Origin of the sequence: Maribacter sp. 1_2014MBL_MicDiv (assembly GCF_001865655.1) — a bacterium.
GTDB classification, from domain to species: Bacteria; Bacteroidota; Bacteroidia; order Flavobacteriales; family Flavobacteriaceae; genus Maribacter; species Maribacter dokdonensis.
In genome coordinates this window covers 807400-1268772 of the sequence record NZ_CP011318.1, presented here as the reverse complement: position 1 = coordinate 1268772, position 461373 = coordinate 807400, and the positions used below count along the sequence as shown (strand labels likewise).

The 461373-nt window shown below is 36.6% G+C and carries 377 protein-coding genes, 6 tRNA genes, 3 rRNA genes and 2 riboswitches (2 of these 388 cut by a window edge); of the genes, 193 read left to right on the top strand and 193 right to left on the bottom strand.

The window, feature by feature from the left end; all coding sequences use genetic code 11:
• The 4 genes from YQ22_RS05175 to YQ22_RS05160 form a co-directional block, all read right to left on the bottom strand.
• Nucleotides 1-837, bottom strand: the 5' portion of a protein-coding gene (locus YQ22_RS05175) for a tetratricopeptide repeat-containing sensor histidine kinase (protein WP_071340328.1). 828 nt of this gene lie to the left of the window's left edge; the window shows 837 of its 1665 coding nt (coding positions 1-837); it begins with the start codon at nt 835-837; its stop codon lies beyond the left edge, outside the window.
• Between the two features lie 278 nt (nt 838-1115).
• Complete coding sequence (locus YQ22_RS05170; protein WP_071340327.1) at nt 1116-1784, bottom strand: bifunctional 4-hydroxy-2-oxoglutarate aldolase/2-dehydro-3-deoxy-phosphogluconate aldolase; 669 nt, start codon at nt 1782-1784, stop codon at nt 1116-1118.
• Between the two features lie 9 nt (nt 1785-1793).
• A complete protein-coding gene (locus tag YQ22_RS05165) occupies nt 1794-3014 on the bottom strand; it encodes a 6-phosphofructokinase (protein ID WP_071340326.1) in 1221 nt (406 codons plus the stop codon).
• Nucleotides 3015-3050: 36 nt separating this feature from the next.
• Nucleotides 3051-4097 (bottom strand): sugar kinase, encoded by a 1047-nt coding sequence (locus tag YQ22_RS05160; protein ID WP_058105187.1) that lies wholly within the window; start codon nt 4095-4097, stop codon nt 3051-3053.
• A gap of 150 nt (nt 4098-4247) precedes the next feature.
• Here YQ22_RS05160 and YQ22_RS05155 point away from each other — a divergent pair, with 150 nt between their 5' ends.
• Nucleotides 4248-5264 carry a LacI family DNA-binding transcriptional regulator gene (locus tag YQ22_RS05155; protein WP_058105188.1) on the top strand — a complete coding sequence of 339 codons (1017 nt, stop codon included), beginning with the start codon at nt 4248-4250 and terminating at the stop codon, nt 5262-5264.
• Nucleotides 5265-5316: 52 nt separating this feature from the next.
• Here the strand turns inward: YQ22_RS05155 and YQ22_RS05150 are convergent, their stop codons facing one another.
• From YQ22_RS05150 to YQ22_RS05130, 5 genes are all read right to left on the bottom strand, one after another.
• The gene (locus YQ22_RS05150) at nt 5317-6078 is read right to left on the bottom strand and encodes an SDR family NAD(P)-dependent oxidoreductase (protein ID WP_058105189.1); all 762 of its coding nucleotides are present in this window, start codon (nt 6076-6078) and stop codon (nt 5317-5319) included.
• Between the two features lie 33 nt (nt 6079-6111).
• Nucleotides 6112-7413 carry an MFS transporter gene (locus YQ22_RS05145; protein WP_071340325.1) on the bottom strand — a complete coding sequence of 434 codons (1302 nt, stop codon included), beginning with the start codon at nt 7411-7413 and terminating at the stop codon, nt 6112-6114.
• Nucleotides 7414-7531: 118 nt separating this feature from the next.
• Nucleotides 7532-8233, bottom strand: coding sequence for a FadR/GntR family transcriptional regulator (locus tag YQ22_RS05140; RefSeq protein ID WP_058105191.1), 702 nt, complete (start codon nt 8231-8233; stop codon nt 7532-7534).
• A 207-nt stretch (nt 8234-8440) separates the two neighbouring features.
• On the bottom strand, nt 8441-9970 hold the full coding sequence (locus tag YQ22_RS05135; RefSeq protein WP_071340324.1) for a RagB/SusD family nutrient uptake outer membrane protein: 1530 nt from the start codon (nt 9968-9970) through the stop codon (nt 8441-8443).
• 26 nt (nt 9971-9996) lie between these two features.
• A complete protein-coding gene (locus tag YQ22_RS05130; protein WP_071340323.1) occupies nt 9997-13032 on the bottom strand; it encodes a SusC/RagA family TonB-linked outer membrane protein in 3036 nt (1011 codons plus the stop codon).
• A gap of 595 nt (nt 13033-13627) precedes the next feature.
• Here YQ22_RS05130 and YQ22_RS05125 point away from each other — a divergent pair.
• A complete protein-coding gene (locus tag YQ22_RS05125) occupies nt 13628-14728 on the top strand; it encodes a type I phosphomannose isomerase catalytic subunit (protein ID WP_071342507.1) in 1101 nt (366 codons plus the stop codon).
• Between the two features lie 103 nt (nt 14729-14831).
• On the opposite strand, the gene YQ22_RS05120 is transcribed toward YQ22_RS05125, so the two are convergent.
• The 6 genes from YQ22_RS05120 to YQ22_RS05095 form a co-directional block, all read right to left on the bottom strand.
• Complete coding sequence (locus YQ22_RS05120) at nt 14832-16082, bottom strand: Nramp family divalent metal transporter (protein WP_083414194.1); 1251 nt, start codon at nt 16080-16082, stop codon at nt 14832-14834.
• A 167-nt stretch (nt 16083-16249) separates the two neighbouring features.
• Nucleotides 16250-16624 carry a cupin domain-containing protein gene (locus YQ22_RS05115; protein WP_058105197.1) on the bottom strand — a complete coding sequence of 125 codons (375 nt, stop codon included), beginning with the start codon at nt 16622-16624 and terminating at the stop codon, nt 16250-16252.
• Nucleotides 16625-16639: 15 nt separating this feature from the next.
• Complete coding sequence (locus tag YQ22_RS05110) at nt 16640-18871, bottom strand: alginate lyase family protein (protein ID WP_071340322.1); 2232 nt, start codon at nt 18869-18871, stop codon at nt 16640-16642.
• Nucleotides 18872-18879: 8 nt separating this feature from the next.
• A complete protein-coding gene (locus YQ22_RS05105) occupies nt 18880-21213 on the bottom strand; it encodes a chondroitinase-B domain-containing protein (RefSeq protein ID WP_071340321.1) in 2334 nt (777 codons plus the stop codon).
• Nucleotides 21214-21461: 248 nt separating this feature from the next.
• Nucleotides 21462-23687, bottom strand: coding sequence for a heparinase II/III family protein (locus YQ22_RS05100; protein ID WP_071340320.1), 2226 nt, complete (start codon nt 23685-23687; stop codon nt 21462-21464).
• 11 nt (nt 23688-23698) lie between these two features.
• The gene (locus YQ22_RS05095; protein WP_071340319.1) at nt 23699-26017 is read right to left on the bottom strand and encodes a chondroitinase-B domain-containing protein; all 2319 of its coding nucleotides are present in this window, start codon (nt 26015-26017) and stop codon (nt 23699-23701) included.
• Between the two features lie 206 nt (nt 26018-26223).
• Here YQ22_RS05095 and YQ22_RS05090 point away from each other — a divergent pair, with 206 nt between their 5' ends.
• Together YQ22_RS05090 and YQ22_RS05085 are read left to right on the top strand one after the other, a co-directional pair.
• The gene (locus YQ22_RS05090; RefSeq protein WP_071340318.1) at nt 26224-27195 is read left to right on the top strand and encodes a sugar phosphate isomerase/epimerase family protein; all 972 of its coding nucleotides are present in this window, start codon (nt 26224-26226) and stop codon (nt 27193-27195) included.
• A gap of 19 nt (nt 27196-27214) precedes the next feature.
• On the top strand, nt 27215-27931 hold the full coding sequence (locus tag YQ22_RS05085) for a ribonuclease activity regulator RraA (protein ID WP_071340317.1): 717 nt from the start codon (nt 27215-27217) through the stop codon (nt 27929-27931).
• A 98-nt stretch (nt 27932-28029) separates the two neighbouring features.
• Here the strand turns inward: YQ22_RS05085 and YQ22_RS05080 are convergent, their stop codons facing one another.
• Nucleotides 28030-28539, bottom strand: a complete 510-nt coding sequence (locus YQ22_RS05080) for a peroxiredoxin-like family protein (protein ID WP_071340316.1) — start codon at nt 28537-28539, stop codon at nt 28030-28032.
• Between the two features lie 111 nt (nt 28540-28650).
• The gene (locus YQ22_RS05075) at nt 28651-29124 is read right to left on the bottom strand and encodes a hypothetical protein (RefSeq protein ID WP_156894533.1); all 474 of its coding nucleotides are present in this window, start codon (nt 29122-29124) and stop codon (nt 28651-28653) included.
• A gap of 224 nt (nt 29125-29348) precedes the next feature.
• Here YQ22_RS05075 and YQ22_RS05070 point away from each other — a divergent pair, with 224 nt between their 5' ends.
• Nucleotides 29349-29783 (top strand): BLUF domain-containing protein, encoded by a 435-nt coding sequence (locus tag YQ22_RS05070; protein ID WP_071340314.1) that lies wholly within the window; start codon nt 29349-29351, stop codon nt 29781-29783.
• Here the strand turns inward: YQ22_RS05070 and YQ22_RS05065 are convergent.
• The 18 genes from YQ22_RS05065 to pcaH all read right to left on the bottom strand — a co-directional run bounded on the left by YQ22_RS05065 (nt 29780) and on the right by pcaH (nt 58979).
• On the bottom strand, nt 29780-31417 hold the full coding sequence (locus YQ22_RS05065) for a sulfatase family protein (protein ID WP_071340313.1): 1638 nt from the start codon (nt 31415-31417) through the stop codon (nt 29780-29782). The two genes, YQ22_RS05070 and YQ22_RS05065, sit on opposite strands and share 4 nt — an antisense overlap.
• A 39-nt stretch (nt 31418-31456) precedes the next feature.
• A complete protein-coding gene (gene bglX, locus YQ22_RS05060; RefSeq protein ID WP_071340312.1) occupies nt 31457-33727 on the bottom strand; it encodes a beta-glucosidase BglX in 2271 nt (756 codons plus the stop codon).
• A 22-nt stretch (nt 33728-33749) separates the two neighbouring features.
• Nucleotides 33750-34544, bottom strand: coding sequence for a prolyl oligopeptidase family serine peptidase (locus tag YQ22_RS05055; protein WP_071340311.1), 795 nt, complete (start codon nt 34542-34544; stop codon nt 33750-33752).
• A complete protein-coding gene (locus YQ22_RS05050; RefSeq protein ID WP_083414193.1) occupies nt 34534-35970 on the bottom strand; it encodes a glucoamylase family protein in 1437 nt (478 codons plus the stop codon). Before YQ22_RS05050 ends, YQ22_RS05055 begins: the two co-directional genes overlap by 11 nt.
• Nucleotides 35967-37325 carry a glucoamylase family protein gene (locus YQ22_RS05045; protein ID WP_071340310.1) on the bottom strand — a complete coding sequence of 453 codons (1359 nt, stop codon included), beginning with the start codon at nt 37323-37325 and terminating at the stop codon, nt 35967-35969. Before YQ22_RS05045 ends, YQ22_RS05050 begins: the two co-directional genes overlap by 4 nt.
• A gap of 44 nt (nt 37326-37369) precedes the next feature.
• A complete protein-coding gene (locus YQ22_RS05040; protein WP_071340309.1) occupies nt 37370-39169 on the bottom strand; it encodes a LamG-like jellyroll fold domain-containing protein in 1800 nt (599 codons plus the stop codon).
• Between the two features lie 12 nt (nt 39170-39181).
• Nucleotides 39182-40729 (bottom strand): RagB/SusD family nutrient uptake outer membrane protein, encoded by a 1548-nt coding sequence (locus YQ22_RS05035; RefSeq protein ID WP_071340308.1) that lies wholly within the window; start codon nt 40727-40729, stop codon nt 39182-39184.
• A 10-nt stretch (nt 40730-40739) separates the two neighbouring features.
• The gene (locus YQ22_RS05030) at nt 40740-43778 is read right to left on the bottom strand and encodes a SusC/RagA family TonB-linked outer membrane protein (RefSeq protein ID WP_071340307.1); all 3039 of its coding nucleotides are present in this window, start codon (nt 43776-43778) and stop codon (nt 40740-40742) included.
• A 263-nt stretch (nt 43779-44041) separates the two neighbouring features.
• Entirely contained in the window at nt 44042-46798 is a 2757-nt protein-coding gene (locus YQ22_RS05025; RefSeq protein ID WP_071340306.1) for a helix-turn-helix and ligand-binding sensor domain-containing protein, read from the bottom strand.
• Nucleotides 46799-47334: 536 nt separating this feature from the next.
• Complete coding sequence (locus YQ22_RS05020; RefSeq protein WP_071340305.1) at nt 47335-49632, bottom strand: glycoside hydrolase family 3 protein; 2298 nt, start codon at nt 49630-49632, stop codon at nt 47335-47337.
• 4 nt (nt 49633-49636) lie between these two features.
• Nucleotides 49637-51256 (bottom strand): carboxylesterase/lipase family protein, encoded by a 1620-nt coding sequence (locus YQ22_RS05015; protein WP_071340304.1) that lies wholly within the window; start codon nt 51254-51256, stop codon nt 49637-49639.
• Between the two features lie 234 nt (nt 51257-51490).
• Nucleotides 51491-52708, bottom strand: coding sequence for a 3-oxoadipyl-CoA thiolase (gene pcaF / locus YQ22_RS05010; RefSeq protein WP_071340303.1), 1218 nt, complete (start codon nt 52706-52708; stop codon nt 51491-51493).
• A gap of 4 nt (nt 52709-52712) precedes the next feature.
• Nucleotides 52713-54059: a 3-oxoacid CoA-transferase gene (locus YQ22_RS18895; protein WP_083414192.1), complete on the bottom strand. Its 1347-nt coding sequence runs from the start codon at nt 54057-54059 to the stop codon at nt 52713-52715.
• 6 nt (nt 54060-54065) lie between these two features.
• The gene (locus YQ22_RS05000) at nt 54066-55259 is read right to left on the bottom strand and encodes a 4-hydroxybenzoate 3-monooxygenase (RefSeq protein WP_198033517.1); all 1194 of its coding nucleotides are present in this window, start codon (nt 55257-55259) and stop codon (nt 54066-54068) included.
• A 4-nt stretch (nt 55260-55263) separates the two neighbouring features.
• On the bottom strand, nt 55264-56394 hold the full coding sequence (pcaDC, locus tag YQ22_RS19310; protein WP_071340302.1) for a bifunctional 3-oxoadipate enol-lactonase/4-carboxymuconolactone decarboxylase PcaDC: 1131 nt from the start codon (nt 56392-56394) through the stop codon (nt 55264-55266).
• A 4-nt stretch (nt 56395-56398) separates the two neighbouring features.
• Complete coding sequence (pcaB, locus tag YQ22_RS04990; protein WP_071340301.1) at nt 56399-57709, bottom strand: 3-carboxy-cis,cis-muconate cycloisomerase; 1311 nt, start codon at nt 57707-57709, stop codon at nt 56399-56401.
• 13 nt (nt 57710-57722) lie between these two features.
• Nucleotides 57723-58265: a protocatechuate 3,4-dioxygenase subunit alpha gene (locus YQ22_RS04985; RefSeq protein ID WP_071340300.1), complete on the bottom strand. Its 543-nt coding sequence runs from the start codon at nt 58263-58265 to the stop codon at nt 57723-57725.
• A 6-nt stretch (nt 58266-58271) separates the two neighbouring features.
• The gene (gene pcaH / locus YQ22_RS04980) at nt 58272-58979 is read right to left on the bottom strand and encodes a protocatechuate 3,4-dioxygenase subunit beta (protein ID WP_071340299.1); all 708 of its coding nucleotides are present in this window, start codon (nt 58977-58979) and stop codon (nt 58272-58274) included.
• 203 nt (nt 58980-59182) lie between these two features.
• On the opposite strand from pcaH, the gene YQ22_RS04975 reads away from it, so the two are divergent.
• Nucleotides 59183-60052, top strand: coding sequence for a helix-turn-helix domain-containing protein (locus tag YQ22_RS04975; RefSeq protein ID WP_071340298.1), 870 nt, complete (start codon nt 59183-59185; stop codon nt 60050-60052).
• A 120-nt stretch (nt 60053-60172) separates the two neighbouring features.
• Here the strand turns inward: YQ22_RS04975 and YQ22_RS04970 are convergent, their stop codons facing one another.
• Nucleotides 60173-61465 (bottom strand): hypothetical protein, encoded by a 1293-nt coding sequence (locus YQ22_RS04970; RefSeq protein WP_071340297.1) that lies wholly within the window; start codon nt 61463-61465, stop codon nt 60173-60175.
• Nucleotides 61466-61581: 116 nt separating this feature from the next.
• On the opposite strand from YQ22_RS04970, the gene YQ22_RS04965 reads away from it, so the two are divergent.
• Nucleotides 61582-61929 (top strand): helix-turn-helix domain-containing protein, encoded by a 348-nt coding sequence (locus YQ22_RS04965; protein WP_071340296.1) that lies wholly within the window; start codon nt 61582-61584, stop codon nt 61927-61929.
• Between the two features lie 156 nt (nt 61930-62085).
• Here the strand turns inward: YQ22_RS04965 and YQ22_RS04960 are convergent, their stop codons facing one another.
• The 8 genes from YQ22_RS04960 to YQ22_RS04925 all read right to left on the bottom strand — a co-directional run bounded on the left by YQ22_RS04960 (nt 62086) and on the right by YQ22_RS04925 (nt 71611).
• Nucleotides 62086-63873 carry a hypothetical protein gene (locus YQ22_RS04960; protein WP_071340295.1) on the bottom strand — a complete coding sequence of 596 codons (1788 nt, stop codon included), beginning with the start codon at nt 63871-63873 and terminating at the stop codon, nt 62086-62088.
• 219 nt (nt 63874-64092) lie between these two features.
• The gene (locus tag YQ22_RS04955; RefSeq protein ID WP_156894532.1) at nt 64093-64542 is read right to left on the bottom strand and encodes a hypothetical protein; all 450 of its coding nucleotides are present in this window, start codon (nt 64540-64542) and stop codon (nt 64093-64095) included.
• A gap of 267 nt (nt 64543-64809) precedes the next feature.
• Nucleotides 64810-66096: a DUF3089 domain-containing protein gene (locus tag YQ22_RS04950; RefSeq protein ID WP_198033516.1), complete on the bottom strand. Its 1287-nt coding sequence runs from the start codon at nt 66094-66096 to the stop codon at nt 64810-64812.
• Between the two features lie 48 nt (nt 66097-66144).
• On the bottom strand, nt 66145-67239 hold the full coding sequence (locus tag YQ22_RS04945) for a serine hydrolase domain-containing protein (protein WP_156894531.1): 1095 nt from the start codon (nt 67237-67239) through the stop codon (nt 66145-66147).
• A 375-nt stretch (nt 67240-67614) separates the two neighbouring features.
• The gene (locus YQ22_RS04940) at nt 67615-68208 is read right to left on the bottom strand and encodes a sulfite oxidase heme-binding subunit YedZ (RefSeq protein WP_071340292.1); all 594 of its coding nucleotides are present in this window, start codon (nt 68206-68208) and stop codon (nt 67615-67617) included.
• A 41-nt stretch (nt 68209-68249) separates the two neighbouring features.
• Nucleotides 68250-69548, bottom strand: coding sequence for an MFS transporter (locus YQ22_RS04935; protein ID WP_071340291.1), 1299 nt, complete (start codon nt 69546-69548; stop codon nt 68250-68252).
• 24 nt (nt 69549-69572) lie between these two features.
• Nucleotides 69573-70550 carry a PDR/VanB family oxidoreductase gene (locus YQ22_RS04930; protein ID WP_071340290.1) on the bottom strand — a complete coding sequence of 326 codons (978 nt, stop codon included), beginning with the start codon at nt 70548-70550 and terminating at the stop codon, nt 69573-69575.
• A complete protein-coding gene (locus tag YQ22_RS04925; RefSeq protein ID WP_198033515.1) occupies nt 70550-71611 on the bottom strand; it encodes an aromatic ring-hydroxylating dioxygenase subunit alpha in 1062 nt (353 codons plus the stop codon). Before YQ22_RS04925 ends, YQ22_RS04930 begins: the two co-directional genes overlap by 1 nt.
• Nucleotides 71612-71829: 218 nt before the next feature.
• On the opposite strand from YQ22_RS04925, the gene YQ22_RS04920 reads away from it, so the two are divergent.
• From YQ22_RS04920 to YQ22_RS04870, 11 genes are all read left to right on the top strand, one after another.
• On the top strand, nt 71830-72588 hold the full coding sequence (locus tag YQ22_RS04920; RefSeq protein ID WP_071340289.1) for a cyclase family protein: 759 nt from the start codon (nt 71830-71832) through the stop codon (nt 72586-72588).
• Between the two features lie 24 nt (nt 72589-72612).
• Nucleotides 72613-73524 (top strand): helix-turn-helix domain-containing protein, encoded by a 912-nt coding sequence (locus YQ22_RS04915; RefSeq protein ID WP_071340288.1) that lies wholly within the window; start codon nt 72613-72615, stop codon nt 73522-73524.
• A gap of 290 nt (nt 73525-73814) precedes the next feature.
• Entirely contained in the window at nt 73815-76697 is a 2883-nt protein-coding gene (locus tag YQ22_RS04910) for a TonB-dependent receptor (protein WP_083414191.1), read from the top strand.
• Between the two features lie 146 nt (nt 76698-76843).
• Nucleotides 76844-78469 (top strand): arylsulfatase, encoded by a 1626-nt coding sequence (locus YQ22_RS04905; RefSeq protein ID WP_071340286.1) that lies wholly within the window; start codon nt 76844-76846, stop codon nt 78467-78469.
• A 12-nt stretch (nt 78470-78481) separates the two neighbouring features.
• Nucleotides 78482-79693 (top strand): MFS transporter, encoded by a 1212-nt coding sequence (locus YQ22_RS04900; RefSeq protein WP_071340285.1) that lies wholly within the window; start codon nt 78482-78484, stop codon nt 79691-79693.
• A gap of 21 nt (nt 79694-79714) precedes the next feature.
• Entirely contained in the window at nt 79715-80200 is a 486-nt protein-coding gene (locus YQ22_RS04895; protein ID WP_071340284.1) for a cupin domain-containing protein, read from the top strand.
• A gap of 13 nt (nt 80201-80213) precedes the next feature.
• On the top strand, nt 80214-80510 hold the full coding sequence (locus YQ22_RS04890) for a DUF3861 domain-containing protein (RefSeq protein ID WP_071340283.1): 297 nt from the start codon (nt 80214-80216) through the stop codon (nt 80508-80510).
• Nucleotides 80511-80704: 194 nt separating this feature from the next.
• Nucleotides 80705-81697, top strand: a complete 993-nt coding sequence (locus tag YQ22_RS04885) for a VOC family protein (protein WP_071340282.1) — start codon at nt 80705-80707, stop codon at nt 81695-81697.
• Between the two features lie 48 nt (nt 81698-81745).
• Nucleotides 81746-82861 (top strand): alpha/beta hydrolase family protein, encoded by a 1116-nt coding sequence (locus YQ22_RS04880; RefSeq protein ID WP_071340281.1) that lies wholly within the window; start codon nt 81746-81748, stop codon nt 82859-82861.
• Nucleotides 82862-82901: 40 nt separating this feature from the next.
• Complete coding sequence (locus tag YQ22_RS04875) at nt 82902-84041, top strand: FAD-dependent monooxygenase (protein WP_071340280.1); 1140 nt, start codon at nt 82902-82904, stop codon at nt 84039-84041.
• Between the two features lie 15 nt (nt 84042-84056).
• Nucleotides 84057-85016, top strand: coding sequence for a fumarylacetoacetate hydrolase family protein (locus tag YQ22_RS04870; RefSeq protein WP_071340279.1), 960 nt, complete (start codon nt 84057-84059; stop codon nt 85014-85016).
• A 926-nt stretch (nt 85017-85942) separates the two neighbouring features.
• Here the strand turns inward: YQ22_RS04870 and YQ22_RS04860 are convergent.
• From YQ22_RS04860 to YQ22_RS04845, 4 genes are all read right to left on the bottom strand, one after another.
• Nucleotides 85943-86371 (bottom strand): hypothetical protein, encoded by a 429-nt coding sequence (locus YQ22_RS04860; RefSeq protein ID WP_071340277.1) that lies wholly within the window; start codon nt 86369-86371, stop codon nt 85943-85945.
• A 37-nt stretch (nt 86372-86408) separates the two neighbouring features.
• Nucleotides 86409-87152 (bottom strand): hypothetical protein, encoded by a 744-nt coding sequence (locus YQ22_RS04855; protein WP_071340276.1) that lies wholly within the window; start codon nt 87150-87152, stop codon nt 86409-86411.
• The gene (locus YQ22_RS04850; protein ID WP_071340275.1) at nt 87145-88464 is read right to left on the bottom strand and encodes a tyrosine-type recombinase/integrase; all 1320 of its coding nucleotides are present in this window, start codon (nt 88462-88464) and stop codon (nt 87145-87147) included. Before YQ22_RS04850 ends, YQ22_RS04855 begins: the two co-directional genes overlap by 8 nt.
• A gap of 54 nt (nt 88465-88518) precedes the next feature.
• Nucleotides 88519-88591 (bottom strand) — tRNA-Met (locus YQ22_RS04845).
• Nucleotides 88592-88785: 194 nt separating this feature from the next.
• Here YQ22_RS04845 and YQ22_RS04840 point away from each other — a divergent pair.
• From YQ22_RS04840 to der, 4 genes are all read left to right on the top strand, one after another.
• On the top strand, nt 88786-90150 hold the full coding sequence (locus YQ22_RS04840; RefSeq protein ID WP_071340274.1) for an alanine/glycine:cation symporter family protein: 1365 nt from the start codon (nt 88786-88788) through the stop codon (nt 90148-90150).
• Complete coding sequence (gene era / locus YQ22_RS04835) at nt 90137-91021, top strand: GTPase Era (RefSeq protein WP_071340273.1); 885 nt, start codon at nt 90137-90139, stop codon at nt 91019-91021. The genes YQ22_RS04840 and era overlap by 14 nt, the downstream gene beginning before the upstream one ends.
• 210 nt (nt 91022-91231) lie before the next feature.
• Nucleotides 91232-91963 carry an acetyltransferase gene (locus YQ22_RS04830; protein WP_071340272.1) on the top strand — a complete coding sequence of 244 codons (732 nt, stop codon included), beginning with the start codon at nt 91232-91234 and terminating at the stop codon, nt 91961-91963.
• A 51-nt stretch (nt 91964-92014) separates the two neighbouring features.
• Nucleotides 92015-93319, top strand: a complete 1305-nt coding sequence (gene der / locus YQ22_RS04825; protein WP_071340271.1) for a ribosome biogenesis GTPase Der — start codon at nt 92015-92017, stop codon at nt 93317-93319.
• Nucleotides 93320-93781: 462 nt separating this feature from the next.
• Here der and YQ22_RS04820 read toward each other — a convergent pair whose 3' ends face one another.
• The 5 genes from YQ22_RS04820 to YQ22_RS04800 are packed head-to-tail and all read right to left on the bottom strand — an operon-like array spanning nt 93782 to nt 96905.
• Entirely contained in the window at nt 93782-94564 is a 783-nt protein-coding gene (locus YQ22_RS04820) for a TPM domain-containing protein (RefSeq protein WP_071340270.1), read from the bottom strand.
• Nucleotides 94545-94982, bottom strand: a complete 438-nt coding sequence (locus tag YQ22_RS04815; RefSeq protein ID WP_058105221.1) for a TPM domain-containing protein — start codon at nt 94980-94982, stop codon at nt 94545-94547. The genes YQ22_RS04820 and YQ22_RS04815 overlap by 20 nt, the downstream gene beginning before the upstream one ends.
• Before the next feature lie 6 nt (nt 94983-94988).
• Entirely contained in the window at nt 94989-95588 is a 600-nt protein-coding gene (locus tag YQ22_RS04810; protein ID WP_071340269.1) for a LemA family protein, read from the bottom strand.
• A 10-nt stretch (nt 95589-95598) separates the two neighbouring features.
• A complete protein-coding gene (locus YQ22_RS04805) occupies nt 95599-95928 on the bottom strand; it encodes a MerR family transcriptional regulator (RefSeq protein WP_058105223.1) in 330 nt (109 codons plus the stop codon).
• The gene (locus YQ22_RS04800; RefSeq protein WP_058105224.1) at nt 95928-96905 is read right to left on the bottom strand and encodes a M23 family metallopeptidase; all 978 of its coding nucleotides are present in this window, start codon (nt 96903-96905) and stop codon (nt 95928-95930) included. The genes YQ22_RS04805 and YQ22_RS04800 overlap by 1 nt, the downstream gene beginning before the upstream one ends.
• 104 nt (nt 96906-97009) lie before the next feature.
• On the opposite strand from YQ22_RS04800, the gene alaS reads away from it, so the two are divergent.
• The 4 genes from alaS to YQ22_RS04780 all read left to right on the top strand — a co-directional run bounded on the left by alaS (nt 97010) and on the right by YQ22_RS04780 (nt 103626).
• Nucleotides 97010-99625: an alanine--tRNA ligase gene (gene alaS / locus YQ22_RS04795; RefSeq protein WP_071340268.1), complete on the top strand. Its 2616-nt coding sequence runs from the start codon at nt 97010-97012 to the stop codon at nt 99623-99625.
• A 45-nt stretch (nt 99626-99670) separates the two neighbouring features.
• Complete coding sequence (locus tag YQ22_RS04790; protein WP_071340267.1) at nt 99671-100405, top strand: GSCFA domain-containing protein; 735 nt, start codon at nt 99671-99673, stop codon at nt 100403-100405.
• A gap of 83 nt (nt 100406-100488) precedes the next feature.
• Nucleotides 100489-102954 carry a T9SS type B sorting domain-containing protein gene (locus tag YQ22_RS04785; protein ID WP_198033514.1) on the top strand — a complete coding sequence of 822 codons (2466 nt, stop codon included), beginning with the start codon at nt 100489-100491 and terminating at the stop codon, nt 102952-102954.
• A 45-nt stretch (nt 102955-102999) separates the two neighbouring features.
• Nucleotides 103000-103626, top strand: coding sequence for a DUF4230 domain-containing protein (locus YQ22_RS04780; protein WP_071340265.1), 627 nt, complete (start codon nt 103000-103002; stop codon nt 103624-103626).
• On the opposite strand, the gene YQ22_RS04775 is transcribed toward YQ22_RS04780, so the two are convergent.
• Nucleotides 103604-105367 carry an aromatic amino acid hydroxylase gene (locus YQ22_RS04775; RefSeq protein ID WP_071340264.1) on the bottom strand — a complete coding sequence of 588 codons (1764 nt, stop codon included), beginning with the start codon at nt 105365-105367 and terminating at the stop codon, nt 103604-103606. The two genes, YQ22_RS04780 and YQ22_RS04775, sit on opposite strands and share 23 nt — an antisense overlap.
• Nucleotides 105368-105532: 165 nt before the next feature.
• Here YQ22_RS04775 and YQ22_RS04770 point away from each other — a divergent pair, with 165 nt between their 5' ends.
• Entirely contained in the window at nt 105533-105997 is a 465-nt protein-coding gene (locus YQ22_RS04770; protein WP_071340263.1) for an Lrp/AsnC family transcriptional regulator, read from the top strand.
• Nucleotides 105998-106053: 56 nt separating this feature from the next.
• Here the strand turns inward: YQ22_RS04770 and YQ22_RS04765 are convergent, their stop codons facing one another.
• Entirely contained in the window at nt 106054-106623 is a 570-nt protein-coding gene (locus tag YQ22_RS04765; RefSeq protein WP_071340262.1) for a DUF4136 domain-containing protein, read from the bottom strand.
• Nucleotides 106624-106698: 75 nt separating this feature from the next.
• Nucleotides 106699-106857: a DUF5522 domain-containing protein gene (locus tag YQ22_RS19170; RefSeq protein WP_167342570.1), complete on the bottom strand. Its 159-nt coding sequence runs from the start codon at nt 106855-106857 to the stop codon at nt 106699-106701.
• A 197-nt stretch (nt 106858-107054) separates the two neighbouring features.
• Between YQ22_RS19170 and YQ22_RS04760 the strand changes: the two genes are divergently transcribed.
• The 4 genes from YQ22_RS04760 to hemL are packed head-to-tail and all read left to right on the top strand — an operon-like array spanning nt 107055 to nt 110423.
• Entirely contained in the window at nt 107055-107384 is a 330-nt protein-coding gene (locus YQ22_RS04760) for a hypothetical protein (RefSeq protein ID WP_071340261.1), read from the top strand.
• A gap of 12 nt (nt 107385-107396) precedes the next feature.
• The gene (locus YQ22_RS04755; RefSeq protein WP_071340260.1) at nt 107397-108302 is read left to right on the top strand and encodes a 1-aminocyclopropane-1-carboxylate deaminase/D-cysteine desulfhydrase; all 906 of its coding nucleotides are present in this window, start codon (nt 107397-107399) and stop codon (nt 108300-108302) included.
• The gene (locus YQ22_RS04750; protein ID WP_071340259.1) at nt 108299-109123 is read left to right on the top strand and encodes a glucosaminidase domain-containing protein; all 825 of its coding nucleotides are present in this window, start codon (nt 108299-108301) and stop codon (nt 109121-109123) included. The genes YQ22_RS04755 and YQ22_RS04750 overlap by 4 nt, the downstream gene beginning before the upstream one ends.
• Nucleotides 109124-109142: 19 nt before the next feature.
• Complete coding sequence (gene hemL / locus YQ22_RS04745) at nt 109143-110423, top strand: glutamate-1-semialdehyde 2,1-aminomutase (RefSeq protein WP_071340258.1); 1281 nt, start codon at nt 109143-109145, stop codon at nt 110421-110423.
• Nucleotides 110424-110484: 61 nt separating this feature from the next.
• Here the strand turns inward: hemL and YQ22_RS04740 are convergent, their stop codons facing one another.
• The 9 genes from YQ22_RS04740 to YQ22_RS19365 form a co-directional block, all read right to left on the bottom strand.
• Nucleotides 110485-114414, bottom strand: a complete 3930-nt coding sequence (locus YQ22_RS04740) for a DUF2194 domain-containing protein (RefSeq protein WP_071340257.1) — start codon at nt 114412-114414, stop codon at nt 110485-110487.
• 240 nt (nt 114415-114654) lie between these two features.
• Nucleotides 114655-115104, bottom strand: a complete 450-nt coding sequence (locus YQ22_RS04735; protein WP_058105235.1) for a hypothetical protein — start codon at nt 115102-115104, stop codon at nt 114655-114657.
• A 161-nt stretch (nt 115105-115265) separates the two neighbouring features.
• Nucleotides 115266-115445 (bottom strand): hypothetical protein, encoded by a 180-nt coding sequence (locus tag YQ22_RS19060; RefSeq protein WP_139254354.1) that lies wholly within the window; start codon nt 115443-115445, stop codon nt 115266-115268.
• Nucleotides 115446-115625: 180 nt separating this feature from the next.
• Nucleotides 115626-118115 carry a zinc-dependent metalloprotease gene (locus tag YQ22_RS04725; protein WP_071340256.1) on the bottom strand — a complete coding sequence of 830 codons (2490 nt, stop codon included), beginning with the start codon at nt 118113-118115 and terminating at the stop codon, nt 115626-115628.
• Nucleotides 118116-118311: 196 nt separating this feature from the next.
• Nucleotides 118312-119742: an SLC13 family permease gene (locus tag YQ22_RS04720; RefSeq protein ID WP_071340255.1), complete on the bottom strand. Its 1431-nt coding sequence runs from the start codon at nt 119740-119742 to the stop codon at nt 118312-118314.
• A 55-nt stretch (nt 119743-119797) separates the two neighbouring features.
• A complete protein-coding gene (gene lysS, locus YQ22_RS04715; RefSeq protein WP_071340254.1) occupies nt 119798-121489 on the bottom strand; it encodes a lysine--tRNA ligase in 1692 nt (563 codons plus the stop codon).
• A gap of 39 nt (nt 121490-121528) precedes the next feature.
• Nucleotides 121529-122254 (bottom strand): SGNH/GDSL hydrolase family protein, encoded by a 726-nt coding sequence (locus YQ22_RS04710; RefSeq protein ID WP_071340253.1) that lies wholly within the window; start codon nt 122252-122254, stop codon nt 121529-121531.
• Nucleotides 122255-122340: 86 nt separating this feature from the next.
• The gene (locus tag YQ22_RS04705; RefSeq protein ID WP_071340252.1) at nt 122341-122904 is read right to left on the bottom strand and encodes a TlpA family protein disulfide reductase; all 564 of its coding nucleotides are present in this window, start codon (nt 122902-122904) and stop codon (nt 122341-122343) included.
• Between the two features lie 105 nt (nt 122905-123009).
• A complete protein-coding gene (locus tag YQ22_RS19365; protein WP_071340251.1) occupies nt 123010-124062 on the bottom strand; it encodes a helix-turn-helix domain-containing protein in 1053 nt (350 codons plus the stop codon).
• 96 nt (nt 124063-124158) lie between these two features.
• Between YQ22_RS19365 and YQ22_RS18890 the strand changes: the two genes are divergently transcribed.
• Genes YQ22_RS18890 through lipB form a run of 3 tightly spaced genes read left to right on the top strand, consistent with a single transcriptional unit; the run spans nt 124159 to nt 125803 of the window.
• Nucleotides 124159-124314 (top strand): YqaE/Pmp3 family membrane protein, encoded by a 156-nt coding sequence (locus YQ22_RS18890; RefSeq protein ID WP_074669928.1) that lies wholly within the window; start codon nt 124159-124161, stop codon nt 124312-124314.
• Between the two features lie 11 nt (nt 124315-124325).
• Nucleotides 124326-125063 (top strand): hypothetical protein, encoded by a 738-nt coding sequence (locus tag YQ22_RS04695; protein ID WP_071340250.1) that lies wholly within the window; start codon nt 124326-124328, stop codon nt 125061-125063.
• A gap of 26 nt (nt 125064-125089) precedes the next feature.
• Nucleotides 125090-125803 carry a lipoyl(octanoyl) transferase LipB gene (gene lipB, locus YQ22_RS04690; RefSeq protein ID WP_071340249.1) on the top strand — a complete coding sequence of 238 codons (714 nt, stop codon included), beginning with the start codon at nt 125090-125092 and terminating at the stop codon, nt 125801-125803.
• A 38-nt stretch (nt 125804-125841) separates the two neighbouring features.
• Here lipB and YQ22_RS19165 read toward each other — a convergent pair whose 3' ends face one another.
• From YQ22_RS19165 to YQ22_RS04665, 5 genes are all read right to left on the bottom strand, one after another.
• Nucleotides 125842-126486 (bottom strand): collagen-like triple helix repeat-containing protein, encoded by a 645-nt coding sequence (locus YQ22_RS19165; RefSeq protein ID WP_071340248.1) that lies wholly within the window; start codon nt 126484-126486, stop codon nt 125842-125844.
• A 111-nt stretch (nt 126487-126597) separates the two neighbouring features.
• Complete coding sequence (locus YQ22_RS19160; RefSeq protein WP_198033513.1) at nt 126598-127296, bottom strand: collagen-like protein; 699 nt, start codon at nt 127294-127296, stop codon at nt 126598-126600.
• A gap of 113 nt (nt 127297-127409) precedes the next feature.
• On the bottom strand, nt 127410-128102 hold the full coding sequence (locus YQ22_RS04675; RefSeq protein WP_071340246.1) for a TapB family protein: 693 nt from the start codon (nt 128100-128102) through the stop codon (nt 127410-127412).
• A 117-nt stretch (nt 128103-128219) separates the two neighbouring features.
• Entirely contained in the window at nt 128220-130673 is a 2454-nt protein-coding gene (locus YQ22_RS04670) for a hypothetical protein (protein WP_071340245.1), read from the bottom strand.
• A gap of 42 nt (nt 130674-130715) precedes the next feature.
• The gene (locus YQ22_RS04665; protein ID WP_071340244.1) at nt 130716-131297 is read right to left on the bottom strand and encodes a ribonuclease HII; all 582 of its coding nucleotides are present in this window, start codon (nt 131295-131297) and stop codon (nt 130716-130718) included.
• Nucleotides 131298-131504: 207 nt separating this feature from the next.
• On the opposite strand from YQ22_RS04665, the gene YQ22_RS04660 reads away from it, so the two are divergent.
• From YQ22_RS04660 to YQ22_RS04640, 5 genes are all read left to right on the top strand, one after another.
• Nucleotides 131505-134570 carry a SusC/RagA family TonB-linked outer membrane protein gene (locus YQ22_RS04660; protein ID WP_071340243.1) on the top strand — a complete coding sequence of 1022 codons (3066 nt, stop codon included), beginning with the start codon at nt 131505-131507 and terminating at the stop codon, nt 134568-134570.
• Nucleotides 134571-134590: 20 nt separating this feature from the next.
• Nucleotides 134591-136075 (top strand): RagB/SusD family nutrient uptake outer membrane protein, encoded by a 1485-nt coding sequence (locus tag YQ22_RS04655; protein WP_071340242.1) that lies wholly within the window; start codon nt 134591-134593, stop codon nt 136073-136075.
• A gap of 14 nt (nt 136076-136089) precedes the next feature.
• Complete coding sequence (locus tag YQ22_RS04650; RefSeq protein ID WP_071340241.1) at nt 136090-136890, top strand: hypothetical protein; 801 nt, start codon at nt 136090-136092, stop codon at nt 136888-136890.
• 152 nt (nt 136891-137042) lie between these two features.
• Nucleotides 137043-138419: an aryl-sulfate sulfotransferase gene (locus YQ22_RS04645; RefSeq protein ID WP_071340240.1), complete on the top strand. Its 1377-nt coding sequence runs from the start codon at nt 137043-137045 to the stop codon at nt 138417-138419.
• A gap of 132 nt (nt 138420-138551) precedes the next feature.
• Nucleotides 138552-139253 (top strand): hypothetical protein, encoded by a 702-nt coding sequence (locus YQ22_RS04640; RefSeq protein ID WP_071340239.1) that lies wholly within the window; start codon nt 138552-138554, stop codon nt 139251-139253.
• Nucleotides 139254-139309: 56 nt separating this feature from the next.
• Here YQ22_RS04640 and YQ22_RS04635 read toward each other — a convergent pair whose 3' ends face one another.
• Both YQ22_RS04635 and YQ22_RS04630 read right to left on the bottom strand, forming a co-directional pair.
• Nucleotides 139310-140035, bottom strand: a complete 726-nt coding sequence (locus tag YQ22_RS04635) for a hypothetical protein (RefSeq protein WP_071340238.1) — start codon at nt 140033-140035, stop codon at nt 139310-139312.
• Nucleotides 140032-144306 carry a thrombospondin type 3 repeat-containing protein gene (locus YQ22_RS04630; RefSeq protein WP_156894530.1) on the bottom strand — a complete coding sequence of 1425 codons (4275 nt, stop codon included), beginning with the start codon at nt 144304-144306 and terminating at the stop codon, nt 140032-140034. Before YQ22_RS04630 ends, YQ22_RS04635 begins: the two co-directional genes overlap by 4 nt.
• 168 nt (nt 144307-144474) lie before the next feature.
• Here YQ22_RS04630 and YQ22_RS04625 point away from each other — a divergent pair, with 168 nt between their 5' ends.
• The 6 genes from YQ22_RS04625 (at nt 144475) to rrf (ending at nt 152352) form a co-directional block, all read left to right on the top strand.
• A complete protein-coding gene (locus YQ22_RS04625) occupies nt 144475-146466 on the top strand; it encodes a putative porin (protein ID WP_071340236.1) in 1992 nt (663 codons plus the stop codon).
• A gap of 592 nt (nt 146467-147058) precedes the next feature.
• Nucleotides 147059-148589: ribosomal RNA gene (locus YQ22_RS04620) — 16S ribosomal RNA — on the top strand.
• Between the two features lie 190 nt (nt 148590-148779).
• Nucleotides 148780-148853, top strand: a tRNA-Ile gene (locus YQ22_RS04615).
• Between the two features lie 115 nt (nt 148854-148968).
• A tRNA-Ala gene (locus YQ22_RS04610) sits at nt 148969-149042 on the top strand.
• Between the two features lie 199 nt (nt 149043-149241).
• A 23S ribosomal RNA gene (locus YQ22_RS04605) occupies nt 149242-152072 on the top strand.
• 168 nt (nt 152073-152240) lie between these two features.
• Nucleotides 152241-152352, top strand: a 5S ribosomal RNA gene (gene rrf / locus YQ22_RS04600).
• Together the 16S, 23S and 5S rRNA genes with 2 tRNA genes alongside form the textbook arrangement of a ribosomal RNA operon.
• A gap of 350 nt (nt 152353-152702) precedes the next feature.
• Here rrf and YQ22_RS04595 read toward each other — a convergent pair.
• The 3 genes from YQ22_RS04595 to YQ22_RS04585 form a co-directional block, all read right to left on the bottom strand.
• Nucleotides 152703-154169: a glutamate synthase subunit beta gene (locus YQ22_RS04595; protein WP_071340235.1), complete on the bottom strand. Its 1467-nt coding sequence runs from the start codon at nt 154167-154169 to the stop codon at nt 152703-152705.
• Nucleotides 154170-154178: 9 nt separating this feature from the next.
• Nucleotides 154179-158687, bottom strand: a complete 4509-nt coding sequence (gene gltB, locus YQ22_RS04590) for a glutamate synthase large subunit (RefSeq protein ID WP_071340234.1) — start codon at nt 158685-158687, stop codon at nt 154179-154181.
• 320 nt (nt 158688-159007) lie between these two features.
• Nucleotides 159008-160147 (bottom strand): acyl-CoA dehydrogenase, encoded by a 1140-nt coding sequence (locus tag YQ22_RS04585; RefSeq protein WP_071340233.1) that lies wholly within the window; start codon nt 160145-160147, stop codon nt 159008-159010.
• 338 nt (nt 160148-160485) lie between these two features.
• Between YQ22_RS04585 and nhaD the strand changes: the two genes are divergently transcribed.
• The 14 genes from nhaD (at nt 160486) to YQ22_RS04515 (ending at nt 176961) form a co-directional block, all read left to right on the top strand.
• Entirely contained in the window at nt 160486-161856 is a 1371-nt protein-coding gene (gene nhaD, locus YQ22_RS04580) for a sodium:proton antiporter NhaD (RefSeq protein WP_071340232.1), read from the top strand.
• A 52-nt stretch (nt 161857-161908) separates the two neighbouring features.
• Complete coding sequence (locus YQ22_RS04575; protein ID WP_058105260.1) at nt 161909-162598, top strand: MotA/TolQ/ExbB proton channel family protein; 690 nt, start codon at nt 161909-161911, stop codon at nt 162596-162598.
• 9 nt (nt 162599-162607) lie between these two features.
• Nucleotides 162608-162994 carry an ExbD/TolR family protein gene (locus YQ22_RS04570; RefSeq protein WP_027068115.1) on the top strand — a complete coding sequence of 129 codons (387 nt, stop codon included), beginning with the start codon at nt 162608-162610 and terminating at the stop codon, nt 162992-162994.
• Nucleotides 162995-163933: an energy transducer TonB gene (locus YQ22_RS04565; protein WP_071340231.1), complete on the top strand. Its 939-nt coding sequence runs from the start codon at nt 162995-162997 to the stop codon at nt 163931-163933.
• The gene (locus YQ22_RS04560) at nt 163930-165144 is read left to right on the top strand and encodes a bifunctional folylpolyglutamate synthase/dihydrofolate synthase (protein ID WP_071340230.1); all 1215 of its coding nucleotides are present in this window, start codon (nt 163930-163932) and stop codon (nt 165142-165144) included. The genes YQ22_RS04565 and YQ22_RS04560 overlap by 4 nt, the downstream gene beginning before the upstream one ends.
• A gap of 62 nt (nt 165145-165206) precedes the next feature.
• A tRNA-Val gene (locus YQ22_RS04555) sits at nt 165207-165281 on the top strand.
• An 871-nt stretch (nt 165282-166152) separates the two neighbouring features.
• Nucleotides 166153-169257, top strand: coding sequence for a SusC/RagA family TonB-linked outer membrane protein (locus YQ22_RS04550; protein ID WP_071340229.1), 3105 nt, complete (start codon nt 166153-166155; stop codon nt 169255-169257).
• 19 nt (nt 169258-169276) lie between these two features.
• A complete protein-coding gene (locus tag YQ22_RS04545) occupies nt 169277-170725 on the top strand; it encodes a RagB/SusD family nutrient uptake outer membrane protein (protein ID WP_071340228.1) in 1449 nt (482 codons plus the stop codon).
• Nucleotides 170726-170780: 55 nt separating this feature from the next.
• The gene (locus YQ22_RS04540; RefSeq protein ID WP_232231312.1) at nt 170781-172649 is read left to right on the top strand and encodes a PKD domain-containing protein; all 1869 of its coding nucleotides are present in this window, start codon (nt 170781-170783) and stop codon (nt 172647-172649) included.
• A 50-nt stretch (nt 172650-172699) separates the two neighbouring features.
• Complete coding sequence (locus YQ22_RS04535; protein ID WP_232231309.1) at nt 172700-173575, top strand: polysaccharide lyase family 7 protein; 876 nt, start codon at nt 172700-172702, stop codon at nt 173573-173575.
• Between the two features lie 9 nt (nt 173576-173584).
• On the top strand, nt 173585-174556 hold the full coding sequence (locus YQ22_RS04530; protein WP_232231308.1) for a polysaccharide lyase family 7 protein: 972 nt from the start codon (nt 173585-173587) through the stop codon (nt 174554-174556).
• 185 nt (nt 174557-174741) lie between these two features.
• Nucleotides 174742-175443, top strand: a complete 702-nt coding sequence (locus YQ22_RS04525; protein ID WP_071340224.1) for a FadR/GntR family transcriptional regulator — start codon at nt 174742-174744, stop codon at nt 175441-175443.
• Nucleotides 175444-175532: 89 nt separating this feature from the next.
• Nucleotides 175533-176819 carry an Nramp family divalent metal transporter gene (locus tag YQ22_RS04520; RefSeq protein ID WP_071340223.1) on the top strand — a complete coding sequence of 429 codons (1287 nt, stop codon included), beginning with the start codon at nt 175533-175535 and terminating at the stop codon, nt 176817-176819.
• 67 nt (nt 176820-176886) lie between these two features.
• Nucleotides 176887-176961 (top strand) — tRNA-Val (locus YQ22_RS04515).
• Here the strand turns inward: YQ22_RS04515 and YQ22_RS04510 are convergent.
• Nucleotides 176962-178239, bottom strand: a complete 1278-nt coding sequence (locus tag YQ22_RS04510) for a UDP-N-acetylmuramoyl-tripeptide--D-alanyl-D-alanine ligase (protein WP_071340222.1) — start codon at nt 178237-178239, stop codon at nt 176962-176964.
• Between the two features lie 62 nt (nt 178240-178301).
• The gene (gldJ, locus tag YQ22_RS04505; RefSeq protein ID WP_058105270.1) at nt 178302-179972 is read right to left on the bottom strand and encodes a gliding motility lipoprotein GldJ; all 1671 of its coding nucleotides are present in this window, start codon (nt 179970-179972) and stop codon (nt 178302-178304) included.
• Nucleotides 179973-180415: 443 nt separating this feature from the next.
• On the opposite strand from gldJ, the gene porV reads away from it, so the two are divergent.
• From porV to YQ22_RS04460, 9 genes are all read left to right on the top strand, one after another.
• Complete coding sequence (gene porV / locus YQ22_RS04500) at nt 180416-181564, top strand: type IX secretion system outer membrane channel protein PorV (RefSeq protein WP_071340221.1); 1149 nt, start codon at nt 180416-180418, stop codon at nt 181562-181564.
• A gap of 108 nt (nt 181565-181672) precedes the next feature.
• The gene (cdd, locus tag YQ22_RS04495) at nt 181673-182158 is read left to right on the top strand and encodes a cytidine deaminase (protein WP_071342500.1); all 486 of its coding nucleotides are present in this window, start codon (nt 181673-181675) and stop codon (nt 182156-182158) included.
• A gap of 177 nt (nt 182159-182335) precedes the next feature.
• Nucleotides 182336-183334 carry a pyruvate dehydrogenase (acetyl-transferring) E1 component subunit alpha gene (gene pdhA / locus YQ22_RS04490; protein WP_071340220.1) on the top strand — a complete coding sequence of 333 codons (999 nt, stop codon included), beginning with the start codon at nt 182336-182338 and terminating at the stop codon, nt 183332-183334.
• Nucleotides 183335-183338: 4 nt separating this feature from the next.
• Nucleotides 183339-184976: a pyruvate dehydrogenase complex dihydrolipoamide acetyltransferase gene (locus tag YQ22_RS04485; RefSeq protein ID WP_071340219.1), complete on the top strand. Its 1638-nt coding sequence runs from the start codon at nt 183339-183341 to the stop codon at nt 184974-184976.
• A gap of 85 nt (nt 184977-185061) precedes the next feature.
• On the top strand, nt 185062-186093 hold the full coding sequence (locus YQ22_RS04480; RefSeq protein ID WP_071340218.1) for a M28 family metallopeptidase: 1032 nt from the start codon (nt 185062-185064) through the stop codon (nt 186091-186093).
• Entirely contained in the window at nt 186093-186773 is a 681-nt protein-coding gene (locus tag YQ22_RS04475) for an SDR family NAD(P)-dependent oxidoreductase (RefSeq protein WP_071340217.1), read from the top strand. The genes YQ22_RS04480 and YQ22_RS04475 overlap by 1 nt, the downstream gene beginning before the upstream one ends.
• 1 nt (nt 186774) lies before the next feature.
• A complete protein-coding gene (locus YQ22_RS04470; RefSeq protein ID WP_071340216.1) occupies nt 186775-187377 on the top strand; it encodes a SprT-like domain-containing protein in 603 nt (200 codons plus the stop codon).
• Nucleotide 187378: 1 nt separating this feature from the next.
• Entirely contained in the window at nt 187379-188458 is a 1080-nt protein-coding gene (locus tag YQ22_RS04465) for a mannose-1-phosphate guanylyltransferase (protein ID WP_071340215.1), read from the top strand.
• A 2-nt stretch (nt 188459-188460) separates the two neighbouring features.
• The gene (locus tag YQ22_RS04460; RefSeq protein ID WP_071340214.1) at nt 188461-189930 is read left to right on the top strand and encodes a DUF389 domain-containing protein; all 1470 of its coding nucleotides are present in this window, start codon (nt 188461-188463) and stop codon (nt 189928-189930) included.
• On the opposite strand, the gene YQ22_RS04455 is transcribed toward YQ22_RS04460, so the two are convergent.
• Nucleotides 189927-190694: an ABC transporter ATP-binding protein gene (locus tag YQ22_RS04455; RefSeq protein ID WP_058105279.1), complete on the bottom strand. Its 768-nt coding sequence runs from the start codon at nt 190692-190694 to the stop codon at nt 189927-189929. The genes YQ22_RS04460 and YQ22_RS04455 overlap by 4 nt on opposite strands.
• Nucleotides 190694-191431 carry an MlaE family ABC transporter permease gene (locus YQ22_RS04450; RefSeq protein ID WP_058105280.1) on the bottom strand — a complete coding sequence of 246 codons (738 nt, stop codon included), beginning with the start codon at nt 191429-191431 and terminating at the stop codon, nt 190694-190696. Before YQ22_RS04450 ends, YQ22_RS04455 begins: the two co-directional genes overlap by 1 nt.
• A gap of 117 nt (nt 191432-191548) precedes the next feature.
• On the opposite strand from YQ22_RS04450, the gene pafA reads away from it, so the two are divergent.
• Entirely contained in the window at nt 191549-193216 is a 1668-nt protein-coding gene (pafA, locus tag YQ22_RS04445) for an alkaline phosphatase PafA (RefSeq protein WP_083414313.1), read from the top strand.
• A 1-nt stretch (nt 193217) separates the two neighbouring features.
• Nucleotides 193218-194006: a glutamate racemase gene (gene murI, locus YQ22_RS04440; protein ID WP_071340212.1), complete on the top strand. Its 789-nt coding sequence runs from the start codon at nt 193218-193220 to the stop codon at nt 194004-194006.
• On the opposite strand, the gene YQ22_RS04435 is transcribed toward murI, so the two are convergent.
• Together YQ22_RS04435 and YQ22_RS04430 are read right to left on the bottom strand one after the other, a co-directional pair.
• Nucleotides 193993-194493 (bottom strand): dihydrofolate reductase, encoded by a 501-nt coding sequence (locus YQ22_RS04435; protein WP_071340211.1) that lies wholly within the window; start codon nt 194491-194493, stop codon nt 193993-193995. The genes murI and YQ22_RS04435 overlap by 14 nt on opposite strands.
• 11 nt (nt 194494-194504) lie before the next feature.
• A complete protein-coding gene (locus YQ22_RS04430) occupies nt 194505-194906 on the bottom strand; it encodes a 2TM domain-containing protein (protein ID WP_071340210.1) in 402 nt (133 codons plus the stop codon).
• A gap of 54 nt (nt 194907-194960) precedes the next feature.
• Between YQ22_RS04430 and YQ22_RS04425 the strand changes: the two genes are divergently transcribed.
• Together YQ22_RS04425 and YQ22_RS04420 are read left to right on the top strand one after the other, a co-directional pair.
• A complete protein-coding gene (locus tag YQ22_RS04425) occupies nt 194961-196046 on the top strand; it encodes an aminotransferase class V-fold PLP-dependent enzyme (RefSeq protein ID WP_071340209.1) in 1086 nt (361 codons plus the stop codon).
• 147 nt (nt 196047-196193) lie between these two features.
• On the top strand, nt 196194-196490 hold the full coding sequence (locus YQ22_RS04420; protein ID WP_058105286.1) for an isoamylase early set domain-containing protein: 297 nt from the start codon (nt 196194-196196) through the stop codon (nt 196488-196490).
• A 74-nt stretch (nt 196491-196564) separates the two neighbouring features.
• Here the strand turns inward: YQ22_RS04420 and egtD are convergent, their stop codons facing one another.
• From egtD to YQ22_RS04385, 7 genes are all read right to left on the bottom strand, one after another.
• Nucleotides 196565-197533: an L-histidine N(alpha)-methyltransferase gene (egtD, locus tag YQ22_RS04415; RefSeq protein ID WP_071340208.1), complete on the bottom strand. Its 969-nt coding sequence runs from the start codon at nt 197531-197533 to the stop codon at nt 196565-196567.
• A 16-nt stretch (nt 197534-197549) separates the two neighbouring features.
• A complete protein-coding gene (egtB, locus tag YQ22_RS04410; RefSeq protein ID WP_071340207.1) occupies nt 197550-198710 on the bottom strand; it encodes an ergothioneine biosynthesis protein EgtB in 1161 nt (386 codons plus the stop codon).
• Nucleotides 198711-198781: 71 nt separating this feature from the next.
• Nucleotides 198782-199606: a thymidylate synthase gene (locus tag YQ22_RS04405; RefSeq protein WP_071340206.1), complete on the bottom strand. Its 825-nt coding sequence runs from the start codon at nt 199604-199606 to the stop codon at nt 198782-198784.
• 134 nt (nt 199607-199740) lie between these two features.
• Nucleotides 199741-201063: a NupC/NupG family nucleoside CNT transporter gene (locus YQ22_RS04400; protein WP_232231386.1), complete on the bottom strand. Its 1323-nt coding sequence runs from the start codon at nt 201061-201063 to the stop codon at nt 199741-199743.
• Nucleotides 201064-201218: 155 nt separating this feature from the next.
• Nucleotides 201219-201848, bottom strand: coding sequence for a bifunctional nuclease family protein (locus tag YQ22_RS04395; protein WP_058105291.1), 630 nt, complete (start codon nt 201846-201848; stop codon nt 201219-201221).
• An 84-nt stretch (nt 201849-201932) separates the two neighbouring features.
• Nucleotides 201933-202901 (bottom strand): electron transfer flavoprotein subunit alpha/FixB family protein, encoded by a 969-nt coding sequence (locus YQ22_RS04390; protein WP_058105292.1) that lies wholly within the window; start codon nt 202899-202901, stop codon nt 201933-201935.
• Nucleotides 202902-202941: 40 nt separating this feature from the next.
• A complete protein-coding gene (locus YQ22_RS04385; protein ID WP_058105293.1) occupies nt 202942-203682 on the bottom strand; it encodes an electron transfer flavoprotein subunit beta/FixA family protein in 741 nt (246 codons plus the stop codon).
• A gap of 172 nt (nt 203683-203854) precedes the next feature.
• Here YQ22_RS04385 and YQ22_RS04380 point away from each other — a divergent pair, with 172 nt between their 5' ends.
• The 4 genes from YQ22_RS04380 to YQ22_RS04365 all read left to right on the top strand — a co-directional run bounded on the left by YQ22_RS04380 (nt 203855) and on the right by YQ22_RS04365 (nt 210581).
• Complete coding sequence (locus tag YQ22_RS04380; RefSeq protein WP_058105294.1) at nt 203855-204832, top strand: pyruvate dehydrogenase complex E1 component subunit beta; 978 nt, start codon at nt 203855-203857, stop codon at nt 204830-204832.
• A 107-nt stretch (nt 204833-204939) separates the two neighbouring features.
• A complete protein-coding gene (locus YQ22_RS04375; RefSeq protein WP_071340204.1) occupies nt 204940-207441 on the top strand; it encodes a DUF5686 family protein in 2502 nt (833 codons plus the stop codon).
• 73 nt (nt 207442-207514) lie between these two features.
• Nucleotides 207515-208042 (top strand): inorganic diphosphatase, encoded by a 528-nt coding sequence (locus YQ22_RS04370; RefSeq protein ID WP_058105296.1) that lies wholly within the window; start codon nt 207515-207517, stop codon nt 208040-208042.
• Between the two features lie 112 nt (nt 208043-208154).
• A complete protein-coding gene (locus YQ22_RS04365) occupies nt 208155-210581 on the top strand; it encodes a sodium-translocating pyrophosphatase (protein WP_071340203.1) in 2427 nt (808 codons plus the stop codon).
• Nucleotides 210582-210636: 55 nt separating this feature from the next.
• On the opposite strand, the gene YQ22_RS04360 is transcribed toward YQ22_RS04365, so the two are convergent.
• A complete protein-coding gene (locus YQ22_RS04360) occupies nt 210637-211341 on the bottom strand; it encodes an energy transducer TonB (protein WP_071340202.1) in 705 nt (234 codons plus the stop codon).
• 213 nt (nt 211342-211554) lie between these two features.
• Here YQ22_RS04360 and YQ22_RS04355 point away from each other — a divergent pair, with 213 nt between their 5' ends.
• On the top strand, nt 211555-212580 hold the full coding sequence (locus YQ22_RS04355) for an App1 family protein (protein WP_335626708.1): 1026 nt from the start codon (nt 211555-211557) through the stop codon (nt 212578-212580).
• A gap of 3 nt (nt 212581-212583) precedes the next feature.
• Here the strand turns inward: YQ22_RS04355 and YQ22_RS04350 are convergent, their stop codons facing one another.
• The 3 genes from YQ22_RS04350 to YQ22_RS04340 are packed head-to-tail and all read right to left on the bottom strand — an operon-like array spanning nt 212584 to nt 214782.
• On the bottom strand, nt 212584-213183 hold the full coding sequence (locus YQ22_RS04350) for an aminotransferase class IV (protein ID WP_071340200.1): 600 nt from the start codon (nt 213181-213183) through the stop codon (nt 212584-212586).
• The gene (locus tag YQ22_RS04345) at nt 213167-214141 is read right to left on the bottom strand and encodes an aminodeoxychorismate synthase component I (RefSeq protein ID WP_071340199.1); all 975 of its coding nucleotides are present in this window, start codon (nt 214139-214141) and stop codon (nt 213167-213169) included. Before YQ22_RS04345 ends, YQ22_RS04350 begins: the two co-directional genes overlap by 17 nt.
• Before the next feature lie 26 nt (nt 214142-214167).
• Nucleotides 214168-214782 (bottom strand): deoxynucleoside kinase, encoded by a 615-nt coding sequence (locus YQ22_RS04340; RefSeq protein WP_058105302.1) that lies wholly within the window; start codon nt 214780-214782, stop codon nt 214168-214170.
• Between the two features lie 193 nt (nt 214783-214975).
• Here YQ22_RS04340 and YQ22_RS04335 point away from each other — a divergent pair, with 193 nt between their 5' ends.
• From YQ22_RS04335 to YQ22_RS04285, 11 genes are all read left to right on the top strand, one after another.
• Nucleotides 214976-215833 carry a GLPGLI family protein gene (locus tag YQ22_RS04335; protein ID WP_071340198.1) on the top strand — a complete coding sequence of 286 codons (858 nt, stop codon included), beginning with the start codon at nt 214976-214978 and terminating at the stop codon, nt 215831-215833.
• Nucleotides 215834-215873: 40 nt separating this feature from the next.
• A complete protein-coding gene (locus YQ22_RS04330) occupies nt 215874-218555 on the top strand; it encodes a TonB-dependent receptor (RefSeq protein ID WP_071340197.1) in 2682 nt (893 codons plus the stop codon).
• Nucleotides 218556-218817: 262 nt separating this feature from the next.
• Complete coding sequence (gene metK, locus YQ22_RS04325; protein ID WP_071340196.1) at nt 218818-220074, top strand: methionine adenosyltransferase; 1257 nt, start codon at nt 218818-218820, stop codon at nt 220072-220074.
• A gap of 450 nt (nt 220075-220524) precedes the next feature.
• Complete coding sequence (locus tag YQ22_RS04320; protein WP_071340195.1) at nt 220525-220731, top strand: hypothetical protein; 207 nt, start codon at nt 220525-220527, stop codon at nt 220729-220731.
• A gap of 361 nt (nt 220732-221092) precedes the next feature.
• Nucleotides 221093-223036, top strand: coding sequence for a CocE/NonD family hydrolase (locus YQ22_RS04315; protein ID WP_198033511.1), 1944 nt, complete (start codon nt 221093-221095; stop codon nt 223034-223036).
• A gap of 107 nt (nt 223037-223143) precedes the next feature.
• Nucleotides 223144-224643 (top strand): rhomboid family intramembrane serine protease, encoded by a 1500-nt coding sequence (locus YQ22_RS04310; protein WP_083414189.1) that lies wholly within the window; start codon nt 223144-223146, stop codon nt 224641-224643.
• A 121-nt stretch (nt 224644-224764) separates the two neighbouring features.
• Nucleotides 224765-226387 carry a sulfatase family protein gene (locus YQ22_RS04305; RefSeq protein WP_071340193.1) on the top strand — a complete coding sequence of 541 codons (1623 nt, stop codon included), beginning with the start codon at nt 224765-224767 and terminating at the stop codon, nt 226385-226387.
• 413 nt (nt 226388-226800) lie between these two features.
• Nucleotides 226801-226904: riboswitch (SAM riboswitch) on the top strand.
• 116 nt (nt 226905-227020) lie between these two features.
• Nucleotides 227021-228295 (top strand): O-acetylhomoserine aminocarboxypropyltransferase/cysteine synthase family protein, encoded by a 1275-nt coding sequence (locus tag YQ22_RS04300; protein ID WP_071342498.1) that lies wholly within the window; start codon nt 227021-227023, stop codon nt 228293-228295.
• Nucleotides 228296-228480: 185 nt separating this feature from the next.
• Entirely contained in the window at nt 228481-231867 is a 3387-nt protein-coding gene (gene thrA, locus YQ22_RS04295; protein ID WP_071340192.1) for a bifunctional aspartate kinase/homoserine dehydrogenase I, read from the top strand.
• 146 nt (nt 231868-232013) lie between these two features.
• Entirely contained in the window at nt 232014-232322 is a 309-nt protein-coding gene (locus tag YQ22_RS04290) for a GIY-YIG nuclease family protein (protein WP_071340191.1), read from the top strand.
• Between the two features lie 128 nt (nt 232323-232450).
• On the top strand, nt 232451-233623 hold the full coding sequence (locus YQ22_RS04285) for a trans-sulfuration enzyme family protein (RefSeq protein WP_071340190.1): 1173 nt from the start codon (nt 232451-232453) through the stop codon (nt 233621-233623).
• 68 nt (nt 233624-233691) lie between these two features.
• Here the strand turns inward: YQ22_RS04285 and YQ22_RS04280 are convergent, their stop codons facing one another.
• Complete coding sequence (locus tag YQ22_RS04280) at nt 233692-234219, bottom strand: hypothetical protein (protein WP_071340189.1); 528 nt, start codon at nt 234217-234219, stop codon at nt 233692-233694.
• Nucleotides 234220-234309: 90 nt separating this feature from the next.
• Here YQ22_RS04280 and YQ22_RS04275 point away from each other — a divergent pair, with 90 nt between their 5' ends.
• The 22 genes from YQ22_RS04275 (at nt 234310) to YQ22_RS04170 (ending at nt 259529) form a co-directional block, all read left to right on the top strand.
• Nucleotides 234310-234720 (top strand): RrF2 family transcriptional regulator, encoded by a 411-nt coding sequence (locus tag YQ22_RS04275; RefSeq protein WP_058105314.1) that lies wholly within the window; start codon nt 234310-234312, stop codon nt 234718-234720.
• A 199-nt stretch (nt 234721-234919) separates the two neighbouring features.
• Entirely contained in the window at nt 234920-235183 is a 264-nt protein-coding gene (locus tag YQ22_RS04270) for a DUF2061 domain-containing protein (RefSeq protein WP_058105315.1), read from the top strand.
• 14 nt (nt 235184-235197) lie between these two features.
• Entirely contained in the window at nt 235198-235821 is a 624-nt protein-coding gene (locus tag YQ22_RS04265) for a phosphoadenosine phosphosulfate reductase domain-containing protein (protein ID WP_071340188.1), read from the top strand.
• Nucleotides 235822-235867: 46 nt separating this feature from the next.
• Nucleotides 235868-236818, top strand: coding sequence for a sulfate adenylyltransferase subunit CysD (gene cysD, locus YQ22_RS04260; RefSeq protein WP_058105317.1), 951 nt, complete (start codon nt 235868-235870; stop codon nt 236816-236818).
• Between the two features lie 82 nt (nt 236819-236900).
• Nucleotides 236901-238148 (top strand): sulfate adenylyltransferase subunit 1, encoded by a 1248-nt coding sequence (locus YQ22_RS04255; RefSeq protein WP_071342497.1) that lies wholly within the window; start codon nt 236901-236903, stop codon nt 238146-238148.
• A 111-nt stretch (nt 238149-238259) separates the two neighbouring features.
• Nucleotides 238260-240350, top strand: a complete 2091-nt coding sequence (locus YQ22_RS04250) for a HEPN domain-containing protein (RefSeq protein ID WP_071340187.1) — start codon at nt 238260-238262, stop codon at nt 240348-240350.
• A gap of 3 nt (nt 240351-240353) precedes the next feature.
• The gene (cobA, locus tag YQ22_RS04245) at nt 240354-241157 is read left to right on the top strand and encodes a uroporphyrinogen-III C-methyltransferase (protein WP_071340186.1); all 804 of its coding nucleotides are present in this window, start codon (nt 240354-240356) and stop codon (nt 241155-241157) included.
• Nucleotides 241158-241269: 112 nt separating this feature from the next.
• Nucleotides 241270-242331 carry an NAD(P)/FAD-dependent oxidoreductase gene (locus tag YQ22_RS04240; protein WP_071340185.1) on the top strand — a complete coding sequence of 354 codons (1062 nt, stop codon included), beginning with the start codon at nt 241270-241272 and terminating at the stop codon, nt 242329-242331.
• Between the two features lie 159 nt (nt 242332-242490).
• Nucleotides 242491-242600, top strand: a riboswitch (SAM riboswitch).
• 79 nt (nt 242601-242679) lie between these two features.
• Complete coding sequence (locus YQ22_RS04235; RefSeq protein ID WP_071340184.1) at nt 242680-243669, top strand: homocysteine S-methyltransferase family protein; 990 nt, start codon at nt 242680-242682, stop codon at nt 243667-243669.
• 48 nt (nt 243670-243717) lie between these two features.
• The gene (locus YQ22_RS04230; protein ID WP_071342496.1) at nt 243718-244071 is read left to right on the top strand and encodes a four helix bundle protein; all 354 of its coding nucleotides are present in this window, start codon (nt 243718-243720) and stop codon (nt 244069-244071) included.
• A 10-nt stretch (nt 244072-244081) separates the two neighbouring features.
• Entirely contained in the window at nt 244082-246847 is a 2766-nt protein-coding gene (gene metH / locus YQ22_RS04225) for a methionine synthase (RefSeq protein ID WP_083414312.1), read from the top strand.
• A 176-nt stretch (nt 246848-247023) separates the two neighbouring features.
• Nucleotides 247024-247977, top strand: a complete 954-nt coding sequence (metF, locus tag YQ22_RS04220; RefSeq protein WP_071340183.1) for a methylenetetrahydrofolate reductase [NAD(P)H] — start codon at nt 247024-247026, stop codon at nt 247975-247977.
• A 108-nt stretch (nt 247978-248085) separates the two neighbouring features.
• Nucleotides 248086-249183: an acyloxyacyl hydrolase gene (locus YQ22_RS04215; RefSeq protein WP_071340182.1), complete on the top strand. Its 1098-nt coding sequence runs from the start codon at nt 248086-248088 to the stop codon at nt 249181-249183.
• 4 nt (nt 249184-249187) lie between these two features.
• A complete protein-coding gene (locus YQ22_RS04210) occupies nt 249188-250003 on the top strand; it encodes a head GIN domain-containing protein (RefSeq protein WP_232231307.1) in 816 nt (271 codons plus the stop codon).
• On the top strand, nt 250000-251136 hold the full coding sequence (locus YQ22_RS04205; RefSeq protein WP_071340181.1) for a serine hydrolase domain-containing protein: 1137 nt from the start codon (nt 250000-250002) through the stop codon (nt 251134-251136). The genes YQ22_RS04210 and YQ22_RS04205 overlap by 4 nt, the downstream gene beginning before the upstream one ends.
• Nucleotides 251137-251204: 68 nt before the next feature.
• A complete protein-coding gene (locus YQ22_RS04200; RefSeq protein ID WP_071340180.1) occupies nt 251205-252524 on the top strand; it encodes a hypothetical protein in 1320 nt (439 codons plus the stop codon).
• A gap of 41 nt (nt 252525-252565) precedes the next feature.
• Nucleotides 252566-252784: a hypothetical protein gene (locus YQ22_RS04195; protein WP_071340179.1), complete on the top strand. Its 219-nt coding sequence runs from the start codon at nt 252566-252568 to the stop codon at nt 252782-252784.
• Nucleotides 252785-253325: 541 nt separating this feature from the next.
• Complete coding sequence (locus YQ22_RS04190) at nt 253326-254153, top strand: prephenate dehydratase (protein WP_058105328.1); 828 nt, start codon at nt 253326-253328, stop codon at nt 254151-254153.
• Nucleotides 254150-255298: a pyridoxal phosphate-dependent aminotransferase gene (locus YQ22_RS04185; RefSeq protein ID WP_071340178.1), complete on the top strand. Its 1149-nt coding sequence runs from the start codon at nt 254150-254152 to the stop codon at nt 255296-255298. Before YQ22_RS04190 ends, YQ22_RS04185 begins: the two co-directional genes overlap by 4 nt.
• A 30-nt stretch (nt 255299-255328) precedes the next feature.
• Nucleotides 255329-256195 carry a prephenate dehydrogenase gene (locus tag YQ22_RS04180; protein ID WP_071340177.1) on the top strand — a complete coding sequence of 289 codons (867 nt, stop codon included), beginning with the start codon at nt 255329-255331 and terminating at the stop codon, nt 256193-256195.
• 6 nt (nt 256196-256201) lie between these two features.
• Nucleotides 256202-257284, top strand: coding sequence for a bifunctional 3-deoxy-7-phosphoheptulonate synthase/chorismate mutase type II (locus YQ22_RS04175; protein WP_071340176.1), 1083 nt, complete (start codon nt 256202-256204; stop codon nt 257282-257284).
• A gap of 154 nt (nt 257285-257438) precedes the next feature.
• Nucleotides 257439-259529, top strand: coding sequence for a DUF5723 family protein (locus YQ22_RS04170; RefSeq protein WP_071340175.1), 2091 nt, complete (start codon nt 257439-257441; stop codon nt 259527-259529).
• A gap of 63 nt (nt 259530-259592) precedes the next feature.
• Here the strand turns inward: YQ22_RS04170 and YQ22_RS04165 are convergent, their stop codons facing one another.
• Nucleotides 259593-260033: a hypothetical protein gene (locus YQ22_RS04165; protein ID WP_058105333.1), complete on the bottom strand. Its 441-nt coding sequence runs from the start codon at nt 260031-260033 to the stop codon at nt 259593-259595.
• A 193-nt stretch (nt 260034-260226) separates the two neighbouring features.
• Complete coding sequence (locus YQ22_RS04160; protein ID WP_058105334.1) at nt 260227-261039, bottom strand: hypothetical protein; 813 nt, start codon at nt 261037-261039, stop codon at nt 260227-260229.
• A 107-nt stretch (nt 261040-261146) separates the two neighbouring features.
• Between YQ22_RS04160 and rsgA the strand changes: the two genes are divergently transcribed.
• From rsgA to YQ22_RS04110, 10 genes are all read left to right on the top strand, one after another.
• Nucleotides 261147-262100, top strand: a complete 954-nt coding sequence (gene rsgA, locus YQ22_RS04155; RefSeq protein ID WP_071340173.1) for a ribosome small subunit-dependent GTPase A — start codon at nt 261147-261149, stop codon at nt 262098-262100.
• Nucleotides 262097-262549 carry a D-aminoacyl-tRNA deacylase gene (gene dtd, locus YQ22_RS04150; RefSeq protein WP_071340172.1) on the top strand — a complete coding sequence of 151 codons (453 nt, stop codon included), beginning with the start codon at nt 262097-262099 and terminating at the stop codon, nt 262547-262549. The genes rsgA and dtd overlap by 4 nt, the downstream gene beginning before the upstream one ends.
• The gene (locus YQ22_RS04145; protein WP_071340171.1) at nt 262549-262875 is read left to right on the top strand and encodes a nucleotide pyrophosphohydrolase; all 327 of its coding nucleotides are present in this window, start codon (nt 262549-262551) and stop codon (nt 262873-262875) included. Before dtd ends, YQ22_RS04145 begins: the two co-directional genes overlap by 1 nt.
• 37 nt (nt 262876-262912) lie before the next feature.
• Nucleotides 262913-264142 (top strand): 3-phosphoshikimate 1-carboxyvinyltransferase, encoded by a 1230-nt coding sequence (gene aroA, locus YQ22_RS04140; protein ID WP_071340170.1) that lies wholly within the window; start codon nt 262913-262915, stop codon nt 264140-264142.
• Nucleotides 264143-264221: 79 nt separating this feature from the next.
• A complete protein-coding gene (gene queA, locus YQ22_RS04135; RefSeq protein ID WP_071340169.1) occupies nt 264222-265271 on the top strand; it encodes a tRNA preQ1(34) S-adenosylmethionine ribosyltransferase-isomerase QueA in 1050 nt (349 codons plus the stop codon).
• Between the two features lie 101 nt (nt 265272-265372).
• Nucleotides 265373-266416, top strand: a complete 1044-nt coding sequence (gene rlmN / locus YQ22_RS04130; RefSeq protein WP_058105342.1) for a 23S rRNA (adenine(2503)-C(2))-methyltransferase RlmN — start codon at nt 265373-265375, stop codon at nt 266414-266416.
• A 382-nt stretch (nt 266417-266798) separates the two neighbouring features.
• Nucleotides 266799-267776, top strand: coding sequence for a polyprenyl synthetase family protein (locus YQ22_RS04125; protein WP_071340168.1), 978 nt, complete (start codon nt 266799-266801; stop codon nt 267774-267776).
• Nucleotides 267777-267899: 123 nt separating this feature from the next.
• On the top strand, nt 267900-268463 hold the full coding sequence (locus YQ22_RS04120) for an RNA polymerase sigma factor (protein ID WP_071342494.1): 564 nt from the start codon (nt 267900-267902) through the stop codon (nt 268461-268463).
• The gene (locus YQ22_RS04115) at nt 268450-269199 is read left to right on the top strand and encodes a hypothetical protein (protein WP_071340167.1); all 750 of its coding nucleotides are present in this window, start codon (nt 268450-268452) and stop codon (nt 269197-269199) included. Before YQ22_RS04120 ends, YQ22_RS04115 begins: the two co-directional genes overlap by 14 nt.
• A gap of 87 nt (nt 269200-269286) precedes the next feature.
• Nucleotides 269287-270360, top strand: a complete 1074-nt coding sequence (locus YQ22_RS04110) for a hypothetical protein (protein WP_071342493.1) — start codon at nt 269287-269289, stop codon at nt 270358-270360.
• 63 nt (nt 270361-270423) lie between these two features.
• Here YQ22_RS04110 and YQ22_RS18885 read toward each other — a convergent pair whose 3' ends face one another.
• Nucleotides 270424-270666, bottom strand: coding sequence for a zinc-ribbon domain-containing protein (locus YQ22_RS18885; protein WP_083414188.1), 243 nt, complete (start codon nt 270664-270666; stop codon nt 270424-270426).
• 60 nt (nt 270667-270726) lie between these two features.
• On the opposite strand from YQ22_RS18885, the gene dnaG reads away from it, so the two are divergent.
• Nucleotides 270727-272712 carry a DNA primase gene (dnaG, locus tag YQ22_RS04100; protein ID WP_071340165.1) on the top strand — a complete coding sequence of 662 codons (1986 nt, stop codon included), beginning with the start codon at nt 270727-270729 and terminating at the stop codon, nt 272710-272712.
• Nucleotides 272713-272784: 72 nt separating this feature from the next.
• Here the strand turns inward: dnaG and YQ22_RS04095 are convergent, their stop codons facing one another.
• Together YQ22_RS04095 and nadE are read right to left on the bottom strand one after the other, a co-directional pair.
• Nucleotides 272785-273414, bottom strand: coding sequence for a response regulator (locus YQ22_RS04095; RefSeq protein ID WP_058105367.1), 630 nt, complete (start codon nt 273412-273414; stop codon nt 272785-272787).
• Nucleotides 273415-273579: 165 nt separating this feature from the next.
• On the bottom strand, nt 273580-274368 hold the full coding sequence (gene nadE, locus YQ22_RS04090) for an NAD(+) synthase (protein WP_071340164.1): 789 nt from the start codon (nt 274366-274368) through the stop codon (nt 273580-273582).
• A 70-nt stretch (nt 274369-274438) separates the two neighbouring features.
• Between nadE and gldB the strand changes: the two genes are divergently transcribed.
• The gene (gldB, locus tag YQ22_RS04085; protein WP_071340163.1) at nt 274439-275416 is read left to right on the top strand and encodes a gliding motility lipoprotein GldB; all 978 of its coding nucleotides are present in this window, start codon (nt 274439-274441) and stop codon (nt 275414-275416) included.
• The gene (gene gldC / locus YQ22_RS04080) at nt 275417-275758 is read left to right on the top strand and encodes a gliding motility protein GldC (RefSeq protein ID WP_058105349.1); all 342 of its coding nucleotides are present in this window, start codon (nt 275417-275419) and stop codon (nt 275756-275758) included.
• On the opposite strand, the gene YQ22_RS04075 is transcribed toward gldC, so the two are convergent.
• The 9 genes from YQ22_RS04075 to YQ22_RS04035 form a co-directional block, all read right to left on the bottom strand.
• Nucleotides 275755-276414 carry a hypothetical protein gene (locus YQ22_RS04075; RefSeq protein WP_071340162.1) on the bottom strand — a complete coding sequence of 220 codons (660 nt, stop codon included), beginning with the start codon at nt 276412-276414 and terminating at the stop codon, nt 275755-275757. The genes gldC and YQ22_RS04075 overlap by 4 nt on opposite strands.
• 741 nt (nt 276415-277155) lie before the next feature.
• Nucleotides 277156-277743, bottom strand: a complete 588-nt coding sequence (locus YQ22_RS04070) for a hypothetical protein (RefSeq protein WP_156894528.1) — start codon at nt 277741-277743, stop codon at nt 277156-277158.
• A gap of 87 nt (nt 277744-277830) precedes the next feature.
• Nucleotides 277831-278466: a transglutaminase-like domain-containing protein gene (locus tag YQ22_RS04065; protein WP_071340160.1), complete on the bottom strand. Its 636-nt coding sequence runs from the start codon at nt 278464-278466 to the stop codon at nt 277831-277833.
• 445 nt (nt 278467-278911) lie between these two features.
• Nucleotides 278912-279304 carry a group III truncated hemoglobin gene (locus YQ22_RS04060; protein WP_058106096.1) on the bottom strand — a complete coding sequence of 131 codons (393 nt, stop codon included), beginning with the start codon at nt 279302-279304 and terminating at the stop codon, nt 278912-278914.
• 9 nt (nt 279305-279313) lie between these two features.
• Entirely contained in the window at nt 279314-279658 is a 345-nt protein-coding gene (locus tag YQ22_RS04055) for a cupin domain-containing protein (RefSeq protein ID WP_071340159.1), read from the bottom strand.
• Between the two features lie 130 nt (nt 279659-279788).
• Nucleotides 279789-280487, bottom strand: coding sequence for a ZIP family metal transporter (locus YQ22_RS04050; protein WP_071340158.1), 699 nt, complete (start codon nt 280485-280487; stop codon nt 279789-279791).
• Nucleotides 280488-280591: 104 nt separating this feature from the next.
• Nucleotides 280592-281050: a DUF2750 domain-containing protein gene (locus YQ22_RS04045; protein WP_071340157.1), complete on the bottom strand. Its 459-nt coding sequence runs from the start codon at nt 281048-281050 to the stop codon at nt 280592-280594.
• A gap of 126 nt (nt 281051-281176) precedes the next feature.
• Nucleotides 281177-282937 carry a CocE/NonD family hydrolase gene (locus YQ22_RS04040; RefSeq protein ID WP_071340156.1) on the bottom strand — a complete coding sequence of 587 codons (1761 nt, stop codon included), beginning with the start codon at nt 282935-282937 and terminating at the stop codon, nt 281177-281179.
• Between the two features lie 163 nt (nt 282938-283100).
• Entirely contained in the window at nt 283101-284759 is a 1659-nt protein-coding gene (locus YQ22_RS04035) for an ATP-dependent nuclease (RefSeq protein WP_071340155.1), read from the bottom strand.
• A 199-nt stretch (nt 284760-284958) separates the two neighbouring features.
• Between YQ22_RS04035 and YQ22_RS04030 the strand changes: the two genes are divergently transcribed.
• Nucleotides 284959-285321 (top strand): GTPase, encoded by a 363-nt coding sequence (locus YQ22_RS04030; RefSeq protein ID WP_071340154.1) that lies wholly within the window; start codon nt 284959-284961, stop codon nt 285319-285321.
• A 689-nt stretch (nt 285322-286010) separates the two neighbouring features.
• Here the strand turns inward: YQ22_RS04030 and yihA are convergent.
• Nucleotides 286011-286625, bottom strand: a complete 615-nt coding sequence (yihA, locus tag YQ22_RS04025; RefSeq protein ID WP_071340153.1) for a ribosome biogenesis GTP-binding protein YihA/YsxC — start codon at nt 286623-286625, stop codon at nt 286011-286013.
• 11 nt (nt 286626-286636) lie between these two features.
• On the bottom strand, nt 286637-287401 hold the full coding sequence (locus YQ22_RS04020; RefSeq protein ID WP_071340152.1) for an alpha/beta fold hydrolase: 765 nt from the start codon (nt 287399-287401) through the stop codon (nt 286637-286639).
• 263 nt (nt 287402-287664) lie between these two features.
• Between YQ22_RS04020 and YQ22_RS04015 the strand changes: the two genes are divergently transcribed.
• The 16 genes from YQ22_RS04015 to YQ22_RS03940 all read left to right on the top strand — a co-directional run bounded on the left by YQ22_RS04015 (nt 287665) and on the right by YQ22_RS03940 (nt 304000).
• Nucleotides 287665-288138 (top strand): division/cell wall cluster transcriptional repressor MraZ, encoded by a 474-nt coding sequence (locus YQ22_RS04015; RefSeq protein WP_074669845.1) that lies wholly within the window; start codon nt 287665-287667, stop codon nt 288136-288138.
• Nucleotides 288128-289030: a 16S rRNA (cytosine(1402)-N(4))-methyltransferase RsmH gene (gene rsmH, locus YQ22_RS04010; RefSeq protein ID WP_071340151.1), complete on the top strand. Its 903-nt coding sequence runs from the start codon at nt 288128-288130 to the stop codon at nt 289028-289030. The genes YQ22_RS04015 and rsmH overlap by 11 nt, the downstream gene beginning before the upstream one ends.
• On the top strand, nt 289017-289358 hold the full coding sequence (locus YQ22_RS04005; protein ID WP_252736298.1) for an FtsL-like putative cell division protein: 342 nt from the start codon (nt 289017-289019) through the stop codon (nt 289356-289358). Before rsmH ends, YQ22_RS04005 begins: the two co-directional genes overlap by 14 nt.
• Nucleotides 289358-291364: a penicillin-binding protein gene (locus YQ22_RS04000; RefSeq protein WP_071340150.1), complete on the top strand. Its 2007-nt coding sequence runs from the start codon at nt 289358-289360 to the stop codon at nt 291362-291364. The genes YQ22_RS04005 and YQ22_RS04000 overlap by 1 nt, the downstream gene beginning before the upstream one ends.
• Nucleotides 291361-292824 (top strand): UDP-N-acetylmuramoyl-L-alanyl-D-glutamate--2,6-diaminopimelate ligase, encoded by a 1464-nt coding sequence (locus YQ22_RS03995; protein ID WP_071340149.1) that lies wholly within the window; start codon nt 291361-291363, stop codon nt 292822-292824. The genes YQ22_RS04000 and YQ22_RS03995 overlap by 4 nt, the downstream gene beginning before the upstream one ends.
• A gap of 31 nt (nt 292825-292855) precedes the next feature.
• A complete protein-coding gene (gene mraY / locus YQ22_RS03990) occupies nt 292856-294076 on the top strand; it encodes a phospho-N-acetylmuramoyl-pentapeptide-transferase (RefSeq protein ID WP_071340148.1) in 1221 nt (406 codons plus the stop codon).
• Entirely contained in the window at nt 294076-295410 is a 1335-nt protein-coding gene (gene murD / locus YQ22_RS03985) for a UDP-N-acetylmuramoyl-L-alanine--D-glutamate ligase (protein ID WP_071340147.1), read from the top strand. The genes mraY and murD overlap by 1 nt, the downstream gene beginning before the upstream one ends.
• Before the next feature lies 1 nt (nt 295411).
• Nucleotides 295412-296620 carry an FtsW/RodA/SpoVE family cell cycle protein gene (locus tag YQ22_RS03980; RefSeq protein ID WP_071340146.1) on the top strand — a complete coding sequence of 403 codons (1209 nt, stop codon included), beginning with the start codon at nt 295412-295414 and terminating at the stop codon, nt 296618-296620.
• The gene (gene murG / locus YQ22_RS03975; protein WP_071340145.1) at nt 296607-297695 is read left to right on the top strand and encodes an undecaprenyldiphospho-muramoylpentapeptide beta-N-acetylglucosaminyltransferase; all 1089 of its coding nucleotides are present in this window, start codon (nt 296607-296609) and stop codon (nt 297693-297695) included. The genes YQ22_RS03980 and murG overlap by 14 nt, the downstream gene beginning before the upstream one ends.
• 1 nt (nt 297696) lies before the next feature.
• The gene (gene murC, locus YQ22_RS03970; RefSeq protein WP_071340144.1) at nt 297697-299052 is read left to right on the top strand and encodes a UDP-N-acetylmuramate--L-alanine ligase; all 1356 of its coding nucleotides are present in this window, start codon (nt 297697-297699) and stop codon (nt 299050-299052) included.
• A gap of 94 nt (nt 299053-299146) precedes the next feature.
• Nucleotides 299147-299761: a cell division protein FtsQ/DivIB gene (locus YQ22_RS03965; RefSeq protein ID WP_335626671.1), complete on the top strand. Its 615-nt coding sequence runs from the start codon at nt 299147-299149 to the stop codon at nt 299759-299761.
• A 5-nt stretch (nt 299762-299766) separates the two neighbouring features.
• Entirely contained in the window at nt 299767-301101 is a 1335-nt protein-coding gene (ftsA, locus tag YQ22_RS03960) for a cell division protein FtsA (RefSeq protein ID WP_058106031.1), read from the top strand.
• A gap of 41 nt (nt 301102-301142) precedes the next feature.
• Nucleotides 301143-303056: a cell division protein FtsZ gene (ftsZ, locus tag YQ22_RS03955; protein WP_071340142.1), complete on the top strand. Its 1914-nt coding sequence runs from the start codon at nt 301143-301145 to the stop codon at nt 303054-303056.
• An 89-nt stretch (nt 303057-303145) separates the two neighbouring features.
• A complete protein-coding gene (locus tag YQ22_RS03950) occupies nt 303146-303589 on the top strand; it encodes a GatB/YqeY domain-containing protein (RefSeq protein WP_058106033.1) in 444 nt (147 codons plus the stop codon).
• Nucleotides 303590-303636: 47 nt separating this feature from the next.
• Nucleotides 303637-303710 (top strand) — tRNA-Arg (locus YQ22_RS03945).
• Between the two features lie 47 nt (nt 303711-303757).
• Complete coding sequence (locus YQ22_RS03940; protein ID WP_071340141.1) at nt 303758-304000, top strand: GIY-YIG nuclease family protein; 243 nt, start codon at nt 303758-303760, stop codon at nt 303998-304000.
• A gap of 134 nt (nt 304001-304134) precedes the next feature.
• On the opposite strand, the gene YQ22_RS03935 is transcribed toward YQ22_RS03940, so the two are convergent.
• From YQ22_RS03935 to tamL, 13 genes are all read right to left on the bottom strand, one after another.
• Complete coding sequence (locus YQ22_RS03935) at nt 304135-304740, bottom strand: hypothetical protein (protein ID WP_071340140.1); 606 nt, start codon at nt 304738-304740, stop codon at nt 304135-304137.
• A 91-nt stretch (nt 304741-304831) separates the two neighbouring features.
• Nucleotides 304832-305809 (bottom strand): YpdA family putative bacillithiol disulfide reductase, encoded by a 978-nt coding sequence (locus tag YQ22_RS03930; RefSeq protein WP_071340139.1) that lies wholly within the window; start codon nt 305807-305809, stop codon nt 304832-304834.
• Nucleotides 305806-306456 (bottom strand): ribulose-phosphate 3-epimerase, encoded by a 651-nt coding sequence (gene rpe, locus YQ22_RS03925; protein WP_071340138.1) that lies wholly within the window; start codon nt 306454-306456, stop codon nt 305806-305808. The genes YQ22_RS03930 and rpe overlap by 4 nt, the downstream gene beginning before the upstream one ends.
• 82 nt (nt 306457-306538) lie before the next feature.
• Nucleotides 306539-309655 carry a WD40/YVTN/BNR-like repeat-containing protein gene (locus tag YQ22_RS03920; RefSeq protein ID WP_071342491.1) on the bottom strand — a complete coding sequence of 1039 codons (3117 nt, stop codon included), beginning with the start codon at nt 309653-309655 and terminating at the stop codon, nt 306539-306541.
• 243 nt (nt 309656-309898) lie between these two features.
• Complete coding sequence (locus YQ22_RS03915; RefSeq protein ID WP_071340137.1) at nt 309899-310351, bottom strand: tRNA (cytidine(34)-2'-O)-methyltransferase; 453 nt, start codon at nt 310349-310351, stop codon at nt 309899-309901.
• Nucleotides 310351-310575 (bottom strand): VF530 family DNA-binding protein, encoded by a 225-nt coding sequence (locus YQ22_RS03910; protein WP_068482283.1) that lies wholly within the window; start codon nt 310573-310575, stop codon nt 310351-310353. Before YQ22_RS03910 ends, YQ22_RS03915 begins: the two co-directional genes overlap by 1 nt.
• Before the next feature lie 27 nt (nt 310576-310602).
• Complete coding sequence (pulA, locus tag YQ22_RS03905; RefSeq protein WP_071340136.1) at nt 310603-312585, bottom strand: type I pullulanase; 1983 nt, start codon at nt 312583-312585, stop codon at nt 310603-310605.
• 251 nt (nt 312586-312836) lie between these two features.
• Nucleotides 312837-313700: a sigma-70 family RNA polymerase sigma factor gene (locus YQ22_RS03900; protein WP_058106041.1), complete on the bottom strand. Its 864-nt coding sequence runs from the start codon at nt 313698-313700 to the stop codon at nt 312837-312839.
• A gap of 159 nt (nt 313701-313859) precedes the next feature.
• On the bottom strand, nt 313860-316076 hold the full coding sequence (locus YQ22_RS03895) for a polyribonucleotide nucleotidyltransferase (RefSeq protein ID WP_071340135.1): 2217 nt from the start codon (nt 316074-316076) through the stop codon (nt 313860-313862).
• 211 nt (nt 316077-316287) lie between these two features.
• Nucleotides 316288-316557 carry a 30S ribosomal protein S15 gene (gene rpsO, locus YQ22_RS03890; RefSeq protein WP_058106043.1) on the bottom strand — a complete coding sequence of 90 codons (270 nt, stop codon included), beginning with the start codon at nt 316555-316557 and terminating at the stop codon, nt 316288-316290.
• Nucleotides 316558-316741: 184 nt separating this feature from the next.
• Nucleotides 316742-317617 carry an acetyl-CoA carboxylase, carboxyltransferase subunit beta gene (gene accD, locus YQ22_RS03885; protein WP_058106076.1) on the bottom strand — a complete coding sequence of 292 codons (876 nt, stop codon included), beginning with the start codon at nt 317615-317617 and terminating at the stop codon, nt 316742-316744.
• A 29-nt stretch (nt 317618-317646) separates the two neighbouring features.
• Nucleotides 317647-318714, bottom strand: coding sequence for a class II fructose-bisphosphate aldolase (gene fbaA, locus YQ22_RS03880; RefSeq protein WP_071340134.1), 1068 nt, complete (start codon nt 318712-318714; stop codon nt 317647-317649).
• A 61-nt stretch (nt 318715-318775) separates the two neighbouring features.
• A complete protein-coding gene (gene tamL, locus YQ22_RS03875; RefSeq protein ID WP_232231306.1) occupies nt 318776-321340 on the bottom strand; it encodes a translocation and assembly module lipoprotein TamL in 2565 nt (854 codons plus the stop codon).
• Nucleotides 321341-321394: 54 nt separating this feature from the next.
• On the opposite strand from tamL, the gene YQ22_RS03870 reads away from it, so the two are divergent.
• Nucleotides 321395-322114 (top strand): TrmH family RNA methyltransferase, encoded by a 720-nt coding sequence (locus tag YQ22_RS03870; RefSeq protein ID WP_071340133.1) that lies wholly within the window; start codon nt 321395-321397, stop codon nt 322112-322114.
• 40 nt (nt 322115-322154) lie between these two features.
• On the opposite strand, the gene porT is transcribed toward YQ22_RS03870, so the two are convergent.
• Together porT and ubiE are read right to left on the bottom strand one after the other, a co-directional pair.
• Nucleotides 322155-322877, bottom strand: a complete 723-nt coding sequence (porT, locus tag YQ22_RS03865) for a type IX secretion/gliding motility protein PorT/SprT (RefSeq protein WP_071340132.1) — start codon at nt 322875-322877, stop codon at nt 322155-322157.
• A 54-nt stretch (nt 322878-322931) separates the two neighbouring features.
• Entirely contained in the window at nt 322932-323669 is a 738-nt protein-coding gene (gene ubiE, locus YQ22_RS03860) for a bifunctional demethylmenaquinone methyltransferase/2-methoxy-6-polyprenyl-1,4-benzoquinol methylase UbiE (RefSeq protein WP_058106048.1), read from the bottom strand.
• A 228-nt stretch (nt 323670-323897) separates the two neighbouring features.
• Between ubiE and trkA the strand changes: the two genes are divergently transcribed.
• Nucleotides 323898-325247, top strand: a complete 1350-nt coding sequence (gene trkA, locus YQ22_RS03855) for a Trk system potassium transporter TrkA (RefSeq protein WP_058106049.1) — start codon at nt 323898-323900, stop codon at nt 325245-325247.
• 1 nt (nt 325248) lies between these two features.
• Complete coding sequence (locus YQ22_RS03850) at nt 325249-326742, top strand: TrkH family potassium uptake protein (RefSeq protein ID WP_071340131.1); 1494 nt, start codon at nt 325249-325251, stop codon at nt 326740-326742.
• A 68-nt stretch (nt 326743-326810) separates the two neighbouring features.
• On the opposite strand, the gene YQ22_RS03845 is transcribed toward YQ22_RS03850, so the two are convergent.
• A complete protein-coding gene (locus YQ22_RS03845) occupies nt 326811-328001 on the bottom strand; it encodes a pyridoxal phosphate-dependent aminotransferase (RefSeq protein WP_071340130.1) in 1191 nt (396 codons plus the stop codon).
• A 15-nt stretch (nt 328002-328016) separates the two neighbouring features.
• The gene (locus YQ22_RS03840) at nt 328017-329117 is read right to left on the bottom strand and encodes a fatty acid desaturase family protein (protein WP_058106052.1); all 1101 of its coding nucleotides are present in this window, start codon (nt 329115-329117) and stop codon (nt 328017-328019) included.
• A 120-nt stretch (nt 329118-329237) separates the two neighbouring features.
• Between YQ22_RS03840 and rsmG the strand changes: the two genes are divergently transcribed.
• Nucleotides 329238-329873, top strand: a complete 636-nt coding sequence (gene rsmG, locus YQ22_RS03835; RefSeq protein WP_071340129.1) for a 16S rRNA (guanine(527)-N(7))-methyltransferase RsmG — start codon at nt 329238-329240, stop codon at nt 329871-329873.
• A 299-nt stretch (nt 329874-330172) separates the two neighbouring features.
• On the opposite strand, the gene YQ22_RS03830 is transcribed toward rsmG, so the two are convergent.
• From YQ22_RS03830 to YQ22_RS03810, 5 genes are all read right to left on the bottom strand, one after another.
• Nucleotides 330173-330682, bottom strand: a complete 510-nt coding sequence (locus YQ22_RS03830; RefSeq protein WP_071340128.1) for a DinB family protein — start codon at nt 330680-330682, stop codon at nt 330173-330175.
• Nucleotides 330683-330796: 114 nt separating this feature from the next.
• Nucleotides 330797-332425: an L-glutamate gamma-semialdehyde dehydrogenase gene (gene pruA, locus YQ22_RS03825; RefSeq protein ID WP_071340127.1), complete on the bottom strand. Its 1629-nt coding sequence runs from the start codon at nt 332423-332425 to the stop codon at nt 330797-330799.
• Nucleotides 332426-332506: 81 nt separating this feature from the next.
• Nucleotides 332507-332893 (bottom strand): Co2+/Mg2+ efflux protein ApaG, encoded by a 387-nt coding sequence (gene apaG / locus YQ22_RS03820; protein ID WP_058106077.1) that lies wholly within the window; start codon nt 332891-332893, stop codon nt 332507-332509.
• Nucleotides 332894-332898: 5 nt separating this feature from the next.
• Entirely contained in the window at nt 332899-334023 is a 1125-nt protein-coding gene (locus YQ22_RS03815) for a DUF3667 domain-containing protein (protein WP_071340126.1), read from the bottom strand.
• Nucleotides 334024-334049: 26 nt separating this feature from the next.
• Nucleotides 334050-335291, bottom strand: a complete 1242-nt coding sequence (locus YQ22_RS03810; protein WP_071340125.1) for a type IX secretion system plug protein — start codon at nt 335289-335291, stop codon at nt 334050-334052.
• 153 nt (nt 335292-335444) lie between these two features.
• On the opposite strand from YQ22_RS03810, the gene YQ22_RS03805 reads away from it, so the two are divergent.
• The 8 genes from YQ22_RS03805 (at nt 335445) to YQ22_RS03770 (ending at nt 343026) form a co-directional block, all read left to right on the top strand.
• Nucleotides 335445-336794, top strand: a complete 1350-nt coding sequence (locus YQ22_RS03805; RefSeq protein WP_071340124.1) for a Na(+)-translocating NADH-quinone reductase subunit A — start codon at nt 335445-335447, stop codon at nt 336792-336794.
• A gap of 3 nt (nt 336795-336797) precedes the next feature.
• Nucleotides 336798-338081, top strand: a complete 1284-nt coding sequence (locus tag YQ22_RS03800; RefSeq protein ID WP_058106059.1) for an NADH:ubiquinone reductase (Na(+)-transporting) subunit B — start codon at nt 336798-336800, stop codon at nt 338079-338081.
• 2 nt (nt 338082-338083) lie between these two features.
• Nucleotides 338084-338836 (top strand): Na(+)-translocating NADH-quinone reductase subunit C, encoded by a 753-nt coding sequence (locus YQ22_RS03795; RefSeq protein WP_058106060.1) that lies wholly within the window; start codon nt 338084-338086, stop codon nt 338834-338836.
• Between the two features lies 1 nt (nt 338837).
• Entirely contained in the window at nt 338838-339485 is a 648-nt protein-coding gene (locus tag YQ22_RS03790; RefSeq protein ID WP_036156129.1) for an NADH:ubiquinone reductase (Na(+)-transporting) subunit D, read from the top strand.
• A gap of 20 nt (nt 339486-339505) precedes the next feature.
• The gene (gene nqrE, locus YQ22_RS03785) at nt 339506-340270 is read left to right on the top strand and encodes an NADH:ubiquinone reductase (Na(+)-transporting) subunit E (protein ID WP_058106061.1); all 765 of its coding nucleotides are present in this window, start codon (nt 339506-339508) and stop codon (nt 340268-340270) included.
• Nucleotides 340271-340272: 2 nt separating this feature from the next.
• Entirely contained in the window at nt 340273-341580 is a 1308-nt protein-coding gene (gene nqrF, locus YQ22_RS03780; RefSeq protein ID WP_058106062.1) for an NADH:ubiquinone reductase (Na(+)-transporting) subunit F, read from the top strand.
• A gap of 73 nt (nt 341581-341653) precedes the next feature.
• Nucleotides 341654-342016: a Na(+)-translocating NADH-quinone reductase subunit F gene (locus YQ22_RS03775; protein ID WP_071340123.1), complete on the top strand. Its 363-nt coding sequence runs from the start codon at nt 341654-341656 to the stop codon at nt 342014-342016.
• Nucleotides 342013-343026: an FAD:protein FMN transferase gene (locus YQ22_RS03770; RefSeq protein ID WP_071340122.1), complete on the top strand. Its 1014-nt coding sequence runs from the start codon at nt 342013-342015 to the stop codon at nt 343024-343026. The genes YQ22_RS03775 and YQ22_RS03770 overlap by 4 nt, the downstream gene beginning before the upstream one ends.
• On the opposite strand, the gene YQ22_RS03765 is transcribed toward YQ22_RS03770, so the two are convergent.
• From YQ22_RS03765 to gpmI, 3 genes are read right to left on the bottom strand one after another with little or no spacing between them, the layout of a single operon-like run.
• Nucleotides 343027-343791 (bottom strand): class I SAM-dependent methyltransferase, encoded by a 765-nt coding sequence (locus YQ22_RS03765; RefSeq protein WP_071340121.1) that lies wholly within the window; start codon nt 343789-343791, stop codon nt 343027-343029.
• Between the two features lie 9 nt (nt 343792-343800).
• A complete protein-coding gene (map, locus tag YQ22_RS03760; protein WP_071340120.1) occupies nt 343801-344625 on the bottom strand; it encodes a type I methionyl aminopeptidase in 825 nt (274 codons plus the stop codon).
• Nucleotides 344626-344651: 26 nt separating this feature from the next.
• On the bottom strand, nt 344652-346169 hold the full coding sequence (gene gpmI, locus YQ22_RS03755) for a 2,3-bisphosphoglycerate-independent phosphoglycerate mutase (protein WP_071340119.1): 1518 nt from the start codon (nt 346167-346169) through the stop codon (nt 344652-344654).
• Between the two features lie 224 nt (nt 346170-346393).
• Between gpmI and YQ22_RS03750 the strand changes: the two genes are divergently transcribed.
• Nucleotides 346394-346786 (top strand): ankyrin repeat domain-containing protein, encoded by a 393-nt coding sequence (locus YQ22_RS03750; RefSeq protein ID WP_071342490.1) that lies wholly within the window; start codon nt 346394-346396, stop codon nt 346784-346786.
• A gap of 171 nt (nt 346787-346957) precedes the next feature.
• Entirely contained in the window at nt 346958-347344 is a 387-nt protein-coding gene (locus tag YQ22_RS03745) for an ankyrin repeat domain-containing protein (RefSeq protein ID WP_071340118.1), read from the top strand.
• A gap of 107 nt (nt 347345-347451) precedes the next feature.
• On the opposite strand, the gene YQ22_RS19155 is transcribed toward YQ22_RS03745, so the two are convergent.
• From YQ22_RS19155 to YQ22_RS03710, 8 genes are all read right to left on the bottom strand, one after another.
• Nucleotides 347452-347619, bottom strand: a complete 168-nt coding sequence (locus YQ22_RS19155; protein ID WP_172822512.1) for a DUF6747 family protein — start codon at nt 347617-347619, stop codon at nt 347452-347454.
• Nucleotides 347620-347755: 136 nt separating this feature from the next.
• The gene (locus YQ22_RS03740; protein ID WP_071340117.1) at nt 347756-348526 is read right to left on the bottom strand and encodes a M48 family metalloprotease; all 771 of its coding nucleotides are present in this window, start codon (nt 348524-348526) and stop codon (nt 347756-347758) included.
• A 39-nt stretch (nt 348527-348565) separates the two neighbouring features.
• Nucleotides 348566-349300: a M15 family metallopeptidase gene (locus tag YQ22_RS03735; RefSeq protein WP_071340116.1), complete on the bottom strand. Its 735-nt coding sequence runs from the start codon at nt 349298-349300 to the stop codon at nt 348566-348568.
• A gap of 129 nt (nt 349301-349429) precedes the next feature.
• Entirely contained in the window at nt 349430-350611 is a 1182-nt protein-coding gene (locus YQ22_RS03730) for a gliding motility-associated C-terminal domain-containing protein (protein ID WP_071342489.1), read from the bottom strand.
• Nucleotides 350612-350615: 4 nt separating this feature from the next.
• Nucleotides 350616-351269 carry a hypothetical protein gene (locus YQ22_RS03725; protein ID WP_071340115.1) on the bottom strand — a complete coding sequence of 218 codons (654 nt, stop codon included), beginning with the start codon at nt 351267-351269 and terminating at the stop codon, nt 350616-350618.
• A 2-nt stretch (nt 351270-351271) separates the two neighbouring features.
• A complete protein-coding gene (locus YQ22_RS03720) occupies nt 351272-358159 on the bottom strand; it encodes a hypothetical protein (RefSeq protein WP_071340114.1) in 6888 nt (2295 codons plus the stop codon).
• Between the two features lie 235 nt (nt 358160-358394).
• On the bottom strand, nt 358395-359558 hold the full coding sequence (locus YQ22_RS03715; RefSeq protein ID WP_071340113.1) for a gliding motility-associated C-terminal domain-containing protein: 1164 nt from the start codon (nt 359556-359558) through the stop codon (nt 358395-358397).
• Entirely contained in the window at nt 359558-362947 is a 3390-nt protein-coding gene (locus YQ22_RS03710; protein WP_071340112.1) for a beta strand repeat-containing protein, read from the bottom strand. Before YQ22_RS03710 ends, YQ22_RS03715 begins: the two co-directional genes overlap by 1 nt.
• A 280-nt stretch (nt 362948-363227) precedes the next feature.
• On the opposite strand from YQ22_RS03710, the gene YQ22_RS03705 reads away from it, so the two are divergent.
• From YQ22_RS03705 to YQ22_RS18880, 6 genes are all read left to right on the top strand, one after another.
• The gene (locus YQ22_RS03705; RefSeq protein WP_071340111.1) at nt 363228-363971 is read left to right on the top strand and encodes a hypothetical protein; all 744 of its coding nucleotides are present in this window, start codon (nt 363228-363230) and stop codon (nt 363969-363971) included.
• Nucleotides 363961-364734 (top strand): hypothetical protein, encoded by a 774-nt coding sequence (locus YQ22_RS03700; RefSeq protein WP_071340110.1) that lies wholly within the window; start codon nt 363961-363963, stop codon nt 364732-364734. The genes YQ22_RS03705 and YQ22_RS03700 overlap by 11 nt, the downstream gene beginning before the upstream one ends.
• Nucleotides 364735-364786: 52 nt before the next feature.
• Complete coding sequence (locus tag YQ22_RS03695; protein WP_099192350.1) at nt 364787-365293, top strand: DUF6702 family protein; 507 nt, start codon at nt 364787-364789, stop codon at nt 365291-365293.
• Between the two features lie 58 nt (nt 365294-365351).
• Nucleotides 365352-367664, top strand: a complete 2313-nt coding sequence (locus tag YQ22_RS03690) for a M1 family metallopeptidase (protein WP_071340108.1) — start codon at nt 365352-365354, stop codon at nt 367662-367664.
• Between the two features lie 83 nt (nt 367665-367747).
• Nucleotides 367748-368086, top strand: coding sequence for a Sec-independent protein translocase subunit TatA/TatB (locus YQ22_RS03685; protein ID WP_071340107.1), 339 nt, complete (start codon nt 367748-367750; stop codon nt 368084-368086).
• A 6-nt stretch (nt 368087-368092) separates the two neighbouring features.
• A complete protein-coding gene (locus tag YQ22_RS18880; RefSeq protein WP_083414186.1) occupies nt 368093-368668 on the top strand; it encodes a phosphatase PAP2 family protein in 576 nt (191 codons plus the stop codon).
• On the opposite strand, the gene YQ22_RS03675 is transcribed toward YQ22_RS18880, so the two are convergent.
• On the bottom strand, nt 368631-369272 hold the full coding sequence (locus YQ22_RS03675; protein WP_058105927.1) for an O-methyltransferase: 642 nt from the start codon (nt 369270-369272) through the stop codon (nt 368631-368633). The genes YQ22_RS18880 and YQ22_RS03675 overlap by 38 nt on opposite strands.
• 63 nt (nt 369273-369335) lie before the next feature.
• On the opposite strand from YQ22_RS03675, the gene YQ22_RS03670 reads away from it, so the two are divergent.
• From YQ22_RS03670 to YQ22_RS03660, 3 genes are all read left to right on the top strand, one after another.
• Complete coding sequence (locus YQ22_RS03670; protein ID WP_071340105.1) at nt 369336-369806, top strand: GNAT family N-acetyltransferase; 471 nt, start codon at nt 369336-369338, stop codon at nt 369804-369806.
• 65 nt (nt 369807-369871) lie between these two features.
• Nucleotides 369872-371140 (top strand): kynureninase, encoded by a 1269-nt coding sequence (kynU, locus tag YQ22_RS03665; RefSeq protein ID WP_071340104.1) that lies wholly within the window; start codon nt 369872-369874, stop codon nt 371138-371140.
• 144 nt (nt 371141-371284) lie between these two features.
• Nucleotides 371285-372433, top strand: coding sequence for an MFS transporter (locus YQ22_RS03660; RefSeq protein ID WP_071340103.1), 1149 nt, complete (start codon nt 371285-371287; stop codon nt 372431-372433).
• Nucleotide 372434: 1 nt separating this feature from the next.
• Here the strand turns inward: YQ22_RS03660 and YQ22_RS03655 are convergent, their stop codons facing one another.
• On the bottom strand, nt 372435-373601 hold the full coding sequence (locus tag YQ22_RS03655; protein WP_071340102.1) for a hypothetical protein: 1167 nt from the start codon (nt 373599-373601) through the stop codon (nt 372435-372437).
• Nucleotides 373602-373644: 43 nt separating this feature from the next.
• Nucleotides 373645-374325 carry a hypothetical protein gene (locus tag YQ22_RS03650; RefSeq protein ID WP_071340101.1) on the bottom strand — a complete coding sequence of 227 codons (681 nt, stop codon included), beginning with the start codon at nt 374323-374325 and terminating at the stop codon, nt 373645-373647.
• 80 nt (nt 374326-374405) lie between these two features.
• Here YQ22_RS03650 and YQ22_RS03645 point away from each other — a divergent pair, with 80 nt between their 5' ends.
• The 4 genes from YQ22_RS03645 (at nt 374406) to YQ22_RS03630 (ending at nt 376745) form a co-directional block, all read left to right on the top strand.
• Entirely contained in the window at nt 374406-375032 is a 627-nt protein-coding gene (locus YQ22_RS03645; protein WP_082643028.1) for an RNA polymerase sigma factor, read from the top strand.
• Entirely contained in the window at nt 375032-375229 is a 198-nt protein-coding gene (locus YQ22_RS03640; RefSeq protein WP_058105933.1) for a hypothetical protein, read from the top strand. The genes YQ22_RS03645 and YQ22_RS03640 overlap by 1 nt, the downstream gene beginning before the upstream one ends.
• Before the next feature lie 16 nt (nt 375230-375245).
• The gene (locus YQ22_RS03635; protein WP_071340100.1) at nt 375246-376091 is read left to right on the top strand and encodes a mechanosensitive ion channel family protein; all 846 of its coding nucleotides are present in this window, start codon (nt 375246-375248) and stop codon (nt 376089-376091) included.
• 105 nt (nt 376092-376196) lie between these two features.
• Nucleotides 376197-376745, top strand: a complete 549-nt coding sequence (locus YQ22_RS03630; protein WP_058105935.1) for a ClpP family protease — start codon at nt 376197-376199, stop codon at nt 376743-376745.
• Between the two features lie 92 nt (nt 376746-376837).
• Here YQ22_RS03630 and YQ22_RS03625 read toward each other — a convergent pair whose 3' ends face one another.
• The 8 genes from YQ22_RS03625 to YQ22_RS03600 form a co-directional block, all read right to left on the bottom strand.
• Nucleotides 376838-378784 carry an OmpA family protein gene (locus YQ22_RS03625; RefSeq protein ID WP_071340099.1) on the bottom strand — a complete coding sequence of 649 codons (1947 nt, stop codon included), beginning with the start codon at nt 378782-378784 and terminating at the stop codon, nt 376838-376840.
• Nucleotides 378785-378802: 18 nt separating this feature from the next.
• Nucleotides 378803-379705: a PorP/SprF family type IX secretion system membrane protein gene (locus YQ22_RS03620; protein WP_071340098.1), complete on the bottom strand. Its 903-nt coding sequence runs from the start codon at nt 379703-379705 to the stop codon at nt 378803-378805.
• Nucleotides 379706-379996: 291 nt separating this feature from the next.
• Entirely contained in the window at nt 379997-393847 is a 13851-nt protein-coding gene (locus YQ22_RS19040) for a Calx-beta domain-containing protein (protein ID WP_071340097.1), read from the bottom strand.
• A complete protein-coding gene (locus YQ22_RS19035; protein ID WP_156894527.1) occupies nt 393847-394125 on the bottom strand; it encodes a hypothetical protein in 279 nt (92 codons plus the stop codon). Before YQ22_RS19035 ends, YQ22_RS19040 begins: the two co-directional genes overlap by 1 nt.
• A 716-nt stretch (nt 394126-394841) precedes the next feature.
• The gene (locus YQ22_RS03610) at nt 394842-396374 is read right to left on the bottom strand and encodes a cryptochrome/photolyase family protein (protein WP_071340096.1); all 1533 of its coding nucleotides are present in this window, start codon (nt 396372-396374) and stop codon (nt 394842-394844) included.
• An 18-nt stretch (nt 396375-396392) separates the two neighbouring features.
• Nucleotides 396393-397688: a DASH family cryptochrome gene (locus tag YQ22_RS03605; protein ID WP_071340095.1), complete on the bottom strand. Its 1296-nt coding sequence runs from the start codon at nt 397686-397688 to the stop codon at nt 396393-396395.
• 3 nt (nt 397689-397691) lie between these two features.
• Nucleotides 397692-397829, bottom strand: coding sequence for a DUF2256 domain-containing protein (locus YQ22_RS18805; RefSeq protein ID WP_082643029.1), 138 nt, complete (start codon nt 397827-397829; stop codon nt 397692-397694).
• Nucleotides 397829-398464, bottom strand: a complete 636-nt coding sequence (locus YQ22_RS03600; RefSeq protein WP_071340094.1) for a flavin reductase family protein — start codon at nt 398462-398464, stop codon at nt 397829-397831. The genes YQ22_RS18805 and YQ22_RS03600 overlap by 1 nt, the downstream gene beginning before the upstream one ends.
• A gap of 156 nt (nt 398465-398620) precedes the next feature.
• Between YQ22_RS03600 and YQ22_RS03595 the strand changes: the two genes are divergently transcribed.
• On the top strand, nt 398621-399970 hold the full coding sequence (locus tag YQ22_RS03595) for an FAD-dependent oxidoreductase (protein WP_071340093.1): 1350 nt from the start codon (nt 398621-398623) through the stop codon (nt 399968-399970).
• A 72-nt stretch (nt 399971-400042) separates the two neighbouring features.
• Here YQ22_RS03595 and YQ22_RS03590 read toward each other — a convergent pair whose 3' ends face one another.
• Both YQ22_RS03590 and YQ22_RS03585 read right to left on the bottom strand, forming a co-directional pair.
• On the bottom strand, nt 400043-400822 hold the full coding sequence (locus tag YQ22_RS03590) for a zinc ribbon domain-containing protein (protein WP_058105943.1): 780 nt from the start codon (nt 400820-400822) through the stop codon (nt 400043-400045).
• Nucleotide 400823: 1 nt separating this feature from the next.
• Nucleotides 400824-401918, bottom strand: coding sequence for a Nif3-like dinuclear metal center hexameric protein (locus YQ22_RS03585; RefSeq protein ID WP_071340092.1), 1095 nt, complete (start codon nt 401916-401918; stop codon nt 400824-400826).
• Nucleotides 401919-401968: 50 nt separating this feature from the next.
• On the opposite strand from YQ22_RS03585, the gene lpxK reads away from it, so the two are divergent.
• Entirely contained in the window at nt 401969-402970 is a 1002-nt protein-coding gene (gene lpxK, locus YQ22_RS03580; protein WP_071340091.1) for a tetraacyldisaccharide 4'-kinase, read from the top strand.
• Here the strand turns inward: lpxK and YQ22_RS03575 are convergent.
• The 9 genes from YQ22_RS03575 to YQ22_RS03535 form a co-directional block, all read right to left on the bottom strand.
• Nucleotides 402951-405170: a hybrid sensor histidine kinase/response regulator gene (locus YQ22_RS03575; RefSeq protein WP_083414185.1), complete on the bottom strand. Its 2220-nt coding sequence runs from the start codon at nt 405168-405170 to the stop codon at nt 402951-402953. The two genes, lpxK and YQ22_RS03575, sit on opposite strands and share 20 nt — an antisense overlap.
• Nucleotides 405167-406177 (bottom strand): type I glyceraldehyde-3-phosphate dehydrogenase, encoded by a 1011-nt coding sequence (gene gap, locus YQ22_RS03570; protein ID WP_071340090.1) that lies wholly within the window; start codon nt 406175-406177, stop codon nt 405167-405169. Before gap ends, YQ22_RS03575 begins: the two co-directional genes overlap by 4 nt.
• A 101-nt stretch (nt 406178-406278) precedes the next feature.
• Entirely contained in the window at nt 406279-407154 is an 876-nt protein-coding gene (gene lipA / locus YQ22_RS03565) for a lipoyl synthase (protein WP_058105947.1), read from the bottom strand.
• A gap of 101 nt (nt 407155-407255) precedes the next feature.
• On the bottom strand, nt 407256-407816 hold the full coding sequence (locus YQ22_RS03560; RefSeq protein ID WP_071340089.1) for an RNA polymerase sigma factor: 561 nt from the start codon (nt 407814-407816) through the stop codon (nt 407256-407258).
• A gap of 42 nt (nt 407817-407858) precedes the next feature.
• Nucleotides 407859-408062 (bottom strand): hypothetical protein, encoded by a 204-nt coding sequence (locus tag YQ22_RS03555; protein WP_058105949.1) that lies wholly within the window; start codon nt 408060-408062, stop codon nt 407859-407861.
• 74 nt (nt 408063-408136) lie between these two features.
• Nucleotides 408137-408895, bottom strand: coding sequence for an anti-sigma factor (locus tag YQ22_RS03550; protein WP_058105950.1), 759 nt, complete (start codon nt 408893-408895; stop codon nt 408137-408139).
• Nucleotides 408892-409455, bottom strand: a complete 564-nt coding sequence (locus YQ22_RS03545; protein ID WP_071340088.1) for an RNA polymerase sigma factor — start codon at nt 409453-409455, stop codon at nt 408892-408894. The genes YQ22_RS03550 and YQ22_RS03545 overlap by 4 nt, the downstream gene beginning before the upstream one ends.
• Nucleotides 409456-409659: 204 nt before the next feature.
• Nucleotides 409660-410676 carry a UDP-N-acetylmuramate dehydrogenase gene (gene murB / locus YQ22_RS03540; protein ID WP_071340087.1) on the bottom strand — a complete coding sequence of 339 codons (1017 nt, stop codon included), beginning with the start codon at nt 410674-410676 and terminating at the stop codon, nt 409660-409662.
• On the bottom strand, nt 410676-411866 hold the full coding sequence (locus tag YQ22_RS03535) for a pyridoxal phosphate-dependent aminotransferase (protein WP_071340086.1): 1191 nt from the start codon (nt 411864-411866) through the stop codon (nt 410676-410678). Before YQ22_RS03535 ends, murB begins: the two co-directional genes overlap by 1 nt.
• Before the next feature lie 146 nt (nt 411867-412012).
• On the opposite strand from YQ22_RS03535, the gene YQ22_RS03530 reads away from it, so the two are divergent.
• A complete protein-coding gene (locus tag YQ22_RS03530; RefSeq protein ID WP_071340085.1) occupies nt 412013-413350 on the top strand; it encodes an aspartyl protease family protein in 1338 nt (445 codons plus the stop codon).
• Nucleotides 413351-413403: 53 nt separating this feature from the next.
• On the opposite strand, the gene YQ22_RS03525 is transcribed toward YQ22_RS03530, so the two are convergent.
• Nucleotides 413404-413796, bottom strand: coding sequence for a DUF1573 domain-containing protein (locus tag YQ22_RS03525; protein ID WP_082643031.1), 393 nt, complete (start codon nt 413794-413796; stop codon nt 413404-413406).
• A 193-nt stretch (nt 413797-413989) separates the two neighbouring features.
• Here YQ22_RS03525 and YQ22_RS03520 point away from each other — a divergent pair, with 193 nt between their 5' ends.
• The 4 genes from YQ22_RS03520 (at nt 413990) to YQ22_RS03505 (ending at nt 418784) form a co-directional block, all read left to right on the top strand.
• Complete coding sequence (locus YQ22_RS03520; RefSeq protein ID WP_071340084.1) at nt 413990-416620, top strand: valine--tRNA ligase; 2631 nt, start codon at nt 413990-413992, stop codon at nt 416618-416620.
• 123 nt (nt 416621-416743) lie between these two features.
• Nucleotides 416744-417628, top strand: coding sequence for a dienelactone hydrolase family protein (locus YQ22_RS03515; RefSeq protein WP_071340083.1), 885 nt, complete (start codon nt 416744-416746; stop codon nt 417626-417628).
• A 141-nt stretch (nt 417629-417769) separates the two neighbouring features.
• Nucleotides 417770-417937 (top strand): lmo0937 family membrane protein, encoded by a 168-nt coding sequence (locus YQ22_RS03510; RefSeq protein WP_027067903.1) that lies wholly within the window; start codon nt 417770-417772, stop codon nt 417935-417937.
• A gap of 82 nt (nt 417938-418019) precedes the next feature.
• Nucleotides 418020-418784 (top strand): creatininase family protein, encoded by a 765-nt coding sequence (locus tag YQ22_RS03505; protein ID WP_198033510.1) that lies wholly within the window; start codon nt 418020-418022, stop codon nt 418782-418784.
• Here YQ22_RS03505 and YQ22_RS03500 read toward each other — a convergent pair.
• The 7 genes from YQ22_RS03500 to rsfS form a co-directional block, all read right to left on the bottom strand.
• Nucleotides 418778-419251 carry a hypothetical protein gene (locus YQ22_RS03500; protein ID WP_058105957.1) on the bottom strand — a complete coding sequence of 158 codons (474 nt, stop codon included), beginning with the start codon at nt 419249-419251 and terminating at the stop codon, nt 418778-418780. The genes YQ22_RS03505 and YQ22_RS03500 overlap by 7 nt on opposite strands.
• A 79-nt stretch (nt 419252-419330) precedes the next feature.
• Entirely contained in the window at nt 419331-419597 is a 267-nt protein-coding gene (locus YQ22_RS03495) for an acyl-CoA-binding protein (protein WP_058105958.1), read from the bottom strand.
• Nucleotides 419572-420255, bottom strand: coding sequence for a phosphatidylserine decarboxylase family protein (locus YQ22_RS03490; RefSeq protein WP_058105959.1), 684 nt, complete (start codon nt 420253-420255; stop codon nt 419572-419574). Before YQ22_RS03490 ends, YQ22_RS03495 begins: the two co-directional genes overlap by 26 nt.
• Nucleotides 420245-421048 (bottom strand): phosphatidate cytidylyltransferase, encoded by an 804-nt coding sequence (locus tag YQ22_RS03485; protein WP_071340081.1) that lies wholly within the window; start codon nt 421046-421048, stop codon nt 420245-420247. The genes YQ22_RS03490 and YQ22_RS03485 overlap by 11 nt, the downstream gene beginning before the upstream one ends.
• Before the next feature lies 1 nt (nt 421049).
• Nucleotides 421050-421661: an LUD domain-containing protein gene (locus YQ22_RS03480; protein ID WP_071340080.1), complete on the bottom strand. Its 612-nt coding sequence runs from the start codon at nt 421659-421661 to the stop codon at nt 421050-421052.
• Nucleotides 421662-421702: 41 nt separating this feature from the next.
• Nucleotides 421703-423706: an ATP-dependent zinc metalloprotease FtsH gene (gene ftsH / locus YQ22_RS03475; RefSeq protein ID WP_071340079.1), complete on the bottom strand. Its 2004-nt coding sequence runs from the start codon at nt 423704-423706 to the stop codon at nt 421703-421705.
• Between the two features lie 9 nt (nt 423707-423715).
• Complete coding sequence (gene rsfS / locus YQ22_RS03470) at nt 423716-424093, bottom strand: ribosome silencing factor (protein ID WP_058105963.1); 378 nt, start codon at nt 424091-424093, stop codon at nt 423716-423718.
• A 93-nt stretch (nt 424094-424186) separates the two neighbouring features.
• Here rsfS and YQ22_RS03465 point away from each other — a divergent pair, with 93 nt between their 5' ends.
• Nucleotides 424187-424918: a biotin--[acetyl-CoA-carboxylase] ligase gene (locus tag YQ22_RS03465; protein ID WP_058105964.1), complete on the top strand. Its 732-nt coding sequence runs from the start codon at nt 424187-424189 to the stop codon at nt 424916-424918.
• Here YQ22_RS03465 and YQ22_RS03460 read toward each other — a convergent pair.
• Entirely contained in the window at nt 424915-425307 is a 393-nt protein-coding gene (locus tag YQ22_RS03460) for an orotate phosphoribosyltransferase (protein ID WP_071340078.1), read from the bottom strand. The genes YQ22_RS03465 and YQ22_RS03460 overlap by 4 nt on opposite strands.
• 3 nt (nt 425308-425310) lie before the next feature.
• Nucleotides 425311-425955 carry an orotate phosphoribosyltransferase gene (pyrE, locus tag YQ22_RS03455; protein ID WP_058105966.1) on the bottom strand — a complete coding sequence of 215 codons (645 nt, stop codon included), beginning with the start codon at nt 425953-425955 and terminating at the stop codon, nt 425311-425313.
• Nucleotides 425956-425962: 7 nt separating this feature from the next.
• On the opposite strand from pyrE, the gene YQ22_RS03450 reads away from it, so the two are divergent.
• Complete coding sequence (locus YQ22_RS03450) at nt 425963-426553, top strand: NUDIX hydrolase (RefSeq protein ID WP_058106014.1); 591 nt, start codon at nt 425963-425965, stop codon at nt 426551-426553.
• A 2-nt stretch (nt 426554-426555) separates the two neighbouring features.
• On the opposite strand, the gene YQ22_RS03445 is transcribed toward YQ22_RS03450, so the two are convergent.
• The 6 genes from YQ22_RS03445 to YQ22_RS03420 all read right to left on the bottom strand — a co-directional run bounded on the left by YQ22_RS03445 (nt 426556) and on the right by YQ22_RS03420 (nt 434153).
• On the bottom strand, nt 426556-428298 hold the full coding sequence (locus YQ22_RS03445) for a M14 family metallopeptidase (RefSeq protein WP_071340077.1): 1743 nt from the start codon (nt 428296-428298) through the stop codon (nt 426556-426558).
• A 66-nt stretch (nt 428299-428364) separates the two neighbouring features.
• Nucleotides 428365-428769 (bottom strand): response regulator, encoded by a 405-nt coding sequence (locus YQ22_RS03440; protein ID WP_058105968.1) that lies wholly within the window; start codon nt 428767-428769, stop codon nt 428365-428367.
• Complete coding sequence (locus YQ22_RS03435) at nt 428756-430609, bottom strand: PAS domain-containing sensor histidine kinase (protein WP_083414184.1); 1854 nt, start codon at nt 430607-430609, stop codon at nt 428756-428758. The genes YQ22_RS03440 and YQ22_RS03435 overlap by 14 nt, the downstream gene beginning before the upstream one ends.
• Nucleotides 430610-430723: 114 nt before the next feature.
• Nucleotides 430724-432571: an ATP-binding protein gene (locus tag YQ22_RS03430; RefSeq protein WP_156894526.1), complete on the bottom strand. Its 1848-nt coding sequence runs from the start codon at nt 432569-432571 to the stop codon at nt 430724-430726.
• Nucleotides 432572-432694: 123 nt separating this feature from the next.
• The gene (gene coaD / locus YQ22_RS03425; protein WP_071340074.1) at nt 432695-433147 is read right to left on the bottom strand and encodes a pantetheine-phosphate adenylyltransferase; all 453 of its coding nucleotides are present in this window, start codon (nt 433145-433147) and stop codon (nt 432695-432697) included.
• 31 nt (nt 433148-433178) lie between these two features.
• Nucleotides 433179-434153 (bottom strand): D-alanine--D-alanine ligase, encoded by a 975-nt coding sequence (locus tag YQ22_RS03420; RefSeq protein WP_071340073.1) that lies wholly within the window; start codon nt 434151-434153, stop codon nt 433179-433181.
• A 176-nt stretch (nt 434154-434329) separates the two neighbouring features.
• On the opposite strand from YQ22_RS03420, the gene YQ22_RS03415 reads away from it, so the two are divergent.
• The 4 genes from YQ22_RS03415 to YQ22_RS03400 all read left to right on the top strand — a co-directional run bounded on the left by YQ22_RS03415 (nt 434330) and on the right by YQ22_RS03400 (nt 437215).
• Nucleotides 434330-434920 (top strand): PASTA domain-containing protein, encoded by a 591-nt coding sequence (locus YQ22_RS03415; protein WP_071340072.1) that lies wholly within the window; start codon nt 434330-434332, stop codon nt 434918-434920.
• Complete coding sequence (locus YQ22_RS03410; protein WP_071340071.1) at nt 434921-435952, top strand: RluA family pseudouridine synthase; 1032 nt, start codon at nt 434921-434923, stop codon at nt 435950-435952.
• A gap of 90 nt (nt 435953-436042) precedes the next feature.
• The gene (gene yaaA / locus YQ22_RS03405; protein ID WP_071340070.1) at nt 436043-436804 is read left to right on the top strand and encodes a peroxide stress protein YaaA; all 762 of its coding nucleotides are present in this window, start codon (nt 436043-436045) and stop codon (nt 436802-436804) included.
• 45 nt (nt 436805-436849) lie between these two features.
• Entirely contained in the window at nt 436850-437215 is a 366-nt protein-coding gene (locus YQ22_RS03400; protein ID WP_071340069.1) for a hypothetical protein, read from the top strand.
• Between the two features lie 2 nt (nt 437216-437217).
• On the opposite strand, the gene YQ22_RS03395 is transcribed toward YQ22_RS03400, so the two are convergent.
• Nucleotides 437218-437346 (bottom strand): 30S ribosomal protein THX, encoded by a 129-nt coding sequence (locus tag YQ22_RS03395; protein ID WP_071340068.1) that lies wholly within the window; start codon nt 437344-437346, stop codon nt 437218-437220.
• Nucleotides 437347-437423: 77 nt separating this feature from the next.
• Between YQ22_RS03395 and YQ22_RS03390 the strand changes: the two genes are divergently transcribed.
• Nucleotides 437424-438092, top strand: a complete 669-nt coding sequence (locus YQ22_RS03390) for a uracil-DNA glycosylase family protein (protein WP_058105977.1) — start codon at nt 437424-437426, stop codon at nt 438090-438092.
• 296 nt (nt 438093-438388) lie between these two features.
• Entirely contained in the window at nt 438389-440935 is a 2547-nt protein-coding gene (locus tag YQ22_RS03385) for a phosphoenolpyruvate carboxylase (RefSeq protein WP_071340067.1), read from the top strand.
• 79 nt (nt 440936-441014) lie between these two features.
• Here YQ22_RS03385 and YQ22_RS19150 read toward each other — a convergent pair whose 3' ends face one another.
• On the bottom strand, nt 441015-441158 hold the full coding sequence (locus YQ22_RS19150; RefSeq protein ID WP_167342577.1) for a hypothetical protein: 144 nt from the start codon (nt 441156-441158) through the stop codon (nt 441015-441017).
• 97 nt (nt 441159-441255) lie between these two features.
• Entirely contained in the window at nt 441256-442755 is a 1500-nt protein-coding gene (locus tag YQ22_RS03380) for a M20/M25/M40 family metallo-hydrolase (protein ID WP_071340066.1), read from the bottom strand.
• Between the two features lie 196 nt (nt 442756-442951).
• On the opposite strand from YQ22_RS03380, the gene YQ22_RS03375 reads away from it, so the two are divergent.
• A complete protein-coding gene (locus tag YQ22_RS03375; RefSeq protein ID WP_071340065.1) occupies nt 442952-444688 on the top strand; it encodes a RagB/SusD family nutrient uptake outer membrane protein in 1737 nt (578 codons plus the stop codon).
• An 8-nt stretch (nt 444689-444696) separates the two neighbouring features.
• On the opposite strand, the gene trpA is transcribed toward YQ22_RS03375, so the two are convergent.
• The 10 genes from trpA to YQ22_RS03325 all read right to left on the bottom strand — a co-directional run bounded on the left by trpA (nt 444697) and on the right by YQ22_RS03325 (nt 453155).
• A complete protein-coding gene (gene trpA, locus YQ22_RS03370) occupies nt 444697-445461 on the bottom strand; it encodes a tryptophan synthase subunit alpha (protein WP_071340064.1) in 765 nt (254 codons plus the stop codon).
• A 7-nt stretch (nt 445462-445468) separates the two neighbouring features.
• Complete coding sequence (trpB, locus tag YQ22_RS03365) at nt 445469-446653, bottom strand: tryptophan synthase subunit beta (protein ID WP_071340063.1); 1185 nt, start codon at nt 446651-446653, stop codon at nt 445469-445471.
• Nucleotides 446650-447276, bottom strand: a complete 627-nt coding sequence (locus tag YQ22_RS03360) for a phosphoribosylanthranilate isomerase (RefSeq protein ID WP_071340062.1) — start codon at nt 447274-447276, stop codon at nt 446650-446652. Before YQ22_RS03360 ends, trpB begins: the two co-directional genes overlap by 4 nt.
• Entirely contained in the window at nt 447273-448127 is an 855-nt protein-coding gene (gene trpC, locus YQ22_RS03355) for an indole-3-glycerol phosphate synthase TrpC (RefSeq protein WP_083414183.1), read from the bottom strand. The genes YQ22_RS03360 and trpC overlap by 4 nt, the downstream gene beginning before the upstream one ends.
• Nucleotides 448128-448183: 56 nt before the next feature.
• A complete protein-coding gene (gene trpD / locus YQ22_RS03350) occupies nt 448184-449179 on the bottom strand; it encodes an anthranilate phosphoribosyltransferase (RefSeq protein ID WP_071340061.1) in 996 nt (331 codons plus the stop codon).
• Between the two features lie 52 nt (nt 449180-449231).
• A complete protein-coding gene (locus YQ22_RS03345) occupies nt 449232-449795 on the bottom strand; it encodes an anthranilate synthase component II (RefSeq protein ID WP_058105986.1) in 564 nt (187 codons plus the stop codon).
• A gap of 1 nt (nt 449796) precedes the next feature.
• Nucleotides 449797-451194, bottom strand: coding sequence for an anthranilate synthase component I family protein (locus YQ22_RS03340; protein WP_071340060.1), 1398 nt, complete (start codon nt 451192-451194; stop codon nt 449797-449799).
• A gap of 262 nt (nt 451195-451456) precedes the next feature.
• Complete coding sequence (locus tag YQ22_RS03335) at nt 451457-452038, bottom strand: YceI family protein (protein ID WP_172822514.1); 582 nt, start codon at nt 452036-452038, stop codon at nt 451457-451459.
• A gap of 29 nt (nt 452039-452067) precedes the next feature.
• Nucleotides 452068-452700, bottom strand: a complete 633-nt coding sequence (locus YQ22_RS03330) for an NAD(P)H-dependent oxidoreductase (RefSeq protein ID WP_071340058.1) — start codon at nt 452698-452700, stop codon at nt 452068-452070.
• Nucleotides 452701-452708: 8 nt separating this feature from the next.
• Nucleotides 452709-453155 carry a MarR family winged helix-turn-helix transcriptional regulator gene (locus YQ22_RS03325; protein ID WP_058105990.1) on the bottom strand — a complete coding sequence of 149 codons (447 nt, stop codon included), beginning with the start codon at nt 453153-453155 and terminating at the stop codon, nt 452709-452711.
• 139 nt (nt 453156-453294) lie between these two features.
• Between YQ22_RS03325 and YQ22_RS03320 the strand changes: the two genes are divergently transcribed.
• From YQ22_RS03320 to hpf, 10 genes are all read left to right on the top strand, one after another.
• Nucleotides 453295-453603 (top strand): rhodanese-like domain-containing protein, encoded by a 309-nt coding sequence (locus tag YQ22_RS03320; protein ID WP_058105991.1) that lies wholly within the window; start codon nt 453295-453297, stop codon nt 453601-453603.
• A gap of 56 nt (nt 453604-453659) precedes the next feature.
• The gene (locus YQ22_RS03315) at nt 453660-454937 is read left to right on the top strand and encodes a DUF2851 family protein (RefSeq protein WP_071340057.1); all 1278 of its coding nucleotides are present in this window, start codon (nt 453660-453662) and stop codon (nt 454935-454937) included.
• Between the two features lie 11 nt (nt 454938-454948).
• On the top strand, nt 454949-455176 hold the full coding sequence (locus YQ22_RS03310; protein WP_058105992.1) for a PspC domain-containing protein: 228 nt from the start codon (nt 454949-454951) through the stop codon (nt 455174-455176).
• A gap of 3 nt (nt 455177-455179) precedes the next feature.
• Nucleotides 455180-456187: a potassium channel family protein gene (locus tag YQ22_RS03305; RefSeq protein WP_071340056.1), complete on the top strand. Its 1008-nt coding sequence runs from the start codon at nt 455180-455182 to the stop codon at nt 456185-456187.
• Nucleotides 456188-456275: 88 nt separating this feature from the next.
• Nucleotides 456276-457886 carry an alanine/glycine:cation symporter family protein gene (locus YQ22_RS03300; RefSeq protein WP_071340055.1) on the top strand — a complete coding sequence of 537 codons (1611 nt, stop codon included), beginning with the start codon at nt 456276-456278 and terminating at the stop codon, nt 457884-457886.
• Between the two features lie 137 nt (nt 457887-458023).
• On the top strand, nt 458024-458776 hold the full coding sequence (locus tag YQ22_RS03295; protein WP_232231301.1) for a ComEA family DNA-binding protein: 753 nt from the start codon (nt 458024-458026) through the stop codon (nt 458774-458776).
• Between the two features lie 10 nt (nt 458777-458786).
• Entirely contained in the window at nt 458787-459956 is a 1170-nt protein-coding gene (locus tag YQ22_RS03290) for an acyl-CoA dehydrogenase family protein (protein WP_071340053.1), read from the top strand.
• Nucleotides 459957-460057: 101 nt separating this feature from the next.
• Nucleotides 460058-460252 carry a 30S ribosomal protein S21 gene (gene rpsU / locus YQ22_RS03285; protein WP_058105996.1) on the top strand — a complete coding sequence of 65 codons (195 nt, stop codon included), beginning with the start codon at nt 460058-460060 and terminating at the stop codon, nt 460250-460252.
• Nucleotides 460253-460341: 89 nt separating this feature from the next.
• Nucleotides 460342-461235, top strand: a complete 894-nt coding sequence (locus YQ22_RS03280) for a tyrosine-type recombinase/integrase (protein WP_071340052.1) — start codon at nt 460342-460344, stop codon at nt 461233-461235.
• 45 nt (nt 461236-461280) lie between these two features.
• On the top strand, nt 461281-461373 hold the 5' end (the start) of the coding sequence (hpf, locus tag YQ22_RS03275; RefSeq protein ID WP_058105998.1) for a ribosome hibernation-promoting factor, HPF/YfiA family. Its footprint extends 210 nt past the window's final position; 93 of the gene's 303 nt are visible here — the first part of the coding sequence; the start codon lies at nt 461281-461283; its stop codon lies off the right edge, out of view.

The window sequence follows — 461373 nt, the reverse complement described above, 5'->3', positions numbered from 1 at the left end:
CGATATGGATTCTAGTTTAAAAGAACTACTGTTGATCCTGTCTGAAAGGGATAGCGCTTTCTCTGCATAGAATAATGCTTTTGTAGTGTCTTTTCTATCCAAGTAATACTCTGATAAATGAGTGTTGCTCGCGTGCTGACCAATAAGGTCATTATTTTTTTGACGAAGTGTTAAAGCATTTTTTAAATTATCCAATCCCTCTGGAATGTGAAGTTTAGACTGTACAAGACCTAAATTATCGGTTACCAAGGTAGTTTGATAATCATTGGCAAAATAAAAACGTTTTTCAAATAGAAACGAATAAATGTCCAATGCGTTTTTATAGTCCAAAAGATCTTTGTAGATATTGGCTTTATTGTTCAAGATGATAACACTATCGCTTAGTTTATTGGCAATTTGTAATGCGTTGTCAAAAGTTCTAATGGCTTCGGTTGCGTTGTTCGATGCTCTATAAATACGCCCTAATTGGTTGTAAAGACCTACCCTAGAGTTGATCAAAGTATCTTTGGTCTGCATTGACTCAATAAGATTAAGGGCTTCAACAATATGATTTTCACTACTGAAATTATTACCAATTTTAAATTCAGCTATAGAAAGCAGCCTAAGGTCATAAATTGCATTTAAGGTATCTTTTGATTCTATATCCCGCTCTTTTTTCTTGGTAAAATAGTGAACGCCAGAGGGCAGGTCTTGAGGTTGAGAAGGGTTTAGAATTGCTTTTCTGTAATGTAGTGAACTATCTTTTGAAATCTGTGCTAAGGTGCGATTGGGTATTAGAAATATAAATAAAGCAAGGAATATATATTGAGGTATGATTATGCTTAATTTGTTGTTCATACCCCTAAAATATAAACTAATTAGCTAATAATGTTATTGAATTTTTTCTAAGAAGGTAACTGCCTATAATAGTTATAGTTACTTAAAACTAAATATTGGGTTGTTAATTATTTATTGGCTGAAAATTTGTTTTTATCTTGAATTTTGTCCAAATAAAAAGGGCACAAAATCTGGCGTATTGCCATGATCTTAATGCCCTTTTCCAACTAACAACTTAAATATGCACTTTTAAAAGACTTTCCCAATAACAAAAATGTTTCAGGTACTGTCTCTATACTTTATGATCTTAATTTCTTGATAGTAGCCAAGGTTTCTTTTACCAAAGCTTCTAAACCTGCGTAATCTTTATTGTTTAAAATGTCTTTACTGATCAATTTTGATCCCATACCAACACAGGTAACCCCTGCATCAAACCAACCTTTTAGATTGTCCTCATCTGTACTTACACCACCGGTAGGCATAATGCTGGTCCATGGTTGAGGTCCTTTAATGCCTTTTACAAAACCAGGTCCGTAAAGAGAACCAGGGAATAATTTTACGATCTCACAGCCCATTTCTTCGGCTTTGTTGATTTCGGTCAATGAACCGCAACCAGGAGACCATAATACTTTTCTACGGTTACAAACTATAGCAATATCTTCTCTTAAAGATGGAGTTACAATAAAGTTTGCACCTATAGACATGTAGTATGATGCTGCAGCTGCATCGGTTATAGAACCTACACCCATAATCATACCTGGTAAGTTCTTAATAGCGTATTTGTTCAATTCGGAAAATACTTCAAAAGCGAAATCGCCACGAGCGGTAAATTCCATTAAACGTGCACCACCATCATAACAAGCTTGTAAAACCTTTTTACCTAACTCAATGTCTGGGTGGTAGAACAAAGGTACCATACCAGATTCCTTCATTACATTTGCTACTTCTATTCTTGAATATTGTGCCATTTGAATTTTTTATTTCTCGGTTAAAATTTTGTTGAAATCGTAGTCTGAAGGATTGTCCACATATTTTTTTGCATCTTCATAATCATCTTCACCTACATAGAATAAATTTTGAAAGCATAGTTCCGCCAACTCAGAATTGATATTGACCAAACGAGGAGCTATTTTGCCATTTTCATCTTGAATATCGGATAGGAATAATGGTGTAATTTCTCCTCTAGAATTTGCAGTGACCATACAGCCACTTTTACCTTCATCAAATAATTTTTTTACGCCCAGACCTAATACCGTACATAAGGTTAGGTCAAAGCCTATAGGTCTACAACAGCGTAATTCGTAACCCAGTTCTACGGGTCTACTTTTAATATCTATACCTAGTTCTTTTAATTTCTTTTGAACGAGCATGTTGAAAATATGCGCCTTACTAACATTACCTAGTTCTGGGTGCCCGTGGTCATCATAGGTGAAATTTATATCACACTTTTTTAATTCTGAATCTGGCATGTTATGAAACACTCCTTCACTAATTAAGGCAACACCGTAATGAATGTTCTCAATTTTACGTTTGATCATGGATGAAATGACCATGCGTACTACTTTATCAAAGGTGATAGCCGTACGATCAAACATTTCTGGTATGATCATCATTGGAAAATGGCAGCTTGCCGCAATACCAAATGCCAAATGACCGGCTGATCTTCCCATGGTAGACATAACAAACCAGTTTTGGCTGGTACGCGCATCTTCATAAGTTGTATTGCCTATGCGTACACCTTCATCTTTAGCAGAATGAAAACCAAATGTTGGGTTTCTGTCAGGTAATGGTAAATCGTTATCAATAGTCTTAGGTACGTGAATATTGGCTATTGAGATACCTTCTTTTTCTAGATACCCTGTAATTCTGTTGGCAGTAGAAGCAGTGTCATCACCACCTATACTTACCAACAGTTTTACATTATTATCAATAAAAAGGCTAGTGTTTAGTTTTTCGTTTTTAGGTTTAAAACGGCTCATTATCAATGTTGAGCCACCCCTACTAAAAATCCGGTCGGCATGGAAGAAATCAAATTCCTTGATCTGCGGATTTTCATCGAAAATTCCTTTAAAACCTTCATGTAAACCTAAAACGCGATAATTATCTTTTAAGAAAGCCTTTGCCACGGTACTGATCACGGTATTTATACCAGGAGCAGGACCGCCACCGCAAAGAATTAAAACAGATTTTTTCGACATTTTTTTATTTTTAGAAGATCTAAAGATGTTTTCTAATTATCTAGCAACTCTACCAGAAGCATCACCACCCATAAGTTTCTCAACTTCAGAAACCGTTACAAGGTTGGCATCACCTTTAATGGTATGCTTTAAACAAGATGCAGCAACTGCAAAGTCAAGAGCATTCTGATCATCTTCTGGGTATTTCAACAATCCGTAGATTAAACCACCCATAAAAGAATCACCACCACCAACACGGTCAACGATATCCGTGATTTGGTATTGACGAGTTTCGTACATTTTATTTCCATCCCAAAGAACACCGGCCCATGTATTATGCGAAGCAGAAATAGAACCTCTTAAAGTAGTAATCACTTTTTTAGCTTTAGGGAATTTCTTCATCATTTGCTTACATACAGATAAGAAAGCTTCAGCTTTAACATCAGCACCATCTTTATGTACATCTAAACCTTCTGGGTGAATACCAAAGTGCTTTTCGGCATCTTCTTCGTTACCTAATATAATATCGCAATATTCAGTTAATCCGGCCATTATTTTTTCTCTGTGAGCATCGTCACAATATGTCCAAAGTTTGGCTCTATAATTTAAATCCGTAGAAATAGTAATTCCTTTTGCACTTGCAGCTTTAACAGCTTCTAAGCAAACATCTGCAGCTCCTTGGGAAATTGCAGGTGTAATACCCGTCCAGTGGAACCATTCTACATCTTCGAATACGGCATCCCAATCGATCATTCCAGATTCTATTTCTGAAATTGCGGAATGAGCTCTATCATAAACTACTTTACTACCTCTTGATACCGCACCGGTTTCTAAGAAATAGATACCTAAACGATCACCACCGTATACTATTTTATCTACACCAACGCCTCTTTTGCGCATTTCCATCATGGCACACTCACCAATGTCATTTTTTGGTAAACGTGTTACGAAATCTACAGGAACACCATAATTAGCTAATGAAACAGCTACGTTAGATTCCCCTCCACCATATACTACATCAAAATTATTGGCTTGTGAAAACCTTAAAAATCCTTGTGGTGCTAAACGAAGCATGATTTCACCGAATGTTACTACTTTTTTCATGTTGACTATTAAGTTTAATATGTACTAAATTATCATTTGTTTAATCGATTAACCACTTGAGCTAAAAAATAACCAAAACAGACAATTTTTGTTTACTTTAATTAAAGTCTTACTTTTGGTTAATCGATTAAACAAATATATATAAAGTAATTGAATAAAAAAAGAACAACTTTAAAAGACATTGCCAATGTTTTGAATATTTCTACGGCAGCGGTTTCCAAGGCTTTAAATGACGATACCCGTATTAGTGTTAAGACAAAGAAGGCGGTAAAGCAAGTTGCTAAGGAATTAAATTACCAACCAAATCATTTGGCAAGTGCCTTACGAAAAGGTAAAAGTAATTTGGTAGGGGTAATTGTACCAAGAACAAATAGTAATTTCTTTTCATCGGTAGTTGAAAATATGGAAGGTGTTCTTAATAAAGCCGGATACAATATAATTATTACCCAATCTAACGAATCATTCGAAAAGGAGTGTAAGAATATCGATGCACTTTTATATACCCAAGTTGATGGAATAATTGCGTCAATGGCGAATGAAACCGTAGATCTTTCTTATTATGAGAAAATAAAATCTAATGGAATTCCTTTAATATTGTTTGATAGGGGAGAGAATGACTTAAATGTGGATTACGTTGGTATAGACGATTATCAAAGTAGCCATATGATCGTAGATCATTTAGTGGGGCAAGGTTGTAAGCGCATAGCACATATTGGAGGATATAGAAGAACTAGAATTTTTAACAATAGAATACGTGGGTATGTTGATGCTATTAAAAAACATCATCTGCCACCAGATGAAGAATTACTTATAGAAAGTGGTTTGACCTTAGAGGACGGCAGGTTGCAAATTGAAAATTTATTATCTCTTAAAAACAGGCCCGACGCGGTTTACGTAGCAAGTGATTATGCCGCATTGGGTGCTTTACAGGTTCTAAAGGAAAAAGGTATTAGGGTGCCCCAAGATATTAAGTTGGTAGGCTTTGGAAATGAACCGTTTACTTCTTTGGTGACTCCTACCATTACAAGTATTAGTCAGCATAGTGCGCAAATAGGAAGGCTTGCTGCCGAAACCTTTTTAGGTTACGTTGAAAAGGAGGTTGTTGAACAAAAACTGAATAAATTAATATTGAATTCAGAACTGATCATTAGGGAATCATCAAAATAAAAGGCGTCAATGTAAATACAATGACGCCTTATTATTATAAACAGAGGTTTTATTAAATTCCTAAAGCTTGACCACCACCGATCTGTACAGTTTCGGCAGTAATGAAAGCTGCATCTTTGCTAGCTAAGAAAGAAACAACACCAGCTACATCTTCTGGCTGACCTAATCTACCTAACATAATGTTATTTGCCCAAGAAGCAAAAACTTCTGGTTTCGTAGCTTTAATTTGAGCATGGAAAGGAGTGTCAATAGTACCAGGTGATACTGCATTTGCTCTAATACCATATTCAGCTAAATCTTTTGCCAAAGCTCTGGTCAAAGCATGAACTCCTGCTTTAGACGTACCATAGATACCAGCACCTGGTCCACCAGCTGTCCAACCTGCATTAGAGGTATAATTGATTATAGATGGGTGCTCACCTTTTTTAAGGTAAGGGATTGCAGCTCTAGAAGCAAAGAAAGCTGAATCTAAATTCAAGGCCATAACACCTCTATAGAATTCAGTTGTCATTTCTTCAAAACGAGATCTACCACCTAGACCACCAGCGTTGTTTACCAATGTATCTATTTTACCATATTTTTCACCGATTGCTTTAATGTTTTTTGCCACCGCTTCTTCATTGGTAACATCAAATCCTAAGTACTCGGCAGTAATACCTTCTGCAGTAAGTTCTTTAATTCTTTCGGCACCAGCTTCGTCATCTATTCCATTTAAGATAACGGTGTAACCATCTTGTCCTAATCTTTTAGCAACTGCAAATCCGATTCCTCCAGTTGCTCCTGTAATTACTGCTACTTTTCCTTCTGTACTCATGTTATAATTATTTTAATCTATTCTTAATTCAGTTTATTTATTTTCATTTAACGGTTCAATTTTACCGCATAATATCCAGATGCTGGCTAAAGCTATAATAGCCATTGTTGCGCCGATGATAAAAGCTGGTGTATAGTTACCTCCAGATGTTAACCAAGGCACTAAATAAATTAATGCCGCTGCGGTTAATTTAGCAGCCATACCCGCTATACCCGATAAAGTTCCAATTGTTTTGCCTCCAAAAAAATCACTAGGCAATGTTTGAACATTTCCGATTGCAGTTTGGAAACCAAATAAGATAAGGGCCATTATTAAAACAGCTGTAGTTGGTCCGCCCGGATTTGCCATGGCCAATAAGCTAGGCAACATGATTAAACATCCTATTGTGATAATTATTTTTCTAGTTTTATCGACAGTCCATCCTGCTTGTAAACGATTTTGGGCAAATAATCCACCAAACCAAGCACCTAGCATTGCTCCTACATAGGGAACCCAACCATAAATACCAATGGTCTTTACATCCATGCCGTATACTTCGTTAAGGTAGATTGGAATCCACACTACGAATAACCACCATATTGGGTCAATTGCAGCTGAAGCTATTATAACACCCCAACTTTGTTTATGTGAGAGTAGTTTTTTTGTATCTGGGTTGTATCCTTCATCAGGCGTGCCATCATTATCTATATCTTGATTTTGTTGACCGGTCAAGATGTAGTGACGTTCCTCATCTGATATCCAAGGATGTTTTTTTGGTGGAGCTTTAACTAAAATTAGCCAAGGAATTAACCATAACAGACCAATTAGTCCTACGATAATAAAAATCATTTGCCAACTGAAATATACAGTCATAAAGGCAATGGCCGGTATTGCAATTATACCACCTACTGCTGCACCTGAATTAAATAAACCTTGGGCAAATGCTCTTTCCTTTGTGGGAAACCATTCCGCATTCGCTTTTGCTGCCCCAGGCCAGTTACCAGCTTCGGCGATTCCTAAAATGGTTCTGAAGAAACCGAAACTTAATACACCTTGTGCAAGCGCGTGTAAGGCAGTTGCTATAGACCAAACTCCAATTGACAAGGCAAACCCTATACGAGTACCTACCCAATCTAATATTTTTCCGAATATAGCTTGCCCAAATGCATAGGCGAACATAAATACTACCGATATAGTTGCGAAAATTTCTTTTCGCTCGTCATTGGTACTATCAGGAAATAAGTCTTCAGCAATATCTGGCCAAAGTACTCCAATAGACTGTCTGTCGATGTAATTAATAATAGTCGCTAATGCAATCAAAGCGATAACCCACCATCTTAAACCCTTAACTTTCATAATTCTTTATTTATTGGTTATTGCTTACCGATGAGAATAAGTGGACGTTTTATGCTGGTATATAAAAATCCTTGTATTATCATTCAGCTGGTTAATTAGGATAAATTAAATCATCCGTTTAAATATTGTAACAATACTTGTATAGCTCATTAAAATGATCTTTCATCATTTGTTTTGCTAATTGAGTATCCTGTTCTTTTATAGCGTCAAAAATGTTTTGATGCTCTTTAATTCGTTTTGGACCTTGGTCTTTATCACAAACATGATATTTCTCAAAGTTGTTGATGATCTCTGGCGTAATAATCAACATCATTCTATTAATAGTACTATTTCCACAAGCTTGGGCAATAGCTAAATGAAAAAGTAAATCTTCTTGCACGGCCTCTTCATTATTCAAGACTTTCTCTTTATAAGATTCTAAAGCCGCTTCCATTTTAGCCAAATCTTCTTCAGTTCTTCTTTTTGCTGCTAGTCTAACTGTTTTAAGTTCTAGTAATATTCTAGTTTCTACCAATGATTTAAAATCTGGATCCTCTAGTGCAAGGATATCTTTCATCATCCCTTTCATGGCAACTGGTCCTATATCTGCAACGAAAGTTCCACTTTGTGGTTTAGATTTTAATATGCCATAGAACTCAAGTTTTTGAATAGCTTCTCTAATATTATTTCTACTTACTTCAAATTTTTCTGATAGCATGCGCTCAGAAGGCAATTTGTCACCTGGCTCAAGATTCTTGTTCAGTATGAGATCCCTTATTTTAGCAATAATGGTATTGTGAAGTTCCTTATGTTCATTTCTTGTTAAGATTTCCAACTTCATAGTTCACATTTTTTTAGTTACGGAAAAAATTGGTTAACCAGATTGGTTTGTCAAATTTAAAAAAATAACTGTATAAACAAATTTTTCGCCGGTCTAATGTTCAGAACTTCTTTTGTTGTAAGGGAAAAGATGGGCTGGCTATCTCAAAAAGCCAGCCATCTTTTAAAAAAAACCAACTCAAACAACTTCTTTAATATGATCTATATTTTAATACCCTGGGTTCTGTGTTAGGTTAGGGTTTCTTTCCAATTCATCTTCAGGTAATGGAAGTAAATAATCATCTTCAGAGAAAAATGGCTTTTCACCTTCTAATCCAGATGCTCCAAATACTTCATTTCCGATTCTTCTTCTAGCGATATCGTACCATCTTATGCCTTCAAAAGCAAATTCAAGTCTTCTTTCTTCTAAAACGTCATTAACTGTAACGGTACCTGTAAGATCCGCAGGTTCATCACTAGGCTCAACCACTACGGTAACACCTGCACCAGTTTGGGTTTCTCCGCCCATTCTTGCTCTTGCTCTCACTTGGTTGATATAATTCAACGCGGTTGCATTGTCCCCTAATTCTACTGCCGCTTCTGCTGCAATCAATAATACTTCGGCATAACGAATCATAGAATAATTATGGCTAGTTGCTCTAGCGTTCGCACGGGCAAATGGTCCAGGGAAACGAGTGTATTTTGCAATGTAAGGGTTGTTTTTTGCGAATTCATGACCACTAATGTCAAACTGAGTGTAGTCAACAACAGTACCTCCAATAGATACTTCGTCATCCATACTAACCGCTCTTCTGTAATCTGCAGCATCCCATGTAGTATATACTTCTAAAGTTGGTACGGCTACAGACCATCCTCCTCCTAGGTTTCTATCGTCGCCTCTGATACCGGTCATAGGAGCTGTTTGATCATAAGCATTATCGTCTGCTTCAAAATTGTTATAATCCAATGCAAAAATTGGTTCAAGAGATGCGTCTATAGCATCAGCATTAAACAGATTTTGAAAATTAGGCTCTAATGCTAAATTATAAGTACCTGCATTGTCTATAACCTCTTGAGCTTCATTGTAAGCATTCTGCCATTGTTCCAATGTAAGATAAACTAAGGCTAAATACGAACTAGCTGCCGCTTTTGAAGGTGTTGCTCTTGATGTCACCGTTGCTGGTAACCATGTTTTTGCGTACTCTAAATCTGAAATAATATTTTCATATACTTCCGCAGCTGGTGTTCTACTGATTGATGTAGCAGCGTCAAAATCAGTAACAGGAGCATCAATATAAGGAACATCTCCAAAAAGGCGTACTAAGTGAAAATAGTAGAATGCTCTTGCAAAATAAGCTTGTGCAGTTATCGGGTTTTTTATGGAATCATCTACATCTACATCTTCAGCACCTGCAATTGCAGCATTTGCAGCGGCAATACCTTGGTAAGTTCTTGGCCAAAATTCACTGATCATACCGTTACTTGCAAGAGTAGTGAATTCATTCATTTCAACTCTTCTTGTTTCATTAGAGGCAAGACTAACCATGTCTGATCGTAACATTAACGCAATAGACAATTTTCTTCCCCAGAACTTCTCGTTTATAGCATGTGTTAACGAACCATCTACTGCCGTTTGTATATTCGCAGGAGTTTCAAAGAAACCTTCTGCTGATAATATACCTACAGGCTCTTCTTCTAGATCTGAACAGCCCATTATTGATAAACCTACCAATAATAGTAATAATTTAAATATTTTCATTTTTCTTATTTTAAATTAATTCGTTATTAAAACTTTAAATTAAGGCTCATTGTAACAGTTTTTACTGTTGGGTAGTTACCAAAGTCAAAACCTTGAGCAGTGTTAGCAGAAGTATTATTGTTACCACCAGAACCGTAGTAACTAACTTCTGGATCTAAACCAGAATAATCTGTAAAGGTCAATAGATTTTGTCCACTTAAAGATACTCTTAGGTTATCAAGACCTAACTTTTCTGAAACTTCAGAAGGAACTGTATAGCCTAAAGAAATATTCTTAAGTCTTACATAACTACCGTCTTCCACAAAACGAGAAGAAATTTCTCTGTTACTGTTATTACCTACACGCGGAGTGTTTGTGTCTGTATTGGTTGGTGTCCAAGCGCTATTGTAATATGCTCTTGTAGTATTTGCATCACCGTTTGTTAACTGAACATTGGTCAAGTTAAAGATGTCACCACCTTGAGAACCTTGGAAGAAAATGCTTAAATCTAAGTTTCTGTATGTAAAATTGTTAGTGAAACCCCATGTGAAATCAGGGTTAGGGTTACCTATCGTTGTTCTATCTGCTTCTGTAATGTCACCACTTCCATCTACATCAACAAATAATGGATCACCTGCTACACCACCAGATAAAGTTTGTGTGCCATCTGGTGCTGTACCGCCTTTGTATACGCCAGCATATTCATAACCCCAGAAAAGACCTACTTCTTCGCCAACTCTTAAGATATAACTTCTATCATGGCTAAAATAACTTGGTGTTGCATCAAAAAACAAATCAGCATCGTTAACTAAGCTAACTACTTCATTTTTATTGAAGGCAATGTTAAAGTCAGTTGTCCATCTAAAGTCTTCTTTAAGAATATTTTTTGTGCTTAAAGCAATTTCAAGTCCTCTGTTGTTTATTTCCCCAACATTAGCTAGAATATCATCACCTGAGAACCCTAAGTATTCGGTGATACTATTATCCGTTAATATCAAATCTTTAGTGTCAATGTTATAGTAATCCAATGACATGGATATTCTATTGTTGACTAAACCTAGGTCAATACCAAAGTTTGTTTGATACGAAGATTCCCATTTCAAATTAGGATTTTCTGGTTGTTCCGGTGTTACGGCGCTAACAGTTTGTCCGTTACTTGAAGCATAAAGAGTTTCAAGTCTTGATAAAGATTCGTAAGCCCCAATTGATGGGTTACCGGTTACACCGTAACTAGCTCTAAATTTCAAATTGGAAATAGCTTTACTGTCTTTAAGGAAATTCTCATTGGAAACTTTCCACCCTAAAGCTGCAGAAGGGAAAAGAGCATACTTTTCGTTAGCAGAGAAGTTAGATGCACCATCTCTTCTTAGCGTTGCAGTCAATAAGTATTTATCATCATAATCATAGTTGAATCTACCAAATTGAGATTGGATTTCTACTTCCGATATTGAAGAATCTGGTTGTAATATGTTGGTTGCAGAACCTAGGCCATAGTAAGAAAAACCATCAGAGATGAAACCGGTTGCTTCAGAGAAAAAGTTTTCTGAAACCGTTTTTTGGTAAGAGTAACCTCCTAATAAAGTTAAATTACTTTTTCCAAATTCTTTGTTGTAAGTCAAATAGTTTTCACTTAAAACACTTGTTTCTCTATCAGTATTTACAATTGCTCTTCCACTTTCACCACCTGCTGTCTGGGTCAATAATGAAGGTAAGTATATACCTCTAGTCTGGTTTTCTGTACTTAAACCAAAAGTACTTTTAAAGCTAAGACCATCTATAATTTCATAGTTAGCATATAGGTTAGCTCTAAAATTATCAGTTTTTGTTTCATCTATTCTCTCTGTTGCTACAGCAAAAGGGTTGTCCACAGGGTCACCTACGGTATTACCAAATGTGTACGTTCCATCTGCGTTATATACAGGCTGGTCTGGCGCATATCTTAAAGCTAATGTAATCACATCATCTCCACCGGCAGAAACTGAACCGTCTGATTGAGTAGCGGAACCATTTTTAATTCCTCTACTTCCAAAAAGGTTCATACCTAATTTTAATTTATCCGTGACTTGAGCATCAACGTTAGATAAGAATGTTAATCTTTCAAAATCAGAACCTATAATAATACCTTCTTGCTTAAAATAGTTGGCAGAAGCGTAGAAGTTAATTTTCTCGCTACCACCTGAAAATGAAACTTGGTTATTAGATGTGCTACCCGATCTATAGATCAAATCTTGCCAATCTGTATCAGCTGGTCCTTGAGTATAAGGAGTGGCTACACCATTGTTAGTTCTAATTTGATTTTGGTAATCGGCAAATTCACTAGCGTTCAATAAATCTAATCTGTTAGAGATATTTTGAATGGCATAAGTAGTGTTGGCTTCAATTGATAATTTTCCGCTTCTACCTTTTTTAGTAGTTACCAGTATAACACCATTAGAACCTCTTGATCCATAAATGGCGGTAGCAGATGCATCTTTTAAAACTTCCATTGACTGAATGTCATTTGCTTGTGGCATAGAAGCGCCAACAAAACCATCTACAACAACAAGTGGAGAACTACTTGCATTAATAGAGGTATTACCTCTAATTTTAATACTGATAGGAGCACCTGGCTCACCACCATTGTTAGACTGTACAACAACACCAGCTGCACGACCTTGCAATGCTTGTTCTGCATTCAGTACAGGGTAAGCGTTTAATTCTTCAGATTTTACAGATGAAACAGAACCTGTAATATCACTTTTTTTCTGAGATCCATAACCTACAACAACAACTTCTTCAAGTTGACTTGCATCTTCAGCTAGTACAACGTCTAACGTTTGCTGGCCGTTTATAGTAACAGATTTTTTAGCGTATCCAATGTAAGAAAACTCTAAAACATCGCCGTTTTTAACGGTAATGGAATAGTTACCATCAAAATCTGTAGAAGTACCGGTTGTTGTATTTTGAATAACAACATTGGCACCGGGCACAGGCATATTTGTTTCGTCGGTAACCGTACCGGTCAGGTTGTACCCATCTTGTGCGAATAATGAAATGTTGACCAACAACATCATTATCAATGCTAATTTCGTTTTTAAATTCATTTTTGTCTTGTTATGTTAATTTAAGTTCGACTTGTTTTAAGCCTGATTAAGTCATTTAATCACTGTTTGACCTAGATTGATCTTTAATTCTTCTTGCTTATAGCATACAGTGGTAAATCATTACATAGTTCTAATGTGGAACTAAGGGGTAATCTCGTTGTTAATCTTAATTTTTGTCATTTAATTAATTGAAGTTTGAGTTCTAATTTAAGTTGAGTAATGTTGAAAATTTTGGTTTTCCAAACTGGTTATCCAATTTGGTTTACCAAATATATGTTATTTAATCGTTCAAAAAAGAGAAATTTACATTTTAACATCTGTGGGGTAACTTAATTTTTCTAAATCTGCTGTAAACCCTATGTAATAATGAGGATTTGGTATTTAATTAACAAATGCCAACATTTTTGAGATAATGATTTTTGAATCCATTAATGCTAGTTTTTTATCTAAAATCTGTATTTTAATTCTTAAATTTGAACGGTTTTCTACACTGAAATTTCAATTGTTTTTACTTTTTAATAATGATCTTTGAATTCAAAATATTTGATTTTCATAGGTCTTTTTGATTTTTCTAAACACATATTAAAACATGAATATGAATACCGATTTTCAGCAATATGCTTATATACCGTTAAAACAATTTTCAAACAGGGTTTGGAGAACATATGAAGGTGGCGCCTTAATCGATAAATGGAAAAAAGATTCTCCAGAGGTTGATGGTAGCATGCCAGAGGAGTGGATAATGTCAACTGTGACGGCTAGGGGTAAGGGTAGACCTGAAAATGAAGGTCTATCTATGGTCCAAACACCTTCTGGAACTTATTCTTTAAAGGAATTGGTAGCGTCTAACAAAGAACTTTATTTAGGTAAGGCTTTGGCGGATAAATTTGGCACTACCGGTGTGCTGATAAAAATGTTGGACTCAAAGGAGCGATTAACCATACAGGTACACCCGGATAAAGACTATGCTAAAACCATGTTAGACTCCGCTTTTGGAAAAACAGAATCTTGGTATGTATTGAACAAACGTGAAATAAATGGCGAAAAGAGTGTCATTTACATGGGGTTTAAAGAAGGAGTGACCCGAGAACAATGGGAAATCTTATTTAAAAACCAAGATATTGAAGGTATGCTAGATTGCCTTCATAAAATAGAGGTAAACCCCGGTGATGCTTATATGATTTATGGCGGAGTGCCACATGCCATTGGTAGTGGGTGTTTTTTAATGGAGGTACAAGAGCCTACGGATTATACTATGAGAGTAGAAAAAGTGACTCCCGCGGGATTAACAATTTCTGATGAGTTAATACACCAAGGTGTTGGTGAGCAAAATATGCTAGACTGTTTTCATTATGATGGTTGCTCTTATGAAGAGGCGTTGAAAAGGTGGAAAGTATCTCCAAAGACAATAGACTCATCTGATAAACATACCCTGAATACAATATTTAATGAAAGCCATACAGATTGCTTTGGTTTAAGTGAATTGGATTTAACTGTAAATGGTGAACATTCCTTAAAAGCTAATGGTAATTTTTTTGTTGCTGTTATTTATTACGGTGAGGGTAAGATCATTAGTGGAGGTAAGGAGTATAGTTTTGCTCAAGGCGATGAAATATTTTTTTCGGCAGCTATAGAGGAAGTGAAATTTTCATCTACCATAGCATCTAAGATTTTGCTATGTTACCCTCCTAGTTAAGAAAGTAATTTTTAATTAAGAAGATGTAAAAAGGGTTTGCAATAATTAAGTTATTTGTTAGCCTTTTTTTATTGCAATCAAAATTATTCCTATAAATGTAATTCTAAATAAAATCAATAAACCCGTTTAAGGCTACATAAAGCATATAGCAATTGAAAATAAAGGTGGCACCTAAAGCAAGATTCATCCACAAGCTAATTTTATGTTCTTTCATAACCGTTTCTTTATTTAAAAGAATAAGTAAAAACAATGTGATCAATGGCATTACAAACGGACTCAAAGCTTGCGAGGCTATTAAGATCCATACTGGTTTACCGCCTAGAACAGGAACAATTAGACCGGATAATGCCACTAAAACAACTATAAGTTTATACAGTGGTTTTTTCATGTCACGCTCCGTATTGGTGTAATCTGCCACTAACCATGGGAATAGAAGTAGGTTAGGGAATATGGAAGATAAACCTGCCCCAATAATACCTAGTGTGAACAGGGTTAAGGCAAAATCTCCGGCCCAAGGTCCTAAGGCATGCATCATGTCAGTTGCATCATCTACCGGTGCGCCTTTAAAATATAATGTTCCGGTAGCACTGATCATAATGGCAAGACTAATAAAGAATGTCATGATCATAGATGACATGGCATCTCTATTTTCGGTCTTTAAATCCTTTAAACCCCAATTTTGTTCTTGAACCAAAATACTTCTAGAGGCTAAACATACACCAGCCATTGTGGTGCCTACAATACCGGCAATAACTAATCCGTTATTATCCCCTTTAGGTAGTTCCGGAAAAAATTCGGTGATAGAGGTACCTGCTTCATTAACGACCATAAAACTGGTTATAATGAAGGCTAGCGCCATAAAACCGACCATTATACTCATTGCTTTTATAAAATTTTCGTGTTTTCCGGTCCAGAAAAGAGCAATAAGCAATGCAATAAAGAAAATGGATACCATAGGACCGTTAAGGAAAGAGATTTCTGTTTTTACCGAAATCCATTCCATGGTAACTTCTGCTACAACACCCATTACACCTATACATGAAGAAACTATAGAGACGAGTAGGGCAGTAATTATAAATATGGTTAATGGTTTACCAAATGTCTTTTTGAAATTAAACATTAAGGTATCCCCAGAAACTATGGTCAATTTACTTATGGCTACAAGAAGAAAATATGTAAAAAAGCATGATAGTAATAGCGCCCACGATAGGCTAAGGCCATATTTGGCACCGGAAACCACCATAGAGGTTACGCTTCCTGTTCCTACTACATAGCCAATAATGAAAAAAGCTGGACCAAAATTTTTAAGGCTTCGTTTTATCTTTCCTAAAAGGGGTAAATTGTTTGTTGCCATTATCTTTTGGTTCAGCTTTTAAATTGAAATTCGTTATCGCTATGAAAACGAATTAAAATGGTACACTACATTCGTAACAATTTTAATATTGATACTTTATTGCAAGGGTCATAAAAAGGGGGCGTAACCAATGCAAAATGTAGCGATAATAGAAATATATATCTTAATTATTTTTTGTCACCAAAGTAAGATGGACCCTCACCTGTTAAGAAATCTTCTCTTACAGGGCTGAAAGTATCAATAAGTTCTCCTTCTTCAAGGCAAACTGCGCTATGAAGTAAATTTGGCTCAATATAAACACCGTCTCCTGCTTCTACAATTTGCTTTACACCGTCAATTTCAAATTCGAATTTTCCTGACACACAATAAGTAGCCTGTGTATGAAAATGTTGATGTGGAGCCCCTAGTGCTCCTTTGTCGAATTTAACTCTTACCATCATAATTTGGTTGTCATAGCCTAAGAATTTTCTTGATACTCCGCCACCAAGAACTTCCCATTCCATATCTTTTGCAATGACATATTTTTCACTAAATCTTTTCATAATCTATTTCTGTTATTATTTGTTAAAGTGATAAGAACCTGACCATTCATAATTCTTATCGTTAATTTTTAATTTATGTTCAGCTTCCTTAGAGTTGTTTGTATTGGCTATAATAAATAGGCTTGTTTCGTCATTAATAGCTGTAATCTCAATTGCAGTATATGCTGCGGTATCTACTACAACTTTCAATTCTTTGATGTTACTGTTAGAGTTTATAGCTAATTCCGAAACCGGACTATAACTACCATGGGATTCAATTGTAGAAACAAACAATGTATTATTGATGTCTTTTCTACGTAAAATTACACCTGCTTCTCTCCTTAAATTAAATTCTGAATCGTTGGCACCAATTCTAACCAATTTTAATTCATCATTTGGTGAGGTTGCTGATGTCAAGGTGTAAAATCTACCATTGTCCAGCCAACTGAACTTTGTGTTTTCGTTATTTGTCATTCCGGTACCTTCCAACCATAAATGTTGGTATCCGTTACGTTCACCTAAAGGTTCAAGGGTATTGGGGATTTTATAGTCTACATTGGTTTTTACTACTTGTCCCATATAATAGAATGGAAGGTCATATTGGTTTGTACTGTCCGATGTCACTTTTAGAATATCCAACATAAACGGTTTTTCAAATCCATCTTGTTTAATGATGGCCATGGTCCTATGCATTTTTGTTCCAGGATAGGCATTTGTTTCTGTTGCACTAACAATTTGAATATCTTCTTGAGAGCTATCAAATAGGTACAAATTTGGGTGATACTTGCTACCTATATCATATTTTCCTTGGTAATGAGACTGTTCATTTTGAACCAGCGTGTTATGTGCAACGGTTTGTTTTGCCCAAGTTTTGTTCTCTTTTAGATAATTTCCACCGCCTTTTTGTTCAATATTTACAAAACGTGCCAATCCGTAATCCTGTAATACTTCATCTCCATTTTCATAATAAGAATATGAAAGTTTATCATAATGACCGTGACTAGATCCTTGAGAAGCATATTTAAAAACAAGTTCTAATCCATCGCTTCTTAAAATTCCCACACCACCTTGTTTGCCTTCTGGTCCATCAGACAGGTTGATGGATTTTTTTTCAAAAGGCTCCGCTTTTCCATTCTTAACACCTAAGGCAACGGCAAGTCCGGTATCATCTAGCAAAACTTTGTTCTGTTTAGCGGCAATACTCAAAAGACCAGGGTCTTGATTGCCAAAATAATATGAAATATCTACGGCTGTAACCAATGCGTTATTATAATAGGACATTCCTTTTTGACCGTCGTTAAGGGGGAAGAAATCACCGTCTGCGTCAGATAAATTTAGAAGTGCATCTATAGATTTTAACAGTACACCGTCTTTGTATTCAAAAATTTTAAGTTCAGGTTTTACATTATGCAATCCTTCCGCAAAAATTAGAAATGGATACATGGCATAACGTTGATAATATGGACCTTCGTTATAATAGCCATCCGGGGAAAATGGTTCTTCTATGTTTGCTAAAAATCCTGCCTTACCATCCTTATTTAAGAAACCGCCATCATCATCTTTTGCTGTCTTATCTAAACTGACCCCTTTTATGCCATATAAGGCGCGATCAATCAATTCTTTATCGTTCATGACCAAGCCTATCATACCTACGGCGGCATTACCCCACGTGCTATGGTTGTGTACTCTTTGATAGAATTGCGGACTATCTACGGATATATGATCGGCAAAAGGTCTAAAAAGATTTTTTTCAAGTTTCTTTCTTTCGGCTTTATCCAAATAATCATAAATGCAATCATAAGCCTGACTAACATAGACCAGCCAATTGGAATCATTTAAACATTGCCAAAATAATTTACCTCTTGCGTACGACCTTGTTTTAGGGTGTAAGGGTAAGGTCTTGTACATTGCTTCATATTGCATAAGCATGTCTTTTACATATTTGGCATACTTTGCATCATCTAAAATTTGATAGAGAACACCTGCTTGCTGCATGACCACCATATTACGTTTATGACGTTCATGTGTGTAACCACCGGAATAATCTTGTGGCACCGGAGTGTCAATACCTAGTGCAATCTCTGCATCAACCTCTTGTTTTAACTTTTCTAGCGATGCATCAAAGAGGGGAACGTTACCCAGTTCTGCCCGTATATTTTGAACGCCGGCTTTGGTCAGAATCAAGCTGGGGTGCTCTTGGGCCATAGTGCTGAAACAAAGAAAAATGCAGCAAATAATTACTTGTATCGTTGTTAAGTTTTTGGTCATTCTTGTTGTTAATTTTTAATAAGACCTAAGTCTTTGCCATCGGTACCTTTACCTTTTAAAGGGGAGTCTGTAGTTAATGAATAATTGCTACTTTCTTTAAAATCAGGGGTAAGTTGCCACTGATTTTCTACTTGGTATTTTTGATCTCCGGTAACGATCAGTTTTTCTGAATTGCTTAAAGCGTTGTTGAGAACTTTTACAATAGGTTCACCAACTACCAAATGCATGTTTATGGCTTTACTATCCTTAAAAATATTGTTCTTGATATCAATTTCCTGCACGCCGTATAATGAAAGGGTAGCGTCATATTTGTTCTTTTTGCCATAACCTACATGGTCAAAAACGTTGTGTTCAACTTCTAAGAACGGACCAAAAGTACTTTCATCTTTACCGCCTCTGTATAATCGTAATGCAGCGCCCTGTAAATCATTTATAGCGTTATTTTTCATTATAAAATACTCTACATTATATGCGCCAATGTCATCTGTTTCTTTGTCCAATGCGGCAATACTTCCAGAAATATTCTTAAAGCTAGAGTTCTTTATGCTAATGGTATCGGCAAAAGTTCCTTTAGAAACACGCAGTACATCAAACGAGTGGTTGACAACCATATCTTTGAATTCACACTTTTCTATAAACAGTTTGTAATTATCTATCATACTGGTTTTGCTGGTACTTATTACAGCGTTACCTGCGTAATCCGGAGATTTTGTGCCGTCAAAAGTGATGTTCTCCAATGATAGACTACCACCGTTCTGTATTTCAAAAGCCATCATTCTTTCAAAGAGAATAGTTGCTTTTTCATTACCTAGTGTTTTAAAAGTAAGTGGATGGTTAATGTTAACCGCTTTGGTCAGTAAATAAGTACTACCATCTTCCAATACAATAATATCACCAGGTTTTGATGTTTTTACCACCTCGTACAGCGTGTTAATGCCAGCTTCAACATTGATCACGTTGCCAGAGTTTAAGGTCACGTAATTATCAGTTTTAGAATACCAGGTTGTACCTGTATTTTCTTTAGTTGCAATTTTAGGACTGATAGATACTTTCGATTTGATTTTATTAGAAGTAGGAATCAATAATCCATTATCGTCTTTTACCAGTTTAATTTTGGCATTTTTAAACCCTTCTTCTATAGTGGTTTCAGAATGTTCACCAAGAATATTATTTTTAAAAGTAATGCCGCTAATATCATCATCAATGGTGAAAATATCTTTTTTGCTTTCATTATAAATGATGTTCTCTGAAAACTCTGATGTCCTTGGAGCCTGACTTCTTTCTTCGTCGCTGCCTGCACCAAAAAGAATGTTATCACAATTTACAAATGTGTTGTTGTTTACTTTAGAATCTATAACAGGTACATATCTATTAGGAGGTGAGTTTGGTACACCGTTCATCATAACAAAAGCACCTCTAAAACGATAGCCGGTTAAGCCAATATGGTAGTTATTTATAACGGTTTGATTTTCATTGATTACACGAATGCCACCAGTGCTAGGTTTGTTGTTTCCTATGAACACATTGCCATCCACTAAGGTTTCATTACCATGGCGCATAGTCAATGTGCCGGTACATTCAAAGAAAGTATTATACTTGAACGTGTTATTACAAGACTTGTTCGATATAATTTCATGCTCCCCATTAGTTCTGTCGAAATAATTGGATTCAACCAATGTATTGGATTTTTCCAATGCATGGTGGCTGGTTCCAATTCTTAAAGTCTCGCCTCCGTTATTACCGTACGTAGGGCGTGGTCCAAAATAGTTATGGTCAATTTGGTGGTTATTGGCTCTACTATCTTCAGTATCTAAACCAACGATCATGGTAACGCCCAAGTTCTTTTTTCCTGCAATGTGATTGTGGTCAATTCTATTGTTTTTTCCGAAAATGGTGATCCAATAGTCTTGTACTTGACGTTCTGGGTTGTTGTAGTTATCGATTACACATTCGGTTAACCGGCAATTATTTGCCATTTTTTCCCTACTCTTTCTAAATGAAATTACAGCATTGGTAGGGGTGTGGCCATTTTTAAAAACCAAGCCCTTGACAATTAAATGATCTCCGGCAATTCTTAGGTTAGATTCACCGGATAGAATGACTTTGCCCATTTCTTCAACAGTAAGTGTTATGGGGTTTTCTGCCGTACCGTTGGCTTCAAAAAGTAATTCAGCATCTGTCCATACACCATTAGCGAGTACAATACTATCTCCAGGTTGTACTTGTTTTAGTTTAGCTTCAAACTCTTCTACGGTATGCACCAGGTTAGAGGATGGGCTTGGCGTAAAGGAGAATACCAAACAAAGACATAAAACTGAAAATAATAGATGATGAGGTTTCATAAAGCAAAACTGGTTAACCAAATTGGTTTACCAAAAATAAGGATATTTGTAAGACTGGCAAATATTTAACATATTATAGGTGTTTTTAATTATGTTTTGATAATTTATGCCTTGGACAATTACCAATTTCGTAATATTTAAATTTTGAAATTCGGTCGCTGATTTTTGTGATTTCTCCAATAAAATTTGTTCACTAAATGCCTTATTGTAAATTGGTTGAATAGGGTTGTTGTAGAGGGGCGATGCTATTATAATTCCCAAGTTTCCCCTGGTAGTAGGGTTTTGGTTTCTTCAGGAGATTTTAATTTTGAAACCGTAAAAGAGTTTTCATCCGCACTAGTAGAAGTGATTCGATATGTATTTCCAACTTTTTGAATGATAAAATCCGCATTTTTGGAAGTTCTCACGCTCAGTTCTTTGAACAAGATATTATTTGCATTAAAGAAATAAGCCATGTTTTCTTTGCTGATGATGGTATAGCCTGCATTTTGAATTTTGGAAAGAGATGCGTTTATGTTCCATTTGTTCAAATTTAACGTTTCACTAGTCTCATCAATTCTGTTGTCATAGCCTTTGTACGGATATATAAGGGTTAGAAAGCTAAAATTCTTCTCATTCAATTTAGAAACTTGAGACCAATTTTTCCCTCTGCTGCCAGAAGTGATTACGGTATCTGTGGCATATAATTGTAAGATGTCATGTCCGCTAGCGTCCGGTGCGGTAGCCCGTAAAAGATTGGATCCATTTTCATTTGTATAATGTCCTTGCCAAACTTGTTTGTACTCATGTTCTTGATCAGAGGAAAAGTTGTCTTTCACGATCCAAAAATCATTTTTTACAGAGATGACCTGTCTTGAGTAACTAACACCTACATTGTCAAAACCATCATGCTTTCCAATGAACAGATCATAATCTTTGTGCGTGGTCCAATTAATAACGGTTGGTTTTGGCAAATTACCAAATTTGCCAAAACCACTACCGCCTTTGTTAGAAGTCCATTGTTTTCCCTGTAGCTCGTTATCTACTAAAGCCACATTCTTAACCATGGAGTTCTTGAATAATTCAAAATCTTTCAGCGAATATCTAACCTGATAATTTGGTAGAATGGCATGACCGTTTGCCATGGCTTGTATGCCTAGCATATCTCCATGTTGGTGGTCTGGCTTGTCCTTGTCCAGTCCGGCACTAATCATCATCATTTTATCATTTGCATTCCATCCTTCACGCATAATGTAATAGTGAGTGTCCGTTAGTGCAAGAGATCCATAAGAAGGTTTCTTACGTTCAATATTTTGCAATAGATGCAGCTGATCTTGATTTAAGAACCAATACATTCTGTCATCTACATTATCCGAGGCAAAATACCCAAATTCAGGATCTTCAAATAATAAATATCCAAGGGTCATAACCTTTGATATATCATTGGTTTCTGCCCAAGGAATTTCAGTATCGTCTTGTAATACAGGTGCACTTTTATCTGGGTAAGCTATTTTTGCCAATGTAGAGAATAAGCCCTCAAGCTTGTTCTTCCAAGATGTATCAATAGTTATGTTGTTAATCTTAGCTAATTGGTATACGTAATAGTAATTATTGATGTCGCTCATATGGTAATGAACAGAACGTTCAAATTGAAACCCATCATCATTGATTTCCTTATCCAAATGCTCACTAAGGCGCTGCATTGCTGCGTTGTACCACAACTCTGTACCTTCAAAATCCCTCAATAAAATAGATAACATTGCCAAAGCCGACATACCTCTTGTTTGATGGTTACCTGGTTGAAACTCTTGGTTTCTTTCGTAAAGGTGTTGCCCGTGTTGTAAAAGGGTAGCTATTGTGGTTAATTGGTCCCTGTCTGAATATTCGGCTTCGTTCAAGATTAAATTATGGATCCACAACCAATTCAGTATTCTATACCCGGATCTAAATACCTCATACACTCCGTTACCATCTTCAATTTTTTCATAATCTCCACTTTCAAGGGCGGTATTTAAGGAGCGCATTTGAGTTTCAAAATATTGAATGTGTTTTGGGTCTCTATCCTCATTAAAATAGGTGAGAATAATATCTGCCATTTTGTGCTGTCTGGCTAAATGGCGTAGCGCGTAAGCATTTACTTTATCTCCGTTTAAATAATTAAAAGGCAAAACCCATTGGGTAGAATCAGCGTATTTTGAGATATGGTCTTGTGCTCTGTTCTTATGATCTTCAAAATTATGATACTTCTCATTGTAAAGGGCTAGTCTATTATCAACAGTGTGGTAATCATAGAAAAAACGTTCTGTAAACTTTCTTCTAAAATAGGCTGCCAACTGTTTATCCGTAATGTTGTTTTCTTCAGAAAACTCAGCTTTTGTCTCGGGTTTAAGAACAGTAGCAAGTTCATTTACACCTAAAACGCTATCTGAGGAAATATGTTGAGCACATAGCATTGTGGAAAATCCTATCAGGAAAAGGGCTGCCGTATTTTTCATGTTTTAATATGTTAATACATTAGTTTTAATGGCAAATTCTCTTGTACCACCAATTCTCCTGAATTTTTAATTTCATTACCAGAAGCATTATTGTTTTTGGCTCCCCAAAGACGTGCAACAAGTTTTACAGGATTATCTATAAACTCATTGTTTTTAAGGTGTACATTGATAATCCCGTAGGTATTCAGTAGTAATCCTTCTTCAGCTTTTGAGCCACAATGCGTAAAAGTGCTATTGGTAACGATTAGATTACCGCCAACGGTAGATTCATCATAGCCACCTCTATAATAGTCGATCACATTGCTGGTTACACCATCAAATGTGCTGTTGTTAATGGTTATGTTTTCTGCATTGTATTCTCCTTTGTCTTCAGTTTCTTCAGATAGTTCAAGTCCGTTTGAACAGTTTAATACCGATGTAGATTCAAAAGTGATATGTTCTGAGAAGGAGTATTTATAGGCTTTTAGAACGTAATCAAAGTCAGAAATAATACAGTTTTCAACAGTAAGATTGTATAAGCTGGACATGCTTTCTTTTAAACTAGCAAAAGCGTATTGTTCTTTTTGACCATTTAAATGAACATTTCTAAGCATAAGTTCGCCTTTTGGGTGCATTTCAAAAGCAGGAGATTTAGATGCTCCACTATATTGTATGGTGGTCTTTGAGTTGTTTGAAGGACCGGTAATAACTATTTTTTTATTGATTTTTAAGGGGGAATTTATCTCATAACGATCGGCAGATAGTACAATGGTATCCCCACTATTTGCAGAAGACAAAGCGCTTATAAGTGCTGTTGTGTTGGCAGCGGTATGTGTTCTGGTCAAGGAGTTTTTAGCGGTGTCTTTGTTGTACCAATCTGGTCCATATAATGAAATATTCATCATATCACTTTTGTCAGATGGCTTTTCTACAACTGCGCCTACCATGTTGTGATCAGCTCTGGGACTACCAAAAAGATCTGTTTTGATCTGATCAAATTCAAAGCCGTGGTACAGCTTAAAATCGGGCATTGTTTTTTCGGGCATTAATATATCACCTTTGGCAACGGTCATAGCAATTTCTTCTTGTATGAGTCCATCTACCGTTTTGAAAATGCCGCCTTGGTTGTTGATCATATTGCTCTTGAACAAAATACCATCTATGGAATCATGGGTGACTATAGGTTGTTTGTCCGGTGTTTCGTTATAGATTAGGTTATTGGCTACAATGGTACGTATAGGGGTTGCCGATCTTATCTCTGATTTTGGTAGGATGTCTTTTTGGTCAACATTAGATCCTACGCCAAATTGCCAAGGAGACACACAGTTTACCCAAGAATTATTAGCGACAACGACATCTGTAACCTGTAAATATCTATTTAATGGAGATTTAGGAATTCCGTTCATAACAGCCAATGGGCTTCTAAACGTTTGTCCGTTCAAGTTATAAAAGTAGTTATTGGTCACCCAATGACCCGTACCAATTAGCCTTACTCCACCAATTTGTTCAGATTTTTCATCACCAATAAAAATATTACCATCTACAATACAGTAATTACCATGTCTGGTAACCAATGATCCTTCACTTTTATAAAATACATTGTTTCTAAATTCATTGAAATTTGTTTTGCTAGAGATAACCTCTACCTCGCCATTACAATGATCAAAAAAGTTGTTGGCTACCAAGGTATGGCTAGGAGCCATAGATGTAAAACTATTGCCTAGTTGAATGGTCTCTGCACTGGGACCACCTTTTGGAGGTCTGGGTCCAAAATAATTGTTGGTGATCTTATGATAATTTTTGATACTGTTGTTTCCTGCTAAATCTATTCTAACTGTTGGTCCTCTATTTGATTTTCCTGCAATATAGCAATGGTCAAGCTCATTATGTCTTCCTCTAAAACGAACCCATAAATCCGTCATGTTCCTTTGCGCCTTATTAAAATCGGTTATAGCGCTATTGATTACTTTGCTGTGATTGGCTACTGTATCTTGATCAATACCAAAATCTATAACGGCATCTGTTGGAGAAGCTCCATTAATAAAATGTAAACCATCTACAATAAGATATTCACCACCAATTTTAAGGTCAGATGTTCCTGTGATTTTAACCTTTCCGGGGGTTTCGGCTTTTAAGGTGATAGGGTTCTGTTCGTTGCCGTAGGCTACAAATTTGATGTTTACATTTTTCCAATCACCATTGGTCATAACAATTTCATCACCAGGTTTTGCATTTGCTAATGCCGTATTTAGCTCACTGATATCCTTTACGGTAATATTATTTACGTTGGTCTTTTTACCGCAAGAAATTAGGAGTAAGACGGCAGTTAATAGTGTAAAGTACTTTTTCATTATAACGGAGTTAATCTTGTTCTATAAATGTAATGTGACAGGTGTATGTTATTAGTTGTGATTTGACATTAGATTTAATCGTCAAAAAATAGGTCAATTTATCAAAACTGGTTAACCAGTTTGGTTGACCAAAAATACATATATTTGTAAGACCTCCAAATTTTTAACATTAAAACTGGCAGTAAAATAATTTTAAGTGGGTAAAAATGAGAAATGATAATAAATCGATATCAAGAAGAGAATTCGCGAAAAAATCTGCTAGTGCCTTGGCAGGCATACCGTTACTACATGTAAATAATTCTTTTTTTCCATCATTAGCTACGAGTGAAGACGAATTGGAAATCAATCTGTTCTCCAAACATTTACAATTTTTGGATTACAATGAAATGTCTGCACAGGCGGCAGAAATAGGATTTAACGGATTGGATGTAACCGTACGTCCAAAAGGTCATGTATTGCCAGATAATGTTAAAAACGATTTGCCTCGCGTAGTAGAAGCAATGAAGAAGTACGGTTTAAAACCACAAATGATGACCACTAACGTTTGGGATATTTTACAACCAAATGAGTTGAATGTATTACAGACCGCAAGTCAATTAGGTTTTACACATTATCGTACCGGTTGGTTATCTTATCCTGAGGAAAAAACCATAGATGAAAGTATGGAGGAGTTTGCTGATCAAGCGAAGAAATTGGCAGATGTAAATAAACAATTACGTTTGGTTGGTTGTTATCAAAACCATGCGGGTAATCATGTAGGTGCCCCAATTTGGGATCTGCCACCTATTTTTGCCAAGTCAGATACTAATTTTCTCGGTTGTCAGTATGATATTAGGCATGCCATAGTAGAAGGAGGTAAAAGTTGGGAGTTAGATTTAAGGCGTATTCGGCCATTTATAAAATCTTTGGTCATCAAAGATTTTAAGTGGGGTCTAAAAGATGGTGTATGGCAGCCGATCAATACCCCTTTAGGAGAGGGAATGGTAGATTTTGTACATTATTTCTCTATACTAAAAAAGTATAAAATTAAGGTGCCTATGTCATTGCATTTAGAATATGATCTTGGTGGTGCGGAACATGGTGCAACAACCATAAAAATGGATAAAAAAGAAGTATTCGCTAAAATGAAAAAGGATTTAACCTTTATCAAAGAAGCATGGAAAAAGGCGGAATATTAAAATTATTGAAGAAGCAATTATGACCAAAGTATCAACATCTACAAAAAACAAATTAAAAAAAGTAAGTACCGCTACTGTAGCAACATGTCTTTTTAAAAAAGGATTGAAAAATCAATTTATACAGCATGTTAAACCGTTGAAATTAGGAAGGCCTACGATGGTCGGCGAAGCGTATACCTTGCGTTATATACCGGCAAGGGAAGATCTTAACCCAATTTCAGTATTTAGAGACCCAAAGCATTTGCAAAGGGTAGCAGTAGAGCAGTGTCCAGAAGGTGCTGTTTTGGTTATAGATAGCCGCCAGAATGCAAGGGCGGCATCGGCAGGGTCAATATTGATAACAAGGTTAATGGTTCGTGGGGTATCTGGAATTGTTACCGACGGCGGTTTTAGGGATTCTGCGGAAATTGCGGATCTGGATTTTTCATCATTCCATAATAGACCATCGGCACCTACAAATCTTACCCTGCACCAGGCAATTGCTATAAATGATCCGATCGGTTGCGGTGATGTTGCGGTATTTCCTGGAGATATTTTACTGGGTGATGATGATGGTGTTATGGTTATTCCGGCACATCTTGCAGATGAGGTAGCTAATGAATGTTTAGAAATGACTATGTACGAAGAGTTTGTAATGGAAAGTGTACAGACAGGTACGCCTATTATCGGGCTTTATCCTATGGTGAGCGATGAAGCAAAAGCCAAGTTTGAAAAGTGGAAAGAGAAGAAAGAATAAACGAAATTAACATAGATTGAAAACAGAAAAAAAAGTGATTTGATTCTTTAGAATTCAAATCACTTTTTTTGTTGCGTGCTATAAAAAAGCGCAAATTTTTACTCTCCACCTCTGGCAGGATAATCATTTTTGGTAACGTAGTCAATTGCGTTTAAAATATCGTCCCAATTAGGTCTTGCAAATGGCATGGTCTGTATGGCACTTGCATATAAAGTATTATCTGGTCTAATTAAGAACAATCCGGGTTCTGAAAATTCATCTGGCTCTTTGTCAGATGTTTTTTTAGAAACATATAGCCCCCATTCCCTTGCGGTTTCAATGGGTAAATTATAACCAACGGGTAGCTCAGGAATATTCCATTCCTTACCAGCCTTTTTTGCTCTTTCTTCACTATCGCTACTTATGGCGATTAAATGAACACCTCTATCACTAAAATCCTTTAATTTTTTTGTTAGGGCTTCAAGGTAGTTTTTACAAACGGGGCAATGTAGACCTCTATAAAAAACAAGCATTGTAAATGCTTTGCTATCTTGATCATACAAACTCCATTTTGTATCATTGATCAACGGCAATTTTAACTCAGGTACTTCTTGTGTAGGTTTTATCATTGCAATATTATTTTATAATTAGTATTGCATAAAGGTACAAGGGGCTTTGCTCAAAAGTTTGTTGAATAGCTTATAGAATTGATGCAATACATGAATGAAAGCTGTAGCTACTTACTGATTATTAGCTAACCATTCTTCATACTTTGCATATTGGCCACTAGAAAGAATTTCTTCTAATTGTCGGGTACGTTCACTTTCAATACTTCCTAACATTTCGCCACTTGGTGTGTTGGCCTGTTTAGTTTTAAATCTGTTCATGGCAGCGGTAAACGTACTTATTTGTTCGTTGCTCATTTCCAATTTTGTGAACATATCAGCATATTCATCTCTAATGGTAGTTGTGCTACCTTTTGCCATAACGTTGTTCATGGCACCTGTTGAGCCATTAGCTTGTGCGGCCGTGTTTTGCTGATCAATAACCGATGTGTTGGAGGCTTCAGAATTTGTATTCGCAGTTGTTATGTTTTGTTCAGTATTTACCTTCTCGGTAACGGTTTCTGTTTGATTTGTTGTCGTCTGTTTTGTGCTTGAGCATGATGCTAATATCAAGGTCAATGCTGCAGTTATAACTATTGTATTTTTCATAATCTTCATGTTTTAAGAGTGTTACTGAAAATTATGGTATATATGTAAATACTATAGTCGCTATAAAAAATAAAATTGACCCTACAGATTTAATTTAGAAGATTAGGTGCTAAATAGTGTTAAGATATTTCTTTTTAATATAATTGTAAGAAAAAGATGTCTTTTTGTTCCCTCGCTATGTTAAAGATATTGTTGTAGAATTTAATAATTAGACATTGGTTTTTATGTATAATTTGGTTTATAGATCTATTGCCAAAACACTGAATGCAACCCAAATAAATGAAATACTCAATACCTCAAGAGATTTTAATTTTAAACATGATATTACGGGTTGTTTAATATATTATGATGAAATGTTTATACAGTATTTGGAAGGGGAAGCAGAAGTTGTATTGACATTGTTCGAAAGGATAAAGGTTGATAAACGACATCATGAGGTAAAGCTGCTCTCTGAGGGAAATATCTATTCTAGGGAGTTTGATACTTGGAGTATGGCATTTCTATCGGATGAAATACCTAATGAGGCATTTGAATATATGAAGCTTATGGTGGGTTCTAGTGATGAAGATGAAGAAATGCACGTGATACCAAACCCCACTACCAAGAAATTTTGGTTGGCGGCAAAGAACTTGCTTAATAGCCTAGAGCAGCGAGCCTAGTTAAATGTAGCTGGTGTACCCCTAAGTCTCTTAAATTGCTCGTAGGCTTTGTCCACTTTATCTTTAGGAGCTTTTTTAAATTCAGTTTCGGTAACCTTGTAATGTGTTTGTACACTATCCAGTTTAACGCGCATTCTATGTAAGACCTGGGCATAATCGGTATTCATAATCAAATTCATTTTTTCATTTGGGTCTTTTTCAAGGTCGTATAACTCCCAAGTATCTATATCATCATAAAAATGTATTAGTTTATAACGTTTTGTTCGTATACCGTAATGCTTCTTCACCATGTGAAATGCGGGGTAATCGTAATAATGATAGTAAACCACATCTCTGTAATCGTCTTCGTTAAGTGTCCCGTTCAATAATCCGAAAAAAGATTCTCCTTGCATGTCTTTACTTAAATTGGAAAACCCGGTAAGTTCTAAAAAAGTAGGCGCGAAATCTAGATTTTGCACCATGGCATTGATTTTGGTTCCTGGTCTTATGGTCCCAGGTAGCTGCATTAGTAGTGGTGTTTTAAAAGATTCTTCATACATAAAACGCTTATCGAACCAACCATTTTCACCCATCCAAAAACCTTGATCGGAAGTGTAGACCACTAGCGTGTTTTTGTCAAGACCGCTTTCTTCCAAATAATCAAGAATTTTGCCGACACCCTCATCTACTGCGGCAATAGTTGCCATATAATCTTGAAGGTAACGCTGACCTTTCCAAATGGCCAAATCTTTACCGGTTAAGTGAGCTTTATGAAAATCGTTGTTTTTATCTAAGTAAGCGGCGTCCCAAGCTTCACGCTGTTTTGGGGTCATTCTATCAAAGTCCGTGGTCCATGGATTATTCAGGAGTTGTGTGCTCCCAAAAGATTTGGTCATTTTTAAATCATGGCCTTCGTACATGTCATTATATATGGTCTGTAGTTGCTCTTTAGAAGCCCATTGTTTATTAAAATCAGGAAAATAACTATCGGGTAATGGAAATTGTATAGAATCGTAAAGGTTTGCATGTCTCAGTGCGGGCATCCAATTTCTATGCGGGGCCTTATGCTGTACCATTAAAAAAAATGGAAGAGAATCTGTTCGGTCCTGTTGCAGCCACTGTAAGGCATCATTGGTAATAATATCGGTAGCATAGCCTTCTATACGGGTTGTATCGCCATGTTCAATAAAATCAGGATTATAATAGTTTCCTTGGTCTACAATAATTTTCCAATGATTAAATCCTTCTGGATAACCATGTAGATGCCACTTACCGAATACTGCGGTGTTATAACCAGATTGCTGTAGCATTTTAGGTAATGTGGGCTGACTACCGTTAAAGTGATCTCCGTTTTGTCTAAATCCGTTTATATGACTATGTTTTCCGGTGAGGATAACTGCTCTGCTAGGACCACAAATGGAGTTGGTAACAAAACTGTTTTGGAATATGGCTCCATTCTCGGCAATCCTATCAATATTAGGAGTATTTGCCAATTTGCTGATGGGGTGGCCATAAGCACTTATTGCTTGAATGGCGTGATCATCTGCCATGATAAATACGATATTTGGTTTTTGAGCGGTTTTTTTACTCGTATTTATTTTGGTGTTACAAGCAGTGGTCAATAAGCCTATAAGCGTTAGGATGCCAAGTCGCATAGTCGAATTCAATTTTATTCTAAATATTGGATCAAAGATTTATTCCAGTTCAAATTCAGTAGACATCTCAGCATTGGAATTACCACCTACGAAAACAATAAACTTCCCTGGTTCAGCTACAAACTTTAATTCACTCTTATAGAATTTTAAATCATTTGCAGAAAGGGGGATAGTCACTCTTTGGCTTTCCCCTTTTTTCAGGAATATTTTTTTAAAACCCTTAAGCTGTCTTTTTGGAGGTGTTATACTGCGTACCTCATCTTTTAAGTAGAGCTGAACTACTTCTTCACCATCATGATCACCAGTGTTTTTTACGGTAAACGAGATATTAACAGCTTCATCTTGTGCTATTTTTTTCTTGTCAACAGCTATTGCACTATATTCAAATGTGGTATAACTCAGCCCATAACCAAAAGGGAAAAGGGGAGATAGTTCACTATCTAGGTAATTGGATTTGAACTTTTCAAATGTATGGGTAGGTGCTGGTCTTCCTGTATTTTTCATACTGTGGTATATGGGGATTTGCCCCACGTTTCTAGGCCAACTTGCCGTTAATTTACCTGACGGATTATAATCTCCAAAAAGCACATCTGCTATAGCGTTACCGGCTTCAACACCAGGGTTCCAAACTTGTAGAATATTTACCGGTAGGTTAAATTCTTCTGCGATGGTCAGTGGTCTTCCACTAAAGAGTACCAATACCACAGGTTTGCCAGTCTCTGCCAAGGCATTGATTAATTTTTTTTGACTCTGAGGTATTGATATTTCGGTTCTACTAGCTGCTTCCCCAGCAAACTCTGAAGCTTCCCCGACCACTGCAACGATGACGTCTGCATTTTTAGTGTTTTGCAAAGCTTCTGCAATCATGGCATCTGGCGATCGTTTGTCAATATCTACGCGTAGGCCAAAAACATTGGCACGTGAAGCCAGTTCAGGGTCATTGGTGATATTTGCCCCTTTGGCGTACGTTATCTTAGCTTTTGGAGCTACATTTTTTAAACCTTCTAAAACGGGTATGGATAATTGAGGGTCACCTGTGGGTGCCCATGTACCCAGCATATTGTTTTTATCATTTGCCAAAGGACCAATCAAAGCGATTTTAGCATCTTTTTGTAAAGGAAGTACGTTGTTATCGTTTTTGAGAAGTACAAAAGATTGTGTGGCAATTTTTCTGGCAGCTGCTCTGTTTTCTGCGGTCAGGATATCCTTTTTAGGTCTTGAAGTGTCCGAGTATTTATAAGGGTCATCAAACAGTCCCAATTGATGCTTTGCGGTTAAAATCCTTCTACAGGCAATGGTAATGGCTTCTTCGGTTACCTTGCCTTCTTGTACAGATTTCTTAAGTGTGGTCAAAAAACCTTCGCCCACCATATCCATGTCAAGTCCCGCATTAATTGCTTGGGCGGAAACAGCTTGCAGATCTCCCAATCCATGCGCGGTCATTTCATTTACAGAAGTATAATCAGAAACAACAAAACCTTTAAAGCCCCACTGCTTTCTTAATAAGTCCGTTATCAACCATTTATTCCCAGTAGCAGGTATACCGTCAATATCATTAAAAGATGTCATGGCGCTACCTACGCCGGCATCTACAGCTGCTTGGTACGGTGGTAGATATTGGTTGTACATTTTCACCTTACTCATATCAACCGAATTATAATCACGCCCAGCTTCAACGGCACCGTACAATGCCAAATGCTTAACCGTGGCCATCATGGTATACGCATTTTTTAAATCTTTACCTTGGTAACCTTTCACCATTGCCTTTGCAATAGCCGATCCTAAGTATGGGTCTTCGCCAGAACCTTCAGAAATTCTTCCCCATCTGGCATCACGGGATATATCTACCATTGGTGAAAAATTCCAGTTAATACCATCTGCGGTAGCTTCTTTTGCAGCCATTTTTGCGGCACTTTCAATTAGTTCCATATTCCAACTAGAAGCCACACCCAATGGAATAGGGTAGGTGGTCTTGTAACCGTGAATAATATCGGAACCTATTAATAAAGGAATTTTTAATCTAGAATTTTTTATGGCTATTTCTTGTGCTTGCCTAACTTTCTCTGGTCCTGATACACCAAATAAACCACCTACTTGACCAGCTTTTATTTTTGCTTCAACATTTTCACTTACAACAGACCCTGTAGCAATACCGCCACCAGGTGTCAATAGATTTAGCTGTCCTATCTTTTCATCTAAAGTCATTTTGCTCAATAAGGCTTCAACTTCAGGTATGGTTTCTTGCGCAGACATTTTAGAAATGGCAAAAGACAATAGGAGTAATGGTAGTAATTTAAAGGTATGAGACATAAATATCAGTTTTAATGACCTTTTATTCTTTGTTCAAGGAGTTAGAGAAAAGCCATGGTAATAAATCTGGTTCTGTAAAAGCGGGATCCCAACTATTATGGTTGGCAAAATCATATAAGGTAAGCCGGGGGAAAGCTCCCTCATGTAGTAAAGCACTAACCATTTCCATTGTTTGTAAAGGGGCAACAACGTGATCATGAGCACCATGAAATGCCCATACAGGAATTTTCTTCGCGTAATTTGTTGCGTAAGCTGGGTCGCCCGCTCCACATATTGCAATTGCGGCAGCAAAACGGTCTGGTTGTCTTGCTAAAAGTTCATAGGTGCCCATACCGCCCATGGAAAGCCCCATGACATAAGTTTTGTTTTTATCTACAAAATCTTCTTTTTCATAATTTTCCAATAATTGCAGCACAAGGTCCATTGCCTTGGTTGGTCCTTTTTTAAATTGAAAGTCCAATTGAACAGGGTAGTTGCTACGATCTACGTTTACCTGAGCCCAATAATCATATTTAGGGCATTGTGGCATAATAACAATTGCGGGAAATTTGGTTCTATTGTTTTGATCAAGAAATAAAGCACTACCATGTGTTAATTGTTTTTGGTTGTCATTGCCTCTTTCACCTGCACCATGTAAAAATAAGATCAACGGATAAGTTTTTTCCGTATCAAAATTTTCTGGGTATAGCATTCTATATGGCAACGTATCACCTTTTACAATCAATTCTTTCTTTTCAAATAAGCTGGTATCTTGTGCAAAAGCTGTATAGCTGCACACAAGAATTATGGCGAGAAGAAACAAGTGTTTATTTTTCATACGTAAAACCTAGTTTGTTAAGACTGTTTTGAATGTCTTCATTCTGCATAAAAAGATTCCAAAGTAAGCCCGTTCTGTAGTTTTCTATCATTATGATTTCAGGTCCTTGGTCAATTGCCAAATAGGCTTCTGCAACCCAAAAATTGTTTTGCGGACTAAAAGCATCATAAAATCCTGCAGGTCCCAATAATTTATCTTTATGCTGATAAAAATAGCGTAACGCTTTTAGGGATTCTTCCGGAGTGTAAGGAATGGAGCTTATAGCCGCTGTTGGAGATATTATGCCTGTGTCATTACTTGGGCTATGTGCGTTATACCCTAAAGTGCCATTTGTGTTTCTGGAGTAGCTAGCCGTTAATCCCCAGCAATTTTCGCCATAATCGATGAAATTTTTAGGATTTTCTACGCAGTACAGATAATTAATTTTAGCATGGTTGATGGCCGCAGTACCATAATCAACAAAGTCGTCGTTCAAGTTTTGTGGCCGCAGCCCTAAATAAGAATAATGCGAAAAAAATAATGGTCCGCCGTTAGGGGAGTTTCCTGCGTGATCCACCACTAATGGAATATTATATGCACTGGTAGCATCATTAATAGCTCCGTTGGATGCCCAACCGTTGGTATACACCTCTTTTTCAATGGAATATTCCGGTGAAGCGGCAGCCATTATATAAGCAATCATTACTTCATTATACCCTTTAAGTTCTAAGTTGATATCAAAACCAAAATTGGGACTCCAGTGCCAGTAAAGGCTATTTTTATCTTGCGTATACCAGTTCCACTCAACCCCTTTCCAAAGGGTGTCAGCTTTATTCGCTAAAGACTTTTCGGTATCGTCACCATCTTTAAAATATTCTTTAATACAAATTAAGCCTTGCGCCAAAAATGCAGTTTCTACAAGGTCGCCACCATTATCCATTTCGCTAAAAGGTCTAACGGTACCATTGGTGCCATGTAGCCAGTGTGGCCATGCACCGTGAAAACGATCAGCAGTTTCCAGGAAACTTAAGATTTGATCAATACGTTGTACAGATTCGTTTCTGCTAATAAAACCTCTTTCTGCTCCGATGATCAATGCCATTAAACCAAAACCTGTACCGCCAATACTAACCGTATTTGGGTCGTTAGATGGTTCATTGGGGTGAAAACGTTCACGCGCCGCACCAGAGTTTGCCTCGGCATAATCCCAAAAGTATTTGAAGGTTTCACGTTGGGTAAGGTCTAAAAGTTCCTCATCTGTAATTTCGGGTACTTCAGGGTCTGGTTCTGGCTCTGTTGGTGTTTCCGGTAGCTCAGATTGCCCAGTTGGGGCATCGGGTTCCGATGAGGAACACGCCATTACCGTTATCGTTAAGATTCCCAAGAATATAGCGAACGCCTTTTGTAGTGCTTTCTTTTGGTTCCTATGTCGGTTTTTGCCCTTCATTTTGTAGATGCTACTGAGAATCCTAATTTATCTAACCCGTTAATTACATCTTTGTTGGTCATAAAAAGCATCCAGAATAATCCGCTTCTATGATTTTCTATCATCACCGGAATAGGACCTTGGTCAATAGCTAAATATCTAGGCAAAACCCAGTTTTTTTCCAAACTAAAGGCATCATATGGACCGTATTTACCCACAAGCGTATCATGGTTGGTGTACAGGTTTCTTAAAAATGCCATACTTTCCTTAGGGGCATATGGCATGGAAGACAGTGCTGCAGTTGGGGAAATAACGCTGATATCCCTATCTGGTCTATGTCCGTCATATCCTTTAATAGAATAGCTAGACGTAAGCCCCCAAAGGTTATCTCCGTACCCTTTGAAATTCTTAGGGTTGTCAACGGCATATTTGTACTGTATCATGGTATGATTATGGTTCAATTCCCAGTAATCTGCAAATTGGTCTTTTAAACCTTTTGGGTTTAAACCGGTAAAAGAATAGTGAGCCCAGAACATAGGGCCTACAGGAGATGCATCACTTTCATAATGATCTAAAACGGTGGGTAGACCGTAAAAAGTGGTATCTTTTGTTATAGCGCCATTTCTAGCCCAGCCTTTGTCATAAACTTCTTTTTTAATAGGATGGGTAGGAGATGCCGCTGCCAAAATGTACATGATCAAAGCTTCGTTATAACCACCTACTGGGAAGTTCATATCCCATTCATACTCCGGGGACCAGTGCCAGTATAGTACGTTTTCACCTTTGGTGTACCAATCCCATTCCACCTCTTCCCATAGTTGTTGTATGTGTTGGGCAAGTGCTTGTTCACGTTCATTACCGTCTTTAAAATATTCTTTAACGGTCAATAAGCCTTCAATAAGAAATGCGGTTTCTACCAGGTCTCCCCCATTATCTTTTTTGCTGAACGGAGTCATTTTACCATCTGGAGTAAGCCAGTGTGGCCATGCGCCATGAAAACGATCGGCTTTGTCAAGAAAATCTACAGCTTTTTCCAATCTTTCAAGACCCATTTCACGTGTAATGAATTCTCTTTCAATACCAACTAAAATTGCCATTACACCAAAACCTGAACCACCTATGGTAATAATATCCTTGTGGTGGGTTGGATAAATATCATCTAAATGAATTCTTTCTCTTGCCAGCCCTGATGTAGGCTCTGCACCTTCCCAAAAATAATTGAATGTCTGCTTTTGTACGGAATCCAATAATTGTTCATCCGTTAATTTGATGTCTTCTTTTTGCTTGTCTTTATCTCTAAGTTTGGACTTAGAGGATTGACCATTGCAACCCACTAACAAAGTTGCAATGGTCATTGAAATTAAAAATAACCTCATAAAATCTACTACATTAACTAATTTAAACTAAACTATTATCGTGCTTAAAGACCTGCTTGTCTTATATCTTGAATTTCTTGTTGGGTCAGTGCTTTGTTGTATAATCTTAGCTCATCAATAAAACTAAGGTCAAAACCATGTCCCCATTCTGTAAACCTTGGAGCGCCTGAACCTATGGATAATAGGTCACAACCTGTCCAATCTACGCCTGTAAAATCACCTTGAGCAACTACTTCTCCATCAAAGTAAACCACACATTCAGTACCGGAGATGGTAAAAGCCAAGTGCACCCAGTCTGTAGTAGTAGGATCCAGTGCAGCCGCATCGCCACCATCAAACCAAGATTCACCGTCACCATTACCCACATTCAACTTAAATACTTGTCTTGTTGCATCACCTTCCCTAAAGAATCGGAATCCGTTTGTGCGTTTGTTCTGTACATCTGGGTAACCTGCGTTGTCCACATCTTCCGGACCCATAACTAAGATGGAACCTCTTGTTGGGTCTGCATTCAATTTGTACCATAACGTGGCACTGAATTCTTCGGTAGTTAAAGCTCCGGATTCATTCGTGGGAAAAGTCAAATAAGAATCTGTTGCACCTGCGTAGGCATTATCACCTTCTACACTTTCACCGGCAAAACCTGGTGTACCTACAACGGTAGCGTCAATGTTTCTAAAACGTTCATTGTAACTACCATCAAATGGCATATAGAACATTTCACCGTCAAAAGTAGGAGGGTAGGTAGAAACAAATTCACCAGAATCATCTGCCATTATTTGTTGAATTTCTTCTTGAGAAATAGCTCTGTTGAAAATACGAAGCTCATCTAATAAGCTTTCGTCCGATAAGTGGTTCCACGCTGTAAAGTTAGGTGCGCCCGACATAATGGAAAGTACGTTGACGTCTGTCCAGTCAATTCCGCTAAAAGCACCTTCACTGGCAATTTGACCGTCAATATATACTACGGCTTCAGCACCGGAAATGGTAAATGCGAAGTTTACCCATTCTCCTGAAGAAGGATCTACGTCTGCAGCCCCGCCGCCATCAAACCAAGTGCCTGCATCACCAGAACCTACATTTAATTTAAAACGTTGATTGCCATTAGCATTTTCGCGGAAAAATCTAAACCCTTTAGAAAGGTCATTGTCTGCGCCATTCACTAAAGGCGCACTCATAGTCAATACACCTGCGCGATCGGGAGAACTGTTGATTTTCATCCAAAAGATAGCACTGAATTCTGCATTCTTGAATCGTTCAGGGTCTAAGGTCAAATACGTATCGGTTGCACCTTGGTAAGCGCCGTCTCCAGCAATGTTGTCTTCACTAATGGACGGGGAGCCAAATTCTTCGGCTTCTTCAAAACTGATCAGGTCAACATACGCGCCATCAAAAGGCATATATAAAATTTCACCAGGATATTTAATAACATAGGCTGGCTCTTTTGTAAAATTGACCGTGCCGTTAGTAGTTTTACCATCTAGGTCTGTTGCCGTTACGGTAAGAACGTGATCACCATCCGCTAATTGATCATAAACCAAATCATCAACTACCAACCTTCTGTAATCCAGAAAATCAGCATAGTTTTTAATAGTTGTTCCATCTAAAGCAACGTTGACAGAAGCCAATTCTATATCATCTTGAGCTTCAAATTTTATGGTAATAGTTGCTAATTCTTCATTAACTTTTACTGCCAAACCTTCTGTTGGAGATGTAATGGTAATGCTAGGAGCCGTTTCATCTGCCCCTGGGTCAACTTCGGTAAGAGAATCTATACCATCTTCGCAGGCTACCAAAATAAAGGCAGCCAACCAAAAGGTAATAATGTGTTTAAAATATTTCATTGTAGTTGGTTTTTAGTTTGCTATTTCACCTAATATTGGAAACTCGTCTATCTGATCTTGATGATAGGTTACAAAAGCCTTGTCTTCCGTAAATGTTCTGCCATCAAAACTTAGTTCATCATACCTGCCCAAGCGTACCATATCGAAAAAACGCTTTCCCCATTCCATTGAAAGTTCTGCATATTTTTCATCCACGATCTGATCAAGGGTAACACCACTTAATGGAGCCATATTTGCTCTTGCCCTTACTTGGTTTACCGCCTCATCTGCAGTCATTACAGAATTATTGGCACCTTGAACTAGAGCTTCGGCATACATTAGCAATGTTTCTGAGTAACGAAAAACAATGTTGTTCTTGTTACTGCCATAAGCCGTACGGCCAGGTATTAATTGATTGGTAGGTAAATAGTGTTTTCCACTTGAAAATATGGAACGAACCGTTGAAGTATTTTCATCACCATCCCTGGTAATGGGAGATACAAATGAAGGTAGGGTTTCTGCGGTATAAGGCGTAGTAGCGATCAAACTGTCAATACCCTTTTGACTAAAGAAAACCGAAGTTTCCAGACGATCGGTCTCGCCCCTGTCCAACATGAATTCTATATATTTTAAGCTAGGTTCAAAGAATCCCCAGCCATTACTAGAACCATCAACCTCCGGATTCCATGAGTTTGGACCATATGGAGCGTACAAGTGGCTTACCCTATCACCCTCACCATTGCCAAAATCCGAGTATTGAAATTCAAATAAGTTTTCGTCGCTTAGTTTACCGGGAGTTTTAAACAGTTCGTAATAATCTGGGAACAAACTGAACTTGCCAGAAGCAATAATTTCACCGGTCGCATCCGCTACGGCTTGGTAGTTTTTTAGTTCTTGATTTGCCTCTGCCTTAATCATTAAAGCGGTGTACTTGGTAACGCCGCCAGGTAGGTCAGTTCTTTCATTTGGCCTTAGGTCAAGCAAGAACGGAATTGCTTCGTCCATTTGATCAGAAATGTGTTGCATAACTTCATCTTTACTAGGTACGGATGTTACGTCTGCAAAATCATTTAAGTTTGATGAGGTAGGAATGAATACCGAACCATACACTTGCGATAGTTGAAAAAGCAGCACGGCACGTAAAACTTTTGCCTCGGCGATATATTGATTGCCTAAAGCGATGCCCTCATCATCTGCAAACTCCATATATCTTTCAATCTGCTCCATACCCGTATGGGCACCAATGATATCGCCATAATACGTTTCCCATAAGGTTCTTGATCCAAAGAAGGAGTTGTCGTACACATAGCGGTCTTGATTTTTTAGACCTTGTTGGTCACCCGCTGCGTTGACATCATCACCTCTAGTGGCTACCACTAGTGGCTGTTCCCAACCTCTATCTGCAACAGATTGGTAAACTCCGATCAATGAAAAAATCATATCATCGGTTTGGGAGAAATCGGTTCCTCCCGCAAAATTATTATTCAGTTCCGGTTGATCCAGATCGTCTGAACAACCTATTAGTACAGTACCTAGAAAGGCTAAAAGCACTGTTAGTTTGTTAACTTTTATATATTTCATAGCTGTATGTTTAAATTTTAATATTTACGCCAAAGGTGTATACACCAGGTATAGGATAGGTCTGTGTATCTCTACCATCAGAAACTTCAGGAGTAAATCCGTTATAGTTGAAGAATGTCAATGGACGCTCTGCGGTGATATAGAATCTAATATCAGGATTGAATTTGCTATTAAGTTTTGGTAGCGTATACCCTAATGTTACGTTCTGTAGTCTCACAAAATCTCCCTTTTCAACAAAAAAACTGCTTAAGAACTGGTTGCTCCAAGGGTTTCTGATTCCTCTTGCCGATGGATAGCTATTGGTGCTACCAGCACCGTTCCATCTATTTACGGCGAAATCTCTATCTATATTGGCATCTGGTGTCTGGCGAATGGCAAAACGTTTTTGGTTGGCAATGACATTACCGCCTTGACCAATTACATTTAAATTAAAATCCCACGCTTTATAATTCATTCCAAAATTGAATCCGAAAGAATAGGTTGGAAGATATGAGCCAAGATCAACTCTATCTTGGGCATCAATTACCATATCTCCGTTTTGATCAACGAATTTTAAATCTCCTGGCGCAACGGTTAAACCATTGGCAATTGCAGCTTGTGCCGCAGGATCCGATAAAATTTCTTCATCGGTCTGGTAAACACCGTCTACTTTTAATCCGAAGAACGGATTAATGGTGCCGCCAACAACTGTACGTTGGGCGGTGTCGCCACCAGAAGTTAGATTTTCTTGTCCCGCTAAGTCTAATACCTCATTATCAAGAGTTGAGAAATTACCCCCAACACTAAAGCTAAAGTTGTCCGATACTTTCTGATTCCAATTGGCAACTATTTCAAAACCGGAGTTTCTAATTACGCCCACGTTCTGCCTGGTTTCACCTGGTACTAACAATCTAGATACCGGTATAACCGCATCACGAGTTTCCCTTACGTAGTAATCAGAATCGATCGTTAATTTATTATCGAATAATCTGGCGGTTAAACCTACGTTGGTTTCTGCAGTAACCTCCCACTTTAGGGCTTCAAAATCACTGCTGGTTACTAAGCCTGGATAACGAACATCACCAAAAGCGGCATCTACCTCTGTTGAGGTAATACCACCGGTACTGGCTGCAACGTTTGCATTACCTAACTCACCCCAACTGGCTCTCAATTTTAAAAAATCAATAACGTTACTGTTCTCCAAGAAAGATTCTTCGGAAACCACCCAACCCACACCAACGGTTGGGAAATAGCCCCATTTCTCTTGATATTTGCTTGTTCCGTCAGCTCTAAACGTACCATAGAGCAAGTATTTGCTATCAAAGTTATAAGCAATTCGCCCAAAGTATGAGAAAAAATATTGTCTAAGACCATCATCACCTACGCCATCTACATCAATAGTCTTTGCTAAATCCAAGAAATAAGATTCATCGCCAATACCGGGTCCATTGGGAAAGTTAAGTCCCTTAGCCTCTAATTGCTCATAAGAACGGTCTCTGTAAGAAGTACCTACCAATGCCGTTAGGTTATGTTTGCCATAACTATCGTCATAGGTTAATGTGTTGTCCCAAGTTTGCTCGGAGAAAGTTTGGTTTCTTTTTACTAACTCGGCATTTTCCCTAAATGCGTTACCATTTCCAAAAAAGTAAGGTAAGCGTACCTCTCTAGTTTCTGTAGTCTCAAAGTTGTGGTAAAAAGCAGTTTTTAGAGTTAATTTATCCGGAACTAATTGATAGTTTAGGTCAACCGTAGTCAAGGTATTTCTGATCTTGTCTCGGTTCTCGGTATTTTCCATTATAGGAAAAGGATTCTGCGTACCTCTGTATCCTAAATCTTGTGCATTCGCATAAGGTTTAGGATATGCATCTGTTTTAGAAGGATCTAGTACAGGCATTGTAGGCGTTGCATAATATGCCAAAGCAAAAGCCGTGTTTTCCGGTCTATAACTTGTAGCATTGCTAAAAAGGGTAGAGATACCAATATCTAAGCGATCGGTAATATCCACATTTACCTTAGACCTAATATTGAACCTTTGGTATTCATTCTTCATGTTCAAAATACCTTCTTGTTCAAAGTAGTTTAAGCCTAATGAATATGTTACGGATTCCGTACCACCGGCAACACCAATACTATGGTTCTGTTGTAGGGCATGACGCAAAATTAAATCGTACCAATCTGTGTTGACATCTGGTACATTAGGGTTGATTCTACTTCTTCCATATCGTTGTATGGCATTTTCAATAGACTGTGCCTCGGCAGCAGAACCAGATTCTCTTGCCAAGGTGGCAAACTGTTCACTGTTTGAAAGTGTAACCACATTTTGTGCTATTTGTACCCCTTGGTAACCATTATATGTAATTTCTGGTTTTTGGTTGATTTTACCCGATTTGGTTTCGATCAATACTACACCATTAGCGGCACGTACCCCGTATATTGCGGAGGCAGAGGCATCCTTAAGAACAGAGATAGTTTCAATATCCTCTGTGTTAAGAAAATCGATGTCATCGAAAAAGGTACCATCAACTACATATAGTGGGTCAGATGCGCCACCTACGTATGATCCAATACCACGAACCCTAATTGTTGGTCCTGTACCGGGAGCTCCGCTACTTACTACCTGAAGACCTGCTACTTTACCCTGTAAGGATTGCATGGCCGCACTCGTTGGCGTTCTAGTGATATCTTCTGTTTTAATGGTCGTAATAGATCCAGTAAGATCTGCCTTTTTCTGAGTACCGTAACCCACGACAACCACTTCATCTAAAGTTTGAGAATCTTCAGATAAGCTTATGTCAATAGTTGATTGACCGTTCACCAAAATTTCTTGGGAAGAGTAGCCAATGTAACTGATGACAAGAGTACCATCACTAGGTACATCGTTTAAAATATATAGACCGTCAAAATCAGTTTGGGTTCCTGTAGTAGTACCTTTAATTATAATACTTGCACCAGGTAATGGTTGACCACCTTCGTCAATAACAGTTCCCGAAACCGAAATTCCATTTTGCGCAAAAACCGCCAAGTGGGTCATTAAAATGCAGAATGTTAAAAATTTGATTTCTATTTTCATAATTGTTTAAAAATTGAGTTGTAAAATTATCAAGTTGTTAATTTTGATAGCAAGTTATCAAAACAAGGAGCAGTTAAATTTTATTGAACTACATAAAAAGTACATCAATAGTGTGTAGTGCGTGAAAAGCCTTGATTATGGGGTTTTGCAGTAGTAAATGTGTTAATGGAAAAGTAAAAATTAACGTTTTGATGTAGTAATGATGTAGCTAATTAACGCATTCTTAATACGAGTGGTGGTTGTAAAAACCATTAATTGATGTTTTATTTAAATTTAATGAGGTAATTAGATAGGTTTTGCGAGCTGTCTATATTCAATTTTTTGCGAAGACGATATCTATGGATCTCAACACCACGAACAGAAATACCCATTAATGGAGCAATCTCTTTTGTGGTATGATTCATTTTGAGATAAGCACATAATCTTAAATCCTTGGGTGTTAATTTTGGATATTTCTTTAAAAGATTTTCAAAAAAATCTTCATGCAGTTCTTTAAAACTTACTTCAAAATGTTTCCAGTCTTGGTCTTCATCCAAAGAGCTATCAAGTTTTTTAGATAGCGACTTAAAGCGCTGTTTGTTGCTAAAGGCTTCTTGATTTAATGCAATCATATCTTTTAGCTCTATGATCAATTCGTTTTTTTTGGCAACACTCATTGTGGTTCTTGCCAGTTCTGTCTGTTTTCTCTTAATTTCTTTTTCTAATTTTTCTTTCTCTATTTGTGCCAAACGTTCATCTTGTTCCCGTTGCATTTGAACCTTTAGTTGGTTATGCTTTTTAGCCAATTTTTGCCTGTTGTACCAGCGGACTAAAAGAATGGCCGCAATAATCAATAGTAGATAGCCCAATAAACTCCAATTGGAAAAATACCAAGGCCTCAAAATTTCAAATTCAATAATCTTTGGGGCAGATAGTTCATTACCAATACTAACGGTATGAACTTTTAGCGTGTAATCTCCAAAGGGTAGGTTTTGAAGTTGAATTGTACCATGATCTAAATAGTTAGACTGATCAATTGTGCCCGTAAGTTCATAGAAATAGGTATACTGTTTAATACTGCCAGCGGAGACATTAATAAGTAAAGATTTGGATTTGTTAAAGGGTATTTTAAAACTTGAATTATTTAATAGATACGTTTCATTTTCATCTTGAAAAGAACTTAATCTGGGTATTGGTAATGCTACATTTTTTAATTCATTTTCAAATTTATTCAAGTTAAGTTTTCCAAAACCGTCGGTAAGGGTAAAGTAGTATATGGAATCATTATAGTTTACTATGGTTTCCGTTTCTATAGCAAGTCTTTTTCTAAGAAGGGCATCATCTAATGTAAATTGATTATCACCAAGGTCTGTATGAATAATTTTTTTCTGATTATCATTATCAAAAAACCAATAACTTGTTGAATTATAGTTGACAAGATCCATATTTACATAATCTTTAAACTCTTCAAATTCAGATATAATATCAGCTATTGGATCATATTTGAACCAATTACCTTCACTAGATAGTATAATTTGGTTTTTAATATTGTACAATTTGATATTGTAAGTGTTGGGTATGGCACCAGTTTTAATTTCTGTTGTTGCCAGCACTTTTGTGTGCGTACCGTTCATGGTTATTTTAAAAAGCCCCTTATATGGATGTGCCGCCCATAAAGTTGTAGCGTTTTCAAAACATAATTGCTTTACGGGAAAGTCAATGCCGGTAATACGGCTGGTGATCCAATTTCCGTTTTCCCCCTTTTTAAAATTTGCTAAACCGGTATATGTACCCTGAATATAAGAAGATTGTGTTTCAGGTATTTTGGCTATTTGATATCCCCCGGAAATGTCGGACACTTTGTTGAGCTTATCATTTTTTAAAATAAAAGTACCTGTGTTATGACCACAGAATAAATCTCCGTCTATAATTTCCAAATCCCAAACATGCCCCTGTGATCCTGGTACAAATTGCAACTGGTCATCCTTAAAATGATAAATACCGGTATTACTGCCCAAATATAGCTCGCCCTCATGGTCTACAAGATCATATACGGTACCTAAAACACCTGAATGGTCGGTATAATAAGTAATAGGATTTTTCAATTGAATTTTATCTATACCATTATCTAGACCCAGCCATAATTGTTCTTTATTATGCAGCATGGCCAAAACGGTATTGTTCTGCAGTCCCAGTGCTTTGTTGAGGTTTTGAAAGGTATTGTGCTTAACATCATAAGTGTAGATGCCGTTCTTAATAGTGCCAAATGCAATTGTATTTTTGTCGAGAGACAATACTTTGTTTAGTTGGTTGTCTTTCAACTCGTTGTTTATTGAGTCGTCCAATGGAGCTATTAGACCATTGTTGAGCATGTAACAACCATTAAGTTTGGTGCCGATAAGTAGATCGTCTCCAAAGGAAACCATATCTACAATAGTTTTTCCTTCCAATATTTCCTGAGATTCCAAGGGAGCAAGTGTATTGTCTTTAATACGATATAATCTACGTTGTTCACCGGCAACAATAATCTCCTTTTTATACTTGGCAATATTTGTAACAACAAAAGGAGCATCTAAAACTGTTATTTCATTGTTTCGGTAAATATATACGGTTGAAAAGGACCGAAAAATGATGGCATTGTTAAGAGGTATTATTTGCCAGAACTCCTCGTTCGTAAATTCGTGTTCTTTTATTAAATGGGTTAAAGAGGTGTATTCTAATGAACCGTATAGATTCATTTTCCAAAAACCGAATTCTTCATAAGAGCCGGTATAAATTTTTCCATTTACATATGCAGTTGAGCGTATTATCGTTTTATTGGGCAGTTTGTTTAGTGTCCAAGTTTCGCCATTAAAGTGAAGCAAGCCTATGTTGTTTGCCACATATAATTCACCGTTCTCATCAATAGTTAGTCCCCAATTTTTACTAGCGGCATTGTATTCATAGCTACTGTAATTCTGAATTGGAGGGGAAAGGCTTTGCCCATTACTCCACAAAGGAATAATGCACAAGGTGATGATAAGAAGTAATCTAGTTTTCATCTTTTAGATAAACATGTTAATAAGGAGTCATTAAAGGTAAGTTAAACCAACTTTCAATAAAACTTAATGAAAATAATATAAAGTTTAAGGGTGATAATTTGAAATTGGACAAAAACGCTTTAGGAGAATTCACTGCATAAAAAAAACCTCTGAAATCTCAGAGGTTTTTGTTTTAGTAGCGGGGACTGGACTCGAACCAGCGACCTTCGGGTTATGAGCTCCTCGTATGGAAAATTCCCAACGGTTTTATTGGGCTCAACCGCTATTAAATTATAAAATCGTATGCAAAAACGTATGCAGTTTTAGTTTTCTGATTATTAATAAATTCTTATTGCAATTTAGGTAAAAAAGAAATTGGTGTTCAGATTATTTTAATTCTTTTAAATTCAATTTTCATTTCAGTTTTAGATTTAGAAATAGTTCATTTGTCTAAAATTAGCACATCGTTTAGTATGAGCTCTAAAATTTAGAGTGACCGATTTGTATTTTTCTCTTAAAGAAATTATTAAAATGTGTGACCTCCCTAAGATTTAGTTTTATCGATACTTTTGCACCCTTGCATCTTCGATTACCCCGTTCCAATTCAACCCAAAAGCGAAATCGTAAGCATTTCCGTCAGCATCGGTATAGGGTTGCATATCCCTCGGTACATCTTCAAACTGAGCTTCTACAGTAAGCATATCAGCAGGCATTTGAAAAGGTAATAAAGCAGAAGGTTCTGCAGCACCCGTAATGATTTCCATTAAGGCTTGATCTTGTACACCCATATGAACCAATACAGCAGAAGCACTACCTTCTATCTCTGAAAATACCATTGGTTTTGCTACTTTCACAGATACAATTACAGGTTTGTCTCCCATTTTTGCTTTTGTATCGTTTACCAATTGCATATCGGTCGTATTAATGGTCTCTACTGATTTTCCTTTATAACTTCTATTGGTAAAGTCTTCTAAAGGACTACCTCCTGCCAAACTTACTTCCCTTGCCGTATCAGCTGTATACGGGCTATACTGTAAATTAATAGGAATGTACCCGTTACCGCCTTTTTCTAGGTCTGCGTCATCATAACCAACCCCGCCATCAGGACTTGTAATGCCTACAAGGGCAAAATCTGCTTTTTCCGGAGTGTTTACGATATCGAAATACTTTGCCACTACCTCCATATTAAATGCGTCTATGGTTTTTGGCTCTGTGGTCACACCCCACCAATTTGTAGTTGGCGCAACGTATCGCTGAGGAACATAAACTTTTTTCTTTGTTTTTATCGGTAAGCTCTTGTTACTATTCTTGAGCATAACGATAGATTTTAATTGTGCATCAAAACCAGCTGTCATGAACTCGCTATTGCCTACAATTGTTTTTGTTTCTTCAACATCCAAATAGGGGTTCTCAAAAAGTCCTACTCTAAAAATATTGGTTAACAAACGAACAGCTGATTCCTCAAAACGAGCACGCATGGCATCTTCGCCCAATTCGGCAACCCCGATTTTATAGGCTTCCAAAACTGGAGCCATATCATTATTCCCTCCAAATTGGTCCATACCAGCATCTATAGCTTTATAATGACGTTCCGCAACTGAAAGGCCTTCAACACCAAAAGGTTTTCCTTCAAATTTTGATACGGAGGTTATATCTCTCGTAATGCCCCAATCCGTACATAATACGCCTTCGTAGCCATACTTGCCACGTAAAACTTCTGTAATCAAATACTTATTATATCCATTTGCAACCTTTTCACCTTCCCCAGTAGAAATTGTGTAATAAGGCATAACGGCAGAAGCCATTTTTGTAGGGCCATCTAACTTAAATGCACCTTCGGTAAAAGGCTTCAGATGGTCTTTTATGTTTTTTCCAGGATAAACGGCATATGCTCCGTATCCAAAATGACCATCACGACCTCCTTCTTCAGGTCCACCACCGGGCCAATGTTTTACCATGGCATTTACACTTTGCATGCCCCAATCTCCGCCATCGGTAGACTGAAATCCATCTACATAAGCTTTTGCCAAATCAGTTGCCAAATCAGGATCTTCACCCATGGTGCCATCAAAACGGCTCCAGCGTGGTTCTGTAGCTAAATCTATTTGTGGAGATAATGCTGTGGCTATACCCAAAGCTCTATATTCCTTTGAGGCGATTTCGCCAAATTGCTTCATTAACGCTGGGTCAAAAGTTGCTGCAATTCCTAAAGTCCCTGGCCACATGGAAATATCTCCACCGGCACCTGCATTAAATTCAGCGTAGGAATCACTACCGTGTCGTGGATCTGAACTTGTATTCACAGGAATTCCCAAATAAAGACCTTCTGCAAAAGCTTGGGCATTATTGTTCCATTGGGCGGAAACAGCAGGAGACGCTACCGAAGTAATCAATACGTGGCGTAGATGGTCATCGGTCAAAAATTTCTTCTGCTCATCCGATAGGTCGCTGGCAACCGCACCACTTTCTGTAAACGATTTTCCGCCGTAAGTTGATGAACCAAAACCACGGCTTCTTCCCGGTAAAGATTGGTGCGAGCTGTATAACATCAAACCAGCAATATCTTCAAGGCTCATTTGTTTTGCTAAATCTTGAGCACGTTCATTTACGGGTAAACGCCAATCTTCATATGCATCTAAGGTTCCATTTTTATTAAGGTCCTTAAAAGCATAACGGTCTTGGGCAATAATCTTGACACCAGAATCTGCTGAATGACCTAAGGTTGCGCCTTCTTGATTACTAACAACTGTTATTCCGTCCTTAACTTCTGAAGTATATTTTTCTCCACAACTGCTTAGCGCCATGGCACTAACGATTGCTATTGTAAATGCCAGTTTTGTTCTTTTGATTTTCATTTGTTTAATTTCTTTTTACGATTGCGAATAATTCTTTATCTAATTGTGGTTGTACTTGGCAGGTATTGTCAAAATGCATAGTTGCCGTGTTAGAAACATTATATGCTGGCCACTCTGGCAAATCTGCATGATTAGGGTTTCCTGTTTTGGCAAAATTAATCCATGATTGGCTCATCTTTGCAGCTAAAGTATGTGCTTCTTGTCCGCCACCCGTCATTTGATTTCCTAATGCGATATTATCAAACATAAAAGGAAGCTCCATACAATGCAATGCTTTGTATTTTCCATCAAAAACAGGAGACTGCCATGTAAATAAATACATATAAACCGGAGCGCCGTCTTTCAGCGCAGACTTTGCATTCGCTTCCGCAACCGCACCTGGTCTGAACATGGTATCTACATCCAATAAATCTTTAGCAGCAGTATCATCAGGGTATGCCTTCCGAACCGCTTTAACATAGTCATCTGCCTTGTCTTTGTACTGTGTTTTTATATGCTCCATAATAGCTTCATCCGAAGCACCCATAAATCGCATATTCATAAAAGGTGCAAATTCATTTTTAGCTGTACCGAGAAGAAGCGGAATATCTTTTGATAGCGCAAGAGCTTCATCCGAACCTAATTGATACGGCAAATCGACACCATCTCTGCTAGGTCCCCAATTCAGACCAAAACCAATAACCGGTTTTCCGGCAGCTTTCATTTTCTCTGCAACTTTTTTTAAGGCTTTTCCACTTGCTGCAACTAAATCTTCAAAACGAATGTTTTGAATACTATCAATGGTATTCTCATCCAATCCTAAAATGGAAATGGTTTCTTTGGCGATATCTTGAGTATCTTCTTTTTCTAACATAGCCGTTCTAAAAGAACCACTTTGATTAACCGCTTTGTGAAATAAACCTTTCGCTTTTGGCATAGCCATAAGTGTGTTTACTTTAGCGCCACCGCCAGATTGGCCAAAAATAGTGACGTTATTTGGGTCGCCGCCAAAGTTGGATATATTGTCTTTTACCCATTCTAAGGATAGCACTAAATCTGAAATACTATTGTTGGCTGAATTCTTATACTTTTCGCCGTAAGCGGATAAATCTAGAAAGCCTAAAACGTTTAACCGATGATTGATAGAAACCACAACCACATCGCCTCTCTTACTTAAATTTTCGCCATCGTAAGAAGGCAATTCGTGACTTGAGCCAGTCGTAAAGCCACCACCGTGAATCCAAAACATTACAGGTCTTTTCTTGCCATCATCAATGCTCGGCGTCCACACATTTAAGTTCAAACAATCTTCATTTGGAAAGCCCCAGTCATGGTCAAAAACAAATTCGGATTCGTCTCGAACCGATGTTGTTGGCACTTCTAAAGGAGCTACTGGCCCGTACATCGTTGAACTTCTTACCCCTTGCCAAGCATCGGGTTTTTGTGCCGCTTCAAAACGTTTAGCGGTTCCATAAGGAATTCCTTTGTATGTAAAAATTCCGTTGGTAATATATCCACGGACTTTCCCAGAGTTAGTCTGGGTTACCGCAACATTCTTTCCGGTCTGGACTTCTGATTGGGCAGTTAGAAGGCTTACAACAAGTAGCATTCCTACAACAATAATATGGGTAATCGATTTTTTCATTTTCTTGTGTACTAATGTTAAGTTTATATAATTACCAAATATATTCTTTGATCTGTTTTAAAAGTTTTAAAATCTGTAACCGACAAAAGAAGTGCCTTAAACGACGGATAGCATTATCTTCTTCTGAGGTTGGGAGAACCATATTTTCCGTTCATATGCTACACAAACGAATCCTAACTTTAAATAACTTTCATATCGATATCTTAAAAAAAAATGAGTGTTTTCTTGATTTATTTACTTACTTGTAGAGACATTCTCAATAATAGTAGCATACCCCATGCCTACACCAACACACATGGTAGCCAAACCATATTTTCCTCCGGATCGAATTAATTCGTTCGTTGCCGCTTGAAGTATTCGTGTACCAGACATTCCTAAAGGGTGACCAATAGCGATCGCTCCGCCGTTAGGGTTTATTCTTGGGTCATCATCTGCTAAACCTAACTCTCGTGTACAGGCTAGCGCTTGAGCGGAAAAGGCTTCGTTGAATTCTAATACATCCATGTCCTTTAATTCTAAACCTGCTTTTGCCAAGACTTTTCTAGTGGCGTAGACAGGACCAATACCCATTATTTTTGGTTCTACACCCACTACAGCTGAAGCTACTATTCTAGCTTTTGGCGTGAGATTGTATTTTTTCAAGGCATCTTCTGAAACAACTAACATGGCTGCCGCACCGTCATTTAATCCTGATGCATTACCTGCGGTTACCGTTCCATCTTTTTTGAAGACGGTTCTTAAAGTGGCTAATTTTTCTACCGTTGTACTCGGTCTTATGAATTCATCTTGACTCACGATAATTGGGTCTCCTTTTCGTTGCGGAATTTCAACCGGACAAATCTCTTCCCCTAGAATTCCGTTTTGCTGTGCTTTTGCAGCTTTCATTTGAGAATTATACGCGAATAAATCTTGGTCTTCCCTGCTTATGCTAAACATCTCGGCTAGATTCTCTGCGGTAATTCCCATGGCATCCGTACCATACATTTCATGTAACTTTTTATTCACAAAACGCCATCCAAAGCTAGAGTCTTCCATTTTAGAATCGTTACCAAACGCTATAGCTGACTTTGAAATCACCAAAGGTCCTCTAGACATGTGTTCCATTCCTCCGGCAATAAATACATCGCCATCGCCAGCTTTAATAGCACGATTTGCTTGCACCACGGCAGACATACCTGATGAGCATAATCTATTGATCGTTTCACCTGGAACGGTATATGGTAATCCTGCCAAGAGTAGCGCCATACGTGCCACATTTCTATTGTCTTCCCCGGCTTGATTATGGCATCCTAGTATAACATCATCAATCGCATCTTTGGGTAGATTCGGATATTTTTCGAGTAAGGTCTTGATGGGAATTGCTGCCAAATCATCTGCTCTCACTTGTGCCAAAGCACCTCTAAAACTTCCTATTGGAGTTCTTATCGCGTCAACTATATATGCTTCTTTCATTTTTCTACTGTAATTGTTTAACAAATTTGGCTTCGGTTTTTTCACGTACTTCTTTCAAGGTACTACCTGGTAAAATCTCTATAAGGGTCAACTGCCCGTCAATAAATTTGAACACGGCCAATTCCGTAATCAACATATCTACACAGCTAAAATCCGTAATGGGTAACGTGCAATTTTCAACTACTTTTGAACCGCCGTCTCTATCCGTATGACGTAATGTAATAATTAATTTTTTGGCGCCCGATGCTAAATCCATCGCACCGCCTACACCTAACAAAGGTTTTCCGGGTACGGACCAGTTGGCCAGATTTCCTTGCGCATCTACTTCCAATCCGCCCATGATGGCCACATCAATATGCCCGCCACGAATCATGGCAAAACTATCGGCACTATCAAAATAACTGCTTCCAGGCAAAGCCGTTACTGGAACTTTACCTGCATTTACAGGATAATACATAGCGCCGCCACCATCTTTTGGTTCGGGGCCTACACCTAGCATTCCGTTCTCGGTATGAAGAATGATGCCGTCTTCTGGTTTTATCAAATCGGCTACTAAAGTTGGGATGCCAATTCCAAGATTCACCACATCGCCTTTTTCCAATTCCGCAAACGCACGTTTGGCCATATTCATCCGTTTTTCATCAATTACTTTTGACGAACCTACCGATGCTGAAGAACCCAAATCTTCTTCTGTTAGTTTTCGCTCCACCAAATAGTCTACAAAACAACCTGGAGTATGAATCTCATTAGGGTCAATTTCTCCATTAGGAACAATTTCTTGAACTTCGGCAATTACAATATCAGCAGCTGTTGCCATAGCTCTATTGAAATTTTGTTCCGTCATGCGGTATTGCAGATTTCCTGCCGTATCTGCTTTCCAAGCTCTTATGATAGCTACATTTCCTCGAATACCTTCTATAAAAACTTGCTCTTTTCCATTAAGCATTTTAGTTTCTCGTCCTTCAGCGATTAAGGTTCCTGCCGATGTGGGCGTATAAAATCCCCCAATACCTGCACCTCCGGCTCTAATAGCTTCTGCTAATGTACCTTGAGGCAATAATTCATATTCCACACGGCCTTCTTGTGCCGCTAAAACGGCTTCTCTATTCGAAGTGAAAAAAGAGCCGATCATTTTCTTTAATTGTCCATTGTTCAACAAGCGACCACCGCCCATATTAGGTTCGCCTACATTGTTGGCGATAAAGGTGAGGTCTTTGGTCTTGGTCTTTGCCAACTCATGAATGATATTCACGGGGTTACCTGTCATACCAAAGCCACCCCCTAAAATGATGTCGCCATCTTTTACTAAACTTGCTGCTTTTTCAGCACTTATTATTGGAACTGTTTTCATTGGGATTTAATTTTTAAACGATTCAAACGGTAGCCCTACATAGTTCTCTGCTATGGTGGTTTTATATGCTCTAGATACTTTTAGATAATCAAATTTTGCTTTTTGTAAGCGATAGGTAAATGACCCATGAGCGTCTTGTTTGTGAAATAATTTAGTCATGAAATTCGAAAAATCCTGCGCTCTCCATATTCTACGAAGGGCATCATTGGTATAAGTGTCCAGTAACGTTTCAGAATTCGTTTTATAATAGGCCACAAAGGCGTCAACCATATGTTTTACATCGGCAATGGCCAAGTTCATTCCTTTACCCCCTGTTGGTGGAACTATATGTGCAGCATCGCCAGCCAATAATAATCTGCCACTTCGTAAACTATCAATCATATGGCTGCGCATAGGCGTTATTCCTTTTTCAAAAATAGGACCCTTTTTAAGCTCCCAACTAGGTGTAGCTAATCGCTTAGATAATTCACTCCAAATTCTATCATCAGACCAATTATCTACCGATTCATCATTGTCTACCTGAACATATAATCTACTTACGGTCTCTGAACGTAAACTATGTAATGCAAAACCATTCTCCTGATATGCATATATTAATTCATCTGTTGAAGGCGCTACATTTGCCAATATTCCCAACCAGCTGAACGGATAGGTAATATCATAGGACTGGAAACTTTTCTTTGGCAAGGTCTTACGTCCAATGCCATGAAAACCGTCACAGGCCGCCACAAAATCGCATTCCAGAATTCCTTCTTCGCCGTCTTTTTCAAAATGTATTTTAGGACGCTTCGTATCAAAATCTACTATTTTTGTCGCCCTGGTTTCAAAGTGCAGTTCTCCGCCCTTTTGCAACCAAGCATCCGTAAGGTCTTTGGTAATTTCCTGCTGACCGTAAATAGTTATGGTTCTGCCGCCGGTCAATTCGCCAAATGGTATATGAACACGTTCCTCATCAAAACTAAGGTATACGCCATCATGAACAATGCCTTCTTTTTTCATTCGGGCATCAAGCCCCAATTCCTTCAAAATATCTTTGGTGTTCTGTTCTACCAAACCGGCACGAACCCTACCTTCAACATATTCCCGTGAGCGTAGTTCTATGACTACGGCATCTATATCGTGTTTTTTCAACCAATTTGCCAAGACTATCCCCGAAGGTCCGGCACCTATTATTCCTACTTGTGTTTTAATATGTATCATCCGGTTAGTATTCTATTCCTAAATCTGTAAATACTTCTTCTGCCGAATGCATGGCATCGTTGGCTGCGGGTAAACCACAATAAATTCCTGATTGTAGAATCACTTCTTTTATTTCATCTTTGGTTACACCATTGTTGAATGCCGCTTTTACATGCATTTTAAACTCCGCTTTCTTATTGAGCGGTATCAACATGGCAAGGGTTATAAGGCTTCTACTGTGTTTAGGCAAACCTGGTCGGGTCCAAATTTCTCCCCATGCATAGTGCGAAATAAATTCTTGAAAATCGGTGTTGAATTCATTCTTGTTTCCGTTGGCCCTATCCACGTGGGCATCACCTAAAACCGTTCTACGTACATGCATACCTCTATCAAAAGTATCTTCGCCGACTATAAAATTGATAAGCGTTTCAGCGTAATATGATGGTAATTCGGTGCTTGGCAAATGTCTGGCATGAAATACTTTTAGCTCAGCACCTGCTATTTCTTTTTGCATGATTTCGGCTTGGACCACATTGGTAACGGCATCTTCATCACCTGTAATGATTAAAGTCTCTAGCTGAATTTGTTTAATATCCGCCCTAAAATCGGCATTACCTATTGCAGCACAACAGGCGGTATATCCTTCTGGTCTGTTCGCCAAGAATATTTTTTTCATTTCCGCTACGCGGGATGGATGCGTTTGGTGATAGCTTTCGGTAAACCATTTTTCCATTGTGGCATCTACGATAGCTTGCATGCCTTGTTCATTGATGGTTTCAATACGGTCGTTCCATCGTTCTACAGTACCAATCTTAGCATCTGTATTACTGATAATGAGTTTGTACAAACGGTCTGGATGGTTGATGCCCAAGTACTGACCGATCAACCCACCCATGGACAAGCCGCAGAAATACACTTTATCTATTTTTAATGTATCCAAGAGGTCAATTACATCGTGGCCCAATTGTTCTATTGTGTAGGGTCCATCCGTAAGTTCGCTTTGCCCATGCCCCCTTGTATCATATTGTAAAACCCTAAAATAAGGTAGTAAATACGGCACCAATTCATCCCACATGGTTAAATCTGCCCCTAAAGAATTAGAGAACATCAGTACGGGACTGTTGGGTGTTCCCTGTAATTTATAGTTTGTTTTCATAACCTTATGAATACTTTTTTAATATGTTTTCTGTCCAGACCACACTATTGCCTATGGCATTATCAGGTTTGAACAAATCTTCTATAGATTCTATTTGTGGGTGCATTTCTTGCACTACCTCTTTTAAATGCTTTTGTTGTTGCAAAGCCAAGGTACACGCCTTCTTTACCGATTCGTGCGCTTGCATTTTTCCTAAGGATTTTGATAGATACAATGACACCTTTTCGGCATAAATGAGTCCGTTCGTAATCTCTATATTCTGGAGCATCCGGTCTTTATTAACTTCTAGATTCGTTATTAAATCGACTGACTTTTCTAAAGAACCGCCAGTTAAATTCATGAGCTGCGTTAATGTTTCCCATTCCGCATGCCAGAGTCCGGCAGAACGTTCATGTTCTTGGGGCATAGCGGTAAGCATGGTAGCCACTAAACCGGGTGTGCGGGTGGCGTTGCTTAAAATAAGTGCGCAGCCAACAGGATTGCGTTTATGTGGCATGGTACTGGAACCGCCTTTGCCTTCTTCGGCACCTTCAAAAACCTCCCCAACTTCTGTTTGCATGAGTAAGGAAATATCCTTTGCTATTTTACCCAAAGAACCTGACAGAACTCCTAAAACAGAAGCAAATTCTGCTAAGGAATCTCGCTGTGACTGCCATGGAAAAGATGCATTCAAGTCTAGGTTTTTCGCGAAGGCCATTTGAACCTCTGTTGTGATATTAGCATTACCGCTGCCTACGGCGCCACCCAACTGAATATAAAACAAACGACTTTTTAGTTCGTTCAATCGTGTTCCAGTGCGCGAAATACCTTCTAGCCATCCGGCAGATTTCATACCGAACGTCATGGGTTTTGCTTGCTGCAACAAGGTTCGACCCATCATAATCGTGTGCACATGGTCTTTGGTGAGTTGTACCAATGCATGCTGTAAAACTTCTAATTTGCCCTCTAACCAAACAACGTATTCCTTAATCGTTAGTATTGTTGCAGTGTCTATTATATCTTGACTGGTAGCTCCTAAATGCACATATTTAGAAGCTTCAAAATCACGATTTTTAATGGCCTTTGTTAATTGCTTTACTAAAGGAATGGCAACATTACCTCCCAAAACAATATCAGATTTTAAAGCATTAATGTCAATAGCATCTACCACACAACATTCTGATATTATTTTTGATGCCGTTGATGGGATCAACCCTACCTCAGCTTGTGCCTGTGCCAAGGCAGCTTCTACGTTTAAAAGTTTGGTGACGGACTCGCGATCGGAAAAAAGTTCAGTGAGTTCATTGGCGTAAAAAGTCTCAGTGTAGAGCGACATGTACTGCTATGTATTAAATTTCAAAAAAAACGGTTTCATTGGGGCCCTGCATGTGAATATTGAATACATAAGAATCGCCTTTCTTCTCCGCGATCAACGTGTGCTTTCTATCGGTATCAACAGCATTTAAATTAGCATCCGTTTCATTAAGTTGCTGTTCATCGGCAAAATAAATACGTGTATATGAATGCAATAATTGACCACGCATAAATAGTATTACATGAATAAATGGTGCCTGACCATTAACCGATTTTGGTTTTATTGTCTTAAAGGTAAATGTATTTCCTTCATCCGTACCCGAGCCGTAACGTCCAAACAATTTATGCACTCCGTCATCCTGCCAAAGTTCTATCATCGCATCATCTACGGGCTGTGCATTACCATCGTAAACGGTACCCGTTATGGTAATGGTTTCCACATTATCCAACCCTTTTACCATATCATGGTCTACCCAACTATCAAAATCATAGCCATACTGTTGTGGCGTTAACCCGTAGGCAAAATAAGGCCCTATAGTTTGTGAAGGAGTCTGTTTTTTAACTGCTGATGTCTTCATACTTGTTTACAAATTTTCAAATGGGGTTGCATTTTTTCCGCGTAAAACAATATCGAACCGATAGCCCAGTGCAAAATTGGCCTCGGTAACCGAAAGGTCAAAAGCTGATACTAACAGCTCCCTGCCTTTTGGGGGAACAGCCTTAAAAATAGGGTCATGCTCAAAGAGCGGATCGCCAGGAAAGTACATTTGGGTAATCAACCTACTGGCAATATCACCCCCGAACAACGAAAAATGTATATGATTCGGTCGCCATGCATTGGGGTGGTTTCCCCAAGGGTAAGCACCCGGTTTTATGGTGTAGAATTTATAATAGCCATGTGCATCTGTCATACAACGTCCCGTACCTAAAAAATTAGGGTCCAAGGGTGCGTCATGTTGATCAACCTTATGTACATAGCGTCCAGCAGAATTTGCCTGCCACAACTCAATTAACGTATGTGGTAAGGGGTGCCCATGTTCATTGGTGACTTTGCCATGCACCACAATACGCTCGCCAATAGGTTCTCCATCTTTTACAGAATTCTTGGTAAGATCATGGTCTAAAGCCCCTAATTTAAAATCTTTAAAAAGCGGACCTGATAAGGTAATGTCTTTCTTTTTAGGGACGACCAAGGGTTGCAATGGCGCTCTTAAAATAGTCGATTTATAAGCTTCGTCTAAATAGGGCGGTTGTACTTCGATATCAAATTTGGAGTCCGTTGTAATGCTCATGTTCAATGTATTAAACTACTGTCTTCCAAAGCTAGTACAAGTAACTTTTAACCCTTAGGACAATTTTAAATAATAGTAGGACAAAATAAACATTATCAATACCTTAAAATGTTTAAATAAGACAATATATTTCATTAAAATACTGTAATACATTACTTTATACTATATTTAAAACATAATAACATCAGTTATAAATAAACATAATGAACGATTTACTACGTTATAAGGGATTGTACGGCGAGCATCAACAGCCTTTGGTGACCGACTTTATACATATTGAACCCTTAGAGGATCGCAGTAAAATTTATGAATGGGAGATTGCCGAGCATATTCATACAGATTTGGTGCAGTTGTTTGTCATAGAAGTAGGTAGCGGTTTTTTACTTTCTGAAGGTAACCGTATTGAACTTGCTGCCCCCTGCGTGGTTACGGTACCTGCCAACGTATTACATGGGTTTCATTTTGAGCCTTCTATTATTGGGGAGGTCATTACCCTCTCCGTATCTTTTTATGACACACTTTTACAGGATAAAGCCAGTATAAAAAAGCAGAGTAACCAATTGAACTGTTTTTCATTTTTAGGGAACACCACTACTTTTTCTGATGTGCGGTACCTTAAAGACAAAATACAAAACGAAATTTTTGAAGATGCTCCAGAAAAACTTTTAGCTTTAAGAAGGTATTTTGAATTGGTGTACCTAGCGCTTTTTCGTGAAAAATTCAGGAATACGGCAGATGCCTTACTTTCTAATAATAAAAACTTGGCGTATTATCAGCAATTTCAAGAATTGATACGACTACATGCACAAAATCTGCTGAGCATAAAGAAATTTGCCGATGCCTTGGGGATTACCCAAACCCACCTCAACCGTGTTTGCCATACCGTAACCGGAAAATCTGCCCTTAAAGTGGTACAAGATTTTACCATGAACGAGGCTAAAAAATACCTGCTTAACACCTCATACTCCATTGCCGAAGTAGCTTACTTTTTAAATTTTAACGACCCTGCCTATTTTAGCCGCTTGTTTAAAAAGCGGGTGGGCGTAGCACCTGGCGAGTTTAGGAAGGGATGATTTTTGGTTGGTGGTTTTTTTTACGTTTTCGCATATAAAAATTAGACGTTAACAAGCACTGAACTTTAAGTTAAGTACAAAGTTTGATACGGGGAATACCTTTATGTTTTTTCGTTAAGCTTATTTATAATTTACATTGTTAGGCAACGCTTTTTTATCCATTTCTTCAATTGGAACACTTGCTTTTGAATTAGAAATCAAAACAGCATAGTCTAAATATTCGGTCGTGGATTTTCCTTTAACTAAGTCTCCATTTGATTTCTCATCCGTCATAACGATTTCCATTAAATCTGGAATTCCGTCAGCATACGGTGTTTGGGGTTGGTTTAAACGAAATAGCGTAATGTCTGAGATTTTGCTTTCCTTTAGTTTGTCAATTCCAAGAAAATACTCTTTTTCATAGTCGCCAATTCCATAGCCCCCCTCCGTGTTATATTCTTTATAATTTCCATTATCGTCTAAAACCCTTCCCCAAGGTACCATGCTTTCTGTTAGATAACCAATGACCGATAGTAGTCTATCTCTCCCAATAATTCCATTTTCAATTAATTGAACAAAAAAAGAAGGGTTTTTTCCTTCCCATTGTTTTTCTATATGAAAAAAGCCAAATCGGGCAAACTGTGGTTTTTTATCAAATTGGTAGTAGGTACTTAATGCTACGTAGTTTTCAAACATTAGCCTTTCTCTCTTCGTAGAATTGTCAAAGTCTACAAAAGTTTCTTTTAGGTTTTTTATGATGTGCTCAAAACTAAATTTGTCTGCAATACTATTTTCAAATTCATTTCGGTTGTCTTCATAATCTTGAACTAAATTTTCTAAAACTTTCTTTGAAAACGTTGCCGTAAATGGAAAAAAATTAACAGTATCGTTTGCAGTCATTTTAGCTAATGCCAGTACTGATGCCCTTGTGTGCATTTTCTGGTCTAACAATTCCAATAAATGCTTAGCGGTAAATTTATAGCTTACTAAAAGATCAACACCTACAACCTTAAGTTTATTCTTTGCAGGTAAATTATCATTTAGAGTTTTAAGTTTTTTCCATTTAGTATAGGTAGCAATGCTTTTATCCTGTGGTATTCTATTTCCATAATGCACTACCAATTCTTTTAATAAAATGGTATCTCCGGTTTTAAGATACTGGTTAAAGTAGTGGGCAATGCTGAAATCTGTTTCTGGCAGATAGTATTTTATGGTACCATCTTTGGTTAAGGATTCTATGAGTGCAATTTCTGTGGTTTCGGTTTTTTGGCTACCGTGATAGGCTCCAAAGCCAATGAGCTGAAAATCTTTTTGCGGAAATTCAAACTCGGTTTTTGTTAGATCAAATCGGTTTTTTTGCAAGTAATCACTTTTGGTTTGGGAAAACCCTATGACCCCTAAAACCGTAAAAATAAAAGTGTATATGTTCTTCATTTTTTTGCTTTTGTTAAAGAGTATGCTACGATGAAAATGTTACAAACTGCAATGAAATTTATTACATATTGTTCTTTAAAACTAAAATTCTTATCCGCTTTTGCGTGTTACCGGTTATGGAAATAGAAGGGGCTTTATTTTGCAAATGGAAAATCAAGGATTATCAGCAATTTCAAGAATTGATACCACAACATGCACAGCACCTGCTGAGCATAAAGAAATTTGCCGATACCCTAGGGATTACCCAAACCCACCTCAACCGTGTTTGCCATACCGTAACCGGAAAATCTGCCCTTAACGTGGTACAAGATTTTACGATGAACGAGGCTAAAAAATACCTTTTGAATACCTCATACTCCATAGCCGAAGTAGCCTACTTCTTAAATTTTAACGACCCTGCCTATTTTAGCCGCTTGTTTAAAAAGCGGGTGGGCGTAGCACCTGGGGAGTTTAGGAAGGGATGATTTTTGGTTGGTGGTTGTTTTTATCGGTATTGTGTATGGAACGTAGACGTTTACCAAGTCCTAAGCTTTAGGATAAATATAAAATTTGATACGAACCAAAACTCTTGACTTTACTATTATTTAGCCTATTTTTTATACGCATGTTATCTGCTGGATTTATTCCATACCTAATAAAGATTCCTTAAAATTATCTAATGTTAATTCTTCATCTTTATGTTTATCCAATAAATCGTTATGGTAATCCACAATTGTTGAAATTTCCAAAATTGCTTGTTCAATTGTAGATATTCTTTCTTCCGTTCCAAATTCCATCAATTTTCTAATGAATATGTCCAGATAGTTATGAAGGTGTTCAATTAAAATTTGAGTGTAAGTCGGATATGAGCCGGAATGTATTATTAAACTTCTAGTTCTGTAAATTCTTCTTAAGTGCCAACTAATTTTGGTGTAATGCCTGTCCAGAACCTTTTTTATATTCTTAGGACAATTAAACATTTTATGTACGCTAAATATTCTGTTTTTTAAGAGAGGAAAATCCTCTAATTCATTGTATAAATCTAGACGGAGAGATTTATTTTCATCAAGAGTCGTAAAAGCAGCTATTGAAACAATTTCATTTGAAGAGTCATAACCTTTTGCTTTTTTTATGGCTTTATCAATATAAACTGAATCCCAACTTTTTAAATCCTCATTTAATTCCACAAATTGTTTTTCAATATAATTAAGCTGTAAAAAAGGTATTAGTTTATCGCAAATCTGAACTATTCTGTCTTTATTAGATTCAGAGGATTTTGGAATTAAGGTTTCAAGAGCTGCCCATAAATCTAACATTTGATTTTCAGTAGCTGTTGCTGTAAGTGCAGCACTATGTAAATCTATACTTCTTGAGAATCTATATGTTGATTCTCCATTCAATTTAAATTCAGAAAGTACTTTTTCAACCGAAGTGGCAGCTATGTTAGGATATTCATCATATTTTGTTTTTAGAATAGATTTAATTGGTTTATCTATTATTACAACATAGTTATCACTTTTCCTTGATACCACGCTAATGTCATTGATTTTAGGTTTTTCCTTATGATGAAAGAAGTTAAAAAGATTAGTTGCTTGACCTAAAAATTTCTCGATGTTTTCTCTTGCAGAATGATGGTCCAATCCTTTTACATTCGAACAAATGATAAAAGATTCATTATCTTTTCTACTGTTTTTAAATGCAAGGTCTTGAGGGATTTTTGAAAAACAATTGTATGTTTTTGTAACTACAATATCGTGTTCATTCAAAGTAGCTTTGAATTCCCTGAATAAAATACTTCCGATAAAAACTACTATATATTCGCTCGGTTCAAAATTGAATAAATCAAAAAAATCATTCAGTTGTTCAGTTTTTGAAATCTCTCCAACTTTAGTTGAATCAAAAAAGAAATGAAAATTTTGATAATCAATATGATTAGGATGATAGCCATAGTTGATTAATTCAGTCAGATATGAACTAGTTAAGTTTCTAATTTTATCCTTTTCATTTCCATCTTTAACAAGTCTAGTCAAAGTTAACTTAAGTTGCTCCAAATATTTACGACTACTGAAATGATTATAAATGAACTTAATAATATTTTCAAGAGCATCCAGTTTTATTTCGTTAGGCTTTATTTTACTAGTATAAAATTCAAATTTCTTACCTAATATATCCTTTGCAGCTATATCTTTATCCAAACTCCATTTTAGCTCCTCTAGAACAGATTGTAAATTCTTTTTTGGCATATATCCATTCCTAACTTCATCAATTGTATTTAGACACTCAATACATAGAAGTCTACAATTGAGAGCCATAGGTTTGTACGAGTCAAGAGTATATTCAAATAACATTTCATCAATGGTTTGAGCAAAGAATAAAAGACCTTGAAGGTCTTTCAGGTTTTTCCAATGTGATGATGATGTCTTTCTCATATTTATTTTGAGCTTGATGGTTATGTTAGGCTATATGCAATCATACATAAACCATATTATAAGCCATTCTATTTTCTAAAGCAATAGAGGGAAGTATGCTTTAGTATTTATTGGAAAGATAAATAAACTTAATGGTACTAGATTACGGGAAAGCGTAAAAGGTTGGTTGTTAGTTGCTGGTTGCTGGTTGTTGGATTCTATGGGGTAGTTAGGAGTTGTTTATATTTTGGTTTCAAATAACGCTATTTCATCTTGTGTAAGCTCATCTTTAGCTAAAGAAATTACAAATTGTTGTCGTTGGTTTACCACCAAAACAAACCTATCTTTTGTAGCACTTATTTTCTTGATCCAATTCCAATCCTTGGTTTCAACCAAGTCTTTATTTCTATGCCTAATTGTTATCTTTTCTTCAGCAAATGTTACCTCCGCATCAAATTCCATTTTTTTCCCCTGAACCCTGGCGGCCATAATCATTATTGGAAATACGATTAGCAGTAAACCAAAAAAATAGATCAGAAATGAGGTGATGAAATTATACTGTTTTATGGGTACCACAACAGCAATCATTAAGGTTGCCAAAAGGTAGCGCCACACACTTTTCTTAAAGAAGAAATACATTTTTCCGCTCATGATATGCTTAAAATTGGATACTACGCTCTTCGTTACCATATTACACCTGTTCTTTTATAGTTTTCTCAATATATGCCACATAGTGTTATACCCCTATGTGAGCACTTTTGGTTACCTACCGCTATTAAAAAGTAACGATACGATTTACATATTGTTGTTTTCTGCATTGAAACCTAGCGCATAAATAGGGTACTGTAATTATGTAGAAAGTATGATTGCTATTGTGGTGGGTTACTAAAGCCAACCGTATTTGCAGACTATACCGGATTATTTTAGCCCTAAATTTTTAATTATAGGGCTTAGCTGTTATTGACAATTCGTAATCTTTACATCTATTTGTTGCATTAATGCCCAGATATAAATATGATAATCTTTAACGTGATAATCTCCGTCCGAAAATATTATAGGACTTTCTAAATTTTCTAATTCGTTAGGTCGTTGATCAGATGCGTTTGCAATGTAATCAACGGCCAAACCTGTTCTTTGACTAGATGCTCTTTTAAAACGAGCTGTGTACATATTGTCAAAGGCTACAAAATTTGCCCCATTACTAAAACTATATGGAACACCTGGCGTTATATAGCGCAATGGACTACTTTGGGAGTCAAAAATTAAATTGTCCTGATAAAACGTGTCCTTGTTTTCATCCGTTGTGCGATATACCAATCCACTATTTACCAAAGTCTCGCTGTATGACGGGAAGGTTGTTTCAGGCTCCGGTATGGTCTCATCATTTTCATAACTTCTCCAGTAATGAATACACCCACACTCACTCGTAGTCTTACAAAGACCTATGTTTTGCCACCAACCCCCTAAGGTGGAATTATCGAGCGCATAAACATAGCCCATTCCTCCTAAGGCTGCCGTTACTAGTTTTTCCCGTAATTCCGGATTCGTATCAAAGAGGTCTCTCACTAACATTGCCAAAAGAAATGACCCTTGAGAGTGCCCGGCAAGAATAATTTTATTCCCATTATTATGGTTGTCCAAATAATTTTGAAAAGATGCCTTTATATCGGAATAGGTTTCCAATAAAGCTGCAGCCCTTTCTTCTTCCGTATAAAAAGCGCTTAAGAAGGATGCAGGTGTGGCTTGCCTATATTTTGGTGCGTAAAAACGGCCATACTTTGCCAATAATGCTCCCTGGGCCAAAATGGATAGCCCGATAAAATTGGTATCCTGATTACCGATTGCTACCGTACCTGGGGATATCGGTGGATTTATAAGATGGGTAGGATGCACCCAAAATACATCAACCCCTGTATTTATAGCGGCATTATTGCTGACCTCAACGGTAGAACTAATGCTTAAATTTTCATCAATGACAGCAATATCCAAATCATAGGTTTTCAGAAAATTTAATAGTTGATCAGGATGAAAATACCAATTATCCATAGAACCGTAGTCCACACTTGATAGCGGAATTTCCAATTGCTGTTCATTTTCGGAAACGACAGCATCCCCTTCTTTTGAGCAACTGATTAGTAGTACTGCGCAACAAAGCAAGAAGAAAATTTTAAACTTCATACTAGGGTTGAATAAAAGATTTTCTAAGAATGAAATCCCTTTTGAAACTTTAAGTTCGCTTTTCATTGGTATTTGCATTCTAAACTTAGGAACAGCAGTTAATAGCTGTATTTATTACTTAATAACTTCATTGAATTTTTCCCAAAACATATTGTCAAAAGACGATAGGGCAAAATTATCACCAGATACCGTAGCCTCACCCATTCTTAGAATTACCAGATTGCTACTAGGTACAATATAGATGCGCTGTTCATCTTTTCCCATAGCGGCAACCATGTCATTTGGGGCATTGGGTACAAGGGTTCCGTCATATTCCGTTTGACTTGCTGGTAGCATGTACTTACTTTTTCCATTTAGCCACCAGAGATAGCCGTACGAGGGATTGATATTTTGCGAAGTTGTTTTGCTTTCAATAAAGAAGTTTTCATCAACGATTTGCGTTCCGTCCCAATTTCCATTTTGTGAAGCCAATAGCCCAAATTTGGCCATGCTCCTTGTATCACTATTATAAATGCGGTAGATTAGACCATTGTTCCAAAAGCCGTTCATTCCTAATCTATCACCTAACTCATTGTTGAAATACGTTTCAAATTCCGTTCCGCTGGCATCTTCTACAACATTCATTAAACGCTGAAAAACATTGCCATAGGCCCATCTTGTACCTGCATCGGCCAGATAGGTTAAATTTCTTTTAATTACTACTTGTGGCTCGTCGTCCAAACCAGAAGTCATAGACAACAGGTTCTTAACGGTAATCAAATCTTCTTGCTGGGGTGTTGTACTTGTCCAATCGGTACCTAAATAATCAGAAACCTTAGTATCAATATTGATTAAACTATTTTGTTGCGCAATACCAACGGTAGCGGTAACAAGTGTTTTGCCCGCGCTGTTCCACTGCCAAGTATCGCTAGCCGTATGGCCATTGTAATAATCCTCAACTACAATTCTTCCATTGAGCAATACCATAAATGATTTTGTGTTCTCACCGATCAGAAAATTCCTGAGCTCTTCCAATTTGTCCGTATCCCAGTTTATTTCATTAGGAGTTATCGTTTCCCATTCGTTGGTAGAAGTTGACGGAAAATACAAGGAAACATCTGGTGCACTAGGTGTATCCGTATCATCTTCTATAATGGGGTCTATGGTATCATCAGATTGACAACTTGCCAAAATAAATAAGACCACTAGTATAAAGTATCTATTCATCATTAATTTTATTTTTCTGACTACTTTATGCGCTAAAGGTTTAATTAAATAAAAGCCAAGTGTAGTTTTTAAAAAATGGCCAATGTAAACCACCACATCTTACAAAACGTTCCGTTTAATTACTGCAAATAGCCTTTTATAACCGTATTACAACGATTTATTGTTAAAACTATTGTTCCGGAATTGGTATTTAGGGCAGTGTAAATGCAATACAGCAAAAAGCGTATTCAGTCATTGGGTTTACCAGTCACTTGAGTTTTAAGTCAAGGATTGGAGTATTCCCCTTGGCTAGCAAAATTGGGAAGTTCAATTTTACAGATTTTAGAATGAAAATTAAAGCATAATTCAACAAAGACAGAAACCTAAAAAGCTTGCTGATTACTTTGAAAACTTCTGCTTATAAACCCGGTACAGCTGTAAAAGCATTACAGGTACAAAATGGGCCAAAGCTCCGGCCATACTACCTTCTTCTCCTTGTAGCCCAAGAAGTGCCCAATGAGCGAAAGCCATAATAGCAGCCAGATACACCCATTGTTGTAACTTTTTCCAATTGCGCCCCATTCGTTTGACTGCTGCATTGGTACTCGTCATAGCTAAAGGAATAAACACGAAAAAGGCAATCCACCCCGTAAGTATTGATAGCTCTATTGATTCATTTACTATTTTAGAAATTGGAAATTCCAGCACATAAAAAATGGTATGGAGTAAGGTATAGGCAAATGCCGCCACACCAAAAAAGCGTCTGTTTCTTAATAACCATTGCGCTACTTTCGTTTTAGGGAACATTAAACGTATTGGCGATGCAATAAGACTTATAATCAACATACGAGCAGCAAATTCTCCGGTAATATGCATGATATCTTCATACTTAAATTGTCCTTTTGCGTAATTCAAGGTCATCATAACGCCCGGTATGGCCAATAGAAGCCAAAGCATATATTTTCCTGTAAGAAGTGATTTTAAATTGTTCATTGTTGATCGCTTTGAGCAATATTTGTTTATGCTCTGTTTTTCTAAGAAATTTCCTTTGATGAAATAAAATAGGTAACCACCCCTGCCAAAAGCGCAGGAACGGCAAAAATCATAAAATTGGCGGACATCGAAAGCCCCATACCTACGAGTACACCGCCAAGTGCAGGACCCAATACACCTCCCAGTCTACCTGCACCAATGGCCCAGCCCAGACCTGTAGTTCTAAATTCTGTGGGATACATACGGGCAGCCACGGCATACAGCCCAACAAAACCACCTTGTAGGGTAAAGCCTAGTAGTCCAAAGACTATCAGTATAAAATCTGAACCCACAAATACACTGAACATTGCCATTAAAACAGCTGTTATTCCCAAGAACAGGGCAATGGTTTTTTTAAGTCCCATTTTAGATGAAATATACCCTTGTATGACAATACCGAAAAATGCACCTACATTAAAAACCGTACCCGAGTAAATGGCCAGTTCCATAGACAAGCCCGCATTCGTAGCCAGTTTTGGAATCCAACTGACGAGAAAATACAAACATCCGAAGGCAAAAAATAAGGCTACCCATAACTGAATAGTAGATCGTTTGTATTTTTTAGAAAGCAATTGATTTACAGGAATACCCAACGATTTAGCCGGTTTTTCTGGTAAGGTAGAAATTTCAGGTATTTTTAATTTAGTTAAAAGACGATTAACCTTCACAAGTGCATGCTTTGGTTGCCTTCTTACATAATATTCAATGGATTCTGAAAGGAATATAAAAATTAACGGAATAGTAATAAATGAAGCCAAGCCTGCTAATTTAAACATCATTTGCCATCCGCTAGATGGCACAACAGACGCTGCTAGATACCCAGCCAAAACTGCCCCAACAGGATAACCAGCTATAACAAAACTTACCCAAAAATCTTTAGATTTATTTGGTGTGTATTCGGCCGTTAAAGATGCGGTACTGGCGAGCATACTACCAATGCCTAAGCCACTAATAAAACGTAGAAAAATTAATTGCGGTACTGTTTCTGTGTAACCTGTTAAAAATATACTTGTACCCATTAAAAAGGCACTTATTAAAATCATTTTTTTTCGACCAATCTTATCCGCATATGGCGCCAGCAATAATGCACCCAATGCCATACCTGCAAGACCGGCGCTAAATACGACACCCAAAGCCTCGGGACCAACAGCCCACGATTTAGCGATTGCAGGGGCGCAATATGAAATGACCAGCACATCCATACCATCTAAAATGTTCATTAAAAAACAAACGAATATGGTAGCGTATTGCATGGTAGAGGTGGCACGCTCATCTAACTGCAGTGCAATTGGTTTAGACATTTTATTTGGTATTAGACGTTGTAACTATCCCCTATAAGCAGTGTCTATGGTAATATTACCATTGGCAACCCTGCTTACACAGGCACACATTTTTTTATTTTCACCTTTTTCTTCTTCGCTGAAAAAGAAATCGCGATGATCAATATCGCCAGAATATTCAAGAATATCTACTTGACATAATCCGCATTCTCCTTTTTTACAATCATACATGACATCAATTTTTGCATCAAGCAAAGCAGACAATAAGGTTTGATTTTCATTTACCTGTACTTCTCTATTAAACCTCGGTATCTTTACAGTGTATGCCTGGGGAGCAAACAAACCCGAAGCCCCAAAAGTCTCGAACCGTAAATTTTGATTGTTGAACGGTCCATTTTCCCATGTCTTACGAACCGCATTCATTAAGCCAATGGGTCCACATAAGTATACTTGCGTTTCAATATCGCAAAGATTTAAAATCTTTGACGTATCAAAAAAACCATCAATATCGCTAAAATGCACTATTAAGCGTTGCCCTAATACCTTTTGTAACGCTTCTATATAAGGCATTTCTTGGGCAGACCTGCCCAAATACAACATGCGTACATTCTTGTCAGTTTTTGCTATCAACTCTTCTGCCATCCCTAGAATGGGCGTAATTCCAATACCTCCTGCAATAAGTAGATAATTTGACGTATTAAAACCAAGTTCAAAATGATTGGTGGGTTGTGAAATGCGCAACTTGCTACCTTCTTTTAATCCCCACATATATTTGGACCCGCCACGGCTTGCGGGCAAACGTTTTACCGCTATGGTATAGGGTTTATTTGGAACGTACCGCCCAACCAAAGAGTAGCTCCTGATTTCTGGCAAGTCATTGATCAAAACAGCAATATCTACATGTGAGCCCACTGTAAAGGCCGCTGTGTCACCTGCAGGGATAATTTGAATTTGCATTACATTATCCGCAACTTTTTCCATTTTACCCACCACGGCATCTTCCCAAGTATTCCTATATCTCATTAGTCCTTCTTTTCTTTTGCGACCATATTATCCGTAATTCTTCTTGCCCACATGGCCCCGGCATCTATGTTCAAATTATAAAATTCACGATCCGGGTTTTCATTGATTGCCTTTTGTTGGGCCTCTAAAATATCTTCATCCTGAGAAAAAATATGGGCGACCCCATTTTTAAGTTCGGTGGTATTACTTTGGTCCTTTAGGTTATAATTTCTGCTGAACGCCCAGAAATAAAGACAGGTCTGGTTCGTAGATGGTGTTATGGTATTTAATACATACCCATTGACCCCTTTAGACCTATCACCTTCTTGAGCACCAGTATTCGCAATGGCTACGCCAACATCTATATTTACGGTACAGGGAGCTTCAAATTTTATGATCTGCCAGCGATCTACGGTACCATCATGGTCAAATACTTTGTTCAATTGCCCTTTCCAAAATGGTGGTGGCTGTATATCTTTCATCCAACGCGTAACGGTAGCCGTTTTCTCATCGTAGTGCACATCAAAGGGTGCTTCTGCCACATTACGGTCACCAATAGTTTCTGAATGTACAAAGGTTTCGTGGGTAAGGTCCATCAAATTATCAACCACCAACCTGTAATTACAGTGCACTTTGATCATTTGTCCGTCACCTGCCCAGTCTGGATCATCGTTCCAATGCATATCCGGAATTTTTGATTCATCGGCCAATGCCGGGTTGCCCATCCATACCCAAATAAAACGATATTTCTGAATTACAGGATATGAGCGTACACAGGCAGATGGGTTTATGGTCTCTTGCGATGGCATATATGAACAACGCCCATCACTATTATACTCAAGCCCATGATAACCGCAAACAACCGTATCATCCCTTAAACTACCTTTGGACAAGGGCAATAGTCTATGCCAGCAAGCATCCTCCAAAGCTATTGGCGTCCCATCTTTTTTTCGATATAACACCAAAGGCTTGTTACAAATAGTACGTGGCAATAATTTATGCTTCAGTTCCACATCCCAAGCAACCGCATACCAAGCGTTCATGGGAAAAGATTCGTTCATGGTAAAAGTATGTGTAGACATGATGTTGTTTTATAGGATTATCAGCTAAACCTTATGATTTAGAATACAATTTGATACATTTTTAATAAATTTCACAATAAAGGATTGATATTGAATATATTTAGCGTACAAATGATTCAATTTTATTAATTCTTTTTATCAACTTTACAAAAGTATCCTACAAAAAATAGGATTTATTAATAAAGTTCATGCTCAAAATGAATTATTACCAATAGAATATGAAGATAATTGACTTATCCGTAACTATTTCAGACAAAGTAAAAGAGCCTTTCCCTACCGCCATTAATTATGAAGACCACAAAGAGGGTGCAAAGACTATGGGCAAGATTTTATTCGATGGTTTAGGTGATGTATTTCCAGATGGAAATGGCCCTGCCGGAGAATTTTTAACGGTAAATAGTCATGCTGGAACTCATGTTGATGCTCCCTACCATTATTACCCAACCTGTAATGGCGAACCATCAAGAACAATTGATGAAATGCCCCTGGATTGGTTTTTTAGAGATGGAGTTGTGTTGGACTTTACGGATAAGCCCGCCGGTTATATGTTTGAACCAAACGATTTAAAAGAGAAATTAGCCGCCATTAAATACACCTTAAAACCTTACGATATTGTTTTAATTCGTTGTGATGCTTCCAAACATTTACATGAAAAAGATTTTACCAGTAGGCATGTTGGTGCTTCTGCAAAAGCAACCCATTGGCTAATAGACCAAGGCATTAAGGTTATGGGTACAGATGGATGGAGTTGGGACATTCCTTTACACCTACAAGCTAAGGATTACAGATCAAACCCTAGACCAGGGATCATTTGGCAAGCTCACTACGTAGGTATTGAAAAAGAATACTGCCAAATAGAAAAATTGGTTAACTTAGATAAACTTCCCCCTTTTGGATTTAAAGTAGCTTGTTTTCCGGCAAAAATTGAAAAAGCCAGTGCAGGGTGGACCCGTGCGGTAGCCATTTTGGATGAATAATTTTCACTTAGGTATTGAGCAAACATGAAAATTGGTAAAGAAAAAAATATACCGACCTTAAGTTCATATGAAATATCTAATTTTCATATGCATTCTATTGATTGGTTGCCCATAATATCCAACACAAGACATGATGATTTCCATATCAATAGGATTGATGATATAAGTGACAAGAAACGTTTTCATGTACTACCGCATCGTAAAACTTTTCACGATTTCTTTTTTTTAACAAAAGGAACCTCTAGAAGAAGTAAGGGTTTAAATAGTTATGAAATTAAGGCTCCTGCCATTTTCTTTTTACCCGCATACCAAATTACGGAGCATGATATGATCAGTGAAGATGCCCAAGGTTTTTACTGCCATTTTCATGAACGTATCCTTGATATATTCCCAAAAGGAATTTTGACCGAACGCTTTGTGTTTTTTCAATACCAGTCTAACCCTATAGTACAATTAAATACAAGAACACAGGAAATTATTGCCACTATTTTAGAGCGATTATTTACTATATATAGAGGAGAGAGTTCTAGTAAAAACTTGATTTCCTTATACTTAATGACAATTTTTGAGGAACTTAAATCTGAAATGCCAGAGGTTGTAACGAAAAATAGAAAGTCGAATTTTGAAATTACAAAACGCTATAAACATGCACTTGCAAAACATATTTATGATTATCAAAATATAACCGACTATGCAGATTTATTGAATGTTACACCAAACTACCTTAATAAATGTGTTAAAACCGCAATTGATAAAACAGCCCAAGACCTACTAAAAGAAATGCTTATTCTAGAAGCAAAAACTTTAATCAAACATTCTGAACTTAATGTATCAGAAATTGCCGTAAAACTTTGTAATCAAACCCCAAGTAACTTCGCCCGTTTTTTTAAAAAACAAACCGGCCTTTCACCAAAAGAATACGCACAAACCAACTAGTGTATTCCATTTCGAATTACTCTGTATTCCCATTTTACATTTTGCCACTTTCCGGTATCGATTCTGCTAAATTATTTTGTAGAAAAATTATATCTATTTGAATTGTGTTTAATCAAACCCTAAATTAAAAAAACATCAAAAAGAATTGATTTTGAATATAATTGCTCTTTTTTTGATTCACATTTATCATTATTATATTGGAAATTTGAAGATATAATTATTAACATATTAATAATTTTTAAATATTAATATGATTAATATCATTTTTTAATCAACTTAAACTAACTCAAATGAAAAATAACGTTCGGCTACTCTTAACTTGCTTCGGATTCTTAATGATTGGTTTTGCCCAAGCTCAAACAGGCGAAATTACTGGTCAAGTAAAAGATGAATCTGGTGCTGTACTACCTGGTGCTTCTATTTTAATAGAAGGAACAAAGAATGGAACCATGACAGATTTTGATGGGAAATTTAGACTTAGCGGTCTAGATAGTGGAGATTACCAAGTAATAATTTCTTATGTTGGTTTTACAAGAAAGAAAATTGCTGTTTCCGTTCCACAATCACAACCTTTATCCGTCTCGCTAGCAGAAGATGCTACGCAATTAGATGATGTTATTGTTACCGGTGTTTTTGATGCACGAAGTCGTATGGATGCATCTGTGGCAATTACAACTATTGGAGCTAAACAATTGGCAAGAGTGGCACCTACAAGTTCTGCAGATTTATTGAAGAACATACCAGGTGTTTTTGTAAACCAAGCAAGAGGAGAAATTTGGAACTCCGTTTATTCAAGGGGGCTTTCTGCAAACTCAATTGATAATTTAAATGGTTACCGCTATGTTTCTTTGCAAGAAGATGGGTTACCTGTTACAAATGTTGAGTTATATCCTGATTTATTTTTAAGAGCTGATGCTATGACGTCTCGTGTTGAAGCTGTTAGAGGTGGTACCGCATCTATTTTAGGCGCTAATGCTCCAGGTGGTATTTTTAATTACGTTTCTAAAACAGGAGGAAATGAATTTGCAGGCGAAGTAAGGGCTAAATATGGTCTTGAAGGCAATGGCCAAAACCCATATTACAGAGCTGATTTTAATGTAGGTGGCCCTTTAAGTAATGGTTGGACATACAATATTGGTGGATTTTACCGTAAATCAGATGGAGCAAGAGACCGTGGCTATCCAATTAATAAGGGTGGTCAAATTAGAGCTAATATTGTAAAAAAATACAATACAGGTTCTTTTAGAGTAAACTTAAAATATTTGAATGATAAGAATGACAGAATGGCTTTCATACCTTCTACAAACTGGGAAGACCCACAAATAGCAAATGGTTTTTCTAAGTACGATTCTTATGCGCTATATGACTTCTCATTGGAAGTACCGTTTAACGACGAAGGCTCTAGAACTATTAATTCTACAGATTTGCTGCACAATATAGATCGTTCTATTGGTTTTAACTGGGTGCAAGATTTGGGGAATGGCTTTTCTTTAAAAAATGATTTTAAATATTCTAGAAAGGATGATGAAAGAAATGCTACGGCCGTAGTAACCCCTATTAGCACTACATCCATTCCATTCTATGCAATACCGGGATTATTTGCTGGGCCGGCACCACATCGTACCGGAACATACCGATTTGCAGATCCAACTACAGGACAAGAATTTGGTACTGTAACATTGACTCCTAACGTTGGGCCAAATGCAGTGCCCGGGCCACCTGTACTGTTTACACCAGGAGCAAATAATAATTTTCCTGGATCTAATATACAGCCCAATTCATTAATGTTTATGCCATTATTCTATACGGATATTGACAGAAATGAAATTGCCAATCAATTAATTCTTACTAAAAAAACAGAAAAAAGTAGTTTTAACTTAGGTAGCTTTTATAGCCGCTCAAAATTAGATATTACAAATTACAGCAAAGGTATGGGTCTTAGTGGTGGGCTTATCCAAGATCGCCCAGTGCCAGCTCAGATTACTTTAGACGCCAATGACGGAAATACGTATGAAGTTACAAGTCCTGAAGGTTTTATGAATGTAGGGTGGACAGGTTCTGATGATGGAGAAACTACTCAGGGTGTGTTTGCACTTTTCTTTGGACATAATTGGAAAATTACACCAAAACTTACATTCGATTACGGACTTAGATATGAGAATATATCTTCGGAAGGATTTAATTCTATTGCAATTGGAAACCCTAGACAAAACGACCCATCTTTTGGTGGTCGTGATGGAAACCCGCTTACGCTTTGGGATAATGGAGGGGGTACAGCAGGCCCTCCAATAAATTACGATTATGATTTAAACAGCTTTTCTTATACGGCAGGTCTAAATTATAAGTTTAGTGAACAACGCGCTATTTATGCAAGGTTTGCGCGTGGTAACAAGGCGCCATCAACCTCCTTTTATTTAGATTTAAACAATGATGATTTAGTAAATACATTAAATCAGAGTGAATCTCTTTTAGAAGAAATAACCCAATTTGAAATAGGGTATAAAGTGAACACTGATAAATTAAAACTAGTGGCGACGCCATTTTATAGTAACCTGAAAAATGTACCAAACATTCAAACTTTTTCAACTGAGAGTCGTACTAACTATTCTCCTACTTATCAGTTCAACGAGTATACTACTTTGGGCTTTGAATTGGAAGGAACCTATAATATTACCGATAAGTGGTTGGTAAGGGCAAATGCAGTAGTGCAAAATGCAAAAGCTGATAAATATACAGCTTGGGCAGAAGGTGAAGATGGAGCTGGTGATGATACAATTGTAGATTACTCTGGTAATGAAGCTGATAACAGTGCTAACCTTATATTTAACATCAACCCTATTTACAATGGTGAAAAGTTCTACGGATCATTAAACTATAGCTATATGGGTGATAGACAAGCAAATGTACTTAATGCCTTTACCCTACCTGCATTTGGTAACGTTGATTTGGCATTTGGTTATGATTTTTCTAAAAAATTCGGTCTACAACTAAATATAAATAATGTGTTAGACAAATACGGAATTTTAGGATGGCAAGGGCCAGGTGGTTTTCCACAGGCGCTAAACAGAGATGGTTTTGGTCCTGATTTTATTGCCAACAATCCAAATGCAACTTTCTCAACACAAGGTAGCATGCCAAGAGCTTATTTCTTAACGGCCACTTATAGATTCTAATTTTTGTTTTTGTTTATTGAATAAGTGTTTTACGCTAAGGATATTGAATTTCAAATTCTATATCCTTAGTTTCTTTCAAAAGACAAACCCCAATTTGATATTTTACGAGCTGAAAATGAGCGTTTTATAATTTTAAAAATTGTTTTATGAGAATACTGATTTTAGGAGTTTTTACCCTTTTCTGTCTTAGTTGCAAAGACGCCGATACAAACAAAAAAGAGGATCCCCAGCCAGAAAAAAAACCGAACATCGTTTTAATCTTGGCAGATGATATGGGCTTTTCTGATTTGGGAAACTATGGATCAGAAATAAATACGCCAAGTCTTGATCGTCTTGCCTCTGAAGGAACACGGTTAACGCGCTTTTACACCAATACCATTTGCGCGCCTTCACGTACTAGTTTACTTACTGGACAATATCCGCACAAAGCAGGTATGGGCTTCTTTAATGAAGATTTTGGGGTAAAAGGTTATGAAGGTTATATTAATAAAGAATCACTGACCCTGGGCGAGGTATTTAAAGAAGGAGGCTATTCCACCTATATGGCCGGTAAATGGCACGTAGGTAATGAGAGACCACATTGGCCATTACAGCGTGGTTTTGATAATTTCTTTGGGTTTTTGGATGGTGGCGCCAGTTATTTTGATACTAAGCCTTTGCTAAAAGGCCCACCTTCAACAGCATTCTTGTATGAAGGTAATGAGGTTTATACTATAGAAAAGGAAGATTTTTACTTAACCGATGAACTCACTACAAGAGCCATTGATTTTGTAAAGAACAATCCAGCAGAAAAACCATTTCTACTTTATATGGCCTATAATTCTCCGCATTGGCCTTTACATGCAAAACCGGAAGATATTGCCAAGTATAAAGGAAAATATGACGCAGGTTGGGATGAACTACGTAAACTCCGTTTTGAGAACATCAAAAAACTAGGACTTGCTAATGAAGACTGGAATCTCTTTAAAGATAAATTATTACCACCTTGGGACAGTTTAACTGAAAAAGAAAAAAGCGAATGGACTTTGAAAATGGAAGTTTATGCCGCTATGGTAGACAATTTGGACCAAAATATAGGAAAACTGCTGAATTATTTAGGTACAACTGGTCAATTGGATAATACGGTAGTTGTTTTTCTATCTGACAATGGCGCTGAAAATATGGATGTTGGTAAAATGCCTTTTACGGTTAAACGAAATGAAGGCCCTGTGGGTACTGCGGGTTCAATGGAATCGTATTCCAAAAAATGGGCACAGGTATCTAACAGTCCATTAAGAAGTTATAAATCATCTCCTTATGAAGGGGGCCTAGCAACACCGTTTATTATACGTTATCCAAATCAAAAAGAAACGGGAAAGGTAATGAAAGGTGGTAGCCACGTGGTAGATATCATGCCCACTTTATTAGATATTGCCGGTATTGAATATCCTGAAACCTACAATGGCATTAAAGCTAACGCTCTAGCCGGTGAAAGTTTTCTGCCCTTATTACAAGGTGAAGATTGGAACAGGGAACAACCCATTTGTTTTGAATGGTTCGGAGACCGTGCAGTTTGGCTGGGCGATTTAAAGGGTGTTCATCAGTACCAAAAAGAGTGGGAACTGTATGACCTTTCTATCGATAGAACCGAATCAAACGATATAGCAGCTTCACAGCCTGAAACCATCGCAAAAATGGATGCTATTTACAATGAATGGGCAAAAAATAATGGAGTTATTGCCTGGTCTGAGGAAATGGGTAAAAAAACACAGTTTAGAAAATCACCACATTAAATAATTGTAGCAATGAAAAAATTATTCTCTTATGAAAATGGAATAGTTACGCTAATGGCCTTGACCTTTGGAGTACTATTTTTTGACCGCTTAGCGCTAAATTATTTAGTACCCTTTGTAGCCAAAGACCTTAATTTAAATAATACACAAATAGGGCTCTTAGCAGGAATTTTATCCTTGGCTTGGGCATTTTCCAGTTATTATACCACTGCTTGGTCAGAGTCCAAAAACAAAAACAAAATCACGTTTCTAATTGCCATCGTTATTTTTTCTGTCTGTTCATTTGGTTCAGGTATGGCTATTGGTTTTGGTACTTTATTTGTTGCCCGGTTAATAATGGGTTTAGCAGAAGGTCCAGTAATACCATTAGCGCAAGTCTTTGTGGAACGAGAATCTACACCAAGCAGACTTGGTCTTAATGTAGGTATATTACAAGCCGTTGGTGGTGCATTATTCGGTTCTATATTAGCACCCGTGATATTAATCCAAATTGCTGAAAATATGGGTTGGCGTACCGCTTTTTACGTGGCAGGTGTGCCGGGTCTATTACTAGGGCTCATTGCTGTTTTCTATTTAAAAAAATCGACCACAGAAAGTAGAGGAGCAAAAAAGGATACGGGTTTTGCTCTCAAAGAAATTTGGGCCTATAAAAATATTAAATGGGGTACGGCATTAGCCTGCTGCGTATTTGGTTGGTGGTTTGCAACAATTCCTTTTATCACCAAATACTTTACAGACGTACAAGGTATGGGCGCCAATGATATGCAAAAAACAATGGGCCTATTAGGGGTAGCCATGCTAATATCGTCCTTATTTTTTCCTGGAATTTCAGATAAAATAGGAAGAAAAAAAGCATTGTATATTGCGGTAATTTTGGGCATTTTTTACCCTTTTGCAGTTTATTACCTTAACGGATCTAGCATACATTTACCCGCTATGTTTTTTAGTTATGCGATGGTAGGCGCTATACCTCTGGTTGCTGCAATTGTACCTTCTGAAGCCGTTCCAAATCATTTAAAAGCGAAAGCTATTGGCTTTGTAACTGCAGTCGCAGAAATTATAGGTGGTGTTATTGTGCCTGCTATTTCAGGTGCTCTTTCTGATATAGTACATGAATCTGCCTTTTTATGGGTTGCTGCTGTATTGGCTGTATTAGCTTTATTTTTCTTATCTAAATTAGAGGAGACCAAAGGTAAGGTGTTCCCTGTTGAAGCGGTGGAGTAACGATAGACAAATGATTTAATAATGGAAATAAAGATTCGTAGAATAGTAACAGGGCATTCTACAGAAGGTAAAGCCATTTTTAGTTCAGATGATGTGTTTGAACCGCTTATAATACCAACAGGAGATGCCGCAATGGCCACTATTTGGAGTACGTTAACTGTACCTAGCGACTGTAATGATGAATCCGATGGTAGGTTTAACGATGTAGGTACAACACTATCTGGAGGTTCTGTAATACGAATTGTTGACATGTTACCGGGTGCAAGTTCACCTATGCATCGTAGTAATAGCATAGATTATGGTGTTGTACTGAGTGGTACCATAGAACTCGAATTAGATGACCACCAATTTAAAACAGTAGGTCCGCAAGAAATTATAGTGCAACGTGGTACTATTCATAAATGGAGAAACCCTAGTACTACGGATATTTGTAGAATACTTTTTGTTTTAATTGAAGCAAAACCTTTTAAAATTAATGGCAAATGTTTGCCAGAAGTAATGGAATAGCAACATTTATATTATGGAAAAAAAGGCAAATAAATACAAACTGAAACTTGAGCTATTAGAACTACTTAGGCCAAATGACACCATTTATGAGCCTATTGAACTAGAGTTTGGCAATCATGACAATATTTTCGAGATTATTGAACGCATGAAAAAACGAAATCGATTTAAGACGGAACAAGATTCGGTTGAATTTGCTATCGGCTTAAAACTATTTAGCGAGGTGATGTTAAAGAACAAAGACAATCCGTTGTTTGATGACTTTAGACCGGCCTTTGGTGCAATGATGAAAAAATTGAAATCCAAAGAATAAAAAATATGTATTTCCTTATACATCAATTAAAGAACTTAGTAATAATGAATATTAAATATTGGTTTTAGTTGATTGATATTTTTAAAAGTATTGATTTTGAATATCAATGTCTTCCATATGATTCATTCAAGAGTAAGAATAAAATTAAATTTGTAATTATAGATTCGTAATAAAGAATATAAATATTTATAGAAATGGCAAAAAACCCACATTATTTTTCGCAAATGGCCCATGTTGAGGTCTTAACCAAAGACCTTGAAAAATCGGTACATTTCTTTGGCGATATTGTTGGAATGGATATAACTGGACGAGAAGAAGGCTCGGTTTATTTAAGAGCATGGGGCGATTATTTTCATCACACCTTAAAATTAACGCAAAGCGACAAGTCTGGACTAGGACATATTGGGTGGAGAGCGGATAGCCCAGAGGCTTTAGAAGAAGCTGTTGAGTATTTAGAAAGCATCGGTGCCGGTAGAGGTTGGTACGATGGTGACCAAGGCCATGGAAAAGCATTTAAATTTCAATCTCCTGAAGGTCATATGCATGAGGTTTTTTGGGATGTACAATGGCTTCGTGAAGAAGGGCAACGTGGTAGTGTGTATGCCGATCGATATGCTAGCAATCGTTTACAAGGTGCTAATCCAAGAAGATTTGACCACGTAACATATATGGTATCAAAAGGTGCTTACCCAGCTGAAAAAGCATTTTGGAAAGCTTTAGGATTTAAAAATCCAGATGAAATTCGTATTTCAGATGAAATACCCCCAATTGGAGGTTTACATACCCTTGCAAACTTATCACATGACATTGCCATCTTTACAGACCCGAATATAGAACCTAATCAAGCAGTTTTAAATCATATTTGTTGGAATGTAGATAGTCGTGAAGAGGTACTTTTAGCTTTAGACTATTTTATAGAAAAGGGGTATAAGAGTGTTATGGGTGCACCAACAAGGCACAAGGCAGATGAAGGTTTCTTTATCTACATTGTTGATCCAGGAAGTGGAATTTTATTTGAATTCTATGCTTGTGCTAGATTAGTGTTTGCACCAGATCATTTAGATGTTCATTATTTAAAAGATAACCCAAATGATGCATGGGGTTCTGTAAATCCGTTTGCAGAAATGGCGAAAGGTAAAAAACTTGGACTATCTGATGATGGTACAGTGAAACCTGTAGATATTTAGGCTACTTGATTTAAGTAGCAATAACAATTTTTAAAACACACACGTATTATGTGGCATTTTTTTCCAGGCAAATACATGCCTTCTTATCAAGTTAATAGAGCATTGACCCAAGCACATTATGGTGGTGGCGAGTTTGCAGAAATATTAGAAGCAGCGGGCAATATTGACCCAGATAATAGAGAAACCTTTAATATAGCTTGGCTAAATAAAGGTAATGAGGTTTATGGTTGGGCAGAAGATTATGAAAAGAACAATGCTTTTGTATCTGCTAGGCGAACCTATTTAAGAGCATTTAATTATTTACGCACGGCAGAATTTTTTATGAATCTACAAGATGACCGAAAAATACCGACCTACCTTAAAGCAAGAGAAGCTTTTATAAAGGCGACCAAATATTTTGAAGAAAAACCAATTCAGGTAGAAGTTCCTTTTGAAGGTTCCTTTTTACCAGGATATCTTTTTAAGCCAAAAGGCGTGAAAAATCCACCAGTAATGGTCATGTTTGGTGGTTTAGATAGTTTAGCTGAAGAACTTTATTTTGGAATAGGCGACCATTTAATGGAAAGAGGTGTTGCCTTGTTAGCTATGGACGGACCAGGTCAAGGAGCTGCTTTACGTTTAAACCATATTCACTCTAGACATGATTATAATGTTGCTGGTACAGCTGTTTTGGATTGGGTTTTAGAAAACTTGAAAGATGAAGTTGACACTACTAGTGTTGGTATTGCAGGGGTATCTATGGGAGGTTACATGGCAGCACGTTGTGCAGCATTTGAGCCTCGTTTTAAAGTATGTATGGTATTCGGGGCTGTCTGGTCTTACTATTCTGTTTGGGCAGGTAGAAATGGGAAACATCCTTTAGCTGAAATTGTACAACATATTATGGGTGTTGATAGTTATGAAGCTGTTCTTAAAAAATTAGAAGGCTTCACCTTAGAGAACGGTGTTGCCGAAAAAATCTCTATGCCAACATTTATAATGCATGGTGGTGGTGATAAACAGAATTTTGTGGAACACGCAATAACATTAGAAAAGCATCTAACGTGTGAACATAAAATGAAAATTGTACCAGAAGGTGAAAGTGGGTCTCAGCATTGTCAAGTAGACAATTTTATGCCTGCATTAGACATGTTCGATTGGATTGCAGAGAAAATTCACGCCTAATAGTCTATTTCTATAGTTAATAATTTTAAAAGTTCTAAAAATGTCAGCAGTAAAAAAGGTACTCGTAGTTGGTGGTGGTATTGGAGGTCAGTCTGTTGCAATTGCTTTAGCCCAAAAGGGTGTTGAAGTTGAAATAGCAGAAAGACTAGATGTGTATAATGTATATGGAGTAGGAATTATTCAACAAATGAATGCCCTTCGAGCATTGGATGAATTAGACTTAGCTGATGAAACCATGAAGCAAGGTTATCCTTACGGACAATTAAAAATGTACACTTCTACAGGGCATTTTATTGGTCTTGCAGGAGCACCACCAATAGGGAAGTACCCTAGCCATAATGGTATTTCAAGACGTACCTTACATGAAATCATGTATGATAAGGCTATCAAACTTGGTGTTCACTATAAAATGGGAACTACGGTTACCCATATCGAAAACAACAAAGATGACGTTACCGTAACATTTACGGATAACACTAGAAAAACCTATGATATCTTAATCGCTTCAGATGGTATAAATTCTGATATGCGTAAATTGATTTTTGGTGATTTTAAACCAAAGTATATGGGTGTTTCAGTTTGGCGGTATGCCTTTAAAAAGCATGAGGACCTAGATACAGCATATATGTATTATGGAAAGCGTAGTAAAATTGGATTTATACCAATGTCTGATGACAGTATGTATATGTTCTTGGTGTCTGCTGAAGGATCCGATAACCCATGGATTGAGAAATCTGCCTATGTGCCTATGTTAAAGGATTATTTATCTGAATTTCCAGCTAAGATTGCCCAAGACATCATCCCTCAAATTACAGAACCAGATTTGGTCAATTATCGTCCAATAGAAGCAAGTCATTTACCAGACCCTTGGTTTAAAAACAGAGCTATTGTTATAGGTGATGGTGCCCATGCAACCGTTCCGCAATTAGGCTCCGGAGCCGCATTAGCGCTTGAAGATGGTGTAGTTTTAGCAGAGGAATTGGATAAGGCAGATACTGTTGAAAAAGCTTTCACAGCCTTTATGAAAAGACGTCACCAACGATGTATGGCGATTGTAGATGCATCAGAAACCCTCGCAGAATGGGAATTATTGGAGTTTCAAGGAAAACCGCTTCCTGAAGGAGCAAATATTGGTCAAGTCATAGGTAAGGCTGTTGGTACTTTAATGGCACCACATTAATAAAATAGTAATGTTATGAAATTAGTTACTTTTCAAAATAATATAGGAGCTGTTAAAATTGGCTGGTTAAAAGGCAATGGTGTAATTGCTATGCAAAAAGCGGACGCCAGTTTACCAAATGATATGTTAAGCTTTATTGATGACCATGAAACGTATTTCAAAATAATAAAGGATAATAATCTAGAAAACCTAGCACCTCATTATCAATTATCAGAAGTAAAACTATTGGCTCCACTAACGAATCCAAGAAGTTTTAGAGATTATGTTGCTTTTGAGGAACACATGTTAAATGCTTCAAAGTCTTTTGGACATACCGTTAGCCCAGAATGGTATAACATTCCTATTTTTTACTTTACCAATCATCAGGCGATTTATGGGCCAGAAGCTGAAATAAAGCGCCCAGAAAAGGAAACCAAGTTTGATATTGAGTTAGAGCTGGCTGTTATCATGGGTAAGAAAGGTAAAGATATTCAGGTCGAAAATGTCGATGACTATATTTTTGGATACACCATATTTAATGATTGGACCGCTAGAGCTATCCAAAGACAGGAAATGACCGTGCCTCTTGGACCGCATAAAGGCAAAGATTTTGCAAATGCCATTGGGCCTTGCATTGTTACCAAAGATGAATTCGAGAAATATAGGTGTGCGATTTCAAGAGAAATGCATCCAGAGCATTTGCAAATGCCTCAAACAACTGATGGTCGTTTCGATTTAAAAATGATTGCACGAATAAACGGAAAAACCATCTGTGAAGGCAATTATAAAACCGTGTATTGGACCTTTCCGCAAATGATAAAAAGAGCTTCAGAAAATAATGTTCAGTTAATGCCTGGTGACATTTTAGGTAGTGGTACCGTTGGATGGGGAAGTCTTATTGAAAATAACTTTTCGGTTCATAGACCATTGGAGCCTGGGGACGAGGTTGAATTAGAGATTGAGGGGATTGGGGTGTTGAGGAATAAAGTCGTTTAAATTTGTAAATTATCTGTTTAATTCGTGGATTCGATTTACTTAAGTTAGCTTCATTTATTTAAAAGCATATTCTAGAATGGAATAGTATATTTAAAATAAGTTTAGCTGATTTCCTTGTTGAAACGTTTTATTTAGTATAAGACAACTATCCTTTTTAGGTGCAATTGCAAGGTTGAAGCCCGTATTTCCTATTTCGTTGATTTTAATCATCACATTTAGAGTGTACCTTTATTTAATATTTCTAAACTAATTTCGGAATATTAAGGCATTGCGTATTTTTTAATGGCGTCATACGCTTTACCATCACATTGATTCATTTGAGAATTTGAGAAAATTATTCTATCAGTTCCTATAAAGAATATTATTTATAGTTTGATAATAGGAGAATTGCTCCGAAATATTTTAAACGAAACTTACAGATCAACAAATTCATACTTCCCTTGTCTTAAATCAAAAAATAAAGCATAAATGAAAAACTTAAACAGGGTTCAAATCAAAATCAGTATTATTAAATCATATCAAACCCTCAAAATTAAGACGTATCATTTATAAAATACTACAGGATTCTTCTGGTTCATTATTTTTTTTACTCAAGTGCAGCAACGACCGGTTTCGCTCAAACTTTATTTTCGCAAAACTATAACTTTGTTAATGGCGCTTTTCGCAATATTTTAATGCCCCACCTATACTTATAAAACTGCTTTAAATTTGTGCGGAGAATGTTAATTTGTAATTTAATTCCAAAGTTTCTATAGAATAGTATATTATTTTTAAGTATGCTTTTTTTAAAAATTACCGAGAGTAGAATGCCAAAAATCCAGAACACCATAGAGCAAGATATAGGAACATTAACCAGCAAATAGAGATTTAAAATTCTGGTATTTTAAGCTTTTAAATATTTATGAGTGAAGTTTGTCTGTTCTATTTTAACTCTTCAAGTAAATAACGTTACATGTTTTGACATCATAATATGGGATTCTATTATATACATCTTTGCCTAAATTGTAGATAGGTAAATAACGAGATTTAAGAAATGCTTTTAAATCTTCAATATCTTTTTTAGTAGCAGGTTTGTTAGCATAAGGTGTTACAAAATCCTTTGCTATTTCTGTAACAGCAGCTCCTGCGGCAGCATTTGCAATTCCTGCTAAAGACATTTTTTCATGAAAGCTCGGCTTTTGTACTAAAACAGGTTTTTCATCTATAGTGTTTACATCTGGTACCTTCAATTCTTTAATCTGTTGGTTGTTTTTCCAGTTTAAACTACGGCAAGAGTTGCTACAGAACTTTTGCGCACCTCTTCTTTTTGGAACATAGTCACCACCACAATACTTGCAAATTTCAGTTTTTGTCATAATTATACGTAAATTAAACGTTTAATTTACGTATAATTTATTTAAGTATTTTTGAATCAATATTGAAAATACGTTTTAATAAAATCGCTTCTGCCTCAGAATCGGAAATAAGAGGTAGTTTTTTATTTTTGCTGCGCTGTGTTTTCTTATCTGTAGAAGTGGGAAGGTTTTCATGCAGCTCTTCTTGTAAATTTGAAACTCCAGGTATTACATTTTGTATATCCCTGGTATAAAAAAGTTTGGATACATGAGGCAAAGATGACTCTACCGATTTTCCGATATTAAAATTACCTTTCGGCAAAGATTGCATATCGGGATAAAACTGTTTAAGAATTGTTTCAAAATGTGACTTGTGAAAATTATATTGGAGTTTAAACAAACCTAGAATAGTGTCCTCTTGAGGTAGTACTTGGGTTATATTTTTATTCAGCCAATTTGTAATAAAATGTAAGCACTCAACCTGCTCGAAATATAATTCTAGAATGTAATTAAATTCCTGTGCATTGGAATTTGCTTTTGCATTTAATAATTGACGTGTACTTTTTTTTAATGTGCTGTCTTTAAGTATTATCATGTAATTGTCCCTACCTGTTTCGTAGCGTGTAGGTCCCTTATAATAATCTATCACTAATATTTTATTACGAAGTTTTTCGAATTCTATTTCTTTATGGTTTTCTAAGAATTCATTTGAAACTTCATTATCAGGGATGAAAAATAATAGTTCTTCCCACAGCTTTGAGATCAGGTTCTTGTACAATAGTTCCAAAGAGGTTTTATTCATGTACATTTTTTAACATTGTTGAGTAATCTTCGGGAAGTTCGGCATCTATATCCCTTAAATATTTTTTTAAGGCCGTCATGGAAGAATGTCCTGTGATCAACATCAACTTACTTTTAGCCTCAAAAGGGGAGGAGTCCTTCATTAAAGCTCTATAAACCTTAGTTATGTAGGTGTGTCTAAAGCTATATAGCCCATAATTTATTCCTAATTTAAAATGCTCTTTAACGACTTTTCTAAAGCGTTTACTGAAATAGTCTCGCCTATTATCTACAAGGGTGTCCCATTCGCCGCCAATTTTTTCCGGTGTAAATAAGACGGCTTCTTTATCCAATTTCCTGAGGTCTGGCAAATCGTTCCATAACAGCTCTGGTATAATTTTGGTTTTTAATGGGCTGTTCTTTGCTTTAAATTGTATTCGTCTATTTTTTATATCAATATCTTTTACTCTAAGTCGGCAGACTTCTATTGGTCGTAAAAAGTTATAAGAGATAAATTTAATGTAGAGTAATAGAATTGGGTCATGAACTTCTAAATATTCAAAAATTTCCTCTTGAATATTCTGGGAATATGTTTTATTACGTTCTGGTGTAGATTTTAGTTTAGGTATTTTCTTTACGAAATTTTGTTCTATGATTTCATTATCTACAAGTACTTGTATAATACTACTTAGGTCGGTTTTGTAATTATTTCTTGTTCGTGCACTATTTCTGTGTAACACATCGTTTAAGAATCCTACAACAAGCTTTTTGTTAAGCTCAGGTATGAATCGTATTTCAGGGTGATTTACTGAAAGCCATTCCAAAAGGTTCTTTATTTTGCTTTGATAATCTCTTTTGGTACTAGTGCTTACCAATTTTTCTTTTAGCTTCATTCCAAAATCAAAAGCTTCCTTTACTGTCATCGATGTTTTCCCTGGCAGTGGAACGGATTTCTCTAAATTATTATTGGTTAGATCGGCAGGAACTGCAACATTGTTTTTGCGATGTAAACTTTGGTGTAATTCTAAGTTATCGGAATAAGGATTATAACCTTGGTTCAGTAGTCTTAATAAAACTTTTCTATAGATGACCAAAACGGACATTCTATCTTCTTTGGTCTTATATTTATTTGCGTCCCCGTAGAAAGGAGTTTGACGCTTTAATTTTCCACTTTTAGGTTCCCGAAAAGAAAAATAGACATACCAGCGTTTTTTTAAATCGCCGTTTGCAGAATATATTTTAGGTGAGGAAAAGGTTCTTTTTAAAGACAAATCGTATGCACTTTCGTATTCATTTTCGTATTCAAAGGTAACTAACTCCTTAAAATTAGGCATAAAAAAACGGTTTAGCGAAAACTAAACCGTTGTTTTTAAATACTTTAAACTTAGTAGCGGGGACTGGACTCGAACCAGCGACCTTCGGGTTATGAGCCCGACGAGCTACCTACTGCTCTACCCCGCGATATGGGTTCTTATCTCACTTGTTTTGCAACTTCAGGTCATTAAGCTGACGAGATAAAGGTGTGCTACTATTCGTAGCGGGGTGCAAATATACAATACATTTTCTCTATTTTCAAAACTTATTTAAAGAATATTTTTTGGGAGCATTATCTTTTAAAAAACTTTAAATCCATAACTTCGGTTTTTTACAATTTTATGGATACAATTAACGACTTTATAGCCAATGCCCTGCCGTATACGGAGTGGCCAATGTTTCTTTTGTTGATAGGCGGCGGACTCTTTTTGGTTTTTTATTCCAAATTAATGCCCTATCGTTTTTTCGGTCACGCTATAGCAATTACAGCAGGTAAATATGATAATTCAAATTCAAAAGGTGAGGTAAGTTCTTTTCAAGCGCTTTCGGCTGCAGTTGCTGCTACAGTTGGCTTGGGGAATATATCTGGGGTAGCTATTGCCATACATGATGGTGGACCTGGAGTGGTGTTTTGGATTTGGATGACAGCATTAATAGGTATGTGTATCAAATTTTACTCTTGTAGTTTGGCAATTATGTATCGTGGTACAGATTCAGACGGTAAATTACAGGGAGGCCCCATGTATTATATAACTAAAGGATTGGGTGAGAAGGCAAGACCTTTGGCTATTTTCTTTGCGATATGTGGTCTCTTTGGCTTTTTGGGTGTGTTTACGGCCAATCAGTTCACGGAAACATTTATGAGTGTAGTAGAACCTGGTTCCAACATCATTGAAATGAGTGATGAGAATTGGAAATGGACTATTGGTTTAATACTGGCCATTATTACTTCGTTTGTCATATTTGGTGGATTAACAAAGATTGCTAAGGTTGCCTCAGCCATAGTACCATTTATGGTCGCGGTATATTTAATTGCTGTTATAGCGGTTATGGCGATGAATTCAAGTCAAATATTACCAGCTCTGAAAATGATATTTACGGAAGCTTGGAACTTTAAATCTTTAGCTACTGGCGGATTTTGGGGATTGGTAATTATTGGTGTCCGTAGGGCAATGTTTTCAAATGAGGCCGGTTTGGGTAGCGCGCCAATGTATCACGGTCAGTCAAAAAACGATGAACCAATTCGTGAAGGCTTGGTGGCTATGTTAGGGCCGTTTATAGATACCATTCTGGTATGTACATTTACGGCAATCGTAATTATTCTCAGTGGAGCGTATTTAGAAGATTCTAGTGGAATTGTAATGACCTTATCAGCTTTTGAAAGAACCCTGTTCGGTTGGGGAGATATATTGTTAATGGTAATAGTTACGGCATTTGCACTATCCACTTTGTTTACCTATTCCTATTACGGAGTAAAATCTTTATCCTTTTTGACCAATGCTAAAATAGGTAAGTTGTATAACTGGTATTTTGTGATTATGATCGTTTTTGCGGCAGTGGCCTCTTTAGAGCTGGTAAAGAATTTAATTGATTTGTCTTATGCATTAATGGTAATACCTAATATGATTGCCGTACTTTTGTTGGCTCCAAAGGTAAATGTAGAATTAAAGAAATACATAATAAAGTTGAAGGATGGCAGATCATAAAGCAGGCTTCGTAAATATAATAGGAAATCCAAATGTTGGTAAGTCGACATTGATGAATGCTTTTGTGGGTGAAAAATTATCCATTATAACATCAAAGGCACAAACTACTAGGCATCGTATATTAGGTATTGTAAATGGGGATGATTTTCAAATGATTTTATCGGATACCCCTGGTATTATCAAGCCGGCATATGAGCTTCAGAGCAGTATGATGGATTTTGTAAAATCTGCTTTTGAAGATGCCGATGTGTTACTCTATATGGTAGAGATAGGGGAGAAGGCTTTAAAGGATGAAGCTTTTTTCGAGAAAATTAAAAACAGTAAAATTCCTGTTTTACTATTATTAAATAAAGTAGATACAGCTACCCAAGAATTATTGGAAGAGCAAGTTCAGTATTGGCAAGACTTATTACCTACGGTAGAGTTGCAACCAATTTCAGCATTATCTAATTTTAATATAAAGGGAGTTTTTGAACGTATTGTTGAGCTACTTCCAAAATCGCCTGCCTATTATCCTAAAGATCAGTTAACTGACAAGCCGGAGCGATTTTTTGTAAATGAGACTATCCGGGAAAAAATATTACTAAATTATAAAAAGGAAATTCCTTATGCGGTAGAAATAGAAACCGAAGAGTTTTTTGAAGATGAGGATATCATTCGTATGCGTGCCGTAATTATGGTTGAGCGCGATTCTCAAAAAGGAATTATCATTGGTCACAAAGGGGCAGCTTTAAAGCGCGTTGGCGTAGAAGCTAGAAAAGATTTAGAGAAATTTTTTGGTAAGCAGGTTCACATCGAACTCTACGTGAAAGTGAACAAGAATTGGCGAAGCGATGCACGTCAATTAAAGCGTTTTGGCTACAATAAATAGTATTGTTCTAATAATTAAATTAAAATTTCATCTTCGTATTATCAAAGGTCAAATTCTGAACTCTTTTATTTTCAGATAATTGACTTTGAAGCCATTTGTTTTTTGGCTTTTTCGAAATAATTTTTACCTCAAAATGTTTTTTGATTCTTTAGTTTGAAAAGAATAGTCTATTTTTGGTTTATCGATAAAGTGTCATAAAACCCCGATGAAATGCAAAATGTAATAATATTTGGAGCCTCTGGTCATGGTAGTGTAGTATTGGATTGTCTAGAGAAAGAGGGGAAATTTAATGTTATTGGATTCGTAGATTCATTTAAGAAAAAAGGTACTATTATTAATGGCTATCAAGTATTGGGCTCAGAGTTCGATTTGCCATTTTTAATTAATAGATTTAATATTTCTGGAGGCATTATCGCAATTGGGGATAATTGGATACGAAAACAAATTGCTGATAGAATAATGAAGATTGTACCGAATTTCAGCTTTGTGAATACGGTACATCCGAAAGCAATTATAGGAAAAGATGTTTTGTTAGGATGTGGTAACGTCTTCATGCCAGGTGCAATTGTCAATGCAAATTCAATTATTCATGACTTTTGTATAATAAATACTAATTCTTCATTAGGTCATGATGGTATAATGGACTCATATTCAAGTTTAGCACCATCAGTTTGTATTGGCGGTAATTTAAAATTAGGAAGGTTTTCGGCTATAAGTTTAGGAGTTAATGTGATTAATGGAATTGAGATTGGACAGCATACCGTTATTGGAGCTGGGGCTTTAGTTGTTGATCATTTTGGAGATAACGTTATGGCTTATGGGTCACCAGCAAGAATTGTTCGTAAACGGTCAGTTGGTGAACCTTATCTATCTACTCCTAAAAAGCGGCAACTTTCTGAAATGGAATCTTTTGAAGTGATCCCGTCTAATCTCTCTGTTTAACTTATGGTGTAAATGCCAGTTTAAATATTACCTTTGCCCCAAATTTAAGCTATGGGTGCTATTGTTGCCATTGTGGGGAGACCTAATGTAGGAAAATCAACATTTTTTAATAGATTAATTCAAAGACGTGAGGCTATAGTTGATGCCGTTAGTGGTGTTACACGTGATCGCCATTATGGTAAAAGTGATTGGAACGGAAAAGAGTTTTCAATTATTGATACCGGCGGATACGTTGTGGGTAGTGATGATGTTTTTGAAAAGGAAATTGATAGGCAAGTTGAATTGGCGATCGAAGAAGCTGATGCCATAATTTTTATGGTAGACGTTGAAACGGGTGTTACCGGTATGGATGAAGATGTAGCCAAGTTACTTAGAAGAGTAAAGAAGCCTGTTTTTTTGGCGGTCAACAAGGTTGACAATGCCAAAAGAGCGGAGGATGCTGTTGAGTTTTACTCTTTAGGCCTTGGTGAGTACTATACCTTATCTAGTATAAATGGAGGTGGTTCTGGAGAATTGCTAGATGCCTTAGTAGAAAAGTTACCAGATGTTGTAGAAGAGGAAAGTGACCTGCCAAGATTTGCCGTTGTTGGTAGACCCAATGCGGGTAAGTCTTCTTTTATTAATGCATTGATAGGGGAGGATAGGTACATTGTTACTGATATTGCCGGTACTACAAGAGATAGTATCGATACTAAATACAACAGATTTGGGTTTGAATTCAACTTAGTAGATACGGCAGGTATTCGTCGTAAGGCAAAAGTGAAAGAAGATCTAGAGTTCTATTCCGTTATGCGTTCGGTTAGGGCAATTGAGCATTGCGATGTATGTATTTTAATGCTCGATGCAACAAGAGGCTTTGATGGTCAGGTAGAAAATATTTTCTGGCTAGCACAGCGAAATCATAAAGGGATAGTTATTCTTGTTAATAAGTGGGATTTGGTAGAGGATAAAGAGACCAATACTATAAAGCACTATACCGATAAAATTAAAAAAGCTATTGAGCCATTTATAGATGTGCCTATTCTTTTTGTTTCGGTACTGACAAAACAACGTATTTTTAAGGCAATAGAAACTGCAGTTGAGGTATATAATAATCGTAACAAGAAGATTATTACGCGTAAGTTCAATGAAACAATGTTGCCAATAATCGAGAATTATCCGCCGCCGGCGTATAAAGGTAAATTTGTTAAGATTAAATTCTGTACGCAATTACCAACTCCATATCCGCAGTTTGCTTTCTTCTGTAACTTACCTCAGTATGTACGTGAGCCTTACAAGCGTTATTTAGAGAATAAGATACGTGAGGAGTATGATTTTACTGGGGTGCCTATTACGGTATTTATGAGGAAGAAATAGAGTTTTTATTCTAATCTTCAATTATAAAATATTGAAAATGACCAAACAATTTTGCTAAACAAAATTGTTTGGTCATTTTTTTTGGGTTTTAAACAATAACGTTAACCTTCCTTTTTGGGAGGGGACAAAGGAATAGGTGCTACGACGATGAAGATTGTAATAACAAACAAGAATCCGCTCCTAATCCCTCCCGAGAGGGATACAGATTCTAATATGAATTAATCATTTTAGATTAAACAGATTAAGTGGTGCTCATTAATCTCGGCTTCTAATAATCTAGCTACAAAAAACGTCAACCTACCCTCTTGGGAGGGGATAGAGGGGTGGGTGTCGTGATAGTTAAGAATGTAATATACTCACAGACAAGAACCAACTCCAACCTCTATAAAAAGAGGTGTAGTTTCTAACTTAAATTAAATATTCTGGGTAAAAGAAATGACATATTTTTTTTTGGTAACAAAACTACCATCCGCCAGAAGCACCGCCGCCGCCAAAGCCGCCGCCGCCGAAACCTCCTCCAAATCCACCGCCACCAAAGCTTCCGCCTCCGCCACTAGAACCACTAGAACGTCCCATATTACTTAGAATAATCATATCCCAAGGACTAAGACCCCTACGTCTTCTACCGTTACTTCCTCCGTTATTGTCGTCGTTTTTGCGACTCCAAAGTATAAAAAGTATTACGAGAAAAATGATAAAAGGTAAAAATGAGGAGAAAGGGGATTTGCTGTTATTTCCAAAGGTTCTGTCTTCTTCAAATTCACCATTTAAAACTTGAAAAATAACATCTGACCCTTTATTTAGTCCACCATAATAATCCCCAGCTCTAAATTCTGGAAGGATTACTTGTTCAATAATGCGCTTTGATATAGCGTCTGTAAGTAGACCTTCTACACCATACCCGGTACTAATAGCAACTTTTCTATCATTCTCAGCTAAAATTATGAGAATACCATTGTCTTTGCCTTCTTGACCAATTCCCCATTTTTGCCCCCAGTTGGCACCCAAATAATTAATGTTTTCGCCATTAGTGCTCGCAATAATGGTAACTACAATTTGGGTAGAAGAGCTGTCCGAATAACGAACCAATTTTTGGCTAAGAGCTACTTTCTGCTGGTCGCTCAATAAATTGGTGTAATCATAAACACTGGTCTGTAACGCCGGTTTTTCAGGAATTTCAAACTGACTCCATGACGGAGTGCACCAAAGAAAAAGAATTACAAGGCTAACCTTTAGATATCTCATTGCTTAGTTCGTTGGTGTCATCTGATTGCCAAGGAAAATGGCTTCTTAACTCTTCGCCAGCTTTTAAAACACCAGCTACTAAACCTTCTTTAAAAGCTCCTTTCTCAAAATGTGTTTGAATGCTATTTCTAGTAGTTTGCCAAAAGTCTTTAGGTACCACATTGTCAATGCCCTTATCACCACAAATTACAAACTTCTTATCGTGTACGGCTACATAGATAAGAACCCCATTTTCTTGTTTAGTGTTATCCATTTTTAATAAATGAAAAACCTCTTTGGCTCTCTCGTAATGGTCTTTGTCTGTATGTGCTTCTATATGCACTCTAATTTCACCAGAAGTATTTTTTTCTGCTTCAAGAATAGCGTTCACTATGTCTTGCTCTTCTTTGGCGGTTAAAAAATCTTCTACCTTGGACATAAAATATCAATCAAATTCAAAATTTACGTCTGGTGCATTTTCTGATCCTGCATCAGCTTTATAATATGCTAGCTCATCAAAATTAAATATACCTGCCAAAATTGAATTTGGAAATTTTTTGATGTGAAGGTTGTATGGTTCTACGGTTGCGTTAAACCTATCACGTGCTACGTTTATTCTATTTTCGGTGCCTTCTAATTGAGATTGCAGTTCCAGAAAATTTTGATTTGCCTTTAAGTCGGGGTAGCGTTCAACGGTAACCAATAATCTACTTAGTGCACTGCTTAATCCACTTTGTGCTTGATTGAACTGTGCTAATTGCTCTGGGGTTATATTAGCTGGGTCAATGCTTACCGAAGTTGCTTTAGATCTTGCCTCTATTACATCGGTCAAAGTACCTCTTTCGAAATCAGCGGCACCTTGTACTGTTTTTACTAGGTTGCCTATAAGGTCGTTTCTACGTTGATAAGCACTTTCAACATTTGCCCAGGTTTTTGTAGAAGTTTCTTTTAGCGCTATTGCTGTGTTATTGAAACCTACGCCCCACTGGTATAGTCCAAACGCTATTACAGCGATTACAATTAATGCGATTAGTCCTTTTTTCATAATGGTTGTGTTATAATTGGTCTTTAATTTTATTTAGTTCCGCTTTTACGCGCTCCAATTTTTGAATAATATCAAAATTGGAAAGTGTTTTTTGCTTCTCTTCTTTAAGGTGGATTTTGGCGCCATCAAGAGTAAAGCCTCTTTCTTTTACCAAATGGTAGATAAGCTGAAGGTTTTTAATGTCCTGTGGCGTAAATTTTCTATTTCCTTTTGCGTTCTTTTTTGGTTGAAGTACATCGAACTCTTTTTCCCAAAAACGAATTAACGAGGCGTTTACACCGAAAGCACGGGCTACTTCACCAATACCATAATATCTTTTTTCTGGGAGGTCTATCTGCATTAATCTAATGATTGGTTTTCTTGATTAGCAAATTTAAGCATGTTTTCAAACTCTTCTGGAGATAAACTTCCGTAATAGAAATTAATAGGGTTTATACGATCTTTATCTTTCCAAACTTCATAATGTAAATGTGGAGCTTCCGATCTACCTGTACTGCCTACAAAGCCAATTAAATCGCCTCGTTTTACTTTTTGACCCTTCTTCACATTATACTGGCTTAAATGCGCATAAAGGCTTAAATACCCGTAGCCATGCTCAATACGTATATGTTTACCGTAGCCGGATGAATTATTATCTGCTCTGGTTATTTTACCATCGCCAGAAGCATATACCGGTGTGCCTTTAGGTGCGGTGAAGTCCATGCCATAGTGCATTTTTCTTGCTTTTGTGAAAGGATCTGAACGCCAACCATAACCTGAAGCCATGCGGGTTAAATCTTCATTGTTGATGGGCTGTATAGCGGGAATGGACATTAATAATTTTTCTTTTTCTTCGGCAAGTTTTGTGATTTCATCTAAAGACTTAGACTGTATGGCCATTTGTTTTTTAATAATATCCAGCCTTTTGGTGGTAGATATGATCATCTCGGAATTGTTGAAGCCCTCTAAAGATTTATAACGGTTAATACCTCCAAACCCTGCTTTACGTTGCTCGTCGGGTATTGGATTTGCTTCAAAATATAAACGGTAGATATTGTTGTCCCTTTCTTCAATATTGCCCAGAACTTCTTCAATCTGTTCCATTTTTTTATTCAACAGTTCATATTGAAGCTCGTAGTTCTTCACTTCCCTTGACAAAGAAAGTTCTCTAGGGGTGTTTACGAGATTGGTGTTCAGTAATAGAATTAAACCTAACAGACCAAAAAGGCAGGATCCCAAAATAAAGAAGGTTATATTTCTATAACGTTTAGATTTTTGGGGTTCTATTTTACGGTACGACAGCGTATCTGGGTCGTAATAGTATTTTACCTTAGACATGAATGTTATTTATCCTATTTTTGTTTTTTAATTATTAGGGAACAAACAAATATAAAAATAGTTTTATATAAACCGTTAAAATTTGTAAAAGCTTAGCATTTTAGATGAATTCCAAAGAAACAAGAACTCAATTTCTGAATTTTTTCAAAGGTAAAGAACACAAAATAGTGCCTTCTGCACCTATGGTCATAAAAGATGACCCAACCCTGCTATTTACAAATGCGGGCATGAACCAGTTCAAAGAATATTTTTTAGGTATTAGTCAGCCTAAGAGCTCAAGAGTGGTAGATACTCAAAAATGTTTGCGTGTAAGTGGTAAACATAACGATTTGGAGGAAGTAGGTAAAGATACCTATCACCATACCATGTTCGAGATGTTGGGCAACTGGAGCTTTGGCGATTATTTTAAAGAAGAGGCTATCGCCTGGGCATGGGAATTGTTGACCGAAGTATTTAAAATAGATAAGGATAGTTTGTACGTATCAGTTTTTGAAGGTAGTGAAGATGCCGATCAATTGGATATGGATAAAGAGGCGTTTGAGCTATGGAAGAAAATTGTTCCACAGGATAGGATTATCATGGGGAACAAGAAAGATAATTTTTGGGAAATGGGCGACCAAGGACCATGTGGACCATGTTCCGAGATTCACGTGGATATTCGCTCAAAAGAAGAAAAGGCAAAAGTATCTGGTGCAAGTTTGGTAAATCAAGACCATCCGCAGGTAGTGGAAATTTGGAACCTGGTATTTATGCAATACAACCGCAAAGCAGATGGTTCGTTAGAGAGTTTGCCGGCTAAGCACGTAGATACGGGAATGGGGTTTGAACGTCTTTGTATGGTTTTACAAGGAGTACAATCTAACTATGATACAGATATATTTACGCCGTTAATACGAGAAATAGAAACCATAACAAATTCCGATTATGGTAAAAGTGAAGAAATTGATATAGCTATTCGTGTGATCAGTGATCACATTCGCGCGGTGGCATTTTCTATTGCAGACGGTCAATTGCCAAGCAATACAGGTGCCGGTTATGTGATAAGAAGAATATTAAGAAGAGCGGTACGCTACGGATTCACCTTTTTGAATACCAAAGAACCTTTTATGTTCCGTTTGATAAATGTTTTAACCGATTCGTTGGGTGCAGCTTACCCGGAATTGAAAGAACAAAAACAACTGATCGAAAATGTGATCAAGGAAGAAGAATACTCTTTCTTGAAAACCTTAGATCAGGGCTTGTTGCTTTTAGATACTATCATAAAGAATACAAAAGGAAAGGTCGTAGATGGCGGAAAAGCTTTTGAGCTATATGATACTTTCGGATTTCCAATAGATTTAACTGCATTGATTCTTAGTGAAAAAGGATATGAGTTAGATGAGGCTGGCTTTGATGAGGCAATGCAGAAGCAGAAGAATAGGTCAAAATCCGCATCGTCCGTATCTAAAGAAGATTGGGAAGTTTTACAAGAGGATAATGAGCAAGAGTTTGTTGGTTATGATATGCTTGATGTTGAGGTGAAGATTACCAAATACAGAAAAATAACGTCCAAAAAAGAAGGTACACAATATCAACTGGTATTTAATCTAACCCCTTTTTATGCCGAAGGGGGTGGTCAAGTTGGTGATAAAGGGTATTTAGAAGATGCACATGGCGATGTCATTTATATTACCGATACTAAGAAAGAGAATAACGAGATCATTCATTTTGCCAAGAACCTACCAAAGAATTTAAATGAAAGTTTTAAAGCGGTCGTAGATAAAAAGCAACGCAACAGAACTGAAGCTAACCATACGGCAACGCACTTGTTGCATCAGGCATTAAGAGAAGTTTTGGGTAAGCACGTAGAGCAAAAAGGGTCTTCGGTACATTCAAAATATTTACGATTCGATTTTTCTCATTTTTCTAAAATGACACCAGAAGAATTGCAGGAGGTTGAGAATTTTGTGAATGCTCGTATAGACGGACAATTACAGCTTCAGGAAGAAAGAAACGTACCAATGAAAACTGCGATAGCAGAGGGCGCTATGGCGTTATTTGGTGAAAAATATGGAGATGCGGTAAGAACCATTCGTTTTGGTCAGTCCATAGAATTATGTGGAGGAACACATGTAAAGAATACGGGAGATATCTGGCAATTTAAAATAAAGTCAGAGGGCGCCGTTGCAGCAGGTATTAGAAGAATAGAAGCAATTACCGGTGATGCCGTTAAAGATCTTCATACTGATAATGACAAATTGCTATCAGAAATAAAACATGTTCTAGGCAATAGCCAAGATCCGTTAAAGTCGGTTTCAAGTCTTCAGGAAGAGAATAGTAGCCTTAAAAAACAAGTAGCTGAATTACTTAAGGATAAGGCAAAAAATCTAAAAGGTGATTTACTTTCGGAGCTTAAGGAAATCAACGGAGTGCAGTTTCTAGCTAAAAATGTAGATTTAGATGCAGCTGGTATTAAAGACCTTAGTTTTGAAATGGGCGGCAATAAGGATAATTTGTTTTTACTGTTCGGTACAGAGCAAAATGGTAAAGCTTTATTGTCCTGTTATATATCTAAAGAACTGGTTGCCTCCAAAGGATTAAATGCCGGTACAATTGTTCGTGAGCTTGGTAAGTATATTCAAGGCGGCGGTGGCGGTCAACCTTTCTTTGCCACTGCAGGCGGTAAAAATCCTGGTGGTATTGAAGAGGCTTTGGTAAAGGCAGAAGATTATTTGAAGTAGTTGTGCATTGTTTAAGAAATTCGTAAAACGATAAGGAATCAAAAAATGAATCTCTTAACTGAAATACCTTTATCTAAAGCTAATAATCCTATTGACTACTCTAGTCAGTTATTATTGTTGGGCTCTTGTTTTTCTGAAAATATAGGGGCTAAGCTATCGTATTACAAATTTCAGGGAATACAGAATCCGTTTGGGATATTGTTTCATCCTTTGGCAATTGAAAGGTTAATTGAAAAGTCTGTCAATCAAGAATTTTTTACTGAAGAAGATGTGTTTAACGAGAATGAACAATGGCATAGTTTTGATGCGCATTCTAGCTTAAGTAATCCGTCCAAAGCACAAATTATTGCAGATTTAAATAATGCAATAAGTAGAACTTCAACGCAAGTAAATACAGCTAGTCATATCATTATCACTTTCCTGGAGAATCAAAGAAGTAAATCGCATCTTATTGCCGCTATTCATCAGGTTTTAAATGAGGGTAGGGTATCTTATTTCCCTAGCTATGAATTAATGATGGATGAGTTGCGTGATTATCGTTTTTACGCCAAAGATATGATTCACCCCAATGAGACGGCAATAGAGTATATCTGGGAGAAGTTTGTTGAGGTGTGGTTGGCATCAAATACATCTTCAACTATGAAAAAAATAGAAAAGGTCCAAAAAGGAATGCTACATAAACCCTTTAATGAAAATTCTGATCAACATCAAAAATTCCTTGTAAAACTAAACGTTTTAAAATCAGAAATTCAGACAGAATTCCCTCATTTACAATTCTAGGTCAAACATGAATTTTGTCGAGTTTTTAATGGTTATAAAATGATAAACTTTTTTTTTAGGTATTTTTCCGTTTAATGTTCAAAATGATTAAAAGAATAAGTAGTCTAATTATATGTTTGTTTGGTATATTTAATGCTAATGCCCAACTTCCGCTAGCTGAATTGGAAGCATTACAAGCGCTATATAATGCTACGGGAGGACCTAACTGGGTTAGTGAGACAGATGCTGACCTTACTAATGATTGGAATTTTGCTGTACCGTTAGCTGCTACGGTAGTAACTAATGATTGGTATGGTGTAACGGTTAATGCTAATAGTGTTATAGCCTTAGATTTGGATAATAATTCCAATACCGGAAACAACCTGATCGGTACAATACCAATGGAAATAGGTAATTTGCAGAGCTTGACGATTCTTGATTTGTCTGACCAAACTAATCTTTCAGGTCCTATTCCAATTAGTATAGGTAATCTTTTGAATCTTGAACACTTATTTTTAAATGGAAATGAGTTGTCTGATGGTATACCTATGATACTAGGAAGTTTAAATAATCTAGTAACTTTATGGTTAAGTGCTAATAATTTGGGTGGTACAATACCACCCGAACTTGGTAACTTAAGTAATTTGGAAACTTTACTGCTTTCGGAAAATCAACTAACAGGAACTATACCTGTAGAATTGGGAGATTTAAATAGTCTACGGGTTCTCCGACTTTCTTTTAATGAACTTTCGGGTGAAATGCCTTCTGAATTGGGACTTCTCTCAAATTTAACATCCTTGTCTTTGAGATATAATAATCTAACAGGGGCAATTCCAGAAGCTATTTATGATTTAATTAATTTAAGGACTTTACTATTAGAATTTAATCAGCTAGATGGAGCTATTTCTCCATTGGTTGAAAATTTAGTTTCATTAGAGCTCTTAGTACTTCGTTTTAATCAATTTGAGGGAAATTTGCCCGATGAATTAGGAAATGTTCAGTCGATATTAACCTTATCATTAGGACAAAACAATTTTACGGGTACAATACCTAATTCTTTTTCAAACTTAATTAATATTAATGTTTTTGAAATTAATGATAATAACATAGAAGGAATCTTGCCCGCAGGTTTAGTGAATTGGACCAGTCTGAGTTCTCTAGATATTTATAACAATAATATAGAGGGAGATATACCTGGTTTTAATTTTTTGAATGAGGGAGTATTTAGAATTTATGGCAATAGTTTTCAATTTGGGGATTTTGAAGATGAATTTAATTATTACGAAGGCTTTTCTTTATTTGTTGACAATCCACAGTCATTAGTGAACGATGTTGAAAACATTACAGGATGTGTTGATGGTTCTTTGACCTTAACCACTGCGGTAAGCGGTAGTGCAAATGTATATGAATGGTTTAAAGACGGTGTGGCAATACCAGCTTCAGATACTCCAAATTTAGTATTAACAAATCTTCAGGTAACAGATTCAGGGGTGTATACATGTCAAATTAGTAGCACTATTGTTACAGATTTAATCCTGGAAAGAAACCCTATAACTGTAAATGTTGATAGTAATGGACCAATAGCAAACGATATTGATGATGTAATAATATGTGATACGGATGCCGATGGTTTTGCTACATTTAATTTAGACTTGGCGGCTATAGAGTCTCAAGTTGTTTGGGAGCAAACTGGGTTAACGGTTTCTTATTTTAACGCCGCAGGAAACCCAATAACGTTATCTAATTCATTTGACAATACTATTCCATATCAGCAAGACATTACAGTGCTTGTTGAAGCATCTGAAACCTGTTTTAATGAGACTGTTTTTAGTCTGATTGTAAACCCTTTGGTGGTTGCAGATGTGTTACCAGATGTTGATGAATGTAATGTTTACACCTTGCCAATATTAAGTTCTGGTAACTATTACACTGCTGCTGGTGGCAACGGGTTAATGTTAAATGCTGGCGATGAAATTACCGAATCGCAAATTATATATGTTTATGCGGAAAATGAAATGGGATTGGGAGGCTGTTTTGATGAAAGTAATTTTTTAGTGGATATTACTAAGGTTTCGGTTACGGAATTAGATGACGTTGTTACTTGTCAAACATATACCTTGCCAACATTACCTGATGGGCAAGATTACTATAGTGAAGCCGATGGAGGTGGGACAATTTTACTGGCAGGTGATGAAATTTTAGAGTCCATGACCATTTATATTTTTACCGAAGAGAATGGTTGTATTGGTCAATCTAGATTTTCCGTAAGTATTGACCCTATTGCATGTCAAGATGTAGAATCTTTAGGATTACCCAAATTTTTCACACCTAATAGTGATGCTTACCATGATGTTTGGGATACATCAAAACTTTCTGGAACAGGTGATATAGATATTTTTATTTATGATCGTTACGGTAAGCTATTAAAGCAGCTAGACCCTAATACTTCTAATTCGTCCTGGGACGGAATTTATAATGGCAAACAAATGCCTTCATCTGATTATTGGTTTAAATACATCAATAGAGATACTGAAATTCAGCTTTCAGGTCATTTTTCGTTAAAACGATAGGCTTTCGTATCCGTTTGTTCCTTAATTTCGAATACATTGTTTTTTATGAAAAAGATAATTTTAGGCTTGGTAATCGGAGTAACATTATTGTTTGCGTTTCAAATGTGCCAAGGTGAACGAGATAATAAATCTATTCTTAAAGAAAACTCCATGCTCATTCAACAAGAAATTACCAACGTTTCCAAGTTGGTGGTAACTGAGGGGCATTTTGCAGAAGTGTACAACTATAAAGATTCAAAAGAACTTTTTGGTCCGTTATTGCGGGCAGAAAAAAAGGCATTGGTTGTGGTAAATGCAGATGTAACCGTGGCTTATGATTTAAGTAAGATTGAATTTGAAGTTGATGAAACCACAAAAACAGTTAAGATCAATAGTATTCCAAATGCAGAGGTTAAGTTAAATCCAGATTTTGAATACTACGATGTTACCGCAGATTATTTGAACCAGTTTGATGCTACCGATTATAATAAAATAAAGAAAACGGTAAATGCATCATTAATGAAAAAAGTGCAAGCTTCTTCATTATTGGGCAATGCGGAGAATAGACTAATTAGTGAGCTGCAGAAGTTTTATATTCTTACCAATTCAATGGGTTGGCGATTAACTTACCAAGAACAGACCATAGAATCCTTAGAGGCACTGCAAGAAATTAAGCCAGGGATTTTACCGTAGCTAATGCTAGTCCGTCATCAATTAATTGCCCTAGTTTCGGTTGGTCAAGTTTAATGTTTTCAAGGTGCCGCTCTATATTTTTTACTAATTTGTCATCATTACTTTTTATGGCCAGTTCATAAATTTCAACAGGCAATAACCAATCTGTTGGGTATTTTTCCTGTATTTCCTGAAAAATCTTTGTTCTAGAAACAATGGTGTTTTTGCCCTCTCTAAAATCCCTGATTGTCTTATAATAAGATTCTAGTTCATTTAAACTTTCTTCATTTTTGCTGACACTGCTAGGGCTTAGGGAATGGTCTAAAAGGTCAAAACTATGCAAATCTGCAGGACCATGGTAGGCGGAAACTATGTCTTCGCCGATTGCCATATTGTACAATTCATCGTTAGATTCAAAAAGGGTTGTTCCATTATGTGTTACCTTACAATTTTCAAAAGTAATTAAGATAATTCTACCTTGAAGATTACGTGTGCCGGTAACTATTTTACCGGTAACATTGATTCCGCCAATAAAATCTAACGAAACAATTTCACCTTCATAAATCTTATATGCTTTAAGGTCGCGCGGACTCATGTCTTCAATAGGGATATTAATACCCTTAAGCCTTCCGATAGGAGAGCCAAAACCAGTTTCATGCTGATTGATATCTTGCCCTACCAACTCTTTTTCTCGGTATGCTAAAGCAGATTTGCCCTTGGTTTGAAAGTATATAGGTTTGCCTTCATGAGAAATCAATGATTCAAAATTACCGGATACTTGTAATCCAGTACTTAGTTCAATTGTCCCTAGTTCTTTTGAGTCTATAAGTTTCTGTAAACCTGAAAGTCCGCCCTTTCGTAAAGCCATTGTATTTGCAAAGTCTTCAAGAACCTGACTCAAAAAAGCAAAATCTGGAGTAACAAAAAGTTGTGGTTGAGGTTTGGTGATATCAAAAGAGGTTCTTGCCGCTTCAATGGAATAAGGCAGTTTTTTTACATTATCTGTCATGCACCACTGACTTTCACCAATAGAGGATAAAAGTCCCGCTCCGTAAATCTTAGGGTCTTCTAAGGTTCCTATAAGTCCGTATTCCACGGTCCACCAATGCAAGTTTCTAATAAGCGCCATTTCGCTGGGTTCACCCATATTGTCCTGAAGAAATTCAATATGCTTTTCAGACTTTTGAATTTCTTCTATTGGTGTGCCTTTAGCTTCTTTGATAATGGATAAATGGCGTACAGCTTCGTATAGTTCAAAATCTTTAGCACTAGATATGGCCTTACAACCAATTTCCCCAAATCGCCTTAAATATGCAGCATATTCAGGGTTGGCAATAATAGGCGCATGGCCCGCTCCTTCATGAATGATATCTGGGGCAGGGGTATAGGCAATATTTTCTAATTGGCGAATATCAGAAGCTATAACTAGAACATTGTAGGCTTGGAACTCCATAAAAGCGGCTGGTGGAATAAAGCCATCTACAGCAACGGCGGCCCAGCCTAAATCTTTTAAAATACGGTTCATGCCATACATATTTGGGATGTTGTCTATGGAGATGCCTGTTTTACCTAAGCCTTCCGTATATGATTTATGGGCAACTTGGCTAAGGTAATCTACATTTTTGCGCATCACATATCTCCAAACAGCTTGGTTTATAGGGGTGTAATCCTCATAGTTTTGAGGTTTAATGTATTGCCTTAAATGTGATGGAAGTTTATCCAAAATAGGATTGCTTTCATATGTAGAAGAAAATTCACCCATAATTATACTTTTGAAGCCTATATTATTTCTATTAAATATAGGATTATAGGACTAATTAAATGTTAAATTTAATTTAATTAGGAAATAAGACTTTATATTGATAACATAAAAGTAATTATTACTTTATAGGGTTCGCGAGGGACCATTAATCAGGAAAATATTTTGATGGAAAAATTAGATTTTATAGATAGGGAGATATTAAAGATTTTGCAGAAAGATGCAAAAATTGGTGCCAAGGCAATTGCAGAGCAACTTGGAATGACAAAAACACCAGTATATGAACGTATTAAACGTCTTGAGCATGATGGGTTTATTAAGAACTATGTAGCTATTTTGGATAAGGACAAAATTGAGGATAGCATAACGGTTTTTAGCTTTGTTTCTTTAGAGGCTCAAAAAGGCGCAATGATGGATGATTTTTTTGAGCAGGTAAAAAAGTATCCTGAAGTGGTAGAATGCTTTGTAGTGGGTGGCGAGTTTGATTTTCTCCTTAAAGTTGTAGTAGCCAACCTTGATGCCTATTATAATTTCGCAAAATTTAAGATAGCTTCTTTACCAAGTATTGGTGGTGTTAAGAGCGCTTTTGTTTTAAATGAGGTAAAGAACGATACGCATTTTCCATTATTGTAAATAAAAAAGGCTTGCAGATGATTTCATCTGCAAGCCTTTTTTATAATATGTGTTTATTATTTCATTGCAACCGCATTAGGTGGGTATTGCTCTAGAATTTGAGATACAAATTCTCTAATTCGTTCTTCTTTTTTGGCAATATTCTTGGTATTTGATAGTGTTCCCACACCTTTACCTTGCCATACCAGTTCGTTTGTATTATTATCTATAAGGTCAATATAAAGAGAACCCTGTGTGCTGGCACTTACGCTAGTACCGCCCCAGCCAAAACCAGGTCCCCAAGCCCATGGGTTGTAACCCCATCCCCAGGCACCGCCCCAACCGTAGTTGTTATTATAAACATCAACGCGTTCTTGCTCTTTGGTAAAAATACTGACCAATAGATCTGGCTTTTCGGATTTTACGAAACCTCTAGAACTCATTTCGGTTTCAATGGCGCGTAGAATTCGTTTTTTGTCCAAGTCGGATATTTGTGCTTTGTCTATTCCTGTTTTATAAAATGCATATGTTTTATAACCATTGAAATCAGCTTTCTGGTCATAATCTGAAAGTACGCTTACAGATGAACAAGAAGTAATAAAAACTAAAAGAAGCAGCGGTAAGCCAAATAGTTTGATGTTTTTCATAACGTTATATATTTTAAGTACTTAATTTTCTCTAGTTGAAATAATCACAAATATCATGCCGAGCTATGTTAGAACTTATTGGGTATTTGTTTTTGGATCATAACCATAAGGACAATGTCTACAACCGCTTTCACAACAATAGCCTCGCTTAAGATGATATTGTTTGGTAAAGACCCTATAACCGTTCTCAGACCAGTAAAAATCTCCCTCCTCGATAGGAATTATTTTCTTCATCGTAAAACATACTATTTAGGAATATAAAGTTACTTCTTTATGTTGATAACCTTGTTGTGTAATCTGTTCAAGTTATATACATAAGTACTTTAGCCCTATTTTAACCATTAATCGGTTTTGTTGGCAATAAAAACTGGTAATTTTCAGTTGAACTATTTTTGGCTTTATCTTTGTAATAGTATTACCAAAGTAATTCTATGATTCTGGTATTTAGACATTTCTTCTATAAAAATTATGTGGGTCTTTCACTTTGGCCTTTCATATTTCTAAAAAATGGAAGTTTAAAAAATGATGATGTACTTATAAATCATGAGAAAATTCATTTGCGTCAGCAGCAAGAATTATTGATCCTTCCTTTTTATATACTTTACCTTACAGAATGGGCAATTAGAGCCGTTTGTTATTTGGATACCTATAAAGCTTATCAAAATCTCAGCTTTGAGAGAGAAGCTTACATGCATGAAAATGATATGGATTATTTGTCCAATCGCAAAATCTTTAGCTTTATTAAATATCTTTGGCGTTAAAAATCGCCCTTCTTGCATAGCATCAATCAACTTGTTGAACTTCCCTTATTCGCTGAAAAGAATGTTACGGTAGTACTAAAGCGCGAAGATCTACTACATCCGTTTATATCTGGTAATAAATTTAGAAAGCTCAAGTATAATATATTGGCTGCCCAAGCGGAAGGTAAGAACACGTTATTGACTTTTGGCGGTGCATTTTCCAATCATATTGCCGCAACAGCTTACGCCGCAAGAGAAAAGGAATTTAATGCTATTGGAATTATTCGTGGCCAAGAGCTGGAACATACTTGGCGGCATAATGCAACTTTACATAAAGCCCATGAAGATGGCATGCAATTCAAATTTATCAGTAGAGAAGAATATAGGCAAAAGGAAGATATAAAGTTTATTGACCTATTAAGAAGTGAGTTTGGGGATTTTTATCTTGTACCGGAAGGAGGTACGAACAGTTTGGCGATACAAGGGTGTGAAGAAATTTTAACCAAAGAAGATGAACTATTCAATTGTGTTTGTACTAGTGTAGGTACCGGTGGTACTGTGTCTGGGTTGATCAATGCTTCTTTTGCTAAGCAGCAAATCATTGGTTTTTCAGCATTAAAAGGAGCTTTTTTGAAGTCTGAAATAGAGAAGTTGGTACAGAAAGATAATTGGCAAATAAATAATGATTTTCATTTTGGCGGCTATGCTAAAATAACGGAAGAATTGGTTAGGTTCATCAATGAGTTTAAAGCAAAAACGCAAATTCCTTTAGACCCCGTTTATACCGGAAAAATGATGTTTGGGTTGTGTCAAATGATCCAGCATGATACTTTTGTGCCAGGATCAAAAATTTTGGCAATTCATACTGGTGGTCTGCAAGGTATTACTGGTATGAATAGTATACTGAAAAAGAAAAATTTACCTTTGTTGCATATATGAAAAAGATAATTTTATTGATTTTGTTGGTGGGCGTGGCGCTTACTTCATGTAAATCGAAAAAAAGATATTCGGATCAATTACGAACCAAGAATGTCCAAAATGAGCGAAGAAACTCTAAAGCGGATAGTCCTAATAAAGGAGAAAAGGCAGATTTACCTGCTGAGCCTTCAAAATTTATTAGGTTTAAAATAGACTCACCAACCGAATACATAGAAACTTTTGCTGAAACTGCCCAATTAGAAATGATGGGGTATGGTATACCGGCAAGTATTACTTTGGCGCAGGGATTATTGGAGAGCGGTAATGGTAAAGGAGAATTGGCTATGAAAACCAACAATCATTTTGGTATTAAATGCCACAAAGGGTGGGAAGGTGATTACGATTTTCATGATGACGATGAAAAAGGGGAATGTTTTAGAAAATACAATCATCCTATGTATTCCTTTAGAGACCATAGTATATTTTTAACAACGAGGTCCAGGTATGCGTTCTTGTTCAATTTGAGACATACAGACTATAAAGGTTGGGCAAGGGGTTTGCGTAAAGCTGGTTATGCCACAGATCCAAAGTATCCGCAGAAATTAATTTATTTAATAGAGAAGTATGATCTGCATAAGTATGACAAGCAAATAAAAAAGGCTGGCTATACGGATAATACGGTGGTGGTTACTGGTGCGGACAATATTCATACGGTACAAAAAGGAGATACCCTGTACTCCTTGTCCAAAAAATATTATTTAAGTGTAGATGAGTTAATGCAGTTGAATAATCTGCGTAGCTCTGATCTGTCAATTGGACAGCCGCTTAAAGTCAAAAAGTAGTAAAAAATCAATAGAGCATATGATTTATCAAAGAAGTAGTGCCTTGTTTGCAGAGGCAAAGAAATATATACCAGGTGGCGTAAATTCACCGGTACGCGCATTTAAGGCAGTTGGTGGTGATCCAATATTCGTAAAAAAAGCGAAAGGAGCTTATTTGTATGATGAAGATGGTAATAAGCTTATAGACTACATAGCATCATGGGGACCTTTGATTTTAGGTCATGCCCATGAGCCTGTAATTAATGCAGTGGTTGAAAAGGCTAAGAACGGAACTTCGTTTGGTATGCCTACGGAAATTGAGACAGAGCTGGCGAAATTGGCTATATCAATGGTGCCCAATATGGATAAGATCAGGTTTGTCAATAGTGGAACAGAAGCTTGTATGAGTGCTGTGCGTTTGGCAAGAGGCTTTACCGGTAGAGAAAAAATAATAAAATTTGCCGGATGTTACCACGGACATTCGGATTCGTTTTTGATTCAAGCGGGTAGTGGCGCGGTTACCTTTGGTAGTCCCAATAGTCCGGGTGTAACACAGGGTACGGCAAAGGATACGTTGTTGGCGGTTTATAATGATTTAAGCAGTGTAAAGGAGTTGGTAAAAGCCAATAAAGGAGAACTGGCAGCAATTATTATAGAGCCTATAGCAGGTAATATGGGGTGCATAATACCTACGGAAGAATTTATTCAAGAACTTCGTGAAATCTGTACTCAAGAAGGAATTTTATTGATTTTTGATGAAGTTATGACAGGCTTTCGTCTAGCGAAAGGTGGGGCTCAAGAAGTACTTGGTATAAAAGCGGATATAGTCACTTACGGAAAAGTAATCGGTGGTGGATTACCTGTAGGAGCCTTTGCTGCAAGAACGGAGATAATGGATTATCTGGCTCCTGACGGACCCGTTTATCAAGCTGGTACTTTAAGTGGTAATCCTCTTGCTATGAGTGCCGGATTGGCAATGTTGACAGAATTGAACAATAACCCTGGGGTATTTAAAAGTCTTGCCGATAAAACCGAATACTTACATGAGGGCATTGCAGAGGTATTGAAAGAAAAGAATGTTGACCATCAAATTAACCGATATGGTAGTATGATTTCCGTTCATTTTACCAATGAGCCAGTAGTAGACTTTACTTCATCTGCCAAGGGCAATAATGAAACGTTTAAAAAGTATTTTCACGGTATGTTGAATAAGGGTATTTACTTGCCCCCAAGTGCTTTTGAAAGCTATTTTTTAAATGATGCTTTAAGTTACGAAGATTTAGATGCAACTATCAATGCGTTAAAAGAAATAGAATTATAAGCAGAACAATTATATTGTAAATTGGTAATTAAAGAAAGCCCTGTTTTCAGGGCTTTCTTTATTATTTGAAATTATACTGAATACCCAGCTGAACGGCGTTAGAGAAAAACCGGTCAATAGTAAAATAGGAGTAGTTTAAATGTACGGTTGTAAAATTCTTGATTCTGTAAGATAGTTTACCTTCATAACGCTGAAAACTATCTTCTTCCTGCTCGGCAAAAAGTGAAAAGTCGCTTTGCCAATTAAAATCTGAATCTTCGTTACCAATGGTGAATTGTAATCCTCCACCGGCATAAAGTCTATCTTCGGTAAGCCAGTAAGGAAAACCGTCTCTTCTCTCTTCAGAGCCAACACCGTAAGCACCTTCTATTAATGGACCAAATTTAAATTTGTCCAAATTCAGCAAATTATATTCTACTCTGGTGCCACCAATAGCGTAGTATTGACTATCAGTGTAGTAATCTGCTTTTACATAAAATTGGTGATCTAGGTTAGATGAGTATTTAAACTCCTGTGCTGCTTTTACCTGAATATCATAAATGTTTAATTCGTAACCCGGTCCTGTTGTAACGGGGTGTACTTTTAAAGCTAATGATGATGTACTATTGTCACCTATAAAATCTATACCGGTATTAAAATGAAAGAATACCTTATTAAAATTATCTAATTCTACTTTGGCGCCAACGGAAAAAGGTTTTTTCTCATTGGACTCTGTTTTATATTGATAGGCAACACCGAGTAAATCTCTATCAATATCATTAGGTACTATAGTGTCCTTAAGAACTGAATATGCGGTACCTTGAACAATTGAGAATTTATGAAAGTCGAGTTTTGTATTATAAAAACCAAAATGGAAGGCATTGTTGAACAAGGTTGGGTTAAATTCATCTGCAATAGCAGATGAGGTAAGTCCTATGGAGTGCCCTTTCTTTTTTCTAGCTTCAATTTCAGATTTTTTTACAATAGCGTCATCCATTAAAACTTTGTACTTGCTTACATATAAAGATTGCTTTTCGTTAGTTTCAGATTTTACCTCATTGTTGAATGCAATTTTAAAATCGGGATCAATTTTGTTCTGTGGTATGCTTAAGGCTATTTTACCTGCACCATCTACATCACCCTTTAGTAATAATAATTTCACCATGTGGTTCATGGTATTATAATCTCTAGGATTCTTTTCTATATGTTTGGCATATACTTGTTTTAAATACCGGCCATTGGCGTATTCAAGATTCCAATCTAAAATATGTTTGATAGAAATGGTATTGGTACACGTGCTCCAATCTAAAGCTTTCTGGTATTGTGAGTATTGCGCAAATAAAAGAGCAATATTCTTTGATAGTCTAATTAAATCGGGTCTGCAGGGCTCTATTTCTTGGGCTTCCTCTAAGGCTTTGTCTGGATCATTGACCAGCAGATATCTTAGATAGTACTCAAAGTCTGTAAATTTCTTACTTGCAATGGTCTTTGTTTTTTCTTTCCATTCCTTAACCACTTCTGGAGAAATATTTCCACATTTTTGCCAAAGTTCTGCCTTGTCAAAATTAAGTTTTTCTGCATACGCTTTACTAATTGAAGTTGCCAGATCTTTATTGGATATACTACAAGGTGCTATCTCATCTAGTTTCTGTAGTAAATCATCTTTATTGGATTTTACCAAAAAATCATAGTATGTATGTTGGTTCTCATCAGTTGGTTCTAAAGAATTTAGAACGCTAAGAACTTGTTCTATAATTTCGGTATTGTCTTCGGTATTAAAATTTTGATAATATTCTTTAAGAAGGACGGGGTCATTTTGTCCCCATTCCATCTGTCTCTCTATCCACATTTTTTTAATGGTAGGTGTTGGGTAATTACTGACAATACTAATGTCCCTAGAAAAATCTGCATAAGAATTTGATGGGTTTTTTTGGTATAGTTGGTCTAATTGTGACCAAAGCTCTTCGGTTTTGCCTTGAGCCTCCATACCTTCTGCATAGGTAACTATTTCTTGGCTGTTAATGAATTTATTATTGTCAAATAGTTTTTCCATTAAGTTTGTTGCCTCTTTGGTTTTTTCTTCAACCACCAATCTGTTAATTTTTTTCTTTAAAGGCACCATGGTCTGCTTACTCCGGTTATAAGCTTTATAATCGTTATTTGTATTGGTGATTAAAGTTGAGGTTGTACCAATTAATGTTCTAATTTCTGGTCGTATATCTGGTACACTTAAATTTGGGGACTTTGTTTTAATGCTATATAGAAAACCATTTAAAAATGGTGTTGCGCTAAATTCTGTCTGGTCAAAGAATAATTTTTCATGTACTTTGACATTGTTATGTTCGCTAACGTACATTAACCAATAAGAGTCTTTATTGGCATCTGAGTTTAAGGAACTAGATACTTCATACTGACCTTCATAACTTAAATGGCGAATACTTTGATAGCGCCAATCCATAACTGCCTCTGTAGATTTTTTAGCGGTTAAGAATTGCATTTGGGGGTGTCTTTTCTTGTAGTCTGCAATATGATTTTTAAGTGAATTTATTGCATTTCCGGCATTTCCCATTTCAACGGCATCTTCAGTATTTAAGGCGTGAGACCAAATTCCTGTATATAGATAGGTAGACTCTATAGCCCATAATTCTTTATCTGAAATGGTATAACCACTACTTAAACGTGGATAATCAAAAAATCTATTGTTCAATGGGTCTGGGTCAAACTCCCTGTTACCACCTTTATATAAATCTCCTAAGAAAGAGGTATGAACAAAGTTTAAACTAGGAAATCCTTTTTTTAATGATATTAGTCCTAAACTATCAATTTTATTATTTGGTGCCACATATGATGTGGGTAGGGACTTGGATATATTTTCTTTCCATTTTTTCTCAGACGCCTTTATATTTTCAAGAACTAGATCAGTGTCTTGCCATAATTCTTTGGACAATGAAAGATCGTTATAGCCTCGAAAACCTAATTCATGACCACGGTTGGTAAACTCGTTGGTCATCCATTTATTGGTGCCATCTTCATTTTTACCATCCAGTAGCCCAGTCTGTTCCCAACTTTTAAAGTTAGCCTCACCGGTGTTCTTGTCATCGGCATTAAAGGTTACATATGCAGAGAATTTTATATCTTCCTCTTGGGAAAATTTTTTCATTTTAGGCCACCAATCTTTTTTTAAGAACTCAGATTTTCCCTCTCCATTTTTTAAGGTTATGGCTTTACCATTTTCGTCATAAACAGCCGATGGAAAATCATCAAGAAAAAGCGTTCCAATATTTGCAATTGGGTAAGGTATGCCCTCAAGTCCAAGCAAACTGGCTGAAAACAACAATCCCCTCATTTCTTTTTTAAGTACTTGAGATGAATTGTACAGGATGACCTTACCATTGCCAATTTGATTTTCAACTAAAACAGGGTAATTATTATCATTATATGCAGATACCAGTACATTAACGTTACTGGAGAAATTGGAAGTATTGAAACCTAAATGGGTTGTTTCATTATCAAAGCCGCGACCTTGCATACCTGGAAACAAAGGTTTGTTAAAGAACAGGCCCGAAGCTACTTTGTTCGTAGACCAATCAGCCCCAGGGGTCATGCCAAAAAAATAAGACATACGTTCATCTTTTGCTGCTTTGGTAATCAATAAGGTTCCACCTTTAGAAACGAACTTTAAAAGACTGTCAATGGCAACGGTACTTAAACCTGCAGTTTCATGAACGGTAACGACCCTTGTGGTTGGAGCAATATTCAACTTTTCGTTAAATTGATTTACCCATAACGTTTTGTGTGCAATTTTAGAATAGTCAAAAGCCTTTGCCAAGTTTTCAGTTTCTAAAATAGCGCTATAATTTGTTGGTTCTATTAAAAACTGAACCAAAGGCTCCTCTGTACTTTTTTCCGGAATATTAAATTTGTTATTAGACTTGTAAAGTTCTTGTTGGCAACTGGTTAAAAGAGTAAAGGCTATAAGTAGAGATAAATAACCTATTTTTTTTGCTATCATGGTTTGGTGTCTTAAAATCTAAATTGAGACGCATGTTGCTGTCTTCAATTTGAAGATTCTAAGTACAAGCATAAAGATGTTAGCTAAAAATTTATTGGTCAAATATGCAATTTCATCCATGAATGTATGGTTTAAGGGTTTAGCCTTGGTTTATAAGGTGTTTTGGAAAGTTTGAGATATCGCTTAAATGCAAAAAAGACCTGCCAAAAGCAAGTCTTTTTTTTGGGTTTGTATAAGCATCTATTGTCTGGCAGAGCGTTTTCCTTTTCTACCTTCATTGTTTTTACTTCGCATTTTTCGTCTATGGTCCATTTTTTCCCATTTTTCATATTGCTCGTCATCAAGTATAGATTTCATTTGCTCTTTTCTGGCAATCTGATGGTCTAAGCGCTCATTTTGCATAGCGTATTTTTCTTCTGCGGTCAATACCTTTTTACCTTCCTCTTTTTGGGCTTTTCTCTCTTCCATTTTTGTTTTTCGAGCAGTGGCATCTTCCGTAAGTATTGCTTTGATTTTTCCTTGTTGAGATTCATTAAGATCTAAGGCCAAAGTCATTTTTTTGGTCTGAATAGTTGCTACTTGTTCAGGAGTCAAATCTTTCATGTCACCTCTTTTACCTTTTCTTTGGTGATCTTGTGCCGTTGCAGTTATGCCTGCCATAATCAATATGGCCATTACTAATTTTTTCATGTTTATTTTTTTATGTATTTGTTACTTTGACATGAAATTTTCAATTAGGTTTAAGGGTAATTTAATTTTTAATAGTTTTTTAACGGAAAAAGATAAATTATGATAATTAAAAAGCGCGGCTTTTGGGCCGCGCTTTTAAGTAGGTATGTTCTTTGAATTTTTTAATTGGTCTGTGTTCGTCCTTCCATCGTTTTGTATGGATTAATAACGATGTCAGCCTCTTGTTCGTAGGTGTTTGTTACAATATCTTCTTTAACGGTATCATTTGTGTTCTGGTGATAAACAACAGAAGCACAGATAAAACAAGCTAGGTAGATAAGACTTTTTACTTTATTGGTCATGATTTGGGGGTTTAAATTCTTTACTAATCTAAAAAAGATAAACGCATGAAAAAGCCCATTGTTGTGTAATGGGCTTTTTTTGATGTCTAGAATATTTAAAATGTGGTTAACACATTTCATTCATCGATGATATTGGTTTTTCATCGATAACGTTGAAATCTTGACCACAATTACATGCAATTATTTAGGGTCTAAAATATCGTTAATACGCTCAGAAACATCATCGTAATGATATTTTGTCATCAAGTCAGAGGTTCTGTTACGTGCGTTTCTAATATCGCGCTTCAAAATATTCAATTCGGCTCTCGCAATGGTTCGAATATCAGATTGACTGGTGTTGACAACTGTTGATTTTCTGTAGCCACCAAAATCCGAAGCCTTGGCTTGATTTTCTGCAGTCAACAAATATGCTAAACGGTCAATATGGGCTTTTTGTAGGTTCCTTCTATAAGTATCTACCGTTTTGCCACTCCTTGTTTCAGACCATATACCTTTTCTTAATTCGCTCATCATTTGGGCAAGGGAATAAGCTTCGGACTTATCCATTGTTTCATTTTCTATCAACCTTGCCATTTTGCCTAAGCTTAATACATTATTTAATGTACGTACTTGCATAGCCCGCATTTGTTCTAAAAAGCCAGAGTACTCTGTACGCTCCAAAATATCTTGGTCTAGCATCCACATTGGAGTAATAAATAACTGTTCTTGAAGAAAAACCATGGCTCTTTGCTGGCGTTCTTTAGGTACGGCGGTATACACGGCGCCATCTTGATCATAGGTTTTGTGGTGCTCATATACGCCCCCGATATTATTGGAAACATGGCCCATATATCTATTGAACTGAGCGAATACTTGTCCATAAAGTTTATCAAGGTCTTCATAGTTCTTACCATCTTCTGCGGTCCACTCTATGAGTTTGGGAACAATTCTTTTTAAATTGGCAATACCGTATTCACTAGCTTTCATAGCATCATCTCCCAAATCTTCGGTCTGTGAACTTGGGTCAACTATATCACCTACTTGTTGGTGACCAAAGCGGTAAAGAGGGTCACCTGCATGTTTTAAGATCCATTGGTCCAAAATAGCTTTTTCCTCTTCTGCTGTAGTGTTTAAAATTGGTTTGTATCCCCATTGAATGGCATATTTATCATATACCCCAATATCTGGCATTAAGGCAACACCTTCATCACCAGGTTGCGCAATGTAGTTAAAACGGGCATAATCCATTATTGATGGTGCCGTACCATATTTTTTTGTGAACGTCTTAGAACGAAGGGAGTCTACAGGGTATGCAACACTACTGCCCATATTATGTGGAAGCCCAAGCGTGTGGCCAACTTCATGTGATGATACAAATCTAATTAAGCGACCCATGACTTCATCATCAAAAGATACACCTCTGGCAGCAGGATTGATAGCTGCTGTTTGTACAAAGTACCAGTTTCTCAATAAGGTCATTACATTATGGTACCAGTTAATATCAGATTCTAATATTTCACCACTGCGGGGATCGCTAACATGCGGACCATTGGCATTTGGTATAGGTGATGCTAAATAACGTACCACTGAATAACGCACATCTTCAGGAGACCATTCTGGATCTTCCTCAACTGTAGGTGGTTCTTTTGCAATAATGGCGTTCTTAAAACCTGCAGCTTCAAAAGCGGTTTGCCAATCTTCAATACCTTGCTTAATAAAAGGTACCCATTTTCTAGGTGTAGCCCTATCTACATAGTATACAATTTGCTTTTTTGGTTCAACTAGTTCGCCATTTTTGAATTTCTCTATATCCTCATCTTTAACCTCTAAGCGCCATCTATCTAAAAACTTGATCGTTTTGCTCTCTTGAGCATCTAGACCATAATCTACTTGGCCACGTGCAAACCAACCTACGCGCTCATCAAAATATCTGCGTTTCATAGGTTCTTCAGGTAATAATACCATAGAGTTATTGATTTCCACAGAAATTGAACCTAAGGTAGAATTACTTGGAGGGTTGCTCGCCAAATACGTTTTCACATGGCGTACTTCAACATTTAATGGGTAACTCTTAATAGATTCTATATACCCTCTGCCTTCATCTAAACGAGATACTTTATATCTTTTGCGATACCTATCTGGCATACCAAAAGCTTTGGTGTCCTTCGTGAAAATATCGTTTACTTCGATTACGGTTGTAGGGTTGAGCGAGTCTTTCTGAATAGCTTTAATATCGAAAGAGAATAAAACCGGTTCAAAGTTTGAATTTACAACGGCTTCATGTACCGGTAAAGAATCTGCGGCAACAACATCATGGGATACTACACGAAGTAATACTTTTTTATCTTTCTTTTCCCAGCGAAGTACTTGGGTGTTTATTTTTCCACCACCAAAACCAATGCCCGATGCAGTTTTGGAAATACGACTTACCATCAGCATTTCTTTATTGAATAGGGAATCTGGAATTTCAAAATAGTGATTTTCATCTACTACGTGGGTAGTAAATAGACCTGAATCACTTTTGGCATCTTTTGTTATAACCTTGTTATAAGGTTGAATTTTATCTTTAGAAGGCTTGTTTGCTTCTTGTTCCGTGTTTTTCTTTTTCTTTTTGAAAATTTGGGCGTCAGCATTCTGGTAGCCAAAAACACACAGTAATAGTAATAATTTTACAAGTAATTTTCTTTTCATTTGTGAGTTAGTTAGGTAATCTTCCAAAGATTGAAATAATATCTGTAACAAATAGTTAATAATTTCTTAAGCCTATTTGTAACAATCATGATCAATAGGCGTCTTTTAAATAGGAATAAACATTTTTTCATTCTGAATTAGTCGATTATAAAGCCTTTGCAATATGCAAGGGCTTTATTTTTATAATAAATTCTTATTAAAATAAAAGAGGTAGAAAAAATTGAAATAAGAGGATCAGTAAGAGAACCGCTATAAGATTAAGAATTATTCCGGCGCGTGCCATTTCATGTACCTTAATATACCCGCTAGCGAAAACTATGGCATTTGGTGGCGTGGCCATTGGTAGCATGAAAGCACAGCTACTTGCAATAGTGATGGGAATAAGTAGATAGGTTATGGGCAGACCCAGCCCTATGGCTATTCCGGCAACAACAGGAGCTAATACTGCAACAAGAGCAACATTGCTCATTAATTCTGTCATAAATAGCATTAGAACGATCAGTAAAGAAGCCGTAAGCAATATACTTAGGTTGCTTTCTGCGATAACTTGGGCAACCAAATCTACAATACCCGAAACGGACATGCCATTTGCCAGTGATAGACCACCGCCAAATAGTATTAAAATTCCCCAAGCCAGTTTTTGGGTGTCTTTCCATTCTAAAATAAAATCTCCTTTTTTTAGATTATACGGCAGTGTAAATAACGCTATAGCGGCAAAAATACTTATAAGGGTATCCGATAGACCTAAATTGGGGAAAATGGAATTGATCAATGTTCTGAACACCCACAAAAATATTGTGACTCCAAAAATGGATAAGACCATTTTTTCCTTCCCGGAAGTAGGTCCTAATTTATCCAGTTCCTCATGAATAATGGTTTTTGAAGCCTTAAATTTTAAACCCCGAGTGGGGAAAAAGACTTTTACGAGAACAAAGTAACAAATGGAAATTATGATAAGGGAAAAGGGTAGCCCTATAATCATCCATTTTAAAAATGATATTTCTATTTGATATTGGTTTTCAAGCAAACCTATTAAGACAGAATTTGGAGGGGTGCCAATAACCGTTGCAATACCACCCGCATTGGCAGAAAAGGCAATTCCAAGCATTACACTTAAGGCAAAATTGCGATCTCTTGTAGTGAATCCGTCTTCATCTTCGATCAATAGATTGATGACCGACATGGCGATCGGTAACATAACTACCGTACTTGCAGTATTGCTGATCCACATGCTCAGTACGGCAGTAGCGATCATAAAACCTAATACCACCTTATTGGCAGAGGTACCGGTAAGTTTAATGATAGTGAGCGCTATTCTTTTATGCAGATTTACCTTCTCTAACGCCAGTGCCATTACAAAGCCGCCAAAGAATAAAAAAACTATGGGGCTACCGTAGTTTGCTCCAACTTCACCAACTGGCATAATTTTTAAAATTGGAAAGAGCAATAGGGGTAATAGTGCGGTTACGGAAATAGAAACCGCTTCTGTTACCCACCATATAACCATCCAAAGTGCAACGGCAATGACGGCGTCCGCACTATCTGAAATCAATACACTTGGTAAAAAAATGATTATAAAAAATAGTATAGGACCTGTAAACAGACCTATTTTACTGCTTAAATTCATGCTGGTTGGTTTTGCCAGCTTCTAAACTACTATTTTTTATTTTTACGGTAAATAGCTAATTTAATATTTCAACAAAAAGAACATCGTCTTCCTTATAGATTTTTGCCAGTTGCTGTTTTGTAATCCCTTTAATGCCTTTGTCCCATGCTTTGTTGCTTAGATCTGCTTTGTTTTTAAGCGCGTCTAATTGCATTTTCTTTTCTGATTTAAGGATATCAAAAATAACCTTTTCATTATCCGATAATTGAAGAGGTTTCTTTTCAGGTCTCATTTGCGGGAAGAACAATACTTCTTGTATAGATGCATTGTTGGTCATCAACATAACCAAGCGATCTATACCTATACCAATACCAGAAGTAGGTGGCATACCGTATTCTAATGCCCTAAGGAAATCTTGGTCAATGAACATAGCTTCGTCATCACCTTTTTCGGACAACTTCAGTTGATCTTCAAAACGCTCTCTTTGGTCAATTGGGTCATTAAGCTCAGAGTAAGCATTTGCCAACTCTTTACCATTTACCATAAGCTCAAAACGTTCTGTCAAAGCAGGGTTGTCTCTATGTTCTTTGGTCAACGGGCTCATTTCCTTTGGGTAATCTGTAATAAATGTTGGTTGCACGTAATGGTGCTCACATTTTTCACCAAAAATCTCATCGATCAGTTTGCCCACACCCATAGTTTCATCGACCTCTAGACCTAATTTTTTAGCCGTTTCACGTAGTTCTTCTTCTGGCATACCGGCAACATCAATGCCTGTGTGTATTTTTATAGCCTCTAAAATAGGTACTCTTGCGTACGGAGCTTTGAATTCAATTTCGTGTTTGCCTACGGTTACCTTAGTAGTCCCATTGGCATCCATCGCAATTTTCTCCAATAATTTTTCAGTGGTATCCATCATCCAATTGTAGTCTTTGTAGGCTACATACAGTTCCATTACCGTAAATTCCGGATTATGGGTACGATCCATACCTTCGTTTCTAAAATCCTTTGAGAATTCATAAACACCATCGAACCCACCAACGATCAATCTCTTTAGGTAAAGTTCATTGGCAATACGTAAATACAAAGGAATGTTCAGCGCATTATGGTGCGTTAAGAAAGGGCGTGCCGTAGCACCACCTGGTATTGGTTGTAAAATTGGTGTTTCAACCTCTAAATAACCTTTGTCGTTATAGAACTCACGAATACTATTGGTGATCTTGGTTCTTTTAATGAATGTTTCTTTGACCTTTGGGTTCACCACTAAATCTACATAACGTTGACGGTAGCGTAATTCTGGGTCATTGAACTCATCATAGACCTTGCCTTCTGCATCTTTTTTTGGTAATGGTAAAGGTCTTAGCGATTTGCTCAACATGGTAAATTTCTTGACCATAATGGTTTTTTCGCCTACTTGGGTAGTAAATAGGTCACCCTCAATACCGATAATATCACCAATATCCAATAATTTTTTATAGACATCATTGTATAAAGACTTATCATCACCTGTACAGATTTCATCTCTATTGAAATAAACTTGAATACGACCGGAACTATCTTGTAGCTCGGCAAAAGAAGCTTTACCTTGAATTCTACGCGACATGAGTCTGCCGGCAACAATAACCTGTTTACCTTCCTCATAATTAGATTTAATGCTTGCCGATGTAGCATTTACAGGGTATAAAGCAGCTGGATAAGGATTGATACCCAATGCTCTTAGTTTTTCCAATTTTTCTCTTCTGATAAGCTCTTGCTCCGATAATTGCATGCCGTCGTTTATTTAGCTGGCAAATATAATCGATATGTCTTAATCTTTCAATCTAGAACGCACTAAAGGATAGAGTCTTTCAACAAATTTTTCATATGCAAGGGCAGAAGGGTGTAAACCATCATTTGCTACCAATTCAGGTTCGTTTAATCCTTTTCTGGTAATATCGGTAATATTTAGAAACGTAACTCCTTTGGATTTTGAGGTAGATTTGGCAAAATCATTATACCTGTCAAGTTCCCTTGAGATTTGGTCATCACCGTTACTTTGGCCATAAGGCGTATAAAAGTAATCTGGAATTGAAAGCACGACTACTTTGTTAGAATCATTACCCGCAAGACTAATAGCTTTATCAATTAATCTTACAAATTCTGTCTCATATTGAGAAAATGGTCTAGATTGAAATTGATTGTTTACACCAATAAGTAGCGTGACTAAATTATACTCGGCAGATGCTCTACCACCAATTGATGCCAATAATTGATCGGTTCTCCAGCCGGTTTGTGCAATTACAGTAGTATTGACATTATAGTTTTTATTTTCTTCAATAGTGGAATTCAATTGTTTTGGGAAGCTGTCTTCAAACGCAACGCTTTCTCCAACGGTATAACTATCGCCAAGAGCCAAATAGTTTATGGTTTCTTGGTTGTTTAGATCTTCTGAAATAGGTGCGGATCTAATATCTTCGGTTTGGCTGCAAGATGGTAATATAGTAAACAGAAGACCTATTAGCGGTATAAGGGATAACTTGTTCAAGTATTTCATAATTATCTAACGTAACAATAGTTGTAAAGGTTTTAGTTAATTATAAAATACTCGATTAATCATAAGCTAGATGATATCAATTGTTGTCAGTCAAAATGTAATGATGTCCCATAATTGGGTAGGTAGACTTGTTGGCTAACAATTTTTAAAATGTCGTCTTCTAAACTGGTGATGGGAGTTTCAATAATTCTATTTATTTCTCTGCCATTTTTATAAAAGATAAAAGTAGGAACTCTTCTAATGTTTAATCCCCACTCTTCACCTTGTGGACTTTTTTTATAGGCTTCTTTTCTTTTGTCAAGGGCAATGATTTTTAAGTTTTCATTAGGGTATTCAGCTTGCTCCAGAATTTTTAAAAATCGCGGAACCTCTCGTTTGCTATCACCACACCAAGTGCCCATAAATATTAATATTTTGTAAGCGTTTAAGTGTTTTTTAATGAGTTTTATTTTTTCGGTATCAGCTTTATAGTTGCTGAAATTAGGAAGATACCAAGTTTTATAGGTGTTTGCGGAAAGAGCTTCGGGTGTAATTTTGCCAAGTAGAAATGGTTGTTGATTCTCAATATGCACTTCTTGGTTGATTTTTTGAGAATGGATTGTAGTAGTGTAGCTTAAAATAAATGCAATAATTAATAAGGAAAATTTCATGATCTATGATTTTAGATTAGATCTGAAAATTCTAGAAATTATTAGGGAAAATTAGGTTTTAAGGGGTGGAAATGGGGGCTAGACCCAGGGTGGAGATTTATAGGGTTATTGAAAACGTTGCTTTATTTCATCTCTTGTACTTACCCCCAATTTCTTGTAAACATTGTTTATGTGTGTTTTTACGGTGCTAACGCTAATAAACATGTCATTGGCAATTTCTTTGTTGGTTTTGCTTTTAAGAATTTGGGATACTATATTTTGTTCCTGCTCTGTAAGTTTGGTCAAAGGTGAAATTTGTAGTTTTGTTTTATCTTTTTTTGATTTTAGAATTAAAAAGATATTGAACCCGATAGAAATAACAAGTGAAAACGGCAATACCCATTGCCATAGTTTGGCTGAAGGGTCTTTACGGTCAGCAATTTGTTGGTCAATCGCTATTTCGTTATTATATAATGTAGTCAGGTTAATTTCTGGGTATTTAGAACGTAAACGATTACCTAGAGATGTGTAATAGTCCGTATTGTTGATATCAGCTAAGTAATAGGAGTAAGTATCATTTTTTCTATCGGATAAAAAGCTATAAATATATAATTCTGCCAGTGGTTCATTAAGGTTAGCTCCATAATCTTGCAAAGAGGAAAACCATTTTTTTGAGTTTAATTTTTTACTTGCCTTACTTCTAAATTCATTGAATTCATATGCCATTTGCTCTTTTAGCACATCAATATCCAAAAACATAGAAGATGAAGAATTAGTGGAAGAAATTTCACATAGCGCCTCATTGTCAAATGATGTCGGAAACATAATGGTGTCGGTGTTTTTGGCAATGAACAATATACTTTTGCTGTATTCACAACTACCAAAAAAATGATCGGAATTAGTGCCAAGATCAGAACATTCATCCACGTGTATTCTATAAATCCTGTTTTGGTCCATTAAATTATCTCCGCTAAAATTAAAATAGCCCAAAGAATCTGTTGTAGTCTTCTTTAAAATCTGTTCCATTGAAATTTTGTCGAACTTTCTGTAATCTTCAATAATGGAAAGGTATATAGTTTTGCCAAACTGTTGTTCTGCAATTTGACCTTTAAAGCTGTATTGTGCGGCACAATAGGAAAAAGAAAATAGCAGGTAAATTAAAAATAACTTTTTAGGCATTGGTTAAATAATGATAGTTTTTAAGATCGGTTTTTGTAACAAAGTGGTTATACTTGCGACGTATAAGGTACATCAATCAATCAAAATAATAATCAAATGAGTTTAATTCGCGTATTGCTCGCCATTTTTTTTCCTCCTTTAGCGGTTTTGGGCAAAGGTTGTGGTTCTTTTCTAATTGTTTTACTTTTAACTTTTTGCGGCTGGGTGCCTGGCGTAATTGCCGCATTGGTCATTTTGAACAATCCTAATTAGAAAAATCTTTCATGAAACTTTTAAAAACCTTCACTGCTGTTTTAATAACAGTATTCTTTGTTGCCTGTAATTTTACAGAAGAAATTTATTTTAATGAAAATGGCTCCGGCAAAATGAGTATTTCTTTTGATGGGGGCGAAATGTTGCAAATGTTGCCAGAAACAGATTCTACAAAATTGGAAAAGGCTATAGACTCCACTTTGGTATTTAGAGATTTGTTGATAGAAAAGAAAGATAGCATAGCTAAACTACCTTTGGAGGAGCAAGAAAAATTAAAAAGATTAGAGCCTTTTAAACTTCATATGAACGTTGATCCGGATAAAGGAATCATGAATTTTGATATGTTTACTGAATTCAACAAAGTATCAGAAGTCAATGATGCGTTTAATTCTTTTCAAAGTGCAAGTTCTATTGGTCCCATTGCTGGGGGTAATGCTATGCCGGGTGGTGCTCCAGAAGAAGCAACAAAGGTCAACTATACTTTTAAGAAGAACAAATTCAAACGAGAGACAGTAATTCTTGATCAAACATTATTTGAAAGGAGCATAGATAGTTTAGCAGGTGCAGAAATGTTTTTATCTAGCTCTACATATACATTTAAGTATCATTTTCCAAGACGTGTAAAATCTACCAATATAGAAGAAGCTACATTTTCCATGGATGGAAAAACTATGGTGCATGAAGTTAATTTTCTAGAAATGATGAAAGACCCAGAATCTGTAGTCATTGAAGTGGAATTAGAGAAATAGGCTATAGCTTTTCGTACCTTTGTAAAATGAACAAGAAGGTACAAGTACAAGATTTAGGTCTTAAGGACTATAAAGAAACTTGGGATTATCAGGAACAGCTATTTCAAGAGACACTTGATCTTAAAATACGCAATAGGAGAGAAGATCTGAACTTAGAAACTCCCAATCATTTTCTTTATGTTGAACATCCCCATGTGTATACTTTGGGAAAAAGCGGAGACATTTCCAATCTTTTGGTAGATGAAAAAGTTTTGGCGGATAAAGGAGCCACTTTCTATAAGATTAATAGAGGGGGGGATATCACCTATCATGGTCCTGGACAAATAGTAGGTTACCCTATTTTAGATTTGGATAACTTCTTTACGGATATACATAAATACCTTCGTTTTTTAGAAGAAATGGTCATTTTGACTTTAAAGGAGTATGGATTGAAAGCGGAGCGCTCGCCTGGTGAAACAGGTGTGTGGTTAGATGTTGGTACTCCGTTTGCACGTAAAATATGTGCTATGGGTGTAAGAGCATCGCGTTGGGTAACTATGCATGGTTTTGCGTTAAATGTCAATGCTGATTTAGGTTATTTTGATTTAATGATCCCGTGCGGAATAAAAGGTAAGGCGGTTACTTCTTTAAACGTGGAGTTAGGTAAGAAAGAAGTTAATTTAGAAAAAGTGAAGCAAAAATTATTAAAGCATTTTCAAATACTTTTTGAAGCTGAGGTAAATGAAAAAACCGAGGTGTAAGCCTCGGTTTTTTCTGTTATTTTTTAGGCTATTGTATTTTAATACTCCAATCCTAAATGATCCATTACCTCTTCGTAAGTCATTTTTGAAAAATCAACCTTTTGGTTTTTACCTGTAGTTGCTTGTGGAATTAATACATATCGGAACAGCGCAGAAGCTGAGATGGTATATGTTTCAGGTACAAATTCACCCTCTCGACGGTATCTTATTTTGATGGCGCCAATAGCCGTATATGTAGTGTAAATATGTTCAGTAGTTCCACCACTAATTTGTAATGGCAACAGTGAAATATGATCAGAAGGCCATACTTCTTCGACATAATTATCAAATTTGGCGTACACTAGAAGAGTTCCCTTGTTATAAAAATCAGTATCTACTTCTGTAACTGTTTTTTCAAATTCGGCATATTTTGTATAGCCATTAATTACAAAGTATTGAGCGTCTGGACCAAACCAATCTGATGCAATTACATTAGCATTACCATCTTCTCCATCTTCACCGTTAGTTCCATCGGTACCATTAGTGCCATTCGTTCCATCTTCACCGGCAGGTCCTTGTTCTCCTTGTTCACCCTGTATTCCCGGTTCCCCTTGTGGACCAATATCTCCATCCTTAGAGCATGATATAAATGAAATGGCGGATATTAAAATTACGCATTTGATAAAATTTGTTGTAGTCTTCATTATTAAAATTTTTAGGTTATTTCCTTTTAATGAGGCTTTATTGTAAAGGTTGGCATAACAGCATAAAAAAACGGAGGTGAAAGCCTCTATTTTTTATGTTTTAAAATCAGATTAGTATGCTAATCCATAATAATCCATGACTGCATAATAGTCGTTGGTGTCTACACCAGCAGACTTTAAGTTCGATAATGTGTTTGCCTTACTTGATTTGCCAGAAGTTGTACTGCTAGATTCTATAACTATCAATTTTAACTCGTCTAACTGACCAGCAGTTACAGATTTTAAGTTCTCTGTTCCTACTTCATAAAAGAACATCCAATATCTGTTCAAGCTTATTTCTACGGCAATATCGCTATTGTCACCAAGTCCAAAAGCATAGATTGGTGCAGGAATGGGAGTGTAGGTGTTTCCATTTTTTAAAAGATATCCAAGAATTAAGTCATTATCAATAACCTCTTGGGACAAAGCAGTTGCATTGACTGTTATCGTTGCTCCGGATTCTGAAGAAAGGTCGTAGGTGTATGTGGCTACATTAGCATTGCCATCCTCTCCGTCTTCACCGTTGGTACCATTTGTGCCGTCAGTTCCATCTTCTCCAGCAGGTCCAGTTTCTCCTTGTTCACCTTGTTCTCCTTGTGGACCGGGCACTCCTAGCGCTTCCCCGTCTTCACCGGCAGGTCCTTGTTCTCCTTGTTCACCCTGTATCCCCTGTTCCCCTTGTGGACCAATGTCTCCCTCCTTTGAACATGATGTAACTGTGATGGCAAATACTAAAATCGCACATTTGATAAAATTTGTTGTAGTCTTCATTATTAATATTTTAGGATTATTTCCCTTTAATGAAGTTTTAGAACATATGGTTAACATAGGTGCATAAAAAAACCGAGGTGTAAGCCTCGGTTTTTTTATGTTTTGACATTAGTCTATTTGCTGTGTGCAGTAAGTAAGGTACTGCTCATAAGGTCTCCATTTTTCTTATAAGTTTCTTGTTTAACCATACCCACACCTTCTGCAAGCCACACTCTAGAAGGGTATACTTGGTTTGCCATCATCATTTTTGATCGGTTTTCACTGTATAGTACGTAACAGTCATAAGTACCGGCAGGAGTACTGATACTTTCTTTTTTCTCTACATTTCTATTGGTCATGTCAACGGTCATATTCATATTTATACCGCTCATGCTAATTTTCATGGCAACATTGGCATCGTTAAGTTTTTGGCCAACGCTAAGATCATTTGGTATTTCTATATCGTTGCCCGATATTTCAATATCCATATCGCCATACTGTTCCATCATTTCAGACGGTAGAAGAGATTCGTAATCTAGGGTTACCATGTTTCCGGTACACGTTAAATTGTACGTGGTACTATAAGCGTCCTTCCCTTTGTTATCTTTCAGGTCTATAGCCATGGTGGCATTAGTGACGTTTCCGTTATTTATGGCCTCTACGACCTTATATGAGCTTACACCCTCTACTTTTCCTTTTTTATTATAATTAGTGTATTCCATAGAAACACCTTCGTTCATGGGGTAGAATTTACTACAATTATCCTGAGCCATAGAGGTGGTGATACAAGTTAAAAAGGCAAGTGTAAATAATAATTTAGTTTTCATTTTGTAATAGTTAAGGTTCTGAATTATAACTATTTAAATTTATGAAAATCCTAAGGATTATGTTGATTAAATGTATGGTCGGTATATAAATGTTTGTAGACCTTAACTTTCGGTGTGTTATCGTATTTTATAAACCTTAATACTATTTTCTTGATCCTTGAATACAAGTTCGGGCTTTTTGTTTCTGTTCATATCTGCCATATCAATGACGGAATTACCAAAAATCGGAAAATTTGGTATGGCTTCGGCTTGACTGTCAAACATGTATATTTTCTGATTTTGAATATCCGTTACAGATACATAGATTTTATCATTGAGGTAGAAAATAACGGGTTTGGTATAAACCCCTAACTCAAGTTCTACCTTTTTGTCTCGTATTTGTAAGATATTGTCGTTCATTATGGCTAAAGTTCTAGATGTGGCATCTATACCGTGATCTTTGGCTAGATTTAGATTGCTCGATGAAATTTTTCCTTGAGAGTCAATTTGGTATAAAATACCATCCATCGAGGTAAAAGTAAATTTGTTTTGGTATAACCTAATTTCATTATCGGAAAATGAAAACTTGTCTTTTATGTTTATCCTGGTTTTGCCAACTCTATTTAATATTTTTAGTTTACCATTATCAAGTTTAAGAACAATGTAGTCTTTTTTTCCAATTCTAAAATGTTGGGGAGAATTTAGTATGTTGGCTTCGGCAGTTTCGTATGTAAATCCTTTTACTGTTTTACCTTCATTATTGTACATATGTAATTTTTTGTTTTGTGTGACTATGAATCTATAGTTTTTATTTCCTTCGTAGTCAAAAACCGCTAGTGGATTAAGGTTGCCGCCAGAATAGTTTATTTTAAAAGGTTTTACTTCTTTTCCATTTCTGTCTAAAATTAAAAACTCGTTGTTTGTAGTAAATGCCAATTGTAATTTACCATTTTTGAAAAGATCTACTTGGTGTACTTTTCCTTGAACTGTACCATCTAACTGTTTCTTCCAGAGAATTTTTCCGGTATTGGAAATTAAGTAAAGTATATTCTCTTGATCCTGTACTATAATTTCTTTTCTACCATTATTATGGTTGGTTACAAATTGGGGCAATGTTGCAAGGTCAGTATTAAATTGAATTTCAAATGCTTGTGAAACTGTGTTTTGAACATCTTCATTAGTAACCTTTTTAATTAAGAAGTTAGTGTGGTAGAAACCGTTATCTGCGATAATCTGTGATGCAAAAACATAATCTTTCAAATGACTATTGCTGAACGAACTACCCAAGGTTTTAGAAACCGATTCGTTTAAGAAGGCAGCGTTGCCGTCAAAATTAGAAATTGAAAGCACACTCGATGATTGGGTAAGGTTGGTCTCAATGGTTTTATATATAGGTGTCTTATCAAAGGTGTCACCAGTCTTTATTTTAGAAATGGCTGATTCTAGGATGGTTTTAGATGTTGAAAAAATAAAGGTGTTTTCGGTAATACTGGCGAAGGTGAATGTGATATCACCAATTAAAGGTTGTAGTGTTGCAAAAATAGTATTGTCAGAATGTAGTTCCCATATTTCATTACCACTGAATTCTTCAGTACTTACTTTTTCTGTATTTAAATAGTCAAGTAAAGTAGCGGTACCGTAAGTTTTTAAAAACAGCATTTTTTCTTGGTCAATTTCGGTAATACCAATTTCCTCAACAGTACTTAATAGTGAATCTAAAGGTTGGGTGGGGTAGTTGTTTAGCGTTTTATTTTCAATGAACTTATTGAATTCATCAAAACCAAATGAGGTTATGTATTTGCTATTACTAGGAGCCAAATTCCAAACTTTGTTCTCTATAGGTTTTATATTTTTGAATAATGACAAGTAATATTGATTAAGGTCATTTGGCTGTGCTATGCCGCTTAAAACTAATTCGTTACCATGCACAGTGGCGTCAAGTGTTAACCAACTGCCAAAATTGGAGACTTTTTGGTCTTTGCCTAAAAGATTGTTAAGCATTGTGGTTCCTTTATCTATATCAAGCCAAATGTTAATGAGCTTTTCATGGTTGGATACTTCGTAAAGTTGTTTAAATGAACTGTTTTTTTGAGGTGAGTTTACAGAATTAATGTTTTCTTGAAGTAGGTGTTGAGAAGAGCACATAATCCAGAAATCATTAAGATATGTAGTGTAGAATATTGCATTATCAACTGTGTATTTTGTAACCGTGTAGTCGTTGAAAGTGAGGTCCTCTTTACTTTTACTGGTTAGTTCTGCCCAGTTATCTATGGAGAGACTATCTTTTGTTATAAAGGTGTAATCTATATTTAGGCTGTCAACGGAGAGCGCAACCAATCCGCTTTTTTGATTGGATAAAAGACCTAAGTCTTTAAGGGTGTTCTTTAATGTGGAAAATGGTTTATTCAATGTTAAACCGTTTAGAATTTCATTGGAAGAAAATTCATTTTTAACCGATTCAAAATCATTGATTTGAAATATTAAACTAGCGTTTTCAGGTATTACCTTTAAAGGTGAATTATCGTTCTTTTTTTTAGAAGTACAGCTATAGCAAATAAAGGCAATAATTAGGTATGCTAGAAAAGGTCTCATGAATAGAAATTTATACAAAGTTATACTATTTGTAAAACTATATCAGTTGTTTGGCAAAAGCTTGAAACTTGTTCTGTGGTACTTGGTTATACCATATTTTTTAATTGCTTCTCTATGCTCTTTGGTAGGGTAGCCTTTGTTCTTTTTCCAGTTGTACATAGGGTATTCTTCGTGCAATTTCAACATATAGGCATCACGTGCTGTTTTTGCTAAGACTGAAGCTGCGGCAATACTCAAATATTTAGAATCACCTTTGACAATGCAGGTATGGGATATTTTTTTATAAGGTTTGAATTTGTTGCCGTCAACAATGATATGGCTTGGGATTTGCGATAATTTGGATATTGCATGGTGCATTCCTAGAATAGAAGCATTTAAAATATTGATGTCATCTATGATCTCTGGCTGTATATGGGCAATTCCAAAACAAATGCAATCTTCCTTTAATAATGGCTCTAAAAGTTGTCTTTTGTGTTCTGATAACAGTTTTGAATCTGTTAAAATTGAATTCTCGAATGTTTCTGGCAGAATTATTGCTGCAGCGGTCACAGGTCCCGCTAAACAACCTCTTCCCGCCTCGTCAGTACCGGTTTCGTTAATGTTTTTGTAAAATTTAAGAAGCATTATGTTTTTTTTAACTTAAAATTTTGAATTTTAAATATTGATTTATTGTTAAATAATTGTTTTATTTTCAACAAAATCGATGAAATACAGAAAAAAAAATAATAATAAGTGTTTTTTTAACATATAACTTTTTTGGGTTAAGATAGCTTTTGGAATACTAAGCAAATTTTTGGACTTTTGGCGCAAGCTAATTCAAAAACAAATTTTATGAAACAGAAGTTGACGTGGATGTTGACGCCTTTATTGGTGTTCTTCATGACATTTTCCTTTGCACAGGAAAAAACAGTGACCGGTGTTGTAACCGATCAAAGCGGTTTGCCTTTACCGGGAGTGTCTGTTGTAGTTGTTGGTACAACGAACGGATCTCAAACAGATTTTGATGGTAACTATGCCATTAACGTAAATCAAGGCGAAAAATTAAGATTTTCTTATTTAGGTCAAAAAACAGTGACGATGAGTGTTGGAGCTTCCAATACCATTAATGTACAATTGGAAGAAGATGCTGAGGCATTGGAAGAAGTTGTTGTTGTAGGTTATGGTTCTAGGTCAAAAGAATTATCTACATCGGCGATCTCTACTGTATCTACTGAAAAGATAGAGGCTTTTGTTCCTTCTACTAGTATTGATAACATTTTACAAGGTCAAGCCGCGGGTGTGCAGGTTACAGCTGCTAACGGTAGACCTGGTAATACGGCATTCGTACAAATTAGAGGTGTAGGGTCGATCAACGCTCAAACTACTCCTTTATATGTAATTGATGGTGTGCCTATTCCGATTGACACAGAAAGAGATTTCAATCCAATTAGTAACTTGAATCCTAGTGATATTGAGACATTCTCAATTTTGAAAGATGCGGCTACCGTTTCTAAGTATGGTTCTCGTGGTGCTAATGGTGTTGTTTTGATTACCACTAAAAAAGGTAAAGCAGGTGACGCAAGAGTTAAGTTCTCTTCTTCTTATGGTTTTGGTGAAATGATTCCTAATAATTTTGATTTGATGAATGCATCTCAAAAATTAGAGTTGGAGCGTCAATACGCTGCTTTAGGCGTTGGTGCAGCTACTAGCTTGCCTGGTGCTACTGCAACTCCTGAGGAGTTGGCTAGACTAACATCTTTAGATACAGATTGGCAAGAAGCATTGCTTAAGAATTCTGTTATCCAATCAAACAATCTTTCTGTTTCTGGTGGTGATGAAAAGTTAACTTATTATTTATCTTTAGGATATGATAAGAACTCTGGTATCATTGAAAATATTGATGGTTTTGAAAGAGTATCTGCTCGTTTAAATACAAATTACCAAGCAAAAGATTGGTTAAATATTGGGGCTAACGTTTCGGTTTCTCGTAGTACTACAGATTTACCAAGGGATAGAAACAATGTACAGAACCCTTTTAGAGCAATGTATGATTATAACCCATATGACCCATTATTTTTAACTAATGATGATGGCTCTATAGTTACTGATGCTCAAGGTGATAATGTTTATAACCCTACAAGGTCAGGTTTTCCAATTGCATTGGCATTGCAGACAGAGCCTGAAGATACAAGAAACTTATTGTTGATAGGTAACTTAAGCGCGGGCATGACGTTTGGAGAGAAATTCTCCAATAATTTTAGTGTTGGTTTAATTAGCAATAGATATAATAGAACAACTCGTTCTATAGCAGGTGGTGTATTGCAGGGGTTTGTTGGTGATGCTAACTTCCCAGGAACTCAGACCGATAACTTGAATGTGGATTTTGAGTATAATGTAAATAATGTATTTACCTATTCAGATACATTTAATGGTCTTCATAATCTTTCTGCAAGTTTCCTGTTGGAATACAATGAGAATATTGCTACGAGTATGTTTGCATCAGGTAGAGGTTTTCCTTCTCCGGATATTCCATATTTAAATGTAGCTGCAGAAGCAACTTCTGTAGGTTCAAATGAATCCAGAAGAATTTTGTTTTCTCAAGGTTTATTTGTTGACTATGATTATGATGGTAGATATATAGTTTCTGGTTCTGTAAGACGTGATGGTTCTTCTAGATTTGGTCCAGATAATAAATACGGTTATTTCTACAGTGGTAGTGCGGCTTGGAACATTGCAAATGAAAGCTTTATGGAAAACTCTATTTTCAATACGTTGAAATTAAGAGCATCTTACGGTACTTCGGGTAACCAAAACATTGGTGATTTCCAATATTTAAACTTGTTGGATTTTGCAAATACGTATAATGGTCAAACAACTGCTTTACCGGTAGGTGTGGGTAACCCTCAAATTCAGTGGGAGTCTCAAGCAATATTTGATGTAGGTGTTGAATTCGGTTTATTCAACAACAGATTAAATGGTGTAGTTGATTACTTTAAAAAGAACTCTCAAGATTTATTGTTAGATCGTCCAATTTCTTATACAGTGGGTGATGAGAACAACTCTATCTTCTCAAATATTGGTGAGTTGGAAAACTCAGGTATTGAGGTATCTTTAAGTGGAGATGTTATCAGAACTCAAAATTTTAAATGGACATTAGGTGGTAACATTACCTTTATTGATAATGAGGTTGTTGAATTGGTAGATGGTGAAGATATCATAACAGGTACATTTGGAGATAATATTTTACGTGTAGGAGAGGAAATCAATTCTTATTATGCAGTAGAGTACGCTGGTGTAAACCCTGCAAATGGTGCGCCTTTATACTATGATTTAGATGGGAATATTACTGAGGAATTTAGTGACGGTTTTCAACAAATTCAGGAAGGAAAATCTCCTATAGCGGATTTTGAAGGTGGTTTCTACACCGCATTTTCTTATAAAGGATTTGGTTTAAGAGGTGACTTCGTTTATAAAGGCGGAAATTACATTTATAACTTCCAACGTTCAGAAGGTATTGCTATAGGAAATATTGATAGTAACCAGAGAACTGAAGCTTTTAATTACTGGAAACAACCAGGAGATACTGATGTATTGCCTAGCCCTTTATATCAAAGTACTGCTGATCAAACTTCAACAAGATTCTTGGAAAAAGGTGATTATTTAAGATTGCGTACTGTAACTCTTGATTATAACATGCCTAGGGATATGATTGATGGTATTGGTCTAAACTCTTTAAGATTTTTCGTATCAGGACAGAATTTATTCACGATTACTGATTTTAACGGAGATCCAGAGGTAGGTTTAGGTTCTGCGGAATCTGGTGAACCAGGAGATACTGGTTTCGTACCAGGGTCATTTAACCTATTTAGCTATCCAAACACAAGGTCTTATACTTTTGGTGTTGAAGTAGGATTTTAAAAACAAAAAAAAAGTTAGAAATGAAAAATAATATAAAAATATTAGTTCTTTTGTTTTCGTTCGGATTCTTTATGTCGTGCGATGACGAGTTGAATGATTTACAACCTTTCGTAGAAGGTAATCCTGAAACATTCTTTAATAGTGTTTCAGCATTCCAAAACGGTGTAGATGGTGCTTATAGACAATTGTGGAATTATTATTCAAGTACTGGTTCTGGTTTGCAAGGTATTCCAGACATACTTTCTGATAATGTAATCATTGCACAAACAGGTAGACGTTCTAATCAAGATTATTACAATTATAGATATGTTGCAAGTACAGGTGGTGCAATAGATTTATATTGGAGTGAAGCTTATGAAGCTGTAAACGTTGCCAATTTGGTAATTGCTCAGATTGATAACCTTGGTGATGGTCCTGAAAAGGATAACATTTTAGGACAAGCTTTGGCAATTAGAGCTTGGGCTCATTTTGATTTGGTTAGGGTTTATGGTAAAATTCCAACTCAATCTGCAGACGCTAACGCTTCTTTAGGTGTTGTTTACCTAAAAGCTGAAGATGGAGATACTGAGGATCCTTTTGCTGAGCCTGCAAGAGAAACTGTTGCAAGTAACTATGCAGAAATAATTGGTGACTTGGAAAGAGCTAGTCAATTAATAAGTTCTTCTGGTAATGGCGAGGGTCGTTTAAATAAAGAGGGTGTATATGCTTTGTTATCAAGAGTGTATTTGTACAATGGTGAATATCAAAAAGTTATTGATGCTGCAAATGAAGTGACAGTAGATTTGGCAGATGGTGTCACAGTAGTTGATGGAATAACCGAATTACAGCAAGTATATACAGATGTAAGTAGTGCTGGTTTGGTAGTGGAGCTTGCAATAAACACATCTTCAGAGAGTAATGGTAATAATGTAGGTGTGTTGTATAGTCAAGGAACGTTGAATGACGATGGTACTATCAATACTACTATTTCAGAGTATGCTATAGATTTTGATTTCTTTAATAATATCGATGAGAATGATTTGAGATTAAACGTTCTTCAATTTGAAGGTTCAAATCAAGGAAATACTTATAATGCTATTAAAAAATTCTTAGGAGAAACAGGGCAAATTAATGGTCGTGTAGATGTAAAGGTTATTCGTGCTGCTGAAGTGTTATTGAATAAAGCCGAAGCGCAGTTTGAACTAGGTCAAGATGCTTTGACTACTTTGGATGAGCTTAGAGATTTAAGGTATTTGTCTTATGCCGGTGGTGAGTCAGGTCAGGCGCTTGAAGATGCTATTCAATTCGAGAGAAGAGTTGAATTGGCTTTTGAAGGTCACAGATTTTTTGATTTAAAACGTCGCGGTGAACCTGTACAGCGTTCAACAATGGGAGATATTATTGATGGTTCGGGAACTCCTCCTGATTTTCCAACCATTGATGCTGACAATTTTAGATTTCAGTTGCCTATTCCAATAGCGGAAATTAATGCTAATCAAAACATGGTTCAGAATCCTGGATATTAAAAACTAGTATAATTATGAAAAAATATATTTTAATAATAGCGGTACTATTTGCTTTTGTTTCTTGTGAAGAAGAGAATATAGTATTTGATAGTGAAAATGGTCAAACATTGGCCAAGTTTTCGGCAAGTTCTATTTTAGTGCCAACTCCTACTGAGGGTGCATCAATTAATGTAGATGTTTTTGTTAGTACCAAAACGGATAGTGAAAGAACTATTTCCGTTGAAGTAGATCCATCTTCAACAGCAACTACAGACCAGTATACTATAAGTGGTCTAACAATTCCAGCTGGAGCTTTCGGATCAACGGTTACTATTACAGGTAATTTCGATGCTTTACCAGAAGAAGGCAGAGTAAATCTTATTCTAAATTTGGTAGACGTTTCTGGATCAAATGATATTGTCATAGAAAATTCACCTTTAAATTTAGAATTTTATAGAGAATGTCCTATTGCAGCAGGAGAATGGACTATTAATATGACCGACTCTTATGGAGATGGTTGGCAGACAGATACAACTACTGGTGGTTCAGGTTTAACCATTACTTTAAATGACGGTACTGTATTGGAAGTTGGACTTTGTTCTCCTTATGGTAGTGCTGCAGGAACATTTTTAGGAGATGGCGAATGTACACCTAATAATGGTTCAGAAGGAACAGTAACGATTACGATACCTGAAGGTACTGAATCTGCAGAGTGGTTCTTTCCAGGAGACCAGTATGGTGAAATTGGATTTGAAATTATATCTCCAAGTGGCGAAGTTGCTGGAGGTTATGAAAGTGCAGATGCAGGTTTACTTACAATAGATTATTGTAAGTAAGATTTGAACTTTTGTTTAAATCCATAATGATATAAATACATCATTATAATATTTTTGAAATCAGGCTGAAGCAATTTAGCCTGATTTTTTTTTACCTTATGATAAAGATTAGACTAATAGAACGACAGAATAGAAAACCAATTTAACTTGTTATGAAACATAAATTATTTATCGGTGTATTAAGTTGCTTTTTGTTAAATAGTATTGCATGTTCTTCGGATGATGAAACTGTTAATAATATTGAAGAAATGGAAGAAGAAGTTGTAGAAGAGGAGTCAGAATCAGATGATCCTGTTCAAACGGTTTATCCTCTTGAAGGGGAAACAGGTAATGTGTTATTGTATGATAATTCTTTGTCCAAGGAAGGATATGTTTTATTTAATGAAGCTACTGACGATCGGGTGTATTTAATGGCAAAAGATTCTGCTCAAATTATTCATGAATGGCAATTGGAATTTGGATTGGGTAATGATGTGGAATTATTGTCAGACGGTAAATTATTAGCTTCATTAGGTGTAGAAAGTCCAGATTTTAGCTTTGGAGGTTTTGGGGGCATTATTCAGCTAATAAACCCTGATAGTTCAATTGATTGGGAGTATGTTTTGGCAAATGAAGAGCATATTATTCATCATGATGTAGAAATGTTGCCTAATGGAAATGTATTGGCCTTAGTGTGGGATCTAAGACTTCCCGATGAACTTGACGCCATAGGTTACCTTGGTGAAGAGGAAAAAGTGTATACGGAATCCATAATAGAAATAAACCCAGCTACAAATGAAGTTGTTTGGAAGTGGGATTCTTGGGACCATATCATTCAGGATACAGATAGTTCTAAACCGTATTTTGGTATTGTAGCAGATAACCCTGAAAAAATCAATATCAACTTTATAGATGTTTTAAGAGAAGAAACAGGACCAGATGGAGATATAATGCATGCTAACGGATTAAGTTATGACAGTAATAAAGATTTAATTTATTTAAGTGTAAACTATTTTAGTGAGGTTTGGGTTATTGATCATAGCACAACAGTAGAGGAAGCCACAGTTGATTTTGGTGGTAATTATGGTAAAGGAGGCGATTTGGTTTATCGTTTTGGAAATCCTAGTGCTTATAATAATGAGAGTGGTGAACGTTTGTTTTACAATAATCATTTTCCAAATATTTTAAAAGATGGTTTACCGGGTGCTGGTAATATTTTAGTATATGCTAATGGAAACGGGGACACTAAACAATCTGTAGTTTATGAATTTAGATTACCTACGGAATTGAATTTAAATCCTAATGAAAACAATGAACCGGAAACGGTATGGCAATACACTAGAGATAATCTATATTCAGCTAGAGTTTCAGGAGCCATTCGTTTAGATAATGGCAATACATTGATAACTTCTGGTTCTATGGGTGTTATTGAAGTAACTAATGAAAAAGAGGTTGTTTGGGAGTTTGAGGGTACTGGTTTCTATTGGAGATCTTATCACTATAATCTTGATAGTTCTGCTATTTCTTTTTTAAACAGTGATATGCCTTAACCCTTAAAATTAGCAGTAGAATGGTCCTATATTAATTTGTTATAAAACTATATATTTTAAGTTTTTAATAACAGTTTTTAAACATGGCAATTCATAATAAACAATTAAATTGTCCCAAAATCAATGCATAAAATGAATAAAATTTTAACGGTAATTTTCATTGCCACTTTTGTGATCAACAACGTAAATGGACAAAATGCTTATTCTCCTGTTCCTGAAGAAGGCATAGTTAATTTTGTTACTAGCAGTACGGAAATAGAGCCTAGTAAGGCGAAAGGAAGTCCGTATCTAAATGAAGAATTTGTACACGGTGAAGTTATCGTAAACGAAAAAGTCGAGGAAGTAGGTAAAATGAGGTATAATGCCTACAGAAATGAAGTAGAAATTTTAGATAATTTATCTAAGGATTCTTATTACTCACTACTTAAAAGAGCATATATTAAAGTTGAGATAGACGGCAAGTTATATTGTATTTATACTTATGTAGATAATGATAAATCTATTAAAACTAGCTATTTCACAGAGTTGAATAAGGGACCTTTAAAATTGTTGTTTAAACCTGAAGCCTTATTAAAGCAGGCGCGTAGTCCTAGTACCTCTTATGAGAAATATTCTCCACCAACATATGTATGGAATAGTTCTTATTATATATTAGACAACAGAAATAAGGATTCTGAAAATCACGCAGTTAAAGTACGCTTAACAAAAAATAATATTTTAGATTTTACAGGGAGTAAGAAAAATGAAATGAAGTTATATGTTAAAGAAAAGAAATTAAATCTTAGAAAAGAACAAGATGTAATAGCATTTCTGAATTACTTTAATTCTTTATAAAAACATTTCAAAAATTAAATAGAAAAGCCAAAGATGTTCACCTTTGGCTTTTCTATTTATTCCACACGAAACTCAAATAATTCTGAGTTTGAAGTATTGTCAAATGAGTCTTTTGTAATTACTCTCCAATAGTAAGTATTGCCTGTTGAAATAGAAGCGTTTATCGTAGTGTTCGTGGTACTCCCTAATGAGGTGGTAGGCTCATTAACAGTATCAAATAATATCTCATAGGAAACAATATCATCATCAACATCAGATGTAGACCATTCAAGTGTAACGGTTGAACTTGTATCGGTTATAGTGGCACCTCTTTGTGGGGTAATCGCAACAGCCGGAAATGGAGCATAATTTTCAATACCTTGTCCTTGGTTGTAAAATGACCAAGTATCGCTGGTTGCGGTAGAAGTTGTTCCACTGGCAAGTGAAATTACATACCATTCATACGGTGTTCCCCTATTGATCAACACATCAACTTGGTTTGTTGTAGATGTTGCCGTTGTAACACTTCCCGATTCTAGATTTTTGATTTTAACTTCGTATGAATCGGTATTTTCAGAGGCTGACCATTGAAAATTTACCGTGCTTCTAGTGTCATCGTTCGCATTTATGACTCCTTCATTACATTCTGTATTGTCTTCGGGAAATATAAGGGATGCCGCACTTGGGTCTACTACAACCGGTGCAACAGGTTCTATAGGCGTTTCGTTGTCCGAGCCACCACCACATGAAAGCAAAAGTGATCCGAACAAAAACATGAAAGTGATATATTTTAGTATTCTCATTTTCTTATAATTTTATAATTAGAAAGCGTATTGCCATTTGTAACATTTAACATATATACACCTGTGGCTAAATTGTTAACGCTTATTTTAATTTCGTTATTGATAGGTTTCATTTTTTTCGAAAATATACTTGACCCATTTAATTTATAAAGGGAAATAGTAGCTTCTGTTGTAGAATTTGCACCTAAATATATGGTTAAATCACCTCCTTCAATTGGGTTTGGGTAGATAAAGAATTCATCATTTAGAAGAATATTTTCAGTATAAACACCTTGACAATCTAGATCTGTTTTTACTAATAGTTCTGTGCTGTTAGTATCTAAGGGTAAAGTTATCTCTTTAGCTGTAGTAGTGTACATCTTTTCATTTAAAAATATTGTATATAATTCACCACCTGCTAAGCTAAGTGTAACTTCATTACTCAATGAGTTGATTTTGGCTGACACCGACAACGACTCAGGTTCAGAAATAATTAGGTCATAGCAAATTTCATAATCAGTTTGTCCTTCTACGGTTACACATAATTGATAACTACCGGCAGATAAGTTGGAAAATGAACTTTCATCAGTAAAGCTTTCGCTTATTGAAGTATCGGTGCCGGTTAGTACAGCATTATATGTGTAGGTATTGTTGGCAGTGGTTATCACAATGCTACCATTGTTACTAGCGTTACATGAGCTACCTATAGTTTGAATTTGAAAATTTGTGTTCGGTAAAGAGAAAACCTCACAACCAGTAGTATTTACAACTGTTCCATTGGGTGTGTCATTGCATTGGTCAATATCATTAGGTACTCCATCATTATCACTATCATTATCGCATGGATTACCAATGCCGTCAAAGTCGTCATCTTCTTGATCTGGGTTTGCAATTAATGGGCAATTGTCATCAACATCTAAAATTCCATCGTTGTCGTCATCGGTGTCACAGACGTCACCAATACCATCATTATCGGTATCTAGTTGGTCTGCGTTTGCAATTAAAGGACAATTATCATTACTATCTAAAATTCCGTCATCATCGTCATCGTCATCATCAGGTAAGCCATCAACAACTAAATCGTCTATAATCACACCTTCTTGGGTGACCGCTGGATCAGATTGAAAAACAATTCTAAAAACCACGTTACTTTCACCCGTAAGGTTGGTTTCGCCATTGGCTGCGTTTAAATTGAAATCATAGGCATATTCGGTCATTTCTGTATTTTCACCGGTCCATTGAGCTCCAGGACAGTTTTGACAATCATCGGCTTCTTCTGATAAAGCATTTGTTCTGTTGCTATTATACCAGTTAGGTTGACTGTCGATATTGCCTAAAATATCCCAGTTGATACCTCCGTCAATGGAATACTCAACGTAAACTATGTCAAAATTTAGTTCTAGGTCATAAGCCATATTAAATTTTAGGACAGGGGCTATTATAGAGGTCATGTCATAGCAATTGCTCAATAAAATAGCTTTTGTACTATTGGGGTGATCGCCACTTAAATTGGTGCCGTAAACATTTGTTCCAGACGTGGCGGTATTTAGTTTTGACCCTGCAGGTACTCCTCTCTGCCAAACCACTTCAGAATTACCATCATTGTAAGTAATTAGAGATTCCTCTTCGGTTTCAAACGTGTTAACTTCACCACCGGACCCTGGTACATTAAGAAAAAATCTATTCTCAAGTGTATTGTTGTCGCTGTAGCTGTCATTAGGAATGGTCGCTGTTATGGATATGTTGGAATTGCCAAAATTGGTCGAGGTTTCAATAGGTAAAGCAATAGTTTCAGTAGCGTTACTTAATAGATTACCTGTCCAAGTAAATGTTTGTTCTGGATTATTGTTAATTGTATAGGTGATTTCAATTTGGGTAATGGTATTAAGTCCTTGGTTTTCTACAGTTGCCGTTGGGGTAAAGGAGTCGCAAAGCACTTCGTTTGAGTTTGGGGTAATAGATACTAATCTTACTTCATTGTCGGGTATTTGAATTGGTATTGTAGATTCCCAAACACCTCTACCGTATGTTGAAGCAATAATTTTTTCTCCATCTAAATTGACTTCTAGATCACTTATAGCAACACTTGGCAAATTGGTAAAGTATTCTTCCCATTCTGAAAGGGTGTCGTCTAATCTGTAAACACCTAAGCTTGTACCTACGTAAATTGGATTTTCGGTATGTCTGCCTTGGTGAGCTATTGAGAAAAATGCTTGATCGGTTGGAATATCGAAGGTGATGTTTTCTGAAATTGTTTCTGATTCGCCAATAGTGACCTTAAAAACTCCTCTTTCTGAAGGTTGTTCATTTTGGGCGATACCCACTCTGTCAGATGTAGTAAGATAAATAATATTACTATCATTTGAGTTAATGGCCATATCTGAGATTTCCGAATCCATTACTTTTATGAGGCTAAAAGTGGCACCGCCATTTCTACTTCTATATAGTATATTACTTTCAGCGGCAAATATTGTTTCAGGATTATTAGGGTCAACTTCAAGATCGTCAATATTGCCTGTGCCAATTGAAGATGATATTTTGCTCCATTGGTTGTTTTCTAATTTGTATAAAGCATCAAAACCGGCATAAACAGAACCATCTGAGGCAACAGCCAACGGAGTAATCCAATTTCCTTGTATGGTGTTGCCATTTGTATCTGTAGGTGCAGCGACTACCCCAACAGATTGCCCGGAATCTGAAGAGATGAATAGGCTTCCTCCAAACTGGACAAATCCATAAACTAAACTACTATTATTAGGGTCAATTTCATAATCCATTCCATCACCACCGGTGAAAACATGCCATTGTTCTTGGTTTCGTATAAAACCTGCATTGTCCTGTAGACCTCCTGTTATTTTGCCTGCATCATTTTTTGCTACAGAAATTCTATAAAATTGACTAATACTGATGCCTGCGGTGTAATCGGTAAAAGAACTTCCTCCGTTTTCAGACATATAAATACCCCCATCACTACCAACATAGAGTTTGTTGTTGAAAATTTTAATAGTATGTATATCTGCGTGGGTATATCCTTGATCGGTAACGTTCCATCTATTGATTCTAATGAAAGTATCGCCTCCATTGGTGCTTTTCCAGACATTTAGACAACCCGTATAAACTTCGTTGAAATTTGATGGTGACACCTCAATGGCAAGATCGAACCAAGCTTGGTTAGATTCAAAAATATCTTGTTCGCTAGCTGTCCTCGTAAAAGACTCTCCACTGTCCAGTGATTTGTACAATCCACCAAAGGCAAAGCTATTACCTCCTGTTAGTGCTCGTAAAACATATACTCCAGATGGGTTTGCTCCACTAACTCCTATAGCAAGTCTCCCTGAACTTGAAGGAATGCCATTTGTGATCTCTACAAAATTCTCTCCACCATCTGTAGATTTGAAAAAAGTATTTGAAGATACTGCATATATGGTGTTGGGGTCATTGGGTTTTAATTTGAAATCTTGAATATTACCGCTTCTTTTTACGGACCAAGTTGCTCCTCCATCTGTTGATTTTTGAAGACCTGCACTGGTACTTACCCAAATAATATTCGAGTTAGTTGGGTCTATGGTAATTTCGCTCATTAATAAGTTAATATTAGAATTACTTGGGTTTAGTCCCGTTTCATTCCAACTATTCCCTCCATCAGTAGATTTAAAAACGCCAACACTATATGAATCAGCAGCATCATCATCACCAGTAGCAATATAGATGATTTGAGAATTGTTTGGGTCAATTGCAATACCGGAGACTCCTATTTGAGGAAAATCATCAAATAAATTCACCCATGAAGAACCACCATCTATTGATTTCCAAATTCCGCCTGCGGGCGCACCTACGTACCAGATGTTTTCATTGTTAGGGTCTACGGTAATTGCGTTTACTCTACCTTGCCCATTTAATGCGCCAGAATAAGTATCATGTGTAAAGGGACCTATGGAATTCCAGCTGGCAATAGGGTTCGCTGCTTTGCCGGTACTTTCATGTTTGCGTTTCCATGACTCCCATAATTGTTTGGAAGTGGGAAGGTTGCCATTTTTGTCTATATAGTGGGTCCAATAATTCTCCCACCTTTTATATGGTTTAAACCCGCTTCCCTTTTTTGTATAATCCTTATCGCTCCAATAGTTATTGAATGCATTCGAAATTTCGTACAATGAATTTGTTGGGGAAGAAGATTTGGATGTTTGCTGATTGGCTTTTAAATCTTTCATCCATGGCGCATTTTCATTGAATTGCGCACTAACATTTATAATAGCAAAAAGTACTATTATATTAAAAAGTAGAACTTTCATTAACATTTTTTTATAAAAATCAGAAAAATATTTCTTTTAATAATAGAGTGATCAGTTAAATTTTAATATTTATTTGTTTATCCTTTGTAGTTAACGTAACAAACTCCCTTAAACTTTCACATTTACTTAGCAACAAAAAAATTAACTTTGCAAGGGTAACATTGCTTCATGAAATATATAATTTTAGTTTTATTGTGTTTTACAACGTCAATTGTTTTAGGACAAGATGTAATTGGAAAACCACAGAAAAAAGGCGATTCGCTTTCATTGGTAAAGAAAACAAAGCCAATAAATCCAAAAGACAAGCTTAAAAATGATTCTATAACTTTAACTATAGAAGATTATAAAATAATTTCTTTTGAAAGAGATACTACCTTTTTAGATACAACCTTGACTATCCAAAAGGAGTATAAGTATAACTACTTGCGTGAAGATGACTTTGAGTTAATGTCTTTTTCCAACATTGGGCAAGCCTATAACGAACTTGGGGTAGATTTTGAAAGGGTGGGGAGCTATCCAAATCTTGGGGCACTAGCAAAAGACCGTAAATACCTAGAGAAAGAACAAATTAATTATTATAATGTAGCCACCCCAATGACCGAGTTGTTTTTTAAAACAACTTTGGAAGAAGGTCAATTACTAGACGCAAATTTGACTTTCAATACCTCAAGAAGATTAAATTTTTCTATAGGTTATATAGGCTTTCGTTCGCTTGGTAAGTATAATGATACTCAAATAGAATCAGGTAATTTTATAACTACAACAAATTATTTATCTAAAAACGGTAGATATTCGTTAAGAGCGCACATAGCTGCACAGAATATTTCGTCTGAAGAAAATGGAGGCTTGGCAGAAAAAGAAGAGCAATTTGAATCTGGTGATGAGGATTTTATAAATAGACCGAGGGTAGATGTCTTGTTAGATGATGCTGAAAATAAGATATTAGGTAAAAGATATTACTTAGACCATCAATATAAATTGGTGAGAAAACAGTTAGATTCTACCCGGTTTGAAAAAACGGCATTATCTATAGGACATAGTTTTGATTATGAGACCAAGTATTATCAGTTTATAGAAACATCGAATGATACATTATTTGGTGATGCAATTTTAAGTGCTATAGATGATAAGGCAATTTTGAAGACGTTTTATAACGAGGTTAATATAGAATTTTACAACAAGACACTAGGTAGGCTAACAGGCGGTGTTAATATATATAATTACGATTATTATTTCAATAGTAGGCTTATTGAAGCAGATGGAACGGTAATACCCAATAGATTGAACGGAACTGAGTTTGGACTGGTGGGAAAGTATGAGAAACGAATAGGTGGTTTTGATTTTAATGCGGATTTAAAATATAATCTTTCAGGTGAGTTGGCGGGTAATGTGTTCAATGCCTCTGCAACCTATAATATTAATGATAATAATAAGGTGAGGTTCGCCCTGCACAATTCTTCTAGGTTGCCCAATTTTAACTACTTATTGTATCAAAGTGAATATTTTAATTATAACTGGGATAATAGTAATGTTTTTGAAAAGGAAAGAGCAAGTAGTTTAAAAGGTGAGTTGTTGTCCAAAACTTGGGGACACTTAATGGTGAAGTATAGTAATTTAGATAACTATACATATTTTGCCCCTGTATCAGAAGAGGTGATTGCCGATGGGTTGGATAATGCATTTACAAAACCGTTGCAAGAGGGTAATACGGTATCTCATCTAAAAGTGAAATATCAAAAAGAATTCAAGGTTGGAATGTTTGCATTGAATAATACGGTCATGTATCAAAATGTGACTCAAGATTCTCAAGTACTCAATGTTCCGCAACTGGTAACTAGAAACACATTGTATTTTTCTTCTGATGTTTTTAAGAAAGCAATGTTTTTACAGACGGGTGTAACCTTTAAATACTTTACTGCTTATAATATGAATGGGTATAATCCTGTACTGGGTGAATTTTATGTTCAAAATAAAGAAGAGTTGGGTGGGTTCCCTTTGTTAGATTTCTTTATTAATGCAAGAATACAACAGACTAGAATTTATTTAAAGGCAGAACATTTTAACGCTTCGTTTTCTGGATATGATTATTATGCTGCACCAAATTATCCTTATCGTGATTTCGTTATACGCTTCGGTTTGGTGTGGAATTTCTTTTCTTAGTTTTTTGACGTCATTTATAAGTTATTGACAATAAGATGATTATGATATTTTGATTTGCTAGTGCATTGATTTTTAGAATCTTAATCCCACTGTGATTTCTTCTATGTGCAAATGTTTCATAATCATGCAGTTATGTATGTGTTCAAAAACTTTGGTTATTTTATTTCAAAAAGTCTTGTTGATTAGAAAATAGGTTGTAGATTTGCACCCCGCTAGCGAGGAAGACGAGTTCTGAATCGGGAGTCGGAAAAGGTTCATTTATATGTTGGTTGGTCTGGGGAAAAAAAAGAAAGAATATTTTTTTTCGAAATAAGTTGCCAGGTTAAAAAACAGTTGTATATTTGCAGCCGCTTAGGGAAACACCTAAGGGAAACGAAGCGAAAATGTCGTAAGATTTTTGGAGCGGAGTGGATGGAAGTTCATTGAAATATTGTGGAGATTATAAGAATCGAGAACGGGTGAGGACCTGTTCGAGAGGAACACGAATTAAGAAACATACCATATAATATGCCTTGTGCATATTTGGATATATTGAATCGAGAGTCGGGGCCGGGATGGATTTGGTTTCGTTGGGACGAATATTTACAAAACAACGATGAAGAGTTTGATCCTGGCTCAGGATGAACGCTAGCGGCAGGCCTAACACATGCAAGTCGAGGGGCAGCGGGGAAAAGCTTGCTTTTCCGCCGGCGACCGGCGCACGGGTGCGCACCGCGTATGGAACCTGCCTTGTACAGGGGAATAGCCCAGGGAAACTTGGATTAATGCCCCGTAGTACCGTATTTCGGCATCGTTATACGGTTAAAGCCTTCGGGCGGTACAAGATGGCCATGCGTCCCATTAGCTTGTTGGTAAGGTAACGGCTTACCAAGGCTACGATGGGTAGGGGCCCTGAGAGGGGGATCCCCCACACTGGTACTGAGACACGGACCAGACTCCTACGGGAGGCAGCAGTGAGGAATATTGGACAATGGAGGAGACTCTGATCCAGCCATGCCGCGTGCAGGAAGAATGCCCTATGGGTAGTAAACTGCTTTTATACGGGAAGAAAAAGAGCTACGTGTAGCTTACTGACGGTACCGTAAGAATAAGGACCGGCTAACTCCGTGCCAGCAGCCGCGGTAATACGGAGGGTCCGAGCGTTATCCGGAATTATTGGGTTTAAAGGGTCCGTAGGCGGGCCGATAAGTCAGGGGTGAAAGTCTGCCGCTCAACGGTAGAACTGCCTTTGATACTGTCGGTCTTGAGTTATAGTGAAGTTGCCGGAATATGTAGTGTAGCGGTGAAATGCATAGATATTACATAGAACACCGATTGCGAAGGCAGGTGACTAACTATCGACTGACGCTGATGGACGAAAGCGTGGGGAGCGAACAGGATTAGATACCCTGGTAGTCCACGCCGTAAACGATGGATACTAGCTGTCCGGTACCTTGAGTACTGGGCGGCCAAGCGAAAGTGATAAGTATCCCACCTGGGGAGTACGTTCGCAAGAATGAAACTCAAAGGAATTGACGGGGGCCCGCACAAGCGGTGGAGCATGTGGTTTAATTCGATGATACGCGAGGAACCTTACCAGGGCTTAAATGCATATTGACAGGGTCAGAGATGACTTTTCCTTCGGGCAATTTGCAAGGTGCTGCATGGTTGTCGTCAGCTCGTGCCGTGAGGTGTCAGGTTAAGTCCTATAACGAGCGCAACCCCTACCGTTAGTTGCCAGCATGTCATGATGGGGACTCTAACGGGACTGCCGGTGCAAACCGTGAGGAAGGTGGGGATGACGTCAAATCATCACGGCCCTTACGTCCTGGGCCACACACGTGCTACAATGGCAGGTACAGAGAGCAGCCACGTCGCAAGGCGGAGCGAATCTATAAAACCTGTCACAGTTCGGATCGGGGTCTGCAACTCGACCCCGTGAAGCTGGAATCGCTAGTAATCGGATATCAGCCATGATCCGGTGAATACGTTCCCGGGCCTTGTACACACCGCCCGTCAAGCCATGGAAGCCGGGAGTGCCTGAAGTCCGTCACCGTAAGGAGCGGCCTAGGGCAAGATCGGTAACTAGGGCTAAGTCGTAACAAGGTAGCCGTACCGGAAGGTGCGGCTGGAACACCTCCTTTCTAGAGATTGTCCTTTTAAGGACGGTCCCTGGCGAAACGAAGAATCGGAATAACGGTCCCGGTCTTTTGGTTTAATACGATTGTTTTTTAAGATAAAGTGTTCGGATAAGAATAAAGATCTCCATAATCATGATATATAAGTAATTGCTTTTCCGGGAAGGTATTTATACTGAAGAGGAAGAGTAGGGACAGTCCCATAGCTCAGCTGGTTAGAGCGCTACACTGATAATGTAGAGGTCGGCAGTTCGAGTCTGCCTGGGACTACAAACAAGAAAGGGTGCCCATCGGGCATTACGTTCATATATTGAAATATTGAAGGAAATTTTAGAAGTTGTGCTACCTGTCAACTGTAAACTGGCAACAGCCGACTTATGGAATTGGGGGATTAGCTCAGCTGGCTAGAGCGCCTGCCTTGCACGCAGGAGGTCATCGGTTCGACTCCGATATTCTCCACATTACGATTGACAATGTTCAATTAGCAATAAGCAATTTTTAATTGTTCATTGTTCACTGATAATTGTCAACTGTTCAACGTTCATTGACATATTGGAACAGGAGGTAAGATATTTGTCTTACCGACTAAAAAAGAAAGAAACACGAATCTTTATTAAGTAAAGAGTACGAATCAAGAATAGAATAGATTAAAGATCTGGCGACAAGCTGGAAAAGGGCGTATGGGGAATGCCTAGGCTCTCAGAGGCGAAGAAGGACGTGATAAGCTGCGAAAAGCTGCGGGGATCGGCACACACGATATGATCCGCAGGTATCCGAATGGGGCAACCCGTTATATTGAAGGTATAACATCCGCAAGGAGGCAAACCCGGGGAACTGAAACATCTAAGTACCCGGAGGAGGAGAAAACAAAAGTGATTCCGATAGTAGCGGCGAGCGAAATCGGATTAGTCCAAACCGTACATGTTCCGGCATGTGCGGGGTTGTAGGACCACGACATTCGAGATGTAATGAACTAGAACGCTTTGGAAATAGCGGCCATAGAGGGTGATAGTCCCGTATAGGCAAAGAGCATTTAGATAGTGGTATCCTGAGTAGTGCGGGGCACGTGAAACCCTGTATGAATCCGGCGGGACCATCCGCCAAGACTAAATACTCCTGAGAGACCGATAGTGAACCAGTACCGTGAGGGAAAGGTGAAAAGAACCGTGAATAACGGAGTGAAATAGATCCTGAAACCATACGCTTACAAGCGGTCGGAGCCCATATGGGTGACGGCGTGCCTTTTGCATAATGAGCCTACGAGTTACTTTTACTGGCAAGGTTAAGTTCTTCAGGAACGGAGCCGTAGCGAAAGCGAGTCTTAATAGGGCGCCATAGTCAGTAGTAGTAGACGCGAAACCGTGCGATCTACCCATGGGCAGGTTGAAGCTGTGGTAACACATAGTGGAGGACCGAACCCGTTGACGTTGAAAAGTCTTGGGATGACCTGTGGGTAGGGGTGAAAGGCCAATCAAGCTCGGAAATAGCTCGTACTCCCCGAAATGCATTTAGGTGCAGCGTGTAGATAGTTTTATAGAGGTAGAGCTACTGATTGGATGCGGGGGCTTCACCGCCTACCAATTCCTGACAAACTCCGAATGCTATAAAATGTTTCTGCGCAGTGAGGGCATGGGTGCTAAGGTCCATGTCCGAGAGGGAAAGAACCCAGATCACCGGCTAAGGTCCCAAAGTATATGCTAAGTTGATATAACGCGGTGGAACTGCATTGACAGCCAGGATGTTGGCTTGGAAGCAGCCATTCATTTAAAGAGTGCGTAACAGCTCACTGGTCGAGCGGTTCCGCATGGATAATAATCGGGCATAAGCATATCACCGAAGCCGTGACTTTGTATTTATACAAGGGGTAGGGGAGCATTGTAACTGCGTCGAAGGCGTACCTGCGAGGGATGCTGGAGCGGTTACAAACGAAAATGTAGGCATAAGTAACGATAATGCGGGCGAGAAACCCGCACGCCGAAAGACCAAGGTTTCCCCAGCTATGCTAATCAGCTGGGGGTCAGTCGGGACCTAACGCGAACCCGAAGGGGATAGTGGATGGACAACAGATTAATATTTCTGTACCTGCTCACGCTAAAAGTGACGGAGGCGAGAAGTTGGTGCGTACAGACGGAATTGTACGTTGAAGGGAGTAGTAATACCCCGATAGTACACCGAGGCCACGGCCAAGGTGATAATCCAGCATATCGACTTCCAAGAAAAGCGAGTGAAGCAGCCCGTACCGTAAACCGACACAGGTGGTTGGGATGAGTATTCTAAGGCGCTCGAGAGATTCATGGCTAAGGAACTAGGCAAAATAGACCCGTAACTTCGGGAGAAGGGTCGCCCCCTTATGGGGGGCCGCAGTGAAGAGGTCCAGGCGACTGTTTATCAAAAACACAGGGCTCTGCAAAATCGAAAGATGACGTATAGGGCCTGACACCTGCCCGGTGCTGGAAGGTTAAGAGGAGATGTCATTCCTTCGGGGAGAAGCATTGAATTGAAGCCCCAGTAAACGGCGGCCGTAACTATAACGGTCCTAAGGTAGCGAAATTCCTTGTCGGGTAAGTTCCGACCTGCACGAATGGTGCAACGATCTGGACACTGTCTCGGCCATGAGCTCGGTGAAATTGTAGTATCGGTGAAGATGCCGGTTACCCGCAGTGGGACGAAAAGACCCCGTGCACCTTTACTATAGCTTCGTATTGACCTTGGTCAAGCAATGTGTAGGATAGCTGGGAGACTTTGAAGCTGCATCGCCAGGTGTGGTGGAGTCATTGTTGAAATACCAGCCTTTGCTTGTCCGGGGCCTAACTCTCTTCTGAGAGAACAGTGCGTGGTGGGTAGTTTGACTGGGGTGGTCGCCTCCAAAAGAGTAACGGAGGCTTCTAAAGGTGCCCTCAATACGGTTGGCAATCGTGTGTAGAGTGCAATGGCACAAGGGCGCTTGACTGAGAGACATACAGGTCGATCAGGTTGGAAACAAGAGCATAGTGATCCGGTGGTTCCGCATGGAAGGGCCATCGCTCAAAGGATAAAAGGTACGCCGGGGATAACAGGCTGATCTCCCCCAAGAGCTCATATCGACGGGGGGGTTTGGCACCTCGATGTCGGCTCGTCACATCCTGGGGCTGGAGAAGGTCCCAAGGGTTGGGCTGTTCGCCCATTAAAGTGGCACGCGAGCTGGGTTCAGAACGTCGTGAGACAGTTCGGTCTCTATCTACTGCGGGCGTTAGAAATTTGAGTGGATCTGACTCTAGTACGAGAGGACCGAGTTGGACCGACCGCTGGTGCGCCAGTTGTTCCGCCAGGAGCATCGCTGGGTAGCTATGTCGGGATCGGATAAGCGCTGAAAGCATATAAGCGCGAAACCGGCCACAAGATGAGATTTCTTTAAAGGGCCGTGGGAGATGACCACGTTGATAGGCTATAGGTGGAAGGGCAGTAATGTCCGTAGCCGAGTAGTACTAATTGCCCGTCAGGCTTGCGCATACGTACGTCCCTTCCTTGTGGAGGGGCGCACGACGATCTTTACTTCTTTCTTTCGATTCTGAAACATATTTGACGATATACATGTTTCTTTCCTTTATAGGAATCCTGTTCCATTCATGTCAACGATATTGCGGCGAAGGCCGCGGTCGGCAATGTCCGATCCAAAACTTAGGTGGCCATGGCGACGGGGCCCACCCCTTACCATTCCGAACAGGGAAGTTAAGACCGTTTGCGCCGATGGTACTGCTATACCAAGTGGGAGAGTAGGTAGCCGCCTTTTTCGAAAGCCCCTTACAGTAATGTAAGGGGCTTTTTTTATACCCTAAAGTGAAAGTGACCGGGGTGATATAAGTATTACCCTATCTTCATACGGACTGTTATACTTCTAGTGCAATTATAAGTAAGTAGTTATACGTGTTCTCTTTGAATGCCTAAGGGCTAGTTCTGCGGTTTCATTTAAGTTTAAAAGATGTAATGAGCCTAATAATGAGTACAGAAAAAAATCTATTATTGATATTATGAGCTAATAGTTCATGAATTTGGATATTGATAAGTGAAGTATAGCCAAATAGATAAAAAAAATCCGCAACCTTAACAGTTGCGGATTTGTAGTTTATAGGTAGTTAATAATTATACCCTAGGTAAATCACCTTCACCTTTTAATGGTAAAGCAGTTTCTCCCATTAAATATTTATCTACATGATGTGCAGCTTGTCTACCTTCTGAAATGGCCCAGACAATAAGAGATTGTCCTCTTCTTTGGTCACCAGCTGCAAAAACACCAGGAACATTTGTTTTATAATCATTTTCAGAGGCTTTTATATTGGTTTTTGCATCCATTTCTAAACCTAATTGATTCGCAACGGTATTTTCAGAACCGGTAAAACCTAAAGCTAATAAAGCCAAATCACATTTCCATTCCTTCTCAGTACCTTCAACTTCTTTTAACTGTGGTCGTTGACCTGGAGTTTTAATCCATTCTACTTCAGAAGTTATTAAGCCTGTAAGGTTACCATCTTGATCACCAATAAATTTTTTGGTGGATATACTAAAGAAACGCTCAGCTCCTTCTTTGTGAGAAGAACTAGTTCTTAAACGCATAGGCCAAAACGGCCAAGGCTGACCTTCGGGTCTTTCTGTAGTGGCCATTGGCATGATCTCGAAATTTGATACTGAAATTGCTCCATGTCTAAAAGATGTTCCAATACAATCTGATCCAGTATCACCACCACCAATAACAATTACATTTTTATTGGTTGCTTTTATTTCTTCTCCAAGTTCTTTGATACCATCTACTCTTCTGTTGTTCTGTCCAAGAAAATCCATGGCTTGAACAACCCCTTTTAAGTCAGACCCTTCAATTGGTAAATTTCTTCTGATAGTAGCTCCACCGGTTAAAACTATAGCATCAAAATTTTGTTTTAATTCATCAGCTTTTATATCTACTCCAATATGTACACCGCAATTGAAGTTTATACCTTCAGCTTTCAGAATTTCTAAGCGACGATCTATGACGTTCTTTTCCATCTTAAAATCAGGAATTCCGTAACGCAAAAGACCTCCTGGTTTTTCATCTCGTTCAAAAACAGTTACATTATGGCCTGCTCTATTAAGTTGCTGTGCCGTGGCTAGACCTGCAGGTCCCGATCCAACGATAGCTACTTTTTTGCCGGTTCTGGTAAGTGGCGGTTTAGCAGATATCCAACCTTTCTCAAAGGCAGTTTCTACAATATTTTTTTCAATATTTTCAATACTTACCGGATCTTCATTAATACCCAAAACACATGCCTCTTCGCATGGTGCCGGGCACAATCTACCGGTAAATTCTGGAAAATTATTTGTTGAATGTAATATTGAACTTGCTTTTTCCCATTTACCACGGTATACCGCATCATTAAAATCTGGAATTAAATTACCCAATGGGCAACCACTATGGCAAAAAGGTATGCCACAATCCATACAACGCGCACCTTGATTTTTTAATTCGTTTTCTGGTAACGGTACTGTAAATTCCTTGTAATTTTTTAAACGTTCCTCAACCGGTTCGTATGCTTCAATTTTTCTGTCGAATTCCAAAAATCCTGTTGTCTTTCCCATGTTCCGATCTTAAATAGTTTGTAAATTTTCTTTTTCTAATCTAATTAGAGCTTGTCTGTATTCTTCAGGTAATACCTTAACGAATTTTGGTAGGTATGATTCCCAATTTTCAAGAATACGCTGAGCTAAAGGACTTGAGGTCGAATTATAATGGCTTTCGATTAAATCTTTAAGCTGCTTAATGTCTGGTGCTTCTGTAACTTCTAACAGGTTTAAACCTTCTAGACTACAACGTTGTTTAAAAGTTTTATTGTTATCTAAGACATATGCAATACCACCACTCATTCCTGCTCCAAAATTTCTTCCAACTTCACCAAGAATGACAGCAACACCACCTGTCATATATTCACAACCATGATCTCCTATACCTTCAACAACTGCTTTTGCACCTGAATTACGAACACAGAAACGCTCACCTGCTTTTCCATTAATATATGCTCTACCGGCGGTAGCACCATACAGTGTTACATTACCGGTAATTACGTTATCTTCTGGTACAATTGTAGACTTTTCAGGTACTTTTATGACTAGTTTAGCACCAGAAAGTCCTTTACCTAGGTAATCATTAGTATTACCATTAACGACCATTGTTAGACCTCTTGTGGCAAATGCCCCGAAGCTTTGACCTGCTGATCCAGTAAAGTTCAAGCGTAATGTATTAATAGGAAGCCCTTCTGCGCCATAAGTTTTAGATATTTCGTTACTTATTATGGCGCCTACCGCACGATCCGTATTGCAAATAGGATAGTCTAACGTTAATTTTTCTTTTCTAAATAATGATGGATTCGCTTTTGCAATAATATCAAACTCTATAGATTTATCTATATCGTGTTTTTGCTTTTCAGTATTATAGAATTTAGTTCCTTTTGGTACATCAACTTGGTGAAGTATCGGTGTTAAATCGATACCAGCTGCTTTATAATGGTCAATTGCTTTTTTACGATCTAGTTTCTGTACCTGGCCTACCATTTCGTTAATAGTCTTGAAGCCTAATTGCGCCATTATTTCACGCAATTCTTGTGCAACAAAATACATGTAGTTAACCACATGTTCTGGCTTACCTTTAAATTTCTTTCTTAATTCAGGGTTTTGGGTTGCAATACCAACTGGACAAGTGTTTAAATGACAAACTCTCATCATTATACATCCTGAGGCTACTAAAGGTGCAGTGGCAAAACCAAATTCTTCAGCACCTAAAAGACAAGCTACGGCAACATCTCTACCAGTTTTTAATTGTCCGTCACATTCAAGAACAATTCTATTTCTTAAATCGTTTAATACAAGGGTTTGTTGGGCTTCGGCTATACCAAGTTCCCATGGTAAACCTGCATGCTTTAATGAAGTTAAGGGAGATGCTCCGGTACCTCCGTCAAAACCGGAAACCAAAACTACATCTGCTTTAGCTTTTGAAACACCTGCTGCAACAGTACCTACACCTACTTCTGAAACAAGCTTTACATTTATTCTTGCTTTTCTATTTGCTGATTTTAAATCATATATAAGTTGTGATAAATCTTCAATAGAGTAGATGTCATGATGTGGCGGTGGTGAAATTAGACCAACATAAGGTGTTGAGTTTCTTGTTTTGGCAATTTCAGGATTTACTTTAGGTCCGGGTAATTGACCACCTTCACCTGGCTTGGCCCCTTGTGCCATTTTAATTTGAATTTCTTTGGCATTCGTCAAGTAATTTGAGGTAACTCCAAATCTACCGGAAGCCACTTGCTTAATAGCACTGTTTCTCCAATCACCTGTTGCATTTTTGTAAAATCTATTTTGATCTTCACCACCTTCTCCAGAATTACTTTTTCCACCAATACGGTTCATTGCAATCGCAAGGTTTTCGTGTGCCTCTTTGCTGATAGATCCGTAAGACATTGCCCCGGTTTTGAACCTTTTGACAATTTCTGTCCAAGGCTCAACTTCTTCTATTGGAATAGGGTCATAGTTAGAGAATTCAAAAAGACCTCTAATGGTCATTAAGTTTTTTGATTGCTCATTAACCATTTTAGAGTACTCCTTATACGTATCAGGTTCGTTATTACGTACTGATTTTTGAAGTTTGGCAATGGATAGTGGATTGAACATATGCTTTTCTCCATCTCTTCTCCACCTATATTCACCACCAATTTCTAAATCTAAATTGGCATCAATTTGCTTTTTGCTAAAGCTCTTGTGATGACGAAGGGCAATTTCTTTTTCAATTTGATAAAGCCCTATACCTTGAATACGTGTAGGTGTATTTGGGAAATACTTTTCAACTACCTTAGTGTTGATTCCTATACATTCAAATAGTTGAGAACCACGGTAAGAGTTAAGGGTAGATATACCAATCTTGTTCATCACCTTTAAAATTCCCTTGCCAATCGCTTTATTGTAATTTTTAATTGCTTCATCAAATGAGAATTCCGTAATGTCATGCTCTTCTATCTGCTCGGCAATAATTTCATTAACCAAGTAGGGATTTATGGCACTTGCACCAAAACCGAATAATAATGCAAAATGATGTACTTCACGAGGCTCTGCAGATTCAATGATAACACTAAGCTTAGAGCGTTTACCCAATTTTTGTAATCCACTATTTACAAAAGAACAAGCCAATAGGGCGGGTATGGGCGCCATTTCGTCATTGACATTTCTATCTGATAGGATAATAATATTAGCACCATCATCTACTGCCGCAGAAGCTTGGTCCAATACTGATTGTAAAGCATCTTCTAGTCCGTTGTGCCCTTTTTGTATAGAATATAGAATGGGTATTGAAACCACTTTATAATCTGGACTGACGTCGTAATTTTTAATTTTATCTAAATCTTCTTTAGATATAACTGGATTCTGAATTTTTAGTTTTCTACAGTGATATTCTGAAAATTCAAATATGTTATGATCGCTACCTAATGTTAAACTAATATCGGTAATCAACTCTTCACGTATACCATCTAACGGAGGGTTGGTAACTTGAGCGAAAAGCTGCTTGAAATAATTGTAAATTAATTGAGGACGTTGAGATAAAACGGCTATTGGAGTATCTGATCCCATGGAGCCTATAGGTTCTTTGCCAGACTTTGCCATTGGTAAGATAATGGTGTTGATGTCTTCTATGGTATAGCCAAATACAGATTTTCTTTTTTCAAGCGTTTCTTCTCCAATAAATAAGGGACAATCATTATATGGAATATCTTTTAAATGTACCAAATTATCATCCAGCCATTTTTTATAAGGGTATTTTTGTGCGATGTTTTCTTTAATTTCTTCATCATTCACAATTCTTCCCTCTTCCATGTTTACCAAGAACATTTTACCCGGTTGTAACCTTCCATGAAAATCTACATTTTCAGGAGTGATATCTACAACACCGGTTTCAGAAGACATTACTACGTAATCATCTTTAGTTACCGTATATCTAGAAGGTCTTAGTCCATTTCTATCCAAAACGGCACCAATGTAGTTACCGTCTGTAAATGGTATTGATGCTGGACCGTCCCAAGGTTCCATCATACAAGAATGATATTCGTAAAATGCCCTTTTAGCTTCTGACATCTCAGGGTTTTTCTCCCAAGCCTCAGGTACTAGAATCATCATGACTTCAGGTAAAGATCTACCGGTCATCAATAATAGCTCAACCACCATATCCATAGTAGCGGAGTCAGATTTTCCTGGTAGAATTATTGGAAGTATGTTTTTGATTTCATCTCCGAACATATCACTTTGTAATAGTTCTTCTCTTGAATACATACGGGTAACGTTACCTCTTAAGGTGTTTATTTCACCATTGTGGCACATATATCTAAACGGTTGTGCCAAATCCCAGGTAGGGAAAGTGTTTGTGGAAAAACGCTGGTGTACCAAGGCTAATCTAGTTACTACTCTTGAATCCATTAAATCTGAGTAGTATAGGCTTATATCTAAAGGCATTAAAAGTCCTTTGAATATAATTATCTTAGTGGATAGACTGGGAACATAAAAGAATTTATTCTCAGATAATTTTGAATTGATTATCGTATGCTCAGTAATCTTTCTGGCAATGAAAAGCTTTAAGTTGAAATCAAAATAATCTTGCTCGTTACTTTCTTTTGCAACAAAAATTTGTTTTACAAAAGGTTCTGTTTCAGCAGCTATTCTACCAGGTATTGATCTATTAACGGGAACATCTCTCCATCCTAATAATTTTAACCCCTGTTTTTTTATATTTTCTTCAAAAACTGAAATACAGAAATTACGTTGATTTTCTTTTCTAGGGAAGAAAATATTACCAACTGCATATTCACCCGCTTCTGGCAGATCAAAACTACATACAGCCTGAAAAAAATCATGAGGAATATCAACTAATATTCCTGCTCCATCTCCTGTTTTACCGTCGGCACTAACAGCACCTCTATGCTCTAAACGTTCAAGTATTTCCAACGCTTTATGTATAATGTCGTTGGATTTTTTTCCTTTAAGGCTGCATATAAAACCAGCCCCACAGTTATCATGTTCAAATTCCGGTAAATATAATCCTTGCTTCTTCAGTGTCATAATTTGTGGTATTTCTTCAAAAATATCAATTTAATTGAATTATATTCAACGATTAGAATAAATTCAAATATTAAATTCAACGAAACAAATAAAAGCTTAAAAAATCTATAATTACATATTTTTAAAACCTTCAATTTATCATATTGATAAATTTAAGTTAATAATATGAAAATACAGAGGTGAAGAAGGGGTTAAGTGAGGGTTTGTGCAACTTTCTAACAATTACATCTAACTTTATTGAGAGGGTAACAAAGTGATTGTCTTATTTGTGAAACATCACCCCTATATAAAAAGGGGGTGATGTTTAAAAATGTTGTTTTTTATTTTAGAATACTTCTGGAAATTACAATTTTTTGTATTTCAGAAGTTCCTTCGTAAATCTGCGTAATCTTAGCATCTCTCATTAAACGCTCTACATGGTAATCTTTAACAAAACCGTTGCCACCGTGAATTTGCACAGCTTCAACTGTAGTTTCCATGGCAACTTTAGAAGCGTATAGCTTTGCCATGGCACCAGACAAATCATAATCCTTTCCATTATCTTTATCTAAAGCGGATTGATAAACCAATAATCTTGCTGCCTGAATTTCGGTATGCATATCTGCTAGTTTAAACGCTATGGCTTGGTGATTACTTATCTCGGTACCAAACGCTTTACGTTCTTTAGAGTATTTTAAGGCTAGTTCATATGCCCCAGCTGCAATACCGAGCGCTTGGGCGGCAATTCCTATGCGGCCACCTGCAAGGGTTTTCATTGCGAATTTGAAGCCAAAACCATCTTCTCCAATTCTATTTTCTTTGGACACCTTTACATCGTTAAATATTAAGGAATGTGTATCGCTACCTCTAATGCCTAATTTGTTTTCTTTGGGTCCTATTTCAAAACCAGGGGTGCCTTTTTCTATGATCAAGGCATTTATACCTCTGTGTTTTTTGTCCTTATCGGTTTGTGCAATAACTAAATAGGTACTGGCAGTACTGCCATTTGTAATCCAGTTTTTGGTGCCATTAACAATATAATGGTCTCCCATGTCAATTGCGGTTGTTTTTTGTGAGGTGGCATCGCTACCGGCCTCAGGCTCGGAAAGACAAAAAGCGCCTATTTGTTCTCCTGTGGATAATTTGGAAAGATATTTTTCTTTTTGTTCTTCGGTTCCAAATTTTTCAAGTCCCCAGCAAACCAATGAGTTGTTGACTGACATTACTACTGAGGTAGAAGCGTCTATTTTGGAAATTTCTTCCATTGCCAATACATATGATAAGGTGTCCAGTCCGCTACCACCATATTTAGGGTCTACCATCATACCTAGAAACCCAAGTTCACCTAATTTTTTAATTTCCTCTTTCGGAAATCTTTGAGCATCGTCTCTTTCAATTACCTCTGCTAAAAGTTCAGTTTGTGCGAAATCTCGTGCCGCTTGCTGTATAAGTTTTTGTTCTTCATTTAATGAAAAATCCATCTAATATGTATAAAAGTTATCTTCTCAAAGATAAAGATATAGAAGTTAAATATTAAACTTTAGAGATGTGTAATGTTTGATTTTTTAATGCCAAATTGCTAGGCTAAAATTGAAAGATGATATTTAACATTTTGTTAAGCGTTAAAATAGTGATGCCGTACATGCGTTTTATTTGATAATAGTTTGATTTAAGTATTTGGATGTCAGATATCTTCGGTATTATTGTGAAATCATTAGGAATTCACAGACTATTTTGAATATATTTGGATGATTTATTTTTTTGTATTTAGAACCTATATTTGACACCTTATCAATAGATATTAAAAAAACCAACGAACATGGAAACCATAATTATTATTGTTTTTTTGGCAGGATATCTTGCCATCACATTAGAGCACAATCTTAAAATAGATAAACTTATTCCTGCATTGGCCATGATGGCTATTCTGTGGGCTTTGATAGCACTTGGAATTGATGGCTATGAAAACTGGTTCGATTCTGTTCAGCAAGGTTTGGTTTCTGGTTTCTCTGATTTAGGGCATTTGGATAAAATGCATATCATGGAAGAATCTCTTTTGCATCACCTTGGGAAGACTGCAGAGATTCTGTTCTTCTTGTTAGGGGCAATGACCATTGTTGAAATCATAGATTATTTTGATGGTTTTGCTACCATTAAAGGTTTTATAAAAACTAAAAAGAAAAGTAAGCTATTGTGGTTGTTCTCAATATTGGCATTTATTTTATCTGCTATTATAGATAACCTTACCGCAACTATTGTTTTGATCACAATTTTGCAAAAAGTAATAAAGGATCGCGAAACAAAATTATGGTTTGCGGGTATGATCGTGATTACTGCTAATGCCGGTGGGGCCTGGTCTCCTATTGGAGATGTTACAACGACCATGTTGTGGATCGCAAACAAGGTAAGTGCAGGTCAATTGGTAATACATGTATTATTGCCTTCATTGGTGTGTATGCTAGTTCCTGTTTTAATAGCTGGAAGATTTAAGATTTTTAAAGGTTTAATAGATGGTGATCTAGATGGTGAGATTTCAAAATCTAAATATGGAGGTACAATGTTGTACTTAGGTTTAGGTGCCATTTTGTTCGTTCCAATATTTAAGACTGTAACACATCTTCCTCCTTACGTTGGTATGATGTTGTCTTTGGCGGTTGTGGCAACTTTTGCTGAGATTTACAGTAACAAAAAATTCAACATTTCTAGTGTTGAAGGAGAAGATGACGATAATGCAGGTCACCATAGTCCTGTTCACCATTCGCTATCCAAAATAGAATTACCTAGTATATTATTCTTCCTGGGTATTCTATTGGCAGTAGCGGCAATGGAGTCTTTAGGGATTTTATTTAATGCTGCAGGTGCATTGAACGAGGCAATTCCTAATACTGATATCGTAGTTATATTATTTGGTGTAGGATCTGCGGTAATTGACAACGTTCCCTTAGTTGCTGCAAGTATGGGTATGTTCAGTGAGCCGTTAGATAGTCCGTTATGGCATTTTATAGCTTATTCGGCCGGTACAGGTGGAAGTATGTTGATAATTGGTTCTGCGGCAGGTGTTGTAGCTATGGGTATGGAAAAGATTGATTTTTTCTGGTATCTGAAAAAAATTGCCTGGTTGGCTTTAATCGGTTTTGTTAGTGGTGCGATCGTATTTATATTATTAAGAGATTTTGTTCTACACGGATAATTTAATTCGCAATTCATCGTTATAAAGGCAAATTCAATATATAAAGAATACTATGTTATTATTTCAGGATTTGGCTCAAGATGCGAGCGAAGAATTATTATCTGAAGAGAAAACTCTATCGGTTATCGATTTAATATTTAACGGAGGAACGGGAAGTGTAATAATAATTACCGTATTGTTCATAATGTTAGGGGTGGCTCTGTATATCTATTTTGAACGTTTACTTGCAGTAAATGCGGCTTCAAAAATAGATAAGAATTTCATGAATCAAATTCGTGATTACGTTACTTCAGGTAAATTAGATGCAGCTAAAATTTTATGTGCACAGACAGATTCGCCTGTGGCAAGGTTAACTGAAAAAGGTGTTTCCCGAATTGGCAAGCCATTAGATGATATCAATACTGCTATAGAAAATGCCGGTACCTTAGAGGTGTATAAATTAGAAAAGAACGTAAGTATATTGGCTACTGTTGCCGGTGCGGCTCCCATGATCGGATTTTTGGGTACCGTTATTGGTATGATTCTTGCTTTTCATGAGATGGCAAGTAGTGGTGGTCAAGCGGAGATGGGTTCATTGGCGTCTGGTATTTATACAGCGATGACAACAACCGTAGCTGGATTAATTGTTGGTATTATAGCCTATGTTGGTTACAACCATTTGGTGAATAGAACCGATAAAGTGGTGCATAAAATGGAGGCTAATGCCGTTGAATTTTTAGACTTATTAAACGAACCTCTTTAATTTTTTATTATGAAATTAAAAGGAAGAAATAAGGTCAGTCCAGACTTTAGCATGTCTTCAATGACAGATATTGTATTCTTGTTATTGGTGTTTTTTATGCTAACGGCGAATTCCCCTAATGCCTTAGACTTATTATTGCCTAAAGCAAAAGGGAAGTCTACCAATACGCAAAATGTTTCTGTAAGCATAGACAAGAATCTTCAATATTTTGTTAATGACGAAAGAATTAATGGAGAATATATTGAGATAGAATTGAAAAAGGCGCTTGCAGGGCAGGATAGCCCTACAATTATACTTAGAGCCGAAGAAAGCGTAGCAATTAAAGAGGCGGTAAACGTAATGGATATTGCCAATAGAAATAATTACAAGGTAATTTTGGCGGTTCGACCAAATTAAATGGCATTTTTAGATACTAAACATAAAAAGAAATCACTGACACTTACAACCTTGTTGCTAAGTGCATTATTATTGGTTTTATTTTACATAGGTCTAACATATATGGACCCACCTGAGGAAAACGGAATATCTGTCAACTTTGGTACTACTCAGTTTGGTAGCGGAAGAATTCAGCCTAAAGAAAAAATTCAATCTGAACCTGTGGACACTCCTCCTGTAGAGCCTACAAAGCAAGAGGTTGCAGAGGCAATTGAGAATCCTGTTGAAGAAGTGGAAGAAGTTTCGGCGGAGAAAGAGTCACCTGCAGAAAAGTTGTTAACACAGGAAAATGAGGAAGCTGTTAAAATAAATCAAGCCAAAGAAGCCAAAAGAAAGGCGGATGAAACCGCGGCTGACGCTAAACGAAAAGCAGAAGCGGCGGAGAATAAGAAAAAAGCGGAAGCTGCCAGAATTGCACAGCAGAAGAGAGAAGCTGAAGAGCGCGCACGGAAAGAGCAGGAGGCAAAGAAAAAAGCATTGGACGAGATGATGGGTGGTCTTAATAAGTCTGATGGAACGGCAACTGGAAGTGAAGGAGATGATGATAGGGCTGGAGATAAAGGTCAACCGGACGGAGATCCCTACGCAACTAGCTATTATGGAGGTCCGGGCAGTGGAAGCGGAACAGGTGGATATGGACTAAATGGTAGGTCTTTAGTGAATAAAGGAAAAGTTGCACAAGAATGTAACCAATCTGGTAGAGTTGTGGTGAGAATTACTGTAGATCGCAATGGAAAAGTTATCAGTGCTGAACCAGGAGTAAAGGGTACGACCAATAATGATCCATGTTTGCTGGAACCAGCTAGAAAAACCGCTTTTATGCACAAGTGGAACTTAGATAGTAATGCACCTAGTAAACAAACTGGTTTTGTTGTAGTTAATTTCAAGCTGGGAGAGTGACCTATAAAGAGACTTTGGATTGGATGTTTGCTCAACTTCCAATGTATCAGAATAAGGGTAAAGTAGCCTTTAATTCAAAACTAGATGGTATAACCTTGTTTGCGTCCCATTTAGGAAATCCTCATACTAATTTTAAAAGTATTCATGTAGCAGGTACCAACGGTAAAGGTTCCAGTAGTCACTTATTGGCTTCGGTTTTGCAGGAGGCAGGCTATAAAGTAGGGTTGTATACTTCACCTCATTTAAGAGATTTTAGAGAGCGTATTCGAATCAACGGTAAAAAAATCAATAAAGATTGGGTAGTTGATTTCATTGAGAACAATTCTTATTTTTTTGAACAGCGTAAACTTTCATTCTTTGAAATGACAGTTGGTATGGCATTCTCATATTTTGATAAGGAAAGTGTGGATATTGCCATTATTGAAGTTGGCTTAGGAGGGCGTTTGGATTCTACTAATATTATTTATCCAGAAGTAAGTTTAATTACAAATATAGGTCTGGATCATACTGATATTCTTGGAGATACTATACCTGAAATAGCTAGGGAAAAAGCAGGAATTATAAAACCCAATATTCCTGTTGTAGTTAGTGAGTTTAATGAGGAAACCGTTCCAATTTTCAAGGAAGTAGCAAATAAAATGAATTCTAAGATTTTATTTGCAGATAGTGGTAATTACAATAGCGATTATGAAATAGGTCTTCTAGGGTCTTATCAGAAACGAAATATTAAAGGTGTTTTGGGAACATTGAACCTGTTAAAAGGTTTTGAGATTCGTGAAGAGGATAAAGTTAATGGTTTCAAGAATGTGGTCAAAAATACGGGCTTAATGGGACGCTGGCAGAAAATTGGTGATCAACCTACTATTATTTGTGATACTGCTCATAATAAAGATGGATTATCTTATGTATTGGAACAATTAAAAAATCAAGAGTTTGATACCCTTCATATTGTGATTGGTGTAGTAAAGGATAAGAATATTGCTGATATTTTACCTCTATTTCCTAAAAATGCGGTCTATTATTTCTGTAAACCAAAAATTTTTAGGGGCTTGGATGAAAATATTTTGGCGAGGCAATTTTATGAGCTGAATTTTAAAGGCGATGTATATAAGTCTGTGAATAAGGCATTTAAAACAGCGAAAAAACAGGCAAAAAAATCTGATTTAATTTATGTGGGCGGTAGTAACTTTGTTGTAGCAGAAGTTCTTTAATTTTTTATTGATTTTTCTTTTGAGAATTGTAAAAGTATTATATATTTGCACACCCTTAACAAGGGCTCTTAGCTCAGTTGGTTCAGAGCACCTGCCTTACAAGCAGGGGGTCACTGGTTCGAATCCAGTAGGGCCCACATAGTAAAAGGCTTTCATGAAAATGAAAGCCTTTTTTCGTTTTTAGTATTTAGGTCTTTATTCCTGTATTTAAACAGAAAAAATGAAGTACGCTAATAAGGTGATCTTAGTGATCTTCTAGATACTTTTTATCTTCCATCATTTTTTAAATCATAATCAATTTAATTCTTTTGAACATAAGGTACTGTTAAGAAGGTGTTTTATATTCATGCTTGTCAATTTGCTATTTTTGGCCTTTATAAATATGAATATCATAACAGATAAATGTTAAATTTTTTAAATATTGAAATTCACGCTCTGTTTTATCTTAATAGCAAGGTTATTCAAATTGAAAAATGTTCAACATGTATCTCAATTGCCCATAAAGACTAATGTTTTAGGGCTAATGTCATTTTGATAAAGATTCTTAATAATTTTATTGATTACGTAATTTATTAATGAAAATTAGTAGTTAGTGACAAAAAAAAGGTCGATAAATTTTCAAAGTAATTTTTTTTAACAAGATAATAACATATATTTGGTAAACCAGTTTGACGAACCAATTTGGTAAACCAATTAAATGAAAACTAATAATCATCTTATTAATTAAAAAAAAAGTGAAATGAGACTATAGAAAAAAGCATAAAAAAAGGACGGGTGCTCGCCCATCCTTTTTATGAAAAAAATTACTCCAAATCGATAGGGAAGTAACAAACATGTAAGTATTGCTATTTACACATTTTATGTAAAAATAAGAATTATCCTTGATTCTTATGTGAAATGTGTGTTATAGTAAATTAATGATTATGATGCGGTGGCTAATATCGCATTTTAAGTAGATCAAAAAGAGGGCTTGGCCCAATTCAATAGAACTAACTTAATATAACACAAATGAATTTTAAATTAAAAGTTTTTATGGTTGCAATGTTGCTGGTCAACATTCAATTGTTTGCACAGGACTCCTATAGTTTATCTGGTACTGTGACAGATGCCAACAATGTACCGATTCCAGGTGCCAATATTGTTGTGGCAAATACAACTAGAGGTACCCAAAGTGATTTTGACGGTAATTTTACCATACAGGTTACAAGTGGTGATTTATTGCAATTCTCTTATATAGGGTATGCTACGCAAACAGTAGCAATTGTCTCTCAAAAAACAGTTAATGTAACCCTTCAGGAAGATGCTAGTCAGTTAGATGAAGTTGTCGTTGTTGGTTACGGTACGCAAAAGAAATCAACATTAACAGGTTCAATTTCTAAAGTAACTAATGAGACCTTAGACCAAATTGCGGTTTCAAGGGTGGATGATGCCTTGATCGGACAAGTTTCCGGTGTTAATATTCAGGCCACTAATGCTGAGGCCGGTGGTGCACCTACCATTACTATTAGGGGTGTGGGGTCTGTAACTGCAGATTCTGGACCGGCATTGGTTGTTGATGGTATTGTAGTGAGTTCGGAGTTTCTTGCTAACATAGATATGAATGATGTTGAGTCTTTTGAGGTGCTTAAAGATGCTGCTTCAGCTGCAATTTATGGTAGTGAAGGTTCTAACGGTGTAATTTTGATTACTACAAAAAGCGGTAAGGCTGGTAAAACAAAGTTTAGCTATCAAACCTATACGGGTTTCAAAGATGCACATGGTAGTGATGACTACAAAAAGAGTGTTGCTGAATGGGCTAAGATAGAACAAGCTGCTACCGGAACACTATCTGGTGAAACTTTATACGCACAATTGTTAGTGGCTACTACTGGTGTAGATAGAGATTGGCAAGATGTGTTTTTCGACGGTGGAACTGTAACCAGTCATTCTTTTTCTGCACGTGGTGGTACTGAAGATACTAAGTTTAGTGCATCATTAAGAGCATTGCATGATGAAGGTGTTGTAATTACTGATGATTATAAATTATATACAGGAAATATAAAGTTAGATACAAAATTAGGTGAAAAGGTAAAGTTTGGGTTAAGAGCTACACCTTCATATACTTCGCAAAGAAGGTTGCCAACTTCAATTCATAATCCAACTAGACAATCGCCATGGTTGCCAATATATCATACTGAAGAATCATTACAATTTATCGATAGAGATGTTTATCCTAATGTAGGAGTTGGTGATTATTTTTATGAAAATCACTTGGTTAATTTAGATTTGGATAATGATGGCAATACAGAACGTCCACGTACTTCTGGTGATTCTAACCCATTTGCACAATATGTGGAAAGAGAGCATTATGAATTTAATACTAAATTATTTGGATCTACATATTTAAGTTATGAGTTGTTAGACGGTTTAACCGCTAAAACTTCTTTAGGTGTTACTTTAGAGCATAGAAAACGTACAAGATATGACGGAACATTGCACCATGCTTCTGGTAATAGTAGAGCGGCATATTATTTGGCTAATAGATCTAGAACAAGGTTAATTAATGATAACACTTTAAATTATTCTGCAAACTTTGGCGGTGATCATGATTTAAACTTGTTGGCGGGTATGACCATTCAACAAAGAAAATCTGAAGAAAGTATAATGACCGGTGGTGGATTTTCTAATGACTTGTTAAAAAATTTCCAAGGTGCTACTTTAATTGACAACCCTACTGAAATTAATACAGAGCTTAAAAAAGTAGGTTATTTTGCTAGAGTTAATTATGCGTATAAAGATAAGTATTTGGTTAATGCGTCTTTTAGACGAGATGGTAGTTCTGTATTTGGTGTAGATTCTAAATACGGTAATTTCCCAGCTGTGTCTTTGGGATGGAACGTTGCTAAAGAAAACTTCTTATTGAACAGTGATATAGTCAATAACTTAAAGTTTAGAGCTAGTTATGGTTTAACAGGAGCTGAAAATTTCAATGTTGGTGATGATAATGTAAACCTTTATCCTTATTTAGCATTACTTCAAAATTCTAATGCGATTACAGATGGTAGTATAACTCCTGGTGTATCGCCAAGAAACATTGCCAATGCCTTATTACAATGGGAAGCTTCAGAAGAAATGACTTTTGGTGTTGATTTCGGATTCCTGAATAATAGAATATCTGGTTCTGTAGATTACTATAAGAGAACAAGTGATGAACTATTATTGGAAAACCCAGTTTCTTACATTACTGGTTTTACAAGCGGTATAGTAAACCTAGGAGAGGTTGAAAATAAAGGTGTTGAAGTTGAAATAAGAACCAAGAATATTGTTGGAGAAAAATTTAGATGGAACTCTACATTGATTGCTTCTACTAACCAAAACGAATTGTTGAGTTTTGGAGATTCTAACAATGCTTTAATAGAAGATGATTATGGTAGAAACTCTCAATGGATAAACAGAATTGGCGAGCCAATATCATCTTTCTGGGGGTATGTTGTTGATACGGATTTATACGATGACACACAGTTTAGAACTACTTATGTAGATAATCCTTGGAATAGAATTAACGGTCAGGCAGATGATACGATCGTTAAGGATTTAAATGGTGATGGTATCATTACGGAAGAAGATAAAACCATTTTAGGTGATCCATACCCAGATTTAGTGTACAGTTTTACTAATGAGTTTCAGATGGGTAATTTTGACTTCTCATTCATGGTACAAGGTAGCTTAGGTGCTCAAGTGAATAATATTGGTGATCAATATTTCTATAACTGGTTTGGTAATAGAACACGTAGTGGAGGAGAGGCGCAAGCAGTTGCTGACGGTTTAGTACCACATACATCTTTTATTCAAGAAAAGGTATTGACCAGTGAAGTTATAGCAAATGCAGATTATTTTTCTTTAAGAAATATAAATCTTGGATACAATTTCCCTGATGATGTAACATCTAAAATTGGTATTGGAGGTCTAAGAGTTTATGCAACTGCTCAGAATTTAGTGTATATCACTGCAGATGACTATCATGGTTTTAACCCTGAGCATGTAGATGGTTCTAATCCAAGGGCTTATGGTTCTCAAAGAGCTGGTACGCCAATATTTAGAACATTGACATTGGGTCTTAACATTGATTTTTAATTTTTAAAAGATACTTATTATGAAACATATAAAATATATAGTCTTTATGATCACAGGGGTGATATTCCATTCCTGTAGTGATGATTTTTTGAACCCTTTGCCAGAAACGGCAGTTGCGGTTGAGTCATTCTTTCAATCAGATGCAGATGTTTTAGCCGGTGTGATAGGCATTTATGATGCATTACAAGGTGTAAATGAAAATACGACCACAAATATTGGAGATGCCAATAGAGGGGTTCAGTTTGAGCACTTATTAACAGAGCATAGAACTGATAACACTCGTAACGCCACATTAGAAGGGTCTAAGTCAGATTTTCACAGATATGTGGTAAATGCCAATAACGTAGAATCTGAAGATTACTATCAATCTATGTATGAAGTGATATTTAGAGCAAATAACATTTTAGGCTTTATAGAGGTTGCAGATGTAGAAAATCAAGCCAAGTATGCTGCCGAGGCAAAATTTTTAAGAGCTTATGCATATTTTAACTTGGTTAGGTTGTATAGCGACGTTCCTTTGGTAACAGAAGTTGTTGGTCCAACCGATAATGAAGCTTTGTTTACCCGAATTCCTGAAGCACAGATCTATGCTCAAATAGTTGAGGATTTACAAGAAGCTGTGAACGTTTTGGATAATTCAGCTAAGGCAAGAGCTTCTAAAGCGGCGGCACAAGGTATTTTGGCTAAAGTTTATATGACTCAGCCAAACAAAAATTATTCTGGTGCTAGTCAACTTTGTGAAGCAATAATCAATAGTGGAAATTTTTCTTTGGAAAGTAACTATTCAGATGTTTTTTATGACGAGTTGAACGATGAAATTATTTTTGCGGTACAATATGTAGCTGGTAACAGTGCGGAGAGTCAAAGTTTTTCTTCAGAATTCACTTCAACTTTCCGTCAAGGAAGAGAAGATGGGCAGAATATTGTGAATGATAATTTAGTAGCCGATTTCGTTGCCTATGGAGGTAACAGAACAGAGGTTTCTTATGTAACATTCAATACAACTTCAGAAGTTGCAAAATTTCTACCTGAAGGTACAGATCTTAGTGTAACACCGCCAGATTATGGTTTAAGTGCAAGAGATGCAGGTAACGATTATATAGCATTGAGATATGCTGATGTATTATTAATGCATGTAGAAGCGGCAATAGGTGATGGTACTAGTACAACTGATATTGGCGCTTTGGAATCTTTTCAAAAAATCAGGGATAGAGCTTTTCCTGATACAGCTCCAAACACTGTTTCAAGTGTTTCAAAAACAGAACTTTTAAGGGAAAGACGTGTTGAATTGGCATTTGAAAACCAACGTTGGTTCGATTTACTTAGGTTCGGTGTAGCTGATCAAGTATTGAGTGCACATGCTGAGGAAATGGGATACGTTTTTTCTTCTAGAGCCTTATTGCTGCCAATTCCTGCAAGGGAAATAAATATTAGTGGTGGTTTATTAACACAAAATCCAGGATATTAATATAAAAACTATGAGACAGAAAGTAAATATATTTAGTAAGACAAAACTATTGCTTATGGCTATAGTTTCGGCTGGCATGGTTGCTAGTTGTGTAAATGATGAACTTTTTAGGGATGATTTACCAGATACTAATTCAAAGGTAGACACGGTATTTCCAGCGGCTAATTTTTCTTATGCAGCTTCCTCAGATGATTTTAGGATCATCAATTTTACCAACCTAGCTACAGAAGCTACTGTTTTTGAATGGGATTTTGGTAATGGAAACACTTCAACGGAGCAGGATCCAACATTTACTTTTGACGGTGAAGGTACATATCCTGTAACGTTAACCGCAATAGACGGTAATGGTGTTACTGGTTCTACTACTATAGAGGTAATGGTTGTAGAAGGACCCTTTCAGCCTATTATTCTTGAAGCTGGCTTTGAAGATGATACCTTGCCAGAAGGAGGAGGAGACGGTCGTGATTCTTGGAGAAATAGTGATTTGGGTGGTGTAATACAAATTACAGGTAGTCCGGTTACTTTTGGAGATCAAGGAGCAAAATTACCGGTACCGGCAGGTGATCGTGTAGGTTATCAGGAAATTACTGTAGAGCCAGATACTAATTATGATTTAAGTTTTTGGTATACTATGTTAAGTGGATCTTCTGATCCTTCATTAACTGTTGCTGTATTGGGTGTTACGGAGAATGGACCTTTTGCAAATAAAGAAGAGGCAAATGATGCAATTATAGCATCTGTAACCGTAACGGACGATTCTGAACCAGATGTTTATGTACAGCAAAAACTTTCGTTCAACTCAGGTATAAATAATACTGTTGCAATTTACTTTACAAACGGAGAGGTTGAGGCTAGACTTGATGATTTTACAATAGAAGTTGGAATACCAGGAGCTGTACCGCCATCGGCAGGATTTGATATAGCACAGAGCGAAACAAACTTCTTAGAGTATACTTTTACGAACTCTTCTGTTAACGCTTCTACTTACGAGTGGGATTTTGGAGATGGTAATACTTCAACAGATGAGTCTCCTACACATGTATATGAAACTGCTGCAGATTATGTTGTGACATTAAATGCTACCAATGATTCTGGTTTATCAACGGAGTTGACTAAAAACATTACCATCTTGGCACCGGTATCAGCAGCCTTTTCTTTCGAAGTAGATGCAGATGATTATAGAACATATTCGTTTACCGATGAATCTGTGGATGCGGTAATGCTTTTATGGGAGTTTGGAGATGGTTACCAATTTACGGGTATGAATCCTACTCACACTTATGAAGAAGATGGTATATATGTAGTTACTTTAACAGCATATAGTCAAACAGGAAATACTTCCGAAGCAACGGAACAGATAACGATAGCAGATGGTTTTATTGTTGAGGTTGTAAACGGTGATTTCTCTGATGGTTCTTCTAGTTGGAAGCCATCTAGTTTTGATGGCAGTAATTCAAATGCCTTTAATACAAGTTCAGACGGAGATTCATTTGACTATACGGGAGCGGATACAGGTTCTAAAACACCTGGTGCAAAGTATACAAGTAGTACTACAATGGTAGGTCCACTTGAAAGTTTGTCAAGAACATCTTCTTCTAGAGCTGCATATCAAGAGATTACCGTAGAACCTAATAAAGAATATACGATAGAGTTTAGCGCAGCTATTACAAATAGTGGTGACGCAGTTTATGTAGAGATATTGGATGGTTGGTTTGATGGCGATGGCGCTGCTGCCTTTGCTAGTTCAACAGGAGCGGGTCCTTTAGGAAGAGCTGTAGTTGATGTTGCTAACGGTAAGGGTAACTTTACAATGGGTACCGATACATTTACTTCTAATGCAAGTGGACAGGTGACTATTTGGATGTATTCTTTGACCACTGCAGATGCATGGGTTGATAATATTAAGGTTTATGAAGCACCATAATTTATTTGATTCTAATGTATTGGATATCACATCTTTTGATATTGTCATTAATGTTTCTCTCTGTAGAGGCTACCTCCCAAACTATGGGGGGTGACCTCACAGAGTCAGAAACAAAAACGGAGAAACGTAGAAAAAAAAAGAAAAGGAAAAAAACCAAACTTCCAGACATAGATTTATCACATTGGAAGGTTACAATTCCAGAGGGTTCTGGCAAGGGAGGTGCTATTAGTGTTGAACCTCCAGAAATTCTGGACTATGCAAATAATGATATATTAAAACCATATATGTTTAATGATTACACTAAAGGGGCGTTAACATTTTATGCATATCCTACTTCGGCTACTACTGCAAACACCAAGTATTCTAGGTCAGAACTTAGAGAACAAATGGTGCCCGGTGATGACAATGTAAACTGGACGTTTAAACAAGGTGGAAGCTTAAAGGCAAAACTTTCGGTCGATGAAGTGTCAAGAGATAAAAATGGAAAGTACCACAAGGTTATTATTTTACAGATTCATGGCAGGTTAACCAATGAGCAAAAAGAACTAATAGGGCAAAGAGATAATAATGCCCCACCAGTTTTGAAAATTTACTGGCAGAACGGCAAAATAAGGGTAAAGACGAAAAAGCTAAAATTTGCTGATGTTAATTCAGTTGGAATATTACATGAAGAAGCTTGGACAGATGATGAAGGATTTAATTTTGAACAAGAGGTAGGCTTTGGAAAGTTTCAAATTGAAGTAAAAGTAACAGATGGTAAAATGGTAGTTTCATTGAATAATACTGAGTTTGCTGTTTATGATGATTTTAATATGAAGCGTTGGGGAGTATTTGAGAACTATTTTAAAGCAGGTAATTACTTTCAAAGTAGAGATGAAGGTTCTTTTGCTAAAGTTAGCTTCTATGATTTAGAAGTAAAACATTAATATGTATAGATGAAATTAAGGAATAGTCTAGTGATTACGAAGCATTTTGCAATTAGCTGTCTTTTCATGTCTTGGTTGTCACTTTGTTTTTTGAGTTGTGATAGTTCTTCAGATGAAATTGAAAGTGAAGTAGAGCAAGAGGTAATTGAAGAGGAAGAGATTATTGAGGAGGAACAAGAAGTTGAAGAAGAAATAGAGGAAGTGAAAGTAGAAGGAGTGGACTATTTTTTGCCTAATATTAATTTGGAAAATTGGAAGGTGACATTGCCTATTGGTAGTCCAGATGAGGTAAATCCACCAGAAATAATAGATTATGCTACTGATGAAAGGTTATTGCCGTTCATGTATAATGATTCTACAGATGGCGCTTTGGTTTTTTATACATCACCTGGATCATCAACAGCAAACTCTTCTTATTCAAGAACGGAGTTGAGAGAGCAAATAGTTCCGGGTAGTAATAGTACAAATTGGACTTTTGCACAGGGCGGACGCATGAAAGGTACATTGTCTGTGCCTGAAATATCTGTAGATGATGGCGGAGATTTTCATAGAACATTGGTTATGCAAATTCATGGTAGATTAACTAATGAGCAAAGAGATTTAATAGGCGAGAATGATAATAATGCACCGCCGATGTTGAAGATATATTGGCAGAAAGAAAGGGTTAGGGTGCTTACTAAAAAGCTTAAGAATATTAATGCCACTGACGAGGAAATACTACATACTGATGCTTGGGAGGATAATGAAAGTCATACATTTTCAGAAGTTGTAGGTAATGATAAGTTTACTTTAGAAGTTGTAGTTTCAGAAGGAAGAATGGAAATTATATTGAATGATTCTGAATCTGTTGTCTATAACGACATTCATATTGAAAAATGGGGTGTATTTGAAAACTATTTTAAAGCTGGTAATTATTTACAGACCATAGAAAACAATGCATTTGCGTACGTAAAATATTATGAATTAGAGGTTGCGCATTAATTTTAAAAGAAAAATATACCTAGTATAACAAAGAAAGTTGTTTGAGTTAGATTTGTTGAAATGAATTTACTGGCCTGTTTTAGGCCAGTAAATTTTAAATTAAACCAGTAGTTGTTCATTGTATATTAATTTTGCAAATTAATGACTTAGAATTACTAACGATTTTCTCTTAAAGCAAGTTATAAATGAAATTAGAAATCCTCACAAGGAACGAGAGCAATGAAATACAGAATGAGATAATAGTACAGCTCAGAGATTTAATGAATAATAAAAATCTAGAGCCAGGTGATAAATTACCTTCAGAAAGAACATTGTCAGAGAAATTTGGTGTAAGTAGAAGTAGTGTTCGTGAAGCGATTCAGAAACTGGAATTTTACGGAATCTTAGTTTCTAAGCCTCAGAGCGGTACATTCGTTGCTGAAATAGGTCAAGTGGCCATGAATGGAATGGTTAACGACATTCTAAGGTTAGATGAGCCCGATTTTAAATCATTGGTAGAAACTAGAATTTTGTTAGAGCTTAAAACTGTGCGTCTGGCAGCTAGAAGAAGAACTGATGATGATTTGGAGCTAATGAAAAATGCCTTGGATGCTTATAGGGAAAAAGTTGAAAATGGAGAAGATGCAGTTCAAGAAGATTTGTTGTTTCATTTAGCCATAGCCAAAGCTAGTGGTAATAGTACAATGAATACTTTTATGTTGATTATAACACCTGAAATTCTTACCAATTTTGAAAAGTACCATGTTTGCGATAAGAATATGGCGTTCAGAGGTATTCAGGAGCATCAAGATATTTTTGATGCCATCAAGGAGCAAAATCCTCAATCGGCCAAAGAGAAGATGAAAGTACATTTTAAGAATCTTTATCAATTCTGCTATAATATTTAGGGTTGAGGTTGATACCCATATTGAAATACTTTTATAAATAATCCAATTTTGATTTTGAATTAGGTCAAAATAACTACTAAAAGAAAAACATGCCTAAATCATCTATTTGGAAAAAGATTTTAGCTCTAGTTTTAGCCTTTGGGCCAGGAATTTTTGCGATTGGTTATACCATTGGTACTGGAAGTGTTACCTCTATGATCGTGGCAGGGAGTACTTATGGAATGCAACTTTTATGGGTGTTGTTATTAAGTTGTGTTTTTTCGGGTTTGCTAATGTATGCCTATGGAAATTTTGCATTGGTAACGGGTGAAACAGCATTGTTTGCTTTTAAAAAACATTTGAAGTGGGGCAAACTTATTGCAATTCTTATAATATTAGGTATTTCATTTGGTCAATGGAATTCGCTAATGGGTATTCTGGGTATATCTGCGAATATAATTTATGAAATCTTTCTTATTTATTTTCCAGGATTGGTCAATGCCAAATATGAGACAGTTCTAGCAATAGCCATTGCCGTGATAATTGTGTTTTATGGTTTATTGCTGGTAGGTAAATATGCTTTTTTTGAGAAAATTCTTGTGATTTTCGTTACAATAATGGGACTTTCTTTCATCATTTCTTTATTTATGGTATATCCATTACCATTGGAAGTGGTAAAAGGTTTGGTGCCATCAATTCCAAAAGTTGAAGGTGGTCAAATGATGGTGGCTGCATTTGTGGGTACCACAATGGCTGCGGCCACATTCTTGTCAAGGCCATTATTTGTAAAAGGAAAAGGATGGACCATTAAAAACAGAAATCAACAAAAAAAAGATGCAATAATAGCGGCTTCATTGGTTTTCTTTATAAGTGCCTCCGTTATGGCAGTGGCTTGTGGAGCTCTTTTTCATCAAGGGCAGCCGGTAACCAAAGTATTGGACATGGTAAATACGCTTGAGCCCGTTGCTGGTAAATTTGCATTAACATTATTCTTCTTTGGAACTTTAAGTGCAGGGCTATCTTCAATATTTCCATGTTTATTGATAGCGCCAATATTATTGGCGGATTATCAATCTGGGGAGTTGGATACAAATTCAAAACAATTTAGAGTCATTACCGCAATAGCGTGTTTGTTCTCTTTAATAGTGCCGGTATACGGAGCAAACCCTATAGAAATGCAAATACTTTCTCAAGTATTTAATGTTTTTGTATTACCATTGGTTATACTAGGAATTATTTTGCTGATTAATAGTAAAAAACTTATGGCTCAATATAAAGCAGGTTTGTTGCTAAACATTGGTCTTTTTGCTGCCTTATTCTTCTCTTGTGTAATTTCCTATAATGGTATAGTGGCGTTGCTTGGTTATTTTCAAAATAATAGCGGTCAATTAATTTAAATGCTTTCCAACATTTTATTATAAAATGGTATAGATGTATCTTTATCCCCTATTATTCAAATTATATGGGATATTAGCTCAGTTGGTTTAGAGCGCTGCCTTGACAGGGCAGAGGTCACCGGTTCGAATCCAGTATATCCCACTATATGTTGTCTAAAACTCTTTCCAGTGCCATGCCTCTAGAGCCTTTTATAAGTAGTGTAGATTTAGGTGAAATTGAATTTGTTTTTAGATAAGCGTTTAAATCAGCAAATGATTTCATTTTCAATGAATTTGTAGTAGTTTGATAAAAATTCTCGCCTACAAAAATTACTTTTTCAAAGTTTAATCTTTTTGTTAAATCAACAATTGATTGATGTTCTTCATGGGATGAATTTCCTAACTCGAACATATCTCCCAAAATTAAAATTTTATTCGGCTTTTCTAATGTATGAAAGTTTTCAAGTGCCACTTTCATACTTGAGGGATTGGCATTATAAGCATCTAAAATAATATAGTGTCCCTTGGTGTTTATAATTTGCGACCTGTTGTTATCTGGTATATATTTTTCAATAGCATATTTTATTTTGGGTAGTTCTATATTAAAATATTTGCCAATGATAATCGCAGCGCAACAGTTAGTGAAATTATATGTGCCAATAAGGTTACTGTTTATTTCAACATCTTCTACCTTTAGGTTTACAAATGGTTGTGCGTTTATAAGTTCAATATTGAAATACTTTGCTTGCGTAGTGCTGAAGCCATATTTCTTGGTGAAACCTTCTAGTTTTTCTAATTGGATGGGGTCGTCTGCATTTAGAAATACGGACTTATTACTGCTAATTAAATAATCATATAGTTCACTTTTCCCTTTTATAACTCCTTCTACGCCACCAAAACCTTCTAGATGTGCTTTTCCAAAGTTGGTAATGTAACCAAAATCAGGTTTGGCAATCTTACAAAGAAATTCAATTTCATTAAGGTGGTTGGCACCCATTTCAACTATGGCAATTTCTGTATCTGGTTTAATGGTCAGTAGTGTTAATGGTACTCCAATATGGTTGTTTAGATTACCTTTTGTGGCTATTGTTCTGTATGAAGTGCTTAAAACTGCGTTTATTAATTCTTTTGTAGTTGTTTTTCCATTACTGCCGGTTAAACTAATTACCTGTGCTTTACACTTTTTTCTATGGTAGTTTGCTAGGTCCTGCAATGTTTTAAGAACATTATCAACTAGAATTGTTTTGTTATTTGCAACATATTTTTCTTCATCAATCACCACATAACTGGCTCCGCTATCAAGAGCCTTTTGTGTATAAGTATTGCCGTTGAAATTCTCTCCTTTCAGAGCAAAGAAAATATCATTTTCCTTAATCTTTCGAGTGTCTGTGCTAATGGAAGGGTTTGCTAAAAAGATAGCATGTAAGTCGTGAATTTTCATAAAATCGAAGATAAAAAAAAGCCCTTTAAGAAAAGGGCTTTTTTAATTCGTTTAGATAAAAATTATTTTGCTTTTTTACCTCTAACTGTTTTGTTTTTTGTTTTTGATTTAGAACCAACTCTAGACATTGCACATCTAAATCCTATATAGTCCGTAGCCATATATTGTGGTAAATATCTTCTTTGTGCTGGGTCTAACCAGTATGCTCTATCTCTCCAAGATCCACCTTTGTAAACTCTTACTTCATCATTGATCAAAGTAGTTCTGTTGTTAGATGAATCATAACCTTTTATAAGATTACCTAAAGAATCTCTTTCAACTGAATGCTTAGGAGAGTTGTACATTTTTTTCTTGGAATCCTCTTCGTCTCCATCGTTGAATCTATCATAGAATCTTGAAGAACCAGGATCTCCATCTCTATATCCTCTGTTGTCACTTGATGAGAAATTAGTTCTTAAGTATGTTTCTTCTTCATCTACGGGAACCATTTTAATTTCTCCCGGTAAATTTACGGCTACTACTTTTCCGTTAGGTAATGTATCGTAGACGATTGAATCTCTTAAAATATTTACTTTGCCATCTTCGCCAATGGCTGTTTTCATGTAAATATTACCTCTATAGTAGTTAAAGTCACTTACCTCATCGTCAACTATTGGTCTATAAACATCCGCTACCCACTCGGCAACGTTACCGGCCATATCGTATAAACCTAAATCGTTAGGCTTGTAAGACATTACTTCGGCAGTAATATCTGCTCCGTCATCGGACCAACCTGCAATTCCGCCGTAATCACCCTTTGCTTGCTTAAAGTTGGCTAATTGATCACCACGACCTACACGTTGTCCGTTTCTAGTGTAATCGCCTTCCCAAGGATACTTTTTTCTACCTCTGTAATTGTTATATTCTCTTTGCCCAACTTGTGCTTGCGCTGCATATTCCCATTCTGTTTCAGTTGGTAATCTATATTCGGGCATAATGATACCGCTGCTTCTCTTGGCAAAAGTTGAAACGCTATCCTTTTTCTTTTTACCTTGTAATGAATCAATTTGTCCATTATATACAGATTCAGGTCTATTTAAATATGCCTCTGTACTGAAAGTGCCTTGTACTTCACCTGTAGCTGCTTGATATTTGGCATCTTCAGATAAGTAACCTTCTCTTTCTAGCATAACTTCGTTTACACGATCTGTTCTCCATTCGGCAAATTGTGTTGCTTGGATCCAGTTTACGCCAACTACAGGGTATTCTGCATATGCAGGGTGTCTCAAGTAGTTGTTGGTCATGGTTTCATTAAAACCTAATCTATTTCTCCATACCAATGTATCTGGCAGTGCACCTACGTAAATGTTAGTGTATTTAGGGTTTTCTGGTGGATATACGCTTTTTAAATAGTCAAGGTATTCCAAATACATTACGTTGGTTACCTCTGTCTCATCCATATAAAAAGACTGTACATGTTGTGAAGTCGGAGTATTGTTCCAATCATGCATTACGTCATCTTGAACCTTACCTTTGGTAAACGTTCCACCTTCAACGAATACTAATCCAGGAGCGGTTTCTTGCTCTTTAAAATCGGTATTGTATTGAAAACCACCTTCCTTGGCATTTATTTTCCAACCTGTAGCTCTAGAGGTGTTTTTAGAAGAAGATGAAGATTTTGAACAGCTACTAGCTGTTAAGCCTCCTACTATAACCGTGCACGAGAGTACAACTTTTACTAAATGTTTTTTCATAATTAGGACTTGAGTTCAATTGTCATATTAAATAGTAGTTTGATTACTATTTCAATATGATACTGTAATTTCTTTTAATTTGTTTGTCACTTTCGCTCAATAGAACGGTGTTTTTATAAGATTATTTTATAATTAAAAATAATTTTGAAAATCTAAAAAATAACCGTTTGTAAAATTGGGCCTTCTTTAAAGGTTAAACGGTTAAATCAGTCAAATAGTATGGTTCAGGATAAAACTTTTAGAATGTGATAATAAGGCTTGTAATCTAAATTCGGATAAAAGCTATGACCCTTATATTCGACTTAAATTATAAAATCTTATAAAAAACTTAATATTCATGCAAGATAACGGGAAAATGTGCGTTTACATGTAAAATATTGGAGTTGAGAATAAGGTAAACACTATATTTCGACTTTAAAAATTAATAAAGAACAATTATTAAGATGAGAAAAATTTCATTTGTTTTCTTTGTATTGATTATCGGTAAAGTATTTGCACAAGATGACCAACGTGTAATTACAACGGCGGTGCCATTTCTGACAATAGCGGCAGATGCTAGGTCTGCTGGTATGGGTGATATGGGTGTGGCAACTTCTACAGATGCTTTTTCTCAACAATGGAACCCTGCTAAATTTGCATTTGCGGAGCAAAAAATAGGTATAGGTGTAAGTTATACACCATATTTGGAAAGTATTATCACGGATATCTCTTTGCTAAATGCAAGTTTTTATAATAAAATTGATGAGCAAAGTGCATTTGCGGTCAGTTTGCGATATTTTACTTTAGGTGAAATTGAGTTAAGACAGTTTGCCAATGATCCGGGTACTATTGCGAAACCGAATGAATTGGCTTTGGATGGGTCATACTCATTAAAGTTAAGTCCTACTTTTTCAATGGCAGTTGGTGGACGATATATAAGATCTAATTTGAAATTACCACAGAATGGTAGTGAGGATTCACAAGCCGCAGGTTCATTTGCGGTAGATGTAGCCGGTTACTACAGGTCTAGAGAAATAGCCTATAATAATTTTGACGGTAGATGGAGAGGTGGCTTCAACCTTTCTAATATTGGTGGTAAAATTCAATATGATGAAGGTGGACAGGAAAACTTCTTGCCTAGTAAATTAAGTGTTGGTGGTGGTTTTGATTTCATTTTAGATCAAGATAACGTAATAGGTATTACTACGGAGTTTACTAAATTGCTGGTGCCAACACCTCAAGATTTTGATGGTGATGGTGATGTTGATGCGGCAGATAATGATATCTATCAAAATGAAAGTGGATTCAGTGGAATATTTAATTCTTTTACAGATGCACCAGATGGTTTTAGTGAAGAGCTAAAGGAGTTTACTTGGGCATTAGGCGCTGAATATGTTTATCAGGATGCTTTTATGATTAGAACCGGTTATTTCAACGAGAGTGAGGAAAAAGGATCTAGAAAGTTCTTTACGTTGGGTGCAGGGTTCAAGTTTAAGGCTGCTCAGGTAGATCTTTCTTATTTGTTTTCAACGTCTCAAGTGCGTAATCCACTAGAGAACACACTACGTTTTTCACTTACTTTTAATTTAGGGGAAGAGTATTATAATGATTAAAGTTCAAAAAGTTTAATAATAGAAAAAACCTGCTAATTTGCAGGTTTTTTTATGCGACATTCTCTCAGGTACAATTAATATATGTAGATTGATAAATAAAAAAATATGATCAACCAGAAGAAGATAAGCTTTGATATCACCATATATGATTCATTTGATGAATTAAAGGTTGAAGACCAAAGTTTAATGACCGCAGCTATACAGGCAAGACAACGGGCGTATGCACCATACTCTAGTTTTAATGTAGGTGCTTCTATTTTATTGGATAATGGGGAGATTGTTGAAGGTAACAATCAAGAAAATGCTTCTTATCCATCAGGTTTATGTGCGGAAAGGGTGGCTATATTTTATGCAGGGGCCAATTATCCTGGTGTAAAAATTAAAGCGATCGCCATTACTGCGGCATCTTTAAATCATGAAGTTAATGAGCCGGCAGCTCCATGTGGTAATTGTAGGCAAGCAATATCTGAATACGAGTTTAAACAGGGCGAACCTATTAAAATATTGATGATGGGTGAGACAGGTAGTGTTATTGAATGTAGTTCTTTGGCAGATTTATTGCCGTTAGGGTTCAATAGTACATTTCTCAATTAAAATGACATTATAAATATACACGTTATAAGCTTTATTTGTTAAGCTTGTAATTTCTTAATGGATTTGCTTCTTTAATTTTTATCGATTCATTTATATGTGTATTTTTGCTGTTCTTGGATACCTAGGTTGTACTGCCTCTGTTATCAATAAAGAAATTTAAACCTTTAGTTAAAATTGATGGAAAAAATCACCAAGGAAACGTATTTGAAATGGTATGAAGACATGCTGTTTTGGAGGAAATTTGAGGATAAATTGGCTGCTGTATACATTCAGCAGAAGGTAAGAGGGTTTTTGCATTTGTATAATGGGCAAGAGGCAGTTTTGGCTGGTGCACTACATGCAATGGATTTAACCAAAGACCGAATGATAACTGCGTATAGAAACCATGTTCAGCCAATTGGTATGGGTGTTGACCCTAAAAAAGTTATGGCAGAGCTATATGGTAAAGTGACCGGTACTTCAAAAGGTATGGGTGGTTCTATGCATATTTTTTCAAAAGAACATCGTTTTCATGGTGGGCATGGTATCGTTGGGGGGCAAATTCCATTAGGTGCAGGTATGGCTTTTGGTGATAAGTACGCTGGAAGAGATAACGTAACCCTTTGTTATATGGGTGATGGTGCTGTAAGACAAGGTTCGTTACATGAAACTTTTAATTTGGCAATGTTATGGCAATTACCCGTTGTTTTTATTTGTGAAAATAATGGCTACGCCATGGGTACTTCAGTGGCAAGAACATCGTTCTCTACCGAAATTTGGAAATTAGGTTTAGGTTATGAAATGCCTTGTGGGCCTGTTGATGGTATGAACCCGGTAACTGTTGCGCAAGAAATGAGTAAGGCGATCGAAAGAGCACGTAGTGGTGGTGGACCAACTTTTCTTGAAATGAAAACATATAGATATAGAGGTCATTCTATGTCAGATGCACAACATTACAGAACCAAAGATGAGGTTGAAGAGTATAAAAAAATAGATCCAATTACTCAGGTGTTGGATATTATTAAGGAAAATAAATATGCGACCGACGCTGAAATTAAGGATATTGACAAAAAAGTGAAATCCTTGGTTAAGGAATGTGAGAAGTTCGCAGAAGAATCAGATTATCCACCAGTAAACCAATTATATGATATGGTTTACGAACAAGAGGATTTTCCATTTGTTCAACATAAAATATAATTAAATGGCAGTAGTAGTAAATATGCCCCGTTTGAGCGATACCATGGAAGAAGGTACCGTTGCAAAGTGGTTAAAAAGCGTTGGAGATAAAATAGAGGAAGGAGATATATTAGCCGAAATTGAAACTGATAAGGCAACAATGGAATTCGAGTCCTTCAATGAAGGTACTCTTTTGCATATCGGTATTCAAGAAGGAGATACAGCTCCGGTAGATAGCCTTTTGGCAATTATTGGGGATGAAGGTGAAGATATTTCTTCCTTGGTAAGTGGAGGAGGTGAGTCCTCTGAAGAATCATCAAGTGAGGAGTCGTCATCTGATGAGGCTTCTTCAAGTGATGAAGAAACTTCAGGAGGTGCTGAAATTCCAGAAGGGGTTGAGATTGTTAAAATGCCTCGATTGAGTGATACCATGGAAGAGGGTACCGTTGCTAGCTGGTTGAAGAAAGTTGGTGATGATGTTGAAGAAGGTGATATTCTTGCTGAAATTGAAACGGATAAGGCTACAATGGAATTTGAGTCTTTCTATAATGGTAAGTTATTGTATATAGGAATACAAGAAGGTGAATCTTCACCGGTAGATGCTGTTTTGGCAATAATTGGACCTGAAGGCACAGATGTTGACGCAGTATTAAATAGTAAATCTGGAGGAAGCAAAAAAAGTGCTCCTGCTCAAGATAAAAAAGAGGAGAAATCTTCAGGTGCATCAGAGAAGAAAGATGAGGTTAAACTTGCATCGGACGGAGCTAGGATTTTTGCATCTCCATTAGCTAAAAAGATAGCCGCTGATAAAGGAATTGATTTGTCAACTGTTTCTGGATCAGGAGATAATGGTAGAATAATAAAGAAAGATGTGGAGAATTATACTCCAAGTACATCTGCTGCTCCAGCGGCTACTGCCGGAGCTAAAGCTGAAAATGCAATTTCATCACAACCTGTATCAATGGCATTGCCTTCAGGAGAAGAAGGAACTGAAGAGGTTAAGAATTCTAACATGCGTAAGGCTATAGCTAAGGCATTAGGTAATTCAAAATTCAACGCTCCTCACTTCTATCTAACGATTGAGGTTGATATGGATAACGCTAAGGCATCAAGGGCGCAGATCAATAGTCTACCTGATACTAAAGTGTCATTTAATGATATGGTTTTGAAAGCCTGTGCAATGGCGCTGAAAAAGCATCCTCAAGTAAACACGTCATGGAACGGAGATACTACAAAGTATCATAAGCATATACATATGGGTGTTGCTGTAGCTGTTGATGAAGGTTTGGTTGTACCAGTAGTAAAGCATGCTGATTTGTTGGGCTTAACTCAAATAGGTAGTGCTGTTAAGGATTTAGCCGGTAAGGCTAGAAATAAGAAAATTGCACCTTCTGAAATGGAAGGAAGTACATTTACGGTTTCTAATCTAGGTATGTTCGGTATTCTTGAATTTACAAGTATTATCAATCAGCCAAATTCAGCTATTTTATCCGTAGGTGCTATAGTTGAAAAGCCAGTAGTGAAAAATGGAGCAATAGTGGTAGGTAATACAATGAAGTTGACACTAGCTTGCGATCATAGAACGGTTGATGGTGCAGTTGGTGCTCAGTTCTTACAGACTTTGAAGTACTTTGTGGAAAACCCGGTTACTATGTTGGCATAGATAATTAATTTTATAAATAGAATAAGAAAAGCATCCTTTCATCGGGATGCTTTTTTTTATCTTTAGATTTTAAAAATAAGATGTTATGAGACATATAGTAATTGTATTTCTTGGTGGTCTGTTAGTAGCCTGTGGAGGTACAAAAGTGAATCAATCAACAGTTTTAAATCCCAATAATCCAAAAGGAGTCAAAGGTTCGGTTGTAAAGAACAAGGTTACAATGACTGAGGGTTCCGTTATGAACGCTGTAGATACAACCCCAAAAGATATTGAAGCGTTGATGACTTTTTTGACTTCAGATGATTTGAAAGGAAGAGATACTGGGAGTGATGGTATAACTAAGGCAGCTGATTTTATAGAGAATATATTCTCTAGGAATAATATTCAACCTTATTTTAATTCATATAAAGACACTTTAGAAAATTATAGTGATGGTACAGCGTATAATGTAGTGGGGTTTCTGCCAGGCACAGATTCGGATTTAAAAAATGAGTATGTAATAATAGGTGCTCACTATGATCACATTGGGATAATTAGTGGAGATGATAGCGATACTATAGCTAATGGAGCAAATGATAACGCCTCTGGTTCAACTGCGGTAATAGAATTCGCAAAATATTTTGCTCAAACTAAAAATAATAATCGCAGTATTATTTTTGCATTGTTTTCTGCGGAAGAAAAGGGATTGTTGGGGTCTAAACATTTGGCAGACAAATTATTGACCCAGAATTTAGATTTATACGTTATGTTGAATTTTGAAATGATAGGTGTGCCTATGGTGAACAAAGACCATAGTCTCTATTTAACTGGTTATGAATTGTCAAATCTTGCGGAAGTAAGTAATAAATATGCGCAAAAGAATTTGGTAGGTTTTTTGCCAAAGGCAAAAGAGTTTAATTTATTTAGACGTTCAGATAATGCACCGTTTCACGATAAATTTAACGTTCCTTCTCAAACCTTTAGTTCGTTCGACTTTACTAATTTTGGTGAATATCATAAAGTAGGAGACGAAGCCTCTTTAATGGATTACAACTTTATGTCCAATATGGTAAATGAAGTAAAGCCAATGTTGGAGGGTATTATTAATGCTCCTTTAAAAGAAGTAAAATATAACTAATGGATTATATAGTTGTAACGGGTACAAGTAGAGGAATTGGCTTTGAATTAAGTAAATTATTGGCATATGCAGGTTATGCAGTCTTGGCACTTTCAAGAAATGACAGTCCCATAAAGAATATTGGTCATAAAAACATTACCGCATTTCCATTTGATGTTTCATCGGCAAAAGACAGAGAAAAGGTTAATGAATATTTAAAGGTCAATAACGCAAAAGTTCTAGCTCTAATAAATAATGCTGGTAAATTGGTGAATAAACCTTTTATGGAAATTACCGAAGAAGAATTTAAATCGGTTTATGATGTCAATGTTTTTGGGGTAGCTTCAATGACAAAATTAATTGTGCCATTTATGGACAAAGATGGTCATGTGCTTACTATTAGTTCTATGGGAGGTATTCAGGGTAGTGCAAAATTTCCCGGTCTATCTGCATATAGCTCTAGTAAAGGGGCTGTACTGACATTAACGGAATTGTTGGCCGAGGAATTTAAAGAAACCGGTCCCTCGTTCAATGCGTTGGCCTTAGGTGCCGTGCAAACGGAAATGTTAGAAGAGGCATTTCCAGGTTATCTAGCACCTTTGAGTGCAAAAGAAATGGCAGAATATATAATGGATTTTGCCTTAAAAGGACAAAAAATGTATAACGGTAAAATTTTGCAAGTAAGCAGTAGTACACCATAAAATGCAGCAAACCTTAGCTAAATATCTTCCAGAACTAGCGGTTAGTCCATGTTTTGAACTAATAAAGAATAGTCAGGTGCATTTAAAAATAGTAAATGAGCGCGTTACTAGGCATGGGGATTATAGACGGGGGAAAGACGGCAAACATCAGATTACCGTTAATGCGTCCTTAAATAAATATAGGTTTTTAATAACCTTAATTCATGAAATTGCACATTTAATGGCATTTGAGAAATATGGTAGAAATATTAAACCTCATGGTATTGAATGGAAGAAAACATTTCAGTTTTTAATGCTTCCGTTTATTCGTCCAGAGGTATTTCCATCGCAACTGTTGCCCTTATTAGCATATCATTTTAAAAATCCAAAAGCAAGCAGTAGTACAGATGCTCGTTTGTCAATAGCTTTAAAACAGTTTGATGAACAACAATCGGAAAAATCTTACGTTTACGAATTACCAATAGGGTGCGTTTTTCGCATATATAACGGAAAATTATTTAAGAAAGGAAATAAACGAACAAAGCGTTATGAATGTGTAGAAATATCTTCTGGAAGAATATTTTTATTTCAACCAAATGCTGAAGTGGAATTAATAAAAAGCTGACATGAATAAAAATTATTATGCCGTTTTAATGGCAGGCGGAGTAGGATCAAGATTTTGGCCAATTAGCACAAGTGATAATCCAAAGCAGTTCCACGATATGTTGGGTACAGGTGATACACTTATACAGAAGACATTTCAAAGACTTAATAGATTTGTGCCAACAGAAAATATACTCATTTTAACCAATGAGAGGTATAATGATTTAGTGCTAGAACAATTACCAATGGTTAAACAAGAACAAGTAGTTCTTGAACCGGCTATGAGAAATACTGCGCCATGTATACTATATGCTGCCTTAAAAATTCAGAAAATGAATGAAGATGCAGTTATGATCGTTGCGCCAAGTGATCATTGGATCGAAGATGAAGATGCATTTGCAAAAGATGTTACAGCTTGTTTTAAAAAATGTGAAACTGAAGATGTTTTGTGTACGTTAGGTATTAAACCATCCTTTCCAAATACCGGATTTGGTTATATAGAATACAATAAAGAAGATACGGCTCCGATAAAAAAGGTAAATCAGTTTAGGGAAAAACCAGACTATGAAACGGCAAAAGATTTTTTAGCTCAAGGAAATTTTTTGTGGAATGCCGGTATATTTATGTGGAGTGCAAAAACAATAGTGAATGCATTTCAGAATTTTCAGCCAAAACAATACGCTTTATTCAGAGATGGGTTAGTGTGTTATAATACGGAAGACGAGAAGAAGTTCATATCTGAAAACTACCCAAAAGCGGAGAATATTTCTATTGATTATGCAATTTTAGAAAACTCAAATGCTATTTATGTTAAAGAAGCTACTTTTGACTGGAATGATTTAGGTACTTGGGGTTCTTTGTATGATAAATTAGATAAGGAAGAAAATAATAACGCCGTTGTAAACGCAAAAGTTTTGGTGCAAGATGCAAGTGGTAATATGATCCGATCTAAGGCTGGTAAAGTTGTAGTTGTAGATGGCTTAAATGATTATATCATTGTTGATAAGGATGAAGTACTTTTGATCTATCCGAAAACAAAAGAACAGGACATTAAACAGGTTTTAAACAAGGTAAAAGATACCTTTGGTGATGAATTCGCTTAAATATGGAGAACAATCTTAATCAAGACAATATTACACCCACTAGTAATGAAGGTGGAGGTAGTGAAGAAGTAAAAAAAGATTTTCAAGGTCTTTTAGGTAGTGTAAAAAAGTTTCTTTCTGAGTTATTGGATATTAGAACCAATACGGACCAGCAGGCAACTAAAGAAGCTATAATTGCCGATATACCTTTTAAGGGCCATACTTCTTGGATTTTGATTTGTTCCATATTTATAGCATCTATAGGATTAAACGCGAATTCTACAGCTGTTGTAATCGGTGCCATGTTAATATCTCCATTAATGGGCCCTATTCTAGGAATAGGTATGTCGGTTGCAATCAATGATATTGATACTTTAAAAAGATCGCTTAAGAATTTTGCCGTAATGGTGGTTTTGAGCGTTATTACCGCTTATTTATTTTATCGCTTTTTTCCGCTTAGAGATGAGTCTTCTGAGCTGTTGGCAAGGACCGAACCAGATATTAGAGATGTATTGATAGCCTTTTTTGGTGGTTTGGCATTGGTAATAGCCCGTGCTAAAAAGGGGACTATAGCCAGTGTTATTTTTGGTGTTGCGATTGCTACTGCATTAATGCCGCCTTTATGTACCGTAGGTTTTGGACTGGCCATTGGTAATTGGGGTTATGCATCTGGTGCAATGTATCTCTTTATCATAAACACTATTTTTATTGCGCTAGCGACTTTCTTGGTTATTAAATTGTTGCGTTTTCCAATGGTGCGCTATGTGAATTCACAACGAAGAAAATTAATTGGAAGATTAGCCTCTTTGTTGGCGGTATTGGTCATGATACCAGCTGGATTTACGTTTTACAATGTATTTAAAAAGTCTCTTTTCAACAGGGATGCTGAAGCTTTTATAACCGAAAAAATTGAGCCTTATCAATTTGCCGGTGAGGGTAAATTTTTAAAAGATTTCAGTGAGGTGGTTTATAATGACGAGGGTAAATCTAAAATAGAACTGTTCTTTATGGGCAATGATGGTATCCCTGATAATGTTATTGCAACATGGCGTACCCAAATGGCGGAGTATAAGCAATTAAGTGAGACCGAGCTTGCTGTGGTGCAAGGTTCAAGGAGTGAAGAAGCTACTCAGTTAAAGTATGTAAACGAGTTATATGAATCTCAGAAAAGTATTTTAACCAGCAAGGATGAGAAAATACAGCTTTTGGAAAATGAGCTCATGCGTTTAAATCAGATTTCATCTAATCAAATTCCTTTTAATGAAATAAGTCTTGAGGCAAAAACCAATTATGAGAATTTAGATCGTATAGGGTATGCTTATTTGATTTCAACAGATTTTACTAAGACTGATAGTATACCATTGTTTGAGGTAACTTGGAAAAAAGAAGCCAAAAGGGCAGAAACGGTTAAAGACATTAACAAGCTTCAAGAATGGTTAAGACTACGTTTAAATAATAAGAAGATTCAAATAAAGGAAATGCCTAAAGATTAATTTTGCTCTTGAATATACATTTGGCGTACTTTCTTGAAGAGATCTGATGAATAAACAAAATTGGTAACAGCTTCGTTATCGGTTTTAAAGATTTCGTTTTTGGTGCCTTCCCATTCCAACAGCCCGTCTTTTAAGAAAATAATTTTCTCCCCAATTTGCATCACTGAATTCATGTCATGAGTGTTAATGACCGTGGTGATATTATATTCTTCAGTAATTTCTTTGATCAAGTTATCTATAAGAATTGCCGTCTTGGGGTCTAACCCAGAGTTGGGTTCATCGCAAAAAAGATATTTTGGATTCATAACAATAGCACGAGCAATGGCAACACGTTTTTGCATACCTCCAGATATCTCAGAGGGAAATTTATGGTGGGCATCAACAAGGTTTACCCTTTTTAAAACAGTGTCTACACGTTCTTGCATTTCAGCTTTTGATTGTTTGGTAAACATTTCTAGTGGAAACATTACGTTGCCTTCAACCGTCATGCTATCAAATAGGGCGCTTCCTTGAAATACCATACCCATTTCTTGTCGTAAATCTCGCTTTTCGTCGTCAGAATGCTCAGAATACAGCTTGCCATCATATGCTATACCACCCTTTTCAGGTTCAAATAGTCCCAATAGGCATTTTAGAAAAACAGTTTTACCAGATCCACTTTGACCAATGATCAAATTAGTTTTTCCTTTTTCAAAGGTGGTAGAAATCCCTTTTAGGATATGAGCTTCGCCAAAAGATTTATGTATGTCTCGTACGTCTATCATTATCCTAGTAAAAGTTGGGTTAAAATATAATTAAGTATTATTATAACAACACTGGTCCACACGAACGAGGTTGTACTTGCTTTACCTACCTCCAATGCACCACCCTTCATGTAAAACCCATGAAATGAAGGTACTGTTGCAATTACAAAAGCAAAAATTAAGGTTTTTACAAATGCATAAGCAATATGAAAAGGAACAAAATCAGATTGTAAACCTGTAATGAAATCCTCACTAGTAAGAAATCCGCCAAAAACACCGGCCATCCATCCTCCAAAAATTCCTACATACATAGAAATAGCAATCGCAAAGGGGTAGAATAACATGGCTATAATTTTAGGAAATACCAAGTAGTTCAATGAGTTGACACCCATAACCTCCAAAGCATCTATTTGTTCTGTAACCCTCATAGTACCTATGCTAGAGGTAATGTAAGATCCTACCTTACCTGCCATAATTATAGATACAAAAGTTGGGGCAAATTCTAATATTACCGATTGTCTGGTGGCAAAACCAATTAAATTTCTGGGTATTAACGGGTTTGTTAAGTTAAGTGCTGTTTGTATGGCAACAACGGCACCTATAAAAAAGGAGATAAATATGATAATACCCAATGAACTAAAGATAAGTTCATCTATTTCTTTAAATATAAGGGACTTCATTATTCTCCATTTTGTAGGTTTTTTAAAAACCTCACGGATCATAATGGCATAGCTTCCTACAGATGCTAAATAGTTCATTTATTAAAAATAAAAATCTTACCGTAAAAATAACAATAATGCACCTGATTTAACCTGCGATTAATCTTTAAAGGTGTAAATTATTTACTTTTGCGCTTCAATCTTATACGTATGAAAATGAAAAGATATTTTATTGCTTCGTTGTTTATTGGAACATTGTTGGCAGCCAGTGGTTTAACTGCCCAAAAGAAAAATAAGAACAATGTAAGTGATGAATTGCTGAGGTCAAAACCTAAATTGGTCGTAGGTATCGTAGTTGACCAAATGAGATATGATTATTTAACCCGTTTTTATGATCAATATGGACAAGACGGATTTAAAAGATTGGTTGAACAGGGTTTTAACTGTAAAAACAATCATTTTAATTATGCGCCAACCAGTACTGGACCGGGGCATACTTCAGTGTATACCGGTACAACTCCTTCTGTACACGGTATAATAGGCAATAACTGGTATGATAAGCAATTAGATGCAAGTGTATATTGTGCTAGTGATGATACCTATGCTTCTGTAGGTACTACTTCAGATGCGGGTAAAATGTCTCCACATAGAATGTCCGTAACAACTATTACAGATGAGCTTAGATTGCATACACAAATGCAAGGAAAGACCATAGCAATTGCCTTGAAGGATAGAGGTGCCGTATTACCAGGTGGACATACTGCCAATGCGGCATATTGGTTTCATGGCGGTGATGAAGGTAAGTGGGTTACGAGCTCGTATTATATGAGTCAATTACCAAAATGGGTGAACGATTTTAATACCTCTGGTACCGCTCAATCGTATAAAAGAGAATGGAATACACTTAGAGATATTAAAGAATACAGAGAAAGCGGAATTGATAATAATCTTTTTGAAGGAAAATTTGAAGGTGAAACCTCTACTTCTTTCCCTCACAAACCTGCTGAGCTTTTAGATAAAACTAAAAATTTTGATATAATAAAAGCAACGCCGTTTGGTAATTCTTTGACCGCAGATTTTGCAATAGAAGCACTGCAACAGGTAAACTTGGGTAAAGACAATATTACCGATTTTTTGGCAGTAAGTTTTTCAAGTACAGACTATGTGGGGCATATGTTTGGGGTTAATTCTAAGGAAATTGAAGATACTTATTTAAGGTTAGATGAAGATTTAGCTAGGCTGTTCAAGGCATTGGATAAAAATGTAGGTGAAGGAGAATATACTTTGTTTCTTACGGCAGATCATGGAGCTGTTGAAGTGCCTACCTATTTAAAAAGCGAAAAAATACCATCTGGTTATGTTGATACGGCTGCAAATAAAAAGAGATTGAAAGAGTTTTTACAATATAAATATGGTACTGAAGATATTATTAAAAATTACTCTAATGATCAAATATTCTTAGATCATAAAATTGTAAAAAACTTAGATTTGAGTTTGGCAGAAGTGCAAATCGAAATAGCGCAAGAGGTTTTGGACTATGATGCAATTGATAGGGTGTATACCGCAAATCAAATGTGGAGTAATGATTATACATCTGGTATACCTTATATTTTACAAAATGGATATAATCAAAAAAGATCTGGTGATGTATTGATCGTTTTAAAACCAGGGTATATTTCCTACAGTACTACAGGGTCTACTCATGGGTCTCCTCAAATATATGACACACATGCCCCATTATTATTTTATGGAAAAGGTATACAGCCGGGTTCAACCGTAAATAGAACTGAAATACCGGATATTGCACCAACTATATCGGCGCTATTGGGTATTTCTTTTCCGAACGGTGCTACAGGTAAACCTATAACCGAGGTATTAAAATAATATGGATGACAGGCCTATAGGTATTTTTGATTCGGGTATTGGTGGTACGTCTATATGGGGTGAAATCCAAGAATTAATGCCATATGAAAATTGTATTTACTTGGCCGATAGTAAATATGCTCCTTATGGAGAAAAATCTCAGGAACGTATTCTAGAGCTGAGTATTAAGAATACCGAATACTTACTGAATCAAAATTGTAAATTAATAGTCGTTGCCTGTAATACGGCAACGACTAATACAATTAGCTATTTAAGGGCCAATTATAACGTACCTTTTATTGGTATAGAGCCTGCTATAAAACCAGCGGCTATCAATACCAAATCCAAAATTATCGGAATCTTGGCAACAAAGGGTACATTGTCCAGTAGTTTGTTTCATAGCACCACCAAAAATCACGCTGCAGGAATTACCGTTATAGAACAACGTGGTACCGGTCTAGTGGAAATGATAGAGAATGGTCAGCTAAGAAGTAAAGAACTTTATCAACTCTTAGAAAGTTACATAAAGCCTATGCTTGATCAAGGTATGGATTATCTTGTTTTAGGTTGCACCCATTACCCATATCTTATTCCACTTTTGAAAAAAATGTTGCCAGAGCATGTCACAATTATAGATTCTGGAGAAGCTGTGGCCAGACAGACCAAAATCGTATTGGAAAAGAACGGTTTGTTGTCGAATACCACTAAATTGGGTTCCCATCAAATTTATACTAATGGAGATGAAACAGTGCTGTCATCAATAATAGAAAGTACAACAGTTAAATACACTGTTCAATCTAAAGAGTTTTAAGTACGTTGTTTTTTTTTACATATGTCAAATAGGTAAAAGAAAGTTTGTGTTTTTCGTCTGCCGGATGAAACTCTTGCGTGGTTAGCATCCAATAGTTTTCATCAATTTCAGGGAAATACGTATCTGCATCTTCAAAAACACCGTGTACACGTGTAAGCTCTATCTTGTCTGATTTCTTTTCGCCTTGCTTATAAATTTCACCACCGCCAATAATGAAGGCAATTTCATTTTTTACGAGATCAATAGCTTCATCCAAGGAATGGACTACTATACATTCATCATAATCAGTAGTGTAATTTTTATCTCTTGTGATGATTATATGGGTTCTGTTTGGTAGTGGTTTAGGAAAACTTTCAAACGTTTTTCTTCCCATAATAATTTTATGTCCGGTGGTTAGTTTTTTAAAACGTTTAAAGTCATCTGGTAAATGCCAAAGCAGATCGTTGTCTTTGCCCAAGGCATTATTTTCCGCTGCTGCGGCAATCATTATAAGTGTTTTCAAAGCAGTTTTTTTTTAGGTTCAATTTCTAAAGCTTCAGGTAATGGCAATTCTTCTTCAACTTCTTTTTGTAATTTAGAAATTCGCTGTTTTTGTTTTTCCACTAATTTTTCGCGCTGCGATCGTTCCCAATCCTGACCCATGAACTTATTGGTGATAAAGACATTGAAAACATGCAAAACAAATAGAAATCCCCAAAAGGTAATTGCCCAAACAAACCAATTGTACTCTTGCCCGTATTTTAAGATTTTATTGATCAGTACCAAAAAGACACTGCCTACAAGAAAGATTACAAAATGAGTATAGAGTCGTTTTTTTTGTCGTACTCTTTTTTGAGCATTCTCTAACAATTCATGTTGCTCTATGTCTAATTTGGAGGTGTTTTTATTCTTAGAAAACATACTCTTGCTATCTTTGATATAAAGATACACGAATTGTATTATACGCTATAACCTATGGATAAATTTAGAAAAGAATTTCCTGTACTTAGAAAAGGAATTTACGCAAATACCGCTGTGTACGGCCCGTTGTATGATTCGTTATTGGATTGGCGTCAAGAGCATGATTTAGATTTTTTACTTTCCGGTAGTGATATGCGAGGAGAGGCGCTAAAGGTAATATCGGACACGCGTTCTGCGGTAAGTACGTTTTTTAATTGCAAAAGAGAAAACGTAGCATTGGTCAATAATTTTTCTTCTGGACTAAATGTTCTGTTAGAAGGTTTAGATGTTAAAAAGAAAATATTACTTGTAGAAGATGATTACCCTTCATTGAACTGGAGTTTTGAAAAAAGAGGGTATGATATTGAGTATGTAAAACTCTCCGAACATGTAGAAGAGGAGATTCAGGAAAAAATAGAAAACAACAAGATAGATGTCTTGGCCTTGAGCCTTGTACAATGGTTAGATGGGTTTTCAATTGACCTCGAGTTTCTGAAAAAAATAAAGATACTGTATCCTCATGTACTTATTATAGCAGATGGAACTCAGTTCTGTGGTAGTACCAATTTTGATTTTAACAACTCTGGTATAGATGTGTTGGGGGCTAGCGCATACAAATGGTTATTGGCAGGCTATGGTAATGGATTTATGCTTTTTTCTGATCAAGTTGAAAATGAATTTGATTTGAATACTATTGGATTTAATGCTGCTGATGGAAATTTTGATAAGAAGAATTCAATTCGGTTTGCAAAACAGTTTGAACCTGGTCACCTTTCATCCATGAATTTTGGAAGTTTAAAATTCTCCATTGATTTTTTTGAAAGAATTGGTATGGAAAGGATAGCGGAGCATAACGGTAATTTGTCGTTAATGGCGAAAACCGAATTTAAAAAATTAGGGCTTTTGACTGATAGGGTTGTAAACAGAAAAAGCCATAGCACTATATTTAATATTAAAGCCAATGATGCGATGTATCAAAAATTATTGGAGAACGATGTCTTTTGCGCTCAGCGAGGTGATGGTGTTAGGTTAAGTTTTCATTTTTATAATACTGAATCAGAAATAGATGCCATTGTAAAAATCTTGAAAACAGGCAGATAGCTTTCGTGATTAAGTAATTTTGTAGGATAAAATTTCATTGTCCTTCTATAAAGGATTTAAATTTTGAGAATTTGATAAAAATGTCTTATCCATTGTAAATGAGTGTTTTAATATGCTAATTTTGCCTAAAATATTAAATTCTGTATCATGGCAATTGCAAAGAAGTATTTAAAAACTAAGCCAGTATGTAAGGTTACTTTTACGGTATCTCCAGAAGATGCAAAAAAGGTGGCTGTAGTAGGTGATTTCAATAATTGGAATGCAAAAAAGAGTGAATTAAAGAAACAAAAGAATGGTTCTTTTAAAGGTACTTTTGATTTACCTAAAGAGAACTCTTTTGAATTTAAGTACCTTGTTGATGGCGAGTACATAAACGATGCGCAGGCAGATCGTTACCAATGGAATGATTATGCTGGTTCTGAAAATGCAGTTTTAGAGTTGTAGAATAATAGCGAGTGTACAATATAAGAGCCCTTCAATTTTTGAAGGGCTCTATTGTTTTTATATTTAGATAAATGCTAAGCTATTTTAAATACACAATTTTTGTAGCTATGTGTTTTGGATTGGAAAGCTGTGGTTAACTGTAATCCAGATTCTTTGGCTAGCCAGTCAATAATTTGGTCATCATATTTTTGGGAAATTTCTGTGTGTATGGTTTCCCATTGTTTAAAATGAACTGTAAGATCTAAAGATTCAATTCTCACGGTTTGCTCAATTTTAGAAACCAAAAAGCTTTTTGCGGTTCCGGTTTCGGGGTCGTAAACTTCCCAATGTAAAAACTGTTCTAGATCAAAATTGCCTTCGAGCTCACTATTGATTCTTGCAAGTATATTTTTATTGAATGCAGCTGTAATTCCTTCTTGGTCATTGTAGGCATCTAAAATGGTCTGTGGATTCTTTTTTTGGTCAAAACCCATTAAAAGTAGATCGTTAGGCTGCATGAGTTGCTGAATTTTTTCCATAAACCCAACGGCTTGGTCATGCATAAGATTGCCAATATTTGAGCCGAGAAATAGAATGACCTTTCTGTTTTTTCTAGTATTTATCTCTTTCAATGCTTCAAAATAAGTTCCTTGAAAAGGCTGTACGTTAACTTCTGGCAATTCTATTTTGCAGGAGTCATGTAGTTGATTTAAGGCGTTGTTGCTTATATCTATAGGCACGTAGGTAAAATCTATTTTTTTATCACTGAATTCTTTTAAAAGAATTTTTGTTTTTTTACCATCACCAGCCCCTAACTCTATTAGGTCAAAGGTGCCAGAACCGGAAAATAGTGCTGTAATTTCGTGTTTGTTTTGTTCAAGAATCTCATATTCGCAATTGGTCAAGTAATAGGTTGGCATTGCCATGATATCCTGAAAAAGCTTATCTCCTTTTTTGTCGTAAATATATTTTGACGATAGGTGTTTAGGGTAATCGGTTAAACCGGAATACACCTCTTTTTCGAATTCAGTTGTAACGGTTGGTGCTATGTTAGTGTCTTGCATAATTAGTATGTCGTAATTATTTGGCTAACCTTATACCGGTGAACTGCCATTTTAAATCTGTTTGAAAAAAATTGCGATATGTATGTCTTGCGTGTTTATTGGGTGTAGCTACAGAACTACCTCTAAGCACTTTTTGGTTTACCATGAATTTGCCGTTGTATTCGCCTAAAGCACCGTCTATTTTTTTGTAATTAGGGTAGGGTAGGTATGCACTTTCTGTCCATTCCCAGCGTTGTCCCCATGTGAACAAATGTTGTGCGGCTTCCCATTCAAATTCAGTGGGTAGTCTGCAGTTTTTAAATTGGGCATATGCAAATGCCTCAAAGTAGGAAATATGTGTTACGGGAGCGTTTAAGTCAATTTCGGTTAGTCCGTTAAGACTATAATAGTGCCATTTTCCATCAATTTCATGCCAATATAAGGGTGAGTTTACATTGTTTTGTTGCACCCAGTCCCAACCGGCTGCATGCCACAGGTCAAAACGTTTATAGCTATCTTCTTTTATAAAATCAATATATTCTGCATTGGTAACTAGTCTGTTAGAGATTTGATAGTCATGTAGGTATACTTTGTGTCTTCCTAATTCATTATCAAAACAAAAATCTGTGGAATTATGACCTATTTCATAAATACCTTCTTTCATATGAAGCCAACGTTGTTCATCTTTATCAGCAGTGTATTCTATGAATGTGTCTGAATATTTAGGTAATAAGGGATTGTTTCCTAAAATGTATTTTATATCTGTAAGTAATAATTCTTGATGCTGTTTTTCATGATGAATTCCAATCTCAAGAACTTCTAACAATGCTTTGTTTGTGTCCAATTCTAGCAATTTTATCATTGCCTTGGTAACATAATCTCTATATTCATACACCTTTTTAACGGAAGGTCTAGATAAATTACCACGATCGGCACGTATAACGCGTTTGCCTACGGTTTCGTAATAACTATTGAATACGAACGAAAAATCTTCATCGAATATTTGATACGAAGGATCGTAAGATTTTAGTATAAATTCTTCAAAAAACCAAGTGGTGTGACCTAGGTGCCATTTTGGGGGAGAAACGTCAATTATGGGTTGTACCACATAATCTTCAATTTCTAGGGGCTTACAAATAGCCTCGGTGTGCTCTCTAGTTTCTATAAAGAAATCTAAGAACGTATCAGTGCTGACCATGAAAACAATTTTATTGTAAGTTAAATAAAATTGCTCAATGGGTTTTGACCTTATAAATTAAGAAATTGATACTAAACAGCTACTATCCCTTTTATATGGGGATGCGGGTTATAGTATTCTAGTGAAAAATCTTCGAATTTAAAATCGAAAATATCTTTAACATCAGGATTTATTTTCATTTTCGGTAATGGTCTAGGGTCTCTGCTGAGTTGTAGTTCAACCTGCTCCATATGATTATTGTAGATATGGGCATCACCGAAAGTGTGTATAAAATCGCCCGCTTCGTATCCACAAACCTGTGCCATCATCATGGTGAACAATGCGTAGGAGGCAATGTTAAAGGGTACACCCAAGAATATATCTGCACTACGTTGGTATAATTGACATGAAAGTTTGCCATCTGCAACGTAAAACTGAAAGAAGGCATGGCATGGTGGTAATGCTGCTTTACCGTTAGCTACATTTTCAGAAAAAGATTTAGAAGTATCTGGCAGTACGCTTGGGTTCCATGCAGAAACTAACATTCTTCTGCTGTTGGGGTTTGTTTTTAAGGAATGTACAACTTCTTTGATCTGATCAATTTCATCATTGTTCCAATTGCGCCATTGATGACCGTATACAGGTCCAAGATCACCGTTTTCATCTGCCCATTCGTTCCAAATACGAACCCCGTTTTCTTGTAAATATTTAATATTGGTATCACCTTTTAAAAACCACAATAGTTCATGTACAATTGATTTTAAATGCAGTTTTTTGGTGGTCACCATTGGGAAACCTTCGCTGAGGTCAAAACGCATTTGATATCCAAAAACACTTTTAGTTCCGGTTCCTGTACGGTCACCTTTTTGGTTTCCTTCTTTTAGAACATGTTTTAAAAGGTCGTGATACTGTTTCATAGCAATAGAATTAAATATAACGCCGAATATATTTATGGGCGGAATACAAAAATACTATTTAGATGAATTTTTGTAGTGAGAATAAAGTACGGGTTATAAAATCTTATTAACTAAAATTATTTTGGCAAGATCGCTTATCCTAAAATCATGCCCGCAATTGTGGCAGAAAGTAAAGAAGCCAACGATCCGCCCAAAACAGCTTTCATTCCAAATTCAGATAGAGTCTTTCTTTGCCCTGGTGCTAAGGATCCAATACCACCGATTTGAATACCTATTGATGCAAAATTTGCGAAACCACATAACATATACGTAGCCATTATTACAGACTTGTTATACGTTAAATTGGCACCTGTGGTGATATCTTTTAATTCTGCTAATTGAATGTAGCCTACAAATTCGCTCGCTACTAGCTTTATGCCCAGTAACTGCCCCATTAGCATAATATCCTCATTGGCAACACCTATGAGCCACATTAAAGGAGCGAAAATAGTACCAAGTATAGCTTCTAGTGAAAACTTTGAATATGAGGTATTGTCAGCAATCCAACCATTAAGATAGGTCAAGTCCCCTGTCCATTCCAATATACCGTTGACCATGGCGATAATAGCAACAAATACCAAAAGCATGGCGCCTACATTGACAGCAAGTTTTAAGCCTTCTGTTGTGCCGTTTGCAATAGCATCAAGAACATTGGCACCAATTTTTTCTGAAGAAACGTGTACATCACTGTTAACTTCTTCGGTTTGCGGATATAATATTTTAGAGATAACAATAGCGCCAGGAGCTGCCATAACGGATGCTGCCAACAAATGTTTGGCAAAAACTAATTGTAATATCTCGTCTTCGCCACCTAAAAAACCTATGTATGCAGCCAATACTGCACCGGCAACTGTAGCCATGCCACCGATCATAACCAGTAGAATTTCTGAACGTGTCATCTTTTCTAAATAGGCCTTTATTAGAAGTGGGGCTTCGGTTTGACCAAGAAAAATATTTCCTGCGACCGAAAGACTTTCCGGTCCAGATATGCCCAATGTTTTTGAAAGTGCCCAAGCAAGCCACTTTACCACTTTTTGAATAAGTCCTAAGTAGAACAATAGCGATGTTAATGCAGAGAAAAATATAATTGTTGGTAATACTTGAAAAGCAAAAATATATCCAAAGGTACCAGTGTCTACTACAAGCCCCTCAAAAAGAAACTTGCTGCCGGCACGTGTGAATTCTAAAATACTTACGAAAATTTTACCTATTTGTTCAAAAACTAATTGTACAAAAGGCACTTTTAAAACTCCAATAGCAATGACCAATTGTAATACCAGACCAATACCTACCGTTTTCCAATTGATGGCCTTTCTGTTTGAACTGAATAAAAAAGCTAATAGTAAAAGAACCAGCATACCTAAAATGCCTCTTCCCAGACTGTTGAGGCTAAATCCTTCATTGATTTCCATGTCCATTACATTGTTAGCGGAAACGTCTTCAACCAAAGTAGTATCGGTTGCGTTTTCTACTGGTATGGTTACGTCTACGTCTTGAGCAAATGTAATTGTGGTAAGAATTAGTGCAAAAAATAGCAGCCATTTGCCCTTTTTCATAAACTATAATTTAATGTTTAATTGCGTTTAGAGATTTCATCTCTCAGTTTTGCCGCTTTTTCGTAGTCTTCGTTGGTGACCGCCTTTTTTAATTCAGCCTCAAGTTCTTCAATGGTTAGTTCAGTGTAGCCATCGGTAGCACCAGAATCTATCTCAACCGTTTCACCTTCCTGTAGTATTTCATCTACCATAATGCTGTCGTCACTTTCTTTCTGGTCTTTCTCTTTAGAGGAAAACTTCAAGAATATACCTGCCTTGTCCAAAATGGTTTTATAGGTGAAAATCGGGGCGTTAAAGCGTAGTGCCAAGGCAATGGCGTCACTGGTTCTTGCATCAATAATTTCTTCTATACCATCTCTTTCGCAAATTATGCTAGAATAGAATACCCCATCTACCAATTTATGGATAATGACTTGTTTGATTACAATATCAAACCTATCTGAAAAGTTTTTAAACAAGTCGTGTGTAAGCGGTCTTGGGGGTTTTATTTCTTTCTCTAGGGCTATGGCTATAGACTGTGCTTCAAAAGCACCAATAACAATTGGTAACTTTCTGTCACCCTCAACCTCGTTCAAAATAAGTGCATATGCACCATTTTGGGTTTGACTGTAAGAGATTCCTTTTATTTTTAATCGTACTAGACTCATAGATTTTAAACTAAAAAAGGCTGTTCGAATACTTGGGCTCCAATTATCCGAACAGCCCTTTAAGGGGCACAAAATAACAAAAATTTAGCCGTTTTGTGCTTTAAAATCCTTTAATTTTTCAATCAATTGAGGAACTACTTCAAAGGCATCTCCAACAATTCCATAATCTGCAGCTTTAAAGAAAGGAGCTTCAGGGTCGTTGTTGATGACAACTTTAGTTTTAGAGGCACTTACACCGGCTAAATGTTGAATGGCTCCAGATATACCAATGGCAATGTACAAGTTACTGGCAACCGGCTTTCCTGTTTGTCCAACGTGTTCACCATGAGGTCTCCAGCCAAGATCTGAAACAGGTTTGGAGCAAGCTGTAGCCGCACCTAGTACATCTGCTAATTCTTCTATCATTCCCCAGTTTTCCGGTCCTTTAAGACCTCTACCTGCAGAAACTACGATATCGGCATCGGCAATGGTTGCTTTACCAACAACCTTATCTACTTCAATGGATTTTGTGTCATTGGTAATGCCATCGGTAGCGGCGCTAAATTCTTCGACCGAAACATCTGTACTGTTTTCGTGAGCGCCAAACGCATTATTTGATACACCAACAATTTTAATATCGGTATCTATCTGTGTGTGCGCAAAACCTTTATTACTGAAAGCTGTTCTTTTGACCATAAATGGTGAAGTGCTTTCTGGAGCTTGAACTACATTAGGTGCGTAGCCTGCAGATAATTTAGCGGACAATAGTGGCGCTAAATACTTGGTATCTGTGCTAGAACTTAAGATGACCACCTTAGCATCTGTACTTTTTACGGCTTCGGCTATTGTTGTTGCGTAAGCGCCTGCGTTAAATGTTGCAAGTGCCTCGTCTTTAACGTTCAACACCTTGGAAACCCCGTAGTTTCCTAAACTATCGTTTTCTTCGCTGTTGAATGATATTGCCGTAACGGTAGTGCCCATCATTTTGGCAACTTCAGCGGCGTAAGAAGCTACTTCGAACGCATTCTTCTTAAATTTTCCTTTTTCTGATTCTGTATATACTAAAACTGACATCTTTTCTTTTGTTTTTAATGTTTACCTAAATAAAAGGTTATTAAATGACTTTTGCTTCATTGTGCAATAAATCAACCAATTGATCTACACTATCGGCTAGTTTAACTTGACCTTTAGGAGCTGGCTTGTCGAATTTTTTATCCTCGGTTGCTTTAAGAGCGTCAACAGGCTCAACCACTGTAAGGCTCTTTTTTCTTGCCATCATGATACCTCTCATATTAGGTATACGAAGATCACTTTCCTCTACAAGTCCTTTTTGGCCACCAACAACTAATGGTAAACTACTTGTCAATTTTTCTTTTCCACCATCAATTTCCCTAACTGCGGTAACATTGTCACCATCAATTTCAAGGCTAATACAAGAGTTGATGAAATTCATGTTCGTTAACGATGCCAAAATCCCAGGCACCATTCCGCCATTGTAATCAATAGATTCTCTACCGCCGATTACTAGATCGTAACCACCATTCTTAACCACTTCGGCTAATTGTTGGGCTACCGAGAAACCATCTGTAGGTTCGGTATTTATTCTAAAAGCTTCATCTGCTCCAATAGCCAGTGCTTTACGCATTGTAGGTTCAACACTTGGTCCTCCAACAGTTGCAATATGTACTGATGCACCTTGTTTTTCTTTGAACCACATAGCTCTGGTCAGTCCAAATTCATCATTTGGGTTAATTACGAACTGTACACCATTGGTGTCAAATTTAGTATCGCCATCCGTAAAATTAATTTTGGACGTCGTATCTGGAACATTACTTATACAAACTAATATCTTCATGAGTAAAAACTTTATATCTAATGGTGACGAAGATAGCTAATAAAATCCAAATTTACTATGCATGCATAGTAAATTTTATAACTTTTTTTAAATCTGGCATTCTATTTTTTGATATTATATTTCCTATTTTTGCTTGCTTTCTAGCATTTAACAAAGAATAATTTTACCATACATGAAAACACTACAATTTAGGCAAGCAATAGCCGAGGCCATGTCCGAAGAAATGAGGAGGGATGAATCTATCTATTTGATGGGTGAAGAAGTAGCGGAATATAATGGCGCATACAAGGCTTCTAAAGGAATGTTGGATGAATTTGGCCCAAAAAGGGTAATTGATACTCCGATCTCCGAGCTTGGTTTTGCTGGTATAGGGGTTGGTTCCACAATGACGGGGAACAGACCTATTATAGAATTCATGACCTTCAATTTTGCTTTGGTAGGTATTGATCAAATAATCAATAATGCTGCCAAGATCAGACAAATGTCCGGTGGTCAGTTTCCTTGCCCTATTGTATTTAGAGGGCCAACTGCATCTGCAGGTCAATTAGCGGCAACGCATTCACAAGCGTTTGAAAGTTGGTATGCTAATTGTCCAGGGCTTAAAGTGGTTGTACCATCTAACCCTGCCGATGCAAAAGGATTATTAAAAGCTGCCATTAGAGATGACGATCCGGTTATTTTTATGGAGTCTGAGCAAATGTATGGTGATAAAGGTGAAGTTCCAGAAGGTGATTATACCATTCCATTAGGTGTTGCGGATATTCGTAGAGAAGGTAAAGATGTTACCATAGTTTCTTTTGGTAAGATCATTAAAGAGGCGGATAAGGCTGCCGATGAATTGGAGAAGGATGGCATTAGCTGTGAAATAATAGATTTACGTACTGTAAAGCCATTGGATTACGAAGCTATTTTAAAATCAGTAAAGAAGACCAATAGATTGGTCATCTTAGAGGAGGCTTGGCCGTTTGGTAACGTAGCAACAGAGGTTACGTATCACGTTCAGGCGCATGCATTTGATTATTTAGATGCTCCTATTGTAAAAATAAATACGGCAGATACACCTGCACCTTATTCTCCGGTATTATTGGAGGAGTGGTTGCCTAATCACAAAGATGTGGTAAACGCTGTTAAAAAAGTTTTATACAAATAAGATAAAGATATTGTAAAGTACCTTAGCTTCTCCGACCAAGTCTGGAGAAGCTTTTTTTATTGGTATGCTATTTGCCACAAAACATTATTATTGAACTACGTATTTTAATGAGAGGGATATTTTTTATAATCTTAAGTCTAAGCTTTTTTATGCTGCAGGGGCAAACCAAAATTGGTGGCATGGTTGTAGACGAGCAAGGTGAACCTGTATCCTTTGCCAATGTATTCTTTAAAAATTCCACAGAAGGTACCATTACCAATGATGATGGTAGGTTCTATTTGGAATCTGAAAATGATTATAATACGGTAATTATATCTTTTATCGGTTATACCGAGTATGAGCTTGAATTAAAAAACAAAGTCTCTTATGACCTGAAAATCATTATGGTCGAAGCTGCTGAGCAGTTAAATGAGGTGGTGCTAATATCGGGTAAGCAATCTAAAAAGAATAATCCGGCAGTCGATATCCTTAGAAAAATCTGGGCAAAAAAACGTCAGAATGGGGTTCGACAGTTTGATCAATATGCTTTTGATAAGTATGAAAAGGTAGAATTTGATTTAAATACCATTGACAGCGCCCTAATTAAAAGTAAAGTGTTTAAAGGTCTTGAATTTGTTTTTCAAGATTTGGATACCTCACGTATTACGGGTAAAACCTATTTGCCAATTTTCTTGAACGAGACTTTTTCTAAAGTCTATGGCGATAATAAGATCAAGGAAGAGAAAGAAGATGTTCTAGGGAATAAAAATTCAGGTTTTGAGAATAATCAAGCAATAATAGCTTTTGTTAAGGATTTGTATCAAGAATACGATGTCTATAATAACTACCTGAAATTTTTCGATAAAAGTTTTACGAGTCCTTTGTCCAAAACTGGGGTAGATGTCTATAACTATGCGCTAAGGGACAGTGCGTTTATTGATAGCAAATGGTGTTATAATATTGTATACTATCCTCGCCGTAAAAATGAATTGACCTTTAAGGGAGATTTCTGGGTAAATGATTCTACTTGGGCAATTAAGAACATCAATTTACAGGTAACCAAAAGTGCCAACATTAACTGGGTAAAAGAAATTTACATTGAACAAGATTTCGATGTGGTCAACGATTCTGTATTTCTTTTAAAAAGAGATTATATGTTGAGCGACTTTAGTTTCAACAAAAAGGAGGAGTCTAAAGGACTTTATGGCAAAAGAACTACGGTGTATGATAATTACGAATTCAATAAGCCAAAGCCAAAGGAAGCTTATAGAAAAGATCGTAACCCTTTAGATGTTACCCAAATTATCAAGGATGATGAGTTTTGGCAAAAAAATAGATTGGAAAGCTTAAATAAAGACGAACAGGGTATTTATAAATTGCTTGACACCTTGAAGACGGTGCCAAAATTCAAGACTTATTATAATCTGGTCAGCATACTGGGGTCTGGTTATGTTGAGGTCGATAAATGGAATTTGGACCTGGGTTCGGTATATGATTTTTTTGGGTACAATAATGCCGAAGGTGCTAGGGTTAGACTTGGTGCTAGAACGTATTTTGGTCAAAATGACCTATGGCGTATAGAAGGGTATACGGCATATGGGTTTAAGGATCATAAGTTCAAACATGGCTTGGCGGGTAAAATGCTCATCGATAAAAACAGTAGACTGATCATTTCTGGGGGGAATAGAAGGGATATAGAGCAACTTGGGGTTAGTTTGACCGCTACTAATGATGTTTTAGGGCGTAGCATAGCATCATCATCTTTATTGACAGTAGGCGCTAATAATAGGTTGACGAATATCAACCTAAGTGCATTGAATTTTGAAATAGAGCCGTTAACCAATTTAAAACTCTCTGTGGGTGGTACATTTAGAACCTTGAGTTCTGCCTTGCCCGGTGATTTTAGTTTAGATTATGTAGATCCTGAATCTCCAACAGGTGTTTCGTCAGAAATACGACAGTTTGATTTTAATGCTCTTTTATTATATACCCCGGGTAAGAAAACCATTGGCTTTGGAGTTGAGCGTAGAGATGTCAATGATACCTATAGTACTATTTTACTGAATTATACCAAGGGAACCAAAGGCGTTCTTGATAGTGATTTTGATTACAGTAAGTTACAGTTTTCATATAGTCAACCTTGGCAATTGGGCGGATTTGGTAGATTGCTAAGTACGGTAGAGTTGGGTAAAACCTTTGGTGAGGTGCCTTTGGGCTTGCTGAGTGTGGTGCCGGGTAACCAGACCTTTTTCTCTAATTATGGTACTTTTCCAAATTTAGATTTCTATGAATTTGTGACAGATACCTATGCTGCAGTACATTTGCAACATAATTTTAATGGAAGGTTCTTTTCAAGGATCCCATTTTTAAGAAAGTTCAATTTAAGGGAATTGGTGGCTATACGCGGAGTGTGGGGAGATTTGTCTGATGAGAACATAGCATTGAGTGCTCCTGCTACCGTAAATACACCTTTAATGGCACCATCGGAAAAAATATATTATGAGTATTCTTTTGGAATTGGAAATATTTTCAAGGTATTTAGATTGGACTTCAATTTTAGGGGAAACTATTTAGAGAATCCAGATGCTAGAAAGTTTGGTGTAACAGGAACTTTTGGATTTGTCTTTTAATTCAGCTAATTTTTACAATTATAACAACTAAGCAACGTTTCAATACAAACTATAAATTAAACAACTTTTAAATATGGCTACAGAAAAAGGACTAACCTTTGATGTTTTAATAGAAATTCCGAAAGGAAGTAGAAACAAGTATGAATACGATTTTGATCTACATAAAATTCGTTTTGATCGTATGTTGTTTTCTTCAATGATGTACCCAGGGGATTACGGATTTATTCCAGAAACCTTGGCTTTGGATAAAGATCCATTAGATGTTTTGGTAATGGGTACGGAACCTGTTTATCCAATGACGGTAATGGAAGTAAAACCTATAGGTGTTTTCCATATGACAGATGAAAAAGGACCAGATGAAAAAATAATCTGTGTACCGGTTTCTGATCCAATATGGAGCAACAATAATGATATTAGTGACCTAAATCCGCATAGATTAAAAGAAATTGAGCATTTCTTTCAAGTCTACAAAGATTTAGAGGAGAAAAAAGTAGATACCGGTGGGTGGAGCAATGCGGAGAAAGCCGTTGAAATTTACCACGAATGTGTAGAAAGATATGATAAGAGCGAGCACAAGGCAAAGCGAACTTTTATGATATAAATAATATTTCACTTCATTTAAGCCACTTTTCATAAAGAAAAGTGGCTTTTTTTATTCTATTCTAATTTACTACATTAGTCAGATAAATTTCTAACAACTAACAACAGATTAAATGGAGTCAACAATGATTTACATGCCAATTCTTATGGCAGTACTAGGCCTAATTTACATGGGTATTAAAAGATCTTGGGTATTGAAACAACATGCCGGAGATGGAAAAATGAAAGAAATATCAGATTATATCTATGAAGGGGCTTTGGCTTTCTTAAGTGCAGAATATAAACTTTTATCAATTTTTGTGGTTATAGTGAGTGTTTTACTTGCAATTGTTTCTTTTGTTGTCCCAACAACACATTGGCTAATTGTAATCTCCTTTGTATTTGGAGCTATATTTTCTGCATATGCAGGTAATATTGGAATGAAAATAGCAACAAAGACCAATGTGCGGACTACACAGGCGGCACGTACTAGTTTGCCAAATGCATTAAAAATTTCTTTTGGCGGTGGTACGGTTATGGGACTTGGTGTAGCCGGCTTGGCCGTATTGGGACTTACCATATTCTTTATTGCCTTTTTTCAGTTTTTTATGGGGGGCGTTTGGACATCTACTATGGATATGACCATAGTGCTGGAAACACTTGCAGGTTTTTCCTTAGGAGCAGAATCAATTGCATTGTTTGCTCGTGTAGGCGGTGGTATTTATACGAAAGCTGCTGATGTTGGTGCAGATTTGGTAGGTAAGGTAGAAGCGGGTATTCCTGAAGATGACCCTAGGAACCCGGCCACTATTGCTGATAACGTGGGTGATAACGTTGGTGATGTTGCCGGTATGGGAGCTGATCTGTTCGGGTCTTACGTGGCAACGGTACTGGCTGCAATGGTTTTGGGTAATTATGTAATTAAAGATATGGGCGGTAGCATTTCTGATGCTTTTGGCGGAATTGGACCAATTCTGTTGCCAATGGCAATTGCGGGTGCTGGAATTATCATATCCATAATTGGTACTATGCTCGTTAAAATAAAAGATAATGAGGCGAAAGAAGCTCAGGTAATGGGTGCTTTGAACATTGGTAATTGGACATCTATTGTTTTAGTTGCCATTTCTTGTTTTGCCTTAGTAACATGGATGTTGCCCGAAACCATGAAAATGGAATTTTTTGGTGAGGGGTTAATTGAGATTTCATCTATGCGCGTATTCTATGCCACCTTGGTAGGGTTGGTGGTAGGTGCCGTAATTTCTTCGGTGACCGAATATTATACGGGGTTGGGTAAATCCCCAATTTTAAAAATAGTTCAACAGTCAAGTACAGGTGCCGGTACAAACATTATTGCAGGTTTGGCAACGGGTATGATCTCTACTTTTCCATCTGTTCTTTTGTTTGCTGGTGCAATATGGGCATCATATGCCTTTGCGGGGTTTTACGGTGTTGCCTTGGCGGCATCTGCAATGATGGCGACAACTGCTATGCAGTTGGCTATTGACGCTTTTGGACCAATATCTGATAATGCAGGGGGTATTGCCGAAATGAGTGAGCAAGAACCAATTGTGAGGGAAAGAACCGATATTTTAGATTCTGTAGGAAATACGACTGCCGCAACGGGTAAAGGTTTTGCCATTGCATCCGCAGCGTTAACTTCTTTGGCATTATTTGCTGCTTACGTTACGTTTACCGGAATTGATGGCATCAACATTTTCAAAGCTCCGGTTTTGGCAATGTTGTTCGTTGGTGGTATGGTACCGGTAGTATTCTCTGCTTTGGCGATGAATGCCGTGGGTAAGGCCGCTATGGAAATGGTACATGAGGTTAGAAGGCAGTTTAAGGATATACCTGGTATTATGGAAGGTACGGGTAAGCCGGAATATGATAAATGTGTGGCAATTTCTACTCAGGCTTCTTTAAAAGAAATGATGTTGCCGGGTCTGTTGACAATAGGTTTTCCATTGGTTATTGCTTTTGCTCCATTATTGTTCGGAATGAACAAATTGGCCATTGCGGAAATGTTGGGCGGCTACATGGCCGGTGTAACAGTTTCCGGAGTATTATGGGCAATTTTTCAGAACAATGCTGGTGGTGCCTGGGACAATGCTAAGAAGTCTTTTGAAGCCGGTGTTGAAATTAATGGGGAAATGACCTATAAAGGTTCAGAAGCTCATAAGGCAGCTGTAACTGGTGATACTGTCGGTGATCCATTTAAAGATACTTCTGGACCGTCAATGAATATCTTGATTAAATTAACCTGTTTGATCGGCTTGGTCATTGCGCCAATCTTAGGCGGACATACAGAAGATGGAGTTGCTATGGTGAACAATACAAAAGAAGTGACAATAGAAATGAATGTTGAAAGTGAACAATTGGTAGAGGCCATTGTGACTTATGCTACAACTGTTGATGGGGAATTGGTTACGGAAGAAGTTGTTTACAGCGGAACTAAGAGCGAAGTCGAAGAAAAGCTGAAGGCATTTGAAAAGGCTACCATTGAAAAGAAGGGTACGGCAACCGAAATAACTATTGAAAAAGTGGAGATCAATAAACAATAATTCCCCGCTTTATATATAAAACCATCAGCCTAGCTGATGGTTTTTTGTTTTTAAACTATTCTAGTTTAAATGTAATTGGTATGGCAAATGAAACCTTTACGGCAGAGCCTCTTTGTTTACCTGGTGTCATTTTAGGTAGTTTAGATAAAATTCTTACGGCTTCTTTTTCTAGTACATCGTGCGGACCTCTTTTTTGAATAGCGCCGATGGTACCATCGTTGTTAATCATGAATTGAGTATTTACTCTACCTTGAATTCCCATTTCTTGAGCTAGTTCTGGGTAGCGGAAGTTTTTACGAATGTGTTTTTGCATCATTTCATTGAAGCAGGCGCGTTTGTCTTCTGCGCTTTCACAACCAGGAAATATAGGAACCTCTTCAATAGTTGTCCAAATTACTTTTACTTCTTCTGGTTCTTCAATAACTTCAAAATCAGAGGGGTCTACAATTTTCGTGTCGGTGTCAACTTTAATTGCAATAACCTCAGTTTCGATAATAGGTTCATCATCTTCTATGATCTCTATTTCAATAGGTAAGACCTTTGGTTTTGGCGGTGGGGTTGCCTTTAATTCAATAATAGTCGCTTCTTCAATAATGGAATCATCAACCTTGTTCAGGGCTACATCTATTTGATTGATGGGGTCAAAGGATTTCCATTCCAAGGCGGTGTATACCATGGCTAGTACTAATAATAGTCCAATCACGAAGAATGTTCCGCTTTTTTTGTTTAGATCTTTTTGTGGATTCTTTTTTGGTCTCATAATCTTTCATTTTTTTTTGACTTGTGTGAACAAGACAGGTTATTTTTCCTTTTACTTGTTTAAAAGTATAGCATAGGTGTTGCCGCTAAAATGAGTAATGAGCTAACCCTTGTTTTGAATGAGTGAATGGTCTAAACAAAATATTTTCAAAAGTTTAATGGCTTTGATAGGCTGGTAAATTGATAATTCTTGAAATAAATATTTTAAAGGTTGTTGAAAGACCGTAATTTTAACGCCATGGGTATTTTTAAGAAAGATAAACTTCAGATCATCAACTTTCAGTCGTATGGGAGTGCTACACGTTTGTATGTAAGGGGTAGAGCGATTGAAGATGAAAATATCGATTTGGATCAAAAAGGGATTTTCAATTTAATGAAGAATACCTGGAAACGTTTTGAGACCGATGAAATTAAAAATGCACCAATAAAGATTACTTTTTCAAATGGCAACACGGTGCAAGGTGTTACTGATAATGATGGGTATTATTTAATTGATGAGAATATTGAAGGACTGCAAAATTTGGCAAATGAAGAAGGTTGGGTCAAATTTGAGTTGTCATTTAGTAATACCAAATTAAAAAGGGAGATTCTTTTAAAGAATAGGTTTCCTGGAGAAATGCTAATACCCAGTGCTAATGCAAAATTTGGGGTAATCAGTGATATAGATGATACCATTTTGCATACCGGTGTAGTATCTTCTTTAAAATGGAAGGTTATTATAAATACCATGTTCAAAAGGGCTACAAAACGTTCTCAATTGGAAGGAGCTTCGGATTTTTATACAAAATTACATTTAGGCAAATCTGGCGATGAGGCCAACCCTATTTTTTACGTAAGCCATAGCCCATGGAACTTATACAGGTATTTGGAGCTCTTTTTAAAAACTAACAATTTTCCTAAAGGTCCGGTTCTTTTACGAAGTATGGCAAGTTTTAAAATGCGAAAGAAAAGTGATGAAAAACCGCAAAAACAAAAGGAAATCAGCAATTTGCTCATGTCTTATCCCAATTTGCCATTTATTTTAATTGGTGATAGTGGTGAAAAAGATGGTGATATCTATCAAGAGATATCAACTCTATTTCCGGGCAGGATAAAAGCTATTTATTTGCGTAGCGTAAATCATTCCAAACGTATGGCACGAATAGAAAATCTCTTTGCGGATTTTAAGGATATTCCATTTTTAATGGTCAATAAAACCGAGGAAGCTATACAGCACGCCAAGAAAAACGGATTTATATAAGGTTTAATTCTTTATATTCTTGATAGGGTTCCATCTGGTGTCACCAAAATCATTTAGAGCATTGATCAATTGAAAGCTTTTAAAATGTTGTAAATCGGCCGTTGAAATTCTTTTTTCCGTTATTTTATTTTCATCTAATAACCTAGCTCTACAAGTACCTTCAAGTAAAGGGGTAGAAGGGGTTACAATATGTTCGCCATCGGTCAGTAGAATGTTAGCGTAAGAGGCATCGGTAATAAATCCGTTCTTAATGATCAAAACATCATCACATTGGTCACGTAGCTTAAAAAGGTTGTTCAATTTTTTACGATTGTTTCTTTTAACGGCGTATGAAATAGTATCATCATTAACCAATTGAAGAGAGGTGGCTATGCTATTTTCATATTCGGAAATAGAAAAACGGGTACCGTGCTGTTTATAGCCAATACGTAACTTGTATTTTAATGTATTGTCTAAGTTGGTAAGGTGAATACCATCAAATAAAGAATAGGTTGGGTGGGTTTTATATTGTTGCATGTAAGAAGCTCTAAATCTAGCTTCGTGGTATTGTTCGTTTTTAATTTCACTATTTTCTATACAAACAGATTCAAATAATGGGTACATATATTTTTTCTAAAAGTTCGTGATATTCTTCTTCCATTTCGCTAAGGTGGGTTATACCGCCACCACTTTTGTAGAAAAGCGTATCGTTAATTTTTTCAATAAATCGAATGCTGACCGCACTATCGATTTGTTGTCCGTCGAAAACCCCAAAAATTCCCGTGTAAAATCCACGCGGTGTTATTTCTGCCTTTGAGATAATTTCCAAAGTTTTCTTTTTAGGAGCCCCGCTAATTGATCCTGCGGGTAATGTTTTTAATAGTAATGTGGCAAATTCATCTTTCCAGTGTTTAGGAAGCTCTCCCTGTATTTCCGTGCTGGTCTGTAGTAATTCTTGATCTTCTTTTTTAATTTTATCTACATACCTAAATTTATTTACCCTAACCTTTTTTGCGATCATAGAAAGATCATTTCTAATTAGATCAACAATGGTGTTATGCTCATACAGCTCTTTTTTATTGGATAACAACAACTCTTTGGCATTGGGTATATTGCTGTTGATCGTACCTTTCATTGGATAAGAGAATATGTTGTCCTCCTTTATTTTAAGATAACACTCAGGTGAAAAAACAACAAATAGATCTTTATATAAAAGCTTATATGGCGCATGCGCTTTTTGGTAAATCTCCTTTAGTTCTAACGGGGTGTCAAGCGCCGTTGGAAAGGTAAGGTTTAATAAAAAGCTATTACCTGTTTTTAACTCATGTTTTACTGATGAAAAAGCTTGCTTGTAAATTTCTTCTGAAACCAATGTTGGTTTCAGGTCAAAATTTAATTTTTCTAAAGATGAAGAAGCTAGATTTCCATCATTGCCGTTACCCTTTATATTGAAAAAGATATTTTCGTTAGCAGCTTCTTCAAACGTAAAAACCTGTTTCGTTGTTTTGTCAAAATCTATGATAAATAAAAAGGGAACTCCATCTTGAAGAAAGCGGGTAACTTTATGTTCAAAATTTTCCAATGGTTTCGGGCTTTGCAAAAATGAACCTAAAATAGACCGTTGATTTGAGCGTCAATTTTATTTAGAATACTTCCTAAATCTTCAGGGTTGTCCACAAAATCCAAATCATCTACATCAATGATCAATAAATTGCCTTTGTTATAGCCATGTATCCAAGCTTCGTAACGTTCGTTCAACCTGCTCAAATAGTCAATGGAAATGGTGTTTTCATATTCCCTGCCTCTCTTATGAATTTGTTTTACCAAATTAGGTATAGAGCTGCGTAGGTAAATGAGAAGGTCTGGTGGATCCACCAGGCTTTCCATTAGATCAAATAAACTAGAGTAATTTTGAAAATCCCTATTGGTCATAAGACCCATAGCGTGTAAGTTGGGCGCAAAAATATGTGCATCCTCGTAAATGGTCCTATCCTGTATAATTTCTTTACCGCTTTCCTTGATCTGTAAAATTTGGCGGTATCTACTATTTAAAAAGTAAATCTGGAGGTTAAAGCTCCAACGTTCCATTTGATTGTAAAAATCATCTAAATAAGGGTTCTCTACTACATCTTCAAAATGAGCTTCCCAATTATAATGTTTTGCAAGTAATCTGGTTAGGGTCGTTTTTCCTGCACCGATATTTCCGGCAACTGCTATGTGCATAGAATTAAATTGATTAATGGTTGTGTTCTTGTTCCCAAGAAGAATTCGATGGTACAAGATACAAGATAACAACAGGAAGTAAAAACATATTTGTTGTATGGCATAAAAAAAATGAAAGCAACGTAATTATTAACATACTTCAATTAAACCAAAAGCTAAAATTGGTGTCATACAAGCATTCTAATACGTACACATGAAGATATATAAGTGGTTTTTGAGTTTTATAATCCTTTGTATGGGCATAAACTTGCATGCACAGGATTTTCAAGGAAAAGCGGTATACCAGAGTAAAACTCAGGTAAATTTTGATTTTGGAAACCGAAATATACCAGAGGACCGAAAAAAGGAGATGATGGAGCGTATTAAAAAGGCAAACGAGAAAACCTTTATACTCAGCTTTGATAAAACAGCATCTATTTATAAAGAAGAAGAGAAATTAGAGCAACCTGGAGAAAGAGGTGGTGGTCGTGGACCGCGGTTTGGAGCTGTGGCCGGTACAGATGGCGATTTATATAAAAATATAAAAGAGCAAAGGTATTTGATAAAGAACGAGCTTTTGGGAAAGATTTTCTTGATCGATGATGAGTTGGAGACCTTGGAGTGGAAAATGGGTGGCGAGTCTAAAAAAATAGGAAATTATACGGCGTTCAAGGCAACGGCAACAAAGACTATAAAGCGACCCAATATGAGTGCCATTTTTAGAAGACCTGGTAGAGGCGGGCAAGATAATGAAGAGAAGGAGAAAGAAGCTGAATTTACCATTAAAGAAGTAGAGATCGTTGCTTGGTATACTCCCGAAATTCCTATAAATCAAGGTCCTGGTCTGTATTGGGGTTTGCCGGGGTTAATATTGGCGGTGAACGATGATATCACCACAATTGTGTGTTCGGAGATTACAATGAATCCTTCGGAGAAAATGGAAATAAAAGCACCTAGCAAAGGAAAAAAGGTCAGCCAGGCAGAGTATGATGAGATTTCTCAAGAAAAGATGAAAGAAATGCGAGAGAATTTCAGGAATAGAGGTGGTCGTGGTGGCGGTAGGCCAAACTAATAAAAGTGCTTTTTAATTCATTTCAATTTATACCTATTACATGAGAAACAAAGTGCTTTTAACACTATTGCTAGTGGTGACGTCTGCTGTTGCCTTGGCCCAAGAAATTTCATTGTCCGGTACGGTTAAGGACAGTTTAGGGGTTGGTGTAGATATGGCCAACGTCATTGCGATCAATACGGCTACACAAGGTTTGGAGTCTTACGGTATAACCAACCATGCAGGGCAATTTAAATTGAAGTTGAAAACTGGTGAGCAATACACGGTTAAAGTGAGTTATCTTGGTTTTAAACCGGAGTCGTTTACTTTTACCGCTGGGCAGAATGATGCGATAAAGGATATTGTTTTGCAAGAGCAAGCGGCACAATTAGATGAGGTAGATGTTACTTATGAAATGCCGGTTTCGGTAAAAGGGGATACTATTGTGTATGATACGGATGCCTTTGTATCCGGTACCGAAAAAAAATTAAAAGATGTACTTGAGAACCTTCCCGGTATTGAAATTAACGATGACGGCCAAATTGAGGTAGAGGGTAAAACCGTGAGCAAGGTCATGGTAGAGGGCAAAGACTTTTTTGATGGCGATAGTAAATTGGCGGTAGAAAATATTCCAGCTAATGCATTAAGTAAGGTAGAGGTGTTACGTAATTTTAATGAGGTTTCACAAATGAAGGGACTCACCAATGACGATGATAATGTGGCCCTGAATATTAAACTAAAAGAGGGGAAGAAGAATTTTTGGTTTGGGGAGTTAACTGCCGGTTATGGTCCAGATGATAGGTATTTGGCCCATCCAAAATTGTTTTATTACAGTCCTAAATACAGTATTAATATTATCACTGACCTTAACAATATTGGTGAAGTACCTTTTACCCGTAATGATTATAGGAATTTTACCGGTGGATTCAGAAATCTAAATTCAAGAGGAGGTAGTTCTATTTCTACAGGGGCAGATGGCTTAGGGCTTTCGTCTGCCCAGAATAATAGGGCAAATGATATTGACACAAAATTTGCCGCCGCAAATTTTAGCTATGCACCCATGGAGGGATTAGATTTAAGTGGCTTCGGTATTTATTCGTACACCGGTACCATTTTAAAATCAGAAGGAGTTACATCTTACATTGCCAGTAATGATGTGGAAAGTACTACATCAAATACAGATCAAACAATACATTTGGGTCTGGCTAAATTGAGTGCCAAATATCAGCCAAATGATAGTTTTCAGTTAGATTATGACGCATTGTTAAAACAATCTGATGATACTGAAGAAGTAAACGTACTGTCCATTTCATCTATAACTGATGAGATTGCAGAGGTGAAGAAACAAAAACCGTTATCAGTAAATCAAAATCTGAACATTTACTATACTTTGAGCGATAAGAATATTTTTGCCGTAGAGGCGCAATATTTGTATCAAGATGAAGATCCATTTTATGAAGCAATTAGAAACGAGTTTGCCTTTGTAGATATTTTTCCGGTAGATGAGAACCAAGAGTTGTATAACATTAATCAGGCAAAACAAGTAGTCACCAATAAGGTGGACGCAAAAGTGGATTATTACAGGGTTTTGGGTAGCAAAAGCAATATTAATTTGACTTTGGGTACCACACAGAGCAATCAAAACTTTAATTCGAACATATTTCAGATTTTAGATAATGAAGATGTTTTAAATATGAATGGCAATGATTTTGGTAATGACGTTGCCTTTCATGTTTCAGATGTTTATGCCGGCTTACATTATAAGGTTATTTCAGGAATTTTCACGTTTAATCCGGGTGTTACCTTACACCAGTTTAATGTAAAAAATGAGCAATTGGGTAGTGTGGTCAAGGATAATTTAACGTCATTGTTGCCAGATGTATATATAAACGCCCAGCTTAAAAAGTCAGAAAACTTACGATTCAATTATCAAGTAACCCGTTCGTTTACAGATGTAAGCAATTTTGCTCAGGGTTATGTGTTGAACAACTATAATTCGCTGTACAGTGGTAACCGGGATCTGGAAAGTGCGTTGAATCATAATGTGTCGTTGAATTTTTTCAGTTTTAACATGTTCAACTTCACCAATATTTTTGCCAACGTGGCATACACTAAACGAATAGATGCCTTAAAAAGCGGAGTGAACATAGTTGGTATCAACAGGGTCAGTAGTACCATCAACTCTAATTTCGATGATGAATCTTTTACGGCAAACGGAAAATATGAGCGTACTTTTGGTAAGATAAAAGCATCGGTGCAAGGTAATTTAGGTTGGTCTACCACCAATAACCTTGTTGATGATGAGCAGCGAACCTCAAATTCTTTGACACAGAATTATACGGGCGCACTTTCTACGAATTTTAAAAATGCGCCTAACTTGGAGTTGGGGTATAGGTACACCGTAAACAATTATGAAAATGGTGATTTGGAAACTACCTTTTACACCAGTAGGCCCTATGCCCGTTTTGATGCCAGTTTTTTAAAGAACTTTATTTTTACCGTAGATTATGACTATTATAATTATACGGATAAGGAAGATACCATAACCAATACCTATAGTTTTTTAGAGTCCAATTTAACCTATCAAAAGAAAGATAGCCGTTGGGAATATGGTATTAAGGGTACCAATTTATTGAATACCACTACATTGAATAGGGATAGTACCAATGAACTTTACTTTAGTACACAGGCGTATTTTGTACAACCTAGGTATGTGCTATTTTCTGTAAAATATGATATATAATATTTGATGATTCTAGCAGGATAAAGAGCCTTAATTTTAATTGGGTCAATAAATAACATCATATTAAGATAAGGAACAGAACATTTTTTCTATTTTTGCATCTGAATTAAAAAAAAGAGGAGGGATTTGACTGATTGCAACCTCTGTTTTAGCCTTAGGGTATAAAGCGAAAAAAATGCTAAAGCAGTTGATGTAGATACCTATCGCATCATACTTCTTTTCGGCATTCATACAAATCCCTCCATAGAATAAAAAGTTTGTTATGCCATATTTATTTACATCAGAATCTGTTAGTGAAGGCCATCCGGATAAAGTTGCGGATCAGATCAGTGACGCCTTATTAGATCATTTTCTTGCTTTTGACCCAGAAAGTAAAGTTGCTTGTGAGACCTTGGTAACTACCGGCCAGGTAGTTTTAGCGGGAGAAGTAAAAAGTGATACCTATTTAGATGTACAGAACATTGCTCGTGAAGTCATTAATAAAATAGGATATACCAAGGGTGAATACCAGTTTAGCGGAGACTCTTGTGGAGTTATTTCGTTGATTCATGAGCAGTCTCAAGACATTAACCAAGGTGTAGACCGTGGAGCAAAGGAAGAGCAAGGGGCTGGTGATCAAGGTATGATGTTTGGCTATGCAACCAGTGAGACCGAAAATTACATGCCTTTGGCGTTAGATATTTCACACAAGATTTTGCATACACTGGCAGAACTGCGTAGAGAAGGTGAAGAGATTTCATATTTAAGGCCAGATGCTAAAGCGCAGGTTACTTTAGAATATTCAGATGCCAATGAGCCACAGCGTATAGATACTATTGTGGTCTCCACACAGCATGATGCTTTTGATGCCGATGATGAAAAAATGTTAGCGAAAATAAAGTCTGATATTATATCAATTCTTATTCCAAGGGTGAAGGCACAATTGCCGGTAGAGACCCAAAAATTGTTCGATGATCAGATCAAATATCATATTAACCCAACAGGTAAATTCGTAATTGGTGGACCACATGGTGATACCGGATTAACGGGCCGTAAAATTATTGTTGATACCTACGGTGGTAAAGGAGCTCACGGTGGTGGTGCTTTTAGCGGTAAAGATCCAAGTAAAGTAGATCGTAGTGCGGCATATGCGGCACGTCATGCGGCAAAAAATTTGGTTGCTGCAGGTGTTGCTGATGAAATTTTGGTACAAGTGAGCTATGCGATCGGTGTTGTTGAACCCACGTCTATTTATGTAGATACCTACGGTACTTCTAAAGTTGGGTTGAGTGATGGTGCTATTGCAAGAAAGGTGGCTGAGTTGTTTGATATGAGACCTTTTGCCATTGAAGAAAGATTGAAGTTGAGAAGTCCTATTTATTTGGAAACGGCCGCTTACGGTCATATGGGTAAACAACCAAGAACTATTACCAAGGTTTTTGAATCGCCATATAACGGTCGTATTGAAAAAGAAGTGGAATTGTTCACCTGGGAAAAATTAGACAAAGTAGCAGAGATAAAATCTGCGTTTAGCATATAAGTATAAAGTGAAACCGTTTTGCACGGTTAGTGCTTACATATTAATGAATAAAAAATGCCTCGTATTTTACGGGGCATTTTTTTGTGCACTGATTTATGGAAAGATTGTAAAACATCAAGAATATTTGGGCTGTTTTTAAAGATTTTTTTTATAGTGGTTTTTGGTGCTCAATAATTCATACAAGCCAATTAACACCTCTTCACAACAAGATTATATAGTTTTACCACAAAATCTATTTTGTAGGAAAAGTATTACATATATTTGAATTGTAATTATTGGTGAATCCCCAAATTTTGCCAAGTTAGAAGATAAAGAAAATGTTAGTACTGTAAAAAAATTATCCATGTAAATACCGGTTGAAGTCCCAAATGTCTGCTTGTATTCCGCATTGTTAAAAAGAGTCTTTGTCTTTTAAAACCTATAAAAATATGAACTTAACCTACGAATGCCATGCTTAAAATGTCCCGTTTTCTCTTAGCTATTTTGCTATGTGTATTGTTCCAATCGTGTGCAAAAGATACAGACCTTATTTCTGAGTATGTAGTTTTAGATACCTCAAAATACGAATATCGTTCCGTAGAAATGAATCCGGAATTTAAAATTGAAAAATCTATAGAAAATTTAGAAACAGTTGTATTAATTCCTTTTTCTAATTAAATTTAGATCCAACTAAACACTATTTTAATGAAAGACCAACTACTAAAAGAGACCACCATTGAAGAATATAAAAGCGATTTTTTCACCGGCATTGTTATGCTAATGAGAAAGTTGTTTATGATTTAAATGCTTTTGCTTTTCTCAATTTCCTGTGTGAGAAGTACAGTGCCTATCCACCTATCAAAACTTTATTTTAATATTTCGTTCCCTGTAAATGTTATATTGCGGTCCAATTCTTCTTGCCTTGTTCTCATTTAAAAATGATTGACAGACAGCTAAAGTTAAATTAGCAATTTTCGGTTCAATTTTATTCCGTACAGTAGTAAACTTTCTTAGTTTTAAGATTTCAAACCTTTAAGACATGTCAAAGTTTACCATCAAACAGTTTTTTACGTTCATTTTACTAGCTACAGTACTTATTTCCTGTAGAAAAACAACACAAAAAGTAGCCAATGCTGAGGTTTCTGATACCTACGTAGAGGATAACTACACAAAAAAGGAAGTGGATATTGCCATGCGAGACGGTGTTACGTTACATACCACTATTTATTCGCCAAAAGATACTTCAAAAGAGTACCCAATTATAATGCAAAGAACCCCGTATAGTTCTCAGCCTTACGGAGCGGGTAATTTTAAATCAAAGATCGCGCCCAATATTCATATGATGCAAGACGGCTATATAGTGGTCTATCAAGATGTGCGCGGCCGTTGGTTAAGTGAAGGGCATTATGAAAATATGCGCGCCTATAATCCCAACAAAAAAACGGAGCAGGATATCGATGAAAGTTCAGATACCTATGATACTATTGATTGGTTGGTCAATAATGTAGAGAATAATAACGGTAATGTAGGTATTTGGGGAATTTCGTATCCTGGCTTTTATTCTACCAATGCCGTGGTAGATGCGCATCCGGCTTTAAAGGCAGCATCTCCACAGGCAAGTATTGCCGATTTCTTTTTTGATGATTTCCACCACAATGGCGCCTATTTATTGAGTTATTTTAGGGCTACTTCATTGTTTGGTACACCAAGACCAGATGGGGATAAGCCTATAGATACGGCTTGGTATACATTGCCGGATTTACCTACCGAAGATCAATATCAATTCTTTTTAGATGAAGGACCGTTAAAGAACTTAGATCGATTTTTTGAATACGAAACAGCCGATACCCCACGTATGGCAAATGAGGGTGTTACCGATGATTATTTTTGGAACGAACTTAAAGAGCATCCAAATTATGATGAAATGTGGCAGAGCAAGGGCTTGATCCAGCATTTAAAAGATGTAAAGCCAACAGTGGCCACAATGGTAGTTGCGGGCGAATTTGATGCGGAAGATTTATACGGACCGTTAGAAACCTATAAGAATATAGAAAAGTACAATGTCGATAATTATAATACCTTGGTTTTTGGACCATGGGATCACGGCGGATGGGCACGTAGAAAAGGTCAGAATACCGTAGGTAATTATTATTTTGGCGATGGTATTTCTGAATTTTTCCAAGAACATATAGAAACCAAATTCTTTGATCATTTCTTAAAAGGTAATGGTGATAAGAATAGCGGTTTGCCGGAAGCCTACGTTTTTGATACCGGTAGAAAAGATTGGAAAACCTATGATACTTGGCCGCCAGCAGGTGTCGTGAAAAAGGATATGTATTTATCTCCAGATCAAGAACTGACTTTTGAGCCAAAAGAAGTGGAAGAAGTAAAGTTTATCAGTGATATTAAAAAGCCGGTACCTTATTCAGAAGATATTAAAACGGTATTTACACCTAGAAAATATATGACCGATGATCAGCGTTTTGCAGCTCGCCGTGGTGATGTTTTGGTGTTTGAAACTGACGTAATGCAAGAAGATTTGACCTTGGCGGGTGATATTTTGGCGAAGCTAAAAGTTGCTACTACAGGTACCGCTGCAGATTGGATCGTAAAAATCATTGACGTACACCCAGCAGATGAACCTGCTTATGAAGGTATGCAAGATCACTTAAAAATGAGCAACTATCATTTAATGGTACGTAGCGAAGTGTTGCGTGGTCGTTTTAGAAATAGTTTTGCCAACCCAGAACCGTTTGTGCCAAATGAAAAAACAGATGTAACCATTAAGTTGCAAGATGTATTCCATACCATTAAGAAAGGGCACAAATTACAGGTACAAGTACAGAGCACATGGTTTCCGTTAATAGATTTAAATCCGCAAACCTATGTAGATAATATTTTTGAAGCTGAGGAGTCGGACTTTAAAACCCAAACACATACGGTGTTTACAGATTCAAGTATAGAGTTTTCTGTGTTGGAGTAAATTAGGATTTATTAAAAATGACTAATAAACTCTTTTACTAGTTTCTATATGCTTAGATATTGAATTCTTCAAAAATAAAACTACGAGAAATATATATTCCGTTTCTAATGGTATCATTAGGAACGGTTATTTCGTATTGTTTATTTCGGTGGGTTTTTGATATTAAATTAGGTCTATTACCCTTAAAAAAAGATATTCTTGATTTGTGGATGCCTATTATTCTGCCATGGATATCCGTTTTGATATGGTTAAGAAAAAGGATTAGATTATTACGAATTAGAGGAAAAGGCGGAGATGGTTATTTTGGTTATCAGTTTGCCATGGTTGCTGCAATAGCTGCACCTTTGGTAGTTAGTCAGGAATATGTTGATAAAATATCTTATGATTTAATTGAAGTAAATTATGTATCTGATATATCTAAAATTAAAGGAGGAAAGTATTTTAAAGTAAATTCATTTGATGTTGAGGATAATGCAAGCCTTTCCCATGTAACTGTTAGGACCACTGGGAAGTATAATGGAAGTTTAAATTTTAATCTGTTTTATGCTACACCTTTAAGAGGTTCTACTTCAGTTTGGCATTGTGTTGAATACAAAAGGACTATTAATAATAATTTAAGCAAGCAGAGAAAGAATTTAGAGTATTCAAAATTTTTGGATAGGTCTAGCAAGGAATTTAATACCTACAATTTCTATGCGGTTACTTATTTTGAAAAATTAGCTATTTCCAAAGAAAGAGATGGTTTTGTAAATGCTGTCGAAAAAGAATATCCTGGAGTTAATGCGAATAATCAAATATTCTTAGCTCCTAAGATTGTTGCGTTTAAAAATGAAAATAACAATTCACTTAGGAACACGGTAGTTGCTTTTCTAATAGGAGCGTTAATTATTTTGATTATGATTATTTTACCGAAAATAGACAAGAATGAGTTAAATAGATTTAAGCGAAATAAACCATTAAAGGATGATGATTTCAAAGATTTTCTTGAATTTTTGAATCCGATAGGAGCGTACAAAGGTGGTGCTGTCCTTATATTTTTAAATATTATTGTATTCTTAGTTATGATATTTATAGGTCTTGATTTTGTTTCTCCAACTACTAAAGAGTTACTTGATATTGGTGGAAATCGAAGACAAGAAATTTCAAATGGTGAATATTGGCGTTTATTATCATCAAATTTTATTCATATTGGTGTTTTTCATTTATTCCAAAATTTACTCGGTTTAGTCTTTAGTATAGTTTTTTTAGAAAAATTAATTGGCTACATGAAGTTTATTTTGGTTTATATTGTTTGTGGAATTTTTGCCAGTTTAGCAAGTATTTATTGGCACGAGGATGTTGTAAGTGTTGGTGCTTCGGGTGCTATATTTGGTTTGTTCGGTGTAATGCTGGCTTTCGCTGTATTTAAAATTTTCTCAGATTATATGAGAAAATTTGTAGGGATATTTTTAGGTCTAGTTATTGGATTAAGCTTGTTGTTTGGTATAGTTAAATCGGTGGATAATGCAGCGCATATTGGTGGATTGATAAGTGGTTTTGTGATAGGGGCTATTTTTGTTTTTGCAAATAAGGAGCAGTTGAGAATAAAGGAGAAGAAAGAATTTTAATCTATATGATAATTCGGTTTACAGTTTTTCCTCTTTAAATTAGCCTTACTTTTATTAACAACCAACAACCAACAACCAACAACCAACAACCAACAACCAACAACAACGAACAACAACCAAAATGAAAAAACTAATCCTAACCGCTGCAGTCCTACTTTTCTTGCTGCCATTTAAGACTAAGGCGCAAAAAAGCAATGCTAAAAAGCCCAATATCATTTTCATCATGTCAGATGATCATGCGTATCAGGCCATAAGCGCATATGATGATAAATTGTTGCAAACACCCAATATTGATCGCTTGGCAAAAGAGGGCATGCTGTTTACCAATGCCAGTGTTACTAACTCTATTTGTGCGCCTTCTCGTGCAACCATATTAACAGGCAAGCACACTCATATCAACGGGAAAGTGGATAATTATTTTCCGTTCGATACTACACAGGTGACCTTTCCGCAAATCTTTAAAAAGAATGGGTATAAAACGGCGATGTTCGGTAAGCTTCATTTTGGCAATAATCCAAAAGGGGTAGATGAGTTTATGATCTTGCCGGGTCAAGGGCACTATATTAATCCAGATTTTATAGTTACCAATGGTGATACCATAACCAAGCAAGGCTATGTTACCGATATCATAACAGATGTATCACTAGATTGGTTGAAAGAAGAAGCGTCCAATGACGAACCTTTTATGATGATGTACTTGCACAAGGCACCGCACAGACCGTGGTGGCCAAGACCGGATAAGTTCAAGGAGTTCACGAAAAAAACCTTCCCGGAGCCAGAAACGTTATTTGATGATTACAGCAATAGAGGGTCGGCGGCAAAGACGGCAGAAATGAATTTGTTGACACACATGATGTATAGTCATGATAGTAAGATCAGACCGGAAACCTTGGCTAAAATGGAGGGTAAGGTTTTACCGGTAGTGGAGGAATTTCCCAATAGTTTTTACGGTCCGTATAACCGTGCAACGGCAGAGCAAAAAGCATTGTATGATCCGGTGTTAGATTCCATCAATGATTTTTTCTACAACAATTGGCCAAAAATGAACGATACCGAGAAAATGAAATGGAAGTATCAGCGCTATATGCAAGATTATTTGGGTAGTATTTCTTCGGTAGATGATAATGTAGGTCGCTTATTGGATTATTTGGATGAAAGCGGATTGGCGGAAAACACCATAGTGATCTATACCTCTGATCAAGGATTTTATTTAGGGGAACACGGTTGGTTTGATAAGCGATTTATTTATGACGAATCGTTCAAAACTCCTTTATTAGTGCGTTGGCCCAATGTAGTTGAACCGGGGGCGGTAGAAAATGAAATGGTACAGAATTTAGACTTTGCACAGACAATGTTAGAAGCTGTAGGCATCACGTCGCCTAGTGATATGCAAGGCGAAAGTTTAATTCCCTTATTGAAAGGCGAAAAAGAAAAATGGACTAGAGATGCCGTGTATTATCAATATTACGAATATCCATCTGTTCATATGGTAAAGCGTCACTATGGTATTGTGAATAAGGAATTTAAATTGGTACATTTCTACTATGATGTTGATGAGTGGGAGTTGTATGATAGATTGAAGGACCCAAAGGAAATGAATAACGTCTACAACGACCCTGCCTACGCAGATACCGTTAAAAAATTAAAGAAAGATTTAATTGCGCTTCGTAAAAAATATAAAGACTCCCCGGAGCAAGATCAGATGTATATAGATAAATATAAGAGCGCAGGGATGATTGAGTAGTTGATCGTTTCTAGTTTCTCGTTGTTCGTTTATAGTAAAATGTCAGTACGAGTGCTCTTAAACTAATTTTTCTTTAGGTTAAGAGTGTATCGAGAACAGGTTTGGGACACGTGTGCTTCTCGATACAATTTTTCCTCCCAAAAAAGGTATTAAAAACCACTCAGAGTGATATTAATTTTAAGTCGAAAAGAAGTTGATTTCATAAAGTATTTTGTCAGCTCAAGTATTTTGGGCGTAGAGTATCTGAGTCCCAAAATGTATCGAGAATATTGTAATTGAACAAGTGTTCCATTGCTTTTAAGCCTTCAGAAAACTAACAACAAGACCAAGAATTATATATTTTTCATAAAATACTAGGTTTTTAAATTTTTCTGCCTTTATATTTGTAGTTCAAAGTTCACACACGTATTGAATAGTTATCAAGAAAGGTGGAGGGATTAGACCCTTTGAAACCTTAGCAACCCTTTGTTCCATACAAAGAAGGTGCTACATTCTACCCTTAGGGGAAGGATAACAGTAATCGATTTTCTCGATATTACTTTCTTATAACTTTTTGATTTTACTTACTCACATTTTTATGTGTTTAAGTTGGGCTTTTTAATTATTAAAATAATTTTTAAAAACAACAAAATCATGAGTAATCACAAATTAGCAACAAACGCATTACACGCAGGTCACGACACCACTACAAATGGAGGTACAAGGGCAGTGCCTATTTATCAAACATCATCGTATGTATTTAATGATACCGATCATGCGGCAAACTTATTTTCTCTTAAAGAACTTGGGTTTATTTACACACGTTTAAACAATCCTACTAATCAAATTTTACAAGATAGATTAGCCGCTGTTGAAGGTGGTGTTGGGGCTGTGGTCTTTGCATCTGGTACTGCTGCCATTTCTACAGGTTTATTGACCTTGTTAAAAGCGGGCGATCATATTGTAGCATCCAGCAGTTTATACGGAGGTACCTTTAATTTATTGAATGTTACCCTACCAAGATTCGGCATTACGACCACCTTTGTAGACGCATCTGACCCAAAGAACTTTACCGATGCCGTGCAGGATAATACAAGGGCATTCTTTGTGGAATCTTTAGGGAATCCGAAATTGGATGTGTTAGATCTGAAAGAAATCTCAAAGGAGTCTAAAGCAGCGGGAGTACCTTTTATAGTAGATAATACGGTAGCTACCCCTTCATTGTTAAACCCTATTGAGCACGGTGCCAACTTGGTCATTCATTCATTGACAAAATATATTGGTGGTCAAGGAACGTCCTTAGGTGGCGCAATTATAGATGCCGGTACGTTTGATTGGACTAACGGAAAATTCCCTGAATTTACGGAACCATCTGCAGGTTACCACGGTTTGGTTTATAGTGAGGCATTAGGTGCGGCAGCATTTACCTTTAAATTGATACTGGAAGGTTTACGTGATTTTGGTGGGGCATTGAGTCCGTATAACGCCTTCCAAATTATACAAGGTTTAGAGACTTTGCCGGTACGTATAAAGCAACACAGTGCAAATGCATTGGAATTGGCTACTTGGTTAGAAGGAAGGAAAGAAGTGGCTTGGGTAAATTACCCAGGATTAAAGAGCAATAAGTACTATGACTTGGCACAAGAGTACTTGCCAATAGGTCAAAGCGGATTGGTTACCTTTGGTATCAAAGGAGGTTTTGAAGCGGCTAAAAAGGTTACCGATGCCACTAAGATATTTTCTTTACTTGCCAATATTGGTGACACCAAATCATTGATTATTCACCCGGCAAGTACTACCCACCAGCAATTAACCGCAGAGCAGCAAGAAGGTGCAGGTGTAGGGCAAGATTTAATTCGTTTGTCGGTAGGTCTTGAAGATATAGAAGATTTAAAAGCAGATTTAGAGCAGGCATTTGCCAGTCTTTAAATTAGATAAGGTAAAAGCTGAAACCACCGATCACTGAGCGTAGCCGAAGTGATCGGTGGTTTAAGAAAAAAAGAATATTGGTGGCGGCTGAGCCTAGCCGAAGTCATTGAATGTTCAAGAATATATTATTTACATGAGGTGGCTGAGCGCAGTCGAAGCTCAGCCACAAATTGATTTTGAAATAGATGTTACATCAACTACAGATTAAAAAATACAAGGCCCTAAGCGGTAGTGTTCAAGATATTCAATTATCGTATCAGGTATTTGGAAAAAAATTACATACTGCACCCATTATATTGGTGAACCATGCATTAACGGGCAATTCTAATGTTACCGGTGAAAATGGTTGGTGGTCTGCCTTGATCGGAGAAGAAAAGTGTATAGATACTAACAAGTACACTATTTTGGCATTCAACATTCCGGGTAATGGGCATGATAAGTTTGTAATAGAGAACTATAAGGATTTTGTAGCCGGTGATGTAGCTAGAATATTTTTATTGGGTCTACAGCAGTTAAAGGTAGAACGTTTGTTTGCATTGATCGGTGGATCTTTAGGTGGCGGTATAGCATGGGAAATGGCAGCATTGCACCCAACGCTGACAGAACATTTGATTCCTGTGGCATCTGATTGGAAATCGACCGATTGGTTAATAGCCAATTGCCAAATACAGGAACAGTTTTTAGTGAATTCTAAACAACCCGTGCATGATGCCCGTATGCATGCCATGCTATGTTATAGGACTCCGGCTTCCTTTAAAGAACGATTTAAACGAAGTACCAATGAGGAGCTTAAGGTTTTTAATGTAGAAAGTTGGTTAATGCACCATGGCGATAAGTTACAAGAGCGTTTTCAATTGTCTGCGTATAAGTTGATGAATCAATTGTTAAAGACCATTGATGTAACTAGGGATGGTGATGAGAATTTTATAAAGCTACAAAATAGCGATACCAATATTCATATTATCGGGGTAGATTCGGATATGTTCTTTACTGCCCAAGAAAACAAAGATACCTTTAAGCAATTGGCGCAGGCAAAGAGTAATGTGACCTATGGCGAAGTACAATCGTTACATGGGCATGATGCCTTTTTGATCGAGTTTGATCAAATGGAAAAATTGCTGACCGGTATTTTTAATACCAACGGTAATATCAAGAAGATCAAAATCTTAAAATTCGGTGGTAAATCGTTAAGCAATGGCGAAGGACTTGAGCGTGTATTGGATATTGTTACACAAAAGGTCAAAAACAATGAGAATGTAGCCATGGTGGTTTCCGCAAGGGAAAAGGCTACAGATCAGCTAGAGGATATGCTTGAGAAAGCAGCCAAGGGAAAAGATTATAGGTCAGATTTTGAAGCGTTGGAAAAGTATCAAAAACATACCTATTCCAACGTAAATCTATCTGCCGAATTCAAGGGCTTGGCAAAGCTGTATGAAGGAGTTTCCTTGTTGGGAGATTACAGTGCCAAAATAAAAGATGAGGTTTTGGCGTATGGCGAGTTGATCTCTGCCAAACTGGTAACCAAACTATTGATCGGTAAAGGGATCAATGCCAAACTTGTAGATACACGTGAAGTCATTAAGACCGATGATACCTTTGGTGACGCCAAGGTGCTTGAAAATGAATCCAAAGAATTGGTGCTTTTAAAATTTGCTGAAATTCCGAGTGATACGGTAGCGGTAGTAACCGGTTTTATAGCCTCTACAATGGAGAACGAGACAACTACTTTGGGTAGGAATGGTAGTAACTATTCCGCCGCATTATTGGCTAATTTCTTAGATGCCGAAGAATTACAGAATTACACTCATGTTGATGGTATTTATACGGCAAACCCTGATTATGTACCAGAGGCGAAAAGACTGGCGAACCTGTCTTATGAAGAAGCAAACGAGCTCGCCAATTTTGGAGCTACCATTCTACATGCCAAAACCATAATTCCCTTAATAGAGAAGAACATTCCGTTACGTATTTTAAATACCTACAATGATGATAATGAGGGTACTTTAATAAGTGCCAAATCCAGTAAAGAAGGTATAAAGTCGCTCTCGGTAATAGAAGATGTTGCCATGATTAATATAGAAGGTCGTGGTTTGTTAGGGAAAGTAGGTGTAGATGCCCGTATTTTTAAAGCCTTACAATCTAGCAATATTAGTGTGAGCATTATTTCCCAAGGATCATCTGAAAGGGGAATAGGTCTTGTGGTGAAAAAGGATAAGGCAAAAAGGGCAAAGCTGGCATTGGAAAATGAGTTTAGCAATGACTTTGAATCCAAAGATGTAAATATGATTACGGTGATGGATGATGTATCTATCATATCTATCGTAGGTCAAGATTTAAGTACTTTTCACAACCCGTTCAATGCATTGATCAAAAACCAGATCGTGCCGTTGTTGTTCAATAATACGGTATCTGGCAAGAACGTAAGTTTGGTGGTAAAGAAATCAGATTTGCATAAGGCTGTCAATGTTATGCACGGTCAGGTATTCGGCATCAGCAAGAAAATTAATATTTTGATTTTCGGTCACGGTAATGTAGGCGGTACGTTAATAGAACAAATTTTAAAATCGGCAAAGTCCATAAAAGAGCGTAAGAAATTAGACCTAAGAGTATTTGGAATTGCAAACTCTAAAAAGATATTGTTGAATGAAAAAGGCATTGCCAAGAACTGGAAGACACAACTAGAGCAGAAAGGAAAACCGTATAAGATTGATGATGTCTTTGAATTTGCAAAGCGTCACCATTTAGAGAACCTTATTGTAATAGATAATACGGCAAGTAAAGATTTTGTTGCCAACTATTTTGAATTTGTAGAGCATGGTTTTGATATTGTGTCATCGAACAAAATTGCCAATACCTTGCGTTACGATTTTTATCAGTTACTGAGGGAAGAATTGCAAAAAAATCAAAAGCAATATCTGTATGAAACCAATGTAGGAGCAGGTTTGCCATTGATTGATACCATTAAGTTGTTACATTTATCCGGAGAGAATATAACAAGGATAAAAGGCGTTTTCTCAGGTTCTTTAAGTTATATTTTCAATACATTCTCAGAAGTGGATGTACCTTTTTCATCGATTTTGAAAGATGCAATGCAAAAAGGATTTACGGAACCAGATCCACGTGAAGACCTTTCTGGAAATGATGTTGGGCGTAAATTATTGATTTTAGCACGTGAGCTAGATTTGCATAATGAGTTTGCAGATATCAATATTGAAAACCTGATACCTAAAAAACTGCAAGATGGTGAGGTAGATTTCTTCTTACAGCATTTAGAAGTGTTGGATACCAAGTTCAATGAAATTAAGAAGAACCAAAAGCCAGATCATGTATTGCGTTATGTAGGTGATCTGCATGGCAATCTTCAGAAAGAAAAAGGAGTGTTAGATGTTAAATTGGTCTCCGTTCCAAAAGAAAGTGCCCTGGGGCAAGTAAAAGGGTCAGATTCCATTATAGAGATATATACGGAATCTTACGGGGAAAATCCGTTAGTAATACAAGGTGCAGGTGCAGGCGCTGCAGTAACCGCAAGAGGTGTCTTTGGTGATATATTACGAATTGCGGAGAAAGGATGACTTCGGCTCCGCTCAGTCACCGCGTACCAATATTTGTTAGGTAAAAGGCTGGCAGCTGAGATAGCTGAATCCAAATAATAGTAATAAAAATAAGTAATTTTAATGTTGGTGGCTGAGCGTAGCCGAAGCCAATAAATGATAATTGAATGTCAGGATTCATGTATATTTTGGAATGTTCAGACGGAAGTTATTATACTGGTAGTACAAAAGACTTAGATAAAAGAATAGTAGAACACCAAGAAGGTAAAGGGGCTAATCATAAAAGATTAAGATTACCTGTGAAGTTGGTTTATGTAGATGAGTATTTAAGAATTGATTCTGCATTTTATAGAGAGAAACAAATACAAGATTGGAGAAGAGAAAAGAAAGAAGCATTAATTAATGGGGAATTAGGTAAGTTGCCAGGTTTGGCAGAATGCCAAAATGATACACATTATAGATATTTTAAAGAATAATAAAATGTCAATTCGGCTGAGCGTAGCCGAGATTAGGTGGCTGAGCGTAGCCGGTGCCAAATAATGTGAATAAGAGTAAATTAGTTAGTTTAGGTGGTTGAGCGTAGCCGAAGCCAAAAAGTAAAGAAATGAAAAAGAACAACAATAAATTTGAAACGAACGCAATACGTACACAATTAAAACGAAGCGAAAATTTGGAGCATTCCGTTCCATTATATTTGACCTCTAGTTTTGTATTTGAAGACGCTGAAGATATGCGTGCTTCGTTTGCCGAGGAAAAAGATCGTAATATATACTCAAGATATTCTAACCCAAATTCATCTGAATTTATTGATAAGGTTTGTCAAATGGAAGGTGCGGAGAGCGGATTTGCTTTTGCATCGGGTATGGCAGCGGTATTTTCTACATTGGCAGCATTGTTAGATAGTGGAGATCATGTGCTATCGGCAAGAAGTATTTTTGGTTCTACGCATTCGTTATTTACCAACTTTTTTCCAAAGTGGAATATTGATCACACATACTTTAAAATAGATGCCTTAGAAGAAATAGAGCGTTTAATTACTCCGAAAACAAAAATCATCTATGCGGAAACACCTACCAATCCAGGTGTTGATGTGTTGGATTTGGAGGAATTGGGTAAAATTGCCAAAAAGAATAATCTAATTTTAATCATAGATAATTGTTTTGCATCACCTTACTTACAACAGCCTATTAAATTTGGGGCGGATTTGGTCATACATTCCGGTACCAAACTAATGGATGGTCAAGGTAGGGTTTTGGCTGGTATTACCGTAGGTAGTGCAGATTTGATGGATAAAGTATATCGATTCTCACGAATTACCGGTCCGGCACTTTCACCTTTCAATGCTTGGGTGCTTTCTAAAAGTTTAGAAACACTGGCAATAAGAGTTGATAGGCATTGTGATAATGCTTTAAAGTTAGCCGAATATTTAGAAGCGAGCGATAATGTAAATTGGGTAAAATATCCATTTTTAAAATCGCACCCTAAATATGAAATTGCAAAAAAGCAAATGAAAGCGGGTGGTTGTGTAGTAGCCTTTGAAGTTAAAGGCGGTTTAGAAGCGGGTAGGGAATTTTTCGATTCCATTAAACTATTGTCCCTTTCTGCCAATTTAGGAGATTCAAGAACTATTGTTACGCATCCGGCATCTACAACGCATAGTAAATTAAGCGTAGAGGAACGTGCTGCAGTGGGCATATCAGATGGTACGGTCAGAATTTCTGTAGGTCTGGAACATATAGACGATATCATAGCGGATATTGCTCAAGCTTTAGACTAAAAGATATAGTGATTAAAACAAAAAGCCCGGTACGTACCGGGCTTTTTGTTTGTTTTATATAAGGTGGGTTATTTTGTTAATGTCATATTATAAGTTGCACTAACGCTAGTTGTAGCACCAAAGAAATCTACAGTTTCATCCACTTCATATCGTAATGACATTTTACCATCTGTAAGTTCTGTAATGGTAAAGCCTACTTCTTCATCACCAGTGCCAAAATATAGGATACTGCCATCTAGTCTCCATTCATCACTTTCAAAAAAGTCTTCACCGGTTTCTTCTTCAGTTGATGTTTCTCCCATAACCGTAGTGGTAATCACTGTGGTGTAAGAACCTTCACTGGTTACTATGTTGGGGTTTTCTGAAAAAGTAACTACGGTATCAAAATCTTTACCAACTGCGGTGAAAGTAGTGGGTATAGAAGTGCCGTCAAAATTAGTATCTGATCTACCATCTTTTGTTTCTAGGGCGGTCAGGTTCCAGGTGCCCGTAATTTGAGATTCACTGGCGTTGGTAACAGCATCTTCATCGTTAGAGCATGATAAGAACACCAAAGTAAATGCACTTAAAAGTGTAGATAACAATATTTTTTTCATGATTTGAATTTTTAGGTTGCCCAGTATTAACGCTAAAATTGTCGTCTTAAGTATTTCTCCGATATTTTATTATTTGGCTATCTTAGCATCATGCTCTCGAAAAAGACAAAATATGGTTTAAAAGCGCTTTCTTATTTAGCGGCGCAAACAGACAAGCAACCTGTTCAAATTTCAGAAATTGCTGAGAAGGAGAATATCTCCCAGAAATTCTTGGAAAGCATTTTGCTAAGTTTAAGAAAAACAGGTTTTTTAGGCTCTAAAAAAGGTAAAGGGGGCGGCTATTATCTTTTAAGGTCACCCGAAGAGATTTCAATGACCGATGTTATGAGAGTGCTTGAAGGTCCTATAGCGATGGTGCCATGTGTTAGCCTTAATTTTTATGAGACCTGCGATGATTGTCCCGATGAAAACACATGCTCCGTACATAAATTAATGTTGCAAGTGCGTGATAGTGCCTTAGAGGTATATAGAAGCAATACTTTAAAGGATATCATTTCTTAGCGTTCAAAATTCATTCATTTTTTAGTTTACTGGAATTCAATATGTTGCGAAATATTAAATTTTTGCGTCCATTTGTTAATAATCTACTAAATCTATAGGGTAATGGAAATTTATCTGAATTTTTGGCGACTACTTTGAAAATATATACTATTTTTGAAAACTCTATTAAATTAGTAGGGTAATAAAAATTAAGTAAAAGATGATTGCAGATCAACTTGTTTTGAACAAAAAAGAGTCAAAGACTACCTATAAAGAAGATAAAACTTCAGAGAAGCCGCTACGTAGTATTGCAAAAGCGTTTAGTTGGAGAGTAATTGGTACGTTAGATACTTTGGTGATATCCTATATATTAACAGGTGAAATTTCTATTGCGGCCTCTATTGCCTCTATAGATTTTGTAACAAAAATGGTTCTGTATTTTTTTCACGAAAGAATCTGGAATTTAGTAAAGTGGGGTAAATAGAAAAGAAAAGGATTATGGCATTGACAGAAGCACAAGTTCAACAATTGAACGTTCAGTTTAAAGGGATACCACCTCAAGAAATTATTTCTTGGGCAGTAAAACATGCTAAGGTTCCTATAGTGACTACTAATTTTAGACCGTACGAAGTAGCTATTTTGCATGCTGTTTCAGAGGTGAGAAAGGATGTTCCTGTAGTTTGGTGCGATACGGGGTATAATACTCCTAAAACCTATAAACATGCAGAAGAATTGACTGAAAGGTTGAATTTGAACATAAAATTATATGTGCCAAAACAGACTACCGCACATAGAGATGCCGTAATGGGTATACCACAAATAGATGATCCTAGGCATGCAGAGTTTACCGAGCAGGTGAAATTGGAGCCTTTTAAAAGGGCAATGGCGGATTTTAAACCGGATGTTTGGTTTACTAACCTAAGAAAAGGGCAGACCGCACATAGGGATAGTTTGGATATATTGAGCCTAAGTAAAGATGGTGTATTAAAGGTGAGTCCGTTTTATCATTGGAACGATACTCAGCTAGATGCCTATTTGAAAAAATATGACCTACCTAACGAGCATAACTATTTTGATCCAACCAAAGTGTTGGCAAATAGGGAGTGCGGGTTACACAGTTAATCATAGGTAGTAGAAAAAATAAAGATAATTGATCTAAAAAAGTATAATGAGTAATACAAGCACGGAATTGGAGGCAACCCCTTCTTTAGACCTTTTAAAAGATACGTCTCATATAAATGCCCTTGAAAATGAGGCCATTTATATCATTAGGGAGGTTGCAGCTCAGTTTGAGAAGCCGGTACTTTTGTTTTCGGGAGGAAAGGACTCGATCACATTGGTACGTTTGGCACAGAAGGCATTTTGGCCATCAAAAATTCCTTTCCCTTTAATGCATATTGATACAGGTCATAACTTTCCTGAAACCATAGAATTTAGAGATAGATTGGTAGAGGAGTTGGGTCTGGAATTAATTGTACGTAATGTACAGGATTCTATTGATCAAGGTAAGGTGAAAGAAGAATCTGGTAGGTATTCAAGTAGAAATAGCTTGCAGACAACAACGTTGTTAGATGCCATTGAAGAATTTAAATTCGACGCTTGTATTGGTGGGGCTCGTAGAGATGAGGAAAAGGCACGTGCAAAAGAACGTATATTTTCTGTTCGTGATGATTTTGGTCAGTGGGATGAGCGTAATCAGCGCCCAGAGTTGTTCGATATGTTGAACGGGCAAATAGAATTGGGGCAGAACGTAAGAGTGTTCCCTATTTCTAACTGGACGGAGCTAGATGTTTGGTCGTACATCAAAGAGGAGCAAATTGAAATTCCTTCCATCTATTTTGCGCATAAGCGTAAAACCTTCTTAAGGGACGGTATGATCTGGTCTGCAGAAGATGGTATCGTTTTTAGGGAAGAAGATGAGGTAGTGGAAGAGCGTTTGGTGCGTTTTCGTACCGTAGGCGACATGTCTTGTACGGCAGCCGTTCTTTCAGATGCAGAAACGATTGATAAGGTAGTAGAGGAAATTAGGGATTCATCCATTTCAGAGCGTGGCGCGCGTATAGACGATAAGCGTTCAGAAGCGGCAATGGAAAAAAGAAAACAACAAGGATATTTTTAATCTGGTTGATAGTTGTTAGTTGTTCGTTGATAGTAGATCGCGAATAAAACTAACAACCAACAACCGACAACGAACAACGAAATTGGAAGTACTAAAAATAGCAACAGCAGGTAGTGTAGATGACGGTAAAAGTACCTTGATTGGGAGAATATTGTATGACACAAAGTCACTGACCAGCGATAAATTAGAAGCAATAGAAAAGACCAGTAAGCAAAAGGGATATGATTATTTGGATTTCTCTTTGGCAACAGACGGTCTGGTTGCGGAACGTGAGCAAGGTATCACGATTGATGTGGCCCATATCTATTTCTCAACGGCAAAGAAAAGTTACATTATAGCAGATACACCTGGGCACGTAGAATATACGCGTAACATGGTAACTGGAGCTTCAACCTCGCAAGCGGCAATCATTTTGATCGATGCACGTAAAGGGGTAATAGAGCAAACTAATAGACACTTTTTTATCAATAACCTATTACGCATAAAAGATGTAGTGGTAGCTATTAATAAGATGGATCTGGTAGACTATTCTGAAGAAACTTACAATGCAATTAAAGCTGATTTTGAGGCATTGATGGCGAAGAGGGATTATCAAGATCAGAAAATTACTTTTATTCCTGTAAGCGCGTTGAAAGGGGATAACGTAGTAAACTTGTCGGACAAGACCCCTTGGTATAAAGGACAGTCTTTGTTAGAGCATTTTGAAGCATTGGATAGAAAGGATATTTTCAATGTGGGTACACCACGTTTTCCGGTGCAATATGTTATCCGTCCAAAAACGGATGAGCACCATGATTTTAGAGGATTTGCCGGTAAAGTATATGGTGGTGAATTAAGCGTAGGTGATGAGGTAGTGGCGCTTCCATCACAGACACGCTCTAAAATAAAGGATATTTATTTTCATGATAAGAAATATAAAACGGCATCTAGGAGGTCATCGGTAACCATAACATTGGAAGATGAAATTAATTTGAGTCGCGGAGATATGTTAGTGAAAGAGGGTGATCTGCCAACGGTAGACAAGCAATTTACGGCAACGATTTCTTGGATGGATTCATTGCCTTTGGCAGCCGGTAATAAATATATTGTTCAACATGGTGTCAATAAAGTATTGGCAAAGGTAGAGCAAGTGCACCATAAGATCGCTCCGGATTATTCTGGTATAGATGAGAAAACGGAGTCTTTGGGCATGAATGATATTGCTCAAGTGAGTTTCCGTTTAAATAAACCAATTTTCTATGATCAATTTAAAAATCACAGAACAAACGGTTCATTTATATTGATCGATACAAAATCCAACAGTACCGTAGGTGCAGGATTCATAAGTTAATAAAAACATGTCAATTTTATATTGACTGTTTTTATTAAGTCTATAAAATCTATAGGTAAAATATAGTAATAATTTACATCGGTATTTATACTGAACATTTAATACTAAGCAATGCAAAGTTTTAGAACAGAATTAGAAAATCAGGTAGTTGAAAAGGATATTCTTGAATTGGAACGTAAAATTCATGAGTTTCATGGTGGCAAGCTAGATGAAGAAAAATTTAGAAGTCTTCGATTGGCACGTGGTGTTTACGGACAGCGTCAAGAAGGGGTTCAAATGATTCGTATAAAGTTGCCTTATGGTAAGGTGACCTCTAAGCAGTTGCTTCGTATTTGTGATGTGTCGGACGAATATTCTACAGGTAGATTGCATATTACCACACGCCAAGATATTCAGATCCACTATGTAGATTTGAATAGAACGCCGCAGTTGTGGGCAGAATTGGAGAAAGATGAAATTACCTTAAGGGAAGCCTGTGGTAACACGGTACGTAACGTAACCGCAAGTGAAACGGCTGGTATTGATGTTGATGAACCTTTTGACGTTTCACCATATGCACACGCATTATTTCAGTATTTCCTTAGAAATCCTGTAAGTCAAGAAATGGGACGTAAGTTCAAAGTTTCTTTTTCCGCAAGTGATGCCGATACCGGTTTGTCTTATATGCATGATTTGGGCTTTATTGCCAAAATACAAAATGGTGAAATAGGTTTTAAAGTAATGCTTGGTGGCGGATTGGGTTCCCAACCACGACATGCCGATGAGTTGTACAGCTTTTTGCCTGCGGATCAGATAATTCCTTTAATGGAAACCGTAGTTCGTGTTTTTGACCGTTACGGTGAGCGTAAAAGTAGAGCTAAAGCTAGAATGAAGTTCTTGTTGAAAGATTTAGGTCTTGACGGATTTAAGGAGCTTTTGGCGGCAGAGAAAACGGCGGTACCTTTTGATACTTTTCCAATAGATCCAGAGGCATATCCTAAGGTAAAGGTGTCGGAGTTAAAGGTTCCGGCAGTAGAAATTAGTGACGTAAAAGCTTTTGAACAGTGGAAATCTACCAACGTAATACCACAAAAACAACCAGGTTATGTTGCTTTGGGTATTAAAGTGTTATTGGGTGATTTCTATACGGATAAAGCACGTTTATTGGCAAACTTGGTGCAGAAATATGCAGCGGGTGAGTTAAGATTGTCCTTACGTCAAAACATTTTGATTCCTTTCGTAAAAGAAGAGAACGTAGCGTTCTTTTATACTGAATTGGAAAAGTTAGGTTTTGTTGAGGCTGGTTATAATAAGGCTCTTGATATCACTGCTTGTCCTGGTACGGATACCTGTAATCTGGGAATTGCAAGTAGTACGGGAATTGCAGAGGAACTGGAAAGAGTGATAAAAACAGAATACCCAGATTATATAAATAACGATGATGTTGTTATAAAAATCAGTGGTTGTATGAATGCCTGTGGGCAGCACAATATGGCAAATATTGGTTTTCAGGGCATGTCCGTTCGTACAAAGGATAAATTGGTAGCTCCTGCGCTTCAGGTATTGTTGGGCGGTAGCAATGATGGTAATGGTAACGGTCGTTTTGCGGACAAAGTGGTGAAAGTGCCAAGTAAAAGAGGTCCGGAAGCATTGCGTTTGATCTTAAATGATTTTGATGCCAATGGTGGAGATCTATCGTTCCCGGATTATTATGCTGAAAAAGGACAAATGTATTTCTATGATTTTCTTACGCCATTATCATCAATAGATGATTTAACGCCAGAAGACTTTATAGATTGGGGTAATACGGAGCGTTATGAAAAAGCTATAGGTGTAGGTGAATGTGCCGGTGTTGTTATCGACTTGATTGCAACATTACTTTTTGAAAGTGAAGAAAAAATTCAGAATGCACAAGAAATGTTCGATGCCGAAAAATGGTCTGCTAGTATCTATCACGCATATTCTTCTATGGTAAACTCTGCTAAAGCGATGTTGACCGCAGAAAATACAAAAGTGAATACCCACGTAAGTATCATTAAGGATTTTGATGAGAAATTTGTTGCCGATGGCAGAATTGCCGTAGCTGGCGGATTTGAAAAATTGGTACTTCAATTAAATCAGAACGAACCAACAAAAGAATTTGCACAATCTTACATAAAGGATGCGAAAGAATTTTTAGAAACTGTTGAAAAGTTCAGACAGCAAGAATTGGCAGAAGCATAGATAATGGCAAATCATTTACAACATATAAGGAGACCTAAGTTAACCGTAGTTGGCGCAGGACCAGGTGATGTGGAGCTGATTACGTTAAAAGCGATCAGAACGCTGGAAAATGCCGATGTAGTTTTGTACGATGCTTTGGTGAACGAGGAGTTGCTGGATTATGCCAAGAATGCAGAATTGATTTTTGTAGGTAAACGCAAAGGATGCTATGCATATCAACAAGAGCAAATTAATGAGCTTATTGTAAGTAGGGCAAAATCTAACGGACATGTGGTGCGGTTAAAAGGAGGAGATCCTTTTGTATTCGGTCGCGGTTCGGAAGAAATGGAATATGCCGCTTCTCATGGGTTGCAAGTAGCCATGGTACCAGGTATATCGTCAAGTTTAAGTGTGCCTGCATATCAAAACATTCCGGTAACAAAAAGAGGTTCTTCAGAAAGTTTTTGGGTAATTACAGGAACCACAAAAGAGCATAAATTATCAACAGATGTTGCCTTAGCTGCAAAGAGTAGTGCTACGGTAGTCATATTGATGGGGATGTCAAAACTCCCTCAGATAGTAAAATTATTTAAGTCTGAAGGTAAATCGGAACTACCTATAGCAATAATTCAGAACGGAACACGAAAGAATGAAAAAATAGGAGTTGCTACTATAGATACCATAGTTGATGTGGTGGAGAAAGAAAATCTTTCTAATCCTGCTATCATTATCATAGGAGAAGTAGTTAGACATCGTGAAGCGTTAGCGGAGGCAACTCATAAGTTTGCTGAAGAGCATGTTAGTTTTATTGAAGTAAATAAAGCATAGCATATTTAGTAAAGGATAAGTATATAGAATAAGTGAAATTAAAAGAAGCTAAAAAGTAGTTGTATATAATGATGTCAACTTTGTAGAATTACTTTTTACTAAAAAGAGAATTATGATTAAAACAGATATGCTCATTATAGGAGCGGGACCTACCGGATTGTTCACGGTATTTGAAGCAGGATTATTAAAGTTAAAAACACATTTAATAGATGCATTGCCACAACCAGGTGGTCAGTGTTCAGAGATATATCCTAAAAAGCCTATCTATGATATTCCTGCATTTCCAGAAATTTTGGCAGGTACTTTGGTAGATAACCTAATGGAGCAGATAAAGCCTTTTGAACCAGGATTCACTTTGGGAGAAAGAGCGGAAACGCTAGATAAGTTAGAAGATGGTTCTTTTGTGGTAACTACCAATAAAGGAACAAAGCACAATGCACCTGTAGTTGTAATTGCAGGTGGTCTGGGTTCTTTTGAGCCAAGAAAACCACCTATTTCTAACATTGTAAACTTTGAAGATACAGGTGTTTCCTATATGATCAAAGATCCAGAAGTATATCGCGATAAAAAAGTGGTCATTGCCGGTGGAGGTGATTCTGCCTTGGACTGGGCTATATTTTTGACCGATGTAGCGGCAGAAGTAACCTTGGTACACAGAAGGGATGAATTTAGAGGGGCATTGGATTCCGTTGAAAAAGCATCTGAACTGGCGAAATTGGGTAAAATCAAGTTGATTACCAAAGCTGAAGTTAAAGAGCTGCACGGTGAAAATGAACTTAAGGCAGTAGTTATTAAGCACACGGACAAGGAAAAAGAAGATACTTATTTAGAAGTGGATAATTTTATTCCTTTATTCGGTCTGTCTCCTAAATTAGGTCCTATAGGTGATTGGGGCTTGGAAATTCAGAAAAATGCCATTAAGGTAAATAACGCAAAAGATTACCAGACCAATATACCGGGAGTATATGCCATTGGTGATGTTAATACTTATGAAGGTAAGTTGAAATTGATACTTTCAGGTTTCCATGAAGCAGCGGTTATGTGTCAATATGCATACCAGCAGATCAATCCTGGTAAGCGCTTTGTAATGAAATATACTACTGTTGGTGGTGTTGAAGGTTTTGATGGTTCTAAGAAAGAAGCAAAGAAAGAAGTAGTACAAAGTATCGCATAAATTATATTATTTGAGTAGTACGGCCTCCGGATGCTTCAGACGCGCGGGGGCTTTTTTTGTGACATTTTTTAAGAATTTCGTTGGCTAAAAAAACCATTGAAGTCTTGGTAAAGAGCGAGTAGTGCCGTTACTTTGCAATTCGTTCCTAATTAAATTGTATTGTTATCAAGAAAGGCGGAGGGACTAGACCCTGTGAAACCTTGGCAACCCTTTCCGTAATGGAAAAGAAGGTGCTACATTCTATCCTAATTCAAAAGGACAGATAACTAAAGAAAGAACATAATTACCTTCCTTTCCTTACTTGATATCATATATTTTAAAGCGAACAAATAATTTGTTAAGCGTAAAATGAAGGATATAAAAGAAATTTTAAAAGATCGTATTTTAATACTGGATGGTGCCATGGGTACTATGCTTCAACGTTATAAGTTTACTGAAGAAGATTTTAGGGGAGAACGCTTTAAGGATTGGGAACATCCGTTGCAAGGTAACAATGATTTGTTGTCGTTAACGCAACCCGATGCTATAGCAGATGTTCACCGTCAGTATTTTGATGCTGGGGCAGATATTGTAGAGACCAATACCTTTTCCGGGACTACGATTGCTATGGCAGATTATTTTATGGAAGATTTGGTGTATGAGCTTAACTATGAATCTGCGCGTATTGCCAAAATGGTAGCAGATGAGTTCACTGCAAAAGAACCAAATAAACCTCGTTTTGTTGCCGGTAGTATTGGACCCACCAATAAAACGGCAAGTATGTCACCAGATGTAAATGATCCAGGTTATAGGGCTATTTCTTTTGATGAGCTACGTATTGCATATAAACAACAGGTAGAAGCTTTATTAGATGGTGGGTCGGATATTTTATTGGTAGAAACCATTTTTGACACGCTTAATGCCAAGGCGGCATTATTTGCCATAGAAGAAGTTAAAGAAGAACGAAACATAGATGTTCCCATAATGGTTAGTGGTACTATTACCGATGCATCCGGTAGAACGTTATCGGGTCAAACGGCAGAGGCATTTTTAATATCCATATCCCACATTCCTATTTTATCGGTTGGGTTTAATTGTGCTTTAGGTGCAAACCAGTTGGTACCTCATTTAGAGGTGTTGTCTACCAAAAGTGAACATGCGGTCTCAGCGCACCCCAATGCCGGTTTGCCAAATGCATTTGGAGAGTACGACGAAACTCCTGAGCAAATGGCGGAACAGATCAAAGAATACGCGGAAAAAGGATTAGTAAATATTGTTGGCGGTTGTTGTGGAACCACTCCGGAACATATTACTGCGATTGCTGAGGTTGTGAAAAATTTTGCTCCGCGTCAATTTTAGTTGTTGGTTGTTGGTTGTCTGTTGTTGGGTGGAAAAAACACGAATAATATGAAAGTCTATACGGAATTGGAAGTTTGGAAAGAATCAAGAATTCTTGTGAAGGATATTTATTCTATTACTAAATCTTTTCCAAAAGAAGAGATTTACGGACTTAGTAATCAACTAAGAAGATGTGCTGTATCTATACCGTCTAATATAGCTGAAGGTTGCGGACGAAGAACATCGGCAGATACAATTCAGTTTCTTCATATTTCAAGAGGGTCATTGTATGAGTTAGAAACCCAACTTTATATAGCTCTTGATTTAAATTATATAGAGAGAGAAGATTTTGAAGCTATTAATAAGAGAATTATTAGCTGTAAGAAATTGATAAATGGATTTATCAATTATTTTAAAAAGTGAAATAGATTTTATGAGCAATAGGTCTGAAATACCAACAACCAACAACCAACAATCAACAACCAGATATCTGCGGTTAAGCGGTCTAGAACCCCTAATTGTAACCCCAGAAACGAACTTCATAAACGTTGGTGAGCGAACAAACGTTGCGGGTTCAAAAAAGTTTCTTCGTTTAGTAAAAGAGGAAAAGTTTGAAGAGGCATTGGCAGTGGCTAGGGAGCAGGTTGAAAATGGTGCCCAGGTTATTGATATTAACATGGATGACGGATTGATAGATGGTAAACAGGCCATGGTGAAATTTTTAAACCTTGTTATATCGGAGCCGGATATTTCTCGTGTGCCTATTATGATCGACAGTTCTAAATGGGAAATCATTGAAGCTGGTCTGCAAGTTGTTCAAGGTAAATGTGTGGTAAATTCCATAAGCTTAAAAGAGGGCGAAGAGCAATTTATACACCACGCCAAACTCATAAAAAGATATGGTGCCGCGGTAATTGTTATGGCTTTTGATGAGGTAGGTCAGGCAGATAATTATGACCGTAGAATTGAAATAGCAAAACGTTCGTATGATGTTTTGGTGAACAAGGTAAATTTTGCACCGGAGGATATCATTTTCGATTTAAATATTTTTCCGGTAGCAACGGGAATGGATGAGCATAAATTAAATGCTGTCGATTTTATTGAAGCTACAAGATGGGTCCGTGAAAACTTGCCACATGCCAGTGTAAGTGGTGGCGTTAGTAATGTTTCGTTTTCATTTAGGGGCAATAACCCGGTGCGTGAGGCTATGCACTCGGTCTTCTTGTACCACGCTATAAAAGCGGGTATGAACATGGGTATTGTAAATCCGAGTATGCTAGAGGTGTATGATGATATTCCTAAAGACTTATTGGAGTATGTAGAAGATGTTATTCTAAATAGGAGGGATGATGCAACGGAGCGCTTATTAGATTTTGCGGAATCTGTAGTCGGTAAAACCAAGGAAAGTAAAATAGATCTATCGTGGCGAGAAGAACCTTTACAGGATAGAATTACACGTGCCTTGGTAAAAGGTATTGATCAATATATTGTTGAAGATGTAGAAGAGGCTAGAGTAGCTGCCGATAAGCCAATAGAGGTTATTGAGGGCAACTTAATGACGGGTATGAACGTGGTGGGCGATTTATTCGGTAGCGGAAAAATGTTTTTGCCGCAAGTGGTAAAATCTGCCCGAGTGATGAAAAAAGCAGTGGCATATTTACTGCCGTACATTGAAGAGGAGAAATTATTAAATCCGGTTACAGACGGGTCTGGGGCTCCCGGAAAGATTTTAATGGCAACCGTAAAGGGCGATGTTCATGATATTGGTAAAAATATTGTGGGTGTAGTACTGGCGTGTAACAACTATGAGATCGTTGATCTAGGCGTAATGGTGCCACCGGAAAAAATTATTGCAGCAGCTATTGAGCATAATGTAGATATTATAGGGCTTAGCGGATTAATTACGCCATCATTGGATGAGATGGTGCATTTGGCAAAGGAAATGGAACGTAAAGATTTCAGTATTCCGTTGTTGATCGGTGGTGCAACCACCAGTAAGGCACATACCGCGGTAAAGATTGATCCACAATATAAAGAGGCAGTAGTTCATGTAAACGATGCCTCTAGAGCAGTAACCGTGGTGGGCGATTTGTTGCAAAAAGAAACATCTACGAGCTATAAGAAAAGTATAAAAGATGATTATGATGTGTTTAGGGAAAAGTTCTTGAACCGTTCATCTAGTAAAACATATAAGCCAATTTCTGCGGCACGGAGAAATAAGTTTAAAATAGATTGGAAAACTTCTGAAATTATAAAGCCGAACAAATTGGGTATTCAGGTGATCGAAGATTTAGATCTGAATGTTTTGGTTCCTTATATAGATTGGACTCCCTTCTTTAGAAGTTGGGAACTGCATGGTAAATATCCTGCAATATTGACCGACGAGGTTGTTGGGGAACAAGCAACCGATTTATTCGCAGACGCTCAAGAGATGCTGAACAAGATAATTTCCGAAAAGAAATTAAAGGCTAAAGGTGTATTTGGACTGTTTCCTGCGAATTCCATTAATGACGATGATATTTTAGCCGATACTAGTTCAAGTTTAGAAGGGAATACAGGGTCGCTTAGCGGAGCCGAAACAGATGGGAACTATACTTTCCGTACCCTTCGCCAACAATTAGAGCGTAGGGAAGGAGTCGCAGATTATGCCTTGGCAGATTTTATTGCTCCAAAAGAATCCGGGAAACAAGACTACATGGGTTGTTTCTGTGTATCCACAGGTTTTGGTACGGCAGAAATGGCGGCGCAATATGAGAAAGACTTAGATGACTATAACTCCATCATGGTAAAGGCATTGGCAGATCGTTTAGCCGAAGCATTTGCCGAATACTTGCATAAAGAGGTGAGAACAGCGCATTGGGGTTATGCCGCCAATGAAGATCTTAGCAATGAAGATTTAATAAAGGAATCTTATAAAGGTATTCGTCCTGCGCCTGGTTATCCTGCTTGTCCCGATCACTTAGAAAAATTGACCATTTGGGATGTTCTGAAAGTAAAGGAAACCATAGGTGTAGAGTTAACAGATAGTCTTGCCATGTGGCCGGCCGCATCTGTAAGCGGGTATTATTTTGGTAACCCGGAAGCCCGTTACTTTGGTCTTGGTAAAATAAAACTGGATCAAGTAAAGGATTTTGCGGAACGAAAGGGGATTTCGTTTGAAGAAGCCGAGAAATGGCTTGCACCAAATATAGTGGACTAATGCGTTAGGGATTGCAGCGGCATCTTTTTCTATTTCTGAACTGTGCCAATGTTAAGTAAAAAGAGTTGTGGAAATAGAAAAAATATAGCGAAAAGCCCGCCCGAACGCCCAAAGAAGAATTAAAGTAAATAAGCCTCTTGAAGGTTTGCTCATAACCAAGAGTAAAAGAATATAAAATGAAAGTTACAGACCATATCACCAATGCAAAGGGAAAAACACTTTTTTCTTTTGAGATCGTACCACCGGTAAAGGGGAAAAATATTCAGGAATTGTATAATAATATTGATCCCTTAATGGAGTTTAACCCTCCGTTCATTGATGTGACTACATCGCGTGAAGAAACTATCTATATTAAAAAAGAAGGGCTTTTAGATAAGAAGACTACACGTATGAGACCTGGTACTGTGGGTATTTGTGCATCTATTCAACATAAATATAATGTAGATACGGTGCCTCATGTGCTTTGTGGCGGTTTCACCAAGGAGGAGACGGAATACTTGTTGGTTGATTGTCATTATTTAGGCATACAGAATGTAATGGCTTTACGTGGTGATGCCCGAAGTGAGCAAAAGTATTTTGAACCTACTGAAGGGGGGCACCCGTTTGCAATAGATTTGGTAAAGCAGATCCAGGATTTGAATAAAGGTAAATATTTACATGAAACCGTGGAGAGCGAACACAGTAGTGAGTTTTGTATAGGGGTGGCGGGTTATCCGGAAAAACATTTAGAATCTCCATCATTACAATCGGACCTAAAGCGATTAAAGGAAAAGGTAGATGCCGGTGCGGATTATGTGGTTACGCAAATGTTCTTTGATAATAAAAAGTATTTTGAATTTGTAGAAGCAGCAAAGGAAATTGGAATTACCGTGCCTATTATACCGGGCATTAAACCAATTGCCGTAAAGAGGCACATGCAATTATTGCCGCAGGTGTTCAGAATAGATATGCCACAAGATTTAATAGAAGCTGTTGATGCTTGCGCCACCAACAAAGATGTACGTAAAGTGGGTATAGAATGGGCAATTCAACAATCTAAGGAATTGAAGGCGGCAGGTGTTCCTGTATTGCATTACTATTCTATGGGGAAATCCGATAATATTAAGGCGATAGCGGAAGCACTTTTTTAAAGGTTTAGAAAGAATTTAGTAGAGCGTATTACGTACAAAATGGCCGATAATGATAATACTTTGTACTTAATACTTCGTACTTGATACTTATAACTATTTTTGCCTACAATGAATTTTAAGTTTCTAACCATTGTAATGCTATCGGTAAGTTTTTGCTTTGCGCAAGAAGGTACCAAGAAAAAGAAGTACACGCTTGATGCCAACCAATTCTATGGTTCCATCATACTGCACAATCCAGATATTTCGCATTTGATCACATCGCACCCGGCAGGGGTTATTTTAAGTTATAACCGCAAAACATACGGGGAAGAAGAATGGGAAGAGTTGTATAATTATCCGGATCTGGGTTACTCTTTTATTTATCAGAATACGAACAACAGCACGTTGGGCGATAATTATGGTTTGTATGCGCACTACAATTTTTACTTTTTTAGGCGGAACATGCAATTACGCGTAGGGCAAGGTATTGCATACGCTACAAATCCGTACGATAAAGAGACCAATTATAGAAATAATGCCTACGGCTCGGATTTTTTAAGTTCAACCTACTTAATGCTGAACTATCATAAAGAGAATATTATAAAAGGATTGGGATTTAAGGCTGGTGTGTCCGTAATTCACTATTCCAACGCCAATTTTAGGGCACCGAATACGTCTACTAATACCTTGGCATTTAATGCCGGTTTTGTATATGATCTAGATGGTGGCGCTGAAATTGATTATGTACACAGGGAAAAGGAAAAATTGACTGAGCCGTTGCGTTACAATTTTGCGTTGAGAGCTGGTTTAAACGAGAGTGATGTTATTGATTCCGGTCAATATGGCTTTGTAGTGCTTTCTGCCTATGCCGATAAAAGGGTTGGAAGAAAAAGTGCTCTTCAAGTGGGAACAGATGTTTATTTTTCTAATTTTTTGAAAGAGTTGATAAGGTATCAAAGTATTGCTTTCCCAGAGAATAATGTGGATGCGGATGATGATTATAAAAGGGTAGGTGTATTTGCGGGTCATGAACTGTTCATTAATGAAATGTCCGTCATTTCACAATTTGGCTACTACGTGTATTATCCGTTCGATTTTGAAGGTCGCACCTATTTGCGTGTGGGATTAAAGCGCTATTTTGGAGATAGAGTTTTTGGGGCGGTAACCTTAAAGTCTCACGGCGCAAAAGCGGAAGCGGTAGAATTTGGGATAGGAATACGATTGTAGAAATATGATGTTAGAAAATAGAAAACATAAAATGGACATTTGGACAAAAGGGATGTACCAAACATTTTTGACCTTCACTACTATGTTTGTTTTGCTGGTCATAGGTAATTCTTGCGACTCCGAAAACGCCTCAGATTGTTTTCAGAGTACAGGTGATATGATACGAGAGGAAGTTACAGTAGCTGAATTTACGAGTATTACCGTATTTGAAAATGTGACTTTGGTTATAAAACAAGGCGACACCCAAAAAGTAGAAATAGAAACCGGTGAAAATCTTAGAAATGAGGTTTCTGCTGTTGTAGAAGATGGTCAATTATTACTGACCGATACGAACGATTGTAATTATGTAAGAGATTATGCTACCACTACGATCTACGTAACTACCCCTAATTTGACCAGTATACGTAGCAGTACAGGTTTTCCTATTAAAAGTGACGGAGTTTTGGCTTTTGATAGCTTAAGATTGTTGTCCGAAAGTTTTACGAATCCGGAAGCAGAAACAACAGATGGGGAATTTGATTTAGATTTAGAAGTGGCTTCGTTAAGTTTAACGGTTAACGGCATTGCCTATTTTAAGTTGAAAGGAACAGCGGAAAGTATGAGTATTACCATAGCTGCAGGTGATTCTAGAATTGAGGCGGAAGCATTGATTGCTGATCGGGTTACCATAAACCATAGAGGTTCAAATGATATTTTTGTGAATCCGCAAGAAAGTCTTACCGGAGTATTAAGGGGTACTGGCGATGTACAAAGCTATAACCGCCCGGAAAACGTTGAAGTGGAAGAATTGTATAACGGAAGATTGATTTTTGTGGAATGAATCCCATTTTAAAATATCTGAAAAATGTATTCGCTACTAAACGAGTGTTGGGAGATGACCCGACTTTGATCGGATTGGTAAAAGCAGATGCTATTTTACAAGATATGTATGCCGATGATAAATTTCCAGGATTGGCAATTACGGTTTTAAAAGAAGGAAAAACCATTTTCCAAAAAGGGTATGGGTATGCGGATTTGGATACCAAAAAATATGTAGATCCAAAATCCTCAATTTTTAGAATTGCAAGTGTATCCAAGCCTATAGCGGCTACCGCATTGGCACATATGGTGCAAGCAGGCTTGATCTCATTAGACGAATCTTTCTATACCTATCTGCCAGATTACCCCAAGAAAAAGTGGGATTTCACTATTCGTCAATTGGCTAGCCACACTGCAGGCATACGTGTGTATAAAGGCAAGGAATTCGCCTTGAACGAACCTTTTGGGATAAAGGATAGTTTATCAATTTTTAAAAACGATCCGTTGGTATTTGAACCAGGTACCGAATATTTGTACAATAGTTTTGATTGGGTAATGATTTCGGCGGCCATGCAAGAAGCAAGTGGTATTCCGTTTGAAGCATATGTGCAGGAGAAAGTATTGGATCAATTGGGAATGAAAAACACATACATACCAAGAAGGCATCCTGATTATAACCTTAAGCAATCGGATATAGATGTGAATGCTATTGCAACATTAGAAGCACAAAACAATGTAACTGCATTTTATACCAAAAGCATTTCCGGGTTTAGAAAAGCGACTCCCGTAGATATCTTTTATAAGCTTGCCGGTGGAGGTTATTTATCAACTTCAGAAGATATTGCAAAATTCGGGCAAGCATTTTTAGATGAGAAAGTAGAAATCGAAAAAGATATTTTGAATCAATTTTTAACTGCTCAGCTAGTAAACGGTAATTCTACATACTACGGTTTAGGTTGGCAGGTAAGTGAAGATGCCAAAGGGCGTAAGTTTTTTGGACATGTGGGTAGTGGGGTAGGTGGGTATTCCAATTTTTTCGTGTATCCAAAAGAGCAATTGGTGTTTTCAATTCTGATCAATAGTACAGATCCTAAAGTACAAGAAGATCTTGATGTTGTGATAGATTCTTTTTTTGATGAGCTTGATTACAACTGATTTAATGTTTTTTAAAATTTAAAGAAAGGGTATATTAGTCTCGCTAACCGTGAGATTTTTAATACAGAATGAGCTTACCACCAGAAACCACCCCAGTTGAAGAGAAAAAAAAGAACATAAAATGGCTTCAACGACTTAAAGAAGAAAGTTGGGAAGCAGAATTGCTAGTTTCTGCAATTGCCATTTTTGGAACGTTTCAACTATTTGGTTTAATAGAATGGGCTACAAATAAATACATTGATCTATTACCTGTTGAGCAATACATTTATGGGTATATGATTGTTTTTTTAGGCTTGTTGGCTATTAGTATTCTGGTCTCTATGTTCGTAATTCATTTCGTTTTACGAGCGTATTGGATTGGATTAGTAGGGTTGAATTCTGTTTTTCCAGATTATAGTATTGAAGATAGTGTATACTCTAAAATTTATACCGAGAAGATTTTGTCCATACTCCCAAAGCAACAAGATACTATTCAAAAGGTAGATGAATTATGCAGTGTAATTTTTTCTTCAGCATTCACTATTCTATTGATTTATTCTTACATGTCCTTGTTTTTAAGTATTTATATGCTGATATATAATTTGTTATTGGATTATGTGCCAAGTTATATACTGTTAATACCTTTATTTATAATTTCAGGTCTTCTTGTATTACAAATGATTTTTAGTGTCATCGGAAATTTAAAAAAGTACAAGTCTAATGTAATGGTACAAACTTGGATGTTTAAATTGGTCAAATTTACATCAATGGTTACCTATGGTCCTTTATACCGTAATTTACTGCAGGTTTCAATGGTTTTTGGGTCTAATTTTAAGAAGAAAAAATCTTTAGTTTATCTCGTGCTATCGTTTTTTGCATCAGGCATATTTTTGACATTAGTGAAATTTCAAGATACCAATATTCCTCATTTGATTTTTCCAAAAGATCATGATGTAAATCTAATGTACTTGAGTTATTATAGTGATCAAAACCCTGATGAATCATTTTTGCTGACTCCACAAATACAGTCTGATGTTATAATGGGTGAGACTGTAAAGCTGTTTATTCCCGTATTTCATCATGAACGTAATTATCAAGCTGCTACTTGCGGCGAATATCAAGAAGATGATAACTTGTCCAATGAACAGGAAAGAGTTAAATCTAGAAAATTTTATCTTGATTGTTATGAAAAATATCATAAGGTTATCCTCAATGGTACTTTGTTAAATATAGATTTTCTAAAGAAAGACCATGCCGTTTCAGAACAATTTGGTATTGTAGGTTTTATTGACAAAGAGTTATTGAAAAAAGGTGATAATACGCTGTTGGTCACCAAAACGTTAGGTGATGTAAAAGAATTTAAATGGTCTATTCCCTTCTATTATCAGCCCAATGCACAATTAAAGTAATTTTTTAACGCTATGAGATTATCAAATTTAAGTTTATTGACATGAAGGTAAAGTGTTTTTTAATTGTATTGTTTGCAATGGCTATAAACGTTTCTGCACAAGAAATTACGACGTTTACGGGAATATGGGGAATGGAGTATTATCAAGACGATAAGGAAATTACCAAGAAGGAAGTAAAAGAATTATTTTCTAGTAATGATGAAATTTATAGCGACTGGAAAAAGCTGACACAAAAAAGAGTATCGCTACCATTGCTTTAGTCGGAGAAATAGTTGGAGTAACCTGGGGCTCGGTAGAATTATTTAATAATGACCCTTTTGTAAGTGACAGGGATAAAGCGAGAAAGGCAATTGGACCATTGTTGGGTGGTATTGGCTCTGGTATAATTGCTATTATATTTTTGAATGGTTCTAATAAGGCAAGAAAACAAGCTATACTTGCCTACAATAAGCAATTTGATGATAAAACGGCTTTTAAACTTAGACCGGTAGCTAATGAGAATGGACTAGGTATTGCACTTAGATGGTAAGAGGTTTAAAGATTTAACACAAAACCTTCACTTTTTGAGAAAGAAATTGATTTTTATAAAAAAATAAAATCCAAAACAGCCATTTTTAAATATAATTACTACATTAGCCACAGATTACAAAAGTGATGACAAAACAATATTTCTGGAACGGTTTTTATTTTTACTTCTTTTTTAAGAGAGGTACGGGACTGTTGTAGTATATTTTAAATATAAAATAGAATCTAAGTTCCGATGTACATCGGAACTTTTTTTTTGAATAAAACGGAGCAAAAGTGAGTCTAAAAATAGCCATACAGGGAATAAAGGGCAGTAACCACCATCAAGTGGCAAAAGATTGTTATGGTGATGATATTGAGTTGGTAGAATGCCTTTCTTTTGATGCTTTGGTAGATAAGTTGTTGACCAAAGAAGCGGATCAGGGTGTTATGGCCATTGAAAATTCCATTGCAGGATCTATCATTCCTAATTATGCCTTGGTAAACCATAATGACCTACACATCATTGGGGAGTATTATTTAAACATTCATCACAACTTAATGGTATTAAAAGGCCAGAAGATTGAGGATATAACAGAAGTAAGTTCACACCCAATGGCACTATTGCAGTGTAAGGAATATTTTAGACAATATCCGCATATAAAATTGGTGGAAGACGTAGATACGGCAGAGACCGCAAAGCGAATTCAAAAAGAAAAACTTAAGCATGTAGCGGCTATTGCTCCTAACGTTGCGGCAGAATTATATGGATTGGACATCGTAGCGAACGACATACAAACCATTCAAAATAATGCTACGCGTTTTATCATTGTAAAAACAAAAAATGATGCACTGCCAGAGGCAGAGATCAGTAAGGCGTCTTTACGGTTTTTAACCGACCATAAAAGGGGTAGTTTGGCGGCAGTGCTTAATGTTATGAGCGATTGTAGATTGAATTTAACCAAAATACAGTCGTTACCGGTGATAGAAACACCTTGGAAATATGCTTTTTTTGTTGATGTAACTTTTAATGATTATGCAGATTTTACGAAGGCTAAAAGTCTATTGAACATCATGGCAGAAGACTTTAAGATTTTGGGTGAATATAAAAATGTAAGACAATGATACGTACTGCCAAAAGGTTAGATTCCATACAGGAATACTACTTCTCAAAAAAATTGAGAGAAGTTCGTGGTTTAATGGCACAAGGTAAACCTATCATTAATATGGGTATTGGTAGTCCTGATCTGGCTCCATCCCAAGAGGTTTTAAAAGCCATACAAGCAGCAGTGTTAGAGAACGGTGCGCACCAATACCAAAGTTACCAAGGCTTGCCTCAGTTAAGAGATGCCATAGCCAATTTTTATAAGAATAAATTTAGTGTTACTGCAGACCCAAATACCGAAATTTTACCATTAATGGGGTCTAAAGAAGGTATAATGCATATAAGCCTGGCTTTTTTGAACGAGGGTGATGAGGTATTGATACCAAATCCCGGGTACCCAACATACACCTCTGTAACCAATTTGGTAGGGGCCGTGCCAAAATACTATGATTTAACCGCTGATAATGGTTGGTTTCCAGATTTGGAGGCATTGGCAAAGCAAGATTTATCAAAGGTAAAGTTAATGTGGTTAAGCTATCCTCATATGCCAACAGGTGCTACGGCAACCAAAGAGCAGTTTATAAAGATGGTGGCATTTGCCCAAGAGCATGATATTTTATTGGTGAACGATAATCCATATAGTTTTGTTTTGAATGACGAACCTGCCAGTATTTTAAGCTTGCCCAATGCAAAAAAGGTGTGTTTAGAATTGAATTCTTTGAGTAAGACGTTCAACATGGCCGGTTGGCGTGTAGGTTTTGTTTTAGGTAGCGAAGAGCATATCAATGCTATTTTAAAGGTGAAGAGCAATATGGATTCCGGTATGTTCTACGGCATACAAAAAGGAGCAATTGCCGCCTTGAATAGCAGTGATGACTGGTTTAAGGGACTAAATGAAGTTTATGGTAAGCGAAGAGAATTGATCTATAAGTTGGTAGACAAGCTTGGCTGTTCATATGATCGTAACGCTGTAGGCATGTTCGTTTGGGCTAAATTGCCGGCAGGCAGTGTATCATCAGAAGAGTTCATAGATGATATTTTATATAAGAAAGATCTGTTTATTACGCCAGGAACCATTTTTGGGAGTAATGGTGAAGGCTATATTCGTTTTTCACTATGTATAACGGAGAATAAGATAGAAGAGGCAATTAAAAGATTTAAATAATAGGTCTTAAGACTAAAGCGTAGCTTTAAAATGAATGTATTTGTAATTGGTATCGGTTTAATAGGAGGTTCTTTGGCGAAAGACATAAAGTCGGCATTCGACAATGTTACCGTCTATGGCATAGAATCTAATGAAGCAAACTTAGCTGAAGCATTGTCTTTGGGTATTATAGATAAGAAAGCTACCTATCAAGATTTACAATTGGCAGATATGGTCATTGTAAGTATACCGGTAGATGTTATGGTTACCGAGCTTCCTGTTATTTTGAATGCCGTTCATGAAGATTGTGTTGTTTTAGATGTTGGGTCTACCAAATCCATGATTTGCAAGGTGTTGGAAAATCATCCTAAGAGAAGAAATTTTTTGGCATGCCATCCCATTGCAGGAACGGAGTTTTCGGGTCCGTCCGCAGCGATCAACAATTTATTCAAAGACAAAACAAATATTATTTGTGAGGTAGAGTTAACGGCATTTAAGCTCCAAGAAAGAGCGTTAAAAGTTTTTCAAGCCATTGGCATGAGAATACGTTATATGAACCCTGTTGCTCATGATAAGCATATTGCTTACGTATCGCATTTATCGCACATAAGTTCGTTCATGTTGGGTAAAACAGTGATCGAGAAAGAGAAGAACGAGCGTGATATTTTTGACATGGCCGGTAGTGGGTTTGAAAGCACGGTGCGTTTGGCAAAGAGTTCTCCCGCCATGTGGACACCTATTTTTAAACAGAATAAAGAGAATGTGGTAGAAACTTTGGAGGAGTACATTCAAAATCTAACCGCATTTAAGGAACTGTTGTTGAAAGATGATTATGAGGGCATTTATAATGAAATGAATAATACGAATAAGATTAAAGGAATATTAAAAAGAAATACCGTTAAACAAGAAATAGAATAAGTAAAAATGGAAAATTCAAAACAAATGAGAACATGGTTGGATGATTTAAACCTTGACCATCCACTAGTAATAGCAGGGCCATGTAGTGCGGAAACTGAGGAGCAAGTGTTAGGTATAGCACACTCCCTAAAAGATACCGATGTAAACTATTACAGAGCAGGTATATGGAAACCACGTACTCGCCCAGGAAATTTTGAAGGTGTTGGAGCTTTGGGGCTTAAGTGGCTTCAAAAGGTAAAGGCTGAAACAGGTATGAAAACGGCTACCGAGGTGGCTAACCGTGCTCATGTGGAATTAGCTTTAGAGCATGATATAGATTTATTATGGATAGGGGCAAGATCAACTGTTAGTCCGTTCATCATGCAAGAATTGGCAGATGCACTTGAAGGTACAGATAAGATTGTATTGGTTAAAAACCCTGTAAATCCAGATTTAGCTTTATGGTTAGGCGGTATTGAAAGGCTACATACGGCAGGTATTAAAAAGTTGGGTGCAATTCATAGAGGATTCTCTACATATGAGAAAACCAAGTATAGAAATATACCGGAATGGCAAATGGCGATCGAATTTCAGAACAGATTTCCAGATTTACCTTTGATCAACGATCCATCTCATATCACAGGTAAAAGAGATATGATCTTTGATGTTTCTCAGACTGCTTTAGATTTGAATTTCGACGGATTAATGATCGAAACGCACCATGATCCGGATAATGCATGGAGTGATGCCGCTCAACAGGTAACTCCAGAGAAATTGGTTCAGATTATGAGAGACCTAAAAATTAGAAAAGAGAGCGATCCAGAGGCGGAATACAATTCTCAATTAAGTAACCTTAGAGCACAGATCGATGTTATTGATAACCAATTGATCGAGACTCTAGGTAAAAGAATGAAAGTTTCTGATAGTATAGGTGAACTTAAAAAGCAAAAGAACGTTGCCGTACTACAATCTAATAGATGGAACCAAATTCTGGGAGCAATGATTCTTGAAGGGGAAAGTAAGGGACTTAGTGAAGAATTTGTTCTTCGTATGTTCAAGGCTATTCACCAAGAGTCTATCAACCACCAAGAAAAGATAGTGAACGGTTAAGGTTTACATAACTTTATAAATACAAAACATCCGTAATATGCGGATGTTTTTTTATGTCTTAATTTTAATAAGTAAGAAAAATAATACATTTTAACAATATCCTTAATTATGAACCGTTAGGGGTCTAAAGAACCATTTTAACCAATCAAAAAGTATGAAGAAAGTAGTATTGTTTACGTTCATGTTAATGGCATCATTTGCTGTAAAAGCCCAATCGTATATAGGCTTTTTAACAGATAATTACAGTGGTGTCAATAGTGTGATCTCTAACCCTGCAAATATTGCAGATTCACGTTTTAAAACAGATATTAATCTAATAGGAGCTAGTGGTTTTTTAGCTAATGACTATGTAGGTGTTGGGTATTCTGATTTGGTTTCCAGTGATTTTGACTATGATACAGATGCATTATTGACCCTTTCGGATAACAATAATTTTTCTGGTAATGTAGATGTGTTAGGTCCTTCGTTTATGTTTAATGTTGGTAGAAAATCTTCTATTGCCATATTTACAAGAGCAAGAAGTTTTGTGACAGGAAATGAATTTAATGGAGAAAGTATTGATGACCTTGACGATAGTATTGATGAAAGTCAAGACTTTTTGGTAAACGAAGGTGATTTCTTTGCCGCCGGTCATGGTTGGGCAGAAGTGGGGATCACGTATGCACAAGAATTAATGAATAAAGAAGAGCATTTCTTAAAAGGTGGTCTGTCATTTAAATATTTGAAAGGATTTGGTAATGCCTATGTGGCCGGTAGAAATGTAACTATTGATTATGATGCGGATGGCGCTACATTACCGGATAATTCTACTATTGGAACTTTAGCATCTACAGGAGATCTAATTTACGGTAGAGCTGATCAGTATGATGTAGAAGACTACGATTATGAAGTGCCCGATGCCAACGGATTCGGTTTCGATCTAGGTTTTGTTTATGAGTGGAGACCAGATTATGAAGATTATGTGGTAACGGGTGCTGATGGAGAAAAAACCGTCATGAAAGATAAAAATAAGTATAAACTAAAATTTGGTTTGTCACTTACTGATGTTGGTGCTGTAAACTATAAAGGTAGTTTGGTAGATACCTATAATATCAATAATACCATTACACAAGACGATTATGATAATATAGAGGATTCAGATGATCTTCAAAATTTATATACGTTCACCCAAGCTACGGAAGATTTAAAGGCAGGTTTGCCAACGGCATTACATTTTAATGCAGATTGGAATATTAAAAATCATTTTTATTTGAATTTTAATACTGATATCTCTATGCGTTCTGCAGGTGAGAATAATTTACGAACTGCAAACGTATTATCATTGACCCCACGTTTTGAGAGTAAGTGGTTCAGCTTCTATTTGCCTGTAAGTAGCTATCAGTATAGTGGTTTGCAAGTAGGTGCAGGCTTACGTGCCGGTCCTCTTTATCTTGGGTCGGGATCATTGATCTCTACATTTACAAAAAATGAAATACAAGGAGCAGATGTATATGCAGGGTTGAAAATTCCGGTGTACTATGGTCAGCCAAAAGATTCAGATGGTGATGGTATTCCAAATAAAGAAGATGGTTGCCCAAAAAAGGCAGGACCAATAGAAAATAATGGTTGCCCATGGGGAGATACTGATGGCGATTCGGTATTGGATAATGAGGACCAATGTCCAGATGAGGCAGGTCCTGTAGAAAACAATGGTTGTCCTTGGGTAGATACGGATGGAGATACCTTGTTGGATAATGAAGATCAATGTGTAGATGTAGCCGGACCTGTAGAGAATAATGGTTGTCCTTGGCCAGATAGTGACGGAGATTCAGTTTTTGATAAAGATGATAATTGTCCTGATGAAATGGGTACGGTAGCGAATAACGGTTGTCCAGAACCGGTTGTTACGGCTGAGGTTCAAAAGTCGTTGAACGAGTATGCAAAAACTATTTTGTTCAACACAGGAAAATCAACATTAAAGGATGAGTCAACACCGGTATTGGTTGATATCATCGGTATTTTAAACGAATATCCCAATGCAAATTTTACTATTGAAGGGCATACGGATAGTATAGGTTCAGAAGCTACCAATCAAAAATTATCGGAGAAAAGAGCTCAAGCTGTACTACAATTTTTAATAGATGGCGGTATTTCACCAGCAAGATTGACCGCTATTGGTTATGGGGAAAGTAAGCCAATTGCTACCAATATGTATAAAGACGGTAGACAGAAAAACAGACGTGTTGAGATTAACTTGGCACAGTAGCTATACAAAGATTTAGTACTAAAAAAGCCCGGTTTTACCGGGCTTTTTTTATGTGTACTAATGCTATCTTTTAAAGATATATCGGGTAATGAAAATGCCTTGTCCGTCTGTGTTACCGGCATCAGCTTCTACACCACTGGTTACAAAAACAAGTTCCCATCCATTTTGTGCCATATCACTAAGTTTAGATGAAATAAGTGCATCGTTTGCCGCAATGTTCTGAAAGCGAATACCGGCCACATTATAGAAATTAAGCAATTTGGTCTCTTCAAAATCCTTAACGCGAATATCACTGCGTTTAGATTTATTTCGTGTATTATCTTCCTCGGTCTGTTCAGAAGTGAACTCCTTAAAATCTCGATCTGCATTGGCATCTATAATTCGTGATCGTCCTAATCCACTAGGTACTATAGATTCTACACTGGTAACAACTTTGTATTCCTGTGCTGTAGATGTAGTAATTGCAGTAAAGGCAAATAGGGCAAGTAAGATGATTTTTTTCATGATAGTGATTTTAAAAATTGATTGTTAAATGTGCCATGAAAGTATACTCTTAAATGAAGAAAGCAAAGAGCGAAACATCAAAACAATGTAAAATGATATGAAACCCTTAAAAAAAACTACCAGAAAACCAGTAGGCAAAAAAAAGTCCCGATGCTTTTAGCATCGGGACTACCTATAAAATTATGTTTTGTTTCTATTGAATAGAGAAATCAAAAACAGATTGGTTTTCTCTACCTTGTGGAACCTGACCTTGGTATATAAAGCAATATTCTCCTGGTTCTAACGTATCTGGAGTAACTTTGAACTTGTTACCTTCAATTTCTTCGATAGCAAAATTTAATGCATATTTTGGATCAATACCGCTGCTACTGGTGATCCAGCTACTTTTTCCGGTGATAACTTCTCTAAGGTTCTTTTTCTCTTTAACGGTAAGTTTTACCAAAACAAACTCATTAGGGTTACTTGCCATTCTAAACCACCAGTTAAAAATACCGGTATCTCCACCTTGGTTGTTCTGCATATTATCAACTTCTGTAACACTTGGGTCAAAGATGAACGTAAATTCTGGTCTGCTTTGGCGAATTACATTGTTGGATTGTGTTTTAGGTAACTGAGCTTTCTTTTTAGAATTGATCAATCCAGATACCAATTTCTGCGCCACTTGGTTAGAATTTGAACCAGAGAATACACTTGGTTGTATTAATTTATCTTCACCGCTAGCATCGGCATAGTAAATACCAGTTTTAGATTTTGTGTTCTGTTTTGATTTATCCATGATCAAGGATAATATTTCAGAAGAAACCCCTGCATTTTTCATAGCGCCTAGAGCGGAAATAGAAGCATCGAATTTAACATCCGAAGTGTTTATTTTATCTATGATCATATAATCGTCGAAACCTAGTTCAACCATTTGTACTACAGATTCGTTTGTAATAGTTTCTTGGGCAGTTCCAAAAGTAATGGCTGATAAAGCTAACATCAGCAATGATTTTTTGATGAATTTCATTTTCTTGATTTTGGTTGTTATTTATTGTTATAGTTCTAAATTCAAATTTATGTTAATTTTTATATTTAAAGCAGTTACTTTGTATAAATGGAAGGATTTTTGGGTAAATGGTAGGAATTGTTTATAAATCTACGGGTAGTTGGTACACTGTTAAGGCGGAAAATGGTGATTTCTATGAATGTAGAATAAAAGGTAAGTTTAGGATCAAGGGTATAAAAAGTACGAACCCTGTAGCGGTTGGTGATCAAGTACGCTTTGAGGTGGAGACTATTGGAGATGATACCATTGGTATTATCAATGAAATAGAAGATCGTAAAAATTATATAATTCGTAAATCTGTAAACCTGTCCAAACAGACACATATCATTGCTGCTAATTTGGATCAGGTTTTTTTATTGGTAACATTGAACAATCCGCCTACATACCCAGTTTTCATAGATCGATTTCTGATCACTGCAGAAGCCTATGAAATTCCGGTTGTTCTACTTTTCAATAAAGTAGATACTTATGCCCCGGAAGAATTAGATGAGATAAAGTTTTTGGCGGCCCTTTACCGCAATATTGGGTATACTTGTTTGGGTATTTCTGCGGCTACGGGCAAGAACGTTGATAAGGTGAAAGAAATGATGATCGGTAAAACATCAATGTTCTCGGGTCATTCTGGTGTTGGTAAATCTACCTTGGTCAATGCTTTGGAGCCAGAGTTGGATATTAAGACCAAACAAATTTCTCAACAACACGCACAAGGGCAACATACCACCACTTTTGCGGAAATGTTCGATCTTAGTTTTAATGCTCGCATTATTGATACCCCAGGTATTAAAGGTTTTGGTATTGTAGATATGGAAAAGGAGGAGATAGGCGATTATTTTCCAGAATTTTTTGAACTAAAGCAAGATTGTAAATTCAATAATTGTATTCATGTAGATGAGCCAAAATGTGCCGTTAAAGATGCCTTGGAAACTGGTGATATAGCTTGGAGCAGGTATAACAGTTATCTGCAGATGATCAAAGGTGAAGATGAGAATTATAGGGTAGATATACATGACGATAAAAAATGAGAACAGTAATACAACGTGTTGCCAAAGCTAGCGTAACGGTCAATGGCGAAAAGATAAGTGCTATTGACAATGGGCTTTTAATTTTAGTGGGTATAGAAAATGCAGATGCTCAAGATGATATTGATTGGCTTACGAACAAAATAGCAAACCTTCGCATTTTTAATGATGAAGATGGTATAATGAACAAATCGCTTGTAGATGTAAATGGTGATGTCATTGTGGTTAGCCAGTTTACTTTACATGCAAGTACTAAAAAAGGGAATCGACCTTCTTATATAAAAGCGGCAAGACCAGATGTTGCCATACCCCTGTATGAAGCCTTTATTGCTACTTTAGAATCTAAATTGGGTAAGAAAGTCGGTACCGGAGAATTCGGTGCGGATATGAAGGTTGAATTATTGAATGATGGTCCTGTGACCATAATGATTGATACAAAAGATAAGGAATAATGAACATTGAAAACGCACAAAAAGCAGTTGATGACTGGATCAAGGAACACGGAGTTCGCTACTTTAACGAATTAACCAATATGGCACAGCTTACCGAAGAAGTGGGCGAGGTGGCTAGAATTATCGCTAGACGCTATGGAGAGCAAAGCGAAAAAGAGTCTGATAAGAACAAAGATCTGGGCGAAGAATTGGCAGATGTAATGTTCGTAGTGTTGTGTTTGGCCAATCAAACGGGTGTTGATTTGCAACAAGCTTTTGATAAAAAGTTAGATTTAAAAACAAAGCGAGATCATGACCGTCATCACAACAATAAAAAGTTGAAATAGGCTTATATTTGTTGTTCTATTTTTAAAAAGATACGCATTGAAACTTCACTTGACAGGTCCGTCCAATACAACGCTTAACGATACGATTACCATAACAGGTTCAAAGAGTGAATCTAACCGTAGTTTATTATTGGCTGCATTGTTTTCTGATATAACCATTGAGAACATTTCCAATTCAGATGATGCCCAGGTAATGGCTAAAGGTTTGAAAATTTCGGAAGGTATGGTTGATATTCATCATGCAGGTACCGCCATGCGTTTTTTAACCGGATATTTTGCATCACAGGCAGGTAAGGAAGTAGTGCTTACAGGTTCTAAAAGAATGACGGAGCGACCCATAGAAATTTTGGTAGATGCCTTAAAAACCTTGGGAGCGGAAATATCTTATGTTCAAGATGAGGGGTATCCTCCCATAAAAATTAAAGGACAGCATATTGTTAAAGATAAAGTGAGTTTACCGGCAAATGTAAGTAGCCAATATATTTCTTCGTTATTGTTAATTGCTCCAAGTTTGGAGAACGGACTTCAATTAGAGTTGATCGGTAAAATTACTTCAGTACCGTATATAAAAATGACCTTGGCATTGTTAGAGGAAATTGGAGTGGAAACTTCTTTTGAGGGTAATCTGATTAAAGTGTCGCCAAAGGCAAATGTAGCACCAACGACATTGGTGGTAGAATCAGATTGGAGTTCTGCCTCATATTTTTATGGTATTTGTGCACTGGCAGCACCAGGAACGCAAATTACTTTATCGGCATATAAAAAAGAAAGTCTTCAAGGAGATAGCGTACTTGCCAGTATTTATACTTCATTTGGTGTGGAGACTACTTTTGGCAATAATACGGTTACCTTAAAGAAGACCGATAAAAAGATAGAAGCTAAGAATGAGTTTGATCTGGCAAATGCTCCAGATATAGCCCAAACAATTGCGGTTACCTGCTTTGGTTTGGGGGTAGGTTGTTATTTAACCGGACTGCACACGTTAAAGATCAAAGAAACAGATCGTTTAGAGGCTTTGCATACAGAACTGTCTAAATTAGGGGCAAACATATCCGTAACAGATAAAACGTTGACCATAATGCCATCTGTAGGTATTCTAGAAGATATTGCTATAGATACATATAATGATCATAGAATGGCAATGGCTTTTGCTCCTTTGGCCATGAAAACTACACTTATTGTTAATGATGCAGAGGTGGTATCTAAGTCATATCCAGATTTTTGGAACGACCTAAAACAATTGGATTTCGGTATAAAGGAATTATAATTAAGGATTTACTTGACAAGGCCTATCTGCAGATTGTATATTTGCAGCCGCAATTTGCTACATTAAATATAATAGCTACATGAAATTATCAAATTTTAATTTTGAGCTTCCTAAAGAATTATTGGCGGAGCATCCATCTGAAAATAGAGATGAGTCTAAGTTAATGGTCATCCACAGAGATACCGGAAAAATTGAGCATAGAATGTTCAAAGACATGATCGACTATTTTGATGAAGGTGATGTCATGGTTCTTAACAATACAAAAGTATTTCCGGCCCGTTTGTACGGTAACAAGGAAAAAACAGGAGCTCGTATTGAGGTTTTTCTTTTACGTGAGTTAAACGAAGAGCAACGCCTTTGGGATGTTCTTGTAGATCCTGCACGTAAAATACGTATTGGTAACAAACTATATTTTGGTGATGATGAAACCTTGGTAGCAGAAGTTATTGATAATACTACTTCTAGAGGTAGAACGTTACGTTTTTTATATGATGGTGCTTACCTTGATTTCAGAAGAAAATTAAGGGAATTAGGAGAAACTCCGTTACCAAAATATATAAAGAGAGATGTTGAGCCAGAAGATGAAAATCGTTACCAAACGATCTATGCCAAGCATGAAGGTGCTGTGGCGGCTCCAACTGCTGGTTTGCACTTTTCTAAACATTTGTTGAAGCGTTTAGAAATTAAGGGTGTAGATTTTGCTGAGTTGACTTTGCACGTAGGTTTAGGTACATTCAACCCAGTTGAGGTAGAAGATCTTTCTAAGCATAAAATGGATAGTGAGGAAATGTTCATTGATGAAAAAGCTGCAGAGATCGTAAACAATGCAAAAGCGAAAAAACGTCGTATTTGTGCCGTGGGTACTACGGCAATGCGTGGCTTGGAAAGTGCAGTGTCGTCTAAGCAGACATTGAATACCTATGAGGGTTGGACAAATAAGTTCATATTCCCTCCATATGATTTTAGTATTGCAAATGCCATGATTACAAACTTCCATTTGCCAAAATCAACATTGTTGATGATGGTATCTGCATTTATGGGTCATGATCTAATGAACAAAGCATATAAAGAAGCAATATTGGAAAGCTATAAGTTCTATTCTTATGGTGATGCAATGTTGATCATATAAGTTGATATAATCCTTTTTAAAAAGGAAAATTTTTTAATCCCGCTTTATCTACATATTGACAAAGCGGGATTTTTATCACCAGTAATACCTACCTTTAATAGATGGAAGAAATAAAGAAAAAAGATATCCGGGCACTAACGAGAGAGCAGCTTAGGGAGTTCTTTGTTTCTAATGGTGACAAAGCTTTTCGTGGCAACCAGGTCTACGAGTGGTTATGGCAAAAAGCTGCGTATTCTTTTGATGTAATGACCAATTTATCAAAAGAGACCAGGGAAATGTTAGAAGCCAATTTTGTCATTAATCATATTAAGGTGGATCAAATGCAGCGCAGTAGTGACGGTACTATAAAAAATGCGGTGCGTTTGCATGACGATTTAATTGTTGAGTCCGTTTTAATACCTACAAAATCAAGAACAACTGCTTGTGTGTCCAGTCAAGTAGGGTGTAGTCTAGATTGTAGGTTCTGTGCAACGGCACGTTTAAAACGAATGCGAAATTTAAATCCCGATGAAATATATGATCAGGTTGTCGCTATTGATAATGAAAGCAGATTGTATTTTGACAGACCTTTAAGCAATATTGTTTTTATGGGCATGGGAGAGCCTTTAATGAACTACAATAATGTATTAAAGGCTATTGATAAAATCACCTCTTCAGACGGGCTGGGCATGTCTCCAAAGCGAATTACGGTCTCCACCTCTGGTGTGCCTAAATTGATCCGAAAAATGGCCGATGACGAAGTTAAATTTAAATTGGCGGTTTCTTTACATTCAGCTGTTGATGAAATTCGTACGTCAATAATGCCCTTTAACGCTAAGTTTACCTTGAGCGATTTAAGGGAGTCTCTACAATACTGGTACCAAAAGACAAAAAGTAGAATTACGTATGAGTATGTGGTTTGGGAAGGCATAAACGATACTCAAAAAGATGTAGATGCGTTAGTGGAGTTTTGCCGTTTTGCGCCTTCTAAAGTAAATCTTATAGAATACAACCCTATTGATGACGGTGAATTTAAGCAAGCGTCCAATGCAGCTATAGATCGCTATGTAAATTCATTGGAGCGTAATAATATCACCGTAACCGTTCGTCGTTCTAGAGGAAAGGATATTGATGCCGCATGTGGGCAGTTGGCGAATAAAAGTTAGAAGTACAAAGTAGTAAGTGCGAGGTACAAAGTGAAAAGTACTAAGTATTAAGTTAGAAGAGAGAAAATAGAGTATAGAATATAGACTTGTTAGAAGATAACTTATTTAGCACAGCTAAGCTTTAGAATGAAAGGTATTAAGTAATACGAATTACTAGAGCAATTGCTAGTATAATATCTTAGTACTTAATACTACAAACGCGAAGCGTTATAGCCAAAAGCCAAAAGCATTTTTGAACTTGAACTTGAACTTGAACTTGAGTTTTAAACTTGAGTTTATTTTTTCCAACAACCAACAACCAACAACTAGCAATCTTAAAATTCCTTCTGGCTACTGTTATTTCCTAGCTTTTACCTAATTTAGGCCTTCTAAGAAGGAGCACCTGAAAATTGTAGCACAAATAAAGGAACCTGTCTATCAGGAAATGGAGTTGTTTGAGTCTAAGTTTAGAGATTCAATGACCTCTAAGGTTGCATTACTCAATAGAATTACCCATTACATCGTAAATAGAAAAGGGAAGCAAATGCGCCCTATGTTCGTATTTTTAACGGCAAAACTGTTAAATAATGGCGAAGTAAATGAGCGTACCTATCGTGGTGCATCGGTAATCGAGTTGATACATACGGCTACATTGGTGCATGATGATGTAGTAGATGAGAGTAATAAACGACGGGGCTTCTTCTCTATAAACGCCCTGTGGAAAAATAAGATTGCCGTTTTAGTGGGAGACTACCTGCTTTCAAAAGGCTTGTTGCTTTCTATTGATAATGGAGATTTTGATCTGCTAAAAATAATCTCCGTTGCCGTTCGTGAAATGAGTGAGGGCGAGTTGCTTCAGATAGAAAAAGCTAGACGCTTAGATATTACCGAAGAGGTGTATTATGATATCATTAGGCAAAAGACCGCCACGTTAATAGCGGCATGTTGTTCGTTGGGTGCATGTTCTGTAAAGCCCGAAAGCATAGATGTGGAAACGTTTAGAAAATTTGGGGAGTTGTGTGGTATGGCCTTCCAGATTAAAGATGATCTTTTTGATTATGGTGGTCAAAAAATAGGTAAGCCAACTGGTATAGATATCAAAGAACAGAAAATGACCTTGCCTTTAATTCATGCGTTAAATAATTGCAGCAAGAAAGAGAAGAGTTGGGTCATCAATTCCATCAAAAATCATAATAAAGACAAAAAGCGGGTAAAAGAGGTCATAGCCTTTGTAAAGGAAAAAGGTGGCTTGGATTATGCGGTAAGTAAAATGCTACAGTATAGAAATGAAGCCCTCGAGCTTTTGGACACCTACCCAGAATCCGATTATAAAAGTGCTTTGCAGCTCATGGTCAATTATGTGGTTGATCGTAAAAAGTAATTTTTTTTACAAATCAAACAACTGGTAATCAGTATATTGAAAAATAATTTGAATTTTTTTATTTTTCAGGCAACTATATTTCATTCTTCGGCGTCTATGCTAATAGAAGACCAAACCAATATTTTGAAAATTATACCTTTTTATAAAAACGAGAGCCAACTCATAAAAAAAGCGTCATCGGGCAACCGCGATGCACAAGAGCGTTTGTATAAAAAGCATGCGCCAAAAATGTTAAGCGTTTGTCGTCAGTATATAAAAGATGTTCATTTTGCGGAAGATGTAATGGTGCAGGGTTTTTTAAAAATGTTCAACAAGTTAGATACGTTTAAGTTTGAAGGTAGTTTTGAAGGGTGGTTACGTAGGATCATGATCAGGGAAAGCATATCCTATTTAAGAAAACAACAATTTGTCGTGTATGATGATGAGGTGTACGAGAAAAATCAGTCGGAAGAGATTTCGCAGAGTACTGATTTAGATACAGAGCATATTCAGCAATTGATAGACAAGTTGCCCCAAGGTTATAAAATGGTCTTTGTATTGTATACCGTAGATGGGTATAAGCATAAAGAAATTGCAGAAATGCTATCGATTACCGAGAGCACTTCAAAAACACAATTATTAAAAGCCCGAAAATTGCTTCAAGATCAATTAAGGCAACAAAATATTATAGGGTATGGAAACCGATAAATTTGAAAAACATATTAAGACCAAGTTACAAGAGCGCGAAATTCAGCCATCGGCGAATGCATGGTCCAAAATTGCATCAGAATTAAATGATGATGATGCCAAAAAGAAACCCGTATATCTCTGGATGGGTATTGCGGCAAGTATTGTTGTGTTGATCGGTATTGCAATGTTCTACTTTAATGGCAATACTGCAGCTACCAAAATGCCAACAGAAATTGTAGACATTGAGAAAGAACGTACGTTAAAAGAAGTTCTTGTAAAAGATGTTTTGCCTATAGGTAAAGAGGAAGTAGAGGTGGTTGCACATTCAGAAGCTGAAACTAGCATTGAGAAGGTAGTTGAGGAAGAAAATATACTAATTAACGAAAAAGAGCCTTTAGTATTAAAAGATGAAATTGAAGTCGCGGTAAACCAGGTACCTACTAGTACATCTGTTGAAAAATTAGTGGTGACCGATGATATTATAAATTCTAAAGTGGCCGATGTTATTGCGCAAGTAACCGTTCTGGAACAAAACAGTACAGTGACCGATGCCGAGGTAGATTCATTATTGAAACGTGCCCAAGATGAAATTTTAAGAGATAAAATATTTAATAAAGATAAATCTGTTGATGCTATGGCTTTGTTGACAGAGGTTGAAGATGAACTTGATCAATCCTTCCGAGACCAAATTTTTGATTCCCTAAAAGCCGGTTTTATAAAAGTGCGTACTGCCGTAGCAGACCGCAATAATTAATCAATCACAAATCGTTTTTCCTTATCTCTATAAAATACTATGGGGACAGGGAGCGGAGTTTATTCATCAAAAAAAATCAAAATAGAAATGAGAACAATTACCATGTATTTAGTAGCCATTTTGACACTTTTATTAATGCAAAGTGTAGTGGCTCAAGATAATTATATAGAAAAAGTAGAAATTTTAAAAGAGCAAAAGCTTAGTATAACTAGACAAGAAAAGGAAGCCTTAAAATTCGAAATTGCTGAAATAGTTAAGCAATTGGAAAATGGTGAAATTACTGAAGAAGAGTCCAATGCCTTAAAGATGAAGGCTGCAGAAAAAAGAGCACTTAATATAGAGGAGAGAATCGCTATTATTGATAATAAAATATCCCTTTTGGAAAGAAATAACGGCGAGGTCAAAGAATTGGATACCTTAAATTATAAGTTCGCTTTTGAACTGGGAATAGGGGATGATGATGACAAACTGTTTGGAATACGTATCAATGAAAATAGGCATAGAAAAGAACCGGTCTATGACAGAAGAACTTATTCTGATATTGTTTTGGCCGTTGGTTTAAATAATGCAATTATAGAAGGGCAGTCCTTAAATGATTCTCCTTATAAAATTGGTGGAAGTAGATTTTTTGAAATGGGATGGCAATGGCGCACCAGGGTGTTTAAGAATACAAATTTCCTAAGGTTCAACTATGGGTTTTCATTTCAATTTAATGGCTTAAAACCAAAGGATAATCAGTACTTGGTGTCATTGGATAACGGTCAGTCTGAGCTTCAAGAATTTGAATATGATTTGGATAAATCGAAATTTAGAATGGATAATTTAGTATTTCCTATGCATTTTGAATTCGGTCCGTCAAAGCTAACTACCACAGATAAGACCATGCGGTACTCGTTACATAATAAATTTAGAGTTGGTTTGGGTGGTTATGCAGGGTTCAATTTAGGAACGCGTCAAAAATTAAAATATACCATTGATGGAGAAAAAGTAAAAGACAAATTAAAGCGTAGTTATAATACCAATGATCTTGTGTATGGTTTAAGTGCCTATGCTGGTGTAGATGGGGTACTATTATATGTAAAGTATGATCTTAATCCCATATTCAAAGATGCGGCGGTAGAACAACGTAACATCTCTCTAGGTCTTAGGTTTGATCTTTAATTAAGATATTCATCAATCAAATTAGCTGTGGTACTCCAATTTAAAAAGGGTGCTACAGCTTTTTTAATTCTCCAGATCGGCTTTCATTTCTTCGGTGAACTCGTGCTCATAATATCCACGTTTGCAGTGGCTACATTCTACGGTAGTGGTACTGGAAATTTTAAAAAGCTTGATCCAAAATATATGGAAGTAATTCTTTTGGGTAAACGCTGTTAACGTTCCTTTTTGTTGGCAATAAGGACAAGTGCTATGAAAAAGATTTTTAGTTATCGGCTTTCCTGGTCTGGTGCCAAAGAATAGAATCATTTTGCTATTTTTGATGTTCTAATTTACGTAAAATTATTTCCAGCTTTTAGCAAGATTTTCATGATAGCAAAAACAACCATAGATCAAGTTTACGAAACTGCTCGCCTAGAGGAGGTTATTGGTGATTTTGTACAGTTAAAGAAATCGGGTTCCAACTTTAAAGGCTTAAGTCCGTTTAGTGATGAGCGTACACCTAGTTTTATGGTGTCTCCCGTAAAGCAAATTTGGAAAGACTTTAGTAGCGGCAAAGGCGGTAATGTAGTTGCTTTTTTAATGGAACATGAACATTTTACCTATCCAGAGGCTATTAAGTACCTAGCTAAGAAATATAATATTGAGGTAGAAGAGACAGAGCAATCTAGTGAGCAGAAAGAGCAGGCAAATGAGCGTGAAAGCATGTATTTGGTGTCAGAATTTGCTCAAGGCCATTTTAAGGAAATGCTTTGGGAGAGCGAGCTAGGTAAGGCTATTGGACTTACGTATTTTAAAGAACGTGGTTTTACGGATGAGACCATCAAAAAATTTGAATTAGGGTATTGTTTAGATCAATGGGACGGATTTACCAAAGCAGCCTTAGATAAAGGGTATAAGTTAGATTACCTGCAAAAAACCGGACTTACCATTGTAAAAGATGATCCCAACAATCCAAACGGTGCTAGAAAATTTGATCGATTCAAGGGCAGGGTCATGTTTCCTATACATTCCTTAAGTGGGCGTGTTTTAGGTTTTGGTGGGCGTATTTTAACGAACGATAAAAAAGCGGCCAAATACCTGAACTCGCCCGAAAGTGACATCTATCATAAGAGTAAGGTGTTGTATGGTATTTATTATGCCAAGCAAGCCATAGCAAAAGAAGATAATTGCTTTTTGGTAGAAGGGTATACGGATGTTATTCAATTTGCACAACGAGGAATAGAGAATGTGGTATCTTCTAGTGGTACGGCTTTAACGCCAGAGCAGATCCGGCTCATAAATAGGTTGACCAAGAATATTACGGTATTGTTTGATGGCGATGCGGCTGGTCTACGGGCATCGTTAAGGGGTATTGACCTTATTTTGGAACAGGGTATGAACGTAAGGGTCTGTACGTTTCCAGAAGGTGAAGACCCGGATAGCTTTGCAAAGAATAATGAGTTAGATGATGTGTTGGCTTACTTAAGTGATAATGCCAAAGATTTTATTCAGTTCAAGGCATCGCTTTTGGTAAAGGAAGCGGATAATGATCCTATTAAAAGAGCAGATACTGTTAGGGATATCGTAAACAGTATTTCCAAGATCCCGGATCGCATACAAAAGGAAATTTATATTCAAGAGTGTGCACAGATCATGAATATCTCAGAAGCTGTCTTGTTCAATACCTTGGCGCAGATAGATAAAAAGGGAGAGAAAGATTTTAAGAAGCAGCAGAAAGAAGAGCCTAAGGCTTTTGATGTGGTACGCAATACAGATGAGCAAAAACCGGAAAGAGTTGATGTACAGTATGTATTAGAGCGCAAAATTATAGAGTCCCTAATGTTGTACGGTAGCAATATAGAAGAGTTTGAAGACTTGGTGTTAAAGGAAAACGACGCCGGAGACTTGGAATTGGAGCCAGAATCTATGGAAATCAAAGTGTACGAGAAAATATATCTAGATCTACAAGAAGATGAAATAGAGTTGGCCAATGAAGATTTTAGAAAGATGTATGGCAAATTAATCGAAGCCTTGAATGAAGAGGGCGATTTTTCGATCACCACTTTTGTTAACGGATTAGATCAAGAAATGGCAAATCAAATATCTTCAATTTTAATGGAAGAAGAGCGTTATGCCCTGCATAACTGGGAGCGTAAAGATATTTATCCAAAAAAGAAAGAAATAGGCGTGTCTCAATTAGTGAGTGAAACCATTTTGACCTTGCGCTGTTTTTTGATCAAAAAGAGGATGACGGCCTTGCAGCATACCACGGAACAAGCAGATAAGGACAATAGGGAAGCGCTAGAGGAAATTATGAACTATATTCAGTTGAACAAGTTATTGAATCAGAAATTAAATAGGGTTTTGTCATAAAACTTAAAATGATCGCATAAAAAAAAGACCTGTTTTAAACAGGTCTTTTTTATTTTATTCAGTTGTAAGACTTTAGTACAATTCCAATGCTTTCGCCTGTTGTAATAAATCTACCATATTATCTACGTTCAATTTTTTCATTAAACGAGCTTTGTAGGTACTAACTGTTTTTTCGTTTAGGTTTAAACCTAAAGCAACTTCTTTGTTGCGCTTTCCACTAGCTAAAAGTTTTAACACTTCAATTTCTCTAGTAGATAGTTTTCTAAAGAACCTTCTCGGTTTTTTAGTTCCTTCATCAAAAGCAAGTCTTTGTGCAAGTTCATTTGTAATGAACATGCTTCCTTCGCTTACTTTGGTCACTGCTGCAGTAATATATTCTACACCAGATGATTTGGATAAATATCCAAAAGCACCGGCTCTAATGGCACTTAGGGCATATACATCTTCAGATTGACCGCTGTACATAAGGACTTTTACGTCCGCGTAATCTTTCTTGATTCTGCGTAATGCCGCTATTCCGTTAATTTCCGGAATATCCATTTCTAACATGACCACATCGGGGGTTGTGTCTTTGAGTTTTTCGAACAGCTCTTCGGTAGTAGCTACCTCATCGATCAGTTCAAAGCCCTCAGCGGATTCTAGAACCTTCCTAACTCCCATTCTTATGATAGGATGATTGTCCGCTATTAAAACTTTGATCATTAAATTGTTTTTTTTATAGATTTCAAAACCTATTTTGTCTGAAAAGACAACATGCAATGTAAGGCTTAAAATTCTAAATTAGAAGCCAAAGTTGCATTTTTTTATTACTAACGTATAATTTTCATCTTTATTTTCGATTTAATACATTGATTCTTAGGTGAGTTGTTATTTTAACTCTGTAGGAATCTCACAAACAGGTATAGGTAACATTTTGTGTTGGTTCATAGTATTCAACCTCGTAAAAATCGTATATACTTCTTTTTGTCTACCCTCAAAATCGGCTATGGTCTTTCCTTCGTCTTTCATGTTCATGGCCCACTCTAGCTCAGGGTAAGATGCGCCAATCTGATCCTCGTCGGTTCTATCGTCTCCCCAAAGTCCGTCCGTAGGTGCGGCATCAATAATTTCTTTGTTAACGCCCAAAGTCTTAGCAATATCGTACACTTCGGTTTTCATTAAATCCGCTATAGGGCTAAGGTCTACACCGCCGTCACCGTATTTGGTGTAAAAACCAACACCAAAATCTTCTACTTTATTTCCGGTTCCCGCTACAAGATAGCGCTCAAGCGCGGCAAAATAATACAAACTGGTCATTCGCAATCTTGCTCTTGTATTTGCCAATGACATAAACCTGTCCTCTTCATTATCTACTGCAGGCAGTGCGGCCACCAAACTATCAAATACAGGGGTAAGGTTTACAGGTTGTCTTCTAACATTTGGAAAATTTTCTATCAACCAATCAATATGTCTAGAAGCACGGTCACTTTGGTTCTCGGCTTGGTGAATGGGCATTTCTAGGCAAAGAAGGTCTAAACCTGTTTTTGCACATAGGGTAGAAGTAACCGCAGAATCAATTCCGCCAGATACTCCAATGACAAAACCTTTCTGTTTTGCATTTACAGCATAATCTTTTAACCACTTAACAATGTGTTCAATTACCTTTTCAGTTTGCATACGGCTCTAATTATTTAGTAAAATCAATTAACTTTGCCTTAAAAATAAGTTGAACACTGTGAATAATAAAATGTATTGTAAAATACTTGCCAAGGTCAAACCTATTTTTATACTATTATCAGTTTTTGTCATTCTTTCTAGTTGTAATGATAGCGATAAGGTGGCCAAAGAGATTGCAGCCGTACCTATGGACCTTAAAATAGCACGTTTTGATCGTGAATTTGCATCTTCGGGAGAAGAGGGTTTACCAGGTTTGCGTAAAATGTATCCGTATTTATTTCCGGCACCCGATAGTGTTTGGATCGCCAAAATGAACGATTCCCTTCAAATTGAATTATTTCAAGAAGTGGGTAACGCCTTTCGTAGTTTTGAAGATGAGGAAGAAGGTTTGGTACAGTTGTTTAAACATATCAAATATTATTTTCCGGAATATGCAGTGCCAAAGGTAATTACGGTTACCAATGATGTAGATTACAACAACAGGATTATTTTGACGGATAGTTTGTTGTTCATAAGCCTTGATAATTATTTAGGACCAGAGCATAAGTATTACGGCGGTTTTCAGCGCTATATAGCGCATACCTTGGATCGCAACTTTTTGGTGAGCGATGTGGCAAGTTCCTTTGCAAAACAGGTAGTGCCAAGACCCAGGGAGCGAACATTTCTTGCCCGTATGATCTATTTTGGTAAAGAACTGTATTTAAAGGATGTGCTTATGCCCAATGTAGATGATCGCAAGAAAATAGGCTATTCACAAGAGGATTTGGATTGGGCTTTTGCCAATGAAGAACCTATGTGGAGAAATTTTATAGAGAATGAATACCTGTACAGTACAGATAATAAATTGAACCAACGGTTTTTAGAGCCTGCCCCTTTCTCAAAATTTGGATTGGAACTGGACAATGAATCGCCAGGTAAATTAGGAAGATTTGTAGGATGGCAAATTGTACGTGCCTTTATGGAGAATAATGATGTAGCTGTAAAACAGTTGATGACCATGCCTGCAGAAGAGATATTTAAGAAATCAAATTACAAACCAAGAAATTAAATGGCAGATTTACATACTTCAGAAATTACGTTGCGCGTAGGATTGGATGAGAATAGAGTTCCTGAAAAATTAAACTGGTCTGCACAAGACGGTGGTATTGAGAATGAAGAGGCAAAGGCAATGTTGTTATCCGTTTGGGATAGTAAAAACCAAGAATCTTTAAAGATTGATTTATGGACCAAGGACATGCCGGTAGATGAAATGAAAACATTCTTTCATCAAACATTGGTTTCGTTATCGGAAACTTTCTTAAAAGCAACGCAAGACGAGAAAATGACGGCTACCATGAAGGATTTCTGTGATTATTTCGCAGAGAACCTAAATTTAAAAGATCAGGGTTAAGCGGATTTCAATTTCTTTTTTCCTTTTGTTTTTTTGATCCAATAGATAATATAGGCAGTTCCTAAAACGGACGGTGTTATCCACGCCCAAAGGGTATCTTGGTGCATGCCGGCTACAATAAATGCTGTTACCGACGCAATAAGTGCACCCAGCATTCTGCTCAAATGGTTTATGAGCCAAAGCTTCCTGTTTTCTAATGTGGTGCTATACAATTTAAAATCTCCATAAGGCATAAATAGTCCAAAGCAACCAAAGAACAAGAATAAGATACTTTGGTTATACCCTTTTATAAGTCCTATAATTCCAAATGCTATCATCAGCATGGCAGATAGGATCATAATTCCTGAAACTAACTTATCGGTATAATTGGCTTTTGTTTTTTTGATCGATTTAAAGGTTAGTGCCCTATTACCGGCCAGGACCATGTAAATGGTGAAAATACCGATCAAGAATAAAAAGGTGTTCATGTGGTTGGGCATGCGGGCTACTACTAGAGAAATGGCGGAGCTAATGATCATAGACCAAGAAAACCATTTGCCCAATAGTTTATGGTTCTTTTGCCCTTTTTTGACTACAATACTTGCAATACCGGTAATAAGGCCTACACCGCCAAAAAAGGCGTGAATGAAGATGGAGATGCTAATGATGTTTTCCATGAGTGGTTGGTTATTTAGGACTCAAAGATGAAGTAATTAATGTTGCTGAGATAAAGATAACTACTCAATTGTGATATTTGAGTGCTGAGTTGAAGTTGGGAAGTGTTGATTACTTAGTCTTAAGTAAAGGGTATTAAGTAAAAAGTAGGAGGTAGAAAGTACAGAGTAATAAGTACAAAGTCTTAAGTAAGAGGTGCGTAGTTAGATGTATTAAATATAAAGTCTTAAGTCAATGTAAATGTCATTACGAGGAGCTCTTGCGACATGGTAAGCTGTTGAAATTATCAATGTCAGTTCGAGTGTTTTCTGAAAGAAAATGTATCGAGAACAGGTTTGGAACACGCGAGGGTTCTCGATACAAATTCCTCGTGCCTCGAAATCCACTCGAACTGACAGGAAGGTGTAATGTGAGATATACTGAGTATTAAGTTTTAAGTAAATGTAAATGGTATTGCTAGGAGCTCTCGCGACATGGCAAGCTGTTGAAATTATCAATGTCAGTTCGAGTGTTTTCTAAAAGAAAATGCCTGCCTGCCGGCAGGCAGGTATGGAGAACAGGTTTGGAACACGCGAGGGTTCTCGATAACAATTTTACAACTTAGTTCTATGTACTTAATACTTAATACAAAAATCGCGAAGCGTTTAATTAACCATCAACGAAAAACCATCAACGAAAAACCATCAACGGACAACCATCAACGGACAACCATCAACGGACAACCATCAACGAAAAACCATCAACTATTTCCTATTCTTTCTAGGCTTACAGGTCATACAAAAGTCAGAGAGTTGGTTAATGCCATCTATGACTTTGTTGTGTTCTTTTAAAAGGAGCTCTGCATCTTTGCCAAAATCGGTTGCTTTAAAGACTTGTGCACTTACCGTATTCATTTCTTCCTGCAGCTCGTTAAAAATGGGTTGAAATAATTTTGAGTCGCTAAAAGCACCTTTTTCCTCGTATATCGTTTTCCTTATTTTTCTTGCATATAGTTCCACCAGGTCAAAATCGTAACGTCCAAATTGTAATAGCTGATTCGCGGTCAAGATGTCCGGGGCTACTAAAACAGCAAGGTTTTTTTGAAAAATGGCCTTTACCTTGTCATTAAAGTTCTTGGTGAACATAAACGAGACAGAATTCATATTGAAGCTGAAATCTATTTTGGCACCGGAATATATGGAATAGGAGGTGAGGTTAGCATTAATTTCGGATTCTGCAGATTGATAATCGGTCAATTGTAGCTCATAATCCGGGTTCCAAACCATAGGTTCTTGCGCCATCATAGTTGCCGATAAAAAGAGTAGAGTCAGTAGTAAAGTGATGTTCTTCAAAGTGTACAAAATTTGAAATCGAATGTACTACAAATAGTAATTCGTTGTTGATACCGTTAGGTCCTTAAGTATTAAAATTTGTTAAACTTACAATTGAAACTCGGTCTGGTTGGTACCGTTATCAAATATTTTGGGGTAGTGTTCACGGGCATTTTGTGCCATAAATGCTACGGGTACGTCTTCAAAATGACCATAATCTTCCAAATATTCCATAAACTGGGTACCTTCTTTATTGAAAGCCTGTAGAACGGCATCATTTTCCCCGTCAAAATCTAAAGGGGCAACATTTAGCATTTCGCATAAAGAAGCATTAAAAGTGGGGGAGAGTTTAAGCCATTTGTTTGCTATAAAAGCATCTACCATACCGTGCGGAGTTAATTCGTTGGATCCAAATTTTTCAATTAAGCGGTCCGCCGCAATATGGTTTTTAACTTTCGCCAAATGTATTCTTGCCGGTATGCCCATGGCACGTAAACAAGCAATTAATATGATCGATTTGTCAACGCAGTGCCCTTTGCTGCGTTTCGCAATTTCACTGGCTCTGTATTTCTCCTTGTTAAAGCTTAAGTTGTAGGGGTCATAGCGCCAATGGTCTCTCACCTTGGTGTATAAGGCTATGGCTATTTCTTTTTGTGACAAAGAAGCATCTTTAAATTCTGAAATAATGGCCTGAATTTCTTCACTTTCAAAATCAAAAAAGTAAGTAGGGGAAAGGTAATCCATAGCATTAAGTATTTGTAGTATACATTTATTTATACGCCAAAGACTAAGGTAAGAAATTTTTAAGCGTTAAGGGTAAATCGCCATACGCCGAACGCAAAGCGCCCAAAGCGCTCAAAGCTAGTATTAAGTACAAAGTATTAAGTGAGAATTTTAAAGTTAGAATATAGAAAATAGAATATAGAGAATAGACTTGTTTTATCAGAAGCTTGGAGTCAGTATTAAGTAATAAGTACAAAGTATTAAGTGAGAATTTTAAAGTTTAAAGTTGGAAGAGGGAAAATAGAATATAGAGAATAGACTAATTTTGATTGAATCGTATTTAGCTGCTAAAATTTTGATATTTAAGTAGCCCGTAGCAACTATTTACTATTTCACTATCAAACTAATTCACTAAAACACTGAGAACTGATACTGCCTACTGAAACTGAACACTGCCCACTGAAAACTATTCCCTCGGTCTATTTTGCCAAATATGAATATACTGCCCTGTAGACATACGGCGTGCCATTTCTTTAGCTCTGTCCGCTAATTCACCTTCAAAGAGTTCGTTGATAGTTTCGAACCAAAGTTGTAACCACTGTGCGAAATGATTTTGGGAAATTGTATGGTTTAGATTTTTATCAACGTTCACATGAGCTTTTGAGGGGCTTCCTCTAAAAGTTCGTACCCCAAATAAGTTAGATTCCCAAAAATCGGTGAGTTTGCTGAGGTGTGCCGGCCATTGTTCTTCGGAAATATGTCCGTTGAAAATAGGTCCCAACAATTCATGCTGTCTTATTTTATCATAAAACGTATGCACTAGCAGGCTTACATCATCTCTATTTGTGATTTTGGTCATGCGCTAAGTTTAAGAATTTGCCACAACTTTTTCTACTCTTGCCGCGGCATCAAGTTTAGAAAGCGTAAGGCGAACAATGCTATCCGATTTCGCTAAAAGGTCATGCGGAATATTGGCTGCTAAGGTAATCATATCTCCTTGTTTTAGTACATGGACAGTACCTTCAACCCCAAAATCTATATTTCCTTCTACCATATGTACTATAATCGGGAAAGGAGCCTTGTGTTCTTTCATGAGCTGACCTTTTTTCAACATGATGCGTATCTCTTTAGAGAACGATGTCTCTAAAAGAACTTGAGTAACAATTTTTTTATCGTTGAAATCTAAATTTTCGGTGAAAGATACCTTTTGCATACCAGTGTTTTTTACAATAGTATAAAACAAGCAATCTTTAAACTATGACACTTCTCAGTTTTGCTTTATGGGCGTTGTGTGGTGATTGTTTGGCAAATTATTACGCTATAAACCCTCGTGTATGTTTATATTACTCCCCCAAAGTATTTAAATATAGCGCCAAAACTAAACCTATGGCAGTAGCCAAACCTGTCCAATACTTATCTTCTTTAAACGCTTTTGGAAAAACCTCTAAAGCTAATGACGCTGCTACGGCACCACCGGCAAAGCATTTAATGTAGTTCAAGTATTCTTCAGGTACATCGGCTAGTAGAAAATGCCCAAGTAAGGCTGCTGCCGATAAAATCAGTGCAGTGCCGATCCATAGCCAAAGAATTTTCTTTTTAGAATCGGTATTTTCAGCCATTTCCTTTGCGCCACCTGCCGCCTCGGGTAAATTGGACAATAATATAGATCCAGACAATGCCGCGATGGATAACGGACTTGCGCCAATTAAAGACACGCCCAATGCCAAGTTTTCAGGTATGCCGTCTAAAGTAATGGCAGCAAGTAAGCCGCCGCCACTTTGTGAGTTCCATTTTTCCTTCACCCAATAATCTAACACGGTAAAGGTTATGGCACCTACAAAGACAGTGGATAGTGCAATGGGTACGGAGTTTTTCTCAAGTGCTGGATAAATTAATTCCAACAAGGCGGAAACCAGTAACGCCCCACCGGCTAGCGCCACTAAAAAGCCTTCTAAACGTTTGGATAAATTTCCGTACAGCCCCCACAGTGCACCAATAACAAGTGCTCCGGTTACGATCAGTACAACAATGGCGGTCATCATAATTTTTAACGATAGGGTTAATTAATTTACTAGGTGTTCAGCGCAAATTAGGCACCTGTCGTTAAAATCGATGCTATGATTAAAAGTTTTATTAACTCTAAATATTACCCGTTGGCAATTTTCGCCTGTTCTTCTAAATCGGCAAGGTTTTCAAATTTTTGTAGCGGTAGCTCTTTTTTGGTCGCTTTTATTTCATCAACTAAGGCAAGAATTAAATCCAAAGGTTTTGCTTCGTAGCCGAACATTTTTTGGTCAAAGGCAATGCCGGCTATAATTCCGTCATTTTCCATGCCTACACCCCAATTTTCTATAAAATCTAATAATGCTATTTCTGTAATTTGGTAGTTGCTCCAATGGTTTATAGTGCAAGATTTCGCTCTGGCACCTTCTGCCCAAAAACATAATATGTCAACAGGTTTGCCCTGTTCATTTTCATAAAGCGCAGAGGCTGAGGTGGCAAAGCCTTCATGATTTTGCAGCGCATAAACGATGCCTGTCTCGCAAACCTTTTTTATAAAGTTCTTGTATCTATTTTCAATGATATCTGAGCCTTGTTGTTCCATGTGTTGTGTTTGTGGGAAGGTGTGTTGTTTTTTGTTGAAATGATGACGAAGGTAATTATAATATTATTTGTTTTCAGAAGTAGGTGAGAACAAGTAATTACTTATAGCCATTGTAATGCACGTGTTTTATTTTATTATTGGTAATTCTAAAAAAGATATTTTTGTTTTATTCCTGTATATGCTCAAAGTTGGTATTCCTTCTGTCGGAACTTTGTCAAATGTATCTTTGTCAGCCCCTGAAATCGCAATTCTTATAGAATGTCCTTTCTTGATAAGAATTGATGTTGGATGTAATTTAAAGATTACTTCTTCAATCTTATCTATAGGCATAGGTGATGCATCTGATTTTCTAAATGAATGATACGGTATTTCGTTAAATATATCATTCTTAGATAATTTCCGATGTTCAAGTAAAAGCCCTCCTTCTGTGATGTATCTGCTTTTTCCATTAGGGTCAACATCTTCTAAGTAGACAAAAATCGCTCCTTCTATGTGTGTTGAAGATAGATTGAGAGAAATTACAGGTGTTCCCGAGATTTGAAGAGGCTCTTCAAGAGGTGCGGATGTATAAGTTAGCATTAAAGAATCGGCAGCATTGCGATTATTGAGGTTAAGAACGGGTTTTCCCATTTGGGTTGTCCATCGATTGTTTGTGCCAGTACTTACGGAAAAGTCAACTAGATATTCATCCATACCTTGAGGTTCTTCTGATGATGAAGTATTTAATTTTCCGTTGGTATCTAAATAATACTTAATTCTTTCTTGCCCTTTGGGTGGCCAAATATCAGATTGTTTAAATGATTCTTCTCCAAAATTATAGTACTTGATGGTTGGCCAATCGTCAACTCCTTTGTCATTCCCCTTTATATAATGGTCAAAGAAGTTAAGTTGTAGTCTAAGCTGTTCAATTACCGATGGGACAGGTTCAATGATACTATCAGAAACAACAAATGGACTGGCATGAAAACCTCCTCCATGTGAAGTTGGCATCATGACAACTTTCTGCGGATTAGTAAAGTGCTGTAACCTTAATATAGTACCTTCTGCTGTTCCGGCATCAAGCCAACTTGTAAGAACGAGCATTGGTACATTTGATTCCGAAATTTCCTTTTTCCAATGCAAGGGGTCAAGTTCTTCAAACTTGAAATCCCCAAATTTGGAATCCTTGTAACGTGCTTGTATAAGACCTTCCAATACAATTGGGTTGTTTTCATGTTCTTCAATTGCATCTATTGGAAAATCTTCACCGATACGCCTCACACTTGCGCCCAGATTCTCCACTGAATTTTGGTCTAACCAATCAACATATTTACTCCATGGCGCTATAAAACTTGTTGCAAGCATTCCATAAGGACGACTAGGACTCTCATATACGTCAAAATCTGACCAACCAGGAATAACCGCTTTAATGGCTGGATGTTGCGTTGCACATAAAAGCTCTGCTGTTGTCCCAGAGTAAGAGGTGCCATAGGCTCCCACCTTACCATCAGACCACGATTGGTTTACTGCCCAATCAACAATGTGCCAAGCATCTTTCACTTCCGTAGGCGTGTATTCTCCTAAACGAACTCCATAAGAAGCACCTGTTCCCCTGACGTCAACTTTTGCGAGGATGTAATCATTGTCAAGAAAATACTTATCTCGTTTACTGAGTGAGGCAATTGGCTTTCCTGTTTTCGCGTCTTCTTTGCCTCTCCAGTATCGGGTAAATTCAAAGAGCACAGGAAGTTTTTGATTTTTGTATTTTTCTGGGAAGTAAACATCCACAGCCAACTTAGTTCCATCGACAGCAGGTACATAATAAGACTCAACATTGTTTTCTTGCGAGAAACTGAATTGATAAATTGAAACAAAAATGAGTATAAATAAGAATTTTTTAGCTGTCATTTTCTAGGTGCGTTAAATTTTGCATAACGGTCTAGTATAAGAATAGTAGCGGATTTTCATACACTACTTTTTCGGTTAAACACAGACCTTATTTATATTTACTTAACTTGGTTTTAGCGATTAAACCGCTATTATTGTTATACATTGTTGTAGCCAGTTATTTTTATTGTTCAGCTTCAGGTGCTTTTAAAACACTCTCTGTATTATCTGTTAATAATTCAACTTTTTCAGTTATTCCAGTTACCCAATTCGGTACTTGGTCAGCCGTAGTAATATGTTTTTTGATATATTTAAATAGTTTTAATCCCTTTTTTGAAGTCGCAATTCCTAAATTCTCATTTAGAGTAGCTTCAAAACCAAGAAATTTGTCGTTTACACTATTGTCAGGAAAGTCAGAAACAATATCAAATAATTCTAATAAGGCTTTGTTTTTTCCTATTGTACTAGCTTCATCTTGCGTTCCTATATGATGATTATCGCCATCAAAAATTACAAAACACGGTATTCCAAATTCAGTATATAGACGATAAAATCTATCAAGTTCGCTTTTGTCTCCACATCTTACTATCGTTATTCCTTTTCCAATATAATCGTAATCTATTAAGTCAAAGAAATATGGTAAAAGTAAAGTTTCACTTTGCCCTTCAACTAATATTATTTTTTTTGCAAAAAAGGCCTCATTTGCTTTTTGTGTATCTCCAGTTTCTTCGTAGGCATTTTTGTAATGAAGTAAAATATCTTCACTTGTTGAGTTGATATTTCTTCTTATTTTCAAATCGTCTATAAATGCTGTCGGTTTTGCATTTCTAACATAAGTTCCGTTTTCAGCATTTTTTCTAACTAAGAAAATTTCATTAAACCTACCAACATTTAAAAAATCAGGCGAATGAGTAGTGAAAAATATTTGTGTACCAGATTCTGCTAATTCGCATAAAACTTTATAAAAATTTCTTTGTGCTTGAGGATGCAAAAACAATTCAGGTTCATCAATAAATAATGGTGTGCTATTATTTAATTTTAGTTGTGAATATGCTTTTAAAATTGCGATTGAAATAGATGCCTGCACACCCATTCCAAGTTTAGAAGCTTGAAAAGATAGATTTGTGTCGTTTTCACAAATTATCAGTTGTAGAGTTCTGAAAAAATTCCAAGGGTCATACAAATTTAAATCTACTTTTAATTCGTTACTCGGTCGATTTAATTGTTTTGCTGTTTCAACTTGAAGAACTTCAATGAATTTTTTCATTACTTGTGTTCCATTATCATCTTCTACTGTGAACAGAATATCGTCTCTTAGTCGTTCAATTTCTGTTTTAAATATTTCCGTTTTTTTGACAACTTCTCCAGTTTCTTCATCAACTATTTCCTGTTCTTTAAACATTTTGTTAATGTCTAGAAGAATTCTACCCATTAAAGACCATCTGTTTGAAGGTGCGTAATCAAGAATTGACCTATCAACGCCTAAATAGGCAGAACAATAATTTTGTCTGTCTATGTCAGTAATATAATTGCCTGAATGATTTAATCCAGTTTTTTCGCGTCCTGCTTGGTCAGTCCAATTTTGCGCTAATTGAAGATATTTACCATTATCAAATTCAAGAGAAATTTTAATTTCATTATTAATATCTCCCATAAAATGGTCTTCTGGAAGAGTTGAGTTAAAAGAAGGATAAATTGGACCTAAAGGCCAATTTATTGCATCAAAAATATTACTTTTCCCTGTGCTATTTTCTCCAATAAATGCATTTATTTTATCCGAACATTCAATGTCAATGTACTTAACACTTTTATAATTTCTTATTACAATTCTTTTGATTTTCATTGAGTTCGTTTAATTGGCATACAACTATGGTGTATGTGCACAATTACGCATATTCCACTATATTCAGAAATATGTGTGATTACACTTCTAACATTTCACTAAAGAATAAACCTACAATTAACATTTCAAACTCTATTACGGGAAACCATAATTGGTTAAAAATTATGTATGGTTTGGGTCTTTTTACGACCAAAAGGTCATGTCAAATAAAATTCTATTTATCTATAATGCCAATAGCGATGCTGGTAGTAAAATGCTAGATTTCGCCCATAAGATCATTAACCCAGCTACTTATAACTGCAATCTCTGCAGTTTAACCTATGGCAGTTTTACCGAGAACAAACAATGGAAAGGTTTTAGAGAAAGCTTGTTAGCTAAGGGCTACGAGCTAGAATTCTTTCATAAAGATGAATTCCAAGAAAACTATAAAAGCAAATTTGGGCACAAGTATACCTATCCTATTATATTGGTAGAAACAGAACATGACTTAGAAGTGTTAGTGTCTGCCGAAAAGTTGAACGCTATGGAGACGGTGGAGGAGTTGATCGCTACGCTTGGTTGATGGTTGTTGGTTTTTGGTTGTCGGTTGTTGGTCTCACTCGGTCGTAGAGCTTACTCGGTCGCTGAGCGTAGCCGAAGTGATTCGTGTTCCAAACAAAAAGATAGCCGCGCTTTGCTCGCTATGACGTTGACGAGGAAGTTTTCAGTAATCGGTTACAGTTTTCAGTTGTTTTCGTTAGCGAGTACCACTGTCAGTTCGAGTGAATTTCGAGGTACGAGAAATTTGCCTGTCCGCCGACAAGGAGGGTATCGAGAACAGGTTTGGAACACGCGAGGGTTCTCGATACAGATTTTTTACTTCCGCTTTACTTCAGTCAAAAATCCACTCGAACTGACATTTCGTTTTTTAGGTCACTGAGCGTAGTCGAAGTGACATGTCGGTTGCGAGATGGTTGCCGTGTTCCAAACAAACAGATAGCCGCGCTTTGCTCGCTATGACGTTAATAAAGAAGTACTTAGTATTAAGTAATAAGTAAAAAGTATTAAGTAGTGCGTGTGAACTCTTGTATATTAAATATGAAGCAAACAGCCCAGAGTACGAAGTACTAAAAAATAGCACAAAGAGCTAAATACTTAATACAAAAAACGCGCAGCGTTAAGAAAACTGCCAACTGAATACTAGAATAAGTACTTAATACAAAAAAACGCACAGCGTTAAAAAACGAACAACCAACAACGAACAACCAACAACTACTTCGTTGCCTCAAAAAACTTGTCGTTAATGTCGTCTATAAAAGCTAATAATTCATCGCGGCCGCTGCGGTGGCTAGAGCTGGTGATAAAGTGCGGTGGAGCTTCTTCCCACATATCTGTGGTGAGTTTGTTTAAATACAAGTTTACTTGTCGCTCAATGGCTTTTGGCTTTAATTTATCCGCTTTTGTGAAAATGATGGCAAAAGGTACTCCGTTTTCACCCATCCATTGCATGAACTCCATATCTATGGGTTGTGGATCATGCCTGATATCTACAAGCACAAATGAGCATACCAGTTGCTCTCGTTGTAAAAAGTAATTGGTAATATATTTTTGAAAGGTATTCTTATCTTTTTTGGAAACACGGGCATAACCATACCCCGGTAAATCTACCAGAAACCAATTCTCATTGATCTTAAAGTGGTTAATAAGTTGGGTTTTACCAGGTCTGCCAGATGTTTTTGCCAAGCTTTTACGCTCGGTCAACATATTGATCAAAGAAGACTTACCTACATTGGAACGTCCTATAAAGGCATATTCGGGCAAAGGCTCTTTGGGGCACTTGGTAACATCGGAGTTGCTCATTACAAAGTCGGCCGACTTTATTTTCATCCGTAGGGTATTTAAAAATTATTTTTTGTCAACCAGTCATCCAAAATGGTGTTGAACTGGTCTGGGTGCTCCATCATAGGTGCGTGTCCACATTTATCTAACCAAAATAAATCGGAATTCGGTAAAAGCTCATCAAACAGTTCTGCAACATCTGGTGGAGTAACCGTATCGTCCTTTCCCCAAATAATACAAGTGGGAGTTTGCATGCTAGGTAGATCCTGTGCCATATTATGACGAATGGCACTTTTGGCGATCGCCAAGGTCTTCACCAATTTCACACGATCGTTCACGGTGGCAAAAACTTCATCTACGATCTCTTTGGTGGCAACCTCAGGGTCATAGAAAACATCTTGGGCTTTCTTTTTAATAAACTCATAGTCACCACGTTTAGGGTAACCATCTCCCATGGCGCTTTCGTAAAGTCCAGAGCTGCCGGTAATCACCAGTGCTTTTACTTTTGAGGGATATAATTTGGTATGTAAAAGACCAATATGGCCACCTAAAGAGTTCCCTAAAAGAATAACATCTTCTAGTCCTTTATGGTCTATAAATTTTTTAAGGTATTTGGCGAAATTCTTTACCGTGGTCTTCAACATTGGCATAGAATATAGCGGAAGTTCAGGTATAAGCACTTTATATCCTTTAGGAGGAAAATAAGAAGTTACCCCTTCAAAATTACTGAGTCCGCCCATAAGTCCGTGAAGAATAATTATGGGTTTTCCTTCACCTTTTTCTATATACTTAAAGCCACCTTCGTTAATCAATTCGTTTTCCATGCGCATTACTCATCATAATTGCCCAAATATAGGTAATTACAGAGAATAGCAAACAACTCTTTTCGATTAGGTGCTTTTGCAATCCAGACAACTTTCAATTTTCCCCAAAATAAAGGTCGAGTGGTAAAATTGTTCCAAAAAAAATCCGATGAGTGGCAAAAATGATTCACAAAAGGGGTAATTTATTAACAAAGTGGTTTTTAGTGGTAAAATGTGGTAATAATATTTATATATTTGAGTTATATAAATAAAACCTATCCATTTTGGACATTTATTTCTTTGGGACATTTAACTGCAAGGCCGATGCCAAGGGGCGTATCATGCTTCCTGTTGCGCTGCGCAATCAAATGACTCCGATCTTAAATGAAGGTTTTTTTATCAAGAAGTCATATTACAATGAATGCCTTGAATTATATCCTGCGCAAGAATGGTATAAAATCATGGCAGAAATGGACCAGAATAACAGATTTGATGAAGAAAGCCAACTTTTTCAAAGAATTTTCATGGATGGTCTAAGACCGGTAGAAGTAGATGGTACCGGAAGACTTTTGTTGGCAAAAGACGTGATTTCCTTAGCGGGAATTACAAAAGAGGTGAAGATAGTGCCCATGCGAAAGCATTTGGAGATCTGGGATGTTAAGGAGTACGAGGCTACCATATCTATATCTAAGGAAGAGAAGAAGAATTTGGTAAAGCGCGTAATGCTGAACAAAAAAGACGATAAAGATGTATCATAATCCGGTATTGCTGAAAGAGACAGTAGATGGGTTGGATATCAAGGAAGACGGTATATATGTAGACGTGACATTTGGTGGTGGCGGTCACTCTAAAGAAATATTGAAAAGATTGGGGCCAGAAGGCAAGTTATATGCCTTTGACCAAGATGAAGATGCGCAGGCAAACGCGTTAGGTGATCCAAGATTTACGCTGATCGCGGAAAATTTTAGATACATCACCCAGTTTTTAAAGTTCTATGGCATTAGAAAGGTAGATGGAATCTTGGCAGATTTTGGCGTTTCATCACATCAGTTCGATCAAGCGGAACGTGGTTTTTCAACCCGTTTTGATGCAGATCTGGATATGCGAATGAGCAAGCGCAATGCATTGTCTGCTTTTGATGTGGTCAACAAATATTCTTATGACGACTTAAGAAAAGTGTTGTTTGAATATGGTGATATCAGAAATGCGAACGCCATGGCAAAAGTAATTGTTGCCAATAGGGAAGAAGAGCAGATCCAAACTACCGATGCTTTGAAAGTGGCATTAAAGCAGTTTTTGCCAGAGCACAGGCAGCATAAAATTTTGGCACAGATCTATCAGGCCATTCGCATAGAGGTGAATCAAGAGATAGCGGTGATCAAGGAGTTTTTGGAGCAGGTGCCGGGGTTGTTGAAAGAGAAAGGAAGGTTAAGTGTAATCAGTTACCACTCATTAGAAGATAGATTGGTGAAAAGATTTATAAGGGCCGGACAGTTTGAGGGGGAGCCCGAAAAAGATTTTTACGGGAATATAGATGTACCGTTAAAAAAGGTTGGTGGATTGATAGTGCCAACAAGAGAAGAGATAAAAGTGAATAACAGAGCACGTAGTGCTAAATTGAGAATAGCGGAACGCAATGGCGAAAAGTAAAGTGAAAACGGGTGTATTTGACCTTTTGAAGGGAAAATTTTTGGTGAGCGGCGACGCCCCTAAAAATTGGCTGTTCATTATTTTCATTTCTTTTTTGGCAACGGTAATGATCAGTAGCTCCCATAGCGCCGATCAAAAAGTACACCGTATTGCATTGTTGAACGAAGAGGTGAAAGAATTGCGTAACGAGTTTGTAGATATGCGATCAGATGTGCAGCAGTTGAAGCTAGAATCGAACATTACCGGTAAAATATCGGAAAAAGGTTTATTTCCTTCAGAAACTCCCCCACAGAAAATTAAAGTGAAATCTTTAAATGAAGAGGAGTAATGGCGGTAACGGATAAAAGCATATTAAAAAGGCTCTACATAGTGGCGGGCTGCATGGTGCTCTTTGCGGGCGCTGTGTTGTTTAAGTTGGTCTCCATACAAATTGTAGACGGTGAAAAATACCAGGCCCTTGCCGATACGCGTACCGAGCGTATGTTCACGATCGAGCCCAATAGGGGAAATCTATATTCAGATGACGGTAGTCTTTTGGCGACTTCGGTTTCTAAATACACCATCCGTTTTGATGCCGTGACCGTAAGCAACGAAGATTTTAAGGAAAACGTAAAACCATTGGCCGATGCCTTGGCAAAGCAGTTTGGTAAAACATCATCTCATTACCAGCAAATTTTAAGAAAAGCAAGAGAGAATAAAAATAGGTATGCGTTGATCGTACGCAACTTGGATTATTCAGATTACATGGCGGTTAAAAAAATGCCGCTATTTAATAAGGGTGCTTATAAGGGCGGATTGATCATTGAACAGAAGACCAAAAGAGAGCATCCGTTGGGTAAAATTGCCGAGCGTAGTGTTGGGTATGAGCGTGTAGATGAAAATGGATATTATACCCGTGTAGGTATGGAAGGTGCCTTTGGTGAATACCTAAGGGGTATTTCGGGCAAGCGCTTAAAACAGAAAATCGCAAAAGGCCAATGGAAGCCTATTGGTAATGATAACATCGTAGAGCCAAAAGACGGTTATGATGTGTACTCTACCATTGATATCAATATACAGGATATAGCGCACCATGCATTATTGGGGCAGTTAGAGAAATACCAAGCAGATCATGGAACGGTAATCGTAATGGAGGTAAAGACCGGTGAGGTAAAGGCAATTTCAAACTTGGGCCAGACTTCAGAAGGTAAGTACTATGAGCGTTTAAATTATGCGATAGGTGAATCTCACGAGCCGGGTTCAACCTTTAAGTTGGTGAATTTGGTGGCGGCCTTGGAAGATAAAATTATTGATACCAGTACGGTGATCGATACCGAGAAGGGGCGTTGGAAAATTTATAGACACTGGGTAAAAGATACCAAGCGTGGCGGTCATGGTAAAATAACCATGTCCAAGGCATTTGAAGTTTCTTCTAACGTAGCGTTTGCCAAAATGATCAATGACGGGTATAAAAGCGATCCGGAAAAATATGTAAACAGGCTAATGGCCATGGGTGTGCATAAAGAACTGGGCTTACCGGTAGTAGGTGAGGGTAAACCGGTGTTGCGTTACCCTGGGGATAAAGGTTGGTCTGGACTGTCATTGGCACAAATGGCTTATGGTTACGAGGTTTCTATGACTCCCTTACAGACTTTGGCATTTTACAACGCTATTGCCAATGATGGTGAAATGGTGAAGCCAAGGCTGCTAAAAGAGGTGAAGGAATGGGACAAGACTATTGAGAAGTTCGATAAAAAAGTATTGAACCCTGCTATATGTTCAAAAGAAACCGTGAAAAAGGTACAGCAGATTCTAAAGAATGTAGTAGAAAAAGAGCATGGAACGGGTCATGGTATGTATTCCAAGAATTTTTCCATGGCTGGGAAAACAGGTACTACGCAAACCAACTATGTCTCTAAAGACCGATCAAAGTACGAGTATATCTCATCTTTTGCAGGTTATTTTCCGGCAGACGAACCAAAATACTCATGTATAGTGGTAATTCATAAGCCAGATAAAAGTGTAGGGTATTATGGAGCGGATGTATCCGGGCCGGTATTTAAGTCCGTAGCACAAAAAGTCTATGCAACATCGCCACTGACCAGTGAGGTGGATGTCAAAGATGTGTTGGTGGCGGATAATGAAGATTCTCATAATGGCTATTACAAGAAGGCACAGCAGAAATATGCTGAGGTGCCCAATGTAAAGGGGATGTGCGGAATGGATGCCGTTGCCATTTTGGAGAATTTAGGAATTGAAGTAGAGGTGAAAGGGAACGGAAAGGTAAAGCGCCAATCGATCTCTAAGGGAACAGACCTGAAATCAGTGAAAAAAATAGTGTTGGAATTGATATGATGCAATTGAAAGACATATTATATGGAGTGCGTATTACTGCTGTTAGCGGTACTACCACTTGTGATATAGCTTCGGTGCAGTTCGATTCCCGTGAAGTGCAAAAATCCGATGCCTTTGTTGCTATAAAAGGTACCATTACCGATGGGCATAAATATATAGATGTCGTAGTAAAAGCTGGTGCTAGAGCGATCATATGTGAAGAGTTACCTGCAACTATGGTAGATGATGTAACGTATGTACAGGTAGAAAGCGGAAATCAAGCATTGGCATTGATGGCTTCTAACTATTACGGTACGCCATCAAAAAATTTAAAATTGGTAGGTGTTACGGGTACCAATGGTAAAACAACGGTATCTAGTTTGTTATATCAACTGTTTAAAAAGGCAGGGTATAAAGTGGGGCTGTTGTCCACCATAAAAATTATGGTAGATGATACCGAGTTTCCTACAAAACATACCACGCCCGACGCATTGGTGATCAACAAGCATTTTAAATTAATGAACGATGCCGGTGTGGAATATTGCTTTATGGAAGTGAGTTCTCATGGTATTCATCAAAAAAGAACGGAAGGTTTGGCTTTTGCGGGAGCAATTTTCACCAATCTTTCCCATGATCACCTAGACTATCATAAGACCTTCGCAGAATATCGTGATACCAAGAAAATATTGTTCGATCAGTTGCCAAAGACGGCTTTTGCATTGACCAATTTGGATGATAAGAACGGCTTGATCATGTTGCAGAATACCAAAGCTAGAAAAGCAACATATGCCCTAAAGAACTATGCCGATTATAGGGCACAGATTTTAGAGAACCAGTTTGATGGTCAGTTGTTGAAAATCAATGACAACGAGCTGTGGTCAAAATTAATAGGTCATTTCAATGCTTATAATATGCTGGCAATTTATGCAACGGCAGATTTATTGGGCATGGATCAATTGGAAACCCTTCGCTTAATAAGTGAGTTGGAGAATGTGGACGGAAGGTTTCAATATTATATATCAAAAAATAGAATTACGGCAATAGTTGATTATGCCCATACGCCGGACGCCCTAAAAAATGTGCTTGAGACAATCAACACGTTGAGAACTGGAAATGAAAACGTCATCACCGTTGTGGGGTGTGGTGGCGATAGAGACAGATCAAAGCGTCCGGTAATGGGTAATATCGCAACGGAAATGAGCAATAAGGTCATTTTTACATCGGACAACCCTAGAACGGAATCGCCCACGGAAATCATCACCGAAATGGAAGCTGGGGTAGAGCCACAAAATGTAAAAAAGATGCTTTCCATTGAAAATAGGGAGCAGGCCATAAAGACGGCGTGTCAATTGGCAGCAGATAACGATATCATTTTAGTTGCTGGAAAAGGGCATGAAACCTACCAGGAAACCAACGGTGTTCGTGTTGAATTCGATGATTTTAAAATAGTAAAAGAGCTGTTGAGCAGCCTAGATAAATAACCAAAGCTTAAAAGCAAGAATAAAAGATTTTATGTTAACCTACCTGTTTGAATATTTAGAAAAACAATACCAGTTGCCCGGGGCTACGCTGTTTCAGTTTAGTACGTTTCGTGCCGCAATGGCTATTCTTTTTTCGTTGACGATCGCAACAGTGTACGGTAAGCGTGTAATTCTGTTCTTGCAGAAACAACAAGTAGGTGAAACTATTCGTGATCTAGGTCTTGATGGGCAGAAGCAAAAAGCGGGTACACCAACTATGGGCGGTGTGATCATTATTATGTCTACCCTGATCCCGGTGTTGTTGTTCGCAAGGTTGGAGAACATTTATATTATGCTATTGACCTTTACCATGTTGTGGATGGGTGCAATTGGCTTTTTGGATGATTACATCAAAGTATTTAAAAAGAACAAAGAAGGTTTAAAAGGCAGGTTTAAGGTTTTGGGTCAGGTAACATTGGGGCTTATAGTTGGTGCAGTATTATACTTTCACCCAGAAGTGACCATGCGTGATCATGATAAGACCATTATTACACAAGAGTATACCGTAGAGCAGGTAAAGGGAGAGGAAATTAAATCTACCATGACCACGGTGCCGTTCTTTAAGAATAACGAATTTGACTATAGCAATTTAATTTCTTGGGCTGGAGAAGGGGCAAAAGAATATGCTTGGTTGCTGTTCATCCCTATCATCATATTGATCGTAACCGCAGTATCTAACGGTGCCAATTTAACCGATGGTATAGATGGTCTTGCCGCAGGTACATCGGCAATTATAGTATTTACATTGGGCATTTTTGCCCTCGTATCGGGTAACATTATTTTCTCTGATTATTTGGATATCATGTACATACCAAGAGTTGGTGAGTTGTTGATATTCATTACCGCTTTTGTAGGGGCGCTGATCGGGTTTTTATGGTATAACGCATTTCCGGCACAAGTATTTATGGGAGATACGGGAAGTTTGACCATAGGTGGGGTTATTGCCGTGATCGCAATTATTGTACGAAAAGAATTATTGATTCCCGTGTTATGCGGAATCTTCTTTGCAGAGTCGCTCTCAGTAATGATGCAGGTAGGGTATTTCAAGTACACAAAAAAGAAATTTGGCGAGGGTAGACGTATTTTTTTAATGTCGCCTTTACATCATCACTATCAGAAAAAAGGGTATCACGAAAGTAAGATTGTAACCCGTTTTTGGATTGTAGGTATTCTATTGGCAATTGTAACTATAGTGACCTTAAAAATTAGATAATGGCACTTTTAGTAGTACTAGGCGGAGGGGAAAGTGGAGTAGGAACAGCCATTTTAGGATTGAAAAAAGGGTACGATGTATTTGTATCCGATAAAGGAAAAATAAAAGAAAAGTATAAAAACGTTCTTGAACATTTTAAGATTGATTGGGAAGAAGAACAGCATTCTGAAGACCGCATACTAAAAGCCGATTTGGTCATGAAGAGTCCGGGTATTCCGGATAAAGTACCCTTGGTAAAGCAGTTGGTGGGCAAAGGTATTCCTGTAATATCAGAAATAGAATTTGCATCAAAATATACAGATGCCAAAATCATTGGTATAACGGGAAGCAACGGTAAAACCACCACAACCATGTTAGCCAACCATATTCTGGCTAATGCCGGATTACATGTAGGTATGGCGGGTAACATTGGTGATAGTTATGCAAAAATGGTTGCGGAAAATGATTTTGAGTACTACGTACTTGAGATCAGCAGTTTTCAATTGGACGGCATTATAGATTTTAAACCACACATTGCCGTGATTACGAATATTACACCGGATCATTTAGATCGGTATGAATATGAGTTTGAAAATTACATCGCATCAAAATTCAGAATAGCGGAAAACCAGGACGAAAACGATTATTTGATTTATGACGCAGATGATACGGTTTTGGTGGATTGGCTGAACAAGCACCCTGTTAAATCAAAATTAATGCCCTTTTCATTGAAAAAAGTAGTTGAGCAAGGCGCATTTATAGAACAAAACGAGATAATAATAAAAACAACAACAGACACTATTAGCATGACGAAGAACACTTTGGCCTTAGAAGGTCAGCACAATGTAAAGAACACTATGGCAGCGGCAACAATTGCAAAATTGGTCGGCATTCGTAAAGAAACCATAAGAGCCTGTGTTTCTAATTTTCAAGGGGCTCCCCACCGTTTGGAAAAGGTGTTGAAAATACATCATGTGGAGTATATAAACGACTCAAAGGCAACTAATGTAAACGCTGCCTATTACGCATTGGATAGTATGAAAACACCTACTGTGTGGATCGTAGGTGGGGTAGACAAAGGAAATGAGTATATGGAGCTAATGCCATTGGTGCGTGAAAAGGTAAAGGCGATTATATGCTTGGGTGAGAATAATGAAAAGATCAAGCACGTATTCGGTAAGGCTGTTGACCTTTTAGTGGAAACCTATGCTATGGAAGAAGCGGTAAAGGTTGCCTATAAAATTGCGGAACGTGGAGATACCGTATTGTTATCACCTGCGTGTGCAAGTTTTGATCTATTTAAAAATTATGAAGATCGTGGAGATCAATTTAAAAACTGTGTAAAAAACCTATAAGGTGTTGAATATATTCCAAAATATAAAAGGAGATAAAGCCATTTGGGCCATTGCGGCACTCTTGGCCTTGTTTTCATTTTTGCCGGTATACAGTGCCAGTAGTAATTTGGTATATGTAGTGGGCAATGGTACGCCGGTTGGTCACTTGGTAAAACATGCCATACTGTTGTTTTTAGGTTTTGGAATTATTTATGGGGTACATAAAATACCCACGCATTTCTTCAAGGGGCTTTCTATGATAGCACTGCCCATTGTATTGGTGTTGCTCATATTTGTTTTGGCACAAGGCACTTCCAGTGGTGGCACCAATGATAGTCGTTGGATCCGTTTGCCTTTGGTAGGCTTTGGTTTTCAGCCTTCGAATTTAGCGGCGGTAGTATTGATGATCTATGTAGCGCGCTATTTTTCAAAGGTGAGGGATATTAAAATAACCTTTAAGGAAAGTATACTGCCATTGTGGTTACCGGTTTTCTTAGTGGTGGCATTAATATTGCCCGCGAACTTTTCAACGGCGGCCATTGTATTCTCTATGGTGATGGTATTGTGTTTTTTAGGAGGATATCCAATGAAATATTTATTGGGGATCGTGGGTACGGGAATATTGTTTTTATCCATTTTCATATTAACCGCTAAAGCATTCCCGGATCTATTCCCGAATAGGGTAGACACATGGATGAGCCGTATAGATAGTTTCTCCAATCCGGATGATACTGAAGGCACTTATCAAATAGAACGTGCAAAGATTGCGATAGCAACCGGTGGTATTGTAGGTAAAGGAGCAGGTAAGAGTGTACAAAAGAACTTTTTGCCACAGAGTTCGTCGGATTTTATTTACGCGATAATCGTAGAGGAATATGGTTTGGTGGGCGGATTCATTTTAATGCTTTTTTACATGTTCTTGTTGTTTAGGATAGTGGTAGTGGCAAATGGCTGTGCAACCATATTCAGCAAATTGTTGGTGTTGGGTGTTGGGTTGCCTATAGTTTTTCAGGCATTGATAAATATGGCGGTAGCGGTAGAGTTGTTTCCGGTAACGGGGCAAAATTTACCATTGATCAGTAGTGGTGGTACCTCTAGCTGGATGACCTGTTTAGCAATAGGCATCATATTGAGTGCAAGTAATAAAAGTATAGTTCAGGAAAGTGCTTCTGGCAACGATTTGGATATGGACGAGACTAACCCTTTAGAGATTTTAAGTGGGCAGTTATAAGTTTATTTTGTCGGGCGGAGGTACCGGCGGACATATTTATCCGGCGATAGCCATAGCGAACGAGTTGAAAAGGCGGTATCCAGATGCTGAATTTTTGTTCGTAGGGGCAAAGGATAGAATGGAGATGGAAAAAGTACCGCAAGCGGGGTACAAAATAGAGGGATTGTGGATTACGGGAATTCAGCGAAAACTGACCCTTAAAAATCTACTATTTCCAATAAAATTGATAAGTAGTTTAATGAGAGCAAATAGCATCGTATCGAAGTTTAAGCCCCATGCCGTAATTGGTACAGGTGGTTTTGCTAGTGGTCCGTTGTTAAAAATGGCGACGGCGAAGGGTATTCCTTGTGTATTGCAAGAGCAGAATTCCTTTGCGGGTATTACCAATAAACTATTAAAGGATAAAGTGAAGAAAATCTGTGTGGCCTATGAGGGTATGGAGAAGTTTTTTCCAAAAGACAAAATAGTATTGACAGGTAACCCTGTTAGGTCAGATTTGGTGGAATTGAAAGCTACCAAAGAAGAAGCTTTAGATTATTTTGAATTGACCACCAATAAGAAAGTGCTGTTGGTGTTGGGTGGCAGTTTAGGAGCTAGGCGCATAAATCAATTAGTAGCGGATCATTTAGCATACTTTGAAGATTTGGGATTACAGGTAATCTGGCAATGTGGTAAAGGGTACTATGAAACCTATAAAGCCCATCAGTCGGCTAATATAAAAGTATATGCCTTTTTGAATTCTATGGATAAAGCATACGTAGCGGCAGATTTCATTATTTCAAGGGCAGGTGCAGGTGCGGTGTCAGAACTGTGTTTGGTAGGAAAGCCTACATTTTTTATACCGTCACCGGTGGTGGCAGAAGATCATCAGACCAGGAATGCATTGGCATTGGTAAAACAGCATGCGGCAGTAATGATCAGGGAAAAAGAGCTTGATGAGCAATTTAAGATGCAGTTTGAATCGGTCTTTAATACATCGGAAAAGCAAGAGGAATTATCAAGGAATATCAAAGCAATGGCATTACCGAATGCTACGGCTGATATCTGTGATGAAATAGAAAAATTAATACAATAAAATGAATGTAGCGCAAATACATAGAGTGTATTTTATTGGCATAGGAGGCATTGGTATGTCTGCTTTGGCGCGTTATTTTGCGTTCATAGATATAACGGTTGCCGGATACGATAAGACCGAGAGTCCGTTGACCCAAGAACTGGCAGCTTCTGGTATGGATATTCACTATAAGGACAGTATTGACCTAGTAGCAGAAGTGTATAAGAATGACCCGGAACATACCTTGGTAGTGTATACGCCCGCGGTATCATCAAACCATACGGAATATCAGTTCTTTTTACAGAATGGTTTTACCATTAAAAAACGATCAGAAGTATTGGGTCTAATTACCAAAGATTCTTTTTGTTTGGCAGTTGCAGGTACACATGGTAAAACGACCACATCTAGTATTTTGGCGCATTTGTTAAAAGAAACAGGTGTAAAAATGACCGCTTTCTTAGGTGGTATATCAGAAGATTTCAATAGTAATTTCTTGTTGGAAGGAACGGAATATTCTGTTGTTGAGGCAGATGAATTTGATCGTTCATTTATGCAATTAACACCAAATGTAGCCTGTGTGACCTCTATGGATGCAGATCATTTGGATATTTATGGAGATGCCCAGGAGCTGGAAAGAACATTTAAGGATTTTACCGAGCGGTTGAAGCCGGGCGGCACCTTATTTGTGCGTAACGGGTTGCCTTTAAAAGGGTTGACCTATGGTATAGAAGACGATTCGGATTATTGCATCCGGAACATAAAAATAGAACATGGCACCTACATATTCGATTTGGAGACCCCCGACCTCAAACTAGAAGGGGTTGAATTTAACAAGCCAGGAAGGCATAATCTGCTCAATGGTTTAGTGGCTTTTGCGATGGCGATGCAAGCAGGTCCCCCGCCGCATCGCCTTGCACAGGCACTGTCTACCTTTAAGGGAGTACAAAGAAGATTCTCATATCAGATAAAAAATGATGAATTCATTTATATCGACGATTATGCGCATCATCCTACTGAGATCAATGCGGTTTTTGAAGCCGTCTCGGAAATGCATCCCAATAAAAAAGTGTTGGCAATTTTTCAACCGCACCTGTTTTCAAGAACACGTGATTTTGCGAACGAGTTTGCACAAAGCTTGTCACGTTTTGAAAATGTGCTGTTGTTAGATATATACCCGGCTAGGGAAGAGCCTATTACAGGGGTAGATTCAGAATGGTTGTTAGGTAAAATGACAAATGGTAATAGAAAATTAATTTCAAAGGAACAAATGCTTTCTGAGGTAAAAAATCAAAATCCAGAAGTATTGATAACAATGGGAGCCGGAGATATAGGCTTGGAAGTAGTGAAAATAAAAAAAGAAATGTCTTATGCGGGTTAATTTGGGCTTTATAAAATTAGCGGCGTTGATACTTGTAATCACTGGGCTGTACGCTTTTTCTAACGAAAGAAATAGTGCAAAACAGGTGGTCGGTATGAAGGTAGAATTCATTGGTGACCAAAATTTGTACCTTACTGAAGGGACGGTTAATAAATTGTTAATACAAAATTGCGGAGGCCTCAAAAATGTGCCTAAAGAAAATATAGTTTTGAATACTGTAGAAAAGGCCCTTGAGGCCAATGAAATGGTGAAAAGTGCCCAGGTCTATCTTACAATAGATGGCGAGCTTACGTCGAAAATAGTTCAACGGAAACCAATCGGACGCATAGAAGGGGATAAAAAGTTCTATTTAGATGATGAAGGAAAGAGAATGCCGCTTTCCAATAATCATTCAGCTAGAGTTCCCATTATAACAGGCAATATCAGTGGTAAAAGCCTTGAGGATGTCTATGTCATATTGGAACATATAAATAAGGACGATTTTTTTCGAAAATCGGTAATAGGTATTCACGTTCAAGGTGATAGTGAATATCAATTACGGTTAAGGCTTAATAATTTTGTTGTAAACATAGGCGGTATTGAAGATTTAGAGGCCAAGTTCAGCAATTTTAAGGCATTTTATGCCAAAGCGAACAAGGATGAAACCTTGGAGGATTATGCGGTAGTAAGTTTAGAATTCAATAACCAGGTGGTGTGCACTAAAATATAATTAAAATGGAACAAACTAAATATTCAGTCGGGTTAGACATAGGAACAACGAAAATCGTTGCCATAATCGGTAAGCAAAACGAATATGGTAAAATTGAGATTTTGGGTATAGGTAAGTCCAAAAGTTTAGGTGTGCACAGAGGTGTGGTTAATAATATAACACAGACCATAAAATCTATACAGCAAGCGGTAGAGGAAGCAGAGGCAAACTCAGGGCTTAAGATCGGTTCTGTAGTCGTTGGTATTGCCGGTCAACATATAAGAAGTCTGCAACATAGCGATTATATTACCAGAAAAGATTCTGAGGAAGTCATAGGTGAAGATGATGTGGATATGTTATGTGGTCAAGTGCACAAGTTGATCATGCTTCCTGGTGAGGAGATTATTCATGTATTGCCACAGGAATACAAAGTTGATGGACAAGCGGAAATCCGTGAGCCTATTGGTATGTACGGTGGTAGGTTAGAAGCTAATTTCCATGTAGTAGTTGGTCAAGTGGTTTCTATAAAGAACGTTGGGCGTTGCATTAAGAGTGCAGGTTTAGATCTAGGTAACATTACGTTAGAGCCTTTAGCTTCATCTGATGCCGTTCTAAGTCAAGAAGAAAAAGAGGCAGGTGTAGCATTGATCGATATAGGAGGTGGTACAACTGATCTGGCTATTTTTAAAGATGGTATTATTAGGCATACCGCAGTAATACCTTTTGGTGGTGGAGTTATTACCGAAGATATCAAAGAAGGCTGTTCCATTATTGAAAAACAGGCAGAATTATTAAAAACAAGATTTGGTTCTGCATGGCCGGGTGAAAATAGGGATAATGAAATTGTATCTATACCAGGATTACGTGGTAGAGAGCCAAAAGAGATTTCTTTAAAGAACCTTTCTAAGATCATACATGCACGAGTTGTTGAAATTATTGAACAAGTGTATGTAGAGATCAAAAACTACGGTCACGAAGAGCAAAAGAAAAAACTGATTGCCGGTATTGTACTTACAGGTGGTGGAAGCCAATTAAAGCATTTAAAGCAATTGGTAGAATATATTACAGGAATGGATACTCGTATTGGGTACCCTAACGAGCATTTGGCTGGCGATTCTGATGAAGAAGTTGCTAGTCCGTTGTACGCAACCGCTGTTGGTCTTTTAATGAATGCCATTAAGAACCAAGAGAAGTTGAAATTAACACAGGAAGAAATTATACAAGAGCAGGAAGAAGAAGAATTGGTGTATGCAGAGCATAAAACGGAAACCGTAAAACGCCCTGATATACATAAGGAAAGAAAATCTGTTTTTGATAAATGGACTGAAAAGTTAAAAGAATTTTTAGATAACGCAGAGTAATAAGCATAGCATAAGAATACATAACCAGTAATAATTAGAATATGAGTAAGAACAGCGAATTTGATAATATCTCCTTTGATCTGCCAAAGAATCAAAGCAACGTAATAAAAGTCATTGGTGTAGGTGGTGGTGGTAGTAATGCCATAAACCACATGTTCCAGGCGGGTATCAACGGAGTTGATTTTGTAATCTGTAATACTGATTCACAGGCCTTGGATAATAGTCCGGTGCCTAACAAAATACAGTTAGGTGTATCATTGACAGAAGGTTTGGGTGCTGGTGCCAATCCTGAAGTGGGTGAGCAAGCGGCCATGGAAAGTATGGAAGACATAAAAGGTATGTTGGATACGACTACCAAAATGATTTTCATTACTGCTGGTATGGGCGGGGGAACAGGAACTGGTGCTGCTCCCGTAATTGCCAAGTTTGCAAAGGAAATGGATGTTCTTACTGTAGGTATCGTTACAATGCCGTTTCAATTCGAAGGTAAAATGCGAGTTGAACAGGCACAATTGGGTATTGAAAAATTACGTAAAAATGTAGATTCGCTAATCGTAATTAACAATAACAAATTAAGGGAAGTGTATGGTAACCTAGGTTTTAAGGCCGGGTTCTCAAAAGCGGATGAAGTATTGGCAACTGCAGCTAGAGGTATAGCAGAGGTTATTACACATCACTACACTCAAAACATAGATTTACGTGATGCTAAAACGGTGTTGTCCAATAGTGGTACCGCTATCATGGGATCGGCAATTTCATCTGGTTCTGCAAGAGCCAATGAGGCTATTATGAAAGCATTGGATTCACCGTTATTGAACGATAATAAAATCCAAGGAGCTAAGAATGTATTATTATTGATCGTTTCCGGGGCACAGGAAATTACTATTGATGAGATTGGTGAAATCAACGATCATATTCAAATAGAAGCTGGCTACGGTGCAAACATTATTATGGGTGTAGGTGAAGATGAAAGCTTAGGAGAAGCTATAGCCGTAACCGTAATTGCAACGGGGTTTAACATTGAACAACAAGATGACATTGTAAATACCGAATCAAAGAAAATTATTCATACGTTAGAAGACGGCCAACGTGCAGAGGCAATGTTGTTATCTAACCAAAAAACAGTTCATACTTTAGAGATGGACGATGAGGAAGAGGAGGTAAAAGAAGTCAAACCCGTAAAAAAGTATGAGTTCGTTGAGGAAGATGATTTTGATTTGATTCCTACAACGAACTACATCAGGAATTTTAATGTTTTTTATGAGGAAGTATTAGCAGAGAATGTCTCTGAAGAAGACTTTGTTATAGTAGACGCTCCAACTTCATTGAGAGATATAGAAGTTGTAGACCCACAGGAATTAAAAGTTGAGGATGAAGATGATAGATTTGCTACCAACTTTCAATATTCTAAGAGAGAGGAAGAAGAGAAGGAAAACGTAATCATGTTTGACCTCCATGATGAAGTTAAGGATATTGATGTTAATGATAGCATTGAAATTGTTCCTGTATTGGAGTATAATAAAAACGGGGAAAAAAGATATAGTTTAGATGACTATATGAAATTGGAAAGTAAGCTTACCGGGGCAAAATCCAAAGCTGAGGAATTTGAGCCAAAAGTTGTGGAAGATGAGCTTATTTTTGAAAAGAAGACCGTAGCTCCAAGAAGAGAGGTGCAACCGGAAGAGGAGTTGGATCCTTTAGATACCCCTATTGAAGAATTATTGAGGGAAAGAGCTGATGAACGTAGACGTAAGTTGAAGGATTTCAATTATAAGTTCAAGAACAACGCACCAACAAGTTATGATGAGAAGAAACCTGCTTATCAAAGACAAGGTGTTAATTTAGAGGATAGTCCGCGCGAAAAAAAAATCTCTAGAACCTCGTTAAGTGGAGATAGTAACGATGATATTCAACTAAGATCTAATAACTCTTTTTTACATGATAATGTAGACTAATACTGCATTTGTAGTAATGTATAAAACCCGAAAACTAGGTCAGTTTTCGGGTTTTATTTTTTATCTTCGCAGACCAAAATATAGAAGAAATGGGTCTACAGCAAAGAGTAATGGAGCAGTTGAAATTAGCTATGAAAGCAAAGGATTCAGTAGCGCTAGAATCGCTTAGAGCTATTAAATCTGCGTTATTGGTAGCGAGTACTAGTGGCGGGTCAGAAGTAACTGAAGAAGATGAAATACAGATTGTTCAGAAACTGGTAAAGCAGAGAAAAGACAGTGCTGCAATTTTTATAGAGCAGGGTAGACAAGACCTTGCTGATCCTGAGTTGGCACAGATTGCTGTAATTGAGCAATTTTTACCAGAACAACTTTCTGAAGAAGAAGTTGAGAAAGTAGTTGTACAGACAATTGATGCTATTGGTGCTTCTGGAATGAAGGATATGGGTAAAGTAATGGGCATAGTGTCTAAAGAACTTGCCGGCCAAGCAGATGGTAAATTAATTTCTACGATTGTAAAGAAGAAATTGGCATAATATAGAATTAGCAGAATTTTAGTTTTGCTAATTGCTAAATATATATTGGCCTCGTGGCGCAACTGAATAGCGCATCAGATTTCGGCTCTGAGGGTTGGGGGTTTGAATCCCTCCGGGGTCACTTAAATGTAAGGTCTTGCTTTTTGCAGGACCTTTTTGATTTATATTATGTACTACGTTTATGTTTTAAAAAGTGAAGTAGATGGTCGTTTATATAAAGGAATGACTAATAATCTTCAAAAAAGAATAGTGGAACATAATTCGGGAAAGAACAAATCGACCAAGGGGTTTTTACCTTGGGTTTTAGTTTATAAAGAGGAGTTTAAAACTAGTGTTGAAGCAAGAGCTAGAGAAAAATATTTCAAATCGGGTATCGGTCGTGAGTTCTTGAAAAGTATTCTTAAGAATTAATTTAGCGCATCAGACCTGCCTGCCGGCAGGCAGGTTTCGGCTCTGAGGGTTGGGGGTTTGAATCCCTCCGGGGTCACAAGTAAAAAGCCACATATGAAAAGATGTGGCTTTTAAATGATATATACTTAATAGATTTAATCTCTATTAATATCGAAAACAATGCCTTCTTTGTGCATTTGAATCATTTCACTTTTAGAATATCCATAAGTGATTTCAGAATAATTTTCCTCCTTATCAATTTTATAGATTCTGGACTTTTTTGATATTTCAAAATCGTTCAAGGAAAGAAATAAACTATCTGTTGTTACTTTTTCAAGTCGCATGGTAGAATAACTACCGTTATTTGCTTTATACTCATAAATATCACCAACAGCGGGCTGTGTTAGGTATAATTGTGTATCCTCTTTATTCTTGCCGCTAGAGTAAATAGCAAATACTATTAACAGAGCAAAAACTAATAGACCCGAGAACTGCCAAATTGGACCTTTAGCCTCTCCTTTAATATTTTTATACTGCATTTTAAGAGCTTCGGGCATCTGCTTAGGACTTAAAGTCTCTTTGCAATGTGTGCAGTAAGAACTACCACTTTTACCCAATGGAAAAACAGGGATCCAAAAAACATGTGCGTGCCTTCTGTAAATATTAATGTAAATAGTATCTTGATTATTGCAATGTTGACAAGTAATGTTTCTTGTTTTTACCGAATCAAGACTAGCTGATCCAGTGCCAAAAAATATCATAATGGAAGGTTTAGTAGTTAAGTGCTCTACATAACGTCCATATATGTTACCTATTGTTTAGAATGATTATTATCTGTTAAAAGTCAGTGGATTACGTAGTCACAGAGCTTAGAACAATATTTTTTACAATCATTTTAGCATGTATTCTTGAGTTTTCAATAAACCATTTATGAGTTTCCATACCACCACATATTACCCCGGCCAAGTATAACCCAGACATGTTGGTTTCCATGGTTTCTGGATTGTATTCAGGGAGTTTTTTATCATCTTCACTAATGTTTACGCCTAATTTTTCTAAGAAACTAAAATTGGGTCTATATCCGGTAAGTGCTAAAACAAAATCATTTTCAATTTCTTCCTCGCCCGTATCAGTGTTTAAAAGGATACTGTCATTGGTAATGGCTTTAACCGTTGTGTTGAAATAGGCTTTAATACTTCCTTCCTCTATACGGTTAATGATATCTGGTCTTACCCAATATTTTACACGTTGACCAACTTCTGGGCCTCTAATGATCAGTGTAACTTCTGCACCTTTTCTGTAACATTCCAAGGCAGCATCAATTGCAGAATTGCTTGCCCCTATAACTGCAACTTTTTGCCCGGCATAGTAATGTGGATTATCGTAATAGTGAACAACCTTTTTTAAGTCTTCTCCCGGTACGTTCAGTAAGTTGGGTAAGTCATAGAAACCGGTTGCTATCACAATTTGTTTTGAAGTGTATGTATTTTTGTTGGATGTGATAGTGAATGTTTCTCCTTTTTTTTGAACGTTCTCAACCTTTTCGAACAAGTTTATATGCAACTTATTTGAAGTAACTATTCGCCTGTAATATTCTAATGCCTCGTCTCTTTTAGGTTTGGCTTCTTTACTGATAAATGGTATTTCATCTATCTCCAATTTTTCCGATGAAGAGAAAAATTGCATATTGCTAGGGTAGTGGAAAAGGGAATTTACAATAGGTCCTTTTTCAATGATCAGATAAGAAAGTCCGTTTTTTTTAGCCTCTAATCCGCATGCTATACCAATTGGTCCTCCGCCAACGATGACAATATCAAATTCAGTTTTCATCCCTTTAAATCTTTAATAGTAGTTGTTGGGTCTTCGCTTTTAAAAACAAAACTACCGGCAACCAAAATATCTGCGCCGGCATCAACTAATTTTTGAGAGTTGGCCGTAGTAACACCACCATCAATTTCAATCAAAGCAGACGAATTTTTTCTGGTGATCATCGCCTTTGCAGCTTTTATTTTATCATAAGTATTTTCAATGAACGATTGTCCACCAAAGCCGGGGTTAACGCTCATGATCAAAACCACATCAATATCTTGAATAATATCTTCTAAAAGAGATACGTTGGTATGTGGATTTAACGCTACACCTGCCTTCATGCCCAAAGCTTTAATGGCTTGTATGGTTCTATGTAAATGAGTGCAGGCTTCATAATGGACGGTTAGAATATGTGCTCCAAGTTTGGCGAATTCTTCCAAATACCTATCTGGGTCAACAATCATTAAATGCACATCTAAAGGAATTGTAGCATGTTTTTGAATAGCTTTAACTACTGGCATACCATAAGATATGTTTGGAACAAAAACGCCGTCCATGACATCTATATGGTGATACGTTGCCTCACTGGCATTCACCATTTCTACATCGCGTTGTAAATTACCAAAATCTGCAGCTAAAAGAGATGGCGCTATGCTTGCCTTTTTCATTTTATAAAACCTTTATTGTTCAGTACAAAAATACGGATTTGTAATTCGTTCTACAGTTGTTTTAGATTTGCTTTAACTACGATCAATCAATTGCCGTACCGCCACTTTTTATGAGAATAGGATTTATCTTTGACTTGTATTTGTCAAAAATCCCGTTCAATTTGTTCAATTCTATAGTGAGTTCTGCCGATAATTCTTCATACACTTTGTAGGCACCGTTTGTTGGTTTTGCTTCTCCAGATTCTACACTTCGGCGTAAAGATGCCAATCTGTTGTTGAGTTTAATTGGGAAGTTCAAAGGATCTTGACCTGATTGATTTTTAACTTGGTAAAGAGCTTCTTCAACTTCAGTGATCTCACCTAAAAATGGCGTTACGATCGTTTCATAATCAGTAGCTTCAATATCTTCTTTAGCATTGTGAAGTTGCTTTTTGATATCACGTATTTTGATTACCGTTTCATTTGCAGAAGAGGTTTTTTCCATAATTTTATTGGAAAGCTCAAATTGCTCATCCAAATCTTCTTTTGTAATGCCTTTTAGATTTGGGTCCATTTCTATATTGAACGAATAGGTTTGCTCATAATTTCCGGACTTCATTTTAACCTTGTAAGTACCTATGGGTGCTTTTGGACCTCTGGCAGGTCTTGCGCTCCAAATGATCATTCCGTCGAATGTTGTAGCTCCTGTGTATCTCATATCCCAGGTGAACGTGTTTATCCCTTTTGCGGTGGTTGGCTTTGTAGAGCCTCCTTTTAGCCAATAGGGTAAATTAGGGTCTACTTCGTATTTTGGTTTGCTACCGGTAAAGGTGTTGATCAATTTGTCATTTGCGTCAAAAATTTCAAAGGTGATGGTATCTTTTTCTTCTTTAAGATAATACTGAATAGAAGCATCGGTGACACCTCTAATAGCGTTGGTAGGTTTAAAAAGAATAGCTTCTTGTTTAACCATTTCTGGGGAATACTGTCTTAGCGGTTGAATATCATCTAAAATCCAAAAGCCTCTTCCGTGAGTACCAAGAACAACATCATTGTCTTTAACTACCAAATCTCTTACCGGTGTATCTGGTAATTTAAGTTGAAGGCTTTGCCAAAGTTCGCCATCGTTCATAGAGAAATATACGCCATGTTCCGTTGCTAAAAATAAAAGTCCCTCCCTTACTGGATCTTCACGAACAGCTCTTGCAAAATGCCCGTCTGCAATACCATTAATAATTTTAGTCCAAGTTTTACCATAATCATGGGTTTTAAATACATAGGGTTGCCTGTCGTCTACTTGGTATCTATTGGCGGCTACGTAAAGCGTACCAGGATTGTGAAGAGATTCGTCAATAATACTTACCCTTGAAAATTTAGGTAATTCTTTTGGTGTAATATCTGACCAATTTTTGCCACCGTCTCTTGTAATATGTATTTTTCCATCATCTGATCCTGCCCATATGGTATTAATGTCATGATTAGATGGGGCAAGCGCAAAAACGGTTGCGTAAATTTCAGGACCGTTCATATCCATGGTAATGATACCTCCGGTCTTTCCCAAAGTAGATGGGTCTGCATAGGTAAGATCAGGACTTATTTTTTCCCAAGATTGACCATCATCGGTAGTTTTCCAGACATGCTGGGAGCAGGTATACATTACGTTTTCATTTTGTGGCGCAAACATAATAGGGAAGGTCCATTGCCAACGTTCTGGCAAAGCACTTGCCGGTTCTCCAGAGAAAAACCGTGGATACACCTGTATATCCCTAGATTGGCCGTTACTACGATCATACCTGGTTAAGAGTGCACCTTGGCTACCTGCATAAAATATATCCAAGTTGGTAGGGTGTTGGGTGATCCACCCGCTTTCACCACCTCCTACGGCATATGCCCAACCATCCCCTTGACCTCTTGCCTGCATATGGCCCCATCCATCACTTGGTATGGCAATGGTACTATTATCTTGTTGAGCACCAGCCACATGGTAAGGTACATCGTTTGTGGTCATTACATGATATAACTGTGTTGTGGTGTAATCTTCCTCTGTCCATGATTTACCACCGTTAATACTTACCACGCCACCGCCATCGTTTGATGAGATCATTCTATTAGGATCGTTAGGGTCTATCCAAAGATCATGATTATCACCATGTGGAACTTTAATTTCAGTGTCAAAAGTTACCCCACCATCCGTAGACTTCCAAAAATCAACATTTAGTCCGTATACGGTTTCTTTATCAACAGGGTCGGCGTAAATTCTAGAATAGTAAAATGCGCGTTGTCTTAGTTTTCTTTCGTCATTGGTTTTGGTCCATGTTTTACCGGCATCGTCCGATCTAAAAACACCACCTTCATTAGCTTCTACAATGGCCCATACACGGTTAGAATCTGCAGGGGATACCGTTACACCAATTTTACCTAACGGTCCTGCGGGCATACCTGGGTTATTAGACAGATCACTCCAGGTTTCTCCGCCATCGGTAGATTTCCATAGTTTACAATCCGGTCCACCGCCCCACATTTTCCATGCTTTACGTTGAACTTGCCAAGTGCTGGCGTATAAAACATTTGGGTTGTTACGGTCTATAATTAAATCTACTGCACCCGCCTTATCGCTAACATATAAAGTTTTCTTCCATGTTTTTCCACCATCCATACTTTTAAAAACACCCCTTTCTTCATTGTTGCCATATGGGTGGCCCAATGCCGCTACATAAACAATATTCTCATTTGTAGGGTGTATTCTGATTCTTGAAACAGCTTGGGTTTCTTCAAGACCTAAGTGTTCCCAAGTTTTACCGGCATCAGTAGATTTGTAAACACCATCACCTTGAGTAATACTTCCGCGCAATTGAACTTCTCCCATGCCTATATAAACAATATCTGGGTTGGTTTCGGCAACCGCAACCGCACCAACGGAAGAGCTGGTTATTTGCCCGTCTGTAACAGGTTCCCATTCGTTACCACCATCAGTGGTTTTCCATAATCCGCCGCCCGTTGCTCCAAAATAATACTCATTAGGTCTGCTAGGGCTGCCCGTGGAACCAAGCGATCGACCTCCACGTACGGGGCCAATATTTCGCCATTCCAAATTTTCATAGAAAGCTTTGTCGATTACAACATCTTGAGTATTATTTTTTGCTTTCTTTTTCTGCGCAAATACAGTAGAGGTAAAGGAAAAAAATAGAAGGACAACAATTGCCGAAATTTTCGAGTTCATAAGAGTCGTTGTTTGGTGGATAATTTGAATAATTGGTTGCTTGAAAATAAGCATTTAATCTACGAATAATTGGGTAAAGGAAAATTTTAACGACTTGTGAATCCTATTAATGCGATAAGCGATTATTACGCCGTTTTGCTTTAGAATATTCTAAAAATGAAGTGCTTATTTTATCAAATGTATATGCAGGGAACATGATGCAAATTTTATAAAATCAGCTCTGAAAAATAAAGTCAAACGGCTTTAGTTGATTTGTCTTAAACCTTCATAAATGGAAATAGCAACAGCATTTGCCAAATTAAGGCTTCTAATATGTGTACTGTATAATGGTATCTTAACCGCGTTTTCTTGATGTTTGTTTAATAAGGTCTTAGGTAGCCCAACAGATTCTTTTCCAAAAACTAAGAACATGTCATCTTCAAAATCAATTTCCCAATGATTTTTGGTTGCGGTAGCAGAGAAGAAAATCATTTTTTTGTCATCATGTTCTTTGAAAAACGCATCTACGTTTTCATACATGATCACATTAAGATGTTGCCAATAATCTAGCCCCGCTCTTTTTAATCTTTTATCGCTTAGCTCAAAACCAAAAGGTTTAACCAAATGTAAGGTAGAACCGGTGCCAAGTGCCAATCTGCCAATGTTACCAGTGTTGTTAGGAATTTCAGGTTCTATAAGTACAATATGAAAGCCCATTATTTTTTAAAGGATTGTAAGTATAAATGTTCTACTTTTTCTCTGGCCCATGGAGTTCTACGTAAAAACTTTAAACTTGATTTTATAGAAGGGTTACTTTTAAAACAATTGATATTTACTTGTCCCGCTAAATCTTCCCAAGAGTATTTCTCCGTAAGTTCTTCTAAAATGGTCACGAGCTTAACACCGTGAAGCGGGTTATTGGGCTGAGAATCTGAACTCATATGATTGGATTATATTATAAATAATACTCATTTTTGAAAGGCAACGTACATGGAAAGTGCAGGAACCTTAATGGTATCTTTTACTAATTGTAAACCTTCAAAGTCAAAGGTACTACCTGAAACGGCTTTATGCCAAACGCCTTCAATTTTATAATCTATTTTTTTGTTTGATGCGTTATAAATGACCAGTATTTTCTGCCAATTGTCATTGTTTGCATTGTGATCTATAATAAAAGAAACAAGGCTATCATTGGTCTGTTGGAATTTTACTTTTTCGCGAACTTCTTTTGCATTGGCAATATTAAATGCAGGATGCTTTTTTCGTAAGCGAATTAAATTTTTGTAGTATTTGAACACTTTCTTATACTCAATTTTCCAATTCCAGTTTATTTGATTAATGCTATCTGGCAGGTTATAGGAATTATGTTCCCCATTTTTAGTACGTAGCATTTCTACACCGGCATGTAGAAACGGAGTGCCTTGTGAGGTCAGTACAATGGCATTCGCTAATTTATCCATTGCTATTAACGTTTCTACGTCAGCATCTGGTCTTGAAATTTTCAGTTTATCAAAAAGTGTGTGGTTGTCATGGCAAGAGACATAATTTATAGATTGCCAAGGTTCATTGGTCCAAGGGGTATTTGAATAATTAACACTATCGTAGTTGACATCAGGATGCTGAATAGCTCCTACAATTCCAAATTTTATGGACTCTTGTTTATTCTTGTCACCACTTACGAAACCTAAACTCTGGTCATCAAAAACAGACCCTTTTAGTCCATCACGCAAATCGTCATTAAAAGCTGCAATTTTTGGTAATTGTTGCATTTGTTTTTTAAGAGCACGCTTTTCTTCCGGTAAAGGAGAATCTCCTGCGGTCCACCCTTCACCGTAAAGTAATGCATCAGGGTTTAATTTTAGAACGGCATCAGCAACATTATTCATGGTCTCAATGTCATGAATGCCCATTAAATCGAACCTAAAACCATCAATATGATATTCTTTTGTCCAATAGGTGATAGATTCTATCATGAATTTGCGCATCATACTACGTTCAGAAGCAGTTTCATTACCGCAGGCAGCGGCATCTGAATAAGATCCGTCTTGCCAATGTCTGTAATAATAACCGGGAACTTCAAGATTAAAATTAGAAGTGTCGGTTCTGCCCGTATGGTTGTAAACAACGTCCATAATTACACCTATGCCATTGTCATGAAAAGCTTTGATCATTTGTTTAAATTCCCTGATACGTACTTCCGCATTAAATGGATCTGTTGAAAATGAGCCTTCTGGAACGTTATAATTGTTAGGGTCGTACCCCCAATTAAATTGCGGTGTATTTAAATTGGTCTCGTCAATAGCGTAGTGATCAAAAGTGGGTAAAAGATGCACATGTGTAATACCCAGTTCCTTTAAATGGTCAATACCTGTGGATACATTATTATTTCCAGTGGTACCTTTTTCGGTTAACCCTAAATATTTACCCGGATAGAATGAACCAGATTGTGGGTGTATGGTCATTTCACGCACATGTAGCTCATAAATAATGGCTTCATTTGGTTGTTTTAACAGAGGAGAACAATCATTGTGCCACCCAATAGGATTAGTGGATTCCATATTTATCACCATGGCTCTATTGCCGTTAACACCTACTGCTTTTGCATATATACCGGGAGTTTCATTTAACCATTTATTGTTGTGCTTTACCTGGTAAGTGTAGTATGTTCCATTCAAATCTCCTTGAACTGCTATGTGCCATACGCCAGTGGTTGACTTTTTAAGGGGATATATCTCAAAAGCTTCAACATCATTACCTTTTTTAAATAATCTTAATATTACTTCTTCTGCATTTGGAGACCATAGTTTAAATGAAGTGGAATTTTTACCATATGTAATCCAGAGATTTTCATCAACAGGCGTAGGGTAGCTGTTAAATTCTTTGATGTTATCAGATATTTTACACGAATTAAACAATAGTAGAATTATTAAAATTAGTGATATGTGCCTCATTAGCATGGTGGTAAATTCCTAAGATAGGCAAAGATCGTTAAGAATTTAACAAGGGATACTTTTTAGAAGACGAATTATGGTAACCTTTATAAATGAAAAAACTCCGGTAATCAGCCGGAGTTTATTCATCAATCAAAAAACGAACAGTCATGATAAACTGTTGTTATCGTTAAAATTACAACTAATATGCCAATATTGCCAATTTAAGGAAAGATTAACGTGTAATTTTATAACTTTATCGCATTGAATTCTTAACCCAAATACGTTTTCAATATTTTACTTCTAGAAGTATGCTTTAATCTTCTTATCGCTTTTTCTTTAATTTGACGAACTCTTTCTCTTGTAAGATCAAAAGTTTCGCCAATTTCTTCCAATGTCATAGAATGCTGACCTGCAAGACCAAAGTATAAACGGATAACATCTGCCTCACGAGGAGTCAAAGTTTCTAAAGCACGCTCAATTTCTGTACGTAAAGACTCATGTAACAATTCTCTATCTGGGTTTGGCGACTCACCACTACGAAGTACATCATAAAGGTTAGAATCTTCACCATCGATAAGAGGAGCATCCATAGATACGTGTCTACCTGAGTTTTTCAATGATTGTTTTACATCATCAACGGTCATATCCAACTCTTTCGCAATTTCTTCTGGAGAAGGCATTCTTTCATGCGCTTGCTCTAAAAAGGCAAAAGTTTTGTTGATCTTATTGATAGAACCAATTTTGTTCAATGGCAAACGAACGATACGAGATTGTTCTGCCAAAGCTTGTAATATAGATTGACGGATCCACCATACGGCGTATGAGATAAATTTAAAACCTCGCGTTTCGTCAAAACGCTGTGCAGCTTTGATAAGACCAAGGTTTCCCTCGTTAATCAAATCCGGTAAAGTAAGTCCTTGGTTTTGGTACTGCTTGGCAACTGATACCACGAATCTGAGGTTGGCTTTGGTAAGTTTTTCAAGAGCGATCTGGTCGCCTGCCTTGATGCGTTGTGCCAACTCTACTTCTTCATCAGCGGTAATCAAGTCCACTTTTCCAATTTCTTGTAAGTACTTGTCCAAAGATGCGGTCTCTCTATTGGTGACCTGTTTTGTAATCTTAAGCTGTCTCATTAAAATAAATTAAGTTCAATTTGCATAGACTGCATATACTTATACGTAAAAATCTTCCGAATGTTACAATTCAATAAAAAAAAGTTCATTTTTCCGTTGAACGGCACAAAAAAAGCCTCAACTGATTAGTCGAGGCTTTAAGAATAAACTTACAAAGAGTTAATCTCTTCTGGGTTTTCTATCGCGATTACGATCGTTTCCACGACGATCGTCTCTACGTTTATCATCACGTGGTGGTCTTTCAACAAAGCCTTCTGGTTTTGGTAAAAGTGCTTTACGAGATACTTTCTCTTTACGGGTACGTTTGTCTATACCAAAGTACTTTACATCGAATACGTCTCCCATGTTCACCACATCGGTTACATTTTCTGTACGTTCCCATGCCAATTCAGATACATGTAACAATACTTCATTACCAGGAGCATCTGTATATTCTACAACAGCACCAAAGTCCAACATTTTAATAACCTTTACTTCGTAAACGCTACCAACTTCTGGCTTAAATAATAAAGAATCTATTTTTGCCATAACAGCATCAATACCTTTGCTACCAACACCTAGTACTTCAACAATACCTTCTTCGGTAACAGGGTCTTCGTTAATAACGATAGTAGTCTCGGTTTCTTTTTGTAATTCTTGAATTACTTTTCCACCAGGACCGATCAATGCTCCAATAAACTCATTAGGTATACGTCTAGTAACCATTGTAGGTGCGTGATCTTTAACCTCTGCATTTGGTGTTTCAATAGTTTCGGCAATTTTACCTAAAATGTGTAAACGACCGTCACGAGCTTGTTTTAAAGCGTTTACAAGAATTTCATAAGACAATCCTTTTACTTTAATATCCATTTGGCAAGCTGTAATACCATCGGCAGTACCGGTTACTTTAAAATCCATATCACCTAAGTGATCTTCATCACCTAAGATATCGGAAAGAACAGCATATTTTCCAGATTCAGTATCTGTAATCAATCCCATTGCAATACCGGAAACAGGTTTTTTCAATTGAACACCGGCATCCATCATTGCCATGGTACCAGCACAAACAGTAGCCATAGAAGAAGAACCGTTAGATTCTAAAATCTCAGATACTACACGTACTGTGTAAGGACAATCTTCAGGAACCATTCCTTTTAATGCGCGTTGAGCCAAGTTACCGTGACCAACTTCTCTACGAGACGTTCCACGAATAGGTCTTGCTTCACCTGTTGAAAAAGGAGGGAAGTTATAGTGTAAATAGAAACGCTCTTCACCTTCGTAAGATGGCATGTCTATTTGGTTTGCTTCTCTACTTGTACCTAAGGTAACCGTAGCTAAAGCTTGAGTTTCTCCACGAGTAAAGATAGAAGAACCGTGTGTAGAAGGTAAATAGTTTACCTCACACCAAATAGGTCTAATCTCATCTGTCTTACGACCATCTAAACGCAAACCTTCATTCAATGTTAAATCTCTAACAGCAGCTTTTTCAGCTTTGCTGTAGTATTTAGAAATTAATCCGCCGAAATCTGCTTGCTCTTCTTCAGAAAAAGAAGCGATAATTTCTTCCTTGATTTCACCAAATGCAGCACTACGTTCATGTTTGGCAGAACCTGCTTGTGCAACAGCATATACTTTATCATATGCCATGTCGTGAATTTTCTGAGCTAAATCAGCATCTTCTCTTTCTGGCTCGTACTCACGTGTTTCTTTTTTACCAAAAGCTTCTGCTAATTTAACTTGAGCAGCACACTGTACTTTAATGGCTTCATGAGCAAACTTAATTGCTTCGGTCATTTCTTCTTCAGAAATCTCATCCATTTCACCTTCAACCATCATAACGGAATCTGCAGATGCTCCAATCATCATATCGATGTCAGACTCCTCTAATTGTGCTCTAGTTGGGTTAATGATGAATTCTCCGTTTACACGACCAACTCTAGCTTCAGAAATTGGGCATTCAAAAGGGAAATCTGATAATTGAATAGCTGCAGAAGCTGCTAAACCTGCCATAGCATCTGGCATAACGTCTTCGTCATGAGACATTAATTGAATCATCACCTGAGTTTCAGAGTGATAATCTTTTGGGAATAATGGACGTAAAACACGATCCACTAAACGCATGGTCAATACTTCACCGTCACTTGGTCTTGCTTCTCTTTTAAAGAAACCACCTGGGTAGCGACCCGCAGCAGCAAATTTTTCACGGTAATCTACCGTTAGTGGAAGAAAGTCCACATCACTTTGTTTGTAGTTGGAAACAACTGTACATAATAACATACATTTTCCTGATTGTACAACAACAGAACCGTGTGCCTGTTTTGCCAATTTTCCGGTTTCGATAGAAATTTCTCTACCATCCCCAAGGTCAATGACCTCTTTAAATACTTTTGGAATCATAAAATTCGATTAAAACCTGCTCATGCAGATTTGTTAAACAATGGTCTTTCCGACTGAAATTTTCTCTGGTCGGAGTTGTTGTGTTGTTGTGTTGACCAATGAAAAACCGTGTGTAGCTTTTTGTTCGCCTTTACCAAAATACTTGGCTTTAACTCCTAAGGCATGGAGTACTTAAAAAAAAGGGGATAGTTAACTATCCCCTTTTTAAAAATTATTTTCTAATACCTAGTTCTTTAATAAGCTCTCTGTATTTTACAATGTCATTTTTAATCATGTAATCTAAAAGACTTCTTCTTTTACCCACCAATTTTACAAGTGAACGCTCAGTGTTGTAATCTTTGTGATTCTTTTTCAAGTGACCGGTCAAGTGATTGATTCTGTGTGTGAACAAAGCAATTTGTCCTTCTGTAGAGCCAGTGTTTTCTGCGCTACCGCCGTATTTTTTAAAAATTTCGGCTTTTACTTCTTTTGATAAATACATTCCAATATTGTTTTAAATGATTTTTATGTATGTGATTGTTTTTCAATCAGGGCGCAAATATACAATTATTATTGAAATGTGCAGTGTATTTTATAATCAAAAATGCTCGCCGAATCAATTGATAGGACGAGCACTTTAAGATGGACCGTAATATCCTTAATGAAGATGTTTTATCATTAAAATATTAAGCAGAAGTTTTTTCTGCTCTTACCGGGTTATTTTGAATTAAATCTATGTAAAGATTAACTTTTTTCTTTAAATCTCTTCTATGTGAAATGAAATCTAAGAAGCCGTGTTCCAATAAAAATTCTGAAGATTGAAAACCTTCAGGTAAATCTTTACCTGTAGTATCCTTTACAATTCTTGGACCTGCAAAACCAATAAGTGCACCTGGCTCTGCAATATTGATATCACCTAGCATAGCGTACGATGCAGTTGTACCACCCGTTGTAGGATCTGTACATAAAGAAATGTACGGCAAACCAGCTTCAGATAATTGAGCCAATTTAGCAGAGGTCTTTGCCAATTGCATTAAAGAAAGGGCAGCTTCCATCATACGAGCACCACCAGATTTAGAAATCATCATAAAAGGCACTTTTTTCTTAATGGCGTGATCTATACCACGGGCAATTTTTTCACCTACAACACTACCCATTGAGCCTCCTATAAATTTAAAATCCATACAGCAAATAACGATGTCTTTACCATAAGACTTACCAAAGCCTGTTCTAACAGCATCTTTCAACCCTGTTTTTTTCTGAGCTGCTTTTAAACGCTCACTATATTTTTTGGTGTCTTCGAATTTTAAAGGGTCTTTAGAAGAAAGCTTCTCATCAAGTTCAGTGAACTTATTGTCATCGAACAGAATTTCAAAGTATTCTTTACTTCCTATCCTTACGTGATAATCATCTTCTGGGCTTACATAAAAGTTTTTTGCTAGATCGTCTGACTCAACAATTTTGCCTGTGGGCGATTTGTACCACAAGCCTTTAGGTGTGTCTTTCTTTTCTTCGGTAGAGGTTTGTATACCTTTTTCTTTTCTTTTAAACCAAGCCGTCATATCATCCATTTTATGGTTATCCTAAGTTGTTATAACGTATTTACGTTATTTAAATCTTCAAATGCTTTTTTCAATCTTTCAATAAAAGATATTTCTCCTTTTCTTAGCCAAACTCTTGGGTCATAGAATTTTTTGTTTGGTTCATCTGCTCCCTTAGGGTTACCTATTTGAGATTGTAAATAATCTTTATTGTCCTGAACATAATCACGAACACCTGCTAAGAAAGCGTATTGTAAATCGGTATCAATGTTCATCTTAATTACTCCGTAGCTAATACCTTCTCTAATTTCTTCAACAGTAGAGCCTGACCCACCGTGGAATACGAAATCAATATGGTTATGTTCAACTCCGTATTTCTCTGAAATATATTCTTGAGAATTCTTAAGAATTTTTGGGGTCAATTTTACGTTACCAGGTTTGTATACCCCGTGAACATTACCAAAAGCAGCGGCAATTGTAAATCTAGGGCTTACTTTAGAAAGTTCTTCATAAGCATACGCTACTTCTTCTGGTTGAGTGTATAGTTTAGAATCATCTACATCAGAATTATCTACACCGTCTTCTTCACCACCTGTAATACCTAATTCGATCTCTAAGGTCATGTTCATTTTGCTCATGCGCTCTAAATAACCTTTACATATTTCAATGTTCTCTTCTAAAGGCTCTTCAGAAAGATCGATCATATGAGAGCTGAACAAAGATTTACCGGTTTCTGCAAAATGTTTTTCACTTGCATCTAAAAGTCCGTCTATCCAAGGCAATAATTTTTTAGCACAATGGTCTGTATGTAAAATTACCGTAGCACCATAAGCTTCTGCTAATTGGTGTACATGTTTAGCACCTGCAACTGCACCTAAGATAGCAGCTTGCTGTCCATCATTTGAAAGGCCCTTACCGGCATTGAACTGAGCTCCGCCATTAGAGAATTGTATAATTACAGGAGCATTTAAGCTAGCTGCAGTTTCTAAAACGCCATTAATAGTGTCAGAGCCTATTACGTTTACTGCAGGTAGTGCAAATCCTTTTTCTTTTGCGTAGTTGAAGATTTCTTGAACCTCATCTCCGGTTGCAACTCCCGGTTTTATGTTGTGAGCCATAATTATGTTGTTGTTTGTTTCTTAAAAAGAATGAAAAACAAAAGTAATAAAACAATTATATTTAAAAGGGATAGTTGATACCAATTTGCAAAACAGCATTGGCAAAATTATAATCTCTAAACCATCTTTTAGACTGAATTTCAGCTGGGTTATAAGTTTTAAAGCCTAAATCTAATCGAAATAGGAAATAGGTAAAGTCGTATCTAAGACCCATGCCAGTACCAAGGGCAATATCTTTTAAAGATGCTAAACCGTCAAAAGTGGCATCTGGATCTTCAACATTATCTAGCACATTCCAAATATTACCTGCATCAGCGAAGATCGCTCCGTTAATATCTCCTGCAATAGGAAATCTATATTCAAGATTTAAAGCTAATTTTAGGTTGGCTTCGTTGAAATCGTTGATAGCAGAAGTGCTTCCGGGTCCTAATGAATATGGGAACCAAGCTCTGTTGTCATTAGAACCACCGCCAAAATAACTACGAACAAAAGGTATGTTGTCAGAGTTGCCGTATGGAATAGCGATGCCAAAAAATGCTCTTGCGGCCAAAACGTTAGATCGTTTTAAATCCCAATATTTTACATATTCAAATTCATTTTTTATGTATTGCGAGAAGGGAACACCAAAAACCAAAAGTTGATCATCGTCATTTTTATTGAACGGGATAAAAGTGGAGAATGCAGACAGTACGTTGCCGGCACCTTCAATTTTCCAACGAAATTGATAAAAAGTGTTATCTAGAACACCAGTTCTATTCGTTTTATTAAAAGTGTAGTTAGATGCAAATATTAAATTGTTTTCCGTGAGTCTTATTCTTCTTTCTTCAATGGTATTTACATCTTCAAAATCATCTGTTGTAGCACTTACTGTGCCGTCTAGTATAGCATTGGTGAATCCGCTTGTACCACTAGGTATGATCAAATTTAAATCATCATCACTATCATCTGTTTCAAAATATTCTGCCAGTTCTGGGTATAGCGCAGCGTCTTCATAAGAATCTGCAATTTCATCTAATAGTTCGTAGGTATTTGTATAAACATTGTAAAACCTATTACTGTTCACATTTCTTACAAATTGAATATTTAAAAGCTCAACATCGTGGTTTACAAAATCACTTGGTGTCCAGCTATATCCTAAAACGGTATTGAAGGTTTGTTTGTCCAGACCAATATTGTTTTGAAAATTGGTACCAATAGCAATTCTGGTTTTTGGTAATGTATAATTAGGTATAATTCTAGACGTATTAATGAAAGGAAACCATATTCTAGGGAAATCTAAAGAAATGTCTCCGCCAAATTCGGAAAAATAATTTGCCTCAAAGGTGTTGCTGCTTAATAAACCATAAGAGCCATTTGCCGAGATACTCAAATTTTCCGCCCCTTTAAAGATGTTTCTAATGAGTAGGGTGGTGCCCAAACCAACACCAAGTCTTCTTAAATTGGATCTACTCACTTCAAAGTTGGTTCCCAATGCGTATTTTGTTTTAGGAGCCAAGTAGATGTTGGTGTTTACTTTGTTGCCAAGGCTGTCTGCTTCAAATATTATGTTTGGGTACTTAAAAACGTTTAGTGCGTTTAATTGCCTTGACGTTCTAATTTTATCGACATCTCTATAAATACTATCCTTTTTGAAAAAAATGGCATTGGCCAAGGTTTTAGGTTTGATGTCAAAATTTTTAGAATAGTGAATGGTATAGTCTTGGTAGTCTATAGTGTAAATGGAATCTTGATTGTTTGTTGAAAGATAGTCTGTATAGATATTTATTTTATCGATTTTCTCAACTTTATAAGCAGAAGTGGTCACCTCATTTTCACCTCTTGTCTTTAGGTCACCTATATTAAGGGTGATGTTCATCTTTTGATCGTCTGCAGCTCTAGCGGTATCTCTTAAAATATCAAAAGTTATAGAGCTTTCTTGAAAATTTCTAATACCATTATTTCTGAAAATGCCTGTTAGTCTTTCACGTTCTCCGTTAAAATTTGAAAGATCAAATTGTTGCCCTTCTTTAATCAGTGAATTTGCGGCGTTTAAAAAATATAATGAATCTATTGCTCTAGATGAGATGTTGTTACCTAAAGAATCTATCATATAGGGGTCACCCAATTCAATATGGTAATTTACCTTGGCCTTTTTATACCTTGCGCTATCAATTACATACGTGGTATTGTTGGTGAAATAGCCTTTGCTCTGATAGTAGGCGCTTAATTTTTCTAGACTTAATCTTGTTTTGGTAGTATCTAAAACAGTGGGTTCTTCACCAATATCCTTTAGCCAATTACTTAGTCCCTTGACCAGAAAAGATTCGCCTAGCCTTTCCACTTGCTTTTCTGAAAGCAGTTTATCCAGTCTTTTTTTTCTGTTCTCTTTTCTGTATAACCAAGCGTTGTAAGAAGAATCAGGGTTTTCTTTGGCAAGGTTGTATAAATTTAACCTTAAAGGGTATCCTAGAACAGTAGAATTCGGTTTTTGATAGACGAGACTTTCTAATTCTTCGTTGTTAACTTTTATAGAATCAGCATAAATGGTGTTTTTAATCACCAAGAGTTCATCATCCTCAACCTTCTTTAGCGAGTTACAGGATAACAAGACTATTGCCAGTAGGGATAATAAGCTTAATTTAGCCATGATGTTTTTGGAGCAAAGTGCCATCCTCATAGAAATCAAAAATACATTATTTGAATGGTTGTCAAAAGTGAATTGAAACTTATCAAAAGCCTACAGCAAAAAAAGTGCCGAATTGAGCACGGACTATTTGTAATAGAGGGGAAAAAAACCTTGGAAGAAGTTGTGAAATATCAAATGAGACTATACAAATTGTTCGCTGTTGACCCAAGTAATTTGGATATTGGCGGTCATGAGGTAACGCAAGTGAGTGCAAGGGAGCTAAGTCAAATGAGTAGCTTAAAGAACCCAAATGGGTATCTTGGTGTATTTTATATTCCTGAAAAAGTAGAAAAAATAGCCTCTGATTGGGTTTTGGTGCTCGATGGTGTTCAAGATCCAGGAAATTTGGGTACTATTATAAGGCTTTGCGATTGGTTTGGTATCAACGATATTGTTTGTTCAAATGATACGGTGGATTGTTATAATCCAAAAGTGTTGCAGGCAACCATGGGGTCTATAACAAGGGTTAATATTCAATATAGGTCGTTAAGTACATTTTTAGGGTCAACAGAATTACCTATTTATGGAACATTTATGGACGGCGATAATGTAAATACTACCACATTACCTAAAAAAGGAATCATGATTATGGGTAATGAAGGAAAAGGAGTGTCCAATATCGTTGCTGAATTATGTACAGATAGATTGGCAATACCTCAATTTGGCGAAAAAACCACGGAGAGCTTAAATGTGGCTTCTGCAACGGCAATTCTATTACACGAGATTAGAAAATAGCCCGGCTTTTTAATTCGAAATATTTAACTTTTGCTAATTGTTATTCAAAAGTGAAGTTGATGAAAATGCCTCGGGTTTTCAGAGATTCAATATTTCCGGTCCAAGGGCTGTTAGGGTCTTGATCGGGCACTAGTTCATCCGTTAGAGCAAAGACACCTCGTATAGAAGGAGTGAATTTAAAGTATTCTAGGTAAAAATCAATTCCAAATCCAAGTTCGTAGTTGTACACCCATTTTTTCATTCTAAATGTTCCAGAACTGTTATCGTCCAAACTTTCTTCGTTACTACCTAAATTGAGTCCGGTAGAAACACCGCCTAAAAGAAATGGTTTAAAGTTGCCATATCTTCTAGTGCTGACTTTTAGTAGTAGTGGAAAATTAATGTAAGTAGATTTAACTTCTACAATTGCATCATTTTCATCAATTAATGGAGAGGGGAATCCTAATAGTCTAGATCCGTAATGCAACCCTGGTTCAAAACGAACATCTAAGAATTCATTAATACGCAACTCGCCAATCAATCCAACATTAAATCCAAAGGACTTTGCAACTTGGATAGTGGTTAGGTCTTTACCTGAAGAATCAAATCCTAATTCCTCTTTATAGTCAAATTTAAAGTCATACTGATTTAAACCTAAGAAGTAACCCCAGTTTAAGAGTTTTTTATCTTCGTTCTGTTTATTCAATATAGGGCTCTCATTAAATTGAGCGCTCATTAAATTCGTTATCAACAACGTTAAGGGTATTAAAAACCACTTCTTCATAAATGCTGGTTTACGATTGTAAAACGTCAAATAAATATTGAAAGACAGCTAATATTATAGATTAGCTTTTTTTGCAACATAAATTGAAGCAACCCCAAATGTTTGAGGTTTATTCGTTACATCTATAAACCCAATTTCGCGCAAAATATTGTTGAAGTTTTCTCCATGTGGAAAAACGGAAGCAGATTCGCTTAAATAGCCATATGCCGAATCGTCTTTTGAGAAGATTTTTCCAATTAATGGAAGAATATTTTTTGTGTAGAAATTGTAACCTTGTTTGTAAGGGGTCTTGGTGGGTACAGATGTTTCCAGGACCACTAACGTGCCGTTAGGTTTTAAAACTCTAAGAATTTCAGCCATACCCGTTTCAAGGGTTTCAAAGTTACGTACTCCAAAAGACACGGTAACGGCGTCAAAAGAATTAGCATCGAAAACAAGATTTTCACTGTCACCAACTACCATTTCAATAGTATTGTCCAAATTTTTATCGGTTACTTTTTCTTTACCAACCGCCAACATTCCCGGAGAAATATCTAGGCCCACAATTTTTTTTGCACCTGTTTTTGTAAGTGCTATGGCTAAGTCTCCTGTTCCAGTAGCAATATCTAATATCGAGTTAGGTTGTTCCTTTTTTAAAATTTCAACAACTTTTTTACGCCATTTAATGTCAATGCCAAAAGAAATTACTCTGTTTAAACCGTCGTAATTTTTAGATATGGTATCGAACATTTTGGTCACCTGTTCCTTTTTACCTAAGTCAGAATCTTTGTATGGCGTAACTTTTTGGGGCATTATATTGCTATTTTTTTGGCAAATATACAATATAGTAGGAGCTTAACTCCTTTTTAACCACCAAGGTTGGCCATTGATAGGTTAAAGAATTGAAAATAAAGAATAAACTAATTTAATTATGTAATTTTGCCCCATAATAATTGCTACGGTTTTCAAGACTACTTTTAAGTATTTATGGTGTTTAAGAGAGAAATTTTATGCTTGATAATTAGCGGTCTAATAAGATAAATGAAGATTATAATTGCTGGTGCTGGGGAAGTAGGCTTTCATTTGGCCAAATTACTATCCTATGAATCACAGGATATTACTTTAATCGATTCTAAAAAAGAGAGTCTGGCTTATGCCGATAACCATTTAGATATTCGTGTTTTAAAAGGTGATGCTACTTCTATTGCGGTGTTGAACGATGCCCAAGTGCAAAATTCTGACTTGGTTATTGCGGTAACCTCTTCTGAAACAACGAACTTAACACTCTGTATGTTGGCCAAACAGCTTGGTTGCAAGCGAACTATTGCCAGAATATCAAATACCGAGTTTATAAAGAATAAGGATCTTTTAAGGTTTTCTGACCTGGGGATAGATGAATTGATTTCACCCGAAGCATTAGCGGCGACTGAAATTCAAATGTTGTTGAATAAATCTGCATTCAACGATACCTATGAATTCGAGGAGGGCGAATTGATTATGGTAGGGGTTTCTTTGCTAAAATCTGCGCCGTTTGTAGGTAAAATGGTAAAAGAGGCTGCCAAAATTTTCCCTGAATTACATTTCATGCCCATAGCCCTGCAACGTACAGGAACGCAATATACGGTTATACCGCGTGGTGATACCGTTTTTAAGGAAGGAGACCAAGTATACTTTATTACGGTAAAAGAAGGTGTAGATGAGTTGTATAAATTAACTGGAAAGAAAAAAGCGGAAATCAAGAATGTAATGATTCTTGGTGGTAGTAAAGTAGGTTATAAGACAGCAAGAGATCTGTGTGCCAACAAGTTCAATGTAAAGTTGATAGAAAAGAATAAGGAGAAAGCCTTTGATCTTGCTGATGAATTGCCAAATGCACTGGTAATTAATGGTGATGGTAGAAATGTTGAGCTATTAGATGAAGAAAGTTTAGAGTCCATGGATGCTTTTATTGCGGTAACCGGCAATTCAGAGACCAATATTATGTCTTGCTTGGTGGCAAAATCAAAGTATATTAAAAAGACCATAGCCTTGGTGGAGAACATGGATTATTTTCAGCTCTCACATTCTATAGGTATTGATACCTTGATCAATAAAAAGCTTTTAGCTGCAAACAATATATTTAGGCACATTCGAAAAGGTGAAGTTGTAGCATTAATGCGATTAAACAACTTAAACGCCGAAATTTTAGAATTCATCGTAAAAAGAAATTCTAAAGTGACCGGTGCTACTATTAGAGAGTTAGATTTTCCTAAGGCGGCTACCATTGGTGGTGTTGTTAGGGATGGGGTAGGCCACATTGCACTTGGTGGTTTTAATATACAGGAAGGAGATAGGGTAGTGGTTTGTTGTCTACCATCTGAAATTCCTAAAATAGAACGAATGTTCCTTTAAGATGCGACTTAATTTAAGAATTATTTTTCATATCATGGGGCTTCTGTTACTTTGTAATGGGGGGTTTATGCTTTTGGCTGCAGTTGTTAGTGGTCTTTATAAAGATGGGGCTACCTTGAGTATTGCACTTGCTTCTATCTGTACTATGTTCGTTGGTGTTTTTATGATGTACTATACCAGGGGGCATAAAAAAGAGGTGAAACAAAAAGAAGGATACATCATTGTAACATTTGGGTGGATCGTAATGTCCATTTCCGGGATGTTGCCATATCTGTTTTCTGGAGCGTTACCGACGATAACCAATGCTTTTTTTGAAACTATTTCAGGTTATACCACAACCGGGGCATCAATCATGGATGATATTGAAGCCATGCCCAAAGGAATTCTTTTTTGGCGTAGTTTAACCCATTGGATCGGTGGTATGGGAATCATTGTATTGGCAATTGCCATTCTGCCTTTGTTGGGTATTGGTGGTATGCAGTTATTCTCTGCAGAGGCACCAGGACCTACTGGGGATAAGTTGCACCCTAGAATTACTGATACGGCAAAACGACTCTGGCTTATTTATTTTGGATACACTGTGGCAGAGACCATATTATTGCAGTTAGCTGGTATGTCCTTTTTTGATGCTATCAATCATGCAATGGCAACGTTATCTACGGGTGGATTCTCAACTAAAAATGCAAGTGTAGCATATTGGAACGATCAGCCTTTAATTCAATATATCATCATATTCTTTATGTTTTTAGCGGGTAGTAATTTCGTATTAAGCTATTTCGCCTTTAAGGGTAAAGTACAAAAAGTAATTAAGGATGAAGAGTTTAGATACTACGCAGGCTTTGTCATCGTTTTTACAATAATCGTTGCTTTGGTGGTATATTTCAAGGCAAATATTACAGAACTTACTCCCGGTTATCCTATGGTGTTAGGAAAGGCGGAAAGTGCCCTAAGACATTCACTGTTTCAGATCATCTCTGTGATAACCACTACTGGTTTTGTTAGTGCTGATTTTACGCAATGGACACCCTTTTTAACCGTGTTTTTCTTTGGACTGTTCTTTTTGGGTGGTTCTGCGGGTTCTACTGCCGGTGGTATAAAGGTTATGAGGCATTTATTGATAATTAAAAACGGAGTATTGGAATTTAAGCGTACGTTACATACCAACGCCATAATCCCTGTACGATACAATGATAAAACGGTAAAGGAAAAAATTGTCTATAATATAATAGGCTTCTTTGTGCTGTACATGTTACTGTTTATTATTGGTGCTTTGGTGTTAGGTTTTTTGGGATTGGATTTTGAAACAGCCATAGGAGGGGCGGCATCTTCTTTAGGTAATGTAGGTCCTGCTCTAGGAAGTTTAAATCCGGTAAGTAATTTTAACAGCTTGCCCGATCTTGCAAAATGGTGGTGCGGATTTTTAATGCTTGCCGGTAGGTTGGAGTTATTTACCGTACTGATTTTATTGACTCCTTATTTTTGGAAAAGCACTTAAGGTAAAGAATAGTAGAAATAAAAAAGTCCCTTAAGAAAAGGGACTTTTTTATGAATATATGCTGAGGTTTACTTCAGCGCTTCTTTAATTCTTGATATTGCTTCTTTAATTTCTTTTACTGACGCCGCATAAGAAATACGAATACAGTTTCCATTACCAAAAGCATCTCCCGTAACGGTAGCTACATTTGCTTCTTCTAGTATGTACATAGAAAAATCAGATGCATTATTAATTTGCTTGCCTCTCAAGGTTTTTCCAAAGTAAGCGGTAACATCTGGGTATACATAAAATGCACCTTCTGGTTCATTACATTTAAAACCTTTAATTTCATTCAATAGGCTTAAAATGAGTTTACGTCTTTCTTTAAACTCATCAACCATATACTTTATTCGTTCTGGTGATTCTTCTAAAGCTGTAATAACTGCGCGTTGTGCTATACAGTTTGCACCACTGGTTACTTGACCTTGTAATTTGTTGGTAGCACGTGCAATATATGCAGGAGCACCAATATATCCAATTCTCCATCCGGTCATCGCAAATGCTTTGGCAACACCGTTTACCGTAACGGTACGGTCATACATATCTTCAAATTCGGCCATGGAGGCGTGTGCTGTAACACCATAGTTAATGTGCTCATAGATTTCATCGCTGACCACTATAATTTGAGGATGTTTTTGAAGTACGTCCGCTAGTGCACGTAATTCTTCTTTACTATAGATAGACCCACTTGGGTTACAAGGAGAACTATACCATAACATTCTGGTTTTTGGTGTAATAGCGGCTTCCAACTGCTCAGCGGTCATTTTAAAATCATTCTCTAAAGTAGTTGGGACTTCTACCGGTACACCATCTGCTAATTTTACGATATCGCTGTAACTTACCCAGTAAGGACAAGGTAAAATTACTTCGTCACCTGCGTTCAATATAACTTGGGCAACATTGTATAAGGATTGTTTAGCTCCTGTTGAAACAACTATTTGAGCAGGCTCATAATTTAAATTGTTATCTCTTTTGAATTTGGTTATGATAGCTTTTTTAAGGTCTACATATCCATCAACTGGAGTATAGGAATTATAATCTTCGTTCACTGCTTTAATTGCAGCTTCTTTAATGTAATCTGGAGTATTGAAATCTGGCTCGCCTAAGCTAAGACCAATAATATCTTTACCTTCAGCCCTAAGTTCACGGGCTTTAGCAGCCATTTCTAAAGTAGCTGACGGTGTAACACTGTTGATTCTGTCCGAAAGTTGATTGCTCATGGGTACTCTTAATTTCTAGTATTGTAAAGTAGGCTCTTTGCCCAACTCTTTTAAATGTTTAAAGTGCGAAATTATAGCTTTTCTTGTAGTTTTATACTCGTGATAAGGTAAATTAAATTCCTGTGCCGTCTGTTTCACAATTTTTGAAATTTTTGTGTAATGTACATGGCTAATGTTAGGGAATATATGGTGTTCAACTTGATGGTTCAATCCGCCGGTAAACCAATTTACTATTCTATTTTTGGTTCCGAAATTTACAGTGGTAAACAGTTGGTGAATGGCCCAAGTGTTTTTCATGGTACCAGATTCATCGGGTAAAGGGGTGTCCGCATCATCAACGATATGAGCTAGTTGAAAAACAACGCTAAGAATTACACCTGCAACGTAGTGCATTAAAAAGAATCCTATTAATATTTTCCACCAAGCAATATCTAAAATAAGCATAGGTAGTACGATCCAAATGGTGATGTACAATATTTTGGTAATGATAAGTGTACTCCAGTTCATGGTAGCACTAGGTAGTTTTCCGTAAGATAATTTACGCTTCATATAGCGGTACATTTGCTGAAAATCTGTGGTTATCGCCCAGTTGAAAGTCAAAAGACCATAAAGAAATACAGAATAAAAGTGTTGAAACTTGTGGTGTTTCTTCCATTCGGCATGTTTGGAAAAACGTAAAATTCTACCAGCCTCCATGTCCTCATCATGTTCATGAATGTTCGTATACGTATGGTGAAGTACATTATGTTGTACTTGCCAGTTATAAACATTACCTGCCAAGATGTAAATACTGCTTCCCATTAATTTATTTACCCATTTTTTGTTAGAATAGGCTCCGTGGTTACCGTCATGCATTACGTTCATACCAACACCTGCCATACCTATTCCCATAACTATGGTCAAAAGAACATTGGCCCAGTTGGGTAGACCTAAGGTCAAAATCAAAAAATAGGGGGCAAGAAACAAAGCGAACATGATTACCGTTTTAAGGTGTAATCGCCAATTACCTGTTTTTTTAAGTTTATTTGTTTTAAAGTATTCGTTAACTCTGCTGTTTAAAGTTTTGAAGAACTTGGCAGAATCAGTTCTAGGGAAACGAATGGTATTTTGTTCCATAATTCGGTAATCTTTTACTTAATATAATGTAATTGAATCTATAATAGTTTGAAAGCTTAATTAAAAGCCAAATCTTTGCACGAGTGAATATACTAATTAAATCTATTTACAAATATACGGATGACTGCTGAAATCATATTTGAAAATTTTCCCAATTTATCTGAGGATCAAAAAAGAAAATTCGAAAAACTAGAGGAACTATATAAAGACTGGAACCAAAAAATTAATGTGGTATCCAGAAAAGATATAGATGAACTTTATTTAAGACATGTTTTGCATTCTTTGGGAATTTCAAAATTTATTCAGTTTAAAGAAGGTTCATCTGTTTTAGATGTGGGTACAGGTGGTGGTTTTCCCGGTATACCATTAGCTATCTTTTTTCCAGAGGTTGAGTTTACTTTGGTAGATTCAATAGGAAAAAAGATAAAGGTAGTAAATGAGGTAGTTGAAGGATTACAGCTAACCAACGTAAAGACCATTAATGCAAGGGTAGAGGAAATACCTGACCGATTTGATTTTATCGTAAGTAGAGCAGTAGCGGCGATGCCTACTTTTGTTCACTGGGTAAAGGGTAAAATCAAAAAAGAATCAAAACACGATATTAGAAACGGAATTCTCTATTTAAAGGGCGGGGATCTGCAAGATGAATTAAAGGAGTATAGAAATGCAGAAATCTTTGAATTGACCAATTACTTCAAAGAAGATTTTTTTGAAACTAAGAAAATGGTCTATCTGCCTTTAAAGTATAAAGGGTAGTTAAAAGTGTTACAACAAAAAAGAGCTATAATATGCCTTTTTGTATTTACGTGCAAATTCCTTTAAGTTGTTCCAAATATGTATTTGAATACATGTGATATGTAATTTTAAATTGTCAATAATCATAAGCAATTGATTTTAAATGAGGTACAAAGTTCGGCAAATCACATTGAGTTTACAATTAATTAACGTTAAATTTACATTGATATTGTGTTAGTGAGGTGTTAATTTAGTTGAATAAATAAAAAAAGGTCCATCAAATTCATTTGATGGACCTTTTTTAAGCTTTGAAAAATTATTTATTTACTCCATGGTGGTACCACGCCATTAGTTCTTGCATAAGCTATTAATTGCCCTTTGTGCTCGCCATTGTGTTCCATAATTGCCAATAGGCCGCCAAGTTTGTTTGACTTCATAAATCCGAAATCAACTTCTTCGTCTAAAGTGCCATCTTCTACTTTCGTAATGTTTTTAAGTACAAATTCATTAGATATTTTTAGGGCGGCTATAATATTTTCTTTTCCTGTAATTTTACTTAATCCCATGATGTCTATATCCTCTGGCGGGGCAAAGCCTAGTTTTGAGGCAAGGAAATAATTGGCACCTGCTACGTGCAAAAGCGCTTCTCCTACAGAACTTATACCTTCTGCCGGTCTCCAATCATATTTTTCTTCAGGGAAAGCTTCGGCAAGTTGAACAACCTGTAATTGATTGCCTGTTAAAACTGCTTGAATGCTGCTTTGTGTTAGTCCGTCTTGGGCAAAAGAGATACAGCTGGTTAGAAGTAAGGTGAATAGTAACTTTTTCATAATAAGTGTGTTAAGGTTGATGTTAAGAATGTATAATCTATGTAATTTACTTTAAAGGTAAGGTAAATACAAAAAAAAAGGCTGAAATTAATTTCAGCCTTTTTAGTTGTTTTTTTATCCTAAAAAAGGATATCTGTAATCTACAGGAGTAACGAAGGTTTCTTTAATTAATCGAGGTGAGACCCAACGTAATAAGTTTTGAGCTGATCCGGCTTTATCATTTGTTCCAGAAGCTCTGGCTCCTCCAAACGGTTGTTGTCCTACAACGGCACCAGTTGGCTTGTCATTGATGTAGAAATTACCTGCACAATTTTGTAATGTTTTGGTAGCTTCATCAATAGCGTATCTATCTTGAGAAAGAACAGCACCTGTTAATGCATATTCAGAAGTTTGATCGATTAATTGAAGGGTTTTGCTCCAATCTTTGTCATCATAAACATAAACGGTTACCACAGGACCAAATAACTCGGTTTCCATAGTGGTGTATTTTGGATTTGTCGTTAAGATTACCGTTGGCTCTATGAAATAGCCTTTAGATTTATCAAAACCACCACCTGCGTAAATTTCCGCATTTTCATCTTCCTTGGCTTGGTTGATGTATTTCACCAATTTATCAAAAGAACCTTCGTGTATTACCGCAGTAATAAAGTTGCTCATATCTTCTGGTGACCCAGGTTTGTTAAATGAATCTATATCTGCCTTTACGTATTCTAAAATCTCTTTTGAAGTGGATTTTGGTAAGTACACTCTTGACGCTGCGCTACATTTTTGACCTTGAAATTCAAATGCACCTCTGGAAATAGCGGTTGCTACTTGTTTGGTGTTGGCTGTTGGGTGTGCCAGAATAAAATCTTTACCACCAGTTTCTCCAACTATTTTAGGGTATGTTTTATAGGTGTGGATATTGTTACCTATTTGTTTCCATAGCTCTTTGAAAACATGCGTAGAACCTGTAAAGTGTAATCCTGCAAAATCTGGGCTGGACAAAACAGTGTCGGTTATCATAACTGGGTCACCGTAAACTACATTGATCACTCCGTCAGGTAATCCAGCTTCTTTAAATATGTCTACAATAACTTTTGCCGAGAAAATTTGGCTGTCACTTGGTTTCCAAACAACCACATTGCCCATCATAGCTGCACTAGCCGGTAGGTTACCCGCAATAGCAGTAAAATTAAATGGGGTAATGGCGTATATGAAACCTTCTAATGGTCTGTATTCTACTCTGTTCCAAATACCTTCGGCAGAATCTGGCTGCTCTTCGTAAATTTGAGACATGTACTCAACATTGAAACGCAAAAAGTCAATTAATTCACACGCCGCATCAATTTCTGCTTGATGAATGTTCTTTGATTGTGCGATCATTGTAGCCGCATTAATTTTTGCGCGGTACGGTCCTGCAATTAGTTCAGCAGCTTTCAAGAATATGGCAGCTCTTTGTTCCCAAGTTAGGTTGGCCCAAGCGTTCCTTGATTCAAGACAGTTGTCTATAGCATCCTGTATGTTCTTTTTATCTGCAGTATGGTAAGTGCCAACTATATGTTTATGGTCGTGCGGAGGGGACATCGGTTTGGTGTTACCTGTACGTACTTCTTCTGAGCCAATGTACATAGGTACATCGACTTGACCGTTAAAATATGTTTTGTATTGTTCTAAAACCGCTTCTCTTTCTGGTGATTCAGGAGCGTAGCTTTTAATAGGTTCATTAATAGCTGTAGGAACTTGAAAAAATCCTTTACCCATTGTCAAATTTTTTAAATTAAAAAGTTGACCAAAGGTACTAAAAGGGGATAGGACTAAAAACTAATAAAAGATTAAAAGGGTTTAATTGAGAGCAAAAGGAGCACTAAATTTAAAAGTAGGTATGTAAACCCTAAATTTTTGGGCGTTGCTCATAATTACCATATTGTAATGGCCTTTCATGGCGCCAATAGGTGAGGTCAGTAAACATCCAGAATTGTAAGTGTGCGATTCTCCTGGTTGAATAACAGGTTTTTTGCCGATAACACCTTCGCCGTCCAAAGTTTCCATATCATTTAAGGAATCATATATTTTCCAATGACGAGAAGTTAACTGTACAGCATCTTTACTTTGGTTTTCAATAGTAATGGTGTACCCAAAAGCATAATGCATTTTGTAGTTTTTAAAGAACGTGCCTTCAAAAGTTGTTTGTACCGATATCTTTATGCCTTTAGTAACTTGTGTTATCATCATATTTAATATGTAAATACGCTTTGTGCTATTAATATGGTTATAGCTATTATGCCTAAGATAAAAAATATCGTGTTTAGGAAAAAATACTTTATAACCGTTTTAACTCTTCCTTGCTGATAGAAATTGCGCATTGCTTTGTAAAGGTAGAAAGCGAAAATTAAAATAAATAATCCTTCACTACTAAAATTGAACACTGCATTGAGCAAATTGCTAACAATGAGCAAGATAAATAATAATGACTGATTGTGAAAGCTAAAGATTAAATGATCGGTATAAGTGTATTTTTTTCTGATATAGACCAACCAAATGAAGAAAGAGAAGAACGGAAGAAAGAAAAATGTTGTAAATGGAAGTTTGGAAAATAAGGTATTTAAAAATGTTCCTGGCCGTTTTTCTATTTCCACCAAACTATTGGCAAGGTTAAAGGCCATTTTGTTTTCCCTAGTGCTGGGTATACCAAACTTTTCTGTACTCTCATCAAAATAGTAAATGGTATCATGTTTGATCGTTGTATTGAAAAAATCAATTTTTTTAAAAAATCTATCCGATAAACCGTTGGTGTCTATTTGATTAAAATAAGATTTCGGATTTGCCAGAACCATAGAGTCTTTTTTGTCTATGGTATTTTTTAAGTACTTGTTTAGTTTTAATGAATCTATTTGTGCCAGTGCAATTTTTCTCTCCGCTTCATTTTCGAATTCCAAATTGTTGAATTCCGTATTTAAATCTATAAAGGGGCGTTTGTTGGCAGAACCGAATTTATTGAAAGATTCAAATTCACTATTAATGCTTAATATTAAAAAGTAGATGATAGACAGGCTTAGTAAAAACCTAAAAGGGTTTGTGTAAGACAATCGCCTGCCTGAAATATATTCTTTAGTGATTTTGCCAGGTCTTAATAAAAGGGCTGCCAAGGTTCGCCATAACTTAGAGTCGTACGATACGTAATTGGCTAGAAATTCTTCGAAAAAATCTAATATGGTTAGCCTTTTAGTGCTGTTGGCCTGAGAACAATTTGGGCAATACTTGTCACTTAATTCTAACGGGTGTCCGCAATTTAGGCAGTCAACACCTCTGTATTTTAATTCGTATCTGCCTTTTGGTTGGGTGGTTGGTTTGTTTTCCATAAATGATGAAAAACGTAAATATACAGTTAGTTCGTGATATTTCTAGAATTGGCAGAGCCTATACCTATAATACTATCGTACATATCTCCAAAATTTCTATAATATACCAATACCAAATAGGTGTTCTCGGTAAAATGAAAATTACCGCCAACTTCGTTTAGTTTTATTTTATCGTCACTCTTTATAGCGTACTTGTAGTTGTAAAAGCCTTGTTTCATCTTTAAAGTGGCCTCTAGCATTCCGTTCTTTTCATTGTAGACCATTTTATTTTCTTCTGTTAGGGCGTAGTTATTGAATTTTCCAAAAACATAAACATCGTCTAAGGCAATGAACTCTGTATAGGGTAGACTAAAATGGACGTTTGTGTATTCAGCTTCTCTAGAGGCGTTATCACCTTGTAATGTTCTAACAACAAAATCTCCATTGATATCCGGAAAGTAAGTGTAGGGTTTGTCATTTCTAAAATCGTCGGAGAAAAGATAGTGGTTGTACAAATCGGTAAGGTCAATACTTGAGATCTGGGAACTTGGAGCTCTAAGGTCGCTAGTATCAAAAAGTAAAAATTCATTGCCGCCATAAAAAGCCGTTTCTTGGTCGTATTTATATACTAGCTCGCTTCCTAAGGTGTATTGTGGGGCTATGTTGGTGATCATAGTGGGCCAATAGTGATTCTGTAATATAGCAACTTTTACTTCTTTTTTGGGGTTGATCAATCTGGTGGATCCAGAATTTATACTGAATTGAACTACTTGTTTTTCGTTGATAAAGTTAAAGTCCCGTGATCGTTTTATTTCGGTACCAACGGTTACCACATCTTTATAGACAACAAACCTTCTTGAAAACTGTATTTCGTTATAACTGTTATATACTTCTAAAAGATAGTTGCCGCTAACCTTTAAGCGTACATTGTCATTGGGTATGGTTAATTGGTAGTTGGAGTATGATTGTAAGGTGCTATAGCTATTCTCGTAATCTGTGATGCGCTGGTTGTCAACTCCGTCTAAGAATTGAGACTTAAGAAGGGAAGAGGGTGTCCAATCGTAATCGCAGTGTACTATTTTGTAATAATAATCTTGTTCGTTTGCAAGGATGTCATCAAATTCCAAATAGAGTGGTTCTCCAATTTTAATAACAGGAAATTGATCTTCAGTGGGACCTTTGAAAACTATTGATTTAATATTTTCGGGCGGATTTACCTCTACTTGAACTTGGGCGATCAAATTCTGTAAAAATAAAAGACAAATAAAGTGTTGGAAGAAAATGCGCATTGTACCCCGTTTTTTTTGAGTAAAGGTAAACAAAAAGGATGCCTAAAAAATATAGCTCGTTCTATTGTCTAATTTATGGGACAATAATTATGAAAACGAACTTTTTGTACTTAAATTTGCTCAAATTTTGATAACCTAAAGGTCTACACGCACATGTCAAAAGACATTCGAATTAAGAAAGGGCTCAACATTAATCTGGTGGGCGCCGCAGAACAGACTACTTCAAAAGCTGTTTTAAGTAATGTTTACGCAATACAGTTAAGTGATTTTCACGGAATTATTCCTAAGATGATGGTAAAACAAGGTGCCGAAGTGAAAGCGGGCGAGCCTTTGTTCTATAACAAAAACATAGAGAGTATGGTTTTTGTTTCGCCGGTAAGTGGTGAGCTCATCGAAATTGAAAGAGGGGATAGAAGACGTATTTTGACCTTAAAGATATTAGCGGATAAAACACAAGAGGTACTTTCAGGTGCTGCTATAGATGTAGAAAATGCATCTAAAGAAGAGTTGAAAGCAACGTTGTTGAAAAGTGGCTGCTGGCCATTTATCAAACAAAGACCTTATGATGTAATCGCAAATCCGGATACTACGCCTAAGGCTATTTTTATTTCCGGTTATTCAAGTGCTCCGTTACAGGCAGATTTGAATTATGTGTTACAGGGTAAGGAGAAAGAATTGCAAACTGCCATAACTGCACTTGGTAAGTTAACGCCAGGTAAAGTTCATGTTTCGGTAGGTTCAAGTGCTTCACCACTATCATCTATGAAGGGTGTTGAATTGCATAATGTATCTGGTCCCCATCCTGCAGGGTTGGTGGGTACTCAGATCAATAGAGTTGATCCTATCAATAAAGGAGAGTTGGTTTGGACCGTATCTCCACAAGATCTTATTATTATAGGTGAATACTTGCTTACGGGAATATACAATCCGGAGCGTGTTGTAGCCCTTGTTGGGTCTTCTGTGAAAGCACCAAAATATTATTCAACAAAGATAGGCTCTGAAATCTCTACATTTCTTTATGCAAGTGGTGTAAATGAAGAAAACTTTAGGGTAATCAATGGAGATGTACTTACAGGTTCTAAAAGTAAGCCAGATGGCTTTTTGGGATACTATAATAATACGGTATCGGTTATTCCGGAAGGGGATGATTATGAGTTTTTTGGATGGAACAAGCCGGTTTTTGATAAAGTTTCAGCAACTAGGGCTTTGACGTTCTCTTGGATGCAACCTAACAAGAAATATGATTTAAATACCAATACTAACGGGGAGCATAGGGCTTTCGTGGTAACGGGGCAATATGAAAAAGTTTTTCCAATGGATATTTTTCCAATGCAGCTTTTAAAAGCATGTATGGTGAAAGATTTGGATGAAATGGAGCAATTAGGTTTGTACGAAGTGGCTCCTGAAGATTTTTCGTTAACTGAGTTTATATGTATTTCTAAACAACCGCACCAGAAAATTATTCGTGAGGGGTTAGATTTATTGCAAAAAGAAATAGGATAAGAAATGAGTTTAAAAAGCAAATTACACGAACTTAAACTGAAGTATCAGGGTAAGAAAATGGCTCCTGCCTTTAATGCCATTCATACTTTTTTGTTTTCGCCAGATGAGACTACCCATGCAGGTGGTACACATGTTAAGGCGGTAGATGATTTAAAGCGTACCATGAACACGGTAATTATGGCGCTGGTACCGGTGTTGATATTTTCAATGTTCAACGCGGGTTATCAATATTATTCTGCTATCAATGGTTTTCCAGAGGAATTTTCGTTGATGAACGATTTCCTTACTTGGGATAATTTTTGGATCGGTATTATTAAGGTTTTGCCATTAGTTGTGGTTTCTTATGCTGTAGGTCTAATAGTGGAATTCATTTTTGCTGTTATCAAAGGTCATGAGGTAGAAGAAGGTTATTTGGTTACCGGTATGTTGGTGCCATTAATTGTTCCTGTAGATACACCGCTTTGGATGTTGGCGGTAGCCGTAGTTTTCGGTGTTGTGATCGGTAAAGAGGTTTTCGGTGGAACGGGAATGAATATTCTTAATCCTGCCTTAACAATTAGAGCATTTTTATTCTTTGCTTATCCAACTTGGATGAGTGGTGATAAAGTTTGGGTTTACGGCGCTAGAGAGCGTTCAGAAGAGATTCTGGCAGGTGCTACAAATGTAGATGCTTACTCTGGGGAGACCATATTAGGATTTTTAGCGCAAAACAAAGGTGCGGAGATGTCCTATTCTGTTTCGGATATGTTCTTCGGATTTATTCCAGGTTCTGTTGGTGAAACATCTGCTTTCCTGATTTTGCTAGGAGGTTTGTTTTTGATATTCACAAAAATCGCTAGCTGGAGAATAATGCTAAGTGCTGTAATCGGTTCATTGGTTATGGGCTTAATATTCAATCAAGTTGTTGAATTTGGTTGGGTTGCAGAATCTAGTAAGTTCTACGGTTTAATGAGTTTTGATTTCTGGAAACATTTAATTGTGGGTGGTCTTGCCTTTGGTATTGTTTACATGGCAACTGATCCTGTAACTGGTTCTCAGACAAATAAGGGCAAATGGTACTATGGGTTCTTTATAGGGTTTATTTCTGTAATGATCCGTGTATTCAACCCTGCATACCCAGAAGGTGTGTTCTTAGCTATCCTATTAATGAACGTATTTGCACCTACAATTGATCATTATGTGGTTAGGGGCAATATCAAGAATAGAATGAAAAGATTAAAAGATGCTACTATCTATCCAAAAGATTCAGATGGTAAGGCAGAAGAACTTAAAGCTGAAACAGTTTAATTATGGCTAATAAAACAGATAGTAACGTTTATACAGTAGTTTTTGCTGCTGTTATGGTTGTGGTAGTTGGTTCAATACTTGCATTCTTGGCATCGGCATTGCGACCAAATATCAAAGAGAATGAGCGTTTTGAAAAACAACAGAACATTCTATATGCAATGGGTGTTAACGAAAATGGTGATGATGCCGGTAGCGTTAATTTTATTCCAACAGATGTAGTTGAAGACGAGTTTGCTAATTATATCAAAGAGCAATTGGTAATTCAAGGTGATAAAATCACTGAGGACAATGAAGCTTATTTGATTGATTTAAAAAAGCAATTGGCGAACATTAAAAAGGGAGAACCTTATAAGTTGCCAGTTTTTATCGGTGAGAAAGATGGGAAGAAATTCTACATCATTCCTATGTACGGTAAAGGACTTTGGGATGCTATTTGGGGCTTTATCGCTTTAGATGATACTATGACGGTTCAGGGTGTTTATTTTGATCATAAAGGTGAAACGCCAGGTTTAGGTGCCAACATTAAAATGCGTTATTTCATGGATGATTTTAAAGGTGAGACCATACTTAATGGAACTCAATACGCTGGTATATCCGTAGCAAAGGGTAATAACGACCCATTGAATAAAACAAAAGATGATAATGAAGTAGATGCCTTGGCGGGTGCTACAATTACCGGTAACGGTGTTTCTGCTATGATCAGCGAAACTGTCAAATTATATAAACCTTATTTAGAAACAATTAGAGCAAAGTAATATGGCACTACTATCAAAAAAAGATACAAATCTTATTACAGATCCGTTAGCGGATAACAACCCTATTACCATTCAGGTATTAGGTATCTGTTCAGCATTGGCAATTACGGCAGAATTAAAGGCATCTTTGGTGATGGCAATTTCTGTAATGTTCGTTTTGGGTGCGGGTAATGTTGTAATCTCTTTGATGAGAAACATTATACCTTCAAAAATTAGAATTATTGTTCAACTAATTGTAGTTGCTACATTGGTAATTATTGTGGATCAAGTGCTAAAGGCATTTGCTTATGAGCTAAGTAAAACCCTGGCGGTTTTCGTAGGGCTTATTATTACCAATTGTATTATTATGGGACGTTTTGAGGCATTTGCATTGGCAAACGGTCCTTGGCGTTCATTTTTAGATGGTATTGGTAACTCTTTAGGTTACGGTGTTATTCTAATCATCGTAGGGTTCTTTAGAGAACTTTTAGGTTCGGGTACATTGTTCGGTATTCCGGTTTTAGGTGATCCAATTGAAAAAACAGGATTGTACGCTACAGGTTATGAGAATAATGGTTTTATGATTATACCACCGGCAGCGTTAATAGTTGTTGGTATTATCATTTGGGTACAACGTTCAAGAAATCCTGCGCTTGTAGAAGAAAATTAAACGACATTTAAGTAGAAATTATGTTAGAACATGTAGAATTATTTTTTAAGTCCATCTTTATAGATAACATGGTATTTGCCGTGTTCTTGGGGATGTGTTCTTATTTGGCGGTATCAAAAAAAGTTGCTACTGCTGTTGGTTTAGGTGCTGCTGTAATATTCGTATTGGCGGTTACCGTACCAATGAACTGGTTATTGGATAAGTATTTACTACAGGATGGTGCCTTGGTTTGGTTAGGACCTGAGTATGCTGATTACAATCTTAGCTTTTTATCGTTTATCTTATTTATCGCAACCATTGCAACAATGGTGCAATTGGTGGAGATTGTAGTTGAGAAATTCTCACCTTCCTTATATAACTCATTGGGTATATTTTTACCGTTGATTGCTGTGAACTGTGCAATTTTGGGTGGATCGTTATTCATGCAGGCAAGAGAGATAGAAACTTTTGGTTTGGCATTTAATTACGGAGTGAGTTCTGGAATTGGATGGTTCTTGGCTATTTTGGCAATTGCTGCCATTCGTGAGAAAATTAGATATAGTAATGTTCCTGCACCTTTAAGAGGTTTAGGTATTACATTTATCATTACTGGTTTAATGGGAATTGGTTTTCAAAGTTTCGGTGGTATGTTGACCGGTGGCGGTGATGATGCTGAAGAGGCAACGGAACAAGTAAATCAAGTAACTCAGCCAGAAGTGGTTGCACCAATTGAAGAAGAGGTAGTAGTAGATAAGAACGAAGAAATTGACGAAAAAGTGATTTCTTATAACGACGTAAACAAATAATTATGATTTTAGCTGCAAGTACTGGCGGAACAATACTAATAACTGTTGTCGCATTTCTAATACTGTTGATGGTGTTAGTGGCATTGCTTCTGTTTACCAAACAAAAACTTTCTCCATCTGGTCCTGTGACCATTACTATAAATGGAGAGAAGAAAATTGAAGTTGCATCAGGTGGGTCATTATTATCTACCTTAGGTAACCAAAAAGTATTTTTACCATCTGCCTGTGGTGGTGGTGGAACATGTATTCAATGTGAATGTCACGTTCTTTCTGGTGGGGGTGAGGCCTTACCTACTGAAACTCCTCACTTTTCTAAAAAAGAATTAAACCATGGTGCACGTTTGGCCTGTCAGGTCAAGGTAAAGCAAGACATGGAAATTACCATCCCAGAAGAGGTATTCGGTATTAAGAAATGGCCTGCGAAAGTGGTTCGTAATTATAACGTTGCTTCTTTTATTAAGGAATTTGTAGTTGAGATTCCAGAAGATATGGGCTATAAAGCTGGTGGTTATATTCAAATAGAGATTCCTGAGTGTGAGGTTAAATATGCTGATATAGATATTACTGCTCACCCAGAAGAGCATGAAACTCCAGATAAGTTCCAAGCAGAGTGGGATAAGTTCAACCTTTGGCCTTTGGTGATGAAGAATCCAGAAACGGTAGAGAGAGCTTATTCAATGGCTTCTTTCCCAGCTGAGGGTAGAGAAATTATGTTGAACGTACGTATTGCTACTCCGCCATGGGATCGCGCTAAGAACGGATGGATGGATGTTAATCCTGGTGTTGCGTCATCTTATATCTTTAATTTGAAGCCTGGTGATGATTGTACAATTTCAGGTCCTTACGGTGAATTCTTCATCAATGAATCAGATTCAGAAATGTTGTACGTAGGTGGTGGTGCAGGTATGGCGCCAATGCGTTCTCACTTATATCACTTATTTAAAACTTTAAAAACTGATAGAAAAGTAACTTACTGGTACGGTGGTCGTTCTAAAAGAGAACTTTTCTACTTGGATCATTTCTATAAGTTGGAAGAAGAGTTTCCAAATTTCAAATTCTACTTGGCATTATCAGAACCATTAGAAGAAGATAATTGGAAAGTAAAAGAGAATATAGATGCACCTGGTGATGGTTTTGTAGGTTTCATACACAATTGTGTAATTGATAACTACCTAAGTCTTCATGAGTCTCCAGAAGATATTGAACTTTATTTCTGTGGACCACCGTTAATGAACAAAGCTGTTCAGAAAATGGGTGAAGATTTCGGAATTCCAGATGAACATATACGTTTTGATGACTTTGGAGGATAAGATGTAAGTTGTTGAAATAGAATAAATTAACCGGTATGTAATGTATCGGTTTTTTTTATAATTTTATTTAGATATGCACGTATTAACAGAACAGGAGCTTCACAATTTGGCAATGAATATTGTTGGGAAGCAGTTAGAGGAAGCAGGGTTTGAGTTTTTAGCGGTCAATAGTGAATTGCGTAAGAATCCGCAATTTGTTTGTACCAAGGATAAGAAGATGCGTTTTATTGTGGTTAAGGCAATTGAATATCCAGGTGATCCCAAGAATTTAGATTTTTTTATGTCCGATTTAAAGAAAATGAAGGAACACGCCCTTAAGTTTGAGGCAACTACATTTTATGCAGGTGTGGGATTGGTGAATGCAGCGGACCATAATTTACCGGTGTATTTAGATGAGGAGTATATTGTTGATTATGATGGTTTGGTAGAAATATGAAAAAATGCTTTTTAATAATTGGTTTGCTTGCTGTTGGTCTTCAATCGTGTAAATTCGGCAATGATAGTTTTGTCCGTAATGATAATGTTGGTGGGGCCTTAGGTACTTCATATAGTATTATATCCTTTACGGAGAATAAATCTGACTTACAACCAGAAATTGATTCGGTATTTGCGGTTATTAACCAATCGTTATCTACTTATATTCCAGAGTCGGATATATCAAGGGTCAATAATGGTGATAGCACTGTGGTTGTAGATGCTATGTTCAAGGAGGTTTTAAGGCTGTCACAAACCATTTATAAAGAAACAAATGGCTTCTTTGATCCTACTGTTGGAACATTGGTGAATGCTTGGGGTTTTGGACCTGAGCAAAAAATAACTATGGATAGTTTAAAAGTGGATAGTCTTTTAAATTATGTTGGTCTTGACAAGGTATCTTTAAATCAGAATAATCAAATTATAAAGACCGATAGTCGCATCTATTTAGATTTTAATTCAATTGCCAAAGGTTATGCTATAGATAGGTTGGCTGCCATGTTAAATGCTAAGGGAATTCAAAACTACTTAATAGAAGTGGGTGGTGAACTTGTAGCGAAAGGTAAAAACGTGATTAAGAATAAATCTTGGGTAGTAGGTATTGATGACCCTGAAATGGATATAAGCAGGGCTACCAGAATTTTAATCAATTTAAACGACAAGGCATTGGCTTCGTCAGGAAATTACCGTAAATACAGGGTAGATGAGGCAACTGGTAAAAAATATGTTCATACAGTAAATCCTAAAACCGGTTACACGCAATTATCCAATACACTGGGCGTAACCATTTTAGCGGATAATTGTGCTACGGCAGACGGTTATGCTACCGCTTTTATGGCGATGGATTTAGATGAGGCGTTTAAGGTAATCAGTGAGAATAAAAGTTTAGAGGCTTATATCGTATACATAGATGAGAATGGTGATACTCAGGAATATATGACACAAGGATTTAAATCGTTAGTAGTGGAATAATTATTTACTTACTAATGGAATGATTTCACCAGGAGCTAGTCGGTATCTATCTATTTCTTCTTGGCTCAAAAGTTTTGTGAAATCTATTTCTTCGACCGTGAAACCAATAGTTCTCAATTTATTGAAATAGTCTCTACCATAAATTCGAACATGGTCATATTGACCAAAAATCTTTGCACGTTCTACTTTGTCCGTTATAGAATCGTCTTCAAAGGTGTTTTCCCTATTTAAGTCTTGTGGTATTTGAAAAATGCCCCAACCGCCTGGTTTTAAAATTCTATATAATTCTGACATCGCTTTGGTGTCATCCGGTATGTGTTCTAATACATGATTGCATAAAATTACATCGAACTTGTTGTCTTCAAAAGGCAAGTTGCATATATCCGCTTTAACGTCCGCTAAGGGGGAATTTAGGTCTGTTGTTATGTAATTTAAGTTCTTTAATTTTCTAAATCTTTTGTAGAAAGCTTGTTCTGGCGCAAAATGTAATACGTGTAAATGGGCTGTAAAAAAGTCCGTTTCCTTTTTCAGAAACATCCATAGCAATCTATGTCTTTCTAAAGATAGGGTAGACGGAGAAAGCACATTTTCTCTCGGATTTTCATAGCCATATGGTAGAAAACTTCTAAAGGTGTTGCCATCAATTGGATCTTCATAGGTGTTGCCCCGGTAATAAGCCTTAAAAAATGGTTTTACCAAATAGCTAAGTGAAATTAATACCGGTCTAGGAACAAGGTTGAGAAAAAATTTAAAAATTTTTTTCATGCTTGTTGACTAGCTTTTTACGATGGAAGAAGTAAACTCATCTTCTTCATCACTTTCAATACCCAAGGCTTCATAAATGTATTTAAAAGTGGATAATAGCTCTGGTTTTCCATTCACAATAGCAACATCATGCTCAAAATGGGCGCTAGGTTGACCATCTGCGGTAAGTATCGTCCATCCGTCTTTAAGTTGTTTAATATTTTTAGTCCCCATATTGGTCATAGGCTCTATAGCTACCGTCATACCTTCAAGAAACTTTTTACCTCTTCCGCGTCTACCATAATTTGGCATCTCAGGACCTTCGTGCATTTTTCTTCCCAAACCATGACCAACCAATTCACGTACCACCCCGTAGCCATGGTCTTCCGTAAATTTTTGAATAGCATAACCTACATCACCAACTCGGTTACCTACTTTAAATTCACGTATGCCAACGTAGAGTGATTTTTTAGTGACCTCAAGTAGTTTTTTTACCTCAGGGCTAACTTCGCCTACTTGAAAGGTGTAAGCATGATCACCGTAGAATTCGTTTTTTAAAGCACCGCAATCTATTGAGATGATATCACCTTCTTTCAATGGTGTATTATTTGGAATACCATGTACCACTTGGGCATTAGGGCTCATGCATAACGAGTTTGGAAAATCATATAAGCCTAAAAAGCCAGGTACTGCACCATGATCGCGAATAAAAGTTTCTGCCATAGCATCTAACTGAAGCGTCGTAACTCCCGGTTTAACTTCTGCAGCGATCATTCCCAAGGTCTTGGAAACGATCAAGGCGCTTTCTCGCATTAATTCAATCTCTTCAGCTGTTTTTATTTTAATCGTGCTCATGATGTGCTAATGGGTTGGTTATGTAATTATACCAAAGAATTTTGGGTCATAAATTTTGATTGTTCAACGCCCATTAATTTTAATATCGTTGGTGCAATATCACCTAGTACACCATCTTTGATTTGATGAATATCCTTGTCCACCAAAATTAATGGTACAGGGTTGGTGGTATGTGCCGTGTTAGGTGAGCCATCTTCGTTGATCATGGTCTCACAGTTACCGTGGTCAGCAATTACGATTACGGAGAAATCTTTTTCTATAGCTGCGGTAATAACGTCTTTTGCGCATTCGTCAACAGTTTCACATGCTTTGATCGCGGCATTCATGTCACCGGTATGACCAACCATATCTGGGTTCGCAAAGTTCAAGCAAATAAAATCTACATCTCCTTTTTTGATTTCAGGGATGATTTTATCCCTAATCTCAAATGCACTCATTTCTGGTTGCAGATCGTATGTAGCCACTTTTGGTGACGGACATAATATACGCGATTCTCCTTCAAAAGGAACTTCTCTACCGCCATTGAAAAAGAAAGTAACGTGTGGATACTTTTCGGTTTCGGCAATTCTTATTTGTTTTTTACCTGCATTGGATAAAACCTCACCTAGCGTTTCTACAATATTGTCCTTATTGTAAACAACATGAACATTGTTGTAAGATTCATCATAATTGGTAAGGGTAACATAGTAAAGATCAAGTTTGTGCATATTCTGTTCATGCATATCTACTTGACTTAGCACTTGGGTCAATTCTCTACCACGGTCAGTTCTAAAGTTAAAGAAGATAACCACATCGCCTTCCTTTACAGAAGCAATAGGAGTACCGTCCGTATTGGTCATCACGATAGGTTTAATAAACTCATCAGTAATATCGGCATCATAGCTTTTTTGGATTGTTTTGCCGATATCGGTAGATTTTTCACCTTCGGCATTTACAATTACATCGTAAGCTTCTTTAACGCGTTCCCATCTTTTGTCGCGGTCCATGGCGTAATATCTACCAATAACCGTTGCCAATTTTGTGTTTTTATCAGAACCGTATGCTACAATGTCTTCTAGAAAGCCTTTTCCACTTTTTGGGTCAACGTCTCTACCATCGGTAAATGCATGTAAATACATATTGTTTAAACCAGATTCTTTTCCAGCAGCTATTAAACCCTTAATATGGTTTGTATGGCTGTGTACACCACCATCGCTTAACAAGCCTAAAAAATGAACATCTTTGTTGTTTTTCTTCGCGTAGTCAAAAGCACTTTTCAAGACCGGTTCTGAACTTAAGGTGTTTTCGTTGACCGCCTTATTTATTTTGGCAAGATCTTGATAAACTATTCTACCGGCACCTAAGTTCATATGACCTACTTCGCTATTTCCCATTTGACCTTCTGGCAAACCAACATTCATTCCGTCGGTCAACAAATTGGAATTAGCATATTTGGTATATAAACTATCTATAAAAGGAGTATTGGCTTTATCTACTGCAGATACTTCTGGATCTGGAGATTTGCCCCAGCCATCTAATATCATTAAGATTACTTTTTTGTTCATCTTTATTAGGTTTTAAGGCTACAAAAATACTATGATCTATTAAGTTAAGCTACTACATTACCTACCTTTTTTGTAAAGCAGGAGTAACACAACAAATTTGTAGTCTGTGTTAAGATTTGTTTGTTAAAGTTTAGTTATAACAATGTTAAAGGCTGAAACAATTTATGTAGACGAGCGTCTTTTAAATGTACGCTATTGTACTTCATCAATTAAAATCAATCATCATGAAAAAAGTAATTCTAACATTATCCATGGTAGCACTTACCATGGGGTCAACAATTTTGGCTGCAGACAAAACTAGCAACGCTACAGATTCTAACACAACACTTGTGAAAAGGGTAAACATCAGTTCATTTTGTAAAGCGGTAATTAAGGGAGATTTAGAAACGGTTAAGCGCTTAATTGACCTTGGCGAAGATGTAAATCAAAAATCTCTAGGTATGACACCGGCCATGTTTGCTGCCCGTTATAATAAGGTGGATGTTTTAGAAATTCTCATTGATAATGGTGCGGATCTAAATCTAAAAAGTAACCAAGGCTATACCGCGAAACGTTATGCGGAATTATCAAATGCAACCGATGCTCTTGAACTTATTGAAATTGCAGCTGGCAGTTAATTATTTCAATTATTGTTGTAGTTGAAAAAGCTTAAAGAACGAGAATGTCAATTTGATACGGTGTAAGTGTTAAATATATATTATTTAATTCTTAAATTTGATAATATCTTAATGATTTATATGTAAATTTATAATATTGATAATTTTAACACTAAATAAAATATAAATATTATGAAAAAAGTAATTACATTTTTATTCTGTATAGGGGTGTTCTCGATAGCTAATGCCAATGTAACCAGTATTGAAAATTCTAATACATATACTATTGAATCTATTACCGTAAATGATGAAATTAGTTCATTATGTAAGGCGGTAATTAAGGGCGATGTGGATAAGGTTAGAAGTTTAATAGCAACAGGGGCCGAGCTTAACGAAAAATCATTAGGACTAACACCTGCGATGTATGCTGCACGTTACAATAAGGCAGAGGTATTAAAAGTTTTATTGTTGAACGGCGCTAATTTAAACATTAAGAGTGATCAAGGCTACACTGCTAAAGACTATGCCAAGCAATCTAATGCTAAAGATGTATTGGAGGTTATTAAGCAAGATTCTTAAAAATTAGATACTTAAATTTGAAAAGGCCCATTGAAATTTCAATGGGCCTTTTTTAATTAATACAAAATTCTACTCCAAATAGTGTTCAGGTAAAAGAGTAAAACGCGTTAAAAATCAAATCCGTTTACGGCTCTAACAACGAAGGCATACATTGCCATAAATATCATTAGGGCGCAAAACACCGAGTAGACTTTTAAAAATGTAACCAATATTTCTGGTTTACAGTTTTCAAATGCCTGCACGTACAAGTTTTTGAAATGTGTAATTGTTCCCATTATAGTGTTCTTCTATGATTAAATCATAGCTATAAAGGCAATAGATAAATGGTAAAATAAGCTTGGGACTTACCCAAAGTTACAAAAATATTGGTAGCGTATAGCGAGCACTAGATGAAGTGTAAAAAAAATCGGATTAACCTTGATTTTTATACTTTGCTATAGCTTCTTTTATTTTTTCTATTCTATTTTCTGGATCAGGGTGGGTACTTTGAAATTCAGGAGTACGGTTGGGTCCGCCCGCTGCTTTTAAAATTTCCATAACCGTGATCATTTCATAAGGGTCATATCCAGATTGAATCATAAAAAGAACGCCAAGTTCATCACTTTCCAATTCATCGCCCCTCCCATTTTTTAATAAAGTACTTTGACCTATGCTGCCAACAATACTTCCCATGTCTCCGGCACCCACGGTTGCACCCATGGTCGCTGTTTGCCATGTTTGGCTATCAGCTATTCTTTCAGCGGAATGTCTACCTATTACATGACCTATTTCATGGCCTAGTACACCGGCCAATTGAGCTTCGTTCAATTGTGAGAATAAAGCGTAGGTAATAAAACATTGTCCGCCTGGCAATGCAAAAGCATTAATGGTCTGGTCATCTGCCAATAAGTGAAAGTCATATTCATATGGCGTTTCCCTAGCGATACTATTTTGAACCAATTTGTTGCCTACCGTTGATACAAACGACTGTAAACGTTGGTCTGGGTAGAGTCCGCCATGTTGTTGAGCCATCTCTGGGGCACTTTGTAATCCTATGGCAATTTCTTGATCAGGGGTCATTGTAATATGCTGTGATCGGCCTGTATAAGGATTCTCTTCTGTATTGCTGCATTTCTGTATAAAAGCGAAGGCAACAATGGCCAAACCAATGAATATTCTAATTTTCCAACTTCCTCTTCTCATGGTAATGTGTTATAGTACAGGCTCTAATGTACAAAATGCTTATAATAGCTTCCTATTGATATCTAAAATATTATTTTGAATGTAAGACTTTAAAAAGTTCATTGTGAAATGCTCTGCACCATAATAGTCTTCTCTAATTATAATTGAGGCAACATTCTTACTTCTAAATTGCTCAAGCATAGGTATTGATAATGGAGCATAACTATAGTGCCATGGTTCATACTTAAAACCTCTTCTTTTAGGTTCATTGGTGTAAACTAAATAAAAACCATAAGTTTCAGAGTTTTCATCCATCCATTTTTTAAAATCAACATAGGGTCCGTCACCTTCGTACTTATGTGGTACCAATACATCACCATCTACTTTTCTGTAACCGTCCACAACATCTATATCAGTACCCCAATGATGTCTACTTGTACCGGGTATAGTAGAATATTCAATAATTTTATCAATAGCATCGGTAGGGTTCATACCATCATCATCTGTATATTTTAAAAATTTGCGCTCAAAAATTGCCTCTTGTCTATCGTAGCTTCTATAGCTGGATACAATTTTTAAATCAATACCATCTTTATATGCGGCCTTTTTCATTTCAATAAAAGCATCGTGTGCTTCTTTGCGTAGATTGATACCCTTACCAAAAAGTTCAATATCTTCTTTACCCATAAGCTCTAGAATACCATATTCCTTTTCTTCTTGAATAAATAATGTGGGTGTTAAGGCAAGAGCCAAGGCTGCCGAACTACTTTTATTAATAAACGTTCTTCTTTGCATATTTGAATATTGAGGTTAATGGAGCAAAATATTTGCCAAACTTTATCAAAAGAAAAAAACTAGTGAAAGTGGTCAATACATTCCATAATAAAGTAAAAATAGTAAATCTTGATCTTAAAAGATGTAAGATTAGTTGTCTTCCCTTGTGGTAAGGTATAAATACCCTTGATGTCTGAGATTTATATCATTTAGGGTAACTATATAAAAATAAATACCCGATGGTAAACCTATATTCTTTGAAATGACACCGTTAACATTGGATATTCCATTGAATTCGTTGTTATAATTCTTCATTGAATATACCATTCTACCGTACCTGTTAAAGATTTGTAGGGTATTATTTGGTGAGCCTTCTATACCTTCTATGACAAGAAAATCATTGATGCCATCACCATTTGGCGTCATATAATAATTGTCTAAAGATATGTTCTCAACAGTTTCCAGAAGATCGGAATTACCACCAATGGTTATGATTTCGTAATCACTTGGTATAAAGTCTTCGGAGGTAATAGAACCGCTATTAAAATCTCCCTCTACATTGGTATTGCCCAAATTGACCCATACTTTGTCTATAATACTCCAACCTACCACTTTTAGGTCTGTAATAAAATCACCATAAAGGCTGGCATTGCTATCTTGGTCCCATGTTAAGGTTACTTTTGATGGAACATTACCTTCTAAATGCCAGAATTCATATTCGCTAACCGATAAAAATTGATTTTCGGTCAAACTGGTATCAAACGTAGTACCAACAATACTAGGAGTATTAGGGTCTTCAAAATAATAGGCAGCTTTAGTATAATCATTTGAACTTTCTGAGGAAATGGTCAATGGTCGTAATTTATCGAACTGACCAATGGGGAAGGTGAAGTCGGTTTTATTACTCATAGCCGCATAGCCATCTACCTTTGTGGTATTGCCTTCGCCTATATAAAATGAATCGTTTAGAAAATTAATATTGACTTCTGATGCTGCCCTATTGGTCACAACATCACCTGTGATGAAATTGGCATTGTTTAAGACACCCACGGTATTATCAACATAAAGATCATTATCTACGGCAATCTCAAAATCATAGAAAATAGGGTTGGATCCGCCAGATATGGTCAAAGCTTTATCCATGGCATAAAAACCCACTAGACCTTTATTTTGGTTAAAAGCTCCGTTATTTATTACATCCATGTGAAAACCTACAAGTCCGTCATCATGAATTTGGATATTACCATAATTATGTACGGCATCTTGACCGTAGCTGTATATGGTACAGAGGGCAATGCATATGGTATATATTAAGGTGTAGGTATTTCTCATAAATTTATCTATGTGCTTCATAAATTACAACAACCCCATCTGCATAATTATCTGTATTCAATGTAAAACCGGTAGAGGTAAATGCGGTTACCGTCGCTGAGGTCAAACCTAATTTATCACCATTTTGGTTGGCGTATCTTACTCCGATACTATGTGAATCTGAAGCATATCTAGAAATATCGTTAATAGAATTTCCGCTACCCCCATTAAAGATTACTTGCTCGGTAATAGAGCCATTATCATCCCTAGCAAATCCTTTCATGCTACCATAAGCGTTAGGTAGACCTGTTTCATTGTTTCTGGTGCCGTTATCGCTGTCAATATTAAAATCCTCTACGTTGGCATAAGCAACAAACGATACTGAAGTTGGTTGAAAAGGAATTCCGCTAACCGATAGTGTACCGGATCCGGATATTCTAAAAGTGCCGGTATAGGTAGTTTTCTGCCCCATTTGATTCCAAGATGTGCCATCAAAAACATATACTTGATTTGTATCTGTATTAAAGACCAATGATCCTTTTACGGCGTCTGTAGTTGCGTTTATATCAGTCGTTGTGGCATTGGTTAACCCAAGTAATAATCCACTTTCCAATTGGGCATTGGCAATGACACCGGTTAGAAAGATGATAGAATATATGATGTAATTTTTTAATCTCATTTTTATAAATCTAAAACAGTGAACATAAATTCAGAATCAAATCTTGAACGGTCTGTGCCACCGTTGTCATTATCACCTATGATTACCTCAAAACTAGTTGCGGTTTGGTTGGAGTAGGAGATACCAGGGTCGTCGTTACCAGCACCACCTCTTCCAGGTTGTGTTAACTGAATAATGTAATCTGCATCAGATACCGCACCCGTAGGTAGTGTAACTCTGTAATAACCAACACTGATTCTAGTTACGGTAACTCCAGCTGTTGCTTTGGTGACCCCACCAGCAGCACTTATTTTTCCAATGGCTTTAATCGGACTCATAGAATTTACCCATTCAGTACCGGTAGCTGTTGAAGTTAATACTTGACCAGCGGTACCAGGGGAATCATTTTCATCTAGTATGGCACCTTCCAATTCTAAAGTTTCATTTATGATTACTGATGTGTCACTACTGGTTTCTTCGATTTTCATGGCTTCTATACCACCAACAGTAAAGGCAATTTCGTCAGCTGCAGGTCTAAACATACCAGTATTGGTATCATCATTAAATCGGTATGCGGGTTCATTTTCTGTTCCATTAGAATTTAAAATTCCTTGAGAACGAATTGCTCCTGAAACATGAAGCTTGTTTGTTGGGCTTGAAGTTCCAATGCCCAAACTATTGCTGCTGGAATTCCAGAATAATTGACCGTTATTTTCGGTTGGAGTACCATCTGCTCCAGCAAAGAAAACAGATCCAGTAGTACCGGTATGAGATAAATCTGATAAAGGAACGTCTAAGTCTCCGTTAGAATCAGATATTCTTAAGAAGTCAGTGCCGGCAACATCAACAGTAGAAAAACTAGTGTTGGTTTCATTGGTGGCACTTAAGTCCTCGTCTGCAGTGTTATGTGCAGCAATAGCGGCTGAATTTGATAAAATTGAATTATTCTGAGTAGTCTGTTCCGCTTCCAGATTGTCAATATCTGTTGCATTAGTTGCTATGGAATTGTTCTGAGTGGTTTGCTCAGCTTCTAAGTTATCAATATCAGTTGCATTGGTTGCTATCGAATTATTCTGTGTTGTTTGTTCGGTTTCCAAAGCATCGATATCGGCAGTGTTTTGGTCCACATTCGCTCTTAGTGCCGTGTCGTCGTAAGCTAGACCGCTGATATCCACGGTTTGGTCTCCACCAAGATCGGTCACGGTAAGGTCCGTTCCGTCGAAGCTGATGCCGGTGTTATATTCGTTGGAATCGCTCAAATCTCCATCGGCAGTGTTATGTGCAGCAATGGCTGCTGTGTTAGTGGAGATATCGGTTGCATTCGTAGCAATGGAATTGTTTTGAGTAGTCTGTTCTGCTTCCAATGCATCAATGTCCGTAGCATTTGTAGCAATGGAATTGTTCTGTGATGTTTGCTCCGCTTCCAGATTGTCAATATCTGTTGTGTTTGTAGCGATATTCGTATTCTGAGTGGTTTGCTCGGTTTCCAAAGCATCGATATCGGCAGTATTTTGGTCCACATCGGCTCTTAATGCAGTGTCATCGTAAGCCAATCCGCTGATGTCCACGGTTTGATCACCACCAAGGTCGGTCACGGTAAGGTCCGTTCCGTCGAAGCTGATGCCGGTGTTATATTCGTTGGAATCGCTCAAATCTCCATCGGCAGTATTGTGGGCAGCTATGGCCGCAGCATTGGTGGAGATGTCGGTTGCATTTGTTGCAATAGAATTATTTTGAGTAGTCTGTTCCGCTTCAAGATTATCAATGTCAGTAGCGTTTGTTGCTATCGCATTATTCTGCGTAGTCTGTTCCGCTTCCAATGCATCGATGTCCGTAGTATTCGTAGCAATGGAATTGTTCAGCGTAGTCTGTTCTGCTTCTAAGTTATCAATATCAGTTGCATTCGTAGCGATGGAATTATTCTGAGTGGTCTGCTCGGTTTCCAAAGCATCGATATCGGCAGTATTTTGGTCCACATCGGCTCTTAATGCCGTGTCGTCATACGCCAATCCGCTGATGTCCACGGTTTGGTCGCCACCAAGGTCGGTCACGGTAAGGTCCGTTCCGTCAAAGCTGATACCCGTATTGAATTCGTTGGAATCGCTCAAATCTCCATCGGCAGTATTGTGGGCAGCAATGGCTGCAGCGTTAGTGGAGATATCGGTTGCATTGGTTGTTATTGAATTGTTCTGAGTGGTTTGCTCAGCTTCTAAGTTATCAATATCAGTTGCATTTGTTGCAATGGAATTGTTCTGAGTAGTCTGTTCTGCTTCCAGATTATCGATGTCAGAAGCATTTGTAGCAATGGAATTATTTTGAGTCGTTTGTTCCGCTTCAAGGTTATCAATATCTGTGGCGTTTGTTGCAATATTGGTATTCTGATTTGTCTGTTCCGTTTCTAAGTTATCAATGTCCGAAGCATTAGTTGCAATGGAATTGTTCTGCGTTGTCTGTTCCGCTTCCAATGCATCGATGTCCGTAGCATTCGTAGCAATGGAGTTGTTCTGTGTTGTCTGTTCCGCTTCCAATGCATCGATGTCCGTAGCATTCGTAGCGATATTGTTATTCTGTGTTATTTGCTCTGCCTCTAAGTTATCAATATCAGTTGCATTTGTTGCAATGGAATTGTTTTGAGTCGTTTGCTCGGCTTCTAAAGCATCGATGTCCGCAGTATTTTGGTCCACATCGGTTCTTAATGCCATGTCGTCATAGGCCAATCCGCTGATGTCCACGGTCTGGTCACCACCAAGGTCGGTCACGGTAAGGTCCGTTCCGTCAAAGCTGATGCCTGTGTTGTATTCGTTTGAATCGCTCAAGTCTCCATCGGCAGTGTTATGTGCAGCAATGGCTGCTGTGTTAGTGGAGATATCAGTTGTATTGGTTGCTATCGAATTATTCTGAGTTATTTGCTCCGCTTCCAGATTGTCAATATCTGTTGTGTTTGTAGCGATATTCGTATTCTGAGTGGTTTGCTCGGTTTCCAAAGCATCGATATCGGCAGTATTTTGGTCCACATCGGCTCTTAATGCCGTGTCATCGTAAGCCAATCCGCTGATGTCCACGGTTTGATCACCACCAAGGTCGGTCACGGTAAGGTCCGTTCCGTCGAAGCTGATGCCGGTGTTATATTCGTTGGAATCGCTCAAATCTCCATCGGCAGTATTGTGGGCAGCTATGGCCGCAGCATTGGTGGAGATGTCGGTTGCATTTGTTGCAATAGAATTATTTTGAGTAGTCTGTTCCGCTTCCAATGCATCGATGTCCGTAGTATTCGTAGCAATGGAATTGTTCAGCGTAGTCTGTTCTGCTTCTAAGTTATCAATATCAGTTGCATTCGTAGCGATGGAATTATTCTGAGTGGTCTGCTCGGTTTCCAAAGCATCGATATCGGCAGTATTTTGGTCCACATCGGCTCTTAATGCCGTGTCGTCGTAAGCCAATCCGCTGATGTCCACGGTTTGGTCGCCACCAAGGTCGGTCACGGTAAGGTCCGTTCCGTCAAAGCTGATACCCGTATTGAATTCGTTGGAATCGCTCAAATCTCCATCGGCAGTATTGTGGGCAGCAATGGCTGCAGCGTTAGTGGAGATATCGGTTGCATTGGTTGTTATTGAATTGTTCTGAGTGGTTTGCTCAGCTTCTAAGTTATCAATATCAGTTGCATTTGTTGCAATGGAATTGTTCTGAGTAGTCTGTTCTGCTTCCAGATTATCGATGTCAGAAGCATTTGTAGCAATGGAATTATTTTGAGTCGTTTGTTCTGCTTCAAGGTTATCAATATCTGTGGCGTTTGTTGCAATATTGGTATTCTGATTTGTCTGTTCCGTTTCTAAGTTATCAATGTCCGAAGCATTAGTTGCAATGGAATTGTTCTGCGTTGTCTGTTCCGCTTCCAATGCATCGATGTCCGTAGCATTCGTAGCAATGGAGTTGTTCTGTGTTGTCTGTTCCGCTTCCAATGCATCGATGTCCGTAGCATTCGTAGCAATGGAATTGTTCTGAGTAGTCTGTTCCGCTTCAAGATTATCAATGTCAGTAGCGTTTGTTGCTATCGCATTATTCTGAGTCGTCTGTTCCGCTTCCAACGCATCGATGTCCGTAGCATTCGTAGCGATATTGTTATTCTGTGTTATTTGCTCTGCCTCTAAGTTATCAATATCAGTTGCATTTGTTGCAATGGAATTGTTTTGAGTCGTTTGCTCGGCTTCTAAAGCATCGATGTCCGCAGTATTTTGGTCCACATCGGTTCTTAATGCCGTGTCGTCATACGCCAATCCGCTGATGTCCACGGTCTGGTCACCACCAAGGTCGGTCACGGTAAGGTCCGTGCCGTCGAAGCTGATTCCTGTATTATATTCGTTGGAATCGCTCAAATCTCCATCGGCAGTATTGTGGGCAGCAATGGCTGCAGCATTAGTGGAGATGTCCGCTGCATTCGTAGCAATGGAATTATTTTGAGTAGTCTGTTCCGCTTCTAGCTTATCAATATCTGTTGCGTTTGTAGCGATATTCGTATTCTGAGTGGTTTGTTCGGTTTCCAGAGCATCGATGTCCGCAGTATTTTGGTCCACATCCGCTCTTAATGCCGTGTCGTCATATGCCAATCCGCTGATGTCCACGGTTTGGTCACCACCCAGATCGGTCACCGTAAGGTCCGTTCCGTCGAAACTGATACCGGTGTTATATTCATTGGAATCGCTCAAATCGCCATCGGCACTGTTGTGCGTTGCAATGGCTGCAGCATTAGTGGAGATATCGGTTGCATTGGTTGTTATTGAATTATTCTGTGTTATTTGCTCCGCTTCAAGATTGTCAATATCTGTTGCGTTAGTTGCTATCGAATTATTCTGAATGGTCTGTTCCCCTTCCAACGCATCGATGTCCGAAGCATTCGTAGCGATATTGTTATTCTGAGTAGTCTGTTCTGCTTCCAGATTGTCAATATCAGTTGCATTCGTAGCGATGGAATTATTCTGTGTGGTTTGTTCAGTTTCCAAAGCATCGATGTCCGCAGTATTTTGGTCCACATCGGCTCTTAATGCCGTGTCGTCATACGCCAATCCGCTGATGTCCACGGTTTGGTCACCACCCAGATCGGTCACGGTAAGGTCCGTTCCGTCGAAGCTGATGCCTGTGTTATACTCGTTGGAATCGCTCAAATCTCCATCGGCAGTGTTATGTGCAGCAATGGCTGCTGTGTTAGTGGAGATATCGGTTGCATTCGTAGCAATGGAATTATTCTGCGTTGTTTGCTCCGCTTCCAATGCATCAATGTCCGAAGTATTCGTAGCAATGGAATTGTTCTGCGTAGTCTGTTCTGCTTCCAAGTTATCAATATCAGTTGCATTCGTAGCAATGGAATTATTCTGTGTGGTTTGTTCAGTTTCCAAAGCATCGATGTCCGCAGTATTTTGGTTCACATCGGTTCTTAATGCCGTGTCGTCATACGCCAATCCGCTGATGTCCACGGTTTGGTCACCACCGCCATCGGTTACGATAAGATCGGTACCGTCGAAGCTGATGCCTGTATTGTATTCGTTGGAATCGCTCAAATCTCCATCGGCAGTGTTATGTGCAGCAATGGCTGCTGTGTTAGTGGAGATATCGGTTGCATTTGTTGCAATGGAATTGTTCTGAGTAGTCTGTTCTGCTTCTAGGTTATCAATATCTGTTGCGTTAGTTGCTATCGAATTATTCTGAGTGGTCTGCTCGGTTTCCAGATTGTCAATATCTGTTGCGTTAGTTGCTATCGAATTATTCTGAGTAGTTTGCTCAGCTTCTAAGTTATCAATATCAGTTGCATTGGTTGCTATCGAATTATTCTGAGTAGTTTGCTCTGCTTCTAGGTTATCAATATCTGTTGCGTTAGTTGCTATCGAATTATTCTGAGTGGTCTGTTCCGCTTCAAGATTGTCAATATCCGAAGCATTCGTAGCAATATTGGTGTTCTGAGTTGTTTGCCCCGCTTCAAGATTGTCAATGTCAGTAGCGTTTGTTGCAATATTGGTATTCTGCGTAGTCTGTTCTGCTTCCAGCGCATCGATGTCCGCAGTATTTTGGTCCACATCCGCTCTTAATGCCGTGTCGTCATATGCCAATCCGCTGATGTCCGTACTTACATCGCCACCGGCATCCGATACCGTTAAATTTGTTCCGTCAAAAGTGATGGCTGTATTGAAGTCATCTGTAGCATCTGTATCTAAATTTATAGGTAGGTCGCTTAAATCATTATAGCTTCCGGAGAAATCATCAGCAGCATTTTGATCAAATGCCGATAAATCTACTACAGTTGCATTGGGGTCGTTAGATAAAGTAAGTACGCCCGATGTATAATCCAAGGTCTGTATTTCATTTTGGTCGTCTGCATCTGCATCGTCCACATTGATTGCAATGGCATTGCCATTATCAATACTAATATTACCTGGGGTATTATCGGTTTGTAAATTTTGGTTGTCGGTTACAGCTATTGAAATAACGGTTTCTATTCCGTTTTCATTGGTGTACGTGTATGTACCGTCGCCATTATCAATAAGTGTAGATATGGTTTGTGCCGCTGCGTTAAAAGTGATCGTATTACCGTTGCCATCATCTAGGGTTATGGTGCCGTCACCATTATCTATAAAAGAAAAATCGTTGGTATTAATGCCGTCACAAAGGTTTGTCCATACCGTTCCGTTAAAGTAATGAACACATTGGGTATCGGTATTGTACACTACTGCACCGTTCAAAGGTGTAATAGCCTGCATTTGTGCGGTGGAGAGTCTGGTAAGCACAAAAGCTTTGTCCGTACTCTCTAATTCTACAATAGAAGCTGAATGAATAGTGTTAGGGTTCTGACCTATTTTTACTTGTGCCGTAGCACAGAAAGAAATAAATGAGAAGAATAATAGAAATTTAATTTTTGAAGACATTTACAATGTGGGGAATATGTTAACATCTGTAAAAATAAAGGGGATTTTGTAAGAAAAATAGAATATGTTGTGTACTTAGGCAAATATGTTGGGAATGTAGACAAGTGCTTCGGTTTAACCTAAAAATCTGCGTTTTATCTAATGGTTGTGGGGTGTAACAGTTATTTTAAAATGACAAAAAGCAGGAAAAATCACATTAAAATAGAGATTGTTTCCTGTTCTTTTACCATGTGTTTTATCGCGTTAAATACAAGAAACCTTGGTAATTTAAATCCTCATCTGGAATGTGGATAGTGTAAAAATATACACCGGTAGGTAAACCCTCTTCTGCACCAAAAGGTACATTGTCCAAATTGGAAAAACCTACAAACTCATTGGTATAATTCGTTTTTTCAAATACTTTGAGTCCGTAACGATCATAAATTTGAACAAAGTTGCTATTGAATTCCTCTAGCTCCTCAATATAGAAGGTGTCGTTAACCCCATCGCCATTTACCGATACAAAGAAATTATCAATAAAAAGGACATCTTTTGACAAAGGCTCGAACGGAGTTTTAGATGATCCAAGTGTAATGGCTTCATAATCGTCTGGAATAAAGGATTCAGTAGAAACAAAACCTTCAGTTAATGTCCCCACAGGTACGCTGCCCACTAAATTTACCCAATGTTGTGATGCTTTGCTAAAACCTACGGGTATAACTTCATCAACGTTATCCGTTAAGCTTGCTACGGTACTACGATCATTCCAACTTAAGGTTACGGTGGTTGGTACAGAACCTTCTAATCTCCAAAATTCAAAGGTATTTACTAATGCTACGTCTAAATCTGTAGCATTGGTATCCAAAAAACCAATGGGTGCAGGTGCATTATTAGGGTTTTCGTAGAAATAAGCGCACTTGGCAAATAGGTTTACACTTTCGGAATTTATAATCAAAGGTCTTAGGTACTGCACATCACCTACGGGAAAACCAAAATTTTGTTGATTGGTGATTGCCGCGTAGCCTTCAATTTTACTAAAATCATTTTCACCACTGTAAAATGAATTGTCAACGAAGTTGTAAAAAACATCGGGTTGGGTCAATGGGGTGCGAATACTGCCAAAAATAAAATTGGTGTTATTGGTATTGTCCATGCCCAAGTTCAATATCATATGGTTTTCTAGAGCAAGCTCCATGTCATAAAATTGAGGAGTTACGGTTCCGCTAACGGTCAATTGCTCCGTACCATAAAAGCCTGCAAGACCAAGGTTGTTGTCCATGGGAGATTCATTGATGAAGTCAGTATGAAAACCTATGGTAGCCCCTTCATGCATGCGCATGCTACCGTTGTTGTACAATGCGGTTTGGGCAGTTAGGGTTGCTGCAAACAAAAAGAAAAGTATGTATGTGTATATTTTCATTAGTTGTTCTGCTTTTCTAATAACATGATTTTAATCTCTTCCATTTGGGTTTTTAAAGCCTCCAATTCTGAACTCATGTTAGTATTGGCTTTTTGGAGCTCTTTAATTTTCTTTTCTTGTTCAATAGTGTGAAGGAATAATTCTTCTATTTTTTCAAGGTTGACAAGAGCACCTTCTGATAAGTTCCAATTACCATCATTTGCTTCGATTTCTGAAGCCGATTTTACCCCAGGTAAGTGGTGATTTTCTTTTAGATATGATTCTATTTTTTCTAAGGATGAAAATTCATAATCATATTTTAAAATTGATTTGCCTAAAAAGTATTTTTGAAAAACATAATCAGGGTAAGTGGTGGTGGCAGATATGAAGTTGTTAGCTTGAACATTTCCAGTAGTTTGGATCAATTGCCCTCCAAAATTTGGTATGATTTTAACACCATCTATTCCAGTTCCTATGTCCGCATTTGTAATACTTCCATCAATTATTTCATCAGAACCAACTGAATCATCTTTCATCTCTGACAAACCAACTGCATTACCCTGAATTTCACCAGACCCAATGGCGTCAAAACCAATGTCACCTTGCCCAATAGTGTTTGGTATAATCATACTAGTGACACCTCCGCCATTTAAACTACCTTGGATGGAACTACCTGCAATTGAGAAAATGTTAGTAGCTGAAAGATTAAGTCCAGCACCCGCGGTATATCGCGTGTCAATATCTGCAAGAGCTATAGTCACCGTTGCGCCTTCGCTATCTGTCAGGATCAGGTTTGTGCCATCTTCTGTAAGAGATGCGTTAGTAGTATCTGAGTTGATATCTGCAAGAGCTATAGTCACTGTTGCGCCTTCGCTATCTGTCAGGATCAGGTTTGTGCCATCTTCGGTAAGTGATGCGTTGTTGGTACCTGTGCTGATATCTGCAAGAGCTATAGTCACTGTTGCGCCTTCGCTATCTGTCAGGATCAGGTTTGTGCCATCTTCGGTAAGTGATGCGTTGGTGGTACCTGTGCTGATATCTGCAAGAGCTATAGTCACCGTTGCGCCTTCGCTATCTGTCAAGATCAGGTTTGTGCCATCTTCGGTAAGAGATGCGTTAGTAGTATCTGAGTTGATATCTGCAAGAGCTATAGTCACCGTTGCGCCTTCGCTATCTGTCAGGATCAGGTTTGTGCCATCTTCGGTAAGTGATGCGTTGGTGGTACCTGTGCTGATATCTGCAAGAGCTATAGTCACCGTTGCGCCTTCGCTATCTGTCAGGATCAGGTTTGTGCCATCTTCGGTAAGTGATGCGTTGGTGGTACCTGTGCTGATATCTGCAAGAGCTATAGTCACCGTTGCGCCTTCGCTATCTGTCAGGATCAGGTTTGTGCCATCTTCGGTAAGAGATGCGTTGGTGGTACCTGTGCTGATATCTGCAAGAGCTATAGTCACCGTTGCGCCTTCGCTATCTGTCAGGATCAGGTTTGTGCCATCTTCTGTAAGAGATGCGTTAGTAGTATCTGAGTTGATATCTGCAAGAGCTATAGTCACCGTTGCGCCTTCGCTATCTGTCAGGATCAGGTTTGTGCCATCTTCGGTAAGAGATGCGTTGGTGGTACCTGTGCTAATATCTGCAAGAGCTATAGTCACTGTTGCGCCTTCGCTATCAGTCAGGATTAAGTTTATGCCATCTTCGGTAAGTGAGGCGTTTGTAGTGTCATTGTCGACACCGTCATTAAGATTAGCAAGTGGTATAGTTACAAAGTTACCTTCACTATCTGTAAGGATTAAGTTTGTGCCATCTTCGGTAAGTGATGCATTAGTGGTATCATTGTCGACACCGTCATTAAGATCAGCAAGCGGTATGGTTACAAAGTTACCTTCGCTATCCGTAAGTATTAAATTGGTTCCGTCTTCGGTAAGTGAGACGTTGGTTGTATTTCCATCAGCGCCAACTCCACTTGGTGGAAAATTCGCCCATTCAACAACTCCTGCAATAGTTGTAATCAAAACTTGGTCTTCGGTCAGTGTTCCCTGTGCAGGCTCAATTTTTTCAGGAGTAACTACACCAGGGTTAATGGTAAGTTCACCTAAATTATTCATGGTAGCATCTTTTTTAATAAAAGTTTCGATCGCAACATTGGTATCACTACCAATTAAAATGTTGCCATTGTTTAAATCAATAACTTCAGAAGCATTAATTACGTAAGGATTGCCACTTGAGCCATTTCCCGTAATTGTTACATTGGTACCTTGTTGTAGCACTGTCTCTGTACCGTCTATTACAGGTAAAGTAATTGAATTACCTCGTTCCAGAGATATAACAGTCCCTTCTGGATTTATTGAAAGCTGTTGGTTATCAGTGTTTACAGTAGCATCGGGTAAATCAACAAACCCTCCGTCAGTTAATGATATACGATTACCATTAATAGATAATTGCTGCTCATCCGTATTATCTAAATACTTATTTAAATTAACATTATTTCCTCCTGAAATCGCTAAGGTGTTTTCCGTAAGCGAAAGAGTTTGATTATCCGTGTTTACTGTACCAGCAGGTAAATCTATAAATCCTCCATTTGTTAGCGTAATTCTTCTGTTATCAATGCTTAACTGTTGTAAATAAGTAGATAAATCTACCGTATTAGGGTCATTCTCTATGCTAAGAATATTTCCTGTAAGATCTAACTGCTGATCATCTGATCCTACCAAAGCTTCTAAACTAATGGTGGAAACACCTGGTGTAGTGGATCTAGAAATGGTTAAAGTATTGTCCAATTTGTTAAAGGTCAGGTCAAAAAGATCGTTGGTGTCTTCCCATTGTACAATGCCATTTTCATCTGTAGTCAACACCTGATCGGCTATAGTGTTGGCCATATCTTCCGGGGCAATGCTACCATCCCTAATTTCTACGGAACCTACCGCATTTTGTCTAAGCTCGCTGGATCCTACGGATTCTGCAGCCAGTTTATCCTGTGTTATAGAATTGTCCTGTATATCGTCCGGGCCAATGCCTCCATCAATAATATTATCGCCCAAAATGCTGTTTTTGGCAACTTCTAAGTTGTACCCAGCCGCAGATTCCGTAATCTCTATGGTACTTCTGCCATTAATAATAGGGTCATTGGTTATGGTAAAGTTTACGGCATCACAAAGGTTTACCCACTGGGTGCCATCATAGTAATTAACACATTCCGTATCGGTATTATAGACCAAACCACCACGTTGTGGGGTAATGGCTTCCATTTCTAATGTTGTAACGCGGGTAATGACCAATACCTTAGAAGAACTTTCTAGCTCTAGAACAGACGAAGCATCTATATTTTGGGGGTTGTCTCCTATTTTAATTTGTCCGAATACGGGGGGCAGTGCCAAAAAAATAAAGAAAATAAAGAAAATAATTGCTTTCATACTTAGTGTCTTATAACGGAAAAATAACGATAAACAAAAATAGAATTATCTTGGTAATACCTTTTATTTATAAGTTGAAATAATGTGCTATTGGGTTAAAGTACATGTATGGTCGTTGTACGGTATGGTTTTACATGAAGATAAGGACCTATTGCTTTTTTGGAATATAAGAAATTAACAAAAGTTTATTGACTGGATTTTTTTTATAATAGTTACAAATCTTTTCTTTATCTTTTGAATACCCTATTGGTAGGGTATCATCCCTTTTAAGACACACTAAATGACCAGAAAATTACTTTTTTTATTTGTATTGTTTATCACAGTATCGGGCTTTGCACAAGATGATGCTAGAGTACCTTTAAGAGGTTCGGTAATCTACATGAGCATTGGAGTTCCCAATGAAAATGTGATCAACTCAACTTCTGAGCATGCAACCATTACCAATGACCAAGGGCAGTTTAAGATCAATGTAAAAGTGGGTGATCAATTAGTTTTTACGGCAGTAAACTACAATATAAAAGTAGTGACCGTAACCGAGGAAATTTTGGCGAACAACCGTTTGGTGGTAGAGGTGAACGAAAAAGTGACGGAGTTGGACGAAGTGGTCATTACCCCAGAACAGCAAGAACGTTTCTTGAAAATGAGAAATGAAGAATTTAAACAGCACGAGTACGAAATAGATCGAGGGACAGCCGTAGAGAATATTGCCATGTCCGATGTGGATAGAGGTATGCAAGACGGTCTTAATTTTGCCAATATCTTCAGGGCCATTTTTAAATCTCAGGACCAAGCTGCCGAAGAGACTCCATCGTTAAAGGTGAGTGAGGTTCTAAGACAGGTATATGACGATTCTTTCTTTGTTGTAGACCTGCAGATACCACAAGATAAGATCAATGAGTTTTTGTATTACTGTGATGCTAGAATGCCTGCAAAGTCATTACTTAAAAAGGAAAATGAATTTCAATTGATCGATGCATTGGTGAATCATAGTAAATCGTTTCTTAAAGATTTAAATGAGGAGTAGACTCCTATTCTTTTTTTTGCTTGCTAGTATTTCGGTTTTCTCCCAATTGGGCGAGACAAAGAAATTAGAGGGCAGGGTATATAGTGATGACGGTGACGTTGCCGCCACTCATGTACTTAACTTAACATCGCAAAGGGCCACCATTACCGATGAAAACGGATTTTTTACGGTTGCCGTGCAATTGTTGGATACTTTAGAATTTTCAGCCATACAATACAAAAAGAAAATTGTGGTAGTAAATACCGCAATTTTAGAAAGCAAGTTTATCTCTGTAGGTTTAGAAGAGGCGCTTACGGAATTAGATGAGGTTACCGTAACGCCCTATAATCTTAGTGGTAACCTTTTAAAGGATCTACCTACTTTAGAATTGGATCCCATAGTTACCGCATCTACTTTAGGTTTACCAAATGCTTATGTAAAAATACCTACCAAAGCCGAAAGGGAACTTTCCGCGGCTACAGCAAACCCCATAATGAGTTTTGACCCATTGATCAATGCCATTACAGGGCGTACTAAAATGTTGAAGAAGCGGGTAGAGCGCAATAAACTGTATGATAGAACGGAACGGGTACGTAAGTTTTATGAAGATAGCGTATACCAAGAACAGTTGTTGATCCCTATTGATAGAATAGATGATTTTCTATATTATTGCGAGGTTGATCCCCGTTTTCAACAAATTGTAGATTCCCATAATGAAATGGAAATTTGGGAATACCTACGACAAAAGAGTATACAGTACAGAAAGAATAATGCTTTGGATTAGGGGTGTTATATTTGGCATGTACTTTGCTCCATAGCATATGAAACCATACATTATGAAAATTTTTAAACCGGTATTGGTATTATTGATACTCCCCCTTTTTGCATTCGTAGGGGCGCACAAATTTTACATTAGTGTTACCAATGTAGACTATTCTGAAAAAGATGAGGCCATACAGATTATTACCCGTGTTTTTATAGATGATATGAATACGGTACTCAAAGAAAGATATGGTTATACTGCAAACCTGGGTACTGCTAAGGAAACGGAAATGGACAAGGATTTTCTTGAAAAATACTTGCGAACAAAATTCTTGGTAGAAGTAAACCAAGAAAACGCAACCTATGATTTTATCGGTCATAAGTATGATTCTGATATGGTCATTTGTTATTTAGAAGTACCTAATATTCCGTTATCCAACTTAAAACAAATTGGTATTACAGATGAAGTCCTTACAGATATTTATGATGATCAGCAAAACGTGGTACACATGAAAGTAAAAGGCACAAAAAAAAGCCACGTTTTGGTGAAATCCCGTCCTAAAGGAATGTTAAATTTGTAACATATATTAAGATATCCCTATAAAAACTTTAATTTTCGGACACTAAAAAAACCAAGTAATGAAAAGAGTAAAGTACGCATTTGCGTCTATTTTATTCCTTTTTACGGCCGTAACGTTTGCTCAAGAAACGATGACCAAAGAAAAGGAACCTGGGCACTACAACCAGAGTAAGTTCAAACAATTGTATGAAGAGTTTTCTACACCTAACACCTACAGGTCTGCATCTGGTGCACCTGGTCCTGATTACTACCAGCAGCAGGCAGACTATGTAATGGACATTCGTTTAGATGATAAGAATGCTAAATTATTTGGTGAAGAGACCATTACATATACCAATAATTCTCCAGATGATTTGGAGTATTTATGGGTGCAGTTAGATCAAAATGTACGAGCTAAAGATTCTAAGGCGGCTTTAAAAAATGGTAGCGGTATTTCTTTGGGAGATTCTCCAGAGAAATTTGTAGGTAACTTTATGACCGAACCTTTTGATGGCGGTTTTAATATAGATTACGTTAAGGACGATTCAGGAAAAGCATTGCCTTACACCATTAACTTCACTATGATGCGTGTAGACTTACCTACGCCGTTAAAGAGTGGGGATAAGTATGCTTTTAAGATCAAGTGGAACTATAATATACCGGATCATACGATTAATAGGGCAAGATCAGGTTATGAGTATTTTGCTGAAGACGGTAACAGAGCCTATGTAATTGCACAGTTCTTCCCAAGAATGGCCGTTTACAATGATGTTGAAGGATGGCAGAACCACCAGTTTTGGGGTAATGGCGAATTCGCTCTTCCTTTTGGGGATTATGAAGTGAACATTACCGTACCTGCAGATCATATCTTAGATGGTACAGGTGTACTTCAAAATAGAAAAGAAGTATATAGCAAAGAAATGATGGCGCGTTATGAAAAAGCGAAAAAATCATATGACAAGCCTGTAATCATTGTAAGCCAAGCAGAAGCAGAAGCTGCAGAAAAAGGTTTTTCGGATAAAACAAAGACATGGAAGCTAAAAGCGGAGAATGTTCGTGATTTTGGTTTTGCAACCTCAAGAAAGTTCATTTGGGACATGCAAGCGGTAAAATTGGGGAATAGGGACGTAATGGCGGTATCTATGTACCCTAAAGAAGGTAACCCGTTATGGGAAGAGTATTCTACAAAAGCTGTAGCGCATACTTTGAAATCTTACTCTTCGCATACCTTTGACTACCCTTACCCTAAAGCAATTTCGGTACATGCCAAAAGACAAGGTATGGAGTACCCAATGATCTGTTGGAACTACGGTAGACCAAATAAAGATGGTAGCTATTCTGACAGGACTAAATACGGAATGATCAGTGTAATCATTCATGAGGTAGGACATAACTTTTTCCCAATGATCGTAAATTCGGATGAGCGTCAATGGGGATGGATGGATGAAGGTTTGGATACTTTTATGCAGTATATGGCAGAGCAAGAATTTGGAGAAGCATATCCAGAAGCTATTGCGCCTAATGCAAAATACCCATCAAGAAGAGGGGATCCAGCTAAGATCGTACCTTACATGAGCGGTGATCAAAGTACTATTGCACCAATTATGTCTAACCCTGAAAACGTTTTTCAATTAGGACCAAACGCCTATGGAAAACCTGCAACAGCGTTGAATATTTTGAGAGAGACCGTAATGGGTCGCGAATTGTTCGATCATGCGTTTAAAACCTATTCTCACCGTTGGAAATTTAAGCACCCAACCCCAGAAGATTTCTTTAGAACAATGGAAGATGCATCTGCCGTTGATCTAGATTGGTACTGGAGAGGATGGTTCTATACTACCGACTATGTAGATATGGCCGTAAAGGATATTAAGAAATACTACGTAAGCGATCAGCCGAACAAGAAGATGAAAGCATATTTGGCAGAGCGCGGTATACCAGAGTCCAATTTACCACCAATGGTATATTTAGAGGAGTATGATGATGCCGGTATGGTATCACCGGAACTAAAGAATAATTTACCATCTGAAACTTCTAAAACGTTGAAGGAGTTTATGATGGATAATATGACGGCAGCTGAAAGAGCAGCTATAAAAGAGCCTAAGTATTTTTACGAAGTAACGTACAACAGTCCGGGCGGTTTACCAATGCCTTTAATTGTTGAGTATACGTATGCTGATGGTTCTGTGAAAAATGTAACCTATCCGCCAGAAATCTGGAGAAAGAACAGCAAAGAGGTAAGTATGGTGATTTCATCTACATCTGAGCTAAAAGGAATTCAGATAGATCCTAAAATGGAAACTGCTGATATTGATACAACTAACAATAGTTGGCCAAAGAAAGAGCAGGAAAGTGATTTCGATAAAATGAAAGAAGGAATCAAAGGAGAATAATTAACAAAACATTTATTGAAAAAAGCCTCGTATAACTACGGGGCTTTTTTAATTTCGATACTAAACTTGTTTATATTTGTAGTATGATTGCTATGTATTCATTATTTATTAGTGGCGCGGAAATTTTCTTCATTATGTTTATCGTAGTGATGGTTTTTGGTGCCGACAAAATTCCTGGTATTGCCAAGGGCTTGGGCAAAGGTATGCGCCAGCTAAAAGATGCTACTGAAGATATTAAACAAGAAATTCAAAAAAGTGCCGACAAACAAGGTATAGATACAAGTTTTGTGACCGATATTAAAAAGGATATTGATGACATGAAACAAGATATTAGTTCCGGTTTAGGTACTGACGTTAAAAAGCAAATAACTGACGTCACTAAAAATATCAATGAAGTAACCGGTACGATCAAGAGAAAATAAGCGCTTATGCTAGATAAGATCTTACAATGGGATCGAGATGCCTTTGTCTATCTTAACAGTCTAGGTATAGAACAGTACGATGCTTTTTGGTCTACCGTTACCAAATTTCCACCTTGGATTCCTCTCTTTGCATTGATCATTACACTTTTCTTTATAAAATTTCCAAAGAAAGAGGCTATAACAATGATTTTGACCATATTGATTATGGCAGCTTTTGTGGCTACGGTCACTGACCTGACAAAGCATGTGGTAGCCCGCTTAAGACCTAATAATGACGAAGAGCTAAATACGTTGATTCGTATACTACGGAGTCCGTCCGGGTTCAGCTTTTTTTCAGGCCATGCCTCATCTTCCTTTTCTATAATTACGTTGACCGTTCTTTTTTTAAGGCGAGAATTTAAATGGGTGTATTTATTTTATTTCTGGCCCATACTATTTGCCATGAGTAGGGTGTATGTTGGGGTGCACTTTCCTATTGATTTAATGGTAGGTGCTTTGGTAGGTATATGCTCCGCCTGGTTGTTCTATAAATTATACGGTCTGCTTATTTTACCCTACTTAGGGTCAGTCCGTCACGAATAGGCAGCAATACCGTCTCTAATTGTGGATGATCACTTAGTTTTTTATTATAGTCCAACAATACTTTTGTGGTCACATCTTTTGGGTTCAAAGGCTCAACCACTTTACCTGACCACAATACATTATCTGAAAGTATCACAGAGCCAGATTTGGTTTTGGGTAGTACAACATCTAAATACTTATCGTATTGCTTTTTCTCCGCATCAATAAAAATAAGGTCAAAAGTGATATCCATTTTAGGGATAATGTCCAAAGCATTACCTACATGTTGTATGATCTGATTACCATAATCACTTCGGTCAAAAAAAGTACGCTGAATTTGCTCTAGTTCTGCATTGACATCAATAGTATGTAATTGTCCGTTTTTCTGTAATCCTTCCGCTAGACATAAAGCGGAATAACCAGTATATGTGCCAATTTCTAAAATGTTGGCAGGATGTATCAATTTAGAAAGTAAACTTAAAACACGCCCTTGAAAATGTCCCGTTAACATACGGGGCTGTATAACCTTTAAATGCGTTTCTCGGGTAAGTTCTTGTAACAACTTAGGTTCTGGCTGTGAATGGTCCGCTAAGTAATTTTCTAAAAGTGGCGATAAAAAATGCATGCGTTTCTTTTTGCAAAAATAGGGTTTTAAGCCTTATTTTAATGGACTCAAATTAGCATAACCATGAACAATGAAATTACCATTAGGGAAGCCCTAAAAAATGATGTGCCTGTACTATTGCAATATGAGCAAGAAGTGGTCAAGGCAGAACGCCCAATGGATCCAACTATTAGAAATAATGATGTGCAATACTATGATTTAGATGCATTGATAGAAAACCCAAGAGCTACCCTTATGGTTGCTTGTGATGGAGATAAAATTGTTGCAACGGGTTATGCATTGGAAAAACAGGCAAGACCTTACTTGGATCATGAGACCTATGCTTATTTGGGTTTTATGTATACCGATCCGGAATATAGGGGCAGGGGAATTAACGGTAAAATTATGGAAGCCTTACAGCATTGGGCCATGAATATTGGGCTTACGGAAATAAGGTTGCATGTATATGAGGAAAATGAACCTGCTATTAAAGCCTATGAAAAAAAAGGGTTTAAAAGACACATGATCGAAATGCGATTAAGAACAGAATCTTAAAATGCTATTATTGCATGGAGCTTATAATATTATAGGCTTATGTTTACCTTTATACAAAATTAGCTATGGAGTTTAAAAATACGTTGCAGTTTGCACAATCATTAGACGCACAAGACGACTTAAGTACATATAGAGATGAATTTATTTTTCCTAAAATTAATGGGAAGGAGGTCATCTATTTTACCGGTAATTCTCTAGGGTTACAGCCAAAAAGAACCAAATCGTTTGTAGATGAGGTCATGAAAGATTGGGCGGAACTTGCCGTTGAAGGTCATTTTTATGCAGAAAAACCTTGGTGGGACTATCATGAGCGCCTAGCTGAGCCCTTGGCAAAAGTAGTGGGGGCGTTGCCTGAAGAAATATCGGTAATGAATACGCTTACGGTGAATCTTCATTTATTGATGGTCTCTTTTTACAACCCCACTCAAAAGAGATTTAAGATTCTTTGTGAAGAAAAAGCATTTCCAAGTGATCAATACATGTTTCAAAGTCAAGTTCGTTTTCATGGGCTAGACCCGGATGAAACTATTGTAGAGATTAAAAAGAGAGAAGGGGAGCATCATTGGAGGACAGAAGATATACTGGCAAAAATTGAAGAGTTGGGAGATGAACTGGCACTTGTTTTAATTGGCGGAGTAAATTATTACAATGGTCAAGTAATGGATATGGAAGCTATTACCAAAGCAGGAAAAGCAGTTGGTGCCAATGTGGGTTGGGACCTAGCACATGCCGTTGGTAATGTAGAATTGAAACTGCATGAATGGGATGCCGATTTTGCATCATGGTGTAGTTATAAATATATGAATAGCGGACCAGGAAATGCTTCTGGAATTTTCGTGAATAAAAAACACCTGAATAAAAAAGATATTCAGCGTTTTGAAGGATGGTGGGGAACCAAAAAGGAAACCCGTTTTTTAATGAAGCCAGAATTTGAACCTATGGAAAATGCCGATGCTTGGCAAATAAGTAATGTACCTGTGCTATCGGTTGCGCCCTATTTGGCTTCATTGACCATGTTTGAAGAGGTTGGAATGGACAAGTTAATTGAAAAGAGAAATCTGATCGTATCCTACCTTGAATATATTTTACACGAAATAGATAAAGAGGTAGATAGCACTTTTGAAATCATAACTCCGGCAGATAGAGGCTGTCAGCTTTCTGTGTTCTTACATGGACAGGGCAAAGCGTTGTTCAATTATTTGATGGAAAATGGGGTGGTGACAGATTGGCGAGAGCCCAATGTAATTCGTTTAGCACCGGCTCCTTTCTATTCTACATTTGAAGATATGTACCGTTTTGGGCAGATATTAAAAGAAGGAGTACTTGCCAATTAAAATTTTGTAGAATTTAGAATATAGAAAAGAGAGAAAAGAAAATAGAAAGGTATTTTTTCAATTTTAACCAACAACCAACAACCAACAACCAACACCTGTGCTGAGCGTAGCCGAAGTAACCAATAACTAACAACGGACAACCAAGTGAAGTCATTACGATTAATTTTAGGGAAAGCACGTTATTTTGGCCCATCATGGGTATTTGCAAGTATAAACATACTGTTTGGAACATGGGCCATTTATATACCCACGGTCAAAGAGACTTTGAATATTAGTAAGTCTGAGCTGGGTATAGCTATTTTCTTTTTGGCATTAGGTGTATTCACGGTTTTTCCGTTTGCCTCAGGTATTATCAATAGGGTAGGGGTTGGTAAAAGCACATTTTACGGGGTGTTGGCGAGTTGTGTTGCTGCCATGCTGCCACTACTGGCACCTAGTTATTATATGTTAATGGCAGCCTTGTTTCTTTTTGGGGCTTCTAATGGTATCACGGATATTTCTATGAATACCTTGGTAACGGAAATAGAGAAAAAGGATAAGGTAAAGTTTATGGCAGCATCTCATGGTTTTTTTAGTCTAGGTGGTGTTTTGGCAGGTTTGGGTAGTTTTTTAATTGGTCCGTTGTCAAATCCCGTACTACACATGTTCATTGCCGTGTTACTCGTTTTGGTGGTCAACTTTAAATTTAGGAAACAATATTTTACGGAAGTAGCCGAAGAAATAGAAAATGAACCCTTTAGTTTTGGTTTGCTAAAACCGTTAATGCTATTAGGTCTTATTTCTTTTTTGGCCATGGGTAGTGAAGGTGCTATCGTAGATTGGAGCGGACTATATTTAAAGGAAATTGCGTTAGCGCCCGAAACTTTATGGGGATTGGGATTTTTAGGGTTTCAAATCACCATGACCTTAGGAAGGTTTTTAGGGGATGGGATCAGTGATAAAATTGGATCGGTCAAGATAGTTGCCGTAGGAGCAATTTTAGCAATTGCAGGATACTTTTTAGTATTGACAACAAATACTTACTTAAGTATTATCGGTTTTGCGTTAAACGGATTGGGATTTTCTGTCATGGTACCTGAAGTTTTTAGAATAGGGGGGAATGTAAAAGGAATAGATTCTTCTAAAGGTATTGCCTTTATTGCAGGTTCAGGATATGCCGGCTTTTTGTGTGCCCCACCAATTTTAGGTTTTCTAGCAGAGAATTATAGTTTGACCAGAAGCTTCGTGGTACTTTTGGCTTGTGGATTCCTAATTCTATTCTTTACATTTTTATTTAAGAAAAAGAAAGCTTAGGTCAGTTTTTGATATTGCTTTTTACTTTAAATTCATTATTGGGATCTTGTACTTTTTCAATAAAATCCAGCATTTCTTCTGTTAACAATAATTGATTTTGAGCATTCCAATAACGCTGATCGTACGGGTATTTTATTTTGAACAGATCTTTAGAGGTGCTTACATTTTTTTTAACGGGAAAGTCGCCCTCATGGTCAGATGTAGTCAATATAAAAGATACATCATAAAAAGAGGTGTAGGAATTTTTATCATCTGTCACCTCTACCTTTACATCATATTTTGCCGTGGCTATGTAATATTTGTTTGTATTTGAAGATTTGGAAAGTGACATTTCTTTTTCAACGGAGACCGTTCTAAATCTAATATTACCATCCTTTTTATAAGGATTGTCATTATTGTTAATGGCCATGTAAATTCTTTCAATAGCATGGTCATTATTGTTGATAATATAATGGCCATTTACTTCTTCATTTTCAATTTCTGGTTTGGTATGAAAACTTAAATTGGTCTTACTACCATTATTAAAAGTAGCTTCGGTCAAATCAAAAGCATCTCCAGTAGCGTTCATAGGGGTGAAATTCATGAATAATTGGTAAAAGGTTTCAAAAATGAAGTATACTTCATTTTCATCTTTCACTAATCCAACTTTACGCATATTGGTCAACTCTACCTTAAAGTCTTTCTTATCGGGGTCAATCTCTTTTGTGTATAAAAGTGTTCTTCTTTCTAGTTTACCTTGCAAGTCTTGAATTCTGGTAATTTCACCATTATATCTTAAAACACCTCTCAACAGAAATTTCTCTTTATAGGGATAAATAGGGTAATTAGATCTAATGGAATCCCCTACTTTTTGCCATAGGGTTTTTTCATTCGTAACCGTAACTTCATTAAGCTCCAATACACTTTTGTTGAGGAAAATGGTATCCTTTACTTTTTGAAAAGTAGTACTTAATTTATCATAACCAACCCTGTAAATTGTAATGGAATCTAATAATGATGAAAATTGAAACCTACCATCTTCATTGGAAATAGTATGATCTTTAGAATTATAGACACCGACAAATTCAAGAGGAACATTGTCAGCACCATCTACTATTACAGCATCTATAGTCTGTTGTGAAAATCCAATAAATGAAAGTAGAAAAAACAGAAAGAATGATGGTTTCATGGATTAGTTGTTAAGATTGAAACGTATCAAACTTTGTACCATATTATTTCACCTCTACCCCGGAAAAATAAAGTGAGAAATCAGCATCCGGTCTTTTGTGCATCATGCTTATGTGTAACCCGTTTAGGTTTTTATAGTCTTCCCAAGTGGTTACCATATTAGGTTCAGACTGGTTTTCCTTTCTGTATACCCATTCTTTAATAATATAATCATCTCCAAAATAATAGTCGTAGGCATCGCCAGGTGTGTAGCCGCCTTCATTATTGTAGACCGTAGTTAGTTTATGCATATTTGCTTTGCTAATCGGAGCTTCTACATTTTCTGTGTGTTTGTGGGTGAAACTTTTTTGATCCCATACCAATTGATATGGTGCCAATAGCCAGAACTTGTCATTTACAAATCCGCCATCTGTTGCTGTCATGGTGCTATCTACAGATTTTCTGTTGTAAGAGATGGTGTCTTGTCTTGTCATCATGGTTACATCGTTAGAACCGGTTTCCCATAACCAAGTACGTTCAAAGTGTTCATCTTCACGATCTACATTAAAAGTAAATTTTATAAGCTCTACATCTTTCCAGTTTTCAAAACCGTTGGCATTGGCTATTTTTTCAAGAACGGTCAATTCCTTATCTTCGGCAACAACAACTTTAGTTTTTTTTTGGTCGGTTTTACATCCTGTAAATACGCTTGAAACAAGAATGGAAAGAAGAATTAATTTTTTCATTTTCTGTAGATTTTCAAGTAAATATATCAATTACAGTATCTTTAACCTACTTTTATTTTTTTGTAAACATAATTATTAGGGTGACTTTTCTTAAGAAGCTTTGTTTTATAATCATTGGAAACCAGTTTGGAAATAAAACGGTTTCTAAAGGCGCACATGAAAAACTTACCGATAATGAGTTGATCGAGAGAATTGTTGCCAATAATGATTCTTTATTATTTGGAGAATTATATGATCGGTACTCTCAATTGGTCTATAATAAGTGTTTAGGATTTTCAAAGTCTAACAAAGAAGCTGAAGATTTAACCCAAGATATTTTTTTAATGTTATTTGTTAAGTTGGGTTCGTTCAAGGGAAATTCAAAATTCTCTACTTGGCTCTACTCTTTTACTTATAATTTTTGTGTCAATTACGTGAACAGAAATAAGGAAAGAAAAATAAATGATAACTCAATTAAATATGATACTCAAGAAGATATACCTGTTGATGTAACCGATGATTTACTATTGCAAATGCAGGTAGATAAGCTAAAAAAGGCTTTGGAACTAATTGCGCCAGAAGATAAATCTCTATTATTATTGAAATATCAAGATGGAGCATCAATAAAAGAATTGGAAAATATCTTAGATTTAAAACCGAGTGCGATAAAAATGAGGCTCAAAAGGGCAAAAGCGAAAGTAACGGAAATGTATAAAACCCTACCTTAATGCTAGAACAGGACAATAATCCATTTAAAAATTTACAAGGGGATCTTAAAGATGTTCCACCAGAACTACGTAAAAAAGTTATGGATGATGTCGCTGCGGCTAAATTGGTGATGGAATTGACCAATCTATTTACGGGTAATTTTGCCTCTATTATTGAGGGCATGTTAAAAACGAATTCAAAACCTAACCAGAAATAATAGTAGTAGACCAGATATGGAAACAGTAGATAAGTGGAAAGACCTAACATTTGAATCTTTAAGTAATATTTTTAAAGATATAGCGGCAGCGTTACCAGGTATTTTCGGGGCCTTTATAGTAATTGTATTTGGGTGGATCATAATAAAAATTACCACCTTGGTATTAAGAAAGATATTTAAGGTCATTAAGTTGAGCAGTATTTCTGAAAAAATAAATGATGCTAAACTTTTTGGTGATGCCGATATTAAGATAGATCTATCTAAAATCATTGTAACCTTTGTAAAAGTGCTGCTTTGGTTGGTGTTTATAATTGTGGCCTCAGATATTATGGGCTTGACCATTATTTCTACAGAAATTGCCAATTTACTACGTTACCTGCCTATTTTGTTGTCTGCTATGGTCATTTTCATGATAGGACTGTTCTTGGCCAAAACGATCAAAGAGACCATTATTAAGGTTTTTGATTCTATTGGTCTAGGTGGTGGAAAAATTCTTGGAAATGTTTTGTTCTACCTCATTATAATTTTTGTAAGTATAACAGCGTTAAACCAAGCAGGTATAGACACACAGATCATAACCAATAACTTTACTATTGTTCTGGGAGCTTTTTTGTTGGCGATCTCTTTGGCCTTAGGTTTAGGATCTAGAGAAATAGTTGGTGATCTTTTGAGAACTTTTTATTCTAGAAAAATTTATGCAGTAGGAGATAAGGTTAAAATAGGCGATTTGCAAGGTACAGTGGTTGGTATAGATAATATAGCAATGGTATTAAAGACAAAAACCGGCAAAGTGGTTATCCCTATTAAGAAGGTAGTGGAAAAAACGGTGGAAGTAGAAGAGAGTACGGCACCAAAAGAGTAATTGTAATATAAGTTGAAAAGAATTGGACGTTAATTAGGAGAAGGATTGCCTCTTCTGTTTATGATTTAATTCATTAATTTTGTTAGAGATAAATAAACTTAAAATATGAGTTCTAAAAAAGGAAAAATTCAGGAAGCCATAGATGAGAAATTGCTGGAGGAAAGAAAAGTCTTCTTATGGGGTATGGTTGATGACGATTCTGCAAAACATGTAATTGATAGGTTGTTATACTTGGATATGCAGAACAATAAAGAAATTCAACTATATATTAATAGTCCTGGAGGTTATGTAACTTCTGGTTTTGCAATGTATGACACTATAAAGTCATTAAAGAGTCCTGTTTCTACTATTTGTAGCGGTCTGGCAGCCTCTATGGGGTCTATATTATTGTCTGTTGGTAAAAAGGGTAGAAGGTTTATTCAGCCACACGCACAAGTAATGATTCACCAGCCAAGTGGTGGTGCAAGAGGGCAAGCTTCCAATATTGAAATTCAGGCAAGGGAAATTATTAAGACCAAAGAGTTAAGTGCCCAGATTTTGGCGGATAATTGTGGTCAAGACTTTGATAAAGTCTTAAAAGATTTTGATAGAGACTATTGGATGAATGCAGAGGAGTCTATTAAATACGGTATCGTAGACGGTATTTTAGAATAGGTAGCTACATATTATAAAAAGCAAAAGTCCTTTACAAAATTGTAAAGGACTTTTTTTATGGTTGGTCGTTATTTGGTGATAACTTTATATAGCTATTTTGAGGCAATTATGCCTTTTTTAATCTGTAGAATAGGGAATTCTGTTCTTCTATTTAGTTCCAGTTCCTCTGCAGAACAGTCTTGTTTACTTGTACAATGGTTGATAGGTACTCGCTTGCCAAACCCTTTATATGAAACGATTCTATCTTTAGAAACACCGTTCTCAATTAAATATTCGTAGGTAGATTTTGCCCTTCTTTCAGAAAGATCATCATTGTAGGCATGACTACCAACCGGATCCGTATGTGCCTCTAGTTTAATGATCATATCTGGGTAGGTAATGTTCATTACCTTAATTACCTTATTTAGCTCTGCAGCAGCATCGGGTCTAATATCACTTTTGTTGAAATCAAAGTATATTTTATTAAGTCCCGCCAATACTTTAAGGTCTAATACAGGCTCAAGAACAATATCTTGCCTCATAAGCTTTTGTGCCTTTGGGGTAGAAGAGGTGTTAAAGAAAACATTTTTATGTGGGTGGGTTTTTCTCACCGCCTCGATCATGTATGTAGTTTTTCTGTTCACCGGAAATCTATAGTATCCATTTTCATCTGTTGTAGTTTGCGCCACAAGCGTGTTGGTAATTTGATCAAATAATTTGACCGTAACACTATCCAGCATTTGATTATTGACTCCATCAACAACATAACCTTCTACATCTAAGGCAGGGGTAAATTTAAACTTGTAAATATCATCACTACCAACGCCGCCTTCTCTGTTAGAACTTACATAACCATCTAAACCGTTAGGTAGCCCATAGTATGCAAAATCATCGCTAGAACTGTTTATAGGAGTACCTAAATTAATAATGTCAATAACTTCACCATCTTCATTTGATATGGTAGAAAAGACATCTAATTGACCAAAACCAACATGACCATCTGAACTAAAGAATAATTTACCCTCTTCGTTTATGAACGGAAACATTTCGTTTCCTTCCGTATTAACAATGGGTCCGGCGTTGATCGGCGTTTGTATACCTCCACGTTCATGAATTTCTGCGTAATAAATATCTGTACCACCGTAACCACCAGGTCTATCAGAAGCAAAATATATTCGGGTTCTAGATTGATTAATAGATGGGTGACCGGTTGAATAGTAGTCGCTGTTAATTCTAAGATTACTATTTTCTACCCATTTGCCATCTACAAATTTGGCGCTATATATTTTTAGGTTGATTTCGTTTGATACACCGTAACCAGCTTTTTTATCATAAAAATTATTTCTGGTAAAATACATGATGGTATCGTTCTTATAATCTGTAGAAAAAGCTACGGAACTTTCATGGAATTTTGTGTTGATATCTCCTTTTAAACGTATAGGTTCAGACATAGGGTTGTCCTCTTGCACAGCAAAAAGATCTAACCAAGGCTCATCGTTCCAGCCATAAGTTTCACCGGTTACCACGTCTCTTCTAGAAGAGGCAAAATAGATATTTCCTAAAAACCGAAACGCGCCAAAATCACTATCTGTAGAATTAAAGGATACAGGTTCAACCTCATATCGTTGTCTACTGTTGAAGACTACCGATGCCAGGTTACCATCTTTTAAGAATCGTTTTACACGAGAATCGTTCTTGTTGTACTTTTTGTATTTTTTCAACCAAGTTTCAGATTCATCCAAATCTCCATTGGCATAAAGTGCCATGGCATATTTAAAATAATAATCCGTAGGAAGGGTGGCATTGTTGATTACAGCCTTAAAATGCGGAATAGATTTTTTATAATCACGGATTAATAGGTAGCATTCAGCTAATTGCTGATGTGCATATTCCGCATTAAAATCTGTTTCCACCATTCTTTCATATTCAGGTATTGCTAAAGAATATGAAAATTTACTAAAGTAATAATCAGCTTTTTTTTGCGATGCTATTTGCGCAATGGTAAATTGCCCTACTAGAAATAGTAGCGTTAAAAGCACCAAATTTTTATAATTTTTCATCGTATCGATTTTAAATTATTAGAAATATCTGGGGGATTTTACCGGACCTAACACTTTTTTGGCAAGTTCAAATATCAAAATTATTTCATGTGTACCGCCAGTATAAGGTCTTACCGAAGATGTCGGTAGATCATAGGCATAACCAATTCTAAAATCTCTAGAAACTTGGTAATCCATCATTGCACCAAAGTTAGATGCATCGTTCACTCTATATGAGGTACCTACCCAAAATTTCTCATTGAACAAAAAGTTAATGGTAAAATCATAGGTTGCCGGGGCACCATTTGTAAATTTTGTAATGATGGTAGGTTTAAAAATAGTTGTTTCAGACAGATCAAAAACCAGACCACCAATGGCATAATAGCTATTACGTTCTATAGCTTCAAATTCGCCTTCGTTCAAATCTGTATTTAAAATTCTTGGAGATGAAATACCGGCATACCATCTGTTTGAGCCAATATAAAAGCCAGCACCAAAATTAGGGTTTATACTGTTGAAGTTGGCATTGAAGAATTGATCGTTGGGATCAGGATTTTCTAGGTTATAACTTGTGAACCCGCCCTTTAGCCCAAAACGCATTTTTACTTGCTGACTTACTGGAACGGTATATGAGAAATCACCATAAAAATAGTTGGTGCTTTCAAAACCTAAACGGTCATTGATGTATGATACGCCAATACCGATCTTTTCATTTTTTAATGGAGAATGAACAGATAGCGTACTGGTACGTGGGTTACCTTCTAATCCTGCCCATTGGTTTCTATGTAGTATTGTAGCGTTCAACGTTTCTCTACTACCTGCGTATGCCGGGTTAACAGAAATGGTGTTGTACATGTACTGTGTAAATTGAGGTAACTGCTGTGCATTTACAAATACACCGGTAAATAGCAAAATGGCTAAAAAGAGATTAGCTTTTTTCATGGTTATGTTTGGGTTTAGCTTTTTACGGCTATATGTTAATGAATAAGTAGGTTAATCTTATTTAAACAAATTTAAACGCTGTTCTTATGTATAGAAAAATTAACGGTTGACTCTCCTTATTATTCGTTCTTATACCGCATTTTCGTTTAATTGATGATTTTATCGGTTAAATGAAATGTGTGCTATAATAGGCTTAAAAAGAGCGTTTTATATTAGTATTCTAATGGGGGAAAGAAAAATAAGCACCTCATCTTTTTTAAGATGAGGTGCTGTAAATAATGTATTTTAATATTAGTTGGTACCTAGGTAAATGTAACCGTTGAACGGTTCTAGAATAGTACCTGTTTCAATATCGGTTGCTGTAATTATATAGTAATAAGTACCTGTTGGTAACATACCAGATTGACCGAAAGAACCATTAGGAGACTCACCGCCCCAATCATTTTGGTAGTCTTTGACCTCTGCAACTTTTGTACCCCAACGGTTAAAAATGATGACATCAAAACTAAAGGCACAGTACTCAACACCCGTAATTTCAAAATAATCATTAACTCCGTCACCATTTGCGGTAACCGCTTTAGAGATGATAATATCACCTCTACCACATGGTACACATTCCGTATCTACAATTACTGTAAAGTCAACATAATATTTACAAGTACCCTCTGTAGAACTATAGGCAATTTTATATTCACCTGGCTCATGATTCATAGGATCAAAAATGTTTTCTTCAAGAACAACATCACCTTCAAGAATCATGAATGTACCGTTACTGTCAAAATCTGCAGGTAGGTAATTCAATAAATCAATTGGCTCTTCTTCTATGCAAATATTAATTGTAATTTCCTGTAATTGAGGTTGTAATACAAAAATTATTTGCTCAAATAAAGCAGTGTTGCCACAAGAATCCGTTACGTTCCAAGACCTTATGATCATATAATCGTCAGAGTCATCAGCTTGTTGCGTTTCTTCATTGAAAACAACTTCAAAATTACCGCAACCACCTGTAAAGGTCAGTTCTGGTGCTTCTGGAATTTCGTCGCCACAGATAATAGTAATTTCTTCTTCATAAGGCTGGCTCATGATAGGACCAGTTGGCTCAATAGTAATTACTTGGGTATGTTCTGTTGAATTACCGGCACAATCGGTAGCGGTCCAAGTTCTAGTTACCGTATAACCAACTGCACAGTTTTCATAATTGGTAATAGATTCTTCAAAAACCACTTCAATGTTAGGGTCACAAGAATCTGTAGCTGTCAATATAGATGCATCTGGCACCATATTACATTCAACGGTCATATTTAACGGTAGCGCTTCATTGAAAGTTGGGGCTACTGTATCTTCAATAGTAATTACTTGTGTATGTGTACGAACATTACCTACGCAATCAGTAATAGTCCATGTTCTGGTAATAGTATATTCCGTTGCACACTCATCATCTTGACCTTCCACTAATTCATCATAATCCACGGTAATGGCACATGTACTATCAGAAGTTATTACAAATGCATCTGGGATCGTATCACAAGCTTCAATGGTCTCATCAGTTGGCCAGCCTTCATTACCATCATTATCTATGATGGTCACCGTAGCAATATTATCTGATAATATACCAACTATTGGGCTAGATATATTTTCAAGAATGACATTGAAAGTTTCTGGGTCTTCAATAATAATATCGTCAATAATAGGAATTACTATAGCTTGAGTATTATCGTTTGTGCCACCGAATGTCAATGTTTGTGTATTACGAGGTACACCTGTGTAATCGTTGGCATCCACTGCTGAACCATCTACCGTATAGAACTCAACAGTAAATTCATCTTGAACATCAGCATTAAGTACAACATTTAAGGTTACGGTACCTGCACCTTCGTTTACCTCAACCGAAGTAGTATCAAATTGTACACCGTATAAAGAAGGATCGGCATCGTTATCAATAATGTTTACCGTAGCCGTATCATTGGCAAGAATACCTACGATAGGCGAAGAAATATCTTCAAGGATTACCTGGAAGTTCTCCGTAAACTCGATTAAGGTGTCATCTATTATAGGAATAACAATAGTCTGAGTATTTGAATTTGTTCCACCAAATGTCAATGTCTGGGTATCTTGAGGAACACCTGTGTAATCGCTACCTTCTATGGTAGTCCCATCAACGGTATAATACTCAACCGTGAACTCGTCTTGAACATCTGCATTCAGTATGACATCAAGAGATACGGTACCTGCATCCTCGTTCACATCAATAGAAGTGATATCGAATTGTACTCCGTATAAAGAAGGATCGGCATCGTTATCAATAATGTTTACGGTAGCCGTATCATTGGCAAGAATACCTACGATAAGCGAAGAAATATCTTCAAGGATTACCTGGAAGTTCTCCGTAAACTCAATTAAGGTGTCATCTATAATAGGAATAACAATAGTCTGAGTATTTGAATTTGTTCCACCGAATGTCAATGTCTGGGTATCTTGAGGAACACCTGTGTAATCGCTACCTTCTATGGTAGTCCCATCAACGGTATAATATTCAACCGTGAACTCGTCTTGAACATCTGCATTTAGTATGACATCAAGAGATACGGTACCTGCATCCTCGTTCACATCAATAGAAGTGATATCGAATTGTACTCCGTATAAAGAAGGGTCGGCATCGTTATCAATTATGTTTACCGTTGCCGTATCATTGGCAAGAATACCTACGATAGGGGAGGAAATATCTTCAAGGATTACCTGGAAGTTCTCCGTAAACTCAATTAAGGTGTCATCTATAATAGGAATAACAATAGTCTGAGTATTTGAATTTGTTCCACCAAATGTCAATGTCTGGGTATCTTGAGGAACACCTGTATAATCGCTACCTTCTATGGTAGTCCCATCAACGGTATAATACTCTACCGTGAACTCGTCTTGAACATCTGCATTTAGTATGACATCAAGAGATACGGTACCTGCATCCTCGTTCACATCTATTGAAGTGATATCGAATCGTACTCCGTATAAAGTAGGATCGGCATCGTTATCAGTGATGTTGATAGTACCTTGATTGTCATTAATAGCAATTAATGTGGTCGATAGATCAGAAAGGTCAACAAATAAACTTTCCGTAAACTCAATTAGTGTGTCGTCAATAATACTTACGGTTATAGGGTGAACTTCACCATTTGTACCGCTAAAAGTCAACTGACCAGCATTGGCGGTATAATCTCCAGGTTCAACTGCGGAATCATTGTTAGTTGTGTAGTCTAAAGTAAATCCGTCTTGAACGTTACCTGTCAATAATACATTGATCGTAGCAGTACCTGCAGCTTCATCTACCGTAATATTGTCATTCTCAAATGAGATACCTGTAACACCTGGTATATTATCGTTATCGGTGATATTGATATTACCTTGGTGATCATTTATGGCGATTAGTGTAGTAGAAAGGTTAGACACGTCAATAAACAATCTTTCAGTTGCTTCAATTAAATTATCATCAATGATACTTACGGTAATTGGCTGTGTTTCTCCATCTGTACCGACAAAGGTCAACTGACCGGCAATAGCAGTATAATCTCCAGGTTCAACCGCTGAATCATTGTTGGTAGTATAGTCTAAAGTAAATCCGCCTTGTACATTACCCGTCAATAATACATTGATCGTAGCAGTACCTGCAGCTTCATCTACCGTAATGTCATCATTTTCAAATGAGATACCTGTAACGCCAGGTATATTGTCATTATCTGTGATATTGATATTACCTTGATTGTCGTTTATACCGATCAACGTAGTAGAAAGGTTAGATAAATTGACTAATAGCGTTTCAGTAGCTTCAATGAAATTATCATCAATAATAGTAACCGTTATAGGTTGTAATTCGCCATCTGTACCAACGAAAGTAAGTTGACCGGAATTACTAGTATAATCACCAGGTTCAATTGCGGAACCATCGGCAGTGGCATAGTCAATAGTAAATCCGCCAGGTACATTTCCTGTCAATTGAACATTGATCGTTGCAGTACCAGCAGCTTCGTCTACGGTAATATTGTCGTTTTCAAAATCGATACCAGTAGTGCCAGGTATGTTATCATTATCTGTAATACTGATATTACCTTGGTGATCATTTATGGTGATTAGTGTGGTAGAAAGGTTAGACAAGTCAATAAACAATCTTTCAGTTGCTTCAATTAAATTATCATCTATGATACTTACGGTAATTGACTGTGTTTCGCCATCTGTCCCAACAAACGTTAATTGACCGGCAGTTGAGATGTAATCACCAGGAGCTTCCGCGGTGTCGTCATTAGTGGTATAATCTACCGTAAATCCGTCTTGAACATTACCTGTTAACAATACATTTATAGTTGCGGTGCCAGCAGCTTCATCAACTATAATATTATCATTTTCAAATGAGATTCCGGTGCCGGGCACATGGTCATTATCTGTAATGTTAATATTACCTTGATTGTCATTGATTGCAATCAATGTGGTAGATAAGTTTGACAGATCTACAAATAACCTTTCCGTAGCTTCAATGATGTTGTCATCTATAATGCTTACCGTTACAGGATGGAATTCACCATCTGTACCTACAAAAGTTAATTGTCCTGCATTGGTAGTATAGTCACCTGGTTGTACGGCAGAATCATCGTTCGTAGTATAATCTAGGGTGAAACCACCTTGAACACTACCGGTAAGCAATACGTTGATCGTTGCAGTGCCAGCGGCTTCATCAACTGTGATATCGTCATTTTGGAAAGAGATACCCGTAGTTCCCGGTATATTATCATTATCGGTGATATTGATGTTACCTTGATTGTCATTAATAACAATAAGGGATGTCGATAAATTTGAAAGGTCAACAAATAGTCTCTCGGTAGCCTCTATGATATTGTCATCGATTATGGTCACCGTAACTGGCTGAATTTCTCCATCTGTACCGGTGAAAGTCAATTGACCGCTTATAGGAGTATAATCTCCTGGTTGTATAGCCGTATCGTTGTTGGTTGTATAATCTACCGTAAATCCGCCAGGAACATTACCTGTTAATTGCACATTTATGGTTGCCGTACCTGCAGCTTCATCAACGGTAATATCATCATTTTCAAATGCGATACCCGTAGTACCCGGTATATTATCGTTGTCGGTAATATTAATGTTTGCTTGATTGTCATTGATGGCAATCAAATTAGTTGATAGGTTAGATAGGTTAACAAATAATCTTTCTAACGTCTCAATGGCACTATCATCAATAATTGTAACGGTAATAGGCTGTAGCTCACCGTCAGTACCTACAAAGGTCAATTGACCTGAACTTGTAGTATAATCATCTGGTTGAACAGCAGAGTCGTCACCGGTGGTATAATCCAATGTAAAACCACCTTGTACGTTACCGGTTAAGAGTACATTTACGGTAACCGTACCAACAGCTTCATCAACGGTAATATCATCATTTTGAAATGAGATACCCGTGGTTCCAGGATTGTTGTCATTATCGGTAATATTGATATTCCCCTGGTTGTCATTGATAGCAATTAAGGTTGTAGATAGGTTAGATAGGTCTACGAACAGTCTTTCAGTAGCTTCAATGATGTTGTCATCTATGATGTTGACCGTTACAGGGTGAATTTCTCCGTTTGTACCGGTAAAAGTTAATTGACCAGAAGTTGAGGTATAATCACCAGGTTCAAAAGCAGAATCATTGTTGGTGGTATAGTCTACCGTAAATCCGCCTTGAACATTACCTGTCAATAGAACGTTAATAGTAGCTGTACCAGCATCTTCATCTACGGTAATATCGTCATTTTCAAATGAAATACCGGTAGTTCCAGGTATGTTGTCATTATCGGTAATATTTATATTCCCTTGACTGTCATTAATGGCAATTAAGGTTGTAGATAAGTTAGATAAGTCTACAAACAATCTTTCTGTAGTCTCAATAATATTGTCGTCAATAATAGCAACTGTAATTGGTTGTAGTTCACCGTTAGTACCGGCAAAGGTCAATTGACCTGAACTTGTAGTATAATCCCCTGGTTGAAAGGCAGAGTCATCATTAGTAGTATAATCTATAGTAAAACCGCCTTGAACATTACCTGTTAACAGTACATTTATTGTAGCTGTACCATCAGCTTCATTAACAGTGATATCGTCATTTTGGAATGAAATACCCGTACCGGCGCCACCATCATTATCGGTAATATTGATAACTCCCTGGTTGTCATTTATTGCAATTAATGAAGTTGAAAGGTTTGAAAGGTCTACAAATAAACTTTCAGTTACCTCTATAAGTGAGTCATCATTAATGGTAACGGATATGGACTGGGTTTCACCATCTGTACCGGTAAAGGTCAATTGCCCCGAGTTAGTAATATAATCACCAGGTTGGGTGGCCGTATTATCATTGGTTGTAAAGTCTAAGGTAAATCCGCCTTGAACATTACCTGTTAATAGAACATTAATGGTGGCAGTACCTGCAGCTTCATCTACGGTAATATTGTCGTTTTCAAATGAAATACCCGTAGTGCCCGGTATATTATCGTTGTCGTTAATAGTACCAATAGCAGAATTAGTTGGCTGTTGATCTAAGAACCCAACATTAATATTAGATTGAATATTGGATAATGTTATAGTGAAATCTTCCGACGGTTCAATTATGCTATCGTCTATGATCGGTACGTCTATATTAACTGAATTTGTAGTACTGTTGAATGAAATTGTACCTGTAGAAGACGTGTAATCACTTGGTTCAATAGCGGTATCGTTTCCTGTTGCATAATCAACGGTAACTGTTTCGCCAGGAGCAATGGTACCTGTAAAAGTAGCTGTGAATCTCGCAAAAGTGTTAGTGCCTTCTGTAACAATAACACTATCATTGGCAAAAGAAACACCTGTACTACCAGGTACATTATCATTATCGGTGATACTTACAATACCCTCATTATCATTAATGGTAGGTGTATTTGTACCATTTGTAAGTTGAACAAAGAACTGCTCGGTAGTTTCTATAATTGTATCATCATTAATTGTAATGGTAACCGATCTTGTTTCGTTATTGGTACCGGTAAAAGAAACGGTATTCGATGCAGAAACATAGTCTTCAGATTCAACCGCGGTATCATCTGCGGTAGTATAATTTACCGTGAATCCGCCAGAGACAGTACCGGTATGTGTAATTTCAAGAACAGCGGTACCTGCATCTTCATTAACGGTAACGTCGTTAATACTAAGACCTATAGGATCACCATTTTCACTAACGTAAATGTTTTGTGTATGGCTTGTGCTATTACCTGCACAATCGTTAGTTGTCCAAGTTCTAATAATCGTGTAATTTGTGCTTGTATTGTCACCGTCATAAGTTTCGTTGAATGTCACTGTAGAGTTAGAGTCACAATTGTCATTGGCAGAAAGTATAGGTGCCGTAGGTATATTGTCATGAGCAGCATAAGAATCTTGTGGTAAAGTTTCATTAAAAGTAGGCGCCTCATTATCTTCAATAGTGATAACCTGGGTAAAAGTTTCACTTACTCTACCACAAGCATCTGTAAATGTCCAAGTATTGGTATACGTACCTTCAGTAGGACAAGCTCCAGATTGTACAAAACTACCTGCTGTTTTATTCAAAGTAAAATCACAAGAAGCCGTTGCAGGTACCAAAGAATTGGCATTGTTAAGTGCTGCAATATTATCACAGGCAATAGTTCTGTCCAATGCATTAGGAGCCGTTGACCAATTTACCTGTGGGGGTTGTTGTACATCTATGATTGTTGGGGTATGTGTACCTATACCACAAGAATCTGTAGAAGATGAACTGTTGGTGGTAATAGGGTCACCACTAATTACTCCACTATACGTAGCCGTTGCCTGTAATTCAAAACTAGCAACACAGGCGGTTTCCAAAAAGTAACAAGCTTCTATAATTTCAATATCGAAATCAATATCATAATTATCACCCATATTGGTAGTACCATTTTGAGCCGTAAAGGTCAATGTTTTAGTAGACGGGTCATAAGAATGGGTAATTCCTGAAGGTAACGTTCCTACCCCGGAAAAATCTGCTTCAGCAGGAAGAACCGTGGTAATAACAAGATCTTGAATATCGTCATTACCAATATTGGTAACGTTTAAAGTCAAGGGTACAATATCACCAGCATTAAAAGGACCACTGGTATTTGTATTCAGACTTAAGGCCCCTAGACTTGGTTTGTAAACATCTACACTTAATCCCATTAAATATAGACCGTAAGACTCTTGATCTGTAGTAATTTTAAATCGGGCAAAAGTTTGATCGTTATCAATATATCTATTGGCCGTATTGGCTAATGGAAATACGGTAGCATCAAAACCTAAGGTATTGGTACTAGCGGCATTTCTGTCCACGTAATTCAGACCGTCAATGGTAATACGACTGTTAAAGAAGTTGTCTTCATCTCTTAACGTAGTCGATAATTTTGACCAGTTATTAGAAGTATCAAATATTAATAATTGGTCACCTGAAAGATCACGGTCACCTTCTAACGCACCTAACATTACATTGGCATTGATATTACCGTTAGGTATGGTTTCAAAGCCGCTAAAGTTAAATTCTGTTTCACCCGCACCATTAGATGCAAAGGTGTGCACATAACCATCATAAAGGGTAATGTTTTTTGGGTCTAATGATACGTTTTCATAAACGAATACAATTTGCCATCCACCAGAGGTTCCGGTCACATTTGCAATACCGTGAGATCGTAAATCCATTTCGGTAGCCTTTACGTTACCTACTTGATAGGTTCCAAAAGGAGTAGAAAGAGCATTGATGTCATCGGTAATATCCTTTATACATACATACGGGTCATTTTGAAAATGATCATCACGACCTCTATAAATTACCTCATCTGCAGAAACTGTTGTATATGAAGATTGGCCTGGTAGCATTAATTTAACCTGGTTGTAATTCCAAGAAGGTTCTGTAGCACCACCACCAGTAGTACCATCGTATTCTTTATCTGCGGCAGCCCAATATAGATAAGCTTTTTTAATATTTAAACAGCTCAACGAAGGCTCTGGGTTTGCTAAGTTCGCATTGGTAGAGTTGAACGTTGTTGGGTCTGAGTCTATATCTACAAAAACGTTGTTGTTGAAATCATGGTTACCATCTTCTCCATTGTAATTTCCTGTTGCATTTCTTGAAAGTACATTGTTGGCGATCATGGTAAAGTCTCCGTTGATACTTCCGGAATAGCGAATTTCAAAATCTTTTTTAAGGTTGGTGTCGTTTACAAATATGTTAACAACAGCTTCATCTTCAGATCCGTTAGAATCTACTATTTTATATCTAAAAGAATCGTTTCCGTTAAAAGAAGGACTAGGTTGGTATTCAAAATAATCATCTGTAGCGTCACCAGGTGTGCCATTGTCCCTAAGTGTAACCGTACCATTAATAGGGTTGTTTACCACTTGTAGAGGGTTTACGGCTGCAGGTCCGTCAAACCCATAATCATCATTATCAAGCACCGTAATATTTGCGGAAGCTTGGTTTTGGAATACAACAAAAGAATCATCTACTGCACTTGGTAAATGATTAATATCCCTAATAGTACCAATAGCTGTAGGGTTAGAAGCTGTAATTAAATTTGGGGAAATTGAGGTTATTGTCAATCTCAAGGTCTCATCACCTTCAATTATAGCATCTTGGATAATATCCACAGGAACTTGTAGTACTTCATCTGAAGTACCGGTAAAGTTAAGGGTACCTGTTGCCGAAGCGGTATAGTCACTACCATATGTGGTGGTATTGTCCGTAATTTCATAGGATGCTGTAAAACCTCCATTTATTGGTTTTCCGGTATACGTAACTTCAAAATTGGCGGTTACATTGAATTCGTCTACAGAAAAACCTGTAGCAGCCACTGTACCCGTATCATCATTGGTTATCGTACCAATTGCATCCGCATTGGATATACTGATTTTAGATGAAGATGGATTAGAAATCGTAATTCTCAAATCTTCATTGTTTTCAATGAAATCATCACCAACAACATTGATTTGAACTGAACGTACTTCGTTATTTACACCGGTAAAAGTTAAGGTTCCAGTTGTTTGTGGATCTGTGGTTAAAGTATAGTCAACACCAGAAGTTGTGCTAATATCGGTAATAGAATATGCCAGGGTAAACCCACCGTTTAATCTGTCTCCGGTATACGTAACATCAAAATTGATACCGTTGGTCTGTTCAACGATACTAAAACCAGCTACAGCAACAGAACCTCCGTCGTCATCAAGTATAACTCCTCTAGCTTGGTTGTTTAATAAGTTGATACCAACATTTGAACGTATGGCAACAAGATCAACAAAGAAATCCTCTTCGTTCTCAATGGTGTCATCGCTAATTATGGGCACAACTATATTTTGTGTTTTTGTTGTACTGGTAAAAGTTAAGGTTTGTATGGTAGCATGAGGAGTAAAATCTGTGGCATTTGCTGCACTACCGTTAGTTACAAAATAATCTACTTCAATAGTTTCGCCAGTGTCCAAATCACCAATGAATTCAACGACGAATGTCGCATTTACATTATCACCAGTATCCCCTTCTGTAACCGTAACCGTTAAATTCTGAAAATCAATTCCTTTAGTAGCGGTATTATCGTTATCGGAAATAGCGCCCGTACCTGTTGGATCTACGATGTTAATTAAAGTAGTGGACAGATTAGAAAGTTGAATGTTCAAATCTTCCGTAGCTTCTATGAATGCATCTTCCAGTATGGTAACTTCAATTGACTGTTGATCGTTATTAGATGTACCGGCTGGGAAAGTTAACTGTCCTGAAGCAAGTGTTGTGGTATAATCTTTTCCGTCTGAAGCAGTACCGTCCGTAATATTGTAATCTACGGTAAAGGAATCTTGTACGGTATTTCCGTTATAAGTGATGATGAAGTTAGTACTTCCTGCGGATTCGTTAACCGAAAAGTCAGATGCACTTAAACCTGTGGTTGCCGTTTTTAAATCATTATCGGTAATAGTACCAATAGCATTTGCATCTACTAAATTAATAAGGCTAGTAGATAAATTCGTTAATTGAAAATTGATGGTTTCATCAGATTCAATGATGGTATCGTCATTGATGTTGATACTCACATTTTGTGAATCACCGTCATTGGTCCCTGCCGGGAATGTCAACTGACCTGTTAATGTAGGGTTTCCACTAAAATCTGTACCAGCTATAGCTGAACCATCCGTTATAGCGTAATCTACAGTAAAAGAATTTTGCAGTTCACTACCATTATAAGTAACCACAAAACTAGCAGTGCCATCATTTTCATCTATATTGATGTCAGCAACCGTTAAACCTGTGGTAGGTGTTTTAGAATCATTATCTATAATGGTACCGATCGCATTTGGGTCCACTAGGTTGATAAGATTGGTAGAAGGATTTGATAGTTCAATATTTAAATTCTCGTCACCTTCAATGATGAGGTCATTAATTATGGTAACATTTACAAGTTGAGTTGCACCGTCCGTAGTGTTGTTTGGAAAAGAAACCTGACCTGTTAATGTAGCGGTATAATCATCTCCTTCTATAGCAGACCCATTGCTAATGGTATAATCTGCTGTAAAGCCAGTTTTAACGTTACCACCATTATAGGTAACTACAAAGTTTGCCGATGCAGTTGCCTCGTTGAAATCTACGTCTGCAATAGATAGTCCTGTCGTTGGGGTAGTATCATTATCTATGATTGTACCTGTAGCATCTGCCTTGATAATATTCAAAAGACTGTTTGAGATGTTTGATATTTGAATACTAAGACTTTCATCACCTTCAATTACGGTATCATCTGTAATTGCTACTAAAAGTGATTGGGTGTTACCATCAGAAGTACCGGCAGGAAAAGTAACCTGACCAGTAAGGTTTACATTATAATCTGAGCCATGAGTTGTACTAATATCTGTAATGGCATAGTCTACGGTAAAGGAATCTTGTACTGTAGGTCCGGTGTAGGTCAATATAAAATTAACGGTACCCACATTTTCATCAACGGAAAAATCAGCTATGGAAACACCTTCACCCGCAGCAGGGGCATTTATATTAGTAATGGTTCCCAACGCAGTATCGGTAATATCGCCTACATTGGTTGAGCCATTGGTCATGCCCAAGGTAAAAGTTTCATCACTTTCAATGATATTATCATCTATGGCCGGAATAAGGATATTTGTATTCAATGTATTACTAGGTACTGAAAAACCTGACAGGGCAGTATAGTCCGATGCTATTGTAGTAATATCTGTATACGTAAGGTCAAACGTCACTACTTCATTTACCGCATGAGATAAGCTAACGGAGAAATCCAGATCATTACCTTCTGCAACACTTGCGTCTGCAATGGTAACAACAGGTCTTATAAAAAGGTCTGCGGCATTAGAGTAGGTATAAGGAGTACATAGATTTTCACTATCATACGCGCTAAATCTATATTGATTTCCACTTTCAGAGCTTGTGATATTTGTCAAGGTCAATGTGGTAGTCGTGGAACCCGAATAAATACCGCTATCCGAAATAGGGTTCCAAGTGGTACCATTGTCCGTACTAACATCCCATTGATAGGTAAGTCCGGTTCCGTTAACACCTGTTGTATAGGTAATAGTGTCGCCAAGGTTGGCAACTCTATCGTTTGGCTGTAATGTTATACTAACGGTTTGGAACGCTGTGGTAACCTTACTATCCGTACCTGTATAGCCACCTTGTGCTAAAACACGCCCTGTAGAAGGGTCTACTGTACCGTTGCTTACGGTTAGAGGACCGTTACCTAAATAACCATCGCCGTCAGGATCTGTATGTCCAGCCTCTACAGCATCGGGACAACCGTCATTGTCAGAATCATTATCTAAGCTGTCAATAATGGAGTCGCCATCGGCATCACCGTTACCTTCGTTAATATCCGTAATACCGTCATTATCATCATCTTCATCCACTAAGTCATTTACGCCATCAAAATCAGTATCCAAGTCATCATCTGTAATTGTAATTTCACCTTCACCGGTTACAAAAACTATGTTTTGGGGAACATAGTTGGTCATGGTGTTGGCATCCGGGGAATAAGAAGGTATTACCGTGAAATATTCTGTGGATTCAATTACGGTATCATCGTTAATTTTAAAATTTCTATTAAAACTTTGATTATTAGACCCATTAAAATTAAGAAAGCCGGTAGTTTCATCATAATCAGAAGGTTGTGTTGCCGTATTATCTGATGTAGCATAGTCAATTCTGAAATTATCTTGAACTTCGCCATTTAATGTAAAACTAATTCTGGCATTACCAACAGATTCTAATTCTGTAGTATTACTTAAATTTATGGTAGCGGTATCATTATCATGAATGCGAAGTGCAGAGCGTTCTGTATTTATGCTAACCCTTGAAGGACTAGAGCCATATTTGGTAGTCTCCGCTGCATTTCTAGATTTTACACCGTTGAACTCTTCAGAAGGTTCTACTATAGCGTTGTCTATGGTTGGTATGGGTATAATTATTTCAGAACCTGCAATAGAACCTGCAGGAAAAGTAGCCGTAGTGGTAAATGCGTTGAAATCACTACCATCACTAGCAGGACTCGTTGAACTTGCATTGGCCTCTACAGAAAAATCAACAGTATAATCATCTTCAATACCTACGTATTGTTGACCGCTGGTATTAGTGCCGTTTGATAATCGAAGAACATATTGTATTTCTCCACCTTCCGTGATATCATAGTTTCCACCGGTTACATAGGCTACATCAGTATCTATAATAGTACCGGTACCCGTATCATCTGAAAAAGAGTATGAGCCAGAGGGATCACTTAGCGTAAGTGTAAATTCTTGCTGGGTTGTTTCTACCCAATCATCGTTTAAAGCGGCAACGGTAAAAGTTGAGGTGGTACCAAAAAAACCTAGGGTTACTGAATTTGGACCGGAATAATCTAAAGGAAGTGCAGTATCTGCTACGTCACCATATGTAATATCAAATGTTCGGTTACCTATTATAAAGCTACTGGAAGTAACCGTAAAGGTCATGTTAGACCCCTCATTTGCACTTGCGTCTGAAACCGAAAAAGTTTGTGCCAAGCCATCTATTGATCCTATAAAGAACCACATGACAAATAAGAAAAATGTCGGTTTTATGAAAGTTGATCTTTCCATTATAAATTTTTATTATTTGTTAGAAGAATATCGTGCTTGAACACGTAAAAATTTTTAGCCATGTTTTGAGTGTTGGAGCTGCCGTTGGTCAACGGAATGTCCATCCCTAGAAAAGAATTATGGTTTACCTTATAAACAGCATTATCCGCCATTGATTTGGACAGATTGTTGACCCTTGAAAAAGATGTAAAGAGATGTTGTATTCCATATATTGGAAATACAGTTTTTTCAAAACAGCATTTGGGGGAGATCATGTTAGAAGTGTAAATAGACTTCATATTAATGGTTAAGTTTAATTCTTTATAGTTTACTTAACCAACATCAAAATAGATTACGAAGAATCGCAATCAATTGCTAAATAGAAGGTTAAGTTTTTTGTTAGAACAGATTTGGGATCTAATTCTGTTACAAAATTAGGACCTACCCGTCTAATAACTCAATTTTATAGTTCACCCGATGTTATTCGTCGACGAACCTACATTGACAAATTAACGGTGATAGTTTTGGGATATTTAATTGTTGTTGTGAAGCAAGGTGATTTTGTGGTAAATAATATGTAGTCCTTTTCTTATTTTTTTGTTAAATGTAAATTGTGAATTTTCTATTTGTATTTATAAGTAATTGATAGTTAGTATTTTAAACTGAATTTTTTATAAAAATCGTTTTTGTGTTTTATGTAAGAATTGACTTGAGTTACGATTTGAAATTGTTGTAGAGTGTTAAAATTGTTGTTAAAGACCTGTTGATGATGTGATTGTGCATTTGGTCGATGAAATCAATAGGTTCAACCGATTGGAGTTAAAGTAGGACAAGAATTTAGATTGGTGATTTTGGAAGATTTTCAAAAAACTTCTTAAATGCAAAAACACCTTTTCAAAAATGTTAAAAAGGTGTTTTTATTTATATAGGCGCTCTCGCGGAAAGTTAAATTTAACTACACAACAAAAATATAATTTGGCTTAGATAATAAGGTTAAATTCATATTAACTAATTATTAAAGTGCGTCTAAATTTTTCATTAAATCATTTGCTTTTAATTGTATGTCAGCTAAAACACTACCGTCCATTTTATCTAAAAGTGACAGCATCATTTTCATACGTTGGTTGTTTTTAAAATGCGCTTTCTTATCTGCTAAAAAATTCCAGTACAGCGAGTTAAATGGGCAGGCTTTGTCTCCTAATTTTTTTGTGTGGTTATAAGAGCATTTTGAGCAATAATTACTCATTTTGTTAATATAATTGGCACTGCTAACGTATGGTTTAGTTGCTACTATACCACCATCTGCAAATTGGCTCATTCCTCTGGTATTGGTAATTTCAACCCATTCTATGGCATCTATATAAACACCTAAATACCATTGGTCTACCTCGTCTGGATCCATTTGTGTAAGTAGTGCAAAGTTTCCAATAATCATTAAACGTTGTATGTGGTGGGCATATGAGTGGTCTAAACTTTGACCAATGGCATGTTTTAAACAGTTCATGTTCGTTTTACCTGTCCAAAAGAAATGGGGTAGTTTGTTTTTATTTTCTAGCACATTTAAGCCCTTATATCGTGGCATTTCTTTCCAATAAATACCTCTCATATATTCTCGCCAACCTAAAATTTGACGAATAAAGCCTTCAACTTGAGATATATGAATTACTTCCCTATTTTTATGATAATGAGCTGTAACCTGAGAAATTACCTCTTTAGGCGAAAGTATTTTGCTGTTCATAGCAAATGACAATCTAGAATGAAATAAAAACTTTTGGTCTTCATGCATGGCATCTTGGTAATCACCAAAATATGGTAAGAGCTGGTCACAGAAATAAGTCAAGGTGCTTAAGGCATCTACTTTGGTTACTGGCCACGAAAATGCTGTGGGGTCAACATTACCAAAGGTCTTAACCTTAGCTTTGGAAAGCTCCTCTATAATTTCTTCAACGTTCTTTTTAAAATCTTTCTCATGGGGAATACTTGGTTGACCTTTCCATTTATTTCTGTTGCTTTGATCATAATTCCATTTTCCACCTTCAGGTTGATCGTTATTTATTAGGATATCGTGCTTTTTGCGCATCATACGATAAAAGCTTTCCATGATCATTTGTTTTTTTCCTTTGAAGAAATCCCTTAATTCAAATCGTGTAGTATAAAAATGTTCGGTATCGGCGTAAGAGGTAGCTATTGGTAACGACTTACATATATTATTTAATTGTTCATCAAGTCTGTACTCATCGGGTAACTGATATTCAAATTTTTTGGCCTTCGATTCTTTGATGGTTTTAATGATAATTTCCTCTAGTTGTTGAGGATTATTTGCATCAGTAATTGAGAAATAAATAAATTGATGACCTTTAACGCTCAGTTCATCTTTGAAATTTCGCATAGCTAAAAAAAACGCTATTACCTTTTGTATGTGATGTTTAACATAGTCGGTCTCTTGGCGCATTTCTGCCATAAGATATATGACATAATCATTTACTTCATTGAACCAAGAGTGATTTTGGTTTAACTGGTCACCAAGAATTAACCGTACAGTTTTCATTTCGTCTAATTTTAATTTTTAAAACAATGTTCCTTGCAGCCACAAACGTTGGTAACTACCGGCACTATCATAGCGATCAGCCTGACTTTTACTATTGAACTTTCTATCTCTGGGGTCATTACCAACGCCGCTATTGTACATCCAATTTCCATAGTTACTATGCACATCGTAATCTATGAGCATACGCTCAAAATATGCGGCGCCAATTCGCCAGTCTTGCTCCAATTCCTTAGACCAAAAACTGGCTACATTTTGTCTACCTCTATTGCTCATCCATCCGGTTGCCAATAATTCTTTCATATTTGCATTGATAAAAGGTTCTTTGGTAGTACCATTTATCCATTTTTCTAGTGCTACTGATGTTCTTTTCCATTCGTAAGGCTTTTGAAGTATACCTGTTAGTCCAAAGATTTTATCACCATGTTTTAAGGAGATATACTTAAAATAATCACGCCAAATAAGTTCAAAGATTAACCAGTAGGTACTTTGGTTCTTTACTATTTCTTTTTCAAATTTTCTAACTTCCCAGTAGATGGTTCTGGGGGATATACTCCCATTAGCTAACCAGGCAGAGAGTTTTGAACTATAATTTTCACCAATTAACCCGTTTCTGGTTTTTTTATAGACGGCTAGCTTTTGAGAATCCCAAAAATATTGTTCGATGCGTTTTTGTGCTTCATGTTCACCACCTTGAAAAGGGAAGGCCGTATGCGTGTGTTGGGTGAAGTCATTAAAACCCAATTGATTTAAAGTGGGTAATTCTGTTTTAGTGCGGACCAAATTATTCTTAGACATTGCCTTAATAGGCATTTGAGGAGCTCTTACCTTGCAATGGATTTCGCAATCTTTTCTGAAGTTGGTGAATATTTCTGGTATGGATTTGAAACTTGTATAGGGAATATCATCTGGATGAAATAAAAATTGGTCGTACACTTCTTTGAATTGTATAGTAGACGATACATTGTTCTTCACCTTTTCCAATACAACCTGCTCATCTCTTGTCCATTCTTTTTGTAGAAATACGGTATGGATATTATGTTGTTCAATTAATTTAGGCAAGAAATCTTCAGATCGGCCCACATAAATGAAAAGGGCAATGTTAAGTTTTTTAAGCGCTGCTTTTAATTGGGTTACGGTTTCAAGTAAGAACTTGGCCCGGTACTTGCCCGTTCGTTTAAATCCGTAATTATCATAATCAAAAAAAATAGTTTCAAAACAATAGAAGGCAATAACTTTCTGACCCTTCACGGCAACGTTCAAGGAGGAATTATCACCTATTCTTAGGTCATTTCTAAACCAGATTAAATTATTCATATTCTATTGTTTAAGTTGTTTACACTTTTTACTACAGTATTTTACATGGTCCCAATCTCTTTTCCATTTTTTACGCCATGAAAATGGCTTCTTACAGGTAATACATATTTTAGAAGGCAGCTGTATTTTTTTATGCGCCATTACAGTAATTTTTGTAAAGGCTTGTCCGGTTCAGCATAAGAAAACCTAGTTAAAAGTTTAGGTAGCGCATACGCATCTAAACCATTGGTCACAACAGCGTTATGTTTGTCTAATTGTAACCAGCCATCTTCATGTAAAATGTCGTCGGGCAAATAAATATGTTCAATGGCACCTATGATCATTACACATCCATTTTCTTCTATTCTATATTCATTAACATAACTACACCCCAGTTTTATAGCACTTTCATCTACATAGGGAGCGTGAAATTGGTCTAAGTAAGTTTCGGTTAAATTTGTTTTTGAAAATTCTGAAATATGCTCCTTGTAGCTTGCTGCGGTTTGGTGAGCGCCTTTCATTATTTCATTGTTTACTTGGTTTACAGTAAAAAAGCCAGTCTCTTTAAAGTTTTTATAAGTATCTCTTGTAACTGTTAACGGACGTAAAATGAAACCTAGCATTGGCGGAGAACTGCCAATATGCACCACGGAGTTGAAAATGGCTAAATTACTAATACCCGATACTGATTTTGTCCCTAAAAGATTGGCAGATTTATAACCAGTACAACTATTGATCAAATGTGCCCTATATCTACTGGGCATTTCATGAATATCCTTTGAGGTAAAATGTTTCAAGATAAATTTATTTTGTTTAACAAAAATATTAAAAAATTAAACAAAAAATAACCTTATCAGATAAATGATTTGTTCAGTTTGTTGCGATAAAGCTTAAATTTTGGGCAATATTTCATATTTTTAACATTCACTTAATGTAGGCTTAAAGCCCAGTACATGACCCAAGAAAAAAAGAATATTGCCATAATAGGCTCTGGATTAGTAGGATCTTTACTAGCTATTTACTTAAAGAGATACGGACATAAAATAACGGTGTTTGATAGAAGACCGGATATTAGAAATATTGAGTTTTCTGGTCGATCCATTAACCTGGCTATGAGTAATAGGGGATGGAATGCTTTAAAAACTGTTGGAATAGAGGAGGAGATCAAAAAAATAGCCATTCCTTTAGACAAACGTGCCATGCACGTTATTGGTAAAGAACAGTATTTTCAAAAATATGGTAAGGATGGTGAGGCAATTTGGTCCATATCAAGAGGGGTCCTGAACAAACGAATGATTGATTTAGCCGAAAATAATGGGGTAGACTTTCGTTTTGAAGAAAAGGTTTGGGATATTGATCTGCCTAGGGCGGTTGTTTTCACAGGTGAAAGTGAAAAGGGCGAGTGGAAAGAATATCCATTTGATTTGGTATTTGGTTGTGACGGGGCATTTTCTAGGGTGAGACATAAAATGCAGCGCCGTAGTAGGTTTGACTATTCGCAAGATTTTATTGATGTTGGATATAAAGAATTGACCATACCTGCTAACGCAGACGGTACACATAAACTAGATAAGCATTCTTTTCATATTTGGCCGCGAGGTAAATTCATGTTTATTGCTATGCCCAATTTAGATGGCAGTTTTACATGCACCCTTTTTATGCCATTTGAAGGGGAAGTATCTTTTGAAAGTTTACAAACAAAGAAAGATGCTGTACGCTTTTTCAATACTTATTTTCCAAATGTAAAGGATGAAATTGAAAACCTTACCGAAGATTTCTTTAAAAACCCTACAAGTGCCATGGTAACTATGAAATGCTATCCTTGGACCTATTGGGACAAGGTAGCGCTGGTAGGAGATTCTGCCCATGCTGTGGTTCCTTTTTATGGTCAGGGTATGAATGCTGGTTTTGAAGATATTTATGTCTTAGATCAGCTTATTCAGGAATTTGGAGATGATTGGGAGCGTATTTTTACTACCTATCAAGAAAAACGCAAGCCAAATGCCGATGCTATAGCAGAGCTGAGTTATAGAAACTTCATAGAGATGAGCAGTAAAACTGCAGACGCTAATTTTTTACTTCAAAAGAAAATAGAAAAACACTTTTCTACAAAACACCCAGAAAAATGGATACCTGCATATAGCAGGGTTACTTTTTCCAATAGACCTTATGCAGAAGCATTAGCGGAAGGTGATGCTCAAGAAGAAATAATGAAAGAGGTTATGAAAATATCCAATATTGCAGAAAATTGGGATAGTTTAGAGGTTGAGAACTTAATGTTGAAGCTGTTAGCCGATTCCTGAGAATTTTATACGAATACCAATAAAAAAGCCATCTTTAGAAGATGGCTTTTCTTTTTTATACAATGTGCGCTATTATAATTTAGCGAACATTTTTTGCATTTTTTCACTTTCTTCTTCAGCTAGAACTGGGTCAACTAAAATACGACCACTATGCTCATCTGTAATGATTTTTTTTCTTGAAGCAATTTCAACTTGTACCTGTGGTGGAATTGTAAAGAAAGACCCACCAGATGCTCCTCTTTCAATTGGAACAACAGCTAAACCATTTTTAACGTTGTTACGGATACGGGCATATGCCTTAACCAAACGCTCTTCAATTTTATCTTGGAATTTGATAGACTCTTCCAACAACGCTTTTTCTTCTTTTTCCGTTTCGGCAAGAATAGCGTTTAATTCACCTTTCTTATGCTTTAAGTGTGCCTCACGCTCAGATAAACGTTCTTTGGTATCAGAGATAACAGCTTTCTTTTGCTCTATTTGAGCTTTGAATTCTTTAATGTTCTTTTCAGCTAATTGAATTTCCAATTCTTGGAATTCCAATTCTTTACTAATAGAATTGAACTCTCTACTATTACGAACATTTTTTTGTTGCTCGCCGTATTTTTTAATTAAAGCCTTTGCTTCTTCAATCAGGTTCTTCTTAGCGCCAATTTCAAAGTTTATATTCTCTAAATCGGTTTTAAGCTTATCCATTCTCGTTTTTAGGCCAAGGACTTCATCTTCCAAATCTTCTACTTCTAAAGGTAGTTCACCACGAACATTCCTTATTTCATCAACCCTAGAATCAATTAATTGCAGATCATATAATGCTCTTAACTTTGCTTCTACAGACGAATCTTCTTTTTTTGCCATATTAAAAATAATTGATGGGATTTGTTATACTTTCCGATAAATGGATTGCAAAATTAGGAATTTTTTTTGTAAGATAATCAACTAAAAGGTTTTTTGTAAACTGCTCAGTTTCAAAGTGTCCAATATCTGCCAAAATTATTTGATTTTCAGCCTCGTAAAATTGATGATATTTAAGGTCAGCAGTAACAAATACGTCTGCTTTGGCAGCTTTTGCCGCTCCAATGGCAAAAGAGCCACTGCCACCTAAAACGGCTACTTTTTTAATGGGTTTGTTCAATAAATTGGAATGTCGCACCAATTTTGCGTTCATTTTGAGCTTAAGGTCATTTAGAAATTGCATTTCTGAAACCTCTAGGTCTAATTCACCGATCATGCCCATACCAATATGTTGGTTGGTGTTTTCTATGGTTTGTATATCATAAGCTACTTCTTCGTAAGGGTGTGAGGTCAATAGTGCATTAATTATAACGGACTCCCGATCTTTACCAAACACGCATGTGAGCATCACTTCGTTCTCGGTATGGGTAGTTCCAATTGTACCAATGGTGGGGTTTGCACCTTCATTGGCTTTATAGGTGCCATTTCCTTCAACCGAAAAGCTACAATTGGAATAGTTGCCAATGTTACCGGCACCTACTTTAAAAAGCGCATTTTTCACTTCTTCAATAGTATTTTTGGGTACGTACGTAGTTAATTTTTTTATCGTGTTCTTTTGGGGAAGTAGTACTTTTGTATTCGAAAGACCTAGTACCTCACATATTTTGGCATTGACTCCGTAACGGGCATTATCAAGTGCGGTATGGTTAGAATAAATGGAAATATCATTTTTGATAGCTTTAATGACTACACGTTCCACATAATTTTTACCGGTAATCTTTTTTAAGCCACCGAAAATGATAGGGTGAAAACTAACAATAAGGTTACAATTCTTGGCGATAGCTTCATCAACAACATTCTCTAAGGTGTCTAACGTAACCAATATTCCGCTCACTTCATTTGTTGCATTGCCCACCAATAGGCCAACGTTATCAAAATCCTCGGCATAGGGTAGTGGGGCAAATTCTTCTAATATTCGGGTGATGTCTTTTACAGTCATTTTATGGAAAAATAAGATATTCAAAGATAAATTATTATAATTTCGTTCTAATGCAGCTAATACGAAAACTTCTTTTTCCCATTTCACTCCTATACGGATTGATTGTTTTTTTTAGAAATCGATTATACGACATGGGTGTTTTTTCGTCTAAAACGTTTGCTGTAAAAACAATCTGTGTAGGTAATTTAAGCGTTGGCGGTACCGGTAAAACACCTATGATAGAATTACTGGTACGTGAACTAGGTGAAAGTTTTAGAGTTGCTATATTAAGCAGGGGGTATAAGAGAAAAACTAAGGGATTTTTACTTGCCGGTAATCATACCAGTGTAGAGGAGTTAGGTGATGAACCGTTTCAATTAAAAAAGAAATTTCCAAAAGTTGCCGTCGCAGTTGATGCAGATAGGAGAAATGGAATAAACCAATTAAGGACAGATATTGATCCCAATGTTATTTTATTGGATGATGCTTTTCAGCACAGAAAGGTAAAACCTGATTTTTCAATATTGTTAACGGCTTATGATAATTTGTATGTCAATGATTGGTATCTACCTACAGGCGATTTAAGGGATTTTAAAGGAGAGGCAAACCGGGCAGACATTATAGTAATAACTAAATGCCCTGCAGATTTATCCAATTCCGATAAATCAACAATACTTTTACAGCTTGCTCCCAAACACTACCAAAAAGTATTTTTTAGTTATTTGGATTATAATAGAGATTTAAAGGGTGTTGAAATGCCACTTGAAAGCTTAAAAACTAAAAACGTGACTTTGGTAACGGGCATAGCCAACCCGATTCCTTTAGAGATGTTTTTGAAATCATCCGGTATTACATTTGAGCATTTGAAATTCAACGATCATCACTTTTTTACGGATGCGGAAATAGAGGATTTAAAAAAGAAGGAAACGATTCTTACTACTGAAAAGGATTACGTAAGGCTAAAGTCAAAAATTCCAAACCTACATTATATTGAAGTGAAACATGAGTTTCTATACGATGGGAAAGAAGCTTTGAGGCAGGAATTACTGCAGTTTATGACAAAGAATTCTTAGGCTTTTTGTCAAAAATATTTTCACCTATTTTTTGGTAGAAAATCTCTGGCTTAAATGGTTTTGTAACAACATCATTACATCCGGCAGCATAAAAACTTTCTAAACTATCATCTAAAGAAATTGCGGTTAATGCAATAATAGGAGTGTCTTGATTGAACTTTCTAATTTCTATGGTAGCTTCTTCACCACTAATTCCTGGCATGTGTATATCCATTAAAATGGCGTCATATACATTTTCTTTGGCAAGATCAACCGCTTCATGACCATTATTGGCAATATCACTGGTCATATCTCTTTTGGTCAACATTTTTTTGGTAATGACCTGGTTGATTTTGTTATCCTCAACAATCAATAAATGAAGACCTTTAAAGTCATAGTCTTTAGGAGCAATTTCAAAAGCAACATCCTCGGCAAGATCATCAATACTCTTCATTTTAATCTCAAAGAAGAATGAGCTTCCTTCTCCTAAATTACTTTCTAGTTCAATTTGACTATTGAAAAGACCCAAAAGACTTTTTACAATGGTTAAGCCAAGTCCCGTTCCGCCATATTCCCTGTTTATTTGAATAGATCCTTGCTCAAAACCTTCAAAAATACTTTTCTGTTTTTCTTTTGATATGCCTATTCCATTATCTTTCACTTCAAAGTAAATGGTGACATCATCTTGATCCTTGTTCAAAAGTTTAGAAATCACCCTAACTTCACCTCCCTTGGTGAATTTAATCGAATTACCGATTAGGTTCATGAAAATCTGCGATAACTTTAATGGGTCACTAAGTAAATGGCTAGGTATTTTAGGGTCATACTCTAAAATAAGGTTGGTATTGTTAGATTTGGCACTTTGTCCTAGTGAATTAATTACTTCGTTAATTACCTTTTTTAGATTGAACTCCATATTCAAGGGTTCAAGCTTATTGGCGTCAATTTTATTGATATGTAAAATATCATTGATGAAATTAAGTAAGTAATCACCCGAAAATTTTAAAGCTTTTAAATGTTCTTTTTGGTGCTCTTCAGGGTTTTCTTCAAGTAATAAATGGGTGAGACCAGTAACAGCATAAAGTGGAGTTCTTAATTCATGACTTACTGTTGAGAGAAAGTTGGTCTTAGCTTCCATAGCTTGTACTGCACCATCTCTTGCTATTTGTAGTTCTTTGTTTTTAGTCTGTAAAAGATCGTTGGTCTTTAATTTTATTTGATTGTTTCTATAAAGTGTAACAGCCAATAATGATATGATAATTAAAAAAGCAGATGTTAAAATAGCCGTTAGTTCAGATCTGTTCTGAGATTCCGTCAGTTCTTCAATTTTCTTTTCTTGACGGGCAATCTCTTCAGTTTTATAATTATCCCTTATTTTATCTGCAGTTTTTGCTTCTATTTTATTCTTTTCAACATTGAAAATGGAGTCCTTCAATTGAACTAAATTTTGACTGTTTACCAATGATTTTTGGTATAGTCCTAATTTTTCATAAACCGAGGTCAAGAGAATATTTGCATCTTTAATGTCTTCTAGAAAACCATTATGTTTGGCAACTTCCAAGGCATTCTCGCCATTTTTGGCTGCTTCAGGAAAATTTTCCTGAATTAAATTTAGTTCGGCAAGGGTAAGATATGCTTGACTTGTTAAATATTCTTTTTCAAACAAGTCTGTATTGACCAAAAGTGAATTCAAATTTTTAGAGGCACTATCGTATTTTTCAAGACTTAAATAAACCTTTGCTTCTGTCAACAATAGATTATTGTAAAAATTACGATCGTTATTTAGCTGCTTGGCTTCGTTGAGCATAAATAGGGATTGAAAGTTTCTATTACTTCTATGTAGTAATATAGCTTCAATATACTTGTGCATGCCATCACCGTATGGGTAAGAAATATCTTTTAATAATACGCTGGCACGATCCCAATAGAATTCTGTGTCACCTTCTTTGTCAATTCTTAAATATAAAAGTGCCAGTTCATGAAGACTATCAATTAAACCTTTAATGTCTTCACGTTTTTCCGCTTCATTGGCAGCTGTGTTCAACGTTTCTAGGGCAAGGTCTATCTTGTCTTGATTTTTGAACTTTCGTGCTTGATCAAAATAAGGTTGAATATCTTTTTGGGAAATTGGGTCTTGGGCAAATACGACAGTAGTAGTCGCCAAAATTATAATGGGGACTAATAAAACTTTAATTACTTTATTTAAAAATAAAATTTTCAAATATACTTTTTAAAACTAATGAAGTTAATTAAATCTATAATTCTACTACTATAACCTGTTTCATTATCATACCAACCAATGATCTTAACCATTTTACCTATGACAGAGGTCATCAAAGAATCAAACGTACAAGAGTAGCAACTATTGTTTATATCGATAGAAACAATTGGGTCGCTGGTATAGTGAACAATATTTTTAAACTGGTTTTTGGCCGCTTTTTCAAAAGTAGCGTTTATTTCATCAATGCTCGTTTCCCTTTTTACATTAAGGGTAATGTCTGTTAATGAGCCGTTTGGCACAGGTACTCTAATGCCGCAACCCCCAATAGTATCTGCCAATTCTGGGAATATTTTAGTCAATGCTTTTGCAGCCCCGGTTGTTGTAGGTACTATAGATTGTGATGCTGCACGGGCCCTTCTTAAATCTCTATGAGGTTGATCGTGCAAACTTTGATCGGTTGTGTAGGAATGTATGGTAGTAATGTACGCTTGCTCTATACCACAAAGGTCATTGACTATTTTTATCATTGGTGCGGCATTGTTCGTAGTACAAGATGCATTTGATATGATTTCGTCAGATTTTGTCAACGTATTTTCATTGATGCCGAAAACGATCATTTTAATATCATCTTCAGTGGGGGGTACGGACAAAATAACTTTCTTGGCGCCATTTTTAATATGGAAAGATAATGTTTTTCTATCCTTAAATTTACCTGTGCATTCTACAACCAAGTCAACTGCGGAAGATGACCAATTTATTTTAGACGGATGAGGTTCATTATATAAAGCTATAGCTCTTTCATTAACGATAATGTGCTTGTCATCATGAGAGATATTGAGCGGTGAAGTACCGTGAATACTATCATATTTTAAAAGATGTGAAAGAGTACGGGTATCTGCCAAATCATTAATAGCAACCACATTTAAATTTTCATGTGCTTGCATTAAGCGAAATAGGGTTCTGCCTATCCTTCCAAAACCATTAATGCCTATGTTTAGTTTTTGCATTGGTTGCCGATGAATGTGTTCAGTTAATACAGATAATGGCCAATAATTTAGGCCTATCTAATAATCTTAGCATAGTTGCTAAGAAGTATGTTGTTGAGAATTTATAAAATATGCTTGTGTGCTTTATAAGAAGATCTAACTAAAGCACCACTTTCTACATGTCTAAAGCCCATTTCTAGACCTATATCCTCATATTTTTTAAACTGTTCAGGGGTAATAAACTCTTTTACAGGAAGATGTTTTTTAGAGGGTTGTAGATATTGCCCAATAGTTACAACATCAACGTCTGCCTTTCGTAAATCTGCCAAAGTTGTTATAACTTCATCTTCATGCTCACCTAAACCTAGCATAATACCAGACTTGGTTCTGTTAATACCTTGCTTTTTTAGATAATTAAGAGCTTCAAGACTACGTTCGTATTTTGCTTGTATACGTACTTCCCTGGTCAGCCTTTTAACGGTCTCCATATTGTGTGATACCACCTCAGGGGCAACAGCAACAATTCTATCCAAATGCTTTTCTATTCCTTGAAAATCAGGAATTAAAGTTTCTAAAGTTGTTGTAGGGTTCATTCTTCTTATGGCCTTAACGGTCTCTGCCCAAATAATAGAGCCCATATCTTTAAGGTCATCTCTGTCTACAGAGGTAATTACAGCATGTTTGATTCCCATTATTTTAATGGACCTAGCTACTTTTTCCGGTTCTGCCCAATCTACGTTTTCAGGTCTACCGGTCTTAACACCGCAAAAGCCACATGATCTTGTACAAACATTACCCAAAATCATAAAGGTAGCCGTACCTTCTCCCCAGCATTCTCCCATATTAGGGCAACTACCACTGGTGCAAATGGTATGAAGATCATACTTATCAACTAAGCCTCTAAGCTGGGTATATTTTTTACCGGTAGGTAATTTAACCCGTAGCCATTTTGGTTTGCCTTTTGGTGGAGCAACATTTTCTTTTACAACTGTTGACATGCGATAATTTTAATACAAATATACGAACTATAAAAATGAGGATAAAGTAGAATTGTATTCAACACAAATGAAGGTGAAAAAATTACGTAATAACCAATATGTTATTTTTTTCTCGCTTCAATAATTTCTGAAAGAAGCTTTTTTGCCCTTAGTAACTTAACTTTTACGCTATTAATAGGTTCATTTAATTGAGATGCTATATCGGCATAGCTCAACTCATTAAAATATCTTAAGTTGATTACCGCTTGATAATGAGGTTTCAATTTTTTGATATCCCTTAGTAAATCGGCCAAATTCTGTTCTTGAATAAGTTGATCTTCCATAGAAGGGGTGGCATCTAAAGCTGAAGTTATGGCCTCGGTGTTGCTATGGGAGTCTAACAAACTCTTTTTTCGCTTTCTCACCAGATCAATATGTATATTCTTTGAAATGGTTATCAACCATGTCTTAAAAACATAAGCATCATTATAGGTGTGAATTTTATCGAACGCTTTTGAGAAGGTCTGTATGGTAATGTCTTCAGAGTCGTTCTCATTTTCGGTACGTTTTAGTTGAAATCCATACACATCGTTCCAAAACATATCCAATAAACGGCTGAACGCAATTTGATTGCCTTGTTTAGCTTTAAGAATTGTTTCTTCTAATTTGTCTGTGTTATTCAAATACCGATATTGTAAACTCCTTGTTTTAAGAAGTAAGTGTACTTATTCTGAGATTAAATCTTTTTTACAATCTTGTTCATCTGGCATTTTGCCACACATACCACAAGCTTGCCCATCTTGATTTAGAAACGGACTTTGGCTGGCACATGTACCTGCAAACTTACCATCTTTTTTAGACCATATTTTAATAGCTATTCCTGCAAAAGCCAATGCTAATAACCCAATGGTCAATAATACTAGTTTCATATGCTGAATTTTATACAAAGATAAAAAATAAAGCCCCAAATATGGGGCTTTAAGAATACTTTATGTGAGTTGACCTAGTAAGCTATGTTGGCAACTATATTTTCTACGGTCGGTGCTTGGTTGTTACCTTTTTGTTCTATGGTAATGTAACCAACGGCATTTTCCGCATATGGCAGTGCAAGCAACTTTTGTTGGTCTCCTGCTTCCTCTATAATACCCAGATTGATCATTTTGCCATTAACCTCTGCCCACATTTGAAAACACTGGCTTTCAGGAATATTAGGCAATTTGCTAACATTAATATAGGATAGTTTTTTAACAGGATTAATGTATGCCACAGCTTTAAGCTCCTTTGCTTTTTGGTTGCCTTTTACGTTATACTTTTTTGTCTGTGGATTGTTAAGAACAATAAATTGGTTGCGCACGTCTTCCAATTGTTCTTTCATATTCTCCTCTAGCAATTTTATTTTATTGCTAACAACACTGTTCTCTTCTTGTAAACTCTGGTTCTGATTCCAGAAGAAAGTTGAAATGCCAATAAATAGTATAGCGGTAATACTAGCTGCAATAGCATAGCTGTAAAATCTTTTTCTGCCTTTACGTTCAGCTTTAATTCTTGCGTTGATTTTATCCTTAAGTCCTTGTGGGGCTTCAATGGCGTGTAACTTAGCAAAAATTTCAAGGTTTTCCTGTAGCTCTGCATAGGTTTCCCTAACTTCAGGGTACATGGCAATGTAGCGCTCCACTTGTAAGCTTTCTAACTCTGTAGTGGTTCCTAAAAGATATTTTTCCAACAAATCTGAATCGAGGAAAATTTTTATTTTGTCTTTCATAATACAATATTTAATATCATGGCTATTACGGTAGGACCATAGATTTTGCCTAATTCGCGCAATCCTATCTTTAATCTAGATTTAATGGTTCCCAATGGTATATCCAACTCATCACTTGCTTCTTGTTGGGTCATGCCTTGAAAGAAAAGAGCTTCTAGTACAATTTGATATTTTTCTTCAATTTTGTCTAGATGTTCTTTTACATCCATTAATTCTGGTCTTGTGCTTTCAACACCTAAAGTATATACGTCTGAAACATCTATTTGGATTTCTTTATCACTTTTTGTGTTTACACTTCTTAATTTATCGATTGCAGTGTTACGTGTAATTCTAAAAAGCCAAGTAAAAAGTTTTGCTTTTTTAGGGTCGTAAGAATCTGCTTTCTTCCAAATTTTCACAAACGATTCTTGAACCACGTCTTGTGCAAGTTCTGGATCCCGTACTACTTTATTGGCAACACCCAATAGGGTATCAGCATAATTATCGTACAAAAGGGAAATCGCTTTTTCGTTTCGCTCTTGTAATAATTCAACAATATGATTTTCTAATAGAGTGCTCATAATTTAAAAAGATGTACATATTTTTTTATAATGGACATCCAAATGCTAAGATTGAACCGTATATGCTTAAACGCTAAATTATAAAATTGATTGTTAAAGTGGCGTTTTCTAAAAATATATATTGAATAAGTGGTCAGCTGGTAACTGCCCACTTTGTTTTTGGTTGGTTTGGTTTGGTAATAACCCCTGTAAATTTTACAGGGGTTATTTTATTAGATTAACCTCTGGACTAATTTCAATTCCAAACTTTCTTTTGACCTCTTCAATAATTTTTGCTGCAAGATCTAGAATGTCTTTACCGGTGGCATTATCATAATTGACCAGTACCAATGCTTGATTTGTATGTACGCCGGCATCGCCAAATCGTTTTCCTTTAAAGCCACATTGTTCTATTAACCAGCCTGCAGGAATTTTAAAACAGTCATCTGATACTTTGTAAAAAGGTGCCTCTGGATATGTTGTGCTGAACCGGGTGAAAATTTCTTTTGTGACAATCGGATTTTTAAAAAAACTACCACTATTTCCTAATTCTTTTGGGTCTGGCAACTTACTTTGGCGAATTGCTATTACGGCATTGGAAATATCTTTTATTGTAGGATTTGAAATAGACTCCTTAAGCAATTGATTTTCTATAGCACCATAACCAGAATTAATATTATGGTTCTTTTTTGTAAAGGAGAAAGTGACCGATGTAATTACGTACTTGTCTTTGCCTTTTTTTTTAAAGAACGAATCTCTATAGCCAAATTGACATTCCTCCTTAGAAAGAGTTACCAATTGTTGATCTTTTATTCTAACAGCTTCACAACTTACAAAACAATCTTTTAATTCTACCCCATAGGCACCAATGTTCTGGATAGGAGCCGTACCGGTATTACCAGGAATTAAAGACATATTTTCCAATCCGCCAAAATCATGGTCAATTGCCCACATTACCATATTGTGCCAATTTTCTCCGGCCATTACTTTGACGATCACATTATTGTCATCTTGTGAAACTATCTGCTTGCCCTTTAAATTAACGTGTATAAAAAGAGCATCAATATAGTCTGTAAGCAACATGTTACTACCACCACCAATAAGAATTTTTCTTGGATACGCGTTATTCTCTAAAATATCCTGTAATTCTTCAATAGTGGTTACTTCCACAAAGTATCTAGCCGTGGCATCAATACCAAAAGTATTGTAGTTCTTTAAAGAAAAGTGGTCATAAATGATCATTAACCCTTGTAATTTTTAAGTGCTTCGCTTAAAATGTGTACTGCACGTTTTAGACTTTCTTTATCCAGAACGTAAGCAATTCTAATTTGTTTTTTACCCAGACCTTCTGTAGCGTAAAATCCAGCTGCAGGTGCTACCATGACAGTTTCGTTATTTAAGCTAAAGTCTTCTAATAGCCATTGCGCAAAATGGTCGGCATCTTCAATAGGCAATTCGGCAATACAATAAAACGCACCTTGAGGTTTGGCAATCTTAATGCCTTCTATTTTTTCAAGTTCAGTAATAAGAAGATTTCTTCGGGCAACGTATTCTTCTTTAACTTCGGCAAAATAACTATCAGGAGTGTCCAAAGCTGCTTCGCTCGCAATTTGTGCGTAGGTTGGTGGTGATAATCGCGCTTGAGCAAATTTGAGAGCCGTTGCAATAAAGTCTTTGTTTTTAGAAACTAAATAACCAATTCTAGCTCCGCACATACTATATCTTTTTGAAACGGAATCAATGACAATGGCGTGTTCTTCTAAGCCTTTTTCCTTTAAAATTGAAGTGTGTGTCTTGTTGTCATACGTAAACTCTCGGTATACTTCATCGGCAACCAAGAATATATTATGCTTTTTAACCAGTGTTGCTAATTTTTGTATTTCTTCTTTGCTATATAGGTATCCCGTAGGGTTACCTGGGTTGCAAATTAAAATAGCCTTGGTTTTTGAGGTAATCAATTTCTCGAATTCCTCGATTGGAGGAAGGGCAAAATTATCTTCAAGCTTAGAAACGACAGGAACCACAGTTACGCCACAGGCAGTTGCAAAGCCATTGTAATTTGCATAAAAAGGTTCTGGAATTATAATTTCATCGTCAGTATCTGCAATGGTATTCATGGCAAAGGACAAAGCTTCAGATCCACCAGTGGTCACTATAATTTCATTGGCATTTACCGGAATATCATTTTTAATATAATACTGGGCAATTTTGCTTCTAAATTCTTCAGAACCTTCGGTACGGCTATATTCCAAGACATTAATGTTGTTGTTCTTTACGGCATCTAATGCTTGTTGAGGAGTCTTTATGTCCGGTTGTCCAATATTTAAATGAATGACTTTAATCCCCTTCTTTTTAGCCCCTTCTGAGAAAGGAACTAGTTTTCTAATGGGTGATTGGGGCATGGTAAGCCCTTTATTTGAGACAGATGGCATATAATTATATTTTACGCAAAAGTGATAAATGATAATGGTACTTACAATTAAATTGTATTTTATTTAAACTTCTATGTGCTGTTAAATATAGCGATCGTATTAAAAATTTACGTATCTTAAAAAGGCTTAACTAATTCATATAGATTATGTTACGTAGATATATTCTTTTTTTGATTCTTTTTGCGGGTTGTGCAGGTTTATCTGTAAATGCACAAACATACCAATTACCAAAGGGCAAGAAGTTTCAAAAGGTAAAATTTCAGCTCATTAATAATCTTATGATTATTCCTGTAGAGGTAAACGGAACTGAATTGTCTTTTGTGTTAGATTCTGGTGTGGGCACGCCCATACTGTTCAATTTGGCGGATCAGGATTCCATTCAGTTGAATAATGTTACGGAGATAACCATTAACGGTTTGGGGGAAGGTGATCCCATTAACGCATTAAAGTCTACCAATAATAGGGTGGAACTGGGTGGTGTAAAGAATCTTTATCAAAATATTTATGTAGTGATGGATGCGGGAATTAATTTTTCTCCAAGTCTAGGTATTCCTGTGCATGGAATTATTGGGTATGATTTATTTAGGGATTTTGTTGTGGATGTCAATTATGTCAAAAAGACCATTAAGTTTTATGATCCAGCGCTTTATACATATAAAACGTCTAAGCATACTAGGGTAGTGGACATGTCGGTAATTAGAAGAAAAGCATATTTAGATGCTCATGTGATGATCAATAAAACCGATGAAATTCCTGTTAAGTTATTGTTGGATACGGGTAGTAGTGATGCGGTTTGGTTGTTTGAAGATGAGAGAATTCAACTTCCAAAAAAACACTATCAGGATTTTCTTGGCAAAGGTTTGGCGGGAGATATTTTTGGAAAAAGAACCAAAATAAATCATTTAAAGATTTCTGATTTTATTTTGAGCGATGCCAAGGCAGCATTTCCTGATATGGAAACATTTAATACTATTGCTGATTTTGGTGGTAGAAATGGCAGTCTTGGCGGGGAGATTATAAAGCGCTTTCATGTGGTGTTTGATTATGCTAATGAAAAGCTCATACTAACCAAGAATTCAAACTTTGGTAAACTATTTCAGTATAACATAAGTGGTATTGATCTTCAACATGCCGGTATGCGGTATGTTTCAGAAAGAATTACCGATGCTAACGGTGTTGTAAATAGTAATGCAAAATCTTATGGAGATGTTCAAATTTTGCTTCAAGGAGCTACAAGGTTGAGTTTGGTGCCAGAGATAATTGTATCGGGAATTCGTCAAGGGAGTCCGGCACATTCAGCAGGCTTGCGTGAGGGTGATGTAATTTTGGCTGTAAATGGTAAGCGTATTCATAGATACAAATTACAAGAGATCATGCACATGCTTAATGTAAAAAAAGATAAAAGGATAAAGGTTTTGGTTGAGCGTTATGACAATGATTTGTTGTTCAGCTTTGAGTTAAAACCCCTTTTTGATGATCAATAAGACAAAAAAAGCCCAACTTTTCAGTTGGGCTTTTAATTTTACATCAGTAATTTTTATTTGGTACCGGTAGAAGCTTTTACTTCTCCTTTGATCTTTAAAACTTTTGTTGGTGTATCTGCGTTAGATATTACCGTAATCGCTTTACGAATAGGTCCAACTCTGTTAGTATCATACTTAACTTGAATTTCACCTGTTTTACCTGGTAAAATTGGGTCTTCCGGTTTTTTTGGAATTGTACATCCACAGCTAGAACTTACTTTACTTACAATAAGCGGAGCAGTACCGGTGTTGGTAAATTCAAAAACTCTAACTCCGTCAGAACCTTTTGCTATTTCACCATAATCAACCGTTTCTGACTTAAACTCTATTTTGGCCGCAGTGTCTTGAGCGGTCAAGCTAAATCCTAGTAAGCCTACAAATAATACAAGTACTATTTTTTTCATCATTTTTAATTTTGGGTGGATTTCAAAATTAAATCTTTTCAGATCAACCTCAAAATCCTTTTGTTATACTCTAACGTTACTTATTTTTGTTTCGTATTTAATTTTAGGTAAAATTTAGCTGAAATGACCGTTAGAATGTCAGTTCGGCTTTATTTTTAATAACCACATATTTATTTATTCAAAAACTGTTCCAAATATGGAAATTCCTTCAAAATATAATCCGCAGTCCACAGAATCTCAATGGTATGAGTATTGGATGAAAAACGGATATTTTCATTCGGTTCCCGATGATAGGGAACCTTATAGTATTGTAATACCACCACCAAACGTAACCGGTATTCTTCATATGGGGCATATGCTGAACAATACTATACAAGATGTATTGATCAGAAGAGCTCGTTTATTAGGTAAAAATGCATGCTGGGTACCTGGTACGGATCACGCATCTATTGCTACAGAGGCAAAAGTGGTGGCTAAATTAAAAGAGCAAGGTATCAATAAAAATGACCTTACAAGGGAAGAGTTTTTGAAACATGCTTGGGACTGGACACACCAGTATGGAGGTATCATACTAGAGCAGTTAAAGAAATTGGGCTGTTCTTGTGATTGGGACCGTACAGCGTTCACTATGGACCAAGAAAGATATGATAGTGTTATAAAAGTGTTCATAGACCTTTATAATAAAGGGTTGATTTATCGCGGCTATCGTATGGTAAATTGGGATCCAGAGGCGCAAACAACCCTGTCTGATGAAGAAGTGGTGTATGAAGAAAAACAAGGTTTGTTGTACTATTTGTCATATGCCATAGAAGGTTCAGATGAAAAAGTGACCATTGCTACCACAAGACCAGAGACTATTTTGGGTGATACTGCTATATGTATTAACCCTAACGATGAGCGCTTTACCCATTTAAAAGGTAAAAACGTTATTGTTCCTATTTGTAATAGGGTAATACCTATTATAGAAGACGAGTACGTTGATGTAGAGTTCGGTACCGGTTGTTTAAAGGTGACACCTGCGCATGACATAAATGACAAAGCGCTAGGCGAAAAGCATAACTTGGAGACTATAGATATCTTTAATGATGATGCCACCTTAAATAGTTTTGGTATGCATTACGAGGGTAAAGATCGTTTTGTGGTTAGAAAAGAAATCTCAAAAGAATTGGAGGAAAAGGGTATTTTGGTAAAAACCGAAACCCATATCAATAAAGTAGGTACCTCAGAAAGAACCAAAGCTGTCATAGAACCTAAACTGTCTGATCAGTGGTTTTTAAAGATGGAAGATTTGGCAAAACCCGCTTTAGAAGCAGTGTTGGAAAGTGGAGATGTAAAACTGCATCCAAAGAAATTTGAAAATACATATCGCCATTGGATGGAGAACGTTCGTGATTGGAACATCTCTAGACAATTGTGGTGGGGACAACAGATACCGGCGTTCTATTTTGGTGACGGTCAAGAAGATTTTGTGGTTGCCGCTAATTTAAAGGAGGCATTAAAACTGGCAAAGGAGAAATCTGGCAATTCAGATTTGCAGGAAAGTGATTTAAGGCAAGATGCCGATGTGCTAGATACTTGGTTTTCATCTTGGTTATGGCCAATGAGTGTATTTGGAGGCATTATGGATCCGGATAATGAAGAGGTGAATTATTACTATCCTACCAACGATTTGGTTACGGGTCCGGATATTCTATTTTTCTGGGTAGCTAGAATGATAGTTGCTGGGTATGAGTTTAGAGGTAAAAAACCTTTTGAGAATGTTTATTTCACAGGCTTGGTAAGGGATAAGCAACGTCGCAAGATGTCTAAATCTTTGGGGAACTCGCCAGATGCATTAAAATTAATTGAAGATTATGGAGCGGATGGCGTACGCGTTGGTTTGTTGCTAAGTTCGGCGGCAGGTAACGATTTAATGTTCGATGAAGATCTGTGTCAGCAAGGAAAAAACTTTGCTAATAAAATTTGGAACGGTTTCCGATTGGTTAAAGGTTGGGAGGTTGCAGATATACCACAGCCCGAAGCATCAAAACTTGGTTTAGAGTGGTACGAGTCTAAATTGAACAAGACCTTGGTAGAGATAGAGGATCACTTTAGCAAGTTCCGTATTTCCGATGCTTTAATGTCAATTTATAAATTGGTTTGGGATGATTATAGTTCTTCTTTATTGGAGATTATTAAACCTGCATACCAACAACCTATTGATAAAATTACTTTTGATAAGGTAATTCAGCTATTTGAGCAGAACTTGAAATTGTTACATCCGTTCATGCCATTTTTGACCGAGGAGGTGTGGCAGCATATTTCAAAAAGGAGCGAGAGCGAAGCATTGGTGATTGCAAAGTGGCCAACAATAGGTAAAATAGATGAACAATTATTGGAAGAGTTCGATTTTGCTGCTGAGGTTATTGCCGGTATCAGAACTATAAGAAAGAACAAGAATATTCCTATGAAAGAAGCATTGGAATTATCTGTTTTAAATACCGAAAAGGTGAGCGATCGTTTTGATGTTGTTATATCAAAACTTACCAATGTTTCTGATATTGCTTATACAGAAGAGCAGTTAGAAGGTGCATTGACATTTAGGGTAAAGAGTAACGAATACTTTGTACCTATGGAAGGTGCTATAGATATTGAGGCTGAAATTGTGAAGATTAATGAAGAGTTGAAATATACCAAAGGATTCTTACAGTCTGTTCAAAAGAAATTATCTAATGAGCGTTTTGTCAATAATGCCCCTGAAAAGGTAATAGCAATTGAGCGTCAAAAATTAGCTGATGCCGAGGCTAAAATTGAAACTTTAGAAAAGAGTTTAGCAAGTTTAGGCTAATATTCTTTAATAAATAACAAAGCCTCATTCCTATTTTTGGGAGTGAGGCTTTTTCTATTGTTAAAATCATGGACACACTCAAGTGCTTTTTGTAAATTTAAATAGAACCAAAAAGCTTTGAAAATGAAATCATTAAGAAAAGAGGATATTAAACAAGAAGTGTTTGATCTTTACGATGCCTTTGCGCATAATAAACTAGAACGGCGAGACTTTGTGCAAAAACTATCAATGTACGCAGTAGGTGGTATTACGGTACCTTCGTTAATGAGTTTTTTAATGCCTGATTACGAAACTACGTTATTGGTTGATAAAAACAATCCTGATCTTGATTCTGGTTTTATTACCTATGATTCGCCAAAAGGCGGTGGGGAGATTAAGGCATTACTATCACAACCAAAATCAGCTGACGTAAAGTTACCGGGTATAGTGGTGGTACATGAAAATAGAGGTTTGAATCCGTATATTGAGGATACGGCAAGAAGAGCTGCTCTAGCGGGTTTTATCACGATTGCCCCAGATGCTTTAAGTCCGTTAGGTGGTTATCCGGGAAATGATGATGAAGGTAGGGAAATGCAACGGAAAAGAGACAGAAATGAAATGCTTGAGGATTTTATTGCAGCATTTAATTATTTAAAGAATCATGAAGGGTGTACAGGTAAGATAGGGGTTGTAGGTTTTTGTTTCGGTGGATGGATCTCTAATATGATGGCAGTGAAAGTGCCGGAATTAGCAGCTGCTGTTCCATTTTATGGCGGTCAGCCTACGGAAGGAATAGAAGATATAAACGCTCCTTTATTACTGCAATACGCAGGTTTGGACGAACGTGTAAATGCCGGATGGCCTGAATATGAAAAAAAGCTTAATGAGCTGGGTAAAGAAAATACAGCCTATTTCTATCCGAAAGTTAATCATGGTTTTCATAATACGTCAACTCCAAGATATGACGAACCGGCAGCAGAATTGGCATGGTCGCGAACCATTGATTTTTTTAAGGAAAATTTAATGTAAGTGGTTGGTTTTTAGTACTTCTAGTGAAGTGTGTTGATGGTATGCTGCTGATTTAGAGCTAGTAATCAATTCGTTTGAGTTAAGGGTAAAGGGGTAATGCCTTTAACTTTGTCATATAAACAATCTAAAAAAACACACATTATGAGAAGTCTATTATGGTTAGTAGCAGTTATTTGTATAATTATATGGTTATTAGGAATGTTAGGAATTGTTCCTGGACTTGCAACCGGTAGTTTAGTACATATTTTATTAGTGATTGCAGTTATTGTAATTCTATACAACATTATATCTGGTAAAAAAGTCCTGTAAGTACATTACATTAAGTAAATAATATACATACCCTTGAATTTATTCAAGGGTTTTTTTATGCGTATATAGTATCTTTAATACTATGATACGACCATATATACTAGCAGAAACAAACTGGAATCATTTAAAGGATGAAAATATAGAACTGGCGGTATTACCGTGGGGTGCAACAGAAGCACATAATTATCATCTGCCATATGGCACAGATAACTACCAAGCTGAAAATATGGTTGAAGCTGCGGGTAAGATCGCATGGGAAAAGGGTAAAAAAGTAATTATTTTGCCCACCATACCTTACGGTGTCAATACTGGGCAAAAGGATATTTATTTAGATATGAATTTAAATCCGTCTACCCAACTGGCAATATTGAAAGACTTGGTAACTGTTTTGGATAGACAGGGAATTAGAAAACTACTATTGTTCAATGGGCATGGTGGAAATAACTTTAAACCAATTGTTAGGGAACTGGGTTTATTGTTTCCAAAGATGTTCATCAGCTTCTGCTTTTTTCCACCAATGTTAGATAAATCTAAATATTTTAAGGAAAAAGGTGATCATGCAGATGAGATGGAGACTAGCCTAATGCTTTATTTAAGACCAGAACTGGTATTGGCGAAAGAATCATGGGGTAGTGGTAGTGCTAAAAAATTTAAGATCAAAGCTTATAATGAGGGTTGGGCTTGGGCAGAACGCCAATGGTCTAAAGTTAGTAGTGACACAGGTATAGGTAATCCGGAGTATGCTACTGCTGAAAAAGGAGAACGTTTTTTTAAAGATGTATGTGAAAAATTAGAAGATCTTATCTGTTCTCTTTGTGATGCGGATTTAGAAGATTTATATCATTGATTTTTAATGGCAATCAATTGTTCTGACGATGGTTCCGTACTGGCAGTTTTTTCAAGATTGTTATTCAAATCTATTTTTAAGGATAAAAGGGCACTTAAAATGATTATATTCTTAACTATATATTGCCCTGCCAAGGTAAAAACCAATTCACCTTTGCCAAAAATTTCTTCTGGTAATAAAAATAAAGGAGTAAACGTGAAAAGTATGTGAACTATAGCTATACTGATAAAAATCCTGGGTTTCCAGTTTGCAATGAGAAAGACACCTATTAAGGTTTCAACAACTGCTAATACAATTAAGCTTAAGGAGGAATGCAAAATTCCAAAAGTCAAAATTCCGATTGTATTGGTGGCTAAATCTTCGGCCGGACTTAGATTGGGTATAAATTTTATAAAGCCAAAAAATAGATAAACAAGTCCTATGGAGATTCTGAGAATGTTGAGTTTTAATTTTTCTAGTTGTTTCATTTGGCACGTGTCATATGTTTAAATAAAATTTTAAACTCTACTGCAACAACTATAAATTTAAATTAAATTTTACAAAAGGTCATTGTCCTGCCTTCAATTCTTTCGTAGCTAATTCAATATAAGCTTGCATGGCCTTTTTTTTGCTCATATTCTTGGCTTGAAAAAGGGCGTTTGCCTTAAATGCATTTATCAAAGGAGTTTTACTGCCTGGGTTTTCAAAATTAGCATTCGCTATTTTGTAATAGGCATAAAGTTTTAAAAGAACATCTGCAGGTATAGGTTCAGTATAGTTATTTACCAAATCAACCGTCTTCTCAAATTCAGTATGTAAGTTCGTCTTTTTCATTTGGGTCAATAAAAGTAGCAATACACGTGCCGGCGCCTTTAACTTTTTGGTTAAGTTTTACATTAATTTGGCAGTCTAGTGGTAAAAACAAATCTACTCTTGAGCCAAACTTGATAAAACCGGCATCGTCACCTTGCTGCACACTTTCACCTTCTTCAGCATAATTTACAATTCGTCTGGCCAATGCACCCGCAATTTGTCGGTAAAGAATTTCTCCGAATTTAGGTGTTTTTATGACTACCGTTGTTCTTTCGTTTTCTTCGCTTGATTTTGGGTGCCATGCTACTAGGTACTTACCTGGGTGATATTTTGAGAAAGTAATACTACCGCTTGCAGGGTATCTGGTAACATGTACGTTAACGGGAGACATGAAGATAGATACTTGCCTTCTCTTATCCTTAAAATATTCTTTCTCTTCTACTTCTTCAATAACTACAACCTTACCATCTACAGGAGACAAAATTTCATTAAAATCTTTTTTGGCCAGTCTTTTAGGGTTTCTAAAAAACTGTAGTATAATTATCAAGATAATTAAGCCAAGTATTTGTACCGTTAGCTTCAGCCATGCTATATCAATAAAGAAATGGGCCAATAGTATACTAACCCCAACAAGTAAAAAAGAAAACAATATTATTTTTTGTCCCTCTCTATGAAACATAACTAAAAATATTTAAAGTTAAATATGCAAACGGTGCTGCAAAAACCAAACTATCCAAACGATCAAGCATACCACCATGACCTGGTAATATGGCTCCACTATCCTTAACGCCAGCTTTTCGTTTGAATTTAGATTCTATTAAATCTCCTAAACTACCCGCAACAACTATAACAGTAGCAAGTATCATCCATTGAATAGGACTAATTAGCTCCTCAAAAGTTGCCATAAGATAAGCTGCTGCCAGTGCAAATATAAAACCTCCTAAAGTACCTTCAATAGTTTTTTTAGGAGAAACTGATGGAAAAAGTTTAGTACGCCCAATACTTTTGCCAACTAAATATGCAAATGAATCATTTACCCATATCAATATAAAAATGCCCATGATCAATAATTTGGCAAATGCATCATTTTTATAAGGTATCATAGTAAGAAAAATACATCCTCCACCAATGTAAAACAATCCTACTATAAATTTTAATGGAGTGTTGAGTACTAAAGGTTTTTTTGTGAAAAGGTTGATCAATAGAAAAATATCTACTACTATAGTAATTAGCATAAGTATATTAATAACCTGCTGGTCTTTTACCAAATATATAAATGCCCACCAAAGCGCTAAGTATGCTGCAAATATGTGATATCCTTTAAGACGAACCAATTTTTTATACTCGTAAAGGCATGCTAGTCCAAAGGTCATAAATAGAAAATCGAACGCATCAGAGCTTAAAAATACTGCTGACAGCAATAAAATGATATATACAGCCCCAGTTAATGACCTTCGTAAAATTTCTTTCATACTATAAATCTTCCAGTAGTAAAAGATAAAGATTTTTAGTACTACTACCATACGTTAGAAAATCATCTGAATTTTCTGCGGTAGCTTTAAAGTGTTTTAAAGTGGTTATGTTGGCCGGTATTTTTTGGCCATACTTCTTTTTTATGGTCTTAAGACCTTCTCCAATAGATTCTACCAATTGACTTGTAGTCGCAAATACAACTACGTTACTTGGTAATTCATTAACCTTTTTTTCCAGTAATTGGTTAGAGCAAACTAAAATACTACCATTTTGTGCAATTAAATGCTCGCAGGTAGTAAAGAATACTTCGCTTTGTCTAGCATTGTCGGTAAAGGTAATAGGTTCTTTAGAAAATTTTTGGGCTAGCCTTTCATTGAGAACAAAGAAAGGCTCATTCTCCCAATTATTTTCAGTAATTATGTTCTGTATGGCTCGTGAAACCTCATTGTCAGAATCGCAATAGATAAATTTACCTCCATTCTGTTTAAAATGAATAGTAAATTTTTCATCAACAGGTATATTTAAATCGGGCATATGGTCACCACGCGTTTCTGCTGTTTCTTTCGAAACTTTCTTCTTGCCGCCACCAAATAAAATATCTAAAAACCCCATTTATACTATTGAACTAATTGCTTATCTAAAGTACTGCAATTTTACTTATTTTCAGTAATTTCTTGCTGCTCTGTAGAATTATTATCCTCTTCTTCTTTAAGTTTCTTTTCGTTTTCTAACGCTAAAATATCTTTTTCAAAATTTCGCTTACCAAAGATTTTTTCCAAATCTTCCTTAAAGATAACCTCTTTCTCCAACAATCGTTCTGCTAAAGTGGTTAGTTTATCTTTATTGTCCGTTAAAACTTTAATGGCACGTTGATACTGTTCTTCAATAATTTTTGAAATTTCGGCATCTATTTTACGAGCGGTGTCTTCGCTATACGGTTTTGAGAATCCATAAGAATCTTGACCTGATGAATCATAATAAGTAATGTTTCCTATTTCATCATTAAGTCCGTATATAGTAACCATTGCCCTAGCTTGTTTGGTTACTTTCTCCAGGTCACTCAAAGCGCCTGTGGAAATTTTGTTGAAAATTACCTTTTCAGCAGCTCTACCGCCCATAGTTGCACACATTTCATCAAGCATTTGTTCAGGCCTAACGATCAAGCGCTCTTCAGGTAAATACCAAGCTGCTCCTAAAGATTGTCCTCTTGGTACAATAGTAACTTTTACTAACGGTGCAGCGTGTTCTAGCATCCAGCTTGTGGTTGCGTGACCAGCTTCGTGGTAAGCAATGGTTTCTTTTTCACCAGGTGTTATAATCTTATTTTTCTTTTCAAGACCACCAACAATTCTATCTACAGCGTCTAGGAAATCTTGTTTGGTTACCGCTTTCTTTTCATTACGAGCAGCTATTAAAGCGGCTTCATTACATACATTGGCGATATCAGCACCTGAGAAACCAGGTGTTTGTCTTGCCAAGAAATCTAAATCTAAAGTCTCAGCAGTTTTAATAGGTCTTAAATGAACTTCAAAAATTTCCTTACGCTCACGAATATCCGGTAGGTCAACATAAATCTGTCTATCAAATCTACCGGCACGCATTAATGCTTTATCCAAAACATCTGCACGGTTGGTAGCGGCAAGTACTATTACATTGGTGTTAGTGCCAAAACCATCCATTTCGGTCAATAGCTGGTTCAATGTATTTTCACGTTCATCATTAGATCCCGTGAAGTTATTTTTTCCTCTGGCTCTACCTATAGCATCAATTTCATCAATAAATATAATTGCTGGAGATTTGTCTTTAGCTTGCTTGAATAAATCACGTACTCTAGATGCACCTACACCTACGAACATTTCAACGAAATCTGATCCGGATAAAGAAAAGAAAGGTACCTTAGCTTCACCTGCAACGGCTTTGGCCAAAAGTGTTTTACCTGTTCCTGGAGGTCCTACTAGTAATGCACCTTTTGGTATTTTACCACCTAATGATGTATACTTATCCGGGTTTCTTAAGAATTCTACGATCTCTTCAACTTCTTCTTTTGCACCTTCTAAACCGGCAACATCTTTAAAAGAAGTTCTTGTATCTGTCTTTTCGTCAAACAACTTCGCTTTAGATTTTCCGATGTTGAAGATCTGGCCACCGGCACCGCCTCCGCCTCCGCCAGACATTCTACGCATTAGATAGATCCAAATACCAATAATCAATACAAATGGTAATAAGGATAAAAGGAAATCTAAAATGGCTGTAGATTCTTTTCCAAATTCAATAATGGTATCTAAATTGTTCTCTTTTTTGATTTCAGTTATTTCATTTTGAAATATTTGAAGATCACCATAGTCTAAGGTATACTGAGGTACATTGCCAGATGATGGAAGAAAGGACTTCTCGTTTACATCTTTATGTACTTCTTTTGCGATGGCCTCATCGGTTAAAAAAACCTTAGCTTGATTGGTATTGGTGATGATCAATATCTTTTTTACATCGCCATTTCTCAAATACTGCTGTAATTCTGAAGTAGTCGTTTTTTGTGTGCTAGCTAAGTCATCACTATTGAACAGTTGGAATCCAATAAGTAATACTGCTACCAATCCGTAAATCCACCAAGAACTAAATTTTGGTTTTTTCGGACTTGTTTTGTTTTCTTTTGCCATTTTAATTTTTTATTGATTAACGCTACTTTCTATGGTCGTGAATTTTGCATCACCCCATAAACCTTCTATGTCATAAAATTCTCGAACTTGCTTTTGGAATACGTGGACTACTACGTTTACATAGTCCATCAATACCCATTCGGCATTGTCCTCGCCTTCTACGTGCCAGGGTTTATCTTGAATCGCTTTACTTACTGTTTTTTGGATAGAACCTACGATCGCATTTACATGCGTATTGGACGTACCGTTACAAACTATGAAGTAATCACAAACGGTGTTTTCAATTTCTCTTAAATCTAATAGATTTACATTTTGTCCTTTTACTTCGTCAACTCCTTGTATAATTAATGCAATTAACTCATCTGCGCTAGTTTTATTTTCCTGCATTCAAAAATTTTAATTTTTACAAAGTTATTATTTTTTTGTTCTTTTAGGTCTAGTTTTTAACAATACATTAAAGATTCACAATAAGAACTGTAAATGCAAATAATCAAACTTGATGCCACGCAATCTACAAATACCTATTTAAAAGATTTGTCATTTAAAAGGGAGTTAGATGATTTTACTGTCGTAACTACCAAAAATCAAACTTCAGGTAGGGGGCAGTTAAATGCGAAATGGGAATCTGAGCCTGGTAAGAATCTAGCATTCAGCATATTGAAAAAGAATTTGGATATTCCTATTCAACGGGTTTTTCTTGTAAGTGTTTGTGTTTCATTGGCTATAATAGAGAGCTTAAAAGATTTTGATATACCTGATTTAAGTATTAAATGGCCAAACGACATTCTGTCAGGTAATTACAAAATCGGCGGTATTTTAATCGAAAATATCATAACTGGTTCTAAAATAAAGCGGAGTATAATAGGTTTTGGTTTAAATGTAAACCAAAAATCATTTAAAAGCGCACCACATGCCTCTTCATTAAATGCGATAACCGGTACTGATTTTGATCTTGATGAAATTTTTTATTCGCTGATAGAACATCTACATCAAAACATGATCAAACCTTTTCAATTAATGGAAAGTGAATTGTATGCACAGTATCATGCCCATTTATTTAAAAAAGGGCAAATGAGTACGTTCAAGATTCACGATGACATACAAATTACCGGTACAATTGAAAAAGTTTCTATTGACGGTAAATTGGTAGTGAAACTAGTAAATGGTGATTTTCAAGAATTTGGCTTAAAAGAAATACAGTTACTGTATTAGATTTTTGACAAATTTGTTGAAAGCGTATTTATAAAATTCGTGATTGGTGATTTGATCATCATGGCCATCATGGCATTAAATTCACCTTTGAAGCTTAAAATAACTTCACTTTGCTGACCATCAACTTCTTGGATGTTTGCCGTTAAGGTGAATGGCAATTTATCACTGGCCGCACCTAAAATTATTTGTTCAAAAGGAGTTTGCTCTTTTTTTTCCAATACAATTTCGGGCATGCCTTTTAAGGCAAAAAGAAATCTATTTTCATTAAGTACTTCGAACTTATCAATGTTTTCTGGCATTAACTGTCTAAAATTAGATAGTTCGTTCAAAAAGTTAAAAGTATCTTCTTTACTTTTTGCTACTTGTGCCTTAGGCGTTTCTATAAACATATATTATTTATTTGTCCATTTAGAAGGGTCTTTCCTCCATTCCATTAAAGTTGCTAATTGCTCTTCTTTTACATAACCAGTGTCAGAAGCTTGTTCAATTAAATGAGCGTAATTGCTTAACGTGTGCAACTCTGTATTTTCTTCTTTAAAATTAGAATCGGCAGTTTCAAAACCATAGGTAAAAATAGCCAACATGCCTTTAACTTTGGCATCTATAGCTTTTAGTGCCTTTACGGCATTTAGGCTGCTTTTACCGGTACTGATCAAATCTTCGATCACAACCACCGTTTGGTGTGCTTCTAAATGACCTTCTATTTGATTTTGACGCCCGTGAGATTTGGGCTCAGGACGTACATATACGAATGGTAGGTTGAGTTTGTCCGCTACCAAAGCACCAATGCCAATTGCCCCGGTGGCAACCCCAACAATACAATCTGGCTTGCCATATAATTGTTCAACTTGCTTAGCCATTTCATCACGAATATAGTTTCGGATGATAGGGTAAGAAAGTAAAATCCTATTGTCGCAATATATAGGAGATTTCCAACCCGAAGCCCATGTAAAAGGATTTTCGGGTTTCAATTTTATTGCATTAATTTGCAAGAGAAGCTCTGCCGTTTTTTTTGCAGTGTTTTTGTCTAAAACCATGACGCAAATGTATAAAGTTTTTGTTAATGAATTGCCTTTGATTTTAACAAATAAACTCTCCGATACCACAAAGGGTGAGTATTTTTTGTTAAATAAGGAGTCTATTGAAGAGGCTATAAGTTCATTGAGGAAGGGGAAGTTGGAGGAAGCGTTCATATACCACCCAAACCACGATGAAATTTTAAAAAAGTTTACTCAAGAAATACCTCTGGTTATTGCTGGAGGTGGTGTTGTGTACAATAAGGAAAGAAAAGTTCTTTTCATTTATAGAAATGATAAGTGGGATTTGCCAAAAGGAAAACTTGATAAAGGCGAAACAATTGAAGAGTGTGCCATACGTGAAGTAGAGGAAGAAACAGGGGTCAAAGGCCTCCGATTGGATAATTACTTGCGCACTACATATCATGTTTTTAGACGTAATGGTATTACCAAACTCAAACAAGTATTTTGGTACGAAATGAGTACCGATTATGAGGGTAAATTAAAACCTGAAAAAAAAGAAGGCATTTTTAAAGTTAGATGGAAAGGTCCTGAAAAAATTAAAAAAGCCTTGGAGAATTCTTATGTGAACATAAGAATTCTATTTGAAGAAGATTAAATTCAGTTAGTTATTCTATAGATCGGATATTGCATGTAAGCCTCCTCATAGTGTTTACTATGTTTAAATAACCATTTTAGTTGTAGGTACCAGTTGTTCTTAAAATCTAAGTCTTCTATCTTTTTATTTTCAAATTCAGATTTTAGTATGGTATCATTGTTTAGCATCTCTAAAGCGGTGTCCTCAAAAACATAAGGAGAAAATCCTTCTTTTTGTTGTAGAATAGTATCAAAAAAGTTCCAGTTAAAAAATGAATCTACGGCACTAGGCTCCAACGTTTCAATAATATACCTAAGACCGGGTTGATCTACTGGTATTACAATATCACCAGCTTTAAATTCTTTAGTAATATTGGTCACGTTTACAGAAGTATTATAATGAGGATAATGACCTTCGTAAGGTGATGTATACGTACTGTAATCGTCAATTTGATATGATTCGACCAATATCGTGGAATCTTGTTTTAATTCAGTGTACGAAATTTTATTCAAGTCTAATCTTTTAATAACATTGTGCCACTGCTTTCCTAGTACGTATGCTTTTGGTATTTGGATGGAGTCAGATGCCTTAAAATAATCTTGATAAGTTATTTCAGTTTCTATAGGTACTTCTCGGTTATATTTTAGTCTGTTAAAACCAGTAATTTCGCTAGTTAATGTATCGGCCTTAAACCCTTTAAATATAAAATTTGAAACTTTAGTTGTATCTACTTGCCATTGAGTAGGGTAGTAATCATTCTGCTGAAAAGCGTTTTTTGCAGCATTTCTCATTTCTTTTATTTTGCTGCCATCTTTTTCTGCTATGGCAATCATGTTCAACATGAGTTGGTACGTTCCCGCTACACGTTGATCGTAGAGTTTTAGCATATGTGTCTCTACCATCATACCTACGGTATTCCATAGCGTGGTGTACCCCGTAGAGTACCTAGGGTTGTCCAGAAATTGCTGAAATCCATTTTCTGGCGGTGAGTTAAATACATTTACATAGGGCGTAATATCCCACCCGTTGTTCAATAAAGAGTCTTGTAGTTGGGGCATTAGGTCATCATGAACATATTTACCCAATTTTCCTCCTAATTTATTGTGCTGGGTAAATAAATGGGTAAGGGTGTATTGATAGTCCGCACCGTTGCTAACATGGTTATCTATAAAAACATCTGGATCAATTAGATGAAAAATCTTGGTAAAGGTTTCTGTGTTTTTGGTATCCGTTTTTATAAAATCCCTATTAAGGTCATAGTTCTTGGCATTACCTCTAAAACCATATTCAACCGGACCGTTTTGGTTGGCACGTGTGGTACTGTTCCTATTAAGGGCGCCACCAACATTATAAACAGGTATGGTAGCAATAATGGTTTCTTCAGGCGTTTTAATTTCATTGCTTGCCAAATCTCTAAAAAGTAACATGGTAGCATCTATACCATCACTCTCCCCAGGATGAATACCGTTATTGATCAATAACATGGTATTGTTCATCGCTAATTTTTTGAAATCGAAATCACCTTTGCTACTAAATGTTACCACATGTAGCGGCTTGCCACTATCAGTAGTGCCAATGGTCTGTATGTTTATAGTTGAAAATTCTTTGGCAAGTTTTATGTAAAATTCTATTACCTGTTCATAGGTAGCCGTTTCGGTTTTATTGGAAGTTTCAAACGGTGTAGGAAAATCTGTTTTGGTATCTTCAATCTTATTCTCGCAAGAAATCAATGAAAAAAACAATAATAGAGGTAGGATCGCTTTCATGAACAATCAATTAAATTGGTTTAAAGGCCATTAATTGATTGTAAAAATAAGGATTACTTTATTGGTTTATGCAACTTGGGTAATTTCTACAATTTTATTTCTATCAATCGGTTTTTGGTTAAAAGTTATGAGATGATGACTTTTACCTTTAAAATATTCCCATTGTTGTTGGTCACGAGGGTCAATTGAAGAGGTGACAATATTAATTCTAATTTTATCGGTAATGGGAAGATTGATGAAAGCTTCTAAAAACTCCCATCCATCCATAATAGGCATATTGATATCTAAAAATATAATTTGCGGAATTTGTTGTTCATTATTAAAAAAATCGATCATAGCGTCTATGGCAATTTTGCCATTTGCATATGATGCAATCGTATTACAATCTACGCTAGAAGAGATTAATTTTCGCAAACCAAAAACGGTAATTGCGTCGTCATCTATAATAGTGATATCACTAATTTTTTTCATTAAAGAAAATTTTAAATTCTGTTCCTTCTCCTTCTACACTACTAACTTCAACTTTACCGTTCATAGCGTCAATTTGGTTTTTGGTTAGGTATAGTCCTATACCTCTGGCATCTTTATGGTCATGAAAGGTTTTATACATACCAAAGAGTTTTTTGCCATATTTCTCCAAATTTATTCCTAAACCATTGTCTTTTATGGTCAATATTGAATAATTATCTTTTTTCTCCGCACTTAATTCAACTTTGGCTTCTCTTTCGGGGTGTTTATATTTTACCGCATTAGAAATAAAGTTGGTTAAAATGCTATCTAAATATGCCGGTACTGAACTTACCGTGAAATCTTCTGGTATGTTGTTTTCAATAGTGGCATTATTATTTAAAATAAGTGAAGATAAACCTTGCTTAGCATCTGTTATCTTTTCATTTAAATAAAGTTCTTTAATTTCTATATTGGTGTTAGTATTTATTGAAACTACTTCATTTAAATTGTCTAAGGTTTCAAGTAAGCTATTAGAGGCCTTGGTCAACATTTCTACGATCTTTGTCTTTTCATCTTCATCTTTTTCGTTTTCTAAAAAGTTCAGCAGCATTGAAAAATTTGCCGAGTGAGAACGTAAATTATGTGAGACTATATGTGCAAAGTTCAGTAGTTTTTTGTTTTGTACCGAGGCAATGTTTATAATGTTTCTTAACTCTTTTTCTTTTTCTTTAAGTTTTGTAATGTCTAAACTAATACCTACAATACCATAAGCTATTCCTTTACTGTTTAATAATGGAATTTTAGAACTAAGAAAAGATGTTGACTTACCTTCTAAAGTAATTTTTTTTGTTTCCTTACCAATAATTGGTTCAAGGGTATTCATTACTTTTAAATCCTCTGCTCGTATTTTTTCTGCGGTCTTAAAAGGATAAAGGTCAAAATCGTTTTTACCTATAACTTCTTTTGGGTCTTTTACGCCAAGGTATTCGCATTCCGCTTTATTGATCAATACCTTTCTGGATTCTGTATCTTTAATGTATACATTAACGGGTAAATTGTCTATTAGCGTTCTAAGCAATTTTTCATTATCTATAGTTTTAATGTTTGCTTCAACCTGCTCATGTATATCTTGAAATGTACCTATAAGACCAACCATTTTACCTTTATTATAAATAGGTTTCCCCCCGGCCATTACCCATTTTTCTTTTCCGGTAGCGGTTATGATCTGTAATTTTAAATTACTCCATGCCTTCCCTTTATTTTGTGCTTCGTACAAAGCCATTGAAATGGTATTTCTACTATGCCCCTCTTTATAATAAAATAAGGCACTCTCAATGTTGGGAGAAAAATTTTGCGGTACCTCGTGTATGGCTTTGGTAGTTTCGCACCAAATAAGTTGGTTTTCGGCAATATTATACTCCCATCTACCAATTTTAGTGATTTCTGCTTGTTGTTGAAGAAATAGTTCTTTCTTGTTCAATTCAAGCTCATTGTTTACTGCATCGGTAATGTTACTTAATTGAATGATGGCCCCAACGATATTTTCATCAACATCATACCAAGGCGCATTGCTCCACTCGAACCAAAGCTCTTGTCCGTCGCAATCAGTGGCTTTATGAATGCCCATTGGCTGAGGATTACCTTTAAAACAATTTTCTATTACCATTTTCCATTTATGGCTTAAATCGGGAAAAACGTCAAATAAGCTATCAGATTTACAACACTCATTATGTTTATTAAAAAGACTCGTCCATTTGTCAGAAGTCTGAACAATATTAAAATTAGTATCAATGAAGGCTGTTGGTGCCGGCAATTGTCTAATTAAGTACGAGGCATTTGATGTTAGGGGAACTTTTACCATACCGATGAAATTTCTTACGAATTTAACGGGAATGGCATATTTAACTATATAATTGTTGTGAATGCTGCCATTTACGTTGTAAAAGATTTAAAAAGATACTTTTTAATTATGTTTTTACTTTTTGTTAAAATGAAACCTAAAAATAGAACCTTGCCCAGGTGTGCTTTCTACAGTGATTTTACCGTTCATGGCTTCCATTTGGTTTTTTGTGATGTAAAGACCAATACCTCTAGATTCTTTGTTTCTATGAAAGGTTTTATAAAGACCAAAAAGTTGGTCTCCATACTTTTCCAAATCTATCCCCAATCCGTTATCCTCAACGCTTAAAGTGGTATAGTTTTTATCTTCCTGTGCGCTTAAAATTATAATAGGGTTTTTTTCTTCACACCTATATTTAATAGAATTGGTAATGCAGTTGGTTAAAATACTATTTAAGTAAGCTGGTAAAGCTTTAATGGTCGTGTTATCTGAAATTTCATTAATAATTTTACCATTGGTCTGTTTAAGCAATCCTGCTACATTTTGCTCCACAACAAAAACACTTTCGTTAAGGTTAAGTGATTTCTTTTCATTGTTTACATTTGATTTAACCGCTACAATCTCCCTTAGACCTTTAATTGTTTCAGATAAATTGTCAGATGCGTTAAAAAGCATGGTCATATACTTATTTCGCTGCGTTAGACCTTTCTCATCATTAAGAAAGTTTAAGAGCAACGAAAAGTTAGTCGCATGAGTTTTAAGGTTGTGAGAAACCATGTGGGCAAAATTGAGAAGTTGATTATTTTTTTCTCTTGATGCCGAAATCGTATTCTTTAATTTTTTTTCTAATTTAGTTTGTGTGGTAATATTTTCTACAGTGCAGAGAATACTCTTTTTATTGTTTCTGCCCACTACCAAATTTCCTGTAACCTTTAAATTTAATTGGTGTTTCAGTTTATTAGTGAAAGTGAATTTAACAGGCTTAAATGCGCCATTTTCTTCTAATTGATGCACTATACTTTCTAATTTACCTATAAATGAAGTATTTACAAACTTTTTAAAACTCTTGTTTAAAAAGGTATTTTTATCAAACCCGGATAATTTTAAAAATTGATGATTGACATTTATGAATCTTCCGGTTTCATAATCAACAATGGCAAGACCGTGGGGAATTTTCTCAAATAAAGGGTATTCATTGAGTTCGTCTTCCAATTTTGAAAGTTGAATATCTATTTGATTTTCTTCATCAACCTCTTGAATAGTTCCTATGACTCTAATGCACTTACCATCTTTAAACTTTGGTCTACCAATGGTGTTTACCCATATTACATTACCATCCTGTTTTCTCAACTGGGCTTTAACATTCCATGGTTTACCTAAATTGATTGCCTCATCTACAGCTTTTTGAATTATATTTTTAGAATCATCTACATAAAAAGCGATAGCATTTTCTAAAGTTGGTTCAAAGTCGGTTTTTAAACCATATATTTTATTTACAATTGGTGTCCAATGTAAAGAGTTGTTGATAATGTCTAGCTCCCAACTGCCTATTTTAGCAACAGAACTTTTAGTATTGAGTAAAAGTTTTGTCTTGTTAAGCTCCAATTCCAATTCCTCTGTTTTGGTAATGGGCTCAACTTTTATGATCACACCAATTATATTTCCATATCCGTCTTTCCAAGGATTTAAGTGCCATATGGAATCTTCAGATGAATAATGACAATCTTTTGCGTTGTATTTAAATTTAATATCCCGCAAACCGTCTAAACTATATTTTAAACGGGTAGAAAGATCTTGAGACAATTCAGGAAATAGACTTATAAAGTTTTCACCTTCTATTTGGTCAAGATCCAATTGAAAATTGGCGAGCCATCTTGGTGAAGCACTTATCAAATTAAAACCGGTATCTATTATAGCAATAGACGATGGAATTTGGTTGATCCAATCTAAAGAAAATGATGAACTATTTTTTGATTTCAGCATAGGTGGAAAGAATTTTCCTACTAAATTATAAGAATATATCAACCTTGCCTTGTAAATTGTTGTGTTTTTGCGAAAAAGTGTGGTTGAGATGGCTTTTTATGTTGTCAGGCCGATGAAATGCATCTATTTTCTTACAGAATCGGGTACTAAACCTGTATAATCGCCTCCATTACGTATTACGTCTCTTACAATAGACGAACTAATGTACGATTTGCCCGATGAGGTCAATAAAAACACGGTTTCTATCTCAGATAACTTTCTATTTGTATGGGCTATGGCCTTCTCAAACTCAAAATCCCCGGGATTACGTAATCCCCTTAAAATAAAATTAGCATCTACTTTCTTACAAAAATCTACTGTCAGTCCTTCATAAGACTTAACGGATATAGATGGTACATCTTTGAAAGCTTCCTCAATAAATTTTATACGTTGTTCTAGACTGAACATGTATTTTTTGTCTGCATTTTTTCCTATAGCAATAATTACTTCATCAAATAAAGTAATACCTCTCATAATAATATCATGATGACCTAAGGTCAATGGGTCAAAAGATCCAGGAAAAATTGCGCGTCTCATATATTGATTTTACTTTCTAAATATAGGTAATTTAAGACAATGCCTCTGTTATAGCATGTTCAAATAACATGCCCAGGTCAATACCTGCCTCTTTTGCTTGTTGAGGTAAGATACTTTCCGTGGTTAAACCCGGTGTAGTGTTCATTTCCAATAAATAAGGCTCGTCACCAATAAAGATGAATTCACTTCGGGAAAAACCGGTCATTTTTAAAACTTCATATATTTTCTTGGAGGCTTGAGTAACATTTTTCAATTGTGTATCATTAATTCTAGCAGGGGTAATTTCTTGTGATTTACCTTCATACTTGGCTTCGTAATCAAAGAAATCGTTTTCAGAAACAATTTCGGTAATAGGGAAAACAGTTGTTTCTCCCTTCAGTTTTAAAACACCTACGGATACTTCGGTTCCTTCAAGAAAACCTTCAATAATAATTTCATCGTCTTCTTTGTATGCTGTTTCAATGGCACTTTTTAGGTCTTTGGCTTCATATACTTTGGTGATGCCATAACTACTTCCAGATTTGTTCGCTTTAACAAAACAGGGAAGTTTTACTTTTTCTATGATTTCATTTTCATTGATATCATCGCCTAAGTTTAAGTAATAAGATGGTGCTGCTTTAATGCCGTAAGGTTTAAGAACACTTAATAGATCCCTTTTATTAAAGGTAAGGGCGGCCTGGTAAAAATCACATGAAGTATGTTTTAGTCCTAAGAGTTCAAAATAGGCTTGCATTAAGCCATCTTCACCTGGTGATCCGTGAATAGCATTGAAAATACAATCAAACGTTACCGATGTGCCATTAAGGGGAATGGAAAAATTATTCCGGTCAATGGGGGTTTCCTTTTCATTATCATCGACATGAACCCATCTATCCTTAAAAATATGAATTCTATAAAGGTTGAACTTTTCTTTATCTAGGTAATTATAGACCACATTACCACTTTTAAGGGATATTTTATATTCACTAGAATAGCCGCCCATTATAATTGCAATATTTTTTTTCATCTATTTGGTCAGTTAAGATTGCTTTAGCAAAGATGAAGCATTGAAATAAAATATAAAAGAAAACCTTTAGCATTCATCTAAGGGAATATATTTTTATGGATATGGTCTAACTATAGATCTATGCGCATGAATTGGTACGGGGGCATTTACTATATTTGTCGGGTCAAATAATATCTATGAGGAATTTTTTCAATTTTTTAAAAAGCAAAACCTTTTTAATTCAACTAGGGCTTGCGGTACTGGTATTGATAACTACCATTTTTCTTGTGTTAAGGTACTTGAACAGTACTACTAATCATGGTGAGTTTGTAGAAGTGCCCGACTTTTCTAAGAAGTCTGTCATGGAAATGAGAAAATCTATTGAAGAGGCCGGTTTGCGATATGAAGTGTTGGACTCTGCAAATTACAATCCAGATTATCCTAGATTTTCAATCATAGAACAAAACCCTACGGCAGGATCAAAAGTAAAGGAAAATAGAAAGGTGTATTTTACGGTAAATCCTTCTGGATATAAGAAAGTTACCGTTCCTCAAATAATACAAGTGACCAAGCGTAATGCCTCTTCAATGTTAAAGGCAGTTGGTTTAGATGTACAAAGGGTTACCTATATAGATGAGTTGGGTAAAGATATGGTGTACCGTATAAAATTTAAGGGCAAGGATATTAAGCCCGGTGATAAGTTGCCAAAAACATCTAAGATAGAATTGATCTGTGGAAATGGTAGTATTACCGAAAGAGCCATTATTAAATCTGAATCAGAAGATTAGATGGAAGAGAAAATGGAGCGCCCTGAGAATGAAGATGGCGAACTTTTTGAACATCATAGAGTTGTAGCGTCTAAAGGTCAAGTACCTTTAAGAGTGGATAAGTTTTTAATGAATTTCATTGAAAATGCTACGCGAAATAAAATTCAACAATCTGCGAAAGATGGTCATGTTTGGGTCAATGATCAGATTGTAAAATCTAACTACAAGGTAAAGGCAGGTGATGAGGTAAAGGTTCTTTTTGAGCATCCACCGCATGAGTTTTTATTGGTTCCAGAAGATATACCTTTAGACATTGTTTATGAAGATGATGTATTATTAGTGGTGAATAAACCTGCAGGCATGGTTGTACATCCCGGGCATGGTAACTATTCAGGAACCTTAATTAATGCCTTAATACATCATACAGATAATTTGCCATCTAACAGTAACGAGAGACCCGGTTTGGTGCATCGTATAGATAAAGATACCTCTGGTTTATTGGTAGTTGCAAAAACTGAAGCCGCAATGACCCATTTGGCCAAGCAGTTTTTTGATAAGACTTCAGAAAGGGAATATATAGCTTTAGTTTGGGGTAATATTGAAGAAGATGAAGGCACTGTGGAGGGTCATGTAGGTAGAAACCCTAAAAATAGATTGCAAATGCATGTTTTTCCTGAAGGGGAAGAAGGTAAAGAAGCAGTTACCCATTTTAAGGTTTTGGAAAGATTAGGTTACGTTACTTTAGTATCATGTAAACTAGAAACGGGTAGAACACATCAAATTAGGGTTCATATGAAGTATATAGGTCATACCCTTTTTAATGATGAGCGTTATGGTGGTGAAAAAATATTGAAGGGAACAACCTTTACAAAGTATAAACAATTTGTGGAGAATACCTTTAAACTATTGCCTAGACAGGCATTACATGCCAAAACTTTAGGTTTTATACATCCTGTTACGGGTGAGCATATGAGTTTTGATTCTGAAATACCAGATGATATGGCCAATGCAATTGAAAAATGGCGTAGCTATAGCAAGAACAGTACAGCATAAGATTTTTCAATAGCACTATTTAAACTCTTTTATATCTTTTGTAGGTCTTCAAGTTGATCATGTTTATTTTTGGAGAATTAAAATTGCATTATGAAAATTGTTATTTCTCCGGCAAAGTCATTGAACTATGAAAGTGACTTGCCAACAACTAAATATACATCGCCAGAATTTATTGAAGATGCTGAAAAGCTGAATAAAATATTAAAGAAGAAAAAGCCAAAAGCACTTTCTGAATTGATGTCCATTTCAGATAACTTGGCACAATTAAACTGGCAGCGTAATCAAGATTTTACAACACCGTTTACACCTGAAAATGCCAGACCGGCAATTTATGCCTTTAGCGGTGATGTATACCAAGGCTTAGATGCTTATACGTTAACCGAAGAGAAGATTGAAATTTTACAACAATCGCTCAGAATTCTTTCGGGGCAGTATGGTATATTGAAACCTCTAGACCTTATGCAACCTTACCGTTTAGAGATGGGAACATCTTTAAAAATTGGAAGAAAGAAAAACCTATATGAATATTGGGGAGAAAGGCTTACCGATCATTTGAACAATGAAATGGAAGAAGGGGAGCTATTGGTGAACTTAGCCAGTAACGAATATTATAGTGCATTAAAACCGAAAAAAATTAAAGCAGATATTATTACTCCGGTATTTAAAGATTGGAAGAATGATCAGTTAAAGATAATTAGCTTTTTTGCCAAAAAAGCTAGGGGTTCTATGGTGAGGTATATTATTGATACAAATGCAAAAACTCTTGAAGATATAAAAGGTTTTAATTTAGATGATTATCAGTTTAGTAAAGAGCATACTTTAAAAGAAAATCAACCCGTTTTTATTAGATAAAATATTATTATCTCTTTTTCGTTCTAAAGGTATAACAAGACGTCTATGAAAAGGGTTTATTTGCTATCTGTAATTATCGTTGTCCTATTAATCTCGTGTACTGATAGGGATGATGAGGTTAATCTTGTCAATATCCGTATTCACAATAGCACAGAACTTTTTTTTAGTGAAGTAAGAATTGCGGATAAAGATACTGTGTATGAGAATATTGCGGCAGATGAGTTTTCAACTTATATGGAGTTTGAAACTGCATTCGCCAATCCTGCAATAGCGATACTTACAGATTCAACAAGTCTTAACTATTTTCCAACAGATGTTTTATCAGATTCCTTACCTATTGGTTTTTATACCTATGAAATATCTTTGGATGAAGATAACCAAGTAGATTTAACCTTTAGAATAGACGATTAGAACTATTTCTTTTTACTGATTTTTATTTTTTCTTCTACGGTAGGTCTCTTTTTAATTTTACGAGGTCTTCTTGCCCCGTAAGAATTATTAGATATTTTTCCTTTTTTAGATTTTCTGTCTCCTTTACCCATAATATTGTTCTTTCTATTAAAGTAAGTAATTTAGTCATGATCGGTCATTTTAATAGGCTCAAGAGAATAAATCACTAATGCAAAAGATTTTTAAGCATATTCACCCATATGAACCATTTATTGACAATTCTACTGAAAAACTTATAGTGGGGACCTTACCGCCACCTCGTTTTACTACCGGTGATTTAAAAGAAGGAGATGTAAACTTTTGTTACGGAAGCAGGGACGGGCAGCTATGGCCTATTTTAAATAAAATCTTTGATCTTAATTTGAAATTTGAAACCACTAGTAAAGCTATTGATCAGCGCAAAATATTTTTGAAGGATAGAAAAATTGGCATATGCGACATAGTAGCTTCTGCAGAAAGAGAGAAAATTGATGCCTCTGATTTAGGTATGCAGAATATAGCATTAAGAAATGTTCTCGGGTATCTAGAAGAATATCAAAAAATACACACGCTTTTATTTACAGGTGGTAATAGTAAAAATGGACCGGAATATTTTTTCCGAAAACATTTAAAGGAAAGTGCGGTAGCATTAAAATTGATTTCTAATCAGGTGCCTAGAATTCATGAGTTTGTACACCCAAGTACTAATAAACTTATAAGAACGGTTTCGTTAACGGCACCTTCTGGTGCAGCAAATAGGGCAGTAGGTAGTTTGGATTTGTATAAGAAAATGAAAAGTGAAAATCCTAAATTCAATACAATAGACTTTAGAGTGTTACAGTATAAAAAATATTTTTAATAGATGTGATGGTTCTGTAAGTGGATAAACTAAAAAGAGTCTTGTTTTTAAGACAAGACTCTTTTACGAGAACACTATATGAAAATGAAAAAATTTTTTACTTATTTACACTGTAAAGATATATAGGCACTACTGTTTTTTGGAATATTTGTTGTCAATACAGACAATTTTGTGGTATACTTCTATGAATATGATATTTCACAAAAATCATTCTCTAAATTCTCTTGGAATAGCGATATTTATGTTCGAAATTTAAAGAGTTTGTCGTAATGGTACGACTAAAAGTTTTTTAATATATGCAACAAAAAGAAAGATTAGCAGAATTTAAGAAATCTGTTCAAAATAAATTTAATGTTTACAATAGTCTATTCTTAAACCTTCCCTACGAGAATATTGAAAATGTAGGTATGTTGATTCCTTTATTACTGAATCAATCTGAAAAGGGGTTAAGTGACGGACTAAACCCAAAAGAAATTCTTGAGAATTTTTTCGAGAATTTTGTAGAAATAAAATCAGAAAAAGAACAAATAGACTTTATGTTTCGCATCATACAGTATGTAGAAAGACAAGTTGTTCTTTATGATAGTGTAGAAGATGCGGCGTTTCCAAAGTTACACAAGCATTCTAGTTCATTGTCATTAAAAGATTATTTTCAGTTGGTTGAAAAGAATAAATCTTGGGATACTATTTGGGACAAGTTGAGTACGTTCAGTGCACGTATAGTTTTAACGGCGCACCCAACACAATTTTATACTCCGGCGGTTTTAGATATCATTACAAACCTTAGAACTTTAATATTAGAAGATAAAATTGATGAAATAGATGTAGGTCTTCAACAATTAGGCCTTACGTCTTTGATCAATGCAAAAAAACCGACACCATTAGATGAAGCCAAAAATATAATCTACACGCTAAGACATGTATATTATGATGCAATTGGTGATATGTATGCTTATATCAAGGGTAGTACAGGGTCAAAGAATTTTGAAAATCATGACATTGTCAAGTTAGGTTTTTGGCCTGGCGGTGATAGAGATGGAAATCCGTTTGTAACTGCAGATATCACCAGAGATGTAATGAACGAGCTTCGTTTAACGTTAATGAAGTGCTATTATAATGACCTTAAAGGTTTGGTGCATAAACTCACCTTTAAAGATGTACAAGAACCGTTGCAGAAGCTTAGGGGTAATTTATACACGGCCATGTTCGATAGTTCTAAGGATATTGGTTATGAAGATTTAATTGTTCCTTTAGAAGAAATACAATCCATATTAATAGAAAAATACCAAAGTCTTTATCTAAAAGATTTGGAAAAATTTATTGATAAGGTAAAGATATTCAAAGTGCACTTTGCTACAATAGATATACGTCAAGACCATAGTATGCATACCAAAGTTATGGTAGAAGTATTAAAAAAGAATGGTTTTATAAATGATGAGCTAAGTGAGTTATCTGACGAGGAATTATTGGATATTCTTTTGCATAAGAATTTAAATTTGGTAGCAGATGATTATGAAGTAGATATTGTAAAAGATACTATTAAGAATATACTTCAATTACAGACCATACAGGCTAAAAATGGAGAAGAAGGATGTAATAGATACATTATCAGTAATTCTGAAGATAAGTATTCCATTTTGTTTGTTTACGCACTGTTTAGATGGTGTGGCTGGGCAGACAAAGAAATAACGTTTGATATAGTGCCTTTATTCGAAACAATGAACGGAATGGATACAGCTCAAGATACCATGAAGTTTTTATTCAGTTTACCTGAGTATATGGACCATTTAGAAAATAGAAATAAAAAGCAGACTATAATGCTTGGATTTTCCGATGGTACTAAAGATGGGGGCTATTTAAAAGCCAACTGGTCAATTTTAAAGACAAAAGAAGAGCTTTCAGAGGTTTGTGATCAGAATGATATTGCTGCCGTATTTTTTGATGGTAGGGGAGGCCCACCGGCAAGAGGAGGTGGAAAAACGCATCGTTTTTATGCTGCCCAGACCAATAAAGTGGCGAACAATGAAATTCAATTAACTATTCAAGGGCAGACCATAACAAGTACTTATGGTACCAAAGAACAGTTTATTTATAATAGTGAGCAACTATTGACCGCCGGATTGTCTAACACAATTTTAGGAAAAGAAATTGTTATATCTGATGCTGATAGAGAGTTGATTGAAGAGCTGTCAGAACTAAGTTTTAAAAAGTATGATGATCTAAAACACCATGATAAGTTTATGCCGTACTTGGAAAACATGAGTACGCTTAAATATTACACAAAAGCAAATATTGGTAGTAGACCTGGAAAAAGAGGAAATAAGGCTAAACTTGAATTGTCTGATTTAAGGGCAATTTCATTTGTAGGGTCATGGAGTCAATTAAAGCAGAACGTACCAGGTTATTATGGTATTGGTACTGCTCTTGAGAAACTTGAAAAAGATGGAAGATTTGAAGAGGCCAAAAGGTTGTACCAAGAAGTACCGTTCTTTCAAGCTTTGATGATGAACAGTATGATGAGTCTTACCAAATGTTATTTTGAATTGACCAGTTATATGAAAGAAAATAAGGAGTATGGTGCTTTTTGGGAGATTCTTCATGCAGAATATGAATTATCTAAAGCAATGCTTCTAAAACTATCTGGCATGGAAATATTAATGAAGAAAGAAGCAATTTCTAGGGAGTCCATCAAAATTCGTGAGAGTATAGTCTTGCCTTTATTGGTTATTCAACAATATGCGCTTCAAAGGATTGGAGAAGGTACGGAGTATAAAGAATTGTACGAAAAGATTGTTACCAGATCACTATACGGTAATATCAATGCTAGTAGAAACTCAGCATAGTTTTTTATAAAATAACATCCTAATAAAAGCCCGATTCAAAACATTGAATCGGGCTTTTTACTTTGTTGGATATAGTGTACTATTTTTTATTCTGTTGATTTTTAATAGTCTCCTTATCTATATCAAAATCGTTTGTTTCTATATTGGTATTCCCCGTCGGATTTGTTGGGTTATTCTGTTCTACTTTTCTTTTAAACTTTTTATTATCTTTTATAATTCCCATAATTTCAATTTTTTAGATTCATATTTAAGATAACAAATTGAAAATGAGAACTCCGTTAATTGGTTGATAAAGCTTTGTTATAGAGTGTTAAACTAAACTATTCAGTTTCACTTGGGCTAAGTAATGCATAAAACAATTTTATACCATACGCTATTTGTCCAATTTTTAAATTCTCATTGGGGCTATGCTGATTGTTATCTGGGTTTACCATTGGAATTATGAATGCAGGAATTTTCAGTTCATTGATAAATGGTGAAATAGGAACCGTACCGCCCATTATACGGATTTGAACAGGTTTTTCTCCAAATTTGTTTTCCATTGTTTTTACAATATTGTTCCCAAACGGATTATTTAGATCTGTACGAAACGCATCTGTAACCGTGCCTTCTTTAATCGTTACTATTTTATCATATTTCAAACGATCATCCATAGTGGGTTCCGTGTCCAATATATGATAGCCTTGATTTTTGATGTGTTCTCTTACCAATTTTTTAAGTCTGTTACCATCAGTTTCTGGAACAAGTCTTAAATCTAATTCTGCTGTAGCGGTAGCAGGAAGAATAGTCCTTGCTTGATCGCCGATCCATCCAGAACCTAGGCCCCTAATGTTTAGGGAAGGGTATTGCAATGCTTCTTGATAAAAACCGCCAACCTTTTCTGGGTTAGAGATGGCTAAATTGCTATTGATGACATCGGCATTGTCCGGAACGCTTTTTAAAATAGCTAATGTTGCATCATCTAATGAGATTCCATCATAATATCCTTTTATAAGAACTTTGCCATTGGCATCTTTCATTGTTGCTAGTAGCTGTGCCAACTGAAAACCAGGGTTAGGAGCGTAGTTTCCGTAATGACCACTATGTTGCGGTTTTATAGGACCATGGGTCGTAATTGATAATGTTGTGATTCCTCTACAGCCATAAACTATTGTTGGTTTCCCGGAAACATGAACCGGACCATCGTTTATCACCAAAAAATCGGCTTTCAATAAATCTTTATAGGTGCGTACAGCTTGTGGTAATGGTGCACTACTTTTTTCTTCTTCGCTGTCTAGAATTACCTTTACATTAAAAGGTATGTCTATAGCATCTTTTTTAAGTGCGTCAATAGAATTTAAAAACATAATGATAGGACCTTTGTCATCTGATGTAGATCTTCCAAAAAGTCGCCAATCATAGTTGATGTCATCATCTAATTCTGAAAAGGATTCGGTCTTCCAACCGTCATCAGATTTAGATTTTAGCACCACTTTGTAAGGATCAGGTTGGTCCCATTTTGCAGCGTCTACAGATTGCCCATCTAAATGCATATAGAACAAAATAGTTGGCTTGTTGTCGTCCATGGGTAGAGCGGCAAAAAATAAGGGTAGCCCTTCGGTTTCTAAAATGGTACTATTAAATCCGCGTTCAGTGAATTTTTTTCTCAGCCAAAAAAGGTTAGAATCTATGTCGTCTGCATTTAATGCATCATTAGGTATTGCTACAAATTCCCTTAATTCGCCAATAGCACTCGCTACTTTAGATTTTATTAATATGGAGTCTTGAGAATGGGCGGTAAAAAGTAATAAAAGGAATGTAAGTGTAAGAAGTTTTTTCATGGTCGTTCATGTAAATATATTCTTTAAAAGTAAGGAAAATAGAGAGAATAATCTGTGTTGGTACCAATAACATGGTATACAGAAAATTATAAATTAATTTAAAAAAATGATGCAATAATAATATTCTTATTTAATGCGAATTTTAATTTTTGAATTAAAAAATTGTATTACTTTGATAGGTTATAAATTGTAAATAATGAAAAATTTCATCCAATATTTCTTATTGTTTTTTGTGCTTTATTCATGTTCTGATGATAATACAATTTCTGAGATAGAAGAGATTGATTCTGGAAATATTGAAGTTACTGTTTTGCTGGGATCCGATGCAGCAATTGGTGCTGTTGTAACTACGAATCCAGAAACAAGAACATTAGTAGTAGGAGAATCTGGTGTAGTGGTATTTGAAACTATTGATACAGGAAATTATGTAGTCAACGTGGTATTGAACCAAAATCCTGATTTTCTATATTTTCAAGAAGTTGTACTTACTAATAATGTTACTGAAAAGATAGTTTTTAATATCCCTGAAATATCCGAATTAACTGAGCAAGATTTGGACGTTGATTTTTTATTGAATGTGTCCTATAATAATTTGAGATCAATATTTAATGCAGACGCATATTTATCATATTGGGGGGATACTGGTACAGATATATTAAAAGCTAATCCAAATTTTAATGGTGGACTGGTTGATTTGGATGCCTATTCCTTTAATGCTCAATCTACTGTTATAAATCAGGTATGGGCGGAGCACTATATTCAAATAAGGGGCTTGAATTTGGGAATCGACTATTTATTGGATTCTTCAAATGTTGTGTCCAGTGAGATAGATAGAAAAGAATTAGAAGCACATTTTAAATTTTTAAGAAGCTTACTATATTTCAATCTGATAAAAATATATGGCAATCCTCTTTTAAGCGTAACAGCTGAAATAGATTTAAGCGGTCCGCCAAACTATCCTCAAAATCCAAGTACCACCTACTCACAAATAGAAGAAGATTTGCTTTATGCAATTGAAAATTTACCAGTTTTAAATAGTAATGATCAGGCAAATCAGTGGAGCGCAAGATTTTTATTGGCCAAAGTCTATATGACCATGGCCGGTTTTCCTTTAAATGAATACGGTAAATACGGCAGTGCTTTAGAACAGTTAAAAATTCTGCAAGGGCAGTATGAATTAATGGCAGATTATAATTCAGTTTTTAACGAAGAAAATGAAGCCTCAAATAGAGAAATTCTCTTTAAAATAACTTTTGATGGAAGTGAAGATTCCAAAAGTTCATTTAACGATTATTGGGGACCTTTGGGTATTGCTTCAGAAGATGCACTGTTACTTGTTTCTGGTTTTGAAAATTCATTCAATAGTTCCATGTTATTTGAAAATCCTGTTAGTTTTCCGATAGAAATTGAAGACAATCGGTTTAAGAATAACATAGCGACATTCTCTATTTCTGGTAATAATGTGGTTAATGAAGTAGATCCAAAGAATTGGAGACCATTAAAATGGTATAACGGAGAATTGCCTGATGCAGATTTTGAGTCTACATCGTTTGACTATCCTGTTTTTAGATATGCAGATGTATTGTTGTTGTTAGCAGAAGCTGAGAATGAAGTAAATGGACCAACTCCTTTAGCTTATGCAGCGATTAATCAAGTTCGGGAAAGAGCATTTGGGAACGAGAACAATGTACCTGGAAATCTTAATAAGGATCAATTCTTTGATGTAATTTATTTAGAGCGAAAATTAGAATTATGTTTTGAAGGCCATAGACGAGACGATTTAGTTAGATGGAACAAACTTCAAGAAGTTATAGATGGTTTTAACTCTACTAATGACTTTTCTAAAGATTACCAACCTCACGAGTACGTTTGGCCAATACCGCAATCGGAAATAGACTTAAATCCTAATGCGGTACAAAACCCAGGTTATTAGAAAGTAGTTTATTGTATAGTATTCACAAATTCTGAAATGGAGTTTACGCCATTAGCCGTTAAATGTTTAATAAAGGCAGAACCAATTATTGCACCTTTAGCGGTTTTGGTTGCTTGCTTAAATGTTTCTTCGTCTTTAATTCCAAAACCGACAATTTGTGGGTTCTTTAAATTCATTTTGTCAATGCGCTCAAAATAACTTTCTTGCTCTTGACCAAAACCGGATTTTGATCCTGTGACACTTGCAGAACTTACCATATAGATAAATCCGTTAGAGGCATCGTCTATTTGGTGAATACGGTCATCACTGGTCTGCGGAGTGATTAGAAAAATGTTTAAGAGTCCGTGTTTTTTAAAAATTTCCTCGTATTCTTCCTGGTAAACATCTAACGGTAAATCTGGTAAAATGAGTCCGTCAATTCCAATTTCTTGACACTTTTTACAAAATGCCTCAACACCGTATTGCAACATGGGGTTAAAGTATCCCATAATAATCAATGGTATAGAAACCGTTTTACGAATATCTTTCAGTTGACTAAAAAGAATTTCGGTGGTCATTCCATTTTTCAAAGCGGCGGTAGAACTTTCTTGAATTGTTGGTCCGTCTGCCAAAGGATCACTGAACGGGAGTCCTATTTCAATCATATCAACACCATTGTTTTCTAAATCTTCAATGATTTTTACCGTGTTGTTTAATGATGGGTAACCAGCTGTAAAATATATAGATAGAAGCTTTTTATCTTCCTTTAATTTTGATGTTATTCTATTGCTCATAATAAGGTTATGCTAACTTAAAGTAATCAATATAAGTGTTCAGATCTTTATCTCCACGGCCAGAAAGGCTAATAACGACCACATCGTCTTTTTTGAATTTCCTATGTTCAAAAATGGCAAATGCATGCCCTGTTTCTATAGCGGGAATAATACCTTCTAATTTTGATAATTCCAATCCTGCAGCCATGGCTTCATCATCTGTAGCCGAATAAAACTCTGCACGGCCAGATTTGTAAAGGTGAGAATGCATAGGACCAACGCCTGGGTAGTCTAGCCCGGCAGAAATGGAGTAAGGCTCGGTAATTTGTCCATCTTTGGTTTGCATCAACATGGTTTTACATCCATGAATGATTCCTACTTTACCAAGGGCGGATGTTGCTGCGCTCTCACCAGAATCTACGCCTTTACCTGCAGCTTCAACTGCAATAATGCCAACCTCAGGCTCGTGTAGAAAATGATAATAGGTACCTGCGGCATTACTGCCACCACCAATACAAGCTACCACGTAATCTGGGTTTTCACGACCTTCTTTCTCTTTTAACTGCCATTTTATTTCCTCGGATATTACCGATTGAAAACGGGTTACCATATCTGGGTAAGGGTGTGGACCAATGGCAGAACCAATGATATAATGGGTGTCTACCGGATTGTTGATCCAATCTCTAATGGCTTCGTTGGTAGCATCTTTAAGTGTTCTACTTCCAGATTTTGCAGGTCTAACTTCGGCACCCAACATTTTCATACGGGCAACATTTGGCGCTTGGCGTGCAATATCTATTTCCCCCATGTAAACAATACATTCCATACCCATAAGAGCACAAACGGTTGCCGTGGCCACACCGTGTTGTCCAGCACCGGTTTCGGCAATAATTCTAGTTTTGCCCAACTTTTGAGCCATAAGAATTTGACCTATGGTGTTGTTCACTTTATGTGCACCAGTATGATTAAGATCTTCTCTTTTTAGGTAAATTTTGCAACCATGTTTTTTAGAAAGACGTTTGGCAAAATATAGGGGGGAAGGTCTACCGACATAGTCTCTTAACAGCTGATGAAACTCTTCTTGAAAAGAATCTTCATGCATCAATTTTAAATAATTTTGGCGTAGTTCCTCTACATTTGGGTACAACATTTCCGGTATATAGGCACCACCAAATTCTCCGTAGTATCCTTTTTCGTCAGCATTATAATTCATAGCGCTTCTTTAAACTTTTGTAATTCTTCAATATTTTTTAACCCTGGATCTATTTCAAATTTGCTATTTACATCAATGGCATAGCAGAATTTAGACTCGGGTGATTTCATAAACTCATTAATTTTATCAAGACTGTTCAAACCAATTCCCCCACTTAAAAAGAAAGGCTTGTTAGAAGGATAATTCTTAAGGACAGACCAATTAAAGGTATAGCCATTGCCCCCAGGGAGTTTCCCTTTAGTATCAAAAAGATAAAAATCGCACACATCTTCATAGGGCGTTAAACTTTCAAAATCAAACTCATCTTTAATGGAAAATACTTTAATGATCTCAATTTTTTTATTCAACTTCATAAGTTCCTCTGCAACTTGTCTACAATATTCAGGGCTCTCGTGACCATGCAATTGAAGACCCTGTAATTGATGTTTTTTGACCAACGTAATAATATAGTTTATATCGGCATCAACAAAAACGCCTACTTTGTTGATAGTGTGTGGTAATTCGGGAATTTCCCCATCAAAAAATCTAGCGGAATGTTCCCAAAATATAAAACCAAGATAATCTGGTCGCAATTGTGCAACTTCAGAAGTATTTAGTTTCATACCGCAGATTTTGAGTTTCATTTTATTTCTTTTAGATCTTTAATAAATTGAATGGCACTCTCGCCTGGAGTATCGGTTTTCATAAAATTCTCTCCGATTAAAAATCCTTTATAACCATACGTTTTTAATTCCTTAATTGCTTCAATCGAACTTATTCCGCTTTCAGATACTTTTACAAAATCATCAGGAATTTGGGAAGAAAGCGATTTACTAGTCTCTAAGCTAACTTCAAAAGTCTTTAGATTTCTATTATTGACTCCCAACATATCTATGCTGGGCATGATTGATTTATGAAGTTCGTCTTCATTGTGTACTTCTAATAAAACATCTAAACCTAAACTTTTTGCCAATTCAGAGAATTTTTTTATTTCTTCTCTAGTTAGCACGGCAGCAATAAGAAGAATAACATCTGCGCCATAAGCTTTGGCTTCTATAATTTGGTATTCACTAATTATGAACTCCTTACGTAATAACGGTAACTGTGCCGATGCCCTTGCAATGATCAAGTCTTCTAAAGAACCTCCAAAATATTTAATATCGGTAAGCACGCTCATACCACAAACACCCGCTTTTTCATACCCCATGGCAACCTGCCCAACATTTGCATTTTGATTAATGCTTTCTTTGGATGGTGATCTTCTTTTAAATTCAGAAATAATACCGGTGTCACTATCTTTAAGAGCTTGAGCCAGTGAAAAAGTCTCTCTGTTGAATAATACAGAATGTTCATATTGTGAAGAAGGGAAAATCAAATTTTTCAATTCTACTTCCTTTCGTTTATCCGCTACAATTTTGTCTAGAATATTAGCCCCACCTGACCTTCCCAAAGGGGAAGAACTTGATTTTGCTTTATATACTTTTTCAGAACTCATTTTTGACCTTTTTAGTTTTTTAATATTCCCCCTTTGGGGGCTAGGGGGTATTTGTTTTAATTTTTGCTCAACTCTTGTATTTTCTTCAATGCGTTCAATCCTTTTCCACTTAACAAAGATTCTTTGGCTTTTTCAAAACCTTGAATAGGAGTTAGGTTATTTACTGTGGCTATGGCAATACCGGCATTGGCACAAACTACATTATTTTGCGCTTCTGTGCCTTTACCTTGTAATACATTTATAAAAATTTGAGCAGAAGATTCAATGCCGTCACCGCCGACAATATCGGTTTGTTTAATTTCCGGCACACCAAAATCAGAAGGCTTTAGCATTGTTTCGGTATGGTTAGAAATAGTTTTGGTATTTCCTGTCAATGATATTTCATCATAACCGTCCAAGGCATGTAATACGGTGAAATTTTTATCTGTTTTTTGATAAAGGTATCCGTACATACGAGCTAATTCAAGATTAAAAACACCTACCATTTGGTTTTTTGGAAATGCAGGATTTACCATAGGCCCCAACATGTTAAAGAATGTTTTTACCGCCAGATCTTTACGAATAGGGGCAACGTTTTTCATAGCCGGATGAAATAGGGGCGCATGTAATACACAAATACCAGCCTCATCAATACATTTTTCTAAAAAGCCGGCATTGTTACTGAACTTGATTCCTAAAAACTCCATTACATTACTACTTCCGCATTTAGAGGAAACACCATAGTTGCCATGTTTGGTAACTTTTACACCGGCACCGGCAGTAACAAAAGATGCCAATGTAGAAATATTAAAAGTGTCTTTGCCATCACCACCAGTACCGCAAAGATCTATGGGGTTGTAAGCAGATAAATCTACTGCCAAGCATAAATCTAGCAATGCATCTCTAAACCCTTCTAATTCTTCAATGGTAATACTTCGCATCATATAAACGGTCAAAAAAGCTGCTATTTGACTTGTATTGTAGTCGCCTTTAGCAATATTGACTAATATGCGCTTTGCATCTTCTTTGGAAAGTATCTCGTGATTTATGAGCTTATTTAATGTTTCTTTCATTTTTTTAATACTATACAGTTCAACCTTAAGTTTAGTTCGCTTTAATTATGATTTAAGCGTTCAGCCAGTTCTCTAACATTTTTTTTCCTTGAGGAGTAAGTACGGATTCTGGATGAAATTGTACCGCATGTACGTCGTATTTTTTGTGTTGTAAAGACATTATTTGTCCGTTTTCATCTACTGATGTTGCTTCTAGAACATCTGGTAAATTAGTGTCTACGACCCATGAATGATATCTGCCAACTTCTATTTCTTTGGGAATATCTTTAAAAATTACGGCATCTTTGGTAATGTTGATCTTAGTGGCTATGCCGTGGTATACTTCCTTTAGATTGATCAATGATCCTCCAAAAACTTCCGCTATTGCTTGTTGACCTAGGCATACCCCAAAAATACTTTTGGTTGGGGCATACTTTTCTATAATTGGTTTAAGAAGTCCGGCTTCATCTGGAATACCTGGTCCGGGAGATAATACAATTTTATCAAAAGCATCAATCTCTTCAAGTGTAAGTTGGTCATTACGCTTTACAACGACCTCGCATTCCAATTCTTCTAGATAATGAACAAGGTTATAAGTAAAGCTATCGTAATTGTCTATGACTAATATTTTTTTCATTTTAAATGTCTTCTGCTATTTCTAAAGCCTTGGTTAATGCACCTAGTTTGTTATACGTTTCTTGTAGTTCACTTTCTGGGTCAGAAGCAGCAACAAGACCTGCACCAGCTTGATAATGGAGATTATGATTTTTGCTTAAAAACGTTCTGATCATTATGGCATGGTTAAAGTTTCCAGAGAAATCCATAAAACCTATGGCTCCACCATAATATCCCCTGCTAGTTTTCTCATATTTTTCAATAAGCTGCATGGCCATATGTTTTGGGGCGCCACTCAATGTACCTGCAGGAAAAGTGTCTGCCACCACTTTCATGGTAGGTATATCTGGTTTTTTCATGCCTGTAACTTTAGATACCAAATGGATCACGTGAGAGAAAAACTGTACTTCCCTATAATTCTCGACTTTAACTACATTGCCATTTCTGCTCAAGTCGTTCCTAGCTAAATCTACCAGCATAACGTGCTCACTGTTCTCTTTGTCATCGGTCTTTAGCTCTTTGGCGAGTTGTGCATCTTGTTCATCATTACCAGTTCTTTTAAAAGTACCGGCTATAGGGTGAATTTCGGCTTTGCCCTCGCTTACAATAAGTTGCGCTTCAGGTGAACTTCCAAATATTTTAAAATCCCCGAAATCAAAATAAAACAAATAGGGCGAAGGATTTACCGAGCGCAAAGCTCTATAAACATTAAATTCATCACCTTTAAAACCTTGCGAAAAACGTCTACTTAAAACCAACTGAAATACATCGCCACGTTGACAGTGTTTTTTTGCCAAAGCAACATGCTCTCTATATTCCTCATCTTTAAGATTAGACTTTCGATCACCATCTATTTTAAAGTTATAAGTGGCAAAATTTCTAATGTTTAGTAGTTGTTCCAGTTCTGGAATGTTATTATCGGTATTATAGCAATGCGCAAAAAGGTATGCTTCGTTTTTGTAATGGTTAATTGCAATGATGTTTTGGTAAACCGCATAATACACATCTGGTATGCTTACTGAATCTGATTTTTGAGATATTTCCAAATCTTCAAAATAACGAACTGCATCATATGACATATAACCAAATAGTCCATTATTAATGAATTTATAATCATTACTATCTGCCTTAAAAGCTTTGCTGAAAGAATCAATACTTTCAACAACGTCTATTTCTGGTGTTATTTGAATTTCTTCAACCACACCATCGGGAAATTGTTTTGTAATGATTTCGTTTTCCACTTTAATGGATGCAATAGGATTGCAGCAGATATATGAGAAACTATTGTTATTGGCATGATAGTCACTACTTTCCAAAAGAATACTATTTGGAAAACGGTCTCTAATTTTTAAATAAACACTTACCGGTGTTACCGTATCGGCAAGAATTTTTTTATGGTATGTTTTAAATTGATAGGCCATAGGTACTTTTATAAAATAAAGAAGGCTTGTCGTGATGACAAGCCTTTATATAGTTTTACTACAATGATGCTTTGCTCACGATGTTTTTCGTAAGTTGTTCCACCACCAAGTATTTGCGATTAAATTTTTCATTGAGGCTCAAATATAAAAAGGAAATTTAAACTTACAAACTTTACCTTATCAAAAATAAAAATCCCATTGAATTTATCTCAAAGGGATTTTAAATTGTTGTAATTCCACAAGTTTTATAGCAATCTAAAGCTTATAGTGCTAAATCTACCACTAAATCAAAGTCATCATAAATAGCTTTGTCACCTAAATTATCAAAAAAGCTTCCTGAGCCATATTTAATATCATATTTAGTTCTATCTATTTTAAGCGTAGCTGAAGCCTTATTTTCAAACATAGATACAACTAAAGTAACAGGCTTGGTAATTCCTTTAATTGTAAGGTCACCGGTTACCGTATATGAGTTATCGTTCATGGGTTTAACCGAAGTAAAAACCAATTTGGAAGTTGGGTTACTTTCAACACCAAAGAAATCTGCAGACTTCAAGTGTCCCTCTAATTTTTCTTTTCCTTTTCCTGCTTCTAGGTCGGTAACAACTATGGAAGTCATATCAACTACGAATTCTCCACCAACTAATTTTTTGCCCTTCATTTCTAAGTGACCAGATTTTAGATTAATGTTTCCATCATGTGAACCAGTAACCTTATATCCTTTCCAGGTAACTTTACTTTCGCTGACTTTTACTTCTTTCTTTTCGCCATCAATTGGGGTGGTAGCGGTTGCAGAGAAGCCAAAAACAGCTACGAATACTAAACTTAATAATGATTTTTTCATGTTTCTAATTTTAAATGATTGTGTTTAATTTATATGTGTGTAATTATTTGTTCTTGTGAATATCTCACCTTTGGGTAGTGTTGCGTATCGTCTTCGGTTGATCTATAACCGACAGCTAAAACTACTGCTGCGTTTAGACCTTTTTTGGTTAGGCCCAAAATTTTATTATACTGTTCTTTATTAAAACCTTCCATTGGGCAAGTATCTATTTCCATTTCTGCAGCAAGGGTCATTAAGTTTCCTAACACAATATATGCTTGGTTAGATGACCATTTATTTTTATCGTCATTAGGTAGGTCTAATAGTGCAGATTTCATACTTTGGGAATACCCCTCAAGATCTTCTTTTGTAACCCCTCTAGTGCTTACGATATTATCTATATAATCGTCAATTAATGCTTCGTCAAAATTAGGTTTGTTAGCAAGAACGAAAAGGTAAGATGAATCAGTAATTTGTGGTTGGTTGTATGAAGCTTTTCTTAACTCTTGTCTAATATTATCATTTTTAATAACATAAATTTCATAAGGTTGTAAACCATAAGAGGAGGCTGTTAGTTTTGCCCCTTCTAGTAAAGTGTCTAGATCAGCCTTACTAACTTGTTTAGAGCTATCGAATTTTTTAGTGGCATAGCGCCAGTTTAATTTATTTAATATCGTATTCATAGTTGTGCTTAAAATTTATCTAATAATTCATTGAATTGATGTAACTCTTCTTCTGTAAAATTTTTAAGCATATTTTCTTCTGCTTCAAAAAGTATTCCATCAATTTGTTTTAATATGTTCAATCCATCTTCGGTAATTACAATTTCTACTTTTCTTCTATTTTTTTCGCATACGGTTCTGTTAACATACCCCTTTAAAATTAGCTTATCTACTAAGCGGGTAGTGTTACTCATTTTAGTAACCATTCGCTCATTAATGGTAGAAAGATTTGCAGGTTTTCCATTTTGCCCTCTTAATATTCTTAGTACATTAAACTGCTGAACCGAAATGTCAAATGGCTTCAACACCATAGAAACTTCCTCATTTAGTTTATTGGCTACCAGAGCTACATGAATTAATGTCCGTTTGGCCAACGGCATTTTTTTGTTTGTTTTTAAAATTTCCTCTACATTCATGTGTGTACAATAATTGTATATACAAATGTAAAGTTATTTTGTTAGGATTAGTGATTGTTCAGATTAATTTTTTGTTAAAAATAGTTGTGAGGTATAAATAAATAAAAATCGATTATTTTTACGGTATATAATTTACACTATGGCAGATTTATCACAACAAGAATGGGAAGAGCAATTGGAGAAAGATTCTAATGCAATAATTCTCGATGTAAGAACAGAAGAAGAAGTAGAGGAAGGTATAATTCCTAATTCAATTAATATAGATATCTATAAAGGACAAGAGTTTGTGGCTGAACTTGAGAAGTTAGATAAGACCAAAAATTATTACGTGTATTGTAGGTCTGGTAATAGAAGTGGTCAAGCTTGTGCAATTATGAAGAATTTAGGTTTTGATAAGGCTTTTAATCTTCAAGGCGGGTTTATGAATTGGGAAGGAGAAACCGCTTAATTTTATTTCTTTAAGAAAATATGCCCGCTTTACAGCGGGTTTTTTATTTTTATGAAATGAAGGAAGATTTGCTTCATTTTATATGGAAGTACAAAAAATATCCAGTAAATGGATTAGAAACTACATCTAATGAACCCGTTTACATAAAGTCTGCCGGGACCCATAATCATTTAAGTGGTCCTGATTTTTTTAACGCGCAACTAGAGTTGAATGGTCAATTGTGGGCAGGTAATGTTGAGATACATGTAAAATCATCAGACTGGTATGCGCATAACCATCAAGAAGATCGTAATTATGATAATGTAATTTTACATGTAGTATGGGAAGATGATATAGGTGTATATAGAAAAGATGGAGGTCAAATACCAACACTGTCCCTTAAGAACTATATTCCTGTGCAAGTGCTTGAGAATTATCAAAAATTGTTCAATGTTAAAAACCATAGGTTCATAAACTGTGAAAATGATTTTGACAAGGTTGACGGATTTATAAGGAATAATTGGTTAGATCGCTTGTTTATAGAGCGTCTAGAACAAAAATCGGTCTACATTAATGAATTATTGTGCTATACCAATAATAACTGGGAACAAGTTTTGTTTTTAATGTTATTAAAATCTTTCGGTTCAAAAATTAATCGTGAAATATTTGTTGAAATAGGCAAGTCTATTGATTTTTCGATCATTAGAAAATTGTACAAAAAGCCATTTCAAATGGAAAGCTTGCTTTTAGGGCAGGCAAATTTATTGGAAGTTACTATAGATGATGATCAGTACTTAAATGAATTAAAAAAGGAATATACTTTTCTGAGCCATAAGTTTAATTTGATCCCGGTTTTCAATTCCCCAGAATATTTTAGGCTTAGACCAATGAACTTTCCTACCATAAGATTAGCCCAATTGAGTGCCATTTATGCTGAGAATAATAATTTATTCCATTCATTAATTGAAAATAATGAGTTAGATTTTCAGGAATATTTTAAAGTAGGTACTTCTCAATATTGGGATACCCATTATAATTTTGGTAAGAACTCTAAAAAAGGCAAAAAGAAAATATCAAATTCATTTTTAAATTTATTGATCATTAATACCATAATACCTTTAAAGTTTGCTTACAATAGGTATATGGGCGCTCAGGATAATGAAGGTTTATTTAAAATGATGGCTAAAATTAAAAAGGAAGAAAACAGTATTATAGCTAACTTTGATAAATTAGAAACATCAATCTATAGTGCTAAAGATTCTCAAGCCTATCTTCAATTGTACAATAATTACTGTACAAAAGATAAATGTTTAGATTGTGCCATAGGTGCATCTTTATTGAATGTAAAAGTCTAATTTTATACGCAATGAATGTATTCTATAAATTATTGCTTTATTTTCAAAAAAGAGGATTCGAAGTGTGCGGTAGAATTGCCGAGCGCTTGGGTATAAGGGCAAGAGTGGTTAGAACTTCTTTTATTTATCTGACCTTTGTAACAGTAGGTTTTGGTTTTGCTCTTTATCTTTTTCTGGCCTTTTGGTTGAAAATTAAGGATCTTGTTTATACCAAACGAAATTCAGTCTTTGATCTGTAATGTATGATAAACTTATTTCGGTCTAAAATATATTTGGCACTGACATTAATGCTAATGGTTTTGACCTTTGGTGTGTTGGGCTATAGGTTTATTGCAGATTATAGTTGGGTAGATGCTTTTTATATGACTATAATTACGGTCACTACTGTAGGGTTTTCCGAAGTAAGGCCTATGGGACCAGAAGGCAAGATCTTTACAATAATTCTTATAGTTACAAGTGTATTTATAGTTGGTTTTGCAATATCAATAGTCACCGAATACCTACTTTCCAGAAATTCAGTAGAACTGCTTAAAAAGAAGAAAATGAAGAATGCTATCGAAAATTTAAATCAGCATGTGATCGTCTGTGGTTTTGGGCGAAATGGAATGCAAGCGGCAGAAAAATTAAAGGCGTATAGGCGACCTTTTGTGGTAATAGAAAAAGATAAGGAGGTAATAGAAAGGTTTGAAGATGACGTATTGTTTATTGAAGGCGATGCAAATGATGATGATGTGCTATTGCAGGCAGGTATAGAGCGAGCAAAATTTTTAATAGCAACATTACCTGATGATGCAGCTAATCTGTTTGTAGTTTTATCGGCAAGGCAAATGAAGAAAAATCTGTTTATTATAAGCAGAGCTTCTTTAGTAAATTCTCAGAAAAAATTGTTTTTGGCAGGTGCTAATAAAGTAATTATGCCAGATAAAATAGGTGGAGACCATATGGCATCCTTAGTAGTGATGCCAGATTTAATAACGTTTATGGACAAGCTTTCCACAGAAGGTGAAAACACTACTAACCTAGAGGAAGTGGCAATAGAAGATTTTTCGGATCAAATAGAATGTAACTCTTTAAGGGATTTGGATTTAAGAAGAAAAACCGGATGTACCATAATAGGTTACATATCACCTGATGGTAATTATATCATCAACCCAGAAGCGGATATGGAACTGCAACCAAAAAGTAAGGTCATTGTGCTGGGAAGACCGGAACAAATTAAAAAATTAAACGAGATGTTCCATATAGAATAATCATCTTTCTATCATATATATTTGATTGCATCCATTATTTTTAGGATATTGCTAGACTAACTGACTAATTCAAAAAATTTTAAAACTTATGAAGTATAGACTTCTAACTCTATTAACACTGTTAATACCATTTCTTTCAATTGCACAAGAAAAAGGTTTGGATGAAAAAGTAAATGACGCCTTTATGCCTTTTGCAACGTGGTGGGAAGCTACAGTATTGACTTCTGTTCCAATTGCTGGGTATAACATACCAATTGTATTGATTCTTTTGATAGCAGGAGCTACCTTTTTTACCATTTATTTCAAATTTCCGGGTATAACTAAATTTCCATTGGCAATTAATGTTGTAAGAGGTAAATATGAGGAAATTGAAAAATACGGGCTGGAAAAAGTCCAGCAGCATATGACCGAAGATGGTGATATACCTGATACTATTAGAGATGAAAGTGAAGAGGGTGAGGTAAGTCACTTTCAAGCTTTGGCAACTGCTGTTTCTGGTACAGTAGGTCTGGGTAATATAGCGGGGGTTGCCGTAGCAATTGCTTTGGGTGGTCCTGGTGCAACATTTTGGATGATCGCTTGCGGACTTATTGGTATGTCAACAAAATTTGTAGAATGTACTTTAGGGGTTAAATATCGTGATGTAGGTCCTGATGGTACTGTTTACGGTGGTCCAATGTACTATTTGTCGCGTGGACTTAGTGAAAGTAACTTTAAGATTTTAGGTAAAATATTAGCCGGTATCTTCGCAGTGCTATGTGTGGGTGCATCTTTTGGTGGTGGTAACGCTTTTCAATCTAATCAAGCTGCCGTACAATTGACTTCAATGTTAAATTTGGAAGGTGGAGCTACAGGTGTGATTATTGGAGTAATACTTGCGGTATTGGTAGGTATTGTAATCATTGGAGGAATTAAAAAGATTGCCAGTGTTACAGAAAAGATAGTTCCTTTTATGGCAGGTATTTATGTATTGGCTTCTTTGGTGATCATATTTGCAAACATAAAGTATATAGGTGATGCATTCGGGATGATTTTTGCCGGTGCATTTTCTCCAGATGCTGCAATTGGTGGTATTATTGGAGTTATCATTGTAGGTTTTCAAAGAGCGGCTTTCTCTAATGAGGCGGGAGCAGGGTCTGCTGCAATTGCACACTCGGCGGTAAAGACAAGATATCCGGCAAGTGAAGGTATAGTAGCGTTGTTGGAACCGTTTATTGATACCGTGGTAATTTGTACCATGACCGCGTTAGTGATCATTTTCTTTAATATGGATGCCGGTGCTTTTGATTATGGTAATGGTATTGGTAGTACCGTAATGTTAAATGATACTGGAGCATATGTTGGTGGTGTGGACTTAACTTCAATGGCATATGACTCTGTAATACCTGGGTTTAGATATGTACTTACCATTGCAATTATACTATTTGCCTTTTCAACAATGATATCTTGGTCTTATTACGGACTTCAATCTTGGAAATATTTGTTTGGAAGAGGTAAAACTGCAGATATCTTTTATAAGGTTCTTTTCTTAATGTTCGTGGTTATTGGTGCGGCAGCAACGCTAGACGCTGTAATCAAGTTTTCAGATGCTATGATTCTGGCATTGGTATTTCCAAATATGATAGGTCTGCTTATCCTTTTCCCTAAGGTTAAGAAGAGTTTTGATAGGTATTTGACAGCCATTAGAAAGGTGTACTAATATTTTTATAGATTTTGAAAAATCTCAAATCCCACTTCAAGTTTAATAAACAAGAACGAAGTGGGATTTTCTTTTTGTTGTTATTGCTTATCCTTGTTCAAATAGGTTACTATGTCTACAGATCCTATTCTTCAAAAGTGTCAGGTCCTTTAATTTTAGAAAATTCCCTTCAGGTCCAGGTAGATTCTCTAAAAACCATAGCAGCAAAGAATAATAAGGAGCGTGTCTACCCATTTAATCCTAATTTTATTACTGATTTTAAAGGATATTCTTTGGGTATGACAATAGAAGAGATTGATAGGCTACATGATTATAGAAAGCGAAATAAGTTTGTGAATTCAGCGGAAGAGTTTCAGGAGGTTACCAAGGTTTCAGATTCCTTATTAAATGTAATCTCTAAGGATTTCAAGTTTCCGGAATGGACACAAAATGCTAAACCTAAATCTACTCATAAGTCTAATTCTATTGAATCTGTAAATGTAAATAAAATAACTTTGAAGGACTTAAACACTGTTACTGCGCAAGACTTGCAGAAAATAAGTGGAATTGGTGAGAAATTGTCTGCTAGGATTATAAAATTTAGAGATAGGTTGGGTGGTTTTTTAATCGATGAGCAATTGTATGATGTTTATGGTCTTGAAAAAGATGTGGTAAAAAGAATTTTGAAAGAGTTCAGGGTGATCAGTAAACCAAAAATCGTGAAAATTAACGTAAATATTGCAACTGCTTCAGAATTGTCAAAATTGATATATCTTCAAAAACACGTATCAGAAAGCATAGTAAATTATCGTAATCTCAACGGAAGTATCAATTCTTTGAACGAATTATCAAAAATAGAAAATTTTCCTATAGAGCGTATTGATAGAATTGCCTTATATTTGTCATTATAAAAATAACGCTATGCAAAGTATGTACTTCACCGAAGAACATCAATTATTTAGGGCCAGCCTTAAAGATTTTTTACAAAAAGAAGTAGTTCCCCATATAGACAGGTGGGAAGAAACAGGGACTATAGAAAGGTTTATTTGGAAGAAGTTTGGGGATATGGGCTATTTTGGTTTGGCAACTCCTGAAGAAGATGGTGGACTTGGACTTGATCTCTTTTATACTATTATACTGTTAGAGGAACTTCAGAAAATTAATTCTGGAGGATTTGCGGCGGCAATATGGGCACATGCATATTTGGCAATGACCCACTTGAACAAAGAGGCAGATTCTTTTTTAAAGGAAAAATATCTGCGTCCAAGTGTAGATGGTGATAAAATTGGCTGTTTATGTATATCTGAACCTTTTGGTGGTAGTGATGTAGCTGCAATGAGAACAACTGCAATTAAAAAAGGTGATCATTATGTTTTAAATGGTTCTAAGACCTTTATTACTAATGGGGTTTATGCGGATTATATGATTGTTGCGGCTAAAACAAATCCTGAATTAGGGAATAAAGGAATAAGCATATTTGCAGTAGATAGAAATAGTGAAGGTGTAACGGCTAATAAGTTGAATAAACTGGGTTGGCGAGCATCCGATACTGCAGAATTGGCTTTTGATAATGTTAAAATACCTGTTGAGAATTTAATGGGTGTTGAAAATATGGGCTTTTCTTATATAATGGAGCACTTTTCATTAGAAAGGTTGATCATGGGGGTAAATGCCCATGCCCGTTCTGAGCATGTTTTGGAGTATGCATTGAATTATATGTCAGAAAGAGAGGCGTTTGGTAAATCTATCAATCAATTTCAAGCGTTAAGGCATAGGGTAGTTGATCTTTATGCGGATATAGATATGTGTAAAGAGTATAATTACTCAGTAGCCTATAAATTGGATAAGGGGCAATATGTGGTGAAAGAAGCCACTATTTCAAAATTGAAATCCACTAAGGTTGCAGATGAGGTTGCTTATGAGTGTTTGCAATTTTTAGGTGGTTACGGGTATATTGAGGACTACCCCATGGCACGAAATTTTAGAGACAGCAGGTTAGGACCTATTGGTGGTGGAACATCTGAAATATTAAGGGAAATAATTTCTAAGATTATCATTGATAAGAAAGAATATAAGCCGGCTACGGTATAGTTCTAGAAATTTAAAAGTTTAAAAAATAGATTAAAGGTTGCCCATTTAAATATAGTTAGTATATTTGCAGCCTTAATCATAAAGAAAGGAGGTTGTAGCCCATGTTAATAATACCAGTAAAAGAAGGAGAAAACATCGATAGAGCTTTAAAGCGTTTCAAGCGTAAGTTTGATAAGACAGGTACAATGAGACAGTTGCGTAAGCGTCAACAGTTCACAAAACCTTCAGTTGAGCGTAGAGCACAGATACAAAAAGCAGAATATATTCAAGGTCTAAGAGATCAAGAAGAAGTTTAGGCTTTGTTTTAGAAAATAAAAATCCCGCAAATTGCGGGATTTTTTTTGCTCCATATTCAAGTAATTTAAAACTTTGATACCTTTAGGTAATGTATTTATCAGAATTTATATCATACCTCACATTAGAGAAAAAATACTCTGCACATACGGTTAAGGCGTACCAAAATGATATTCTGGAGTTTAAGAATTTTTGTGGGGCCAATTATGAGATTGAAGATATTGATACGGTAGAATATGTTTTAATTCGTCATTGGATAGTAGAATTGTCTGAAAAGCAGATTGATAATAGGACAATAAATAGGAAAATTTCATCATTGAAGGCGTATTTTAAATTCCTTCAAAAAATTGATGTGACTACTGTTAGTCCTTTGAGTATGCACAGAGCATTAAAGACAGCAAAAAAGATAGAGATTCCTTTTTCTGAGCTTGAGATGGAGAAAGTATTATCTGAAATTGAATATGCTGATGATTTTGAAGGGGCGCGGGATGAATTATTAATACATGTTCTTTATGTTACTGGTATGCGTAGGGCAGAGGTTATTTCTTTAAAAATGTCAGATGTAGATTTTGCGAATATGACCATAAAGGTGCTGGGTAAAAGAAATAAAGAACGGCTTGTGCCAATGCTTTTAGAAACAAAGGAAAAGTTTAAGATTTATTTGGATAACAGAAAGGGTTTAAAGGAAATTAATGACGGTTCATATATGTTTTTGACTTTGTCAGGTAATAAATTATATGAAACACTTGTTTATAGATTAATAAAAAAGTATTTTAGAGAGGTTTCCTCAAAGGTGAAAACGAGTCCGCATATTCTTAGGCATACGTTTGCAACACATCTTTTGAATAAAGGTGCAGATTTAAATGCGGTCAAAGAATTATTGGGTCATTCTAGTCTGGCGTCAACCCAGGTGTATACGCATAATAGTATTGCTGAATTGAAGAAAGTGCATGCTAAAGCTCATCCAAGGGGAAATAAAAAATAAATGTTTAATCTGGCTAAATTCTTAAGGCCTATAAATTTCCTGACTATGAAAGTAAATACGCAATCGGTAAATTTTAATGCAGACAGAAAATTGATAAATTTTCTTCAAAACAGACTTGATAAGGTGGAAACCTTTTAT

Coding starts and splice junctions, on each gene's coding strand:
- ubiE (WP_058106048.1), bottom strand. CDS start 323,669: ATGCCCCAAAAAGTTACGCCATACAAAGATTCTGACTTAGGTAAAAAG.
- rsfS (WP_058105963.1), bottom strand. CDS start 424,093: ATGCAGGAAAATAAAACTAGCGCAGATGAGTTAATTGCATTAATTATA.
- YQ22_RS04655 (WP_071340242.1), top strand. CDS start 134,591: ATGAAAAATAATATAAAAATATTAGTTCTTTTGTTTTCGTTCGGATTC.
- YQ22_RS04765 (WP_071340262.1), bottom strand. CDS start 106,623: ATGAAAAACATCAAACTATTTGGCTTACCGCTGCTTCTTTTAGTTTTT.
- YQ22_RS05135 (WP_071340324.1), bottom strand. CDS start 9,970: ATGAAAATATTTAAATTATTACTATTATTGGTAGGTTTATCAATAATG.
- YQ22_RS03750 (WP_071342490.1), top strand. CDS start 346,394: ATGAAAAAAGTAATTCTAACATTATCCATGGTAGCACTTACCATGGGG.
- YQ22_RS04380 (WP_058105294.1), top strand. CDS start 203,855: ATGAAAACACTACAATTTAGGCAAGCAATAGCCGAGGCCATGTCCGAA.
- YQ22_RS19040 (WP_071340097.1), bottom strand. CDS start 393,847: ATGGAAAGATCAACTTTCATAAAACCGACATTTTTCTTATTTGTCATG.
- YQ22_RS04265 (WP_071340188.1), top strand. CDS start 235,198: ATGGCATTGACAGAAGCACAAGTTCAACAATTGAACGTTCAGTTTAAA.
- YQ22_RS04875 (WP_071340280.1), top strand. CDS start 82,902: ATGTCAGCAGTAAAAAAGGTACTCGTAGTTGGTGGTGGTATTGGAGGT.
- YQ22_RS04840 (WP_071340274.1), top strand. CDS start 88,786: ATGGATACAATTAACGACTTTATAGCCAATGCCCTGCCGTATACGGAG.
- YQ22_RS04830 (WP_071340272.1), top strand. CDS start 91,232: ATGCAAAATGTAATAATATTTGGAGCCTCTGGTCATGGTAGTGTAGTA.
- YQ22_RS03910 (WP_068482283.1), bottom strand. CDS start 310,575: ATGAGTTCAGATTCTCAGCCCAATAACCCGCTTCACGGTGTTAAGCTC.
- YQ22_RS03450 (WP_058106014.1), top strand. CDS start 425,963: ATGTATAAAGTTTTTGTTAATGAATTGCCTTTGATTTTAACAAATAAA.
- YQ22_RS04230 (WP_071342496.1), top strand. CDS start 243,718: ATGAAAGTCTATACGGAATTGGAAGTTTGGAAAGAATCAAGAATTCTT.
- YQ22_RS04330 (WP_071340197.1), top strand. CDS start 215,874: ATGAGAAACAAAGTGCTTTTAACACTATTGCTAGTGGTGACGTCTGCT.
- pdhA (WP_071340220.1), top strand. CDS start 182,336: ATGGAAAAAATCACCAAGGAAACGTATTTGAAATGGTATGAAGACATG.
- YQ22_RS03505 (WP_198033510.1), top strand. CDS start 418,020: ATGATACGACCATATATACTAGCAGAAACAAACTGGAATCATTTAAAG.
- rsgA (WP_071340173.1), top strand. CDS start 261,147: ATGGTAGGAATTGTTTATAAATCTACGGGTAGTTGGTACACTGTTAAG.
- YQ22_RS03375 (WP_071340065.1), top strand. CDS start 442,952: ATGAAAAATTTCATCCAATATTTCTTATTGTTTTTTGTGCTTTATTCA.
- YQ22_RS03515 (WP_071340083.1), top strand. CDS start 416,744: ATGAAATCATTAAGAAAAGAGGATATTAAACAAGAAGTGTTTGATCTT.
- nqrF (WP_058106062.1), top strand. CDS start 340,273: ATGATTTTAGCTGCAAGTACTGGCGGAACAATACTAATAACTGTTGTC.
- YQ22_RS03655 (WP_071340102.1), bottom strand. CDS start 373,601: ATGAAACCATCATTCTTTCTGTTTTTTCTACTTTCATTTATTGGATTT.
- YQ22_RS04395 (WP_058105291.1), bottom strand. CDS start 201,848: ATGAGTCTAGTACGATTAAAAATAAAAGGAATCTCTTACAGTCAAACC.
- YQ22_RS04530 (WP_232231308.1), top strand. CDS start 173,585: ATGAAATTAAGGAATAGTCTAGTGATTACGAAGCATTTTGCAATTAGC.
- gpmI (WP_071340119.1), bottom strand. CDS start 346,169: ATGAACAAAAAAGTAATCTTAATGATATTAGATGGCTGGGGCAAATCT.
- YQ22_RS04185 (WP_071340178.1), top strand. CDS start 254,150: ATGATACGTACTGCCAAAAGGTTAGATTCCATACAGGAATACTACTTC.
- YQ22_RS04810 (WP_071340269.1), bottom strand. CDS start 95,588: ATGAAAAAAGGACTAATCGCATTAATTGTAATCGCTGTAATAGCGTTT.
- YQ22_RS04000 (WP_071340150.1), top strand. CDS start 289,358: ATGGCGGTAACGGATAAAAGCATATTAAAAAGGCTCTACATAGTGGCG.
- YQ22_RS03335 (WP_172822514.1), bottom strand. CDS start 452,038: ATGAAAAAATCATTATTAAGTTTAGTATTCGTAGCTGTTTTTGGCTTC.
- YQ22_RS04915 (WP_071340288.1), top strand. CDS start 72,613: ATGAAAATTGGTAAAGAAAAAAATATACCGACCTTAAGTTCATATGAA.
- gldC (WP_058105349.1), top strand. CDS start 275,417: ATGGCAGATTTACATACTTCAGAAATTACGTTGCGCGTAGGATTGGAT.
- YQ22_RS05055 (WP_071340311.1), bottom strand. CDS start 34,544: ATGAAAAATAAACACTTGTTTCTTCTCGCCATAATTCTTGTGTGCAGC.
- gldB (WP_071340163.1), top strand. CDS start 274,439: ATGTATTGTAAAATACTTGCCAAGGTCAAACCTATTTTTATACTATTA.
- nqrE (WP_058106061.1), top strand. CDS start 339,506: ATGTTAGAACATGTAGAATTATTTTTTAAGTCCATCTTTATAGATAAC.
- YQ22_RS04145 (WP_071340171.1), top strand. CDS start 262,549: ATGAACATTGAAAACGCACAAAAAGCAGTTGATGACTGGATCAAGGAA.
- YQ22_RS03840 (WP_058106052.1), bottom strand. CDS start 329,117: ATGGAACAAAATACCATTCGTTTCCCTAGAACTGATTCTGCCAAGTTC.
- der (WP_071340271.1), top strand. CDS start 92,015: ATGGGTGCTATTGTTGCCATTGTGGGGAGACCTAATGTAGGAAAATCA.
- YQ22_RS03800 (WP_058106059.1), top strand. CDS start 336,798: ATGAGTTTAAAAAGCAAATTACACGAACTTAAACTGAAGTATCAGGGT.
- YQ22_RS03710 (WP_071340112.1), bottom strand. CDS start 362,947: ATGAAAGCAATTATTTTCTTTATTTTCTTTATTTTTTTGGCACTGCCC.
- YQ22_RS03810 (WP_071340125.1), bottom strand. CDS start 335,291: ATGCGCATTTTCTTCCAACACTTTATTTGTCTTTTATTTTTACAGAAT.
- YQ22_RS03735 (WP_071340116.1), bottom strand. CDS start 349,300: ATGCAAAGAAGAACGTTTATTAATAAAAGTAGTTCGGCAGCCTTGGCT.
- pafA (WP_083414313.1), top strand. CDS start 191,549: ATGAAAAGATATTTTATTGCTTCGTTGTTTATTGGAACATTGTTGGCA.
- YQ22_RS04055 (WP_071340159.1), bottom strand. CDS start 279,658: ATGCAAAAGGTATCTTTCACCGAAAATTTAGATTTCAACGATAAAAAA.
- YQ22_RS04720 (WP_071340255.1), bottom strand. CDS start 119,742: ATGAATTTAAGCAGTAAAATAGGTCTGTTTACAGGTCCTATACTATTT.
- egtD (WP_071340208.1), bottom strand. CDS start 197,533: ATGCAAGACACTAACATAGCACCAACCGTTACAACTGAATTCGAAAAA.
- YQ22_RS03480 (WP_071340080.1), bottom strand. CDS start 421,661: ATGGGGTTTTTAGATATTTTATTTGGTGGCGGCAAGAAGAAAGTTTCG.
- bglX (WP_071340312.1), bottom strand. CDS start 33,727: ATGTCTCATACCTTTAAATTACTACCATTACTCCTATTGTCTTTTGCC.
- YQ22_RS03670 (WP_071340105.1), top strand. CDS start 369,336: ATGAACAATGAAATTACCATTAGGGAAGCCCTAAAAAATGATGTGCCT.
- YQ22_RS03950 (WP_058106033.1), top strand. CDS start 303,146: ATGGGTCTACAGCAAAGAGTAATGGAGCAGTTGAAATTAGCTATGAAA.
- YQ22_RS05125 (WP_071342507.1), top strand. CDS start 13,628: ATGAATACCGATTTTCAGCAATATGCTTATATACCGTTAAAACAATTT.
- YQ22_RS05170 (WP_071340327.1), bottom strand. CDS start 1,784: ATGGCACAATATTCAAGAATAGAAGTAGCAAATGTAATGAAGGAATCT.
- rsmH (WP_071340151.1), top strand. CDS start 288,128: ATGTATCATAATCCGGTATTGCTGAAAGAGACAGTAGATGGGTTGGAT.
- YQ22_RS03440 (WP_058105968.1), bottom strand. CDS start 428,769: ATGAAAAAAATTAGTGATATCACTATTATAGATGACGACGCAATTACC.
- yihA (WP_071340153.1), bottom strand. CDS start 286,625: ATGAAAATAAAGTCGGCCGACTTTGTAATGAGCAACTCCGATGTTACC.
- trpD (WP_071340061.1), bottom strand. CDS start 449,179: ATGAAAGAAACATTAAATAAGCTCATAAATCACGAGATACTTTCCAAA.
- YQ22_RS03630 (WP_058105935.1), top strand. CDS start 376,197: ATGAGTTCTAAAAAAGGAAAAATTCAGGAAGCCATAGATGAGAAATTG.
- YQ22_RS03690 (WP_071340108.1), top strand. CDS start 365,352: ATGAAAAGAGTAAAGTACGCATTTGCGTCTATTTTATTCCTTTTTACG.
- ftsA (WP_058106031.1), top strand. CDS start 299,767: ATGGAACAAACTAAATATTCAGTCGGGTTAGACATAGGAACAACGAAA.
- YQ22_RS03535 (WP_071340086.1), bottom strand. CDS start 411,866: ATGCCATCTGTCTCAAATAAAGGGCTTACCATGCCCCAATCACCCATT.
- apaG (WP_058106077.1), bottom strand. CDS start 332,893: ATGATAACACAAGTTACTAAAGGCATAAAGATATCGGTACAAACAACT.
- YQ22_RS04215 (WP_071340182.1), top strand. CDS start 248,086: ATGAATTTTAAGTTTCTAACCATTGTAATGCTATCGGTAAGTTTTTGC.
- YQ22_RS04425 (WP_071340209.1), top strand. CDS start 194,961: ATGGATAAATTTAGAAAAGAATTTCCTGTACTTAGAAAAGGAATTTAC.
- YQ22_RS04420 (WP_058105286.1), top strand. CDS start 196,194: ATGGCAATTGCAAAGAAGTATTTAAAAACTAAGCCAGTATGTAAGGTT.
- YQ22_RS04960 (WP_071340295.1), bottom strand. CDS start 63,873: ATGAGAAAGACATCATCATCACATTGGAAAAACCTGAAAGACCTTCAA.
- YQ22_RS04815 (WP_058105221.1), bottom strand. CDS start 94,982: ATGTCCAAGGTAGAAGATTTTTTAACCGCCAAAGAAGAGCAAGACATA.
- alaS (WP_071340268.1), top strand. CDS start 97,010: ATGAATTCCAAAGAAACAAGAACTCAATTTCTGAATTTTTTCAAAGGT.
- YQ22_RS04595 (WP_071340235.1), bottom strand. CDS start 154,169: ATGGGAAAGACAACAGGATTTTTGGAATTCGACAGAAAAATTGAAGCA.
- YQ22_RS19165 (WP_071340248.1), bottom strand. CDS start 126,486: ATGAAGACTACAACAAATTTTATCAAATGCGTAATTTTAATATCCGCC.
- gap (WP_071340090.1), bottom strand. CDS start 406,177: ATGCAAAAACTAAACATAGGCATTAATGGTTTTGGAAGGATAGGCAGA.
- YQ22_RS03530 (WP_071340085.1), top strand. CDS start 412,013: ATGTTACGTAGATATATTCTTTTTTTGATTCTTTTTGCGGGTTGTGCA.
- rpe (WP_071340138.1), bottom strand. CDS start 306,456: ATGAAAAAGGCAAGCATAGCGCCATCTCTTTTAGCTGCAGATTTTGGT.
- YQ22_RS03685 (WP_071340107.1), top strand. CDS start 367,748: ATGATTGCTATGTATTCATTATTTATTAGTGGCGCGGAAATTTTCTTC.
- YQ22_RS04860 (WP_071340277.1), bottom strand. CDS start 86,371: ATGACAAAAACTGAAATTTGCAAGTATTGTGGTGGTGACTATGTTCCA.
- YQ22_RS19155 (WP_172822512.1), bottom strand. CDS start 347,619: ATGGGAACAATTACACATTTCAAAAACTTGTACGTGCAGGCATTTGAA.
- YQ22_RS04640 (WP_071340239.1), top strand. CDS start 138,552: ATGAATAAAATTTTAACGGTAATTTTCATTGCCACTTTTGTGATCAAC.
- YQ22_RS04965 (WP_071340296.1), top strand. CDS start 61,582: ATGGAAATAGAAGGGGCTTTATTTTGCAAATGGAAAATCAAGGATTAT.
- lpxK (WP_071340091.1), top strand. CDS start 401,969: ATGCAGCTAATACGAAAACTTCTTTTTCCCATTTCACTCCTATACGGA.
- YQ22_RS04465 (WP_071340215.1), top strand. CDS start 187,379: ATGAATAAAAATTATTATGCCGTTTTAATGGCAGGCGGAGTAGGATCA.
- YQ22_RS04315 (WP_198033511.1), top strand. CDS start 221,093: ATGTCAAAGTTTACCATCAAACAGTTTTTTACGTTCATTTTACTAGCT.
- YQ22_RS04675 (WP_071340246.1), bottom strand. CDS start 128,102: ATGAAAACTAAATTATTATTTACACTTGCCTTTTTAACTTGTATCACC.
- YQ22_RS04475 (WP_071340217.1), top strand. CDS start 186,093: ATGGATTATATAGTTGTAACGGGTACAAGTAGAGGAATTGGCTTTGAA.
- YQ22_RS04660 (WP_071340243.1), top strand. CDS start 131,505: ATGAAACAGAAGTTGACGTGGATGTTGACGCCTTTATTGGTGTTCTTC.
- YQ22_RS03500 (WP_058105957.1), bottom strand. CDS start 419,251: ATGAAACAACTAGAAAAATTAAAACTCAACATTCTCAGAATCTCCATA.
- YQ22_RS03380 (WP_071340066.1), bottom strand. CDS start 442,755: ATGAAAAAACTTCTTACACTTACATTCCTTTTATTACTTTTTACCGCC.
- YQ22_RS05130 (WP_071340323.1), bottom strand. CDS start 13,032: ATGAATTTAAAAACGAAATTAGCATTGATAATGATGTTGTTGGTCAAC.
- YQ22_RS19150 (WP_167342577.1), bottom strand. CDS start 441,158: ATGGGAATTATAAAAGATAATAAAAAGTTTAAAAGAAAAGTAGAACAG.
- YQ22_RS03340 (WP_071340060.1), bottom strand. CDS start 451,194: ATGGCCTATCAATTTAAAACATACCATAAAAAAATTCTTGCCGATACG.
- YQ22_RS03650 (WP_071340101.1), bottom strand. CDS start 374,325: ATGAAAAAATTAATTCTTCTTTCCATTCTTGTTTCAAGCGTATTTACA.
- YQ22_RS03400 (WP_071340069.1), top strand. CDS start 436,850: ATGAAAAGGGTTTATTTGCTATCTGTAATTATCGTTGTCCTATTAATC.
- map (WP_071340120.1), bottom strand. CDS start 344,625: ATGAGCACGATTAAAATAAAAACAGCTGAAGAGATTGAATTAATGCGA.
- YQ22_RS03315 (WP_071340057.1), top strand. CDS start 453,660: ATGAAGGAAGATTTGCTTCATTTTATATGGAAGTACAAAAAATATCCA.
- YQ22_RS03435 (WP_083414184.1), bottom strand. CDS start 430,609: ATGGTAAAAGTTCCCCTAACATCAAATGCCTCGTACTTAATTAGACAA.
- YQ22_RS03415 (WP_071340072.1), top strand. CDS start 434,330: ATGAGGAATTTTTTCAATTTTTTAAAAAGCAAAACCTTTTTAATTCAA.
- YQ22_RS03815 (WP_071340126.1), bottom strand. CDS start 334,023: ATGGAAAACAAACCAACCACCCAACCAAAAGGCAGATACGAATTAAAA.
- YQ22_RS04925 (WP_198033515.1), bottom strand. CDS start 71,611: ATGTCTACACATACTTTTACCATGAACGAATCTTTTCCCATGAACGCT.
- rpsU (WP_058105996.1), top strand. CDS start 460,058: ATGTTAATAATACCAGTAAAAGAAGGAGAAAACATCGATAGAGCTTTA.
- YQ22_RS03640 (WP_058105933.1), top strand. CDS start 375,032: ATGCTAGAACAGGACAATAATCCATTTAAAAATTTACAAGGGGATCTT.
- YQ22_RS04385 (WP_058105293.1), bottom strand. CDS start 203,682: ATGAAGATATTAGTTTGTATAAGTAATGTTCCAGATACGACGTCCAAA.
- YQ22_RS04885 (WP_071340282.1), top strand. CDS start 80,705: ATGGCAAAAAACCCACATTATTTTTCGCAAATGGCCCATGTTGAGGTC.
- YQ22_RS19170 (WP_167342570.1), bottom strand. CDS start 106,857: ATGAAGAAAATAATTCCTATCGAGGAGGGAGATTTTTACTGGTCTGAG.
- YQ22_RS03290 (WP_071340053.1), top strand. CDS start 458,787: ATGCAAAGTATGTACTTCACCGAAGAACATCAATTATTTAGGGCCAGC.
- YQ22_RS03460 (WP_071340078.1), bottom strand. CDS start 425,307: ATGTTTATAGAAACGCCTAAGGCACAAGTAGCAAAAAGTAAAGAAGAT.
- YQ22_RS03525 (WP_082643031.1), bottom strand. CDS start 413,796: ATGATGAAAAAAATAGTACTTGTATTATTTGTAGGCTTACTAGGATTT.
- YQ22_RS05040 (WP_071340309.1), bottom strand. CDS start 39,169: ATGAAATATTTTAAACACATTATTACCTTTTGGTTGGCTGCCTTTATT.
- YQ22_RS04935 (WP_071340291.1), bottom strand. CDS start 69,548: ATGTCTAAACCAATTGCACTGCAGTTAGATGAGCGTGCCACCTCTACC.
- YQ22_RS05020 (WP_071340305.1), bottom strand. CDS start 49,632: ATGAAAATCAAAAGAACAAAACTGGCATTTACAATAGCAATCGTTAGT.
- YQ22_RS03595 (WP_071340093.1), top strand. CDS start 398,621: ATGACCCAAGAAAAAAAGAATATTGCCATAATAGGCTCTGGATTAGTA.
- YQ22_RS04485 (WP_071340219.1), top strand. CDS start 183,339: ATGGCAGTAGTAGTAAATATGCCCCGTTTGAGCGATACCATGGAAGAA.
- YQ22_RS04275 (WP_058105314.1), top strand. CDS start 234,310: ATGCTCTCGAAAAAGACAAAATATGGTTTAAAAGCGCTTTCTTATTTA.
- fbaA (WP_071340134.1), bottom strand. CDS start 318,714: ATGGCTCACAACATAAAACCGGGAGTTGCAACCGGAGATGAGGTTCAA.
- YQ22_RS03635 (WP_071340100.1), top strand. CDS start 375,246: ATGGAAACAGTAGATAAGTGGAAAGACCTAACATTTGAATCTTTAAGT.
- YQ22_RS03935 (WP_071340140.1), bottom strand. CDS start 304,740: ATGATATTTTTTGGCACTGGATCAGCTAGTCTTGATTCGGTAAAAACA.
- YQ22_RS04240 (WP_071340185.1), top strand. CDS start 241,270: ATGATTAAAACAGATATGCTCATTATAGGAGCGGGACCTACCGGATTG.
- coaD (WP_071340074.1), bottom strand. CDS start 433,147: ATGAGACGCGCAATTTTTCCTGGATCTTTTGACCCATTGACCTTAGGT.
- YQ22_RS04820 (WP_071340270.1), bottom strand. CDS start 94,564: ATGAGATATCTAAAGGTTAGCCTTGTAATTCTTTTTCTTTGGTGCACT.
- pcaF (WP_071340303.1), bottom strand. CDS start 52,708: ATGAAAGAAGCATATATAGTTGACGCGATAAGAACTCCAATAGGAAGT.
- YQ22_RS04040 (WP_071340156.1), bottom strand. CDS start 282,937: ATGACAGCTAAAAAATTCTTATTTATACTCATTTTTGTTTCAATTTAT.
- YQ22_RS04905 (WP_071340286.1), top strand. CDS start 76,844: ATGAGAATACTGATTTTAGGAGTTTTTACCCTTTTCTGTCTTAGTTGC.
- YQ22_RS04075 (WP_071340162.1), bottom strand. CDS start 276,414: ATGGAAAACATCATTAGCATCTCCATCTTCATTCACGCCTTTTTTGGC.
- YQ22_RS03675 (WP_058105927.1), bottom strand. CDS start 369,272: ATGCATTTTTTATCGCCACTTTTAGAAAATTACTTAGCGGACCATTCA.
- YQ22_RS03510 (WP_027067903.1), top strand. CDS start 417,770: ATGAGAAGTCTATTATGGTTAGTAGCAGTTATTTGTATAATTATATGG.
- YQ22_RS03280 (WP_071340052.1), top strand. CDS start 460,342: ATGTATTTATCAGAATTTATATCATACCTCACATTAGAGAAAAAATAC.
- YQ22_RS04480 (WP_071340218.1), top strand. CDS start 185,062: ATGAGACATATAGTAATTGTATTTCTTGGTGGTCTGTTAGTAGCCTGT.
- YQ22_RS04710 (WP_071340253.1), bottom strand. CDS start 122,254: ATGAAATACTTGAACAAGTTATCCCTTATACCGCTAATAGGTCTTCTG.
- metH (WP_083414312.1), top strand. CDS start 244,082: ATGAGCAATAGGTCTGAAATACCAACAACCAACAACCAACAATCAACA.
- YQ22_RS03620 (WP_071340098.1), bottom strand. CDS start 379,705: ATGAAAAAAGCTAATCTCTTTTTAGCCATTTTGCTATTTACCGGTGTA.
- YQ22_RS03305 (WP_071340056.1), top strand. CDS start 455,180: ATGATAAACTTATTTCGGTCTAAAATATATTTGGCACTGACATTAATG.
- YQ22_RS19060 (WP_139254354.1), bottom strand. CDS start 115,445: ATGACCAATAAAGTAAAAAGTCTTATCTACCTAGCTTGTTTTATCTGT.
- YQ22_RS05000 (WP_198033517.1), bottom strand. CDS start 55,259: ATGATACATATTAAAACACAAGTAGGAATAATAGGTGCCGGACCTTCG.
- porT (WP_071340132.1), bottom strand. CDS start 322,877: ATGAAGAAGTGGTTTTTAATACCCTTAACGTTGTTGATAACGAATTTA.
- YQ22_RS04470 (WP_071340216.1), top strand. CDS start 186,775: ATGCAGCAAACCTTAGCTAAATATCTTCCAGAACTAGCGGTTAGTCCA.
- nhaD (WP_071340232.1), top strand. CDS start 160,486: ATGGAAACCATAATTATTATTGTTTTTTTGGCAGGATATCTTGCCATC.
- YQ22_RS04775 (WP_071340264.1), bottom strand. CDS start 105,367: ATGGGTGAATTTTCTTCTACATATGAAAGCAATCCTATTTTGGATAAA.
- murD (WP_071340147.1), top strand. CDS start 294,076: ATGGCACTTTTAGTAGTACTAGGCGGAGGGGAAAGTGGAGTAGGAACA.
- YQ22_RS04290 (WP_071340191.1), top strand. CDS start 232,014: ATGTCAGGATTCATGTATATTTTGGAATGTTCAGACGGAAGTTATTAT.
- metK (WP_071340196.1), top strand. CDS start 218,818: ATGCCATATTTATTTACATCAGAATCTGTTAGTGAAGGCCATCCGGAT.
- YQ22_RS04900 (WP_071340285.1), top strand. CDS start 78,482: ATGAAAAAATTATTCTCTTATGAAAATGGAATAGTTACGCTAATGGCC.
- YQ22_RS19365 (WP_071340251.1), bottom strand. CDS start 124,062: ATGCCTAAAAAGTTATTTTTAATTTACCTGCTATTTTCTTTTTCCTAT.
- YQ22_RS05045 (WP_071340310.1), bottom strand. CDS start 37,325: ATGAGGTTATTTTTAATTTCAATGACCATTGCAACTTTGTTAGTGGGT.
- YQ22_RS03485 (WP_071340081.1), bottom strand. CDS start 421,048: ATGAAAGAAATTTTACGAAGGTCATTAACTGGGGCTGTATATATCATT.
- YQ22_RS03590 (WP_058105943.1), bottom strand. CDS start 400,822: ATGGCAAAAAAAGAAGATTCGTCTGTAGAAGCAAAGTTAAGAGCATTA.
- YQ22_RS03345 (WP_058105986.1), bottom strand. CDS start 449,795: ATGAAAAAAATATTAGTCATAGACAATTACGATAGCTTTACTTATAAC.
- murC (WP_071340144.1), top strand. CDS start 297,697: ATGAATGTAGCGCAAATACATAGAGTGTATTTTATTGGCATAGGAGGC.
- YQ22_RS04910 (WP_083414191.1), top strand. CDS start 73,815: ATGAAAAATAACGTTCGGCTACTCTTAACTTGCTTCGGATTCTTAATG.
- egtB (WP_071340207.1), bottom strand. CDS start 198,710: ATGGTCAGCACTGATACGTTCTTAGATTTCTTTATAGAAACTAGAGAG.
- YQ22_RS04335 (WP_071340198.1), top strand. CDS start 214,976: ATGAAGATATATAAGTGGTTTTTGAGTTTTATAATCCTTTGTATGGGC.
- YQ22_RS04920 (WP_071340289.1), top strand. CDS start 71,830: ATGAAGATAATTGACTTATCCGTAACTATTTCAGACAAAGTAAAAGAG.
- YQ22_RS19035 (WP_156894527.1), bottom strand. CDS start 394,125: ATGAAGTCTATTTACACTTCTAACATGATCTCCCCCAAATGCTGTTTT.
- YQ22_RS04005 (WP_252736298.1), top strand. CDS start 289,017: ATGGCGAAAAGTAAAGTGAAAACGGGTGTATTTGACCTTTTGAAGGGA.
- YQ22_RS03720 (WP_071340114.1), bottom strand. CDS start 358,159: ATGTCTTCAAAAATTAAATTTCTATTATTCTTCTCATTTATTTCTTTC.
- YQ22_RS04390 (WP_058105292.1), bottom strand. CDS start 202,901: ATGTCAGTTTTAGTATATACAGAATCAGAAAAAGGAAAATTTAAGAAG.
- gltB (WP_071340234.1), bottom strand. CDS start 158,687: ATGACACTGAAGAAGCAAGGATTATATTTACCGGAATTTGAACATGAT.
- YQ22_RS04520 (WP_071340223.1), top strand. CDS start 175,533: ATGCCTAAATCATCTATTTGGAAAAAGATTTTAGCTCTAGTTTTAGCC.
- YQ22_RS04895 (WP_071340284.1), top strand. CDS start 79,715: ATGGAAATAAAGATTCGTAGAATAGTAACAGGGCATTCTACAGAAGGT.
- YQ22_RS04340 (WP_058105302.1), bottom strand. CDS start 214,782: ATGCACATAGCAGTTGCCGGAAATATCGGTGCAGGAAAAACGACCCTA.
- YQ22_RS04205 (WP_071340181.1), top strand. CDS start 250,000: ATGAATCCCATTTTAAAATATCTGAAAAATGTATTCGCTACTAAACGA.
- YQ22_RS03705 (WP_071340111.1), top strand. CDS start 363,228: ATGACCAGAAAATTACTTTTTTTATTTGTATTGTTTATCACAGTATCG.
- YQ22_RS05140 (WP_058105191.1), bottom strand. CDS start 8,233: ATGAAGTTGGAAATCTTAACAAGAAATGAACATAAGGAACTTCACAAT.
- YQ22_RS03320 (WP_058105991.1), top strand. CDS start 453,295: ATGGCAGATTTATCACAACAAGAATGGGAAGAGCAATTGGAGAAAGAT.
- YQ22_RS04735 (WP_058105235.1), bottom strand. CDS start 115,104: ATGAAAAAATTAGTAATGGCCATATTGATTATGGCAGGCATAACTGCA.
- pyrE (WP_058105966.1), bottom strand. CDS start 425,955: ATGGTTTTAGACAAAAACACTGCAAAAAAAACGGCAGAGCTTCTCTTG.
- YQ22_RS04955 (WP_156894532.1), bottom strand. CDS start 64,542: ATGGTAACGAAGAGCGTAGTATCCAATTTTAAGCATATCATGAGCGGA.
- YQ22_RS04760 (WP_071340261.1), top strand. CDS start 107,055: ATGATTCTGGTATTTAGACATTTCTTCTATAAAAATTATGTGGGTCTT.
- cysD (WP_058105317.1), top strand. CDS start 235,868: ATGAGTAATACAAGCACGGAATTGGAGGCAACCCCTTCTTTAGACCTT.
- YQ22_RS05120 (WP_083414194.1), bottom strand. CDS start 16,082: ATGGCAACAAACAATTTACCCCTTTTAGGAAAGATAAAACGAAGCCTT.
- YQ22_RS04850 (WP_071340275.1), bottom strand. CDS start 88,464: ATGCCTAATTTTAAGGAGTTAGTTACCTTTGAATACGAAAATGAATAC.
- YQ22_RS05015 (WP_071340304.1), bottom strand. CDS start 51,256: ATGAAAAAATCGATTACCCATATTATTGTTGTAGGAATGCTACTTGTT.
- YQ22_RS18885 (WP_083414188.1), bottom strand. CDS start 270,666: ATGATTCTATTCTTTGGCACCAGACCAGGAAAGCCGATAACTAAAAAT.
- YQ22_RS03310 (WP_058105992.1), top strand. CDS start 454,949: ATGAATGTATTCTATAAATTATTGCTTTATTTTCAAAAAAGAGGATTC.
- YQ22_RS03385 (WP_071340067.1), top strand. CDS start 438,389: ATGCAACAAAAAGAAAGATTAGCAGAATTTAAGAAATCTGTTCAAAAT.
- dtd (WP_071340172.1), top strand. CDS start 262,097: ATGAGAACAGTAATACAACGTGTTGCCAAAGCTAGCGTAACGGTCAAT.
- YQ22_RS05075 (WP_156894533.1), bottom strand. CDS start 29,124: ATGAAAAATACAATAGTTATAACTGCAGCATTGACCTTGATATTAGCA.
- YQ22_RS03930 (WP_071340139.1), bottom strand. CDS start 305,809: ATGAAAACTGAATTTGATATTGTCATCGTTGGCGGAGGACCAATTGGT.
- YQ22_RS05150 (WP_058105189.1), bottom strand. CDS start 6,078: ATGAGTACAGAAGGAAAAGTAGCAGTAATTACAGGAGCAACTGGAGGA.
- rsmG (WP_071340129.1), top strand. CDS start 329,238: ATGACTGCTGAAATCATATTTGAAAATTTTCCCAATTTATCTGAGGAT.
- YQ22_RS03740 (WP_071340117.1), bottom strand. CDS start 348,526: ATGAGAAGAGGAAGTTGGAAAATTAGAATATTCATTGGTTTGGCCATT.
- YQ22_RS04280 (WP_071340189.1), bottom strand. CDS start 234,219: ATGAAAAAAATATTGTTATCTACACTTTTAAGTGCATTTACTTTGGTG.
- YQ22_RS04705 (WP_071340252.1), bottom strand. CDS start 122,904: ATGAAATTTTCCTTATTAATTATTGCATTTATTTTAAGCTACACTACT.
- YQ22_RS04360 (WP_071340202.1), bottom strand. CDS start 211,341: ATGAGACCAAAAAAGAATCCACAAAAAGATCTAAACAAAAAAAGCGGA.
- YQ22_RS04630 (WP_156894530.1), bottom strand. CDS start 144,306: ATGAAAGTTCTACTTTTTAATATAATAGTACTTTTTGCTATTATAAAT.
- thrA (WP_071340192.1), top strand. CDS start 228,481: ATGTTACATCAACTACAGATTAAAAAATACAAGGCCCTAAGCGGTAGT.
- YQ22_RS04235 (WP_071340184.1), top strand. CDS start 242,680: ATGAAGGATATAAAAGAAATTTTAAAAGATCGTATTTTAATACTGGAT.
- pcaB (WP_071340301.1), bottom strand. CDS start 57,709: ATGTCGCTCTACACTGAGACTTTTTACGCCAATGAACTCACTGAACTT.
- YQ22_RS03495 (WP_058105958.1), bottom strand. CDS start 419,597: ATGAAAAAGACGAACTTACATACTGAATTTGAGAAGACGGTTGATTTG.
- YQ22_RS04350 (WP_071340200.1), bottom strand. CDS start 213,183: ATGTACCCATTATTTGAATCTGTTTGTATAGAAAATAGTGAAATTAAA.
- YQ22_RS04435 (WP_071340211.1), bottom strand. CDS start 194,493: ATGATTGCCGCAGCAGCGGAAAATAATGCCTTGGGCAAAGACAACGAT.
- tamL (WP_232231306.1), bottom strand. CDS start 321,340: ATGGCTAAATTAAGCTTATTATCCCTACTGGCAATAGTCTTGTTATCC.
- YQ22_RS03465 (WP_058105964.1), top strand. CDS start 424,187: ATGCAAATAATCAAACTTGATGCCACGCAATCTACAAATACCTATTTA.
- murB (WP_071340087.1), bottom strand. CDS start 410,676: ATGATCATTTATGACCACTTTTCTTTAAAGAACTACAATACTTTTGGT.
- YQ22_RS04285 (WP_071340190.1), top strand. CDS start 232,451: ATGAAAAAGAACAACAATAAATTTGAAACGAACGCAATACGTACACAA.
- YQ22_RS03605 (WP_071340095.1), bottom strand. CDS start 397,688: ATGAATAATTTAATCTGGTTTAGAAATGACCTAAGAATAGGTGATAAT.
- YQ22_RS03360 (WP_071340062.1), bottom strand. CDS start 447,276: ATGAAACTCAAAATCTGCGGTATGAAACTAAATACTTCTGAAGTTGCA.
- YQ22_RS05110 (WP_071340322.1), bottom strand. CDS start 18,871: ATGACCAAAAACTTAACAACGATACAAGTAATTATTTGCTGCATTTTT.
- YQ22_RS03920 (WP_071342491.1), bottom strand. CDS start 309,655: ATGAACTCGAAAATTTCGGCAATTGTTGTCCTTCTATTTTTTTCCTTT.
- YQ22_RS04095 (WP_058105367.1), bottom strand. CDS start 273,414: ATGATCAAAGTTTTAATAGCGGACAATCATCCTATCATAAGAATGGGA.
- ftsH (WP_071340079.1), bottom strand. CDS start 423,706: ATGGCAAAAGAAAACAAAACAAGTCCGAAAAAACCAAAATTTAGTTCT.
- YQ22_RS03805 (WP_071340124.1), top strand. CDS start 335,445: ATGTCAAAAGACATTCGAATTAAGAAAGGGCTCAACATTAATCTGGTG.
- YQ22_RS04270 (WP_058105315.1), top strand. CDS start 234,920: ATGATTGCAGATCAACTTGTTTTGAACAAAAAAGAGTCAAAGACTACC.
- YQ22_RS05115 (WP_058105197.1), bottom strand. CDS start 16,624: ATGAAAAGATTTAGTGAAAAATATGTCATTGCAAAAGATATGGAATGG.
- rlmN (WP_058105342.1), top strand. CDS start 265,373: ATGGAAGAAATAAAGAAAAAAGATATCCGGGCACTAACGAGAGAGCAG.
- queA (WP_071340169.1), top strand. CDS start 264,222: ATGAAATTATCAAATTTTAATTTTGAGCTTCCTAAAGAATTATTGGCG.
- YQ22_RS04625 (WP_071340236.1), top strand. CDS start 144,475: ATGAAATATATAATTTTAGTTTTATTGTGTTTTACAACGTCAATTGTT.
- pruA (WP_071340127.1), bottom strand. CDS start 332,425: ATGGGTAAAGGATTTTTTCAAGTTCCTACAGCTATTAATGAACCTATT.
- YQ22_RS05065 (WP_071340313.1), bottom strand. CDS start 31,417: ATGCGACTTGGCATCCTAACGCTTATAGGCTTATTGACCACTGCTTGT.
- YQ22_RS03555 (WP_058105949.1), bottom strand. CDS start 408,062: ATGAAACTAGTATTATTGACCATTGGGTTATTAGCATTGGCTTTTGCA.
- lysS (WP_071340254.1), bottom strand. CDS start 121,489: ATGCAATTATCGGAGCAAGAGCTTATCAGAAGAGAAAAATTGGAAAAA.
- YQ22_RS04375 (WP_071340204.1), top strand. CDS start 204,940: ATGAGAGGGATATTTTTTATAATCTTAAGTCTAAGCTTTTTTATGCTG.
- mraY (WP_071340148.1), top strand. CDS start 292,856: ATGTTAACCTACCTGTTTGAATATTTAGAAAAACAATACCAGTTGCCC.
- YQ22_RS03770 (WP_071340122.1), top strand. CDS start 342,013: ATGAAAAAATGCTTTTTAATAATTGGTTTGCTTGCTGTTGGTCTTCAA.
- YQ22_RS04035 (WP_071340155.1), bottom strand. CDS start 284,759: ATGAAAATCAAAAGAATTGTAATAAGAAATTATAAAAGTGTTAAGTAC.
- nadE (WP_071340164.1), bottom strand. CDS start 274,368: ATGCAAACTGAAAAGGTAATTGAACACATTGTTAAGTGGTTAAAAGAT.
- YQ22_RS05095 (WP_071340319.1), bottom strand. CDS start 26,017: ATGAAAAAGTACTTTACACTATTAACTGCCGTCTTACTCCTAATTTCT.
- YQ22_RS05030 (WP_071340307.1), bottom strand. CDS start 43,778: ATGAAAATAGAAATCAAATTTTTAACATTCTGCATTTTAATGACCCAC.
- YQ22_RS04405 (WP_071340206.1), bottom strand. CDS start 199,606: ATGAAACAGTATCACGACCTTTTAAAACATGTTCTAAAAGAAGGAAAC.
- YQ22_RS03300 (WP_071340055.1), top strand. CDS start 456,276: ATGAAGTATAGACTTCTAACTCTATTAACACTGTTAATACCATTTCTT.
- YQ22_RS04940 (WP_071340292.1), bottom strand. CDS start 68,208: ATGAACAATTTAAAATCACTTCTTACAGGAAAATATATGCTTTGGCTT.
- YQ22_RS04510 (WP_071340222.1), bottom strand. CDS start 178,239: ATGAAAATTCACGACTTACATGCTATCTTTTTAGCAAACCCTTCCATT.
- YQ22_RS19160 (WP_198033513.1), bottom strand. CDS start 127,296: ATGAAGACTACAACAAATTTTATCAAATGTGCGATTTTAGTATTTGCC.
- kynU (WP_071340104.1), top strand. CDS start 369,872: ATGGAGTTTAAAAATACGTTGCAGTTTGCACAATCATTAGACGCACAA.
- YQ22_RS04200 (WP_071340180.1), top strand. CDS start 251,205: ATGAGCTTACCACCAGAAACCACCCCAGTTGAAGAGAAAAAAAAGAAC.
- YQ22_RS05105 (WP_071340321.1), bottom strand. CDS start 21,213: ATGAAACCTCATCATCTATTATTTTCAGTTTTATGTCTTTGTTTGGTA.
- pcaDC (WP_071340302.1), bottom strand. CDS start 56,394: ATGAAAACAAACTATAAATTACAGGGAACACCCAACAGTCCCGTACTG.
- YQ22_RS04540 (WP_232231312.1), top strand. CDS start 170,781: ATGGCTATAGTTTCGGCTGGCATGGTTGCTAGTTGTGTAAATGATGAA.
- YQ22_RS03420 (WP_071340073.1), bottom strand. CDS start 434,153: ATGAAAAAAAATATTGCAATTATAATGGGCGGCTATTCTAGTGAATAT.
- YQ22_RS04970 (WP_071340297.1), bottom strand. CDS start 61,465: ATGAAGAACATATACACTTTTATTTTTACGGTTTTAGGGGTCATAGGG.
- YQ22_RS03845 (WP_071340130.1), bottom strand. CDS start 328,001: ATGAGCAATCAACTTTCGGACAGAATCAACAGTGTTACACCGTCAGCT.
- YQ22_RS03790 (WP_036156129.1), top strand. CDS start 338,838: ATGGCACTACTATCAAAAAAAGATACAAATCTTATTACAGATCCGTTA.
- metF (WP_071340183.1), top strand. CDS start 247,024: ATGAAAGTTACAGACCATATCACCAATGCAAAGGGAAAAACACTTTTT.
- YQ22_RS04950 (WP_198033516.1), bottom strand. CDS start 66,096: ATGAAAAGCGAACTTAAAGTTTCAAAAGGGATTTCATTCTTAGAAAAT.
- YQ22_RS05035 (WP_071340308.1), bottom strand. CDS start 40,729: ATGAAATATATAAAAGTTAACAAACTAACAGTGCTTTTAGCCTTTCTA.
- YQ22_RS03625 (WP_071340099.1), bottom strand. CDS start 378,784: ATGAAAAATTATAAAAATTTGGTGCTTTTAACGCTACTATTTCTAGTA.
- YQ22_RS04545 (WP_071340228.1), top strand. CDS start 169,277: ATGAAACATATAAAATATATAGTCTTTATGATCACAGGGGTGATATTC.
- YQ22_RS04030 (WP_071340154.1), top strand. CDS start 284,959: ATGTCAAATAAAATTCTATTTATCTATAATGCCAATAGCGATGCTGGT.
- dnaG (WP_071340165.1), top strand. CDS start 270,727: ATGATAGCAAAAACAACCATAGATCAAGTTTACGAAACTGCTCGCCTA.
- YQ22_RS04320 (WP_071340195.1), top strand. CDS start 220,525: ATGCTTAAAATGTCCCGTTTTCTCTTAGCTATTTTGCTATGTGTATTG.
- YQ22_RS03585 (WP_071340092.1), bottom strand. CDS start 401,918: ATGACTGTAAAAGACATCACCCGAATATTAGAAGAATTTGCCCCACTA.
- YQ22_RS04050 (WP_071340158.1), bottom strand. CDS start 280,487: ATGATGACCGCCATTGTTGTACTGATCGTAACCGGAGCACTTGTTATT.
- YQ22_RS03965 (WP_335626671.1), top strand. CDS start 299,147: ATGAAGGTAGAATTCATTGGTGACCAAAATTTGTACCTTACTGAAGGG.
- YQ22_RS03330 (WP_071340058.1), bottom strand. CDS start 452,700: ATGAATACGATATTAAATAAATTAAACTGGCGCTATGCCACTAAAAAA.
- YQ22_RS04770 (WP_071340263.1), top strand. CDS start 105,533: ATGGAAAAATTAGATTTTATAGATAGGGAGATATTAAAGATTTTGCAG.
- era (WP_071340273.1), top strand. CDS start 90,137: ATGGCAGATCATAAAGCAGGCTTCGTAAATATAATAGGAAATCCAAAT.
- YQ22_RS03325 (WP_058105990.1), bottom strand. CDS start 453,155: ATGAATGTAGAGGAAATTTTAAAAACAAACAAAAAAATGCCGTTGGCC.
- YQ22_RS04175 (WP_071340176.1), top strand. CDS start 256,202: ATGGAAAATTCAAAACAAATGAGAACATGGTTGGATGATTTAAACCTT.
- YQ22_RS05160 (WP_058105187.1), bottom strand. CDS start 4,097: ATGAAAAAAGTAGTAACATTCGGTGAAATCATGCTTCGTTTAGCACCA.
- YQ22_RS04535 (WP_232231309.1), top strand. CDS start 172,700: ATGTTTCTCTCTGTAGAGGCTACCTCCCAAACTATGGGGGGTGACCTC.
- YQ22_RS05145 (WP_071340325.1), bottom strand. CDS start 7,413: ATGAAAGTTAAGGGTTTAAGATGGTGGGTTATCGCTTTGATTGCATTA.
- YQ22_RS03725 (WP_071340115.1), bottom strand. CDS start 351,269: ATGAGATTAAAAAATTACATCATATATTCTATCATCTTTCTAACCGGT.
- YQ22_RS03765 (WP_071340121.1), bottom strand. CDS start 343,791: ATGAAAAAAATTTTTAAATTTTTTCTCAACCTTGTTCCTAGACCGGTA.
- YQ22_RS04565 (WP_071340231.1), top strand. CDS start 162,995: ATGGCATTTTTAGATACTAAACATAAAAAGAAATCACTGACACTTACA.
- trpB (WP_071340063.1), bottom strand. CDS start 446,653: ATGAATTATAATGCTGACGAAAAAGGATACTACGGAGAATTTGGTGGT.
- YQ22_RS18890 (WP_074669928.1), top strand. CDS start 124,159: ATGAGTTTAATTCGCGTATTGCTCGCCATTTTTTTTCCTCCTTTAGCG.
- YQ22_RS04180 (WP_071340177.1), top strand. CDS start 255,329: ATGAATGTATTTGTAATTGGTATCGGTTTAATAGGAGGTTCTTTGGCG.
- YQ22_RS04550 (WP_071340229.1), top strand. CDS start 166,153: ATGAATTTTAAATTAAAAGTTTTTATGGTTGCAATGTTGCTGGTCAAC.
- YQ22_RS03550 (WP_058105950.1), bottom strand. CDS start 408,895: ATGAAAGACAAAATAAAAATTTTCCTCGATTCAGATTTGTTGGAAAAA.
- YQ22_RS04975 (WP_071340298.1), top strand. CDS start 59,183: ATGAACGATTTACTACGTTATAAGGGATTGTACGGCGAGCATCAACAG.
- YQ22_RS03795 (WP_058106060.1), top strand. CDS start 338,084: ATGGCTAATAAAACAGATAGTAACGTTTATACAGTAGTTTTTGCTGCT.
- YQ22_RS04930 (WP_071340290.1), bottom strand. CDS start 70,550: ATGAGATATAGGAATACTTGGGAAGATGCCGTGGTGGGTAAAATGGAA.
- YQ22_RS04195 (WP_071340179.1), top strand. CDS start 252,566: ATGAAGGTAAAGTGTTTTTTAATTGTATTGTTTGCAATGGCTATAAAC.
- YQ22_RS03490 (WP_058105959.1), bottom strand. CDS start 420,255: ATGTTTCATAGAGAGGGACAAAAAATAATATTGTTTTCTTTTTTACTT.
- YQ22_RS03745 (WP_071340118.1), top strand. CDS start 346,958: ATGAAAAAAGTAATTACATTTTTATTCTGTATAGGGGTGTTCTCGATA.
- YQ22_RS05165 (WP_071340326.1), bottom strand. CDS start 3,014: ATGTCGAAAAAATCTGTTTTAATTCTTTGCGGTGGCGGTCCTGCTCCT.
- rpsO (WP_058106043.1), bottom strand. CDS start 316,557: ATGTATTTATCAAAAGAAGTAAAAGCCGAAATTTTTAAAAAATACGGC.
- YQ22_RS04310 (WP_083414189.1), top strand. CDS start 223,144: ATGGTATCATTAGGAACGGTTATTTCGTATTGTTTATTTCGGTGGGTT.
- murI (WP_071340212.1), top strand. CDS start 193,218: ATGGATGACAGGCCTATAGGTATTTTTGATTCGGGTATTGGTGGTACG.
- YQ22_RS04065 (WP_071340160.1), bottom strand. CDS start 278,466: ATGGATTACCTTTCCCCTACTTACTTTTTTGATTTTGAAAGTGAAGAA.
- YQ22_RS03900 (WP_058106041.1), bottom strand. CDS start 313,700: ATGAGACAGCTTAAGATTACAAAACAGGTCACCAATAGAGAGACCGCA.
- YQ22_RS05080 (WP_071340316.1), bottom strand. CDS start 28,539: ATGATAAAACCTACACAAGAAGTACCTGAGTTAAAATTGCCGTTGATC.
- YQ22_RS03730 (WP_071342489.1), bottom strand. CDS start 350,611: ATGAGAAATACCTACACCTTAATATATACCATATGCATTGCCCTCTGT.
- YQ22_RS04305 (WP_071340193.1), top strand. CDS start 224,765: ATGAAAAAACTAATCCTAACCGCTGCAGTCCTACTTTTCTTGCTGCCA.
- YQ22_RS18895 (WP_083414192.1), bottom strand. CDS start 54,059: ATGAAAACAGTTCCAATAATAAGTGCTGAAAAAGCAGCAAGTTTAGTA.
- YQ22_RS03715 (WP_071340113.1), bottom strand. CDS start 359,558: ATGAAAATATACACATACATACTTTTCTTTTTGTTTGCAGCAACCCTA.
- YQ22_RS05100 (WP_071340320.1), bottom strand. CDS start 23,687: ATGAAAAATACGGCAGCCCTTTTCCTGATAGGATTTTCCACAATGCTA.
- YQ22_RS05050 (WP_083414193.1), bottom strand. CDS start 35,970: ATGAAGGGCAAAAACCGACATAGGAACCAAAAGAAAGCACTACAAAAG.
- YQ22_RS18880 (WP_083414186.1), top strand. CDS start 368,093: ATGCTAGATAAGATCTTACAATGGGATCGAGATGCCTTTGTCTATCTT.
- YQ22_RS04585 (WP_071340233.1), bottom strand. CDS start 160,147: ATGGATTTTTCATTAAATGAAGAACAAAAACTTATACAGCAAGCGGCA.
- YQ22_RS03895 (WP_071340135.1), bottom strand. CDS start 316,076: ATGATTCCAAAAGTATTTAAAGAGGTCATTGACCTTGGGGATGGTAGA.
- YQ22_RS04665 (WP_071340244.1), bottom strand. CDS start 131,297: ATGCTTCTTAAATTTTACAAAAACATTAACGAAACCGGTACTGACGAG.
- YQ22_RS03695 (WP_099192350.1), top strand. CDS start 364,787: ATGAAAATTTTTAAACCGGTATTGGTATTATTGATACTCCCCCTTTTT.
- YQ22_RS04740 (WP_071340257.1), bottom strand. CDS start 114,414: ATGATAGCAAAAAAAATAGGTTATTTATCTCTACTTATAGCCTTTACT.
- YQ22_RS04855 (WP_071340276.1), bottom strand. CDS start 87,152: ATGAATAAAACCTCTTTGGAACTATTGTACAAGAACCTGATCTCAAAG.
- YQ22_RS03830 (WP_071340128.1), bottom strand. CDS start 330,682: ATGAAAAAGTTACTATTCACCTTACTTCTAACCAGCTGTATCTCTTTT.
- YQ22_RS04400 (WP_232231386.1), bottom strand. CDS start 201,063: ATGGACATGGAAATCAATGAAGGATTTAGCCTCAACAGTCTGGGAAGA.
- YQ22_RS03430 (WP_156894526.1), bottom strand. CDS start 432,571: ATGCTGAAATCAAAAAATAGTTCATCATTTTCTTTAGATTGGATCAAC.
- lipA (WP_058105947.1), bottom strand. CDS start 407,154: ATGTCAACAGTTGTAAAAGAAAATGTTGCTCCACCAAAAGGCAAACCA.
- YQ22_RS03445 (WP_071340077.1), bottom strand. CDS start 428,298: ATGAAAGCGATCCTACCTCTATTATTGTTTTTTTCATTGATTTCTTGC.
- YQ22_RS03995 (WP_071340149.1), top strand. CDS start 291,361: ATGATGCAATTGAAAGACATATTATATGGAGTGCGTATTACTGCTGTT.
- YQ22_RS03940 (WP_071340141.1), top strand. CDS start 303,758: ATGTACTACGTTTATGTTTTAAAAAGTGAAGTAGATGGTCGTTTATAT.
- YQ22_RS04450 (WP_058105280.1), bottom strand. CDS start 191,431: ATGAACTATTTAGCATCTGTAGGAAGCTATGCCATTATGATCCGTGAG.
- YQ22_RS04800 (WP_058105224.1), bottom strand. CDS start 96,905: ATGTCTAAGGTAAAATACTATTACGACCCAGATACGCTGTCGTACCGT.
- YQ22_RS04455 (WP_058105279.1), bottom strand. CDS start 190,694: ATGATAGACGTACGAGACATACATAAATCTTTTGGCGAAGCTCATATC.
- YQ22_RS04020 (WP_071340152.1), bottom strand. CDS start 287,401: ATGGAAAACGAATTGATTAACGAAGGTGGCTTTAAGTATATAGAAAAA.
- YQ22_RS04160 (WP_058105334.1), bottom strand. CDS start 261,039: ATGAAATTCATCAAAAAATCATTGCTGATGTTAGCTTTATCAGCCATT.
- YQ22_RS04725 (WP_071340256.1), bottom strand. CDS start 118,115: ATGAAAAGAAAATTACTTGTAAAATTATTACTATTACTGTGTGTTTTT.
- ftsZ (WP_071340142.1), top strand. CDS start 301,143: ATGAGTAAGAACAGCGAATTTGATAATATCTCCTTTGATCTGCCAAAG.
- YQ22_RS04670 (WP_071340245.1), bottom strand. CDS start 130,673: ATGAGACCTTTTCTAGCATACCTAATTATTGCCTTTATTTGCTATAGC.
- YQ22_RS03915 (WP_071340137.1), bottom strand. CDS start 310,351: ATGGGCTTTCATATTGTACTTATAGAACCTGAAATTCCTAACAACACT.
- YQ22_RS03390 (WP_058105977.1), top strand. CDS start 437,424: ATGCAAAAGATTTTTAAGCATATTCACCCATATGAACCATTTATTGAC.
- YQ22_RS04045 (WP_071340157.1), bottom strand. CDS start 281,050: ATGGAACAACAAGGCTCAGATATCATTGAAAATAGATACAAGAACTTT.
- YQ22_RS03545 (WP_071340088.1), bottom strand. CDS start 409,455: ATGAGCACTCTATTAGAAAATCATATTGTTGAATTATTACAAGAGCGA.
- YQ22_RS18805 (WP_082643029.1), bottom strand. CDS start 397,829: ATGGCGCATAAAAAAATACAGCTGCCTTCTAAAATATGTATTACCTGT.
- YQ22_RS04165 (WP_058105333.1), bottom strand. CDS start 260,033: ATGAAAAAAATCATCTTACTTGCCCTATTTGCCTTTACTGCAATTACT.
- YQ22_RS05085 (WP_071340317.1), top strand. CDS start 27,215: ATGACCAAAGTATCAACATCTACAAAAAACAAATTAAAAAAAGTAAGT.
- YQ22_RS04750 (WP_071340259.1), top strand. CDS start 108,299: ATGAAAAAGATAATTTTATTGATTTTGTTGGTGGGCGTGGCGCTTACT.
- trpA (WP_071340064.1), bottom strand. CDS start 445,461: ATGAGCAATAGAATAACATCAAAATTAAAGGAAGATAAAAAGCTTCTA.
- YQ22_RS04780 (WP_071340265.1), top strand. CDS start 103,000: ATGAAAAAGATAATTTTAGGCTTGGTAATCGGAGTAACATTATTGTTT.
- YQ22_RS04575 (WP_058105260.1), top strand. CDS start 161,909: ATGTTATTATTTCAGGATTTGGCTCAAGATGCGAGCGAAGAATTATTA.
- YQ22_RS03610 (WP_071340096.1), bottom strand. CDS start 396,374: ATGAAAACTGTACGGTTAATTCTTGGTGACCAGTTAAACCAAAATCAC.
- YQ22_RS04110 (WP_071342493.1), top strand. CDS start 269,287: ATGAGAACAATTACCATGTATTTAGTAGCCATTTTGACACTTTTATTA.
- YQ22_RS04945 (WP_156894531.1), bottom strand. CDS start 67,239: ATGATGAATAGATACTTTATACTAGTGGTCTTATTTATTTTGGCAAGT.
- porV (WP_071340221.1), top strand. CDS start 180,416: ATGAGAAAAATTTCATTTGTTTTCTTTGTATTGATTATCGGTAAAGTA.
- YQ22_RS04805 (WP_058105223.1), bottom strand. CDS start 95,928: ATGCAGATAGACCTCCCAGAAAAAAGATATTATGGTATTGGTGAAGTA.
- YQ22_RS04790 (WP_071340267.1), top strand. CDS start 99,671: ATGAATCTCTTAACTGAAATACCTTTATCTAAAGCTAATAATCCTATT.
- accD (WP_058106076.1), bottom strand. CDS start 317,617: ATGACGGCTTGGTTTAAAAGAAAAGAAAAAGGTATACAAACCTCTACC.
- YQ22_RS05070 (WP_071340314.1), top strand. CDS start 29,349: ATGTATAATTTGGTTTATAGATCTATTGCCAAAACACTGAATGCAACC.
- pcaH (WP_071340299.1), bottom strand. CDS start 58,979: ATGAGCATTACAACGGACTCCAAATTTGATATCGAAGTACAACCGCCC.
- YQ22_RS04250 (WP_071340187.1), top strand. CDS start 238,260: ATGCAAAGTTTTAGAACAGAATTAGAAAATCAGGTAGTTGAAAAGGAT.
- YQ22_RS04060 (WP_058106096.1), bottom strand. CDS start 279,304: ATGACCAAAATCACAAATAGAGATGATGTAAGCCTGCTAGTGCATACG.
- YQ22_RS04870 (WP_071340279.1), top strand. CDS start 84,057: ATGAAATTAGTTACTTTTCAAAATAATATAGGAGCTGTTAAAATTGGC.
- YQ22_RS04365 (WP_071340203.1), top strand. CDS start 208,155: ATGGAGTCAACAATGATTTACATGCCAATTCTTATGGCAGTACTAGGC.
- YQ22_RS03520 (WP_071340084.1), top strand. CDS start 413,990: ATGGAAATTCCTTCAAAATATAATCCGCAGTCCACAGAATCTCAATGG.
- YQ22_RS03775 (WP_071340123.1), top strand. CDS start 341,654: ATGCACGTATTAACAGAACAGGAGCTTCACAATTTGGCAATGAATATT.
- YQ22_RS03395 (WP_071340068.1), bottom strand. CDS start 437,346: ATGGGTAAAGGAGACAGAAAATCTAAAAAAGGAAAAATATCTAATAAT.
- YQ22_RS03870 (WP_071340133.1), top strand. CDS start 321,395: ATGGTTGTCAAAAGTGAATTGAAACTTATCAAAAGCCTACAGCAAAAA.
- YQ22_RS04785 (WP_198033514.1), top strand. CDS start 100,489: ATGATTAAAAGAATAAGTAGTCTAATTATATGTTTGTTTGGTATATTT.
- yaaA (WP_071340070.1), top strand. CDS start 436,043: ATGAAAATTGTTATTTCTCCGGCAAAGTCATTGAACTATGAAAGTGAC.
- YQ22_RS04170 (WP_071340175.1), top strand. CDS start 257,439: ATGAAGAAAGTAGTATTGTTTACGTTCATGTTAATGGCATCATTTGCT.
- pulA (WP_071340136.1), bottom strand. CDS start 312,585: ATGAGGCACATATCACTAATTTTAATAATTCTACTATTGTTTAATTCG.
- YQ22_RS04890 (WP_071340283.1), top strand. CDS start 80,214: ATGGAAAAAAAGGCAAATAAATACAAACTGAAACTTGAGCTATTAGAA.
- YQ22_RS04210 (WP_232231307.1), top strand. CDS start 249,188: ATGATGTTAGAAAATAGAAAACATAAAATGGACATTTGGACAAAAGGG.
- cobA (WP_071340186.1), top strand. CDS start 240,354: ATGGCAAATCATTTACAACATATAAGGAGACCTAAGTTAACCGTAGTT.
- YQ22_RS04635 (WP_071340238.1), bottom strand. CDS start 140,035: ATGAGAATACTAAAATATATCACTTTCATGTTTTTGTTCGGATCACTT.
- gldJ (WP_058105270.1), bottom strand. CDS start 179,972: ATGAAAAAACATTTAGTAAAAGTTGTACTCTCGTGCACGGTTATAGTA.
- YQ22_RS04370 (WP_058105296.1), top strand. CDS start 207,515: ATGGCTACAGAAAAAGGACTAACCTTTGATGTTTTAATAGAAATTCCG.
- YQ22_RS04430 (WP_071340210.1), bottom strand. CDS start 194,906: ATGTTTTCTAAGAATAAAAACACCTCCAAATTAGACATAGAGCAACAT.
- trpC (WP_083414183.1), bottom strand. CDS start 448,127: ATGAGTTCTGAAAAAGTATATAAAGCAAAATCAAGTTCTTCCCCTTTG.
- YQ22_RS04460 (WP_071340214.1), top strand. CDS start 188,461: ATGGAGAACAATCTTAATCAAGACAATATTACACCCACTAGTAATGAA.
- hemL (WP_071340258.1), top strand. CDS start 109,143: ATGATTTATCAAAGAAGTAGTGCCTTGTTTGCAGAGGCAAAGAAATAT.
- YQ22_RS03700 (WP_071340110.1), top strand. CDS start 363,961: ATGAGGAGTAGACTCCTATTCTTTTTTTTGCTTGCTAGTATTTCGGTT.
- YQ22_RS04650 (WP_071340241.1), top strand. CDS start 136,090: ATGAAAAAATATATTTTAATAATAGCGGTACTATTTGCTTTTGTTTCT.
- YQ22_RS04880 (WP_071340281.1), top strand. CDS start 81,746: ATGTGGCATTTTTTTCCAGGCAAATACATGCCTTCTTATCAAGTTAAT.
- YQ22_RS04115 (WP_071340167.1), top strand. CDS start 268,450: ATGGAAACCGATAAATTTGAAAAACATATTAAGACCAAGTTACAAGAG.
- YQ22_RS05025 (WP_071340306.1), bottom strand. CDS start 46,798: ATGAAAACTAGATTACTTCTTATCATCACCTTGTGCATTATTCCTTTG.
- YQ22_RS03410 (WP_071340071.1), top strand. CDS start 434,921: ATGGAAGAGAAAATGGAGCGCCCTGAGAATGAAGATGGCGAACTTTTT.
- YQ22_RS04985 (WP_071340300.1), bottom strand. CDS start 58,265: ATGAAGACATCAGCAGTTAAAAAACAGACTCCTTCACAAACTATAGGG.
- lipB (WP_071340249.1), top strand. CDS start 125,090: ATGAACAAGAAGGTACAAGTACAAGATTTAGGTCTTAAGGACTATAAA.
- trkA (WP_058106049.1), top strand. CDS start 323,898: ATGAAGATTATAATTGCTGGTGCTGGGGAAGTAGGCTTTCATTTGGCC.
- YQ22_RS04570 (WP_027068115.1), top strand. CDS start 162,608: ATGAAATTAAAAGGAAGAAATAAGGTCAGTCCAGACTTTAGCATGTCT.
- YQ22_RS04525 (WP_071340224.1), top strand. CDS start 174,742: ATGAAATTAGAAATCCTCACAAGGAACGAGAGCAATGAAATACAGAAT.
- YQ22_RS03850 (WP_071340131.1), top strand. CDS start 325,249: ATGCGACTTAATTTAAGAATTATTTTTCATATCATGGGGCTTCTGTTA.
- YQ22_RS04695 (WP_071340250.1), top strand. CDS start 124,326: ATGAAACTTTTAAAAACCTTCACTGCTGTTTTAATAACAGTATTCTTT.
- YQ22_RS04645 (WP_071340240.1), top strand. CDS start 137,043: ATGAAACATAAATTATTTATCGGTGTATTAAGTTGCTTTTTGTTAAAT.
- YQ22_RS05090 (WP_071340318.1), top strand. CDS start 26,224: ATGAGAAATGATAATAAATCGATATCAAGAAGAGAATTCGCGAAAAAA.
- YQ22_RS04300 (WP_071342498.1), top strand. CDS start 227,021: ATGAGTAATCACAAATTAGCAACAAACGCATTACACGCAGGTCACGAC.